The following is a 417,538-nucleotide window of genomic DNA, read 5'->3' on the forward strand; positions in this document are numbered from 1 at the left end:
TTTAAAGTTGTTTCTAGAAAATAAAGCTGAGGCTCTTGACTGGGAGTGCCCTATTTCTCAAGAGATTATGGCTTTTCCAGTAGCTACTAATTGCGGGCATGTTTTTGAATTTTTTGCCTTATCCCTCATGATGCAAAATAGCCCTCTAAATGCTCCTAACAATTTACATCCATGTCCTCTATGTAATACCTCCATTTACCAGATAAGCCGCGAGCAACAAAAAATTAAGCCTATTACTGAAAATGCTCATATCATTTTTAATAAGCTTGAACAAATTTTAGTGCGTTCTCATTTAATCGATGGCCTTAATGCAGATGAAATCAAAATCTCTGTTGAAAAGGGACAAACCTTTATCAATCGTCCTATTGAAGAACTAGCTGGCTATCTTGCGGGGAATGAAACGCTTTTATCTAGGGAAGAGCTCTTTGCACTTGCGGCCTATATTTTAAGCCAGTTTAATAGATTTCATTACAATGTTCGCCAAGTTTATTATTTGAGTAGCGACACTCTTAATCGACTTCAAACAGAAAAAAAAATTTCTATAGAAAATGCAGAAATGATTCGAAAATCTCTTCAAGATTGGTATGAGAAAAGGGAATTTATTCCACAAAATTGCACGCTTGCTAGAAAATTTTATAATGCGTTATAAATCATAGGAAGTTTAGAGGTTATTTATGCATTTTATTGGTTCTTTAGGACAAAGAATATCAAGGTTATTTGATCCCTTATTCTCCTTTGAAAGAGAATTTGACAAAGTCTTTAAGAATTCTTTTGCGAGTGATAAAGATAGGGAACATTTCTTGATGAAAGATGTTAAAGTTCCCACTTACCCCATTGACATCTTTAATCAAACTAGACTTTTAGAATCTAAAGAAGCGTTTAGATTCATCCCTAAACCAGAAAGCCCTGAAAAGATGACGGCTCATATTATGAAAGGGTTTCTTCAATCAAGTTTTAGCTGTAATGCACAGGAATGGATTGAAGGGTATTATGTGGACCAGCATCTTTCATCGCTCATTTCTTTAGAAAGCATTTCAAAACTTTTTCAAATTGTGAAAGAAAAAGCCCCTAAGTTAGTGAATGAGCCCTGCGTTGATCGAGCATTTCTCTATGATGGAGCATACCGTAATAATAATGAGGTAACTGATGCAGAAAGGTTCTTTATGAACCGCATTACCGGACGCCTTGCCATCTATTTTGAGAAACAGGTATATGAAGAGATGGGGCCTCCAGATTTTAAAAGTAAAGCTAATTTAGAGGATATTACACAAGCAGTCAATAAAGGATTGCCTTTAGCCTGTAAGCATCTATCCTATGACCTGTCTGAAAAAGATATCTACTTCGCATATATGCAAAAACTTTATCAAGAACGTGATAAAAGAGCTTTTAAATGGTTTGAAGAAGCGTTTGCTAAAGACCTAGAAAATAGAGCCCTTAATCCTGAGAGTCCTCTTACGCATTTGGTGACCATCCCAACTTTTGAGCAAGAGATTTTGTCAAAGAGAAGAAAGCTTGCTGCAAAAATTACACTGACACCCATTCTTTTAGCATTAAGTGTAACGTTAATCTATCTTGCCATTAAGCACCGAGGTCTCTTTCGTCAAGGAGTGATTGCCATTGAGAAATTTCCTATGCGATTTGGTCTTAGTGCCCAAGATGCAAAAGGCGTCATCACTTTAAGCAAAATGGTAGGAGGCATCATCTTTCTCAATACTGCATGGGGACGCCATATTATCGCCTCTACAGCAGTTAGAGTGGCTAGGTTTTTCGCTGAGCAAATCGATTAGCTACCATCAACATAGGGTCTTTACCAAATCAGTGAGAGACTTAAGGCATGTTGTGCAAATATGATGAAAACAGTGATGTCTTGAAAAACCTATTTTCAAAAAAACCAAGCCTGATTTTTCGCATGATTTGCAGAAAAATCATTTAAATGGCAAATGCGCATCTATTTTTATTGAAAGATATGATGTATACACCTGTAAGAAATTTATTTTATCCATTTAGGAGTTTATAATGACAGTTTCAGCTACCTCTTCAGCACTTCCCAAGAATACTTTACTGGAGTTACCCCCTTTTACAGCGTTTGAACTGGATTTTAGAGGAGGGGCCAGCTCTCTTCAATACAGATGGAAAAGAGACCCCTCTTTTATCTATACCGTATTCAAAAACTCTATGAAAACAGCCCCTTTGTTTGGATCATTAGTCATAGGAGCTGGAGGCGTGATCTTAGCCAGCGCAAAGTTTATACTAGGTAGGCTGGATCATCAGCCGCTAGCCATAAAAAATAAAATCTACACAGATCTTAAAAAACAGGGGCATATTCTTTGGAATCAAGCTCAGCATTCTATCTCTTTTCAAAATAGTCCCTATTTAAAGGGAGCGCTTATCGGAGCTGGGGTTGCTGTGATAGGAAGTTTTGCCCTTAAGATGCTCTACGAAATCTGCTATCCCATTCAAGTATCTCTTGCAAAGCAGCACGGCGTGCCAAAATCTGATCAAGAATCAGCTAAAGCACGGGCTATTTTAAATTTATTTCTAGATGATAAAATTGAGGCTTTTGACTGGGAGTGCTCCCATTCTCATGAAATCATGGCTTTTCCCGTAAAAGCTAATTGCGGACATGTATTTGACTTTTTTGCCTTATCTCTTATGATGCAAAAAAATAGCTCCTCTTCTCTTAGGGATTTACATCCCTGTTCTAGATGCGATACCCCCATTCATCAGATGAGTCATGAACAAAGCACAGTAAAGCTCATCACGGAAAATGCGCATGTCATTTTCAATACCATTGAACAACTTTTAGCTAATTCTCATTTAATTGATGGCCTTAAGGCAGATGAAATCAAAGCCTCTATTGAAAAGGGGCAAACGTTTACTAACCACCCTATTGAAACACTTGCTGGCTATCTTGCAGGAAATGAATCTCTTTTATCTCGGGAAGAGCGGTTTGCGTTTATCGCCTATGTTTTAAGTCAGTTTATTCCCTTTCATAACAAAATCAGATATGTTTACTCGTTAAGCAGTTTTATTATAAAAGAAAAGATTTCTCCCAAAAATGCAGAAGTGATTCAAAAACCTCTTCAAGATTGGTATGAGAAGAGAGAATTTATTCCACAACATTGCACACTCACTAGAAAATTTTATAATGCGCTATAAATCCTTAGAGATGCTTAATACTATGTATGCATTATTGAGGATCAAGGATACTTTGTTGATAAGTCTCCTGATTTCTCTTTGAAGGAGCCTTTAGCAACCTATCTCAAAATCATTTTGCTCTTTTTTTAAGCCCTTCTTGAAAAAAGTGTGTCAAAAAAAGAGCCTAAAATGAGAAAAAAAGCTATTGTTTCCTCCACACCTATTTTGAGGCCTTATGAAAATCACTCTTCAGCACTTAAACACATGGTATCAAGATCACCTCCCTTGGATCTTAGACAATTATATATCCTTATTAAAGATCCCCTCGATTAGCACCGATCCAAGTTATAAAGACTCTATTCAAGAGGCTGCTGAGTTTGTCATGGATCAACTTAAATCTATGCATTTTAAGGTGGAAAAGTGGGAAACTGCTAAACATCCTGTCATCTTTGCCTCGTATGAAGTGGGCCCTTCAAAACCCACTCTTCTCATTTATCACCATTATGATGTGCAACCCACTGACCCTTTACAGGAATGGAGTAGCCCTCCTTTTGAACCTCTACTCAAAGACAATGCCATTTATGCAAGAGGAGCCTCTGATAATAAAGGTCAGCTGATGTATACACTCACTGCTCTTAAAGCGTATCAAGAGCTCTCTTCTTTTGGACTTAATATTAAACTCTTCATTGAAGGGGAAGAAGAGTGCGGAAGCGTAGGGTCTCGTTTAATTTTAAAGAGTAAACAACAAGAGCTTCAATCGGATTATCTCCTCATTGTAGATACGTTAATACCCTCTATTGACACGCCAGCTATTACCATTGGATTAAGAGGACTTCTTACCATGGAAGTTGTTTGCTCAAATTCTACTGTCGATCTTCATTCAGGGGCTTTAGGAGGTATCGCTTTAAATCCTAACCAAGCGCTTGTGACCTTGCTTGCCAAATGCTTTGATGATCAAGGAAGAGTTATCATTCCTGGATTTTATGAAGGTATTGCTAAACTTTCAACGGAAGAAGAAAGGGATATGTTTAAAGAGGTTGATACAGCTTATTTAACTAAGCAGTTTGGACTTCAAGCGTTTCAAGGAGATACAAGTGAGATGCTATGGGAGAAAAATACACTCCTTCCTACCTTTGAAATTAATGGAATCACAGGGGGCTATACAGGGCCTGGCTTTAAAACAGTCATACCTTCTAAAGCGTCTGCTAAAATTTCATGTAGACTCGTTCCTCATCAAAACCCGGAAAAGATTTTTGCCTTAATTCAGGAGTTTTTAGCGCAGCACGCCCCCAAAGGCATCACGCTAACACTTCATTACGACTCAGGAGCCCCTGCTGTAAGATCGTCATCAAACACACCTCTTGCTCTTGTATGTGCAAAATCTTATACTGAAGTGTTTGAAAAGCCGTGCCAAAAAATCCTCTCAGGGGCATCGATCCCTCTTGTGACAGATCTTGCTGCTTGCTGCAATGCAGAAGTGGTCATGATGGGAATGATCTTAGATTCAGATCAAATGCACGCTCCTAATGAACACTTTGGTCTAGAACAACTTCGAAAAGGATTTTTAACGATGGCAACAATTTTAGGAAACCTCTCGGAATGTTAAAACTGCTCTCTCTTTTCTTACTGCTACTTACCGTAGCAGAGATGACGTTTGCTCAAGGATTTTTTACGCCTTTTTGGATCTTAAGCATGATGATCACTGCGGCCCTCTCTCTTTTCATCTCGTGTATTCAAACAAGTAAATCGGCTTTATCTAAAGAAGAAGAGCATCTATTATGGCAAATGAAGCTTGCTGAGGTGGAAAATAGAGCCTCTCAAACAATTGATACTCTTCATCAACAAATGCATAAAATCACTAAACAAGCTGGGCTTTCAGAAGAGAGGTGCGTTGCGTATCAAAAGCTCTCAGAAATTCATCAAAGAGAAACAGAGCACTTAAGAAAAGAGCTTCATCATATGAGTGAAGAGCTCATCACCCAAGAGCGAAAAATCTGTATGCTCTCTTTACAAAAGCTTGAGCCTGATCTTTTTGGATTAACCAAAGAGGCTCTTTCCTCTCAGATTCACTGCTCTTGTAATCCGCGTCATCTTTACGACAAGATCACAAGAGCTGAAGAGGCAAGAGATGTCATGCGCAAAGAGCTTCACATTTTAAAGCAGCTCCTCAAATCCAAAGAGCCTAAAAAGCTCTAAGATACCGAGGGAAGTGTGAGGATTTCAACGCCATCTTTGGTGACAACAAGTGTATGCTCCCACTGAGCGCTTGGTTTTAAATCAGAGGTTCTGACAGTCCATTTATCTTTTTTATCAAAAAACCCCGATCTTACTCCTGCATTAATCATCGGCTCGATGGTAAAGGTCATGCCTTCTACAAGAGGAATATCGATATCATTAAAATGGTGAGGAATTTGAGGCTCTTCATGAAGCTCAAGGCCTACTCCATGCGCTACAAACTGATCTACAACAGAGCAGTTTTGAGATCTTGCATACTCTTCAATCACTCTCCCAATCTCTGATACAAAAACACCCGGTTTTACAATAGCAATGGCTCTTCTTAAGCACTCGTAAGACACATCTACAACTCTTTGCTTCTCTTCATTAACTTGTCCAATCATCACCATAGCGCTACAATCAGCACAAAAGCCATTCACTTTACACGCAAAATCAATGTTAATGATATCCCCTTTTTGTAAAGGTGTATCGTTTGGAATACCGTGACAGATCACTTCATTTAAAGAGGTGCAGATGCTTTTAGGAAAAGGAGGTGAGCCGTATCCTAAACAAGCAGAAATAGCGCCAGCTTCTTTGCACCGTTTTTCTGCGAGTTCATTGATTGCATTGGTTGTTACGCCCTCTTGAGCTGCATCACAGAGCTCTTTTAAAACATTCGCTGCAAAGATGCACGCCTTTCTAATCCCTTTAATCTGCTCAGGGGTTTTGACTAAGATCCCATATTTTTTTTTGTACTCTTGGGCAACTGCTTTTGCATCCGATGCTGGCATCAAAGGGTAGTGACATTTTTTCCATTTGGCATTTTTTCCACACCAGCACATACTATTTCGTTCAATCATAAAACACTCTTTTTAAGCTAAGACCGTGAGCAGGAGCTGTCACTCCCATCTTTTTTCTGTCTTGAAGTTCAAGGAATTTGGGGATATCACTGGGTAAAATCGCACCCCAACCTACATATAATAAGGTTCCTACGATATTTCGGACCATCTTATAAAGAAACCGGTTCCCTTGGATATGAAAAACAAGCCGGTTATGTTCTAAACTGTGAACGGTAATCAAAGAGAGATCACACACATTATCCTCTTTCTTCTCATTGGTGAGGGCTGAAAAATCTCTTCTTCCTATCAAAAAAGGAATGGTTTCCTCAATCTGACTTAAGTGAACGGGTTTCACAAAATGCCAAGAAAATAATTTATGAAAAGGGCTTTGCACTTTCCCTAAACAGACGTGATAGTGATACTCTTTTCCTTGAGCACTCAGTGTTGGATGAAAAGAAAGTGGCATCACTTTAGCATTTAAAACCCTAATATCTTTGGGAAGAAGTGCATTGAGGCTCCTTTCAAGACTGTCCATCACAACAGACTTTTCTGTAAAAAAATTAATCACCTGTCCTTCTGCATGCACTCCCCGGTCTGTTCTAGAGGCAGCTTGAAGAATAACCGAGTGATTTAAGATTTGCTCAAGCGCTTTTTGAACACTCTCTTCAATACTTGGGCCCTCTTTTGTTTTTTGCCATCCTAGGTAACATGTGCCATCATAAGCAACCAAGAGCTTAATATTGTTCATGGGAATAAGTATAGCAAAAGAGATTCTCAATGTCTAAGGCAAGTAGGAGATAGTATATGCCCTCTTCTTGACGCTCTCTTGTTTTAAGTGAGAGGCATTGAATTAACACATGGTCCCCTTTGTCTTACACATAACCTGATGTTCTTTAAGGGATAAGAATCTTTGATTCTTCTCTTTCTTAACAACGGCGTTTTAAGAGAGGATTCAAAATAGCCGTTTCTTTCTAACTCATAAACCTTTTTTCGGCTTTATCAATAATTTCTTGTACTAAGGTTGTTCCTCTTGACTCTGCTTCATTACAGAGTTCTTTTAAAACAATCATAACTCTTGCTCTTCTGTCTTCTGTGCGCTTTTTTTCAGAGGCAGCATCAATGTAATCGTGAGCGCTCCTCCAATAAAATCTTTCTTTTAATAGTGTGTTTTTATAGAGGGTTTCTTTAAAAACATAGGTAAAATAGGTGGGATTTTTTTCTAAATCATCAAAAGTTAGATAATCCTTACCACTCTCTTGCATTTCTTTTGTTTGGCAATCAAAAGGAACATGTAGCCCCTGTTCATTCAATTGTTTTATAAGCGGATATGCAAGGATTTCAACGCGCTCCTTACCCTGCTCATTAAGGGTCATTTTAATCCAGGCTTCACATGTACGTGGATGGATTAATACTCTAGATTCCATATTGATTCCTTTTATTGATGAAATAGTCTTATAACCTGTATTCCGCACCTTCTCCGCAAGGTGAGACCAATTTTGATGATTTTTTGTTTGATGGGAAAATAGGCTTTAAGAAATTGGGCTAAATATATCTAATCGAAGGTTTTTTTGCACTTCTCATACAAAATTCAATAACTACTTAGGATAATATGAGAAATCAGGAAGCAAAAACCTAGATCCTATTTCATATTTGCAGATGATACCGGCCTTGTGGGAACCCCTTTAGGCCATCTCTTCAGACCTCAGCATGAAAATCTCCTATAGAGAGTCTATTAAGCTCATAGATATCAATGTGCTTAAGGTTCACATCAATGCCTTTGTTCCTAAAAACCTTGAGTTTTTCACATCAAGACCTGTTTACCGGTTTTTAGGAAACAGGTGTAAAGAAACCATACATATTCAATATAAACAACTTAAGATCTTATATTTTGATAAATAAAACGCCCTGACCAGCCCTTAGACTAAAGTACTATAGAAATTCATGGAGTTTCTAAAGAATTATTCATCTTATAAGGAACAATAAAATCGTGATGTTTTTTCTTAAGACCTATGCATTGACGTGCAACTACCCCTATTTTAGAGGGAACCTGAGACTTTGAGGCTGTTTTATTAACATGGGCCTTTGGCTTTTCTATTTCTTGGATATGGTGCTTTACAGATGGGTTCAAGATAGCGATTGCCTCCTTAGCTGCATACTCCTTTTCGACTTCATCGATAATTTCTTCTGCTAAGGTTGTCCCTCTTGACTCTGCTTCTTCACACCTCTTTTTTAAAGCAGCAATGCCTCTTGCCCAGCTCTCTTCTACTTGCTTTTTTTCAGAAGCAGCATCGACATAATCATTTGTATTCTTCCAAAAAAATCTTTCCTTTAATAGCTCATTTTTATACACAGTTTCTTGAAAAATTTGTGTGAAATAATCTGGATTTTTTTCTAAATCGGTTAGATGTAAGTGTGTTTTATCATTTTCTCGCATCTCGATTGTACGTAAATGAAGAGGAACTCTCATACCGCGTTTTGTGAAACGTTCTATAAGTTCAGGTGCAAGAATTTCCACTCTCGCCTTACCGTAAGAATTAGGGATCATTTTAACCCATGCTTCAAATGTGTACGGACAAATTAATAATTTAGACTCCATAACAACCTTTCCTATGTAACGAACTTTATTTTATGAAAACAATCAAATAATATCAAATCGATTTATATTCACAATTAATTATCAGATTAAGCGATCATTTAGAATAATTTACAATCTTCTATATGATGTGTGTTGCATATGTTTCGGAAGCAAAGCTTAAAATGAAGTGAAAAAACTGTGCGTGTTGTGCTAACTCATAAACACTCAAAAAAATAAAGCAAACCTATTACGAAAGACGCCGAATATAAAAAAACTTACTCGGTATCTCTAATCATTCAAATAAGATTTATTTTTATCTCTAGGCTTGATTGTATCAATGAGTGCCACGATTTGATCAACAGTTTTGTTGATATTTAGAGTTAATTCTCTAAGAATTTTTCCTATAAGAATAATCCAATCTAGCATCTTCTCTGTATCATTAATAATAAATTTGGTCAGCCTATTTTCATTATTTAGACATTCTTCTAATATATCTCGATATTGTGTACAATTTTTCTCCGAAAAAAGATCTCTAACTGAATGATCTAAATCAGAAAATTTTAAATGATGTGAAACATCATCAATAATTTCAATTTGACACATTGTAGCAGACCCTATTTGAAGTTTTAGGCTATCTTCATGATCAATTCCATAGCATGCATATAATTCCCCCTGTTTTCTATAGAGTAAATTTGATCCATTTCTATCATGATTTAAAAAAAGAAGGTCAAAAATAAGAAGCTTTTGTAATGAGGAAAACATCAAAACCTGTTTATTTTGAGGGATATCCCTAAATGGTATCGCATTTGGAATAAAGGGTTGAATTGTTCCTAATATCCCCCGAATTTTAATTAAAAAGACTGCGGGTATAGGAAATTGTTTATGAAAATTCATTTTAAAAGCAAAGTGTTCACAGTCTCTTCTATAGAGCATACGCTCTAGCTGTTTTCCCTCCAAATTCATTACCGGTTTAAAAACCCACTGAGGGTGAAAATCCTGTGCTTTTAAAATAAAAACAGGATTCAAATTGTCTGATGAAAGCCAATCTGTTGCTGTGTAAATAGCAAAATGATTAATTAAGTTAATAATTTTAGGATCAGAGCTTATTTGTAAAAGTTGTGAAATAGAGAATAAATCAACGCCCTGATCTCTTGCAATAGTACGTATTTTATTTACATGAGCTTTGCTTTTTTCAGTAATAATTGAAAAATCAGCTTCTTTAGGAAGAGCTTTTAAACAATTAACCAAGGTGTAAATCACTTGAACAGGATGCGGTGCAATAAATGATTGCTCTTCACCTAAATAGTTTTGAACAAAAGGAGCTAATTCTGAATTAAATAAATAACGATAGGCCTGATGAATAAAATCCTCTGTTAATATTTTATTTTCAATATAACCTCTTAATAACTCTAAAATTTTTTCTAATTTTTCTTTAGGAGAAAGAGCTATATTCATAGGAATAGAAGAAGATTGAATTAATGCTTCCAAAGACTGAATCGCCTTTTCAAAAGTCAAAGGAATCATCTTTGGGGCATTTATTTTTGAGATATTTCCTGAGAATGGCTTTTGAGGAGGTGTTGCATTCTCCTCATGCGATTGTAAAAGATTAGGCTTACTAGGTTCTTGATGATTAAAGGATAAATCACTCTTTTTTTCAATTGGATTAGTCAGTAATGAATTTGTAGTAGTAGTGAGTAGAACCTCTCTTTCCTTGGCAGACTTTATCGATTCTTGATGAGTTGGAAACGATATTATATTTTGCATAGAAACAGATTTCTTATCTTGTGGTTTAGGTGATTGCATGATTACATCATGTAAGGGAGCCTGTTTTTTAATAGGAACAATAAATTTATTCCTAGCGTGAACTGACTTTACTTTCTCTAGAGAACTTGGATTTATATTTTGGGTTGTTTGGGTAGTTGTTGTTTGAAGAGAAGTGAATCCTAACTTATTTGGTTTTGAATAAGTCCTTTGCGGGTTGAATGTGTTTTGGATTCCTTCTTTTTTTAAAGTCCCTTGAGAAGCTTGAGCCTCTTTACCTAGGGATTTCTTATTTGAACTAAGAAGTAATGAAGATAGAGTTTCTGTTCCAATAATATGAGTTTTTTTTGCCTCTTCTTTTTGAGAAGAAGAAATCACGCCTTTCTTTTCTTTTTGATAGATTTTCAGAGAAGCTTCTCCATCACTCTCTTCACTCTCAGAACTTGATCGAGCTTGTGAATGAATATTTGGAATGTTTATCCCCATATCACGCTCCTTTTATTATTCAATATTAATTTTATTAATAACATATTTTATATTAAAAATTATATTAATTTAATTAATCAATGAAATTAATTTCTTATTTTTATTAATTTTTAAAAATTAAAATTATGAAATATTTTATAATAAAATTTTATTAAGATTCTGAATAAGAGCCTATTACATCAATTTCTTGGAAAAGAATTCTCAAAATATAAATGAAAAATATTAATTAAGATAAGAAGTAACTATTCAGATGCTCCTTCTTAACAAAATCAAATGCGATGTGAATCTATTTAAAATGTCATTTTTTGCTGAAAAATACCCAAAATAGCATGGTTTTTTATTAAAAAATTTCATTTAGGGATATTAGAAAGCTCTTTTTTCAAGAAAAAGAAAGGGGGGATCTGAATAGTTACGGAGAAAAATTAACTGAAGATGAAAAATCTTAATGCACACTAGACATAGAAAAAGAAAAGAGGCCTTTGCTATGCACGCAAAGACCTCTTTACATCACAGAAATGAATCTTTCTTACAGATTACCCTTTTGAAGATAGGGCAAGTTCTCCTTGAGAGCTTTTAAGACCAAGAAATATTTCTACAGCTTTCTTTCCACTTGCTTCCATTTCCTTTTTCTTTTCATCACTGACGTTAAAATCAAGAAGCGTTACTCCTTTGACTTTTACTTGAACAACTCTGCCTTGTGCTGTATCAAGCGATTTTCGGATGATTTCTTCTGCATGAAAGTAAGTGCTTGTAACTGCTTTTACAAGTTCTTTTGCAGTCTTAATGGAATCTAAAGAAGAAGGTGTTTCTGGTTCATGATCTCCCACTTCAAGAAGAGAAAAGCCCATCGTTCTTCGGTTTGTTTTTTGACCTACAAACTGAGGATCTTCTTGGTATTTCTCATCATCAAAAGCCTCGATAGGGAAATTTTGAGCTAGCCCTCCGTCTACAAATTGCCCATAGCTTTTATCTTCGTTTGGTTTGCCTTGACTATTTTTAAACCGTAAATGGTAAGGAGTAAACACTCCAGGGATAGAGACAGAGGCTCTCACAGCATCTGCAATAATGAGATCTTTCCACTTAGTATCTTCAGAGCTAAATCTCACGACTTCAGAATGAGATCCTGTGTTGACATTGAGGGAAAAAACATGAAGATGTTTATATTTTAAGGGAGATCTTCTGACAAGATCAGCTAGCTCTCCAAAGGTGCAGTTATCTTTTTTCGTCTTTGCTTTAATAAGCTCTTCTACCCACTGTAAAAGCTCATTTCCTGCACATAGCTCAGTTGTGCTTGAGAGTTGATGAAAGAGCTCCTTTGCCGGCTTAATAAGGTTAAAAGAGTGGGTATTTTTCCAATATGCTCCTAGGAGTGCTTTGATTGCAGATCCTTTTGATCCATCTTGAACCGATTGAAAGAGTTTTTTCTCAAGCTCTCCTTGAAAATCCAGTAGCTCAAAAAAATCTTTATTTAAAGGATCTTCAAGTTCTTTTGCATTATATCCAACTGCTAGAAGAGCTGCTGTAATCGCTCCTGCAGATGTTCCTGCCACACGTTTGACTTCCACCATCAAATTTTGCTGATTATTTACTTGAGCAGTGCTGATTCCTTCTGATTTTCTTAACTGAGCTAGAATATTAGGATCTTCAAGTGCTTTAAGCACCCCAAGATAGGCATACCCCTTAGGACCTCCTCCTTGAAACACTAAATTAAGAGGCGGTCTGCGGCTATAAGTTGGAGGTGCAGTTTTTGCTGTTCGGTTCATGCGAGGAAGTGTTTCTAAAAGATTTTTACATCTTATTTCTTGAGAAGTTAAGTCTTTTCGGCCGCTTAAAAGTGCTAAAGGAGCTCTTCCTTCATCATCTGGACTCACTAAGCTTGCCCCTAAATAATCTAATAACTGAATCGCATCAGGTTGTCCCCCTTGCACCGCATAATGAACAGCTGTGCCTCCTGCTTCTAAGTCCCCTTCATTAAGACGCGTATACTGCTCATATAGATACCGTATAGCGTAGAGATCTCCTAAAAATGCAGCGAGTTGTAAAGGCGTTCTTCCTACAGGATCTGTCATTTCAAGAAGTTCAAGAGTTTTGCCATATTTCTCTTGAAGAAGATGGGCTAACATCTCAGACTGATTACACTGAATTGCAAGATGTAACACATTTCCAACCTTTGGAACCGGCTCAAGAAAATTGAGCTGTTTTAATCTGTCACTTTGAATGAGCGTCTCTAAAATGGCAATATCTCCTCTCATCACTGCAAAAGCAAGTGGGGAATAGCGGTCCCCGGTGTAGGGATTGACCCAAGCATCTCTTAAAGAGGAGAGCTTTGCAAGTTCTAATGTAGAGGCTGCATCTCCCTTTTGAATTGACCAATGTAGAGATGTAAATCCTCCCTTATCTTTACTCTTAACACTAGCTACTCCTGTATTAATTAAAAGAGGAATGAGAGCGCTTTGCCCTTCCATTGCAGCAATATGTAATACATCTCTTCCAAAGAAATCTTGAGCAGAAATTAAGGCTGTATCTTTGAATTCTCGCAAAATCATTTCTACTTTTTCTTGATCCCCTTTTTGAACAGCAGCTCCCAAAAGAGAGAGTCCCTCTGAATTTCTTAAAGGAATAAAAAGATCTTTATCAAGATCATCCCAGTTAAGATTTTGATCAGCAGATAAAAGTCTATCAAAGCATTGATCTGTTAAAAGAGCAATTTCATTACCACACCCAGTAGAGAGTTCTTGAATGTCTCTTTCTTGAAGCTTAAGATCTTTAAGCGCCCTTGTCACTTGATCCATCTTTACAGAAGAGAGCGCCTGTTCTTGGAGCTTAGATCCCTCTTCAATAAATTTCTCCTGACTCTCTCCAATAAAGGGGGAAAGAACTTGAGGGATAAGACCTTTATTTACATTAAATGACTGGAAGTAAGTCTTGGATAATACAATTGGATTCACCATAAAAATCGCTCCTCGCTGGAAATTAAATAACGCCTGATAAGGCCACTTAAAAACGTAATAGTAAACATTTTTCAGGTGCATTATTTACAATACGTATTTTTTATCCAACTTTTTTTTCTAGCTCATTGTGTGATTGCCTATCAATTGTTTCCTCCTTTCTTTTTCTTCTTCATGGCAGCAATCACTGCCACAAAGGGAAGTCCTGGATAAGAAGATCGTAAAAGGATAGGAATCACTGTTGCCATGAGAGAGGTGTTAGAGTGCCACCTGAGGACTTTTCTTTGCCCAAGAAGAATGCCAATGAGAAGTGTCATGAAGGCGCTTTCATACTGTGCAGGAAGAGGTTTAGAGGCTTTTTGTAACGAGTTACTTAAGAGCGGGGATAATTTCCGTGTTGTTTGATGAAAGATTTGAATCATCAGGTGATATACAACCCAAGCGATAGCGGTATACCCTGCTGATCTAGCGCCTATCCGTCTTTTCCCCCTGCTACGGATAAACCCTACACAAAAGGAATAAGAGGCCCATTTGAGTAGCCCCAATGCCATGTGAGGGTTAAAAGGTGTCTTTACCTGAGAAACAAGAGAGGTGTTAGCTAATGATTTGTTTAAAGGGGTTGTAGTCATCATAAAATACTCCTTTTTTGATGAAGACAAACACAACTTTAATCTTTCATTTCAAATCTTTCAAAAAATCTTGAAATTGATCTTTTAAAGAGCCTGGAACCACCTCGTCAATTCCCGCTTTATCGTGCATAAGAAAATAGATACAAGCCACCATGATCCCAAGAGTTGGACTAAAAAAGGCGATAAAAAGGGAAATGCCGCACACAAACGCTCTTCTTAACGAGATGAAGCTTTGACTTAAGTGATGCTGAATCTTTTCACTTCTACCCCATGTGATTAAGCTTAAAGGGAGTAAAAGAAACAGCTTGATGAAAAGAAAAACCACCCAAAATCCATCTGCAATAAAAAGAAGAGAAAAAAAGACTCTTGTGGCAATAGAAGAAAAGAGACGCTCTCTTGGACTACTTGAAAAAGGTAATTCCGGTTCAGAAGATGCGCTCTCATGGGACTCTTCAGAATGGGAAATATCGTAAATTGTCATTGTCATCTCTTAAGGTTTATAAATGACATCTTCTTTTTTTAAAGTATTAAAAAACTTGCCCTTTTAGGCAAAAGAAGACACATATTGCCCACTAAAATAAGCGATTAGACGATTAAAACTCACCGCATTTTGTGTTGTTGACAGATAATACCCAGCTTTCATTTTAGGCCTAAAATAGAGCACTTTACCAGGTGAAATATCCCTAAAACCTATCCATTTTTACGATTTATCCCCTCTTTTTAGCTCTGTATTTTTTCTGAAAAAGCACTCTTATTTTGCCGCCTCTTTTTTTCTTTTTGGTTTTTAATATTTAAGCCATCAAAGAGACTAGAAGATTCTTTAAGTCAGGTGCTTCTTTAAGAACTTTTTCTCTTTTTTGTGCCGTAAAAGAAACTATTTTGAAGATTGTTGAAAGGAACTATTGAGCGTTAAACCGCTCCATGGTATCCTACTCTCTTTAATAGCGAGGAATTATGCCAAGACAATGTCAGGTTACAGGAAAAATCCCTGTTCGCGGTAATAGTTATGCCATCCGTGGAATTGCCAAAAAGAAAAAAGGCGTTGGTTTAAAAGTGACAGGAATCAAAAAACGTCGTTTTAACCCTAACCTTTCAAAAAAACGGTTTTGGCATCCTGAAGAAAAAAGATTTATCACAATCAACGTCACAGGTCATGGAATCCGTGTAATTGATAGACTCGGATTTGCAGCTGTTGTACGCGGAATGCGTGCTCGTGGTGAGAAAGTCTAGACTTTCTTACATTGCACTCTGTTTTGCCGTCTTATATGTTTTTTGTATTAAGACGGCTCTCTCTCCTCCTTTACCTTCCCCCAATAGCCCCTGTGTTCTCTACTCCAATCACACCCGTCACGATTTTCGTCTTACCTTAAAAAATAGCTTTTTAAATGCCGCTCACTCCATTGATATTTGGATGTACGCAGCAACAGATCCTTTACTCACAAAAATACTCCTGAAAAAACATCATCAAGGAACTAAGGTCACACTTCACCTCAATAAAAAAGCAGAAGTGTCTTCTTCTTTAGAAACCCTTCGTCCTATCCGCGTTAGTAGTAAGGGCCTAATGCACCGAAAAGTTGTCTGCATCGATGAAAAAATCGTTTTTTTAGGCTCTGCCAATATGACCACATCTTCTCTTCAGCTGCATGACAATCTCTCCATAGGATTTTATCATGAAGGAGCAGCTCTTTTTTTAAAGCAGCCTCATCAAAAAACCTACGCCTTTACGCTCCCTTACCCCTCCCCTTCTATGCAAACTATGCGAGGTGTATTGTGGCTGCTTCCTGATCCTTTAGCTATGAAACAAATTGAAAAGCTTTTACAAGAATCGACTGACTCCATTGTGATTGCGATGTTTACCCTCACGCAAAAAAATCTTGTGCAAGCAATCATTGACGCGCATCTTCGCGGCGTTAAAGTAACTGTCCTATTAGATCGGTATACAGCTCAAGGGGCTAGTAAATCTTCTGTTAAAGCGTTATTAAACCACTCGGTTCCGCTCTATTTAAGCTTAGGGCTTCCCCTTCTTCATCATAAATGGGCCTACATTGACCATCATACGCTCATTTTAGGGTCAACAAATTGGACAGAGTCTGCGTTTCAAAAAAATGACGATATTCTTCTCTTTTTAGAAGGGCTAACACCTAGCTTGCAAAAAGAGATGAACAAGATCACAGACATCCTTCAGCTCGAATCTAAACTAGCTTTTTAAAGGCTCTTCCAGCTTCAAAAGTAGCTTTTATCCCTCTTTAAAGCCCTCCCTCTAATTCTTGACTCCTAAATCAAAGATGGTGTTTAATCTCAAGTAAACTCATAAAAGGATTAATGATGGCATTCATTAAAAGAATCGTTCTTTTTTTTGCAGTTAACACATTAGTTGTTATTTCTATTTCGATCATTTTGAATCTTCTTCAAGTAAGGCCCTACCTTCAAGCCCACGGCATTGATTATAAAAGTCTCATGATTTTCTGTGCGGTTTGGGGAAGCTCAGGTGCCTTTATATCGCTAGCTCTTTCTCGTATCATGGCTAAGTGGATGATGGGCGTTAAAGTGATTGATCAATACACAGCTAACCCTAAACATCAAGAGCTCCTCCGTACTGTCGAAAAGCTCTCCCGGGCAGCGCATCTCATGGATACTCCAGAAGTGGGTATTTATGACTCTTATGAAGTGAACGCTTTTGCCACAGGTCCTACTCGTAAAAGATCTCTTGTGGCTGTTTCAACAGGACTTTTAAATCAAATGTCACAGCAAGAGCTTGAAGGCGTGCTAGGTCATGAGATTGCTCACATTATCAATGGCGACATGGTCACGATGACACTTGTCCAAGGAGTGATTAACGCCTTTGTGATGTTCTTTGCAAGAATATTAGCTTTTGCCCTTTCAGGGATGCTCAATCAAAACAGTAAGAGTAAGTCTTCTCGCCCCTCTCCTCATATGTATGCATTTTTTGTGATGGTGTTTGAACTGATCTTTATGTTTTTAGGGATGATGATCATTGCAGCTTACTCAAGATTTAGAGAGTTTAGAGCCGATCAAGAAGGGTCTCTTATTGCAGGAAAAGACGCTATGATTGGAGCTTTAAAAGCGCTTAAAAGAGTGATCAATCAAAGAGATCCTAGAGCAGAAAAGCCAGCCTTTGATGCGATGAAAATTGCCTCTCCCAAGCCCTCTACCTTTCAAAAGCTCTTCTCCACTCACCCCTCTTTGGATACACGAATTGAGAGATTAGAGTCGAGGTTATTCTAATCTAATGAAGAGGTGATGCATAGACATCACCTCTTTTTTCTTTGTATTATAACTCTCTTGAAACGCCAAGCGCTTTCATCACCTTGATCCAAGACAGATTATGCATACCTTCAAGAGAAATCTTCTTTCTCTCGGTTGCTAAATAGTCATCTTCTGCATCTGCTAATAAAAGATAAGAAATGAGCCCTGCTTGAAATTGATCATGTGTCATGACAGCTGTTTCCTCTGCGGCTTTTGTAGCGCTTTGATAAATATCTAGCTGCTTACGGCTTGATTCAAACTGTAAAAGCGCATCTTCTACTTCTTGAAACGCTTCAATTACCTTCTTTTGATACCGTGTGATATCCATTTGAAGCTCTACTTCTTTTTTAGCAACCTTAGCAGAAATCGTTTGGTCAAAAAGAGGCTGAATGAGAGAAAAAAGCGCGCTCCAGTATCTCGATTGCCAGCTGATTAAATCTACAAATTGCGGTGTCATCACCCCAAGAGCGGTCGTTAAGGAAAATGTAGGAAAATAGTCTTTTAAGGCAGCGCTCACTTCAAAATGCCTGCTTGCAATTTGACTGATCTGCTGCTGAATATCACTTCTCTTTTGAATCACCTCAGAGGGAAGTACTTGAGGAAGAGAAGGAAGTAAAGACGGCATGGACCTTTCTTTTAAGGTAAAAGAAGAGGGAGTTTTACCTAAAAGGGCTGCAAGGGAGTGAAGGTGAAGGCCGTAAGCTTCTTTCACACTCTCTAGTTCTCCTTGAGCTGTTGCCAAAGCCAGCTGGGATCTTGCAAGGGTGATCTTTGAATCTACCCCAGAGTTTAAACGGAGGTGATAAAGCTCTACCTTTTCTTCTCTTAGCTGAAGGCTCTTTTCTAAAAGCTTGATCTCTTTTTCAAGGCTTCTGAGTTTTAAGTAGTGAAAAGCGACATCGCAAACAATTTTTTCATGAATGAAGTCTCTTTCCCAAGATACACTATCAGCTTTTAGCTGAGCGCTCTTTTCTTGATCTTTCAGCTTACCCCATAAATCAACATCATAAGAGAGTCCCATGAGAAGAGAAAAATTCTCTTGGCCCCCTCTTGTGGAAGAGGTGATTACGCCTCTATTTTGAGACCCTTGAAGTGTAGCTTCTACTTGAGGAAGTTTACGCGCTCTAAAATGCGAAATCATCGATTCTGCCTCTTCAATCCGCAAAATAGCGATTTTAAGATCTAAATTCGCAGTAATTGCTAGTTCTTCAAGTTCATTTAATACAGGATCTTGAAGAGATTCCCAAAACTTTTGGGTGAGAGGCTTTTCCTCTTGAAGAAGTTGCTGCTTTTCAAAATGCATAGGGATATCACACACAAGAAGAGGCTCTTTAACAGAGTAGCAAGAGGTGAGTGAAAGAAGCACTAGCGAGTAGGCAATGTTTTTCATGAAGCGCTCGCATTTTGCAGTGCACTTTCTTTTTCAATGAAAACATCCACTTGCTGCCCAATATAAAGAGGGTGATTTTCTAAAGGATGAAAAGCATAAATCACCTGTAAAACCCTTGTATCTACTCTTTCACGGCTAGAGCCTGTTAACGATCTTTTAGGGATAATATACGGCTCAATCCTCACAAATTTTAGCGGTATAGAAACTTCTGGCTGATTTTTAGGAGACACCACTCCAATTGCTAAGAGCGTGATATGTTTAGCATTATGCTCATCAATATCTGTTCGAATTTGAAGTAAAGAGGTGTTTCCCATCACTAAAGGAGATGCGTGAGGATCTGCCATCATGATCCATTCTCCCTTATGGATATTTTTCTGTAAGATGGTGCCTGTAATAGGGGCTTTAACAAGAAGCCTATCGATGAGTCTTTTTGTCTCTTTCTTTTCTTCTTGCACAAGGTGAAGTTTTGCTAAATAAAGCCTCTCTTCATTTTCTTTGGAAGTCATCTCTTGCTGGCTAATAGAATGAGAGTGTCTTAACAAAGAGAATCTGTCTAGCTGATCTTTAATGAGCTTATGTTCCATGAGAGCCACTTGCTCTTTCGCTTCTTGCGTTTTAAGTCTTGCTTTTAAGGAAGAGGTATCTAGTTGAAATAAAGGATCTCCCTCTACAACATGATCTCCAACATTTACATACACCTCTTCCACAAGACCACTTTCTGGTGATCCAATATGGAGGTTTTCTCCAAACGCCTCAATGATTCCAGACGCTGCAATGAGCTTAACAAACGGTTTTTGGACCGGCTCAATGAGTAAAGAGTCTGCAGGCGGCGTGTGTAGTGTTTTTTGCAAAAGAGCGATGATTGAAACTGCTCCTAAACAGGAAATAATGATTGATTTTTTGCCCATCTTAACCTCTCTCTTGGGTAATGTATTTATATTTTAAGAAAAAAGATGTTCATTAAATCCCTCTTTCTCTTCCACAATTTGTCCATCATCCATATGAACAATGCGGGTTGCAAATTTAAAGATACGGCTATCGTGTGTCACGACAATCACAATCTTTCCTGACCCTACAGTATGCCCTTTAATCAGCTCCATGATCTTCATCCCTGACTCTGCATCTAAGGCAGAAGTGGGTTCATCACAGATGATTAAAGACGGCTTATGAATTAAAGCTCTTGCAATAGCAACTCGTTGCTGCTGCCCTCCTGAGAGCTTTTGAGGATGGTAGTAAATTTTTGCACTCAGGCCCACATCATCCAGCCCCTTTGCCGCCTCTTTTAACGCGTTATGATAGCTCACGCCTTTGAGGAGTAGAGGAATAGCGACATTTTCTTGGCAAGTGAGGGTGGGAATAAGATTAAACTGCTGAAAGATAAATCCAATATGTTGCCGTCTAAAATTGAGGATATCTTTTTCTTTGTTTTTATGTAGCTCAAAGTCAAACAATTGGATGCGTCCGTGATCAGCTTTTAGCGTTCCTGCGACTGTACTTAGAAGTGTTGTTTTGCCGCTACCAGAGGGTCCTGCAATCATCACCGTCTCTCCTTGCTTTGCATGAAAATCCACCGATTTTAACACATGCAAAGACTCTCCCCCTTGGGTAAACGTTTTTGAGACGTTTTGTAAAATAACGCCGTCTCTTTTATCCACGGAACACCTCTGAAGCATCGAGTTTTCTCACCTTCAAAATGCCTAAAATCGCTGAAAAAAGGCAGATCGTCATAATCGCGCAAAACGTTCCTATGACGGCATAAGAGGTCATATGGAAGGGAAATTTTTGTTTATGAAGAGCCATATGCCCAAAAACAGATGTGAGGCCAGCTCCGATTCCAAACCCTAAAAATCCAACCGTGAGTGCTTGTAAAATAAGCATTTTGCAAAGAAGCGATTGCTTAAGTCCCATTGCTTTAAGCGCTGCTAAATATTTCAGATTTTCTAATACAAATGAGTAAAACGTTTGTCCAGATACTGCAACACCTACTAAAAATCCCATGATGATTGTGATACTAAAGCTAACGGGAATCCCTGTATTTTTACACACCCACATGATGGTGCTGTGCATAAATTCTTCCTCTGTTAACGCCTTTAAATGGGTTTTTGCCGTAATGATTTTAGCCACATCCCTATTTTCTAATCCTTTCATGGGAGCCGCTAATATAAACGTTATGCTTCTCTTTCGGTTAGGACTAAGAAGTTTTGCCCGATCAAATGTGGTGTAAACATAAGGATAGCCAAAGAAAGACTTATGGGCTTTACAGACTGCTACAACTTTGACTTCTTGCTCATTAATCTCAAACACATCTCCCACAGTAAGAGGTACCTGTTTATCATCACTGAGTCTTTCAGCTGCAAGCTCATCAATCACCACTCCCCTGTCTTGCCAAATATCTAAAAGCGCTCCTTGAACAATGGTTTGAGGTGCTCCAATGAGGGTTGCGGTATCGAGTCCCATTAAAAGAAGCGGTTTAAAAGCGCCTCCTTGCTGCCTTCCCATTTCTACTGCAGAATATAAAGGAGCTGCCCATTTCACCTCTTTTACAGAACGGACGCGCTGTAAATCGGTATCTAAAAGAGGGATATACTCTCCTGCTTGCTCAATCAGAGGATCCATAACCCATAAAGGAGCGTTAATATTTCTTAACGTCGATGTGCTCCACTGAAGAAGCCCGCCAAAAATAGAGCCTTGATGCGTCATTAAAAGCGAAGAAAATGAAATTGCTGAAATCAAAATCAAATACTTAGCTCTATCACCCATTAACATTTTTAATGCAATTCTATACATAAGATAAGCGATACTAATCAAATGGGATAAAAAATTCTAGATTTTTTATCAAAATAAAGGATGATGTATGTATTGCACTATCTATGGCTAGATGTGCATAATACGCTTAAAGGAGTCATTTTTTACATGATGACAGAAAGACAGGGTTATAAGTGCTAAAAAAGTAAACATATACCTATTCTTATTTAAAATCTGAGCTTTAGATATTATGTAAAATACCTCTGTATATTGATATAAATGTTTTTTTTAGATAATATTCATTGTTTATTAGCTTAACAATAAGTACATTGAGGTAATAATGGGTAAAAAAAATTTAAAAATCTTAAAAATCAAGAAAAAATTGACTAAAACTAAAAAACGACCTAACACAAACAATCTAGCCCTTATTAGTTTACCTGACTGTTTTCCTATGGAAAATACCCTATGTCTTAAAAAATCCAGAAAATTATTTGAAAGCATATGGAATGCAAATTAGCCATTATAGTTTTGACACAAATAATCGATATACCAGCGACCATTCATAGCTTAAAAACCGCTGGATTAGATAATAGTAGCAAAGAAATTAATCAGATATCATAGAGGTTTTGAATGAACTCCCCAAAACATGAAATAATTGATTCTAAAAGCTATGCTCAGCTTTTAGACCACATCAAAAAAGATATTCAAGAGTCTAGACTTAGAGCAACAACCTCTATTACTCAAGAACTGACAGCTCTTTATTGGCGTATTGGAAAAATGCTCTTAGATAAAGCATCTATAGAAGGACGGGGTGCAAAGACGATAGAGCATGTTGCTAAAGATCTTAACTCTTCATTTCCTGGGGTAAGTGGATTTTCGTATCGAAACTTACAATACATGAAACGATTTGCTGAATATTACTCAGAAGTCAATTTTGCAACAGCTGTTGCACAAATTCCATGGGGGCATAATATTCTTCTTATGGAAAAAGTAGATAGTTTTGAAAAACGTGTCTGGTATGCAGAGCAATCTATCCAACATGGATGGAGCCGTACAATGCTTACAATGTGGATTGAATCTGATTTATATAATCGTCAAGGTAAAGCAGTCACCAATTTTAAAAAAACTTTACCTAGCCCTCAATCAGATTTAGCAATCCAAATGATGAAAGATCCTTACAATTTTTCCTTTCTTACATTAGACAAAGATCATAGAGAAAAAGAATTGGAAAAGGGATTAACTGATCATATCCAAAGATTTCTTTTAGAGCTTGGACATGGTTTTGCTTTTGTAGGCAGACAAGTCCCTCTTCAAGTAGGTGGTAAAGATTATTATTTAGACCTATTGTTTTATCATTTTAAGCTGCGTAGATTTATCGTTTGTGAATTGAAAGCTTGTGAATTTGAAGCAAATGATATTGGACAGATAAATTTGTATTTATCTGCAGTAGATACACATCTAAAGCAACCTAAAGACAAGCCTTCTATCGGCATGATTTTCTGCAAAACAAAAGATAACCTTACAGTTGAATATGCTCTTAGAGATTTTAAGAAACCTATTAGTGTATCTGGATATCAAGTGAACATTGTTGATACTTTAACAAAAGAATTAAAAGAAAACCTACCTACTATTGAAGAAATTGAAGCTGAATTTACTGATGAAAACTTTAAAGGTAAAGAAAAATAAGCGATAAGAATTTCTCTGAATAGCTTTATTGATAGCATATCAAATATTCCAATTACACTTATAAACTATCAAAAATAACAGAACGTGGGATACATGATCAAAAACCATTTACCCTCTATTCTGCTTTCATTAAAGATAAAGAAAATGAGCTCATCCAAAGTGGGTACCAAAATCCATAAAATGATTCGCTAAGTGTGACTTTATCAATTTTGCAACAGCTGTTGCAAAATTCCATGCAGATACAAATATGCCTCTTATAGAAAAATGAGATACCTTTGAAAACCTGTATTTGATGCGCAGAATAAACGCTCATCATAACTGAAAATCAGCGATATATAAAAGGTAGGATCAAACATTATCTATCCTGTATTTTGCTTTCATCAAAGATAAAGAAAATGAGCTCGTACAAAGTAGGCGCCCAAATCTATGAAATGATTTGCTAAGTGTGATTTTACCAATTTTGCAACAGCTGTTGCAAAATTCCATGCAGATACAAATATGCCTCTTATAGAAAAATGAGATACCTTTGAAAACCTGTATTTGATGCGCAAAATAAACGCTCATCATAGCTGAAACCCAGCAATATATGACATGTAGGATCAAAAGTTATTTATCCTTCATTTTGCTTTCATGAAAGATAAAGCAAATGAACTCATGCAAAATAGGGATTAAAATCCCTAAAACAAGTCACTCAATACTACTTACCTATTTTGCAACAGCTGTTGCATCAATTCGGTGGGTATACAATAAAGCTCTTAAGGGAAGAAGAGCTGGCTTAAAACAGATGTCTAGGGTAAACATCTCGTCCTTAAATAGAGCTCTTTAAGGCTTATAGGAAAGATGAATATACTATATATAGCCGTAAAGTGGATAGGGGGCAATCTTGATTAAATACGTTTCATAGTACTCTCTTAACATCTCCGTTATCCCTGAAGAAATAACTATTTTCCCTTGAATTTTTCTAAATGACATTATTTTAAAACGCAAATTTCTCGAGATAATCTTGATTTTACTCAATGCATTGAGTAAAAATACTCAATAGAGTGAGTAAAAAAAATTCAGCGCTTTATGAGATATGATAAAAAAAAGAAAATGCTTTGAAATCCTTTTAAAACGGCTTCAAGAACCGCGTCAATTTATTCAATCGCTTATTGGACCGCGCCAAGTGGGAAAAACAACTTTAGCGCGGCAAGTCGCAGCAGAATTAAAAAAACCTAGCCGCTACATTTCAGCAGACCTTGCCTCTCTTCAAGACATCTCTTGGCTACAGCAACAATGGGATAGCGCAAGAGAACTTGCAAAAACTGAGGGAGATGCTCTGTTAATCATTGATGAAATTCAAAAAATACCTAATTGGTCTGATATGGTTAAATTACTGTGGGATCAAGATAGTTTCTCAGGCATCAATCTCTCTCTACTCATTCTAGGGTCTTCTCCTTGGCTCATGCAAAAGGGGCTGTCTGAAAGTCTTGCAGGAAGATTTGAAGTGATTCCCATCACGCATTGGTCATTTCAGGAGATGTCTGAAACCTTTGGATGGTCATTAAATCACTATCTCTATTTTGGAGGGTATCCAGGACCTGCCTTACTTTCTCATCAAGAAGATCCTATGCGTTGGATGAGCTATATCCAAGATTCTATCATTGAAACAACAATATCCCGTGATATTTTGCTCCTGAATCAAGTGAATAAACCTGTCTTATTAAGAAGGCTTTTTCAATTAGGATGTAGCTACTCAGGTCAAATTCTCTCTTACAATAAAATACTAGGAACTCTCCAAGATGCTGGAAATGCAACCACTCTTGCCCACTATATAAATTTACTCACAAGAGCGAATCTCTTAACAGGGTTACAAAAGTTTGCAAACCAGTCCGTAAGAAGAAAGGGATCTAGCCCTAAATTTGCTGTTTATAACACAGCACTCTTCACGGCTTTATCAGGGAAAACCTTTTCTGAAGCACTTAATGACCGCCCTTTTTGGGGAAGGCTTACTGAACTCTGCAGTAGGGGCGCATTTACTGAATGGTATCCGGGGAACCCAAATTGAACTTTTCTACTGGAGAGAAGGAAATCATGAAGTGGATTTTGTCCTTCAGATGGGCGAAAAACTCATTGCCATCGAAGTGAAAAGCAATCAAGAATCTATTCGGTATTCTGGAATGGATGCTTTTGTTAAACAGTTTAAGCCTAACCGCATTTTATTAGTAGGAGATCAAGGCATGTCTCTTCAAACATTTCTGCTCACATCTCCTCGTTCTTTATTTGAATAAGTTGATCCGAAATTGGTGTGAATTCCTATTCTTTAAATTGGGGCTTAAGATGATTGCATTTGTCTGAAGACACATGCAATCATCACCTCTTTAACTGACACTCTTTTCTTCTTTTTACATAAGAGAGGAAATTTTTTAGATCGTTCACCCGTGTGAAGTCCAGTTCAAAGGCCCGGATAAAAAGATCCCCTCTTGAAAGAATTGTTTTTTCATCAAAAAGAAGGATGCCCTCTCTATCATGCATCATCAAAGCTGCTAAGTGATACGCTCCTGCTTCATATGTTCCTAACTGAATGGACCTCATGAAGAGCTGTTTACAAGATAGTGTGACTCCATTTAAAAGCAAAATGCTCTCGATCTTTTGATAAAAGAGCTCTTTTCCTAACAGGAAGTAAGGCAAGCTATACTCACGATTCAGATCGATGGCTTTAAGATAAAGGGCCTCTTTGGAGGCATAGCTCTCTTCATGAATCCTTAAAGTATGTTGAAAACTTGTGGCAAGTGCCACATAGGCCTCTTCACAAGAGGGAACATGCTTTAATAATTCGAGCAGAAACTCCTCTTTTTGGGTAAAATAAAGATCCTCTTCCATCACAAGAGAACTTGCATGTTGAGATGAGTCATTCATCCCATACATCCTATTTTTACGGTCACTCTGATGATGCTGAAGCTCTTCTTTAAAAATCGTGAGGTATTGAGAGCCCAACCCTGTGAGTTCATATTGAGAAAGAATTCTAGCTAGCATTGTAGAAGTTTCTAAGGGATGTCTTGGCAGGCTATAAGCTAGATCTAAGGCCTGATGAAATAAATCTCTCTTCTTTGCTTGTTCATGAGGATAAAGAGCTTCTGCTTGCCTTAAGTAAGATGTATCATACATCCAATTTGAACTCCCCTTTTCATAGCAAGCTCTTTTATCATAGAAATCTCCCTTTAATAAAATGCGCTCCTCAGGGTGAAGAGCATCCCCTATTTTCATTAAAATAGAGTGGCGTTGACTTTGCTCATAGGCATACGCATAAGCCATCAGTTTTGTGAACTTTACCCCATCTTGTAATAAGATAGATTTTCTAGAAGAGAGATAATCTCCCACTCCTTCATCTCCCTTTTGTTTTAAATAGGTGGATGAAAGAAAAGGAAGTGCCTGTTGATAAAGAGCTTTTGTAGAGACTGTCTTCTCATTTAATGTTAAAGAAGCTCCTTGCCTAAGAAGTTGGACTCTTGCGAGCTCATTTTCAAGGGTCAAATGACTGATTAATTCTTTAATGCGAGACTCTGTTTTACTATGTAGACTAGAAGCTACAGAAAAAACAGCAGGAGCAAATGGGGAGCTAAAAACATATATAGGATCTAAAGCAAAAGCTTTTTTAAAAAGAGACTCCCCATCTGCCCTTTCTCCATTTTTGAATAAAATAGTCTCGTTTTGAATGATTAAAATTAAATTAAAATACCCTTCTATGCTGTTTGGATTTTTTTCAATTTCGTGGATATAGATGTGCTTTAAATATTGTCTAGCTTGAGAGCTAATTCTTTCAACTGATCCTAAATCAATAGCTTTATGATAGAAATCTTTCTTTGTATAGACCTCCTTACTCAAAAGCTGAATGCTTTCATTACCTTTTAAAAGATCCCCAAGCTTACAATAAGTGCTTGCATGTTGAGGATGTAACTGGATGTCCTTAAGATAAAGCTCTTTCTTTGTATAAATCTCCCCCCTCAAAAGCTGGATGCTTTCATCATCTTTTAAAAGATTCGCAAGACGTTGATAATAGGTTTCGTCTTGAGGGTTTAACTCGATAGCCTGAAGGTAGAGCGTCCTCTTCGTATAAACCTCCCCACTCAAAAGCTGGATGCTTTCATGATTTTTTAAAAGATTCGCAAGATTTTGATAATATGTTTCATTTTTAGGATTTGAGTGGATAGCTCTAAGGTAAAGCCCCTTCTTCGTATAAAATACTCCATTAAAAAACTGGATTTTTTCATGCTCTTTTAAACAGCTGACAAGACGGTGATAAGCATTTGCATGTTGAGGATTGCACTGGATGGTCTTTAGCAAAAGTTCCTTATTTGTATAAACTTTCCCATCTAAAAGCTGAATTGTTTCACCATTTTTTAGACAACCTGCCAGATTATAGTAAGAACTTGCATGTTTAGGATTGCACTCAGTAGCTTTAAGTAAAAGTTCTTTTTTTGTATAAATTTCCCCATCTAAAAGCTGAACCGTTTCACCATTTTTTAGACAACTTGCCAGATTATAGTAAGCATGTTCAGATTGAGGATTTAACTGGATGGCCTTAAGATAAAGTTCTTTTTTTGTATAGCTCCCCCCGCTTAACAGCTGAAGGGTTTCATCATCTTTAAGGCAAATCGCAAGAGAATTATAGAGATCTGCATCTTTAGGCTTTAACTGAATAGCCTTCAAGAAAAGCTCTTTTTTTGTATAGCTCTCTCCGCTTAAAAGCTGTACTGTTTCGCCATCTTTTAGATAAGAGGCAAAATTGTAGTAAAAATCCCCTATTTCAGGATCTAATTGGATGATCTTAAGATGAAGCTCTTTTATTGTATAGCTATCTCCGTTTAACAGCTGAACGGTTTCATCATCTTTGAGGCAGTTCACAAGATTACAGTATGCACCTGCGTGTGTAGGATTTGACTGGATGGCCTTAAGATAAAGCTCTTTATTTGTATAGCTATCTCTACTTAAAAGCTTTATTGTTTCACCATCTTCTAGAAGGGTTGCAAGATTATACCAGACACTTTTATATTGAGGATTTAACTCAATAACCTTAAGATAAAGCTCTTTACTTGTATAAAATTCCCCACTTAGTAGCTGAATCTCTTCCCCCTCTTTTACATACCACGCAAGGTTGTAATAAGAATCCTCTATGTTAGGATTTAACTGAATGGCCTTAAGATAAAGCTCTTTTTTTGTATAAATTTCTCCATTTAAGAGCTCTATTGTTTCACACTCTTCTAAAAGCTTTGCAAGATGACAGTAATCATCCCCCTCATTAGAACCTTCATTGATGACCTTGATGAGCGATTTTTTTTCTCCATCAGATTGATGACTTAAGGGCTCTATGCTTTGATAACCGTTTAGACAATTTAATCTTGTATCACTTTCTAGATTGGGATGTGTTTCTAAAATAACGCTGGCTATCTGTTCTATTTTTGAAGATTCTACACAAAGTTTTTTAGCAAGATGCCCATCATCTTCTGCCAAAGTAGATAGTGGATTTTTTGTACCCTGAGGGAGATTTGATGGATCTGTCGTTAAAGCATACGGTCTAATTGTCATAGCGCCCCTCTTGATTGATGTTCTTAAGCTCTATTGTCACCAAAGTCCATAAAATAGCTACTTTGTAGAGTCATATGCTTATTTGAAGAACCTTGAGTTTAGTCATATTTTCAATTTTTCCGCAAAATACAAATGGAAAACACCTTATTTTTTGAAATATGGCTCTAGATTACCCCTAAGCTCTTTGAGGCGTTTTTTAAGTTAGATGAAAACTTAGGATCATACGTCAATATCGCATAAAACATGCGCTTATAAAATGTCTTGATTAGCAGATTCTCTATTAGATTCATCATCAATGATGATTGATACACGAAATATTTCAAAAAAATAAGGGGGCTTAAGGAATACGATAAATTTGTGATGAAAATAGCTCTTTTTCAAGCTTATGGACAATAAAAGAGCCTAGGCCATGCTGATAAATATCCCCATGACTAGAGGAAAAGAGTCATTGATTTTCGCTAAAGAAAAAGAAACCCCTCTACTTAGAAAAATAGAGGGGTTAGAAAGAGTAAGATCTATCTTGAAGCTTGCTCTCCAAGAATGTGGAGTGTGTAATCACACAGCACATCTTCTTTAAGATGCAACACCATCGGATGAACTCCGATCATTTTAATCGGTTTATTCAACCCGATATTGCGGCGCTCAAGTTCAAATCCTTGCTCTGCAAAAAGGGCCAGCACATCTCCAAATCCAACAGATCCATACATGTTACCTTCTGGATCGACTTTAACAGTTGTTGTTAAAGTGACTCCTTGAAGCTCACTTGCAATCTTCTCAGCTTCTGCTTTATCAGCAGCTGATTGGGTTGCACGCTCTTGCTGTAGACGTGCTTGCATACGGAGTGTATGACGGTTCGCAGGAACTGCGAGTTCTTGAGGGATTAAGTAGTTTCTTGCAAAGCCAGCCTTGACTGAAATCACTTCTCCACAACGGCCGATGTCTTCAACATCTGCAATGAGTAAATAGTTTTGTTTCATAATTTTGTCCTTTTAAGCTTCTGCAACAAATGGAAGAAGCGCCATGTATCTGGCTTGTTTAATTGCACAAACGAGCTTTCTTTGAAAGCTTGCTGAAACACCTGTAATCCTGCGAGGAATGATTTTTCCTCTTTCAGTAACAAATCGGCTAAGAGTGTCTAAATCTTTGTAATCGATATGTTTAACGCCTGCTGCGGTAAACGGACAAACTCTTCTTTTTTTAGGGGCAAAAGGAGAATCCATGTATTCCTCTTATTCAGGTAAGGGTTGAAATTCAATTTTTTCGGGAACTGTAGGAAAGGGTGCCCGTTTTGTCATGAAACGAAGAACATCTTCGTTTAAGCGGTATTCTCTCCACAATTTACCCATCACCTCTGTTGGAAGTGAGAAATAAAATAGGAAGTAGTGCCCTTCTCTTTTCTTAGCGATTTCATACATTAATCGCTTACGCCCTTGGTCAAATATTTTGTGCAGCTCTCCACCTTTTTCTTCGATGCTAGCAACCATCTTATCGATGAGTTTCTGACGTGCATCGTCAGTTAAGGCAGTGCTTAAGATATACATCCCTTCATAGAGATGTTGACGTTCTTTCGCCATTTTTGAAGACTCCTCGTCTAACTTTTTTTCGTATTCGCAATCCCCATTGCTTTTTGGATTCCTTCAAAAATCCAAAGATCAATAAGATCTGCGACATGATTAAAAACTTGTGGCATTTTCGCCTCGTCTTGCTCACCAAAATGAGAAAGGACAAAATCTGCCAAATCTGTGCCTTGTGGGTGACCCACCCCAATGCGTAGTCTTGGAAAACAGTTGGTTCCAAGATGGTATTCTATGCTTTTCAGTCCGTTATGACCTCCACAGCTCCCTTGAGGTTTAAACTTTACCTCTCCTACATCAAGGGCGATATCATCGACAATCACTAGCACTTTCTCTGGAGCTAACTGAAGCGATTTCTGGATGAAGGAAACCCCTTCTCCACTTCGATTCATATAGCTTTGAGGAAGCAGTAAATGAATAGGATGATCTTTCACCACCTCTTCTGCAGAAAGAGCTAAAACCCCTTTTGCCTTATGAAAAGCCATGGCATAACGTTTTGCAAATGCTCTTACTGCCCGGAAACCCACATTATGCCGAGTTTTTTCATAATAACTCCCGGGGTTTCCAAGCCCCACAACCAAAACTGACTTAGTTGCTACGTTTTGAAACGACAACAACGACTTCATTCATTTTCGCTAAAGGTGTGACACCCTCAGGGATAATAATATCGACGAGTTTTTTGGATTGCTTAATTCCTAGGTCTCTCACATCAATTTCAAGATGAGAGGGCATATTACGAGGAAGTGCTTGCACTTTAACATGCCGGATGATTTGTCTTAAGAATCCTCCCATCTTCACTCCAGTACAATCTGCAACGCCAACACACTGAATAGGCACTTTAAAGCTCACCTCAACATCATCAACAAGCTCTTCAAAGTCAATGTGAGTCACTTTGTAAGTTGTTAAATGGTATTGGATATCTTTAATGATAACCCGTCTTTCTTGTCCGTTTAAGCTCAGTTGAAACACTGTTGTCCCTAAGTGACCTGGCTTCATTTGCCTTAAGATGGCTGCCATCTCTTCTCCACTGATCGTCACGGCTAAATTAGCTTGATTTACAGAGTAAAGAATCGCTGGGATATTGCCTTCTCGTCGGATCTGCTTAATGACGCTCTTCTTTGTGAGTAAGCGATCGTGAGCAGTCAGTTTCATATGATTCCCCCGTTTATAGTTATGCAAAATCATTTTTCGATAGGGATATGAGGAAATTAAGGCTAAATCACGCACCCCTATGCCGTTAGTGATGAGCCGAAACTCTCAAAAAGGGCGTTAAAAAACCTTTTCAGGTGTTTTACTTGAGTGGAATTTAGCTGAATTAAAGAGTGTTTATTTCTCTTGAATCCTTTTTGCACACACCACAGAAAATGAAAAAAGGGGCTCTTTTTTGATTAACGGTGATGGACACTTCCTCCAAGATAGAAATGAGATGGTGTGCAACCTCTAATCAAAAGAACTTGAAATTAGAGAGGCTCATCATCACTATGGACATCTTTCCAAGGAAAGGCGTCTATCTTGCTATACGAAAATGTTTCTTTTTCATCTTAAAGAGCCTGGTAACTCTTAAAGATGCTTCATTCTTGCCAAAGCAAAAAAATAGTTAATATTGGGGTGGAAGGATTCGAACCCTCGAATGGCGGTACCAAAAACCGCTGCCTTACCACTTGGCGACACCCCAATTGTAAGATGCTCTAGGATACTGAAGAGGGGAATTTTTCAGCAATCAATTTCATACTATTGCCTTAAAACTTCTTCAAGAAATGGCTTCTTCTCTCTCATCTGATGGATGAGGAGAGACAGCTTAAAGGCTCTTAGGGAAAGTTTTTTGAGAAATCCCTAGAGCGCTTTGCAAAAAAACCCTAGAAATCCAGAGATATTCACACCCTGAGCAAAAGGTATAGATTGCTGCAACAGTGGTTAAAAACCTACTGACACGTTTTAATGTTTCAATTGTCACAGCATCATGGGCATATCCAATCATGCCTAAAAGAATGCAAATCATCACAACAGCTTGTAAAATCGCTTTAATTTTTCCACTCACCCTTGCTGCAAGAGCAATACCCTCTAGAGCAAAAAGCGCTCTTAATGTATTCACAAGACTATCTCTCCAAAAGAAAACAATCACAATCCATAAAGGAATTTGTAATATCCCTTGTGTAAAAGCAAAAAAAACAGAGAGCCGAAAGAAACTATCTGCCATAGGATCTAGTACTTTCCCCAGGTTTGTCACTTGATTATTGCGTCTTGCGAAAAAACCATCGAGCGCATCAGAAATCTCACAAACAATCACAATCAAAAGAAGAAGATAGGGAAGAGCAAGAGGATATGCACCCCTTTCACCCCCTAAGAGATAAAGAGCGACAAAAAGAGGGCTTAACACAATGCGAAATAAGGTGAGGATGAGGGGAAGTTTCATGCAATACACTCCCCTGTTAGATCATCAAAGCTTCTCTTTTCTAAGAGGTGAAAAAAAAACCTAAATGCGTGATGCATAAGAAAAATCTCTCTTGTTTATTCTGCAATCATAGGAAGCGTTTTCGTTTGTAAAGCCAGCTGGCCGCAAGCTGCTGCAATGTCTTTCCCTTTTGTGTAGCGCCAGGTGGTGGGGATTTTAGCATCCACTAAAATCTGCCGAAACTCTTCAATCGATTCTCTACTTGGCCGGCTCAGTCTTAATCCTTCTACTTTATTATAAGGGATGAGATTAACTGTACAAGGGTGCCCTTTGACAAGCTTTGCTAACTGCACGGCATGTTCTGGAAGGTCATTAATCCCTTCAAGAAGGGTGTACTCATAGGTGATATCTCTTCCCGATTTTTGAGCAAAATAGAGCATCGCATCTAAAATGGTTGCAATCGCATATTTTCTTGCATAAGGGATAATTTTTTTCCGGATATCTTGCGTAGGAGCGTGAAGAGATAACACTAAATTTGTTTTAAGCCCCTCTTCTGCAAACTGCACAATTTTATCCACAACACCCACTGTTGATACTGTGATTTTTCGTTGAGAGATGTTTAGACCCTCTGGATGAATTAAGCGCCTTATAGCTGCTGTCACAGCATCATAGTTTTCAAACGGCTCTCCCATTCCCATAAAGACAACATGGCATACTCTTTCCCCAATCTGAGCCAAGGTCCCATCAATTTCAAGCACCTGCTGAATAATCTCTGCCACGTCTAAATTTCTCTTTAACCCTTGCTTTCCCGACGCACAAAAGGCACATCTTGCTGGGCAACCCACTTGAGAAGAAACGCAGACAGTCCGCCTTTCAGGAGCCCGTATCAATACCGACTCAACCAATTGCCCATCTGAGAGTTCCCATAAAAATTTTGTTGTATCGTTATCAACGGAATCCACTTGTTTAACAAGGGTTAAACTCTTAAGAGTAAAGTTATTTTTTAATTTTTCTCTTAGTGTTTTAGAGAGGTTACTCATCTCTTCCCAAGAGGAGATTCTTTTTTGATAGAGCCAATGAAATATTTGTTTTGCGTGAAAAGATTTCTCCCCACTCTCTTGAAGCCATACGGCCAGCTCTTCAAGGGATAAATTATAGATGTTGTTCACAGGATACTTAAATGGGTTAAAAGGGATTGATATTGCAAAAGATAAATTTTTTGGATCTTATTCACTTGGATATGCATTAAATGATTCAGCTTATTATTGATCTGCATCATTTGACGCGTCATTTCTATTGTATAACTTGCCTCATGAGAAGCTATTTTTTGATTTAATAATAACATAGGAATGCATCCATTCTACCTTTTACCTTCCCAAAAAACAATATACAAATAAATAATTTACGTGCTAAAGTAAAAGCACGGCAATCAAAAAAGGGGTTAATAAAATATGCAAGCAGTAAGTTTTAGATCTAATCAATATTGGAATAACTGTATTAATCAATTAGGCAGTTACGCTGAGCAAACTCTGCAAAATCTATCCCCCGCCAAGCCAATCTCCTCTTCAAGCTCTAGACTCTTTCCATCTACCACTCCAAGCTCACCTCCTCCCTCTTTTGTTGCATTAGTGAAACAAAAACTTGGAATTTCACACGATCAGATTCAAGCCTCTTTAAACAACATTAATCAGTATGCTGAGGCGCTAAACGCACTCCATACAATAGATGACTTAAACTTTGATACGCACCGTAACATTGCTCAAATACTGACGAATGTATTCAATGCGCAATTGACTCAATTCCATCAAATTTCTCGCCGCATTAGAATCACGCAGTGGACCCTATTAGGTAGCTCTTATCTGATCTTTGCAAAACACTTTGCACCTCTTCATGCAAACAAATTAGGGAAACCGTTCATGATATTGACTTCTCTTCTGTTGCTGATGACAAAGGTGTACCACAGCTATCAAAATAAAATACTCTATCAAGAGTATGAACAAATTATCTTACAAGCTCAAACCCTTCTTTCAGGAGAACCTCTTATTTGTGAAAAGAAGCCAGAAGAGATAATCCCTGAGGAGCTATCTTCTCCTCCAAAAAATCCCCCTTGTACCACCACTCCTCTAAAGGTCATATGGGTTGATGACACTGACTCTTCACCCGCTCATGAAAAAACAGATACCTTAGAGTAAGTAAAATATCTTCATCCTTCACTTAAGTAGCTTAAAATCAATGTTCTAAAGCAAGTCTAGCCTATTTAAGAAACTTAAGTGAAGACAAATATTTTTGAAAAAACCCTTCTCTTTCAAGCTTCTTAAGAGCACGTTTTTTAAAGAAGAGAGACCTATTTTTTAGATTTGTCCTCATTTGGATAAGATGTAAAAGAGAAATCATTAGGGTCAAAGTGGTATTTGGATTCAAATTCATAGTAGGCTCTTCTAAAAAGCTTTGGCTTGAATAAATCCTTCTCTAAGAAGATGATTGACTTCTTTCTTATTCTAAAAAAACACTACCTGAATGAAAAGCTAGCCTGTTATAATGCATCTTAAGATACAAGAGAAAAAAAGGTATTTATGGTTTTTTTACCTCCTGATGACCCTCTATTTAATGCCTATTGGAAAACCTATATCTCTAAGCTAGGAGCAGAATCTGAGCAAAATGTCAAAGATCTCTCCCCTTCTCATTCTATAGAGCGGCAAAGCCTTCCCAGGTTTTCCCACACTCTCTATAACCCAGCTCACGCCTCTTTCTTTTCATCTATCAAGCAAAAATTAGGGGTTGATTTAAGGGGTGCAGATAACGCTTTAAAAGAAAATATTCGCCATACTAACCAGCTATTTCAACTCTCTTTACCTCCCACGCGCCTCCACTCAACCACATTTGATACCATGTATACGATCTCACGCAAGATGCAACAAGCTCAAGAGATTCGGTATAGTCAAGTGTCTAGACGTGTCAAACTTTTATGGCTAATGATATTAGGAGGCTCTTTAATCACAGTGGGAAGACGTTTTGCACCTCTTCACGCCCTCCAAGTAGAAAAGCCCTTAATGGTCTTTATTACTGTGATTTCTCTTATCACCTGGGTTTACCATAACTATCAAAAGAAAACACTCTATGAAGTGTACCGCCAAACATTCTTAGAGGCAAGTGACCTTCTTTGTCACTCCCCAAGGCTTTTTTCTCTTACAGAGCAAGCCATAGATAGCCCTGCAATATAGCCTGTTGTCCAAGCGTTTTGGAAATTAAATCCTCCTGTAATCCCATCGATGTTAAGCACCTCTCCCCCAAAGAATAGCCCAGGTGTTTTTTTACTCTCCATCGTCTTAAAGTTCACCTCATTTAGCTTAACACCTCCGCATGTCACAAACTCTTCTTTATGGGTTGTTTTCCCCTCCATCTGATAGGTATCTTGACACGCTCTTTGAGAAAGTAGCTCCATATCTTTAAGAGAAAGATGCGAGAGAATTTTCCCTTCCCACGGCTGTGTTAAATGTTTCCAAAGACTCTTAGGAAGATCATAAAGAGCTAAGAGTTCAACTGTTGTAGAAGGCTTCTTTTTTTTCCATTTAAAAAGATCTTCTTTCACTTCTTCAAGAGTTAAATGAGGAGCCCAGTTCACCCTCACCTCTGTTTTATATTCAGCAGCGTAAAGCTCTTTTGCACTCCAAGCCGAGAGTTTTAATACAGCTGGACCGCTTAAGCCAAAATGGGTAATGAGAAGCGGCCCCTCATACGACTGTTTCATGTGAGGAAGAGAGACCCTTGCATGGGGAACAGAGACTCCTGATAGATGCAGCAAAGAAGCAGAGGGTAAATTAAAGGTAAAAAGAGAGGGCACACTTTTTTCTAATGAATGCCCCAGTGACTCTGCAAGTAAGAGCCCTTGACTGCTGCTACCTGTTGCTAACATGATGGATCTACACAAAAGAAGGCGTTCATTTTTTAACTGAATATGAAATAGATCTTCTTCCTTAGAGATCGCAGTAGCTGGCTCACACCCCACTAAATGGATCCCAAGCCTACTCACTTCCTGCATCAACGTATTAATGATCGTTTGAGATTGGTTTGTAGTAGGAAACATCCTCCCATCTTTTTCCACTTTTAAAAGGGCGCCTCTTTCTTCATACCAACTGATAGTGTCTTTGGGTTGAAATGTATGGAAAGGGCCAAGGAGCTCTTTAAATCCTCTGGGGTAGAATTTCACAAGCTGCTGAGGATCAAAACAAGAGTGGGTGACATTACATCTTCCCCCTCCTGAAATTCTCACTTTAGAGAGAAAGACAGCTGACTTTTCTAATACAATCACATGAAGAGAAGGGTTTTTCTCTTTCACTTGAATGGCCGCAAAAATACCTGCTGCTCCTCCCCCTATAATGACAGCTGTTTGATGAGGATGGGTGTTGACAAGTTGTAAAAGATCAGAATCTATCATGGATAAAGCACCTTGGAGTTGATAAGAAAAGGGGTCATCTCGCTCTCTTCTTGATTGCGCTTTAAAATGGGAGCTAGGGATGAATTTTTTTTCCGTCCTATCATACTGCTTGCCATGAGATGATAGCAATACCTCTCCTCATTAAAGAGGAGGAAAGGAGGTTTATGATCTTCAAAGAGATGAGGAATCAGGCCATAACAGTGCCCTTTGAGATAAATAGGGCCAGAAGATCCCACTTTGCAAGAGCTGGTAATATCAATATGAAGAGGCGATTTTGCCTCTCCAATGCCCCCTCCCTCAGAATACAGTGTTAATCGCTCTCCTTTTAAAGGAGGAAAAGAGGCGCTCTCTTCTTCATACCCAATTGTTTGCCCTACTTTGCAATCAAGATCTTTTACCTCTAAAGCACCTCTTACGAGAATATGTTTTGCCTCAAGGGATAAAGAAGAATTCAGCCCTTGAATATCAGGAAGTAAGAGCGTCCCCTTTAATGCTTTCATATGTAAAGAGGCGTGATGATCAGGGTTGATATAGATGCCTGAATCTACCCTCATATCCCCCTGTTCTACGTAAAAAAGAGACTTTTCTCCTCCCTGCAAGTTAAGTTCATGCCCTTTGATCTTTAAAGAGTGATCAGCTTTTAAGGTTTTATCTAAACTCTCCCACCTTATAAAAGGCGCTTCAAATACGCAAGATCCTGTATGGTAGTAGCTTCCTAATAAAGTGATTTCTTTTCCTCTGATATCAAAACTATTGACCCCTTTGTGCTGATAGCTTCCTACACCCCCCTCTAAGATCACAGATCCCTGAGAAATAATCTGCAACCTGTCAAAAGCGCTTTGTTTTCCAATATTTCCTCTTAAATGCACAGGAGAGTCTCCATTACAAAGCGTTAGCATAGATCCCTTAGCCCCATCTAACGCTCCGCTTAAGGTAATACTTCCTTTAACATATCCTGTATGAAGAGAGAGGTTTTTATCTGTCAGATAGATATCTGGATGAAGAGTAATCGGCGAATAATCTGTCATCACGTCTCCTCCTAACACAAGTGTATCTCCTGTATAGGTCACCCCTTGATCTCCTCTTACGGTGTGCTTTTGAAAGATATGACTTCCCTCAAGAAAAACGGTATTTTTCATCGTAATAGGAGCATCAATCTCGATCACACGGCTCTTTGCGAAAAAAGAGCCTCCTTTTAGTTCTTCTTTAACACATAAATAGTCTCCTTTAAGGGTGCACTGATCTTTTACCTCGCATTTTCCTTCTAGTAAAAGATGAGGAGATTCTAGTTTAGCATGAAGAGATTGCACATCGCTTTGCGAGGTCAGCCAAACTCTTCCTTCTCTTTTTTGAATGTGCGATGCTTTAACAACTACCTCTTTATTCATCACGTGCTGCATGACGGTTTGTTGAGGCCTTAAGGGCGCTTGAGAGGCGTGTTGAGACATGAACTCTTTTGTCACTTGCATCACAAGCTGCCCATTTTCTTGAAATCTAAGAAGAACCTCTTCTCCTGATCCATACATCACATTCCCCTCTCTTGCATAAGAGGCGCCTTCTTGATGAATATTTGCCCCTAAAAAAACAAGATCACCTGTCACCTCGATTTTTCCTTTTTGCTCAATAGAGGCGTGCCTATATTCTTGATTTGCAAATTGAAACTGCCCTTTTAAAAAGTTTTCCTGCTGTAAGGCAAGGGTAGAAAACACCCACGAATGACCAGAAATGTCTGCTGTTTTCGAGAAAAGAATACCTGAAGGAGAAACAAAGATGACTTTTCCATTGGTGTGTAATGATCCATTAATTAACGCTGGCTCCTGACTCATCACTTCACAAAGAAGAGTGGCTTTAGATGAGGGAAGATGAAAGGCAAGACTCTCTTTTTCTTTAAGATGAAACTGCGGATACCTGAGCATTGCTTGATCTGACGCATGGATGATCTCTGATCCCTCTTTTCCTTGATAAGAGGCGGTGCCATGAACCACTTCAGGACGGCTTATAGCATGAAGCGGGCTCATCACAGCGCCGATAAGAGTAGAGTAAAGAATGTTTACAAAAGGGATCAGTAACTTTTGATCTTTAAATAGTCCAAATACACCCACTCTCTACACTCATATCTATTAAGGCACTTAAAGATCTTCCTATAACTGAAACTAGAAATTCCGTCCTAGTTTAAAGTAGATGAGGGGGTGTGAGAATCTTCCCTTATTTGTTTGAGGAAAGCCAGCATCAATGCTCCACTTCATTTGATACGGCCCTCTGAAACGAAGACCTGGCCCAATAGAGCATAAAAATTGATGGGTTTGAAGCGCCTCTATGACATGGCCATTTCTGATCATATCTTTTCCCCCGATCGAAAAGGTTTGGCCTAAATCGATAAACCCCGTGAAATAAAAGAGCTCTTCTTGTGGATCAAAAGGGAGGTAGCTATTTGATCTAAAAAAAGAGGGAAATAGGTGCATTTCAGAAGAGAGGTAATACCCGTGATCCCCCAGCTCTTGAGCAAGAGGATACCCTCTTACAGTATCTACACCTCCTAAATAGATCTGCTCTCCTAAAGGGAGTTTATTAAGACTCAGCTGAAAGCCTCCCTTCATCTTCCAAAGGAGCCCCTTGATAAGGGGCTGAAACCGTTTAAATTCTCCTTGGAGCTTTAAAAACTCGCCCCCTGCACCTACACGGCTGCTATGAGGACTTTTGGCTCCCATCGAGCCTAAAAAATGGGGAATGCCAATGCTCAGTTTTCCTTCAAGAAACACTCTTCCTTTAAATGAGTCATATGTATCCATAGAAAAGCCTCCTCCTAAAATAGTCAGCTTGTCATCATTTAAAGAACTTAAGCTTCCAAAATTTTGCAGTTTCTTCCTTTGAAGCTGCATAAAGCTATTGACACTTTGATGAGGATCTCTTTTTACAGCGTAGATCATCTTCATCTCTTCAATCTGTGATCTTCCTCTACACTCTGTTAAAAGAGGAGAGGTTTTAAAAAAGGCCCCTAAGTATGACGCCTCAAAAAAAAGCCCTTTTAACGTAAGAGGAACATGATAGATGAGATCAAAAAAATAGAGATGAGAGGGCGGCGCTCCTGCCACTTGAATCAGCGTGATTTTATCTCCCATGATCCAGTTATTGCCCCTTTCTAACTTTGCTCCTGATCGCCAATTGGTTGTTTCCTCTGACCCTTCATTATTCACATCAAAAGCCAAATGAAAGGGGTGTTGATCTTTAACATTCAAAATCAAATCCACTGCTCCGGGATCCCGCCCTCTTTTCAGTGTCCCCTCCACATGAAGATCCATATTTTCATTGAGAAGGAGAAGAGCTTTCATGAACTTTTGATAGTGAATACATGTGTTTTGAAAGGGAAGGAAATAGCTTTCAATAAAATGCGCGCTATAAAACTTATTCCCTTCTACTGTAATGGATCCTAGCCTCCCTTCAATCACCTCAATGATCAGTACTCCCTCTGTGATCTCTTGAGGAGGAAGATAAGCGGTGACAAGAAAATATCCTTGTTTTTCATAGATAGCTTGAATATGAAGGCATAGCTCTTCTAAGTCATTTAAATTTAAAGGCTTATCTAAATAACTTAAACACTCCTTTTCTAGATACTCGTTTGTTAGGATGGCATTTCCCCTCACTTCAATCTTCTGAAGAGTCACGGTTTCCTCTCCTGTGATGACATTTTCTGGAAAAGACTCCCACTGAAGAAGGGGCATGTTATTTTCTTTTGGAAGGGTATTAGAATCTTCATACTGCTCTTCTAATTCTCTCTCTACAACGCCTGCAGGAGGGGTGAAGCTACCGCTGACGGAAAAAGGAAGGAAACTCCACAGTAAAAGAACCCATTTTTGCTTGATCACGCACCCACGCCTAATTTAAACCAATTTTGTTATTGTCTTTAAAATAGAAAAAAGCTCAAGTCTTTTTATGAAAATACGGGCTTGATCACACTAGAAAAAGCCTCTACTTACATCCACTTCTCTTAGTAAATCCCCTAGATAAAATATTTCATACTTATTCACTACAATCAATTTTAACAACTTAATTATAAAAATATTTATTTATATATAAACATCAAATTAAATTTATTTATATTATAATTAAGGTGTAAGGAGAATGTTTTATGACGATGATTAGAACTGTTTCTCGTTCCATGAGCCCTTTAGGGATAGCCTTGATGAATCCTGTAACCCACAGATTCCCTCAAAATCCCCTATTTAAACGGTTTTTCTGTGATAAAGTAGTTGAGAGCTCTTCTCAAAAAACTTAAGATCAAGATGCATTTTATAAGGGAAAAGATATTGTGCTCGTATCTAAAAAGGGTTTGATTGAGGGGAAAAATCTAACTTATAGAGAAGATAGGCCCGTTTATATTGTTGGAGAGTTGTTCGGTTGGTTTATAGGCCTCTTTCTAACAACGCAAAATATTGATCAAAATAGCATTCAGCTTTATCCAAATAAAAGTAATGGTCTAAAGAACAATTCCAAACTTTTATTTAATCAAATCACTTGTATTAATCCAAAGACACAGATCTTAAAAAAAATTGGCTCTAATGATGACACTCTCCTTCATAATACAATCGTTCTAGAAGCGATTAAACAGATAAAAAACACTCAAAAAACCTCTTCACCTCAAGGGTTAATTTATAAAGTACAAACGATGAATCAACAATTTAACGTATTTAATATCTCAAATTATGGGTTTAAGGCCCCTGTTCATATAGGGATCAAAATAATGGAAGGAGTATCTATAGCAAAGGAAAATAAGCCTTATGCTTTTCCTGTGGAATGGATGAATTCAACAGGAAACAAAGAATCTCAATCTCTAGATCTTCGAGATGTGCATTCTTATTCTAAGGAAACAATGACTTCTATAGGAAAGGCAAATCCTCAATCAACCCTAAAAATTCATACTCAAATGATGAAATTATTCAAAAAATGGATTGAATGATAAAATTTTAAATTTCTAGAAGATGGAACAAGTAAAAATTTTATAATTTTAAAGGAGTCAAGACACTAAAAGCAATCAAAAATAGATGGAATTACTCGTTCAAAAAAGGCATGGGTTTAGCTGCTTCATGATCAAAATGAAAAAGATAAACCCATATCCTCTTAAGCATGATGAGCCTTGAGCGCTCAAAGCAATCGGAAGTGTAAGTCTCATCAATTGATACCCTTATTCATCTTAGATAAAGATCAATGTAAAAAAATATTTAATTCAAAGGCATTATTTATTTTTAATTACACACAAATCCCTATGTTAAAATTACTTAGGTGATTTAAGACTTGAACTATCTGGCTCTTCATCCCATGCTCCTTCATCCATTGATAATAGACGTGTAATCTCTTCTAAAGTGCCCTGACAAGATGCTTCATGTTCATCTTTGAGTGCTTGGAAAACCCTTTTCGAAGTTTCAGGATCGAGCTTACCAGCTCTTGCTCTTTGAGCTAGAAGGCCAAGATTAAAACCTTCAAAATTTTCAAACTTTCCTTGATGCGCTTCAATATAAGCATCAAGCTTTGGATCTCTATAAATTATCTCATCCACTCTTTTTGAATTCTCATCTAGCTTTTGTTGTAGTTCTTTTTTTAAAGCAGGATCCACTCCATCAGACCTTATGATTTCATTCATTCGAATGATCTCTTTAACTTTAAGTAACGATTTCTGCTGAGAGGTGATTGTTCCTAATTCTTGTACCGATTCTTCTAGGCTATCTGACTCTTCATCCCAAGCTCCTTCATATCCGGATAATCCAGTTGCACTCTCTTCTAAAGTTTGGAGATGAAGCGCTTCTTCTTCCTCTTCGAGTGCTTTGTAAACTCTTTCCACAGTTTCAGGATCGAGCTTGCCTAACTCTGCTCTATGAGCCAGAATATTAATATTGAATTGACGAAGATCTTCAATCTTTCCTTGATGCGCTTCAATATAAGCGTCAAGCTTTGGATCCCCATACAGTCTCTCATCAGTTCTTTTTGCGTCTTCATCTAGCTTTTGTTGTAATTCTTTTTTTAAAGCAGGATCCACTCCATCAGATTCTACGATTTTATACATTGTCATCATTTCTTCAGCTGTAAGCAACGGTTTCCATTGAGAGGTGATTGTTTCTAATTCTTGTACCCACTCTTCTGGGCTATCTGTCTTTTTATTCCAATCCCAAGCTCCTTCATATCCGGATAATCCACATGCATTCTCTTCTAAAGTTTGTAGGTGAAGAGCTTCTTTTTCGTCTTTGAGTGCCTGAATATCTTCTGCTTGCTTTGATAGAGGCTCTATTTTAGAGGGCAATGAAGCCGTTTTTTTTAAAATAGAATTTTCCATTTGATCCATTTTATGAGAGACATTCCCCCCCAAATGCTTAGATTGCAAAGAGTTGACTTTGCCTGTTGTACGATCGCAGAAAAATAGCTTCCCTGAAGAGTTTTTTACTTGTGAAAACAGTAAAGATTGGCTTTTTCGGATGAATTGCAAACAATTGATAATTCTCATTATTGCCTCATAAATAATTGTGTTATAGACAATATGCATTCTTATCTAATTACACATAAACATCAATTTTAATGATTTATTACTGAAGGGTGCACACTATCACTAACTGATAGAGAAGTATCCTTTAAAAATCGGTATTTTGCTTACGAGGTGAAAATAGAGATTCAAAAGAGTTACAGTTATTGTATTCCCTCTATTTCAGGCTCTCTTTTCATTCTCCCCACGAAGCATTTGACTCTCCTGGATCTTCTCATGTAGAATGACATCCATTATGATCACATTACAAGAGCTCATCTGCAGATTAACACAGTTTTGGAAAGAAAAAGGGTGCGTGATTCACCAAGGACACGACTTAGAAACAGGAGCTGGAACCTTTAATCCGGCAACTTTTTTAAGATGCTTAGGGCCAGAGCCTTATCAAGCAGCCTATGTGGAACCGTCTCGAAGACCCTCCGATGGAAGGTTTGGACAAAACCCCAACAGATTGCAGCTCTTTCATCAGTTTCAAGTCATATTAAAGCCGTCTCCTTTAGAGGTTCAAGCGCTTTACTTAGAGTCTCTTGAATGCATCGGGTTTAATCTTAAAGAGCATGACATCCGCTTTGTGCATGACGATTGGGAATCTCCAACACTTGGCGCTTGGGGCCTTGGCTGGGAAGTGTGGTGTGATGGAATGGAAGTGTCTCAATTCACCTACTTTCAAGGGATGGCAAGTCTTCCTTTAAAACCGGTTACTGCAGAAATCACCTACGGGCTTGAGCGTCTCTCCATGTTTATCCAAAATGTGGATAATATCTTTGATCTGAAGTGGAATGAAACACTGACCTTAGGAGATATCTCAAAGCAAAATGAGATTGAGTGGAGTCAATATAACTTTTCTGAAGCTTCTATCCCGATGTGGCTAAGACATTTTGAAGATTATGAAAACGAAGCCAAACGGCTCATTTGGCAAAAACTTCCCCTCCCCGCTTACGATTTTGTGATTAAAGCGTCTCACGCTTTTAACCTGCTTGATGCAAGAGGCGTCATTTCTGTTACAGAAAGAACAGGTTATATCGGCCGGATTAGAGAACTATCGCGGTTAGTTGCAACAGCTTATATTGAATCAAGAGAAACCCTGCAGTTTCCTTTGATCAAAGAAGTTGAAAATCCTAAGGAGATAGCAACGATTTCTTCTCCTACGCACAGTTTTACTCCTGGAGAAACACGGGACTTTCTCTTTGAAATTGGATCTGAACAGCTTCCCGCTTCTTTTATTCCGCTGGGCATGAAAAGCTTAGAGAAGCTCATGCGCTCTCTTTTAGAAAAAGAGAACTTGCAGTTTGAGCGGCTTGAATGTTACGGAGCTCCCCGGAGGCTTGCCCTCTTGATTCAAGGACTCTCTACTGGAACAAAAAACCTTACTCTAGAGAAAAAGGGGCCTCCTCTTTCGATTGTATTTGATCAACAAGGTGAACTCTCTCTTCAAGGGCAAAAATTTTTAAGCCAGCTAGGACTGCCTGCGATCACACTTGATGAACTCCAAAAAAATACAAGTGATTCTGTATGGATTCAAGAGATCAAGCAAGTGCCGTATCTCTTTGCGAAAGAAGAGATCCTAGGAAAAAGTACCCTCTCTATTTTAAAAGAAGCTCTTCCTCATATTGTAGGGGGCATTGAATTTCCTAAAAGAATGCGGTGGGGTTATTTAGAGACAACCTATGCAAGACCCCTGCACTGGATCACAGCTCTTTTTGGAGATGAGGTGATCCCGTTTCAATATGGCGATATCAACTCTTCAAGAGTTACCTACGGACATGCTCAAAGAGGAAATGAAAAACTCTTTATCACTCGTCCTCTTGATTATCTTCCTCTTCTACGAGATCACTTTGTCTTAGCAGATGTAAATGAGAGAAAAACACATATATTAAATCAAATCCATACACTAGAAAAGACTCATGGTATCCAATTCAAGGATGTGAATAAAGTGCTCTCTCAAGTTGTGCATTTAACAGAGTGGCCAGAGCTTATCCTTGCCTCTTTTGATGCAAGGTTTCTCACCCTTCCTCAAGAAGTGATCACCTCTGAAATGATTGAGCATCAAAAATATTTCCCTGTCTCTAAGGACGGTGTCATCACCAATCAATTTGTCATCACATGTGATAACACCCCCTCATCTCTTATATCCCGGGGAAATCAAAAGGTGCTCTCAGCTAGACTCTCAGACGGCGCTTTTCTCTATGAGCAAGATTTAAAGACACCTCTACCTGTGATGAATGAAAAGCTAGAGACAGTGGTGTTTCAAAAAGATTTAGGCTCAGTAGGAGATAAGGTAAGTAGAATCCACAAAATCGCTACTTACCTGCAACGCCTTACACACCTCTCTTCTTTACCGCTTGTTGAAAAAGCCGCCTCTTTATGTAAAGCAGATCTCGCCTCTTCCCTTGTGAAAGAGTTCCCCGAACTTCAAGGAACGCTAGGAGAATATTACGCGCTTTACCATGGGGAAGAGAGAGAATGCGCTCAAGCGATGAGAGAACACTGGCTCCCCCGCTTTGAAGGGGATGCGCTTCCTCTATCTCCTACAGGCACACTTCTTTGTCTTGCTGATAAATGTGATAATCTTTTGGGATACTACTCTGTAGGGCTTAAACCGACATCTTCTAGTGATCCTTATGCTCTTAGAAGACAAGCAATTGGAATCATTCGTTTATTGATCCAAAAAGAGCTCTCTTTAGATTTATGTGAAGTGCTAAAGAGTGTAAGTCCGTTGTACCCGCATTTTAAAGAACCCCTCCTCTTAGAGATTCTGGCTTTCATTACAGCAAGATCTAAGCTTGTCTTTGAAGAGATGGGATTTAAAAAAGATGAAATCGAAGCCTCTTTATCTCAAGGGTGCTGTAACCCTTACGTCTCTTACTCACAGCTAAAAGCACTAAAAACATTTCGTCAAACAGCTGTCTTTAAAGATCTTTTAGAGGTGTATAAACGGGCAAAAGGGGTATTAGAAACACCTGTTCACACCTCTTTTAACAAAGAACTCACTCTGCATCCATCAGAACAAGAGCTTTTTGCCTTAGTTAAAGCCATTTCACTTGAATGGGATGACTTACTGAAGACACATCAATATGAAAAAATATATGCTCTTCTTGCCACGCTTCAGCCTCCTCTTTCAAGACTTTTCCAAGAGGTAAAAATTTTAGATCCAGATCCTATCATAAGAAATAATAGGCTCGCTCTTTTAACTCAGGTGTTTGCCTACTTTTCTGAGATTGTCAATCTTAGTCTCCTTCAAGGGCCTGAAAGGTAAGAGAGAAAAGCATGGATTGACTTTCTTGAAAAAGAGAGAGATAATGCATAGCTTATGACAACACCTATGATGTTACAATGGCAAGCGTGTAAGGCTAAAGCTAAAGGCGCGCTTCTTCTCTTCCGTTTGGGAGACTTTTATGAAGCGTTTGAAGATGATGCAAAAATTCTTGCAAAAGAGCTGGATCTTGTTTTAACTCAAAGACAAGACATTCCCATGGCAGGCATCCCTGCCCACTCGGTAGAAAATTATCTTGATAGACTCGTCTCTAGAGGGTATAGAGTGGCTATGGCAGAGCAGATTGAAGACCCTCAAGCTGTTAAAGGGCTTGTAAAAAGAGACATTGTCAAAGTGTTAACGCCAGGCTCTGTCATCCAGTCCTCTCTTTTAAATGAAAAAACAGCCAGTTACATTGCAGCGATTAGCCAGGTAAACTGCTTCATTGGGATCGCTTTTCTAGATGTTACAACAGGGGATTTCCGGGTCATTGAACTGGAAGATACCAATTTTCTCATCGATGAAATCACAAGACTCTCTCCTAAAGAGGTGTTAATCAGTGAAAAAGCGTGGAAATCTCTAGAAAAAGAACTCTCTTTTCTTTCTCTCTCAAATCTTCAAATTAAAGAAGAGTGGGCGTTTGATCACCGCAGCAGTTTAGAGCGGCTCATGAAGCAGTTTGAAGTGCACTCTTTAGATGGCTTTGGACTAAAAACCATGACAGCCTCAGTCAATGCTGCAGGGGCTCTTCTCTCTTATGTCTTAGATGATCTCAATCTCAAACTGCCACATATTAAATCGATTGAGCCGGTTCACCCAGGCACATTTCTTTGGCTAGATAGAACGACGCAAAAACATCTAGAACTCATCACCCCTCTTTACGATAAGAGTACAACACTTCTTGCTGTTCTTGATGAAACTGTCACTCCCATGGGCGGAAGGCTCCTCAAAGATTGGGTGTTACACCCTCTTGTCTCTTCTCAAGACATTTACACGCGGCAAGAAGAGATTGAAAAATATGTGCTGAACTCTTCTTTAAGAGTCTCTTTAAGAGCTGCCCTTGAAACCATACGGGATCTTGAGAGGCTCTCGATGCGGATTGAATCAGGCTACACCTCCCCTAGAGACTTAATTGCTCTAAAGCTCTCTTTAAAAGCTCTTCCTCAGATTGAAGCGCTTTTACACACTCCTTTAGAAGATCTCTCCTCTGTGACATGTCTCATTGAATCAGCTCTTGTGGATCACCCTCCTTTAAAACTGAGTGACGGAGATATCTTTAAACCAGGCTTTCATCCAGATCTTGATCAATTAAGAGTTTTAAAAACCGATAGCCAAGCGTGGCTAGCAAACTATCAAACAACTCTAAGAGAACAAACCGGCATTAAAACCCTTAAAGTGGGATATACCCAGGCGTTTGGGTATTACATTGAAGTGAGTAGAGGACAAGCAGAAAAAATGCCGCTCTCTTTTCAAAGAAGACAAACCCTTGTCAATACTGAGCGGTTTATCTCCCCTGAGCTTAAAGATTTTGAGCACGCGGTTTACTCAGCAAAAGATAAGATGGCTTTTCTCGAAAATCAACTTTTCACAGAAATTCGAGTAAAGGTGTCTTCCTATGCTAAATCCATCCGTCTTGTTGCAAAACAAATTGCGCATCTTGATGTGATTTTAAGCCTTGCACATATTGCAAAAGAGCGTAACTACTCTAGACCTCTTGTAGATGAGAGCTCAGAGCTTATGATCATAGAGGGAAGGCACCCTGTCATTGAAATCGCTTTAGGCAAACAAACCTTTATTGCAAACGATGTCAATCTCTCTGATCAAAAAGAGCAGCTCGTTGTGATTACAGGCCCTAACATGGCTGGAAAATCAACCTACATTAGACAAGTGGCTCTTTTAACCTTAATGGCCCAGATCGGCTCTTTTATTCCGGCAAAAAAAGCGCATATTGGGGTCATTGATAAGCTCTTTACCCGTATTGGAGCAAGTGATGACTTAAGTAGAGGGCAATCAACCTTTATGGTGGAGATGAGTGAAACGGCGAATATTTTACATAATGCCACTTCTAAATCTCTTGTGATTTTAGATGAAATTGGAAGAGGAACGAGCACCTATGATGGCATTGCAATCGCTTGGTCCATTGCTGACTATCTCCTCACAACTGAAGGAAAAAAAGCCAAAACACTCTTTGCCACGCACTATTTTGAGCTCACAGAGCTGGAGAAAAAAATCCCCGGCGCTGTGAACTACTATGTCGCTGTGGAAGAGTCAGAAAAAGGGATTGTCTTTCTGCATAAGATTTTGAAAGGGTGCGGCGATAAAAGCTACGGCATTCATGTCGCTAAACTTGCAGGGCTTCCCTACCCTGTCTTAAAAAAAGCCCATGAAATGCTTGAGCTTTTACATCAAAATCACACGGCGCAAGGAGCGCTCAGCTCCAAAAAGTCTAGCTCACTAAAAAAGGGAGGGCAGCTTGCCCTTTTTTGATCCTAAAGTTCTTGATAAATACACAACAGAGCCTGGTGTGTATCTCATGAAAAATGCCGACAAAAAAGTGATTTATGTTGGTAAGGCAAAAAACATTAAGGTAAGACTCAAACAATATTTTGCAGCAAGCGGCGATGGAAGGCCGATGATCCCTTTCCTCATCGCTGCGCTCTCGTTCATTGACATCATCGTTACTCCCTCTGAAAAAGAGGCCCTCCTTCTTGAGAACACTCTCATTAAAAAACATCAGCCTCAGTTTAATGCGTGCCTAAAAGACGATAAGACATTTGTCACCATCATGATCAACCCCAAAAATCCGTGGCCAAGAATCCGGCTGATGCGGACAAAAGAGCGGTCTAAAGGAGATGGCCTTTACTTTGGGCCCTATACTAACGCCTATGCAGCAAGACAAACTGTTGATCTCATGGCAAGAATATTTCCCTTAAGGCAGTGCTCTGATGAAGAGTTTAAACGAAGATCAAGACCGTGTCTTCTTCACGGCATCAAGCGGTGTTTAGCTCCTTGTACAAATCTTTGCACGAAAGAAGAGTATGGGGCGCATGTGAAAAATGCGATCCTCTTTCTTAAAGGGCAAGATAAAGTGCTTGTAGAAACTCTAAAAAAAGAGATGCAAGAGGCATCTGATGCTTTGCTATTTGAAAGAGCAGGAGAAATCTTAAATCAAATTGAAGCCATACAGCAAATGTCTGCCAAAACAGGGCTTGTCGCCCAGCCCGTTGGAAAAGATACCGATGTGCTAGGTATCTATAGGCAAGGGTATGATGTCGTTCTCACGCAGCTCTTTTTTAGAAAAGGGAATCTCATCGGATCTGAGCACTACACCTTTTCTTCTGCAGCAGAAACCGATGAAGAACTCCTCTCTTCTTTCATCTTGCAGTTTTATCAAAATAAACAATCTCTTCCTGAAGAGATTCTTGTGCGGCATCCTCTTCAAAAAGAGCTTCAAGAGATTATCAATGTCTCTCTTACCGCTCCTCAAAAAGGAGAAAAAAAATTGATGGTGGAGATGGCAGAGAATAATGCGAAGGTGATCTTTGAGCAGGAAAAAGATGAAGATGCGCTCACAGAAGCGATGCTCCTCAATTTACAAGAAACCGCTCAGCTCTCTTGTTATCCTAGCCGTATTGAATGCTTTGACACCTCAAATATTGCAGGAGCTGACCTTGTCGCCTCCATGGTAGCTTTTACAGACGGGGTTTACGATAAGAAAGCGTCTCGCCTCTTTAACATTAAAACAGTTCACACATCTGATGATTATGCGGCTTTACATGAAGTGTTAAGGCGAAGACTTACACGGCTTAAAGAAGAGAATAACCTTCCTGATCTCATTATCGTAGATGGTGGAAAAGGGCAGCTTGGCATCGGGGTTAAAGTGTTAGAGGAGCTTAACATTGCAACTGTTGATATCATCTCTCTTGCCAAAGAAGAGAGTCGTCATGATAAGGGCCTCACCCGTGAGAGAATCTTTATCCCTTCCACCTCTCAGCCTATTACGCTCCCGCTTCACTCCCCCCTTCTTTTTTTCCTCCAAAGAATCCGTGATGAAACTCATAGAAGGGCGATATCTTTTCACCGTAAGCAGCGGAAAAAACGGCTTATTAAATCCGCCATTGATGAGCTTCCAGGAATTGGGCCTCAGAAAAAGCAGCGACTTTTTAAAACATTTGGAAGTTTACAACGTATTTTAGAAGCAGACCCTGAAGCTTTAAAACAGGTGAAAGGAATTACAGCTAAAGATATCACCACGATCCAAGCCTTTAAAGACCGTTTCCCTCAATAATTTCTTCAATAAAGAGAGTTTATCTTTCAATCACTGTGAAGATGATATCTCCTGAATACCCGGCAAACTCAAGAAGTAGAGAGCAAATTTGAGATTTGAGCTTTTCTTGGTTACGGTAAAGGAGCTCTCCCCTTTTAAAAGAGTCATACACAACAATTTCTAAGAGTTGATCTTTTCTAATGATTGTCTCTACGCACCAATTTTTTAAAGAAAACATTTTTTCTAACGTATGGATGACCCAAGAGCTAATCACGTTTGGGGCAATTTCGCTTTTAAGGTTAATCTTTAAAATCTCTTGTTTATCCACATAAGAAAGACCACAACTTAAGAGGGCAGCCGCGATCAGAATCAAGGTGCCTAAAACAAAAAATAAAGAGCTAGAACTTGCAAAAAATATAGCGACCTTAGTTTGAAAAGACGGCAAACAGGCAAGCGTTAAGAGGAAAAAAGCCGAGAGAAAGAGGAGGAGAATATACATTGTATAGACTGTAGAAAACAGATAATCTCGCCATCTCATTTGGTTAGCTCCTACTTTCTCTTAAAGACTCTCTTAGAAATTGTCAGAGTAGTGAGTTGCAGCCTCATCTTCATTTTCTGCCCCCATTTCTTTTGACTCAATTTTAATGAGATTTTTAAAGACAACATGCACAAGACTCACATGAAGACCTGTTAAACGGCTGAGCTCTTTTGCAACAAGAGTTTGAATTTCTTCTGCCTTTTGAGGAAGAACAATGCCAAACGCTACACTCACCTCAATTTTCACCTGAATCGATTGGTTTTTAAGGTCTTGCTCGACAAAGATCCCTGAAATTCTCTCAGGAGACTCTCTTCCTAGAAAATAGTCGATCAGATTTCCTTCTAAAAGAGCAATCCCTTCAATATTCAGTAGACACTGGACAACAATTGATTGAAACACTTTATTTTCAATATCACGGATAAAAACAGTTTCAGGAAGTTCTACTTCTTTATGGTTCATTTGCTCTAAAGGATTACTCATATACACCTCTCTTGCAAGCCATTATAGCAACCTCTTAGGAAAAGTAAAGATCATCTTTTTTTATTTCTATCAGTGGAAAATAAGGAAATTTTAGGCTCTAATGAAAGGGAGAAAAAAACACAACTTTGGACCCTTATTTAAAAATTAAAATCTCTAAATGAGCCTGAGAGAGCCGCCTCAAGTGCCAGCAAAAGCCTTAACGGGTAGCTCTTAAAATAAAAAGGAGCTTATGCCATGATGAAAAATATTGGAAATTATCTATACCGTACATTAGAAGCTTTTTGTGCCCCTACCTCTTCTCCAGCTCTTCAAAAATCCCTAGCTTTTGGCTCTTACGCATGGAAACACTATCTGGATAGAGATGTTAAGGCTCCCCCTCTTCCTCAAGACTTAGAGACACTCATGCAATCTCCTTGCCCCTTTTGGCCTGATAAGCGCCTGGAAGAGACGCATCTTGTATGCCTCATTCCCGAAGGCATTTCAGCTCTTGACCTCATGGAAAAAGCCGGCTTTTCTGCTTCAGAAAGAAAAAAATATCCAGAACTTGCTCTTTCTGAAGGAGAAAATCGGTGGATTTTACTCACAAAATGTGTGATTACTAGTTGCTGCATTTTGTTTCCCACAGCTGAAAATAGGAGGATTGCCTCTGATAAGCACCTCCTCACGCCCTACCGCATCCCTTACGCCTTAGAGGTCATGGTTGCCATACTTGCTCTAAAGCACCTACAAAACATCACTCTCTATCAGGTACGTGGCGAGCAAACTCTTTGTCAAGAAATGCATCAAGGAAATCCTGTTATTCTAGGGGGCGACCCTTTTTCCTCTTTCTATCTCCCTACCATCCCAAATGAAGTGAATGGGATTGTAGGGGTTTATGATGTAACAAAAAAAGGGGTGAAGAGCTCTTTAGAGAGCCACGCAGGCAAAGAGTGGTCTTTGATCTATTGATCAGAGACAATCATTTCTTGTATTTAAAAAAAAGAGATCTTATTTTTCATATTTCCTCTATTTAATCCTTAGAAGTTAAGGAAAATGAAGTTAAAACACCCTTTTTGGTTAAAATAAATAATAATCATATAGAAAAGAAACAACATATAAATTAATATAATGATAACAAACAAGAGCTTCCATCCCTATATATCCCCTAGTGATGGTCTTAACCACTCTTGAATACCTGGAGAGCCGCTGATGATGCAAAGTATTGGAAATTTTTTCTTTCAAGCCATAAGCTCTTTTCTTCCTCCCATCCAACCTTCAGTAGACCCTCTACAAAAAACACCTCCTTTTGGACCTGAGGAATGGAATCATTATCTGGGTATCTCTGTACCCCCTTTCCCTATTCCAGATCATATTACATCCATACTTCAATCTCCCTGCCCATTTTGGCCAGATAAACAGATCGAAGAAACGCATATGACTTGCCTCATTCCCCAAGGTGTATCTGCTCTAGATGTACTAGAAAAACTCCTCCCTCCTTTTGCATTACGCCATCTATCCCCTAAGCTAGGAGTCCCTTCTGACAAAAGCTATTGGATGCTCATAACAAAATGCATTATTCCTAACTCTTCTTCTCAAAATCCTTCTACACAAAATAAACTGATTCCTCCTCACTACCGCATCCCTCATGCAATAGAGGCGATCATGGCTGTGATTGCCATGAAACAGTTTAAAAATATTGATATCTATCCTAAAGCAGGAGAGAGAACTTACTGCCAAGAAACAATTGGGCAATACCCTATTGCAATTGGAAGTGACCCAGCTTCATGGGTTTGTATCCCTACCGGCCCCTCAGAAGGAAATGGGATAGCAGCAGTTTGTATCCCCATGGAGCTTCAAGATCAGAAAGAAGAAAAAACGCTTAGGACATAGCCCCCTATCCACTCTACTCATCGCTTAAGAGGGTAAAAGACAGTCTACTTTAGAGCTCTTTTTAAGAAAAAAGAGCTCTAACTTTCTACCCCCCTAGATTAACAGAGGGAAATGGCTTAAGGGATTTTTATTTCAGTAAGCTAAACCTAGCACTTCTATGCAATGCATTGAAGGCATAGTCACATTTTAAGTGACTCCTTGCCCTAGGCCCTGCATTTCTTGTAACCTAGGGATGATGAGATCTTTAATAATCAGTGATATGTTATAGAGTGAATGTGTTGCAATGGCAGAGAAAAGCCCTCTTTCAGTATACATCAAGGAATACATCAATCCAGGGACAAACACCTTTCTAAAATTTTCACTATCAATATTGTTTTCGTGTGCTAGTCCAAATGTGATTGCAGATCCAACAATACCAAATAGCTGCGTGATCACATGTCCTAGATTCACAGCAAGCGACTGCATAGCTGTAGGGTCAATCTTGATTCCTGATAAATCTGTCAAATAACTTAAAGCTAATTGCTCGGGTCCAATAGTGCTAAATAGCTGCGTGATCACATGCCCTAAATTCACAGCAAGAGATTGCATCACTGCAGAATCGATCTTAATCCCTGATAAATCTGTTAAAAACCCTACAGCTAACTGCGTTGCTAGAATACTTAACTCTCGCATCCCTTGAGTCAAAGACTCTTCTACAACAGGAGATATGGCAACTGTTGTGATTGCTCGCATCCGCTCTCCTTCGTTAAGAAGAAGTATTTTCTCAAAGCTCAAGTCTTCTCTTCCTGTGATTTTTTCTCGGACCCTATTAACCCCGTGGTGTACTTTAGCCATTACAGGAGCTAATGTAGAAATCGCTACCTTCCCTAATGCATCAATGACAATAGAGGGGACATACTTTTTTATTGTGTTACCGATGGCATGATGCGTTTCTTGTTGATTGCCATTTTCTAGCTCACTCACTGCCTTAATAAGAGTGGCGACCCCAACCACTTCAATAGGCATCAAACTCAGTGCAATCTCTTTTAGCTGAGGCATTTCCATAACTTTTGAGATCCAAGGCTTAGCCATATTCCACACCCTAGATACTTTAGAAACTTCTATATTTGCATGATTTAAAGCGCTTAAAGATGGATTTTGCCCTACAGCGTGGTACTGACCTACAATTTGCATATCTCTCCCCTTCCCTTACTCTAATTTTTATTTTAATTATAAAATCATTTAATGTAATTAATATTTTTAATTAAAAACAAAACCTTTTGAAATTAACTCCTCACTTTAATGTCTTTAATAGTCATAAAATTGTATGGACAACATCTTAAATCTCCTTCATAATTTTTTCATGACGCTTCTTCCCTCTAACCCAAATGGTTGCCCTTACCTTTTTCTTGCCCCTATGGAGGGCGTAGCTGACCCCACCTTTAGAAAAGCAATCGCCTCCATTGGAGGGTTTAATGAAGCGGTCACAGAATTTATCCGGGTGCCTCAAAATGCTCATGTCGCAAGTCTTGCAAAAGGGTATGACGCCAAAGAGCTAGGGTCTATCCCGTTAGCTGCTCAAGTGATGGGAGCAAATCCGGAAGGGATTGCAGAGATGGGAAAAGAGCTGGAGAAAAGAGGAGCAAAGCGGATTGATCTTAATTGCGGCTGCCCTTCTAATACAGTTGTCGGTAAGGGAGCCGGCTCCTCTCTTTTAAAAAACCCCTCTTCTCTTTATCAAATTGCACATGCGCTTGTTAAGGCAGTAGATATTCCTGTAACTGTTAAAATGCGCTCAGGGTATGAAGACACCTCTTTAATCCAAGAAAACCTTCTAGCTGCAGAGGAGAGCGGTATTGCTTTTCTTACACTCCACCCCAGAACAAAAGTAGATGGCTATGGCCCTCCTGCTAAGTGGGAATTCATTGCTTATGCTAAATCCATTCTCACCATCCCCGTTGTGGGAAATGGCGATATTTTAACCGCTCATGACGCGCATCAGATGCTGAAAGAGACAAAGTGTGACGCTTTAATGGTGGGAAGAGGCTCTGTGATTAATCCGTTTATCTTTCAAGAGATTCAAGCGTCTTTTGAGGGAAAAATCTACCCTTCCTCTTGGGATAAGCTTTCTTTATTTCTAGATATTTTTGCAGCAGGGCTCTCTTTAGAGGCTCCTTTACGCAATAGAGCAAGTAAACTTAAGCAACTTTTTAGCTTTTTATTTAGAAAAACAGCTGCTTTACTGGAAAGAAAGTCCCTTGTTTTAACGCAGCAACCAGAGGATTTAGCGCAGTTTCTTCAATTTGCAAAAGATTTATTAAAAGAATATGGCGATTTTTCTCTGTAAAGAAAAAGCCAACTAAAGAAAAAAACAGAGTGAAAAGGGCAAAAAAATAAGCCTTGGAGCTAGAAGAGCTCCAAGGCTTTATCAAACAACTGGAAAGGTTTAAACTACCAGCTAGCTTTTGTAATACCTGGGATGTAACCGTGGCGTGCCATCTCAAGAAAGCAAAGCCGTGACATCTTGAACTTACGGAGAAATCCTCTTGATCTTCCTGTAAACTGGCAACGGTTTCTAAGGCGGACCGGCGAAGAATTTCTAGGAAGCTTATTTAAAGAGATTTGAGCTACAAGCCGCTCTTCGTCACTTGAGGAAAAATTTTTCACAATTTCTTTCAGCTGTTGACGACGTTCCCATTTCTGTTTAACGAGAACTTGGCGCCTTTTTTCTTTTGCGATCGAACCTTTTCGAGCCATTATTTCTTTCTCCCTGGACCTTTTTGCCGTTGTTTACGGTTTGGATCAATTTTATTAATCACGTAAATGCGACCTCTTCGACGGACTATCTTATCGCCTTTGGAAGGGTCGGCTTTAATCGAAGCTCGGACTTTCATACGTTCCTTTTTATAAAGATGTGATCATTGTAGTCTCTCTTTTATTTTCATTGCAACAAGTTTTACTTGAGTGATTTTCTTCGAATCAGTTAACATACTTTGTGAGAAAAAATTATGAAAAGAACATACCAACCTAGCAAACGTAAGCGACAAAAAACATGTGGCTTTCGTAAAAGAATGAAGACTGCCAAAGGGCGTGAAATCATTAACCGTCGTCGTCGGAGAGGTCGCAAACGGCTGTCCGTTTAACCCATACATTTTCTAAGAAACACCGCTTAAGGTCCCGTTATGACTTCAAAAGGGTTCAACGTGAAGGAAAGCGGTTTCAGGGAAAATTTCTCTCCTTTCAATGGATGGTTGAAGAAAGCTTGCCTTCTCGTCTTGGCATGACTGTGTCCAAACGATTTGGGAATTCAGTCCTGCGCAATTTATTTAAAAGACGCGTAAGAGAAGTGTTCCGTCAGGAACATAGTAAGCTTGATCAGCGCATCTCTCTTAACATTTTCCCCAAAGATCCGGGATTAGCACCCACATATCTCCAAGTTGTCACCGATTTTAGGCTCCTTTTTGATGAGATTCAGCGGCTCTACTGCCATGCTTAACGAAGAACAACAACGAGCGGTTCACACAACAGAGGGACATGTCCTTGTTCTTGCAGGGGCTGGCAGCGGTAAAACAAGTGTCATTACGCACCGTATTGCTCACCTCATTCAAGATAAAAAGATACCCTCTTCTGCTATCTTGGGACTCACCTTTACGAATAAAGCAGCAGAAGAAATGTTAAACCGTGTCTCTTCGATGATCTCTGTAAAAGACGCCAAACTCTTGCAGCTCTCCACCTTTCACCGCTTCTGCATGCGCGTTTTACGTAAGCACATCTTTGCTCTGGGGTTTACATCAACGTTTAGCCTCTATAATGAAAAAGAAGTGAGAAGACTTCTTAATCAACTGGCTAGAGAAGAGCTCTCTCATGATGGAGATCTCCCCTCTTTAGAGACTGTGATTGGGGTCATTGCAGAGGCTAAAAATAACGGCATACACCCAGATCTCCTGCAAACCGATGCGCTTTCTAAGACGCTTTATCATAAATTGCAAATTGCGATGAGAGCGTGTAATGCTGTCGATTTTGATAGCCTTCTTTTTCTGACACTTCAGCTCTTTGAAGAGCACCCCTCCATTTTAGAGCTTTATCAAACGCAGTTTCGCTACATCATGATTGATGAGTATCAAGACACCAATATGGTGCAATATAGGCTCTCAAAATTGCTGAGTGAAAAACATAAAAACCTCTGCGTTGTAGGAGATGATGATCAAGCCATTTACGGATGGCGAGGAGCAGATATTAAAAATATACTCCAATTTACAGCAGATACCACCATTAAACTTGAGCAAAACTATCGGTCTACTCCAACCATCTTAGAAGCTGCTAACCGTGTCATTCAAAATAACACCGAAAGACATGCAAAAAATCTCTGGAGCGCAAAATCTAAAGGGAGCCCTATAGAGGTGTTTCACGCCCCGTCTGAAGAAGAAGAGGCAGCTGCTGTGATTGACCGGATGATTTGGTATCATAGTGAAAAAAATATCCCTTGGGGGGAAATGGCGATCCTTTACAGGTCTAACTTACTTGCTAAACCGTTTGAAATGGCGCTCATGCAAGCTAGCTGGAATGAGGGCGGCACGTGGAAAAGAGGGATACCTTATCAAGTGATTGGAGGGACAGAGTTTTCTGCAAGAAGCGAGGTGAAAGATCTTCTTGCTTATCTAAGAGTCATGATCAATCCGCAAGATCAAGAGGCTATTTTAAGAATCATCAATGTTCCAAGACGGGGCGTGTCAGATGATACACTTGACACCCTCACAAAAAAAAATAGATCGCTGGGCATTTCTCTTTGGGAGGTTTTAGAAACAATTGATTCTTGTGAAGGAATTTCTGAGCGCGGAGTGAAGGGAATTCATAACTTCATGCGCATTATTAAAGAGGGGCAAGAAAAGATTAAATCGCCCCCTTTTTCTGACACCCTTCGGTGGCTAATCGAGATTGTTAACTATCAAAAAGCGATTCATGAAGAAGTGAAAAGTGAAAAAATGCGGGAATTTAAGTGGGAAAATATCACAACTTTAATCGATTCAGTCGATCAATACCCAGATATTCAAGAGTTTATCACCTCTTTAACCTTAGATGAGTCGTCTTTTCCTAAATCCAGCAAATCTAAATCCAAAGATCAAACCACTCTCATGACCTTTCACGGGGCTAAAGGACTCGAGTTTACCGTCTGCTTTCTTGTAGGGCTTGAAGATCAAATTATGCCTCATGAAAAAAGCGTTGTAGAAAATGGACTTGAAGAAGAGCGAAGACTCATGTATGTCGCGATGACAAGAGCTAAAAAGCAGCTTGTCATCTCCATGTCAAGAAACCGGATGCGGCACGGAAAAAAAACAGCCATGAGCCCCTCCCGGTTTCTATTTGAAATCCCTAAAGAGCTGATCGAAATCAAATCGTTTAAGTGGCTCCCTCCTCTTGAATAAAAACAGGTTTTTTCCCTTGTTGTAAAACCGTTATTCACAAAAAAGCCCCCCTCCTCATTTCAACGGGAAAATTTTTAAGCTAAAATTTGAGACATGATTGCTTTCCTAAATTCCACCTCTTTATGCTATTCCAAATCACTCTCTTCCCCCAATCCCCTCTCCAATGCAAAATCACAGCTTCTGGATGAATTCCTAAATGCATATCCCAGTTATATTTAGAGGGAAGCTCGGTAAATTCTACGGCCTCTTCTTGAATAAGGGTGCCAAGGATCTCCTTACCTCTTTCTTTACTGTGATGAAAAGAGAGCGCTCTTTCTAGCCACATCTCTAAAATACGAGAGGATTGATCATACACAATGACACCTGTATTATAGATAAATTCTCCTGAAAGGGGATCTCTTTCTTTCATAAGAGAAAATAAAGCTCTTGAGTGCATCTTATGAAACATAGGGGTTAAAGCCCCCACCACTTCACAATCTAAATCAAGCCAAATCGTTTTTTGAAATGGAGTCTTCATCAAAGCAAGTAGCTGACCTAAGAGATCATGAGTTTCTTTTTCTTGTTGAATCCCTAAAAGCCTCTTTTTTTCCTGATCTAAAGATAAAAGGACACCTCTTGCCCGGCACCACTCCTTAGCTGCCTGTGTCATCCCCAAATCGGCAAACACAACAGGAAGGGTGTGATGCTTTTGATAGTTTTCAAACCACCAGGGAAGCATCCATTCTCTTGCTGCAGAGCAGCCCGTCATCACCCCTTCTCTCATGCATCACACTCTTGATAACAAACTCTTTTTCTCTTAAAAGCGTAAAGCTTTTTCAAGAGGTATTTTTCTCTTTCAACACCTTGTAAATACTCTATCAATGCATTCCTCTTTCTAACCTTTTCTAAAAAAACTCTCTCTTCTTGATCCTTGGGGGACCTCAAAAAGTTAAGATATCCAGCATCTTTATTTTCCTATATACTGCTACCTTTAAAGAAAATTTCCTCACCCTGTGCATTAGCGGTACATATAAAAAATGGTTTACTTTATTCCAACAATTATTTTACGTCATAAAAAAGAAAATCTTAAAAAATGTTCCTTAAGAGGGTTAGAAAACAGAGCTGACATCTGTTTTCTCACCTATCCAGAGGCATCTCTTGCTCCTTTAGAAAACTTATGCATTTTGACATTTGATGCGCCTCTTTTAACTGAGCAAGATCAACATCACTCTCTTTTTATCATTGATGGCACCTGGAGATATGCAGGGGTCATGGGAAAAACTGTTCCTCAAAACCCCTCTTACATTTACCGGAGTTTGCCCCCTCATTTTCAAACCGCTTATCCCAGAAGACAACTCGATTGCCCAGATCCTACCCGGGGTCTCGCTTCTGTAGAAGCGCTTTTTATTGCTTATACCTTGCTAGGAAGAAATACCACAGGGATTTTAGACAACTACTACTGGAAAGAAGACTTTTTACAAAAAAATTCTTTATCCATTTCTTACGGGCCGCAAATTGGGACATACTCAAAAAAGCCGGTTTAAGTTAAAATCGTCTTATCTTAAATTTTTTATGAATCCAATAATCTATACTGCTGATCAACACTCCTTCCATCAAAGTGACTGTGACCCTGACGCTCTTAAAGTCATCTATGCCTTGCAAAATGCAGGGTATATTGCTTACCTTGTGGGAGGATCTGTCCGTGACTTAATCTTAGGGATTACCCCTAAAGACTACGACATTTCCACATCTGCCTCCCCTGAACAAATTAAACAGCTCTTTAAAGGGCAGTGTCTTCTCATTGGAAGACGGTTCCGCTTAGCCCATATTCGCTTCAAAAACAAAGTGTTTGAAGTGTCTACCTTCCGCTCAGGAGATAATGAATCTGAAGAACTGATCTTAAGAGATAATGTGTGGGGAACACCTGAACAAGACGTTTTGCGAAGAGATTTCACCATGAACGGCCTTTTTTATGACCCTGTGAGTCATACGGTGATTGACTTTGTGGGAGGGTATGCGGATATCAAGAAAAAATACCTCAGGACTGTGGGATTAGCTTTTCTTCGGTTTAAACAAGACCCTGTCCGGATGATCCGGTTATTAAAATTTCAGGCCCGTTTTGATTTTACGATTGATCCTGAGGTTACCCTTGCATTAGCTGAGTGTTACCCAGAACTTGCGAAAAGCTCACAAGCTAGAGTCTTTGAAGAGATTCTGAAGATGCTAGAATCTGGGTATGCAGAAAAGTTCATTGATCTCATGCATGAGCACAGGTTTTTTGAGCTTCTCATCCCAGAATTTTCTCACTTTCTCTCCTCTCTTGAAGGAGAAGATACACTCGATCTTCTCTGTGAGATCGATCTTTTGATTAAAACTGAGCCGCTAGATAGATCCATTCTTCTGGCAGCGCTTTGCTTTCCCTTCTTGCAAAAATCTCTAAAAATCCACTTCTTAGACCGTAAAAAATCTCTTTCTGCCCCTGAGCTGTATGATGAAGTCCAATCGGTGATTTCTCAGCTATTTCACCCCTTTTTCTTAATCCCTAGAAAACTGAGGATGCAGGTAACAGCGATTTTAACAGCGCAGTTCCGTATCAAGCCTCTTTACCCTTCTAAGACATTAAAAATTCGGATTCCAAGAGATCCTGAATTTACCTATGCTCTTACCTTCTTTAAGTTAAGATCGCATTTAGATCCTACGCTTAAATCCACCTTCAATAAGTGGCAAAGTGCGTATGAAAAATTGCCTCTTAATCACTTCCAAAAGAAAAGTAAATCCTCTTATGCTTGATGTCAAACATGCCGGTCCGCAGCTTGAAATGGGCCCTTGCCCGGCAGTGTTTTACTTCACGTTAAGAGCAGAAGACTCTCTTGAATTAGACCCTTTAAATGCCCCGGTTATTCCTCTTATTAAAGCAGGTATTAGGGTCTTTTCCATCACCCTTCCTTATCACGAAACACTTTCTCCTCAAAAAGCCATGGAAGAGTGGGCTCTAAAGCTAAATAGCCACCATTTCTTTATTGATCCGTTTATTACCGAAGTGATCAGTTACTTAAATACGCTTTATGCCTCAAATCTGATTACAACAGCTGCTGTCATGGGGCTTTCTAGAGGCGCTTTTATTGCAGCCCATATCGCCTCTCAGCTAGAGTGGATAAAGGTATTTTTAGGATTTGCTCCGCTTACCCATTTAAATAGTGTCCTCTTACTAGGAGATCATGTCCCCAAGAGATGGGACCTTCCTCTTTTAGCAGAAAAACTCTACATGAAAAAAATACGGTGTTATATCGGAAATCTTGATAAAAGAGTGAGCACATCTCACTGCTTTACATGGCTTCATACCCTCTCTCAATTAGCTGCCTCTAAACAGATTAGATCCCCTTCCATTGAACTCCGTATCACCCCCTCGATTGGAAGAGATGGACATGGAACATCTCCTCTCTCTTTTGAAGAAGGAGCTCTATGGTTAATTCAGCAGCTTGTTTCTTAAGAGATGATAAATAGATCATCTCAATGACCTTTTAACTTAAGTAGGAGTCTCAAATGACAACGGACCTCTTTTTCATCGCAGGAGAATTAAGCGGAGATCGGTTAGGAGCCTCTTTAATTTCAGCTTTAAAAAAACAAAATAGCCATCTTACCTTTCAAGGGGTTGGCGGGCCGCGTATGAGGGAAGAGGGACTAAAAGCTTATCACCTCACCGAAGAGCTCCAGGTGATGGGATTTATCGATGTTGCGTGGCATATCCCCTCTTTAATCAAGATCTTTAACAAGATTGTTCACACCATCATGACACTCAATCCCCCCTTAGTTGTGACAATTGACTACCCAGGTTTTAATTTACGTCTTGCGAAGGCGCTACGCAAAAAAGGGTTTCAAGGCAAGCTCTGCCATGTGGTGTGTCCCTCAGTCTGGGCGTGGGGAAAAAAAAGAATCCAAACGCTTGCTAATAACTACGATCTGCTTTTAACGCTTTTTCCCTTTGAAAAACCGCTTTTTTCTGCTACTTCTCTTCAAGTGACCTATATCGGTCACCCGCTCATCAAAGAAAACCCGTATGAAAGGGATTTAAATTCTCATCAAATCGCTTTTTTCCCAGGAAGCCGTCAAAAAGAAATTGAGAGGAATCTCCCCTTTTATGTCAGGTTAATGAAGCAGCTAAAAAAAACGCGCCCTCATCTTCAATTTGTGATGTCTGTCTCTCAAGAAAAATACCGCCCCCTCATTGAAAATCTTGTTAAAGACCCAGATGTTAAGCTCCTTGATCAACAGGCCATGAAAACAGTGAAGCCGCTTTTTGCTGTGGCTAAATGCGGAACCATTGTTTTAGAGCTTGCCTTAAGAGGGGTTCCAACAATTGTGACCTACGAGATGTCAAAGCTTGATGTCTTTCTTGCCACCTATCTTTTTAAGATTCATCTACCCTATTACAGCCTTCCTAATTTGATTATGCAAAAGTGTCTATTTCCTGAACTGATTGGTCCACATTTAAATGATGCAGCACTTCTTCAAGCCTCTATAGAGTTATTAGATGATCCAGAACACCTTCAAAAGATCCGTCATGAGTGTCAAATGCTTCGAAATACACTTAAGCCGCATCAAGATCCAAGCGAAGAAGCTGCAAGAGCGCTATTAGCTTGCATTTTTTAAGATTGGTATTAAGAAGAAGATCAGATAAAATAAGGCGTTATGACAGAGAATTTAAAAATATTTACAGATCGTTTAAAAGAGGGTGAAGAAGAGCTTATTGAGCTCACGCTTCCAGGTGCATTTTTAGGCATTGAAGAAGAGGATCTCTTAACTCTAAATCCTATTGTGATTCAAGGAAAAGCGTACTGCGTGGATCCTATTTTAATGATCTCTCTTCAAGTCTCTACGCAAGTTTCTATACCGTGCTCCATTTGTAATCAGCTCACCCCTGTGAATTTAGATCACTCTGATATCTCTTTTTCGATTCCTTTAGAAGATATTTCCTCTACTATTTTTGATTACAGTGAAATGTTAAGAGAAGAACTTGTGATGATGATCCCTCAATTTGTAGAGTGTTCTTCAGGAAATTGCCCTCATAGAGCGGTTTTAAATCAATACGTTAAAAAAGATCTTCCCCCTCCAGATAACTTTCCATTTGCAGAGTTGTAACGCCTTATGTATAATAACGTCCTTTTGAAAGGAGTTTCTATCAATGGCTGTACCACGTAATCGTTTATCAAATGCTAGGAAAAATTCTCGGCGTGCTCATCATGCTAAAACCCCTAAAAACGTGATCTCTTGCACCAACTGCCAAGCTGTGAGAATTCCTCACCGTGTTTGCCAATCTTGCGGTCATTATGACGGCAGATCTGTCATTAAAGTTGTGACAGAATAAAAGCTAATCATCTCGTTTATTAAGATAGCAAGAAGAAGTTCATGACTCTCCCTCTTCTCCAAGAGCTGAACGCCCCCGTTCGGATTGGAATTGATCTCATGGGAAGTGATACGCCTCCTCTTGCTCTTATTCAAACGCTCCTTGAACTAGCAAAAAATCCCCTATCCCCTCGTTTTTCTGTTTTTTTACACCCCTCCCTACTCTCTTACTTCCCTTCGTATTTTCATCTCATTCCTTGCTCTCAAACCGTGCATATGCAAGATGACCCCAAAATTGCCTTTAAAACCAAAAAAGAGTCTTCTTTACTAATAGGTCTTAAGTACCTTGCAGAAGGATCTATTGACGGACTGATTTCTGCAGGAAATACAGGAGCTCTTGTGTTATCAGCTAAAAGAATACTCCCCTCTCTTCCCGGGATAGAAAGACCTTCTCTTTTAGCGCAAATACCCACTCAAAAAAATGAGATCGTGGTTCTTGATGTGGGAGCGAACTTAACACTCAAGCCAAGACACATGGTGCAACTTGCAAAAATGGGCACCGCGTTTCAACAAACCTGCGGTATCAAGTTTCCAACCGTGGGTCTTTTAAATATTGGCATAGAGCCTGCTAAAGGAACCCTTCAACACCGCAATTCCCTAAAAGAACTCTTAAGTGAGATGTCAATTTGTCAGCATTTTCAAGGCAATGTCGAGAGTCAAGATGTGTTTAATGGAAAAGTCGATGTGGTGGTAACTGATGGCTTAATGGGAAATATGTTTTTAAAAACAGCAGAATCAGCCGCGTCTTTTCTCTTACATAAGCTCTTCTCTTTACAAGAAAATACAGAATACAGATCTCTTATCACCTCTTTTCATACGTCCTTATCTTCTCAAGAAAAGCGGTCTGCGATTTTATGCGGGACAAAAGGGCTCATCATCAAGTGTCACGGTAACCTCACCCCTCTAGATCTTAAATACAGTATTCAAAGAATGACATTTTTAATTCAAAGTCAGTTCTTCTCTTCTTTTTGTACGCATCTGTTGCATCTTGTGTGAAAAGAAGCCGCTTGGGAGTAAGTTTTTCTCTTTTTTTAACCATCTTTGGGATTCCCTGGCATTTTAGGCCTTAGGGTTGTAAAATGATACTTCAACCAGAAGCATACATGAGTCAAGAAATTCTTATTAACATTGAGTCCAAGGAAACGCGTTGCGCATTTTTGAAAAATGGTCAGCTTCACGACCTCATTGTTGAACGTAAAACAAGCCGTCCTCTCACAGGAAATATCTATAGAGGGCGTGTCACAAATATTCTCCACAATATCCAATCCGCTTTTATCGATATTAATGAAGGAGAAAGTGGATTTATCCACATCTCTGACATCATCGAAAACACTCAGAAGTTTCAAGAGATGTTCGATATGGATTTTGACATGAAACCTGACCCTCAAGAGGCGAAAAAAGCGCATCAACAAAAACAGATCGATATTGCCAAAATATTAAAGCCTGATCAACCGGTTTTGGTTCAAGTTGTCAAAGAGCCGATTGGGTCTAAGGGAGCAAGACTCACCTCTAATGTCTCCATTGCAGGAAGATATCTTGTATTAATCCCTAGCACTCCGCACCGCGGTGTGTCCCGTAAAATTGAAGATAGGCTTGCAAGAGAGCGTCTTAAACGGCTCATTCAAGCATTTGAAATGCCGCAAGATATGGGGCTAATCTGTAGGACGGCAAGCGTTAACGCCACAGAAGAGCAGCTCATCGCAGAGGCGAATGATTTACTACAAACCTGGAAAGACATCCGGGAAAAGTTTGAAAAATCAAAAAAACCTGTCTGCCTCTTTGAAGAGTCTGATCTCATTAAACGGGCGCTTCTCACAGCGATTGATAAAAAGTATCACCGAATACTTGTGGATGACTTCTCTCTTTTTAAACGGATGAAACATCTCAGCACAAGATACGGGGTTGATCTTGATCTTAAAATTGAGCTTTATAGGGATAAAATCCCGATGTTTGAGCGGTTTGGGATTGAAAAAGAGATTGATAAAGCGCTCCGAAGAAAAATCTGGCTTCCAAGCGGGGGCTACCTTTTCTTAGACAGAACTGAGGCGATGCTCACCATTGATGTCAACTCAGGAAGAAGTAAAGATAAAAAATCCACCTCTGATGTTGAAGAGTCACTTGTGCGGATTAACATGGAAGCAGCTGATGAACTTGCAAGACAGCTCCGTCTTCGTAATATCGGAGGTCTTATCATCTGTGACTTCATCGATATGCGGTTACGAAAAAATCAAAAGAGGGTTCTTGAAAGACTTAAAGATGCCATGAAAGACGATTCTGCTAAGTGCACCATTTTAGGCATGAGCGAATTTGGGCTTGTTGAAATGACACGGCAACGTCATAGAGAGTCTTTATCTCAGATGATGTTTACACCCTGCCTTTACTGTAACGGGGTAGGCATGGTAAAGAGTCATGAAAGCACTGCGATTGAAATTGAAAGATGCCTTAAAAGACTTATTCAACAAGAAGAGCAGTTTGCCTTAAAGCTTGTATGCCACCCGCTTCTTAGTCATTTCTTAGATCATCACGATAAAAACCATTTAAGTAAGCTTGCTGAGAAGCTGTATGCTGATTTAAAAATTAAAACAGACGACTCCTTGCATCTTAATGAATTTCAATTTTATTCAACAATCAATGGAAAACAGCTCGACATTTAACTTAGCTCTTCAAGATATGCACGCTTCCGAATGGCTTTTAGAACAAACAAAAGATATTCTTTCTGGTTTTTTCCAAAGCTATTTGAAGGCTCTTTCAGAAGAGGGTGACAAAGAGCTTGCGCTTAAAAACTTTAAACTGTTTTTAGAGCTGATTAAAAAAGAATGTCTATCTCCTCACACCTTTGCTCCGTATCACATTAGGATCAAAGAGCCGTTTGATTACTACAAATTCGGGATAGAGTTCATCGCTCCATTAGTTGATATCAACCACTCAAAAGTGATAGGACACTCTCACTTAAAACAGATTCAAGAGCAAATCCAAGCAGGAGATAATGTTGTTTTTTTGGCAAATCACCAAATTGAAGCAGACCCTCAAGCGTTAAGTATTTTACTTGATAACACCTATCCAGGATTTGCAGAAGAGATGATCTTTGTTGCAGGAGAAAGAGTCATCACAGATCCTGTTGCCATTCCGTTTAGCTTAGGGCGTAATCTTCTTTGTATCTACTCAAAACGGTATATAAACCACCCCCCAGAAAAAAAACTCGAAAAGCAGCTTCACAATAAACGCACCATGGAAAAAATGAGCCAGCTTTTTCAAGAGGGAGGTAAAGTGATCTATGTGGCTCCAAGTGGCGGAAGAGATCGCCTAAACTCTAAAGGAATTGTGGAAGTAGCTCCTTTTGACCCTTCAACAATTGAGCTCTTTTTTTTGATGGCGCAAAAAGCTCAACGAAAGACTCATTTCTACCCCATGTCGCTTCTCACCTATGATCTTCTTCCTCCTCCTAAGACCATTCAACTGGCGTTAGGGGAAAAAAGAGAAGTGAGAAGATCTTCCATTCATTTAGCGATTGGTGAAGAAATTGTGATGGAAGCTCCTCAAGAGATGTCCCCTGTAGATAAGAAACTCTACAGGGAACAAAGGGCTCAAAAGATCTGGGAGACAGTCAATACCAACTATCAACTTCTACTTAATCAAAATAGATAGCTAAAGCGTACAGTGACTACTGCCTATTAGCAGCAGAAATCACCTCTTTGTCATTTTTTAATCCCTCACCTACACAGCGCAGCGCCCATCCATCTTGCTTCACTGCAATTAGGACAATCTCTCTATCATTTTTTAACGTATTACTTACATATTGTAGTGCACATCCATTTTTCCTCACAGCAATTAGGGCAACTTCCCTATCATTTTTTAATGTCTCATTTGCATATTGCAATGTATGTTCATTTTGCATAATGGCAGCTAGGACAACCTCTCGGTCACTTCTGAATATCTCACTTACATATCGCAGTGTATACCCATTTTTCTTCATTGCAGCTATGATAAACTCTCGGTCATTTTTTAACGTATTACTTACATATTCAAATGCATGTTCATCTTTCCTCAATGCAGTTAGGGCAACCTCCCTATCATTTTTTAATCCCTCACTTGCATAGTGAAGCGAGCATCCATCTTCATTCACTGCAGCTAAGACAATCTCCCTATCATTTTTTAATGCTTCACTTGCATGTAGAAGCGTACTTCCATCTCGCTTCACTGCAGCTAAGACAACCTCCCTATCATTTTTTAACGTCTTACTTACATAGCGCAGTGCCCATCCACTATATACATTTCTAGATCTACGTTGCTTCATTACAGCCATGATAAACTCTCTGTCATTTTTTAATGCCTCACTTGCATATTGCAGTGCAGGTCCATTCTTCTCCATAACAGTAAGCATAAATTTACTACTATTTCTTAATGCTCCACTTGCGTGTTCAAGGGCACACTCATTTTGATTTATCGCAATAAGAACAAGTTCCTCATCATTTTTCAATGTGTCACTTATATACTTAAGTGCCATTCCATTTTTCTGTACTGCAGCAAGAATAAACTCTCTATTATTTTTTAAAGCATCCTCAGCAAATCTAAATGCTTCCTCATTGGCTTCTATAGCAGATAAAATAAATTCCTTATTAGTATGCAACCATTTTTTGCTATATTCCAGTATCCATGCATTTTTACGAACTGCATCAAGAATATTTGCTCTATCTTTAGCATCATTAAAAGACAGCAGCTTCTCATTTTCATTTGTAAGAGAAAACTTCTTCCAAAGTCTATAGATAGCATCTCCAAGTAAAAGACGTGAAGTTGGACTTCTATTAGATTTATCAAATAATTTATGCTCTTTATTGAGAAGCGAAGTATATTCTTCTTTTGTAACAGAAGAGATATGAAAAAAAGAGGTGAGATTACTTACATGAAGATCTTTATAACTAGATGCTTTCCACCCTGGAATTAACTTACAAAGAGTATCTTGATAGTTATTTTGAGAAGTGATGGATGCATAGATAAGAGCAAGAAAAGTAGCCTCATTAAAATAGGGCGGTAAATTTTCCCATGACACTTGTTTTGATATCAGTGCATATAAGATATTTTCTCCTAGAGAAGAGCCTGGTCTTATAGAAGAGAACTCTGCCTCAAGTTGATCTGTAAGAAATACAATCCTCTCTTCCCACTCTTCTTCTCCGTACGCAATTTTTACTTGAGCAATTTGATTTTCAATAGACTCTCTTAGGGAAGATATAGAATCTAAAGAGAGTGGATGAGACGCAAAAACCTGGATCAGCTCATCTTGCCTTTTAACAATATGCTCAATCTCTTTTAATATCTGAATTGCTTCTTTAGATTTTTGGATTTTTTGAGATAATTCATGAGAATTATTCTCAATATTTTTTTGATCCAAATTAATTTCCTTGAATATATTAAAAATGCCATAAGGTATTAATAGAGATGCCTCCATCCACTGAGGAGACCTTGCCTTTTTTTTCTCTAACCGTTTCTGATGTTCATGTTTCAGTAATATCCAAGCTTGCTCTCGTTTAATGCAATCTTCATCTTGAGGAATTCCCTTAAGTAAAGTGAGGATGTAATCTCTGAATGAAAAGTAGGCATGCTCAATCTCTTGATCCTGTTCTTTTGAAATCTCTTGAATGCCTTTCTCTATTATAAGGAGGTGATAGATCACCACATCTATATAGTCATTGATGCAATCTGTAATCAATTTCTTATCATATTTTTGTACAAGAGCAGGGTTTATTTCCTTTAAGTGAAAAAACTCCCCAATTTTTGGATAAGATGTCGATAAAATTGCATTGATTAAACTTGAATTTAAAATATTTTGCTTAAATAATTTGATATTTTTTAATAATTGGTCTTGAGGAATGGCTTCATGAGAATAAGCGGAATTTAAAGAAGAAGTAGAATTATTTTTCAATCGAACGATCTCTTCTAAGCTATTCTTAAAAAGAGTAGCTATAAGATCTTTATCAGATGACGCTAAAGTCACATATGCTGGAGAAAATGAGACTTTCGCTAATAATCCAATAATTTCAATGAGTTTATTTAAATTATTTTGATCTGTATGATCTTGAAAAGAGATTAAATGCTGTATCTCTGTCTGTATTTTAATATGATCTTCTTTAACTTGAAGTGCTTGGGAAAATTTCCTTGTCTCTTCGATATTAGAAAGTGTACTAATCGAAAAAGAATGCCTTGCTTGTTGAAGCATTTCCAACTGTGTTTTTTTATTATGGATTATATTTTGAATAATCAATGAAGATTGCATAAGAGGTGATAGATCTTTAATATCTTTTTCTAAACTCAATTCTTCTTGGCTAGGAAGAGATGCCTCTTTTTGTTTTTTTTCAATGTTTTTTATCGCAATGAAATCACTATCTTGAGAATATTTTGTTAATCCTAAAATACAGTGATCTAATGTGCCTAATATTTTTTTTACATACTCACTTAAAAGTTTTGCCTGAGTAACTCCTACTTCGGTAATAGGAGTTAAAAGGAGCATTTTAGGAGAATATTTTTCAACTACAGTGCGCAGCGTGATTTCAATAGCAAGCGAGATAACCTGGCCATAAGTATTAGTAAATCTAGGAAAATCAACAAGTACGAAGTTTGAATCTACAACAGTAATATTAGGGAAGAAAGTGCACAAGGGTTTTTTATAATGACCAAAAATATTATTTCGACATGCAAACAGTGAATAATCGTTTCCACTAAATATCGACTGATTATTTTGCAAAAAATAGAAAATAGTTGATTTTTCAGAGTCCGCATCTCCTAAGAGAAACACAATATTTTTACTGTCTGAAGGAATTATTTTCTTCATTTCTAGAGTAATCGCTTCTCTAAATTCCAAAATAATCTGAGTAAAAGAAGAGAAAGAAAGTTTTTTCACAGCAGCATCTCTCTCTTTTTGAGTAGGAAGATTTTTCATAGCCATTAAGTAGTCATAGAGATAAAGAAACCCTCCGTTTAAAACTTTTTCTAAATAAGGAGGATAGTTAGAAGGATCTTGGATTTTGAGCTGTTGTAATCTAGCTTGTCGTTTCTCAATCTTTTGATATTTATAAAATTGATCTTTCTTAGTTTTTAAGATTGCCTGAATATCGGCAGAATAATCACTTCCAATAAGAGCTTTCACATCTTTATTAAAAACTCCTGGCGAATCACAAAATGGAAGATGGGTAGCAATAGCCTGAATTTTTTCTAAAGTTAATGTCATAGAAGTTAAGAGAGCTGTACATCTTTGTACGATAAAATTTTCTTTAAATTTCTGCAAATGATGCGCAGTAATGATCTCTTCAGCTGAAATTTGATTCATATCTCGCATAGCTTCAATTTTTTGAGTGAGCTTAAGTAAAATGGTATACGAATTTTGATCTGGTATGATATTTGCTTCGCTTTCTAATTGATCAATCTTTTGATACGCCTCAGTTAAATGAGTAACATCGTGATGACATAGAATTTTTTTTTGCAATAATTGATTAACAGATTGTACCCCTTCCTCAATGGTATTAAAGTGAGGAATAGGCTTATATTGTTTGCTACAATATGTGGATGATTGAGAAAAGATAGAAAATAGTGAATTCATACAATTTCTCCTGATGTTTTTTTATTTAAACAAGAATCATTTTGCTGTGATAAAAGAAGTTTTTTAAGTTGAAGGTGGATATAACTTGAAGAACTCACAATGAGTTTTTCATCAAGTAAGGCTTTATTTATTTCCACCTGTTTTTTTAAATTCCCAATAAACGATTCCACTTCCGAGCCAATGACATCATCTTGATTATGAAGCGCCTTGAGGCTTAAGTACAAAGCAAATATCTGAGCCTGAAGCTCTAGAATTTGCCTAAACCACAAAGTAGCACGAATTTTAATTTCAAAATCACTTTTATTAAGCGAATCTTCTATACATTTTTCTATGTATTCTGTTAAAAAAATCCCCTTTCCATCCTCATTAATTTCCATGCAGATAGAGGGTATCGTATAAAGTACTTTAAAAAATTGCTTGGTATGTACATCTAGATGATCTGACCACATAGCAGGAAAATGTTGATATCCATTCAAAATATTTCTAATTTTTCCTATAGATTTATTTAATTGCTGCATTGAGGGAATTTCTAAAAATTTAGAATTATTATTTTTTAGATCGCTTAAGATCAGCGAGGTATGATCGTAAATCTGTTTGAAGATAGCTCCCATTTCATGAGTTTTATCATGCAATTGGAGATTGTTTGTATACTCTTTACTTCCTATCGCCTGCCAAACAGATCCTGATATCCGCTCAAATTGCAGAAAAAACATTTTAGGAATCCAAGGAGAAGATTCTTGCTCTGGAAAGAGAAGCATATGCATATAGGTCTGAGGTAAATATTTGAGCCCATATAAAACAATATCTCTTAATGCAAAGATTCCTTTTTGAACGTGATGCGCTATAAGACCATTATAAAGAATAAGAGCATTTTCTTTGATTTCATAGATAGGAGCTGGGTTGGAACTGGTTGGGTAGGGGGTAAGATGAGCAATAGGACTTACACTCTCTCCATTAAGGTGACTATAAGCTGTATAAATCTCATCTATTGATTGCTGCATGACTTCAATCATTCTCTTTTGATTCTCCCGGCTCTCGCCATTTGTAAAGAGTCCCTCTCGCGTTCTCCAAGTCTTTCCTTCTTGATCTTGAACCTGAAGCCCCTCCTTTCTATCTTCTTCATGTTGAACACTGGAGAGTGCCTTTGCAATTTTTTTTCCCATCGATTCGGTAAATTTTAACTCTTTAACTAAAATTGTTTCGAGATCAGGATATTGATTGCGAATGTGCCCACTCTTAAAAAGATTCGTGAGAAAGTGACAAGCAAAAGCATCAATGGCATAAGCCTCTTTGAGTTTTTCCTGACTTTTTGTTTTGCTTGCTTCTTTTGCTAATTGAAGAGCTAACGTATGTCCAATTTGATAAACATCTTCGGCATTTTTTGCAAAAAGATCACTATGATAAATGTAACGGTTTGAATAAGAGGCTTTTGCATTCTGAAAAGCGATCAGATGACTATATTCACGAAATGAGCAGCACGGCTCCATAGCATTAAGTGGATTGTGAATAATAAGGAAAAAGAATATTTCAAGTTCTTTAGGCTCTATTTGCTTAAAAATATTAAAAACATATTGAAATCTTGCCGTTTTTGCTTGATGATCTCCTCCAGGAAAAGAGATTGTCTCCCCTGAAATAACAGAGAGCCCGCCAGCTAAGGCTACAATATGAGAAAACTTTAACGAATGAGATCCTACCTTTAAAAGGGTTGCATCCCCATCAAGTCCTGGAATTTGAACTTTGTTTCCCATCTTTATAAGCTCTCCCTCCCCAGCACCTCCAAGAAGTCTAGATTTATCTGAAAATGTGTTGATTTTATAAGATATACCACTAACAGTGATTTCAAAAATTCCTGCCGTTTTAAGCAAAATTATTTGTAACTGTAAGTGTTCTTGACTTCCTGGAGTCAGCTGCTGAAGAAGCCTCTTTCCTTCTTGTAATGTGAGAGAAGAGGTAATAGGGACGGGCTTTTCTGAAGAAAGAGCCAAACAAGAGAAATGATAACTCATGATATGTTCCTATAATAAAACTGATTAAATTGTATTTCTTACACACCTATCTATGTAGAGCTTATAGATCAATACGCGTTATGGCTTCCTTTTTGCTGAAGGTGTTGCTCTTTAATTATAGCCAGGAAGAGCGCTCTACCCTCTCTCCCTTAACCCTTATTTTAGTTTTAAAAACTCTTTAACAACGTCTCTCATCACACAACTTCAATGCATTTTTTTCAACATCTATTTTTTAAATTGAGCAAAAGAAATTTCAATCCCAGGGGAAGTTTATTGTAAGTAGTAATGGATCTATACTTTGACTCTTTTTCATCTGACAAGGTTTCCTCTACCGTGTAATTAAGCTGCATTGCTATGATGCAAAAAAAGGAGAAATGATGCGCCTCATTGCTGTTGTATGTTTAGGATGGATCATGCTTTCTCCTCTTCAAAGCGCTCCTTATGAGGTCATTGAAGACACCTCTTCTCTTAAAATTTTAACGCCTGATCTTCAAGGGATAAAAACACTTAAGATCCGGCTTGCAAATGGCTTAGAAGCGCTTTTAATCTCTCACCCGGGAGCTCATGAATCGTGCGCTGCCCTCTCTGTTGATGCGGGGTCTTGGGATGATCCTGAAAACTATCCTGGTATGGCGCATTTTTTAGAGCATATGCTTTTTATGGGAACAAAACCCTACCCTCATGAATCTGAATATAAACAGTTTATATCCGATCACGGGGGTTCTATGAATGCTTATACAGCGTGCAACCAAACGGTCTATGGATTTTCTATCCAGCATCCCTTTCTTCTAGAGGGGCTTAAGAGATTTTCTCACTTTTTTATCGATCCGCTTTTAAGACAAGAAAGTGTTAACCGAGAGCTCATTGCGGTTGATCAAGAGCATGCTAAAAATATTGAAAATGATGCGTGGCGCTCTTATATGATTCTTAAAGAAACAGCAAACCCTCTTCACCCGCATATTAAGTTTTCTACAGGGAATAAAGAGACGCTATCTGGGATTCCAAGGGAAGCTCTTGAAAAGTGGTATCATGAAAACTACAGCGCAAATCAAATGCATTTAGTGGTCATTTCTCCCCTTACCTTAAGTGAATTAAGAGATGAAGTGGTGGCAAATTTTTCTCCTATTGTCAACATTCATCTAAAACAAAAGCAGTTTCCAACTTCCCTCTTTTCCGATCAGCAAAAAGGGCATTTTCTTTATATAGAGCCCGTAAAAGATCAAAAAGAGCTCTCTTTAATTTGGCAAATCCCCCCTACTATTGCAAAAGATCAAACCAGTCATATCCCCAGCATTTTCGCAAGAGTGCTCTCTTATCAAGGCACTCATAGTCTTTTTCAGGCTTTAAAACAAGAGGCTCTCATTCAAGATTTTCATATCTCAATTGACCATTTGAATGTAGATTGCGCGGTTTTAAGTTTAGATTTTTCCCTAACAGAAGAAGGAGTCAAAAATAAAGAGGTGATTATTCAAAAAACTTTTACAGCACTCACCTCTCTTCAAGAAAGAGGCCTTCCTAAAACACTCTTTGATGAATATTATCAAAAACATATCCTCGATTACACCTATCAGTCTCAAGAAGATGCCTTTTCTTTTGCGATGAAAATAGCAGGAGAGCTCACCTACGAGCCGCTTTCTTCTTATCCAGAAAGATCCACTCTTCCCTTAAATTATCAACCAGAACAAATGCAAAAGCTTATAGAGTCCCTCTCTCCTAACTCCTGCATTTATATGGTGATGGCCCCTTCAACACTCACTCACGTAAAGCCCGCCTCTCAAGAAAAGTGGATGAGAGCCTCTTATGCCCTCATTCCTGTGCCCTCTGATACCCTTATAAAGTGGTCTCAAATAAAACCCTCTCCTGATTTTAAGCTCCCTCCTCCTAATCCCTACTTTCCTGCCTCTTTAGATCTTTTGCCGCTAACTACTCAAGAGTCCCCCACTTTAATCATGAATACAGAAGGGGGGAGAGTTTACGCTCTTCAAGACTTAAACTATCTCCTTCCTCAAACCTCTGTTATTTTGCATATAAGGACCCCTTTTTTAGATGGATCTTCTCTTTCTCAAGTGACAGCCTCACTCCATCAATTAGCGCTTCTTGATGCATTAGAAGAGACGCTAGATATGGCTGTAAAGGCAGGGCTTCATGTCCAGCTCTCTCATGACAACTTTAAATATATGTTAACCATCTATGGGTATAGCGAAAAACTCCCTTTACTTTGCCAAAAGGTGTTTCAAACTCTTAAAAATCCCGCTCTAACCCCTACGCAGTTTAACGTCATGAAAGAGCACATTTTAGCCTCTTATCAAAATAGCTTTAAAGAGCTGCCGATTCGGCAAGCCCTTTACTCCCTTAACCCTTTACTCTTAACTCCTTACCCTTCCATGATGAGTAAAATTGAGGTACTTCAAAATCTCTCTTATGAAGAGGGGGTAAAAGCTTTAAAGACTCTTTTTAATGCTTGTTATGTAGAAGGGATGATCTATGGAAATATTTCTCAAGAAGGGGGAAAAGCTATCATAGAGGATTATACAAAGGAGATGAACTCTTCTTCATTCCCTCTCCCTCTTCACCCTCACTACCAACTGCGCACGCCATCTCGCGCCCCTCTTATTTCTTTCATTCCCACAGATGTCCAAGGGTATGGAGCGCTTCTCTCTCTTGATGAAGGACCATTTTCTTTCACAAATCAAGCCATTCAATGCATTCTTTCTACCGCGCTTCAAGACGATTTTTTTGATACACTACGCTCAAAACAGCAAACAGGATATATCGCAAGTTCTTGGGGCATTGAACTGCAACATCACCTGTTTCAACTCTTTGCTGTGCAATCTGGCACGCATACGCCGCAAGAACTTCTCTACCGCTTTGAGCTTTTCTTAGAAGATTTTAAAAGAGAGCTGAAGCAAAAAATCTCGTTAGACCGTTTTATGACGCTCAAAAAAACGGTAGAAGAGCAGCTGAGACTCCCCCCTCTTACGCTCTTTTTAAAAGCAGAAGAGCTTCATACCCTTGCCTTTAAACGAGAGGGAGATTTTGCCTTTAGACAAAAACGGATTCAGGCGTTAGAGGCGCTCTCTTATGAGACATTTCTTTTGAAGGTAGATGACGATCTTTCCCGGAAAAACTTTAAGAGAGTAGCTGTTTTAGCCCAAGGACTCACATCTCAAGAGGAGGCTCTTCATTACCATATCCTCACAGAAGAGTCTTCTCTAGAAGATGTTTTTACAACCATTACCTCCGTAGCAAAAGAGGAAAGATAAAAAAGATCCTTAAAAACTTAAGTTGTGCTTTATTAAAGACTACATGAGATCATCAAATGAGCGTGTAATATTTTCTTTAAGAGAGGAAAATTGCGCTTCATTTTCTTCTCTTTTACTCCACCTGTTTAAAACTGGGTAACCGTGTTGATCAAAATAGGCAATTTCTAAGCTAGAGGTCGTGGAATCTCTTAAAAAGATCGTTAATATTTTTTTTATTTGATCGTAGAGAGCCTCATCCATGCCTTCAAGAGAGGGCTCCATATTTTTTTCGGTGATGTAGGTAAAATGCTTATTTTGTATCACTCTTTTTCCCTCTTTCTCTTCGATTAAAGAGTGAATTTGTTCTAAAGAGGGCATTTTTTGAATGAAAAGAACATGCGGTGAGCTTTTGGCAGTTGGCATAAAGGTCATCGCATGAATGCGAGGTGATAGTGCCATTTTCATGAGTAGGCTTTGTTTCCAAACCGTTTCATCAGGGGCAGAGCTAAAGCTTTCAGTTAAAAGAGCATCCACTTCTTGACACTCTTCTACCGTTAAATCTAACACTTTAGAAAAAAAGGTTTTCTCAGGATGGTAACTGTATTCTACTTTGCAAGGTTGATATGCCCTATTGGGCTCTAAAATGCCTGTTGTAATGCATGCTGATATATTTCCCATGCCTTCATTATAATGAGTATTTTTTTTACGTAAATCTCTCTTAACTCTTTCGATTAAAAATACATAAGATAATACCTAGATTTTACTTCAAATCTTTATGTAAATGCATATTATGAGAAACATGATCGACATCATCTAAATTCTCTAACCATTCAATGAGCCCTTGATTAGATTTTTCCTCTTCTTCTGAGCACTCTGCCCAAACTTTAGGAAGATATTGCAGTTCTGCAGACTCTACTGTTAAAGAAAGGTGATGAACCACCTCTTTAACCCCGTAAAGAAGCTCTGGAGGTGTGGTGATCATGATACACTCATCCTCTACTTCAAAATCTTCAGCCCCAGCTTCTGAAACCGCTAGAAAAAGCGCCTCTTCTTGCTCTAGATTCCGTAACATTTCAATAACGCCTTTATGCTCAAAGTTAAACATGACAGCGCCAGGAGTGGCTAAATTTCCTCCCCGTTTATTCAAAGCAATCCGGATATCAGAGGCGGATCTATTTTTATTATCTGTCATCACCTCTACAATCAGCCCCACACCCCCATGCCCATAGATTTCATAGATAATCGGGGTAAATGCGGCTTGATCTTGGCTTGTCGCTTTTTTAATGTTTCTCTCAATGTTGTCACTTGGCATGTTCACTTCACGCGCTTTTTGTAAAGCAAGCCGCAGTCTTGTATTGACTTTAGGATCTACGCCCCCTAACTTAACCGCTGTAATGATCTCTTTTGTGACACGGGTAAACATTTTCCCTTTCACAGCGTCAGCTCTTCCTTTACGGTGTTTAATATTTGCCCATTTACTATGCCCTGCCATTTCCAATATCCCTTAGGTTGTGCATCATCTTAACGTTTTTTGCATTAAAATTTTATCTTTATAAATGCCATTTTCTTTAATGAACTGTGGATGTCTTCCAAACTCGATAAATCCCATTTTACGGTAAAGATGGATCGCAGGGTTGTGATCATAAACCTCAAGATGCAAAAATTTAAGAGAAAACTCTTCTTTTCCCACCTTCTCAAAATGTTCAATCAACGCTTTTCCAATCCCTAAATTACGGTACGGTTTATCCACAATGAGAGCAAAGCAGCATTGATGCGCCCATTTCTCAAATGGCTGGAGGTAAAGGACGCCCATCCCTGCAACCTGTCCGTCATATTCTGCTGTAAAGGCGCTCTTTTGACGGATATACCCTTTCCAGATCTTCACCGCATCTTGAATTTCCCATTCCGAAATCATGGGAAACCACTGCAAACTCTCACGGTTAGAGAGCCACTGAATTAAGTGCTTCTCATCTTTTTCCTCAAATAACCTGATGTGACATGAAGAGCTCATAACACCCGCTCCATGTAGAGCCTGGCAAAGAATTGCTCTTCTATTTTTACATACCCTTCATGCCTAAACACTTCTTGAAACCCTTGCTTTTTTAACAAATGGATAATCGGGTTCCCTTCAAAAACCTCAATCCCGATTTTTTCTAGATGAAAGTAATTCTTTGCTAAGTGAATTAAGTTCTTGAGTAGATCTGATCCAATCCCTTGTCTTTGCAAATCTGGGTTAACAACCATCTTAAAAAGAGCGTAATGAGAAACCTTTTTGTAGGGCATCAAAAAAAGAGTCCCTACTGCACATGGGACACCTTGGATGACAGCTGTTAAGCTGCAAAAGTACCGATGAAATCCGATCCAACACCTTAGCGCCTCTTCGATTTCTAGCTCTTTTGTCATCGGAAACCAATGAAGAACTTTGGGGTCTTGAACCCACTTTTGCAAAAAGAGAAGATCGTTTTCTTCTGTATACCGAATATCTAGTCCCTCTTGCATTACGCTCCAAACTCTTTTAAGTAAGCAATCACAAAAGGATCAATATCTCCATCCATCACCGCTTGAATATTACCCATTTCAACCCCTGTTCTTGCATCTTTAACAAGAGTATACGGTTGAAACACATAGTTGCGGATTTGACTTCCCCAGGCAATTTCCTTTTTATCCCCGCCCATTTGATCGATCTTTAGCTTCCTCTCAGACGCTTCTTTCTCATACAGTTTAGCTTTAAGCATCTTGAGGCACGCTTCTCTGTTTTGAATCTGACTGCGCTCTTTTTGACAGGCGACAATCACACCTGAGGGAATGTGTGTCATCCGGACGGCAGAATCGGTTTTATTCACGTGCTGACCGCCAGCCCCAGAGGCTCTATACGTATCAATACGGAGATCTTCAGATCTGATATCAATCAAAATATCATCTCCTACTTCGGGAGTCACATCAATGGAGGCAAAGCTTGTATGCCGTTTTGCATTGGTGTCAAAAGGAGAAATTCTAACAAGTCTATGGACCCCTTTTTCTGCTTTACAATAACCAAAAGCAAAAGGGCCGCTGATTTTAAACGTAATGCTTTTAACCCCTGCGACATCCCCATCTACACAGTCAAGCATTTCAAGATCCCACCCTCTACGAGCTGCCCACCTCTGATACATCCGAGATAACATGAGAGCCCAGTCACACGCCTCTGTTCCCCCGGCTCCAGAATTGACGGTTAAATAGCAGTTTTTATTATCCATCTCTCCTGAAAGCATCCGCCGAATTTCAAGTTCTGCAAGCTTTTTATCAATGCTGCAAAGCTCTTGTTGAAGGTCTGCTAAAAGCTCTTCATCCTCTGCCTCTACAACTTCTGGGTACAATGACTCAATACTTAAAAATCTGCCATTTAGCTCATCATAAGGCTCAGTCCACTCTTTGAGCTCATTGACCTCTCCAATCACTTTCTGAGCTTCTTGAGAATCGTCCCAAAAGTGGCTTTCACTCATTAACGCTTCTAAAGCCTCTATTTTTTCTTTCCTTTGACCAAGATCTAGATATTTCCACATATGCAAAAGGCGGTTTTTAATCAGAAGTTGCTGTTGCTCGAACTCTTTATATGACATAAAAAAAATGGTCCTTCTTGGTAGGATAAATCTAGCATATCAGAAACATCAGAAAGCTTTCCATCTTGCCTTATTAAAAATGTAAAAAAAGGAGGAAGCTGTAAGGATAAAATGGTATTCACTCTTAATTTCCATCTTGCTTTTAATCAACACTCTAACTACATTATCCTGTACATAAAAAGGTTACTTTCTTAGAATGATAAATCCTAACCCTTAATGGAGGACACCATGAATTTTTCTACTATTAGCAGTTTCTTCAGTTCAGTTAAAACAACAACTGTATCATGCTGCAAAAACCCTAAAACAATTCCTGCTAAAGTCGCAAATTTTGCTGGTTCAGTTTTTAACAACATCTCATCAAAAGCAAAAAACAATCCTAAAAAAGCTGTCGTTATTGCTTTAGTTGGAGTTGTTCTATTTAGCAACCGCGCTAAAATTGTAAAAGTGGCTCAAAAACAATTTAAAGCAGTGAAAAATAGCAAATTTGTTGCATCTGTAAAAAGTTTTTTTAGCTCATCTAAAACAACTCCAACAGTTTAATTTGTTGAGAAGTTAAAAAACGTCCTCTTAAAGAGCATTTACCTAGCAATAGGAAATGCTCTTTTTTTATTCCCTCTCTGACTCTTATCTTGTAAAGTACTGACTTAACCTCTTTTCTTTGAGATCATATCCCTTTCTTGTGATCTTTAGTGCCTAAAAGAGAGACACCTCTTACACGCACCATTTTTCTATTCCCTTTTTGTTCAAGCACACGCCTAGGTAGATGTTTAGCCCCTTTGCCCTCTTGACTTTCAGTCAATTTCCTGAAAAACCCGTAAAAAGGGGGTTTAAGCGCATTAAAATACTCAAACAGTGTTTGGACCTCACCTATCCCCTTCAAGCGTCTAAAAAGAGGCTTTAAATGCGGTATGCGCCCTTTTTTTAAATGAGGGAATAAGATCACCCTCGCCTTAACAGCTTTTACCACCCCCTCTCCACCCTCTTGGCTCCCTTATCCTCTTCTTTCTGCAAAAGAGTTGCTTCGGGTAGGCCTTTCAAATAGGCCTCACTTTTCAGCTCAATTGATAAAGAGCTAGATCATTTTTTTTAAGAAGACCTGCTAAAAGAGAGGTTAAAAGATGTGAAGCCTTAACATAATAAATAAATTTTTTAAACTCTAGATTCTTAAAGGTTAATAAGGACCCTATTATTTGGCCAAAAGTTAAGGATGATCTTCTTTTTTATGAAAGTTTTCTCTCCTCTTAAAAAAACAGGAGGAAAGGGGCAATATCTTGTTTTTTTAGCCTAAATCTGATCTCCTAGAGGAAAAAGTTCTTCTCCCAGCGGATTTTTTTTGACTATAATACCTCAAGAGCGTTACAAAAGTCGTTCAAAGATGAAAAAAGCATCTCATTTTTGATCATTTGCTGAACATTTCAGCAATCTTAAATGAGTTAAAACATATAAGGAGAATTGGAAATGATAAAGAAAGAATCCAAATTCATGCAACCCATGCGTTTAAGCGATGCTCTAACAGCTGTTGTGGGAAAAGGGCCAATGCCCCGCACTGAAGTGACAAAAAAACTTTGGGAATACATCAAAGCAAACAATTGCCAAGATCCTAAAAATAAAAGAGACATTATTGCTGACGATAAACTCTCAAAAATTTTCGACGGCAAAAAAACTGTTAATATGTTCGAAATGACAAAACTTGTTAACAAGCACCTTTCCTAATCAAGACATTAATCGGGGCTAAGAACATTTTTTAGTTTCCTAGCCCCCTCCCTCTTTTTCATGAACAAATATAAAATCACTCTTGCCTATGATGGCACCTCTTTTAGCGGTTGGCAAACGCAGCAAAATGGGATAGCTATTCAAATGGTGATTGAAGACAAGCTCTCTATTTTATTACGTCACCCTGTCTCTTTAACAGGAGCTGGAAGAACAGATGCCGGCGTTCACGCTCAAGGACAAGTGGCTCACTTTGAAACCGCTTTATCCCTGAACCTTTTTTCGTTCTTTAACTCTTTAAACGCCCTTTTACCCCTGACGATCCGGGTTTTAACTCTTGAACCTATCTCCCCTTCTTTTCATGCAAGATACTCAGCCATATCCAAAGAGTATCACTATTTAGTCGATCAAGGAAGGGTGTGTAGCCCCTTCCAAAGGCTCTATAGCCTTCACCACCCTTTACCTTTAGATCTTAAAGCCTTAGAAAAAGGGTGCTCGTATTTTAAAGGGACTCATGACTTCACCTCATTTGCCAATAAATCGTCTGAGGGAGCAGCTGGAAAAAATGCAGTCCGGACCCTCTTTAGACTAGATATTAAAGAAACACCCTGCGGATTTCGGTTAGAGTTTGAAGGGAACGGTTTTTTGTATAAGATGGTTCGCAATATCACAGGGGTGTTACTCGATATTGGGAAGAAAAAACTTGCCCCAGAGGCTGTTTTGCAGCTGATGGAGGCTAAAGACCGCAGTCAAAGTAGTATGGTAGCTCCTGCAAAAGGATTAAGCTTAATCCATGTCATCTACCCGGATTTCTCTTTTCTTTAAGTTCCTATCTTATGAACTTGATACTCTAAAATCTTAGTTCTTAAAGTCCGGATATTAATCCCTAACATTTTAGCGGCTAAAGTGCGGTTATATTGACATTTGGCTAAGGTGGCAAGGATGTGAAGTTTTTCCATCTCAGCTAACGTTTGAGAGGGGGGCTCTTGATGCTTAGTTGTTGCCTCTTGATCAAAAAAAAGGTGATGATGCTCAAGAGTATCTTTAGAATGCATGACAGTAGCTCTTTCAATCACATTAGAAAGCTCTCTCACATTTCCAGGCCAGGGATAATCAAGAAGAAACTTCTCTGCTTGAGAAGAGAGCTTTTTCCTTGGAGAAGTTTTGGAGCAGCTCCTTGCTAAAAAAGCACGCGCTAAAGGAATAATATCTTCTTTTCTCTCCCTTAAAGGAGGAAGATAAAGAGGAATCACATTGAGCCGAAAGTAGAGATCTTCCCGGAAGGTTTTTTGCCCGATCATGGCTTTCATCGACCTATTAGAAGTAGCAATCAACCTCACATTCACTTTAAGCGATTTTACCCCTCCTACTCGTTCAAATTCTTGCTCTTGAAGTACTCTCAGGAGCTTACTTTGCAAAAGGAGCGGAATTTCAGATACTTCATCTAAGAGAAGTGTCCCTAGATGCGCCATCTCAAATCTTCCGATTCTCTTATCTAAAGCCCCTGTAAAGGCGCCTTTTTCATGGCCAAAAAATTCTGACTCAACAAGCGATTCGGGAATAGCTGCGCAGTTTACTTTAATGAACGGGTGTAAATGTCTAGATGAGGCGTGATGAATATAACTTGCAATGACCTCTTTTCCTGTTCCTGACTCTCCGCAAATGAAAACAGAGGCATGGCTACTTGCAATTTTTTGACTATCTATTAAAATCTTTTTCATTGCTACACTTTCTGCAATGATAGGGCTATTTGTATGGCCTTGTTCACCTTGAAGAGCACAGATTTCTCTTTTTTTCACGTGCGTGACTTTCGAAAGCAGTTTATCTAGATAAAGATCTGTGACGGGCCCCACACCGTAATCAATCGCTCCTTGGCTAATCGCCTCAACTGCATGCGTAATATGTCCAATCAGAGGCACTACAGCAACAGCTGTCCCAGGAAATTCTTTTAAAATAGGTTTAAGGAGTTCCATCTCTTCAATGACGACAAGAGTAAACAGTGAGCGTCTCATTTCTTGAAGAACCATTTGTGTATTTCTCACAAATATGGTATCACCTCGTGAGAGTAAAAAGGTTTTGCTGCTTTGAAGGAGAATGAGAGTCATGCGTGAGTTACCATTTAAATGTCACATTAATAAATTTTTTATTATTCTGCAAAAGAGAAATCTTTTTCTGCTTCTTCCCTTCTTACTCAGCTGCTCAGGGCTTGAAGAATCCGAGAAGCACCGCCTGAAAGAGCAACAAGCAAAAGGGGAATATATTTATAGATATTCTCATGAAGAGCCGCCTGTCATCCCTGATCCTTTGCCCAAGAAAAAAGCTCCTTACCCTTGGGAAAATAAAGATCAGTAAAAATGCATTTTTTTAAGAGATAGAAATTCCCCTTTCCTTCATAATACACTAAACTTAACGCCGGTGTGGCGAAATTGGTAGACGTGACAGACTCAAAATCTGTTTCTAGCAATAGAGTGCTGGTTCGAGTCCAGTCACCGGCATCTTTACCCCCCCTCTACAGATGGATTGGATTCACAATTTTGATTTATTCCTCTTTGATTTTGACGGTCTCTTAGTCGATACAGAGCCTCTTCATTTTAAGGCGTATCAAATGATGTGTCAAAATAGAGGGTATTCTCTTCCTTGGACTCTTGAGACGTTTTGTGCTATATCCCATTCAGATGGCCCAAATCTTCGTAACTCCATCTATGAACTCTTTCCTTCTCTTCAAAAAGAAGCGCCTAACTGGGAAACACTTAGGAAAGAAAAAAATCAAGCCTACTTTGAGCTCATTAAAACAGTTCCCCTCTCTTTAATGCCAGGTGTGACTCCTCTTCTTGAAAAGCTCAGCCACCATCAAAAAAAACGGTGCGTTGTGACCAATTCCACTTTAGAGCAGGTAAGCTTTATTCGAAAAAATAACCCTATTTTAGATTTAATTCCTCTCTGGTTTACAAGAGAGACATATCAAGAGGCAAAACCGTCTCCTGATGGGTATCTGAAAGCGCTTCAAACTCTAAGGCAAGAAGGTGACCGTGTGATTGGGTTTGAAGATTCCCTCAAAGGATATGAAGCACTAAAGCAGGCAAATATAAAAACTCCTCTTCTCATTTGCCCATCTAATCACCCTCAGCTAGAGTTAACAAAGGCTAAAGGAGCGCTCCACTTTTCTGATTTTTTTGCGATCCCTTTGCACTTTTGTAACTAACGCCTTCTGAAAAGAAGATCCTCTCATATTTAAGATTCCCTAAAAATTTTTTTACTTAAGGCGCCTTATTTTCTCTTCTTCTTTGATGACAGCTGTTTTTTTCTTAAGAGAGATCTTAGTTTCTTAATTAGCCTCTTAGTCCTTTGATCCTCCACATAGCCTCATTTCTTTTACTTTAAATGACACCTAGTTAATCTTTTAATGCTAGGTGTAAAGCTTTCATAAACGTTATCTTTATTCATCTTAGCGTCACGGTAAAATACCGTTATACCTTTACGGAAGCTCTTTTCACATAAGAAATAAAGTTCTTTAAATCAATAACCCTCTCAGAGTCCAGCTCAAAGGCCCTAATAAAGAGATCTCCTCTTGAAAGAATCGTCTTCTCATCAAAAAGCATAATGCCTTCTTTATCATGCATTAACAGCGCTGCTAAATTGATAAGCCCCATGTTCATATGTGCCTAGCTGAATTTTCTCATCAGTCTTTAAACTATTTGCAAGATTAAGTTAAGAACTTTCCTCTTGAGGATTTAGCTGGATGGCCTTAAGATACAGCTCTTTTTGTGTATAAAATTCTCCCTTTGAAAGCTCTACCATTTCATCCTTACTTAAACAATCTGCAAGATTACAATAAAAATTCCCCTCTTGAGGATTCAGCTTAATGGCCTTAATATACAGCTCTTTTTGTGTATAAAATTCTCCACTTAAAAGCTCTACCATTTCATCCTCACTTAAACAATTTGCAAGATTACAATAAAAATTTCCCTCTTGAGGATTAAGCTTAATGGCCTTAATATGCAGCTTTTTTTGTGTATAAATTTCTCCATTTAAAAGCTCTACTGTTTCATCATCTTGTAAACAAATTGCCAGATTACAGTAAGAAATTGCCTCTTGAGGACTCAGCTGAATGGCCTTAGTATACAGCTTTTTTTGTGTATAAATTTCTCCATTTAAAAGCTCTACCATTTCATACTCACTTAAACAATTTGCAAGATTACAATAAAAATTTCCCCCTTGAGGATTGAGCTTAATGGCCTTAATATACAGCTCTTTTTTTGTATAGATTTCTCCATTTAAAAGCTCTACCGTTTCATCATCTTGTAAACAACTTGCAAGGTTATAGTAAGAATTTTCATATTGAGGATTCAGCTTAATGGCTTTAATATATAGCTCTTTTCTTGTATAGACTTCTTCATTTAAAAGCTCTACTGTTTCATCATCTTGTAAACAACTTGCCAGATTACAGTGAGAATTTTCATCTTGAGGACTCAGCTTAATAGCCTTAAGATATAGCTCTTTTTTTGTATAAATTTCTCCATTTAAAAGCTCTACTGTTTCATCATTTTGTAAACAACTTGCCAGATTACAGTAGGAAATTATATCTTGAGGATTTAACTGAATAGCCTTAAGGTAAAGCTTTTGCTGTGTATAGATTTCTCCATTTAAAAGCTGGATATTCTCATCATCTTTTAAATAATTCGCAAGGTTACAGTAAGCATTTCCCTCTTGAGGATTTAACTGGATGACCTTCAGATACAGCTCTTGTTGTGTATAGATTTCTCCATTTAAAAGTTCTACTGTTTCATCCTCACTTAAACAATTTGCAAGATTACAATAAAAATTTCCATCTTGAGGACTCAGCTTAACGGCCTTAAGATATAGCTCTTTTTTTGTATAGATTTCTCCGCTTAAAAGTTCTACTGTTTCATCATCTTGTAAACAACTTGCCAAGTTAAAGTAAAAACCTCCATCTTGAGGGTTTAACTGGATAACCTTAAGATACAGCTCTTTTTGTGTATAGATTTCTCCATTTAAAAGCTCTACTGTTTCATCCTCACGTAAACAACTTGCCAAATTACAGTAAGAACTTTCATTTTGAGGGCTCAGCTTAATGGCCTTAATATACAGCTCTTTTTTTGTATAGATTTCCCCACTTAAAAGCTCTACTGTTTCATCCTCACTTAAACAATTTGCCAAACTACAGTAAGAACTTTCATCTTGAGGACTCAGCTTAATAGCCTTAAGATACAGCTCTTTTTTTGTATAGATTTCCCCACTTAAAAGCTGAACAGTCTCATCATCTTCTAAACAAACTGCAAGGTTATAATAAGAATTTCCATCTTGAGGACTGAGCTTAATGGCTGCAAGATACAGCTTTTTGTCTGTATAAATTTCTCCATTTAAAAGCTCTACTGTTTCATCCCCTTCTAAACAATTCGCAAGACTATAGTAAAAATCTCCAGATTGAGGATTTAACTGGATAGCCTTAAGATATAGCTCTTTTTTCGTATGGATTTCTCCACTTAAAAGCTCTATTGTTTCACACTCTTCTAAAAGATTTGCAAGATTATAGTAAGCCTTTTCGTCTTTGGAATTACAATTAATTGCCTGAATCCAAGACTCTTTTGTGGCATCGCATCGATCGCTTAATGATTTGATGATTTGATCAGCATTTGAAAAATTTGATTCTGTCTTAACATCTTTGTTGTGATTTGTTGCTAAAATGGTGCTACCAATTTGCTCTGTTTTTGAGGCCTCTACTCGAAGCTTTTTAGAGCACTTTTCATCATCATCTCTTTCTAAAATGGGGGTTAAATTTTCTTGGTACCGATGGGCCTCTGATTCAGGTGTCATTAAAGAATGGGGTCTAATTGTCATACCACAACCTAAAGTTTAATTTTATTAATATACAGATTTTAAAGCGGTCCATGGACTGATTTGCCATACAGTAGCCACGCCTATGTCTCAAAAATGAGATATTAACTATTTCTTCAGTTTAAAGCAAAATATCTATTAGATAGCCCTGAGCGATTAAAAATAGTCTTATTTGCGTGTGTCACTCTAATTTATAAAAATAATTTTTTATACTCTAGAACCATTTCATGAAGAAGCGTCCATTTTCTTCTCCCTAAAGGAGCCTCTTGTTGTAAAGCATGCACCTTTTCAATGGCTTCAAGGGCTGGATTTAACACACGGATATAAACTTTCTCTTCTAGAAGGTCTTCTTCATAAAGGATGGCTTTGCCGCTTCCCTCTTTCTCTTCTTTTAACAAAGAGAGTAGTTCAAGGCATCTCATAAAGCTGTTTCCTATCTGATTAAGTGTTTGATGGATTTTCTCCTCATCAATAGAGAGAGGGTGATTTTTGATCATGGCTTCAATAGAGTTAGAGATGAGGTGCGTAGGCACCTGTTTAATAAGTGATAAACTTTGATAAGGAATCTGAGAAAACCCTAGTCCCTCTTGAGCGGCATGAGTAAAGGTGATATGTGGATAGTTCTTTGTGTAAGCATCTATTGTCTCTTGCTCCATGATCCATTTAAGCTGCGTCATCACAGTTTTTCCATAAACGCTTTGACGCCGGAGCCGTTTTTCTCCTACACAAGGAGGTGTAAAAGACGCCTTTAAATGAACGCCCTTGCTATAGTGCTTACCTTCTCTAAAAGAGAGATCCACACCTGCTAAAGCAACCGATGAGCACCCCCAAAAGCTAGCCAAAGAGAGGGCAAGTGTTGTGACAGAAAGCGCCTCTCTTCCTAGATCCTCTCCAATACCTTCTTCGGTAAATCCAAGTTCTTCTTCAATGAGCCTCTCTAAGGAGCTAACTGATGGCGATCTTAAATAGCCATAAGGACCATCAAAGAGCTCAAAGACAGTAGGATAAAGACGGGTTCCATAGATGAGCGGAATATCTCTCTCCTGACACCCTTGCAGGCACTCTCTTTCCCTAGGATTTGGATCTAAGGCAATCCCTAGATGAGGCCGGATCCCTAAATGACTTAAGGCAGATAGCGCAGAGCCGCATCCAATAATGAGCACTTTATCTTGGAGTTCTTTAAGCTCTTTAGCAACCGTTTCTAAAGAAGGGCCAGCTCCGCAGATGATAGCAGGTAGATCTTTAAAAGCGCCTGCTGTTTGATTCACATAAAAACTCTGGGGAAGCTTTTTTAAATTGGAAATCATATTTTGATGAAGAACCGGCCCTGAAAGAATCTCCGAGACAACAGAGTGAAAAAGCACAGTCTTCCGGAGTAAGGCAACTTCCAGACGGCGCATTTTAGCGCTTCTTTTTTCTAGCGTAAACACACCGATATTTTCACACGGAAACTTCTCTGCTAAATATTCTAAAAGATCATCATCTTCTTGAGATAACCGGTATACATGCACTCTTGGATGAGAAAACAGCTTTTCTCCCCAAGGAGCGTTCATTGCCTGATGAACCTCATAGAGATCTTCTTCTAGAAAAATGAGTTGCCTTTTAGAATTTTCCTCTAACCAAGCCTCAAGAGCGACAAACGGAATCCCTTTACTGATTTTATAAAGATAAAGCGCATCATAAGAGATCGATGTAGCCTCTCTTAAGAGTTTTTGTACGCTAGGATCCTCAGCATCATAGTGTATTTCTTCTAAAGCCAAAGGAAACGGCTGCATTCTAAGCTCAAGCTCAAGCGCTGCATACTTATCTAGCATGACTACTCAACAACCGTTTGAAAAAAAAGTGTTTGGTGAAGAAGCAGATGATCTGGATGAGCTCCTTCCATCCGTTTAAAGACAGGCTCCCAGATTTCCCAGATGGGAACTAACATGCGCTCTGTAAGCGCTTTTTCCTCAAGCTTCTTAATGAGCTCTTGAAAAAGAGCATCCTCTCCTGGCATTTCTGGAAAGAGCTCTTGAAACCTTGCTAAAATAGCCTGAAGGAGCAGCTGCACTTCTTCTTTTTGTGCTTTAAATAAGGCATGAACTCTTCTTCCCTCCTCTTCTGAGGCAGTAGCACATATCTCTAAGAAATTAAGGTTTTCTTGAGGCTCTAAAATCAAGTGTTCTATATCCACTCTTTTCACATGAGGCATGAGCAATTGATCGTGCGAGAGCACGCCCCACTCTCGGTCTGGATGCTCTATCACATACCGATCTAGCCACTTAGCAGCTAGCACCCAATCGGGTTTTGTTTTTAGCTTCTTTCCATTTTGAAGCAAAATTTCTATGAAAGAATCTAAAGAGGCTTTAACTCCTTTAGCGTAGTGAGAGGCTCCATAAGCAAAATCCATCCCCGCAAAATAGATTTCCTTGCATCCAAGCTCATAAGCTAAAGTAGCTCCCCTCGTTGTTGAAGTCCACCCTCCCTCTTCAGAAGAAGCAATATCTAACTCATCTTCTAACCACTTTGTTAAAGGAAAAGAAGACGCACTTCCCATGATAAACTTTTTTCCCTGAGCAAGGGCTAAAATTTTAGGATCTGTTCTTAGCTGAAAAAAAAGAGGGAATGCAAATTCTTTAAAGGTGTGAGAGGGCTCCATATCAACATGCACAGCTAAATGGGGAGTAATCCCGGAAGCTAAAAGCGCTTTAACACCGGATCCACAGCCGATGATTAAAAAGGTGTCTTTAGCTTTTTTTAAAAACGGTATTAAAGCATCTAAAGAAGGCCCGGCTCCGCAAACAATGGCTTTTGTCTGCGTAAATTTTCCATAGAGATCTTCTGCTTTACTAAACGGCTGTAAAAGATTGGCTTGGTGATTATGAAGAAGCTTTAAGCCTTGATCGATGAAGTCAGACGCCTGAGCATTAACCTCTTCTTGAATCTGTTTCAGCTCTACTAAAGCTAGGTGGTGCGGATCTTCATACACAAACGGAAGATAAATGAGCTCTTTTGCCACGCGGTAAAACTCGACTGGATGATGCTGTATAGAATAGATTTGAGGGTGCTCTAAGACATCTTGCACCCCAACAACCACAATATAGCGATCTTTTTGTGCGGATATCCAAGGAAGAAATGTCTTTTCTTTCTTAGCATCCCACGTAACCATGCAAAGAACTTCACTCAATTTAAACTCTCAATTAACTGCTCATAAGACGGTAGCATGAACGTTTGATAAGATCCACTTTTTCTGATGTGCTCTAAAAGAATACCCTCTTTTCCCACAATGCCGACATAAGGTGCCTTCACATAGTAGTTATACGCCACCACTTGAGAAAGCGCTCTGTGTGTGAGAGGCACTTGTTTACACTCTAGGAGAAGAAGGGGTTTCAGTGTCCCTTTCACCTGTGTAAAACTCATGATATCTACTCTTCTTAAAGGAAGAGATGCTCCCTCATCTAAGAGGTGAGGGAGCATTTTCAGTTCTTTTTCTATCGCAATGAGCTCTTTAGGAAATCCTAAAGTCCCTACCATGTAATTGAGCCACTGCTGCCTCACAATTTCTTCAGGAGTGGCGCTAACCCACTGTTTTCTAATCGGATCAAAAATTTCTTTCATTCAGGTAAGAGCAGTCCATAGTGACCGTCATTTCTTCGGTAAACGACTTTCAGTTTTAAATCTTCTTCTCCTCTAAACACAATAAACTGATCATCTGAGAGCTCCATCTTCATGACAGCCTCATCAGTAGTTAAAAGTTTTAGCGGTTTGACTTCTGTGCCCACGATATGGGGTTTACTGTATTCTTCTGCCTCATGCACTTGATTTTCCAGTTCAATTGAAGCATTAATCCTTTCAATATCTGAATACGGTTTTTTTAAGACATTCACCTGCATATCAATCACAGAGCGTGGCTTTTGATGATGGCTTTGAATTTTGTCTTTCCATCTGCGGATTTTTTCATGAAGCTTTTCAATCGCTTGATCAATGGACCCATACATATCTGGCGTAGTGGCTGACACTTTAATTCTTAAATGGCTGACATGCAGTAAAAATGTGGCTGTTTGGCCTAGTTTCTGCACTTCCATCACAGCGTGAACATGCATATCTCCTACATGAAAACGGTCAATTTTTGAAAGTTTAGACTCCACATACTCTTTCATCGGGTCAGTCACCTGCACATTTCTACCCACAATATGGATATCAATGGAATGGGTATTTACTTTTTTAAGTTCGTTCATAAAAAACCTCCTTGCCCTTATTTTGTGATTATAGAAGGAAAGCTGTTTTTTGAGCAAAGCTTCCAATTAATAGTAAAAATTATTTCATGCTAACTCTAGAAAATCCATAAAAATCGGTGATTTCTCTAGGAAGGAGAGTACATTTTTAACCGCTGCGCTTTATTACCCAGCTGTCCGCACGCTCCCATGACACTTCGCCCTTTATGACGCCGTAAAAAAACGGGGTACCCCCTTGCTTTAAGCCTGAGGAAAAAATCATTTTGTATAGCCTCTTCAGGTGCTAAAAATCTCGCTTTTGATTGCGCGTTGTAAGGAATGAGATTGATTTTTACAGGTAACCCTCTTAAATAGTCTGCAAGCTCATCGGCATGTTCTAGAGCATCATTAACCCCTTTTAAAAGCACATATTCAATCAAAATGGTGCGCTTTTTTCCTAAACTGTACTCTTGTAATACTTCTTTAAGCTCTTTAAGAGAAGATTCTTTGTTAACCGGCATGATTTTAGCCCGGATCTCATCATTGGGTGCGTTAATGGAAACTGCTAGATGAATCGAAGGGTCTGCCTCATAGGTGAACCTTCGAATAAAATGCGCTCTTCCGCTTGTTGATACCGTGATGTGTCTGGGGCCAAGTCCAAACCCTTTAGGATCCATCATCACATTAATGGCTTTCATAACAGCGTCATAGTTATCAAATGGCTCTCCCATCCCCATGAAGACGATATTGCGGATATCTGCCTTTAATAGGGTCTTTGCGATGAAGAGCTGCTGGATAATCTCTTGAACAGATAACGAGCGTATGAGTCCCATTTTCCCTGTTTCACAAAACGAGCACCCCATTTTACATCCCACTTGAGATGACACACAAAGCGTAAGCCCTGACTTCATGGGAATAATCACCGATTCTGTTTCATATCCATCTGAGAGCTTAAGGAGGAACTTTTTAAGCTCTCCATCTTCTAATAGCTTTGAGACCTGAGATACATCTGCCTGCACTAAATCAATCATTTGCAAAACAAGAGGCATCGCTTGAGGCTCTACCCATGAGAGGTCACCGGGGCCCCCTTCTCTTATCCAGACAGAATAGAGCAAAGTGGCATGCCGCTCACCTTTTCCAAGGCGTCTCACGATTTCTTCTGTAAATTCAGATTGGGTTAAAGAAAGAAGTGGAATTTGATTCATAGATAAAATATTGCACCGAACAGGAATTGAACCTGTAACCACCCGGTTCGAAGCCGGGTACTCTATCCAATTGAGCTATCGGTGCAAAACGAAAAACGATATCATATACGCATGAGTGAAATCAAGACAGAAGGTATTATTCTTAAAACAATTCCGTATCAAGAGAAGCAAACAATTGTAACGCTCTTCACTTTAGACCAAGGAATGGTCACGCTTTTTGTAAGACAAAGCAAAAAATCTAAGCATCAATCCCTCATTAATCCCCTCTCTCACATTGATGTGGTGTATCAACGAATTAAAACAACAGAGCTTCTTTCTTTTAAAGAAGGTTTGATGATCGAAAATCACTATTTCTTAAGAGAAAAATGGAGCTTTTTGGAAGCTGCTGGCAAGATGACTTCAGCCATTTTATTTACGCAGCTTCCAGGAAAGTCTGCCCCTCAGCTGTATCAACTTCTCTTAGCTTGTTTAAAACAGATTCCCCGCTTTGCCTCTTCTTCTGTGCTGATCACGCTTTTCTATCTTAAACTGCTCACTTATGAAGGGGTGCTCTCTTTTGAAAGTGAGGATATGTTTCCTCTTCCTTGCACGCCCCTCCAGTGGGAAATGCTTAAAACCATGAGCGAGACCAAAGTGTTTAGTCCCTATTATCTAGAAAAAAATCTAGGATCTTTCTGTGATCAGCTAGAGCAGCTCATTAAAACAGTTCTCTAGAGAGCCTTGGTATTTAAGAAAAAAATCCTTAAAAGGGATTAGAAAAGTCAGCTTCATCTACTTTATTTAAGAGGCTTAAGATTTTTTTTACTAGCTTATGACTAGCTAATGTATGCTTAGATTCTTCTCCATAAATTTTTTGATGAATTTCTAGTGCTTTATAACTCATGCCAAGAGCATCTTCGAGTCTTCCAGAGTCTTTGAAAACTTTTGCTAACGTTTCATAACTCTCTCCGGTATAACGAGACTTATCTCCACGTACTTTCTGATTGATCTCCAATGCCGTTTTCCCTGTCTTTATAGACTCTTCTACTCTCCCTAAATCGTTTAAAATCTCTGCAATAACATGATAGGTTGCTGCTGTATAGGGAGACTCTTCTCCAAGTATTTTCTGCCTGATTTTTAATGCCGCCTCACTCATTTTCAGTGCTTCTTCTAATCTCCCTAGCTCTCTTAAGTTTTTTCCAATAGCTTCATAGCTAGATGCTGTATAATCGGACTCTTCTCCATATACTTTTTGTTTGAGATTTAATGCTATCTCGCTCATCTTCAGCGCTTCTTCTATTCTGCCTAATTCCCTCAAAATCTCTCCAACAGCTTGATAACTTTCTGCTGTATAACGGGTCTCTTCTCCAAGCACTTTCCGTTTGATCTTTAACGCTTTCTCACACATCTCTAGTGCCTCTTCCTCTCTTCCTAAATCCCTTAAAATCCTTCCCACAGCTTGATAGCTTTCTGCTGTATAACGCGACTCTTCCCCAAACACTTTCAAGTTAATCTTCAATGCTTTCTCACTTATCTTCAGTGCCTCTTCTCCTCTCCCGAGCCATCTTAAGGCCCTTCCAACAGTTTGATAGCTGTCTGCTGTATAACGAGACTCTTCTCCAAACACTTTCTGGTTAATCTGTAATGCTGCTTTATGCATCTTAAGTGCCTCTTCATCCTTCCCGAGCTCCCTTAAAATCTCTCCGACAGCTTGATAGCTTTCTGATGTATAATGAGTATCTTCTCCAAGCACTTTCTGTTTGATCTTTAATGCTTTCTCACTCATCTCCAGTGCTTTTTCTCCTTGCCCTAATTCCCTCAACATCCTTCCAATGGCTTGGTAGCTTTCTGCTGTATAATGAGTCTCCTCCCCATGAACTTTCAAGTTGATCTCCAATGCTGTCTCATTCATCTTGAGCCCATCTTGAACTCTCCCTAGTTCCCTTAAAATCTCTCCAACAGCTTGATAGCTTTCTGCTGTGTAATGAGAGTTTTCCCCATGCACTTTTTGATTGATCCTTAACGCCATCTCACTTATCTGAAGAGCATCTTCAATTTTTCCTAAACCCTTTAGGATCTCTCCAATAACTTGATAGCTCTCCGCTGTATAATGAGAGTTTTCTCCATATATTTCTTTGCTCATCTTGAGTTCATCTTGAGCATATTTTTCAGCAGTGCCAAACAAGCATAATTTTTTATATAAATTTGTTAAATTTCCGATAAAAATTCTTTTTCTTTCTAATAAAAAATTTTCTTTAAATCCATCACTAGCTAATAAAGATGAGGCATGAGTGCCATACTCAATCAAGATTGATCGCTCATATTTATCCTGTTTTCTCAACTCATCTAGTTCTTTATCTAGCACATCTCTTATTTGAGATATGTTTTTCTTTTTTTCATCGCTACTCAGCTGATATTTAATGGATTGCTGCACAAGCAAATGGATCTCATAGCAAGATACTTTACTCTGATTTTCTTTTTGAGAATTAATTAAAGAATAATTCATTAGAAGCCGTAAAGCACGTCTTAGTGTTAGTTCATCTTTTTCAAGGTAAAATAAAGATATCCATTTTTCAAAAATAGGGTAGGGAATAAGCCCCTCTCCTAGACAAGAGATCATCTCAATCAGCTGCTTCGCTAAATCTCCATCAGGCATTTTGGCAATAGTATTAATTGAAAAGTGCCATGTTGTCAGAATAGACTCCTCTTCTGTAAGAATATTGATATTTTTCGCATGAAAAAGCTCTAAATAGTATATTTTGAAAAGCTTGAGATACTCTTCAAAAGTGATATTTTGTTCTTTAATGTATCCTGCCGCATGAGTCAGGGCTAAAGGAAGATATCCTAACTTCTGAGTAATTTCCACGATGCTTGTCTTTTCATCTTCATGCAAACACCGTTCTGTTCTTTTTAAAAGATAATTTACTGCTTCTTCGGGTTTAAAGGGAAACAGTTTAATTTTATGAAATCCTTCGACCTCTGCTATAAGTCCAGCTCTTGTTGTCATTAAAATTTTACATTGAAAAGTTCTAGGCAAATAAGTTTTAATAAGAGGAAAGAGATCTTGATGATCAAATCCATCAATGATGAAGAGATAAGGATTTTCTATGCGATGAAGCTTGGCCTTGAGAACTTTTAAAGCTTCCTGTGGGTTTTCTTCAATAATCTTAAAACCTTTTGCAAGCTCTAACAGTTTTTCAATAAGTTCAGCTTCACTGGATACTTTTGCAAAGAGGACAAATTCATAATTATCTTTGTATGCATGACCATATTTCATAGCAAGTGTACTTTTTCCCATACCACCCGAACCTGCAATAGCAACTTTAGCATGCGTTTTAAATGCTTCTACAATGGACTCTAGTTCTTGACTTCTTTCAATAAAAGAAAGGGGAAGAGAAGGAATATCCTCATATTTTCCTTTCTTTATTTTGCTTAACGGAATATCTAACTGAGGAGCTTCAAGGAAAAAACGGTATTTCCAAGGGGTTAAGATTGTAGCTAAAGAGGAAGACACACCTATTTGAGATTGCTGAGTAGATGGAACTGAAACTAAAGAAAGACTATCTTCAACGATGGTTTGGCTTAAAGTCATAATATCTTTCTCATCTTTTGGAAGATCGATAAGGATGATTCTTCCTTGAGAAGATATCTCTTGCATATTCAAATCTTGTTGCAAAGAGCTATGCATCAAATATCTTAAAAGACTTTTTGATTTCATCTCTTTCATGAAACGTACATCTTCTTGATCTTCATGCACAGAAAAACAGAGTGTACGGTCATTGGTTTTACGGCCCATAAAATAAGGATCTTCTTGATAGGAGTGATCATCAAAAGCTTGTACAATAGGCCTAATAGGAGATGCTGCATGATATGTTTTACTCTTTGAGGTTTCATAAAGATCCCCTTCTTCATTTTTGCCTAAAAGCATCATAGGAGAAAAAATACCTGAAAATGCAAGGGAAGCCGTTACAGCAGAAGAGATAACCACATCTTTCCATTTTGGCTCTTCTGAATTCATCCTAATGATTTTTTGCTCATGAACACTAAATACAAATAAGTGAAGGTGCTTATATTCAGCAGGCCATTTTCTCACCTCTATCGCCAGTTCTCCAAATGTACAGCGCTCACACCTCATCTTTTCATAAATCAGTCGGTCCATCTCTTGCTGAAATTGAATGTGGTCGCAAAGAGAATTATTCTCCATTTCTAAAATAATATTCTTTAACTCATTCTCTTCATTGATTCTTAATTTTTTCATGAATACAGAAAGTGTTTCTATCTTCTTTTCTTCATCAGAAAAAAAGAGGCTTGAAAGAGAACTAGGTAGCTTTTCTTCTAGATCATTTGAACTATAGCCACAGGAAAGAAGTGATGCAATTAAAGCTCCCATCCCTTGACCAGATATTCGGCTAAGCTCTGGCATCACCTTTTTCTTTTCTAAAGCTTGTACGATGCCTTGGTACACCATTTTTTCATCCGATAAGCTATCTAAGACAAGATTCATCGGAAGCCTTTGCCCTTGCTGTGCTTCCTTTGTTTTCCCTATTTTTAAAGTGTTTTGAATATTTTCTAGAAGATTTTTACATCGAATCCCTCTAAAACTTAATTGTTTTTGTTGCTTGAGATGTTGCAAAGGGGTGAGGCCATTTTTATCAATGAGATAAGGATCAGCACCCAGTGTAATTAAAAGTTGAATAGCTTCAGGTTTTTTACTCTTAGCTGCAAATAAAAGAGGCGTCCCCGAAGAATCAGATGCTCCTTGATTAATGAGGCATCCTCCTTTAACAAGTGTGTAAATAGCCGTAAGATCTCCTAAAAGGGCAGCCAATTGTAGAGGCGTTCTTTCCGCAAAATCTTTTGCTTCAAAGAGCTCTTTCATTGTTTGATGATCTCCAATCAAATGCTGCAAGAGATGAGACTGATTAGCATGAATTGCCAAATGAAGGATATTTCCAAAAGAGGAAATAGACTCGGATAGATTGAGTTGTTTAAAAGTGTTATGATTAAGGAGCAAGGCGATACTCTCTTGACATCCTGAAGCCACGGCAAGTGCAAGTATTGAAATATGCAGGTCTGGATAAGAAGAAGGGGTCCAAGAGTCTCCCAATGAAGAGCTTGTAAGAAGTTTTTGAAGGGCGTCAAGATGCCTCTCATGAATAGCCCAATGAAGAGGATTTAGCCCATGAGAATCTTTATCTTGTGGACTAAAGTATGCTTTGGAAATCAAGAATTCAACAAGGTGAGAGTGCCCATAGATAGCTGCAATATGAAGCCCATTTCTTTTTGAAGAGTCTTTTGAGCTCATGAGATTTTCATAACCCAGCTCTTGAATAAGCATCTCTATACAATCTTGAGAACCTTCTTTGATTGCAGTAAGAAAAATATCCATACCTTGCGCATCCTCAAGACGAAGGAGTATTTCATGATTAAGAGAGCTCCATGTAATTTCCCCGTAAGAGATCATAATCTTCTGAAAAATAGCCTGAATAAGGGAATATCTGCCTTCTTGAGAAATGTTTGACCTGTTTGGTATGACAGATTCATGACCGAAAACTGTATGATAGATAGAGAAAATTTGTTCTAATTGAACCGATTTAATGGCTATTTGAGGTAACTCAGCATGTGTTTCTAAGGGAAAGGAGGCTGGTATACGAGTAGATGCCTGAATCTTTTCTGATGAATTAAACTTTACATTTTTACCATCTGCTAAATTACTTACCGAAGGAATTCCCATTTCTTTTCCGCTTGTAAAAATTAAAAAAATGAGAATAGATAAAAAACATGTTAATAATCCATTATTTTTTAAATTTTATGAAAAGAAAAAACTAAACTTACCACGCACTAGAAAACGAGGCTAGATTGGAAGCTATGTTATCTGTTAAAGACAGCAATTATTCAGATAGCCCCATTTCTAATACATTTATTATCAATAGATTAGATCCTAGATTGTCAGAAGAAAAGAATTGTAAAAATTAAGCTTACACTCTAGTAAAAAAAGTATAAAATAGGTAAATCCCTACACTTATTTAAAGAGCTAAAGCTTATTTAGATTGATCTTTGTTAAGAGAAGAGCTCTACCGCTCTAAGAGAAAAAAAATGCGAAAGGTGGGACTCGAACCCACACAAGTTGCCTCACTACCACCTCAAGGTAGCGCGTCTGCCAATTCCGCCACTTCCGCATGTCAGGAAAACAATATTAACTAAAGACGCCTAAAGAAATCAAGCAGGCTTTTTTAACCTCTGTATTTTTTTTCTCTTTGTTAAAAGAGCATCTTAAAAATCCCTATAAGAATCCCCTCTCTGCAGGAAATTTCCTCGTGATGCAATCTTTTTTTCTTTAAGATACCTCTAGTGCGTCTGATGAGAATTTTTGTTCAATGAAGCTTTCAATTTCTTCTTTATAAAAGCTCTTTCTTTCTTTTTTAGAAACGATGCGGTATAGTTGCCTATATGCGTTGTACAACTTATTGCACAGCTGCGGCTTACGATATTCCGAGACTCTTTCAATCTCTTCATCCGTTTGGCCTAGCACAAATGTTTCGAGACTGTGTTCATCTTCAACTCAAAGAGGACAAACTAGGTAAAGGCGATGTCTTTTACTTATCTTATGGCTGCGTTGTTTTATGGGGCTTAACCGAAGAAGAAGAGAGAGTCATCTTAACAGCTCTTCACGACTTTGAAAAAGAGCCTATGGCAAAACCTGAGATGGATGAATTTACCTACATCTATGCAGACCATATGAGACTAGAAGAAGATGAAATCTCTCTTCCCTCCAAGAACACCTTTACCAAACTTGCCATCTCTTACGGTCTTGCGCAATCGGTTAAACTCACGACCTTTGAAGAAACGATTCAAAAGACCATTGATAATACCAAACATCTTCCAGAGAACCTAGCGACTAAAGGGAAAATATCGATGTCAAGGAAAGACATCTCACGCAAGATGGGAGAGCTTTTCTTAGAGAGAAACTTCATTAATCTCCATTCAGAAATTTTAGATACTCCAGAATTTTTCTGGAACTATCCAGAGCTAGAGCCTTTTTACCGAAGAACAACACACTATCTTGAAACTACAAAACGGGGTGAAGTTTTAAATAAAAAGCTAGCTGTCATCCATGAACTCTTTGAAATTTTAAGTAATGAAATTAATCACCAACACTCATCTCGCCTTGAGTGGATTATTATTGTGCTGATTTCGATTGAGATTTGCATGGTGATTATTCAAGATTTCTTACACCTCATTTAAAAGATAATGAGGAAAAACCTTTTTAAACGTGTTGTAACAAGGTTCATTCCCTTCATCTTAAAACAAGGAATCATCGGCCTCATCACGCTTTATCAATGGATGATATCCCCATTTCTTGGGAATGTGTGTAGGTTTTACCCCTCATGCTCTTCGTATAGCAAAGAGGCCATTGAAGTGCATGGTGTCGTCAAAGGGGTATGGCTGACATTGAAGCGTCTATCAAGATGCCACCCTTGGTGTGAGGGGGGCTTTGATCCTATCCCTTCTTTGGAAGAATAAGAATTTTCCCTGTTCGAAGTTTATCAGATTCCAAGTGATTAAGAAGATAAATGTCATCAATAGAAATGTGGTGACGTCTTGCAATCTTCCATAGGTTATCCCCTTCTTGAATCACGTACTCAAACGTTTTTTTTGCATGAGAAACTTGGGCAGGGAGGGATAAAGAGGGTAGAGAAGAAGTATCTAAACTCTTTTTTTCTAAAGGGATAAATGTTTCCAAAGTCACCTGGTGATCGTACACTTCTGGCAGCGCCAGGCCTCTTAATTGATAGAGCCTCTCGCCGCTTTTTTTCCAAAGAGCATCTGATCTTGGACTAGTGATGAGTTCTTTGAGAAGCTTTTCTAAAGAGGAGGAGTGCTCTAAAAGGTCAATGAACTGCATTAACTCTTCATCTCCTAACCTTTTAACAACAAAATCTAAATCCCACTGCAAGAGCATTTTGGCAGCTGCCCTTGACTGTTTTTTAACGTAGGAAAGAAGGAGGGATTGAAGATGCTCTTTAGAAAGATCAAGTTCCATTTTTTGTTTTTCAGTGAGCGTATGAATCATATCCCAGTCCCCTTCTTTCATCATCTGCACGGTGATATTTTTAGGAGAGTGAATCCCTGATCTCATGAGTAATGTATGCAAAAAGGTAAATTCAGGTGTGAGGTAAAACGCTTCTAAAAGGGTGTCTTGGAGAGGATGCTGCGCATTTTGAATTTGCCAAAAAAGCCGCTTAGGCGTGAAGGGAAACTCTTCTGTCTTGATAAAATATTTCACAGCATGAAATTGATCTTCCGTCAGCCCTGGATACATGAAACAAGACACTTTTTTGGCATCTTCTTGAGTGAAAATGAGCTTCCTTTTTTGCAGTGACACCTCAGGAAGAGCTCTTTCAATATCTAACCCATGAAAAGAGGTGAGAACGGCAAGAGCGATATCTCTTCTTCGGTATCCATCTTCTAATAAATGTAGGGAATCTAGCTCTTGAATCAGCTCATCCCAAGATTGATGCAGAAATTGGAAGAATATTTTTTCATTGGTTAAAGAGATGGGATCTAAAGAATACGCAGCTGGACGGAGCTGAAAGTCTACGTGATCGATACGGTATTGAAAGAAAAGATAGCCTAAAGAAAAGCTAAGGCCAATATTCAAAGCGCCGCTCCAAATAAGTAGTTGTGTTAAAAAACGACTTTTTTTCTCCCACTGAGGTTGCATTGGTGTATTCAATATGGTATCCTTTGATTCAAACTCCTATATTTTATAGCTGGAAGGATGAGTTAAATGAAAGTCTCTTTGTCATGGTTAAAACAGTTTATTCCTCTAACTCAAACTCCAGATGAAATCGCCCTTCATCTCACACGCCTTGGAATTGAGGTTGAAAACATCCAAGGAAAGGCTCCTTCCTTCTCTAAAGTAGTGACTGCTAAAGTGCTCTCAGCAGAAAAACACCCTCACGCAGACAGGCTCCAAATAGCAACCGTTTATGATGGAAGTCAAAACTATCAAGTGGTGTGCGGCGCTTCTAACTGTAGAGCTGGCATCATTGCTCCCTTTGCACAGGTAGGCGCCTCTTTAACGGATAAAGACAATAAGACGTGGAGCATTAAGCAAAGTAAAATTCGGCAAGTGGAATCAGAAGGGATGCTCTGCTCTTTAGATGAGCTAGGACTTGAAGAGAGCTCTTCTGGCATTTTTGAATTTGGTGAAAACACACCTCTTGGCATTCCTGTTGAAACGATTCTTCTTGATCCTGTTTTTGATCTCTCCCTCACGCCGAATTTAGGCCATGTGCAAAGTGTCCTAGGAGTTGCAAGAGAGCTCTCTGCGACATTTAAAATCCCTTTACACACCCCTTCTTTGCAAAATCCAGTGACAGGCCAAGAAACTCTAAGTATCCAGATTGAAAATAGAGAAGACACCCCTAGGTTTTCCTGCCGTGTCATTGAAGGCATTACTGTTAACCCGTCTCCTTCATGGTTGCAAAATAGACTTAAAGCGTGCGGGATAAATCCTATCAATAATGTGATTGATGCTGTTCACTACACCATGCTTGAGCTGGGTATGCCTTTACATGTTTATGATAGATCATCTATTCAAGGAGATACGCTCTTTATTCGAAGAAGTGAAGAAAAAAGTGCCTTTATCACACTGGATGATGTGACAAGAGATGTTCCCAAAGGCGCTCTCATGGTGTATGATGCAGAAAAACCGCTCATACTTGCAGGGATTATGGGCGGGCAAAATAGCTCTCTTCAAGACACTACGCAGACAATTGTGGTAGAATGTGCAGCTTTTTCTCCCCTCCCCATTCGTCAAGTGAGTAGGTTTTTAGATCTTAAAACCGACGCGTCGTATAGATTTGATAGGGGCGTAGATATTGGATGTGTTCTCAAGGCTTTAGAAAGAGCCTCTTCTTTGATTATGGAAGTGGCTGGCGGATCTTTACACCCCATTTCTGAGGCGTACCCTCTTAAGGCCCCTCTTCGGAAGATCAAGTGTAGACCTTGGCGTATTAATCAAATCTTAGGCTTTACTCTTAGCTTAAATGAAGTCATCTCTTTATTTGATAGGCTAGAGCTTAAAGTAGAAGACGAGACGCAAGAGTCCCTAAACATCCAAATACCCTCTTACCGTAACGATTTAGTGACAGAGATTGATCTCATTGAAGAGATTGCAAGGCTGTATGGATATGATAATTTTCCCAAGGTGCGCCCTCTCTATTCTGCAGGGGCATTGCCTAACTCTCCCCTTGCCGCTCTTGAAGCTAAAACGCGCGCCTTATTTCTCCAAGAAGGACTGCAAGAGTGCATCACCTGTGATCTCATCAGCCCTGAGGAAGAAGCGGTTGCAAGACATCCTTCTTTAGAGCTGGGTAGCATTTTAAAAGTGCTTCACCCGAGATCTTTAGATCAATCCGTGCTGAGAACCTCGTTACTCCCAGGTCTTTTAAAGGTCGCCATTCACAATTTCAACCATCAAAACCCAGATTTAGCCCTCTTTGAAATTGGACGGGTGCATTTTAAAGAAAAAGAGAGCGTTCAAGAGCCGTCTTGCGCAGCGATTTTATTATCAGGGGCCGCAAAACCTCCTCATTTTATGACTCCTTCTTCCTCTTTTGATTTCTTTGATCTTAAAGGGTTATTAGAAAACTGGCTAACAGCTCTTATGCTTCCCTCGTTTACCATAAGAAGATCACAGCTCACAGCTCTTCATCCTTGGAGACAAGCAGAAATTGTGATCCAAGAAGAAGTGATTGGCTCTTTTGGCGAGGTGCATCCTGATATCCTCTCTTCTTGTGGTATTAAACATAAGCTTCTTTTTGCTGAGTTTAATCTAGAGGATATTTTTCATAGTAAAAAAATAATGACATCTTACACCCCGATCATTCCTTACCCTTCATCGACAAGGGATTGGACTGTGAAGGTGAAAAAGAGCGTAGATTATCATGAAATTACACGTTACATCACAGAGCACACACCTCCTCATTTAGAGTCGTTTACGCTGATCAGTGCTTTCCAAGTGCCAGAGGATCCTCATCATCAAAATATCACGCTTAGGTTTATCTACCGTCACCCTCATGAGACAATTGCTGCCTCTACAGTTGATAAAGAGCATGATCAACTTACACATTCTGTAGCAAAAAAGTTATCTGATCTACTATGATATCTACCATGGCATCCCTTTTTTCCTTTTTATCTAGGATACGTCAAAGGGATGACGCTTATTCATATGAAAGGAAGGTTTTTCATGCGGCATCTTATCACTCCTTTATTAGGATCTCTTACTCTTCTGCTTACAGGATGTCAGAGACAGCTCTCTGAAAACCCTGTCGTCTCCGAGCGGTATTTTCATAAATATGGCTATGCTGTTTCTAAAAATGAGTTCGAAGATCGAAAATATCCAGGTCAAGTGATTACAACACTTAAAACAGGAATCACGATCACATCAGCTTATGAAAATGGCATTCTTCATGGACCTACCACTCACACCTTTCCTCATAGCCAAACTGTTGAGTCGTATTTCCTCTATAACCAAGGTAACCTTGTTAAACAGATTCAATACAATATTCATGGGATGCCTTTAAGAGAAGAGCTTCAACTCTCTCCTAACCGCTTCTCCACCACAAAATGGTATGAAGATGGAACTCCGATGTCCATGGAAGAGTATGAAGGATCTCAGCTCCATGAAGGAAGCTACCTCTCCCAAAACAATGAAGTGGAAACACGGGTTGTTGGAGGAAAGGGAACTCGTCTTGTTAAAGATCAGAAAGGGCATTTAGAGGCTCAAGAAGAGATTTATCACGGCTACACCGTGAAACGAGAGTCGTTTTATCCAAACGGCGCTCCAGAAAGCATTGCCTACTATACAGACGGCGTTTTAAATGGAGAGAAAAAACTCTTTACTGAGTCAGGAGAGCCCCTTGCCATTAAAGAATACTTAAATGGAAAGCTCCACGGAAAAACGACATTTTTTAAAAATGGACTTCGCACCGTTGAAATGCACTATCTAGATGGTGTAAAAAACGGGCTTGAAATCCATTACATTGATGGAGGAACTCCTTCTCAAGAAATCACATGGGAAAACGATCATAAGCACGGCCCTTCTAGATACTATGCAGGAGGTCTTGCTCAACTGGAATACTTCTATGATGGGAAATTGGTTTCTGAAAACCGTTGGCACGAGCTCAATAAGCTAGACAACATGATTCAGCAAATCAACGCCTCAAACTGGTAATTTCTTCATCTTTTGCCTCTTTGTGAAAGCAAAGAGGCAAGTTCTTTCTTCCTTATTTTACAATTTTCTTCTCTTTTTTAACTCTTTAGCCCTCTCTATCAAAGCGCTTTCTAAGGTCATTGAATTCATAGTGATCTTAATCTATTAACCCTGCTAAGAAAAACGCTCCCCATTGACGCGGTTTATTTCGTTCTGTTTTCATCGCCATCAGAACTGATTCCTGTAGAGCTCTTGCTTTACTAAGCCTCGGAGTATCAATCCCTAAATAATGCCTATAAAAGGTATCCACCATCTTCAGAGTCATATCTCCTTCAGGAAGCGGCCAGTAACTAGCGATTGTCGATTTAGCGCCTGATCCTAGAAAAGACCAAACAGGTCCAATACTTCCCTCTTGTTTAAGATTTCCTCTTCCCAAATGACAAGCGCTCATAAAGACAAGATCGGCTTTTAATTTGAGGAGATGTACATCTTTTGCATGAAGATCACCTGCTAGATATTTGTGATCTGGGGCTAACCTAAAAAGTCCTTCAAAGACCGAGTAAGGGTCATCTAAAGGCTTTTGATTTGCTACTCCGTGGCCTGCAATATGAATGACTCTAGCATGAGGCGCATGAGTAAAGACATTTCCTACAGTTGCTTCTTCTTGAGTTAAGACTTTTACATCAATATTTTGCATCAGCCGTGCAATGATATCACGCACTTCAGCTTCAGATTTTTTGAGATTATTATACGCTTCCTGAGGTGTTTTAGGGTTGCCCATCAGAAGAGCCTCATTTAAAGGCTCTTTAGGAAGTTGATCTAAAAGAGAGAGAACCTGAATGGAGGGAGCAACTGTTATCGGATAGTTTTCAATGAGATATTGATCTTTCTTACGGTTATAAAAAGCCCCAAAAGGAAGATGGGCTAAAAACCCATCTGGAATAAAGGTGAGGGTCTTTCCAGAGCCTGGTAAAGGAATATGCTCTTCTAAAGGAGCAATGAAGAGGTCATACCAAGAAGAGAGTCTTTCCTCAAAAAATTGACTAGGTTGTTTCGCTCCTTTTACGGGGCGAGTTTTTTCAATCTGATAAGGAAATGTTTTAAAGATATGATCTAACTCTGAAAAAGCATCTTCTGAAATAGATAAAGAAAATGATTGGATAGGCTGTTGATCACAGGATACAACCCATGCGTGAACAGACATTACCTTATTATTTACAATATTAAGGGAATAAATTATGAAAGTCGTATCAAGCCTTTCAGCTAAATCCTGCATATCTTGAACTGAAAGAAGATTAAGATGAAAATCTTGATTCTCTTTTAAATTAAGACGCTCAAATAGAAGAGAAGAGAGGGCTCTGGCACGTCTTGTATCAGAAATTTCTAAAGCCCGGATGTCTCCTATCTTGAATAACACCTGTTCTAAACCTACATAAGGTTTTGATAGCTCCTCAAATATAGAGATTTGCCACTGAGCCCGTTTTGCATCTTGTTGCAAAGAGGCGAAGATCTTAATGCTTTGACGGAAATATTTTTCTGCTTGAGAGCATTCTTCTAAAGAATCGTAAGCGCTTCCCAAATTGCAATAAGCTCCTCCTTCCAAGCCCTTATCTTGAAGCTCTAGAGCAATCTTTAAACTCTTATTATAAAAATCGATGGCTTTACGGATCTCTCCTAGAAAATAATAAGCATTTCCCAAATTACAATAAGCCCTCTTTTCCCCGCCCCTATCTTGCAGCTCTAGAGCAATCTTTAAAGCCTTTTTATGAAAAGCAATTGCTTTACGGGTCTCTCCTAAAGAATCATGAGCATTTCCCAAATTGCCATAAGTAACTCCTTCCCAATTTTTATCTTGTAACTCTAGAGCACTCTTTAAACTCTTATTATAGAAATCAATCGCTCTGCTATGCTCTCTTAGAGAATCATACGCATTTCCCAAATTAACATAAGCTCTCCCTTCCCTCACCTTATCTTGCAGCTCTAGAGCAATTTTTAAAGCCTTTTCGTGGAAATTGATTGCTTGATGAATCTCTCCTAAAGAGCGATAAGCATTTCCCAAATGACCATAGGCACGCCCTTCTCCGCCCTTATCTTGTAGCTTTAGAGCGATCTTTAAATGCTTATCATGAAAATCGATGGCTTTACGGATCTCTCCTAGAGAACCATAAGCATTTCCCAAATTACAATAAGATGCCCCTTCTCCCTCCTCATCTTGCAGCTCTAAAACAATCTTTAAACGCTTTTCATGAAAATCAATCGCTTTACGGGTCTCTCCTAAAGAACTACAAGCATTTCCCAAATTGCCATAAGCAAGTCCTTCCCCGCCCTTATCTTGTAGCTCTAAAGCAATCTTTAAACTCTTTTTATAAAAATTAATTGCTTGATGAATCTTTCCTAGAGAACGATAAGCATTTCCGATATTGCCATAAGCAATTCCTTCCCCGCTTTTATCTTCAAGCTCTAGGGTACTCTTTAAATGTTTTTTATGGAAATTGATGGCTTTACGGGCATCTCCTAGAGAATCATAGGCATTTCCCAAATTGCAATAGGCTCTCCCTTCTCCCAGCTTGTGTTTAAACTCTAGCGCAAACTTCAAATCCCTCTCATACCATGGAATTGCTTTATGATACTCTCCTGACTTATAGTGAATATATCCCGCACGGCTATAGCCTACTGAAAGGGCATCTTCCCTTGAAATCAGCTTAAAATGACTTCCTTCTTTAAATAGATAGGGCCTATTCGAAATCTCTTGAAACATTGCACTAACAAACCCCTTATAAATTCTTCCTTTCATTTCTAGCTCAAATATTGTCTGAATTTTTGCCATGCCCTCTGGTGTTTGATCAGAAAATCTATAGAGCCGGATTTTACCCTTTGAAGCATAAGAAGAAGGGAGCGATATTTTAATGAGCCCAGCTTCAGTTAAAGATTTTATATGAATGTCCATCTTAACCCTCTGATCACTTGAATAAAAAAATACTATGAAATGCCCCTGCTATTTAATCAAGGTCTTTTTTAGCTCTAAAAAATAGGAACGGTAAAAGATTTATCCTGTGAAGCATGATTCACACATATCTTCTGATTTTCTGTTTAAGCTTAACTACCTTAAATATCTTGGAGTGCCGTGATTGCTACTACAAAGAATTTTAGACCCTTGAATCAAGAAGACCGTTAAACACATTTACACCCTATTTCTTCTTATCAAGAGAACTCTCTAAATCGTGACTCAATCATTAGAATAAGCTTAGGTATTTTTTTCCTCCTTTTCAATGCGGCGCGTCCTTTTTATTCAAAGCTCTGCTTTTTTATTTGCAATCTCTAATGGATTGATTATCATGCCATCTCTTCTTCTTTTTATTGTTACAAACGCTTTTTATTTACAAATTGTTTTAATTTGGCACACTTTTTGCATCAAATACAGTATCAAGAAATGTTTCTTCAGATAAAAAAAATCATCAAAAGGAGATAATTATGGGAAAAGAGTTCTTACAAAGAAGGTTATCAGAGCTTGAAACGATTAATGATCAACTTGTTGCAGAGCTCAATTATCTTGATCATCTTTTAAGACAAATTGGTTTTGAAGATGGACTCATGACACTTAAGTTTGCGGCGCAAGAATTATTACAAGAAGAAAACAAAAAAGATGAAAAAATTGAATAAAAACCACATTAACTATAAAATTAACTCCCTATGATAGACATTACAGTTTTTGGTGATTATTTTCGCAGTCACAATCACCACTATTGGGATGGATCAAAGGGAGTAATTAAAACACTATTAAAAATCACATTTGCAATTGCTGTTATCTATACACTTGGAAAACTCTTTTCTAAAATCTACCGATCTCTTTTACCCCCTTCTCTTCCACCGCCACCCTCAATCACAGGAAAGCTCCCCCCACGTTCTAGAGCCTCTTCTCTCTCTTCTCAAGCTCCTGCTGCCCCTCCTGTCATTAAAACTCCCCTGCAAACGCAGCTCTACACCCTTATCCCTAAGAATCTCTCTCCTTGTCCCATCATGCGAGATCGCATAGAAAATAGCGTGAACTTTGCGAACTATTTTTATAAAGAAATATTAAGAGGAGACCGTATTCAAGATGGTATTATTCAAGGAAACTCTTTTTCCTTTAATTATGAACACTCTTTAAAAATCCCCTTAAAAAAGGTGCCTGAAAAAATCACAGAAGCGCTCTCTTTACCAGAGCTTCAAGCAAAACAGACGTGCTTTGATCCTTACTCTTGTATTTTTGAGCTCGATCAAGAGCTCTCAGGAGAGATTCACTATACAGAGTCAGCCATTGAATTTCATTTTTTCCCTGAATCTGCCTTTCTTTTAGAAGGCCATACGTTAATTGGACACTTAAAATCCTTAACACTTCCCTATGACGCCTCACAGCTAGTTGAGCTAGAACTCGATTACAAAATGGCTGGAATGTGGCCTGACAAAGACATTGTAAAGCTGATCTTTACAGCGCAAGAGTGGATTGCGATCTTTGATTACAACCTCTTTCCTCACCACTACATCTAAAGCTCTAAAAGCTCTTTAATCTCTTGAAAAGAGATGTTTTCTAAATTTAAGTCCTCTTTACTCCACAGCTCATGAGCAAGCTCTTCTTTTTTCGCTTGAAGCGTTAAAATCTTGGATTCAATGGAGTGATTTAAGATGTATTTACGCGCAATCACACGCTTTGTTTGCCCAATGCGGTGCGCTCTATCAATGGCTTGTGCTTCAATGGCGCTATTCCACCAAGGATCGTAGAGAAACACATAATCTGCAGATTGAAGGTTAAGTCCCACACCTCCGGCTTTTAAACTGATGAGGAAAATAGAGGTATGAGGATCATGTTGAAATTGACTGACTGCTGACTCTTTATCCTGAGTTGAGCCGTCAAGATAGGCATATTTTAATCCTTTACTTTGAAGCGCTTCTCCCATCTTTTTTAACAGCGTAGTAAATTGACTATAAAGTAGCACTTTATGTCCACTATAGACAGCTTCTTCAAGGTCGATGAGCACTTGATTAAACTTCGCTCCTTCTCCTTTAAACTCTGGATATACAAGAGAAGGGTGGCAGCAGTGCTGCCTTAATCTTAAAATGAGCTCTAAAATCTCGAGGGTTTTCATCCCTTGAGAGGGTTCTTGAAGAGCCTGAGTGATTTCTTTCTTCCTGCTTTGTAAAAGGTGCTCATAAGAGGCAAACTCTTCTTCAGAAGGGTCCACTTCAACCAGCTGCATCATCTTTTCAGGAAGCTCTAAATTCACGCTCTCTTTTGTTCTCCGTAAGATGAAAGGTTTCATCTTTTTGTAGATGGTTTGAGAAGAGGGAGAATCAAAGGTTTGATCTGGCATGAGAAACTGAAAGAGAGACAAAATATCTGTGATATGATTTTCAATGGGCGTTCCTGTGATAGCTAGTCTAAAATGAGCTTTTAAAGAACAGACGGCTTGCATCACTTGTGTGGATCTATTTTTAATCATTTGCGCTTCATCTAATATGACAGCCTCAAAGGGTATTTGCTGTAATAAAAGAAGATCTCGCCGAAGAGTTGCGTATGAGGTTAAAATGAGAGGGTGTTTTTGAAGCTCTTCAATGCTCTTATCCCTTCCCCCGCCTTGATGTACATACACCTCTTGAGACGGAATAAATTGATGGATTTGATTTTTCCATAAAGAGAGGAGAGTTACTGGCATCACAATTAAAATAGGGCCCTTTATCACCGTTAAAAAGGCAAGGGTTTGAATGGTCTTACCTAACCCCATTTCATCTGCTAAAAGCCCTGAAAAACCGCTCCTATAGAGAAAATAGAGCCAGTTAACCCCTTTTTGCTGATAAGGAAAGAGCTCTCCTTGAAAATGGGGAGGCATTGTAACATGTTCCCACGCCATTTCCTTGTAACAAGAAGGGAGCTCTACAACCTCTTCTAAAAGCCCGATCATGCTTTTTTTAAACCGTAATCCCCCCTTAACCTTTTCTCCGGCATTTAACACCTGAAAACTCTCAGGAAGATCTAAAAGCCCTACATGGTGAGGGGATAAATTAATCCACCGCGTATGCTTTTCAAAAGAGCCCTCGATCTTTTCAATATTCATGGAGTATGATCCAAATCCAAGCGTTCCTCTCAGTAAAATGGCTTGATCAAGATCGATTGATTCAAGTTCACTAGATGTTTGCCTAACGATAAGTTTTTTTTGATAATCAATCACTTTCCACCCGAGATCAATGAGAAAAGAAAGACTCTTACCCACCTGGTCTAACGGGCAAAAATAAAAGGACTCACCCACCCTTTTACGGTAAAACCCTGTCTCTAAAAGATCCGTTTCCCAAGATTTCTCCTCTTCTGCTAATTGCTGACCTTGAGCCATCACTTCTCCCCACTCTCCGTAATCAAAGCGTAAATTTGCAAATCCCCCTGTCTTATCTGTGAGTTCTAAAAGTGGAAGAGGAGACGGTTTTAAGCTTAAAATAGGTTCTTGAAAAACGAGGGGAAAATCTTGATTTTTGAGCTCCTCAAGCTGTTTGGGAGATAAAGGAGCTAAGAGCTCTTGACACCGCCTCACAACAGTAAACGCATCAGGATCTTCCCAAAACCGAAACACCCCTCCCTCTAGGGCTCCAAAAGGGGTGGTGAGCTCAAAGGTAGAAACTTTTTCTCTTCTTGCTCCCACATGGATAAAAGGGGTCAGGGTAAACTGCCCCTCCTTTTTCATCACATCCACTGTGACGGTGAGCTTTAAAAAAGGGTCTAACACAACCTTTTTTCCTTGCCATGTGAGAAGGCGCCCTTTTGCTAACTCTTGAATCTTGAGATAGGGCCCTTGAAGAAGCACTTCCATAGATTTTAAGAAGAGTGTTCTTGAGAGAGCTCTGCCAGCCTTTGAAAAGGTTTTGGCCTCTCTTGAGGGATAAAGGCTCTAACTCTTGGAGCTAAAGTACAGGTCTTAGAGCAGCACCCTTTTTCTTTTTCTGCACAGGCGTGACACGCTAAGAAAAGGTTGTTGCAATCCATATTAGCGCAGTTAAAATACATATCAGAAAGAGCGTGACAGGTGTGACAGTGGCTAATGATTTCTTCAGGATGATTTTCTGATATGGGAACTGAGAGCCTATCGTCAAAAACAAAGAGTTTTCCTCTCCAGTGATCCACACCCTCTTCCATGCCGTATTTAATGATGCCCCCTTGAAGCTGATACACTTCATCAAATCCTTTCGCTTTCATGAGAGCTGAATACAGCTCACACCGTATACCCCCTGTGCAATACATCATCACTTTGGTTTTTTTAGGGTCTTTGGTTTCTTTGAGCGCATCGACATAGTCAGGAAATTCTCTAAAGGTATTTAGCTGCGGGAGCTCTGCCCCTTCAAAATGGCCAATATCCCACTCATATTGGTTTCTCACATCGATTAAAATGGTCTCTTCATCTTTAGAAGCTAGCATGTTTTTCCACTCTTCAGGAGAGAGATGCGTGCCTGTTTGAGAAAGATCAGCCGGATAATCAAGAGCTACTAACTGCGTTTTTAGTTTTACCGTTTGTCTGGGGAAACAGTGCTCATGCCATGAGTGAATCTTAAACTCCGTGTCTTTAAACCTGGGGTCATTTCTCATCCACTCCATGTATTCTTCAGCAGCTTGTAAAGAGGCGCTCATCTGACCATTAATCCCTTCATGAGAGATGTAGATTCTTGACCGGATATCTCTTGTTAAGAAAAACTTTTTATGCCGAACGACATCATGGGCTGGATCTTCCAGAGGTGTAAAGTTATAATAAGCTAAGACACAATATTTCATAAGGAAGTATTATAAGACTTCTCCCCTCTTCTGACAAGATGCGTGAAAGAAAAGATGTTTTGCTCTTGTGAAAAAAAGTGATTCTCAACTACCATGGTATTCTTTAAGTGAATGTTATTGATCTGGAGCAACAATGGTACGTTATACCGGCCCTAAAAATCGCATCGCCCGCCGCTTTGGCGTCAATATTTTCGGGCGTGCACGCAATCCTCTTCTTCATAAAGCATCCCCACCGGGTGTTCATGGAGCAAAGAGAAAGAAGAAGTCTGATTTCGGCTTACAGTTAGATGAGAAACAAAAACTCAAAGCTGTTTACGGAATGTTAACTCAAAAGCAACTCGTCCGTTACTATAAAGAAGCTTTAAACAAAAAAGGCGTAACTGCTCATCTGTTTATCCGCCGTTTAGAGTGCCGTTTAGATAACGTTGTGTATAGACTCCGTCTAGCTCCTACTATTTTTGCAGCGCAGCAAATCGTGTCTCATGGACATGTTCTTGTGAACGGCAAAAAAGTTGACAGACGTTCATTTGAAGTGAAGCCTGGAATGGTGATTTCTTTAAAGCCAAAAGCTCAACATCTTGAAGTTGTAAAACAGTCTGTTGAAAACACAGCACGTGAAGTGCCAGGTTACGCAGAACTAGACGCTGCAAGCTTTAGCGGAAAATTGGTGAGTGAACCTCATATCGACCAAATCCCTTTCCCTCTTCCGATTAATATTCCTCTTGTTTGTGAACACTTAGCTCACACAAGTTAAGAAGTTATATCTTTATTTAACCCTTTCATGCCAAGAATTTTCCCTCCTGGCATGAAGGGGTTAATGCTTTTTACCCCTTTTTCACTTTGACGCTTCATGCAAGATATCTCTTAGCACATAGTTAAGAATACCTCCATGACGGTAGTACTCAATTTCTACTTTATTATCTAACCGTAGAGTCACAGCAATACTTCTTACCCCCCTCTCTTCTGTAATGTTGAGGATCATCTCTTGATGAGGAAGCAGTTGATCAAACGCTTCTAACCCCTCTAAAGAAAAGAGTTCATGCCCTAAGATGCCATGGCTACTCCAACTCTCTCCTTCTTTAAACTGCAGCGGTAAGATCCCCATGCCAATTAAATTACTGCGGTGAATCCTCTCAAAGCTCTCAGCAATCACCACTTTGACCCCGAGAAGCTTAGACCCTTTTGCGGCCCAATCTCTTGAGCTTCCCATACCGTAATCCCGCCCCGCTAAGATGATAAGAGGAGTCCCTCGTTTTTGATACACTTCACTGGCCTCAAAAATAGAGCATTCTTTTCCCTCTGGCATGAGCTTTGTAAAGCCCCCCTCTTTTCCTTCAACCAGTTGATTTTTAAGATAAATATTTGCAAAGGTGCCCCTTACCATCACATGGTGATTGCCTCTTCTACTTCCATAGCTATTAAAATCACCTACCTTAACCCCTTTAGAGAGAAGATAGGTGCCTGCTGCGCTATCTTTTGAAAAGGCGCCAGCTGGGGAAATGTGATCGGTTGTAATGGAGTCTTTAAAAAGAGCAAGCGGTCTCATCCCTTTAAGAGTTTCTAAAGGAGCGGGCTCTTTTGTAAATCCTCTAAAAAAGGGAGGCTTTTGAATGTAGGTGCTTATTTCACTCCACGGGTAAAGAGAGGAGGTTAGCGCCTCCATCTCTTCCCACTCTAATGATCCTGTGAAATGATCACGGTATCTCTTACGGAAAAGATCTGGCTTTATGACTTGCTGAATCACTTTTTCAATCTCTTCTTTTGAAGGCCAGATGTCTTTTAAAAAGATCGGTAAGCCTTCCTTATCTACCCCTAAAGGGTCTACGGAAAAGTTGATATCTACTCTTCCAGCAAGAGCAAAAGCCACTACAAGTGGGGGTGACATGAGGAAATTTGCTTTCACGGAGCTATGAATACGGGCTTCAAAGTTCCTGTTACCACTTAAGACACTAGCTACAATGAGATCTTTAGCGACAATTTCTTCTTCAATCTCTAAGGGGAGGGGTCCGCTATTGCCAATACACGTTGTGCATCCATAAGCTACTAGCTGAAAGCCTAGCTGATCTAAAGAAGAAGAGAGCCCGCTTTGATCTAAATAATCTGTCACAACTCTTGAGCCTGGCGCTAAGCTTGTTTTAACATAAAAAGGAACACTAAGCCCTTTTTGCACCGCTTTTTTAGCAAGGAGCCCAGCTGCAATCATGACGCTAGGGTTACTTGTATTGGTACAGCTCGTAATCGCTGCAATCACAATAGATCCGTGCTCAAGAGCGCGCTTTGTAGGTATTTCTTGATAAGAGGAAGAGTCATCTTCTTTATAAATCCTCTCTTGATAGAGGCAGTGATGAAGCGGGGAAAAAGGGTCTTCTTCTATAGCTTTTGAAGCGCTAGCGTGTAAAAGGGACTTTCCATACCCTCCCTTAGAAATGGGAAGAAGTATCAGTTTTTGAAAGATCTTTTTGATCTGATTAAGAGGGATACGGTCTTGAGGCCGTTTAGGTCCTGCAACAGATGGGATAATGGAATGAAGATCAAGTTCCATCACCTCTGTGTAATCGATATCTCCTTTTTCAGGAACGCCAAAGAGATGCTGAGCAGTGAGGTAGTTTTTCACAGTTTGAATATAGGACTCTTCTCTTCCAGTCATTCGTAAGTAATCTAGTGTCTTATCATCACACGGGAAAAAACCCACTGTAGCGCCGTATTCTGGTGCCATATTGGCAATAGTTGCTCTATCTGCAACAGAAAGAGACTTTACACCCTCTCCAAAAAATTCGATAAATTTTCCGACTACATGCGCTTTACGTAAATATTCTGTGACTGTTAAGGTAAGATCTGTAGAGGTGACTTCCTCTTTAAGTTTTCCTGTTAAGTAAAAGCCCACCACTTCAGGAAGTTGAACTGGCATCGGAAGTCCAAGCATTGCAGATTCTGCTTCAATGCCGCCTACTCCCCACCCCAGCACTCCAATTCCATTAATCATGGTTGTATGAGAGTCCGTGCCCACAAGCGTGTCTGGATAGAGAAATACTTTACCTTCTTTTTCTTCTCTTACCACACAAGTAGCTAGCGTTTCTAAATTCACCTGATGCACAATCCCCACACCAGGGGGCACCACTTGAAATGTTTTAAACGCCTCTTGTCCCCACTTTAAAAATGTATACCGCTCTTGATTTCTCTGAAATTCTTTTTGGATATTAGTAGCAAAAGCAGAGGACGTTTTGGCAGAGTCGACTTGCACAGAGTGATCAACCACAAGATGAACAGGCACTTTAGGCTCGATACTACTTGGATTCAGTCCAAGCTGAACTGCTGCATCTCTCATCGCAGCAAGATCAGCTAGTAAAGGAACACCTGTTAAATCTTGCAAAATCACCCGACTTACCATCAAAGGGATATCTCTATCTTCAGGATGCTTTGCATTCCAGTTAATGAGTGACTCTATGTCTTTTTCTTGAATCTTTACCCCGTCATAATGTCTTAATAAAGACTCTAGCATGATACGAAGGGTAAGGGGAAGTCTTTGGACTTTATCTCCTAAAGTCTTAAGGGAGTAGTAATACTCCCCAGAAGGGAGCTGTTTTAAACTGCCAAGATGATCATGCATAAAAGCCTTTATGATAAAATGTTAAGGAAATCTTCATAAAAAGTAAGCCTACACAATGAAGACCTCTTTTAGGTGTATAACGAAAAAAAGATTTTCAGACGAGGATTAGATGATATACTTTTGAATCGTTGACTATGCATTAAAAACGTATGAATACTCTATTGTTTTGAATTTCTTGCTTGTTTTTCTAAAGCAAAAAATCAACCTGTAGAGGGTTGATTTTTCGCTATTCATGTCTGACTCACTTATTTGATTAGTGACGGTATCTATTTTTCGATAGCCTATTTTCCAAAAAATAGGTCAAGTAAGCTGAAGATCTTCTTTTAGCGCAGCTTCTAGGTGAAAAACATTATCTTCATATAATTTTTTAAATTTTTGACACAGGTTAATCATAGGGCTCATTTCTCCTTGAGCTCTACTGCCTTTTAGTGCTAAATTACAAAACTCTCTCAAGCACTTTATATCTTTTTCTTGATTTTTAATCACCATAGCCAGTTTTCTCTTCTGTATTTTTGCTAGAAATTTCTCTTTTGTTATTGCTGTGATTGTTTGCATTATCTCATCGAATTCTTTGTTAAGAAGGTTAAAATTTTCTTCTGTTTTTCTTGCATGAACCTGTTGAGATAGTTTAGATTCTTGTATTGCAAGTACTTTTCTCACAGCACTAACCCATGTATGTCTATCAAACTCTTGTTGCCTTTGCTTAATAGAATCTCTTATTTTCCTAAGAGTTTCCATTTGATGATGGCTCATCTCCCATTGCTGAATTTTACCCTTTACCCCTTGTATCCCATTCAAAGTGCACTCTAATTCATACAGCTGCGCTCTTAATTGTTTAATTTTTTTTTCTTCTTCCTCTTGACTAGCCATGCTCATTAGCAGCTGCGCTCTTAATTTCTCAATTTTTCTTTCTTCCTTTTGACCAGCCATGCTCATTATTCGTCCCCCAAAAAAGCCCCATGACATAAACATGGAATCAACCATCGTCTGTTTTATTTCTATCTCTTTCTTAAGACTGATAATTGGTATCTCTATCTCTTTCTTAAGATTGATAATTGATATCTCTATCTCTCTCTTAAGATTGATGATTGATATCTCTATCTCTTTTTTTGCGTTTTCTATTTTTACGTGCTCTTTGGCTGCAGATTCGATTTTTCTTTCGATTTCAATATACTCACTCTCTAAATTGCTACGTTCTGCTTTGGATATAGCAACAACTATAGCGTTGACTTCCTCTAGCATTTCACCTTTCTTGATTGCCTGAGGATCTTTTTCTAATAGCCTTAATTCATAAATGGATTGCTTCAATCCCCTTTCAATAATTTCCATCTTTTCAATTTCGACATTTCTATCTCTTTTGGCTTGCTGTAAAGATTCTGTTTCCGCTTTTTTCTTGATTAATTGCTCATCACATTGTTTGATTTTTTCAGGTAACCCTAATAGATAGGGGGTTAAAATAGAATCCAACCATGTGCGCACAGAGACTTCAATCGACTTCCCAAATTTTGTTTGTATATCTAGCCCCTGCATTGCATTCACATACCGATTTTTCTTAACTTCTTGTTGATAAGCAGTCGTATATTTTGTTAATAATTTATCTTTTTCAAATGCATCTTCAATATCGATAAAATCGATTTGATTCTGATCATGCATGAGACGTAATACTTGCCAAATATTTTTCCTTCTCTCAATCTTTTTTAATTCAAAATCGTCTGATATGGCACCTTCTCTTTCTATTTTTTTCTTTGATTCATTCAATAATTCCTGAATACGGGTCCCATTTTTAAGACTGTCTACAGCGGCTTCATGTTGATCGTGTTTTGTAATCAAGATAAAAAAATTGGAATTTTCCCCAATTTTTGTAGGATTGAAAGAATCTATAAAACGCTCTCTTACAGTCTCAATCAGTTCAATTACAGAATTTGCCCTGTCAACTAAAAAAGCGTGTATGGGAATGATGAGTACAATTGACCTAATCGATTTTGCTTGAGTCATAGCTTGATCAATGCTTAAGTTGGTACAGATTTCAAAATCGCTACCTCTTGTATCATGAAACCCTGGACAATCTCCAAGCATATGAGGAAAATCTTCTAAAGGATACCCTTTTGTATATAACGTTTCAGATTCTCCTAAAGATTGTCCAATAATAGGATATTTGCCGTTATGAGCCTTTTCTTTTATATGAATGACCTTATCCCCAACACGGTTTGTCACGGTTTCCATTTCTGCACCCAGGAAATAACTGATTGCCGTGCTTTTCCCAGAACCTGTATTTCCAATAAAAAAAATCACCTCCTTTCCTTCTATCTCCTCAAGATTTCTATAAGTATCTTTAAGAAGTTCCATTGTTTTTGAAATCACAACACTTTGGCTTTCACCAATAAGCGAGAAATAATTGACCTCTTCGATAAGCTGCTTTAAAATGGCTTCAGGTGTTTGATAAATTTTTAAATGCGTACAGTATTTCAGAGAAATTTCTTTAAGATTTACAGTCAGATCGGGTCGCTGTTTGTTCAAAGAATCCATCCCTTCCGTACTGATTTTTGCAAGTCCGTTCTTTACTAAATCTTTCATTAAGAGTTCTACTAATTGCGCGCTTTCAGATTTTAAAAGCTCAGTACGAATTTCATCTAACGCTTCTCGAATCTGTTTGAGATACATTCTTCTTATCCTTGTATCTTCATTCTCATCCTTGATCAAGATATGATGATTAATATTGGTTGCATTAACTCCTTGAACCTTTTGAGTATCCTTTTTAATTGCTGTATAAATACTATTAAAAAGCTTGGGGTCGATGTACTCACCCTTTTTTCCCTTGATCTCCATTTTAATCGCTTCAATGGGAGAATTTTGATCTTCCCCCTTAAAGTAAATAAATAATTTGCTTTCTAATTCTTGACTATTTGGATGAGTTAATTCAATGTATTGATAAACTCCACCAGCAAATGTAGGACGCATTTCACTTTTAGAAAGCCTGTAAGAACCAGCAACCATTCCTAACGTAATCGAAGAGCTAGGTAAAACATTCAGTATAAACACATCATTGAAATTTAAATTATTGCTCAAAATTGCTGTTAATAATTTATGATGGTGGCTCTTTGTTAGGGCAATGTCATAATGAGGGGTAATCTGAATTTCCATATGATCATGTAGTGTAAAAATCCAATCCCCCTCTTGATTTTTTTGACTATTTACAACAGTTCCATGATAAGTCTCAAGCGTTTCTGGATCTGTTAAATAAAGGGTTTTTTCCTTAAAAAACGTGTCAGGCTCATTCCAATTGTTGGTAAAACCTTCTTGTTGAACAGGTTTTTGTTTAATCACTTGAGCAAGTAGTGTATTGATATTTTTATACCGTGTCGACTTGAGCTCTTGATCGAGTTCATGGCTGCCAATTTGATGAATTTCTAAAATTTTTAAGGTTTCTCGTTTAAATGCCTCAACATCCCTAGATTGAATCAAGCTTTGAATTTTTTCTACAGCTGCATTGTTAAGCCTCAAAATTTGAGGTAATTCAAAAAATATTCCATAGGATTCCCAATTTGAAATTTTATTTACCATATTATTCCTTCAAATATCTTTGTCTTTTTAATTGAAATGATTCATGTCATGAAACTCTTTAATACGTTAAAAGAAAAAAGCGTCCATACCTACAATAAAAAAGAGAGCACTTCTATTCTAGGCGCCCTCTTCAAAATATATCCTCAAATGTTCAAAAGATTTAAGCGAGCTTTAAATCTTCTTCCACTTTTATGGCTAAATGATGAATATTTTCATCATATATTTTTTTAAATTTCTCACATGTAGCAATCATACTACTTCTTTCTTCTTGAATAACTTCTCCTCCTAAAACAAGAATACAAAATTCTCGAAGTTGTTTGGCTGTTTCACCATTATTTTTGATAATGATGGCAAAATTTCTTTTTTGTTTTTTCTCAAATACAATTTTTTCTTCAATTGCTTGGGCAGATTGAACCGCAATTTCTCTACTCTTATTCAGCTCATCAAAATTTTTTTCTTTGTTTCTTAAACGAATGTTATCTGCTAATTCCTTTTCCTTCGCTTTACGTGATTCTTCAATAGAATTTTCCAATGCACGGTTTTTTGCCTCTGTAATTCTTTCCATTACAGAATCCTTTTTCCTTTCCAAACCAGTAATTTGAGATAAAAGGGTTTCCAATTCTTTCTTTTTGCCAACAAGCTTACCTGCTCCATCTAAATCAAGTTGTAGCTCTTTTTGTTTTTTTTCTAAAACAGTAACTTCAGCTCCTTTATTGATAATAGTAGCCTCATTAAGATCAATATTTGGAATAGTATGAGAAATTTTCACCCAAGGTAAAATATCTCCTTTCCATTCAGTTTTAAATCCATATACCATTTGCTTACCCTCAGGATGAATAGTCACCCCCAGGTCAACACTAAATCGCTCTCCTTCTAGTGCCGCTGCAAATTTCCCTTCACCAGAATTATAACTATTATTTCTTTGCATACTTTGAATAAACGCTTGTCGTATTGTTGGGTCTGCAGGAATAACTCTATACTCTTTACTAATAAGAGCTAAATGTTGCAATGTCCCTCTATAATCCTTTGTTTTAACCTTGGTTGAAGCCCCAGCTTCTTCCGAGGTCACAGTTCTCCCTTCTTTAAATGCTTTTTCTCTAACTGCATCTGAATAGTGACAAAAAGATAGCTCTTCTTGGTCTTTATAAGAACAATTCCATAACAATTTAGTTGTTGAACCTTTTGATAAATCTTGAATATCCCTATTCTTTTTTATTATTTCTGATTCAGCTTCTTTAGATTGGTCATTAATTTTTGTAATTTTATCTCTTAGTTCTGAAATATTTGCATTTTCATTTTTGATATCCCTTTCCAATTTTGTTAATTCAAAATTTAGTTGATTGATATTTTCATCATTAATGGCAGAAGATTTTGATTTAATTTCTTCTAGTAACGTATTGCTTTCAGCAGTATGAGGATCTTTTTCTAATTTTATCAGCTCATCGATCAGATTTTTTAATTTTTTTTCGTTCTCTTCCATGCTTGCAATCTTCATTTCTCTAGATTTCTGCTGCTGATCTAACAAAATAATTTTGCCATTCTCTTTAGCTAAATCTTCATTCAATTGCTGTATCTTTTGAGGTAAGTCAATAAGGTAAGGAGTTAAAATCGAATGTGCCCATGTATGTGCAGACATTTCGATATACTTACCAAATTTCATTTGCATATCTTGTCCTTGCATCGCATTCACATAACGACTTTTTTTGACTTGTTGTTGACTAGCTGTCGTATATTTTGTTAATAACTCATCTTTTTCAAAAGCGTCTTCAATATCGATAAAATCAATTTGTTTTTTGTCATGCATCAGGCGCAAGGTTTGCCAAATATTTTTTCTTCTCTCAATTCGTTTGAGTTCAAAATCATCCAATACAGCATTATCATCCTCTAATTTTTTCTTGGATTCATTGAGAAGTTCTTGAATACGGGTTCCATTTTTAATGCTTTCCACAGCTGCCTCATTTTGATTATGTTTGGTAATCAAAATAAAGAAATTCGAATTCTCACCGATCTTTGTAGGATCAAATGCATCTGTAAAACGTTCTCTAACTGTTTCTATTAACTCAATTAAAGGGTTAGCTCGATCAACTAAAAAGGCGTAGAGAGGGATAATTAAGACAATTGACCGAATAGATTTTGACTTGGCAATGGCTTGATCAATACTTAAATTAGTGCAAATTTCAAAATCACCGCCTCTTGTATCATTAAAGCCAGGGCAATCTCCTAGCACATGAGGAAAATCTTCTAATGGATACCCTTTTGCATATAACGTTTCAGATTCTCCTAAAGATTGTCCAATTGTAGGGTATTGACTTGTTTCATTCTCCTCCTCCCCTTTAACACGAACGACTTTATCCCCTACACGGTTTGTAAAGATCTCCATTTCTGCACCAAGAAAATAACTGATTGCAGTGCTTTTTCCTGCCCCTGTATTCCCCACAAAGAAAATAACATCCTTACCTTCTATTTTCTCAAGATTTTTATACGCATCTTTAAGAAGTTCCATCGTTCTTGAAACAACAACGCTTTGGTTCTTATCGACAAGTAAGGCATAGTTGGCCTCTTCAATTAGCTGCTTTAAAATGCGTTCAGGTGTTTGATGAATTTTTAAATCGGTTTCATATTTTTTAGAAATGTCTTTAAGATGTATCTCAAGATCTGGGCGCTGTTGATAAAAAGTGCTCATCCCCTGTGCACTAATTTTTTCTAGTTTTTGCCCCGCTAAATCATCGATTAAAAAATCTAATAAATGCTTATTTGCTGATTTTAAAAATTCACTACGCGCGGTGTCTAGCGCTTCTTTAATCTGTTTAAGATGCATCATTCTAATCTTATTACCATCTTTCTCATCTTTAATAAGAATTTGGTCATCTGCATTTGATTTATTAATTCCTTTTACACTTTGGCTATCTTGTTTAATCGCTGTATACATACTATTAAAAGCTTGCAGTGATACGGATGATTTGTTTGAACCTCCTTCAATCTCAATATTTTTTGGCACTAGTTCATTATTTTTTTCTTGAAGATTTATGCGTATTGTATAATTATTCGATGTAGAATTATTGCTAGTATTTTCTAAATTATTTAATCGAATCTCTTTATATGGTTTACGTGTAATTGTTTTATTATTTTCTATTTGAGAAAAATAATAAGTACCCGCAACCATACCGGATTCAATCGACTGATCAGAGGCTAACTTAAGAGTAAAAACATCTGTTGGATTTAAAGTGCCATTTAAAATAGCTGTTAATAATTTATAACGATTTGCACTTGTAATAGTCGTATGATAAGAAGGTTCAATTTTGATTTCTGAATCATCATGTAATGTAAAAATCCAAGCTCCATTCCTATCTTTTTGACTCTTAACAATCGTGCCATTATGAGTCTTTAATGTTTCAGGATCGGTTAAATAGATTGTCTTTTCCGTAAAAAACACTTCAGACTCATTCCAATAAGTTGCAAGTCCTTCTTTTTTAACGGGCTTTTGTTTGATCAATTGAGCTAAAAGTGTGTTGAGATTTTTATAGCGCGTTTTTTTAATTCCCTGTTCTAATTCTTTCATGTCAATTTGGCGAGTTTCTAGTATTGCCAATACATCTCGTTTAAATGCATCTCCAAGACTTGATTGGATAAAACCTTGAATATTTTCTATACTTCCATTATCTAACTTTAAAATTTGAGGCAACTTAAAAAATACTTCATAAGATTCCCAAAATACAGCTTCTTTTAGAGAGTGCCCTTTAATAATGCTTTCCATATCTGATATGACCGTAGCCAAAGGAACGTCTGATGTTAAGGAAGAAAATTTTTTAAAATTCCCTTTAATCTCCTCAGGCATATCTAGGGATAAAACAGACTCAAAGGAGTATGTCTTTACATCACTCTTGACAGCTAATTGACATGCTTGCAACCCCTTTAAAATATTTTGTTTTGCGTAAGGATTAGCTAATATAGATAATTGTTCTTTTAATTTTTCTAAGGTATTCTGATACCGATTTGTTAAAACAGAAATAGAAAGATCCTGTAAATCAGAACAAATTTGACCACACTCTTTATCAGCATCATCTGCAGAACTATTAAAAACGGATCCAGCAATATGATTAATCGTCTCCATTGCCTTAAGCATAGATGCATCTTTAATTTGACTCTTTTGCACCTCCTCAAAAATATCGTCCTGATAAATATTACGTATCTTTGCTAAAAGTTGAATCACTTTCTGTGTTTCTGGATTATCTGGGGCTGCTTGAAGTCCTTTCTTTAAATCTTGTAATGCTTCTTGATAACGTTGATCTGAAATGATATTTAACATAATAATTCCTTTATTTCTATGATCGATTTTCTTCTTTTAATCCGTTTTCTTCCAAAATATCTGTTAATTTTCGGACTTTAAATGCGACGGGAAAACCACAATGTTGATCGGTGATAAGTTTTTTTTTCCAATTGTTATAAGTATCCCACAAGCTAAAGTTGTCTGTTGTAGGGATAGCTCCTTGACTGATAAATGAAAAGGTATGCATTTGTGATACAACTTTCTTAATCTCTTGGCTGGAGCTTGATTCTGAGAGGGTATTATTTGAAATATTTGTTCCAAATCCAATAAAGGCACCTCCAAGAACTGCCTCACTAATTACAGAAAATTTACTGGCCGTCTTAGTTTGAATCAGCTGATCACTTAAAACTGCATGCTTTCTTATGACAATAGGATCTATCACTCTGACACGAGATAATGTAATAAAAGAACCGAGCAAACACACTTCCTGATCTTGATACTGATCAAGAATCATTCTTGAAACTTGATCCACCAGATCAACAACGGAAGGTAAATAACGCATCTGAGTCAAATGCTCTGTAAATTTGCTTAGTTGCTGTTCTGCCGACTGCCTTTTGAGAACGATAAAATGCATACTTTCAGATTCATCTGCTGTATCTCGGTATTCGATACCGGATCTACTATAGTCAATAGGTAGCATGATCTCAAAGGAAGAAAGCCCTTCCTCATCTCCTTGACACTCCTTGATCCTTTTCTCTGTTCTTTTAAGATTTTCCTCAAACTGTTTTGCCTGTTGATTAAGTAGTCTCAATTGTTGTTGAACACCAGAATCATTTTTTATTTTATCCATCTGTTGCTTGATTTTAATAATTCCACTTTCAAGATCACTTTTTGTCTGCTCAAGATAAGGACGCTCAAGCTCAAAAGTCGGAATGATTCCTCCCATGGCATACCCTGGAAAACAAGGGAGTATTTTTTGAATCGCATTACTGTTTGAACTAAATATGGCGTGGCTCATGATATAACCTCATCTTTTTTCTGGTTTAAGTTATTAAGGTTTTTTAGCATGACTTAACTCTTTAATAATTATTTCAATTTCATTTTCAGTAAGAACCGTGTAATTAAATCCCATAGGAATACCGCAATAAGGATCATCGACAATTGTTCTACAAAAATCATTATAAGCTTGCATTACCTTCCCAGAAGTATGTATAGAATTTTCCTCTTTCTGTATAGCTGTCTGCAATTCATCCATATTGATATTGATGTCCTGCTGTAAACCAGATTGATGCTTGTAATGGTCTTGATTTTCTTGAAAGTTCCTTAATGTTGCATATTTCTTTAAGTTTTGGTCTTCATGCTTGAGTAACTCCTGCACCACTTTTTGCTTGGCTAATTGAGGAATTGTCCCTTGAGCAATAAATTCAATGGATATATCGGTATTATCTGGATGAGATATGTTATCCTCAGATTTATTAGCTTTTTGAAAAGTTTTTAGATGTTCACCTTTATCCTTGAAAAATCCCATTCCTTCCTTTACCTGTTTATTGAAGTGGGAAGAAAAATCTTGTGTCGAATCTTGAGGCTTATTTTTTAGATAAATCACAATAGCTGAAAAATAACCTCCCATAACAGCTTCTGTGAGCATATAGATCTTTTTAGCATTCCCTTGAGCTGTTATCCCTTTTTCTTGATGTCCTTCTTTCATCCTATTTAAGAGAGTGCTGAGTTTTTTAGGATCATAAACAATATCTTTAAAAAGACGAACATGCCGTGTTGTCACGAGGGCAGTGATAAGAAAGATTTTTTTAGCATACCCTTGACTGTGGATTTCACTCACACGGGCTAGAGTATCTGCTGACCAAGAATAAGGAGTTTTGAGTGAAAAAGAGCTGTAAGATCCAGTGACATTTGCACTACCAGCTTGTAAGCTTTGATTGAGTTGGCTCTGAATCTTATGAGAGCTTTCATCCATGTCAATGTATTGAGCGTTGAAATAAATGCCATCAAAACCTCTATGATGCATCGTTATTTGGGTGTGATCAAAGTCGATAGGACTTTCTAGCTCTATTGAAATATTGGGGAGGGAAGGCATTTTTAGACAGCCCATTTCTTCAATCTTTTCAGGCAACTGATCAATTTTTTTCTGAAGCTTAGCTTGCTGTTGTTTCAATAACACCTCAAGCTCATGATCAAATTCTGTTTTATTTTTTTTATGCGTAATGTCTGTAATGTTCCGATCTAAATTTTTAAGATCTCGTTCAAAACCTTGTATTTCATGCTGTATTTTTTCTATTTTTAACAGTGTCTGTGCATATTGTTCCATCTCTTCAATCACGTCACCACTGACTATTGAACCCAAGGTAAGTCCTGGTTGAAAAGGGATTTTTGCATACAGTGACAATGACATGTTAAACGTTATCTCTCGGGATTAATAATTTTAATGACAATACATTTAGCTTCTCTTCTTTATTTTGTAAAGAAAAAAGATAGGTGCTTTCTTTTTGAATTTCTTCTTAAAAAAGATAATTGAATATACATAATTAATATAATTTATTTTTTAATAGTAAAAAATAAATCAATATTTAAGAATGTTTTTTTTCAAACTATAAATATGGAGGAACCTATATGTCAACATCGCTCAACGCAAAGATCCCCTTTCAACCAGGCCTAGCTTTAGGGTCTGTTGTTAGAGGCGATATCATTGAAAAAATGGAAAAATATGGACAAATTCAAGGGAAAATTGAACGCGTTCAAAAAGAACTAAATATTTTAGAGCAGCAAGCTAAAGCAATTGATACCAAGATAGAGGTTATTCAACAAAGAACACCTCCTGTAGGCAAGGCAACGCTCACCCCAGCTGAGAAACTTGACGCTTGTCTTATGAACGTTTATCAAAAACAAAGATCAGCTATTTTAACACAAATTGATCAGATTCCTAAACAAATAGAAAACATTCTTGAAGAAAATCAAGAGCTCCCTATTTTTTCCAATATTTCAACCGCAGTAGAGAGCCCTTTTGATTTCGATAAGACTACTGTTGATACAGAAAAAAGAGGGTTTGATACAGTCACTTTTAGCTCTCAATATGTTGATACAAGTGAGAGTTCTCAAAGAACTGAAGACAAAATGAATCAAAGTTCGAATGCAAGTAGCGCAAATGTAGGGGTCTCTTATGGTGCATTCTCTGCTAACGTCTCGCATTCTTGGTCAAGTGCAGCAACAAACCGTGTCAGTCAGATCAAAAATACAGGATATGCTTCAAAAATTCTCGTGATTAATGCCCTTGTGACAACACGAAATGTTCGTTTATTAAAGAATAGAGCCTATGATCCAATCAAACTAAAAAGCATTTTAAATGCCATGAAAAGTTATAAATTATCAGATCAAAATTCTGTAGATAATGCAGAAAGAAACAGGCAAATAGAGGCGTTAAATAATCTTGGTATTAATGTTATTAATAATAATAAACAAATTTATCTCTTAACTGAAGCTGTTATGGGGGGATCATTTTCTGCTATTGTGACCTACCTCAAGCAAGATAAATCTAACCGAGACACTGAAGATAAAGCAAATACTTCTTCTTCTTCTACAGACGCTTCTGCAAGTGCAAAATTTTGGGGTATTGGAGTGAATGGAGGATATAGTAATTCAAACCAAAAAGCAGATGAATCTCATTCTGATAGCGTCCATAACCGCAATGATCTCAATGTATCCATTGAATTTATTGCGCAAGGTATTATTCCTCAATTTGCAAGAGAAACTGTTGTGAGAGAAGTTCTTAAGCAGCAAGAGCAAAATGTGAGAAAATATGAATCCATGGGAAGTGATAAAACAGGAAAATCTGCATCAGATAGACAAGTAGAGTTACAATCTGCCATGTATAAAAGCCTAAATGGTCTTTCTAATGTAGTGACTCAGAAAGAGGAAGTATCTATTAATACCCCTAACACAATTATGACAGCTTATGACGATTTTTGTGGTGAAATCACAAATGATACTTTTGGAGGAGTTCCTATCGGATTTAATTACGCTATTCTAACGGAAAAAGATATTGAGCAGCTCCTTGAAGCAGCAAAAGATAAGCATGCTCCTTTAGAAACTGAAGTAGTAGATTCAACGGCTTCTCACTCTTCGTCTAAAAAACCGTCATCTAAAACAAATGCTTCTAACGATCAGAAAACCGAATCTAAATAAAAACAAAGAAATCTAAAAAAATGGCTGCTTTTAAAACTAAAAGCAGCCCATTTTATCCATTAATCCAACTCAATGATCCATATGCATTTAGGATTAATCAAAACAGATGCGTATGGCTAAAAAAAACAATATTTTATTAAGGAAACTATGGCCTCACCAATAAATTCTTTTTTTCATTCATTTAAACAGCATATTGATGCAAATTTTAGCAGGCTTCCTAATGGACCTGAAAAAATTGCCGTTAAAAATGGACCAAAACGTATACGCCGATTAGATAGCCTAGCTAGATTACTGATCCATAAAGACCATACAACCAATTGTGTGGCTATCGGGCTCATTAATAATCAATGGTACTTTACTGCAAATGATAACATAGAAGAATTAAAAATTAATATTGATCACATCCTGATAGCGTTAAGCAAACTCAAAAAAAATGACGCAGGTAAAATCCTTGAAACATCTGAAGCTCGGGAGTACTTATTTGGTATTTATAAGGATATGCTCCAAAGGCATGCTACAAATAATCGACTATCTAGAACAGAAAAAGATATTCGCAAATTTTTAACTTCCCTGAAAAGTGATGATGTTTTTACCCCGGAAGAAATCACCAATTTATTAGCTCTACAAAAACAATTTATTGTAGTTTGTGAAAATAACGATGCAGTCCATGCAGAAATTGAACTCATTTCTTATATAAAAAATGAACTCTATTCTTACGATTTAACTTTAGGAATATCCAAACTGTGTTGTCAGCTATGCGCGGCTGCTATTCAAGCATTTCAACAAAAATTTATGCGCACCATTCATTTTCGTGGAGTGCATGGTAATTTTTATTACAAATGGAAACCTTCGGAATTTTTAATAACTGATTGCTTTGAGGAATTTGTTGGACCCAATGCTTATGATGAGTATAGAAAGGCCTCAAATAAAGAAGAAATTAAAGAGGTGTTAAAAAATTTACATTTCGATAGAGACAAGATCGATCATATTTTTCAAGCAAGTAGAGGAGCAGTTCAACTTCAATCAAATTCTGCTCCTGATGGAAGTACACAACAAGCTTTTGATGTTACAGAAAGATATGAAAATATCGAAATATGCGATCATGAAGATTACTTAGCAGGCGATAGCTCAGCTAATAAGCTCTATTCTCTACAAGCTAAGAGAGGACATTTTGATTTACCTCATGATGAGATAGAGATTCATTCATTCCATCTAGATGAAGTTGATGATTCCTCATCAGATACAGAAATGGAACAATAAAAAAATCCATCTGTTACTCCCCTGCGATGAAGAGATAAGTTTTTTACTCTTCATCGAGGCCATAAGAGGGCCGCTGTATGCGATCATACAGCAGGGATAGGGTAATGAACATGTTGTTTTCAAGTAAACTCTAAGGATTATTCAAGACGTTTTTATCCTGATCTAGAAAAGAATGACAACAGCTTTAAGATAAACCCTCTTCATCATCAATTGAGGCTACACATCTTAAAAAAATCCTATAAAAGATGGCATTTCTACTTTAACCCTATCATCTGAAAGATAGGCCTTACCTTCCCTACCCAGGCAAAACAAAGAAAACACATTACAAATAACACCCCTTGAAACCCTAAGTAAAAAAATTGAGAAGAAAAGTGTGTAAAAAACTGCGGTACTTCGTTAAATAGAGCAAAAAAAGATCCGGGATTCATGAAGATATCGATCACACCTACAATTAGCCCAGCTCCTAAAGTACAGAGTAAAGTCTTACCAACTACAGATACACTCTCTTCACTTAAAAACGCTCCCTCTTCCCTAAAGAGTTTGATCATCAAATAAGCTGCATTGAGAGTTCCAGCAATGGTTGTTGTAAAAGCCACACTTGCAGGCCCTGCTTGTAATCCATAAATGAGATAACAATTAAGGATAATATTGAAGGCAAAAGAGAGAAGTGATCCTTTTAAAGGGGTTAAAAAGTCTTTCTTAGCATAAAATGCGGGAGCTAAAATCAGCGCAAGCGTTGATGGAACAAGACCAATTCCATATCCCCAAAGACACCAAGTCGTGCTCACAACTGCTTCATGATTAAACGCTCCTCTTCCATACACAAAGTTCACAAGAGAGGGGCCGCTGATCAAAAAAAGAAGGGTGAGCGGAATCATCACAATCAGATTTTTCTGCACTGCAAATTGAAATAAATGTAAAAATTTTTCAGGATCGTTTTGACTCCTCGCTCTTGCAAGAGGAGGGGTTAATGCTGAAACAATGGCTAAGCTTACAAGCGCAATCGGTAAATGATAAAGTCTTGCTGCATAGTAAAGATAAGCTGGCCCTGAACTCTCAGAGACTCTAGCAAAGAGCGTATCAATAAAGCTATTGATTTGCACAGCCCCAGCTCCTACCATTGTCATCCCAATAGCTGATGCGGCTTTTCTAATATCTGGCGTCCACACACGCACCGTCCTCCAATTGACCTTTCTTAAAAAAGGGAGAGTAAAACAGGTGATAAAGAGAAACTGCACAAAAAAAGCAAAGGTGACTCCCCAAGAGAGCTTTTCTACCCCTAAGAGAGGCGGCTCATCTTTAATCTGAAACAAAACAGCAATGAAGGTGACATTAAATAAAAAGGGAGCAAGACCTGTGATGAAATACCGTTTTTGCGCTTGTAAAAGAGCTGAGAAAAGGGCGTAAAGACAGATAAAGATAGCCCCTGGAAGCATGATAGCTGTCAGATAAAGCGCTGCATAAAGATCAGGACTTTCTTTTACCTGAGATAGTAAGCAAAATAAACCGCCCTCTAGTATAACCGTAATCAAGATGATTAAAAGCGTAAGGCCTGCTAAAAGATCGCGGAAAAAATTCCTAGCTTTTTCCTCATCTTGCGCTCTTAGCGTTTCAAAATGCGGGGTAAAACTAGAAAGAAGGGCTGACTCTCCAAAAAATTTCCTTAGAAGATGCGAAAACCTATACGCGATAAAGAAATTTGCTAAGGTAGCAGTGGCCCCCATCCACGTGCCTAAAGCCACTTCTCTTAAAAACCCTGTGATACGGCTTAGCATGGTGCCTAAAAAAAAGTGCGTTATTGACCTTGAAAGTGTCCGGTGAGAATCTGGGTTTAACACGCTTTGTGGCATTTTTGCACTCCATGATTGAGAAGATCTTGCATATGCTTTAAAATGGTATTTTTTTAAAGGATTTTGTGGAACAACAATTACCCTCACAGCTCCTGATTGGAGCCCATACATCTGCCCAAGGCGGTGTTCATAACGCTTTAATTGAAGGCCACTCTATTGGGGCGACAACCATTCAGCTCTTCACAGCGAATCAAAAAACATGGAAAACAAAAGTGTTTACTTCAAGTGAGATTGCTCTTTGGGAAAAAGCGTTAGAAGAGACAGGGATGCGCCAGGTGATGAGTCACGACAGCTATCTCATTAATTTAGGGTCTCCTCGTCTTGAAGTTCTTGAAAAGAGTAAAATCTCCTTCCGTGCAGAAATTGAAAGGTGCCACGCTCTTCAGATCGCTTTTCTTAACTTTCATCCAGGAGCTGCCCTCACATCTCCTGTAGAAGAGTGTTTAGAGACGATTGTAGAGAGCCTTTTAGAATTTGCCCCTCTTGTCAATGACGGGCCAACAAGACTTCTCATTGAATGTACTGCGGGTCAAGGATCAACCGTTGGCTACTCTCTTGAGCAACTAGGATTTTTAATTAGCCGTTTACATCAAAAACTTAAAATCGGGATTTGTGTTGACACCTGCCATATTTTTGCGGCAGGATACGATATTTCAACAGAAGAAGGGTGGAACAAAGTTTTGAAAGAGTTTGATGCAAAAGTAGGTCTAGAGCATCTCTATGCCCTTCATGTGAATGACTCTTTAAAGCCGCTTGGATCAAGGGTTGATAGACACGCCTGTTTAGGAGAAGGGTTTATTGGCATAGAGTGCTTTAAAGCGATGATGAAACACCCTTCTTTAGTGCATATTCCTAAATACCTTGAAACTCCTGAAGGGCCGCCCATGTGGGAAAAAGAAATTCAACTCTTACGAGATTTTGCGAAATGAAAAGAACAAAAATTTATCAAATTACCCCCCGTGATTTAGGAACTCCTATCACTGTGTGCGGCTGGGTTAAAGCGGCAAGAGATCAAAAGCTTCACGCCTTTATCGACTTAAACGATGGATCCACACTTTCAGGACTTCAAGTAGTATTAAGCGCTACCCTCCCTCAGTATGAAGAAATCATTCCAAAGCTCACAACTGGCACCTCAATCTGTGTGAAAGGTGTCCTTGTTGAGAGCCCTAAAGGAAAGCAAAAGTGGGAACTTTTGGCTTCTAGCCTGGAAATTTTAGGCACCTGCCCAGCTGAAAACTACCCTCTACAAAAAAAACACCACTCGTTTGAATTTTTACGCACGATTGCCCATTTAAGAGCTAGAACCAATACTCAAGGAGCAGTTCAACGGGTCAGAAGCTCTCTTGCCTTTGCTACGCACTCCTTTTTCCAAGAAAAGGGCTTTCTGTATGTGCAAACTCCCATTATTACCGCCTCAGATTGTGAAGGGGGCGGCTCTCAATTTACGGTCTCTTCTCTTCCGTTTGAAAAATTTAAGCAAATTCCTCAAGGGGGTATGGATTTTTCCAAAGACTTCTTTGGACAAAGAACGTATCTTACCGTCTCTGGGCAGTTAGAGGGAGAGGCTCTTGCCTCAGCTCTTTCTGATATCTACACCTTTGGCCCCACCTTCCGGGCAGAAAATTCCAACACCTCTAGGCACCTAGCAGAGTTTTGGATGATCGAGCCTGAAATGGCGTTTGCGGATCTTCAAGACAATATGGAAATTGCAGAAGAGTATTTAAAGTTCATCATTGAATGGGTCTTAAAAAAAGTGCCTAAAGATCTAGAGTTCTTTGATGCCTTCATTGAAAAGGGGCTCCTCACAAGACTAGAATCAATTTTAAGTGCCCCTTTTGCAAGGCTCTCTTATACAGAGGCAGTCCACATTCTACAAGCTTCTAAAGAGTCTTTTGTTTTCCCTGTCACCTGGGGATGTGATCTTCAGTCAGAGCATGAGAGATATCTTGCAGAGGTGCATTGTAAACGGCCTGTCATTCTTACCGACTATCCAGCAGAAATTAAATCGTTTTATATGAAGCTTAATGCCGATGAAAAAACCGTTGCCGCTATGGATATCGTTGTTCCTAAAATTGGAGAGCTTATTGGAGGAAGCCAAAGAGAAGATGATTGGGGTAAGCTAAAAAATAAAATACTTCAAAGCGGCCTTAATGTTCATGACTATGAGTGGTATTTACAGCTAAGAGAATTTGGCTCTGTGCCTCATGCAGGTTTTGGAGCTGGCTTTGAAAGAGTTGTGCAATTCATCACCGGGATGGAAAATATCCGGGATGTGATCCCATTCCCTCGCTATCCAGGACATGCAGAGTTTTAATGATGCAAAGAGGTGTAGTATCTTCTTTTTCTTATGGATGTAGGGCTTGTGATAAGCCCTTCACTCTTCCTGAAGAACTAAAAACTCAGTTTCTAGTCACTAGCTGCTGCTATAAGATTTTTCATAAAGAGTGTTTTACAGATTGGTTTAAGAAAGAGAAATCTTGCTCTTACTGTAGAGCAGTGATTGACCCTCAAAAAGCTGGAAAGCCCCTCACAGGAATTTGGAAGATTTTCCTCCTGGCTCTTCAACATAAATACGGTCTCATCGCTCCCCTCTTTCGAAAAAGCTCTTCTCATGTAGAGGCTCTAACCCATCACTTTTCTCAAGATACCGAGTGCCCCATCTGTTTAACCGACTATCCCCAGATTTCAATTTGTTATGATGAAAAAGAAGATGGCTTTAAACATCAAGCGTGTCTTCATCAAGAAGAAACCATTCAGCTAACACACCTTGTGCAGGTGACAAAAACCCTTGTCACCCTAGATCCAACCCTTGCAGCGCACTTTCAATAAAAATATGAATACTATCTCTTGAAGTCAAGGGATTCTCTCATGAAAACATCGGATTTTTAGATTAGAGTTCCCCTCTATTCTTCTTCCTATTTTATATTAACTCTTTAGGAGGATCAAATTGCTGCATATCAGAGGGAAGAGGCGCCCTAATGTGAAGCTTTTCCCCTGTGATGGGGTGACTGAGAAACACCTCATAAGCATGAAGCAGTTGTCTTTTGACTTTATACTTTTCATTCACCTGTAAATGACCATAGACAGCATCCCCTAAAACAGGTGTTTTAATATGTTTGAGGTGAACTCTAATTTGATGCGTTCTTCCTGTAATGAGAGTCACAAAGGTCCAGGTTAAATCATCTCTTACTTCTAATGGCTTAAAAAGAGAAATCGCTGGTCTTCCAGAAGGATCAACACACATCTGTTGCCGTTTGAAGGTATTGCGTTTAATCGGCTCTCTTACAGTTGTGACACCAGGATTGCCATGACATAGAGTGATGTAGTTTTTTGTGATCTGACGAAGGGCAAACGCTTCAACAAGCTTGATGTGGGCCTCTCTTGTTTTTGCAGCCAAAAGCACACCGGATGTATCTTTATCTAAACGGTGCACAATACCTGGTCTTAAATTGCCTGTATCTGGAAGAGATTGGCAGTGGTAGAGAAGGGCGTTGACAAACGTTTGAGAGGGGTGCCCCGGCGCTGGATGAATCACCATACCAGCTGGCTTATTCACCGCAATCATGTGGGCATCTTCATAGAGGATATCAAGAGGTATATTTTCTTTTTCTAAAGAAAGCTCAGGTTTTAGCTCAAAGCACACTTCCACTTCATCATCAAGAGAGAGTTTTTCTCTTTTCTTGATGATCTCTCCATTCACTAATACAAGCCCTTTTTCAATGAGATATTGAAAATAAGTTCTTGAATGGTGAGGATACGTTTGTACAAGAAGCTTATCGAGCCTAATATCTTGCATTGCCTCTAAGATAACAAAAGATTCATTCACAAAAGAATTCATGCTCATGAGCTTAAATTTTCTTTAAGCTGACGCGCTGTTTCTCTTGATTGCTGAAGACTTCTTTGAATTTGCGCGTTAACCATCGCAAGGCAGTTATCTTGAAATTGCTTAGCATACCCTTGTAAAACATCTAAGGGAACCTCAGGAAATAGCTGAGAGAGCGATTTAACCCAAGGGCTATTTGCAGGAAATAAAATAGGTGATGGAGCCATGATACTCTCTTGTCCCCCATTCATCATGGATATTCTCTCTGTTACAGAATGCACTGGATTTGTCATACTACACCTCTTATGTTCATTATATAAGATCAGAGAGCGCAAATGATAGAAAAAACTGCACTACGACTTCTGGGGATTAAAAACAGGAGTCAAGAAGAGCTTCGGCAAAAGCTTTTAGCTAAAGGATTTCCCTTAAGTGAAATTAATGGGATCATTCAAAAGCTTGTGGATTTGGGGTATATTCAAGATGAAAATACAACAAAAACCCGGTTTCAAATGTATCTTAATAGAGGATATGGCCCTCGCTATATTAAGATTAAACTGAAACAACAAGGACTTTTGATGCCCCCCTACTCTTTAGAACTCCAGAAAAAAGTAGCTACTAAGCTATTAGAGAATCCCTCTTTACAAAAGAAAGATCAAAAGCAAAAGGCTGCTCTTTTAAGTAGAAGAGGATTTGATCTTGATCTCATCTACGCCCTTGTCATGGAAGATTAAAAAAACGCTCCCTTTGCAGAAATTCTTGGGTCCTATATAAACAAAAAAATATTAGGATCTTCATGCAAATAGGTGTTATTGGACTCAATTTTGAGTCAGCGTCTTTAGAATCTAGAGAGCTTTTTCTCAAAGCACTTAAGACTCTTTCCCTAGATCAAAGCCATGTCCTCTTATCGACATGTAACCGCGTTGAGCTTTATCTCAGTCATGTCAATATTGAAGAGCTGGAGAATGCTGTTGTATCTCACATTAAAAACTTCATGCAAAGTGAGTGCGTCCCTATTTACTCTCTTTCAGAAGAGGAGTGCTTTTTACATTTGGTTAGTGTCACAGCCGGGATGAAAAGCTCTCTTTTAGGAGAGCACTCTATTCAAAGACAAGTCAAAATGGCGTATGAAACAGCTAGATGTGAAAGAAAGCTCTCCTCTTCTTTACACTACCTCTTTCAAAAATCTTTAAAGATCGCTAAAACTCTTCGGTCCTTAGCGCCCCCTATTCACCCTTTAGTGACTCTAGAGAGCACTATTTTTCAGCTTGTAGAAGAGTTAAGCTCCTCTTCTCTTTCCCTTCTTTTACTTGGCTATTCTGAAACCAATCGAAAAATCATCCACTATTTTTCTAGAAGGTGTCAGCATAAAATGACACTTTTATCTCATAGAAAAGAATTACCCTCTTCTCTTGCTTTAAACACCTTTCTTAAATCTTATAATGAGCTGCAAAATGCTCATCACTACGATGTGATCATCTCAGCGACCACAGCATCTAGGTATCTTCTCTCCTCTTTAAATGCGCCCTGCTCTACTCAGCTCATCATCGATCTTTGTATGCCGCGAACTATTCATCCTCAGATTAAAAGTGATTTAGGGATTTCTCTTTTAACCATGGATCACTTAAGCAAACTGTTAGAAGATCGCCACCATCTTCAACTCGCTGATCTAGAAGAAATTAATAGCTTAATGAAAAAGATGACAGATCTTTATGTTCAAAAATTAGAGGAGAGGCGATTAAAAAACGCCTCTTTTATCCTTAATTAAAAAAATATTTTTATTTAATAAAATGGGTTTTCATCTTTTGAGTGAGGAGTATCATCAAATGGAGGCATCCACTCATAATAACATCTCTACCCCTCCCTCTTCATTCCACGCTTAAGTGAGAGCTTTTTGCCTTCTTTTGATATAAGAGATAAAATTTTTTAAATCAATAACCCGTGTGAAATCAAGTTCAAACGCCCGGATGAAGAGATCGCCTCTTGAAAGAATCGTCTTCTCATCAAAAAGAAGAATGCCTTCTTTATCATCCATCATAAGAGCTGCTAAGTGATACGCTCCTCCCTCATACGTCCCTAACTGTATGGCTCTCATGAAAAGCTGTTTACAAGATAAAGTGATTCCATTTAAAAGCAAAATAGTTTCTATCTTCTGATTAAAGAGCTCTTTTCCTAAAAGGAAGTAAGGCAAGCTATACTCAGGATTAATATCGATAGCTTTGAGATAAAGAGCTTCTTTTGAGGCATAACTCTTTTCATGAATGATCAAGGCGTCTTGAAAACTGGTTGCAAGAGCCACATAAGCCTCTTCGCAAGAAGGACTATATTTAAGTAATGTAAGTAAAAATTCCTGTTTTTTTGAAAAATAAAGCGTATCACTGGCAGTAAGATCATCTAAATTTTCATAATAGCTCTCTGTAGACCAACTAAAATTGTGTTCTTGATTGTGATGATGCTCTTTAAGGTCCTTTCCAAACATATAGAGATATTTAGATGCTACGCCTATGAGTTCATACTGAGAAAGAATCCTAGCTAGTATTGTGTAAGCTTCTAATCGGTTTTTGGAGCATTGATGAGCTTGATTTAAGGCTTGATAAAATAGATCTTGCTTTCTTAAATATTCATGAGGATAAAGAGATTCTGCTTGCCTTACGAGGCTTATAGCGATGCTCTCATGTGAGCTAGCCTCCTCATAACAAGCTCTTTTGTCATACAGATTTCCATTTAATAGAATGCGCTGTTCAGGATGAAGAGCATCACCTATTTTTATTAAAATATGCTTAGCTGGATCGTTTTGATAAGCATATGTGTAAGCCATCAATTGTGTGAACTTTATCCCATCTTTTAATACGGTATGCTTTCTCAAAGAGAGATAGTCTCCAACCCCTTTATCTCCATTACATTTTAAATATGCCGACGAAAGAAAAGGAAGTGCGTATTGATAGAGTGCCTTTGCAGAAGCTACCTCCCCATTTTTTAATGTTAAAGAAGCTCCTTCCTTGAGAAGCTGTGCTCTTGATAGCCCATCTTTGATTGTAAATGTGTAGCTAAATTCTGGAAGAAGAAACTCTGTTTCATTAAATAGATGAGAAGCTACAGAGAAAAAACTAGGAGCAAATCGTGAGCTAACTTCAGAGAGAGGAGCTAAATTAAGGGCCTCTTTAAAACAAAATTTAATATCTACTTCTATCCCATTTTTTAGGAGAATAGTGTCATCTTGAATGACCAAAATTAAACCAAAATACCCTTCTATATTGTTTGGATTTCTTTCAATTTCTTGAATATAGAGATCTTTTAAATATTGTCTAGCTTGGTCACTTATGCTGTTACCCGGCTCTAAATTTAGAGTCTTAAGATAAAGATCTTTTTTTGTATAAATTTCCCCGCTTAAAAGCTCTACCGTTTCATCTTCTTCTAAAAGAGTAGCAAGATCACTATAAACGCTGACCTTTTTAGGATTTAACTGGGCCACCTTAAGATAAAGATCTTTTTTTGTATAGATTTCCCCGCTTAAAAGCTCTACTGTTTCATTTTTTTCTAGAACAATAGCAAGATTACTGTAAGCATTTTCCTCTTTAGGATTTAGCTGGATGACCTTACAATAAAGTTTCTTCTTTGTATAGATCTCTCCACTTAAAAGCTCTATTCTTTCACTACTTGCTAGGCAAACCGCAAGACAAAAGTAAGCACTTGTATATTGGGGATTTAACTCAATGGCCTTAATACAAAGTTCTTTTTTTGTATAGACCTCCTCATTTAAAAACGTTACCGTTTCATTACCTTCTAATATTAGGCAACACGCAAGACTCGTATAAGCCTCTGCATATTTAGGAGGTAAATAAGCTTCAGAATTTAACTCAATGGCTTTAAGATACAGCTCTTTTTTTGTATAGATCTCTCCACTTAAAAGCTTTACTTTTTCATCGATTTGTAGCAAAGTCGCAAGATTATAATAAGCATTTTCGTTCTTAGGATTTAACTGAGCGGCCTTAATATAAAGCGTTTTTTTTGTATAGATCTCTCCACTTAAAAGTTCTGCCGTTTCATCTTGTTCTAAGCAATTTGCAAGCTCATTGTAAGCATGTGCAATATGAGGATTTAGCTCAATAGCCTCAAGATAAAGTTTTTTCCGTGTATAGCTCTCCCCACTTAAAAGCTCTACTATCTCATCATTTTCTAGAATATCTGCAAGATGATTATAAAAATCTTCATCTTTAGGATTTAATTCAATGGCCTTAACATAAAGCTCTTTCCGTGTATAGCTCTCCCCACTTAAAAGCTCTACTGTCTCATCATTTTCTAGAATACCCGCAAGATTATAGTAAGAATTCTCATACTGAGGATTTAGATCAATGGCCTTAAGATAAAGCTCTTTCTGTGTATAGATCTCCCCACTTAAAAGCTCTACTGTCTCCTCATTTTCTAGAATACCTGCAAGATTATAGTAAGAATTCTCATACTGAGGATTTAGATCAATAGCCTTAAGATAAAGCTCTTTCTGTGTATAGATCTCCCCATTTAAAAGCTCTACTGTCTCATCATTTTCTAGAATACCCGCAAGATGATCATAAAAATCTTCATCGTTAGGGTTTAACTGGATAGCTTTAAGATAAAGCTCTTTCTGTGTATAGATCTCCCCATTTAAAAGCTCTACTGTCTCATCATTTTCTAGAATACCCGCAAGATGATCATAAAAATCTTCATCGTTAGGGTTTAACTGGATAGCTTTAAGATAAAGCTCTTTCTGTGTATAGATCTCCCCATTTAAAAGCTCTACTGTCTCATCATTTTCTAGAAGATTTGCAAGATTGTTATAAGAATTCTCATCCTGAGGATTTAGCTGGATAGCTTTAAGATAAAGATCTTTATTTGTATAGGTCTCTCCATTTAAAAGTTCTACCTTTTCATTATCTTCTAGAAGATTTGCAAGCTTATAGCAAGCATTTGCATCTTCAGCGTTACAACTCATTGCCTGAATAAAAAATTCTTTTTCTGTATCAGATTTATCATTTAAGGACTCTATGATCGGATGGATAGTTAAGAACTTTAATTCTTTATTAATATTTTTATTCTGATTTATTTCTAAAATATTATGAGCTATCTGCTCTACTTTTGAAGCTTCATATGAACTTTTTTGAGAGGAATTTTCCTCATCATTTTTTGCTAAAGCAGATAATGCATTTTCTGTGTCATGAAATAATGCTGATTGATTTGTCGTTAACGCATAAGGTCTAATTGTCATGATGTAACTCTTCTATTTACGTTCGCTTGTCGTTAAAGGATACCGATCTATCACTTTATACCCTAGCGTGCCTATTTGTAAAATTTGACATATTAGCAATATTTTTAATTAAAGTAAAACATTCATTAAATGACTTGAAGTTGATTTTTTAAAGAAGTGGGTTCCTTGCCAGTTGAAGGAACTAAATCTTCATTAAAATATTAGAAATCTATCTCTTTTTTTAGATGAGCTGCAAAGATTTTCAAGAATCGATGCATTTCTGAAGGAGGAGAGGGGGCACTTTTTTCTCTTGGGTAAGGGGGTATTTTTCCCCTGCTTACACAAAATCATTTGAATAAACGCCTCAATCCACTCAGCTCATCATCGATCTTTGTATGCCGCGAACTATTCATCCTCAGATTAAAAGTGATGCCAATATTTCTCTTTTAATCATGGATCACTTAAGCAAACTGTTAGAATATCGCCACATTTTCAATTGAGAGGGCTAGAAGGAATCAAGAACTTGATGAAAAAGATAACAGATTTTTATGTTCAAAAATTAGAGGCGGGGCTATTAAAAATGCTTCTTTTATTCTCAATTAAAATATTAAAAAAATATTTTTATTTAATAAAACTGGTTTCCATCTTTTGAGTGAGGGGCATCATCAAATGGAGACATCAACTCATAATAACATCTCTACCCCTCCCTCTTCATTCCACGCTTAAGTGAGAGCTTTTTGCCTTCTTTTGATATAAGAGATAAAATTTTTTAAATCAATAACCCGTGTGAAATCAAGTTCAAAGGCCCGGATGAAGAGATCACCTCTTGAAAGAATCGTTTTCTCATCAAAAAGAAGGATACCTTCTCTATCATCCATCATAAGGGCGGCTAAATGATACGCTCTTGCTTCATACGTCCCTAACTGGATGGCTCTCATGAGAAGCTGTTTACAAGATAAAGTGACTCCATTTAAAAGCACAATATTCTCGATTTTCTGATTAAAGAGCTCTTGTCCTAAAAGGAAGTGAGGCAAGCTATATTCAGGGTTAATATCGATAGCTTTGAGATAAAGAGCCTCTTTGGATGCGTAACTCTTTTTATGAATGATCAAGGCGTCTTGAAAACTTGTTGCAAGAGCCACGTAAGCCTCTTCGCAAGAAGGGCTATATTTAAGTAATTCAATGAGGAATTCCTGTTTTTTTGTAAAATAAAGCTCATTAAGATCATCTGAACTTTCATCAAGGCTTTCTATAGATAAATCCCAATTTCGATCTCGAATGTGATGGTGCTTTTTAAGATCTTCTTCAAAAACAAAGAGATATTTAGATCCTATACCTGTAAGTTCATGCTGAGAAAGAATCCTAGCTAGTATTGTGTAAGCTTCTAATCGGTATTTGGGAAATTGATAAGCGTATGTTGTGTAAGCTTCTAATCGGTATTTGGGAAATTCATAAGCGTATGTTGTGTAAGCTTCTAATCGGTCTTCGGGAAATTCATAAGCGTGCTTTAAAGCCTGATGAAATAGATCTTGCTTTCTTAAATGTTCATGAGAGGAAAGGGATTCTGCTTGCCTTAAGAGAGTCCTAGCACTCCTCTTATTTGAGAGAGCCTCTTCGTAGCAGATTCTTTTATCATAAAACTTTCCATCCAACAAAATGCGCTCTTGAGGATGAAGTGCATCGCCTATTTTCATTAAAATAGGCCTAGATAAATGCTTTTGATAGGCATACGTATAAGCCATCAATTTTGTGAACTTTATCCCATCTTGTAATACGGTGTGCCCTCTCAAAGAGAGATAGTCTCCAACTCCTTTATCTCCTATAAGTTTTAAATATCCTGGTGTCAGAAAAGGAAGGGCTTGTTGATAGAGTGCTTTTGCAGAAACCTCTTCCCCATTTTTTAATGTTAAAGAAGCTCCCTCTTTGAGAAGCCGTGCTCTAGAGAGCCCATCTTCACCGGTAAATTGATCATTAAATTTTCTAAGAAGATGTTGCGTTTTATCAAATAAACTAGAAGCTACAGCGAAAAAATGCGGAGCAAACTGTGAGCTAAACATAGAGATAGGAACTAAATTAAGAACCTTTTTAAAACAAAATTCACTATCTATTTCTCTGCCATTCTTTAAGATTATCGTGTCAGCTTTAAGGACCAAGATTAAGTCCCAATAACTTTCTATACTGATTTGATTTCTTTCAATTTCTTTAGCATAGAAATTTTTTAAATGCCGTCTAGCTTCGAAGTTTCCTTTTCCAACTGGGTCTAATTTAATAACCTTAAGATAAAGCCCTTTTTTTGTATAAATTTCCCCGTTTAAAAGCTCTACTGTTTCATCTTTGCCTAAAAGAGCGGCAAGATTATTATAAGTAATTTTATCTTTAGGGTTTAACTGAATAACCTTAAGATAAAGCTCTTTTTTTGTATAAATTTCCCCGTTTAAAAGCTCTACCGTTTCATCTTTTTCTAGAAGATAGGCAAGATTATTGTAAGCATCTGCAAATTGAGAATCTAAGTCGATAACCTTAAGACAAAGCTCTTTTTGTGTATAAATTTCCCTGTTTAAAAGCTCTACCGTTTCATCTTTTTCTAAGCAAGTTACAAGATTATTGTAACTAATTTTATCTTTAGGGTTTAACTGAATAGCCTTAAGATAAAGCCCTTTTTTTGTATAAATTTCCCCGTTTAAAAGCTCTACCGTTTCATCTTTTTCTAGAAGATAGGCAAGATTATTGTAAGTAATTTCATCTTTAGGGTTTAACTGAATAACCTTAAGATAAAGCTCTTTTTTTGTATAAATTTCCCCGTTTAAAAGCTCTACCGTTTCATCTTTTTCTAAGCCAGTTGCAAGATTATTGTAAGCATTTGCAAATTGAGAATCTAAGTCGATAGCCTTAAGATAAAGCCCTTTTTGTGTATAAATTTCCCCGTTTAAAAGCTCTATTGTTTCATCTTTTTCTAAGCAAGTTCCAAGATTATAGTGAGCATTTGCATATTGAGAATCTAAGTCAATAGCCTTAAGATAAAGCTCTTTTTGTGTATAAATCTCCCCATTTAAAAGTTCTATCTTTTCATCATCTTCTAGAAGATTGGCAAGATGATCATAAAACTCTTCATCTTTAGGATTTAGCTGGATGGCTTTAAGATAAAGCTCTCGGGTTGTATAAATCTCCCCATTTAAAAGCTTTACCGTTTCATCTTTTTCTAGAATATTGGCAAGATGATCATAAAACTCTTCATCTTTAGGATTTAGCTGGATGGCTTTAAGATAAAGCTCTCGGGTTGTATAAATCTCCCCATTTAAAAGCTTTACCGTTTCATCTTTTTCTAGAATATTGGCAAGATGATCATAAAACTCTTCATCTTTAGGATTTAGCTGGATGGCTTTAAGATAAAGCTCTTTTTGTGTACAGATTTCACCACTTAAAAGCTCTACCTTTTCATCATTTTCTAGAATATTGGCAAGATTATAGTGAGCATTTGCATATTGAGAATCTAAGTCAATAGCCTTAAGATAAAGCTCTTTTTGTGTATAAATCTCCCCATTTAAAAGTTCTATCTTTTCATCATCTTCTAAAAGATTGGCAAGATTGTTATAAAACCCTTCATCTTTAGGATTTAGCTGGATGGCTTTAAGATAAAGCTCTTTTTGTGTACAGATTTCACCACTTAAAAGCTCTACCGTTTCATCTTTTTCTAAGCAAGTTGCAAGATTATGGTGAGCATTTGCATATTGAGAATCTAAGTCAATAGCCTTAAGATAAAGCTCTTTTTGTGTATAAATCTCCCCATTTAAAAGTTCTATCTTTTCATCATCTTCTAGAAGATTGGCAAGATTGTTATAAGACTCTTCATCTTTAGAATTTAGCTGGATGACTTTAAGATAAAGCTCTTTTTGTGTATAAATCTCCCCATTTAAAAGTTCTATCTTTTCATCATCTTCTAGAAGATTGGCAAGATTGTTATAAAACTCTTCATCTTTAGGATTTAGCTGGATGGCTTTAAGATAAAGCTCTTTTTGTGTATAGATCTCTCCATTTAAAAATTCTACCTTTTCATCACTCTTTAGAAGCTTTGCAAGATTGTAGTAATCATTTGCATCTTGAGAATTACCCTCAATTGCCTGAATAAAATATTCTTTTTCTTTATTAGATTTATCACTTATGGGCTCTATGACCAGATGGGTGGCTAAGAAATGGGATTCTTTATCAATATCTTTATCTTGATTTACTTCTAAAATACCCTGTGCTATCTGCGCTGTTTTTGAAGTTTCTAGTAAATTTTTTTGAGGGAATTTTTCATTATCATTTGTTGCTAAAGCAGATAATAGATTTTTTTTATCATCAAGCAATTCTGATGGATTTGTTGTTAAAGCATAAGGTCTAATTGTCATGATGTAAAAATCCCTATTTATGTTGTTATCTTAGCTTGTCATCAAAGAATATGAACTGATTAATTGATACGGTAACACGCCTATTGATAAGAAGCGGCATTCTAGCAATATTTTTAATTAAAGTGAAATATCCATTAAATGACAGGAAGTTGATTTTTTAAAGAAGTGAAATCCTGATAAGCTCAAGAAATCAAATCTTCATTAAAAGATTAGATATCTATCTCTTTTTTTAAACGAGCTTCAAAGATTTTCAAGAATCGATTGATTTCAGAGGGAGGAGAGGAGGGCGCTTTTTTCTCTTGGGCAAGGCGGTGTTTTTTTCCCTGTTTACGCAAAATCATTTGAATAAACGCCTCAATGGTTTGCACTCTTGCCCCGTTTTCACTAGCTAATTTTAGGAGTGCTTTATCTGAGGAGACAACTGTGGTTTGAACCCGTTTGATACGGCATTCTAACATATCAATGATGTAGCGATCAGCTGTTTGATGAAAGGGGGTATAGACGATACGAAGAGAGGCCACATTACGGAGTAGGGGCTCAGCCGGGTTTCTTTCTTTTCCATCCAAAACAACAGTCATCTCCATCCCGAGTACAAGCTGCGCCTCATGAAGAGTCTCAATGAGCATCTCTTCTTGTCCCTTCACCTTACCTTCTCCTTGATTCACCCGGAAGAAGAAATTATATCCATCAATCCAATAGTGCATGAGGAGGAGGTGTCATGAGCTCAAGAGTCAAATGGAGCTTATCTAAAGCTTTACGTCTATGAGAAATGCGGTTTTTAATATCTTCTTCAAGCTCAGCAAAGGTTTTTCCGTATTCGTGTTTGATAAAAAGACTATCATACCCAAACCCTTTGCCTCCTTTTCCAGAAGGTAAAATAAGACCCTCACACACTCCCTTCACGCATTTTTGCAATCCTTCAGGAGATGCGATCGCAAGCCAGCACTCAAAATACGCTTGTCTATCATCCTCTGTTAGATGCTGCATCTCTTGAAGAAGCTTTTTTCGGTTGTCACTATCACTACTTCCCTCTCCTGCATAGCGAGAAGAAAGAACACCAGGGGCTCCGTTAAGACCTGGAACCACAAGTCCTGTATCATCAGCGAGCACCCACTTTCCTAAAGTTTTAGCAGCATGAATAGCTTTTTGAATCACGTTTTCTTCAAAAGATAAGGAACCCTCTTCTGGAGGTGTGTAGCTGGGGAAATCGATGAGAGAAAGAATATCCAGCTCTGGATAAATCTTTAACATGGATCTTAGTTCCCGGATTTTATGCACATTTTGGCTAGCGATAATCAGTTGCACAGCAAGTCCTTATACAATCATTTAGAAACATATTCTGGTATAGTGTCATTTTTGAAGATAGCTTTCAATCTTTGTAATTTTAAACTCTTCCCCTTGAAATTGAAACTGATCTCCAACAGATAGCCCTTTCATGGTTTGAGCAAGCTTCGAGTGAAGAGCTAAAATATTAAGCCCCGCATCAGCATCCCAAGGCCCTAAAATGGTGTAGTGAAGGGTTTTTCCGCTACTATTTTGACAGTGTACAACTGCACCGATGCCCACTTTATCACTTAAGATGTCAGATTCTGTGAGGATTCTTGCTTGACCAACCTGCTGAGAGAGTGTTTTAAGTTCTGTTTGAAGCCGATCTCTTTTTTCTAACGCCGCTTTAAATTCCGCATTTTCTCTTAAATCGCCGTGAGATCTTGCGACTTCAATTTCTCTTGCGTTTTCTACCGTTTCATGAGTTGCAATTTCTTGAAGCCGTGTCTGAATTTTTCTCATCCCAGACTCTGTTGTCCAAATGATCATCTGCTCTTCTTCACCCTCTTCATCCTTACGGAATTTAGAAAGGGTAGGGTGAACAACTTCTGCAAGCGAGTGTAAAATTTTCAAATCGTGATCCGATAACGAGTGGCACTTACTTGCTAGAAGTAAAAACTCTTTAGCGTTTTCTAAAGACGACCCTTTCATGATGTCTCTTACAGCTGCATATCTATTTGAAGAGAGAATTAAGTGCATTTTTTTGATTAAATCTTTCTCATGAGAGAGCGATTCTACGCGGTGAAGAACACAGAAAAACGCTTCAAAAAAGAGGTTTTTTCCCTCGGTTGTTGCAAAAGGAACCTCTTCATCTGAAATCACCTTTTGGAAATACCACACAAACACATCAGGATAACGGACAGCATGTTTGAGAAGCTCTTCTAGCTTTTCAATCAGCTGATGTTTTGTTTGAGGGTTCATGAGCTCAGCAAAAATGTAGTCTCTTAAAGAGTTTTGCCCTACTGTTAAGATGAGATTTAAGAATATCTCTTTCCAATCACTTCTCTCTTGCTTGACAGCCATAAGCGCTCGTTTTTTAAACGCTAAAATAGAGATGGATTGAAGAAGCGCTTCAATGGATAAAGATTTCTGAATAAGTGTTGAAGCTTCTTCACTTCCTTCTTTGGCAAGAAGATCTTCTAAAAGAAACTGAAGCTGAAGCGCTTCTCCCTCTCTTAAAGAGTCAATACTAGCCTCCTCATTCACTTTGGAAATGAGAAACGCTTTTAGATCGGGATTTTTCAAAATTTCTGGATAGTCTCTTAAGAAAGAATAGATCAGCTGAATGAGAGAGGGAGTATCTGTTTTTGCCTCAAGAAGTTTTCGGAAACGGTCTTCATGAGAGAGCTCACTTGATCTAATCATAAAAGGGCTCTTTAAGTCCTCTGGTGCTTCTACCATCGTATCACGGCGTAACTTAGTCCGGGTATTTTGCCACCACTTGCTCCAATCTTTTTCTGGAATGACAAGGTCACACAGCTCATCTTTAATTTCCGCAGCTGTTTTAGGCCCGAGATCTTTAAGAAGCATTCTCACCACTTCTACCGGATGATTTCTTGCCTGCGCCTCTAGCTTATCTGCATTTCCAAATCTTAACGCAAGAAAATGGTGATCAGGTAGCGGGGTTAACACTTGGAAACAGTTGATAAAGGAGAGATCTTTTTTCTCGATGACATTTTCAAATTCAATTGAAAGCTGCGCTCTTAACGCAGAAACATCCATGATTTCTCCAACGCCCCATCCCCCTTTATGAAAAACAAATTTCCCTTTTCTCATATGGTTTAAGAGCTCAAAACTTGCAACAGCACCTTGAAACTTATCTTGACCCCGGAGTCCTACAATGCGCATTTTATCGACAAAGTTTTGCGCGTCAGGAAACTGATTTTGAAGATACAGAATCACACGCTCTCTTAGCTGTTCACTGTTATCAACTTGTAAATCGATGATGAGTTTAAAATTTTCGTGCTTTCCGTAAGATTCTGGAAGGAGGTCCCAAAGAGGTAAAATTGCCTCAACATGTTTACCAAAAGCGTCTGCAAAGGCGCTATTTTTAAGATGCGTCAAAATAGCTTTAAGCTCTTCAGGATCAACCTCATCGCTCATGCAGTACTCCTCCCATAGTCTTAGCAGTGCTGGGTAGTTGTGTAAAGCGATTAAGTTCAGGAAATCCTTAAGATAACTCATTAGTAAGCCTTCCTTTGAAGATAAATATATATTGAATTTGAATCAGTATACCTGAGGTTGAGGATTCCATTCAATACGAAGCGGCATTTTTGTCCATTTCGTAAAAGATATCTCTGATTTCACGTTTCCTCTCATGCAATTTTATCCCCTCTTTTGCTACACTTCATGGATATTTTAAATCCCTTTAACAACCCCATGTAAATATGTCCTCACTCATTATCGACACTTCAGGAGAAAACGGGATTTTGGCTCTTGCGCAAAACGGCCTCATCACGCAGCAATTTCACCTCCCTCAAGGAAGAGAGCTCTCTTCTCATCTCTTTTTAAAGCTAGAAGAACTTATGAAATCCTCTGCAGAAGCGCCTTGGGATTTTATTGCCATAGGAGTGGGACCTGGAACGTTTACGGGAACACGCGTTGGCGCTATGGCAGCCAAGTCTCTTGCGTACGGTTTATCGATTCCCCTCATTCCTTTTTCCTCATCTCTTCTTCCACATCTTGAAGAAATCGCTCAGTCCACCTATCAAATCTTTCTCACAAATCCCTCTTCTCAACAGATTGAACTTGTCTATATTTCCAGAACAACTTAAGATATTTTAAGTTTCTCAAACTCAGAAGGAGTGTTATTTTCTCATGACTAGTGTAAAAGTACGTATTGGTGAGCCCATCGATAAAGCGCTTAGAGCTTTAAAGAAGAAGGTCGACAAAGAAGGTATTTTAAAAGCAGCGAAAGCTCACCGATTTTATGATAAGCCTTCTGTTAGATACAGAGCGAAAGCCAAAGCTGCTCTTAAATACAAAAAAGTGAAGCCTTCTGCTAAATATTAGCAGTAAAGCTCTTTAATTGCTAAAAAAGCCGTTTTCGCTTACAATCAAATCCTTATGACTGATTATTACGCCACCCTTGGTATTTCTAAAACAGCTACGGCTGACGAAATCAAAAAAGCTTATCGCAAAAATGCTCTGAAGTATCACCCTGACAAAAATCAAGGTGATCCTTCTGCTGAAAAGCAATTTAAACAAATTTCAGAAGCGTATGAAGTTTTAAGCGACCCTCAAAAAAAACAAATTTACGACCAATACGGCGCAGAAGCCCTTCAAGGGAACATGGGCGGCGGTGGCTACTCCTCTGGCGGATTCTCCTCCATGGAAGAGGCGCTTCGCACCTTCATGGGAGCCTTTGGTGGCGGCGGCGGGGGCGGCGGATTTGAGTCCATTTTTGGATTTGAATCCAGTGAAAGCTCTTCAGCGCAGCAAGGTTCAAGTAAAAAAATGAACCTGAATATCTCTTTTGAAGAGTCGATTAAAGGCGTTGAAAAAGAAGCGTCCATTACCAACTATCAAACATGTGATTCTTGCCATGGATCAGGCGCTGCCTCATCTTCTGCGATCAAAAAATGTACGCAGTGTAAAGGATCAGGAACCGTTCATCAAAGCCGCGGCTTTTTCAGTATGTCCTCGCCTTGCCCTTCTTGCCAAGGAAGAGGAAAAACCATTACTGATAGATGTAAAGGGTGCCTTGGACAAGGACGTGTTAAAAAGAAGCAAACCATCTCCATTAAAGTGCCAGCTGGCATTGATAACGGGATGCGGATGCGCATGGGCGGATACGGAGATGCAGGGATTGACGGAGGACCAGCTGGCGACTTATACATTTATGTCAACGTTGAGCCGCACCCTGTCTTTAAAAGAGATGGCGATAATGTGATCATCGAGCTTCCCATTTCGTTTACGGAAGCGGCTCTTGGAACCAAGAAAGAGATCCCTTCTCCTCACGGAAAATCGATGAAAATTGAGATCCCTGAAGGAACTCAGCCAGGCCATACGCTCCGTATCAGAGGAAAAGGAGCTCCAAATGTTCATGCACAAGGCATTGGAGATCTCCTCGTTCATATTTCTGTCGAAACCCCGATTCGCCTTTCCGAAAAGCAAAAAGAGCTTCTCGAAAAATTTTCTCGCCTGGAAGTAGAAGATAACTCTCCAAGGAAAAAAGGGTTTTTCGATAAAGTTAAAGCGTTTTTCCACGCTTAAACTCTATATCAGGGAGATGAATAGTGTTTCATCTCCCTTATCTATTTTCTCCCCTATTTCACTTTCACATGTTTTAATAGAGAAGATACTTTTCCCTTTTCTGCATAAACGCTTTTCTCTCTGCAGCATCAATAGCTACCATTTTCCATCCTGGATACGGCTCTTTGATTAAAATATCCCATATCTTTGGCGTTCCGTTAATGAGGTGAAACATCGCCTTTTTAGCCTCAGGAAGCTTCTGAAGACGCATATTCACCTCTTGAGGGTATAAAGACTTCAGCAGGCCTAAAATGAGATACCCTGTCGTAATAGGCCTATATCTTGTCGGATCTGTAATCACAATACGGATCCCTTGACACTCTTCATTCCGGTACCTTCCAAAAAAAGGCTTAAAATGAAACGGGGCAAATTTCACTCCAGGAAGATGCTGCGCGTTGAGCGCTTCTGAGAACTTATCCCCGTCGATCCAAGGGGCACCAACCAGTTTAAAAGGGAGCGTATAGCCAACTCCAATATTAACAAGCTCTAAATCACCTAAAATACCCGTTGTTGCGTAATAGAAGGGAGTGTCTTTTTCAGGAATTTGCGGGCTAGTTGGCGTCCAAATGAGCCCTGTCTCTTGAAAGCTCATCTCTCTTTTCCACCCTTTCATGGGTATCACTTTTAACGCGCACCCAATACGGTATTCCCCATTAAAAAATAATCCTAACTCTCCCACTGTCATACCGTGGCAATACGGTGTGTTAATGTATCCCACAAAAGATCGTTGTTTCTGTTCTAAAAGAGGACCGTCCACAACGCCTCCTCCCATGGGATTGGGACGATCTAAGATGATCACTTCGATCCCTCTTTTTGCCGACTCTTCCATGACATAGTAAAGTGTTGTCGTATAGGTATAAGATCTTGATCCAATATCTTGAATATCATAGATGATGGTATCGATGGATTTAAGCATCTCTTCTGAGGGTCTTCTAAATTTCCCATGTAAACTGTAACACGGTATTTTTTTGAGCTTCCCATGCATCACAAGCTCTCCTGCCCGGCTAGTGCCTGTGAGTCCATGCTCTGGGCTAAAAATCGCTGTAATGGTGTAATTTCCTTCATGACTCATTAAATGATTAATCGTTGGCTCTAACGTGTGATCAAGCCCTGTATGGTTGGTAATGAGCGCAATTTTTTTCCCTTTGATCTGTTTTAAAAGATCGGGATTAAAAAATTGATCCGATCCAAGCTTCACTGGGGCACCGCTCAAAAACGAGGTCAATAACATCAAAGTCAAGAAAATTTTTTTCATGGATTCCTTAAGAAATGCGTAAGCGTCATATAAAGCATTTGATCAATAAAGGGGGCATTAAAATAACTCTCTAAAAGCTCTCTTAGCTTAGGGTAGCAAGCAGCTGTTTGAAACCCTTCAAAAAAGAACGGCTTTAAGTGCTCTCTTGTTTTTGCAACATCGATTTCTGCAAAAAAATCTGCCCCTAAACATAGGGCCCTGTCAACGCCTAGCTTTTTGGCATGGTGAATATGATCGATGAAAGTAAAAAGTGAGTGAGGGTTTACAAAATGCGTAATGAGGTTAAGTCCAATGATCCCTTGTTGATCCATAATTCCCTCTGCAATCTGATCAGAAATATTTCTCACATGAGGATGCACTTCTCTAAAATTACTGTGACTTGCAATAACGCGGTAGGGATAACCCCTCACTTCTCTTAAAATATCCATAGCTAGCTGATCTGAGGCGTGGCTTAAATCAATAGGAATATTTTGCTCACACATCCACTCAAGAAGCTTTAGGCCGTCCGGTTTTAGGCCAGAGTCTGTATACACTCCCCCTCCAAACCTGTTTTCCTCGTTCCATGTGAAGCTGATATACGCTAAGGGGTGCTTTTGATGCCAAGCGCTTAAGCGTTTAAGAGCAAACTCTAAAGGCTCTTTTTCATCACAAAAAGAAGAGGCATTTTCTATCCCTAAGTAAGGGGTTAAGGGGCCAGCAATCCCTGTTTCAATGTGAGCATACAGTTTAGAGTAGAGACTAAATTGCAGAGCTCCCTCTTTAAGAGATTCAGGCCCTGTTGCGGTATAAATGGGAAATACTTGGGTGTGAACGCCTCCATCTTTGAGCTGCATCAAAGAGCTCTTCGATTCTGGATCATTCACATCTCTTGTTAAATCCCCTGCTAAATAAGAAAGTAAATCACAGTGGCAGTCAGCAACTTTCATACTAGCGTAGTATGAAAGCTTTGGGAATAAAATCAAAGGATCTTTCTTTTTTAAAATCCATCATCTATGAGATACATCTCATGATAAAGTAGGAGTAGTTGCCACTGGATCAATTCGAAGGGTTTCTTTCGTAAAAGATCTTGGGGATAGAGCACCCTTTGTAAGCTATTTTCACACTGCATCACCATTTCAATATAAGAGATAGGATCACCTTGTTTACGGATTGGGGAAGGGGTGAAGTGATCCCAAGAGCACGATAAGGTCACCCTACCCTCTTCTTGAATGATCCAGCTCTTTTGAGAAGGCTCTTCCTCTTCTTTAAATTCTCTAAAGAAATAGTCTCCTACAGCTTTAACCATCTCTTGCCATACAGAAGGCAAGGGATTATCTTGTAAATTGATGATAGGCGGGTGAAGAGCGGGAATAGCTTGGTGAAAATAGGGATTGAGCTGAAATAAAGCAGATCTTAGCTTTTTTTTAAGCTGAGATACGGCGCGTTTAAAGGGAAGATAATGAGGTGAGTTTAAAATCTCTTCTTTAAGAGGCGCCCCTTCCATTTCAGATCCTTTAACAAGTGCGATATCTTGTAGAAGAGAAAAAAGAGTAGGCTCTTCTTGAAATGCTCTCCAGCTAAGAGGAAGCCTCTCTTCAATGATAGGGGCTATCCCTGTTTTAAAATCCAAAAAAGAGAGCCTAAAAAGAGGAGGATCTTCTTCATTAAGAGGCACTTTCCACTCCCTATGAATCCCTCTCCAATCTGGCCTTGGATCAAGAAGAGGGTAAAAGGCGGCATTGATCACCTCTTTTTTATCCTCTTCTCCAATGATAAAAGGTGTATTTAAGGGAGCTAATTGTGAGAAAAACTCTGCAAACCATAAGTGCCCGCCCATGGGGAAAATAGAATAGGTAAGAAGCGTCATCACCTCTGCAAATAAGGTATAGGCTGCAAAATCCAGCCCTGAAGAAATAAGAGACTCCCATTCTGGTAGCATCTTATTTAAGCTTGTTTGTTTTAAGGAAGAGAAGAACTCTCTTCTTGTACTCTTATTATTTTTTTGAGAGGGGGGCGTCTCAATTAACCGTCCTAAATTTGTATATAAAGATTCAAGTTTATCTTGATGAAGACTCTCTTCATTCATCATCGATCCAATATCATGACAAGACTCTGTAAACTCTCCTATAATGGGAGTTACATGATTTAAGTCAGGACAAAAGGCTAGCCACACATATCTGTTAATAGGACTCAGCTTCTCCCCAATCATCATCTCAATCTGCTCTAAACAATTAAGCTGCAAATGGATTTCTTGAGGAGAGAGCTTGATTAAATGGAAAAAGAGACATTTGAGAAACTCCCCCCCCATCATAGACTCGCTAGATAAGAGGCTAAGCGCTCTTTCTACTTCAAAAATGAGGCGTTGTCTCTCTTCTTTTCTGAGTTGTAAAAGACGGTAAGCGACCGTTATTTTTTCATTGAAAGAGAGAGGGAAATAGCTCTTTGTTTGCTGAAAAAAATATCCAGGCTCTTCAGGGCTTTCTAAAAGGGAAATGAGCCCTTGAAAATGGATGGGCTGCTGCAAAGAGGGGCTAGGTCCTAAATCAGCAAATAGCTCTTTAAGCCAGAGGATCTTTTGCAAAGTGCCTCTTACTTTAAAGGGAAGCTTCCATAACAAGCTTGGCACTTCGGCATCCTCTAAGAGGAAGGCTTTGATCCAACTGTCTAGCTGCATGATGGATTCAAAACCCTCTTTTAAAGAGCCCCTTGTCTCCATCTGCAAAATATCAATGAGAAAAGAGGGCGTAGGATAAAATAAACGGCACACTTTTTCTGCATAGTTCATATGTTGAATGAGTAGGGTAAAATCCTCTGTGTAAACAGCTAACTGAAAAACAAAAAAGCACTCTTCTACCGTAAGACCGCGTCTTACCTCCCACTCTTTAACAATATCAAACGCAAATCTCATTTGCCCAGGGCTACACCGATCCCATTGAAGCCCTCTTAACTGCATGTCACTTAAGTAAATCCATCCTAACAGCTGGTCGTATTCAAAAGGAGTCCCCTCTTTGGCAAGATTATTGGTGAGTTTGTTTCTGAGCTGAATAAACATCTCTAAGCTCTTAGAAAGAGGATCTAGGCTCTCTTTCACAAGTTGATAAGCACTTAGAAGCGTTTTTTGACGCAGCACTTCATCTACTTTAAAATCAGCTGTAAGCTTATTTTTCAGAGGTGAGGAAAACTGCACCTTCCAACTCTCACTTAAAGACCGAAGAGTGAGCTCTACCACAAGATCCTGTAAAGAGAGCCTCATAAAAAACGGCTTTTCTTTTTCAATCTTACGGCTTAGATCCTCTTGTAAAGCGGCATCATTTTGATGAATGAGAAGCGGTTTAAGAGGGAGGTGACGGTCTAAAAGGTCTTGGTAAGATCCCCCCTTTAAAGATAGCCAGAGTCTTACCATTTGATACCAGTTATAATACTTTTTATCCCAAATCAAAGACGCCTTAGAAAAAAGATACGGCTCTAAGAGCTCTTTTTCTGAAGGTGTGAGGAGAGAAAAATCATAAGGTCCTCCTTGACACTTAGTTAAAAGAAGACTTTGAGAGAGCCTATCTTGCTCTTGAATATGCTGAAAGACAGCAGTGTCTTCTTGAGTAGAGCCTTGAATCGAGGCTAAATACCCCAGTGGAAGAGGAAGATGTGCTAAGCTAGAGAGCCTTACCTGCCGAATTTGCCCAATATCATCACCTCCATAGTAAGAGGCTTGTGAGAGTGTATGTTTGATCCAGTGATCAAATTGCAATCTCTCACACGCTACATACACCTCTAGCGTCTCTTTCTGTATGAGGGACACTTTTTTCTTAAGCTCTCTTAGGGAGCTAAGCTCTAGTGATTCGGCATAAAAAAACCCAAATGCATGAATCCAAAATTTTGCTACTTCCCCAATTTTCTGTTTAAAATCCGGGTGCGTGCAAAGCTTATCAATTGGCGATTTAGGATAAAGCGCTAAATAGTTTCGAACGAGCCTCTGAGAGCTAACTGTCATGCCTCACCTTTTGCAACTGCGACAAAGAGATTACCAAATAAGCTGTCGACTATGGGAGAGATTTTAGGATCAATGAGTGCTCTATCAATTCCAAAAGATGAGCCCAAAGATCCCCAGCCAATTGCTGCCATCACAAGCGAGGGCACTTCCATACTAGCTAAGGCAACATCATTAATTTGAAGCTGCTCCCACACATAGGAAAATGGGAGAATCCACACTACAGGGTGCTCTTTGGTATAAAAATCTAAAGAATTTTTCCATTTAGATTCGGTATGCTGCACTTTATTTAAGAGAAATCTTAAAGCATATCCGATAGTAACTCCCCCTCCCATGGAAGAGATCGCAATCCTATCAAAAAGATCTTTATCATCAATGATAATGGCAGTCACCCAGCCGGCAACAGCTAACCCAAGTACCACATCTACAACCCTGTCTACTTTATAAAAGGTCGGATTTAACTCTTCTTTTTGCGTGCCCTCTACCATAAACCGCTCTTTAGCCGTCATTTTGGTAAACCCGATGAGGCTCCCAATGGCGCAATAAGAGGCGGGGTGATTTAAAGAGATCATCATACCCCATCCATGGTTCCCAAACGTATCAATCACCCTTTCTGCGATATTTAAAACCCTTAAAGAGAGAGGGGTTTTCCCTTCAAAAATTTCCTCTTGATTTTGTTTTCGAATGCGGTGCTTGAGATGAGAGAGCCCAACTTCTGCAGTTACGCCTGCTAAATGACCAATCAAAAATATCCCGAGATTATAAAGGGTATTTAAATAGTCATATCCCCCGTGAGAAAGCCCCATCATAGCGCCTCCAAGAGCTCCTTTTCCCACCTGGTAAGAGATGAAGGCAAGTTTAGAATCTGGCTCTAAGAGCATCTCTTTTTGATACTTTGTGGAAAGAAGAGGGGCTTCACTTGCTCTATCTCCTAACTTCCTTGAGATGATGGCAGCTAATTTTAAAGAAATCCACCCTCCTCCAAGCGTTGTAATTAAATACAAAATCGCCTCTCTTTCCACACTTCCTACAGGAAGATTGAGATACACCTGCGTCAAAGTAAAGTAAAGAGCAAAGGCGTTTTTCATTTCAATGTGATGAAGTACCCTGAGCGCTTTAGTAGAGAGCGTCACTTCTAAGCCCGTTTGTAAAGAGGCCCCAATGCCAACTGAACTGAGTGTTGCAACCACAGGATGGCGCCTGCCCAATGCTTGAAAAATGCCGCAAGCGATAAAAGATACAGCCGAAATAATCGATCCTGCTAACCGTTTAGGCTCCCGGTACCATCTTCTACTTCTTGCCGTCTCTTCTGTTCCTATAAATGACAGTTCATTGATTGAAAGCGACATAACTTTATCCTTTTTTAAGTTGGAGGGTATAATCAGGAAGAGATCTCAAATACCTTTTTCTCTCCTGACCCCTCTAAAAAATAAAATCTACAATTTTTCTTCTAAAAAAATCAAATATAATCTATCCGTTATCAAATAAGGGGAGTGAAAGGTTTTTTCCTCTCTCATCAACATAGGGGTTTTTTATGAAACATATACGATCTAAAACACACACACGCTCTTTTTTATCCACATATTCTTGGCTAGGTTTAAGTCTCTTGTGTCTCATTCTTTCTAGCTGTAGCCAAGATAAACCCAAAGATGATATTCATTTTGGACCAACGCCTTGTGATCAAGTCCATGAAAAGACATTTTCGGATTAAAGAGAGTAGTCTTTAAATAAAGCCGTCCTTGAAAACCTTGCTAGAAAAATGAAATAATGGGATCACTTGGGATAAAAAGTCTCTTATGTGAGACACTCTTTCTATTCTGATGATCCACATTTTTTCATTTTACTAACAAAGGCTTTTTTTATGACGCTCTCTACCGCAGTCAAAGATGTCAGCTTCAAAAGAAGCTTCTTAAATAGAATACATTTCGTACCTTGGACCTCTTTTTTTGCCATCATGTATGCAGCGCTTTTTATCGCGCTTGCCTCTCAAGTGAAAATCAAACTCCCCTTCACCCCGGTCCTTTTGACAGGACAAACCTTTGCTGTGATGCTAGCTGGGGCACTACTGGGAAGTAGAAGAGGCGCTCTTGCAGCGGTTGTGTATTTGGCACAAGGTGCTTTAGGGATGCCTGTATGGGCAAACGGAGCCTCTAGTATGAGTTATCTCATGACACCAGTTGGAGGGTACTATTTTGCCTTTATTCTTCAGGCTTATATGACAGGGATCATTGCAAAGAGCACTTCAACATCTAGCGTGTATACATTCTTGATGTTACTTGTGACCTGTTCAGTTCATTTAAGTTTGGGAAGTGTGTGGCTTGGCATGGGACTTGGAATGGATTTTGGATGGGGAAAAGCGTTAGTAGCGGGATTTGTCCCTTTTATTCCAGGGGAAATTGTGAAATGCCTCATGATCACCTGGTATCTTAAAAAAGCGTAACAGAGGCTTTTTTTCACTTGATAATACCCGGCCTTTTTTCCTTAAGGCCGGGTATTTTGATGATCATGTGTTTGTTATCTTTTGGATAGGGTCTTCTAACGCACGGTACTCTAAAAGATCTCCCGGCTGACAATCCAGGGCTTTACAAATTGCCTCTAAAGTGGAAAATCTTAAAGCTTTAGCCTTTCCTGTTTTTAAAATAGAAAGATTTTGTTCAGTAATGCCAATAGACTCTGCTAATTCTTTAGAACGCATTTTCTTTTTAGCCAAAACAATATCTAAATTCACTATAATTTGCATATTTTTCCAAACTAGAATCTCTTATTGAACACAAAAGATTCTGCCTTCCACATGAATACCTTTCAATGCAAATGAATAGTTGTCGCCTCTCTTCTAGGAAAAATAAGAACAAAAAGAGGCCCTAAAGTGCCTCTTAAAACCGCTGGGTAAAAGCTCTAAGGCGCTTTTTGATCAGTGAAGTATTTAGAGATCAAAAGCTTTAGCTAATGGAACCTTTTGACCCCTTTAAATGGTGAATTGATGCTCTTCTTCAATCTCTTTCATTTGATTAAACACAGAGGCAAGAAGAAAAATCATCCCGCAAAGAAATAACGTTTTTATCCCTACAAGGTCATGAAAAGCAATGATGATCTTTTGATCAGGAAGGGACCATAAGTATCCTCTCAGTAAGAGATAAAAAGGTTGGAAAAGCTGACTTAAAAGAAGAAAGCTCCCCATCATTTTTAAGGAAAGCACAGTCTCTTTTGTGAAAAACTTGAGTCCTTCAAATGATCTTAACAGCCTTGATAAGGCAAATAACACCATCCAGAAAAAGGTGTTACGGATCAGCTCGATGAAAAGGGCGATCAATTTAATCAAAGGCGGAATGTATTCGATTTGATCAAAAGGAAGACCTGAAAAATCGATATACCATCTGGGATCTTTAAATTCATGAAGCCACATCCCATCATAGATCCAGTAAATGATCGGCACGATGAAAAGAGAGGCCATCCCTAAATAACATGCCCATCTTAATAAACGACTAAAAAAACGAATCCGGTCCCCACTTTGCACGCTAACTTCCTCCAAAAAAATACTCTTTTCTTCGTTTACTAACTTCTTTTCCCAAATCATTATCGAAAAAGATTAATTTATTATCAATAATCAATCAATTTTTCTTTAAGGGAGGAATATAAGGGGAGGTTAACAACAGTCATGATTAAGGATACAAAGGTGCAAAATGAAGAGAAAAAAATGAGAATTTTTACAGAAAAAAAGATAAAACTAAAAAAAAGAAACCTCACTTGGACTCCAAGTGAGGTTTCTAAAGAAAAGCACTTAGTGCTTAGAAGCGGTATCCAAAAAGAACATTAGCTCCGTAAACATCTTGTGTTTTGCCCATTTTCAGGAAATAAGGCTCAACTTGCACATCCCATCTGTTTGTATCTCCAAATTGTAAAGATACAGGAATGCCAATTTCAGCTCCCCAAACATCGTGAGAAGAGGTGTCTTTAACAATCACAGCAGCTGGTGCAAGAGGTGTGCTATTGTAGGAAAATCTTTGGTAAGCGTTGAATGTACGTAATACTTTCAGATTTAACCCAATTTTCTTCGTTGTGCAGAGTGAATACTCAGAAAGAGCTCCGACTGTTGCATAAGGAAGTCTTGTTTTTAACCCTTCTTTGTTATGAGAATCAAGTGATGTTGTTAACCGAACGCCAGCTCCAGCATAAGGAGTCACAAGCCAATGTGTTGGAGCAAATGAATACCCCAAACGGCCTTCTACGGATCCAAACACTTTATCCCCTTTTGTCCAAACAAGCGTTGTAGGCTCTTGAGCCCCATTGGTTGCTTTGAAATCTACAGTTGCCACAGCTTGAGTAAGATCAATACCTGCATAAACAGCATCAGGTGTCAAATATTGATACCCGATTGTTGTTCCTGCAAAAAATCTCGTTCCTCGTACAGCTGCATCTAAAGTAGCAGGCGTAGTGTCTGTTGCTTTTGTTTTGAAATCTACCTTTGCTCTATAAGCAAAAAGCTCTGGTCCAAAATAAACTGAATTTGGATAGGCTTCATCAATAGGCTGAAGTAGTGGTGTTGCAGGTTGAGCTCCATAAGCTACAGAGCCCATTAACATGCCAAGCGATAAGAAACATTTTGTTATCATTTTCATAATTCAAATCTCCCAATTTATTTTATTGTTCAATTTTTTTGCCATGTTTGACAATGGTTTTGCTTTATCATATTTGATCGAATTCCTCGCCATCTCCTTACCTGATGTCCTAAAAATGCACTCTTGCTGCGGCTCAGACAGAAAAGTTTTCTTTGGTTTGCATTTCCAGTCGAAATGGTCGTTATAAGCCCAATGCCTACGTTTGTAGGTTAGACACAACTGCTGAGATATTTCATCGAGTTCAGAGAATAGCTTTGCTCTATCATCCGCTAATTGCTTAGAAGAGGAATGAAGAGCAATATCTAAATTCTGATGAGAGCCAATTAAGATACAGCGCTCACCTTGAGGGGTTTGCACTGCATCAAATTTTTTATAAAAATGAATCTGACTTACCCCTGCATGTGAAACCTGCTGAGGGGTAAAGAAAGAAGACACTTCTTTAAGAAGAGAAAATAAGAACTGAGTTTTTTGAAATCGTTGGAAATAAGAAGATAAAAACGCTTTCACAATTTGATAACTGCAAAGAGATATTTCTCTTAATAATGCAGAATCAAACCCTAGCGGATTAGCTTCTAATAGTAATGCGACACCTATGACTTTAACCATAAAATCTCACTCACTTACGAAACTATTAACATAGGGAGTTGAGAATTTTACTGTCAACGTAAAGTTGAAGTTTATTCTAGATGGTAATCCCAAAAAACGTCTATTTGGACGTAAAAAGATCTGTTTTTCTCTCGTAAAAATCTCTTTTCTCTTGAAAAGATTTTTTTCTATAAAAAGCATCAATTTTTCCTTATCCATCACATTTTTCAATCATTATCTTAAGCACACTATCTCGCTTGAATTTTCTATCCCTATGCTGTAATCTAAGAAAACTTAAAAACAACCGATAACGGTATGGAATTAGAATTTTTCTTTGTAATTACAGCACGTAAGTCGCTCTTCTACGCTAAAAAGTGCCTTGAATCTATTGAAGCTCAATTGGGCTCTTTTTCTATCCAAGTACTCTACGTTGACGACGACTCTAACTATTCTCGCTCTCAAATTACTGAATTATCATTATGGTTAAAAAAAATCAATGGATCTCTTCTTTTATTATCAGATAGACACTACCAGATTGGCGCCTTATCAAAAGCAATCCCTTTAATATCAAACCCTTACGCGGTTGTTTGTTTAATGGATGGCGATGATTATTTACTGCATCATGCACTTCAAACAGTAAGCTCTCTTTATCAAAATCAGGACACCGTGATGAGCTACGGAAACGCTCTTGTTGACTTCCGCCCTTATCAACACCCCCAGTCTCACTATTTTTCTGATAAAACAAGTGTTAATACCCCCTACCCTTCTCAAGTTTGGGAGTCGGGGACGTTTAGGGAAGATGGGTTTCGGTGTTTTCACTTAAAAACCTTTAGAAGGTGGCTATGGGATTATCTCAATGTACAAGATTTTTGTAGAGATGACGGCACTTTTTTTAGAGCCTCAGGAGATAGCGCTTTTATCTTCCCGTTCTTAGAGCTTTTAAATCACCCCAAGCATGTCGCTTTTAATGAAGATCCCATCTATGTCTATAGACTGCACGCCGGGAATGTGCACAATCATGATAAAAAAAGCCAAAGTGATGACCTTAATACCCTAAGGTTTCATAGGGAAAAATATCTTCCCCTTGACCCCGCGATTCTTGCGTATCATATTGAACAAGCCTCTTCATATGCTATGCAAGAAGAGAGCCATTTAATAGCTACTCGGTGATATTTTAAGGATTCAAGATGTGCGGAGTTACAGGAGTCATTACCCATTCTTTAACATCTCATCGGCTTCAGCAAGGCATTCAAGAGTCGTGCTCTTTTTTGCGCTCTAGAGGGCCTGATCAAACAGGCAACTTTGTACAAACACCTGCTGCTTTTGGCGTCTGTAGACTGGCCATCCGGGACCCTTTAAAAGGTCAGCAGCCCATGGAAAGAGAGGGGTATGTCATCACCTTTAATGGAGAGCTTTATCAAACAGAAGAGCTCAAAAATAAAATCCTTGCTCACGGATGGACTTTAGAGACAGAAAGTGATACAGAGCTTTTATTACTGGGATTTATCACCTTTGGCCCCTCTATTTTTGGGGCATTATCTGGGATGTTTGCTTGCTCCATTTGGGATATCAAGAAAGAGGTGCTCTATTTAGCAAGAGATCCCTTTGGAGAAAAACCACTTTATTACACCCAAGGAAAGACACAAGGAGAAGATTTTTTTGCCTTTGCCTCTGAAATTAAAGCGTTTAGTGCGTGGCCTTTTATGAATTGGGATCTTTGTGTGAGTGACCTTCACCTCTTCTTAACGCATAGCTACCTTCCAGGGCTTGCAACAGGTTGGGAAACCATTCAAAAACTGCCTACTGGCTGCTATCTCATCTACAAAGAAGGTCGCTATGAAAAAGTTGCCTATCATACCCATAACGTGTCAGAAGAGATAGATGATCACCCTATTACATCAAAGCATCTCCTTTCTTTATTAGAAGAGAGTGTAAAAAGTTGCTGCATTTCAGATAAGCTAGTTGGCGCTTTTTTTAGCGGAGGCATTGACTCTACAACAGTTAGCGCTCTCTTATCTAAATATGTGAGGGGCGCTCCTCTTTTCTCTTTACATTGGGATCACCCTGGCTATTCAGAAGAGTTTTATACTAAGTTAGCAGCCTCTGCTTTAGGGCTTAACCATTTTTCTACCACTTGCAGTGCTGCATTTATCATGGAGCATTTTACAAAGCTCGTCTCTTTGTATGATGAGCCGTTTGCTGATGAATCGATGATCCCCACCTACTGCCTCTCTTTATTTGCAAAAGAGCATGTTGATGTGGTTTTAACAGGTGACGGAGCAGATGAGCTCTTTCATGGATATGAAAGATACGGATTTACAGGGGATTTAGCAGAGTATCTTAACACATTTTGTGCAATGCCCTCTGATGTGCATGCACGCATTTGTGAGCCAGATTTTTTGGCTCTTAAATCCCTCTCCTCTACAAAATTCACTGTGCCTCCTATAGGAGAGCTCTCCTCTCATAGACACCGCTCGTACCTTGATCTTTTGCACTATCTTCCCTATGACATTCTCATGAAAGTAGATAGAGCCTCTATGGGAGCTAGCCTTGAGACAAGAGCGCCTTTTCTAACGCCTAATGTCGCTAACTTTGCGCTCAAATGCTCCTCTTCTGCCTTAAAACAAGATTCCTCTTCAGGGAAGAAAATACTCAGATCAGCCGTTAAAGACATTATTCCCCCTCTCATCTTAAATAGGAAAAAAATGGGGTTTGGAGTCCCTTTAAAAGATTGGTTTTGTTCGTCTTTGAAAAGCTGGATGATGACAAGGCTCTTAGAGGGTGAGCTTTATCAAATGGGGTGGTTTTCTAGAGAAGGGGTCTTAAATCTCATCCAATCTCACTTAAACGGGGAAAAAAATCATGCGAGAGCGCTATTTAACCTTCTTGTCTTAGAAGAGTGGATACGAAATAGACCGCAAGGTAAAAATGCCCTTCTCTTGTAATTCTTGAGGCACCTCTCTTGATGAGAAATAACTGCGCTATAAAACTGTTTAAAGTGGTTCATTTGTTTGCTAAAAATTTAAGTATATTGCAGCTATCTTAGACGAAAGATTTAAAATGGACTAAAAAAAGCTGGGGCTATAGTTAAGGTAGGAATGATTGACTAAGTGATTTCCAGAAAATGGAAATAGAAGTTCTTGGAAAAAGAGAGCTATTGTCATTTTTTTAACGCCAGTTACTGAAAGTCATATAGGATTTCTTTGTTTTCCACCATCTCGAGGAAGGTGTTTGATCTTCCAGAAGTTTTTTTTCTAAATAGGTTTAAACTCTTTACAAAAGTTATGGACATGGTAGAATGGAGTAACTCATTCAAGTTCATTCATTTTTCAACCTTCGTATTTATTCTTTTTCTTGATATAAAAAAATTAACGCTCAAAAGATTGAAAATATTTTAAACCCGGCGTTATTTATAGGAATAAGTCTTTCTTCAATATGAAAAAAGCTCTTCTTGGATACTGTTTATCAAAATATCAAGCAGTCAGAAATACTTCAAAAGCAGGTTTCATTATTTCTTGTAAAATTAGCCTCTTACGCCTACCAATTTCCTTGTCTGAAATGGCCCACTATCTAAAGATCATCTTTTGTATATCCACTTCTTTTCAAGGGCCCAGTTTTTTATTAAAAAATGCCCCTTGAATAAGGGGCATTGATGTTTGATGAGCAGCTGTCTTATTCAGCATTAATACAAAGTAAGTGATGCTGATCATAGGACATTTTTTTTCTATTTAGGCGTGTAAGATAGCTGCCGCTTCTCTTCACCTTCTGATGAAAAAACTATTGCTTTCCAATCGTTAATGCTTCTTGCCTTAGAATCAAAATTAATTCCCATAGCAATAATATCTTTACCCTTAGGTCCTGTATTGAACTTTGTAATGTACTCTTTATCCCTGATTTGATCTAAAGCTGCCCCCGCGGTCTTGTCTTTTTTAATCTCAATGACATAAATAAGCTTATCAAGTTCTATCACTAAATCAATACGTTCTAAATTTGTGCTCTCTTCTATTCTATAAGGAATACTCATTCCTGCTAGAAGAAGAGTAAAACTCACATGAAAAAATCTCTCATCCATAGCCCTTTTATAGATTTGATAAGCAATCGCTGTACACTGAGTATTAATTTTATCACAAAAAGTTTGAAGATCAATTTCCTCTAATTTTTTCTTACACTCAATTCCTAAACTATTTATCTTAGCTCTAGGTAAATTAGTCACATGAGACAGGAGAGTTTCTGAAAAAGAGGTTCTTATTTCTTGGTTAGGAAAATCTAAAGTGTAAAAACGGGAAACAGGGTCATACCCTTGAATGGTAAAATAGCCTGCTTGCCACATTAAAGCAGGGATATTGATTATTTCAATATCAAAATGACCTGATAAATCGTCCTCTTGTACTTTAGCACCGCCTAAAAAAACTCCTAAATCAGGAAGTTTTTCAATTTGTTTAATTAAAAAGGAAGGAGCTCCAGACTGCATCCAATAATTTTGAAATTCCCTTCGCTCTAAGTAATTTAAAATAGAGTGTGGATTATACACTTTGATGTTTTCTTTAGAAAATCGGTATCCATTGTACCATCTTCTTAATACATCCATCTTAGAAAACAGCTGTTGATCTGTGATAGGACCTTTCTCTTTTGTTTCATATTGAATGCTTTCTTTGATAAGAGGGCTTAGAAACTGAGAAACCTCTGCTTCTGTGTATCCCATTATTGCCCCATAAGAGGAGTGTGTTGTAATATCATTTAAATTATTGGCCCCTGAAAAGAGGGAAGCGTGAGAAAACTTTGTAACTCCTGTAACAAAAACAAAATCTAAATAGGCATCAGACCCGTTAAGGACTCCTAAAAATGATCGCATAAGACGGCGATTATAATTTAAAAGCTCAGGCTCACCTAAATTATCTGTTAGGGGTTTATCATAGTCATCGATTAAAACAGCCACTTTTTTCTGGTGTTTATTAAAGAGCTCTTTGATTAACAGTGAAAACTTTTTTTCCACAGAACACTTTTCTAAAACAATATAGTGACTTTTAGCAATCTCGGTAATTGTTTGATCTAAATCATTTTCAAATCCCTCTTTTGTTCGTGTGCTCATCAAGGAAAAATCCAAATGAATCACTGAACGTTTATCCCAATTGTATGCAGTTTGATAAATGCTTTGATTCTTAAAAAGTTCTTTATCCCCTGCTAAAATGGATTTAAGCATACTGACAAATAAAGACTTCCCAAATCTTCGAGGGCGGTTAATAAAATAATACCTACCCCCCTCAATCAATTGTTTTGCAAAATGTGTTTTATCAATATAAACATAGTTATTTTTCAAAATGTCTTCAATGGTTTGAATTCCTAAGGGAATTTTTTGATTTTTAATATTACAAGATGAAATTTGAGAGGGCTGTTGGAGTGGAGTTGAAAGGGTATTTTTATGAGAAAAAAAAGATGAGGTTGTTTTAGAGAAATGAGAGTAATTTCTCAGATGCATTTTTGGGCTAACAAAAAGAAGGAAAAAATTTGTTACCTGCCTTGAATTTAAAGATAAATAGTCTTGTCTGACTATTTCTGTCTTATTGTTTTTAAAGGAATAAAGAACATTTTTATAGTTCTGGCTTACTAGATACTTGATCGACATAAATACCTCCCTTGGATAAGCATCATGTTACATCTGTAAACTATTATCTATCAATATGATAAATCACTTTGTTAGTGATTATTTATTCTCTTTATTCGTGTACAGTGCATTTTAATAGTGATTAAAATGCATGCCAAAAATCACTAAAATTAAATATTATCGCCCTATAATCAGGGTCTTTCCTCTGGATTTTATATAAAAAACATCTGACTAATAGCTATGTATGAATATGTAATTGAGTGTGAAAAGAATTGTTATGAAAGACGCCCTTAAGAGTCATCAAGAGAAATCAGCTCCTTAGAGCAAAATAGTTTAAGCTTAAATTCACATCATTTTGATGGCTGGAGGGGCATCAAGGATAAAGAGAGAAATTATGAAAAGAAGAATTTTATCTTTTTTAATCTATCATGAGTTTAGGTAGCTCATGCCTATCTTTTCAAGAACCTAGATTTTGTTGTAAAAAATGCCTCTGGAATAAGGGGCATTGATGTTTGCTGAGTAGCTGTCTTATTCAGCATCAATACAAAGAGAGTGATGCTGATCATGGGACACTTTTTTATTTCTGCCTAGGCGTGTAAGATAGCTACTGCTTCTCCTCACCTTATAATGAAAATGCTTGAGCTTTCTAGTGATTGATACTTCTTATCTTTGAATCAAAATTAATGCCAAGTGCAATAATATCTTGTGCTAACTCTCTTACTCCTTGGTCTTTACAGAAATTCGGTGATCTATAATCTTATAGGAAGCGTAGAAGCTACTGTACAAATAAGAAAAAACCTACTCTTAAAGATGTTATTGCCCATTAAAAAAATCTATTAATTAATCCAAAATTAACGTTTTTTTAATATTTTGAGCCTTAAACCGATCATTTACTCATATGTGCAAATGATCAAAAAAGTTATTCTAAAAATAGGAGTCACTATGCAATATAGAGAAAAAAGCCGTCTGTATTTTGAAGTTCCTGTACATCTTCATCATGCCTTGAATCAATGCGCGGTTGATTTGGGAATCACTGCCCAAGAATTAGTTACTCAAGCCATTCTTGAAAAGCTTCACTCCCTAGAATACGAGCAAGATAGCAGAGATGCAGTAATTGCCTATGAACGGTTTTTAAAAAATGGATCTCAAACGATTTCCCATGAAGAGATGATGAAGCGGCTCGAATGGGAAGATATCCTGGATGAATGAAAATTCTCATCTTTTAAGAGAGATATCTTGAGCAATCTTTTCAAGAGACTTAATATCTCCCTGCATTAAAAGAGGGTAGTGCTCTTTAATAAGTCTAATGTCCCAATCCCACCACTTGATGTTTAAAAGAGAGGCTATCTTCTCTTCAGAAAACCGGAATTTAATCCCTTTGCTGGGGTTTCCGCCAACGATTTCATAAGGCTTAACATCTTGGCATACGGTAGATCTTGCAGCAATGATAGCTCCGTCCCCTATTTTAACGCCTGGCATGATGAGGGCCTCCCTCCCGATCCACACATCATTTCCAACCTCTGTATTCCCTTTATGCTGAGCTGCTAGTGCCCATGGCTCTATTAAGCTTTCTTCACTAAAAATATGCCAAAAAGGGTAAGTTGTAATGGCATCCATTTGGTGATTGGCATACGGGCTTAAAAACTTCACGCCCCATCCGATGGAGCAAAATTTTCCAATGAGAAGTTTTTGATCTCCAAATCCGTAAGGAATGATTTCTTTTACAATTTGATCAGATTCTAAGCAATCTACATGAGCGTAGGTGAAATCCCCAATGACGATTTGATCATTTCCGATCATGGGCTTTAAAAATACATTCCCCTTACAAGGGCCATAGAGCTGATTTAGATGAAGCATATCTTTTTGAAGAGGGTTACGCTCTATCAGCATCTCTTTTAATGCTTGAATCCACTTCTCTTGCATGGTTATTCTCTTTTTTTAACGGTAAGAAGTGATGTCACTTTGTTAAAAGGAGTCACACTCTCTAGACTTAAGTCTGCTTGATGAATGAGCTTTTGAAACTCTTTTAAGCTCCTCTCTTTTCCTCCTGTCATGATGAGCATATGAAGATCCAGTAACGCTCCTTCATACCCCTCTTCCTCTTGAACTTTTTCCAAAATGTAGATTCTATCAGAGAGGTTATCAGATAAAGAGTCCCTTGCTTTTTTTAATAGAATAAGAGCCTCTTTATCATCCCAATCGTGTAACACTCTTGAGAGAATGCAGCCGTTCATGTTTTTAATAGGCCACGGTTCAAAAAAATGCCCAGGTGTTAATACGATTTGATCTTTTAACTGAAGTGGCACTTTGACAATATCAAGAACATGAGGGAGATCAAATAGATACCCTTCTAAATGAGGGTGCGCTTTCATAAGAGAAAATAAAAGCGTTCCTGATCCTCCTCCAATATCTACAATGCGCTCATGTGTTAAGAAAGAGGGAATACTTTCTAAATGTTCATAATCTTCTTTTGCATAGCTAGCTAAAGCGTCATGATAGAGGCTATTTTTCTCAGGGTGATCTCCTAACCATTCAAACCACGTCTTGTGAAATGCTTTGGGGAAAAAAGGGGCTCCTGTTTTTAGGCTCTCTTCAATATTTTGCCAACATGTTAAATGCTCTTCTCTCCATAGTGTTGCAGCATAGGCAAGGGTCCGGGGGTGATCTTTTCGTAAAAAAGCCCCTCTTGAAGTACACTCCCAACACTTATCTTCTCTTAACATCACAAACTGCATCTCTTGAAGCGCTTTCAGAAGTTTATCTAGGGCGTGTAAAGGAATATTTAGCTGATTACTGAGCTCCTGACTTTTTTGAGGAAGATGATCAAAGAGATGAAAATGATGCCCGGCTTGCAGCGTATAAAAGCGCCAGTAAGAAGTGAGCTCTCTAGAAACTTCATGAAAAGCATCTACCCCAGATTTTCTAAGGACTCCTACAACATGTCCCTCTTCAGAGATCCGGATAAGAGCGCCTTCTAATGTCTCAGCTCTTGCAATCCCATTATAAAACGGCTCTACGTTTAAAAATCGGTGAGAAGTGATCTCTTCTCCTTTTTGGTTAATGTGAAACCATCCTCTTTGATCTTTGGCTCTTGCAAATCCTTTATGATACACATCAAGATCAAGAAACCGCTTATTATGGATGAACTCTCCCCTGGGATTAATATGAGTGTAAAATCCTTTCGCCTCTTGCACACAAGCAGCTCCGTCATGAAAGTCCCCTACATAAGTAAAAACATGGGGATAAGCTTTTTTCCCTTCAAGATTTAAGTGAAAAAAGTTTCCGTTGAAGTCTTGTACAGCACATAGCCCTTCTTGGTAGTTACCGCACCACCTGTATCTCTCGGGGTAAATGGGCTCTCCTCTTTCATTGATATGATACCATCCTGATGTATCTACAACAGTCGATCTTTGATGATAAAACCCAAAGGTTCTTAAGAACCTTTGGGAATAGATGGCCTCTCCTTTTTCATTAATATGAAAAGACCCTGTGAAATCTTCTACGGGAGCTAGGCCTGGCGCATGAAACTTTAAGACAGATAGAAATCTGGGAGTATAAGCTGGCACCCCTTGATGGTGATGATGCGTATTATCCTCTGCAACTTCATACTCCTGCCAGAGTAGCTTTTGACTCTTCATGACTTAACTCCTCTGTTTTTTTTCTCATATTGCACCCTCTACAGACAGCGTGTTCTAAATAGTTTTTCTGAAGGTTTTGATAAGAGGGGCTATTCCACACGGATTCTATGGAAGTGTCATAAAGGTTTCCAAACTCTCCTAGTTTTAGTCTCTCTTCATTAGGCGCGCAGCACGGGTTAAATCTCCCTTCTGCAGAGACCCACGCCTCTTGTCCTAAGAAAGGACATTTGCCTTCTGGAACAAGTTCATGTAAAGCAGTAGGAGCTAGTGGATAGATATTTTCTAAGACAACTTTTGAGCCATCAGGAAGTCTTACTTCTTCAGCTACTTGCATCGCCTCTAGTGCAATCGCATTCCATCTATGAATGGCATCTTGACTTCTTCTTAAGTTCTCTTTTGCCATCGCTTCAGTAAAGACCCAAAGATGGTGCCCTTTCACCCGGTTGACTCCTAAAGAGGCTGCTAGCCTAATCACATCAGGAATCTCTTCAAGTCCAATTTCCATGAAGGTAAGCTGAAAGGTAATACGGCAAAAATTTCCCCCTTCTGCTTGAATACGGTCTCTTACTTTAATGAACTCCTTAATTTGATGAAGCCTTTGCTCAAAGTTAGATCCAATCATGATGAGCTCAGAGGTTTTTTTCGTAGCTCCGTTCCAAGATATTTTAACATCAGAGGCAACAGGGATGATCTTTTCTCCCCACTTAGCTCCTCCAAATTTGGGGAAGGTGCCGTTTGTGGTGAGATTAAGCTTCACCCCGTACTCTTGACAAAGGTTTAAGATCTCTTCAAAGTCACGGTATAAAAGAGGCTCTCCCATGGTAGAGGGTATAATCTCTCTTAAGGGAGATCCTCTAGACTCTTCTAACACTTTCCGAATGAGCGCAATATCCATCCGTCTACGGGGTCTTTTCTCATCTTTACGCTGCTTTTGACATGTGCTATAAATTGAGTGCTCTTCACACATGATGCACTTGAGGTTACAATCGTCAGGATTGGTATCAAATGTGATACGCCAAGGACCTTGCTTTGTTGTCATCAGATGACTCCTTTTGGTGAATAACTTGTTGATAAAGATCAATGATTTGCTGGGTATGCTCTTCAATGGACGGTATGTGTCCATCTACAGATTGGATGTAGCCTCTTTGAATCAGCTGTAAGGAAAGATCAGGGTTTTCGATGAGCCTCTCCATTTGCAAGCTTAAGCTTGTAGAATCCCTATGTGTAAAGAGAAGGCCATTGATTTCATGATGAATATACTCTTTCATCCCGCCGTAATTAGCTGTAATGACAGGCACTTTAGCCTCGAGTGCTTCATGAATCACAAGAGGAGAGTTTTCTCCCCAAATGGACGGTACGACAATCGCATCGACATGGTTAAACACATCTTCTACAATCTGCTCATTACGGTATCCCCCCATCCACTCTATCTTTGCTTCTACTTCAGCCCCGAGCTCTTTCACATAACTTTTAAGAGATCTCGTAAACGGCTCTAAAGCGCTTCCCCAAATTTTAAGCCGCGCTTTTCCTTGAAGCTTGCTAAACCCTTCAATCAGATGAAAAATTCCTTTTGCCTGTTTATGTGTCCCAATATAGCCAAAGACAAAGGCATCTTCTTTTTCTCTTTTTCTTCCCTGAAGCCTCTTTTGATAAAAGCCGTAGTCAAGATAGATAACTTTTGACTCAAGGGTATTAAAATCTTTTATGAACCTATCTTTTAGATAGTGAGAAGGAGCAATGAAGCAGTCCACATAAGAGCTCATCTGCTGAACATGATCCATTCGTTTTTCTACCCATAAGCTCCAATGCTTTAAGTCATCTGGATCATCTTGATGACTAAAATATCTAGAGTAGCACTGTTTAGCACATTTACTATGTTCTTGAGAATCACACACAGGATAGAGATTAAGCCCCTTAGCATTGGTTCCTTGAAGAAACTGCCCTCTTGGACACATGAGCCAAAAATCATGCAAAGTAAATACAATGGGGATATTTCTGATACGCGCTTTTTCAATAAGAGAGGTCGATAAGTGATTGAGGTGCCCAATATGAATCACATCAGGACAGTTTTGCTCTAAAAGCTGATCAAAAGCGTCATCTACTTTTTCATGACGGTAGCCATCTTTTGCATGCGCCATATTGATGAGACACACATCAATTGCAGGGCAGGTTAAATCTTTTTCCCAAGAGGTAGAGTATTCTCTCCGGTAGGCATTTTCTTCTCTTGTAAAGACAGTCACCTGATGACCTTGACGGACAAGTTCATGACAAAGCATTTGAGAATACACCTCAGATCCTGCATTATACCGGTAAGGGTATCCATGGATCACTTTTAAAATTTTCATACTCCTATCCTCTTTTGAAACATCCGCTGTTTTATCATGACTTTATAGATCCTTTTTCAGAAGTAAGAGTAAGTCCTGTAAGTAAATCACTCTTATACAAAATTGTTGTCTTATGCCCTTTAGAGTACAGCGTAATCCCCTCTTCTTCTAAAGCAATCACAACGCCTTCTAAAAAATCCGGGATACAGCTGTTTAGAGAGGAATATCTATTTAAAAAGGCAGTAATCAGCGCAATGATGATGTCGTGAGAGATCATGAGACAAGGAAAAGTCTCTATATGAAAGAGATAGTTTAAAAAAAGATGCACGCCTTCTCTACAAGATCTCATACCTAAAAGAGAAATATCTTGCAGAAGAAGATCTCCAATCTCTTTAAAGTGAAGCTGTAAAAAAAGAAGAGAGGCTTGAGCAGGATCTTCCACAAAGGGGCCTGGATCTCCAAGAAGTGCACTCTCATGAATAGGGAGATTCTTATTCAATCCTTCTTGAATAGCTTCTGCTGTTTGCATGCATCTTTTTAAAGGACTTGTATAAATCGCTTTTAAAGGAATAGATTGTAAGTTTTTTCCTAAAGCAATTGATTGTGTGATCCCCTCTTCTGTTAAAGGGATATCTATCCCTAAAGATCCTGCTAAAAATGGCTCTCTTGCCCCGTGTCTTAAGAGTATGGCAACTTTCTTACTTTCATTAACTAAAGGAAGAACCGTTTGCCACTTGATCATGGAAAAGATCCTAAGTGAAGGCGGTATTCTTGAATGAGTCTTTTCATACCCTCTTCTACTGTTGTAGACGCTCTCCAACCCAGCAGCTCATAAGCAAGGGCGGGGTCTCCCCAAAATCTTGCCACATCAAAGGATCTAGAGGGTCTTTCTTCAAGAGTAATATCGTAAAAGCTCTCTTTCTTGGCAATTTCTGCGACTTCTCCTAAGCTCATTCCCCTTCCTGTTGTTAAGTGAAGAGAAGGAAGAGATTGTTTCTCTGTAGAGAGGAGGAAGATAACTCTTAAAATCCCTTGGATCACATCATCTAAGTAGGTGAAATCAAACACATTGTGACTCCCCTCAATATAAATGGGGGCACCCGTTGCAGAAGCTCTACAAAAGGCAGGGATTACCCGGTTAGGATGGTCGTGAACGGATCCAAAAACATTGGAAAAACGGATAATAGATGTAGTAAGACCACTTTGAGATGCTTCTTGAATAAGATCTTCCGCTGCTTTTTTTGATTCTCCGTAGATATTAACAGGTTTTAGGGGTGTATCATCACGGACGGGGCAAATATGAGGCTCTCCATACACCTCTCTACTACTTGCATAGATGACCCAAGGAGAAGAGGGTTCTAAGGAAGCCGCTTTTAGAACCTGTTTTGTTCCCTCTACATTAAAGCGCCAGCAAAGATCTCGGTTTTTCTCTCCATCGATGACACGGGATACTGCCCCAAGATGGATGACACCGTGAACTCCTTTGATACGAGAATGAAGAGATACTCCATCTAATATATCTCCATAATCTACATCACTAATGTGAGCCTTAGGATCAATGCCAATGATTTCCATGCCAAGGGAGAGGAGTTTTGTTTTTAAGGCAGAGCCAATGAGCCCTTTAGAGCCTGTTATTAAAATTTTCATGATAGACAGCTATTTTAAATTGCCATTATCATTTTCTTGAAAATTAAAATCTACTTTTTATCTCTTATATTCAGAACTGACGTATTAAAATTCTCCAAGTAGGCAGCGAGCTAGGAATTTAGGAGAATATGCACACTCTTTTATCTTCAATTTGAGCTTTTTATGAGGGTCTACGGCTTTTATAATAGAGAGCGCTACTTTCCTGAGTATGGATAAGTTAGTCGGCCCTGATTTATTCACTTAAGGACTAAAATGCCTTCATCTATTTTTTAGGTATACCTTTGATCGGCTCTAAATTGGAGGTCGTCATTCCATAGTTTGAGGATCCATAATTGTATGAGAGCATAAAAAATCCTTAGCTTCCTAAGGATTATTCTAAAATTGTGTCCTATTGCAGAGAGATTCGCTTGCATTTGATCGCCAAGGATCCCTTTCAGATAGCATCTACCTAATCTTACAATCTTGCTTCATATGTCCTATCCACGGCTCTATAGCTTGCCTTCTCTTAAGTAACTTCTTAAGGTAGGCAGGAAGCTTTTTTGTCCTACTAACGAGCACTTCTGCATCATCTACATCATGTTTTCTAAAACCTAAGTCCACTAGGATGCGCTTAATAGGAACAGAGCTATTTTCTTATCCATTTTTCTTTGCAGCTTTAAGTAGATGACCGTCGTAAGGAGCTCCAGGATATGCTTTTGAACTTAAGATAATCCCTTTTTTCTCTGTAAGAAGAATGCATACTTCACATCCAAATTCGTAAGGTTTACCCGCCTTGCCTTTAGCAATACAAGAGACATGAGGTTCATGGGGGCTATAGATTTTAGAGGCATCATTTCGTTCTTGAAGAACAAGTCTTGCTCCTATGGTAGCTTCTTTAAAAAGATCTCTAGGGTATTTTTCTAGAACAGGGCTTAGCTCTTGTAACACCTTTCTCACATATGTTCTTAGACGTCCTAAACATGTTTTAGCTCTTCCATATCTTTTGCAGTGTCTCCATTTTTGATATTCAAAAAGAGCTCTTTTTGAGGCTCGAAGATAGGTCCATTTTAGAGAGATGTGAGCTTTGTGAGCCTCCCTTACAATTCTCTCTAAAATGCGCTTAAGTAATTTATTATCAGTTGGATAGCTGATTACTTTAGGCATTACAGTCGTATCAGTAATTGTTTGGCTAAGTTCAGTAGGGGTGATTGTTTTGGTGCTAATAGCTATTGAGACAGAAGTCTTAAGAATTTTTTCTAGTCCTTCAGGGCTGAAGTCTCTGACGCCATCTAGTGAGTGTGGTGGGACGGATAGGAAAATCTTGCTGAAAAAAATCATACCCGCAAAAAAATTGCCAGTACACATTTTCTACCCACTTGGATACCACTCTTTACACCTATAACAACTCTTGTGGGAACAAGAGGGCGGCTAACTCCTAGTTTAAAATACTCTGCGCACTTTTCTTCAAGTGTTTGCCAAGGAATAGAAGCTGCTAGTTTACACAGTTCATGATCAGGGTTGATCATCTGGCTCAATCGAGTTTTAAAAAGCTGATCTTGGTTCTGAACAAGCGATTTTGGCTTCATCGATTTTCCCTATTTTAAACTAACAGTTATAAAAAATAAGCCAATCTTCTGCATCTTATTTTGATTTTTCTATAGAGAAATAGACTAAATCAGGGCCAACTAGTTTAAAAAAAGCCAAGAATTCTTTTTGATTATAAAGTGGAACATGTAAGAAAAAAGGCACCTCCAGATAACCTGAAGATGTCTTTGTAGTATCTAACACTAAAAATGCTCGGAACAGGAGTCGAACCTGCACGCGCTATTAACGCAGGGGATTTTAAGTCCCCAGTGTCTACCATTCCACCATCCGAGCAGATAGACTCTTATTTGTAAAACACAAGAGTCTAACTAAAATACCAGTTTGTTTTCAAGAAAAGAACGTCAAAATCCTCTCTTATTCCAAAGATTCGTTATTTTCTTCTGTAGTGTCCTTTATTTCAGGCACTTGCAGAAGATCTTCCACGATCACAACAAGCTCTTCTCTTGCAGAACTGAGCGCTTCTTGAGCTTGCTGATCTTTATACTTTTGAATCGATGCAGAAATGAGAGTTGTTGGAGGCGGTATCAATTGAGGAAACACCATAGGAGCTACTGGAGCTTGTACAATAGGCTCTTGAGTCACTTCACTTTTAGCTTCTTTTGTCTCAGGTGTAGAAGTCTCTACTGTCTCTTGTTTGGCTTTTTGCTCATCTCGTTGCTCGTGACTTCTTCTTCTGCGGTTACGGCGTCTTTCCCGTTTATGCTCAAGAACTGTTTCTGATACCGTTTCATGGGTGATTTTTTCTTCACGGGTAGTAAGAGACTCTGCGATATGAGAAATCTCTTCGATCTCTTCTTCAATTTCTACTTCTTTACGAGGGGGAAGCTCTTTTCCTCCGCCAATTTTAATTGTGCGCTCAGGCTGCGCAGCTTTAAGAGAGACTCTCACTTCTTTCCCTTCCACCACTTGATAGTCGGCAACAGGAAGAAGGAACGGTTTTGGCTTATCTAAGCTTCTAAAGAAAAGAGCTAAGCCAAAGGAAACAATTTCTACCGCATCGACAGAAAAATCTTCATCAGTTGTATGCTTTGTGCTACGTACAATGAGTCGGTAACCATCTCGCGGAGTAATAATTGTTTCAATAATAGGTTCGCGGGTAAAATTCACAGGTCTAACCTTTTGTTGACAAGTTAAGTGTTATCCCTAACTTGTAGTTTCTTTCAGTTTCATATACCTTAAAAGATCCACAACCCTGTGAGCGTATCCCATCTCATTATCATACCAAGCAATCAGCTTATAAAACCGGTTATTAAGAGCAATACCTGCTCCCTTATCAAAAATACAGGAATAAGGCGTCCCAATAAAATCGGATGAAACAACTTCATCTTCTGTATAAGCTAAAATATTTTGGTAGTGACCCATTGCCTCATGTTTTAAGGCCATGCAGATATCTTCATAGGTCGTGTCTTTTTTAAGACGTACAGTTAAATCAACAACAGATACATCTGTTGTTGGAACACGTAATGCCATCCCCGTCAGTTTTCCTTGAATTTCCGGGATGCATCTAGCAACAGCTAGTGCTGCTCCCGTAGAGGAGGGTATAATATTATTCATCGCGCATCTGCCCCCTCTCCAATCTTTCATGGACGGGCCATCAGCAGTTAGCTGTGAGGCAGTTGTGGCGTGCACCGTTGTCATCAGCCCCTCTTCAATCCCAAAGTGATCAAGAAGAATTTTTGTTAAGACAGCTAGACAATTGGTTGTGCAAGAGGCGTTAGAGATCACATGATCTTTGAGTGGATTGTAATGTTGGTGATTGACTCCCATGACAAAAAGAGGCACATTTTGATCCCCAGGTGCTGTAATGAGCACTTTATGAGCACCAGCTTTTAAATGAAGAGACGCTTTGTCATATGATGTGAATCTTCCTGTGGATTCTATCACCGTATGAACGCCCAGCTCTTTCCACGGAAGGCGCTCTGGATCTTTTTCTTGTAGGATCTTAATAGAGCGCTCTCCAACGATCAGTTTATTTTCTTGCACTTCCACTTTCAGAGGGAATTTACGGTGGATGCTGTCATATTGCAAAAGATAGGCAAGATTTTCTGGAGAAGCAAGATCGTTAATCGCGACAACTTCTATATGAGAGGTGTTATCCTCTAATAGAGTTCTTAAAACGAGCCTTCCGATACGGCCAAATCCATTAATCGCTATTTTCATATTGATGACACTTAAGGTAGAAATGAGAGCTTAATTTTTAGTTAATTGTAACTGACATTTTCAAGAAAGTAAAGGAATGATCGTGAAAAGGGAGGGATGTTTTTGTTTCTCTTAGAAATAAAAAAAGCTCTTAAAGATTTCCTTAAGAGCTTTTGAGTGCACTTTCAGTGATAAAGCTTCAACTATTCTGCAGGTAAGTACTCGATAACACACATAGAGGCGTTATCGCCCACTCTTTCTCCAAGACGTACAATGCGGGTATATCCCCCATCACGTCCTGCAAATCTCTCTGCTAAATCTCCAAAGAGCTTTCCAATCACTTTACGGTCGGTATTGTACACATGATCAGTGTTCCCTTTACGCGCTTCTCTAGCTTCTTTAGGAGTGAGCGTGTTGTAAGTGATCATCATCTCGCCAATCGCTTGACGGCGACTTGCCAGTGTATTTTTCTTCGCAAGTGTCACCATGTGATCAGCATGACGTCTTAACTCTTTCGCTTTTGTCACAGTTGTTTCAATGCGATCATGCTCAATCAAAGATTTAAGCATATTTGCAAGCATACACCGTCTGTGAGATGCTGTGCGTCCTATTTTAAATGTATGTTTTGCATGTCTCATACTTCTGTTTCAACTCCTTTCTGCGCAAGATAATCATCTACGATTTGTCTTACATTATCTTTTGTAATGCCAAAACGAGCCAGATCCATCCCGAGAGATAATTCCATTTCTTCTAATTTGGCTTTAATTTCGTTTAGTGACTTCTTCCCGAAATTTCTAAATTTGAGCATATCAGACTCTGGCATAATGACCAGTTCTCCGATCGTATCGATATTGGCACCAGCTAAACAGTTAGTGGATCTGACAGAGAGCTCAATTTCATTAATCTTTAGCGCAAGTTTGGCAAGAAGAGCTTCTTTATCGCTATTGACTTCTACAGCATCTGAATCAAATGTAATCATGTGCTGCTCAAGTTGTGTAAACACATCAAAATGTAACATCATGATCTGAACAGAGAAAGAAAGCGCCTCTTCAGGGGTAATTCTTCCATCTGTCTCAACATCTAAAATCAGTCTATCAAAGTCTGTATCTTGTCCAACCCGTGTGTTTTCTACATAGTAGTTTACACGTCTTACAGGTGAGCAAATCGCGTCTAAAACAATTTCATCCACGTTCTTAGAATCAAGCAATTGTCTTTCAGAAGGGATATAACCTCTTCCAATTCCAATTTTTAAATCGATTTTTTTGAACATCGGCTTTGTAACAGTAAAAAGAGCAAGATCTGGATTTACAGGCTCAAAGCTGCTATCTCCTAAAAGAGTGTCAAGCGTTACAATGAATTGTCCGCCGTTTTTATCCAAAAGATCCCCTGTCACTTCTAACACTTTAGAAACAACAACTGGCTCTCTTGGAATGTTTCTCTCTTCAAGAGGAAGTCTTCGAATGAGCGCTGATTTAAAATTGAGGACAATGTGTGTCATGTCTTCAATGATTCCATCAATCGCTGTATATTCGTGAGAGACCCCTTCAATTCTAACAGACATGATCGCTGGAGATTCAATCGCCGTAAGAAGAGTTCTTCTTAACGCGTTTCCAATGGTGTGTCCAAATCCTTTTTCAAACGGCTCTGCAATGAACCGGCTAAAGTTAGGTTGTTTTGAAGAGTCGTCTTTTTTAATTTTTGAGGGGAGCTCAAATTTACCATATTTTACTGTCATTGTACTCTCCTGATTTTAGACTCTACGTCTCTTACGAGGTTTGCAGCCGTTATGCGCTACTGGGGTTACATCACGGATGATGGTAACATTGAGTCCTGAGCTTAAAAGACCCCGTACAGCAGATTCTCTTCCTGCTCCTGGACCGTTTAAGTTCACTTCAATTTCTTTCATCCCCATGCTCATCGCCGTTTTCGCTGCATCTTGCGCTGCAACTGTTGCGGCAAAAGCGGATGATTTACGCGATCCTGAATATCCTGCTTTTCCGGCAGAAGACCAAGCAATCACGTGTCCTGCTAAATCTGTAACTGTTACAATGGTATTATTGAAAGACGACTGCACATGAGCGATCCCGACAGGAACAGTCCGTTGCATCTTTTTGCGAGATTTTGCTGATTTTTTAGCGTCTGTTTTCGCTGAATTAGAGTTTTCTTTCATAATTATTTCTTCTTGTTAGCTACAGTTTTTCTCTTTCCTTTTCGAGTCCGTGCGTTAGTTCGTGTACGTTGTCCTCGAACAGGCAAGCCTAAACGGTGCCGAGAGCCACGATAACAATGGATACTAATTAACCTTTTAATGTCGTTTTGAACTTGACGTCTGAGGTCTCCTTCAACAACATATTCTTTCTGTAAAAGAGCATTAATGCGAGCAATATCATCTTCTGACAGCTGATGAGCACGCATACTAGGATTTAATCCTAACTTAGCAATAATCTGACTGGATAATTTATCCCCTACTCCGTAGATGTAGGTTAGAGCAATTTCGAGTCTTTTATTATCAGGGACATCGATCCCAATAATACGTGGCATGTTTAAAATCCTTTTCTAGTACCGATTTAGTCTAGCAACTAACTCGTTTATTCTCAATTTTAAAATGGTTTTGCTCTCAAGTTTCTCATAAATCCGTCGTACCGTTTCATGAGTAAATGAGATTCAATTTGTTTGGTGGTATCGAGAACGACTCCAACCAAGATTAGGAGAGAAGTCCCTCCAAAAAAATGACTAATATTGGGATCCACACCTAAAAGGCGTGTGATTAACGTGGGAAGAATAGCTATTAAAGCTAAACTCAACGCTCCAACGCAGGTCATACGGTTCATTACAAGCTCTATATGCTTTTGTGTCTCTTTCCCTTGCCGCACTCCTGGGATAAACGCCCCATTTTTTTTCATATCAGACGCTATTTGATCTGGATGAAATTGCGTGGCTGTCCAAAAGTAGGTAAAAAAGATAATGAGCGCTACATACAAAACGGTATGCAGCCAAGAGCCTGGAGACAAAAGACGTACAAAGGTGCTTAAGTCAATCCCTTTACTCATGAACTGCGCAATGGTAGCTGGAAACATGAGAAGTGATGAGGCAAAGATCACAGGCACAACACCTGCATAGTTAATCTTTAACGGGATGTAGGGTTGATTGCCTTGTGAGGAACTTTGAGCCGCATCCCCAATCACTCTTCTTGCATATTGCAGAGGAATCCGCCTTTGCCCTTGAATCACAAGAATGGTTCCCATGATAATCATCACAAATAGCGTCATAAGGACTGCAAGAGAGGAAAAGGTAAGTCCCCCTACTTCTTGAGAGTCTAAATTCAGCTGCTGGATAATGGATCCGGTAATTTTAGGAATGGAAGAGAGTATGCCTGTCGTAATGATCAGACTCATTCCATTTCCAATCCCTTTTTCTGTAATCTGCTCTCCTACCCACATGAGTAGCATGGTTCCTGCTGTCATCGTAAGCATCACAGTCAAATAAAACAGCCAAGGAAGCCCCATGCATGTAAATTCCAGCATTTCAGGCATGATGATGCCTTGCGCGCCGCTATTGATCTTGAGTGCATACTTAGCAAATAAAGCCGATTGAAAAAGAGCAATACCAATGGTCATCACTCTCATCCACTTACCCATCTTCCGCTTTCCTTGATCAGGGCTTTCTTTCACATCTCGTTGTAAAGAAGGAATGAGCGCCATGAGGAGCTGAAAGATAATGGAAGCTGAGATATACGGCATCACGCCAAGCGCGATAATGGTCATCTGAGCAAAAGCGCCTCCAGAAAACACATCCATCAATTGGAAAAGATTTTGACTTCCTCCCGTTGCCGCTTTAAACAGCTGAACGGCTAAATCCCCATTGATTCCAGGGACTGGAATATAAGCACCAAACCGACATATCACTAACATCATAAGAGTAAAACCGATTTTTGATTTTAACTCAGGCAGTGAAAAAATATGGCGGATTGATGCAAACATAAAGTCCTTTAAACCGTTTTTGCTTCTAAAATCTTATAAGAAATTTTAGCTTTCTCAAGCTTTGCAATCGCTCCTGATGAGAAGGCATTCGCCTCGATTGTGACTTTCTTATCCAGATTTCCTTGAGCTAAGATTTTGAGTCCCCCTCCAGCTCTACGAGGAGCATAGCCCCTTTCTCGAAGAGTTTGAAGATTAATGAGGTCGCCATCTTGAAAAAGTTGACTCAGTCTTCCGAGATTCATGGAGTGGACGTTATTTTTAAAACGGCCGTTCACAAATCCTTTCGTAGGGAGCTTACGGTAAAGAGGGAGTTGTCCTCCTTCTCTTCCTTCTTGAGCTTTATAACCCCGTCTAGATTTATCCCCTTTGACACCTCGGCAAGAGGTTTTTCCCCGTTTAGATCCCACGCCTCTTCCGACACGTTGAACTCTTTTGCGGGGTCTATGCGTGTTTGCTAAATTAGATAATGAAATCATATTAACCCTCTATTTTTAAGCACTTTTTCACGGTTTCTAAGACCAAGAAGCGCTTGTAAAGTCGCTCTTACTTGGTTTAAGGGGTTATTTGATCCATAAATCTTTGCAACAACATCTTTCACTCCGCCAAGTTCTAAGACAGAACGTACTTTAGAACCTGCAATCACCCCTGTTCCTTCAACAGCCGGTTTTAAAAAGACAGTCGCCCCGTCCCAATCCACTTTAATTTCGTGAGGAATGGTTGTTCCTTCCATCTCAAAGTGCATAATGTTTTTACGCGCAGCCTCGCCTCCCTTACGGATAGCATCAGACACTTCATTCGCTTTAGCAAATCCAAATCCAATACGGCCATGTCCATCACCAACAATGACGAGTGCAGAGAAACTAAACTTACGTCCCCCTTTCACCACTTTAGAACAGCGATTAACGTAGAGAACTTTTTCATCAAACTCAGAATGGGTCTCTTCTTGCCGTGGTCGTTTTATTTTATTGTTCATGTTAACCTTTTAAAATTGTAATCCGCCAGCACGAGCAGCATTGGCAAGCTCTGCAATTACACCGTGATATTTATTAAAACCGCGGTCAAAGACAACTGTTGTAATGTTTTTTTCTTTTGCACGTTCTGCAAGCTCTGTCCCAATAATACGTGCAGCGTCTTTGTTGTTTCCACTCACTTTGCCACGAATATGTTTCATTAACGTGTTTGCAGAAGCAAGAGTCACTCCAGCTTCATCATCAATCAGCTGAGCTGCAATATGTTGGTTTGATTTCATCACACAAAGGCGAGGCTTTGTCGCAGACCCTTTAAGGGATCTACGGACACGAGCAGCCCGCTTAATACGTTTGTGATTTCTTTGAATAAGACTACTTTCCATAAATACTATCCTGCCGATTTGGATTTTGCTGCTTTTCCAGCTTTCTTACGTACAATTTCTTTTTCATAACGAATCCCTTTACCTTTGTAAGGTTCAGGAGGTTTTACGGCTCTTACTGTGGCAGCAAATTGTCCCACAACTTGTTTGTTGATTCCTGTAATCGTAATCGATCCACTTTTATCAACAACAACCGATACCCCTTGAGGAATATCCAAATGAACATGGTGAGATTTTCCCACTTGTAGAGTGAGCTTTGCTCCCTCAACAGTGGCTCTATATCCCACTCCAATCATGAGAAGCTTTTTCTCAAATCCTTGAGATACTCCCACAACGAGATTGTTGAAAAGAGCTCTATGAAGACCATGATCTGCATCAGAAACAGTAACAGATTCATTCATCAAAATAGACGCTTCATTTCCATTAATCGCTAAAGTGAGCCCTTGAGGAAGTTCTGAAGAGAGCACTCCTTTAGGTCCTTTAACATGGAGTTTTTGTCCTTCAACTGTAATTTCCACATTGGAGGGAACAGGAACAGATAATTTTGCAAAACGTGTCATAGTTGTTTACCTACCAAATGTAACATAAAAGTTCGCCGCCGACTCCTCTTTCACGAGCAGTCTCGCCATCTAAAATACCTTGAGATGTGGAAAGAATTACAACTCCGAGGCCGCCGTAAATTTTGGGGATCTTTGTCTGCCCAATATATTTTCTGAGACCTGGTTTTGAAATTCGTTTAAGTCCTTGCATCAAAGGTTCACGTCCATCATAACGAAGGAACACGCGCATTCTTTTTTTCTCTTCATCAACTAAAATGTGTTCTAAAAAGCCTTGTTTTTCTAACACTTTTAAGATGGCATGTCTCATTTGACTTAAGTCAAGATCCACAAAACGGTTACGAGCCATCGCGGCGTTTCGAAGAGAAGTGAGCATACTAGCAATAGGGTCGTGATTTGCCATAGATTTATTTTCCTTGCGTCTTAAATGGGAGTCCAAGCATGCGAAGGAGTTCTACACACTCTTCATCAATTTTTGCTGATGTTACAAAGGTGATATTCATCCCTTGTGTCCGTTTCACTTCATCCAAGTTAATCTCTGGAAAAACCTGTTGGTCATCAAGACCGAGGGAATAAGATCCACGTCCATCGCCTTTAACTGAGAAACCTCGAAAGTCTTTAATGCGAGGTGCAACAATATTACAAAAACGGTCTAAAAAGTCAAACATCCGCTCACGTCTTAATGTCACTTTAAGACCAATGATTTGGTCTAAACGGGATTTAAAGTTAGAAATCGCCTTTTTTGTGCGTGTAAAAATCGGTTTTTGTCCCGATAGTTGTGTTAGCTCTCTAAAACAATCTTGTAGAGCGTTTTTATCTTTTGTAGCCTCTGCAAGTCCCATGCTAATCACAATCTTTTTGAGTGAAGGGATGAGCATTGGGTTAGCGTACCCAAACTTCTCATTAAGTGCGGGTCTTACTTCCTCTTTATAACGTTTGAGTAATCGAGTCATTGCCTTATCATCCGTTTAACTTTTTTTCAGCATACGATAAGAAACTTCTTTCTCTTCTTTGAGATAAATCAGTTCCTTCTCTTTTTGCGTTGATTTGACTTTTACTTTAAGTCTTACACCTTCATCATCACAAAGTGCCACATTAGAAATATGAATGGGCATTTCCACTTCAATGATGGATGGGGTTTGCATTTCAGAACGACGTTTCACATGTTTTTTGCGAATGTTCATTCCTTGAACAACAACTTTCTCACCACGGCGACGCAATACTGCTCCCGATCTTCCTTTGTCATTGCCGGCAATAACCAGGACTTTGTCCCCTTTTTTAATCCACTGTGCCATACTAGATCACCTCAGGAGCTAATGATGTAATTTTCACAAATCCTTTTTCCCTGACTTCTCTAGCCACAGGGCCGAAAATACGGGTCCCTTTTGGATTGCCTTTGTCATCAAGAATCACACAACTGTTATCATAAAAACGGAGGAATGAACCGTCAGCTCTGCGAACATAACTCTTTGTTCTTACGATCACAGCTTTAACGACATCTCCTTTCTTCACAAGACCTCTCGGCTCAGCGTCTTTCACGCTACATACGATAACGTCTCCAACGTGGGCATATCTGCGCTTAGAGCCTTTTAAAACTTTAAAGCAGCAAACTCTTTTTGCTCCACTATTATCAGCAACTTCTAATTCACTTTCTTGTTGAATCATGCGACTACCTCGACAACGCGCCAACGTTTCATTTTAGAATACGGTCTAGTTTCAATAATGCGAACCATTTGCCCTTCTTTTACATCAAACCCTTCACAATGCGCATAATATTTTTTGCTTCTTGTGATGATTTTATTAAATTGAGGGTGAGCAAAAGTTCTTGCAACCTTTACAGTCACCGTTTTGTGCATCTTGGTCGACACAACTTGTCCTTGACGTTCTTTTTGACGACTTTTTTCTTGTTGTACCATAAATTAAACCTTATCCCCACTCTGTTGCGAAAGTGCTGTTAACACACGAGCACGGTCTTTCTTTTTACCTTGCAAAAGATGAGGTTTTTCTATTTTTCGATTGATTTTAAGCTCACACTTTAATCTATAAATCTCTTTAGAGAGAGTGTGATAAAGAGCTTTTAACTCAGCTGGTGTTTGATCGATTAAATCATTCATTTTTAACATAATTATACTCTCTCTAATCTTTCAACAAAGCGTGTTTTAATTCCGAGCTTTGCAGCGGCTCTTCGCAGAGCATTTTGCGCAACTTCCTTAGGAACTCCGCCCACTTCAAATAAAACGCGTCCCGGACGCACAACAGCTACCCAATGGTCAGGATTTCCTTTTCCTTTTCCCATCCGTGTTTCTGCAGGCTTTTTCGTGACAGATTTATCAGGAAAAATACGGATCCACACTTGACCGCGGCGGTTAAAGTATCTTGAAATGGCAATTCGGCACGCTTCAATTTGATGGTTAGTAATCCATCCACGGTCCAAAGCTTGCATTCCAAACTCACCGAAATCGAGGAAGTTAGCCGCTTTACTCAGGCCACTCATCTGACCTTTTTGCATTTTACGGAATTTTGTACGTACTGGCATCATGACCATAATTTAAGCTCCTCCCTCTCCGCGATTAATCCAAACTTGCACTCCAATGCAACCATAGGTGGTTTCTGCACGCTTTATCGCATGATCAATATCGGCACGGAGTGTATGAAGAGGAACGCGTCCTTCTTTATACCCTTCTGTTCGAGCAATTTCAGCTCCTCCAATACGTCCAGAAATTTGGACTTTAATCCCTGCAGCACCGGCATCCATCGTAGATTGAATAGCTTTTTTCATAATCCTTCTAAAAGGCATACGGCGCTCAAGCTGCTTGGCAATTCCATCCGCAACAAGTGTTGCCTCAAGATCTGGCCTTTTCACTTCTTCCACTTCGATCCACACATCTTTTCCAATCAGCTTTTTCAGCTCTTGTTTTAAAATGTCAATCTCAGCCCCTTTCTTTCCGATCACAAGTCCAGGTCTTGCTGTATGAATTGTCACTTCCACTTTACCGCTCATACGTCTAATGGTAATTTGTGAAGTTCCAACACTAATAGGCTTTGAAAGAAGATGCTTTCGGATAAAATGGTCTTCTCCAAGCTGATTTCCGAATTCTTGCTTATTAGCAAACCAAAATGATTTCCATTTTTTTGTTAAAGCAAGTCTAAACGCTATAGGGGATGTCTTTTGGCCCATTATTCACCTTCCTGTGGCACTACAATCACTGTAAAATGGCTCGTTCTTTTCATAATAGAAACGGTGCCACCCCGTGCTTTTGATTTCGATCTTTTAAGGACTGGCCCGCAATCTACACGAACTTCATGAACTTTAAGGTTTTGACGAGGAATGTTCAGTTGTGTTTCTGCATTTGCAACAGCGCTGTCTAAAGTCTTTTTAAGAAGACGGCCAGCTTTAAGCTGAGAATGCATTAATTGAATAGAAGCATTTTCAACTGTCAATCCTCGAATAAGCGCCGCAGCAAGACGAGCCTTGCGAGGAGGTATTCTAACGTATTTCGTGATTGCTCGACCTTGTAGCATCATTTTTTGCATATTCATATTCCTTACTTACCTGAACCGCCTGACGATCCACCCTCTTTCTTGTTCCCGTGAGTTTTAAAGGTACGAGTTGGAGAAAACTCTCCGAGTCTATGCCCTACCATATTCTCTGAAACGAATACAGTGATAAACTTACGTCCATTATGAACTTCAAAGGTGTGTCCCACCATTTCTGGTATAATCATTGATCTGCGAGACCAAGTCTTAATTGCGCGCTTTGTACCTGCGCTATTTTGCTTTTCAATCTTTACTAGTAGAAAGTGGTCAACAAAAGGACCTTTTCTTAATGATCTACCCATAAACCTTACTTCCTTCTATCCTTGACAATCCATTTTAATGTCTTTTTCTTCGCTCTTGTACGGAACCCTTTCGTGTACATTGCCCAAGGAGTTTGAGGCAGGTAACCGTTGTGCTTTCCTTCGCCTCCACCGTGAGGGTGGTCAACAGGATTCATCGCAGTTCCCCGTACAGTAGGTCTAATCCCTTTCCAGCGCATTCTTCCCGCTTTTCCTTCTACACGAAGGACACGCTCTGCATTTGAAACAACCCCAAAGGTCGCTTTGCAGTTTTCGTTAATCAGCCGGATTTCGCCAGATGGCATTTTAAGAGTGACATATCCACCACTACGCGCTAAAAGCTGAGCTGAAAGACCAGCTGATCTCACTAAAGCAGATCCTCTTCCAGGATTCATTTCAATCGCATGAATGACAGAACCTAGTGGCATGAATTTAAGTTGCATACAGCATCCAACTTGATACATATCTGTCTCAGTTGTCATCACTGTGTCGCCAACTTTTAGACCCTCTGGAGCGATGATATACCGTTTTTCTCCATCTGCGTAAAAAAGAAGCGCAATGTGAGCTGTTCGGTTAGGATCGTATTCTAAAGAGGCAACTTTTGCAGGGATCTCAAGCTTATCGCGTTTAAAGTCAATGATACGGTAAAATCTTTTATGTCCGCCCCCACGATGACGACAAGTGATGTGTCCATGGTGGTTACGTCCGTTCGTACGGTTTTTCTTTACGATAAGCGATTTAACAGGTTTTGCACCTTTTGTTAAATCAGCATGACTTTCTAAAATGAGCTGTCTTTGACCTGGAGTAACCGGTCTAAATTTTCTTGTCATAACTACTCCTTATCTCCAATCACATCACCCGCTTTGAGAGTGACAACTGCTTTCTTAAACGCTTTTTTCATTCCCTTGCGACCTCTAACCGTTCTTGGTTTAGGTTTCATGATAATAGTATTGACTTTTGTCACTTGAATGTTTTGCTCTTTGTAAATTTCTTCCACAGCGTGAGCAATTTCAAGTTTCGTTGCTTTTTTATCGACTAAAAAAACATATTTAGGTGAATCACACCGTTTAACAGAAGGATTGTGGCTGTTTGTGTGAAGAGATCCAAGAACTCTGGATTTTTCAGTCACATAACGGCTTTCAATAATTTCGTAAGGATCTTTGCGCATGATTAACCTTCTAACATCTGAGTTAAGTAGTTTGTTGCAGTATTGAGAACAACGATATGTCCATGAGAAACAACATCATAACCACTTACATTTTCAAGTAACATAATTTGAGCATTAGGAATATTACGCATGCTTCTGACAAAATGGCTGTTATTTTCAAATTCAGCTTTGTCTGCAACAAAAAGGATCTTTCTTCCAAAAACTCTTAAAGACTTTAAGAAATCTGCAATCGCTTTTGTTTTAGGAGCATTCATCACATCTGCATCTAAAGCAACCATACGGTCGCTATGAATTTTTTCTGCCAGTAAATGACGAACAGCTGCACGTTTTTCTTTCCGGTTAATAGAGATATGGAAATCCAGTTTTGCTCTTGGACCTCCCACACGTCCTCCACCTTTATATTGCGCAGCTCCAAGGTACCCTTGTCTTGCTCTACCTGTTCCTTTTTGAGGATGCGGCTTTTGACCTGAGTGAGAAACTTCAGCGCGTGTTTTCGTATGAGCAGACCACTGTCTTAAATTGGCTCTTAACGCGATAATATAATCTTTGATCATCTGAGAATTGGCTTCTTGATTTAAAAGCTCATCGCTCAAAGTGAAGTGACCAATTTCCTTTCCAGAAAGATTGAATTTTTTAATGTTTGCCACAAATCACCCTATTTTTTTCGGTTCGTTTTTTTCATAGCAGATCGAATATACACAAGTCCGCCTCTTGTTCCAGGGATTGCTCCTTCTACAACGATGACTTGTTTTTCCACATCAACACGCATGATCCGTAAGTTCTCTGTTGTAACTCTTTCGTCTCCCATGTGACCGGCTTTCTTCACACCTGGCAAACAACGTCCTGGTGTCGATCTCATCCCTGTAGATCCCGCATGTCTGTGAAATCCAGAACCGTGTGCTGCAGGTCCCCCAGCAAAGTTATGTCTTTTCATAACCCCTTGGTACCCTTTACCTTTAGATGTCCCCGTGACATCGACAAATGTAATATCGCTAAATAGTTCGACTCCAAACTCTTGACCCACTTGGTATTCACCTTCTGCATCAAGCCGAATTTCCATCAACTTACGGCAAGGATTGATACCCGCTTTTTTAAAGTGGCCAATCTGAGGATTTGCAACTTTATATAACTGAGTATTTTTCACTTCCTGACACGCGAGCTGAATAGCATTGTAGCCATCAGTTTCCACTGTTTTAATTTGAGAGATCACATGCTTATCAGCTTTGATCACACTACATACAACGCGGTTTCCCTGCGCATCAAAAAGCTGGGTCATCCCCTGCTTAATTCCCATCAACTTTGGCTTCATAACGCTACTCTAAATTTCAGAGGTTCTTATTTGCTAAAACATTTATCGAATTGAACGATTCGCATCTCAAACTCGAAGCCATTTGCCCAGACAAATTGGCTAAAGCGAGTAGACTAACAAATATCTAATTTTTCAGACAATCTAAATCTTGTCTAAAGACCGCTTGGGCAGCTTAAAATAGGTATTTTTATGCTATCTGACTGCTAAACAGGAAAAAATAAGTAAAGAGATGCCAAGCCCTAACCACCCTAAGGTAAAAATCCACTCAAGAGTAGAAAGCGCCTCTTTTTGTCCTGATTGATTACACAACCGACGATGTTTCATGCTTAATAATAGTACAAAAACACCCTTTTTACCTATAGAAAAAATACAACTAGGAAGAAATAGAGCCTCTTCAAGATGTTACACCTCCCCTTAAAACAAAAAAAACAGCCACCCCTTTAAAGAGGTAAGCTGTTTAAATGCCTAAAAGCAGTCATGAAAACCCCTCTCTATTGTTAAAGAGAAAAGGGTGCTATTAAAACTACGCTTTAAATGTGACTTGCATGTAGTTAGTCAGGGTTTTTTGAACCATAGGAATGATAACACTAGCTACTGCAACACCCACTTCCATTTTCTTAAAAAATAAAGAGTCCTTATTCCCTTTAAACTTGATCGCCATGACGGCAAGTTTAGACATCTCAAGTCCAATACCCAGCATCGTCATGCCTTTTTCAATCTTGTGAGCATCTTCTAAATGATACCAAACTTTAAGTCCGTCATAAAATGCCCAAAGAGAAGAAATGATCTCCACCTTGCTACATAAAGAGGCTTCATAGCCAACGATATGACTGACAGCTTGGTTAACAAGCTTGCCGCTCCCATTCACTAATCCTTGAAGCTTAGCAAATTTCAAGAGTCCAATGGCTGAAAGAACTCCTTGAGCAATTTTAACTGTTTTTTGCGCAGCTGTTTCATTTAACGTATAACAACCCAAAATGCGCGGCATGTATACATTCTTATCAACTTCAACAATTCCCTTACGCATCGATTTTCCGCCTACAATGGGGGAGGAAATATTGGTAAGGAGATCAGGCATCGCGGCAATACTTTTTGGAACCATAATAAAATCTTTTACGATCTTAGCTTGACCAATGAGATGACCAAGTTCTGGATACGTAGCCAATTGATGAGCGCTTAAATATTTTCCGATGACAATAACTGGCTTAACCCAAAAAGATTCTTGGCCACCTACTCCAAAATTCCCTGCAAAAGCCCGGAATAACCGGCTCACTTCTACAGGTATTGTACTTGCAATCATCTTACCTGGAGTCACAAGTAGATTAAAAAGAGAAACGAAAGGAGCATCTCCCATCTTACTAGCAATTGTCATAAAAACCTTTTGTTAATATTTGAAGCACAATTTAAAAAATAAAGCTTTTAGAGGATCACTCTTGCACAATACGAGGAGGTTGAATCACCCCTCTTAACACCTCTGCAACAGGTAAACTCTTCTTCCCTTCAATCTGAAGGATTTCTAAACTTAAAGCGCCGTTTGAGCACCCAACAACCCACTCTTTTCCTTGATTGATGAGTCCTTCTCCTGGAGAGAGCGTATACAAGGTGGTAAGAGAAGATTTCCACACTTTCATCCGTTTTTTTTGCCCCGCAATTTCAATGTAAGTCCACGCTCCTACATCAGGCGAGAGCGCCCGTATTTGATTATGAATGGTGAAAGCTTCTTGTTTCCAATCAATGAGGCATTCATGGCTTTTCACCTTAGGAGCAAATGTCACAAGCGTCTCATCTTGGGGCGTGCCAAAATTAACACCCTTTAAAAACCGCTCAAGGACATGTAAAAGAGGCTCTTTTGCTCTAATAGCAAGTTTATGTTGAAGGGATCCGTGATCATCTTCTGAAAGTATGGGAACTTTAACAGCTTCTAACATATCTCCTGCATCAAGTCCAAGAACCATCTTCATGATGGTAACTCCCGTCTCTTTTTCTCCTGCCATGATCGATCTTTGAATGGGAGAGGCTCCTCTCCATCTAGGAAGAAGACTTGCATGGACGTTAATTGCTGGAAAAGGGCTTAAGTGAAGAAGCTCTTCTGATATGATCTCTCCATAAGAGGCCACGACAAAAATATCAGCTTCTATAGTTTTCATGAAGGCAATAAATTCAGGATGTGACGCTTTGATTGGTTGATAGATAGGGACCAAAGGAGCATGGTGTTTTGCCCACTCTTTCACAGGAGGAGGAAGAAGCTCTCTTGAGCGCCCTTTTGCCGTATCTGGCTTTGTCACAATCCCCACCACTTCATGAGCCCCCATGATATGTTCTAAAATGGTAATGGAAAAAGAAGAGGTGCCAAAAAAGACAATTTTCATGTCATTTTTTCTTCTAAAAGTTCTTCATACTCATCGAGTTGATCACCCTCTTCTTTATCTTTAAAATGGTGAAAACCAATGAGCCCTCTTCTAGAAGCTAAACAAAACTCTGTCCAATGTTGCACATAAAGACTTGGCTCTATTTGCTGCTGAATTTGCTCAAGTGCTGCACTTAAGCTAAGACCTGATCTATAGGTGAGTTTAAACGCTTTAGCTAAATCTCTTCGCACAGTCATCGGAAAGCCGTGTCTTTTTAACCCTGTCAGGTTAAGCCCTCCAATTTTATACGGCACGCCAGCTCCTATGGTATAAGGAGGAATATCGTGCGTGACTCTACTAAACCCTCCCACCATGGCATAACACCCAATTCTTGTGAATTGATGCACAGCTGACATCCCGCCAATAATGGCAAAGTCTTCAATCACAACATGCCCTGCCAAGTTAACGGCATTTGACATAATGACTCTATTGCCCACTTCACAATTATGCGCCACATGACAATACGCCATGATTAAGCAGTTATCTCCGACACGGACGACAGAGTTTTCTTGGCAAGAGGAGTTAATGGTGACATATTCTCTAATTTCACAATTTTTCCCGATGATCACAAAGGTCTTTTCCCCTTGAAACTTCAAATCTTGTGTCTTTGTTCCAATACTTGCCCCTGGCCAGATGACAGTGCCTTCTCCAATCACGGTGTTACCATCGAGATAAACGTGAGATTTAATCACAACATTATCTTCAAGAGTGACTGTGGATTTCACAATGGCATACGCCTCTACGGTGACATTATTGCCAATTTTGGCCCCTTCTTCAATAATTGCCATCGGATGAATTTGTGTCTTATTCATGAATATCCCAACATTTACAGCTGTTTACGATCGACAAGTGCAAAACCGATATCTGCCTCGACGACAACTTGATCATTTACGACTGCCTTAGCAGCCACTTTTCCACTCTTAAAACTGATATGTAGCCCTTGAATATGCAGAAAAAGCACATCTCCTGGCATGACAGGTTTACGGAATTTTGCATTATTTACGGTGAGGAGCACAGCAATTTTATCTGTCTGGAGTTTCTGATGAACAAGGATGCCTCCTGCTTGCGCTAACGCCTCTAATATTAATACCCCTGGCATGATCGGAGCATCAGGAAAATGGCCCACAAAGAACTGTTCATTAAAGGTAACATTTTTTTGGCCCACGACAATATTATTTTCAAGATCAAGCTTAATGATGCGGTCAACTAAAAGAAAGGGGTACCGATGAGGCAAAATTTTTGCAATTGTTTTAGCATCAAGAGGTAAGTTCATGGGTACTACTGTTTCATTCATATATCCTCAAAGATTTACGCATCTTTTCACCGATCTTTTTTGCCAGTAAGTGATTTGCGGCATGTCCTGTTTTCACTCCAATGAAGTGCGCTTTTAAAGAAACTCCAAGTAAAGCTAAATCTCCAATCAAGTCCAGCACTTTATGCCGGACCATTTCATTAGAAAATCTTGCTCCTTCAGGATTTAATAGCTTATCCCCTTGAATCACAACGCCGTGCTCTAGGGCCCCATTTTTAAAAAAGCCTCTTTCGATTAAAGGAGCGATCTCTTCATAAAGAGCAAATGTCCGACAAGGCGCAATCTCTTCTTTAAAAATTTGAGGTGTAAGGTAGGTATTAAAGTACTGCGTCCGAAGGTAGGGAGAATTGGGGTAATCAAGTGTATAAGAAAACCTTAAATGATCTGAGGGAAGGGCGATAAGATAACCGTCTCCTAAAGAAACACTACAAGGCTCTTCAAGAGTGTAAGACAATCTATCTTCTGCTAACTCTTGGATGCCAGCTTCTTCTAGTAACTTCACAAAGAAAAGCGCGCTTCCATCAAAAATTGGAAATTCACTGCCACTTATCTCAATGCTGAGTTGATCAATTTCAAAAGCAGCGAGCGCTGCCATGAAATGCTCAATGGTTTGAAGAAAGACACCCTCTTTTCCAATTTGCGTTGTCCGCATTCCCTCTTGAACATACTCTGTCTTTGCAGGAATAGAAGGAGACCCGGGAAGATCTGTGCGGTAAAAGGTAATTCCCTCTCCTAAAAGATGCGGAATCAGCCGAACAGAGACTTCTTGGTCTGTAAAGAGGGTTTGACCAGAAAAAGTGATTGTTTTTCGAATTGTTTTCTTCTTTACACTGTGCATAGTAGATCTATTTTATCTGATTTTTACCCTACAAAACAAGATTTTTTTTCTCGTTTTAAAATCTAATAAACAGTGTAGATCGCATTAAAAAGGCGTTTTTTATCAAAACGCCTAAAATACAAAGTAAGGAGATACTCACGATGAGTCCATTACCCCATTTCATGTAAAGCGTTGGAAAACAAAAAAGAGGGACCTCTTCAATTAAAATACCGGGCTCATCCCACTTCTCTAAAGCAGACACCACTCTTCCTAAACTATCCAGCACACAGGTAATGCCTGCATTTCCCGATCTCACAACAGGAATGCCACTTGCAACAGCATGCACCCGGATTAAGTCTAAATGTTGCTGAGGAAGACGGGAATGGGGATACCAATTATCATTAATCACATTGGCAAGAAGAGTAGCCCCTTGATTTTTTGCTTCTCTCACGATTTCTCCAAACGTCTCTTCATAACAAATTAAGGTGGCAAGTTTAACTTTAGAAGAAAACACTTTTTGCCCTAATCCTGGAGTGAAAAAATGATTAATACCATATTGCGCGCTCAAGGCTCTTAAACATGTCCACGGCAGATACTCCACAAGAGGAAGTAAAACGGTTTTATCATACCGCTCCAACCTCTTGTCTTGATGAGAGTAGAAAAAAGCTGAAGCGTATGACACATCTCTATCTACAGCATCAAGCCCCACAATCACATCTGCTTTTAACATATCTCCAATGGCCTGAGTCCAAAATTGATGCGACACCAGGTGATCTTTAGGCTCTTCTAAAAGAGGTTTTGAAAGTATTGTTTTTAACAGATGACACACCCTTCGATGTAAAAATAAAGGAGCTGAATCGGTAAAGGGAACAGCTGACTCTGGCATCACAATGAGATCCACATCCCGTGTATTTTTTGCAAGAAGGGTTAAGATTTGCCTCCACTGCTCTTCAGGGTGAATAAAATCTTTTCTCCTTCCTGGAAAGAAGTTTTTTTGCGAGGGAAGAAGCGCCGTTTGCACAAGAGCCACCTGTAGTGTAGGAGCTTCTTTTACCTTTTTGTCATAATACAAGAGCTGTCCATATCCCCATAGATAAGGGATGATGGCAAGTAGTAGCCCTATTTTCCATTTCTTTTCTAAGAAATAGGCATTTGTTGCAATCACCCAAAACGAGAGCCCAAAGAGTCCAAAAAGAGAGGCAAACTGCAGAGGATAGGAAAAGGTGGTTAAAGAGAGGCCTGCTGGATTCCAAGAAAATCCGCAAAAAATATGAAGCCGCATCCACTCCATTAAAGTCCACAAAGAAGCGAGGATGAAAGGGGGTAAAAACTTAATACACGTTGTTAAAAGCCCAAACTGCAGCCCCATAAAAAGCGCAAGAAGAGCATACACCCCTAAAATATAGACACCTTGATATTCCATCGAACTCATCCACGAGAGCTGAATCAATTGAATACAGGTGAACCATGCCCAGCCAGCGAAAAATTTCCCCTTAGGAGATAAGAAAGAGACGCACTCTTTCCAAAAAAGAGCATATCCTAAAGTGGAAGATAGCACACCTAAGAGGGGCACCCAGGCTGGCTGCCCAAATGCGACAATGCATCCACTTAAGAAAAAAAAGAGACTCTTTTTCATGGGATGAAGTATGGCTTAGTCTCCATAAGTAGCAACCGTTATCAGTCCTCCGATAATCCCGACATTTTTACAAAACATCATCATATCAAGAGACGGTAAATCTGAGAGCCAAAACGCATGCATGAGAAGGGTGACGGGAATCAGAAAAACAATCAGGCATATGGCCCCTACACGGACTTTATAGTTACATAAGAGAGAAAAGGCTCCAAACACTTCAAGTGCTGTTGCAATGGCTAAAAGAGCTCCTGCATACGGAATACACCCCAGGAAAAAGGAACTTGTTAAAGGGATATGCGTAGACCAATCTCCTAGCACCCTTGTGAGCTCTGCTATCATCCCATCCCAATGCATCACTTTCATGATAATGGATAACACAAAAATCAAACTTAAACAGGCTCTTCCTAGAAACAGACACATTTTTTTCATAATAACCTCATGGGTAAGACACGGTTTTAGGGTGAAATTCGTATTTTTTTCTTTCCTCTAATACGGTAATATAACGCGATATCACATAAAGCTCTAGCTAAAGGCTCTATTTTACTCCCTATTTTTGCTAAGATAAGACGGTTTCACTTAAAATCCAAAGAAAATGAGCCTTACCTAGTAAAAAAGTTCTTTTTGATCCGTGACTAAAAAAAAAGAGCCTCTATGATAGATGATAACAACCAGGATGATCTTCTCCATGAATTTTAGACACTACCATCTCCTTACTTTGATTCAAGAGTGGGGGCAGTTTTCCTCCCCGCTTGATGTGCTCATGAAAAAATACTTTCGCCTGCATAAGGCAATTGGCTCTAAAGATAGGGCCTGGATTAGTGACACGCTCTACCACTACGTCAGATGGAAAAACCTTTACGACTTCCTCAAACTCTCTCCTGTTGAAGAGCTCCCCCATCATCTACCCCAACAGATTCCAGAGTTTATAAGGCTCGCCTGCCCTGAAAAACTCCTTGAGCTTCTAAGTAAATATTATCCTAATGAAGCCGTGACTCAATTTTGCCAAGTGAATCAAACAAGAGCTCCTACGACGATCCGGGTCAATCTACTTAAAACCTCTAGAGATGAGCTTTTTCAAAAGCTCTTCTCTTCTTATGGGTATCAGATGCACTTCACACCTCACTCTCCTGAAGGGATTACCTTTTCTTCCAAGGTGAACTTTGCTCAGCTCCTAGAATTTCAAGAGGGACTTTTTGAAGTGCAAGATGAAGCTAGTCAAATGGGCGCAAAACTTGTGAAGCTAAAAATGAAAGATAAAGTTCTTGATTATTGCGCAGGCTCTGGGGGAAAAAGTTTAGCGTTTGCTCCTCTTTTAAAGCAGTCAGGTCAGCTTTATCTGCACGATATCCGGCCTCACGCGCTTTTAGAAGCTAGAAAGCGGCTTAAAAGAGCTGGCATTCAAAATGCGCAGTTTAATCTCCCCCAGCAGAAAAAAAGCATGGACTATGTCGTTGTTGACGCTCCTTGCTCAGGAACCGGGACCTACCGCAGAAATCCCGATTTAAAATGGAAGTTCCCTCAAATCGATCTCCCAACTCTTATTCAAGAGCAGCGAGATATCTTTGAAAATGCGCTTTCTTATCTTCACCCAGAAGGTGTGATTGTTTATATGACATGTAGCGTGCTCCCTCAAGAAAATGTAGAGCAGGTACAATTTTTTCAAGAAAAATACGGCTTAGAGCAAGTGGATATTTTTCAAACATTTCCTCAAGATCAAGGCATGGATGGCTTTTTTGCTGCTTCTTTAAAGAAAAGGGCTCCAAACTAAAAGGAGTGTTTCAATAAATAACCGGTTTGTTACACTAACCTTATGTCAAGATTGATGCCTTCTTTACTCATGTGTTTAGCTTTATTAGCTCCTCTTCGCTTTTTAAGCGGTGCAGGTACTCCTACTCAAGAGATCACGGTGGATAACCGTATCCTAGCTACCGTTCAAGGAAAAACATTTACGGTGCTAGATGTCGTTAAACAAATGAATCTATTTTTAAGCCAAAACTACCCGCAATATCTGAGTATTCCAGAGGCTAAACTTCAATTTTATCAATCTCAGTGGAAACCCACACTCAGGCAGATGATTGATCACCACTTAATGGTGCTAGATGCCAAGGGGCGTCAAATTCAAGTGAGTGATGCAGAGGTAAGAGAAGAACTTCATACCCGTTATGGCCCTCAAGTGATGCAAACGTTAGAGAGCTTAGGCCTATCTTATGACGAGATGAAAGAAAAATTAAAACAAGATATCGTGGTTCAAAAAATTCAATGGGTGAGAATCTCTTCTAAGGTGCTCTCTAAAGTGACAGCTGAAATGACCAAAGAGGCGTATGCTGACTACCTTAAACATAGCCCTCCTCAAGAAACATGGGTGTATCAATTTCTCACCTTAAGACATGAATCCCTTGATACTGCGCTCTCTTTAGCTCAGCAAATCAAAACACTTCAAGACCCTTCAAACGGCTCACTTTCTTCTGCCATGGAGATGTTTAAACAAAAACTCCCTGAAGTTGAATGGAAGCTGCTCTCTCTTTCTAAAGAGCTCACTATGAAAGATCAAGAGCTCTCTTCTCTTCATAGAGAAGCTCTTCAAACCCTATCTCCTGATGTCTGGAGCTCTCCCACCGTGCAAAAAACACGGGAAGGGACCGATGTCGTCCGCATTTTTCACCTGAAAGAGCATGTGAAAAAAGAGGCCCCCTCTTTTGAATCACTCTCTTCTCAAATCCGGGATTATCTTCTCAATCAACAAGCAGAATCTGAAACGCGTCTTTATTTAACACGCCTGTATGAGCGGTTTAATTTTGACCTAAGTCAACTTGATATCCCTTCGCAATTTGAACCTTTTTCCTCCTAATATGCCTATTTATAAACCCTCTGAACTCAAAAATTTCCTCTCTTCAATAAAAGCCGCTCCCCAAAAACGGTTTTCTCAAAACTTTCTTATCGATGGAAATATCGTCCGTAAGATGATCGCTTTTGCTGACATTAAGGAAGGAGAAACAATCTTAGAAATTGGACCAGGCCCTGGTGTTTTAACCCAGCTCCTTTTGCAAAATGGACACTCTGTTGTGGCGATTGAAAAAGATCGAAAACTGTGCCAAGCGCTTCACCGCTTTCAAACACCAGATGAGCGGCTCAAGGTTTTTGAAGAAGATGCGCTGAAATGGGATCCTGCGTTCCACATAACTTCCCCTGCTAAAATCATCGCTAATCTCCCTTACCACATCACAACGCCTTTACTCACCCATTTTCTCCCTAAATACCCGCTCTTTTCTTCCATGACCCTCATGGTTCAAAAAGAATTTGCAGAACGGATGTTAGCTGGCGTTGGATCTTCAGAGTACAGCTCACTCTCTCTTTTTCTGCAGTTTTACTGCACCCCTAAAATGGGGTTCATTGTAGAACCCACTTGCTTTTATCCGCCTCCAAGCATTAAATCAGCGGTTGTGCAGCTTATTTTAAAAGAGCCTCCTCCTGTTGATCCTACCGCTTTTTTTGAAGTGACAAGAAGAGCTTTTCAACAACGAAGAAAAATGGTACGCACCTCTTTAAAAGAGCATTATGCACTAACTCATATTGAAGAGGGGTTAGAATGCATTGGAAAAGGGCTTAATGTCAGACCTGAAGAGTTAACGCTTGCTGACTTTTTGACTCTTTTTTCCAAAGTACATCACCATACTCGTTAATACAGTCATCAGCATGAGAAATATCACGCTGTATTTATGTCTGAGGTAAAGATCTTTAATGATTTGATCTATTCCCTTAGAAAGAGACTCTTTTGCAAAAAGAGGCTCTTTAGCAAAGACGTGCCCTTTTTCATCAATGCACCTTAAAAAACCCACACGATCTCCTGCTTTAATGGGAAGTGAGAGTTTTTCCCAAACAACTTCTGCTTGAAAAGAAGGCTCTTCTGCAGGGTAATAGCTTAAGGAGACATCACGTTGTAAAGAAGCTTTAAGCGTTTTTCCTCCTTTAACCGCATACGAAAAGTGATCTGTCTCTTTTACAAAGAGCTTTCTTGTGATTTTTTTCTCAGAAAACGCTTTTTCAAACAGTTTTTTTGCCTCTTGAAACCGCTCTTTGCTCTCTTCACAGCCAAGTAATACAGCAATCAATACTCTTTCCCCGTGAGCTGCCGACGCGACAAGGGTATATCCAGCTTGAGAAGTATACCCTGTTTTCATGCCAGTAGCTTTTGGGTAGTAATATAACCCTTGCCGAAGAAGTTTATTGGTCTGCCAAAAATAGATGGGCTCTTTTCCTATTTCTTGAGATTTTAAGTATTTAACCGATTTTACGATGTTTTGAAAATCAGGGCTTGCATAGGCAAGCTGTGCAATCTTTGCCATATCATAAGCTGTGGTAAAGTGCTCTTTATGGTGAAGTCCATGGGGATTAAGAAACTGTGTATGACAGATTCCGTGACGTTTAAGAAAATGGTTCAGTTCTTTCATAAACTGCATCACTGATCCTGAAACATTTTCTGCAAGGACGTTTGCTGCATCATTTCCCGAGGCAAGAAGAAGGCCGTATAAAAGGGTCTCACAAGATAGCTTCTCTTCAGCCCGAAGACCCACCCTAGAGCCTGATATCTCAAGACGGTAAGGAGGGTGCTTAACGCCTCCTTTTTTCTCCTCTTCAGAAATCACAAAGAGCGCATCTTTAGAACAGGTAAAGAGATCTTCCAAGTGATTTTTCTTTTTTTCTAGGACATATAGCGCTGTTGCAACTTTGGTGATACTGGCTGGAAACCTTTTTTCATGGCTATTTTTTTCATACAAAATAGCCCCCGTCTCTTGATTCATCAAAATGACAGAGGGGGCTTTAAGTTCTATCTGTAAGGGCCTAGCTAAAAGGAGGGCTGGACAATAGACAAAGAATAATAAGGAAAAATAGCTCATGATGATGTATTGTACGTTCTTTTCCCTTCAATTGTCTATCAAGACTCTAAAGATGAAGAGGGAAAACGGCTAGCTACATAAAGGCAGTGCTAAAAGTGATACTCACTCTTCTTATCACTTAAAAGAGAAATGGTTCTCTTTTAAGTGATAGAGCAGGTCTTCATATCCCCTATGAGCCAGGAGAATAGAAATGCCTTTCTATAACGTCATGGCTCTTTTACTCCCTCTCTATTTGCCTCAGGAATTTTTACTCTTTCTTAAATTTTTGGAAGCCATTTTCAGGCTGAGCATGATGAGGGTCTTCCCTTCATCTTTCTAACTGATATTAAGGGATTAAACACACCGTGATCCGTAAAAGCTTATCAATGTTCACGGTAGCGCCGTATAAATCCACACCCTCTTGGATATATCTTTTTATGAATGCGGTGTAGTCATAGATCACATTTTGATAAAGTACAGGATGATCTGGTGCATCTTGAAGGTAAGGACAGATATCAATCGGTAATAAGGGGTAAGAGATGGGGGTAAGCTTTTCCCACGTGACAATAGATGACCTTCTTTGATGCTCCTTCCAAGGCTCCCACTCTTTTAAAAAAGCCTCAAAGGCATCTTCTACTATCTCTTGTAAAATTTTTCTTCCCATTTGATCCATTTCCTCATCAGAAATAGCCACACACTTTCTAAAGAGCATCTTGTGCATATCTATAGGCAAATTTAGCATCGCTTGTAATCTGATGTGAAACGCCATAAACACTTCAACTTCATCAATAAAGTGCAGTGTTTGAACCCTGGCTCTAATTCTTTTATTCAGCTCTTCTAAGAGAAAAAATCCCCTCCCTAAGCTTCTTACCTCTTCAGAAGTCACAGAGTCATGCTGAAGAGCGCGCAATTTCTGATAAAAACCCATATCACTTAAGGTCGCCATAATACGGTCATCACAAGAAGAGAGTCCTTGATGAATGAAAAAGGCAATATGGTGACAAAGAACCTCGTCTTCCACCATAAGCCAAATCATATGAAGAACCTGCCTTGCAACGCTTTCCCGGGTAGCCAGGTTACAGTAATCAGCTGTCTCTGTTAGACGGGTGAGAAAACTTAAGAGATTTTGATGATCTTGCACCTGAGTGAGGGTGCGGTGCAGCTTATTACAGATCCCTTTGATATTAACCCGTCTATCTTCTTGAATGTACTGTTGCCAAAATTCTAGCGCCTCAAATAGATCATTAAATTCAATGATCAGTGGCTCTGTAGCTACTTCAGAAAAATGGATCTGAATGCCTAGATTGCTAGCTGATTCAGCGACTAATCTTCTGATCACTGCAGGAGAGAGACCAGAATCTGTCAGGTTTATGATACGTTCATTTCTATTTAGAGGAGAACTAAGAGTTGCAATCCAATTAGGTAAAGATGTAAGACTTATGCATCCTGTTAAATCTAGATCTCCTCCAAATTCTAGAAAAGGCGTTTCCATGAAATCCAAACTTTCCTTAACTTTAAGCTGCTGAGGTAAAGCGATAAGCCCCTCACAATAAGAAAAATCAAGACTCCCCTTCACTTTAAGCCCTTTGGGTAAAGTTGTGATAGCTGTACATCCAGAACAATTCAGATTGTTTTCCACGGTTAAATTTTCAGGAAGATCCATCAATCTTTTGCAACCACTTAGCTCAAGATTCCCCTGAATTTCTAGCCCTTTAGGTAAAGCGATAAGCGCTTTACAATGAGACAAGTTAAGACTTTTTCCTACTGTAAATATTTCAGGAAGATGGGTTAAGCTTTCATGCCCCATCAGATCAAAGCTTCCCTTGATTTTTAGCTCCTTAGGTAATGCGATAAGAGCTTCACACTGAAAAATATGTAGATTTCCTTCTACGGTAAATATTTCAGGAAGCTCTCTTAACTTGTCACAATAAGCAAGGGTTAATCCCCCCTTTACTTTTAACCCAGAAGGTAATGCCGTAATACCGCAATCAGCAAGATTAAGATCTTTTTCCACTACTAACCCCTCAGGAAGCTCTTTCACATTTTTACATAGCAAAAGATTAAGACTCCCCTTTACGTGTAGTCCTTTGGGTAAAGTAGTAAGCGCCTCACACCAAGAGAGATTAAGATCTTTGCCAACGATTAAATCTTCGGGAAGTTTGATCAAATGTTTACAAAAAGAAAGATCAAGGCTTCCCTTCACTTGTAACCCTTTCGGTAAAGTCGTCATATCACAACAGCTAAGTTTAAGATCTTTTTCCACTATCAAATCTTCAGGAAATTCTTTTACACTTTTACAGAGCAAAAGATTAAGACTCCCCCTTACATGTAGTCCTTTTGGTAAAGTAGTAAACGCCTCGCACCAAGAGAGATTAATATCTTCTCCAACGATTAAATCCTCGGGAAGCTGGATCAAATGTTTACAAAAAGAAAGATCAAGACTCCCCTTTACTTGTAACCCTTTCGGTAAAGCGTTCATATGACAATGTGAGAGATTAAGATCTTTTTTTACTGTTAAATCTTCAGGAAGCTCTCTTAAGTGCGCGCAATGAGAGAGGTCAAGAACCCCTTCAACTGTAAATACTTTAGGCAAAGAAAAGAGTTGAGAGAACCCTGAAAAATGGACATCTCCTTGAACATAGAGCTTTTCGGGTAAATAGCAACCCGTTTCTTGATCCTCATCTCGTAAGCTTTCTAAGCATGCACTAAAAAATGTTTTACCATATGTCAGTGAGCCTTCTATTCTCACCTCTTTAGACTTTAATAGGATAAACGCCTCTCTATTAGAGGCATCCATTGTAACATCCCCCCGAATCAAAACGACTAGAGGTAAAGGGTCAAAACGTGTTAACCCCTGCAGCTCTTTGGCTAAAAGAGTATACGGGTATTCTATAGGGTTTAAGTCAATAACAGGGTAATTGACTGAAGAGGAACGATTGAAAATTTGCATCATAATCCTTATTTTTTACAGTTCACCGCAACAAGTACAACCCGTAAGACATAGAGACCTCAGGGCCTTTTAACCAGAAATACTTAATAGGTGCTTAAAATTTTAAATGCCGTAAAAAGAAGAGATTTATTTTTCAAAAAATAGCAAAAAAAAGTGTGTTCTAATCAACTTTTAACTTTCACAATTTGAAGTGTATGATTAATGGCTATATTTTTGATTGTAAAAACGCTCTGAAAAAATTAATCCCAACAAAAACAGAGGGTTTTTTGGTTATTAACTATATTATGAAGCTTCATCTTTTTAGTTAAAGGGCCCAGATAAAGGTCTTTTCGCACCTCTTTCTTTTTGCAAATACCCTCAATCACATGTATAAAATAAATTGTTTTAAAATTTGGAGGATTTTAAACGTTCTATGACCAAAAGCCCTAAGCTAGAGATTTTCTTTAAAAGATCCATCATGAATAAGCCCTACCCTATAGAGAAAAGTCACTCCTCTACGCTGATGTAGCGCCTTCTACTTCCTCTCATGAGGCACAAAAGGCAACTTACCCCTCTCAAAGAGAGCATGGCTTAAGCTCTCTTGACCCTATTAAAGAGCCTAGCTAACAAAATTGCGCTCTTTTTCTCGGGGCCCGCAGTCACTAATTAAATAAATTTATTGATTTTTTGGTAACGGGGTGTGTATTTAGAAATCAAAGGGACTAAAAAAATGGGGAGAGAAACCATGCTGCCACCTACAAAACTTGAAGATGCTTTCGTAGAATTTTCTCAAAACTTACCCAAACATGTTCCTGATGGAGTGCTGGCTGTTAATCTTGATCTTTTAAGTGAAATTGGGCTTTTAGACCCTTTGAAGATTGATCAGCTAGATCATAGTGATGAACTGCTTCACTATTTTCATGTGATTGAAAATCCCGATAAAGTGACGCTCTTTAACGATTTATTTGCGATTTGGATTGTCCCCAAGCTTGTGAAAAATGTCGCCTCAACCCTTATTTTTATTAGCCGCCTGAAATCTCCTTCTAAACTCCATCTCGAACTGGTGTTTTCAACATCTGGAGTCTATAACACGCCTAAATACATCCTTAAAACATTAGAGCATTTTCTCAAGGAAGTTGTGGACAATGAAGCGCTCATCTCTTCGATTAAGCCGCCTCACTCTTAATAGATGTTTTTTATTTAAAACCTCTTTTCTCTTAGACCGTGCAATGAGCTCAAGAAGCTTTTTTTCATCGCTCTTCATGATACGCGGACCTATCTTAAGAGCTCCTATACTGTAGCTTTATTTGACTTTTTTATATGATAAATAAAATTTTTTAAATCAATGGACCTGGTAGGATCCAGCTTAAATGCTTGGATAAAAAGATCCCCTCTTGAAAGCATTGTTTCCCCATCAAAAAGAAGTACACCGTCCCGCTCATCCATGGCAAGAGCTGCTAAATGGTAAGCTTTTGCATCATACGCGCCTAACTGAATCGCTCTCATCAAGAGCTGCTTACAGGATAGGGTCACTCCATTTAATAGCTGAATATTTGCCGTTTTTGTATGAAAAAGTTCTTCTCCTAGAAGGAAGTAGGGCAAACTATATTCAGGGTTAATATCGATCGCTTTTAGATAAAGAGAGGCTTTTGATGGATAACTCTTTTCATGAATGATTAAAGGAGCTTGAAAGCTTGTGCCAAGAGCTACATAAGCTTCTTTACATGCGGGTAAACATGTTAATAGGTTAAGTAAAAACTCTCTTTTCTTTGTAAAATAAAATTCATTATCTAGGGCTATATTTTCTAAATCTGCATATTTATATGGATATTCTAGTAATTCATAGTACCGTTTAAGAGAGTGATGAGCTGATTGAATATCAAGATGGGAATGACTTTCTAGACACTTCCCAAACATTAAGAGATATTTAGATCCCACCCTTTGAAGTTCATATTGAGAGAGAATGCGTGCTAACAACATATGTGATTCCAAATGATCTAAAGAAGATGATGATTTTTCTAAAGCATCACACAGCAGCTCTTTCTTTTTTGAATCTTCATGAAGATAAAGGGTTTCTGCGAGCCTTAAGGAAGTATGACCGAGCCTATCATTGACACCGCTTCTTGGGTAACGCTCCATCTTTTCAGCGCCTCTTCGGTAACAATCTATTTTTTCATAACTTTTATTCCCTAATAAGACCTGTTGTACCGGGTGAAGAGCATCACCTATTTTCATGAAAAAATACCCGTTTATAGAGGCTTTTGAATATGCATACGCATAAGCCATCAATTTTGTTAACTTGACCCCGTCTTGTAATACGATAGGCTTTCTATCAGAAAGATAATTTCCAAACTCTTGATCTATCATCTTCTTTATAGATGCGGAGGAAAGAAAAGGGAGCGCATAATGGTAAAGTTCTTTTGTAGAGATCTCTTTATTATTGTGTAATGTGAGAGAAGCTCCTTGATTTAGAAGCATTTCTTTAAGAGCTCGGTCTTGAGCCGTTAGCCTACCATGAAAAGTACTCAAAAGAGTGCGTGTTTCCTGATGCAACATTAACCCTGCAATGAAAAAAGCCGGAGCAAACCTCGGAGTAAAAGAGAGGTCAGGATCTAAACTGATAGCCTCTTGAAAAAGAGAAAGACTTTGGGCTGTCGTTACCTGTATCCTCTCACGACTGAGATAGGGAAAGAGGAGCTGCATTCCTAGGGTAATACTTAATCCGAAGTAACCTTCTATATTCTTTGGATTTTTCTCAATTTCCTTGGTATACATCTCTCTTAATTTTTTTCTATTAACCCCGCGAATTCCCATAGTTGCTTTAAAAAACAATTCTTTTTTTGTGCAAGGCTCTCCGTTTACAAGCTGTACTGTTTCACCTTCTTTAAGAAATTTGGCACATTTGTAATAGGCATATTCTGTATGAGAGTCAAGACCCATCAGCTTAATATAGAGTTGCTTCTTTGTGTAAACTTCACCATTTAAAAACTGCACCCTTTCATCATCACTCAGAAGTTTGATAAGCTCTCTATACAAGCTTGCGCCATTAGGTTTAAGATCAAGGGCTTTAATATAGAGTGTCTTCTTTGTGTAGATTTCACCGTTTAATAGCTGTACCGTTTCATCATTCTTCAGAAGAAATGTAAGACTACTATACAAGTCTACATGGGTAGGCTCTAAATCAATCGCCTTAATATAGAGTGTCTTCCTTGTGCAGATTTCACCACTTAACAGCTGCACCGTTTGATCAACAGCATTTAGAAGTTCTGCAAGCCTCCTATATAGTCCTGCATGGGCGGGCTCTAGGTCAATCGCCTTAATATATAAGGCCCGCTCTGTGTAAGATTCACCATCTAAAAGCTGCACTGTTCTATAACGGAAATGGACCATACATTGAGCCAGATTGTAATAATGCCCATAACATTTAGGCTCTAAATCAATCGCCTTAATGTAGAGTGCCTGCTTTGTATAGATTTCACCACTTAAGAACTGTACCGTTTCCTTATTTTCTAGGCAGTTAGCAAGCTGCGCATAAGAATAATCCCCCCTAGGCTCTAGATCAATCGCCTTAATATAGAGTGCCTTCTTTGTGTAATATGCACCGCTTAAGAGCTGCACCATTTCCTTACTTTCTAGGCAGTTAGCAAGCTGTACGTAAGAATAATCCCCCCTAGGCTCTAGATCAATCGCCTTAATATAGAGTGCCTTCTTTGTGTAATATGCACCGCTTAAGAGCTGCACTGTTTCCTTATTTTCTAGGCAGTCAGCAAGGCCTATGTAAGGAGCATCATCCCTAGGCTCTAGATCAATTGCCTTAATGTAGAATGCCTTCTTTGGGTAAGACTCACCATTTAACAGCTGCACTGTTTCATGATTCTCTAGACAGTCCGCAAGACCTATGTAAGGAGAATCATCTTTAGGCTCTAGATCAATTGCCTTAATGTAGAGTGCCTTCTTTGTGTAAGACTCACCATTTAACAGCTGCACCGTTTCATTATTTTCTAGGTAGTCAGCAAGATCTATGTAAGAATGCCTATCTTTAGGCACTAGATCAATTACTTTAATATAGAGTGTCTTCTTTGTGTAATATGCACCGCTTAAGAGCTGCACCATTTTATTATTTTCTAGACATCTAGCAAGATAGTAGTAAGAACCAAAATCTTGAGGATCAAGATCAATACACTGAATATAGAGTTCTTGTTTCGTATAAGACTCCCCGCTTAGCAGCACTACCCGTTCACTATCTTCTAAACAGTTAGCAAGATTGTAGTAAGAATCATGATCTCTAGGCTCTATATAAATAGCTGTAATATATAACTCTTTCTTTGTATAAGATTTCCCACTTAAAAGCTGGACCCTTTCACTATCTTCTAAACAGTTAGCAAGATTGTAGTAAGAATGATGATCTTTAGGCTCTATATGAATCGCTTTAATATATAACCCTCTCTTCGTATAAGATTTACCATCTAACAGCTCTGCCCTTTCATTATCTTCTAAACAGTTAGCAAGCCTACGGTAAGAATCATAATCTTTAGGATCTATATGAATGGTTTGAATATAGAGTTCTTTTTTTGTATAGGATTTACCCCTTAGCTGCGCCATTTCATTATTTGATAGGCATTTAGCAAGAGTGCAGTAAGAACCCGGGTCTTGAGGGTGAGGGCCCCTACTCTTAATATCAAGTTCTTGCTTCGTATAAGATTCCCCGCTTAACAGCTCTACCCTTTCACTATCTTCTAAACAATTAGCAAGACTATGGTAAGCATGATAATCTTTAGGATCTTTATGAATGGCTTGAATAAGAGCCTCTCTTTTTGCACCTGACTGATCATGAAGAGATGTAACGATTTGATGAGCGCTTAAAATAGGGGCACTCCCATCACTATTTTTGATGGGACCTACTGTTAAAATGGCACTTGCCACATTTTGAGATAGCTGGGTCTCTATTTTATAAGAAGATAATTCATCTATTTGGAGCCGTTTAGGAAGCCTTTCATCTCCATATCCTACTACAGTAGATGAATGTTCTTCCTGAGATGGATTTTGCAAAGACTGTACTTGAGATTCCATGGTAGAATAAGATCGAATAACCATGCTTTCACTCCTGATTCAATAGAAAGATTTCGCTTAAGACCTTAATAGGAAAATCTGTGATTTTCTACCCAGCATCTAGAGTACTAAATTTTTATAACAGTTATCGCCTTTTAGGAGAATACCTCAAGTAATTTATAATTTTATTATTATGTTTTTTGACGTAGGGTAGATCCTTCCGTATATCTAATAAAAAAATTCTTCAAGATAGAGAGGGTTGATAAAAAAATATGCATTCACATAAAACGTGTGCAACTCTTATCTATTTTCAAAATAGGCTCTTTCGATGAGCGCTGTGATTTTTTTGGCGATATCAGAATAAAGAGGGAAAAGTGAGCTATCTTGAGCCCCTTCAATGGAGTCAAGTTGCCCTTCAGAAAAATCTATCGTTCTGATCATACCGCCGCCTGCTTGGGGGAAAATCAGCTCTGATACGGTATTCACATCGATGTAGTCATACTCTGCATCAGAGGTGATGATTTGAGGCTCTAACACATATTCCTGGCTATTTTTATCGATTAAAGCAACACGGACAGAAAGCTTTCTTCTGTTTTCTGTTGCCATGAGATTTGAAAGCGTCACCTGGCTATTTAAAGATCTATCATACCGAAATCCTACAATTTCCTCTTCATCACTGATAAAAGCTGCCTGAAGCTCTACATCTCCTTCTGAGCTCACATATTGATAAAGGCCTGATTGCGATAGCTCAAAGGTGATTGCTTCTGTAAGGCCCCCTTCTCTATCCCCTGGAATATAGGGAATGGATAGAGTCACAGGTTCTTCTACCGTAACTGTCTGATAGTGACAGCCTGTCAAGGCCAAGATAAGGCTAAAGAGAAGTGTTTGAAGCGGAGCTTTGCAGTGCGTCATGTGAACTCTCATCTAAAGGTTGTAACACTTTAAGCCGTTTCTTAGAAAGTGCAGCGGTTTTTGTATTAGGAAACGTCTTAATAATTTTAGCATAGTAGAGGATAGAAGCCCCTGGCTTTTTCATTCTCTCATAAAATTGTGCAAGATCATAAAAATTTTGCGCAAACACCTCTTGAAGCTTTAAAAAAGCCTCTTCTGCTTTTTCTAACCGAGGATCGAGGGCAAAATCTTGTTTAAACCGTTTAAGCTGCAGCTCTGCTAAATCTAAATGATCAACATTTGGGTATTCATGTTGCGCTCTTGTTAAATACACGCTTAGCATTTCTACATACGCCTCAGGAACAAGCGGGTGTTTCGGAAATTTACGGATCACCGTTTCATACGCTTCAATACTTAAAGAGTAGCTACCTTGCCTTAAAAGAAGATCTCCTTTCCCAAGTAAAGACCTAGCTGCTAGCTCATCATGAGGAAACGCGCTAATCACCTCTTCATAAATTTGAATCGCCTCTTCTCTAGCTCCCATCCACTTAGGCAAAAAGGAAACCCCTCCAATCCGTTGCAGATGCCCTTCACGGAACTTTTCAGCAATCAAAAATTTAAGCTCGATGGCATCTCGAAAGTGTTGAAGCGGAGTTGTTTTCTTTAAGTAGTTTGAAAGCTCTTGACTTGCTAGATCAAACTCATGAAGTTCAAAGTACGCTTTCCCTAAGAAATAGATGGCCTCTTGAGAAAAGGAGGTCTCTGGAAAACTCTTAATGGTAAATAAAGCTTGTTTAACAACTTCTTTCCACTCATGCGTCTCAACTGCTTTCATTAAAAGAGCGTTATATTCCTCAACCGAGAAAGAAACAAACTCTTGCCTTCTTTCAATATGGGGCTCTTTGGAAGGGGCTTTTGCCATTAAAGGCGTGATGAAGAGAGTGCAAACTAAAACTTTTTTTAAATAATTCATATGATATCCGTAGGTTCATTATGCAATATTTATGGAATATGTCAAATAGCCTAAATCATTTGATCTTTTTCAAAATAAACTCTTTTCTTTTTTAGCTGGGCTTGAGAAACTTAAAAGGGCAGTCAGAGTCCCTTAACCCTTGATATGGAGGAAAAAACCATGCCTAATCCCCCTAAACGGTGCCTTCCTTGTGAAGGATTTGTTAGCGCTTTGCCTAAAGATGAGCAGATGACGCTTTTAAAAGAGCTCTCTCCTGGATGGGATATCGTAAATGCTCATCACCTCTCTAAAACATTTATCTTTAAAGACTTTAAAGCGGCCCTTGAATTTACTCAGCAGGTGGGCAAATTAGCAGAAGAAGAACAGCACCACCCCCTCATTCACCTCTCGTGGGGTAAAGTCGTGATTGACATTTGGACACACCGTGTAGATGGCCTCACAGAAAACGATTTTATTTTAGCCACCTATTGTGATGCCCTTTTACCCTTAAAATAAAATAATTAATATCTATATAACCCAAAATCGTTTGACTTTAGACGGTTAAGAAGGTACCCTTTTCATCTTTGACTAACCGTAGGTAATCTGTGCAACTGCTTAAGTTTTTAAAAGCTCCTCTCCTCAGCCGTACTCAGCCAACAGAAACGGAGATTGAAGAATCGTACAGTTACTGGAGATGGCGCATTTTTATCGGAATGTACATCGGTTACGTTTTTTACTACTTCTCTCGTAATAGCTTTGGATCGATTAAGCCTCTTTTAGGACAAGATCTGGGATTTTCCATGAGTGATCTAGGCATACTCACCACCATTTTTGCAGCCTCTTATGGCCTGAGTAAATTCATTAGCGGCGTGCTCTCTGATAGATCTAATCCCCGTATTTTCATGTCATCTGGCCTCATCATTACAGGGATTTTGAATATCTTGTTTGGATGCTCGTCGTCTCTTTTAACCTTATCAATACTGTGGTGTTTAAACGGTCTTTTCCAAGGTTGGGGATGGCCCCCTTGTGCCAAGCTTTTAACGCACTGGTATTCTCAAAAAGAACGTGGCCTTTGGTGGGGCATGCAAAACTCTTCTCACAATGTGGGAGCGGCTCTCATTCCTCTTTTAATTGGGATGACAGCGCAGCAGTTTGGATGGCGTCACGGCATGTTTGCAGCGGGTGTCTTAAGCATTATTGTAGGAATTTTTATCTTCTTTATCTTAAGAGATACTCCGTCTACCATGGGGCTTCCCTCCATTGAAACGTTTAAAAAAAATACAGATCCAAGAGCGCTTTCTCAAGAACATGAAATCTCTTTAAAAGAGCTCTTATTTAAATACATTTTAAATAATAGCTATCTGTGGGTTTTAGGGATCGCCTACTTTTTCATTTATCTCATTAGAGGAGCGATTAACGACTGGGCTCCGATGTTTTTAATGGAAACAAGAGGGTATCAACTTGTCACTGCAAATGGCGCTACTTTTTGGTTTGAAGTAGGGGGCCTTATTGGAAGCCTCTTTGCTGGATGGGCATCAGATCGGCTCTTTAAAGAAAAAAGAGGCCCTGTTAATGTCATTTTCTCTTGCCTCATGCTGTTATCTATTATGGCGCTCTGGGCTCTTCCTCCAATCGCGCTCCTGATGGATTACCTTCTCATCTTTATTGTAGGGTTCTTTGTGTTTGGCCCTCAGATGCTAATTGGGATGGTAGCTGTTGAGCTCTCTCATAAAAAAGCAGCAGGCGGGGCGACAGGATTTATTGGTTTTATCGCTTACCTTGGAATGGCAAGCTCTGGATACCCTTTAACCAAGATGGTTGAAGCGTTTGGATGGAGCGGTTTTTTTGAGGCGCTGATGATTTGTAGCATTCTTTGCATCTTACTCCTCCTTCCTTTTTGGTCGATTAAAAACCACCCTAACCACGGACTGACAAAAAAAGTATCCCGTGGGTCTGCTTCCGTTTAATCTCTTGTAGAGAGTATGCTTTAATATTTGATAACCTTAAAAGAGGTGAAGAAAAAATCTTACGATGAATTCTAAACACCTCTTTTCTTAACTTAAAATACGGTCATGACAAATAGCTGGATTCCTCTTCATATCCATTCTCAATATTCGATACTTAACTCCACAGCCTCTGTTGAAGATCTTGTGGCTAAAGCAAAACAATATGGACTTGAAGCGCTCTCTCTTACTGATGAGGGCAATCTTTACGGAGCGATTGAATTTTATAAAGCGTGTAAAGCCGCCTCCATTAAGCCCATCATTGGATGTGAACTGCATCTTGCTCCCTTTGATCACAAAGAAAAAAAACGGATTCCAGGAACCCCTTCAGGATTTCCCCTGATCCTTCTTGCGAAAAATCAAACGGGCTATCAAAACCTTTGTAAACTCAGCTCTTTAGCTCATATTGAAGGGTTTTACTACACACCCCGTATTGATAAAGCTCTTTTAGAAAAGCATAAAGAAGGGCTTATCTGCCTATCAGGACCTTTAGAGGGCCGCATTCCCTTTTATATTCTTCAAGGGAAAGAACTAGAGCTTGAAGAAGAAATCCATTGGTTTCAGAGTCAGTTTGGAGAGGATTTCTATTTCCAGCTGGAGAGATTTCCCATGTCAGAGCGTCACATTCAAGAAGATGGGATGGAAAGAGAGGGGTGGCTGACGCAAAACTACCACGATTTTATTAGAAATCAAGAGGTGGTGATTCAAAAGCTTGTGCTACTAGGCAAGCAAAAAGGGATTTCCTGTGTAGCCACGCAAGGGACGCATTACTTAGAGCGCGGTGACTGGAAAGCGCATGAAATCTTAATGAACATTCAATCAGGAGAGCCTTGTGAAATTTGGGAAAGAGACTCTCAAGGCAATCCCCGTGAGCGTGTTTTAAATCCTAAGCGAAAAGTGCTCTTCTCTCACGAGTTTTACTTTAAAGGGCCTCAAGAGATGAAGCAGCTGTTTGCAGATCTTCCAGAATCTTTAACCACCTCTAAAGAAATTGCAGATAAAATTCACCTTGAGATCGATTTTAAAACAAAATTTTATCCAGTTTTTACTCCCCCTATTCCGGTTTCTAAAGATACCTATTTAAGAAAGCTGTGTGATGAAGGCATTTCTAAGAGATATACAGCATCAAGAGTTGCAAAAGTTTTAGAGAAATACCCTGGCGAAGATCCTTTAACCGTGATCCGTAAAAGACTTGAGTACGAGCTAGATATTATCATCTCTAAAGGAATGAGTGATTACATCTTAATTGTGCACGATTTCATCGATTGGGCCAAGAAAAACGGCATTCCCATGGGTCCAGGAAGGGGATCAGGAGCCGGCTCCATCATCTTATTCCTGATTGGCATTACAGACATTGAACCGCTGCGGTTTAATCTCTTCTTTGAGAGATTCATTAACCCTGAAAGACTCTCCTATCCCGATATCGATGTTGACATCTGCATGGAACGAAGAGATGAGGTGATTCAATATACCGTAGATAAATATGGCCGGGATAAGGTCGCTCAAATCATCACCTTTGGTACGATGAAAGCAAAGATGGCCATTAAAGACGTGGGAAGGATGCTAAGCGTTCCTCTTGCTAAAGTAAACGGTATTGCTAAACTTGTCCCAGAAGATTTAGGAATCACGCTCGCAAAAGCTTTAGAGTCCCCTGATCTAAAACAAGCTTATGAAACCGATGAAGAGGTAAGAGAAATCTTAGATATTGCAAGAAGACTTGAAGGATCTGTTCGTAATACCGGTATCCATGCTGCAGGGCTCATCATTTGCGGGGATCCAATCATGGATAGAATTCCTGTTGTCCCCTCAAAAGATACCGATATTTTAGTGACGCAGTTTTCAATGAAGCCAGTGGAATCTGTCGGGATGCTAAAGGTCGATTTCTTGGGACTTAAAACCCTCACCTCGATTCAAAAAACCATCGATGCTATCGCGTCAAGATACGGTAATACCATTGATTGGATTGATCTCAATCTAGAAGATGCTCCCACATTTGAGCTGATGAACCAAGGGAGGTTAAACGGCATATTTCAGATGGAATCGACAGGGATGCAAGAGCTTTCTAAACAGCTGCATATCGATAAGTTTGAAGAAGTCATTGCGGTGGTGGCTCTTTATAGACCAGGCCCTATGGAGATGATCCCCTCTTTTATCCAACGTAAGCATGGAAAAGAAGAGATTGAGATCGATCACCCTCTCATGCAATCAGTGCTCGTTGAGACGTATGGCATCATGGTGTATCAAGAGCAGGTGATGCAGATTGCAAGTCTTCTTGCAAGCTACTCTTTAGGAGAAGGTGACGTCCTTCGAAGAGCGATGGGAAAAAAAGATAAAGAAGAGATGGCCCGTCAGAGAGATAAATTTCGGCAAGGAGCCGAAGGCAAAGGCATTGATGGAGAGTTAGCGCTTCACATCTTTGACAAGATTGAGAAATTTGCCTCCTACGGCTTTAACAAATCCCACGCTGCAGCGTATGGGTATCTAGCCTATGTGACAGCTTATCTTAAAGCGAACTACCCTGGCGAGTGGATGGCAGCGCTTCTTACCTGCGATAAAGACGATGTGACAAAGGTTGCAAGACTGATTCAAGAGTGTCAATCGATGTCTCTTCCCATTTTGCCCCCTGATGTGAATGAATCAGGCCATGAATTTGTCGCCACCTCTAAAGGTATTAGGTTTGCGATGAGCGGTATTAAAGGGATTGGAGAAGGGGTTGTCGAGGCGATTATTATTGAGAGAAAAACAAACGGCCCCTACACCTCTCTTTCAGATTTTTGTCACCGCATTGATACCAAAAAAGTGGGCAAAAAAAACATCGAAATTTTGATTGAAGCTGGCTGCTTTGATTTTACAACACATGCCAGACAATCGATGGTGCAAGTTGCAGAGCCTCTTTATAACGGGGCGATGAAAAAACAAAAAGAGACAGCTAAAGGGTGGATGGATCTTTTTGAATCGACATCTGAAGACTCTGTACTCATTGAAATGCCTGTCACAGTTGAAACAGAAGCCTCTAAAGCTCACCTCTTAAGACGTGAAAGAGAGCTCCTCGGATTTTACGTTACAGGACACCCTCTTGATGTGTATAAGAAGAAGATTGAGCGGCTCTCTTGCGTCCCTTTCCATGAAGTGGAAAGGATGCCAAATGACGCTGTCTGTAGAGTGGTCTTCATTGTCGATGCTGTTCAAATCCGGATCTCTGCAAAAACGCAAAAGAAATTTGCCATCCTGCAAATCAGTGATGGCCATTTACGGTTTGAACTTCCTGTGTGGCCAGATCTTTTTGATCAAAAAGGGCACCTCCTTCTTGAAAATCAGCTTCTCTATGGCATTTTCCAAATCGATAAAAAAGAAGATGAGGTTAAGCTGCAGTGCAGATGGTTTGAAGAGCTCTCTAAAGTGAACGAACAAGTCATTGAAGAGTGTGATAAGGTGTTTGATAAACTCCGCGCGCAGCCAAGAAACTTCCCCCCAAGAGATAAAAAACAAGGTAAACCTGTGGAAAAGCAAGAAGTGATTGCAACCTTTCTCCTAAAGCTCAAGATCCATGATGTGAAACTCAGTCAGGTTTTAAGCTTAAAAAAACTCTTTCAAAAGTTTGCAGGAAAAAACCGGCTCATTGTTGAGTTTGTTGATGGATCTAAATCGTATGGTAAAGTGCATATTGATCCTAAATGGGGTATTCTTCCAGAATCTGCCTTTGAAAAAGAGCTCAAAGCGATCAGCTCTTTTGTAAGTTTTGAATCCATTTAGGACTTAAAGCTCTTTAGATAGAGGAGTTGTTCTCACTCCTCTATAAAATTCATGAAGCTACTCCATAATTTAAACCTTAACAGCCTTTAACACTTAAACGCCCCGCTTCTTTCTTCATCAAGAAAAGAGAAATAGATAAGTGCTCTTTTTCTCTAAAGGAGATCCTATTTTTCCATCCTTATTTTTAGATTGATCCTCTGCTATATTGCTAATAGTAAATGCATTTTATAAAAAATTAAAATCGCCTTTTTTAACAAAGTTAGCCGTAAATCACGAAAAGACGATTTACGGCTGTTTTTTTATGTATCAAAATTCGGCCGCAAACATGCATTTGTATATTTACAGCTCTATGTATATTGGAAGCTGTTTTATGCTGTAGCTAAAAAAGGAGATTTCATGCCTCAATCCCCCTTCGTTGGAAGAGAATTCGAAATAAAGCGGCTCCAAGGCCTTACGAAAAAGAGGAGCGCAAGCCTTGTTGTTGTCCGTGGGAGAAGAGGAATAGGGAAAAGTAGACTTTGTGCTGAGTTTGGAAAAGAGATGAAAAGCTTCTTTTTTACAGGCACACATCCTAGCCCTCAAGTTACAGCTCAGTTACAACGTGAGGAATTTGTTCGTCAACTTGCAAGAGCTGGAATACCTGGTATTACTCCAGATGACTGGGGAAATATGTTTTGGCATCTCTCAAAATATACAGAAAACGGCCGTGTCCTCATTGTCTTAGATGAAATCTCCTGGATGGGAAGTAAAGACTCTGAATTCTTAGGAAAACTCAAAAACTGTTGGGATATGTATTTCAGTAAAAATTCTGAGCTGATTATTATTTTATGTGGTCCAATTTTCTCTTGGATTGAAGATAATATTTTAAATAATACAGGATTTAGGGGAAGAATTACCTTGGATTTAATTCTTGAAGAAATCCCCTTAAATATTTGTAATGCCTTTTGGGACCTAAGAGAAAAACACATTTCCACTTATGAAAAATTTAAACTCCTTTCCATTACAGGAGGAATCCTTCTCTATTTAGAGCAAATGAACCCGCACTTATCTGTAGAGCAAAACATCTATAACCTCTCTTTTACAAAAGAAGGATTCTTTGTTAAGGAATTTGAGAAGCTATTTTCAGATATTTCTTCTCGTAGTATGGCAACTTATAGAGATATTATTCACTGTCTAGTAGATGAGCCCAAGGAGCTTACGCTCATTTGCCAAGAACTTGAAAAACATCAAGGGGGAAGATATAGCACACATTTAGATAAGCTTGTAAAAGCGGGATTTGTACAGCGAGATTTCTCTTGGGATTTAAAAAGTAAAAAGCCAAGTAAACTCAGCAGATACCGCCTGAGTGATAATTACTTAAGATTTTATCTCAAATATATTGCTCCTAATCAAGAAAAAATTGATCAAGGAGAATCTGCTAATCGCTTGTTAGCTCATCTGACAAAATTAGAAGATATTATGGGACTACAACTTGAAAATCTTGTACTTCATAATCGTCAAATACTCTGGAAGCTGATGGGTATTCCTGTAGAAGAAATTGTCATGGAGGGCCCCTTTTTTCAAAATGCCACTGTAAGACAAAAGAGCTCTCAAATTAGCTATATGGTGCAAACACGGTTTAATACTCTTTATATTTGTGAAATTAAATTTTCTAAAAATACCCTTGGAACATCTGTTATCCAAGATCTCAAAGAAAAAATCAACCGACTGAAAATTCCTAAACGGTTTTCAATTAGACCTGTTCTTATTCATGTTAATGGGGCCCAAGACTCTGTATTAGATCAGGAATATTTCTATAAAACCATCGATTTTAGCGAGTTTTTAACATGACTCATAAAAGTACTCTTAAGTTGGCAAAAAACCAGACACTTTATGATGCCGTATGCTAAAGGCCAGTAACTCTTAAAGAGAATTACATTGCAAAATGGGGTAAAAAACCCTAAAATGGGGTAAAATGAAGGCAAAATTACCCCATTTAGAACTCCTTTACCCTATTTAGGACACTTATGCATTCCTTAGAAGAGGGCTTTTTAAAATCGCTAACTTTTACAAGTGAGCAGCTCACCACCTTGCGGACACTTGGTGAATACAGGGGTAAACAAGCCCTTTACTTTCAACAAGCACCTGAGGTCTTAAAAGGACTACAAGAGCTCTCCATCATTGAATCAAGTGAGTCATCTAACCGGTTAGAGGGAATCACAGCTCCTGCACGCCGTATTACAGAGCTTGTCAAATACAACAGCACGCCTAAAGATAGGTCCGAGCAAGAGATTGCTGGCTACCGTGACGCTTTAAATTTGATTCATCAATCTGCAAATCATATGCCGTTTTCAACAAGCGTTATCCTTCAACTTCATGCCTGGATTTATCGCTACCTCTCAAGTCCAGGAGGAGAGTGGAAAACAACTGATAATGAAATTATAGAGAGGTTACCTGATGGGGGGAAACGAGTTAGGTTTATCCCCTCTAATGCTTTTGAAACACCTTTAGCAATGGAAAGCTTAATCCAAAGATATCAACTAGCTATTCAAGAGAGGTGCATGGAGCCGCTTATTGTGATCCCTGCTGTCATTTTGGATTTCTTATGTATTCACCCTTTTAGAGATGGGAATGGGAGAGTTGCAAGGTTACTCACTTTACTCCTCCTTTACCATACTGACTATCAAGTTGGAAAATATATTAGCTTGGAAAGGATATTCGAAGAATCCAAGGAAAGCTATTATGAGACCCTTGAAAAAAGCTCTCACGGCTGGCATCAAGGGAGGCATGATCTCATGCCATGGATGACATATTTTTGGGGAGTGTTAGTAAGAGCGTATAAAGAATTTGAAGGAAGAGTTAGCCCATTAAAACAAGGTAAAGGAAATAAAACAGATCATGTTTCTATAACTATTAAAAGCATCCCCCATCCTTTTTCTATTTCAGATATTGAACGCGCCTGCCCCTCTGTAAGCCGGGACCTTATCCGGCTTGTTTTAAGGCAGCTAAGAGATGAGGGAACCATTATTTCTGAAGGGAAAGGACGGAGTGCAAAGTGGGTGAAGAGGTTCACATGAAAAAGAGCTATCCTTAAGAAGAAAGTTCTTTTTTAGGATACAAGAGATAAATGAGAACATTCCCTAAAATAATAAGTAAAGTTCCTATCCATGTTGTCACACTAAAAGATGTCCCCCACAAGAAGTTATCAAGTAACACCGCCCAAATCACGGTTGAGTACATAAGAGGAGCTAAAAACCTAGCAGGCGCGTGTTTAAGAGCATACGTATACGACTGCTGATAGAGAAAGCCAGCTACTCCAATAAAAAGAAGAGAGGGAAATTGACTGAAGGTTAGATCTCCCCAGCTTCTTTGTACACTTAAAAACGTAAGAGGCGCTGTAAAGAGAAAGGCTAAGAGAAAGACATAAAAGTTAATACGGTAGAGTGGTTCTTCATAATGCGCAAAACGGATGGACACTAAACTCACCGCTCCAAAAATACCTGCAATGACAGCGAGGAGCATGCCGTAGCTCCACTCTACTTTTCCTGGCATGAGGACAACGATCACGCCGATTAAAGAGACTCCAAATCCCCACCACAGTTTATGATCAATCGGCACCTTTTTCCAAAGGTAAGTGATGATCGGAACAAAAAGAGGGAGCATGTTATACAGTAAGCTTGTCATCCCGACAGAGAGGTTTCTTAAAGCTGCGCAGTAAAGATAAATACTTGCCATCGAAGCCAAGACTCTTACAATATAAAAAAACCAAGAACCTGGCTTAAGATCAAGCCGGCTCCCTCTATTTTGATACATCATCCAAGGGATAAAAAGAAGAAATGAGAGGAGATACCTCCAAAATAAGATCCCTTGAACAGAGAGTTGCCCCATCTCTTTTTTAATAGCCGCACTTAAGAGTGCGTAGATAAAGCAAGCAAAGAGCATGCTGGGAACAGCTAAGTGAAGATGCGAGATAGGTTTGATAGATGCCATAATTCTGCCTCATATCAAGTTATCTTGTTATCAGCAATACCAGAATGGATAGATCTTATGATTTTATGAAGAGGCGCTGTATTGACGGACAGTAATGCCGTGATTTTTCAGCTGGGGATGCGCCTCTATCCACTTAAAACAATTCTTACCTAATCTAATGGGAGTATTAATCTTCACTCCTTCCCAAAGAAATGTAGTAGGAACCGAGTGATTTCTTAGCCATTTAAGAAGCTCTGAAAAAACAGCTGCATTACTAAACGTTTTATCTCCCCATGTTTTTTGATAGGTCCCTTGGACTGGATCAAAAAAGATCTGAGGAAATCCAAATTGGAGTCCCCAAGATACAGCATCAAGACTCATCACCATCGGATGAATTTTATGATCGACTTTGGAAGGAAAAAATTTATGATGTTGTAGCTGAATGAGCGGGGCTGCAAGTTTTGCCATCCATCCATTAGGTCTGATCTCTTCTGGATAAATCGCACCTCTATCTCTTGTTAAAACAGAAGAAATGACTCTGCGGCTAGGGTCCATAAAGACCCCATCTTGAAGATGAGAGATATAGAGCGCATACTCTTCTAAAAACTCTTGCTTCTGAACTTCAAGGCTCTCTAAAGGAAGAATGGATCCTACAGCATAAATATGTAAAGGCGCTATCCATTCAAGACAGAGTCTCATCTCTTCTTGATCTAGAAGCACTTGTTGCTTTAGCCATTTGGAAACAGAAAAAGCAGGAGGTTTTTTACTTTGAGGAAGAGATATCATATTTCCTTGACGATTGAATCTGTAATACAGCAATCCACATGACACCTATTACAATAGCTGCATCAGCTACATTAAAGACAGGATAAGAATAGCCCCAAAAAATGAGATGGATCATGTCGACAACATGACCATAGAGGAAATAGTCGAGGATATTTCCCACACCGCCTGCCGCAATGAGCGCAAGAGGGATATAATACTTTGGTAATTTTGATGAGGTATACAAAGACTTCAAAAGAAAAAAAACGATGATAAACCGTAATATGACGATTTGAGTTTGAAAATGACTCCCTAGTCCCCACGCTGCCCCGTAATTTGAGACATAGTGAATGCAGCAGTCAATTCCTAAACATTGAAATACAGGGATGCCCCCAAACGGGAACATCCAAAAATAGGGACCTGAAAGAGGGAGGTTTTGCACCACCCATTTTTTAGAAAGAAGATCTAAGAGCAAAATCACAAATAAAATCATGAGAGGAAGTAAAGGGTTACTTTTCTCTTTTTTACTGAAATCTTGCTGCCTTAGCTTCTCCCCTTTCATTTAAGAAAAGAGCCCTTTTTCAAGCATTTCTTGAGATTTTACCGTCATGGTAGCATAAGGTATTGCTTCTAAACGAGGCAGTGGAATCTCTTCTTCTGAAATATCACAGATACCATAGGTGTTTTCATCAATTTTTTCTAAAGCTCTATCAATTTGTCTAATGATTTTATACTCTTCGTCAGACACTTGAAGACTCACATTCCGATAAAAATCGTCTGTGCCTTCATCAGCCTGGTGCTGAGAATACCCTTTTGAGTCATCAGATGTTTTCACTTCTTGATTCACATTATGAACAATTTGAGAAAATTGAGCTTTGAGTTCTAGGAGTTTTTTGCGGAATTTTTCAATTTCAGTTTTTGTGAGAGGCATGTTCACCTTCCTTCGTTAACGCTTCTTCTTCGATCGAAATACTTTGAATTTCATCCATGAGTTCGTCCATATCTTTAAACCGACGGTACACACAGGCAAAACGGATATAAGAAACAGTATCTAACCCTTTTAGGTGACGCATCACAATGGCACCTAACTCTGTTGTACTGATTTCCCGGATTTGCCGCTCCATTAAAGTGGCAGTAATTTGAGAGGCAAGGGATAACACTTGCTCATGACTAATTCTCGTATGGCGGCAGGCAGCATCAAGACCTCTCACCAATTTATCTTGCTGAAAGTCTTCATACCTACCATCTCGTTTGTGCACTTGAATGGTGAGATCAACCGTTTCAAATGTTGTAAATCTTTTCTGACACTCTAAGCACTCTCTTCGCCGTCTGATTGCATTTTGCTCAATCGCGTTACGAGAATCAGTGACTTTAGATTCAGAGTGATTACAAAAGGGACATAACATACTATTTCTCTTCTATTTTTACTTAAGAGTCCTTATTGCCTGTTTTAAAGAGAGACCGATTTTTTGAAAAGTCAAACCTGCTTAAGCGCTCTTTTTTTAAGAGATAATATTCTATTTCTCTTCCCTTTTAAGCAAGAATCTTCCAAGAACTTTATCCCTTCATTTGCCTCATTTTCTTTGTGTTATCGATCAACATATCTTCTTTTATTCAAGATCATCACACACTCATCAAAGGCAATGCTTAAATTATAAAGTGCTTACTTGAAAATGGCAATCATATCCTTGCAAAAGAAAAACTCAGCTAGAAAAGGGGTTCTCTAAGCTGACGCGTCAGTGCGAGAAAACCCTCCTCTTCAGCTAGAGTAGCTTAATTTTTTTCTGGCTGTATACGAAGCCCTTTTTGATAGAAAAGCTCAACCGTATAGGTCGCTCTCTTATGATGCTCTTTCCAATAAAACACCGTTTTTTTGAGCTGAATCAAGAGATAATTCATCACAGAGATCATCTTTTCTGTGTTCTCCTCATGGGTTTTCTCACCTAAGGAAGAATCTGTTGAAATCAATCTCCCTGTTAACGGATTTAGCCGGCCCTGCACGTAGGCCTCTATACTTTTACTTATCACCACACTTCCCATAGTGCCCCCTTGCATCCGGAGATGAATAGCTGAGGGAAAAGATTTTTCTATTTGTAAACACGTTTTAAACTGTTTCCATGTTTTAAAATATTTGTCTCCAAAAGTGATTGTTTCTCCGCCTGGTTGCCAGATCCTATGGGAACAATATTTTTTAAGCTCTGTAGAATCTAAAAAATTCTCTAAAAATACAAGCACATCTTGCCTAACAACCTCTTCAAAAGAAGCTGCATCTTCACTTGATGAAAATGTCTGAATCAAAGGGGCTCTTTTTGGAAGAAGTATTTGACCAGGGCCCAGTAAAGTCGGAAAGAGCGTCTTGGCATAAGGAGCCTCTTGCATCTGAAATTGCAGATCCAGCATCACGTGTAAAGCGTTGATTCTCTTCTCTTTACTATCTGAATAAAGAGTAATGTTTTGAAGTGAAGAATAAATCGCATCGATTTTCAAAATGCCCTCCCCTCCTTGATACACACCATAAACCTCTCCTGAAATTCCTGAACAAAGAATAGAGCCGCTTTGATCAGAGTCATTAAGATTCTTATCAGCAACCGATTTTTTGGCTAGGGTCTGATACCCTAAACTAAAAGGAATATCTGTCATATAAACTTCTTGATCTATTTTATATTGCAGTTGAATAACACGGTGTTGATGATCAGCTCTTCCAAGTAAAGGGCACTTCTCTTGTTCCCGTATCTTCAAATCTCCCAGTAAATTCTTGGTTACTTGAAGAATCTTATAATCTGCTAAAAATGCAGGTTGAGGATCAGATGTCCCATCAATAAACGTTGTGGCTTGAATGAGTTCATTAGACCCCTTAAATAAAATATACCCCACCTTGTCTTGGAGAGCATGCTGAGGAACGAGGATAAACCGAGAGCTAATATAAAGGGCTGTTCCCATGAACTGATAGTCATCCCCTAAGATGCAGCCGATGGAATCCATTACCGTTAAAATTTTTTCCTGAACCCTTTGATTAAGACCTTTAAACCGCTCTCCTTGGATATAGTGAGAATGATGCACGGGAAATGCATCTTGATTGCCGCCTGTTTTATTCGAAATACCTGTCATAATATGCACCCATTTTAATAAGAAACTCCTTAACAATAGATAAAATGTAAAAATCAAACAAATATAATTTGCATATTAACATTTTTTATCGATATTCAATCATTTTATTCGGAATATTGATCAATAAATGGATTAAATGCATGAAGCCCCTTTTTTAAACAGGAAAAATCCAAGATATTCCCAACAATCCCTCTTATCTTTTCTTAAGGTTCGCCCTTTAAGAAAAAATGAAACCCTATCTTTTCTTAATGCCTTCTCACTAAGAAAAGATAACATCATATTTTTTCTTAATTGACTTGAATAAGAAAAGATAAGGAGGTTATCTTTTCTTATAAATCAATCTTAAGAAAAGATCCCTAATGAATGAGAGAATAGGAACCTACGTTATCCAGAAAATCCCTGGAGAATCTTATCAGGCTTATGTTCCTCCAAACCTCCCACCTAGCCCTACTTTAGATCTCAGTAGACTGTACCCTTACCTTGAAAAAGCAACTCTTGCTTTAGCCGGGTTAAATAGCATACATAAACTGGTTCCAAATACACCCCTCTTTATTTACATGTATGTGCGTAAAGAAGCGCTTCTTTCAAGCCAAATTGAAGGTAGTCAAAGTAATTTTTTAGATTTACTGCTGTTTGAACATCATTTGAAATCAGAAGTATCTCTTGAAGATGTGGAAGAAGTGTCTTACTATGTTAAAGCCCTTGAATATGGGCTTAGGTGTTTAAAAGAAGATTTTCCTCTATCACTTAACCTTCTTAAAGAAATACATGGTGTACTCCTTTCAGGGACTAGAGGGACAGATAAACTCCCTGGAGAATTTAGACGTTCACAAAATTGGATTGGAGGGACAAGACTAAGGGGTGCCCTTTTTGTTCCCCCTCCCATCACTCACCTAGCAGATTGTCTTACCGATTTCGAAAACTTTCTCCATGATGACAGCATCCCCCTTTTAATTAAAGCAGGGCTTGTTCATGTTCAATTTGAAACACTGCACCCCTTTTTAGATGGAAATGGAAGAGTGGGCAGGTTATTGATCACGCTTCTTTTATGTGAAGGGGGCATGCTAGATGCTCCTATTTTATATCTTAGCCTATATCTTAAGCAAAACCGCTCTACGTATTATGCACTCCTCCAAGAAGTGAGACTCTATGGATCATGGGAAACATGGCTAGAGTTTTTCCTCAAAGGGATACACCTATCTGCTGAGCAAGCGATAAAAACCATAGAACAAATTAATGCTCTTTTTACACAAGATTTTCAAAAAATTGAAACGTTAGGAAGAATCAGATTTTCCTGCCAAGAGATCCTTAAATATATGAAAAGACTTCCTCAAGTATCTGTTTCTGTGATTGCAAAGGCGCTTCATATGACGCCCCCAACAGCCAGAAGTGCATTAAATCACCTTACAGCTCTTGGTATTTTAGAAGAGGTAACTGGGAAAGCACGTGATAAAGTATATGTCTACCGTAACTATTTAACGATTTTAGAAGAGGGTACAGAGCCGTTTTCTAGAGAAGAGGCGTAACTTAGCTTCTACTCTTACCCCCCTCTAGCTTCTCTCATATCTTTCATTTTTAAGCGGACTACATGACTATCTTTAAACTTGAGACACTATGAAGAGATCGAAAAATAAAGCCTTCTCTCTTGTAGAGACCCTCTAGAAAATGGCTACGCTCTTCCTTTTCATCAAGAATCAAGGAAGAGCGGTATAACCTTCTTAGATCAAGGTATCAAAGACAGTTTGGTTATACGCATCATTCCAAAAATGCCATTCAAGAATGGTGCTTTTATAAAATGCCTCTACCATTTCTTCACGTACTGTATCTGAGGCAGAGATGGCCACTTCATCAAAAATATCAATAGCTCTACCAACAAAACCACTAAATTCTTGGCTAGAGTATGTCTCTATCCATCTTAAATAAGGGTTTTGAGAAGACACTACACTGTTTTTTGCAACCCACTCCCCCACAACTTTATAAACCCAAAAGCAAGGTAAAATGGCAGCAATGGCAACTTCTACAGATGCTGTAGAGCTCATCCGTAAAAGATAACTTGTGTAAGCAAGAGTTGCAGGTGTTAACTGATGGGTTTCTTGAATATGAAATGTTTCGCGGAAAAAATGGTGTACCACTTCTTGCTCAGCGATGAAGGCAAACTCTGCAAAAGATAAAAAGTCTTTCATGAACTTAACAGGCCCTCTTGCGACAATGAGAGCAAAGCTTCTTGCAAAATCTTGTAAATAAAGAGCATCTTGCTCGATATAGTAACTAAATTTTGCTCTATCTAGTGACCCCTCTGCAAGCTCTGTATTAAAAGGGTGCTCTTTAATGGCCTCTACCGCAAAGAGACATTTTTCCCAGGCGATTTCTGATAATTTTTTCATTGTATAAACTCCGTTATAAATATTTCCATAAATGGTGAAAATGGTGCACAGGACCATTTTCTTTTCCAACGCTTCTATCTTTGCTACAAAGTATTGCATTAAATAAATAGTTCTTCGCTTTTTGACACGCCTCCAGGAGTGAAAACCCTTGAGAGGTATAACTTGTAATCGCAGCAGAGAGTGTACATCCTGTTCCATGCGTATTTTTAGAAGAAATTCTAGGAGAAGATAAGACTACTTCTTCTTCATGACTGATCAATAGATCATTAGATGTTTCACCCTCTTCATGTCCCCCTTTTAAGAGGACAGCTTTACAGCCAAGATTTAGGAGTTGATCAGCGAGCTCTTTTTTATCCCCTTTGACTCCAGGGACTAAACATCTAGCTTCTGGTAAGTTAGGGGTTATTAAACCCACAAGAGGGATGAGATCTCTTTTTAAAACATCCACAGCTTCTTCTTGAAGTAAGAGGTCACCGCTTTTTGCAACCATGACAGGATCGAGGATCATAGGTATATCTCTTGCATGATCTTTTAAAAATCTAGCCACTAATTGAATAATGTCAGCAGAGAAGAGCATCCCGATTTTAATGGCATCAGGCCTGATATCTTCAAAGATTACCTCAAGCTGCTCTTGAATACATGGAAGAGGAATATCATAACACTTTCTAACACCGCAGGTGTTTTGCACAGGAAGAGCTGTTAACACGGTCATACCGTAAGATCCTGTTGCAGAAAACGTTTTCAAATCAGCTTGGATACCAGCTCCTCCAGAGCCATCAAATCCTGCGATCGATAAGCATTTATATTTCATGAAGGCAGGCTCCTATAAGTAAATCCCTTGATCTACTCTCTTCTTTAAACATCTTGAGCCCCCTGATCATAAAGCGTTTGCATGAGCGCAAAGTCCGCTTTATGTAATTGATCAATCAAAGCTGTTTTAAATGAACCTGCATAGCTGTGATGAAGAGAGGCTATCTCTCCGCATAGCGCAAAGTAGTAAGCCCCTATCACACTTGCTGTAAAAGAGTCTTCTTGGATGGCTCTAAATGCTGCAATAACGGCTGTCATAGCGCACCCCATCCCTGTTACTTGCTGCATTAAAGAAGATCCATGCCTCACTTCTCTTGAGACATGACCCTCTGTGATTAAATCAACAGGGCCGCTTACAATCACTGTAGTTTGATACTGAAGAGCTAAAAGAGAAGCTATATCTTTTGCATCACTTGGCATATGGGCCGATTCAACACCTTTTGCGGTAAAAGAAGCATCCCCTAAGGCAAGGATTTCACTGGCATTTCCCCTTAGGATGGTAGAAAAGGGAGCAATGAGCTGAGCTGCCTCTTTTCTCATTTTTGTAGCGCCGGCTCCTACAGGATCAAGAATTATTGGTTTATTGTACTGACATCCCACCTCAAGCGCTTTTTTCACAAGCGTCATAAAAGGCGTATCTAGCGTCCCTATGTTGATATACACTGCAGAAGACACTCTAATGAGCTCTTCAAGCTCTTCTTCTAAGGCGCTCATGATAGGAAGCGCTCCAAGGGCTAGTTGCGCATTGGCTACAAAATCTGTAGTCACATGATTTGTGAGATTTAAAATTAAGGGCTTTTTTACTCTTAGCTGATAAAGCGCCTCTTCCATTTGATGGATCATGATTTTTCTCCATGGATATTATTCATTAACTGCGTAGCTGTTTGATGCGGACTTACCGTGTGATGAAACGCTCTAATCGCTGCAATGCCAAAAGCTCCAGAACAAATGACAGAGTGAGCATTACTTTCATTAATACCCCCTAGGGCAACAATGGGATGTAAAGCGATTGCAGCTACTTCTCTTAGGCCTTTTAAGCCCCAAATTGTTTCAACATTTAATTTACTTATTGTGGGAAAAATGGCTCCTACCCCGATGTAACTTAATGGGAGTAAGTTCGCCTCTTTGACTTGTACAACTGTATTCACACTTAGCCCAATGATTTTATCTGGACCTAAGATAGCTCTTGCTCTAAGAATCTCTTCATCAGACTGCCCTAAATGCACTCCTGAGGCGTTCAGTTTAAGACAAAGATCGATATGATCATTGATGATTAACGGGATGTGATATAAATCTAAGAGATTTTTTAAAGAGGTGCCAAAAGAGAGGAGTTCTTCTTTAGATAAAGATTTTTCTCTTAGCTGTACAGAAGTGACACCTGATTTGACATAAGATTCAATAAGCTCAAGGTAAGAGGATGTAGAAGAACCCCCTTTATTTGTGATGAGCATTAAACGCGGGCAGTGATCTTTCATATTCTTCCTCATATTTTAGGGATAGAGGAAGATACGAAAGCAGAGAGCAGATCTATAAAAAAGATCTACCAAAGACTTTCATACTTCACTCTCCCTCCGCAGGCATTATCCCGAGCAGGTTATAAGGGTATTTCTCAGCCTTTACAGCAAACTTCGTTTGCTAAAAAGCACCCCTGGTGAATCAAAATTATGTCATCATCATACTGCAAAACTTTAATCTGTCAAACTTAAAATAACAGAAGCTATTTTTAGCCACGCGCCTTCAAAGCTCAAGATTTATAGAGCTACTAAGCAGGGAAACAGCCTAAAAAGTCTTGGTGTCATCTAAGATATCTAGGCTCAAGGCGGCAACATCGCCTTGCCTTAGTGTATCCTCTTTTAGGATCTAGCGCTTTAATCAAACTCATGGATATCCGTTTTAAAAAAGCTATATTTGAAGCGGTAAATCCAGCTCCTGGATCAAATAAATCGACTTGCATCCTATCAAATAGCCAGTGCATATCCGTCATGTCTACCCCCCAGCGAGCGTAGATTGCTTGGTTAAACTCTATTGATAGTGCGCTCTGCTCCATGGAATCAGCTTGCGCTTCAAAATCTTCTTCTTGAAAAATGACATCTAATGCCCAATGAAGAGAAGTGTCTATTTCCTCTGGGTCTCGTGTCAGATCAGAAAATTCTTCTGCAGTAAGCTCGCAGCTTGAAAAATAATACGCTGTTTTAACCCTCTTTTCCCCTTGAATATTCCTTTCACTTTTTACATGAGCCATGCTTTTAAGCTCAGGCCAATGCTCTTTCAAAGATGTTAAGGAAAGTTCTGTATACAAAGTCACCTCTCTTAACCAAGAGCCTTGACTTCCCTTATTTTGAGAAACCCTACAGCCATCTACAGTCAGGCGCTGTTGATGAGCCTGTTTGAAAAGACCTTGGGCTGCTTGATAGAAAGGAGAGGCATTGTCTTGAACCAAGATCAAATAGTTTGCTTGACGCTGAAGAACTTTCTCCAAAGAATTTTTTGTCAAGAGAGCTCCTGTAAAAATAATGGACTTTGAAATCGTCACATCTTCCATGAGGGCATCTAAAATATCACTCTCAGCTCCTGGATGAATAAGAGCATGCTCAAGAATAAGCCGATTTTCAGCTGCAAAAAGTTGTACAAGATGCATCACCCTTCCCCCCAAAGACCCTTTATGCTGCTTCCCAGGGGTCATTGAGAGCTGACTTCTTAACTCCTCTGGAATATACATCATCCACTGTTTCAAGATGTGTTGAAAGATAGAAGGAGGCACATGGGCTAGAATCCACTTTAATGTGTGATAAGAAGGAGCTGAGAATCGCTCTTGCACTAAGGTGTTTAACCAGTCAATGCGGCAATCTATAAAATCTGCAAGATCCTCTACACTATTTGCATCCGATAGATATCCGCATAAAAGAGAATAGAGAAGAAACCAAGAAGGATAGATAGTTCGAGATAGCGGTTTGTGCTCATGAGCATCTATAAAAGATTTTTTGATTCCGACTGCAAGCTGCTTTAAATCTACATCCTGCTTAAATTTTATCAAATCAGCATCTTTTGTTAGTCTACTTGCCATATAAATTCTCCCATTTTAAAGAGTAATGAAATCACAAATCTCTTTTTTAATAAAAACTCTATATACATCATCGTTTGCGCCTCTATAGGATGTCTTACAGCTCAAATTGCTAAGAATAGAAGTTTTTGCAAGGGAGGCCTTATGTTATCCAGCAAATATCAGCTCTTGACTTGAGGAAACTTAAGATGCAATATGTCCTAAAAGTGACGAATTTCATCACTTTTAGGACATGGTATGTTTGCAAAGTATCTTGAAAAATTACAATCTAGAGGAAAGAGATGTTTCACCTCTCAAGAGATCATGCATGATCTTAATCTTTCTTCAACTGCTACAAGAGCTGGCTTATACAGGCTAAAAAAGGGTGGAAAATTGATAAGTCCGGTTAGCGGGCTCTATGTTATTGTCCCTCCTGAGTGTAAGCCTTATGGCTCTATTCCAGCTGAGGAATTAATCCCTCTAATGATGAAGCACCTTCAGGCAAAGTATTACGTAGCACTACTGAGTGCAGCAGGGTTTTACGGGGCTTCTCATCAAAAGCCCATGGTTTTTCAAGTTGTTACTTCTCAGCGTATTAAGCACTCATTAAAATTTGGTAGAATCTACATACAACTGATTTACAAAAAATCTTTAGATCTCTTCCCTGTCCAAGATTTTATTGTAAGTAGTGGTTATTTAAAAGTTGCAAAACCAGAACTCATCGCACTTGATTTGCTTAAATTTCCAAGATACGCAGGAGGCATGAATAATACTGCAACTGTTTTATCTGAGCTCATAGAAAGCATTCATGTTCACAAGTTGATAGAGGTTGCTGAAAATTTGGGTGAAAAGTATCAATTACAGCGATTAGGTTATCTCATAGAAAAAATAGAGGTGATGGATGACACTATCAAGAAGCCTATCCTTGATGTGCTCTCACACTATGTTTCTTCTCATAATCTATCTTATATACCGCTTGCTTCTTATATATCAAAGATAGGGCATCCACGGTGTCAAAAATGGAAAATCATTGAAAATATACATTTTGAGAGTGACTTATGATCGCAAATTGTTTTTACGTACTTTATATCAACGTTGAAGATAAGATTTATATGAAAAAAGAGACTTATTGAATATCAGCTGAGCTCCTCTCATAGAGGATGCCAAGGGTTCGAACTGGTTACAATGGCGGAGGAGGTGGGATTCGAACCCACGATACGTTTTCACGTATACACGCTTTCCAAGCGGGCTCCATCGGCCACTCGAACACTCCTCCAAAAAGAATATTCATGCTACTTGATTAGGTATTAACATACAAGAGGAGAAAATTGGCTGCATCCAAGAAAAAACATCTATTTTTTCTTGATAAGATCTTTTTTCTTTTATGAATCTCTTCCTTCTTATCCCGCGAAAAAGAGGGGTCTTTTGAAGAAAATGATTAGCAAGATTGTGATCATGTAAGCTATGATGATAGCTCTCATGAAAACCTTTTTATTAAGCTTACTTGCTTTATTCTGTGTTGTCCTTTCTTCCTGTTCTAGAGAAATCAAACCTTCTCAATCATCCATATTAGTGACAATTCCTGTTTATGCAGCCGTTGTAGAAACGTTGACAGATCATCTGATTGATGTTCAAGTTCTCGTTCCTCCAGGATCTGACCCTCATACATATGAGCCAAAACCTGATCAAATCCGGCATTTTACAGAGGCTAAAGTTTGGTTTCGAATTGGTGAGTCCATTGAAGCTAAAATGGTGAGCTTTCTTGAAGGGTATGGCGTTGATATCATCAACTTATCAGAGGGCAAAAAGATGCTTTGTGAAGAGGCGCATCACCACCATGGGCATCATCACCATCATGAAGAAAAAGATCTTCACCTGTGGATGGATCCCACTCTTTTAGCTGAGCAAGTAGGAGATATACGGGATCATTTAATTCCCCATTTCCCTCATATGAAAAGGCAAATTGAGCAAAATGCCGCCTCTATGATAGAAAAGCTAAGTCAGCTAGATCGTGAACTTGCTGCAAAACTGACTCCTTTTAAAGGGTACTCCTTAATGGTCTCACATCCAGCATTTGGGTATTTTTGCAACCGGTATCACCTTCATCAAATCTCGATTGAAATTGAAGGGAAAGACCCGCTTCCTCAAGATATTGCAATGCTGATGCAAGTCGATCACGCAAAACTCATCCCGTTTATCATTATAGAGCCTCAGTACTCTTCTAAAGGAGCGACACTGATTGGGGAAAAGCTGAGTCTTACTTGTGAAGAGATTGACCCTTATTCCCCTCATTATTTTAGTATGCTTGAGCGCCTCTCTGATTTAATCCAAGAAAAATTATGACCATTCAAGCGAAAAATTTGGCGTTTCAATACACAGAAACGCCTCTACTTCACCATGTTTCCTTTGATATTAAACAAGGGGAATGCATTGCCATTTTTGGGCCTAATGGCGGAGGAAAAACCACGCTTCTTAAACTCCTCATGGGATTTTTAACTCCTTCTTCAGGCTCTTTATGCATTGAAGGCGCTCCCCCGCAAAAAAAACGGTCTGTGATGGGATATGTCCCTCAAAGATCATCTTTTGATCCTCAGTTTCCTATCACAGCCATTGATGTGGTCAAAATGGGAGCTCTTACCCCTTCCTATTTACGCTCTTACCCTATAGACGCTCTTGATAAAGCGTGGGACATGTTAAATAAAGTGGGTCTTACGCATCTAGCTGAAGCTCCCTTTGGTTCTTTATCAGGTGGGCAAGCGCAAAGAGTTCTTATTGCAAGAGCTTTAATGGGACATAGAGAGTATCTCTTTTTGGATGAAGCAACAGCCAATATTGACTTTGCAGCCCAGCTGCAGTTTCATGAGCTACTCCAAGAGCTAAAAGGAAAGTTAACGATTGTCATGGTGACACACGATCTTCCTAAAACCATGCCGTATGTTGACAGGTTCTTATCTGTGTACGGTGATGTCACTTCTTATACGCATGAAGAGCTGTGCCACCATTTTGTCCATGGTCTTTATCATTTACCCTTAAGCTCTAAAGGCTAGCGCATGTTTAATATTTTTCTTGTGTTCCCTTTTTTGATTTCTTCTTTCTTAGCAGGGCTTGCCTCCTCCATCACAGGAGGCATCATTGGATCGTATGTGGTTGTTAAACGTATTGTCTTTATTACAGGAAGCATCGCTCACTCCGTGCTGGGAGGAATGGGATTTTTCTTATGGCTTAAGAGATCTTATGGGTGGACATTTCTTGATCCTTTGGAAGGAGCTCTTTTAGCTGCCATCTTATCAGCACTTTTAATTGGGTGGATTCATTTACGGTATCAAGAACGAGAAGACACCATTATTGCAGCCATATGGTCTACCGGGATGGCGCTTGGCGTCATCTTTATTTCACTCACTCCTGGCTATAATGTGGAGCTCATGAATTTTCTCTTTGGGAACATACTTTGGGTCTCTCAGAAAGATCTCCTTCTTTTAGGAGGGCTAACAGCTGTTGTGATCCTCATTGCGCTCATCTTTCATCAAAAATTTCAAGCGGTTTGCTTTGATGAAGTTGAATCTGAGCTAAGGGGTATTCCTGTCACTTTCTACTATCTTCTCCTTCTCAATCTTGTCGCCATATCTGTTGTCATCTTGATTCAAGTTGTAGGGTCAATCCTCGTGATTTCGATGCTCACCATTCCACCAGCAATTGCTAATCAGTTTTTTCATAAGCTCTCAGCCATGATGCTAGGATCGATTGTGTGCGGGCTGATCTTCACAACGACAGGGCTTGCCATCTCCTTTTTCTTTAACTTGCCACCAGGCGCCACCATAGCGCTCATTTCAGCGATTGCCTACACTTTACACCTCATTTATCATGGCCTTAAGAAAAAAAGCGGTAGCACCTCTTCAACAGTGACTCTTTCTTGATTGAAAATATTCCCTTTTCCATGGTAAATTTTCCCTTTGGACTTTTCTTTTCATAACAGTCGCTACAGATCAAAGAGAGAATTCTTGGGTCAAGCGAGAAAGAGCTATTGCAAGGAAAGCATTAAATCCAGTAGTATAACTCCTACTTTGAGTATTTTTGAGGTTAAAAATGTACGCTATCATTGAAACAGGTGGAAAACAGTATCGTGTTGAAAAAGACGATATTATTGATGTAGAGCTTCTACAAGCTGAAAAAGGTCAAATCGTTGAGTTCACTCAAGTACTCTTTTTCAATGATGGGAAAGATGTCAAGGTTGGAGCTCCTTATGTTGATCAATCTGTTGTTAGAGCAGAACTCTTAATGGAGGCTAAAGGGCCTAAAGAGATCGCGTTTAAATACAAACAACGTAAAGGTATCCGCAGAAAAGTAGGACACCGTCAGAAATATCACCGTATTAAAATTACAGAGATTGTGGGGTAACTAACGTATGGCACATAAGAAAGGTCAAGGATCAAGCCGTAACGGCAGAGACTCTAAATCCAAGCGCCTCGGCATTAAAGCATCAGGCGGTCAATTTGTGACAACTGGAAGCATTATTGTTAGACAACGCGGAACAAAATGGTCTCCTGCGAAGAATGTCGCTGTTGGAAGAGATGACACCATTTTCTCACTCATTGACGGAATCGTCACTTACAGAAAAGGTCTTAAAACTTTTGTTTCTGTTCTCCCTCTCCCTTCAGACAACACTTAATTGGATCATCTATAATTTATGTTCACCGACAAAGTCAAGCTCTCGCTCATAGCGGGCCGTGGAGGCAACGGAGTGATTGCTTGGCGCCGGGAAAAATTTGTCCCCAAAGGTGGACCTTGCGGGGGTGACGGCGGTAAAGGTGGATCGATCTACCTGGAAGTTGACCCTCAAGTTGTCTCTTTAGAACATCACCGTAATCACCGTATCATTAAAGCCAAAAATGGGCAACCAGGCGGCGCTAATCTCTGCAAAGGGAAAAGCGGTGAAGACATTATCGTTAAAATCCCTCCTGGCACTTTAGTGAAAGATGTTAACACAGGAGAAGTCCTCTACGACTTTGTTGAGCAATCAAGATCTGAGCTCATGTGTAAAGGGGGAAGAGGCGGAAAAGGGAACAACAACTTCAAAACTCCTACCAATCAAGCTCCCTACATTTGCACAGAGGGAACACTCGGTGAATCTCTAGAAGTTGAGCTTGAACTCAAACTGATTGCTGATGTCGGTCTTGTCGGAATGCCGAATGCGGGAAAATCATCTCTCATGTCAGCGATGACACACGTTGAAGTGAAGATTGGAGCTTATCCTTTCACGACACTTTTTCCTAACTTAAGCTACATCTACTATCCTGAACAAGAAAAAGTTCTTGTGGCAGACATTCCAGGTATTATTGAAGGGGCACATAAAGACCGTGGCCTTGGCTTTGAATTTTTAAGACACATTGAAAGATCTGCCGTGCTCATTTATGTTGTTGACTCTTCTGGGATTGAAGAGAGAGATCCTCTTGAGGATTTCCGCATTCTTCAAGAAGAGCTTAGAGCCTATAATCCAGAGCTCTTAAATAAACCTTATCTTGTGGCTCTTAATAAAACAGATATTGAAGAGTCTAAAGAACACATTGCACGGTTTAAAGAGGCGTATCCTAATACCCATTTCTTCCCGATTTCTGCGCTTCAAAAAGAAGGCATTAAGCCTTTAACAGAAGCTATCTACAAACTTGTAAAAACACACGTTTAATCGTCACTTTTATTGCATTAAAAGCACTGTCTATTTTTTTTCTAGGATGTATTGTTTTGGGAATTTTTCTTAAAGAAGGTTGGCCGGAACTGGAATCGAACCAGCGACACAAGGATTTTCAGTCCTCTGCTCTACCGACTGAGCTATCCGGCCAAGGAATTAAGTATCATAAAGAATCTATTGCTTTTTTAGCAATAGCTCATTTTACTTAAAAAAACTGATTTCCCCTTTTCCTCTTCTTTTGTTATTTATCCTCACCTGTTATCTTAAAAGGAAAAAGGAAAAGATTCTTTCATGTTCATTCAGCAGATTCAAGAGCGGCTAAGAGATATGGATCAACTCCATCTAGCTGAAAAGCTTCATCTCTTATCTGAAGAGGAGCAAAAGCAATTTCTTAAACATCTTGACCCAGATTTTTTACAGCTCCAAAGAACGCTCTCTAAACAAATCCTTCCCCCCTCTTTTGAAGAACCTGCTAAAACAGCAGATGAGGCTCACGAAAAGTGGAAAAGTCCTGGCAACTTAGCTCTTCAGCAAGGAAAGTGCGCCTCTCTTATCTTAGCAGGAGGGCAAGGAAGTAGGCTGGGCTCTTCTCTTCCTAAAGCGCTTGTTCCTCTAAATGATGAAGGAGTGACTCTTTTACAGATTCATCTTGAAAAACTGTACCACCTTTCGCATGAGTTTCATATTACGGTTCCATGTGCCATTACAACCTCCCAAAGCCACTATCCCTGGATCATGAATTATCTTGAGACCCATCACTTCTTTCATCTTGTAAGAGAGAGCATTACGGTGATTATTCAAGAAGAAGCTCCCTTACTTAACGGTGAGGGGAACTGGTTTTTAAGAGAAAATGGAATGCTTGCTTTAGCCCCCAATGGAAACGGCTCATCGCTTAAACTCTTAGAAGAACAAGGCATTTTGGCAAAATGGGAATCTTTAGGAATCAGCGCTCTTTCAATTATTCCGATTGATAACCTTCTTGCAAATCCCATAGACCCTATTCTTTTAGGATACCATACTCATCATGCATTAGACGTCACTCTGAAAGTGATTACAAGAAAGCATCCAGATGAAAAGATGGGAGTGATTGTGTTAAAAGATCAAAAGATACAGGTGCAAGAGTATTCAGAGCTTCCTTTAGAAGCAAGAAATCACACTTACTTTGCCCATATTGGACTGTTAACCCTTTCTCTTTCCTTTGCAAGAAAAGTGTCTAAAGCCTCTCTTCCTTGGCATTTTTGCTTGAAAAAAGACCCCCTTACGGAGGGGATGGTGGGAAAATTTGAGCAGTTTCTCTTTGATATTTTACCTTCTAGTGAAAAGACAAGCCTTCTTCTTTACCCAAGGAAAGAGGTGTACGCCCCTTTAAAAAACAAGACAGGAGAGCATGGATTAGACTCTGTACAACAACTGCTCAGTCATCTTAAGGAAACAAAAGTCTTTTAAAGATTGGGTAAAAAATGAGCTCCCAAGCTCTGGGCAGTTAACTCCCCTCCATGCTATACTCCTCTTGAAAGATCTATCCCCTTCTTGCAGAAAGAAGATACGCATAGAGTTTAGTTTCTTTCATCTTCGTTAGAGTCAAAGAGGTTATCATGAAAATCGGTTTTCTAGGTGCTGGCACATGGGGCTTTAGCTTAGCTTCTCTTTTAGCTTCTAAAGGGCTTCCTATCGTATTATGGGGTAAGAATAGGGAGAAGATTAAGCAGCTTCAAGAAACTCGTGAACACCCTAAACTCCCTGGCTGCTTAGCGCCTCACAATGTGACTTTTACATCCTCTCTTCAAGAGGTATTAGAAGGGTGTACTATTCTCATTGAGGCAGTGACTACTCAAGGGATACGGCCTGTCTTTACAGAAATACAAAAGTGCGGGCCTCTTCTTATTCCGGTGATTCTCACCTCTAAAGGGATTGAACAAGGGACTAGTCTTTTACTTCCTGAAGTGTTAATCGATGTGATGGGTCTCTCTTTTAAAAATCAAATTGGATGCCTAACGGGACCTAGCCATGCAGAAGAGGTGATTAAAAAACTCCCCACGTCAACTGTTGCCTCTGCCTATAACCCGCTTCTCATCCCTCAAATTCATGCCTTATTTTCAACTCCTTTTTTTAGAGTATATCCCAATCACGATCTAAATGGCGTTTGTTTTGGCGGAGCGATGAAAAACATCATTGCCATTGCCTGCGGGATATCAGATGGGATTGGGTTTGGAGATAATACAAAAGCGGCTATCATGACAAGAGGTCTTCATGAAATCCGTAAGCTCTCAGTCACCAAAGGGGCAAAAGAAGAGACCTTAAATGGGTTATCAGGTCTTGGGGATTTATGCGGTACGTGTCTCTCTCAACATAGCCGTAATACGAAGTTTGGAAAACTGATCGGGGAGGGACTCTCCATTGATAAGGCCAAAGAAAAGGTCGGGATGGTAGTTGAAGGGGTCTACACCTGTCTCTCTGCTTTGGAGCTTGCCCAAAAGTTTCATATTGCAACTCCTATTACAGAAGCTGTCTACTCCATTCTGTATGAAGAGGTGTCTCCTCAAGAAGCTGTAAAGAAGCTTCTTGAAAGGACCATTAAAGAAGAGCATCTTTAAATCACTTACCCTCTATAGTGTAAATACCATTTCACAAAGTGATCTAGCCCCTCACTTAAAGAGGTTTGAGGAAAATAGTTTAAAATTTGCTGACTTTTGGTAAGATCTGCATAGGTAACAGGCACTTCTCCAAGTGCTTCTTTTTTAAAATGAATCACACTTTTTTTCTTCAGCTTCTTCTCTAAAAGGTTCACAAGTGTTAACACGGTTTCTGGTTGATGATTGCCAAGATTAAAGATATCACAGCTAAACTCTTGCTCTAGAACAGCTACTATCCCTTGAATGATATCATCAATGTAGGTGAAATCTCTCTTTAGCAACCCTTCACCATAAAGTGTGATCGGCTCCTCTTTCAAAATTTTTTCTGTAAAAAAGTAGTAAGCCATATCAGGCCTTCCCCAAGGGCCATAGACTGTAAAAAACCTGAGCCCTGCTGTTTTAATGTTGTAAAGATGATGATAAGTAGAGGCCATGAGCTCATTTGCCTGTTTTGTCACGCCGTAAAGATGCGCTGGGGAAGATAGAATATCGTCTTCTGCAAAAGGGACTTTGGTATTAAGGCCATAAACAGATGAGGAGGAGGCGTAAATGAGCGGGATATGAGGGTATTTACGGATAAGCTCTAAAATAGGGATAAAGCCGCTTATATTAGTATCTACTGCGCTTTGAGGGTATATTTGGCTATATCTTACTCCAGCCTCTGCTGCTAGATGAATACAATGAGAAATACTCTCTTCTAACACAATTTTTTCAAGCAAAGCAAAATCGTGAATATCTCCTTGAATGAACCTTATCTTCTCATCTTGCAAAAGCTTTAAACGAGACCGTTTTAATGCAAGAGCATGAGAAGCCTGTAAGTGATCTATTCCTGTGACATGGTGCCCTTCTTGCACAAGGCGCCTTGCTAAATGAAAGCCAATAAACCCCGCAACACCTGTAATTAAAATATTCATTTAATTCCTTGCAGAAAAAGAGTGATCTTTTAACAATGAGCAAAGTAGCTGTTTACATCATAGCAGACCGGTTTTTAATGACAATTTTTTTAGTAAAGCGTATGTGATGGACCCATTAGACTCTTTTGCCGTGATCTCCTAAAACAACCTGAATACATTTCAAGAAAAGGCTTAAATACGATATGCGAAATCCCGTTTTATGGATGAGCTTAGCTCTTCTTTCTTTAGCTCCTTTGCAAAGTAAACCGTCTCATACAAGAGAGGGTGCCTGGTTTATCGGTCCCCTGTTAACCCCCTCTGGACATGTTGTCCCTGAAGGGCATCAAAATTATGAGCCGTATGTCTATTTGACTGAAACGTCTAAGATGTATAATGGAGAGGGAAAAAGAGTCCCCGCCCCTAAAGATCAGCAGCTACTTACTCAAGCCTCTATGCAACGAGGTATTCTTCCTGGCATCGATATCGATGTAACGCTCCAGGGACTCTATCATGCAAGAGAAGGCCTCCATGCCTGGAGGATGGGAGATGTCCCTCTTGCCATGGGATTGCAAATCATGCCAGGAATATCAAACTCTTTGCAACCTGCGATGAAACTTCATGTGGGGATGAATATTCCGCTTGGAAAGTATGATCATTTAAATCCTTTAACCTATCTAACAGATGGGGGAGGCTCGGGCGATTTTTCACCCGAAATAGGCGTTGTCTTTTCCAATATCCACACTCTTTCAAATGGGCACCATCTTGCCTGGAGAACATTTTTCAGTTATACTGCATCCACATCTGTTTCTGTAAAGGGGCTTAGCGTTTACGGAGGATCCATCGAAACAGTTGGTAAAGTGCGTCCAGGATCTAGTTTTCTCACATCAGGCAGTCTTGAATATCAGCTTACTCAGCAAGTAGCGCTTGCGTGTGATGTGATGTATACCTACACGAATAAAACCACATTTTCAGGATTTTCTCCCCCTAATACAGCTCCTACATCTCCTTCTAGTGCGCTCTTAGTCATGGCTCCTGCAATTGAATATAGCGTAAGTCCTAATGTAGGGATGATTTTAGGATCTTCACTCCCCCTTGCAGGACGGAATACCTCTGCACCCATTAACTCCATCTTTGCAATAAATTTTTACCATTAATGAGAATGATAAAATAACTCCTCTTAAGAAGGTGCTTTCTTAAGAGGAGTAGTTCTTTTTTGTTATGTATCTACTTTTTAGGGGGCAAGAGAGCCTCTGCTTCTTCATACCGGTTAAACTCTTTTAAAAGAGCTGCTAATTGCTCTAACTGCTGAGCTACCGCCGTATGAGACTCTCCTAATTGAGCCTTTAGCTGCGCAAGATGCTCTTGAGCTAGCGTCACGGCTAGATCATGTCGGTGCAGTTTTTTTACACTATTTACCATTTTTCGATATAAAGTAGATGCCTCATGATGATTCTTCACGAAAAGAGGTTGCATTTTTGCCTTCCATTCTTTGAGAAGAAGAAGAGCCTCTTCATCCCAGTTTAAAGCACAGAGTATCTTAATGACGGAGCGATAATAGTATAAACTATTTTCTTCTCCCAACTTCCCCTGTTCTTTTGTAAGTTTCTCTTTTGCTAAAGTAAGCGCTTCTTCATATTGGTTAAGCAGTTTTAAACTTTTAATGAAAAGATCATAAAAATAGAGTGTTTCCTGATGATCCTCGCCTAAAGTGCTTCTGAGTATTTTAAATATCTCTTGCGCTAAAGTAAGCGCTTCTTCATACCGTTTTAACCTGTGTAATGCATCAATCACATGATAATAATAGGTGATTGTTTGTTCATGAACCTCCCCTAGAGCTTTTCTAAAGATAGCAAGTTTTTCTTTTGCAAACGTGAGAGCCTCTTCATCCTTGTTTAACCCCTTAAAGATAGTCATGATTTGATTATACCCTCCATATGCCTCACGGTGAGTCTCACCCCATTTAGCTGTTAAATAGGCAGCTTTTGCCTGAGCAAAAGGAAGCGCTTCTTCATACCGTTTTATCCCCCTAAAGAGCTGAACAAGCTTATCATAATGGGGAAAGATCTTATCCTCTGCTACCCCCCCTTGGTGTTTTAAGTTTTCAACTCTTGCCTTCGCAAATATCACCGCTTCTTCTTTCCCATTTAACTGCTCTAACATCTGAATGGATCTCTCATAACACCCTAGTGTCTTCTCATGATCTTCTCCAAAAATGGTTCTACACTTTGAAAGCTTCTCTTGCAGGACAAGCATCAGCTCCTCTTTCTTCCTTAAAAAATTGAGTATCTGAATAAGGTCATCATAACACTCTAATGTCTTCTCATGACTCTCTCCTAATTGACTTTTCACAAGGGCTAGCTTCTCCCTTGCCAAAGTGAGTGCCTCTTGATGCCGGTTTAATCTCACCAAGAATTGAATTTCTTTACCATAACACTGTAATGTCTCTTCATGGCTCTTTCCTAAATGCTTTTTGACATAAAAGAGCTTATCTCTAACTAAAGTGAGCGCCTCTTCATACTGACTAAATCTCTCTAAGAATTGAAATACCTCCTGATAGCACTTTAGTGTCTCTTCATGAACCTCTCCTAGCGTGCTTCTTAAATGTAAAAGCTTTTCTTTTGCTAAAGTGAGCGGTGCAGCCTTTTGATGCATCATAAGGGTTTCTTCTTCTTTCCTTCCTAATTGCTGTAAGAATTGAATAACGATGCTATAGTACCCTGAGGTCTTTTCATGACTCTCTCCTAATGTGTTTCTTAAATGCTGAAGCCTTTCCTGAGCTAAAATCAGCGCCTCTTGATTCTGATTGAAGTTTCTAGCTATCCACATGACACTCTCTATGTAGCTCTGTGTCTTCTCATGCGTCTCTCCCAAACTCTTTTTTAAATGGGTAAGCTTTGCCTGAGCTAAAGTCAGTGCTTCTTCTTTTTTATTTAACTGCTGGAGAATTTGAATGACCTGTTCTGTATACTCTAGTGTCTTTTCATGGCTCTCTCCTAGAGTACTTTGAAGCTGTAGGAGTTTTTCCTGAGCGAATAAAAGCCTCTCTTCTGGCTTACTCAGCCGCCAAAAATACTGAACCATTTGGTCGATATAACCCAGGGTCTTTTCATGCGCTCTTCCCAACGTGCTTTGCAGATGCCCAAGTTTTTCTTTTGCAAGAGAGAACGCCTCTTCCTTTTGATTGAGCTGCTGCAATATGTCCATCATGCGGTCATAATAACCAAGCGTCTCTTCATGAGCCTCTCCCCGAGTGCTTTTTAAATAAGCAAATCTCTCTTGCCTAAGAGCCAGTACCTCTTGGTGACGCTTACACATTTGCAGTGTCCAAATGAATCGCTCGGTATAATTCATCGTTATATCATGTGTCTTCCCGAATGTATTTTGAAGATGGGTGAGTTTTTCTCTCCCCAAGATGACGGCCTCTTCCTTCCGCTCTAACAGCTCAATCACAGAATCATACTCCTTGAGCGTCTTTTCATGAGCCTCTCCTAGGCTCTTTTTTAAATGAGTAAGCTTTTCTTTAGCCAAGGAGACCACCTCTTCTTTCCGGTTAAATTCACTTAATACCCTAATCAGGCTATGATAGTATTCCAGTGTCTTCTCATGCGTTTCTCCAAAACTCTTTTTTAAAAGGTCAAACTTTTCCTGTGCTAATGCACAAGCTTTATCTCCCTCTTTAAGCCTCTGTAATATCCTAATCACCTTATCATAAAACTCAAATGTCTTGCCATGCGCCTCTCCGAGTGTGCTTTTGAAGTAAGTGAGCTGTTCTTGTGCGAGTAAAAGTGCTTCTGCATGTTGATTTAAGCACTCTAAAGTCCAAATCAATTCATCAGAGTACTGTAGCGTCTTGTTATGTGTCTCTCCCAACGTATTTTTAAGATGTGTCAGCTTTTTCTTCGCTAAAAGAGCCGCCTCTTCTTTTTGATTTAGCTTCTCTAGTAGCCCAATCAATTGATCATAGCTACTAAGTGTCTTCTCATGCGTCTCTCCTAACAATTTCTCAAACCCTGCCAGTTTTTCCCTTGCAAAAGTAAGTGCCTCTTCTTTTCGATTCAGTTGCTGAAGAAGCTCTATCAATCTATCGTAATAATGGAGTATTTTTTCATGGTCTCTTCCAAAATGCTTTCGTAGAAGAATCAATTTCTCTTCAGCAAGAATGAGAGCTTCTTCATATTTGGCAAGCCCCTTTAACTGCTGAATCAAGGGTTCATAATAATATAAGGTTTGATCATGTACCTCACCTAGAGAACTTTTTAAATGCACAAACTTTTCTCTTGATAAGGTAAGTGCCTCTTCTTTTTGGCCTAGTTGCAAGAGGAGTGAAATCACGGCTTCATAACCCTGAAGTGTTTTCTGATGACTCTCTCCTAAAGAGTTTTTCAAATACCTAAGCTTTTCCTTTGCAAACGTAAGCGCCTCTTCTTTTTGACCTACTTGTTGTAATCCCTGGATTACCCCGTCATAAGCACCCAGCGTTTTTTCATGATCTTTCCCTAAAGCATTGCTAAAATGCCTGATTTTTTCTTTAGAAAGATTAAGCGCCTCTTCTTTTCGACCCAGTTGCTGCAGTCCCTGGATTACACCGTCATAAGCCCCCAGTGTTTTTTCATGAGTCTCCCCTAAAGCCCGTCTTAAATAGCTGAGTTTCTTCTCAGCAAGAGAAAGCGCCTCTTCACTCTTCCCAGCTTGCTTTAATAAATACGTAAATGTCTCCATGTAGTTCAGTGTTTTCTCGTGGTTCTCTCCGAATAGAGCTGTTAAGAAGGTGAATTTCTCCCGGGTTAAACGAAGCGCCTCTTCAATTTTCCCAGCTTGCCTTAATAAATACGTAAATGTCTCAATGTAGTTCAGCGTCTCATCATGAGACTCTCCAAAATGGTTTTTTAAATGGATAAGTTTTTCTTTTGCAAAAGAAATCATCTCTTCTTTCTGATTCAGTTGTTTAAGCAGTTCTACAACCTGATCATAGCATCTAAAGACTTCCATGGGCACATTTCTAAAATCATTTTTTAAGTTTGCAAGCTTTTCTTTCGCTAAAGAAAGGCCCTCTTCTTTTAAATCTAACTCTCTTAAGAGAGAAAAGGTATAGTAATAACTATTTAATGTCTTAGCATCTGTCTCTCCTAAGAGCGCTCTCACTTGAGACAGCCTTTCTTTCGCTAAAGAAATCGCCTCTTCTTTTCGATTAAAATACTTAAGAAGCTGGATGCATTCCTCCCATCCTATTAACGTTTTGTCATGAGTCTCTCCAAAAAGGGCTTTCAATTTGCTGAGCTTCTCTTTTGCTAGCAGGAGTGCTTCTTCTTCTTTTTTAAGAAATTTTAAACACTGGATGGTAAGATGGTAGTCATCGAGAAGTTTTTCGTGATGACTTCCTAAACTCTTTCTCCTCTCTATCATCCTCTCTTGAGAAAGTGCCAGCGCCTCTTCATACCGTTTGAGCTCACACAAAATCATAATAGGAGCATCATATCCTCTCAGTGTCATCTCATGATCAAAATCTAAATTTCTTTTTAATAAAACCCGTTTTTCTTCAGCAAACATAAGAGCCTCTTCACTCTGTTTAAGCTTCTGAAGAAGCTGGATCACATGATCATAATGACAAAGTATCTTAACATCTGCCTCTCCAAAAACGGCTCTTAAACTTGCTAATTTCCCTTTAGCAAAAACAAGGGCAGGTTCTACTTTATTACATTGTTGAAGGAGCTGAATCACTTCATCATACCCTTTGAGGGTCTTTTCATGAGTTTCTCCTAAACAGGCTATTAAGTAAGTAAGTTTTTCTTCAGCCCATGTAAGAGATTCTTCTCTTCGGCTCAGTTGCTGAAGAAGTTGAATGATTAAATCATAACAAGAAATGACCAGGTCCTCCTCACCGATGACATTTTTTAAATGAAGAAGTCTTTCTTGATAAATCTTGAGTAACTCTTCTCTTTGGTTTAATCGATATAAAATTTCTCTCAGAGTTTGATAAGAGTAAAGTGTCTTTTCATGCATCTTGCCTAACGCTTTTCTTTGGCTGAAGAACACCTCTTTTGCAAAGCTAATCGCCTCTTCATCTCGCTTCAGACGTGTAAGCGCATTCCTGATCAAATCCTGCGTTTTTAAAGTTTCTGGGTGAGATTCTCCTAAGAGTATTTTTTGATTCTTCAAGACTTGTAATCCAAGAGAGAGGGCTTCTTCATGTTTAGATAACCCTATAAGTATAGGAAGGAGTAAGCTCTTACTTTCTAATAATTCAAGAGAAGTATCTCCAAAAAGCTTAAGCTTTATAGCAATAGATTTTTGCAACCAATCGATGACTTGCGAATAGTTTGCAGGAGTGTTGTAATACTCTGCTTTCAAATGCAAAAGCTCTGCGAATGCTTGAGACTCCTCTCCCAAACTCTTTTCCATTTGGAGTCCCTCTTCAATGTAAGGAGTCCCTAAATGTCTAGGTTGTAAAGAGGAAAATAGCCATCCTAAATGACTGAGGAGCTGCGCCCTCTCTTCTAAATTCAGAATGTTATACACCTCTTTTGTATGATAAATTTTTAAAATATTATCTTTATAAGCGCTTTGTAGTCTTGGATTTGGAGTAAAATCTCCTATTAACTGATTTTTTCTCATCTCTCTCATCACACGGTCTAAACTTTTCCAAGCGTGAATACCTATCTGCTTTGTTCTTTCAACACTTAGCTCACCTTGAATCGCTGCTTTAATGGTTAAATCAATATGGGCATAAACGCTCCCCTGTATGGCACTATAATGCTCCTCAAGCAAGGAGTGAGTCTGAAAAATTTGAAGGACTCCTTGAAGTGCATATGTTGTTTCTTCAGGATACACCTCTTCCATCCAAGCTTTGATGAGTAAAAAGGGAATTTCTTTTTCTCCTAAAAAGACCATGAATTCAAGAAGAGGAGCAGCAAATGCTCCTCCCTCAATCTGCTCAATCATATGGGTTAAGGCATGCAAAGTCATCAAGGGAGGAAGATCTTTGCCTTGGGATTTTAAGGATGCTTCTCCTTTAAATGTTTGAATCGCTGCTTTATAGCTGTGAAGCGATATTTTTTTCTCAGCGACATACTTAACGATATGTTTTAAGGTGGAGGGAAGAGATCCTACCTCTTCTAAAAGCATCTTAGCTATTTTCCCTTCATGGGAGGAAATATGCGCTCTCTTCAGAAAATAAGCTAGCCCTTCTTCTTGAGAAAAGGGGGTCATTAAAATAGGTTTGAATCCACTCTGGACTTCCATACCAGCTGTCTGTTTTGTGATTAATAACTTAAAGTGAGGGTAAGCTAAGGAGAGCGCAATGATCTCAATTAAAGTAGCCTCATCTTGGATATCTGAGATCACAATAAGAGCTTTCATTCCTAACCGCTTCAATTTTACGCTCATGAAATCTAGCTTCCTTGTCATGTCAAAAGAACTTCTTCCCCATAGCTTCTCTAGCCAAGCGATCTCTTCTTTAACTTCTTGAACACTTTTACCGCTGATAAAATACGTGAGATGATCTTCACTAAGGCTTTTGGCATATTCCATTGCAAGCGTTTTTTTCCCCACACCTACATATCCCACTAGAGCCACTTTATTAGATGTTTGAAAAGCAATTTCTAATTCTTTAAGCTCTTTTAACCGGCTGATCAATTGAGAAGAACTTAAAGGCAATGTTTTTAAAGATATAGATCTTTGGTGCTTTAAATCTCCTTTAGCATTGATATGATTATTGATAAATAGTTCATACTTCTTAGGAGTATAATATTTTGTTAAATAGCTTTCAGAAGATTTCTGTAAGAAGGGTCTTCTTTCTTCAAAAACCCCATCTTCTCTACGATGTGGATGAGAAGAAGGGAAATGTTCTAAATCCATGAAGGAGGCATGAGAGAAAGTAGATTCCACGCATAAAGGATGGTTCTTATCTTTGGCGAAAGATCTATCTATTTGAACAAATTTTGTTCTTTGATTGAGATGTTTTCCAACAAAATAACAGTCCTCTTGATAAAGAAGTGTCTCAAATATGTCTCCCAATGGCTTATCTATAGAAGCGGATCTACACTCTCCGTACAATTTATCTAAAACCCTCTTCCTGAAGGCATTTCTTCGAGATAAGCTAATAGACTCTATCCCTAAAGAAGAAGCGAGCGCTACAGTCATCAGATCTGCTACGATGAGCTCTTGATCCCACGAATTTTCAGAACTCACATGGATATGCTCCCGTGTTTTAAGGCTAAAAATCAGGAAATGCAGATGTTTATATTGGTGAGGCTTTTTATTAACGCACTCTCTTAGATCTCCTAATGTAAACTCATGAACACCTGTAACTTCACTGATCCAACTCTCTAGATTTTGCCGTAAAATCCCTGCAGATATGCTATTTTTCTCATGCTCTACGTGATAAGCCCCTTCAAGAGTCTCTGAAGTCCTCTCTTTCCGAATCACTAAAAGATCTTCTAAAGAGTAAAATGGTAAATCTTCAACCATCTTAGCTGTCCCTCCTAAAGCAAGAAGAGCTGCACCCACGCTTCCCATACCCGTGCCAGAGACTCTTTGAACCCCTTTAAGAAGATCTTGAGCCTCAAGCCTTTGCATCTCGGTTATCAAAGCCTCTTTATCTCTTTCATTCCCCGTCAAAATCAGATTAAGAGGCGCTCTTCCTTTGGCCGGATTAAAATCTAAGGGAGTTTTACTTCCTGTAACAGCTACATGGATTGCCTGGATACAGGCATAGACAGCAGGGGGAAAAGATTGATAATCATATAAATAGGCAAGGGGCGTTTTACCTTGTGCATCTATCACCGAAGCATCTAATCCTAATGCACGAAGAAAAGTAATCGCTTCAGCTTTTTCTCCCTGAGCTGCAAAGTGAAGGGCTGTCTTAAACCCTCCTATTTCTTGATGATGGGTGAGATCTCCTGCAACAATGATTTGATGCATAGCCCAGATATCTCCCAAAAACGCAGCTAGTTGAAGAGGCGTTCTTCCTACAGGGTCTTTCATATTCAAAAACTCTTGAAGATGTACTCCGCTAGCTTCTAAAAGAACCTCTAGCATCACGGGCTGATTTAAATGAATGGCAAGATGCAGAAGATTTCCAAATCCAGGAATAGGTGTTTTAAGAAAAGCAGAGTCAAAGGTGTGATGTCTTAAAAGCTGCAAAAGAATTTCTTGATGTAAAGAAGTGACTGCAAGGGCTAGGAGCTCTACACTTAAATGCGGAAGCTCCCATGTTTGATGCATAAGTCCCAAGTCTAAAAGTTTCTCCACAGCAAAATATCTTCCTTCATGAATCCCCCATTGAAGCGGCGTTAAGTTATAGCAGTCAGCTTGTTGATACCACGCTAAATCAGAACAATAGGCAAGTAGTTTTTCAAGAATGAGATCTCTTCCATAGAAGATCGCGATATGAGGCGCTGTTCTATGAGAGGTATCTTTTAAACGCATAATACACTCTTGCGGCGCCCCTTGTAAAAGATGGTCTATTAGTCCATCTTGATTGTCTCTAATGGCTGCAAAAAAAAGATTCATCCCTTCTGCATCTTGAAGAGTTAAAAGGAAATTATGATCCACTTTTCCCCACTCAATCTTCGTATAGTGTGTAAAAATATGGCGAAAGAGGTGTGAAACCCCTTGTTTATCCCCTTGCGGATCTGTGACCCTCCTCAGATCAAAAGAATGAGGAGTCATCCCGCAAGCATGAAAGAGCTTTTGAAGCCTTGCTTGCTGAGCTGATTGAAGGGCAATTTGAGCAAGGGTAAGCTCAGGTTGGAGGATAGATCCTTCAGGGACAGAAACATGTTGAGAGGGAGAGATACGTCCAGAATGTGAGCGAAGAGATGACCCTTTTAATGGAGATAAACTCATGATAAATCCTTAAAGTTAAATTTTCTTTGACTTTAAAAACTATAAAAAACAAGCTTTATTTTCAATTAAATTAAGAATTTTTTAATATTTTTTTTATTTATCGATCGGTCGTTGGATCAACACAAAATAGAGATCTCTTTAACTTTTTCGTAACCTGTTTAGCGCATCAGAAATTTCTCGTTTAGAAAATGAGGGTTAAGCCGTCTTAGTTAAAACAGCCTTGACCCTATTTCTTTGAGAGGTGTGATCTCTTCGGTAAGAAAAATAGTGAGAAGGGTTACAACACGTGCAAATCTTTGCCACTTGAAGATGCGAAGGTAATATGCCGTGTGAAATGAGCTGCCACCTCGCAATTTCCCATAAATCAAAATAATACGGCCTCACCATAAACTCTCTAAAGGTCTCTGGAAACTCTTCTTGATAGTGCAAAAACTCGGCACAACAAGGACCTAGACTTGGAGATATCCCCACATGAAGATCTTGGGGTAAGCTTCCATACATCTTTTGCATCTTCTGAATCACCTTTTCATAAATACCACACACCTGCCCTCTCCATCCCGCATGAGCCATCCCCAGTGCATGGTGAATAGGATCGTAGAAAATGGCGATTTGACAGTCAGCATGACTCATGGTAAGGGCTGCATCAAGAGTTTGAGTGATCATCCCATCTGCTTGAATATTTAATGCGGGAACCGGAGCTTCTATAACCATATTTCCATGCACAAGATGAAGAGAAGATAACGAGTCATGAGGGGTCGCTGTTTTCATGATATTTTCTTTCTCTTGTGGAAAAAGAGGCTTTTCTTCTTTTAAAAAAACTGCGTGAGAAAGGTTTTGAAATGGCTCAAAAATCTCAAAAATTAGCCACCTAAGTCCCTCTTTTTGATGATATAGCATCCCTTTTTATCCCTTTACCTGACGCTTAGTATGAAACATCTATCATAAGCTTAATACCCTCTTTTTTTTACAGCATTAAAAATCGTTTTTTAAGAGAATGCAAAAAATGGGACTCACTCTATCAAGTACAAGGCACCTTTAAAGGAAACAACATGAAACCTTTTTATTCCGCCGTGATTTTAATGGCAGGCTCTAGTGTAAGAGCTAAGGCATCACTCCCTAAGCAGTTTATGCCCCTTGGCAATAAACGGGTTTATCAACATACTTTAGACACATTTTATCACTCTCACCTCTTTGATGAAGTCATATTAGTGTGTCATTCAGATTGGGTAGAGCGTGTTCAAGAAGAAACCGCTTCTCTTTCCTCTATCGTAGTTGTTGAAGGGGGAGCTACACGTCAAGCTTCTTCGTTTGCAGGGCTTAGGGCATGTCATCCAGGTTGCAACTATGTGATAATCCATGACGGGGCAAGACCGTTTGTCTCAAAAGAAATTTTAGAAGAAAATAGCAAGCAGGTGACTGGTCATCAGGCAGTCAACACCTGTATTCCCTCATCAGACACCATCATTGTAACGCAAGAAGGAAGCTTGATTGATACAATTCCTTTTCGAAGTCACTTAAGACGAGGACAAACCCCTCAAAGCTTTGCGTATCCTCTCATTTATGAGGCACATGTTAAAACAAAACACACCAATGCCACAGATGATTGTCAGCTTGTTTTAGAAAGAGGTGTATCCATTTTTTTAGTCGAAGGATCTGAGGAGAATTTTAAAATCACCACGCCAGAGGATATCGAATTTGCTAACTGGAAATGGGCAAAAAAAAATCTTCCATCTTGAAGAATGAAAGATTTAAATCAAAAACCATTTGTTAAAAAAAGGAATGAGACTTGATGGGCTTGAACCATCGACCCCCTCATTAAAAGTGAGGTGCTCTACCACTGAGCTAAAGTCTCATTTGTTGACCCCAAGGGGATTCGAACCCCTGTTACCAGAATGAAAATCTGATGTCCTAGACCGGGCTAGACGATGGGGCCATCATCGCTTGATGACAGCGAGAAAGAATAGTATAAGAAATACCCAATTAAACCGCTAGAATTTCTTTTTCCTTCACAGAAAAAAGATCATCCACTTGTCTACAAAACTGATCTGTTAATTCTTGAATCACTTTTTCGAGTTTTTTCATGAGATCTTCTGTGATGACGCCAGCTGTCTTTTGCTCTTTGAGTGTATCATTACTTTTACGCCGAATATCGCGGATAGAAATTTTGGCATCTTCTGCTTTTTTCTTCCCTTGTTTTACAATATCTTGCCGTACAGCTTGGTCCATTGGAGGAACATGAATCCGGATCATACTCGCTTCTACAATCGGTTGAAGATTAAGATTCGCTTTTTCAATTCCTTTAGCAATCGCTGCACATGTTTGCGGATCAAACGGGGTGATGAGGATTTGTCTTGCCTCTGGAGTGGTAATTTGAGCCAGCTCCTTCACTTTCATTTGCGCTCCGTAAACATCCACATTCACCCCTTCCACAACACCTGGATTTGCGCGGTTGGTGCGGAGGTTTTTTAATTCCTGTTTAAAATGATCAAGCGTCACTTGCATTTTTGCCTTCACTTCATTTTCAAACATGATGATTCTCCTGTAACAATAGATCCGCCCTTTTGTTCATAAATGGCATCTTTAAGGGCATTTTCTTGATAAATATTTAAGATATGAATGGGAATAGTATTTTCCTGACAAAGAGCAATAGCTGATGCATCCATCACGCTAAGCCCCTCTTTTAACACATGGTGATAGGTAGTCTTTTCGATTTTTACAGCATGGGGATTTTTAAGAGGATCTTGATCAAAGATACCATCCACCTTCGTGGCTTTAATGAGCACATCTGCTTGAATTTCACACGCTCTTAAAGCTGCTGCCGTATCGGTTGTAAAATAAGGATTTCCTGTTCCGCCAACAAAAATGACAACTTTGCCTTGTTCTAAAGCAGTTACTGCCTCTTTTGCATTTCCTGTAGAGATAATGGATCCGCAAGAAAATGCACCGATCACAGTGGATGGGCACCCTAGAGTTTCTAGGGCTTCAGCTAACATCATTCCATTTAAGGTAGTAGCTAGCATGCCTACTTGATCCACTCTATCTCTTTTAATTCCAGAAGAGGTGGCCTCTACCCCTCTAATGAGATTACCAGCACCTGTAACAACCCCAATTTGAATGCCTTCTTCTCTTAAATCTTTAAGCTGTCTAGCAAAAGAGAAAACTTTGTCCAAATCAATTCCTGATTTTTCCTGTTTTCCCAGCGCCTCTCCTGACAGCTTAAGTAAGATCCTTTGATAAGAAGGCATGTTTAGAGATTTACTCTCCCACTTTCCATCGAATAAACTGTTTTAAAGTGACAGGATGACCTGTTTCTTTACTGGCGTTTTCGAGGAGATTTGTAATGGTAAGACTATCATCTTTAATGAATCTTTGGCGTAAAAGACACACTTGATCAAAGAAAGCATCCATTTTACCTGCAACGATTTTTCCAATCACTGCCTCTGGCTTTCCTTTCACTTGATCTCTTGCAATCTCTTCTTCTCTAGCTTTGATATCAGCTGGGATATCTTCTACGTTTAAGTATTCAGGCGCCTCTGCAGCTACGTGAACTGCAATTTCTTTAGCCAGCATCTCTTGAGAAGGCGAAGAGAGTTCAACAAGCGTCACAATCTTTCCGCCAAGATGAGAGTAAATACCAAATGACTCATGTCCTGTTTTTGCAAAAATTTGAAGTCTTTTGATTTTAATGTTCTCGCCAATGCTTTGCATCACAACAGCTCTATATTCATCAAGAGAAAGAGATGGATCTTGATCCGATTTCTGACTTAAGAAGCTCTCAAGTGAAGAAGGGTTTGTTCTTGCCGCTTGCTCTACAACTTCAGTTGCAAACTGTTTAAATCTGTCGTTATGCACAACAAAATCTGTCTCAGCATTAATCTCAACAACAGCGACATGCGTGGGTGTTTCTGTAAAAACAACAACACCCTCTTTTGTTTCTCTTCCCTCTTTTTTAACAGCAGAGGCCATACCTGCTTTGCGGAGTAAGTCGATCGCTTTTTCCACATCGCCAGAAGCTTGATCTAAAGCTTCTTTACATTTACCCATGCCAACGCCTGTTCGCTCTCTTAAAATTTTAACCATTTCTGGTGTAATTTTGATGGATGTCATATTTACTCTTCCCCTTCTGTCATTTCAAGAGAATCCACTTCATCAAGAGATGCTTGTTCATCTTCTGCTTTACCAAGAGCAATGCTCATCTCGTTTTTACGATCAATTGCAGCTTGTGTTAACGCTTGCAAAATGAGTTTTACGCTTTTTAAAGCGTCGTCGTTACAAGCAATCACGTGGTTAATAGGATCTGGATCGCAATTGGTATCCACAAGAGCCATCACAGGAATGCCCAGTTTATTCGCTTCTGCAACAGCAATGTGCTCTTTACCAGGATCTACGACAATTAAAAGACCTGGAGGTTTACGCATTGCGCGGATTCCAGAGAGGTTTTTATTGAGTTTAATTTGATCTTTAGACATCAAGATCATCTCTTTCTTTGTGAACCCTTCACCGCCCCCTGCGATTCTTTTTTCAATCCGCTCAAGTGTTTTTACAGATTGACGAATCGTAGATAAGTTAGTGAGTGTTCCTCCTAACCATCTTTCTGCCATGTAAAATTCACCGCACGCTTCTGCGCACTCTTTAACAACCGTTTTAGCTTGTTTTTTTGTTCCTACAAACAAAATCGATTTACGTTTTGAAATCGTTGCACGGACCACTGTCATACATTGACGGATTTGTTGCACGGTTTTTGCAAGATCAATGATATAGATACCGTTTCTCTCTTCAAAAATGAAACGTTTCATTTTTGGATTCCAACGGTGTTTCTGGTGGCCAAAATGGGCTCCAGCTTCGAGTAGTTCTTTTACAGTTACAGGTGTATTGATGGTGTCTTGATGTTCCAAGCCTTGTCCCTCGTTAGGTTACATTCGACACGGCATCTACCCGGTTTGGATAGATTTCGGTCTTGGGTTGTTGTTGATGTTTAGATCACAAGCTGTGATTTGCTTGTGAGGTATTAAAAAGCGCCTGATCAGAATCGAACTGACACAAGTAGCTTGGAAGGCTACGGTTCTACCATTGAACTACAGGCGCATTCTAAGAAAGACAATTTAACCGATTAGCCTCTTTTTTCCAAGAACGATTTTTGAGTCGCCGCTTTTTTATCCAAAAAAACCCGTTTTTAATGAAAAAGAGCTTAAAGCATGATAGTACTATAGCCTCTTCTTTCTGAAAATTTCTGTCAGACCCATCGTGTAATAAGCCGTGTGTCGTTATAGTAGTGGCATGGATCTTTCTCTAAAGATTAACCGCATACTCCAATTCTTTGCTCTTTGCCTCATTTTAATCTTAGCAAGATCGTGGCATCTAGCTGTCATTCAGCATGATAAACATGTTAAAATATCGCAGCAACCAAGAAGAAGAACCACTCTTGAAAAACCTGATAGAGCCACCATTCAAGACAGGTTTGGTATTCCTTTAGCGATTAATAAAATTCAATATAATGCAGCTATCTACTACTCTCATATCCGGCAAATCCCTACCCTCCGTTGGAAAAAAAGAGAAGATGGGGTGAGAGTTAAAGTGTTTGAAAGATCAGAGTATATCACGAAGCTCTCTTCCCTCTTAAGCGCAGAACTTGGCATTCCTGCTCATAAAATCGAAGATCTTATTCATGGAAGAGCCTCTCTTCTTCCTCATACACCTTTCATCATCAAAGAGAGTCTTTCTGAATCAGAATATTACCGCCTCAAAGCGTTAGAAAAAGATTGGATTGGACTTGAGGCGCAAAGATCAAGTCATAGAGACTACCCTCTTGGAAAGGTAGGAGGTCATGTGATTGGGTATTTAGGAAAAATCGACTCTCAAAAATATCTTAAATTAGCGCATGAGCTGAGATCTCTTGAAGACTATCTCATTGCCAAGCAAGAAGGAGAAATTCAGTTTTTACCAGAAGGATTTGACTCTCTTGAACAGGTTGCAAAAAGGTACTTTGAACTGCAAGAAAAAGCGTACAGTTTAAACGATTTGGTAGGAAAAAGCGGCATTGAATCTTACTATGACACCGCGTTAAGAGGGTACGCAGGAAAGCAAATTTATGCGATTGACAGGCATGGTAACGTATTACATGAGCTTCCTGGCTCTTACCCTGCAACTTCCGGAAAAAAAGTGACTCTAACATTATCTGCTGAGCTTCAAGACTATGCGGAAAAGCTGCTTGCTGCAAATGAAGGGCCTCATCTTGATCCTGCAGACCCTTTTGTCAGCCATAGGTGGATTAAAGGGTCTGCTCTCATTGCACTTGATCCTAAAACAGGAGAAGTGATGGCTTTTGCTTCTTACCCAAGGTTTGATCCTAATGATTTTATCCCCTCGAATAACTCTAAGCTCAAACAGCAAAAAACATTTCATATTCAAGAGTGGTTAGAATCAGAGGAGTATTTAGGAGAAATTTGGGATGGAAAACGGTCATTAAGAAGAGAGTATTTTTCCTTTGTGAAGGGAAAGTACATCGAAGAGTTTACCCCTCTCTCGTTAGAGCGGTATCTTGAGGCGATTTTTTCTCAAGACACTCTCATGAAAGACACCCTGCACTTAATAGGGAATCTAGAAATGGCCCTCGAGGTGCAAAAATCAGGAACTTCTCACCCGTTACTGCAAGGCATTTTAAAAGAGCAAGATAAGCTCCTCATACTAGATTTATGTCATCTTCTTGCGCCCCATGAGCTTTTTTCTGAAGAGCTTATCTCCTCTTTAGGAGACATGTCTCTTTCTCACTATTTTTCAAGTCGCCAAGAGGCGATGCGGCTTTTAGACTTCATTAAGCCCCGTATCCGGGAACTCTTTTATGACTACGACTTCACCTTTTGGAAAGAGGCCTACTTTAAGTCTTATTTAAAAGAGATGCGGCACCAAGAGAAACAAGAAAAACGGTATGCAAAGCCTTATACAGATTATCTAGATCAAATTGAGAAAAAGTTATGGCTCCGTTTTTGGGAAACCTACCGCTCCATTTTTCTCTACACAGCTCTCACAGGACAAAGCCCAGTTACAGCTGAAGACTACCCCCATCTCACCCCCTATTTATGTCTTTTAAAAGAAGATATTCATACTCTTATTACCCCAAAGACCCATTTTTTAAAAGAGACCCTAGAGCCTCTTTCTTCTTTTCTAGGAGCGAACTACTTATCTACCTTTAAAAGCTTTGATGAATTAGAGTCTCCTTTAAAAAGAAGATACCCTAAACTGCACTCTCCTCTTCATAAACCTTTAGAAAAGCATCTGGCTTCTGCTTTTTATCCCCCTCATGGCTATGGATTTACGAAAGCATACACCCATCAAATTGCAGCGCCTCCAGGATCGGTGTTTAAACTTGTGACAGGATATGAAGCACTTCTAGAGCAGTACCAAAAAAACCTGCCTCTTAATCCTTTAACCATCACAGATGATTGGAGAGGAAATGTCTCTTCGTCTTCATTTATCGTAGGTTTTTTGGAAGATGGAACCCCCTTAAAAAGAACTTATAAAGGAGGAAGACTCCCCAAAAGCTCTCACCCTGGTATGGGAAGACTCGAGATAGAAGACGCCTTAGAGCAATCCAGTAACGTCTACTTTTCTCTTTTAGCAGGAGATGTGATTGAAGACCCCTCTTCTTTAATCGCATCGGCTAAACTGTTTGGCATGGGAGAAAAAACAGGGATTGATCTTCCTTTAGAATCTCCGGGTAAAATCCCCGATGATATCCATCACAATAAGACCGGGCTCTATTCCTTTGCGATTGGTCAACATACCTTAGAAACCACTCCCTTGCAAACAGCTGTCATGATGCAAACCATTGCAAATCAAGGGTGTGTTATGAGACCACATCTTGTCAAAAACCTTGAAGGGATGAATAGAGTCATTTATCATGAGCTATTTTCTCCCTCTTCTCAAAAAGGGTTTGAGATTCTTTCTACATCACACATTACCCATGAAAAAGAAGCGTTTCAAGAAAAAACGGGGAGCTATTTTCTACGGAAAGTTCCGTTTCCCTCTCCTGTCTTTAACACGCTCTTTACAGGGATGCAAAGAGCGGTGTTAGGAAAAAGAGGAAGCGCGCGGCCTGCGATCATGCGAAGGAAATATGATCACCCTCTCTTAATTAAAGACTACATCGATATTCATCAAGATTTAATCGCTAAAACAGGGACTGCGCAGGTGCTTTATAAAACATCTCTTTCCTCTAATATTTCCCCTATCATGGAGCACTATGTCTCTTTTGGAGCCATTGCCTATACGCCTGATTCAGAAGATCTTCCTCCTCTTGAAAAAGAGCCAGAACTTGTGGTTGTGGTGATGATGAGATACCGAAAAGCCGGCCTTGAAGGAGCTCCTATGGCAGCGCAGCTTGTTAAAAAATGGCGAGAGATTAAAGCGCATCACGCCTCTTTACAAAGCTCTTCCGAATTTTGATCTATCAAGTTCTAGAAACTATCTTCCACGCATTAAATAGCTGAAGGATCTCTTCTCCCCCTGAAATGAGCTCAAAAGAGTTAAGCCACTCTTCTTTTACCCAAACGCCTTCTGTATGTTCATCTTCTTTAATGTAAAGAGAAGGTAGCTCAGTAAGCTGAATGCAAAAAAGATGAAAAATAAAACTTCCTGATGGCTTTTGAATATAAAGAGGAAAGACGGGGCATAAAGAGGGCACGGTAACACCTGTCTCTTCTTTAAGCTCCCGGACGGCTGCTATATGAGGACTCTCACCTCTTTCTAACTTACCGCCTGGCAAACACCACTTTCCTCCTTCAAGTTTTAAAGGATGACGTTTAAGGATAAGAAAAGACCCCTCATACTCTAGATAACAGCCTGCAGCTTCAAACTGGGGGTGAAAATGGGGAGGGCACTGCTGAAAAACAGATACGTGCACGGGGTAAACTCCTTAAGTTATACATCTAGAATAGCACAATGAGGCTCTTGTCCTCTTCTTCTTTTGATCTAGGTTAAAAGATAAGATGAGAAAAATGCTCTATTTCCTTTTAGTTCTCTAAAAAAAATATCGCTTTCTTTAGATAAAAAAAATCCCAAAAAAGAAAGCCCTTGCTATCCTAATAGCTAGGTTAGAAAAATGGCCTGACTCTTTTAATCAACATAGCATCTCTTTGGACTGTATTATGACAAAAATTGCCTGTATTATCCCCGCCCGTCTTCAATCAACGAGATTTCCTCGAAAAATACTCGCTCCTCTTCAAGGAAAGCCCTTATTAGAATGGGTGTGGAATGCAGCCAAAAAAATTGATCTCTTCCACTCTGTCACGATTGCTGTAGATTCTGAAGAAACAATAGAGATTGTTAAGCAATTTGGCGGAGACTATCTGATGACCTCTCCTCACTGCCCTAATGGAACCTTGCGGCTCTGCAGTCTTTTAGAACTCTACCCTCTAGAAGGAGATATCTTTGTCTGTTGGCAAGGAGATGAGCCGTTTTTAGAGCAACCCATGATTGAAGATCTTTTACAAACAGCAGGAGTAGATGGTTCTGATATTTGGACCCTCAAGAAGAAAATCACACCGTTAGAGGCTTCATCGCCTCACCATGTTAAAGTGGTGACTGATCATGAAGGGTATGCGCTGTATTTTTCTAGATCTCAAATCCCTTTCCACCGTGATGTGTTACCCTCTGAATACGATCAACATATCGGCATTTATGCCTATACAAGAAAAGCTCTTGAGCAAATACGTCACCTTCCCATGAGCGCTCTTGCAGAAAAAGAGCAACTTGAAATGCTGAATTTCATGTATCACGGTCTTAAAATTAAAGTGCATGAAACCAATCATGAAAGCTTTGGCATTGATATCCCTGAACATCTTGAAATGGCTCATCAAAAACTTGCAGCATTAAAGAATTCTTAAGACCCTCTTATTTTCCAGGGGAAAGAAAGCAGGTGTAGGTTTGCTTATTCTCTTTTGAAGAAGAGGGGTTAACTTCTGTGATTTTTAAAAGGTAACGCTTACCATCTTGGCTTTTTTGACATTTGAGAAGATGTTTGTGATTCTCTTTCAAACGGTATACTGATTTATCTGTTTTTGAAATAAGAAAAGAGCTCTCTACTAAAACCCCCTCTTTCTTATCTGCTAAATCATCTAGAGATTTCCAATACATCTCAATCATATGCATCTTCTCAAGATCAAGAAGCCGTGTGAGTTCAAATTCTTGAAGGATGTCTTTTTGCACCTTAAGAGATTGATAAAGCGTATGCATCGAAAATCCTGCAAACAGCCCCATGAGCGTCATCGCAATGATCACCTCTAAAAGAAGAAAAGGTCTCTTTCTTTTCATGGGATAAGAAGTAGGGGCTCAAATTCAAGGTAATCTGCTGCAGTGAGAAAATAATGAATGCCATTTCTTTCTCCAAAAACGTGGGCGCGTCTCTTAAGATGATGAAGATGCCCAAATACACACATGTTGATGTTAAATTTCTCAAGTAAATTAGAGACTCTAGATTCTTTAAGATTAAGTCCAATTGGGGGGTAGTGCGTCATGACAATCTTGAGAGAAGAGGTTTGATCCATCTCTTTAAGGCTATGCTCTAGCCGAATGAGCTCTTTTTCAAAAATCAAAAGATCTGCCTCAGATAAGAGGGTAGCTTCATCTTTTTCATCTAACGAAAAGTGGTATTCAGGAGTATCCCAAAGACGCGATCCTCCAACTGCAACACCTTTCCAATGAAAGGCATTATTATGGATAAAAGAGATAGAAGGGGGAAGCTTCTCTTGCATTTTTTTGTTAGAGCTCCACCAATAGTCGTGATTACCCCGTATCATGACCTTGGTTCCAGGAAGAGCGTCAATCCAGTTCAAATCGATCACTGCCTCTTCTAGTTTCATCGCCCAGCTAATATCTCCAGGAAGGAGGACTAAATCGTCTTTAGAGATCTTTTTCTTCCAATGCTCTTCGATCTTATCCATGTACCCTTCCCAAGATGGGCCAAAAATGGCCATATCTTTAGAAGGAGTGCTTTTGGAAAGATGTAAATCTGCTAATGCCCATATTGCCATAATCTTCTTCAGTATACAAAAAGAAGAAGAGAAAGTGAAATCATTCCTCCTCTCTTGTATCAGCTTAAAAATAGTTAAGGTTTTTTCCCGTCAAAAAGATCGCTGTTATGTAATCACAGCTCTTAAAGAACTATCTATCCACTCTTCCCTGGAAGCTCTTTTAAAAAAGATAGAGGCTGTAATGATATTGGATAAAAAGACCAGAAACCAAAACCTATGCACATCCCAGCTAAAAATTGCCATAGAGAGGTAAATCGGGGTAAAGCTAATGATCCAAAATACCGAGTAGTATTGAAGAAGAAAAAAGGTATCGCAAGCTGCAGTAATGACTCCAAGCGCAATGAGATTAAATCCATATCCCAAAAGAGCCATCCAAATGCCTGGCGCAATCACTTTAAATAACGCGATGCGGTGAGGAAAGAAGTAAGTTAAATATTCGGGATAAAAAAAGAAAATGAGGCCGATGAGTCCTGTAAAACAGCCGAGAAAAAAGGTGGCACTCAGCACAATATCCCACACTTTTTTAGGCTCATTTTTCCCCAGTTGGTAAGATGAGGCAGTAAGCGTAGTTTGAAAAAGGGCATCAGAAAAAAAGGTAAATAAATAAAAAACCGTGCTCCCCATGGTAAATACATGTAAATGTTGCTCACTTAAAAGGGTCATGGTTTTTGAAACTAAAAACCAATCACTTAAACAAGGAATGGTTCCAAGCCCTCTTAAAAATCCTGGCTTAATGTATTTATAAAATAAATCCAGGTCCCACTGCCAAACCCCACTTCCAAATTTCTCTTGATTACCCTGGGTTAAAAATAAGACAAATAAAATGCTACAGATGATGATTTGAGAAATCACCTTACTTAAAGCCGCACCGAAGCTCCCCATCGCAGGGATGAAAGACCATCCAAAGATCAGATAATAATCTAATACAAGATTGAGAAGCGCCCCTCCAATTGTTAAACAAACAATGGGAAACACTTTTTTTTGACCGATGTAAAATGCTGATAGGGCTCCAATCAAAGGAACAAGAAAATTAAACCAACAGAGAAGAGAAAAATACGCCGTTTCTGCTGCCATAAATTGACTATTGCTATAGAGCAAATAATGCAATCCAAATCCAATAGGAGGAATGATCAAAGTTGTAAGAAGAGAAAACCAGATGAGCTGCCATATGCAAGGCCCAATCTCTTTAAACTGTTTTGCCCCGTAAAAAAGAGCAATGTAGCCTTGCCCCCCTAAAGTGACGCAAAGAGTTGAAGCTTGAAAGATCCGAATGAGAAAAAATCCATTTAAAGAACCGGCAAGTACTGGCTCCGAATACCGAAAAAGAAACACTCTCTCGATATAAGAAGCCGTACTTGTCGCCATGAGAAAGAGCATGATAGGGAGAAAAAGACAACAAAAACTCTTTATTCTCACAGCTCTTAAAACTCACTTCAATTATTAACTCTTTTGTTTAGTTGCCAAATGGAGTTAATGGGAAACAGCCGCTCACTTCTTGGTGCATGATCTCTGGAATAAATACAGAGAGCTGACTTGCAAAGTGTGGGCAAGAATTCCGATAGAACCACTCTTCAGTTGAACTATCAATTGTAAAAGGAATATGAACAAATAATGTCTCTTCTTTAACATAAGTCAGATAGAAATGATCTACTTTCTCACCTTGTCTTAGAACATAGGTCATGTCAGGCATATTTCTTAAGAGGGCTTCTGCCTCTGAGCCTGTTAAATCTGCGTGCCAAGCTGAATGAGAATGAATCTCTTCAAGCTTAACTTGCACAAAACTTGGTAAATTTGTCGTTTGTGCTGATGTAACCATGGGAACCTCCATTAGTAACAAAATTAATTGATAACACCTCCGATATTATCCCTACCGTCAATATTTTGGCAACCTTTTCGTAAAAAAAAACCGCAATTATCTATAGAAAATACAGCTTTTATGCATGTTTAATTTCTGTTTTTTAACCTTAAAAAAGGACTTTTTTCTGAAAATCAGATGAAAAATTATGGATAATTTGGCGGTTTTTTAAAAAAAGAAGCCGGTCATCATGCCCTCTTTCTATGAAAAAACCCACCTGTAAAAAGCCCTCACAAATAAAGCTTCTTTACCTTAAATAGCAACTCTTTTATGTTGTGAGCCATTACCTATATGAATCAAAGCAAGTTAACCTATCTAGATCACAGACTCTCTCACCTAATTGAGCGATTTCCTCAATTTGTTGAACCGTCTATTTTGAAAGATCGCGACAGGCTCATTGCGTATTTTGATACAGATTTTGTTCAAAAAAGATCCCCTTCTCATCTTTTAAGACTCCTTCTTTCTCAACATCTACAAAAGAAAAAGCTCCTCAGCACCTACGCGCTTTCTCCTAAAAATAAAGCTGTTGAATTTCGCATCCTTCCTTTAGAGCTTCAGTACCCTTTTATCTCTAAAAAAATCATTGGAATCTTAGTGCAAATTGCTCTTCCTAACCGGTATGAGCTTTTTGATGAAGACATTTTTCAAAAAGCTGTCGAGCAACTTCTTCCTAAGCTCCATATGGTGAAAGGGTCTTTATATAAATTTCAAAGCCACTACGACACCATCCGAACGTTTTATGCCGAATTTGAAAAACCGGGTAATACCCCTTTTTCCACATCCGAGATCACCCTCCTGAAAAAATATTTAGGAAATGAATGTCTTGAACGGGTAGAAAAACTTGTTCCTTACGTGTTTAAAGTGCGAAATCAAGAAGAAGCTCTTCGTAATATTTTAACGTTAAGCCAAGAAATTGATAAATGTTCTGATCTTCCTCAAATCATGATTAGCTTTGAGACGCAAACCTCTGAGGAAATTACGTTTACAGTGATTGGGGTAAGAGCTGAAGATCATAAATCGATTTCCTTAGAAAACTTAACGCTTTCTAATACAAGTTGCAAATGGATTTTAGAACGGAAACAGCTGGTTCGGTATCTCCAAGATCATGAACCGATTGTTGCCTATTTATTCCGTGTCCTTCTCATTCCTGATACCACGGTTTTACGCAGTGACGGCTCATTAAATTTCTTTGCAGCAAGACAAAAAATTGCAGCTTTTCTAAAGTCAAAAATTGGGGAATATAGAGATTTTAATGGAGGCATTCTCATTAAACAAGAAGAGGTTCTCTCTTCTCTTAGAACAAACTTTCCTCATATCTCCTCTGAACAGGTGGAAAACATCTTTTACTCGATTTCTCCGATTGAAATGCAGACGATATTACCCAAGACAACTCTTCAAACTCTCATTGATTTAACCATTCAAATTTCGAATCTCTCTTTAAATGGGATCTACGACTACCACCTCATCTCCAGTTCTAAGCCTCCCTTTTTAATTGCTATTTTAAAAATTCCCTTTGGCCCTCTTTATGACAAAGCTAAAGACCATCTAGCGTCTGCGGATTTTCCCGAACATATTCAATCGGTTTTCTCCTTTAGCACTAAAGACGCCTATATTTTTGGCTATCTCGTGACACTTGAGGATCAAAAATTTTGCGATAAGTTTGTAGAGGCGTTAAGTAAACTCCTCTCTTACTGGTCTGATGAAGCCAAAAAGCTCAAAACCCTTCGCTTAAGTTTAACAACGTCTATCCACTCTCTAGATCCTCGGATTGGGGGTGATGCCGTGTCTTCCATTTTCTTAAAGCTTCTCTTTGAAGGGTTAACACGGATCGGTCCAACAGGGCAATTAGAACTTGCGATTGCGCATCATATTGAACAGTCTGAAGATTTAAAAACCTACTTCTTCCACCTGAAACCCTCCTTTTGGTCTAATGGAGATCCTTTAACTAGTCACGACTTTGAATATGCATGGAAAAAAATATTATCTCCTGACTTCCATTCTCCTTATAGCTACCTCTTTTTCTGCATTAAAAATGCTGAAAAAGCCAAAAAGCAACTTGTCCCTATGCAATCTGTCGGGATTCATAGTGTCAATGACCACCTTCTGAAAGTTGAGCTCACCTCCATTTCTCCGCATTTTCTGGAAATGCTCTCTCTTCCTATTTTCTCCCCGATTCACATACTCCATGACACCAATATTCCCAATTGGCCTTTTGAAGAAAATGGACGTTATGTGTGTAACGGAGCTTTTAAAATTGAAAAAAATAATAATGATAACAGCTATATTTTCGTTAAAAGCCCGCTCTATTGGGAAAAAAATCGCATCACCCTTGATAGGGTCATGGTGACACGCAGTCACCACTCGCAAAGTCTTGAACTGTTCCTCAATAACCAAATTCATTGGTTAGGAGCGCCTCTTGGAGCGTGGGATCCTCAAATTAAGCAAAATACAACGGATGTGGTTATGAACCACCCGGATAACGGGATTTTCTGGGCTGTGTGTGAAACCAGTCACCCGCTTCTTTGTAATGCCAAAATTAGAAGGGCTTTAAGTGTAGCCATTGACCGAGAAGCGCTTCTTACCTCCATCAACTACCCAAATGACCCAGCATTTTCCTTCCTCCCTCCTATGCACAGTCAAATCACTGAAAACCCTTACCCTTTTTCTGTAGAAGAGGCGCAGGCGTTATGGAAAGAGGGACTCATCGAGACAGGGTTTTCTGAACATAATCTCCCTCTCATTGAAATCAATTTTACAGGGTTCATTGGAAAACGTTCTGCAGAAGCTGTTTGCAGCTCTTGGCAATCTGTTCTTAAAGCCAATTGCCGCATTCAAGGACTTGAATTTAAAGAGTTCATTAATAACTTAGGGGCTAAACAGTTTCATGTCAGCTTAGTTCGTTGGCAACCTTGGGTTAACGATCCTTTCTACACGTTAAACTGCTTTTTAAGTAGTGAAAGCTCTTATAGCTTTACGCACTGCTTAGATCCTAATACCATCGAACTCATCAGGTTAGCGCAAAGAGAAACAGACCCTGAAACGCAGAAAAAATATCTCAAAAGTATTGAAGAAGAGTTTATCCGGGAAAGCTTTATCCTCCCTCTATTTAAAACGTATTATCAATCCGTTAGAAAAAAGAACTTCAAGTTTAAGATCAATCATACGGTGATGGATTTTAAATGGGGACATCTAGAAGCAGAGTCTTAGAATTTTTCCCTTGGGATTTCCTATGCTAAAAGACTGTATAGCAAATTTTTTTTCTTAAGCTCTAGCTCGTTAATCCCTATTGATCTCTCTTATAAACGGCTTTAAGTATCTCTAGTTATTTTTCAAAAATTGTGACCGAAGAATCTTCATATCAGTAGATATCCGTGATGATCTCAAGATGAAATAACCTTCTTCATTGTCTCATTTTTATATAATATTGGGGATCATAGATGATGATGCCCTCCCTAGAAAACCGGGGTAAGATGGGAGGAGAATCCTCCCTTTAAAAAGATCTTAGTCTTTGAAGTTTCCTTAAGAAATAGCGGATAGAACAAACTCTTTAATCGCTTTTGCATCTCTTAACCCTACAATACGGCCCACTTCTTTCCCTTCTTTAAATAAAATTAACGCAGGAATGGAGGTGATTTGATACTGCTCAGACACTCTTTGGGCATGATCAACATTGATTTGAACAATCGATGCTTGATGCTCTACTTCTTTTGCAACAGTTTGAAGATGAGGGATAAGTGCTCTACAGGGACCACACCAATCTGCGTAAAAATCCACTAAGACAACTCCGCTCTCTATCTCTGCTAAAAACTCGCTTTCAGAAATTACTTTTAAATGGCTCATATAGACTCCTAAAGCTTTATTATAGAATCCATTCTCAGAAAATGCAAGAAGAAGGTATAATGCTTAAGATCATGCGGCCATGGCGGAATTGGCAGACGCGCTAGATTCAGGTTCTAGTCAAGGCAACTTGGTGGATGTTCGAGTCATCTTGGCCGCATTGTTCTTTAGGGAGGGATTCCCTCTCCCCCTTTTTCCACCCACTCTTTTAAAGCCTCAACTGACTCTCGTAAGCATAGTGTGAGCTTTTCTTGCCCTTTTTTGGCATCTTCTTGCAAAAAGGCGTTAGCTAAAATAGGAGATCCAAACACAACATGTAGCTTACCTCCAAGTTTAGGAAATTTTCTCTTCCGACTCCACACCTCATAAGCCCCTTGAATGTACACCGGAATAATCGCTGTTTGAGACTTATACGCTAAGTAGGCAGGTCCCTGTTTAAACAGCTGAAGCTCTCCTGAAGGTGATCTTGTCCCTTCGGGGAAAATCATGATCTGATGACCCCTTTCTAAAAGAGCGCATGTCTGTTTTAACACTTCAGCATGCCCTTTATGAGTCACGACAGGATGGGCATTTAAATTTCTAATCAAAGATCCAAAGATCTTATTTTTAAAAAGAGATGCTTTAGCTAAAAAGTGCACAGGTTGGAGCCAACTGGTCGCAACAAGGGGAGGATCAAAAAAAGAGGTGTGATTGGGAGCTAAAATAGCGCCATGAGGATAAAAATGTTCTAACCCGCTTACCTTGATGTGGTAAAAGAGATGAAAAAATACCCTAGTAAAAAAGAGAATAAAGCGGTAGAGAAATGACCCTTTTGTAGTTTTAGAAATCAACGAGTTTCTCCTTGCTGACAATAGGTGACAATACGGCGCACCACTTCTTCAAGGGTAAGGTGGGAAGTATCAATCTCTTCACTCTTTAGAGGCTTTTGTAAAGGGGCAAGCTTTCTTGAAGAATCCAGCAAGTCTCTTTGGTTAATTTGCTCTAAAATCTCTAAATAAGAACACCTAGACTCTATCTTTTTATCTTGAAGCTCCATCCACCGTCTCCGTGCCCGGATTTCAGGAGCAGCTGTTAAGAAAAACTTAAAATCTGCATGAGGAAAGACGACAGATCCCATATCCCTTCCTTCAAAAACGCCTCCCTGACTCTCTGCCCAAGCTCTTTGCATATCCCATAATAGATGTCTTACCGCAGGTATGGCAGAGATGAGAGAGACTTTCTCAGTGACTTCTTGAGACCGAATCTGTTCTGTCACATCTTGATCATTAACCACATAAAGCGCCTCTTCTCCTACCCACTCTAGGGTAAAATGAAACTGCTTAAGGTAGTAATGAATAGACTCACTATCCTCTAGAGAAATAGGTTTATCCAGAAAAAAATATGTGACGGCTCTATACATCGCTCCTGTATCAAAATAGGGGAGAAAAAGCTCTTTTGCCACCCGCTTTGCAATGGTTGTTTTTCCAGTTCCAGCTGGCCCGTCAATGGTAATAATCACGTAACATATTCCTTAAAATTGAATGAAAAAATAAACCATAGGAGAGGTGAGTAAAAGAGAATCAACAAGATCGAGCACTCCTCCAACTCCGGGTATTTTGTTACTGTCTTTAACCATGGCATCTCTTTTCAGAAGCGACTCAGCTAAATCTCCCACCTGTGCCAAAATACCAATCAAAATCCCTAGCCAAACAGATTGCGCTAAAGAGAGTCCATGCTGGCTCCCTATGACTGAGAAGAAGACACTTAAGCTAACCGCAAAGCAAAATCCGCCAATAGCTCCTTCGATGGTCTTTTTAGGGCTGAGCTCTAGGGCAAGAGGGCGTTTGCCCCATAATTTACCCACAAAGTACCCTCCGATATCACTCACTTTAGTCACTGCAATGAGATAAATGAGCCAAAATCTCCCCCCTTTTCCAAGAGATGGAGCGTATAAAATGGCTAAGAGCATGCTAAGAGGAAATGACAAATAACACACCCCAAAAAACTCCGCTGCAACAGAGAGAATGGCATTTTTACACGCATGAAACCTTGCGATAAAAAGAGAGATGAGTCCTAAAATGATCAGGGGAAAAATTAAAGGCGCTTTATGCGGATAGACAAATGCAGCATAAAGGGCAAAGGTTCCTAGCATCGTCACAATAACCATACGCCTTTGATCCACAGGAATCCCTTTAGCACTTGCTAATTTTCCATATTCCCACACTCCAATTCCTGATAACACCATCGTCAAAATCACAAGGAGCGCATGAATCCACGGGTTATAGGCAAAGAAGAAAAGAAATGTCATCACGGCAACTGCCATGCCTGTAAAAACTAGCCGGTTTAAAAATTCACTCTTACTCTTTAACATCCGATACGCCTGTTTCGTTTTTGAAATTCAGTGATTGCTTCCTTAAGATGGCCTTCATCAAAATCTGGCCATAATGTATTTGTTATATACAATTCTGAATAAGAACTCTGCCATAAAAGAAAATTACTGAGCCGGTGCTCTCCGCTTGTCCGAATGATTAAATCGGGATCTTTCCAAGAAGCGGTATCTAAATACCTCCCAATTAACGTCTCTGTAATTTCTTCTTTTTTTAAATGCCCTTTTTCATGATCTTCCATCATCTGCATGAAAGCCCGTCTCATATCGTCTCTTGCCCCGTAATTGATCGCAAGAACAAGATCAATATTTTTCCCTTGAGAAGTTGACTTTGTAATCTCTTCTAAACAGGTGATGAGTTTTACGGGAAGGCGGCTTAAATCCCCAATTGTTTTAACTCTTACCCCTTCTTTAATCATCTGAGCTTTGCGGCTATTTAAATGAATTCTAAGAAGTGTCATGATGATTTGAATTTCTTCTAGTGACCTGCTCCAATTTTCTGTAGAAAACGTATAAACTGTTAAAACCTTGACTCCTAGATGGATGGCTGACTGAACTGTACGGAAAAGCGCTTGCGCTCCTTGCCAATGCCCCACTAGAGAAGGAAGCCCTCTTTGTTTTGCCCATCTTCTATTGCCATCCATGATGATAGCAACATGGTGAGGAAGCAGAGCTTTTTGCATCTCTTGATGAGGATGTGCAGGTTCTCTTTCCAATTTTAGTCTCCATTGATCTCTTTCTGTCATCAGCAATAGCTGATCTTAAATATAGGCGCTTTAAATTTTTTAAGTTAAATTCATTTACCACAAAAACTAAAGATCTACCCCTCTTTTTACAGTTGAAAATAGCGTGATAAAACTTTCAAGCCAAGAAGAGAAATCATATGCGGAGAGAGCAAAAAAAGAAAGCTTAAGCTCATCTTTATCTCCCTCTCATGATAGCTTCTAACGATTTTCCATTGAATTTTGAGAAAAGGGCAGGTATCTTAAAGCATTGACCTTCATTCCAAGACAACTCTAAATTCGGCACATAAGGTAAGCGTGATGGAAAAACCTAAACGATGGCATTTCTTTTTAATTATATCTGTTTTTACTCTCACCCTTTATAACATCCTGCCCACCCTTTTCTTTTATACAAAACCTCTTAAAGATCCCATTCAAGAAAAAGAAGGGTATCAGATTGCTAAGCAAATTGCTCTTCGGGTAAATCAACTCGAACAAGAGGCGATAGATTTTACTCTGTCTTTTGCAAAGCTGATTGATGTGAGCCCCTTATCCATTGAAATAGATCCTACCAATTGTCAGCTATTAACGATCAAGTTTCATCACCTAGAAGAGGCTAAGCGGTTTCGGTATTTATTTACGCAATCTCAAAGCTATCGCCATTTTGCCCCTTCAAAACTAGAGATTTGTGATCTTGATTTTACAAGTAAAAGTGTGACGCTGCAAAGAAAAATCCCAATTCACTTTAACCTAAAAAACATTCAAAGCTATTTCACCTATGGAAAGATCAAAGAAGAGGATGGGACCTTTACACCGCTTTATCAAGATCTCATCCATGACCGTTTAAAAACAGTGATGCTCTCATTAGGAGGAGCATCCTCATCTTCTTTACTCATCCAATCTTCCTTGAAGCTACAAGATGCCTCTCATCAAGACACCTTAATGGCAATAGGAAAAAAGCTGTTAGAGAGTGCAAAACTTCTTGAAAAGCACCCCTCTTTGCGTAAACGGTACTTTGCCTCCTTTTCTCAAAACCCTTCCTTAAGAGGAAAAGAGTTTGTGACAAAGTGGCTCTTTGCCTTTGATAAGATTAAAGAAGGAATGCGTCTACAGCGGATTGAGCTTAGAAGCGAAAATCAAGAAGGTGTTTCTCAAGAAGCAAAAGAGCAAACTATTCAAGAGCTTTTGCAGCAAGAAAATACGGTCTTAGAGATCACAGCGCTCATTCGAAAATACAAAGATGAATTTGCGGCAGGAAAAAATCCTTTAAATAGTGAATCTATTCAAGCCCCGCTTCAAAATCTTAGCACAGTAGTTCATCAAACTTTTTCTCTTAAAGGGTGCCATCCGTTTATTGAAAGTGTGACTGTGAACGGGGAGTCTCTACAGTTTGAGCTCAATCTTTATGCAGATATCATCAAGGTAGAAGAGTGTAGTCCCCTGGTTGCTAAAGAGGGCCTCCTTCAGATCATCAGTGATAACCTCTTTCTGTGCGCTCAAGCTGCAGAAGAGGCGCTAGAACCTCTTCTAGGATCCTACCGTATTCCTCTTGATCACTTAAGTCATGCTAACGCGTTTCTTTTAATGGATTTAGAGCTGATCGGTCAAGCTGCCTCTGAGAGTATTAAGTCCACTTTAGAGAGCTATTGGACTCCCACACATCCTGATCTTAAGCGAGATGTTTTCCCTATTAAAGAATCTACTTCCTCGTCAGAAAAAACATGGGGACTCTTCATATCACCTCCTACATTTAACGCCCGGACAAATAGTTATCAACCCCTTTACATCCATGCTAAGGGACTCAATATCATCTTAAAGCAAGGAGAAAAGAGTGAAAATAGCCTCTTGCAGCAAGAGCTGTCTCACGATTTACAAGCTCTTCAGCATCTTTTAAAACAACAAGGATTTACCCTCTACTCTGTAGATGAAGAATCTGTCGTCTTTAAATCGGATATAGCCTCTTTTGATCTTTTGCAAGCAACAAGAGAAGAGTGGCATGTGCAAGGATCTAAACGGTATGCCGTATTAGAATTTTCAAATATTGAGCAAAGAATCCTCACAGAAAACCGGATTGATGATCAAATTCATGAAGAGTTACTCAAGTGGAAAGATGACTACCATGCAGCTAGTGCCGGCGTAAAAAATATATCTCCCTTTGCGATTCCTAAACCTACCCAAAGCGCTTTTTTAAGTAATTTAAAACTCAGTTTTATCAAATATTTCCGAGGAGATAATAGGAAAATCCTTCAATGGGGCCTAGATCTTTCAGGAGGAAAAACTCTGCAAATTGAGCTCCAAGATCGTCATGGAAAACAGGTCGCCAATGAAGAGAGCTTAAAGCAAGGGATGCATGAACTCTATAGCAGAGTGAATAAAATGGGCATCTCTGAAGTGAGCATTCGTCAAGAAGGAAAGCATTTAGCTCTTGATTTTCCAGGATCACACGCGCTCTCTCCTAAAGAGTTAGTCAGAGCCTCTTCGATGTTTTTTCATATTGTCAATGAAAAATTCATGACAAACCCCTTGCTTAAGCAAACAAGTGATACCTTTTTAAAAGAGGTGTGGCAAGAGGCGATGACAGCAGGTAAAAAAGAGCTCTCTGATATTCAGCTCATTGCCTGGAACCGTCTACATGGAAAGCAAGAAGAGATTCCTTTCTTAAGAACAGAGGCATCTCAAACCCTTTATGATGCAGGGCTCCGGCTTGCGCACCCTTTTGAAGAAGAGTCTAGTTCTTTGTTTGACACTTCCTTATCAAAAATTGCCCTCTTTAAAGAGGCTGCGTATAAAGCGCACCCTTTAACTCTTGTTTTTGCGCATTACGCCCTAGAAGGGGCGCATTTAGACCATATTGAGGCAAGTTACGACGCCTCTAAAGGAAATATACTCTCTTTTACAGTGAAAAAAACGGCCTTATCTAACGATAAGACACTCTTTTCTCCTCAAGAAGATCTCTACACCTGGTCGTCAGCTTTTTGTGAAGAGAAGATCAAAGGGACACCGCTTGAAAAGGAGTCAAATGGAAGAGGGTGGAAAATGGCTGTTATTTTAAATGGCCACGTTATCGCAGAGCCGTCCCTTTCTTCTCCCATTAAAGAAAGCGCTTCTCTCACAGGCAACTTTACACAAAGAGAAATCCGTCAGTTAGAATTAGATCTAAAAGCTGGATCTTTAAGCTTTACCCCCAAAATTTTATCGGAAAATAATGTGAGTCCAGAGCTGGGGAAACAAGAGCGAAATACCGCGATTTTAGGCATGATGACCTCTCTTGTGCTAGCAGCTAGCGCTATGATCATCACCTATAGGTTTGCAGGAGTCATCGCCTCTTTTGCTGTGATTTTTAATTTACTGATTATTGGGGCAGCGCTTCAAAATATAGGAGCCACTCTTACTCTCTCAGGGATTGCGGGTGTGATCTTAACAGTTGCCATGTCTGTGGATGCTAGTGTCCTTGTGTTTGAAAGAATACGAGAAGAACAAGAGAAAACGGGGCACATTCTAAAAGCTATCCAGCTCGGGTATCAAAAAGCTCTTTCTGCCATCATTGATTCTAATATGACAATGCTCATTGCTGCTGTCATCTTATTTCAATTTGACGCAGGCCCTGTGAAAGGGCTTGCCATTACCCTTATCATAGGTATTATCTCCTCTCTTTTCACCTCTCTTTTTTTCACCCGGGTATTTTTTACCTATTGGTTTCAAAACCCTCAAAGAGCCCCTCTTCATCTTCGCACATTGATCTTACCTAAAGAGTGGAATTTCTTAAAATTCACCCGAATTGTTGTAAGCATTTCTGCCTGTGTCATTCTCCTAGGGTCGTATCTCTTTTTCAAACATGAGCAATCTCTATTAGGAATGGATTTTAAGGGAGGGTACGCTCTTACCATTGATATTGCACCCTCTCAGGGTCAAAATACTCAGCTAAAAGTAGAAGAAGCGCTTTTAAAAAGCGGGCTCAGCGCAAAAGAATTTCAAGTGAGACAGCTTCAAGAGCCTCATTCACTTCGTCTTTTCTTTAGCAAAAGCTTAGATGAGCCAGGAAAGCCGTTTAACACGCTTTCAGACTCTTTAAATACAAACGGACTTCTCTTTGAAAGTAATGCAAAAATTGTGTGGATTGTAGAGTCTCTTGAGGCATCAGGAGTGACGCTATCTTCTCATTCTTTAGAGCATCTTGAGGAAAACTGGACAGCCATTAGCGGGCAAATGTCTCAAACGATGAAGATGCAAGCGGCTTTAGGAATGAGCCTCTCTTTTCTCGCCATTTTGCTGTATATTACAATGAGATTTGAGTGGAAATATGCTCTATCTGCAACACTTTGCCTCATCTATGATGTGATTTTTTGTCTTAGTTCAATGGCCATTTTACATCAAATGAAAGTTCCCTTGCAGCTTGATTTTCACACTGTAGCTGCGTTAATGACTATCATTGGATACTCCCTTAATGATACAATTATTGTGTTTGATAGAATCCGTGAAGACTTTTTTGCCTCTAAAGGGCAAAACTTTCATAAGCTTATTAATGAAGCGCTAAATGTGACACTGAGCAGAACATTAATGACATCAGGGATTACCCTCTTAGTGCTTTTACCTCTTCTCTTTTTAGGAGGAAGTACACTGTTTGGATTTGCGTTAGTGATGGTGATTGGAGTGGTTTTTGGGACTCTCTCTTCCCTCTTTGTTGCAGCTCCTTTAATGGGATGGTTTCATCAATACCGTTTGAACAAATAAAGGCTTTCTTTTAACTCATGAGCATGCGATCTCCTCCCCCTCCTCTTCCATTATGGGTCTACCCAAAGCATGACCCTGCCCTCGTTAAAGAAATCATCGAAGCGTTTAATATCCATCCCATTGCAGCGCAAATACTTGTCTCTAGAGGATTTAGATCCATGGAACCCATCCACGATTTTCTCTATGCGAAGCTCCCTCAGCTGCATGACCCTGATCTCTTCCCGGATATGGATAAAGCGCTTCATAGGATTTTAAGAGCACTTGAGCATCAAGAGAAAATCCTCATTTACGGAGATAACGATGTCGATGGCATCACAGGGACCACCCTTTTAACAGAATTTTTTACATCTCTTGGTGTGACCGTATTTGCTTATATCCCTAACCGCACGCATCTCAATCATAACCTCATTATTGACGCGCTCTCTTACGCCACAAAGCACGCCTGTACGTTAATGATTACAGTGGATTGCGGGATTACAGACGTCTCTGAAATGCGAGAAGCTTATCATCGCCATATTGATATCATTGTGACAGATCACCATGAACCTACAGGACGGATTGCTCACTGCATTGCAACGCTTAATCCCAAACTTCAAGGAAGCACGTACCCTAACCGAGAGATTACAGGAGTGGGTGTTGCGTTTAAACTCGCTCATGCGATCTTTAACCGTTTGATTGAAGAGAGAAAAATTGATCCTGATAAAATCGACTTAAAAGAGTCTTTAGATCTTGTTGCACTTGGCACCATTGCAGATATGGCCTCACTCACAGGAGAAAACCGGATCTTTGTGAGATATGGCCTTAAGCAGCTGAGAAAAACAAAGCGGATTGGTCTTGTTAAGCTGTGTCAGTTTTCAGATATCAATTTGCCTGATATCACTTCATCAGAAGTTGCCTCTAAAATCACCCCAAGAATTAATAGCTTAGGGCGGATTGCAGATCCGAATAAAGGGGTTAAGATTTTACTCAGTCAAGATCCCCTCACTGCAGAAACCCTAGCTAAAGAGCTGAATCTCCATAATCAAGAGAGACGGCAGGTGGAGAAGAAAAATTCTGATGATATCCATGCAAAGATTTTGGAAAATCCTCAATTTTTACACAAAAAAGCCATTGTGCTCTCCTCTAATCAGTGGCATCCAGGGATTATTCCCATTTTAGCTACTAGGATTGCAAAACAATATAACCGCCCGGTTGTTGTGATTGCCATTGAAGGAAACGTGGGAAAAGGGTCTTTAAGAACCATTCCTGAGTTTCCTCTTCTTCCTCTTCTAAGAGCCAATAAAGATCTCTTAATGAATTTTGGAGGTCACGACTATGCAGCAGGCCTGACCATTGCTGTAGAAAACATTGAAGCGTTTAAAACACGGTTTATCTTAAGTGCAGATAGTGTTTTAAAAGAGCAAGACATCAGATCGAAACTGATCCTTGACTCTTCGATTTCCTTTTCTGATCTCTCGTTTGAGTTTATGGAATCGATTTCACTTCTTGAGCCTTTTGGTAATGACAACCCTGTCCCCATCTTCTACTCAGATGTGAAACAGGTGTGGCCTCCTAAAGTTGTGGGGAAATCTCACCTCAAATTTTATATCGATCAAGAGGGGAGAATGCTTGAAGGAATTGGATTTGGTATGGCTTATCGCAAGGTTGAACTCCTAAAAAAACAGCTATCTCTTCACTTAGCCTTTAGCCTTCACGTGAACACTTTTCTCAATAAATCCAGTATTCAACTCCAAATCCGGGATTTTAAACCCATGAACCCAAAAATTCTATGAAAAATCTACAAGGAATTGTCTCTAAGATGGCCTTTGGAGGAGAAGGCGTCATCCGCAATAACGGTCTTGTGACCTTTGTTCCCTATACAGCAATTGGGGATACTGTTGTCTATCAAGAGACGGAAAAGAAAAAAAGCTTTGCAAGAGGAAAACTCCTCTCTCTCATTCAAAATAGCCCAGATAGAGTCGAGCCTAAATGCCCGCATTTTACCAAGTGCGGAGGATGTCAGTTCCAACACCTTCACCCTGATGCTCAATTACGCGATAAAGCCATCTTTGTCCAAGATGCTCTTGAAAGAATTGCGAAACGGTCTATTCCTAAACTCTCTACCATACCGTCTCCCTCTCCTTGGAATTACCGCAAACACATTACCTTAAAATTACGCCCTGTTAATGGAAAGCTGCTAGCTGGTTATCAAGAAAGTGACTTTATTTCTGTGAAAGAGTGTCCTATTTTTGCCAAAGGAAATAAAGAAACCTTTGATCTCGTAAGAATGTTTATAGACCGCCTAGAGCCTTATGAGGGCTCTTTAAGAATCATCTCTACAGAAGAAGGCGCTATACTGGCTTTTACATTTGAAAAAGAGCCTCCATCCTTTGAAAAAGTGGCTCTCTCTCAATTAGACAAATGGAAAGGGATTGCTTTAGGAAAAAAAACATGGGGAGACACCTCGGTTTCTCTCTCCATTGATGCACATCAATTTATGGTATCTCCTTATAGCTTCATGCAAGCCAATTCTCTCCTCGCCCCTAAGCTCTATCATCATCTAGCCTCTCTTGCAGAAGGAAATAAGATTCTTGATCTTTACTGCGGCTCAGGCATCCTCTCTACTCTCTTAGGAAAAAAAGGGCATCAAGTAGTTGGCGTAGAATCGAGCTCTCTTGCTATTCACTACGCAAAACAAAATAGTGAGCACTACGGACTTTCTATTCCGTTTCATACAGGATTTGTAGAAAAACTCCTCCCTACAATCTTGAAAGATTTTCATCCAGATACAGTGATTTTAAATCCTCCGCGAGGAGGCGTACATCCTACTGTGATTGAGAAGTTACAGAAATCTGGCATTAAACGGATTGTGTATATGTCTTGCATGCCCTCAACACTTGCCCGTGATATCAAAGGGTTAGCCAAGTATGAGTTAACAGATCTTTTCCTCTATGATATGTTTCCTCAAACAACTCACTTAGAATCAATTGCTGTTCTCACTCTCTCTTCAGAGGGGTAAAAGAGCCTAAAAAAAAGCCCCGAATAGGGGGCTTTTTAAAAGTCTAGATCGAATCAGAAAAATTTGCTCTACACTTGGTTAATGAGTCCTGCATTGAAATTTTCATCAAAATTTCTCAGGAAATTTCTCAGCGCTTGGAGCCCGTATTCTAAAGATTCACAGACAACTTCAAAATCCATATTTTCAGCTCTTGCATCTTGAAGTTCTTCCCCAGCACTTTTTACTTCTTCAGCTCTTGCATCCATCTCTTCTTTTGTGTAGATGTCCCGGGTAGGTTGAATAAATTGTTCTAGTTCATTAATAAAGAGTTTCAGCTCTACTCTTTTTTCTTGTGTAGAAGTAACCTCAGCTTCATATTGCTTAATTAACTGAGTAATCCGCTCCTTAATCTTTGAAGTGTTGATATAGCCATCTAAATCAAAACTGGCATCACTCTTATTCACTCTTAGGTCTTGAACAAGTTCTTGGATTAATACTTGTGTGAAATGGTAACGGTCATGTTTTTTTATGAGATCTAAAGCGATTTGTTTGAACTCTTCTGGCTTGATGGCTTTTGTCTCATCCTTTTCAATTCTCTCTTTAGTCTCTTTATCTAGTTTGGCTGATGCTGTCCGTCCAATTCCTTTTTCTCCAAAAGCTGGGAAAAAATCTTTATCTTGAAGATGAATGAGTTCTACAAGCTCATCAGCGATTTGTGCTTTAACCTCACTTGAAACATCTTTATTTTTGAGTAAATCTTTATAGATGGAGACAAGGCCTAACGTAAACTGATGCCCTTTTTCTTGAAAATGCGCTTTCACAGGTGTGATGATGTGATTAAAATCGTCTAAAGACCGAATTGTTGCGGCTCTCCATCTCAGTTGATGCACTTCAAGATACCAAGCTTCTACCTTATCGCTTCCTATTTTTTGAGCAAGCGTTTTAACCTCTTCTGTCAACTGTGTAAAAGTATCTGAAGGGCTGTTACCTAAAGAAGAAAACCCTTGCGAAGCTAAAGACCTAAGTAGCTTAATGGCTTGTAGAGAGCATTTATATTCAAAATCTGCTGAAAAAGTGGCAGTAGAAAAATCTTTGACATCTCCTGATAAAAGAGGAAGAAGACTTCCTTTAAACTCTAAAGAAACAGGCTGTTTTTCTACAAAAGAGCGATACCAAGTGAGCTCAAGAAAAATCCGGCACACTTTTGCAACACCCTCTTGAAGCGTCGTCCACCCGCCCTGCTCATCCAGTGTATTTAGGGTAGAAACAATAGAACTATTGACAAGAGGCTGGTTTTTCACCTCTGCAGCAATAATTTGAGTCCCTTTTTGATAAAGATGATCTAACCCTTGGGGAAAGAATTTCTGATCCGGGGTTAAGACAGTGCAAATCTCTTTCACGTCATGGTTTAATTCCTCAACGATACTCTGAGGTGATGTGCCTTGTATTGTATTTGATATAGAAAGCTTACTCATTGCAGAAATTAGCATAACGATCCTTTTAAGGTTATAATTTTTTTCTTATCTATTGTCATCATCAAACTTGGCTTAAGATCCTCACCGATCTATTCATCAAAAGATTGTCTTAAGATTCATTCTCAACATAAAAGGCGTTTTGGCTTTCCATCTATTGTATAGAAGTCAAAAAAACCTTGTCTTTAAGATGCGAAAAGATAAAATCTTCTTTTCGCACCTTTAAAAAATAGGATGTTAATTTTTTCTCTACAAAAAATCAAATTAAAAAAATACCCTCTCTGATTAAACAACACTTAAAAAGATTTATAACTGTTTAAAGATAAAAAAAGCCCTGCATCCCACTCTTATTTTTAGAGATTACCTCCCTTCAAACTCACCTATTCCTCAATAAGCCCTATTTTTTTGAATTTAAATCGCTCGTCTTCAATAGATAAAATGACAAAGCAGATCTTGAATAGAGGCTTTAGTCATTAAGTAAGCCCTCATGATTAGTGATTGACTTTATGCCATTTGAATTTGATACTGTCAATTATTGTTTTTTATCTGGAGGCCTGATTATGAAAATTACAGATCAAAATTTTTGTTGCTCTTATCTGTTAAAAAATCAAAATTTAAATAAACCTAATGCAAACTCTCATCCTATAGAAAAAATCCCTGAAAATATACTCCCTTCTGATGAAGTGATCGATATTAATTCTTTACAAACTATGTCTATTAAGGATCAAGAAAAACAAAAAATTTGCTTACAATTAAATCCTAAAGTCACACTCATTGAAAAAAATCTACTTAAGCCTCTTCAAGATAATCCGCTAAAAAAAATAGATTCTTTAGACTTTGAACAGTGGAAAATCAAATATGAAAAGTATTGTAATCTTTACCCAGAGTGGTGCAAGTTTGTTCAGTCAGGAAATTTTCTCATCAGAGAGGCTCCTAGTTACCAGCAAAAAATAGAAGCATGCAAAAAGAAGATGTCTCTTATCCATGAGGAAGACAGGCTAGATAATCTTGAAAATACACATCTAGAAAATATCGATCAAGCCATCCATCTCATTCTTGAAGAGTATGAGAAAGGGGATAAAAAAAGCTCTAACAGTAAAATGTTAAATCACTCTATCCAGATCATTTATGAGAAAATTTATCTTCTTATTACGCGGCCTATTGGAGAAATTCTAGCTTATAAGAACAATCCATTAAATTTATTCATTATGAATCAAAAGCAATTTAGTCAAGAATTGCATCAATTAGCCAACTCTTTCCTTAATGCTCCTCCTCAAATTTTGATAGATGAACTCCTTTTCTCTATCAAAGATAACGCACTTACAAAACAACGGGATCTATGTGTAAAAGCGTATCCTCTTTATCAGACAGAAATTGACTGGCTTGTCAATAAAGCAAAGCTACTCATCCAAGAAGCGAAGGCCAAAGTAGATCAAGAAATTCTAAATTATTATAATGAGCCTCCTGTGCATTTTTGTTTGAGTGAAATTTTTTCTAAACGGCAAGATTTAAAAAATCGTTATGATCAAGTGTTTCAAGGGAACTATTTTTCTGCTGGGGAGATGCCCCGAGGGTATTCAAATGGAACCATCCATTATGCCTCTTATCTCTCTCAACTCACGGCTCTTCTAAAAAGCTGTACCAAATTTAATGAAGCCTTGGATAAAGAGCCAACTGCCTTCCAAACTTTTCAAAAAGAGTGCGAGGAGTATCTTAAATATAAAGAGAGAATCGTTCATTTTCAAAAAAATATCCAACCTTTAATTTTGCTTTTACAGCCACTAAAAAATATTATGCTGTGGCCTAGGCAGTATGAATTATCAGAAAAAGAAATGAAGTTGATTAAAGATAACCTTTATTTACTCATGGAAATTTCTAATCAAAAATCTTCAAAGCAATCTCTGATTGCTCATGAATTCTTAGATATTTCAGAAATAGCTCGTTTAGAAACTGCACAAATCATTCAAAAGGAAAATTGCTCTGCTTTAGAAAAACATCAAGCATACCGAGCCCTTTTACATGGGAATATCCCCTGGAGGGCGCTTCAAATGATTGGAAATCTTCTCCATCATGGAGGAGACATTTCAAAAGAAGCCATTGAATTTAATCAGGCACTTGTTGAGGACGCATTGATTGATCTTATGGAAGAAATTCCTAAGGTCATTCAATCTATTGAGAAACTCATCGACTTTGAAGTAGAAGAATTTTCACCTTCTCCTTCCCTTGTATCTATTGAAAAATTACCTCCTGGATCGTATGCCAATATCTGTCTCTTAGGAGATTTTACGCATACTCAAAAACATCTACAAAAAATTGAAGAGATTCTCACACCATGGAAAGATCTCTCCTTAACAGCTTCAAGTTTTAAAGAAGCAAAAATTAAACATGCTATTTTAAGAACAATTGAAAGCTTAGGAGAGGTTGTAAAAAATCTTAGATCTATCGGCTTATTAAGTAAAGATCCCATTTGGAAATATTTAGAAGAGCTGAGGGATTTATTATCGCATTCTGAAAGAAGCTCTATTGAACAGCAAATTCATCTATTTATTCATGGCTCTAAAGACCAAACGGTCACCTCTCTACTTAATGATTTTCGTAAGCTTCTGGAACATTTTAGTCACTACAAAAAAACACCTAAGGCAGTACAAACTTGGGCCGATCGCAAAAAAGAATATCATGCAACCCAATCTTCAAGATCATATCTCGAAGTTGGCGGCATCAATAATTTATATGTTTTCCTTACAGAAAAAATCTCAGCAGGCCGGATCTCTAAATTACAGAAGTCTCATAATAAACAAGAAGAAGAGTAGAGCCTACATAACAGGGGTTTAATGTAAATATTTTACCAGATATTTATCTCTAACATGAGCTTTATACAAGAAATGAACTATTTTATATACTCCCCTATTTAATCTAGATTAAATAGGAGGTTATAATGAACAGTTGGAAGGATCAATTTTGCTCAGTCCTTAGGAGCTACTGATGGACGTATATTTTATTTATATAATAACATGTTCAAGTTATGAGCAAACACAAGCTTAACAAATCAAAAAACAGCTTTAACAACTCCTCTTTCTGAAAAACTTCAGCTATTAGAGACGATTCTTAAAACTGAATCTTCCAAATAAAAGAGTTCAACCACCGAAAAATTTATATTTTAGAATTTAAAAGGCATGGATAAAACAGTTTGAAAGGGAATGTAAAACAAGAAAATGCAGTCTATAAGAGGGTTTGATAGAGGAAGTGTTTAATAAACCTAGGACTTAAGGGTTAAGAGATAAGGGAAAAATAACAGGCAAGAAAGTCTATTTCAATATAAAGCGTGACCCTCTTAAGGAAGTCAGCTTGATGTAGGGATATTATAAATACCTTGCGCCCCTCTGCATTTAAAGAAAAAGAGGCAATGCCTAATCCTAGTTTTTAGGCATTGCCCCCTCAAGCTTGATTGCTTAGGGGAAGACTAGCTTGCTTGAGATTGCGAAGTCTTCTTAGAAAGGTAGCTCTCTTGGTATCCTTTCACATCGTTTGAGTGAATAACCCAAGCAGCACCTTTACGGATTGCTTTAAGTAAGCCAACACGTGTTGCGTAGTAGATCTTTTGCGCAGGAACGCCCAAGATTTTTGCAACTTGATTAACAGAATAGTAACCTTTGTTATTATCAAATAATAACTCGCCATCAAACATTGACTTTGTACGTGAATATTTGTGTTTGCGGTACTCTTCTAAATCTCCTAAGTCAATTGTCCAGCGTGTCGCATCTTTTTGCGCTCTTAATTTACCTTGCTTAATCGCAACATAAATTGCTTGACGTGTGACGTTGTTAATACGAGCAGCTTCAGTGATTGAAACTACTTTTTTGCCTGATCCATCAACCGACGGTGTGCGGTTTTGAGAGTCATTAGACATAGAATCCTCCTAAAATATATTGATTTGTTTATGTTACAGTTGAGAAGCCTGCGGCTTCCAATTATTCGATTTTCTTTTCTATTATAATTATTATGCCGTTAGATAATTAATTATGAGGTAAAAAGGAGTTGAAATCAAGACATTTATTCAAAAAAATTATCAAGACGCCATTTTCCTGAAAATTGTTATCGTCATAAACCCTTAACATAGTATAACCTACACCTCAAACAAAGCAGATGAGTTTTTTTTAGCCAGATGAAAAAAATACAGATCATACCGCTCTTTTTCCTCTTCTTTTGCCTCTCTTTATCTCCTGTTCATGCCTCTTTATCTTCTCTAGATGCCTACCGTAAGCTAGAAGAAATTCTCAAATATCATGCGCTCCATCACCACTTAACTGAAGAGCTGATTACAAGATCGTTGGATAACTTTTTAGAAGAACTCGACCCTCAGCATAGCTACTTACTTGAAGAAGAAGTCAGACCGTGGCTTCATCCCTCTTCAGAATGCCTAAAGATTGTTTTACAAGAAGTAAGAGGAAAAAACTTCCGCTTTTATCAAGAGATGTATGCTACTTTATTAAAAAGCATTGAAAGACGGCGTCTTATTGAAGAGGAAATCAAAGAAATGCCTCTTGCAAAAGACGTTAGCCTTGAGGAATTTAAAGAGCTGACATGGGCAAAAACAAGAGATGAGCTTAAAACAAGACTACACCGCATTCAAAGTTTACAGCTTCAAACAGCGTGTAAAATTTTAACTCCTCAAGAACAGCTCCAATTTCAAGCCCGTTTAGAAAAAAGGCGCCTTCATAAAGAAGAGACGCTTTTAGGAGGCTCTTCTTCTTTGCAAATGCACCGTTTTTTAACCTATGTTCTTAAAGCTATTACCTCAGCACTTGACTCTCAAACAGCCTATTTCACTCCTAAAGAAGCCAGCCATCTCCTAATGCAAGTGCAACAGCAGCTCTATGGGATTGGAGCGCAGCTAAGAGATGATTTAAATGGTCTGACAATTACCCGCATATTAGATGAGAGCCCTTTAAGTTTAGAGCCCAGGGTCAAAGTGGGGGATCAAATTATCGCGGTCAATGATACCCCGGTGATTGGTCTTGAGATTACCGATGCTGTAGAGCTGATCCGGGGGCCAAGAGGCACGCCTGTGACACTTACGTTACTTAAAACACAAGAAGAAGAGCCCTTTCAGCTGACACTGACTGTTACCCGGGATAGAATTGTTTTAAAAGAGAATCAATTCACCTCAAGTGTAGAGCCTTTTGGAGACGGCGTGATTGGGTATTTAACGCTCCACTCTTTCTATCAAGACTCAGACTACTCCTCTGAATCAGATATCTTAGGAGAAATTAATAGGCTGAAGAAAAATAGTAATCTACAAGGAATTATTCTTGATCTTAGAGGAAACACAGGGGGGCTTCTTCCTCAAGCTGTAGGTGTGGCTGGTCTTTTTATGAAACAAGGTGTTGTTGTTTCTGTGAAAGACCATACAGGGTTTATTCAAAAGCTGAGAAATCTAAAACCGCTAACTGCTTGGGATGGCCCTTTAGTGATCCTCACCAATAAACTCACCGCCTCTGCCTCTGAAATTGTCGCGCAAACCCTTCAAGAGTATGGAAGAGCCGTCATTGTGGGAGATTCAGAAACATTTGGTAAAGGGACCTTTCAAACCTTTACTCTCGATTCTAGATATGGAGACCGTATTAACCCTCAAGGAGAGTATAAAGTCACAAGAGGGTGCTACTACACCGTTTCTGGAAAATCTCCTCAAAAAACAGGGGTTAAAGCAGACATCATCGTGCCAGGTGTCTTCTCCTTTTCTAAGATTGGGGAGCGGTACGCTAAATACCCGTTAGAGCCTGACGCCATCTCTCCAAGCTTTCAAGACGATCTCTCAGATATTCCTTTAATCCATAGACACCAAATCCGTAAACTGTATCACCAGCATCAGCAAGAACTCTCTTACCTCTATGCTCCTTACCTTGCATATCTCTTGAAAAACTCTCGGGATCGTCTTGATAGGAATCTCTCTCATCAAGCATTAATGAAACAGCACTCTCAAGAGTCAGATGATACTCACCTACTCAATGAACTTCTAGATACGCAGAAACAAGAGTCGATTAATATCATGAAAGACTTGATTCTCATGCGGGGGAAGTTATCTCATCAAGCTGCTTGAAAAGTATCTCTTTTTCCAGGACAATGGTGTGTTTAATAAAGAAGAGTAACATCATGACTGTACGTGTACGCATAGCTCCTTCTCCAACAGGAGATCCGCATGTAGGAACAGCCTATATGGCCCTATTTAATTTGATTTTTGCAAAACATTTCAAAGGAACATTCATCCTAAGAATTGAAGATACGGATCAAACACGTTCTCGTCCTGAATATGAAGTCAATATCTATAAAGCATTGCAGTGGGCAGGCATTTCCTGGGATGAGGGACCAGATGTTGGAGGCCCTTTTGGACCTTACCGGCAGTCTGAGAGAACCTCAATTTATCAAGAGTATTGCCAAAAGCTTCTTGATAGCGGAAAAGCGTACAAATGCTTTGCAACAGCAGAAGAGCTCTCTGAAATGCGCGAAGTGGCCGCAAAACTGGGTAAACGCGTCGGCTATGATCGCAGATACCGTAACTTAAGCCCTCAAGAAGTAGAAGAGAGAGAAAAGCGGGGTGAATCCTATGTGATCCGTTTAAAAGTGCCTCTTACAGGAGAGTGTGTCTTTGAAGATGGGATCAAAGGGCGTATATCGTATGCTTGGTCAGATATTGATGATCAAATCCTCATGAAATCTGACGGTTTTCCTACCTATCACCTAGCAAATGTAGTAGATGACCATTTGATGGAAATCTCTCATGTTATTAGAGGAGATGAGTGGATCAGCTCAACACCTAAACACATCCTTCTCTATGAGAGCTTTGGATGGACACCTCCTGCTTTTCTTCACATGCCTCTTCTTTTAGGAAAAGATGGAAGAAAACTGTCTAAACGAAGAAACCCCACCTCTATCTTTTACTATAGAGATAGCGGCTATCTTCCTGCTGCCTTTGTGAACTTTATGACCCTCATGGGATACAGAATGCCAACAGATCAAGAGATTTACTCATTAGATGAAATCATTCAATCGTTTGATCCGGCGCGAATTGGCGTGTCAGGGGCGTTTTTTGATGTATTAAAACTCGATTGGCTCAATCAACAATACCTCATTAACTCCATTCCGACAGAAAACCTCTGGGCAAAGATCCGGGATTGGGGATTTAATGACGCCTTTATGCAAAAGCTTATGCCTCTTTGTCATACAAGGATTAAAACCTTTGCAGAATTTATCGAGCTGTGTGGATTTTTCTTTATCCACCACCTCCCTTATGCACATCCGTTATTTACCCCAGCTGGCATCTCTCTTGAAAAAGCTGCTTTCATTCTCCAAACAGTGATTTGGAGCTTAGATGAAAAGGAAAATTGGGGAAGATCTGGCATTGAAGACACCTCAAAGCAAGTGGCAGAAGCGTTTGGAGTGAACCATAAAAAAGTCATCATCCCTCTTCTTTATGCAGCGATATCTGCAAAATTACAAGGCCCGCCTCTTTACGACTCATTTGAGCTCCTTGGAAAAGATCGGTGCCGTGCAAGGCTTCTCTCTGCCATTGATTTTGTCGGAGGATTATCAGGAAAGAAGATGGATATTTTACAAAAAGCGTGGAATATGCGTCAGTGCCAATCTCTTTAATCTCTTCTCATAAGACTCTTATCTTGCATCAAGATAAGAGTCTCTATTCCCTTTGTTTAACACCCTATCCTTACAAGAATTTATGAACGCCCCTTTTGACCGTACACACCCTTACCACACTCACATTCTTCATAGAGCTTTGATCACAAAGCAAGGGTCATCAAAGGATGTTTTTCATCTCGTCATTAATTTAGAAGGTTCTAATATCACCTATAGAGCAGGTGACTCTTTAGGCATTTATCCGGTTAATGATTTAGGACTTGTAACAAGGATTTTAAACGCGCTCCCCTTTGATCCATTAACTCCTGTCATCCACCCTAGATCTCAAAAACAGATGACACTTCAAGAGTTCTTTTTAGAGCATGCAAATCTCTCAAGAGTAACAACATCTCTTCTCAAACAATTTGAGGCGCATCCAGATATTGAAAAAATACTTCAAGATAAAGAAAAAACCACCTCTTATCTCTCTAAAATAGATGTGATTGATCTCATCGCGCAGTATGGAAGTTGTGTTCAAGAGCTCACCCCTCTTTTAGGAGCTATATCTCCTTTACTCCCTAGACTCTATTCGATTTCCTCATCTCCTTCTATTAGCCCTCATAGAATTCACCTATTAGTGGCTCTCACCTCTTTTTACCATCAAGAAGAGCTAAGATACGGAGTGGCAAGTCACTTTCTCTCAGAAAGAGCTCTCATTCAATCCACACCCATTCGGTGCTTTATTCAGCCAACTCCTCATTTCCTTCTCCCTGCTGATTTAAATACTCCCATTATTATGATTGGGCCAGGAACAGGTATTGCTCCTTTTCTTGCCTTTATGCAAGAGAGGGTCTTTCATAGAGCACCGGGGAAAAATTGGATCTTTTTTGGAGAAAGAAATCAAAAAACAGATTTTATCTATGAAGAGTTTCTCTCTTCCTTAGCTGTACAAAATAAGCTTTTGATTGATCTTGCCTTTTCAAGAGATCAAGAAGAGAAAATCTATGTTCAACATAGGCTTTTAGAAAAAGGGGAAGAGGTGTGGCAGTGGCTTCAAGAAGGTGCATACCTGTATATATGCGGAAGTGCAAACCCCATGGCTAAAGATGTGGAACAGGCCATGTTAACCATTTTTACAGTGTATGGAAAGCTCTCATTAGATTCTGCTAGAGCGTATCTCAAAGAGTTAAGACATCAAAAAAGATATCTTCTTGATGTGTATTAATGGCTGCATGTCTTCTTTTTTCTATCTCAAGCAGAAAAGATTTTAACTCATATGCCCTTCATTCATGTTGCTAATACAGATGCAGAACGGGAAATGGAAGGAAGCTCTCACCCTGTATTTCAAGAGAGTTTAAATAGCACTCCTATTACACGGCAGCTCCAATTTCTTCCTCTTCTTTATAAAAAAAGAGAAGATCAAGTTCTAGTCACCTCTAGGGTAGAAAAATATAAAGATCATCTTCAATCTTTTATAGGCCCTTTCAAAGAAGGGTCAGAAATCCTCTCATGGGCGCCCTCTCTTGCTCTTGCCTCTTTTGCCAAACAAAACGGCCTTATCTACTTGATGCCAGAGTGGGAAGTGGTGAAAGAGGTCAACTCCAAAGCGTTTTCTTTTCATCAAGGGACCTATCTTCCCCGATCTGAACTCATCATTTCCTGGGATCAGCTTTTAAAATGGATCTCTTTAACAGAGGGGCCAAGAGTTTTAAAAACCTGCTTTGGATCTGCTGGAAAAGGACACCTTCTCCTTCCTGGGCCCTCTTTACAAAAACTTGAAGCGTTTGCCTACCCTCAGTTTTTAGCAGGAAGACCTCTCATTGCAGAGCCGTTTGTAAAAAGAGTGCTAGATTTTAGTACGCAGTGGATCATATCTAAAGATCAAACTATTCACTATGTAGGATCTACCGTGCTACAAAATAGCCCTAAAGGGCACTACCAGGCAAGTGTGATTGGGGAAGAGTCTTTGTTATTTAAGTCTTATCTTCCTCAACTAGACTCACATAAAATCACAGCAGAATCAGTATTAAAAAAAATGGCCTCTTTAGGTTTTTTTGGACATGTAGGAATTGATGCGATGATCTGGGGAGAGGCGATTTTACACCCCATTGTAGAGATTAATGCTAGGAAAACCATGGGTTTTATGGCTCTTGAAATGAGAAAGCAGCTGTTTCCTCATCAAACCATCAAGCTCAGTTACACGCATCATCATAGAAGCGGTTTACCTCTTCTTCCTCAAGAGGCTCTATTTAATGGAAGAAATGACCCATTTCCGTATAATCTATATGCAGAAATTCTACAAAGAGCCACATAAACTTTTAAATCAAAGCGCCTCTTCTTGAAATGCAGAAGAAAAAATGGAAAAAGCTTTGTCTTAAGGGTTCATATAAAGAGGAAGCAATGGATATTTTAAAAATTACAGGAGGAGTTCCTCTTCAAGGTCATGTCAAAATTTCAGGGGCAAAAAATGCCATCACTAAACTTCTTGTCGCCTCTTTAATCTCGGATAAACCGTGCACCTTTTTTAACGTGCCGCAAATTCGAGATGTGGAAGTGACTCTTGATCTTTGTAGAGAAATTGGAAGCTGTGTCAATTGGGATAAGAAACTTGGCATCATTGAAATTGTGACGCCTCATCTTAAAACAACCTATGTGCCTCAGCGGTTTTCAGGAGCTAACCGTATTCCCATTCTGATGATTGGAGCGCTTTTAGGAAGAACGGATGAAGATATCATCGTCCCAACTGTTGGAGGGTGTAACATTGGAACCCGTCCTGTCGATTTTCATTTAATTGCTCTTGAAAAGCTCGGCGCTACGATTGAGTTTCGGCAAATGAAAAAAGAAGGCGCTTACTTTGCAAGAGCTCATCAAGGGCTTAAAGGCGCCATTATAGAGCTTCCTTACCCCTCCATTGGAGCTACAGAAAACACTCTACTTGCTGCATGCCGGGCGAAGGGAGAGACCTTAATTAAAAATGCCGCCACAGAGCCAGAGATTGTTGATTTAATTCTGTTCTTACAAAAGCTTGGCGTTGCCATCACTATTGATGTTGATAGAACCATCCGGGTTCAGCCGGCTCAAGAGTTTTATGAAGTGGAGCACACCGTCGTGTCTGATCGTACAGAAGCAGCTTCCATGGGAATGGCAGCCATTAGCACTCAAGGAAGGGTGTTTGTAGAAGGGGCTCAGCAGCTTCATATGATTGCCTTTCTCAATAAGCTAAGAGAAATTGGAGCTGGATTTCAGGTGAGAAGTAACGGCATTGAGTTTTTCTATAAAGGGCCTTTAAAAGGGGGCATTCTTTTAGAAACAGATGTGCATCCGGGGTTTTTAACCGATTGGCAGCAGCCGTTTGTGGCTCTTTTAACTCAAGCAGAGGGGCACTCCGTTGTGCACGAAACGGTGTATGAAAACAGGTTTGGATATACTGAAACTCTCAATGAAATGGGATCTGACATCCAGCTTTTTTCTAACTGCTTAGGCCATACACCTTGCCGTTTTAAATCCCGTAACTACTGCCACAGCTTAGTGGTTAAAGGGGTTACCCCTCTTAAACCTAAAAATATTGAAATCCCTGATCTCAGAGCTGGGTTTGCCTATGTGCTTGCAGCGCTCATTGCTCCAGGGACAAGTCACATTTCAGGAGCTCACTATCTAGATAGAGGGTATGAGCATTTGGTAGAGAAACTCTCTTCTTTAGGAGCTACTATCTCAAGAGAAAATACCGCATCTCCAAAGCTTTTAGCTGAAACCTCAATCGCTTAAGAGGTAAACACGCGTGGCCCTGCATTGGAGACAAATTCAGCGAGATAACTTTACTGAGGTGAAAAAACTGCTTGTTTTTCTTGAGCTTGAAGAGAAAAACCAAGAAGTCATTGATCAAAGGAGTCAGTTCCCTCTCAATCTCCCCTTAAGACTTGCTCAGAAAATTGAGAAAAATAACATCTTGGACCCGGTTTTTCTGCAATTTGTTCCTCTTAAACAAGAACAAATCAAGACACAAGGGTTTTGTAGCGATCCAGTCGGTGATGAATTAGTCTTAAAAACGCCTAAACTCTTACATAAGTATCAAGGAAGAGCGCTTCTTGTCTTGACAAGCCACTGTGTGATGAACTGCAGGTTTTGTTTTAGGCAACATTTTCCTTATGAGAAAAAACTCTCCCTCTTTGAAGAGGAGTTAAGATGCATTAAGGAAGACCCTTCCATTGAAGAGGTGATATTAAGCGGAGGCGACCCTCTTTCTCTTCCTGACTACAGGTTAGAAGAGCTCTTAAAAAGTCTCTCGGTCATCCCTCACGTAAAAAAAATTCGGTTTCACACCAGGTTTCCTTTAGGGATCCCTGAGAGATTAGATACGTCATTTTTAACTCTTATTGCATCCCTCCCCACCCAAATTGTCTTTGTGATTCACGTCAATCACGTCAATGAACTAGATGATGACATTCTCTTAGCACTTAAAAGGGTGCAAAAAATTGGCATTCCTGTTCTTAGCCAAACGGTGTTATTAAAAGGGGTTAATGATACGATATCTTCTCTCAAAGAGCTTTTTTCGTGCCTCACCAATCATGGCATCATCCCTTATTACCTTCATCAACTCGATAGAGTTCAAGGAGGCGCTCACTTTGAAGTGAGTGAAGAAACAGGTCTTCATTTAATCTCTGAGCTGAAAAAATGTCTCCCTGGCTACGCCGTTCCTAAATACGTGCAAGAAATCAAAGGGCACACCTCTAAAACAGAGATACTTGCCCCCTCTACATCTTTTCCAGTGGTTTAAGCCCTAAGATCGTTAGACCTTGCTTTAAAACTAAAGCGGTGAGTTCACACACTAAAAGCCGGCTTGTTTCTTGAGAAGATCCTTCTACCCTGCAATCTCGAAAGAAAGCGTGGAACTTTTCAGCAAGGGTATAAAGGTAATCTGTCAGCCTATTGGGAAGCAGCTCTTCTGCCATACTCTCTAGTGTCTCTCCAAACTGCCTTAAGTGAAGCGCTAGTTCAATTTCTGAAGGGTGCTCAAGAGTAACCATACCCTCTTTCATCACCTCTGAAATGCTTCTTGAAATCTTTCTTTGAATGCTTCGAATTCTGACATAAGCGTATAAAAGAAAAGGAGCCGTATTCCCTTCAAACCTTAGCATCCTTTCATAGCTAAAGGTGTAATCTTTAATACGGTGAGAAGAGAGATCGGCATATTTAAGAGAGTTAATCCCTAAAATCGTTGCCATCTCTTGAAGTTCTTGAGAACTGAGCGTCAAAAATCTCTCTTGCAGTAACGCTTTAGCTTGATTAATTGCCTCTTGGATAAGATCGATCAGCTTTTCTGTTTCTCCTGACCGCGTTTTAAATTTCTTACCATCTTTTCCCAGCACAACCCCAAAGGGAACGTGATCAACTCTTACCTTTGTTCTATCTAAGTAAGACGCTTTTTCTGCTGCTTTAAAAATCATTTCAAAGTGCAGCGACTGCCCAGAATCTGTCACAATGATAATACGGTCTGCTTTTTCTTCCCTAATACGGTGGCAAATGGCTGCCATATCTGTTGTATCGTAGTTGTAGCCGCCATCTGATTTTTGAATGATGATGGGAAAAGGCTCTCCCTCTCTTCCTTCATACCCTTCTAAATAGATGCATTTAGCAGCGCCTGAGAGGGTAATCATCCCTTTATCTTCTAAATCTTTCACCACAGAGGCAAGATACGGATTATAAAAAGATTCCCCTCTTTCAATAATAGCGATATCTAAAAGGGTATAAATTAATTCAAATCCTTTCCTTGAAATATCACAAATGCGTTTCCATAGGGCAACCTCTTCTTGTTCTTCTCTTTGGAGCTTAACCACTTCTAGCTGAGCTGTTTTTTTAAAAAGTGGATCTTCATCAAAGAGCTTTTTAGAGAGTTTATACCACTGCATCAGCTGACTTAAATCAAACTCTTCTTCTTTTTGAAAAAGCTGTTCTTTTTTAATGTAGGCAATCAGCATTCCAAACTGCGTTCCCCAATCCCCAATGTGATTCAGTCTTAAAACATCATGTCCTAAAAACTCAAAGAGTCTAGCTAATGAATCGCCAATAATGGTTGAGCGTAAATGCCCTACATGGAGCTCTTTAGCGACATTAGGAGAGGAAAATTCCACAATCACGCGTTCTTGATGCTCTGGCCTTGCAATCCCTAAAAACGGCTCTTTAAGCATCTGCATCAGCTGCTGAGATAAAAAAGAGGGAGTAAAGGTGATATTAATAAATCCTGGACCTGCAATCTCTAGCGATGCGATCATATCAGGCGTCTCTTCAAGAAGCTCTTTCCACTTCATCACCATCATTTGAGCCACATCTCTTGGGCTTTTCTTTAACTCTTTAGCCAGCTTTAAGGCGTTATTACACTGATAATGTCCAAATTGCACTTGAGTAGAATGCGTAATATCAGGTTGAACAGGATTTGATGTCACCTTCTTTAAAATCTTATCTACCTGCTGCTCTAAAACCGTCTTCAGATGATCCATAAAATCCCTTAACTATAGGTAGAAAAGTGGTGATATCTAGGAGCTAAGACTCTTCTACCAATACCGTATTTAAGTCTATAATCTCCTAAGGCAAGCGCTGCTTGATGCGTCGAGCACTGATTTTGATCCGCAATAGCAAAAAGTTGCATGAGTTGATCAAAAAGTCCATGCACCTTGGTTCTTGCTTTAATCGGATCATACCCTTCATGTTCTAGCTCAAAACTGACGTTAATGAGGCCTCCCGCATTAATCACAAAGTCTGGCGTGTATAAAATGCCTCTTTGACGAATGAGATCCGCATCACTATCTTGAAGAAGCTGATTATTTGCACACCCAGCAATCGCTTTACACCGCAGCTGTAAAATGGTTTGTGCATTTAAAATGCCGCCCATTGCGCAAGGAGAGAGCACATCACACTCACTACTTAAAATATCATCTGCAGGACACGCTGTAGCGCCAAATTTCTTCGCAATGCGCTGCGTTTTTTCCCAGTCGATATCACTCACAATCAGTTTAGCACCTGACCAGAATAAAATTTCTGCGAGTAAAGAGCCCACACTTCCAAGTCCTTGAATAGCAATTGTCTTTCCTTTAACAGAGCTATTTTTTTCTGTCACTTGAAGAGCAGCTTGTATGCCTCGATAAGTTCCCCATGCTGTAAAAGTTGCAGGATCTCCGCTACTTTTATCGTGAGATAGCCCCACAAAATAAGGTGTATGCTGAGCCATGAGCGTGACGTCACTTAAAAAACAGCCTGAATCTTCAGCTCCCGTGTAGAGCCCTTCTAAACGGTGAACCGCTTGCGCAAATGAAATAAGCATTTCAGGTGTTTTTTGTTTAGGATTACAGATGATGACACTTTTTCCTCCGCCAAGACCAAGTTCTGCTAAAGCAGCTTTATACGTCATTCCTTTAGCAAGTCTTGTGGCATCTGTTAGAGCCGCATCAAAGTTGGGGTAAGGGTAAATACGGGTCCCTCCAAGTGCTGGGCCAAGGGCAAGAGAGTGGATACAAATGATTCCTTTTAAATTCACCCGTTCATCAGAAACAACTACCACTTTTTCATACCCTTTCACTGCAATTTCTTTCAGTTCAAGAGAATCCATTATGTCTTCTTTCATAAAGCTATCCTTATTTCGTAAAAACGATAATAACAGATTAGGAAAACGAAAAACACATATTTTTCTTTTCTTTAAGAAACCCTCTTTAGAAAATAAACCGCTCTTATCTGTGACTAAAATAAGAGGCATAACCTAAGGAAAAATGTAACTATTCAGATACCCATGCCTATTCCTGATAAATTTTTTATTCCTTTTTACAATCATAGTTAGTAACCTGGGAATATGTCGATAAAGCTAGAAAATCTTACACCAGATTCTATTGAAGAGATTTTAAAAATTCTCCCTGAACAGACACCACCATATGTTCATCTTTTGGTGCAACAGCTACTCACTACAATTCAAAAACTAGAAACTAGAGTTCAAGATCTAGAAGCTAGATTATCCAAAAATAGCTCTAATAGTCATAAGCCCCCTAGCAGTGATGGTTTTAAGAAAATCCCTAAAAGCTTAAGAGAGTCTTCAGGTAAAAAAGTTGGAGGACAAGAGGGACATAAGGGCGTAGGAAGATCGCAAGTGAGTCATCCTAATCATACGTTTTTATTAAGTCCTGATCGCTGTCAACATTGTCACGCTTCTCTTGAGGAAATTACAGGAAACTGCGTAGAAAAAAGGCAAGTGTTTGAGCTCCCTCAACCTAAGATAGAAACGACTGAATACCAAGCCATAGAAAAAACATGTTTGCGCTGTGGACGATTAACAAGGGCTTCTTTTCCAGAGCATGTGAAGGGTCCTGTGCAATTTGGAAGCCGGATAAAAGCTTTAGCTAGCTACCTGAGCTCTCTACATTTTATCCCCATAAATAGAGTCTACCAAATTTTTAAAGATCTTCTTGGAATATCCCTATCTCCAGGGAGCTGTATGAACATCAATACACAGCTTTTTACAGAACTTCACTCGTTTGAAGAGGGATTAAAAAAGGATCTTTTAAGTTCAAAAGTCTTACATTTTGATGAGACAGGAATGAGATGTGAGAAAAAGCTGAAGTGGATCCATGGTGCAGCATCTCCAGATGGCAACTCTTTATATGATACATCATAAGAGAGGAAAAGAAGCTATGGATACAATCGGAATCTTACCTCTTTTTAAAAACTATGCTGTTCACGATCATTGGAAGTCTTATTTTAATTATCCGGGCTCAAGTCATGTGCTGTGTAATGTCCATCATTTAAGAGAGCTCAATTTTATCTATGAAGAAGAGAAAGAGGAACGTGCCTTAGCTATGAAAAAGACTCTTCTTTTTGCTTATCAAGCTCTCAAAAAAGGGCCTCTAGCAGAAGAAATTATCAAAGAAATCCATCACTCTTATAATAAGGCTATCCAAGAAGGATACTCTCATCACGCAAAACTTGAATCCTTAACTCCTGGAAAAAGAGGAAGAACTAAGCAAAGGCCTGGAAAAAACCTCCTAGATAGACTAGAGCAAAACGTCTCTTCTGTTCTAGCATTTACCAGGGACTCTAAAATCCCTTTTAGTAACAATCAAGGGGAACAAGATATTCGGATGGTTAAACTCAAACAAAAAATTGGAGGGTGCTTCCGAACACTTCTTGGAGGACAAATTTTTTGCCGAATTAGAAGTTATCTTTCCACAGCCCGTAAGCAAAACTGGAATATGTTGGATGCAATTACAGATGCTATTCAAGGAAATCCGTATCACCTAACAGGTCCTCCTCAGTTAGCTCTTTAGATTTTTAAGAGCTAAATCATACCCCCCCTATACACAAATATGTGTATAGGGGGGTATCTGAATAGTTACGGAAAAATCAAGATTTCCTTCCTCTGATTTTTACACCCCTTTTTCAAATAAAAAAATTGATTTATTCAGACACTCCTCCCTTCTTGATTAGAGATCATCATAAAGCAATTCATAAAATTAATTATTATCACTTTATGGAGAGCTATTATTGTGATGACAGAAAGTTCTAACGCTATGTAATATTTGATTTTACGTTTTATGTTTAATTAAATGCAGAGGAGATATCTATGAGCATGCCTTTAAATGTCTTAACAACTGCTGGCTTAATCAAGATGCAGCCGTCTTCTTTAGATGCCTCTAGCCATAAAACCCGGCTCTACCATCTCTCTACTCAAAACCCTGAAACTCTTATCAATATTCAAAAGGCGCTAGAGCAACAACTCAAAAAAGGCAGACTTTACGAAGGTGATGTCTCCAAATGGGATCATGATGCCAAGACAAAACCGTATCTTCTTAAAGAAGGAATGCTTCTAAAGTGGATTTCAGAAGAAGATGCTCTTAAGTTACAAAATAACTCTTCTTACTTGAGTGAGTTGAAACAAAGTCTATTACAAGACTCAGCAAGTGTGGAAAAGGATAGCGGCATTCAACCTGAAGATATAGAAGCTTACGATCTAATTTTATCAAAAATATTAAGCAGTAATAGGGATGATGATCCTATCACAAATGAAGGTCATAACCCAATAGAGCTTCTTGAAAAGTATCTAAAAATTGCTCTAGATCTTCAAAAATGTGAAGGAGAGGAAAGAGCTTATAGTAATTTGGGAAAGACTCACTACTTTTTAGAAAAATACCGTAAAGAAGTAGCTCTTTATGAGAAGGAGTTAAAAATTGCTCTTGATTTTCAAGACCGCTTAGGAGAGGGTAGGGCCTATTCCAATTTAGGCAATGCTTACCGTTCTTTAGGAGAATACCCCCAAGCGATAGAGCTTTATGAGAAGGCTTTAAAAATTGCTCTTGATCTTCAAGACCGTGTAGGAGAAGGCAGGGCTTATTACCATTTGGGAAATAACTACTGCTCTTTAGGAGAATATCCTCAAGCGATAGAGTTTTATGAAAAAACTTTAAAAATCGCTCTTGATCTTCAAGATTGTATAGAAGAAAGGCTGAGTTATAACAATTTAGGAAATGCTTATCTTATTTTAGGAGAATACCAGAAGTGGGAAGAGTTTCATGAAAAAGCTTTAAAAATTACTTTAAGCATTCAAGAATATAAAGTTGAAGAGAGGATTCATGGCAATTTAAGTAAATACAGTCAAGAGATAGAGCTTCATAACAAGAAGTTGCAAATTTCACTTCGTCTTCAAGATCGTGTAGGAGAAAAAATAGCTTATGGCAATTTGGGAATTGCTTATCGCTCTTTAGGGGAGTACAGTAAAGCGATAGAGTTTCATGAAAAAGCTTTAAAAATTGCTCTTGATCTTCAAGATCGTGCAGGAGAAAATGGGACTTATTGCAATTGGGGAAATACTTACTACTCTTTAGGAGAATACCGTAAAGCAATAGAGTTTCATGAAAAAGCTTTAAAAATTGCTCTTGATCTCCAAGACCGTAAAGAAGAAGGGATAGCTTATTACAATTTGGGAATTGCTTACCACTCCTTAAGAGAATATGACAAAACAATAGAGCTTCATGAGAAGGTTTTAAAAATTGCTCTTGATCTTCAAGATCGTATGGGGGAAGGAAAAGCTTATTGCAATTTGGGAAATACTTACGATTCCTTAGGAGAATACCGTAAAGCAATAGAGTTTCATGAAAAAGCTTTAAAAATTGCTCTTGATCTCCAAGACCGTAAAGAAGAAGGGATAGCTTATTATAATTTGGGAATTGCTTACCACTCCTTAAGAGAATATGACAAAACAATAGAGCTTCATGAGAAGGTTTTAAAAATTGCTATTGATCTTCAAGATCATATGAGGGAAGGAAAAGCTTATTGCAATTTGGGAAATACTTATGATTCTTTAGGAGAATACCGTAAAGCAATAGAGTTTCATGAAAAAGCTTTAAAAATTGCTCTTGATCTCCAAGACCGTATAGGGGAAGGAAAAGCTTATTGCAATTTGGGAAATACTTACGATTCTTTAGGAAAATACCGTAAAGCAATAGAGTTTCATGAAAAAGCTTTAAAAATCGCTCTTGATCTTCAAGATCATATAGGGGAAGGAAAAGCTTATTGCAATTTGGGAATTAGCCACCGCTCTTTAGGAGAATACCGTCAAGCGATAGAGTGCCATGAGAAGCATTTAAAAATTGCTATTGATCTTCAAGATCGTATAGGGGAAGGAATAGCTTATTGCAATTTGGGAAATACTTACGATTCTTTAGGTGAATGCTCTAAAGCGATAGAGTTTCATAAGAAAGATTTAAAAATTGCTCTTGATCTTCAAAATCTTGCGGGAGAAGGGAGGGTTTATTGCAATTTGGGAATTACTTATTACTCTCTAGGAGAATATCGTCAAGCAATAGAATTTCATGAGAAGCATTTAAAAATTGCTCTTGCTCTTCAAGATCGCAGAGAAGAAGGGAAAGCCTATGGTAATTTAGGAAATGCTTACGTTTCTTTGGGAGAATATCATAAAGTGATAGAGTACCATGAGAAGGATTTAAAAATTATGATTGATCTTCAAGACCGTATAGGAGAAGGAAAAGCCTATTGCAATTTGGGAATTACTCACAACTCTTTAGGAGAATATCGTAAAGCGATAGAGTTTCATAAGAAGGATTTAAAAATTGCTCTAGATCTTCAATATTATCTAGGAGCTGCAAGGGCTTATTGCAATTTGGGAATTACTTACCACTCTTTAGGAGAATATCGTAAATCAATAGAATTTCATGAGAGGGTTTTAAAAATTGTGGTAGACTTTCAAGATCACATAAGAGAAGGAAGAACTTATAGCAATTTGGGAATTGCTTACTTCTCTTTAGGAGAATATCGTAAAGCGATAGAATTTCATGAGAAGCATTTAAAAATTATTATTGACATTCAAGCCCCTTTAGGAGCAAGAATTGCTTATAGCAATTTGGGAAATGCTTACCTCGGTTTAGGAGAATGCCGCAAAGCGATAGAATTTTATGAAAATAATTTGATAACTGCTCTTGATCTTCAAGATTGTATAGAAGAAAGGATGAGTTATAACAATTTAGGAAATGCTTACCTCGCATTAGGAGAATACCGTAAAGGATTGGAATTTTATGAAAAAACTTTAAAAATTTTTCCAGATCCTCAAGACCCTGTAATGGAGGAAAATATTTATAGAAATTTGGGGAATGTCTATTATCATTTAAAAGAATATACCCAAGCTGAAGAGGCTCTACATAAAAGCATTCAGATTGCTACATCTCTTCAACAAGGTGTTAAGAAATCCAAATGGCAGATCACCTTATTTGAAGGGCTATCATTACCGTATATCTCACTAGAAAAGACTTTGCTTCGCCAAAATAAGACCTTAGAAGCCTTACAAATCTCAGATAGCAGGCGAGCCCGGGCGCTCAATTCTTTGATCATGGAAAAATTGCCTCTTGAAGGATCTAAAATATCCTCTCTAGATTCTTTAACATTTGAGAAAATGAAAAGCCTAGCTGAAAAATTTCATACGATATTTATCACTTATTCTCTCATAGATGTAGATGAAAATTCCTCTATTCAAGCTTGGATCATTTCTCCTAATCAAGAACTCATTTCAATTGCTCTTCCTTCTAACTTAAGTGGATTTAACGATATTGATAACACTTTAACAATATTTCCTTACAAGCCAAGATCAAGGCCTAAATTTGGGATAAAAGCTATAGATCCATTTAAGAGGCACCTCTCTTATTGGTATGAGCTTCTCATCACTCCTTTAGCTCCCTATCTTCCAGCAGCAGACTCAGGCCAAAGCCTCACCTTTATCCCCGATAACTTTTTAGCACATCTTCCCTTTGGAGCATTTTATAATACAGCTAACGATCAATACCTGATTGAAAGGCATCCTATCTCGGTCGCTCCTTCGATCAAAGTTTTATCCCTTCTTGATGAGCTTCCTAAGTTATCAGTTAATCAAGCTCTTTTAATTGGAAATCCTACAACCCCTCGTGAAGTGGATAATAGGCTTAAATTTACCCAAGTAGAAGTTGAGGAAATAAAAAACCTCTTTAATCAGAAAAGAGCTTCTGAATCGCTTATTAAAACACAAATATTCACAGAAACGTTTGCAACAGCAGAAAATGTTCTTAAGAAAGCCCCTCATGCTCAGTTGCTTCATATGGCAAGTCATGGTGTTATGGATGAACCCCTTGGTGAAAATCCTAATCCTCACTCAGTTTTTAAAGGACTTTTTAAATTAGCTAAAGATGATGCTCACCCTTTTGGACAACTCCGTTCAGAAGAGATTGCAGATATGGTTCTTAAAACAGATCTTGTCTTCATGAGCGCCTGCCATTTAGGAAGAGGCAACCTTAAGAGAGAAGGAAGCGTTGGCCCCATATGGTCTTTTTTAGGGGCAGGTGCAAAATCCACTATTGCTAGTTACTGGCCTCTTTTAGATTCAGAAGTGACTGTCAAAATGGTGAAGACTTTTTATCAATATTTCCTAGGCGTTGAAACTCCTAAACTCAATAAAGCACATGCTTTACAAAAAGCGATTTTGATAGGCATGCAAGAAAATAGAGATAATATTGATCAATGGGGAGCTTTTTTCTTATCAGGATTAATAATTTAGAAAGTAGCAAAAAACGCCTCTTGATTCATAGTGCTTGATCCGAAAGGTTTGATGACCCATAAAAAAAGTGATTTATAAGTTGATGCGTTAATTTTTGAGAAACTGTTTTTTAATTTTTAAAAACCCTCCCTTAAAGAAAATGCAGGGATGATAAAAACCCCGTAGAGCTCCATTTCACTTTAACTTAAGCCCCCCTAACTTCTTAAAATCCTATCCCATCCCTTGAAGATTATCTCCTGTTACAGTACCCTAAATGGATTAACCTGGAGATAGGTAGATTTTTCATGTCAAACATTGTTATTTCAAGTCAATTAAAAGAAGGGATCCTTCTATTCCTCAAAAAGAATAAAAAAGCTGACCTTATTACCACCTATCTGTATTTTTTAAAGAAAAAATTTAATATTGAGCCTGTTCTTTTTTTAAGAGAAAAAACGATTTTCCAAAGTCAAGACGACCTCGTTCACAAACTTGAAAAAGAGGGAAAACTGTGGAGAGAGACGGAGATTAAAATCGAAGTAGGTCAGCCCAGTGTTAACGAACAGACGAAAAAAGTTTACATCTGCCCTTTTACAGGTAAAGTGTTTGGAGATAACACCCACCCGAACCCTCAAGATGCGATTTATGACTGGGTCTCTAAATGTCCTGAAAACACAGAAAGACAAGACGGCCTCCGTGTAAAGCGGTTTTTTGTATCAGAAGATAGCGAAGTGATTAAAAACTACATTGGTAAACGTAAAGAGCCGATGAAAAAGATTGTTTTCTCTTCTGCTGTAACAGGAAAACTGTTTAACTCAAAACAAACTGTGATTGATGATTTTACAAAAAATCAGTTAAAACCTTTAGACCTTGTGGAAGTCACCAACCAAAACAGATTCCAAATTGAAGACAGATTCCTCCAATTTATCCAGACGCATTTAGAAGAGAGCCGCATTTCTGCCTTTGTGGAAGCGCTTTCAAAAATTGAAGAGTTTTCTTCTTATGTGGACCACTGGCTTGATGACACTAATGAAGGAACTTCTTAAACAGATCTCCTCTCCTCAAGAGATGGAGCAGTTCGGCCGGGAGCTTGCCATCTTGCTTCAAAAGCCTAATCTGATCTTGGGGCTAAAAGGAGATCTCGGCGCAGGAAAAACTACGTTTCTTAAAGGATTTATCTCCGAGCTAACGGGAGAGCCTGCGCGCCATATTCAAAGCCCAACATTTACCTATCTTCAGGTTTATCAAGGGCTTCACTATGATCTTTACCACTTTGATTTATACCGTATTCAGCATGCAGAGCAGTTTGTTTCTGCAGGATTTTTAGACTATACAGTAGCTGGGGGCATTTGTTGCTTTGAATGGACCGAAAGAGTGGAATCTATACTCCCTAAAAGCACGTTATTTCTAGATATTCATTACCAAGGTGCAAGCGCTAGGGAATGCAGGCTTTACACAAAGGAGCCGTTATGAAAAAGTTTTCTTTTGATTCAGCTAAGTTTCTTGGCTCGATGTTAAAACCTACCGATCAACTGCTAGATATGCATGGCAATGAAATGCCAGAGATCGCTCTTGTCGGAAGATCCAATGTGGGAAAATCTTCTCTTATTAATCATCTTCTTTCTTTAAAAAAGCTAGCTTTTGTCTCTTCAAAACCTGGAAAAACAGTGACGCTTAATTTCTTTAAGGTGGATGAAAGGTTAATTCTTGTTGATCTTCCAGGCTACGGCTTTGCGAAAAGATCTCACGAAGATCAAGCGAGCTGGGGAAAAAGCATTCACGATTATTTCACCAAAAGAAAATCCCTAAAAGTGATCTTACTCTTAGTGGATAGTAGAAGAGAGTTTTGTGAAGAAGATAAACAAATTGCCCTATGGGCAGAGCACCATCAAAAATCGGTTGTGATCGTCTTTACAAAATCTGACACCATTAAAGAGGGTGAAAAAAAAGCGCTCCAAGCAAAAGCTCACTCTTTAAACCCCTCTTTTCCTACGATGTATTACTCCATCAAGGACGGAAAATCTAGGGATTTTCTCATTACAACCCTTAATCACCTTCTTATACCCTCATAGGCATTCATGACTCTTTTAAACGAACAAACCTTTATCTGCCTCGATTGCGAAACAACAGGTCTTGATGCTAAATCTGATCGTATCATTGAAATTGCAGTGACGAAGTTTACTTTTGCTAAGACACTTGCCACATTTGAAACGCTCATTGACCCTGAGCAGCCCATATCAGCAGCTTCCATGTTAATTCACCATATTGATGATAGCATGGTAGCCGGGCAACCCAAAATTCAAGAGGTTCTTCCAAAAATTATTGAAATGGTTGGGCCTTACCCCGTTATTGGACATGGGATTCAAATGGATCTTTCCTTTCTTGCAGAATCTTGCAAAAGATACAACATTCCTAACCCCTTTCTCACCCTCACCTTTATTGATACGTTAAGACTTGCAAGACTCTATGGAGAGAGCCCAACAAACTCTCTAGAGAAACTCCGTCAGCACTTTAACATTCAAGCCGAAGGGGCGCATAGGGCTATGAACGATGTGATTGTCAACATCCGCGTCTTTGAATACCTCTCTAAAACCTTTAAGACAACAGAGCAGCTCCTTACAAGGCTCACTAAACCCATTATGCTCAAAAATATGCCGCTTGGAAAGTATAAGGGAAGACCTTTTTCTGAGCTCCCCATTGACTATTTAAGCTGGGCAATGAGAGCTGATTTTGATCAAGATTTGCTGTTTTCTTTAAGATCTGAGTTTCAAAAAAGAACAAAAGGAACCGGCTTTGAACAAGCCAGTAACCCTTTTGCTAAGCTGTAATTTTGATCTATGACAGTCCCTATACAAGACTACCCTCACATGAGAGATCTTCCTCTTCATTTGAAAAAGGTGCTACTACGCGTAGACTATAATGTCCCGTTAGGAGAGCAAGGAGAAATTGTAGATGACTGGCGTATTCAAAAATCTCTTCCCTCTCTCATGTACGCTCTTGAGCAAGGATCGGCGATTGTTCTCATCAGTCATCTAGGAAGACCAGAGGGAAAAGTGAGTCCTTCTTTGTCTTTGAAAGTTTGTGCCAAAAGACTCTCTTCACTCATTCCGTATCCTGTTTTTTTCTGTAATAGCTGCACGGGAGAAGAGGTTAAAGAGAGGATTCAAAAACTTCTTCCTGGGGAAGTGCTTGTGTTAGAAAATTTACGGTTTCATCCGGAAGAAGAAAATCCTCATCTTAACGTAAAGTTTGCAAAGGAGCTCTCAGAAGGGTGTGACTATTTTGTTAATGACGCCTTTGGAGCGCTCCATAGATATCACAGCTCCATCACCGAATTACCTAAATACTTCCCTCAGAAAGCTGCCATGGGCTTTCTTGTAGAAGAAGAGGTTAGAGTGTTTCAGACGCTTTTAAGAGCACCTAAAAAACCGTTTCATGTGATTATCGGGGGCAATAAAGTGTCTTCTAAGATGGGTATCCTTCACGCTCTCTTAAATCATGTAAGTGATCTATTTATTGGAGGAGGGATGGCGCTTACCTTCTTAAAAGCTAAGCAGTTAGAAACTAGCTCCTCTTCGGTTGATCCAAAGCAGCTTCAACAAGCTCTAGATTTGATGCATCTATGCCAAGAAACAAAGACAGTCATTCATCTCCCTTGTGATCTTGTCATTGCAAATCAAAAAGAAAAGGGCGCTCTTTTTAAAACTATCACACTTCCTACCTCTATTCCTGAAGGGTGGATGGGACTAGATATCGGTCCTTTAACACTAGAGGCTTGGAAAGAGCCTCTTAAAAACGCCTCTACCATTTTTTGGAATGGACCTTTAGGCGTTTTTGAAATTCCGCCGTTTGATCAAGGAACAAATAAACTAGCTCAAATCCTCTCTTCTCAAGACTGCCCCAAAATTATTGGAGGGGGCGACTCGGTAGCTGCCATTCAAAAGGCTTCTCTTTCCTCTTCATTTAATCATCTCTCTACAGGAGGGGGCGCTTCACTTGCCTATCTTGAACAACAAAGTCTACCTGGTTTAGACGCTCTTTTAGCGTCATGTGCTCCTTAACTTCACAATCATCAAACTTATTATTTTAAAGAAATCCCGTTGAACTAAAGAAAATATCGTGTATACTCATTGTGATTTATCAAGGGTAACATGAGCTTAAAATCATTTAGTACTCTTCGGGCATTATTGTGGCCCGTCCACCGGGAAGAATACCCAAAATTCATCCCGATGTTACTGATTTCTTTTCTAATTTGTTTTAATTACTACCTCCTTCGGATTTCCAAAGAAGCCGTATTAATTACAGCACCTCAATCAGGAGCAGAGGCTCTTCCTTTTATTAAAGTGTGGGTGATTCTCCCTACAGCTTTTATCCTCACATTCCTATTTACAAGACTTTCAAACTACCTGAGCAGACAAACGATTTTCTATGTCATGCTCTCCATTTTTATGGGGTATTTTTGTCTTTTTACATTCTTTCTCTATCCCAATCAAGATAAACTCCATCCTCACGCTTTTGCAGACCATTTGCAAACGCTTCTCCCTTTGGGTTTTAGAGGATTCATCGCGCTCATTAGAAACTGGACTTTCACCACCTTTTATGTGATGTCAGAGATGTGGAGCACCATGATCATGACCATCTTATTTTGGGGATTTGCAAATGACACCACATCTGTTAAAGATGCAAAACGGTTTTATGGCCTCTTTGGAGTGGGAACCAACTTATCCGGTGTCATCGCAGGAGCACTAGCGGCTCACCTCTCTACTCAACAGTTTAATCCGCTCATTCCTTTTGGAAAGACAGGTTGGGATCAATCCATTTTCCTGATTAACATGTTAGTCATTGCTTCAGGACTCATCTGCATGATGCTTTACTGGTGGATGAACCGTAAAGGATATGGATATACAGAAGAAAACTTAAGAAGCCATAGAGAAGCTCCGATTAAAATGAGCATCCGTAAAAGCTTTGCTTCGATTTTAAAATCTCCCTACCTCTGCCTGATTGCCATTCTTGTTGTGACGTATAACATTGTGATTAATCTAGCTGAAGTAGTGTGGAAAGATCAAGTTAAGCAGCTCTATCCATTAGCTGCTGACTTTAATCACTACATGGCTGAAGTGAACTTATGGATTGCGCTCATTGCAGCTATCATCTCTTTCTTTATCTCAGGAAACATCATACGGGTTCTTGGATGGACAAAAAGCGCGCTCATTTCTCCTATATTAACCTTCTTTACAGGGCTTCTTTTCTTTGGAGCGCTTCTTCTTCCTAAGGAGACGCTTATGGGGCTTGGACTCTCTTTTGGAATGGCGCAACCAGCCATTGCTGTTTTTCTAGGGTCCTTGCAAAATTGTCTATTAAGAGGAACCAAATACAGCCTTGTCGATGCGACGAAAGAACTGGCGTTTATCCCTCTTTCTAATGAAGAAAAAATACGGGGGAAAGCAGCTATTGATGGAATCGGCTCTCGTTTAGGAAAATCTGGCGGCTCTTTGATTTATCAATTTCTTCTCATTTCCTTTGGGACCATTGTAGGCAGTATTCCAATTGTGGGTGTTCTTCTGATCGTCAGCTTAACAGCATGGATTTTTGCAGTTAAGGCTCTAGGCAAACAGTTTAATTACCTCACATCAGATCACGTACCTCCTCAGGGAGAGCCTTCTGCTGTGTCTATTTAAATCCTTTTAAGAGCGCTGATTTTTTAAAGAGCGCTCTTAATATTTTCTTAAAAAACACGCCTTCTCTTTGTTGATCTCTCTGATGACACCTCTAAAAAAAGGGGGTTCATCACAACTCTTACCGCCTCTTTTGCAAGGATAAAAAAAATAATTCACTACCCTCTTAAGTAAATGAAGCCTTATAATACACTTCATGGAAAGTCTTATTAGCTGGATTTTAGCTCATGCTCACTCAGCTCATTGGTGGATTTTTGCAGCTATTTTACTAGCTGGGTTTAATCTTCCTATTAGCGCAGATGTTTTGATTGCCCTCTCAGCTCTTCTTGCGCTCTCTCTTGGCCCTGCCTTTTTGTGGAAGCTTTACCTTGCCATTTTTTTAGGATGTTATTTTGCCGGTTGGATTGCTTACTGGATAGGAAGAATCGGAGGAGAGTGGCTCCTTAAGACCTCTTGGTTTAGACGTATTTTCCCCAAAGAGCGGCAAGATAAGATTGAATACTTTTACCATAAATATGGATTTCTCACCTTTTTGATTGGAAGGTTCATTCCCTTTGGCGTGAGAAATTGCCTATTTATGTCTTCTGGGATGAGTAAGATCCCCTTTTTAAAATTCGCTCTATGGGATCTTCCTGCCTGTTTCCTTTGGACCTCTCTTTCTTTTTCTCTCTTCTGGTTCTTAGGGAAACACTCTCCCGATTTTACAAACCATCTCAAAATACTCAATTTAACCCTTTTTTCTGCTTTCGGTGTGACGGCAATTGCTGTTCTTTGGTATAAGCGAAGGGGAAAAAAAATCCATAAAAGCGTATAACCACTATGATCAACATCTCAAATAGCCTATCTTTACTTAGAGCCCCTCTCGCTTTTCTCTTTCTCATCGAAAGCCCGATGCTCCGTTTGATGGCCACTTTTCTTGCCATGCTAACAGACAGTATTGATGGATATTTAGCAAGACGCTCAAAAACAGCATCCCGTTTTGGAGCGGTCTTAGACCCTGCAATGGATAAATTTTTTGTTTTCTTTGCACTAGGAGCTCTATGGTTCGAAAATAAAATTGAGCTGTGGCAACTTGTGACGATGGTTTCAAGAGATATTGCTCTTTGTATTTTTGGACTCTACTTAAGTGCCTCTAACCGCTGGCATACGTATGAATTTAGATCCATCAGATGGGGAAAAATCACAACAGCGCTTCAATTTATTGTCCTCATTGCCCTCTCTCTTGGATATGAAATACCCACAGTCACTTTTTATGCATTTGTCGGATTTGCACTTCTTGGACTCTATGAACTCTTTCAGTTTAAAAAAGTCACAGCTGAGGCCTAAAATCTCTCTATCTAACGAAGTAAAGGGATGGCAAGAGATACCTGCCTCTTTTGCAAGATCTCATGGATTTGCATCAGCACTTCTTGCTGACGGATGAGAAGAGAGTTTACCCCGCTTCCTACCTTAGCATACGCCGTGATGACAATATCTCCCCCGCTTCCATCAAACGCTTTTAAATACACCTCTAAAGGAAGCTTTGCATCAATCCACGGCGTCTCTTTTAAAAGCTGTTTAATCTCTTCTGTAAGTAAAGCTACTTGAGAAATGTCTGTATAAATAATTTTAAAGGTGCGCTCAAAAAGCGCATGCGCTTTACGGCTGTTATTGACGACAATGAGCGTTGAAAAAACGTTATTAGGAAGATACACCATCTGCCTTCCTCGATCTTTTAAAGAGGTGGTAAACCATCCCATATCTTGAATGGTCCCTGTGATATTTTTTTCAGGTAAAGAAATTTCATCTCCTAAGACAAACGGTTTCATGAGAGAGAGAAATATTCCCGTACAAAAATTAGCAATCACATCTTTACTAGCTAGTGCAAAAGAAGCGGCTCCCACCCCTCCTAAAGCAAGTAACGGGGTCGTATCAATTTCTAAAAGAGGGAGAATAATCAAAACAATACCCAACACTGTGGCAATGGTAATTAAGCGGCTAATGAGCTTGAGGGTCATTTGATCGCTCGGTTTATTCAGCTGCAAAGATAAATGGTCCTCTAACACTTTTTTCCATCTAAAAAATATCCACACTCCAGAGGAAAAGATCGCCATCCGTCTTGCCGAGCTAAAAAGAGCTTGATTTACTTCCCAACCCATTTCTTGCACACATAAACGGAGAAGATAAAGCCCGAGTAAAAACCACAGAAGTAATGAAAGGGGGAATTTTAAAATATGCGTGACTTTAGCAGAAGATCCAGAGGGCCTGGATTTTTCAAAATAGTAGAGCCCTTTAATCACAAGCCATTGACAAAGAGCAATCAAGGCAAGCGCAAAAAGAGCTTCAGTTAATTTATCGCTGATGAAATTCATACTGTAACGATAACAAACCCTGAAGATAAGATGCTACCCCCCTTCTAAAAAAACCTGTATTCTTGGGGGATGGAAGTTTTTTCTTCTTCTCATACAAGGCAAAAGTCCTTTTAAAAGTCTCCTGATGACTGAAGTAGCCTGTAGCTTCCCCTTTACAAGAGCGCTTTTCTCATAGGGACTATACCACCTATTTATCCAATTGGATCTTCTTTTTAGAGCCTGATCTCCTTGACCCCCAGTTCTTATGATGATTTAAAGCAGATTGTACTCAATCTTAAAAAAAGAGCGTTTTTTTACTTTGTAAAAAGGCCTCTGATCCCCTTATTTAACTCCCCGTAGGGATTTTTTATGCTTGAATCAGAGACTCTTATGAAGATAAGCATGTTTTTATTTGCTGAATTAAACAGAAGCTTTTAAGATGAACTCACTTATCTAAGAGGTCTCCTATGCAATTTATACGTGAATCTATTTTTGCCAGCACACTTCGGCTATTTTGTCGGTCGGTTGCCCTCATTCTAGGGATTGGAATCGGAGTGATTGCAGTGGCTTTATGTGTATCTGCTTTTATCGCTCCTTCTTGCTCTTCTCCTCAATCTCAAATGACCCTGCTTCCTGATGCAGAAGGAAATAGAGAGCTTCTTCCTCTTTCTTCTCCTGCCATTTTGTGTATTGATATTCAAGGGGTGATTGGAGTGGGAGATCTCACACAAGATAAGATCAATAATATTCTCTTAGATTCTAGAGAGAACCTCTTTAAAAATAGCCGTGTGAAAGCGATTTTACTCAAAATTAACACCCCTGGCGGCTCTTCTGTTGATTCCGATGCGATCTATCAGCTTCTCATGCATTATAAAGCAAAATATGAAGTTCCTGTTTATGCTTATGTGAGCGGTCTCTGCGCCTCTGGAGGGATGTATATCGCCTGTGCAGCGGATAAAATTTACGCCTCAAGATCAAGTGTGATTGGCTCAGTTGGTGTCATTTTAGGCCCTAACTTCAATTTCTCTGATGTGATGACAAAATATGGCATCCAAGCTAAAACATTTACTGCAGGGCAAGATAAAGATGAACTCAACCCTTTCCGTCCTTGGAAGCCTGATGAAGGAGAATCGATTCAGTCCATCATCTCTGTCATTTATGATCAATTCATCTCGACTGTCTCAGCATCACGCCCTCTCTTAACAAAAGACCTTTTAATCAACACCTACGGCGCGCATATTTTTGCTGCCCCAACAGCTGAGACGCTGGGGTATGTAGATAACGGCAATAGCAGCTACATAGAGGCACTGAAAGATTTAGTCAAAGAGATAGGGCTTTCTGATGAAACCCCTTATCAAGTGGTGAAGCTCTCAACAGCTCATAGTTTTTTTAATGACTTTGGACAGTCTCTCACCCCGGCACATGTGATGCGTTCGGTATTAGGACTTAAAACGGATGATGTCTCACTCCTACAAGGGCAATTTCTTTACTATTATCAGCCCTAATATATGATAAATGAGGTAAAATTCTTCTAAACTGGAATATATCTCATGAAAAAACTGCTAATTATTGATGCCGTAAACTTTCTCTTTAGAGCGTATTACGGCATTGCTCCTATGACAAATCATGAAGGCATGTCAACCAATGCCATTTTTGGATTCATCAGATCCATCAATAAACTCATGACGGACTTCCCTTCTGATCATGTCGTTGTGGTGTTTGATGGAATCAATAATAAAAAAAGCAGATCCGATCTTTATGCAGATTATAAAAGCCACCGTAAGGAAATGCCACAAGATCTTGTCCCTCAGCTGGACCTTGCAAGAAAGTGGTGTGAGTTAAGAGGCCTTCCCTCTCTTTCCATTGAAGGAGTAGAGGCTGATGACACGATTGGAAGCATCGCTGTATGGGCAGCTAGTCTTGAGACCGAAGTGAGACTGTGTAGTAGTGATAAAGATTTATGCCAACTTGTATCAGATCATATTCATCTCTTAAATCCCAGTAAAGATTACCTAGAAGTCAATACCGAAAAAGTCAAAGAGCTGTTTGGGGTTTATCCTCATCAAATAATTGACTATCTAGCACTAGTTGGTGATGCTTCTGATAATATTCCAGGAGTTGAAGGGTTTGGACCTAAAACAGCTTCCTCTTTACTTGAGCAATTTGGAGATTTAAACACGCTCCTTGAAAATAGTGATAAGGTGCCAGGTCAAAAAAAACAAGAGGCTCTTCAAAAAGGAAAAGATATGGCTCTTTTAAGCCAAAAGCTTGCCACGATTAACCTTTTTATTCCCTTTCCTAAAGACGCTCTTTTCTTTTTGAAAAAACCGCTTCAGCATGAAGAAATCAAGCAGTTTTACCACAACCTTCAGCTCTTCTCTTTTTTAAAAGAGCTCGAAGCTCTTTCTCCTAAAGTCCCAGAAAAAACAAGTTATAAGCTTGTGAATACGTTAGAAGAGCTTCAAGAGGTGTGTACTCTTTTAAAACAAGAGGCCTCTATTTGTCTAGATACAGAAACCACATCTCTTAACTCTATGAATACAGAGATTGTAGGGATTGGGCTCTCTTCTAAGCCTCATGCGGCGTGGTACATCCCGTTTAACGGATTGTTAGATCAATCTACCATCCGAAATCAGCTCACCTCGCTTTTTCAAACGCCTACACTTTCTTGTTATGGGCATCATATTAAGTTTGATCTACATGCCCTTATCAATGAAAACCTCCCCCTTCCTCAGGTGGGATTTGATACGATGCTAGCCTCTTATCTTCTAACGCCGCAAAATCACCGCCACAACCTCGATGAACTTGCGCTTTCGCATTTTGATTTTCATAAAACACCAATCACCGATTTGATTGGAAAAGGGAAAGATCAAAAATCCATGCAAGATGTCTCCGTTGAAAAGGTGAGCCTTTACTGCTGTGAAGATGTGGATTATACAGCAAGATTAAAAGAAAAATTTGCCCCTGAAATTGAGAAAAATCAGCTGCATAGCACTCTTTATGATATTGAAATCCCGTTAATTCCTGTTCTTCTTAAAATGGAGAGAAAAGGGATTTTTGTAGATACTGTATCCTTAAGTCAATTAGCAGATACACTAGAGTCTTCTCAAAAAGAGTTAGAAAAAAAGATATACGCTCTTGCAGGAGAATCATTTAATATTAATTCCCCTAAACAGCTCAGCCACCTTCTCTTTGAAAAGATGCAGGTCACTCCGCTGAAAAAAAATACAACCGGGTATTCCACAAACGCAGCTGTTTTAGAAGAGCTAAAAGAAACTGTTCCTCTTGCAGCTCTTGTTCTTGAATACCGCGGGTTAGAAAAACTAAGATCCACCTACATCGCTCCGCTGCCCTCTCAAATCAATCCCTCTACTCACCGCGTTCATCCTACCTTTAATCAATCTGTTGCCTCAACAGGAAGGCTCTCTTGCCAAGATCCAAATTTACAAAATATTCCGATTAAATCTCTTTTAGGAAAAAAAATTAGAGAGTCGTTTAAGCCTCAAGATCAAGACGGGTTATTTCTTTCTGCTGACTACTCTCAAATTGAACTTCGGCTTCTTGCTCACTTAAGTGAAGACCCTGCCCTTCTTGAAGCGTTTAATGCAGGGGAAGACGTTCACGCTTATACAGCTTCTCTCGTCTTTAATGTCCCTTTAAAAGAAGTGTCTTATGAGATGCGTCAAAGAGCAAAAGCTGTGAACTTTGGGGTCCTCTACGGACAACAAGCGTTTGGGCTCTCACAAGGTCTTGGCATTACGTATCATGAAGCATCTCAATTCATTGACACCTATTTTGATCGGTATAAAAGAGTAAAAGATTTTCTAGAGTCTTGTAAAGAGTCCGCAAGAAAGACAGGATACGCCATCACGATGACAGGAAGAAAACGGCCAATTCCTGATATCGTGAGCAAAAATCCCCTCATTAGAAATGCCTCTGAAAGGCTAGCGATTAACACCCCTCTTCAAGGCTCAGCGGCCGATCTCATTAAAATGGCTATGATCAATATCGATACCTATTTAAAAGAAAAACCCCAATGCCATATGCTACTGCAGATTCACGATGAACTTCTTTTTGAAGCGCCTCAAAGCGAAATGCCCTCTTTATCTCATGAAGTGAAGCGTCAAATGGAGGGCGTCATGCAGCTAAAAGTTCCTTTAGAAGTCCACATTTCCATTGGAAAAAATTGGGGAGAGTGTTAACGTTAAGTAAACCATCCAATACAGGTTTTTTACATGAGGTGAATCACTGATTTGCCGCCTGATGCAGAAAACGGAAGGTTAAAGAGTTGATGCTGATAGAGTTACTTGTAATTCTAAGCACTCTTAAAAGTCCTAGGTAAGGCAAATTGATAAATTTCCTAGGGCCTAACGTCATGACAAATCACCAATTTAATAGAAAAATTACAACTAGTGTGTTTTCAAACTCAATGAAACTCTTCTGTTAAGAAGCTCTCATTCTGTGAATAGGACAGGCAAGGGTTAAATTTTATTTTTGATCTAAGAGGTAAAATCTGCTTTTTTAGATTTTTACCCCTGAAGCGCCTCTTCTTGATGACATGCATAGAGAAGTGTGATATTGACGCTGTAGCCCCCTCTCTTTCTTTGACCCTTCAAAGTAAGAGAGAAGAAAAGAATTAAAAAAAACAGGCACTCTCTTTTCCATGCCCCATTGCATGAAATGCCGATAAGAGGGTGCTCTCATAAGAACCTTAAGGCGACAGAGTCGCTATAAAAAAAGAAATTTTTAAGCTAATGCCCAATTTATGCAAGGAGCCCGAATGAAATCCGACCCATCTCAACCAGATTCAGAAATCCCTTCTGAAGCCACTTCATCTCTTTCCCCTCCACTCACATCTCAAGAACAAATCACAAAAATTGCAGATCTCCAAAGAATGGAAGTGGAAGAGCTTAATAACGTTGCAAGAGCGATGGGGCTTAACTTAGGATCGATCGCAAAGTCTCAGCTTGTTTTTGAAATCGTTAAAGCTAAAGCAGAATCTCCCACAGAAATCTTAGTGGGTGAAGGGGTGCTAGAAGTTCTTCCGGATGGCTTTGGATTTTTAAGATCTCCTAACTACAACTACCTCCCTTCTGCTGAAGACATCTATGTCTCTCCTGCCCAAATTCGCCGGTTTGATTTAAAAAAAGGAGACACTGTCTATGGAACCATTAGATCTCCTAAAGAAAAAGAGAAATATTTCGCTCTTCTTAAAGTGGATAAAATCAACAACCGCCCTCCAGAAGCTGCCCGTAACCGGATCTTATTTGAAAACTTAACACCTCTTTATCCCAATAAGCGGCTTGTCATGGAAACAGGTAAAGATAAGCTCACAACCCGGGTGCTAGATCTTGCAGCGCCTATTGGGATGGGACAGCGCGGTCTTATTGTAGCGCCTCCAAGAACCGGTAAAACCGTTATTTTGCAAAATATTGCAAACGCCATCACGACCAACAACCCTGATGTGATCTTAATTGTTCTTCTCATCGACGAACGGCCTGAAGAGGTGACAGATATGATGAGAAGCGTGAAAGGGGAAGTGGTTTCTTCAACCTTTGATGAGCCGCCAGAAAGACACGTACAGGTTGCTGAAATGGCGATTGAAAAAGCAAGAAGACTTGTAGAATACCATCACGATGTGGTCATTCTTCTTGACTCTCTCACAAGACTTGCAAGAGCGTATAACACGATCCAGCCGCATTCTGGTAAAATCTTGAGCGGTGGTATTGATGCGAACGCGCTGCATAAGCCAAAAAGAATTTTTGGAGCGGCCCGTAATGTCGAAGAAGGGGGATCTCTCACCATCATCGCGACAACGCTGATTGATACAGGGTCTCGTATGGACGAGGTGATCTTTGAAGAGTTCAAAGGAACCGGTAATATGGAGCTTGTCCTAGACCGGCGCTTAGCAGATAGAAGAACTTATCCAGCGATTGATCTCATTAAGAGTGGAACAAGGAAAGAAGAGCTCCTTTGTCACCCTGAAGAGTTAGAGAAAATCTATCTCATGAGACAAGCTCTTGCTGACCTCTCTCCTCTTGATGCAATGAACCTCTTAACAGGACGTCTCAAGAAAACTAATAGCAATATTGAGTTTTTGATTTCCATGAAAGAGTAATTGAAAGTCTCTATCAGATGAGTCTCTTATCTAAAGAGGTAAGAGACTCATCTGAAATCTTAAGAAGTCCTTTATCAGAGTATTTTCTCACGCTATAGAAGATGCTGATTCACGTTTAACCCTCTAAAAATTGCCCTCCCTATTCAATAGCTAAAAGATGTAAGTGTACTGTGTCCTTTAATAACCTAAGAGATAGAAGGCCTAACTCTTTTAAGTAAAACTTCTTGCCCAAATTATTCCCTCATCGGTATCTTCTAATGTGACCCCTTTAACGTTTAATAGTAGAAATCCTTTGAGTTTCTCAAATTAACGAGAAAGTCTTTTCATCATGGACCCTTTGAGAAAGGATAATCTAAGATGAAAACATGTTTTAAGGATCCTATAAAGAGGATCCATAACAACTTTTCTTGTGAAATTCAAAAGACTTTTAGTATTAGATAAATATACCCTGAATAAAAAAGGTTTATTATGTCTATACCTACCCAATCTCCTCGCCGGTGGCTAGGAGATCTGCCCTCCTTTGCTTCCTTTAAACTGGATCAAGAGTCTAATCTTTTTTTAGAAATACATATTAAAAAAGATTTCCATGCACTCCAAAAACTCACCAATCAAATTGCGCTTGAAACTCTGCATAAAATCACAGCTTATACTCTTATAGGAGGCGCTCTCCTAGGAACAATGGCCTTAATGACAGCCTCTACTTTTGTCATTGTAAGAACTCTCAAAAAAACAGCCCCCGTGCATTTACTCTTATATGCTGTGATGTGTAAGCCCTTAACGCCCTTGATAAAATACTTACTTCAGCAAGCCTCACTTTTATACATCATCACCTTAAGTATGCTCATTGATATAGCAGCTAGCTCCATTTTACGATCTCTTCATCACCGCACCTATATCACGAAGGTGGCACTGATCCCTGTACACTATCAAAAGCGTCAAAATCTTTCTGAAATCGCTTCAAATATTTTAAATCTATTTCTCATTGACCAGGTTCAAGCCTCAGATTTAATATGCCCTCTCTCTCAAAAGATGATGGCATTTCCGATGAAGAGTCCGTGTCATCATGTATTTGAACTTTTTTCTCTTGCAGCAGAAATTCGGACGTGTAATGAAGGCTCTTTAACAAAAAAATATCTCTGCCCTACATGCACGGCTCCTCTTTCAGAAATGAATCATGATTTAGAAAAATCGGATCTGATCCGTAAAAACGGCCGCCATATTTTTATAAAACTCGAGCAGTTATTAATACAGCCATCTGTCATAAAAGAGATGGAAAGACAAGAGATCTCTTTGATGATCTCAAGAGGAAGTCCTATTCTTCGACGTCCCTTGGAAGAATTAAATCAGCTCATTCACCGCACTCCAGAAAAACTTTTACCAGATGAAATTGTGGCTCTTACTGCCTTCATCATCAAACAATTTATTCCCTTCGAACATAATCTCTATGCGATTTACCAAACAGCATTTCATCAACTCACCGAAATATCACGGAGAAGGGATCTTTCTTTGGATACCTCTAGTACACTTATCCTCCAACTCATAGAGTGGTACGACCAGAAAAGATGCATTCCTGAACCGTGTAAGAGAGTAACTGAGTTATTCCATCTGATCGAAAGTCATGAAGCTTGTGAATGAGAGTGTGTTTTACATGTCTTAAAGAGACATATCCTTATAGGCTCTTTGCTTTGAACCAACCGATCTTTACAATATATTTTGCTATTTCAAATGGAGTAAGAGACTATCATTCTTAATAGGTAAATCAGCAAAGAAGCTTTTTTATCTCTAACCACTCATCCTCTTGATCCTTGATTCAAGAGGGTGATCGCTCTATAGAATGAATACGGTGTGATAGAAGCTCTTTTCTAACAAGCCTTTAGGTTAAAAAAATTGAACCATTTTCTACATCAAAATTTTTCCTTAAAAGAGTTATCCTCTTAGCATTGATTCTTTTAAGGAAAAAAGCTTGCTCAAATTATTCCCCCACCTGTATTGTTTTGATTAACACAAATTAACGTTTAATAGTAGAAATCCTTTGAAGTTCTCAATTAAGCGGAAACCATTTTCATGATTGATATCTCAAGAAGGTTTTAAAGATGCCTCTCTTGAGCTAAAGATGATGAAATGCATTTAGCTCCTGAAGGATCTAAATGAGAGCTTCCGTTGTGAGCTTCAAAAGAGGTCTAGTATTAGATAAATATACCCTGAACAAAAAAGGTTTATTATGTCTAACCCTATCCATGCTGGATCCTCTTGTCCTCAATTAGGAGACTTGCCCTCCTTTCTCTCTTTTGAATTTATTCCTGAAACCCCCGTTTTTCTAAAATTTAGTTTTGCACGAGATCGAGGTGCTATGGTCCAAGCGGTTGATCAAGCAGCCCTTAACTATCTCCGTTTTTTAGGAACAGGTGCAGGAATTGGACTGACCTTAGGAGTTGGAGCCGTGATGGTTAAGTTATTGGGCAATCAAGAAAGTGCTCAAACTGCTGCAGTACTTCCAACAAATCCACCGCCTCTGAATCAATCCATTTATCGCCGTTTTCAAAATTCGGTTAATCAATCCATGTATTTAAACATCATCAGAAGTTCCTTAGCAATAGGTGTGACGACAGCGCATTATTTTGGATTATTCCATGGCGCTTATACTCTATTAAAGGTCATTCCTATTCGAACGAAAGCTTTTCAACACTCTCATGAAGCTTCTAATAAAGCGTTTGAAATCATGAATATCTTTGTAGAGAATAAAATTGAGCGATCAAATTGGATATGCCCTATTTCTCAGGAACTCTTGGCATTTCCTGTCACAATAAATTGTGGACATGTTTTTGAACTTTTTTCATTATCATTAATGATGCTCCCATCCGAGAGCCGCCAATCAACTAGCCGTCTATGTCCTCTTTGTAGGAGTTTTATTTCTAATATTGATTATGATGCGGATAAACTCAACATAATGCACCACGGCAGCCATAAAATTTTTGAGCAATTAGAAAATCTTCTGACTAAGTCGCATATTATGGATGGGGCCACAACGAGTGAAATTGAGTCATTAATTCATAGAGGACGGTTCTTTTTAGAGCGCCCTGTAGATGAAATAACTCATCTACTTCATCATTCTCAAAAAGAACTTCAACCAGATGAGCTCTTTGCACTAGCAGCTCTTATATTAACCCAATTTAAACCCATGCACCACAAAATCAAAATCATTTATGACATGAGCCTTACGCAAATTTCTGAACTTATGAGATTAGAAAAAATTACTCCTGATGATGGCCCTAAACTCATAAAAAATTTACATCTATGGTATCAACGAAGAGACTTTATTCCCCAAAACTGCCCATTAACAAGAACTTTATTTGAAAAATTAGGAGTTAGAGAATGAATATTATCCAAGCGATGAAACAAATCTACTCCGATAGAATAAATCCTTCCTTCTCCTTTACTCACCAATTTGGAAATTTTTTTCAAGAGATGCCTTTTCTCTATGTTTTTGATCAATCTTTTCTGATGAAAGATCTCTATGTGCCTTCAAAGCGTATGGATAACTTTAATGCATTTAAGCTTCTTCAGTGCAAAGAGGCTTATAGACCGATTGTGCCTCTAGATCTTGAAGGAGGTAATGGGTCTCGTTTGTTTGGAACACTTGTTCAATCTCATGCTAGCTATATGTCACTTGGAAGCATTGAAGGGTATCATACAGATAAACACCTTTCCTATAGGATTAACTTGAAGGCAATTGAAACCTTGTTTTGCGTGATTAAAAAAGAGGCTCCTAAAATCAGACATGCCATTCAGGAAAATCCCCTATTAGAAGGACTAAGAAGCCCTATAGTGAATCAATCATATTTTTACTCTGATACCTATCGTTGCCATCCAGATGTGACCTTCACCGAGCAACTCTTCATGCAGCGGATCACAGGCCGTATTGCCATGCATTTTGAGCAAGAGATCATTCAGGAAATGCCCTTTCCTCAATTTCAAAATGAAATGCATATAACAACAATTCAAAATGGAATGTCTAGAAAATATCCTCTTGCAATTGTGAGTTTATGGAAACCGAATTTTGAAGATCAAAAACTCTATTCTACGTATCAGCAAAAACTGTATGAAGAACGGGATAAACGGGTCTTTAAATGGTTTGATCAAGCGTTAACTTTGGATAAAAAGATAAGAGATCTTGATTCTACTGCTTTACTCACTCATCTCACAACAATTCCCTCACTTGAACAAGAGCTCTTTGATAGAAAAGCGCGCCTGATTAAAAAGATGATTCAAATCAGCTTGATTTCTGGAGGGGCTTTCTTGACGTTTTATTGGGGAATGAAAAACAAGAAACTGTTAGGAAAAATCCTAGCTAAAGGAACGTTTGCCTTTAATCAACTCAGCACCTCAAATCAGCTTTTAGTTAGCCAAATGATCTTGATTTTTTCCTTAAGAATAAAGCCTGTAGCCACCCTCTTTCTCTACCTTTTCTCTTTAGTTCCTACAGGATATATTGCTTTAAAAGAAAAATTAGATAGCCAAAAGAGTAGTGGCATTCAAGCTACCTCCTTAAGGTCCTGAACGTCAAGAAGATGGCTTTTTAAATGAGATCAAAATGTGCAGCTTAAGATCTCTTGTAAAAGAGTCATCTCATTTTTAATAAAAAAAACAGCTTGCCTTAATTAACTTTAAATCCGTATGTTCTTAATTGAAATAACTGAAGATTTAACAATAGAGGTCTTTTGAGATTTTCAAAATCAGTAATTATCATTTAGCTTCTTAGGGGTCACCTGAAATCTAAATTGAGGTTTTTTTTGCGAATTTCAAAAGGTATCTAATATGAGAAAAATACACCATTCATAAAAAAGGTTTATTATGTCCATTGTAGTGAGTTCTAATCAGCTAGCTCATCAACCTGAAGAGTTTCCCTCTCTTCTCTCTTTTACAATTAATACCGAAGAAAACCGTTTTCTCTCCTCTAGTCCAGAACGAGATCGAATGGCTTTAAATAACGTTTTGGATCAGCCTATTAACACGGCTCTCTATTTTCTAAAAATGACCTCTACAATAGGACTCATGCTAGGAGCTAGTGCGGTAGCTGTCAAGTTATTAGGTGCGTGGAAACCCGTACACGTTCCCTCCTTACGTCTTCACCGCGAACACTATCCTCTCTACCAAAGAGTGTACCATCATGCACGTAATTACATTCATCGAACAGACTCGGTACAATTACTCCTTACAGGCTTATGTACAGGGGTGATTTCAGGACTTGTAGGTGGCATTCCCTATGTACAATATCATAGAATAAGAGCCGTCTCTATTCGTGATGAGGCCTTTAGTCACTCTTATCAAGCTTCGAATAAAGCTTTTGAAATCACGCGTCTATTTCTAGCTGATATGGATACCCCCGAACAAAACTGTCCTATTTCTCATCAGCCCATGATCTTTCCTGTCATTACAAACTGCGGACATATCTTTGAGTTCTTTTCCGTCGCCATCAAACTCACACGGAAAAATCCTGACTACTCTCTAGCAGACTCTCCTTGCCCTCTTTGTAAAAAATCTATTTCTACTCTCACGCATCCAAAAAAATATTTCGAAAATAAAACAGGGATTTGGAACAAAATTTTCAAAAAAATCGAACGTTTACTAAAAAAATCTCATATTATCGATGGTCTCACAATGGATGAAATCGAGCAGATTATGCGAAAGGAAAACAGTTTTTTCACTCGGTCTAGTGAGGAATTAACAGCTCTCATCAAACAAGATATCAAAAACCTCTCACCTGATGAGCTTTTTGTACTAGCTGCTTTTATGTTAAGACAGTTTAAACCGATGCATGAAAAAATTGAATCGATTTATAAGATGAATACAAAACAAATTCTCAAGCTCAGGAGGCTGAAAAAACTTTCTCTTGAAAATGAAAAAGATCTCAGCGATGGCTTAAGCAATTGGTATACTTACCGAATATTCATTCCAGCACAATGTAGTTTAACAAGAGATTTATTTGAAAAATTAGGAGCTGCTCAATGAGTATCATGAATTTAATCAAGCAATTTTATTACACACAAGTGCCTCCTTCTATTCCTAAAAATACCTATTTTGAAAAAGCTCTTCAAGAACAACATCCTCCTCATGAAATCGATCGTTCCTTTCTCATGAGAAACCATCCACTTCCAATTTCGTTCCTCAATATCTTTGATCCCTACACTTTGATTCAGTGTAAAGAAGCCTATAGATCGCTCACTCTGAGGTACTCTGAAGAAGAAGAAGATCACCTTTATAATTTCTATGAGATCGCTCAATTAAAATTCCGTCAACTATCCACTGACACCTTAGAAGGGTATCATGTAGATAAACACTTCTCTAATTTGGTTCGGATAGAAGCTGTGGAAAAATATTTTCAATTGATTAAATTAGAGAATCTACAACACCAGCAGAAAATTGAAGGTCTTACAACTCCTGCACCCGACTTAGCGCAATCCTTCGTGGACTCAGAGAAAACTAATCTCAATTCTCTCTTCATGTATCAAGAACTTACATTTGCAGAATATCTATCTATAGACCGGATGATCGATAGGATGACGCGCCATATTAAACAAGAACTCATTAAGGAAATCCCGCTACCTTCTTTTCAAGACGCCTCTCATGGATCTTTGATTCAAAAAAAACTCTCAAAGGGGATATCTATTTCAAATATTTCATTAAAAAATCCCAATCCTGAAGACCATCAACTCTATCTTGCCTATCAAAAACAGCTTGATCAAGAAAAAACTAAAAGAGTCTATGAATGGATGGATAATAGTTTAGCAAGTGACCAAGCTTTAAGAAGCCATAACCCTCAAGCTTTACTTACCCATTTAACCACAGTCCCTTCCCTTGAACTTGCTATCCAAAGAAAAAAGAAACAGCTCATTTATCAAATCTTAAAAATTAGCGCGATATCAGGAGCTGCTTTGATGGCTCTTTATTGCCTTACGAAAAACTACACCCTCTTAAAAAAAGCTATCCAAGTTGTTCCTACTCAGTTCGAAAAAGCGCTGGGATATCTCCCGTTAGGATATCAATTGTTAATAAAAGCTAACCTCTTGATGCTAGGCTTTACAGGAGCATTTTATGTAGGACTGAAACTATCTGTGTTCATAGTCTTAGGAAGTCTTGAGTTAGAATACAAATATAAAAAAGGCGTATTAAAAAGATCAGAGTGGTAGATAAAGAGAGCGTGAAATATTTTTTATTAAAATTTAAGGGAGAACCACTTGAAACCTTCCTTCTCCCTTTTGATCAAAAGTAAATCCCTTCAATAACAAGGTTAAATATTTTTGAATTTGTCCTTAGGCTCTACCCTCTTCTCTTTCCCTTAAAGATCTTCTTTTCTTCTACTCTATTTTTTTGCAAAAAAAATCCCTCTTAAGTTATCCTCTCTACCAGAAAAAGAGTTCTTTGGATATGCATGTTCAGGAGCAATTCTTTTTCACATTGAATTATTTTAAGGAAAACTGATGCCGACAATTAATCAATTAGTCAAAACAGGGCGGGGACGAAAAGCAAAACGTTGTAAATCACCTGCTTTGCAAGAGTGTCCTCAAAAACGAGGCGTTTGCTTGCAAGTCAAGACTAAAACTCCTAAGAAACCTAACTCAGCGCTTAGAAAAGTGGCTTGGGTTCGTCTTTCGAATGGGCAAGAAGTCATTGCTTATATCGGTGGCGAAGGGCACAACCTCCAAGAGCACAGCATTGTACTCGTAAGAGGCGGAAGAGTAAAAGACCTTCCTGGTGTACGTTACCATATCGTTCGAGGAGCTTTAGACTGTGCTGCAGTAAAAGACCGTAAACAAAGCCGGTCAAAATACGGTGCTAAACGGCCTAAGTAGAGCGGTTTAGACCCCTCTAAAAAACTGTAGATCTCTCTATTTCTACAGATAAGTAATTGAGGATGACTTCTGTAAAGTCATTCTAGCTCAGAAAAGAGCTCGCTCTGATGGAATTTATCCATTTAGAGCACAGTGAAGAAAATAAAAAGTTAAGGAACCCTAAGATGTCACGAAGAAAACGCGCTGTAAAGCGTACGATAGAGCCTGATCCTCTATATAACAGCATTGTTCTTGCTAAATTCATCAATAAACTCATGTTCAGCGGAAAAAAATCTACCGCTCGTCGTATTGTTTATGCAGCAATCGAGCAATTTGCTAAAAAAGTTAAAGCAGAAGATCCTCTTGCTGCATTTGAACAAGCTTTAGAGAATGCAAAGCCTTCTCTAGAAGTTAAATCTCGCCGTATTGGTGGTGCTACCTATCAAGTTCCTATTGAAATTCCAGCTGACAGACGCACTTCGATGGCAATGAAATGGATCACTCACTATGCAAGAGAAAAAGTCGGCAGATCCATGGAAGAAGGGCTTTCTCAAGAGCTGTCTGATTGTTTCAACAATCAAGGTTCTTCGATTAAGAAGAAAGATGATACTCACAAAATGGCAGAGGCTAACAAAGCGTTTGCTCACTATAAATGGTAGGGGTAATCAAACATGGCTAACCAATTAAGTAAACGTCCTGAAACCGATATTCTGAAAAATGTCAGAAACATCGGGATCATGGCTCACATTGATGCTGGGAAAACAACCACTACAGAACGTATTCTCTACTATTCTGGACGTCTTCATAAAATGGGAGAAGTTCACGAAGGAGCTGCAACCATGGACTTCATGGAGCAGGAAAAAGAGCGTGGTATTACCATCACTTCAGCTTCAACCACTGTTTACTGGCAAGGAAGTAAAATCAACATCATTGACACTCCAGGTCACGTCGATTTTACCATCGAAGTAGAGAGATCTCTTCGCGTTCTTGACGGTGCAGTCGCTGTATTTGATGCAGTAGCTGGGGTTCAACCTCAATCTGAAACGGTATGGCGTCAAGCAAACCGCTACGGTGTTCCAAGAATTGCTTTTGTGAACAAAATGGACCGTATTGGAGCTGACTATTTTAATGCTGTCAATACGATGAGAGATAAGCTAGGAGCAAATCCCCTAATCGTTCATTGCCCTATTGGCGCAGAGTCTGAATTTAAAGGAATGGTTGATCTCGTGACAATGAGAGCTTACCTTTTCTTAGATGAAACACTTGGTGCTAAATACGAAGAAGCCGATATTCCTCACGATCTTTTAGAGAAATGCCAAAAGCTGCGCCAAGAGATGATCGAAGAGCTTGCAACCATTGATGAGAGCAACGAAACATTCATGGTTAAAGTTTTAGAAGACCCAAACAGCTTAACAGAAGATGAAATTCATGCCATGATTCGTCAAGGGGTGGTTGAACTCAAAATCAATCCTGTCCTTTGTGGAACAGCTTTCAAAAATAAAGGAATTCAACCTCTTTTAGATGCGATTGTCCGCTGGATGCCATCTCCTCTTGATCGTGGAACGATTAAAGGGATCAATATGAAGACAGAAGAGCCTCTTGAAATCACTCCTGATGACAACAGTCCTCTTTCTGCACTTGCCTTTAAAATCATGTCAGATCCGTATGTAGGAAGACTCACTTTCGTGCGTATTTATTCAGGTGTTCTTTCAAAGGGAACAAGCTTAATTAATACCACAAAAGAAAAACGGGAAAGAGTTTCAAGACTTCTTGAAATGCATGCTAACCAACGTAGAGACAGAGATGAGTTCTTTACAGGGGATATTGCTGCATGTATTGGACTGAAATACACCTCAACTGGAGATACTCTTTGTTCTGAAGGACAAGAGCTTCTTCTTGAGAAAATGGTATTTCCTGATCCTGTGATTTCTATGGCTATTGAACCTAAATCCAAAGCAGATAGAGAAAAGCTGGCTCAAGCGCTCTCTTCCCTTTCTGAAGAAGATCCAACATTCCGCGTCTCAACTAACGAAGAGACAGGCCAAACCATTATCGCTGGAATGGGTGAACTTCACTTAGATATCTTAAGAGACAGAATGTTAAGAGAATTTTCTGTGGAAGCTAACGTTGGGAAACCGGAAGTGGCTTACAAAGAAACCATCACCATTCCTGGAAAAATCGAGACGAAATATGTTAAACAATCCGGGGGCAGGGGTCAATACGCTCACGTTTGTTTAGAGATTGAGCCGAATGAGAAAGGAAAAGGGAACATCGTTGAAAGTAAGATTGTTGGGGGATCGATTCCTAAAGAATACATCCCAGCTGTTATCAAAGGGGTCAATGAAGGACTCACAACAGGAACACTTGCTGGATACCCTCTTGTCGATGTCAAAGTTGCCATCGTATACGGTTCTTATCACGAAGTTGACTCGAATGAAATGGCCTTTAAGATTTGTGCTTCTATGGCTCTTAAAGACGCAGCACGTAAATGTCAACCTGTCATCCTTGAACCGATCATGAAAGTTGTTGTGACAACTCCTGATTCGCATATTGGGGATGTGATTGGAGATATTAACAAACGTCGTGGAAGAATCATGAACCAAAATTCTACGAAAGGTCTTGTTGAGATTGAATCTGAAATTCCTCTTGGAGAAATGTTTGGTTATTCAACTCAATTACGCTCAATTACCTCAGGCCGTGGTACTTATACTATGGAACCGAGCCACTTTGAGAAAGTGCCAGCAAACATTCAAGAAAAAATTTCTAAAAAATAAGGATATTCGCCCATGGCAAAACAACCTCGCCAAAAAATTCGGATCCGCCTTAAAGGATACGATCAGCGTGTTCTCGACCGTGCCACAATTGACATTGTCGAAACAGCAAAGCGCACGGGCGCTCGGATTGCTGGACCTATTCCTCTTCCGACTCAAAGGGAAGTGTATACTGTTCTTAGATCTCCTCACGTTGACCGTAAGTCACGCGAGCAGTTTGAGATCCGTACACATATCCGGATGCTCGACATTTTAAGCCCAACTCCTGATACCATCGACAAGTTGAAAGTTCTTCCTGTCGCTGCAGGCGTTGATATTAAAATCAAAGCTTAAAGCTTTTAAAAAGCCTCTCTTTCTTTATGGATGCATAAAAAAGAGAGGCTTTTTTATTTCTCTCTCCTAGATCTGAAGACGCCCTTAGTCTGCTAAGGTATTTGGATCATCATCAGAAAATTCGTGATAAGGAGAAGGAAACTCTTGATTATACCGTTTTGAAATCACTACTCCATTTTTCACAACAAGTGTATACCGATTTTCTTCAACCACTTCATTGCTCCCTAGCACCCTTTCAATGTATTTATACTCTTCTATCCCCTCAGAATGCGAATGAATAGAGTAGGGCGGGCCGTACGCAGAAATGACTGTCTCTACCCGGGCTCCAAGCGTAATTTGATCAAATTCAGGCCGTGTCATGAGAAGCGTACTTGTACAACTAAGCGTCAGGAGAAAAAGAAAATAGATCCCTTTCTTTTTTAAGAAATTACTTGCCATATCACTCCTTTAATCACGGTTCTTAATTCATCTTGTGTTGCATACTCTGCATACATCTGGTATCTATTTTCATCTACTTTTTCATAGATCTCGAGCCCCTCAAATCCGATATCTTCTGCTTTAAACTCCCAAGCGATTTTATGCTCAGTTGTGAGTCCTTTTCCCATTAATTTCCCTAAAGAGGCGCTTTGAAATTCAACGGTAAAACGGTTAAGGGTGACATCAGAAAAAATCAGTTGATTATAGACAGGCTCTGCCACATCTTGAACACAGATTTGTTGCATGCACTCAATCAGCCCGCTAGAATCTTGAGCATACGTATTCCACTTAGTTGAAAAGATCAGCTCTTCTTTAAGAAGACTGAGCTTAATGGTTCCCTCGCCCATCCAAAGGCCTGGGGCAAAAATAAATTGATGATGCTTAATCAAAACATAAACCTACGGCTATAAATACTTTGTAAAATCCCCAGTGCCATCATAGAAGAGACTACAGAAGACCCTCCATATGTGATGAGGATTAAAGGAACTCCGGTAATGGGCAAAAATCCCACCATCATTCCAATGTTAACAATCACTTGCATGGCAAGATAGGTGGCAATGCCAGCAGATAAAAATCTTCCAAATGCATCTTTAGCTCCAGCTGTAACCTGAAAACTCAAATAAATCAAACCGAAAAAACACAAAAGGATAAAAAAGATTCCCATCAGTCCAAATTCTTCTGCAAAGGCGGCAAAGACAGAATCGGTATGTGCGGCAGGGAGCCACTCCTTACCTGAAAAATCGCCTTCTAACCACCCCCGGCCTGTGATACCCCCTAAGGATATCGCTGTTTGAGATGCTTGTTGGTGATAGGTGTAAGGGTTTAACCTTTCATATTGATACTCTTTAATGAATTGGGTCGCAACAGGACGGATCTTCTCATGAGAAATCGTCCCTGTAAAAATGAGGCCAACACTTAAGAGCCCAATTCCCCCTAAAATAGCTAGCCACCTGACAATTTTTTGCCGTATCCCTCCCAAATAAAACATCACAAGGGCAATGGGATAAAGAACAAGAGCTGTTCCTAAATCGGGCTCTTTTAATATCAAGACAAAGGGGATGAAAACAAGTAAAAGCGCTTCAAAGGCAGTCCTTAATAAATGCGTAGATCTTCCCCGCATTTCTAAAAAAGTACTCAGCGTGATCACAACGATCAGTTTTGCATATTCAGAGGGTTGAAACGCCCTTCCAATCCCTGGAATGCGGTACCACCTGTGCACATTTTGAATCGGGGTCGTAAAAAATAACCCTACAAGTAAAAGGATGATGATGCCGTAGAGCACCCAAGACCAAGACTTGAGTTTTCTATAATCAATCCCGGTAAAGAAAAAAAAGACACCCCATCCCAAAATAAACCACTGTATTTGAGATTTAGCACTGGGGGTTAAAAAAGCGGTAGAATCCCCCTCTGTTGTCATTGAAGCAATCACAAGCGTACTGATTGTCATGAGGGAGAGCAAAATCACAATCATACGTAGATCAACGCGGAATATATAACGGTAGTCAAACATCTTCCTTTGAAGAATACTTGAAATCCGATATTATCTCGACCATCTCTCGTATAAATGATGATCATTGATTATATCCATTTAGAATCCATTAACTCTACAAACACCTTTGCAAAAGAAAATGCCCTGCATTTTCATCCTCATCACCTCACCTGCATTACAGCGCTAGAACAAACAGCAGGAAGAGGAAGATACAACCGCAAATGGATTTCTCCCAAAGATAAAAACCTTTACCTCTCTCTTTTTTTAACACTTCCCTCTTACTTAAGTTATATTCTGAATTTAGGGCAAATCATGGCGATGGCGTGTCATGAGATGCTATTAGAAAAAGGGATCACTCTCATGCTCAAATGGCCCAATGATTTGTTACTGGATTACCGCAAAATTGGAGGGATACTCACAGAAACAGTTGTGATCAATCAAAGAGTAGGCGTTGTGATTGGGCTTGGGCTTAATGTCAATCTGACTAAGGAAGAGTATGCGCACATTGATCAACCTGTCACGTCCCTTTGTGAATGGACTGGCACTCTTATCAACCCTTCCACTTTTGTAGAGCCTCTTCTCAAGCATTTTACAAAAAATTTAGAGTTATTAATGACGCATGGCTTTGAGCCGTTTCTTCCCTATTTTAAAAAGTATATTGCCTATCAAGGCAAGAGCGTGACTCTTAAGCTCCCTCAAGGGCCTATTCAAGGGATTTGCCACTCTCTATTACCAGATGGGAGTTTACAGCTTCTTTTACCCTCAGGAACTCTCCAAACAGTTTCAATGGGGGAAATCATCATGCACTCAGCATCATAACCTTTACTCCTTAAAAATAGACTATTTGGTTTACAAAATTTCCTGATTTTGAGATGAAGAAATTATAACCATTTTAGGTCTTCTCTCTTGAAAAAATTACTGTTTTCTTCTTCAGGAATATCCCCTGTAAAGAATCCAATATCAGAGAGATAGATAAGGAGAAATACTTCATGAACTATGCCAAATATCTATTACTCAGCTCTATTGTACTCACCCATCAAGCTTTAATTGCAGATCTTAATGCCTCTTGTGAAAAGTGCCACTTCACTCCTCATCAAAGTGAAGAGCATTTGACTGAAGAAACCTCTTCTCAAAAGGTCTTTACTCAAGGGATTGCGCTCTCTTCAGAGGATATGCTGGGGGTAGAAGAGCCTTCTCAGGTATCTCTTCCTTCAAATAGAAGTTTATTTAAAATCAGCGGAGAATATCTTTACTTAAGAGCTACTCAAGAGGGGCTTAATTACGGCCTAATCACCTCTTTAGGAACAAAAGCTAAACCTCCTCTCACTGCTCTAATAGGAAAATTTGCGCACTTTCAGCCAAGTTTTAAACCAGGATACCGAGTAGGGGCTAGTTATTTAGTGCCTCATGCAAGAGGAGAGCTTTCTTTAAACTATATGCACTATGCAATGGATACTCTAAGCTCTATTACACCCTCACCCGCTCAAATCATCTATCCTCTCTTTGCAAATCAAAACGATGATCCTTATGCCACTTCTGCACAGGGTCTTTGGTCTCTTAAAATGAACTGTGTCGATTTAACGTATAACTCTCTTTTTAATATCTCAAAAAGCTTTTCCCTCCGTCCTTTTTTAGGAGCAAGATCTGCCTGGATCTCTCAACATATTATCGCGCAATATAATAACACGGCTTTTCCTGGAGATGCAGGAGAGAGCTCTCATACGGCTTTAACCAACTTAGATTGGAATGTCAGTAGCTACGGCCCTGTAGGAGGTGCTGAGACAAACTATTTCTTATTTAAAGGGATATCCTTTTTTGCTAAAGGCACTGCAGCTCTTCTTGTAGGAAGATCTCATCCTACGCTCCAAGAAACTTTAATACCTACTGGAACCATTGGAACTCAAACAGGAGAGCAAGCAGAAATTAAGAACCGTTTTTGGTTTAACGCTCCTGTCTTTGAGCTCAATACGGGTCTTTCTTACACGCAGGATTGGGAACAAGGAGGACTTGAAATTCAAGTCGGTTGGGAAGAGCAAATCTTTGCAAAGCAAAACCTCTCTTCTCTTTTTATCTCAGAATTTAATCACGGAACCACAAGAACCAGTCACGGCAATCTTGGGCTCTCTGGCTACACGTTAAAGGCCTCTTTAACATTCTAATGCACCTTACCCTAAGCTCCTCTTCAGAGGAGCTAGGAACTCTTTTAATCTTAATACCGTATCTTCTCTCTTAAAAAAATAAACCCTCTTAAAGAAAGAAGGCTTGATCTTTTAGATCTCTTCATCCCCATAACCGCACACACCTGTTCTTGGAGAGTTCACAAGCGGCATTAACATATAAGTAGCTTCTTCTTTTTCTACACAAGGGTGTTTTTTTTGACACTTTTTACAGATTGTGGCTCCGCACACCATGCAAATGATTTCAGCTGGCTTTTTGCATTTTTCACACACAAAGGGAGGAGGGTCATTACGCATGAGAAGCGTGACTTGATGAGAGGGAGTAGCGTCAATAGCTTCTAAAACCTTTAAGAGAAGATAGGTCGAAGAGCCCATATCGTATGTATATTCAAATTCTAGCCCTTCAAAGACAATCTCTCCTAAATGTTTTTTCATCACTTTACTCGGGCTGCCCGAATAGGTATGAGACACATACTCTTTTCCTAAAATCGTAAACTCACTCATGTGACCGCAACACTCAAGCCAGATCTCTCTTAAGAAGTCATCTAGATCAATGAGGGCAAGTGTTTTAGGAACAGCGACAAACATCCAATACACATTAGGTTCTTCAACCCAAGAAATCCGGATGATATATCCTTCCTCTAATTTTTCCCCCGATTGTAAAAGTTGTAGTGTCTCTTTACACTTAAGTAAATGCGCCTCCCCTCTCCCTGGAGTGAGGATTTCTTTGCACCCGGTGCAAGCACCTTTTGTTTTAAAACCCACCGCTTTCTCCTTAATAAAAAATATGTAAAGTCATTTTAGAAAATAAGAAGGAATTTTTCAATAGACGGTCTACTATTCTTCAGTCTTGACGCATGACAATTCTCTTCGTTAACAGCTGGCGCGAACATGCGGAGAATAGGTCTCTTTTCTCTCTTGAATTTTACGCTTTTGATGTGGATTCATAGCTTTTATGATAAAAAGCGTTATCTTCCTCAGGATAGATCAGCTAGCCGCTGCATTTTTATTGTACTCTTGTGCAGCATCTTCTTTAAAAAATATGCCTCCCCCTCTATTTTTAAGAACGAGATAATCCCTTTCTTTCTAAGCAAGTGTGTAGAGAGAGAGGGATCTGAATCGTTATTTTTTAAGTTTCTTCAGCTCTTGTTTGATCAGAGAATCTTCTTCTTTCCCATCTTCTAAAGTAGAAGACTCTGCTAAGGAAGATTTCATTCGCAAAAGATTCTTAATCTGCACTTTTACCCCGTATAGATCCACCCCTTCTTGGATATATCTTTTCACGAATGCATCGTAATCGTAGACAACATGATTATAGAGTACAGGGCGCGTGGGAAGATCTTGCAGGTAAGGACAAATATCTGTAGAAAACATCCTTTTATTTGCCATAGGAAGATGATCCCAATCAAGGACAGATAATCGCCTTTGATACAGGTTCCAAGGGTCCCAGCTCATTAAAAAGGAGTTAAAGGCCTCCTCTGAAAATCCTTCTAAAAGCTCTTTTCCTATATGGTCAATTTCCTCATTAGAAATGGCAACACATTTTCTAAAAAGCATATTTTGGATATCAATCGGAAGATTTAGCATCTTCTGTAACCTGATATGAAATGCCATGTACACCTCTACTTCATCCACAAACTGCAGTGTATTGATATGCTTTTCAATTTTTTGACTCAGCTGTTCCAGGAAGAAAAAACCTTTTGCAGATTTTTTGAGCTCTTCAGCCTTTACAGAAGGATGTTGTAGATCCTGGAGTTTTTGATAAAAGCCCATATCACTTAAGGTCGTCATGACTCTATCATCACAAGAAGAGAGTCCTTGATGAATGAGGAAAGCGGCATGATGACATATCTCTGTATTTTGAGCCATGAGCTGAATCAGCTTAAGGACACGTTTTGCTAAAAATTCTCTTGTTGCTGCATTATAAAAATCTGCAGTCCCTGTTAGACGCATCAGAAATGTTAAAAGGTTTTCATGATCTTGCACTTGAGTGAGGAGTTGGTGAAGCTTATAGCAGATTGTTTCAAGATCTATGGGCGCCTCTTTGGCTTCTTTTTCCCAAAATTCAAGAGCTGGAAGGAGAGCTTCAAACTCCATGATGTATGCTTCTACAGCATCTTCAGAAAAGTAAAACTGAACCCCTGCATGATTCAGAGCTTCCGCTTGTAATCTCTGAATAATCAAAGGAGAGAGTCCAGATCCTGTAAGATCGATAGAGCGGATATCTCCATCAGAACAATACCCCAGAGTAGCTACCCAATGAGGTAAAGATGAGAGGCTAGTGCATCCACTCAAATCTAAATCGCCACCCAGCTCTAGTTGATCGGGTAATGTAGTCAGCTGTATACAATGAGAGAGATTCAAAGAATTCTTAACTTGAAGTCTACTTGGCATTGTTATTAGAGCTGTACAACCAAATAGGTTAAGCCTTCCTTGCACTTCAAGTTCTTCCGGAAGGTGTGTAAGGCTTGTACAGTGAGAGAGATTCAGAGACTTCTTTACTTTAAATCCCTTAGGGATTGTAGTTAGCGCTGTACAGTGAGAGAGATTAAACCTTCCTTGTACTTCAAGTTCTTCAGGAAGACGTGTTAGCTGTTTACATCCTGAGAGATTAAAATCCCCTCCTACTTTAAGCCCATTAGGTAGTGCAGTTAGAGATATACAATGAGAAAGGTTAAGGTTTCCTGGCACGTTGAGCCCTTCAGGAATGTGTGTAAGACCTTTACAATCCGAGCAATCTAAAGAGCCCTCTACCTTAAATCCCTTCGGTATTGCAGTGAGCGCTGTACATCCAGATAAACTAAGCCTTCCTTGTACTTCAAGTTTCTCAGGAAAAAACGTAAGGCTTGTACAATCTGAGAGATCTAAATCCCCCTTTACTTTAAGTCCGTTTGGGAGCGTAGTAAGAGCTATACATCTAAGCAGATCAAGCATGGCTTGTACTTCAAGTCCTTCAGGAAGAAATATCAAACTTGTACAATTTGAGAGATCTAAATCACCCCCCACTTTAAGCCCACTTGGTATTGCTGTAAGAGCTGTACAACCGGAGAGATCAAGCATTTCTTGTACTTCAAGTCCTTCAGGAAGAAATGTAAGGCTTGTACAGTTAGATAGGTCTAAATCACCTCCCACTTTAAGCCTATTGGGTAGCGCTGTAAGAGCTGTACAACCGGGCAGGTGAAACCTTCCTTGTACTTCAAGCTCTTTAGGGAGAGCTATCAAGCTTGTACAATGAGATAGGTCTAAATCGCCACTTATTTTAAACCCATTTGGTAGTGCTGTAAGACCTATACAATCAGAGAGAATAGCGCTTCCTTGTACTTCACACTCTTGAGGAAGAAGCGTAAGAGCCGTGCATCCAGACAGATCTAAATCACCCTGCACTTTTAGCCTATTGGGTAATTGAGTAAGAGCTATGCACTCAGATAGGTCAAGGTTACCTTTAACTTCAAATATTTTAGGCAATGAAGATAGTTCAGAGACTGCTGAAAACACGACATTGCCGTTAACTTTAAGCTTTTGGGGAAAAAAGCCATGCTGATTTTCTTGAAAATCCTCCCTATCTTGACCAAGAAATTCAGAAAAAGATCGATTTTCACAGGAAAGGCTCCCCTCTATCTCAACATCTTTAGATTTTAAAAGGGAAAAAGAGTGGATATTAGCAAAACAAAGTGTGACATCACCTTTAAGTACGATGTGATGGGGCAACCCTTCTATCGTCTTAAGTTGGCCTAGTTCTTCTCCCAAGATGACTAAACTTGATTCACGACTCTCGAGGTTAAGAGTAGCATTCAAATTTTGAATAGGTGAGGCGTGAATATTTGAAATACGCATAACATCCTTAGTAAAGATTTTTAGTGAGCCATGCTGTTATCTTAAGATCTCTCACATGTTGCTCTCTTGACAAAGTGGGGTCCATTTTAGATGATTTGTTGATAGAAAAATAGGCCCTCATGAATGAAACTAAACATATCTAATGGAAGATTTTTTTGCATCTTTAATGCTCAATCTAATGATGAGGTGTGCTCGTTTTGAACTGAAAAAACTATTCTTTAATTTTCAAGTCTACTGAAAATCCACCTTCTGAAGAAGGCTGTTTAAAAGCATCAATAAGAAGAGAGAGCTTTCCAATCGTCATATTTAAGCCTCTATGAATAAAAAAGAAGCCTCTTAGAGTGACTCCCTAAGAGGCTTCCTTAACTATAAAAAGTATTCTACGATCAGTTCATTAAAACTTAAGTGTTGCCTTGATGCTATAGCCTCCTAAACTTAAGCTTCCGCTGTCATTAAAGCTGTATCCAGACCCTGATTGGCTTAAGAAACGGGGCATGAAGTTTTGATTACCCCAAAACTGCTCTTCCCATCCCAGTTTAAGATCCACTCCCACTTTTTTCCAATCGTGTTGATACCCAATACCCGCTATAGCTTCAAAGACAGGTGTTGTCACAAATTGAGCATTTGTCACATGCATGTTTTGCTGAGCAGGAGGTAAAACACCGTCTGTAGGAAGACCTACAGTGTCTTGAGTGAAAAGAGGGTGAATTCTTCCCATCAGTAAAGAGCCGGTTCCTTGGCAGAAAAAGGAGAACCCTTGTCCTAACATGAGCTGCGTATCAACACCTCCTACAATCCCGTACCCTTGGTTTTTCCAATGCGCAGTTGGACTCATGGCTGTATAGGTGGGGTTATAAACTGTTTCCCCGTTGTCTGTGCTAGCGCCTGTATTCATATAAACTTGCAGATAGTTTGCAGCAAGAGTTTGACGGATGCTAGCTCCTCTAAACCCTGCAAAGGGTCTAACAGATACAACTTTTCCAGGAGAAAACTGAGCTCCCATTGTTGCATCAACAACATCCATCTTTAAATTCCAGCTAGCTAGCGCCTCTTGGGCATTAGGAACTCCCCATTGAAGAGCCCAATTAGGCCAAATGATATCTGTAGGCTGTACTGGAGAGATTGCAGGAGAGGGAACATTCACGCTACTTAAAGAAGTGAGCTTGTAATGCATCCACTGTACAGAAGCTTGAAGTTTTCCGTTAGAAGGTGCGTAAGAGGCCCCCACACGGTACCCTGCATGAAAGCCTGGTTGAATCCGGCTCACTGAACCCCAAGCGCCGCCTGCTAAAAAGGTGTTTTCTGATCCTTTTTGTACAGGAGAGAGCAGTGCATAATCTAACCCTTCTTCAATAGCTCTTAAATAGAGAAACTCTCCTGAAAACTGAAGCTCTAGATCTTGAGAAGAACTGAGACTATTGCTACTAGAATTGCCACTTGTCCCTAAACTTTGCGTTGTAGATCCATCATCATAACCTTTGACTTGAACCATCGAAACTCCTCCCTTTTTTCCATTCAAAGAGTGGTGAATAGGGCAGTGAGAGCAGTTTTCGGCATTATCCATGAGAGATGTTTCTAAAGATCCTGCATGGATCATCGTTTGCGTTAAAAAGAGTGACGTGCACAAAAGGGTTTTCATATAACTCATTGAGTTTGTCTCCTATAAGAAATTCTAAGAAGCTAAGTTCTAACAGCAAGATGTAAGGATACGCACCTCATCTTGATGATCTGTTAGAATCTAGCAAGCATTAACTTGCAAAATACCGCTTCTATTTTTCTTTTTCATCGCAATAATCGGTTTTTTTGTAAAGGAGATATTTTTAATTAAGGAGAAAGAGGAATCACTGAAGACTCCTATATCTAAAGAGCGCAAAAGAAACTCTTAACACTCTTGCTAGATAAGAGCGTGCTTAGAATAACTTCTTTAACTTGATCTTAAGAAAGAGAGGATAAATCAGGTATCACTTCAATCTGAGCAAACACTTTAGCCCGTAATATTTGCTGAATGGCAGTTAGCGTGGATCCTGTTGCCGAGTAGCATGAAGTGCACGACCCTTGATAGGAAATCGTGAGCTTATGATCTTCTGAGAGATTCACAATTTGTACACCCCCCTCATCAAGTTCTATATAGGGACGAATATCTGTTTGAATGACATGCTCAATGATCTTAAGCTTTTCTGCTTGAGGCATGAGTTCCCACCCTTCGATTCCCTCACCGCTTAAGAGCTCTGGAGAAAGCGGAGAAACATATCCGATATCTTCAATGGGAATATCCATACACTGACTGCAAAGTTCATCAATGGCATCAATGACATGGTTAATATATCCATAAAACTCTAAAGGCACGCCCTCTTTATACGATTGATCACAGAGCTCCTTATCCAGGAGATCGCTGCTGATGCGGCGCGCCTGATCGTAGTTTTTTCTTAAGAGGAAATGGCAGGCTGCCTCTAAAATGGCGGTAAGGGCTGAAGGGCCGCTCATTTGATACCGAATATCTGCAATGACGCCGTCCATTTCATCAATCAAAGCGTAAAGAGCTAGATGAAACCCTTCATGCTCTCCCCCTATTTTAGAAACCACAACTCTTAACTCTCTTCCTTCTACATCTTGGGGAAGAAAAAAGCCTACAAATTGCGGCTGCTCGATTTTATGGACCATTTTTTTGGTGTATTTAGCCCAAGGGTAAGGACGGTAACACCGTTTCATTAGCTCAGTCATAAATGCACCTGCATTTTTTTCAGTTTATGCACCCCTTTAATGAACATATCTAGCACATAGGCAAGATCATCTTCTTGCAAATAGGGAGAAAAAGCAAGGGATAATCCTCCGCATTCATAACTCTTTCCGCTAGCTTTTAGCACAGCTTTTACCGTTTGAAAAGGGCCGCCGCCAATTGAGGCGTCAATACGGTGCTTATAGAGAAAATAGAGAAGCGCCTCATCTGTAATACCTGGAAAATGTATGGCTAAAATATGAGGAGCCCGCTCTACTTCTTTCCCGATGATTTGAACATCTGGAAAAGCAAGAAGGAGTTCTTTCTCAAACACACTTCTTCTTCTAGCAGACTCCATGGCAAATTGCTCTTGCGTTTTTATTTTTTCTTTAACCACTTGATTAAGCGTTAAAATGAGAGAGGGATGCGGCTCTATAAAAACAGCTTCTTTAGAAAAAAGCCCTCCCATACCCGAGGGCGCTCCTAGTTTATCCCCATCAAAAGAGAGATAATCAGCTCCCCACTCTTTTAAAGAGACGCCCCACGTGCCAACCGCATGCGTCACATTCACATGGATTTTAATATGCCGGGAGTGACACAGCGTGATTAAAGATTCTACTGGCTGCATCACACCTGTTACAGGACACACAGCAGAAATAGAAACAAGACCTGTTTTAGGGCCAAGCATCTTTTCAAATTGCATAAGATCAATTCTTCCTTGATCATCTACAGGAGCCAGTTTAACGCCGCACCCAAGCTGCTCCATGAGCCCAAGCCCTTTTAAAATGGAGGCTTCCTCTGTTATGCTAGAGATAAATTGATTTTTGCCGGTTTCTCTCACATCATATAAATAGTGATGGAAAAAGAGCTTTTCCGCCCCTAACATGCCGCCTGGTGTCGGCTGAAAAAGATAGGTGTGATCTCCTTCAAAAGCTTCCATGAGCTCTTTAATCGCTGTGTCCACAAGTGGGTAAAGGAGCAATCCTTTACCATGAGGCGTATCTAGCCTTCCCCATTTTTCCCAAGCAGAAAAAAGAGGCTTTGCAATCACATGCGAGTCAAGATCAATTCTATCTCTCATCCCTTACCCATACTCCTTGATGATAGTGATAGCTAAGTATACCACCTGTTGGGATTTCTAACTGAATGACATCTTCTGAAGAGAGCTTTTCTAACATCATGACAAGCGATCTTAAAGAGTTGCCGTGGGCAACAATGAGAACTGTTTTTCCTTGTTTAATGAGCGGCATCACTTTCTCTTGAAAATAGGGAAGCACGCGTTCACTTGTCATTTTTAAACTCTCGCCTCCGGGGGGGGCTATATCAAAACTACGGCGCCAAATTTTAACTTGAGCCTCTCCAAATTGATCTGCCACTTCCTTTTTATTTTTTCCTTGAAGCTCTCCATACATCCGTTCATTAAGCTCCCAAGCTTTATACACAGGGATGAGCTCTTGTGTTGTTTTTTCACTATAACACTTATTTAAGCTATCTTCAGAGATAAAGTAGGGCGTTTTTCCACTGGGATGAGATTGCATGGCAAGGAGCATCGTCATTTGAGCTCTCATGAGACCTGATGTAAAGATCACATCAATAGAGAGGTTTGCTAACTCTTTTCCTGCTTGATAAGACTCTTGCATCCCTTGATTGCTTAAAGGGATATCGATCCACCCTGTAAATAAATTTTTTTCATTCCAGACGGAAGCTCCGTGTCTAAGTAAAAGAAGTTTTCCCTCTACTAGTGTCATATGAATCCTTACTCTTTTCCATTTAAGCTCTCTAAAACAGATCTCTTATCCTGCCAAGGAAATGGATGTGTCTCGTTATCTTTAATTATGGTAGCATTATAGCCATATGAAACGGTTGAGTAAAGCTCTAGCTGCAGCAGGGGTCGCTTCTAGACGCGCCTGTGAACAGCTAATATTTGAAGGAAAAGTCTCCGTCAATGGAGAAATTGTTAGACTCCCTCAAACACTTGTTGAGTGGGGTAAAGATGTGATTGCTGTTCAAGGGACAGAACTTGAGCAAGAACAAGAAAAAGTTTATTTCATGCTGAATAAGCCAAGAAACTACATCTGTTCTCATTTTAGGCAAGGAACGAAAAAACTGGTTGTGGATCTCTTTGATCATCTCCCTTATAGACTCTTTACAGTCGGGCGTCTAGATAGAGATACAACAGGTCTTCTCATTGTGACAAATGACGGCCATTTTGCCCAAGATGTCATTCACCCCTCTAAAGGACTTACCAAAGAGTATCTTGTTAAAACAACACAAGAAATCACTCATGAACACCTGATTGATCTCTCTAAAGGAGGTCTTGTAGAAGGCACTTGGGTAAAACCTACAAAAGTTGCCAAGGTGCGTAAAGGGACACTAACCATCACGGTTCAAGAAGGAAAAAAAAGAGAAGTCAGACTCCTTGTACAAAAAGCTGGCCTTGATCTCATCTCTCTTCACCGTATCCGCATTGGCTCTTTAGTGCTAGGACCTTTAGAAGAAGGAGAGTTTAGACCTCTTTCAGAACATGAAAAAGATCAACTTCTTCAACTCTATTCTGCAAAGTAACTCTTACACAAAAAATTCCCTTTTAGTTCCTTAAACGTTTTAAGAAACTAAAAGGGGGAATTTGATATATCCCTCTTTTGACGCTCCATTTTTTTTCCTATAGCAAAAGACGACAGATTTTAAAGAAATAGCTTCTTTTAAAGCTTTCTATCTCTTCTTGATAAAGAAGTTCCTCATCCTTTTTTTCTTTTCACTTGAAATCTACTATTTTTTTTAATATTGGGTAGAGAAGAGGTATGCATCTATGAAAAATACACCCTTTTTTAAACTTTATCCTTTTACATTAGGAACACTTTTACTGTGTCAACTCCTTCAAGGAGAAGAGACACTACCCCCTGAACCGATTGCTTCATATTCTTACTTAAGCTCTTTAGAACTTAAATTAGAAGAGATGCGGCATCAACTCAAAACCCATCAAAAAGAGAGCGATAAAGTTATCTCAGGGCTTTTACAAATCAAAACGGTAATGGAAGAAATCCATACCATTAGAGACGCTCTTGATCAAACATCTGCAAAAAGATACTTAGAACTGATGAGTCTCATGGATTCTTTTCATCAAGAAAAAGAAACACTGTTAGAACTGCATCAAACACACCTTAAAGAACGAGAGTCCCTTTTAAAAGCACAGGCGGATCTTCTTTCTCATTTAGATCAAAAAGCTAACATGCAAGAGGTCTCACTCTCTTTGAATGTGATCAAAAATCAACTGAGTCACGTAGGAGAGCATCTAAAAACGAAAGCATCTTTAGAAGATTTCTCCTCTCTTCAAGAGCTCCTTTCTCAAAATACACTCTCTTTGAATCTTCTTGAGAACAATTTTAGCCTCTTGACTCAAACTCAGCAGCAGGTAAGTCACATTGAAACTCTCTATAATACGGTACTTCACCAAACAGATACTCTCAGTCAAAAACTAGAAAGGGTAGAAAACTCTTCTCTAGAGCACAGAAATTCACTTGCAGCCCTTGAGATTCAGCAGCAAAAACTCTCCAAAAAAGAAGTGCCTCCTCTTCCTGAAAAGGGATCTCGGTTTTATGCAGAGCTCCTCTATTTTCAAACGCTTGAACCAGATATGCATTACACCTCTACATCTTCTACTGTGCAGGTGCTTCAAGAGGGGATGTTTAATCCGTTATCTCAGCTCACCTTTAGTCCTATTACATTTAGATGGGATCCTGGATACCGTGTCGGAATGGGATATAGATCAGGCATAGACTCTTGGGATTTTTCTTCTGAATACACCTACTTCCGTAATGAAAACACTCAAAAGTCTAAAGATTTTGTCAAAGCAGCCCTTACCTACAATGTATGGGATGTGACTGTGCAGCACCCCTTCCATGCCACATCCTCTACGCTCATGCAATTTTTAATGGGGGTTAGATCTTCTTTTATCCATCAAAATTGGAATCTACTTGCTTCTGCTCAGTCCATTCCTACAAATAATCTATGGAAAATGAGCGGAGTAGGCCCAAGAGCTGGTATTAACCTGGATTGGATGTGGAGTGAGCACTTTGGAGCGCACTTTCAAACAACGGGGGGGCTGATTTTAGGATGGGTGAATAGACAGCAACAGGCCATCATATCTAGTTCTACAGCCGTTAACGGGCTCATTCAAAATGATCCTGTAAGAGAGCTCCTCATTCCTAACTTAGAAATGATAGCTGGGCTCAAATGGCAGCAGAGGCTTGAATCTATGACACTCAATGTATTTGCCAACTGGGAATTTAATGAGTGGGTCAATCTCAATAAAAATTATGTCCTTCCCCTTTCTGCAAATCTAGAGGGAATAAATCCTTACCAAACCACATCTCTTTCTCTTCAAGGGTTATCTTTTGGAATGGGAGTGGATTTCTAACAAATTAAACTCTACTGTATCCAGTAATCTATAATAATAATCCGCTACATTTTGAGATTAGAAATAAATACAAATTTATTTCTAATCTTAAATTAATTGTGCTGATAAAAATCCGGAGAAGCCGTTACACTTGAGGTACTAGGCAATATCCTAATTTTGAAAAAGCAAGGAGAAAAATTATGAATTATCCATGGATTTCATCTTTAGCTCTCATCACAATGCAGGTAGCTTTTGCAGAAGACCATAGTAGCAAAGCTTATATCGTCGAAACGCACAATCCTCATCACATTGCAATTGTGAGCTCGCCTCCCCCCATTGCTCCTCAATATGAGCACAAAGTGGGAGTAGGAGACGGAAGGATTCTCTACGAAAGAACAAAAAATGAAGACGTCTATTTCAGTACAGATGTCTTTGCAACAAGGTTCATTGCACGGATCAATCACCCTCACGGGCTTCATGTGCATGTCCACCGCTACCCTTCTAAAACCTCTTTCTTAGATGCAGAGGTTAAACTGGGGTATAACTTCTTAAGAGATGGTAAGGACCATTTTACCCCCTTTGGCGGAGTAGGGTTTATGAATGCCAATATGGGCGTGTTTAAGCATGCAAAATTTGCTTACGCCTCTACAGGCTTTAAGTATCTCCATGAACTCAATTCTGTTTTTGGGTGGGGATTTAACCTTAAAGGGTTTGTAGGACAGCAAATCGCTAAGAAAAAGGACTCTAAAAAGCTTGAAGCGAAAAAAGTAGGCTTTGGAGCAGATATGGGTATTCCTCTTTGTTTTCGATTTGCTAAAAATCGTCACTGGGATATCACGGTAGAGCCTTACTATCTCTATCTTGAATCTAACCATGAACATGCGAGTTCTGTGGGAAGTAAACTCACGCTTGCGCACAGGTTCTAATCCCTGACTTTAGAGGCCCTTTTCACTTGAAAAAGGGCCTCTTAATTTCCCTTAAAAATAGTTACTCTTTTTTCTGATGAGGCTCTCATTTGAGCACACGGTTTTTTCTTGAGCAATATCACTTAATGCCTCAATCCAAAGTGGATGGTGATTAAGAGAGGGACATCTGTATGCTTTAACCCCATTTTTTTGAAGAAGAGGGATGTAGCCTTGCTCAATTTCAAAGAGCGTCTCTAAATGATCTGAGGTAAATGAAAGAGGAATCATCAAAACATGCGGCTTTCCTAAGTTCCATTTACGGGGCTCTTGACACAGTAAACTTGTGTAAGGAAAGAGCCACTTGCCCCTTCCAAATTTTGACTGAAAGGCAAGAAGTGATGGGGCTATAAATCCTTTCATAATCCCTTGATAAGAGGCATAACACTCTTTTTCATACGGATCCCCTTCCCTTACAAATTTTTGAGGAAGGCCGTGAGCTGAAAAGAGGAAAAAGGTGTCTTCTTCTTGTAATCCAAACTTCTCCAGACTCTCTTGAATCACTGTTTGCATCGCTTTAATGTAGCTCTCATGATTTTTATAAGAAGAAATCCACTTTAAGTTTTGAACAAGAGAAGGGGGTAGATGCTTTGCAAAAAACCTCGCAATGCTCCCTGTTGTGGAGTAGCTTTGTTGAGGGTAAAGGGGCAAGATAGTGAAGGAATTTGTTTTTGTTTTGAGGATCTTTTGTAAAAACTCTGGATGAGTAAGCGGAATGTATCTGTGAAAAGGGATTACCTCTCTTCCTGTTTTTTGCGCTAAAAGAGAGGAGAGCTTTTCTGTATCTTCAAAGATGGGGGATTTTCCTCCAATTGCTGCATAATCATGGGTCACTTTTTTAGCTCTTCTTTTTGCAATATAATGGAAGAGCCATTTATCTATGCAGGTAGGAAGATTTGTTCTAATCACATCTTCATCTGTTAGCAGTTCAATGAGAAAGGGTTCTACTTCATGAAGATCTCTTGGACCTCCGAAGTTTGCAAGGATGATAGGAGTTTTGATTGACATAATGACCGCATTTTGCCATTTAATAAATTTATTGCACGAAAAAAAATGAAGACTAGAAAAATTTTTTATTGGATAGCCCCCTTACTTCTTCTTATGATGGGAATGCTTAAAATGCCCCCTCATGAACATGTCGTCATTGCTTTAGATAGCAGCTGGCACACCCTTACCTCATCTAAAAGAGCTTCTAGCATTACAGCTTTTACAACAGAGCTTTTAACGCTCATTGCAAAGAAAGAAAACCTATCACTCACTCTTTCTTATCAAAACTGGGATTATCTTTTCCAAGGTCTTCTTGATAAGGAATATACAGCCGTGTGCTCGAACTTAGAGCCTCATCTCTATTACGAAAAAACCTACCTTTTTTCTGACAATTACCTAGAAACCGGCATGGTGATCTTAGGAAGAAAACCTTTTACTGTAAAAGCACCAAAAGTTGCCGTTCTTAATCATGCAGTGATTAATATGCTGTTAACGCATTTTCCAACTGCTTCTTATGAACTTTATGAAGCAGTCTCTGATGCACTAGATGATATCTTAGTAGGACTCATAGACGGAGTTATCATAGATAGGCTAACCGCAGAGGCTTATGTGAGTAATCTTTATCCAGAGCAGATGGAAATTGTTTTTCCTTCACTTGATCATGAGGGACTAAAACTCATCACACTTGTTCCTGACGAGGAGGGAGTGATTCGAAGATTTAATAAGAGGCTATTAGAATTAAAAAAAGCAGGGACTTATGGTCTGCTCTTGAAGAAATGGGGGCTAAATGCCCCCCCTTCATCTTGAGATCCAAATATCTCAACTTATAGATTAAAATCCTAACTGTTAGTATTTTTGGCAATAGCAATAAGCTCCGGATCATTTTGTAATGCCAAACTCGCATACTGAAATGCTTTTCCATTCTGCTGTATAGCAGCCAGGACTACATTTCAACCATCATGTGTGTCTCATTTACATACCAGGATTCTTCTTCTTCACTCATTACATCAGCAAGGATGGCCTTTCGATCATTTTTTAATCGCTTACTTGCGTACTGAAATGCATTCCCATTCTGCTTTACAGCAGTAATGACGACCTCTCGGTCATTTTTTAATGTCTCACTTGCGAACTGAAGTGCCTTCCCACTCTGCTCTACAGCAGCGAGAACGACCTCTCGGTCATTTTTTAATGTCTCACTTGCGAACTGAAGTGCCTTCCCACTCTGCTCTACAGCAGCGAGAACGACCTCTCGGTCATTTTTTAATGTCTCACTTGCGAACTGAAGTGCCTCCCCACTCTGCTCTACAGCAGCGAGAACGACCTCTCGGTCATTTTTTAATGTCTCACTTACATACTGAAGCGTTGGTCCATAATACTCTACAGCAGCAAGGACGATCTCTCGTTTATTTTTTAATATCTCACTTACATGCTGAAGCGTTGGTCCACAATGCTCTATAGCAGCAATGACGAAATCTTTGTCATTTTGTAATACCTCACTTGCATACCGGAGTGCTTTTCCATCCTCCCGAACAGCAGCAAGGACAACCTCTTGATCATTTTTTAATGTCTCACTTGCATACCGGAGTGCTTTTCCATCCTCCCGAACAGCAGCAAGGACAACCTCTTGATCATTTTTTAATGTCTCACTTGCATACCGGAGTGCTTTTCCATCCTCCCGAACAGCAGCAAGGACAACCTCTTGATCATTTTTTAATGTCTCACTTGCATACCGGAGTGCTTCTCCACACAGCTTTACAGCAGCAAGGACAACCTCTTGATCATTTTTTAATGTCTCACTTGCATACTGAAGTACTAGTCCATTCTGCTGAATATCAGTAAAGATGGAATCTTCGTCATCGTTTAATAGTTTAATTGGATATAGAAGTAATTCTCCATCCTGCCGAACAGCAGCAAGGACAATCTCCCGGTCATTTTGTAATACCTCACTTGCATACTGAAGTACTAGTCCATTCTGCTGAACAGCAGAGAGGATGAAATCACGGTCATTTTTTAATGTCTCACTTGTAAACTGAAGTGCTACCTCATTCTGCTGAACAGCAGAAAGGACGACCTCTCGGTCATTTTTTAATGTCTCACTTGCATACTGAAGTACTAGTCCATTCTGCTGAACAGCAGAGAGGATGAAATCACGGTCATTTTGTAATGCCTCACTTGCGAATTGAAGTGCTAATCCATTCTGCCCTACAGCAGCCAGGACAAATTTTTGATCCTTACTTAGCCGTTCTTTGCTGTATTCAAGTATCCATGGATTGTCCTTTACTGCTTGTAGGATTTTTTTTCGATCATTTTCAGTAGAAGAAGTGCGAGATCTTTCTGTCTCATCTGTATGAGCAATAGATACTTCTTTCCGGAGTTTATTGATAACATCTAATAGCAAAAGGCGAATAGCTGGAGTTTTACTATACCGTTCAAATAATAGTTGTCCTTTTTCTAGAAGAGAGCGATGCTCTTGTTTTGTCACTGAAGAAATATGGAAAAAATACTCAAGATTATTGAGCTTAAGGTCTAGATAGCTAGCTTCCTCCCAACTTGGAAATAACTGCTGAATAGTGTCTTGATAATTGTTTTGAGAAGACATAAAAGAATATATACGTGCTAAGAAAGTATGCTCGTTAAAATATGGAGGCAATCTTTCATATGACACTTTTTGGGATATTAATGCATATAAGATCTTTTCTCCTAAAGGGGAGTTTGATCTTATAGAAGAAAAATCCAATCCAAACTGCTCAATGAGAAACTCTACCCGCTTGTTCCAATCTTCCTCTCCATAACTGATTTTCACCTGATTAATTTGACGTTCAATGGATTCTCGTAAAGAAGAAACTGAATCTAAAGAGAGGGGGTTAGAGGCAATACTCTTGGCAATATTATCTTGTTTATTAACAACATTCTCAATGTCTTTGAGAGCAATAATACCTTGGTAAACTGCTTTTATCTTCTGAGATAACTCTAAAGCAGTATCTTTGCTAAGCTTGTCACGAGTTTTGTCTAGCTTAATTGCCGCAAATGTAGCAAAAACTCCGTAGGGGATTCCTAATGGGATTAGAAGAGCAGCTGTCATCCATTTGGGAAGTTGGAATTGTTCTTTTTTTCTATTTAGCTGTTGCTTATGCTCTTTTTCAAGTTGTTCCCACTCTTTTTTTAATCTGACCTCATCCATATTTGAAGGCGCTCCTCTTAATTTGAGGATATAGTTTTTCAATGAAGACAAGTCGCTATCAATTGCCTTACTTTGTTTTAAGTACTGGGTTATAATGCCTTCATTAACCAACGAGTCCGAGATTACCTCTCCTATATACCCCTTAATACAAGCTGTAATGACTGCTTTATCATATTTTCGGACAATAGCTGGGTCCATTTCATCTAAATGAAAAAACTTTCCAATTTCTGGATGAGAGTCTGATAACATCGTATTGATTAAGCTCATCTCCAAAATATTTTGCTCAAAGGTCTTAATATTTTTAACAATTGCATCCTCTGAAGTGCTTATACTAGAAGAAAGAGGATTTGAAGACTTAATACTATTAGCAATTGTCTCCCCTGAAGTACTGATATTAGAAGAGACAGGACTAGAAGAAGGAGAGGAATTCTCTTTTTCTATTGGATCAATAAAACAATTGAAATCTCGATTAAAAAGAATGCCTATAAGATCTTTGTGCTCTAAATCTAAAGTTTTATCTACCTGGGCAAAAGTAACTCTTTTCTGTGATTTAAGAATTTGAAAAATCTTTTCTAATTCCACTTGATCTGTGAGATCAGCAAGAGAAATCAATTTTCCTATCCCGATCTGTCTTTTAAAAGTCTCTTCTTTTTTTCGAAGATTTTCTAAATGTTTTGACTTTTCCTCAGTATCAGGAAGCGCATTCATTGATAAGGAGAGTCTTGCTTGCTGTAGCTCTATAAGTTTATCTTTCTTCTCATTGATTTTATTTTGAAGCAATGGTAAAGATTGAACTAGAGGTGATAATGTCTTGATCTCTGTTTCTAAATTCAATTCTTCTTGAGAAGGACGAGAAAGTTCTTCTCGTTGTCTTTTTTCAATATTCTTGATCTCAATGAAGTCAGGATCTTTGGAATATTTTGTTAACCCTAAAATACAATTATCTAAATTTCCAAGTATTCTTTTTACCCGGTTCCCTAACTCATTTGCTGATTTAAATCCTCCGTTGTCATCAGTAATAGAGGTCAGGAGCATAATTTTAGGAGAATATTTCTTAACTAAAGCCCGGAGAGTGAGTTCAATCGCCAGTGAGATAACCTTGCCATGAGTGTCTACAAATCCAGGGAAATCAATCAGGACAATGTCAGGGTCAGTCGCAACATTAGGAAATAGGGTGCAGGAAGTTTCGCTATTATGCCCAATGAGTCGGTTTTGATCGATAGATGATTGATAATTTGTACCATCTAGCTCCATCGGATCTCTTCGTAAATAACAAAGAGTTGTTGATTTTCCTGATCTCGTATCTCCTAAGAGAAATACGATGTTATTGCTTTCTGAAGGAATCATCTTCTCCATTTTAGTGAGGACTGCCTCCCTAAACTCTAAGATAATTTTAGCAAAGGAGGAAAAAGGAAGTTGCTCTACTACAGTTTTTCGATCCATCTCGGGAGAGAGCTTTTTCATAGCAATAAGATGGTCATATAGGTAAAAGAATCCCCCATCAAGAATTTCATCTAGGTAAGGAGGGTAGCGAACTGGGTCTTTTTTTCTTAGCCTTTTTAATTCTGTATGTCTATAAAAGAGATCTTTTTTTCCCTGTAAGATTGCTGTAGCATCAGCAGAAGGGGCTTCTCCAATTAGAGCTCGAATATCGGCATCAAAATGATCTTCTGAATTACAAAAAGGGAGATGGGTAGCGATATCCTTTACCTTTTCTAAGGTCACATTCATAGCAGGAAAAAGAAAGGTAAACGCCTGGTTGATAGGATATACATCAAATTTTTGTAGATGATACGCGGTAATGATCTGCTCAACTGAAGTATTCTCACGCATGGCGTGAATCTTCTGAACAATCTTATCTAAGGCAGTATTAGAGTCTTTTTCTGTGATTGCGTTAGCTTTCTTTTCTAACTGATCGATCATTTGGTATGCCTGTGAGAGATCTATCACGTCGTGAGAACACAATATGTTTTTTTCTAATAGATGGGTGATAACTTGTACTCCTTCTTCAATTGTATGAAAGGAAGAAAGAGATGTATCTTGTTTGCTGCAATATACACGTTGTAAAGGAAAGAAAGGTGATGTTGGGTTCATTCTATTGTTCCTTAGGGTTATGTCTTGCTTGAGTGATAAAATCGAGCTTCTTTAATGTTTTAAGTTTCTCATGTTGGAGACTGATATAACTCGAAGGGTATATCACAAGTTTTTCATCGATTAAGTCTTTATTTGCTTCCATCTGATTGTTTAAATTGTCCATAAACTCCTCTGTTTGCAAGATAACCTTGTAGGTTGGTTTATGGGATTTTTTAAGACTTAGATATAAATCAAACGCCTGAAGCTGCAGCTCTAAAATTTGTCTGAACCATAATGTAACTAGAATTTTAATTTCAGAATCATTAGATAAGCCTTCCATGATTTTTTTTGTATGTTTTTCTAAAAAAATCACTTTGTTAGAGCTGTCTTTTTCCTTACAAATATAAGAAACAGTAGAAATAGCTTCAAAAAGTTTAGAGAGATCATTTTCTAGATGATCAGACTGCATACTAGAAAGACATTCCTTCCTATCCGCAATCAGTTTTATATTAAATACAGCTGTATTAAAAGCTTGCTCAGAGGAGTTTTGCTGAAGTTCCTGGAGTTGTTTTTCCATAGCACCCAGCTTTTTTAAGATCAAATTAGTATTATATCTCACCTCTCCTAAAATAGTAGATATCCCCTCATCAATTTTAGCATTAAGTTGGCGATTCTCTGTATTAATTTGGTGATATGTTGGAAGCCCTGCTGCCCTCCAAACAACTCCTGTTATCCGCTCCCATTGGGGAAGCAATATTTTAGAGATCCAAGGAGAATAGTCTTTCTCAGAAAAGATAAAACCATTGATATACGATTGAGGTAAGTCTTTGAGAGCATGAGAGATAATCTTTTCTAAAGCAGCTGTTTTTTTACAATAAGAAAGAATTTTTTTTGAATTAATGTTTTTTGCGTCAATAATGATTTTTTTATCATCTTTATTTAAAATGAGCTTATCTTGCTCAATAGTATATAAAGGAACAGGGTTATCTTTTGTAGGCTTGGGGATAAGAAGGGTAATCTGACTAATATGCTCTTCAGCTGGATTAATATAGGCTTTATAGATTTCATTCACTGATTGTTGAGCTGCTTCCATAACCATCTTTGCATTATCTTTGCTCTTATCAGCAAAATACCATCCATCTCCATAAGATTGCCAAGTGTCTCCATTTTCATTTCGAACATTGAGTCCTGCATCTCCATCTTTTTCATGCTGGGCACCTGTTAATATCCCTGCAATTTTTTTACTCATCTTAGTAGGAAAGTCTAATTGGTTAATAAGAAAGGTTTCAAGATCACCACGTTGGTTACGGATGTGACCCGCAGCAAAGAGATCGGTAAGAAAGTGGCACGCAAAGGCATCAAGAGCATAAGCTTCTTTAAGCTTCTCTTTGTTTTGGGTTTTACCGGCTTCTTTAGCCACTTGAATAGCGCGAGTGTGTCCAATTTGGTAAGCATCTTTGGCATTTTTTTCAAAGTGATCACTATTATCAATAAGAAGTTTTTGGTAGTCCTTTTTTATTTTTTTAAGAGTACTCATGCCTTTTGAACTACAGTGGCTATAGCAATAATGCGGAGTATTTGAAGATTTTACAGAGCGAGATTCATGTTTAATTTCAGCAAGAATAGCCTTAACCTCCTCAAAATTTGCATTTTTAAGAGTGTTAAAGGCGTTTTGAAATCGCACAGTTTTTGCGTTATCATCACCCCCTGGTAAAGAGATTGCCTCTCCTGGAATACCATAAAAATCTCCAGCTAAGGCTACGATATCTGAAAACTGCAATGGATACTTTGGTTGATCAATTCCTGCTTCCAAAATGATGTGTTTTTCTATTTCTTCAATTTTAATTTTTTCTCCAATTCCTTGGAGTTTTACTTCTTCCCCAATTGCTGCATGCTCTGATCCCCCAAATCCACCTAGCAATTTACAGTGCTCTGAAAGGGTATTGATTTTGTAAGAGGCATCGTTGATGGTAATTTCAAAAATCCCCGTAGTCTTCAGAAGAAGATTTTGTAACTGGGTATATTCTTTACTTCCTGGAATGAGTTGTTTAAGTAGTTTTTTTCCCTCTTGTAAATTCAAGATAGAGGAAGGGTGAGAGATGTGCTGTTGAGAACATTGGAGCAAACTAGATCGAAGAGAGCAGCTCATAATATATTCCTATAATGAATCGTTTATTGAGATCAATGTTAAAGCGACTATATCCTTGGTAAGATTTTTTCTCAAAAGAAATATTCGCACCTAAAAGAAATTTAATTAAAGCAGTTTTTCAAATGGATTTTTTAAGAAATCATGTAATTTTGATAGGAGAGATCAATTACATATCAAAAACCTCTCTCTAAAAAACCTTCTAGCCTACATCATGTGCATCATGATTTTTTTGATCCCGATCTTTCAAGTAAAAAAGCACTATTTTTTCAGAAAAAAAGACAAAAAAACCTCATCTTTATACTTTGCTCATGACGAAAAATTCAGCGGCATGTTAAACCTTTTAATGGAGTTGTTGGGATATGTAACATCTTCACCTACCCTCCACACATTTCAAAGGGATATATGCGCAAAGCTCTTCTATGGATACTACCTTTCATGTTCCTCTTAGCAGGATGTGATACCAACCGTGTCATCGTTAATGGTCTTGCAGAAAGAGAAGCCAATGAAATCGTTGTCTTCCTTGCGAGTCAAAAAATAAATGCCGAAAAAGTGGCTGCAAAATCAAGCGGCGGTATTGGGGGAGACTCAGCTGTTACCTTGTGGAACATCTCCGTTGCTGAAAAAAACATGACCTATGCCATGTCGATTCTCAATCAAAACGGCCTTCCTCGTAAAAAAGGAACCAATTTACTCGAGCTTTTTGCAAAGCAAGGGTTAATGACCAGTGAAAAAGAAGAGACTATCCGTTATCAAGCAGGGCTTGAGCAACAAATTGCTAACACCATCCGTAAAATTGACGGGGTGATTGATGCAGATGTTCAGCTCTCTTTCCCTCAAGAAACTACAGGGACGGCTCAAACTGTCACTCTTCAAAGAACAACCGCTGCTGTTTATGTTAAACACCAAGGGATTGTAGATGATCCTAACAGCCACCTTGTCTCAAAGATTAAACGTTTGGTGTCTGGAAGCGTAAATGGGCTTGATATCAATGACGTCACCATAATCTCTGATAAATCAAGATTTACAGACATTACGCTAAGTTCATCTTCAGAAGAGATCACAAGCTCTTCTAAAGAGCTCACAAGCATTTGGTCCATTATTTTAAGTCAGCACTCTGTCCTTCGGTTTAGGCTCCTTTTCTTAAGCCTCATTGTGTCTAACTTCTTCTTTCTGTTCTTAAGCGTATGGATGGCGTGGAAAGTGTATCCAATACTTAGCCGTAAGGGAGGCATTACATCTCTTTTTAGCCAAGAACAAGTTACGCTACCTGAGGAAATTGTCTCATTAGAATGACAACTTCAACCTCAATTGCCCTTAACGCTTTTTTACATGAGTTACCAAATCAAGAAAGATCATCTCTTCTAACGCTTCTCTCTGCTCCTTTTCGAGAAGAGGTTGAAAGGGCAGGGAGAAATTATCCTAAGATAGCAGAAGGTGAAGCTCCTTCTATAGAGATTCCTGAGTGGGTACACCCCTCTTGGATAGCTCCTCTTTTAAGATCTTTTTCTGAAACAGAAATTGCTCTATTTTTAGCCTGCTTCTCTTTAGAAAAAAGAGAATCGGTGAGTAAACTCCTAGGGTTTACAGGAGCGCTAACTGAGCTCTCAGCTTTAGGAAAAACATTTTTAACTGCAAAATTAACTGAGCTTCTTAAAAAAGGAAGTGAGAATCTTCTTCCTTTTCCCTTTTTACCAGTCTCTTCTTTAAAAGAGCTTCTTTCTTTAGACTCTTCTGAACTTGTTTTAGTGGTGGATCTTTTAGGCGTAAGAGACCTTGCTACAGAGCTTAAGCAGATTATCGATAAGCAAAAATTGATCAAAATCTATGCCGCTCTTTCTAAGAAGCAAAATAGTTATCTTAAAGTGCTCGTGCAAAAAAAAGAGCCGATCACCTTTGCTCCGATGAACCTCTCTCTTTGGACAGGAGATGCTGATAAGCTGAAAAGTTTAATTAGGCAGCGAGGCATTAATAGGCTTGCAAAAGCGATTTACGGAGAGCACCCTAGTTTAATTTGGTACATTTTACACCGCTTTGATACTGAGAATGCGCGCCTCATTGAAAAACTATCGACTTCGATTGATAACCCCTACATCGCCCAAGCGCTGTCTCTACAAACCTTAGAACTCATTCAATACATAAGAGAGCCTCATGAGTAAGCTATTTAATCTCATTGAATCAGGCGCCATCTATGCCCCTGATCACCATAAAATCATCCGTAAAGACGATTTTTCTACCTTACTCGAAGCAAAAGAGGTTTTAGAAAAAGCGCAACAGGATGTGGATCAATTTTGGGAAAAAACAAAAATAGAGGCTGAAGAGCTTAAGCAAAAAGGGTATGACGACGGCTTTGCAGAAGGGGTTGTTCAGCTCAATGAACATCTTTTAGCCTTAGATGGAGAGAAAAAACGGCTCTACCATGAGATGAATCAGCTTATTTTACCTCTTGCTCTTAAAGCAGCTAAGAAAATCGTCTCAAAAGAGCTTGAGCTCCATCCGGATACCATTGTCAGTATCGTCTCTCAAGCACTAACTTCTGCGGCTTCTAACCATTTTGTCACGATTTATGTGAATAAAAATGATAAAGAAATTTTAGAGAGTGAAAAGCCAGCCCTAAAAGAAAAGCTTGAGCAATTAGAAATTTTACTCATTAAAGAAAGAGATGACATTGCAGAGGGTGGCTGTATTATTGAAACGGAATCTGGCATCATTAATTCCACCATAGAAAATCAGTGGAAAGGGATTGAAAGAGCGTTTGAGCGGTATGTGAAGCCATAAGAGTCAAACCAGCTCTTTTCAGCTTATCCAGCAGTGTATTTTTAAACTTAAAGTAGCATTAATCAGAATGGGAGATCCAATGAAGTGGATGAAATGGGCGTTTATCATCGCCTTGATGTTAGCCGTAAATCCTGTCTTTGCAGGCAGTGCTCAGCCATCTATGATCGAAGAGGCAGCAACTGCCCCTCCTCAACTGATCACCCAAATTACGGTGCTTGTCGGCCTTTCGATTTTGCCCTATGCCGTCATGCTCCTCACCTCTTATGTTAAAATCGTGGTTGTTTTATCTCTTTTAAGAAATGCTCTTGGAGTGCAGCAATCTCCTCCTAACCAAGTGTTAAATGGTATTGCGCTCATGATGACAGTGTATGTCATGTTCCCAACTGCTATGAGTATGTATACAGCAGCTTCTACTGCCATTCAGACAAATCCTCCTCAAGAGTTTCTGACAGGAGCTTCTGCCTCTTATATGGTAGGAGTGGTAAATGCGGGAAAAGAGCCTTTAAAAGAGTTTTTAAAGCGTAATACGATCAGTAAACACATCACAAGTTTTTATCAACTGGCCTCTAAATCGTTCCCCCCTGAAATTAAACCGTCTCTTCAACCGACAGATTTTATTGTATTGATACCAGCTTACATCACCTCTCAGCTGAAAGCTGCCTTTGAAATTGGCGTAGCGATTTACTTGCCGTTTTTTGTGATTGACTTAGTTGTGTCAAACATCTTACTTGCGATGGGGATGATGATGCTTTCCCCCTTAACCATTGCGCTTCCGTTAAAGCTCCTTCTCATTGTCATGATTGATGGATGGACACTTTTAATTCAAAACCTTGTTTTAACATTTAGATAGGAGCTTGCATGTTTAGTGCAGAAATTTATCAGCTTGCCTATCAAGCTTTATTGCTGATTCTCATACTCTCAGGACCGCCCATTTTAATCAGTATGAGTGTGGGTCTTTTAGTCGCGATCGTTCAAGCAGCAACGCAGATTCAAGAGCAAACTCTTTCTTTTACCGTGAAGCTGATTGCGGTGATTTTTACATTACTCCTTATGGGAGGGTGGCTGGGCGGTCAAATTCTGCAGTTTGCAAATACGATTTTTCAAAACTTCTATAAGTGGAATTCGTAAGCTAAATGCTCCCTAGCTCAGTTGATACCTCTGATTACTTAAGCCTGCTCTTAAGCATACCAGATCTTTCTATCATCCAAATGCTCACGCTCTTTTTTTTAACGGTATTGAGAATAGCGCCCATTGTAGCGCTTATTCCCTTCTTAGGAGCAAAACTCCCCGTTCCTGTTAAAATGGGGCTTGTAGTGGCTCTAACAGCTGTTTTTCTCCCGTTTGTGATCGCAACAGCAAAGCCTCCTTACCCCGTTTTTGATGTTTTCTTCATCGCCTTAGGATTAAAAGAATTTTTTATCGGATTTATCCTCGCTTTTTTAGGCAACATCCCGTTTTATATGGCTCAATCATCTGGAGTGATCATTGACTTTCAAAGAGGCTCTTCTGCGCTGCAAACAACAGATCCTCTCTTACAAAACCAAACCTCTCCGATTGGGCAGCTGTATCACTACACGCTCATTGTGCTCTTTTATCAAGTGGGAGGCATTTTCCTTTTTCTCCAAGCTGTCATTAACTCCTATTCAGCCATTGCGGTAAATGGGTTCATTTCCTCTCAATTTTTTACGCTGCATCACGGTTTTTGGAAGTTTCTGATTGTGTTGTTATCGAAGTTCTCAGCCATTTCGATTCAACTAGCTGCCCCTTCTCTTGTGGCAATTTTGATGGCAGATATGTTCTTAGGGATTATTAACCGGTTAGCGCAGCAGGTACAAATTGCGTTTTTGGGAATGTCTTTAAAGTCTCTTGTCGGCCTTCTTCTTCTCTGGTCTGGATGGTATCTCATTTTGCAGCAGCTAGCTATCTACTCTCAAGAGTGGATTGAGTCGGTAGACCGAGTGGTTCAATTAATTCCTCCTCAATAAGATACGATCTTTTACTTAATCTTCTCTTCTTGTTTAACGATAACTTGTTTTCAGCCGATTTTGTTTGACTCGAAATGGAGATTCTTCGTAGATTGAGTCAGGTCATTTATAACAGATCTTCTCTGTTGTTAAAAAACCATTATAATCCAGCTTTTAATTGCACTCTTAGTCGATATAAGAGATGATAAATACGCCCTTGTTCCTAGTAAGGGCGGGTAGCTGGAATTAACGCTTGTAGTGAATATAAGCATTCATCAAAGCTTAATGCAAATTAAGAGATGGCTAAGTAGCCTCACTACGAAAAAAGAATTTGAAAATTGATCCAAACTGAGGGGGGATCTGCATGAATAAACTGAAACAACTATTACCTATCGCCGCCATGTCATTCGTAGGCATCAGCTCTACTTTATGTGCTGTGGACGATATGCAAATGCGCAATCTTGAAAACCGCGTTAGCGCGTTAGAACAACGCCGCGGAGCGAATGGAATGATCAATCCACCAACAAGACCTGTTGTGAAACATGGATCAGATGTGTGGACACAATTAGATCTACTTTATTTCCACCCAACTGAAGATAGTCTTACCTATGTTAGCCGTTCAGCTAGCACCGCTACAAATGGATGGATCAATACCCAAGTACAAGATTTTTCTTTTGATTGGAACTTCGGATGGCGCTTAGGCATCGGTTATAACCTTCCTCATGATGGATGGGATACCGTGGTAAGCTATACCCGTTTTAGATCTCATCATAAAGAAAAAACAGCGCAAAATAGTAATGAAGTGCTCGTGCCTTTCTATCCGATTTCAACAGCTTCTGTGACAGGTTCTGTGAACTCTGCTATAGCAAAAGGGTCTCTTAAATTTGATTATCTCGACTGGCAATTAGGAAGAGAGTTCTTTGTGAGTAAGTGGCTCATTCTTCGTCCTTTCATGGGGGTAAGAGGGTTTTGGTCTCACCGTCCTCTGCATGTGAATTACACCGTTCAATCAACAACAACATCTGCCATTAGTCAAGTGGATGCTGCTGTAAGATATAGAGCTGGCGGCGCGCTTGCAGGACTTGATTCTCAATGGGGTCTTGGAATGGGACTTAGCGTATTTAGCCAAGCTGATGTGTCTCTTCTTTATGGAAAAACACGGCTTCATGATAAACAATACCAAACAGCTTTAGATGGAAAAACCTTTTTAACAACTGGTGATGATGAGCAACAAGTTTGGTCAATCATGCACAGTATGGTCGATTTAGGACTTGGCATTCGTTGGGATCGTCTATTATCTGATGATAACTACCGTGTCCGCGTTCAACTCGGATGGGAAGAGCATTTAGTTTCTAACTACTATAAAGGAGACCTTGCATTAAGCGGAGTCTCTCTTCAAGCTAGGTTAGACTTCTAATTTTAAACTTTTTTAGTTTGATGACTAAACCCAAAGAAAGGCTTCTTTCTTTGGGTTTTTTTATACCATTATGAAAGAGGTCTTAACTGACTGATCACTTTTTTAAAGGTGTCACAGAAATAAACCATTTCATCTAACGTGTTATAAGGCGCAACAGATAACCGGATCGCTTCTTTAAGACCAAAATGGTTTAAGAGGGGCTGGGCGCATAGATGGCCTGAGCGCATCGCAATCCCTTGAATGTCAAGCATTGTTGCAAGATCTAAAGGGTGCACTCCTGGCACGGTAAACGTGATTAAAGAGCCTTTTTGATCTTTAGGTCCAAGTACATGAATATCTGATCCTAAACGGCTATACACTTCGTTAATGAGCCTTTTTTCATGCTCATGAAGATCTCCATAAGAGTGCCCCTTTAAATAATCAAGAGCCGGTCCCAATCCTATCACCTCTGCAATCATGGGAGTACCTGCTTCAAAACGGAGCGGGGGTGCTTGATAGGTTGTTTTTTCAAAAGAGACCGTTTGAATCATATCTCCTCCTCCTTGATAAGGAGGCATCATCTCTAAACACTCTTGCTTACCATACAAAATTCCCACTCCTGTAGGCCCGTACAGTTTATGCGCTGAAAAGACAAGAAAGTCACAATTAAGCTCTTTTACATCAAGAGGGTGGTGAACAGCGCTTTGCGCTGCATCAACGAGCACTTTAGCCCCCACTTGATGCGCTAAGGTGATCACCTCTTGGATAGGGTTCATGATCCCTAACACATTTGACACATGGGTGATAGCAACAAGCTTAGTGCGGGGGGTAATGATATTTGACGCGCTCTCTAAATCCCACTCTCCATTTTCTTTAAGAGTAATGACTTTTAAAGTGGCCCCTACTCGCTCACAAAGAAGCTGCCAAGGGACAAGGTTTGCATGGTGCTCTTGCCCAGAAATGACGATTTCATCCCCTGCTTTAATGTAACTATCCCCGTAGCTTCTTGCCACAAGGTTAATCCCTTCTGTTGTGCCTCTTGTAAACACAATTTCACTTACATCTTCAGCTCCTAAAAACGCTCTGACTTTTTCCCTCACCTCATGAAAGAGCGCGCTTGATTCTAAAGAAAGCTCATACGCCCCTCTATGCACCGTCGCGTAAGATGTTTGATAAAAATGGGTCATCGCATCAATTACACAAGACGGCTTTAAGGCAGTTGCTGCTGAGTCTAAATAAACAAGCGGCTTACCGTGAACGGTCCGCCTGAGCATAGGAAAATCTGACCGATTAAACAAAGAAGTCATGAAAGAGGCTAGGGAAAGGAATTTGATTTAACACTTCTTGAATAAAGCTCTTCACTAAAAGCTCTTTAGCACAAGAGAGCGATAATCCTCTACTTTGGAGATAAAAAAGGTGCTCTTCATCAAGCTCTGCTACTGTAGCTCCGTGAGAGGCTTTCACATCATCTGCAAAGATGGTTAAGTTCGGTCTTGCATTTGCAATCGCCCCTTCATTTAAAAGAAGGTTGTGATTCACTTGATACGCCTCTGTTTTTTGCGCTTTTTGATCCACATGAATCTTTCCCTCAAAGCTTGATTGAGAAGACCCTCTTAACACCCCTTTAAACCGCTGGTGAGAAAATGTATGCGGCTCTAAATGCTTCATATCAACAGAGATGTGGCACTGACTATGATTGGTTAGATTCCACACCCCTTGAAGATCTGTTTTTGCCCCTTCCCCCATTAAAGAAATATTAAGGTGGTGTCTTGCGATCACGTCACTTGCTGTAATATTAAAGTAGTTAAACTCTGCACATGACTTAATAGAGGCTCTCACATCACTTAAAAGGATGCCTTTTCCTTTCCTGGAAGATTCTGTATAAGAAAATAGAGCTCTTTCTTCTAAAGAGACATCTATCACCGGGTGATAAACCCCTTCTCCAACCACAGTTGAGACAACACTTGCTCTTGATTCTAACGATCCAAAAAAGTACACAGTTGAGGGGTGATAGTGATCTTTGGATGTACTATAGTGCAGGCATTGTAAAGGAGCGTTAAGCTGCATCTTAGGGGGTAAGTAAATAAAAACACCCTCTTGATACAGCGCAAAATTAAGAAGGGCAAACGGATCTTTTTCTTCTTTGATCCACTTTGTGATTCTTCCTTGGAGAAAGAATCCGTATTGTTTTAGCCCCTCTTCTAAAGAGAGGACTTCAAGAGCGCTTGGAATACACGATCTTTCTGGAATAAAGGAGCCGTTGACAAACACAAGATAGCTCTCTTTGGCCTCTGGCATCACATGATCAAGTACTTCTTCTTGAGAAGGAATACCTTGCCCTAAAACAAGAGATTTTTCATACAGTTTTTTAAAAGGGAAGTAGTGAAAATTCTCTAGTTTTTTGTGAGGGAGCCCCTTTTGCTTAAACGACTCCCACGCTTTTTTCTGAAGAGGTCTTTCTTTATGTACCGTTTCTAAAAAACCTGCAAACCCGCTAATGGAGAAGTCACTGATAGACATGATATCCCGCCTGCTCTAACTCCTGTGCTAAAAGAGCATCTCCTGTTTTCACGATCTTTCCATCCATTGCCACATGCACATAGTCTGGCTTAATGTAGTCTAAAAGCCTTTGATAGTGCGTGACAATGAGAACAGATCTTTTCCCATCTAAAAGCGTTTTTACCCCTTCTGCCACATCTTTCATCGCATCAATATCAAGACCTGAATCAATCTCATCTAAAATGATGAGTTTAGGTTCTAAGACAGCCATCTGAAGGAGTTCATTTTTTTTCTTTTCTCCTCCTGAAAACCCTTCATTAAGATTTCTTGTTTTAAAAGAAGACTTAATACGCATCGATTCCATTTTATCATTTAAAAGAGTGGCAAAATCGTCTGCAGAAATGGGTCCTTTACACGCCACATAGGCAGAGTGAAGAAACTGGGTATTCGTGAGTCCTGGTACCTCTACAGGGTATTGAAAGCTTAAGAAAAGCCCTCTTTGAGCTCTCTCTTCAGGAGAGAGTACAAGAAGATCTTCTCCTTCAAACGACACTTCTCCGTTTGTCACTTCATATTCCGGATGACCAGCTAGCACTTTTGCAAGTGTGGATTTTCCAGCTCCATTTGGCCCCATGATCGCATGAACTTCCCCAGGCTTCATTGAAAGTGAGAATTTTTTTAAGATGGGTTGACCCTCGATTTGGACTTCCAAATCTGTAATTTTTAACATGTTAACCTACGGAATTTTCGAGTTTTAGTGTGAGGAGCTTTTGCGCTTCAACAGCAAATTCTAATGGCAGCTCTTGAAGAACATCTTTACAAAAGCCGCTAACAACGAGGTTAATGGCATCTTCCCTAGAGAGCCCTCTTGACTGAAGATAAAAGAGCTGCTCTTCGTTCATTTTTGAAGTGGACGCTTCATGTTCTACTTGAGCAGAGGCGTTAGCAACCTCAATGACAGGAAAGGTGTTAGCGGAGCACGTATCGCCCACTAACATCGAATCACACTGGGTGTAGTTCCTAGCCCCGTGAGCTCTTGGAGCCATTTTCACAATGCCTCTATAGCTATTATGAGAAAGATCTGCTGAAATGCCTTTAGAGACAATGGTTGACCGTGTTTTTTTACCAAGGTGGATCATTTTTGTCCCCGTATCTGCTTGCATCTTTCCATTTGTAAGCGCGACGGAGTAAAACTCTCCAACCGATTCATCCCCTTGCAAAATGCACCCTGGATACTTCCATGTAATGGCAGCTCCAGCTTCAACTTGTGTCCAACAAATTTTAGATTTAAACCCTTGGCATCTGCCGCGCTTAGTTACAAAATTGTAGATGCCCCCTTTGCCTGTTTTAGGGTCTCCTGCATACCAATTTTGCACAGTTGAGTATTTAATCTCGGCTCTATCTAAAGCCACAAGCTCGACAACAGCTGCATGAAGCTGATTTTTATCAAAGGCAGGGGCTGTGCACCCTTCTAAATAACTCACATACGACCCTTCTTCAGCAATGATTAAGGTTCTTTCAAACTGCCCTGTCTCTTGATCGTTAATGCGGAAGTAAGTAGAAAGCTCCATAGGAGATTTCACCCCTTTAGGAATATAGACAAAAGAGCCGTCAGAAAACACCGCTGAGTTCAGCGCTGCGTAAAAATTATCTCCTACAGGAACCACTGTTCCTAAATATTTTTCAATAAGCTCTGGATAGGTGTGAATAGCTTCTGAAATGGAGCAAAGAACAACGCCTGCTTTTTTTAGCTCTGCTTGAAAGGTGGTTCCAATGGAGACAGAATCAAATACAACATCCACTGCCACATTGGTGAGTCTTTTTTGTTCATCGATGGGAACGCCCAGTCTTTCAAATGTTTTGATCAGTTCAGGATCTACTTCATTTAAAGAGCTCAGCTGTTGCTTTTTTTTGGGAGCAGAGTAGTAACAGATGTTTTGATAATCAATAGGATCAATGTTTAAGTTCCCCCATTTGGGCTCTTCCATCGTTTTCCATTTTTCAAACGCTTTTAAACGAAACTGTAAAAGAAAATCTGGCTCATTTTTTTTGGCTGAAATTAAACGGATCGTCTCCTCAGAAAGTCCCTTAGGAATCGATTCCATGGCAATATCAGTCGTAAATCCATATTTATACTCTGGCCCGAGTGGCTGCTGTGCTAAGTCCATGGGTTTATTATACCCACCTCCTTTGATTCTCTCAAGTTAGAGAAGCTTTAACTTTAAATTTCTCTTTAATTTGAGGCTCCTCTATCCCTCAAAAAGAATTTTTTTGTTGTCTCATCAAAAAATAGAGAGGTTTTTAGCCATGCATATTGCAGTAAAATATTCCATTATCCAATCATAAGAGCCATGAAACAACGCCGCTCTTTTCTTCTCCTAGAACTCTTGATTGCCTTTTCTCTCATGGCAGTTGTCATCCAGATGCTCTTAAGGGGTTATCAAGAGTTCATGACCATTAAACATGAGCTCAAAGAAGAAAGAGCCTCTCTCTTAGATCGTCAATGTTTATCCCTCAAGCTCAAAAATATTTTAAACTCTTTAACCTCTTGTACCTTAACAGATCAAGGTCTTTGCCTTATTTTTGATCATCAAATGGATGCAGATCCTCTCTTTAGAGGCACGTTAAAAGCGCTTCTTTATGCAGAAAATCATCATGTGATACTCCTCTCTTGGAAAGACCCTTCTGTCTATAGAAAAGATATTCTATATTACCACCCAGACTTCTCCTCTTTAGAGTGCTGTTTTTTTGATCAGAATTTAGGGGAATTTACCAAAACGCCGCCACTTGATGTGCCCCTCATGATGAAACTAAGACTTCACCATCAAACACATTCTTGGGAGCTTCCTTTTTTCCTATGAATCTTCTCCCTTTTGTCATGGTTTTCTTACTCATGCTCTCTTTAGGAACCACAATGATGTTAGACTCTACACTCCATTTCTTTAAACTCCATCAAACCTATTTCAGTCAACACACCTCTTACCACACGCTCCTCTCTCAGCAAAATCAGCTTCTTTTTGAAGAGTATGATAAAAAACACCAGACTCTCTTAAAACCATCTGAAATAGCTCCTGCCTCTTTGAAAAAATCCAAAAAAACACCTCCACCTAAAATAACCCCTTCACGTAATATTCACCGGGAGTTAAAAACAGGATGTGAGGGGAGTAAACTAAACCTCTGGGATATGATTCACGGGGAAAATAAAGAACTGCAAAACGCCTTAGAAACAATTTTTATTCATATGTTAGAGGCGCTCTATGCTACTTATCCTTTTTATCAAGTGCCTTATTACCCCTCTCTTGCTAAAACAGTAGCTCAGGAAATGATCACGCAAAAAATCACCACTTTTGAAGAGCTTACATTGCAAGATCCTCTCTTAGATCATCTCTACTATAAAATGATCCAAGGGACAAGTTCTAGCTACCCCTCTCTTAAAGAGTATTGCCTCTTAGAAAACGGAAAAAGAGAGCCCATCTATTTTAGATTCGCTTCAAAAAACCTTTTGCAAGCAGCTCTTGGCTCTTCACTTGCCAGCCGTATTTTTCTTTTAGAAGAAAAGCTTTATCAAGAGCACTTTCCTCGTAAAGTATTAAAAAAAGAGCTCTTCATGCAAGAAGCCCTTTATCATCTTCCCTCCTGGATTACACCTTCTCTTCTGCTTAAGCTACTGAATTTTCAAAATAAACAAAAAGGGCTTCCGCAATTTTCCTTAGAGTCCCCTCAAAAAATCAGGGCATATCACACGGTAAAAAAAGCTGAGTCACTCTGATGCAAATAGATGAAAATCAACGATTTTATAGATCGCGTTCTCGCTTTGATGGATTGAAGAGGTCGTCTTAAACCCTCTTATCTCTGAAATCTCCAAAAACAGCTTCTCTTGACATCCCTTAAGGATAGGTTTTAAACCATTTGCTAAAAAATCTTATTTTAAATTAAAATATTATTAGATTTTTAATCACTTACCCACGTAACTATATGAATACCAAACAAACTCTTTCTGTATTAAGCCTTGTGATGATTAATTTAGCTGCATTAGGAGGCATCCGTACGTGGGCTCCGATGGCAGAAAGCGGCTTAAGCTCTGTTTTCTTTCTTTTTTTTGGCGTTCTTACATTTTTTATTCCGCTCGCTCTTTTAACAGCAGAGCTTGCAACGACATGGCCTGAGTCAGGAGGGGTGTATGCGTGGGTAAAAAAAGCATTTGGGCATAGGGCTGGGTATTTAGCCATTTGGCTCCTGTGGATTCAAAATCTTTTATGGTTTCCTACCATGCTCTCTTTCTTAGCTAGCTCCATTACATTTTTGTTTAATCCAGATCTCTCTCAAAGTAAGCCGCTTACCTTTATCTTTGCTCTCATCCTGTTTTGGGGAGCTACGTTTGTGAATTTAAGAGGAGTTAGAGCGTCATCTATTTTAAGCTCCATTGGAGCCATTTTTGGGACATTTATCCCCAGTATTGCGCTCATTACTTTAGGCATTATTTGGTTTTTTAGCGGACACCCTCTAGAGGTGTCTTTTGAGCTCTCCTCTTGGATCCCCAAATTCTCCTCTCCTTCTGAAATGGCGCTCTTAGCAGGGGTGATTATCTCTCTTTTAGGGATTGAAATGTCAGCTGTCCATGCAGCAGATGTGAAAGATCCTCAAAAAAACTACCCTAAAGCCATCTGGATCTCCTCTCTTACTCTCATTCTATTTTCTGTCTTAGGGGTCTTAAGCATTGTGATTGTGATTCCGCAATCTAAGCTGTTATTTAGTGCAGGATGTTTGCAGGCGTTTGCCTTTTTCTTCACGGCCTTTGAGATAAAACCTCTCATTCCTATCATGGCAGGGATTATCACCATTGGAGGGCTAGGATCTTTAGCCACATGGATCATGGGACCAGCTAAAGGGCTCATTGCAGCAGCTCAAGAAGAAGATTTACCTCCTATGTTAAGGCAGATGAATCAATACGGCGTGCCTCAAAACTTTCTCTTCTTTCAAGCAGTCATTGTATCGCTACTCTCGATTGCCTTCTTATTCTTGCCTTCCATTAATATTGCGTATTGGGTCTTTTTAGTGCTCACGACTCAGCTCTATTTAACGATGTATTTCCTTCTGTTTGGATCTGTGATCAAGTTAAGAAAAAGTCACCCCTTAACGCCCCGTCCTTTTCAAATTCCAGGGGGAAAAGTAGGTCTTTGGGGCTTTACCATTATGGGCTTTATTGCAACCCTCTTTGCGCTCATTGTTGCCTTCTTTCCTCCCAGTCAAATCCCTGAAAAGAATCACCTCTTTTTTACCCTGTCTCTTATCGGTGCGATGACTGTATTCATCTCCCTTCCGTTTTTGACAGCTTTCATAAGAAAAAAATTTTTTAATACATAAGAGAATACCTTTGTTAATAAAATTCCCTGAATTCACTTATTCCTTAGAGAGTATCCCTACTCTCTTAAATCAAAAATCCTTAACGAGGGTGTTTACAGCTTTACCTGCAGTAGAAGCTGTTATCCGGATTGCTCTAGGATGTTTTAAAGCATATTCTCAAAACTCTCAAGATACGGATTTTGAGCTTACAGGGATCAGTAAAGATGTAGCAGCCGCTCTTTTTTATGGCACCTGCGCACTTTCCCCCTCTCCCTCTATTTGGCTCACTGGTGCCGTATCTTTTGCTCTTTACTCCTTAATGGGGGCGAGAAACTCGAAAAAAGGGCTTCAATCTCCTTATCTCACCTCTCAAGCTCTTTATAAGCCTACTCACTTTATCTGTGAAAAAGGGATCTTTAAACCTTTAAAATGGCTCTTCCTGCCCCCTCACCAAAAAGAAATCACCTCTTTTGAAGAGTATAGAGATATTGCAAAAAAGTCGGTTTGTTTACTCTCTGCTGGAATTGGGGTTGGAATCACCGCTTGGAAAATCTCTCAATATGTTTTAAATAAAGGACTAACCTTTTCTTTTTAACTTCTATCAAAACCCTTTGGTGTAAAAAAAGAAGCTTACCTATTCTCTAATAAGCTCTAGAAAAAGCTTCAGCACTCTCCTATGACCTGAAGAAAAAGAGAGTTTTTCAAGGGTTTCTTTAGCATGCCATTCATACCCTGTAATCTCATGCTTTTTTTCTGCGTGATAAAGAGCTGGGTAAAGTGTTGCTTGATACCTTGTAAAATGGTGCTTAACCTCAGGCATATCTACAGCTTTTGGAAGCTGTAAAGGAAGCTCTTCTAACTTTTCTGCATAAGGAAACTCATAGAGCCCTGACATCACCTTTTTTCCTTTTTCTTGTTTCACAAGGACAAGGTCTTGGTAACATGCAACCATCACATGTCTTTTTAGAAGTGTAGGGGGCGCTTTTTTCTGTTTTTTAGGAAACTCTAGAGCCCGCCCTTCTTGATAAGCTTTACACTTCTCCATTAGGGGACATTCAAGACAATTGGGCTTCTTTTTACACACCACAGCTCCTAGTTCAATGAGCCCCTCCATCGTGATCCAGGGGCGCTCATCAGGAAGGATGGAAGCGGTAAGCATTTCATAGTGCCCTTTTTTTGAGCACTCTTCTAAAGAGGCAAAATATCTTGAGAGGACTCTTACAACATTTCCATCTACAGCTGGGCTTTTTTGCTCAAATGCAAAGCTTCTCACAGCTCCAACAGTATACGGCCCAAACCCAGGAAGAGCTCTTAATAACTCCTCTTCTTGAGGAATCAGGCCTTGGTAATTTGCGACTATAATTTTAGCGGCTTTATGAAGGTTACGGGCTCTACTATAGTATCCAAGCCCTTCCCACGCTTTAATCACATGAGCTTCTGATGCGTTAGCAAGAGATTCAATGGTGGGAAATTGCTCCATCCACCTTAAGAAATAAGCAATCACAACACTGACCTGTGTTTGCTGAAGCATCACCTCTGAGATCCAAACGCGGTAAGGTGTTTTATTTTCTCTCCAAGGAAGCTTTCTTTGGTTTTCAAGAAACCACTCTTCTAACTCTTTCATCTCTTGCTAGCTCATGTCAATTTTTACCTGTGTAAGTGTAGCATAACCCCACCTTTACTTAAAAAAAGTAAGCCGCTCTTATGTTTATTGGAAGAGTTCTTCTTTTGAATACCAAACACTTAAGTAGATGCATTTTTTAAGGGTCAAGAACTTGGCACACTTTTGGCACGCTTTTTGCATCAAACGGATTAAAAAGAGGTATTTAGATGATTTCTCATACAATAGCTGCTACTCAAGAAAGACGTTCTATGACGCTTAAAAGAGAGATTTCTCTCTTAAGAGAGTTACTCACTCATCTTTTCTTAGAAGAAAAATGTATTTTGAATCAAGAGTATGCAAGGCAGCTTGCTATCAAAGAAGAAATCATGATCTTCACTCACACGTTAGAAGATATCCGTCATTTGCAAGCGCATGAAAAAAGCTCTTTAACTCAAGAGGAGATAGAAACCTCTTCTCTTATCGAAATGGCATCTCTTAACGAACAACTTCTCACTCTTACAGAAAAAATCACACGGCAAACTCAGCATAACAGGTATCTCTTAAATCTAGTGCCTCTTATGCAAGTGCCTTCTTTAACAAGGCGGAAAATCACCGTTGCAACACTCAAATAAAAAAATAATTTACTTTTCTTAAAGCACTCAGCTATAAGAAATTTATGACCTACCTACAACCTAATCCACTTTCTATCGTAGGGTATTTAGATGGAAACTACCCTCACTATTTAGACCATTTAGCCCCTCTTTGCAGCTTAATGAACTGGCCTCTTGTGATTACAGATCCTTCCATTTTTTCTCTTGCTCTTGAGCTTTATCCAGATCTTGAGGCAAGTTACATAGATCCCCTCCTTGCTCCCTTTGAAATTACAGCAAAATTTGAGACTGTTTTAACCACACTTCCTAGAGGTTTTTTTGATCAACTCTTTTTCATGGCAGAAAAGCTTCAGCAAAAGAGGGTTAAAACCGTATGGCTCCCTCATGGGAACTCTGATAAAGGGCATTTGAAAGGGTCTTTAGAGGAGCTAGCTCATGAAGAGTGCGTTCTTGTGTATGGCCAAAAAATGATTAGTCTCTTAGAGCAAAAAAATGCCCTTGCATCTATTCCTCATGTTATCCCTATTGGAAATTTTCGATCTATCTATGCAGAAAAGCATAAAACATTTTATGAACACTCTCTGACATCTAAAAGAATACCAAACTCTTTTGTCCTCTACGCCCCTACATGGAAAGATGCTGAATCTTCCAGTTCCTTTCACTATGCCTTTAAAGAGTTGATAAAACATTTAAAAGATGCTCCTTTAGTTGTTAAACTCCATCCTCATTTAGAAGAAGAAATCAGTGTGATGTGTCAAAAACTTAAATCCCCTCCTTCTGTGATATGGGTAGAAGATTTCCCCCCCATCTACCCTCTTCTTGCAAGGGCTACCCATTTGATTGGAGATTTTTCTTCGGTAGGATACGATTTCCTCACCTTTAATAGGCCGATGTTCTTTTTTAATCCTCTAAATAGGTCTCAAGAAGATTTAGGAAGAACATTGCATCATTACGGAGAGACACTATCACTTGATACCTTAGAAGAGCTTCCCCTAAAGCTCTCTCATCCTGACTATCAAAAAGAGCTCTCTTCTCTTCGCAAGGCGCTTTATGAACACACCTTTGGACCTCTTGCTGATTGGGATCACTATGCCCATCAGCTGTTAGAAAAACTTAAGCTTTTTATAGGTTAAAAAATCCACTCTCTTCTCTCTTTTGGGTAAGCTAAAAAGACTGCAATTGGGGAAGTTCTATTAAATCAGCTCACTTAAGATAAGGCATTACTCTTTCTAAAAGAGGTTAGATGGCTGAGTGAAATATGTGATAATTTGAATTGTTTTTAAGAAGAACTTTGATTTTATCAAATAAGAGAAGAAGCTCTGCCCTTAGACAAAGCTTCTTAAGTAAGAATTAATTAGAATCTGTAGATGAAGAGTCATCTTCGCAGTCGTCATCACAATCATCTGTATCTTCACTATTTACTTTTTTTACAGGTAGAGTAGTAGTATCTTCTGCATCTTCTTGAACAACAGTGGTATTAGGCGCTGCTGGAGTCGGTTCATCGGCTGACAAGTTGCATAAGCAGGTAAGTGCAAATAGCCCTAATAAAAGTTGACGACTTTTCATGTATAATCTCCATAGTTTTTGATTAGATACTGTTTTAATTAAAATAGCACAGCTCTTTTTTTAGGAAAATAAGAAAAACAATTCATATTAAATGAAAAACAAAGCACTTTATTTGGCTTTCTGACTATTTCAGATGAATATCCTCCGTTTTCTTACCCCCCTTTTTTTCACATTCTACACATTTTTATTTGAAACGCCATATTTTTTTATTTTTTAGATGAAAGGGCATGTGTTCTCTATTAAAAAAATAGATCTCAGCAAAAATCCCTCATCTTAGAAGGGGCTATGAAAAGGAAACCCTAGCCCCCCAAACCCTTCGTCCGATAGATAGAGATGGACGATGTAACGATGAATTAGCTTCTGGAAATTTTCAGCTCCCTGAAGAGGGCCTTCAGATCTCTTCATTCCATTACTCACTAATTCCCTATTATAATAAATCGCCTTCTCTAACTGCTTAGCTGCCTCAATAAGATCTTCCTTAGTCCCTAGTTCACAATACGCCTCCGCCCATAATGCGTAAGCTGTGGCTAAAATATGCCTTTGATCTGATGATTCATAAATGGCTCTTTTAAAAAATACGCCTGCACTTCTAGCTTGAATCTTTGCTTTATCACGGTCGTTATTAAGCCGGCTTTTAGCTAATTCTATTTTGCCATAAATGACATCAAACTCTCCGCGTCTACGATGAGCGCCGGTAATTTTTCTTAGAGTCTCAATGTTTGTAATGCAGTCATCAATTTTGTCTTCTAATTCCTTGCTAGGTTTTTGCTTTTTATCCATACCTCGTACTTTCTCATAATAGATTCTCAAAAGCTTAGGCCATGCATAAGGTTCTTGATGTTGATTCATCCCATACGCTTTGTGATAATATATTTTCAAAAGCTGAAACCAACAATATTGTTGATGAAAGGAGTCTGTTGAATCGTTAATGAGCTGAATATAGGTTTCTTCTGCCCTTTTATATTCTTGTTTTTCTAGCAAAATCCAACCTATGCCCTGTCTTTTTAATAGGAGATTTTCATCAAACTTGTCTGCTAAAGGGGAAAAAATTCTATTCTTCTGTTGTTGTTCTGCATGACTCTTAGACAGAGTGTGATTGATATTTGATAACTCTATTGCATATTGAAAAAAAATTTCCGCAAGTTCAATCTTATTCTGAAAAAATTCAGTTTTTCCTCTATAGTGAGCATACTTAACCTTTACAGAATTAATAAATTTATTAAATTTAATTTGTTGATCTTGAGAAAGCTCTTGCACACTTTTTAAGTAATGAATTTTACAAAGCCCTGCATAAATTTCTTGAAGAGAGCTCTCTGCCTTGTAAACTTGATTCAACTGAAGGAGTTTATTAGCTTGTAATAAGTGAAAAAACAAATTGTTTTCAATGTCTTTAACGGAAAAATTTTGATCGATTTTTTTGATCACATTGTCATTCAATTTTATCGATGAGTAAAATCTATTGTCCATCTGAGTTGATTTTAAAAAAGTCCAATTTTGATCTGACATGGATTCAGGATCAACATAAGTGTCTTCTATCTTTCTAGAAAACTGTTCAGATAAATGGATTTTGTCTCCATTTTTATATTTAATTAACTCAAGGAATTCTAAAAATCGGTATAAATTATCAAATCGCTCTCTTTCACTCTTGTCTTTAACTATAAATTTTCTCCATTTAGAAAAATCATCTTTAGAAAGGGAGGTTGGACTGACCCAAGCCAAAAAGCTAAGTAACTCTCTAAAAAAGGGGTCTTGCTTTTCTAAATAGCTAATAATAGAGGTGTTTTCTGAGCCCTTCATGATGGCATTTTCCCAAAAATCAAGAGCCTTCTTTAACTGAGTAAAAGAAACCTCATTTTTTAAATTGCCTCTGCTGCAATCCCATCTTATCAATTTTGCAATTTGCCGAAGGGTCGAAGGGTTATTTAACTGTTTTTTATCGATCAACTGCCGTATTTTTAATGAAATTTCATCGGGTAGGGAGAAAATCCCTAAAGCGTGGGTAAAAATAGAAGCAGCTTCTTGAGAAGTCAGGCTATCTTTTGTAATTTTAAAGTGCTTAAAATTTTCCATTACAGATATGGATTCTTTATTAAAAAGTTTATTTTGAACTTCTTCATCCTCTTCTTCTCTTGTCAAAAGAATCTGCCCTTTCAAATCACTCTTTGCTCTTGTAAAAATTTCTCTTAAAAAGATCATCCCTTTGTTGTCTAAATCGATGGGACCTTTGGGAAATTCATCTATGATCAATAAAAAGTTTGGCCTATTAGACAACGCTTTTTGAATATCTACGATCAATTGATCAAAATTTTTATTTTCAATCCCCAATTCCGCGCCAAATATTTCAATTTTAAGCCGGATGTTCTCTTCTTCCTCAGAAAAATCAAACCATTTGATAACAATATTTTCTATCTTTTTACTGGGCATTGTTTTTTGATAATTCAGTGCATATTCTAAGGCGATAGTCGATTTTCCTATGCCAGGTGGGCCGCTGATTTCTATTGCCTTCAAAGATGTTGTAATCGAATCAAAAAGATTTTCGAGCTTTTTTGTTGAAAGCCGAGGAATAATATCTTCTGGAAGTTGCTCATGTAATACAATATCACTTACCTTATCATCAAAAAAATGGGTGAAGGTTTTATTATGCTCGATAATTTTATTTACGACCGTACTAACTCCAGCACTTAATATAATCACAAATAAAGTTTCTGCCATACGGCGAATGGTGTGGCTGACTCCCTCCGAGCTTTTTTCATTTTTTGATTGATCATCTTGCTGAGAAGAGGGCGGTGTTGTCATATAAGAAGCTCTACCCAAACTATGCCCTTTCTCTCTAAAAGAGCTTTGATGAAAAACGGGATTAGCAAAAGGTAAAATTCTTTGATGGAAACGGAATGTATTTTGAAGTGGATGGATTTTAGGTAAAAGAAATCCAGAACTCAAGAAATGTATTTTCATGTACTCATCCTTTATTTTTAATTACTTTAAAATTAAAAAAAATGTTGATTTTCTATATTCATTAATCAATTCACTAATAAAAACTAATTTATCGTATAGTTGATTACCATCAAAAAATACTAAACAGTCATAATTCTCATCTCTCTAGCTTGCAATTTAGAGTCTTCACTTTTATGCATTCTTTATAGAAATTCAAACACTTATGAATTAATTTTTTAAATATGGCTATTGTGATCCCCTCTTTTCTCCTTTTCTAAAGATCCTGCTAAATAGGCACAATGGCTCATCGTTTGATGAATTTTTTTCACTAAGGTGTCTGCTGAACCTAATAATTTATTTGAGATATAAAACGCCTTTTTTAAGCTCTTTTTTGCTTTTACATAGTTTTCTAACCCTAAATATGCTTTTCCTATTTCAAAGAAAATCACGGCTTGTCTTGGATGGGTTGTATGCAATACAGACTGAGCTTGTAACGCTTTTTCTAATGTTTCTATCCCTTTTATATAATTTCTTCTTAAGCAATAAATCGATCCTAACCTCAAATAAGATACGCTATAAAAAGGGTGCAGGGAAACAGCTGAGATCTCACTGGCATTTTTAATCATCTGATTCATCAGATCAATTGATTCCCTATAATGATCTTCTTTTAAAAACATCATAGACCTGACTAATATCATTTTGATTAAGAGATCAAGGTAATGACTCTTTTCATCGATTAAATGAAAATGATGCCAAGCTTGATCCCAATACTTACCTGCTTTTTCCATTTGATATGCCGCGATCATGCATTGCGTAAGAGAAAGAAATATTTCCACTTTCCATTCTAGAGAAAGTACTTCATTAAGAGCTTTTTGTAAAAATACAGCCCCCTCACTTCCCTTTCCTAAAACTGTGTATAAAATGCCCTTCACTAAGGTAATAGGACAATCCAACTCATCTCTAAAAATTTCTGGACTTCTAAATAAGGTAAATTTTTCAACTTGCTTAGAGAAAGGAATCAGTTGTTGATAAATAGACATATATCTATCAATATCTCCTAAAGGAATATCTTCTGATGCAGATTCCATCGCAAGATAATATTGAAGCCGTAGCTTTAAAATTTCAGTAGCGACTCTGTAGAGCTTACCTGCAGTCCCTTCTGAAAAAATGTTCTCTTCTTTTAACCGTTGAATCCGTTCAAAAATATTTCTTTCTTGCACTCCATAATAGAAACACAGACCTTCTATGCGTAGCTGAATAGCACGGTAGAACTCATACTTGATATTCATCACTCTACCTGTTGACTGAACTTTTCCTCCAAAGACCTGAAATCGATCTCCATCTCTTGTCAGAAGATGAATGGCCCGCTTTTGCCGCTCTTCATGAGTCAATTGCGCTATCTGATGAAGATAGTCATAAGTGAGCGCATGACTCCCATACACCGTTGCACAGTTTAAAATAAGCTCTGGAGAATCTCTTGTTTTCTGAAACTGCATTAACTCTTGCGAAGTGGTGATAAGGTCCATATTCCATGAAGGTGCCATTTTTCCCAGAGGTCCATCTAGTGTAAATCCTTTTTTTATCTCTTCTAAATTTTGGATCTCTTTGATATTCAGTTCAATCAGAGGGGTTTCTCCTAACAAAAGAATTTGATGATGGATCCAATCAGAAACTTTGACAAACTGCAATTTTTCTACTTCATTTAAAGATCGATGCGTCAAAATAACAAATTCAAGATCTGAGTAAGGTGTTTGTTCCCCTCTTGCAAGAGAGCCTAATGCGGTAAATGCATATTCACAATAAGGAATTTCAAGATGGATTAAGGCGTCTTGAATCATTAAGCGTATCAGCTCCATGAAATCATTTGAGATTTCCTGATAAAGCTTTTTGATATCGTAAGAAGGTTGATGAACCAGCTCTTTTGCTTTTTTCCTTATTTCTCTAAGGGTATTTTTATAGATATCAGTCTTAAGAGAAGAAAATCCTGGATTTTCTAAAGAACAGTGAAAATAGAGGTTACACTCATCATAAACTCTCCATGAATCAAATCCCGTAAGAACATTTAAAGCAACTTGAACCCCAATTTTCTGAAAATGGTTGAGGTGGGGTTTATCTTGAAGAATATTTTTCAGCTTTTTAATCGTGCTATTTTTTTTAAACTCTTTCTCAGGAGAAGTAACCTGTAAAGTGAGAATATTGCTATCTAAAATGGCTAACTTAGGGTATGGATCTATTTTTTCTTTAGAATGAGCTGGGCTCTCTTTTTCTTGCCAGCGCTCTATAATTTTTCCAAGAGCTTTATCCCTATTAAAAGTTTTAATAAAATACGTTCTCTTTTGCGAGAAACATTCTTTCGTTAGCAAAAAAATATTTTTTATAAAAATAGGAAGGCTTCGAGATAAATAAGGATAGCTGTTAGATTGAAGAGAAGGGTCTCTCTCTTGTAAAGAGCCCTCATAAAAGAAAGAATATGTTTTACCGAATATTCTCATATTAAAAATAATCTAATTTTTTTTAATTAAACATCCATTTTACTTCATTATACTCTATTAATAATAATGCAATTACATTTTTATTTAAAATATTCTAAAATTTCTACCCTATTTTTATTCAATTAAAAAGATCTCCGTTTTTTTGATTCCACCTCTTTCCCTATTTTAGAATTTTCAATTTAGAAAAATGGAAAATAAGGGATAAAAAATTCAGGTTTCTTTATGGATTGCAAATATGCATATTAATCTCAGACATCATAAAGAAGCACCTGAACATGCACAAAAAGCTGCATCAATCAAAGAGGCGACATTAGAGAAAAACTATTGCTATATAGCTCATAGCCACTGAAGGGTACCTTCGCATCGTTTAGCTGAAAAGATGAGAACTAGTGATTTTCTTTTTCAGATAAAGCAGGAAGAACCGTGACAAAACTGAGCTCATCAAAATCGTGAATAAACGACTCAATCTCTGCCTCATAAAAGCATTTACCTTCTTGAAGAGGATACACTTTGCGCACAGCCCCGACTTTAAGCCCTGATGGAAACAAGCTATCTAGCCCCGTTGTGATAATGACATCTCCTTCTGTGATTAAAGAAATACCTTTTTCATCATGACTTAACGCTTTACCGGTTCTTAAATCTCTTGAAGGCCCCTCTTCATCAGGAAAATCGCAATTAAACCCTGTCCCTTTTAAAACGCTACCCCGGGTTTTCATTTGAGGGGAGTGAGATCCTTTAAGCTCTCCTTTAGCAAGATAGGCAGTATAATCTGCGTGAGAAAATGACGATAAAAATTGCTCTGCAAATTGATAGATTTTAGAAGCTGTGTCTTCTTTTTCATGAGAGGCAAGATTCATGAGCGATTGTCTGACTTCCTGAAGCGCAATTTTTTTCTGCGCGCTTCCCCTGATCACCCGGATAGAGGCTGTCACTCCTGGATCTGTGACAAGTCTTACCCGGCTTCTTGTCTCTCCTACATGATCAATGATCCCAACAACTGTTGTCCCTACAACAACCGGGCTATTCCTAGTCACAAGAGGGGTTTGTAAAATGCGGTTTGTAGCTTCTCCCACATTAATCCAAAGAGAGCTTTTCCAAGCGGAGCTTTCTCTATAAATAATTCTTGCCGTAATGGCGTGAGAATAGAGCTCTAGCTGCTGAAACAGCTCTTCTTTTCTCCGTTTTAAATAATCACTTGTGACAGGTCTACTCTTCAGTTCAGCTAGCTGCTCTTCTTTAAGCTCATGCAGCTTAATCTCTGACTGCAGAAATTCCAATTTCGCTTTTAGCTGATAGTTTTCAAGCCTCACCATTTCAAGCTCTTTAATGGCATATTCTGTATTAGATAGCCTTTGAGAGGGGAGAGTCCCCAGCACTTTTTTCATTTGAGAGGCGTATCTCCACACCCCAGAGGTAACACCTACTGCTGCACATCGCATGGAGCTTGTGGTATTCTCAGGTAAGCTTAAAGAGGTGAGAAGAATACAAGAGAGAATCCAATATCCATATTGCTTTGTCATAAGAGATGTAGTGCCTTTACCATAGCGTGAATGTTCTTAGAGTTTAACCCTGCAAGATTTATTCTACCATCGAAAGTCATGTAAATGCCGTAAAGTTGTTGCAATTTTAACACCTCTTGAGAATTCAGTCCTGTTAATCCAAACATTCCGTGCCCTCTTAAAAGGTGAGAAAAATCTCTCCCTCCTTTTGTAGTCTCTTCTACAAGTAAAGTACGCATATCTTGGATTCTCTCGCGCATCTCTCTCACTTCTTGAACCCAGAGGCTTTTTAACGAAGGGGTCCGTAAAATCTGCTCTACAAGCATAGCCCCATGCCGAGGGGGATTTGAGTAGAGAACTCTAGCTTGTACCTTAAGCTGAGATAACACATGACGCGCTTCTTTTTCCCCTCTTGTGATGACAAATAAAGAGCCTACTCTCTCTGAGTAAAGCGCAAAGTTTTTTGAATAAGAAGAGGCCACCATAAACTCAAGCCCCTCCTCTAAAAGTGACCGAATCAAAAAGGTGTCTTCATTAAGACTTTTTCCAAGTCCTTGATAAGCGAGATCCACGAGTACGAGCAGCTCTTTTTCTTTAATCTTCTTTAAAATGCAGTCCCATTCTGCTAAAGAAAAATCCATTCCTGTAGGGTTATGACAGCAGCCGTGAAGAAGGAAAAGAGATCCAGGGGAAAGAGCGTCCATCCCTGCTAACATGGAGGGCATATCTACAGTGTGATGAGTACTATTATAATAAGAAAATGTCTCTACAGGATATCTGCACTGCTGAAATATCGCTAAGTGATTGGGCCATGTTGGAAGTGGTATTGCAACTCCCCTCTTGGGGCTTTTCTTTAAGAGCTCAGCTATCATTCTAATGCCAGCAGTTCCTCCTGGTACTTGAAGAGCTGCTATACGGTGAGCGTGTTCTTCATATAAGGGTGATCCAAAGATCAGGCGGCCTGTCTCTTGAAGATAGTTATGACTTCCTTGAATGGGAAGATATGTTTTAGTTGTTTCCTCTAGCAGCAATATTTTTTCTGCAAGCTTAACAGATTCTAGAATAGGCGTTTCAAGAAAGGCATTACGGTATAGCCCGATGCTTAAATCCATTTTCTCTTCCCTTAGGTCATTTTGAAAGTCTACTTGCAGCTGAAAAATAGGATCAGACGGGGCTAAAGGCATTTGATCGAAAAAAAAGTGTTTCATATTTTGAGATATAAAACTTTTCTATAAACTCATCAAGAAGTGGTTTTCTATTGCAAATTCTTCAACTGCTAGTTTACAATGTGGCCCTTATCATGGGGTGTTAGCTCAGTTGGTAGAGCGCAACAATGGCATTGTTGAGGCCAGCGGTTCGATCCCGCTACACTCCATTCTCTGATTTCCTATTCTATTAAAATCCTATCCCTTCAAATAGACACGTGATTGAGCCGTTTTGGGCATGCAAAAAACCTGGAATTAAAAAAAATAGTTTTATAGGATAATCAGAAAATACAAAATGTTTTAGAGGATAAAAAAGACAACAAGAGCACCTTGGATGTCAAGGTGCTCTTGTTTAAGAATCATTATTCGCTTTCAGAGAGCGTAAGAAAAGCTTGAAGCTGCTTTGAACGGGTCGGGTGACGCATTTTACGCAGCGCTTTAGCCTCGATTTGCCGCACCCTTTCACGGGTCACTTTAAACCGAACGCCCACTTCTTCTAGAGTTTTAGGTTTTCCGTCTGAAAGACCAAATCTTTCAATCAGAACCGTTTGCTCTCTATCGGTAAGTGAAGATAACACTTCGCTCATCTTATCTTTTAAGATCGAATACCCTGTTGCCTCTGAAGGAGACTCTGTTGAGGTGTCTTCTAAAAAGTCCCCAAACTGACTCTCTCCGCCATCCCCTACTTCTGCTTGAAGCGAGATGGGGTGTTGAGCGATCTTGTAGATTTCCCGGATACGATCAGGCGTAAGTCCAAGTTCTGCTGCAAGCTCTTCTGGAGTTGGCTCTCGCCCTGTTTCCATCATGAGTTTTTTAGCACCTCTTAGCACTTTATTGATCGTTTCAATCATATGCACAGGAATACGGATCGTTCTGGCTTGATCAGCAATGGCTCTTGTGACAGCTTGTCTAATCCACCATGTTGCATAGGTTGAGAATTTATATCCTCTGCGGTATTCAAATTTCTCAACAGCCTTCATGAGACCCATGTTTCCTTCTTGAATTAAATCTAAGAAAGAAAGACCTCTATTGGTGTATTTCTTTGCAATCGAGATCACAAGACGGAGGTTAGATTCCACCATTTCCCGTTTAGCTTCTTGGCTCTTATCCATCCACCTTTGAAGCATCCGGACATCTTTTTTAAACTCATCAAGTGTTCTTCCAGCAGCAAGTTCTCGTTTAGAGAGCTTTCTTTGGACAGCTAAGAGTTTAGATGCTGCAAATTTGTTTTTTTCAGCACGAGGTGTTAACTCCCCAATCTCTTTCTCTAAGAGTAAAAATCTGTCATACCCTGTCATGATCACTTCGCCAAAATCTTCAATGATGTTGTGACGAATGTGAATCTGTCTTAAGTAAGCTTGCGTTCTAATGCGGCATTTTTCAATGTCTTCTAGAATTTTGGCTTTATCACTTTTCTTAAGCTCTGGGTTTCTTAGCTCAAGGAGATAATTTTCCAGAAGCTTGTCTTCTTGCTTAAGAAGAGAAGAGAGTTTAGGAATCATCGCAATGAAGGCGTTTTTATCCCCAATCTCTTTTTCTGAAATCACCTTATCAAATCGCTCTTTGTTGGTGATGAGATAGTTAACAATTGAAATTGCTTCTCTCGTCGAATAACGAAAACGCATGATAATCCGCTCAATTTGGATTTGCGCTTTTTCGATCCGTTTAGAAATCTCCACTTCCTCTTCCCGGGTAAGCAAAGGAACCGAGCCCATTTCCTTGAGATACATTCTCACAGGGTCGTCAGATGTTCCCTCAACTTTTTTGGGAAGCCCTTCAAGTTCCTTGGCCTCTTTTTTTCGCTCTTTTTGTCGTTCAACTTCGACTTGATTGAGGATTTGGATATCCATGCCGCTCAAAAAGATCAAAACTTGATCAATCTGCTCAGCAGAGTCAAAGTTCATCGGCAAGATTTCATTGATTTCTTCGTAGGTTACGTAACCTTGCTCTTTTGCAAGAGCGACGAGTTCTTCAATTTTTTGCTGATGTTGCTGGGTAAAAACCGTAGAAAAATTTCCCTTATTCATGTGATAACTAATAGAATTCTCTTTCTAAGTAAGACAGTGTTTTTGAATGAATGCTCGACTAATGGATGGCAAGCTCAACTACGCTAGCCAACCTTAGATTAATAAAATTATACCATATATTGAGATCCAACACCATCTGAAAAAGCAAATTTCTCAAATTCCCGTTAAAAAACCTCATTCTCCTGCAAAAGAAGGGTGCATACAGGAAGGGAAAAAAGAATTATTTTTGAAATTCACGCCCTCCCTTTTGATCAAAAATAAAACGTTTTTAAAGAAAAAACCGGTGATGATGTGATGCACAATCTGATTAAATGGCGCCTCAAGTCTCTTTATGCCTCCCTTTTTCCAGGTCTGCTGCTGCTAAGATTTCATGTAAAGCGGCTTGACATTTTCTTCCTCTCTTCTTCTATGAAATCCCGGTTGTTTTTTTTCTAAAATCCAAAAAATAAAAGCATAATTTCAAGGAAACGGGGAAGAGGCATTGAATTTAAACCTGAATAAACCCATAATTGATCTCTTTATAAGTACAAGGGACTTTCCATATTATGGCAGAAGCAAAAAAAGGTGCAGCAAAGAAAAAAATCTCTTCTGCGCAAAAACGAGAAAAACAAAACGAAAAAAGACGTTTAGAAAATAGAAGCTTTAAGTCGACAGTAAGAACTGCAATTCGTTCTTACGAAACTGCTTTAGCAAAAAATGATCAATCTCAATCTGAAACAGCTCTTAACCACGTTTACAGCTTAATGGATAAAGGGGTTAAAACTGGCCGCTTTACAACAAGAAAAGCTGCTAGAACAAAATCTCGTTTAACAGTTCGTCTTAAGGCTGAATAACTCACCTTAAGAGTCTCATTCAGTAAGAAAATAGTTATCCCTTTTCTAAAATCAGCCTACTGTTTCTTTGAAAGAGTAGGCCTTTTTTTATTCTGCTTCCCACCTGTTTTTTAACCCAGAACTGCGGTACGATGACACTTTAAGGGTTTTCTTAACGATCTCTTGATCTCCTAAGAGATGTATAGACTCTTTAGCTCTTGTGACAGCCGTATAGAGCATCTCTTTCCCAAACCGCTCAGATCCAGGAGGCACAAGAGCAAGAACATGAGGAAACTCACTTCCTTGGCTCTTATGTACAGATAACACATAAGAGATTTCATAAGGAGGAAGCTGTGAGCAGGAAAACCTTTTAACCTCTTTTCCAAGAGTAAATTCTGCTTCAAGAGGGGTCTCTTGTTGGATCCTTAAAAGCCCCATATCTCCGTTAGAAAGGCCAAGCGCCGCATCGTTACGTGTGATCATAATAGGAACTACTCTTTCTTTAGAAAACGTATCTTGTATCATTTGATCAATTCTTTGATTAAGAGCTTCTACTCCCCAGGGGCCTTGCCTTAACGGGGTGAGAATCACGCCTTCATGTTGATAACACTTGATGAATTGCGTGATATTTTCCCACGATAAGTTTCCCTCAAGAGAGGGCATATCCCCTCTTAAAACCGTTTGAGCCATTTCAAGGACCTCTTTCCGATCTGAGCGGTGACATTTTTTTAAGTGAGCTGTTGGAACAAGGTCAATGAGATCACAAAAAAGGCTCCCCGTCTCAACAGGAGGCAGTTGATTTCCATCTCCTAAAAACACAATGCGTTGATGATTCGGTAAACTTTTGAGTAAAAACCTCATCATTTTGGCATCAAGCATCGAAGATTCATCGACGACGATTAAATCAGCTTCTAAAAAGCTTTTTTTTATAAAAAGGTTTTGAGAGGCTCTTACCCCTAAAAGAGAGTGGAGCGTTCCACTTATATGGGCGGGGTTATTCTCTTTTAATCTAGCAGCCGCTTTTCCAGTTGGCGCTGTTAAAAGGATGCTAGCACCTTCCCCAAAGCTTTTCACAAGCTCTGAAGTGAGATAGGTTTTACCCGTTCCTGGACCCCCTTCAATGATGGAGACTTTATGTTCACGGACAAGCTCAAAAGCTGTCTTTTGCTCGCTCTCAAGCGTTGTAGAGCAAAAGGCAAGAGGCTCTTTTCCCCTCAAACGTTTTAACTCATGTAATATATCTGTTTCATACTGATAGTTTTTTTGAAGGTAAATTCTCTCATCTTGCCTTACAAGATAAGGGGATTTGATGGGTAAGGTAGATCCTTTTAAAACAAGCTGCCTCCACTCCTCTTTTTTATCATGTAAAGGAAGGGGAATAGCGTTAAGATTAAGACATAAATGCCCCTCTCTTGCTGATTGCATAACAGCTGCTAGTAAGGCAGTCTCTTCTTCTTGGCTAAGATCATGAAGAGAGGCAAAATACAAATCTAAAGGCTCAAGATAACCCTCTTTAAGAAGCGTATCAATTAACATAGGCCTCTATTATACCTCTCTAAGAAAATGCAAGGTAGTCCCTTTCACTTCTTTGGGGTCTTAAGTTCATGAAAAATCACGGGGTATTTGCTCAAGAGAGCCTTACATTAAGCCGTTTTTGTAGCTATTTTAAGGGGAAAGCTCTTGAACTGCGGCACACCTTTTTGATCTTTCCATTTCAGGATAAGCGCTTCATCTTTTAGAGCTGAAGATAAGATCCATTCCCCTTGTAATAAGAGGCATCCTCTATCTAAAGAAGAGTCTTTTTCTTGCAAAGAGGCATCTACATTTTCTAAAGAAGATCTAGATGCATAAACGATTTGATCTAAAGAAATAGGGCAGGGAACTTCAAAACGAAAAGACCCTTTTTCCCCGAGCATTGTCTTAGAAAAATAGTCATCATACTGTTTAAGGGTTACAATATGAGAGAAACTGGGGTGGGTGTAAACCTCCTTTTCCTCTTGGCCTGGATGCCTCTCACCTGTTGTCATGGATAAAAGAGAAAATCTCAATTTGATTTGAGAAGCTTTTTTTTCCCATTGGTTCACCTGATTGATTAATTGAAGCCCAAGCCATCTCTCTTTTGGACTGAAATGGATGTTTTCTAAAGCAAGAAGATCAACCCTATCCATCAGTTCATATAAAGAGCATGTCCCTGTATATAAGGGGTGAGAAATTTCTGCTTTTCCTGAATCTGTCACATGAAGAATTGATCCTTGGAAAATCTCTAACAATTTAGCGTAGGTTTTTTGATCTTGATAGGGGGCTTTGATGGCATTTTTGAGGAGTTTTGCACTGTACTCAGCCTGCCTATTTATCCAAATGAAGCGAGCAATTGCAACCGCATTAACAAGGCACACTCCAAGGAAAGTAAATCCTATGACTTTTTTTATCAGAGAAAATGGGTGAGCATACGCTCTTACATTGATGATTTTTCCAAGTCCATGAGATAGCATATAATCCTTTTAGTTAAATCCGTTTGTATTTTCGTAGCCATTCAATCGATGATAGAAATTAACGCAACTATTTTATACAAACTTAAAGCTTTTAATAAATGATAATAGTGCTTTTTGAATTTTTTAAGTGTAAAAACGGTGTATAATCCCATTTTCTAAATGTAAAATTTTAAAATATCAAAAATATCTAGAGTGTTTTTATAGAGGCAATAAAAATACGGTAGCGCTCTTTGTAAAGCTCAGGAAAGCAATTCAAGGGCCCTAGCTCATGTTAAGGATAAAAGAGCTCTTAGATCTCTTTAAAGAGGTCATGAAGGAAAGGATGTTTTAAGGAAAAAAGGGGTTATATACCCCTCGATTTTCCTCTTGATGGGGGGAGCACAAATTACAAAGTTTTCTTTTTTTGCATAAGTAGTGCTTGAATGGATTCAAGCTTCTGATCAATGAGCTGTTTTTCTTCTGCATTCGGATTAAAGTGTGATCTTTTAATCAGTTGATGCAGTTTTTGTAAAAGCGTTAACCCTTGCATCACAAGGTTTTCTCTTCTTTGATCACTCTCTTCTAAGGGGAAAAGAAGCCGAATTTGCTCTAAAAGCTCGTGTTTTGTCTCTCCTTTATAACTAGTAATAAATGCTTGCTTTTGATTCCAAGAAACGTCACGGCTAGCTAGGGTATAAACCGCCTGGCGAGGGATCTCTTCTAACTTATCTTGCAAAGAGGGAGTGAGTTTAAGATAAAATTCGTAATATTGTAAAAAATTATAGGGAGTTTGCCGGTTCCCATAAGTGGATAGAAGCCATCTGGAAAATGCTCCATCTCTATAGTTTTTTAAGATGGTTTGCGCCTTTTGAATTCTCTCACCATGCAAAATGATCGCTTGGCTTGAAATCGCTTTAATCTCAGATGTTAGGCTCGATAAGTTTTGAAAATCTTCTTCAAAGGGCTGCTTTTCCTCGGTTTGATACTCTTGTAGAAGAGTTTTTAAAACCTCTTCATCTTTATGAGAAAGCGGCTGAATTTTAAACACCCCTGAAAAACTCGAAAGATCACCTCTTGAAGAAAGTGTTGCTAACTCTCCCATCTTAGAGGATTTTTGTTTGAGTCTTGCTGAGAGTAAATCGTTGACTTTAGACATGCTTTATAACCTTTGCAGAAGTTCAGAAGATAGCTTAATAAAATCTTGCGCAGCTCGTGATTTAGGAGCTGTGTCAAAAATGGATTTTCCATAGATGCTCGATTCTGAAACAGCGACATCTCGCCGAATTTTTGTCTTAAGCATCTTTCCTGGAAAAGTCTCTTCAATCACTTCTAAGAAAGCGTCGTTACTTTTGCCTCTAGGGTTCCAAAACGAGAGAATCACGCCCAATACTTCTAATGAATGCCTTGTCCCTAAACTTTCAAGAAACTGCGAGAGCCTTTGCAGCCCTTTCACGCTATAAAACTCAGGAGTTGCCGCAATGAGGGCAAATTGCGAGGCAATTAAAGCCGATTCTGTTAACCAGCAAAGAGAGGGGGGAGTATCGATAATAATCGTATCAAACTGCTTGAGAGGTTTTAAGAGGTCTCTTAGTTTTTCATGAGAATACCTGTCAGCTGCTAAGGCCTGCGTCACTTCGACTCTTTCAAGCCAGGTGTCTGCTGCAATTAAGGAAAGCTTTGGATAGTTTGTTGAGAGTATCACCTCTTCAATCCTTTTTTTACCCTGTAAAACAGGAGCTAAACTCTCTTGAGCATCAGGGTCATATCCAAGTCCTGCAGTGAGATTTGCTTGCGCATCAAAATCAATGAGAAGAACATTTTGATCATGAAATAGAGCAAGCGCAGCTCCCAGGTTAAGAGAGGAGGACGTTTTTGCCGTTCCTCCTTTAAAGCTACTTACAGTGATAATCGGCATATTAAACCGTAAAGCTAGAGGTGAGAGATTTACTTAACTTTTCTTCATGAATCTGTTTTAAAAAGAGATCAAGAGACATTTCCCCGTGCAAAACATTATCTCTTGTTCGAAGAGAAAGCGTTTTATTTTCCATCTCTTTATCTCCAATCGTGATCATATAGTTGATTTGAAGAAGCTGAGCATTTCTCACCTTTTTATTCATTGATTCACTGCTATCATCAATATCGCAGATAAATCCAGACTCGGTGATTTTTTTCTGCATACTTAGAGCTGCATCTAGATGCCTGTCAGCAACTGTCATAATCCGGATAGGTAGCGGGCTAATCCATAGAGGGAATTTGCCGACAAAATGTTCAATGAGAATTCCAAAGAACCTCTCTACAGAGCCAAAAATGGCTCTATGAAGCATGACAGGCCGTTTTGCCAACCCGTCTTTATCCACATAGGTTAAGTCAAATTTCTCAGGAAGCGCCATATCCAGCTGCACAGTTCCACACTGCCACGATCTTCCTAGAGCATCTTTAATGTGAATATCGATTTTAGGGCCGTAAAAGGCTCCATCTCCCTCATTGATACGAAACGGTTGACCCCAATCTTCAAGCGCCTCTTTTAAGCCGCAAGTAGCTGTTTCCCAGTCTTCATCTGTTCCAATGCTATCTTTTGGCCTTGTGGAAAGCTCAAGTCTATAATCTAGGCCAAAAGTGGAATAGATCGTTTCAATCAGCTGCAATATCCCTGAAATTTCGGATTTGATATCAGAGGGTTTCATGAAAAGGTGGGCATCATCTTGATGAAATCCTCTCACACGGAAAAGCCCTGAGAGAGCGCCGGAGAATTCATGCCGGTGCACATGCCCAAATTCTGCAATTCTCATTGGAAGATCTCTATAACTTCTTGTGTGAGAGCCAAAGTAGAGCATGCATCCAGGGCAGTTCATCGGCTTAAGAGCAAACGCTTTCTCTTCAATTTCAAAGGCGTACATATTTTGACGGTAGTGAGCCCAGTGACCAGATCTTTCCCATAGCTCTTGATTCATGAGCTGCGGTGTCTTAATTTCATCATACCCAGACCCTAACATCAAATCTCTTAAGAAATCGACAAGGCGGTTCCAAATAATCATCCCCTTTGGATAGATAAACGGAATGCCTGGAGCCTCTTCTTTAAGAGAAAAAAGACCAAGTTTCGGTCCTAAAACTTTATGATCCCGCTTTTTTGCCTCTTCAAGAAGATAGAGATACTCTTTTAAGAGCTGCCGGTGAGGAAAAGAGATCCCATAAATCCGAGTTAACATGGGCTTTGTGGCGTCCCCTCTCCAGTAAGCGCCTGATGTTTTTAAGATTTTAAATGCTTTAATTTTCCCAATCCGGGCAATATGCGGACCTCTACAGAGATCAAAAAATTCCCCTTGCTCATACGCTGTAATCGGCCCTTCTTCAAATCCGTCAATGAGCTCGAGTTTAAAAGGGTTGTGTTGAAATCTTGCCTTAGCTTCTTCTTTATCTTGAAAAAGGTACCGCTTAGGAATGTGATTTTCATTTAAAATGTTGTTCACTTCTTTTTCAATTGTCTCAAAGTCTGCATCGGTAATAGAAAGATTGGCAAAATCGTAATAGAACCCATTTTCAATGGCTGGACCAATGGTTGGCTTGGCCTCTGGCCAGAGTCTTAAAACAGCTTGCGCTAGCACATGAGCAGAAGTGTGCCAGAAAATTTCTTTTCCAAGTAAAGAGTCAAAAGCAATGAGCTCTAAATCATCACCTAATTGAACAGCTGTATCAATATCCAAGAGCGTCCCATTGATTTTAACAGCAAGGGCTTGATCAGGACTATTTAGATGAAGTCTTTCGACAATATCTTTTACAGACTGATCTTGTTCTAAATTGATAGACTTTCCATTCAAAGTGATTGACATACATTTCCTAAGACATAAGGTTTTTTCTAGTTTAAGGGAAAAAATGAAAAAACCAAAGCACGATTCTTGATCAGTTTTATAATTAACTCCCCCATAGAGCCTAGCTTAAAGGAGATGAGGAAGACAAGTGATGATTAAAAACTCCTTAGAGTTTTAATTAAAAAAACTCTCTACCCTTGTAGCGTCCTATTTAAAGAGCTATTTAATCAACGGCATTTTCAGCTGGTAGGATTTTCAAATAACTAAGATGTCAGATATCTTCCACTTCTTCTTAAGTGATTATTTTCCCTTTGCTGAGGTGCATCCATAAATTCTTCCTTCCTATCATCTGAGCTAGAGTTTTCCCTAGAGTATCCGCTCTCTTGCACAAATAACCTCTTGAAAATCCCTATACAGGACGGATTTTTACAAAGTATGTCAATAAGAGAGTCTTTACCACCTTAGCTTTTGACTCACTTTGACCTAATTTCAAAAGAAAGAATTGATAGCATTGTATATCTGGCTATATTAGGAACCTCCATTCAATTGACCGAACTAAAAAGGTAACTATTTTATGGCCTATTTCCATCGATTAATGAGAAGAAAAGATGAATGTTTTTCTCAAATGCTACCTCAAAATATTCAATAATGCCAATTACAAATTAAACAATAAATTTTTTTAACCTAATGAATAAGCTCTCACTTAAGAAGTGGGTTTTGTAACTGGACAGCTCTAATATACTCAGTAGCTTCTTGTAATCTAGCTATAACGCTAGGAGGGGCCCCCAATCCTGTGATATCTATGTTACGTACATCCCCATTATCACAAAGGCCTAGATCCCCTATCCAATCGGGCAAGGATGTGAGATTATGGCATCCTACCAATATTAAATGACAACCAAGTTCTAATCTGTTGGGTAATACAGTAAGGGCTGTACAATAAGAGAAGTCAAGAGAGCCACCTACTTGAAGGCCCTCTGGCAAAGTTGTAAGAGCTGTACAACCAGACAGATCAAGAGAGCCCTTTACTTGAAGACCCACTGGCAAAGTTGTAAGAGCTGTACAACCAGACAGATTAAGAGAACCCTTTACTTGAAGGCCCTCTGGCAAAGTTGTAAGAGCTGTACAACCAGACAGATCAAGAGAGCCCTTTACTTGAAGACCCACTGGCAAAGTTGTAAGAGCTGTACAACCAGACAGATTAAGAGAACCCTTTACTTGAAGGCCCTCTGGCAAAGTTGTAAGAGCTGTACAACCAGACAGATTAAGAGAACCCTTTACTTGAAGACCCACGGGCAAAGCTGTAAGAGCTGTACAATAAGAGAGATCAAGAGAGCCCTTTACTTGAAGACCCTTCGGCAAAGCTGTAAGAGCTATACAACCAGACAGATTAAGAGAGTCCTTTATTTTAAGACCCTTCGGCAAAGCTGTAAGAGCTGTACAACCAGACAGATTAAGAGAGCCCTTTATTTTAAGACCCTTCGGCAAAGCTGTAAGAGCTGTACAACCAGACAGATTAAGAGAGCCCTTTATTTTAAGGCCCCTCGGTAAAGCTGTAAGAGCTGTACAACCAGACAGATTAAGAGAGTCCTTTATTTTAAGACCCTTCGGCAAAGCTGTAAGAGCTGTACAACCAGACAGATTAAGAGAGCCCTTTATTTTAAGGCCCCTCGGTAAAGTTGTAAGAGCCGTGCAATCAGAGAGTAAAATATCGCTCTGAACTTGAAGCTTCTTTGGCAAACTTATAAGAGCCTCACAACTATCGAGGGAAAGATTGCCATTTACGTTAAGGCCCTTTGGTAAAGTGGTAAGAGCTGTACAGCCAGAAATGTTAAGGGAATTCTTTATTTTAAGACCCTTCGATACAGTTGTAAGAGCTGTACAACCAGACAGATTAAGAGAGCCTTTTACTTGAAGATCCTTCGGCACAGTTATAAGAGCTGTACAGCCAGACAGGTTAAGAGAGCTCTTTATTTTAAGGTTCTCTGGTAAAGTGGTAAGAGCCGTACAACCATTGAGGTCAAGGGACCCATTCACTTGAAGACCTTCTGGCAAAGTGGTAAGAGCTGTACAATGAGATAAGTTAAGATTATTTACTTGGAGACCTTCTGGCAAAGTGGTAAGAGCCGTGCAACGAGAGAGAAAGAGAAAATCTTTTACTTTAAGGTCCTTAGGTACAGTTGTAAGAGCTGTACAATCAGAGAGTAAAATATCGCCCTGGACTTGAAGCCCCTCAGGTAAAGTGATAAGAGCTTCACAACCATAGAGGGAAAGATTGCCATTTACTTTAAGCCCCTCAGGTAAAGTGATAAGAGCTTCACAACCATAGAGGGAAAGATTGCCATTTACTTTAAGCCCCTCAGGTAAAGTGATAAGAGCCATACAATGAGAGAGATCAAAAGAGCCCTTTACGTGAAGACCCTCAGGCAAAATTGTAAAATCCTTGCAATTAGACACTTGAAGGTCTCCTTCAACTTCAAATAGATTGGGCAAAGAAGAAAGTTCAGAAAGACTAGAAAAACTCACATTCCCTTTAACTTTGAGCTTTTGAGGTAAAAAACAAAATGTCTCTTCATCAGAATCCTCCTTACATCTATCAAGAACGTTTGGAAAGTTTAATCCATCATACATGAGTGAGCCGTCAATCTCGATCTCTTTGGATTTTAAAAGGTTAAAAGAGTGGATGTTAGAGGGGCAAATATTAACATCACCTTTAATCAGAATTTGATTTGAAAACCCTTCTAAAGTTGTCAGCTGATCTAGATCTTCTGCTAAAATAATCCTTACCTGCTCTATGTGCCCTAGATTAGAAATTGGAATGAGAGCACAAATAGAGGGTAAATGAGCATTTGAAATACGCATAATAATCCTTAATTAAAGAGTTAATCAATAAACTTTAATAATTAGTGATCATATCAATAGGATTTTTTTATTCCACTAAGAAAATACAGGGCGCTTTAACTAAAATGTTTTGATAATAGATGACATACTAGTCCCTCAAACAAAGGAACCTATGACACAGCGTTAGCCCATTGATACTAAAATTCTAGAAGCTAGCGAGGCATTTGATGCTCATCTATTTGCAGATACAAAGGCTCATTTGCAGATTTCCCAGACTATAGGCGTAACCACAAGAGGATTTTATACCCTATTTGGTAGTTATCTCTCATCGTTCTTTGTGGATTTTTTTGTGACTGTAATACGATTGAAGAATTTGCTGAGTATGCTTACCATCAACAAGGGTGGTTTTCATCTATCCTAGAAGAAAATATCTCGCCACCTTCCCATAGTACTCTATGATAGTTTTTATTCAAAACTCCTCCGAAAGCTCTGAAGATTTATTTGCAAAAATGATTTAGTAAAATTCTCAGGTTCCTTACAAGATCAACCAATTGCACTTGATGGTAAAAAATTAACAGGGGCTAGTTTTTTAGGTGATATTACCCATGTCGTGGAATTATTTGTGACTTGGTCTTGCCATAGAGAAAGTTCCAGATAAGACAGTAGAAAAGACCACATTACCAATCATTTTAGAGCAAATTGATATAGAAGGAGCAATTATATCAGGAGATGCTCACTTCACTGTGCCAGAATCAGTAGAGAAAATCATGGATGCAAAAGCGGGTTACTTGCTAGCTGTAAAAAATAATCAGCCGTCTTTTTATGCTGAAATAGAGATTTTTTTTGACAAAGCTCATGCAGTAGAATGAAAAGGAGTGCCACACCTGTTTTACCAAGAGTTAGATTGACTCCCTCATGGAAGTAAATGGATAAAGTTAGCGTGCCTTACCCAAAATCAGGTTAAAGAGAGAGAAAAATGGATCAGATGAAGGGGAATGATTCAGACGATTTTATCTCTCTAGCCGCCTTGCATCCGCAAAAGATTTTGGAAAGTGGATCCGGCAACACTAGAGTATTGAAAATCAATATTCCTTAATAGCGGATGTAATTTTTGAGAAAGAGGATAACTTAATGGATAGGGGAAAATAGTGCAGAAAACCTAGGGTTATTTAGGAGAGTAGCTATGAATATGGCAGCAATTGCTGATCCAGAAAAAGGCCTTGCTTCAGTAAGAAGAGCAGCTCTTTTTGGAACCGGGTATCTGAAAGGATTTTTAGCAACGATTTTGTGCAGCAAAGTGTCGAGTAATTCTAGTTAAAGGGTCCGGCTCATATCAGAGCATGAAAAAAAATTAAGCTATTTTTTAATTTTAGACTGTACGATTTCTTTGCAGATGAAATCCAAATCTTTTAGAATCACCGTTTATGAAATATCTTATTCCTTTAACAAGCCTATGCCTACTTTCTTCTTTATCTGCTTTACCGATTAATAATCCTGCAGCTCCCCAGCTGACCTTTAAAGGTCTTTGGATGCGTGAGGACGCCTTTGCTGGCGTTAAAATGGGATATGAAAAAGAGAGCGTCTCTAACCGAGGGCTCTTCATTCAAGGGGAAGAGCCTCTAAAGCTAAATGAAGCTTCTTTCCTCAAAAACCTCGGAACTTTTACCCTCAACTATCTAGACCGCCTAGAGCTATACGGCTCTTTAGGATCTATTCAAGGAAGACTCTCTTACGCCCCTCTTTTTACCCCGCTTCTTAATCTCTATGAACTTAAATCGGGATGGGTAGCTGGTTGCGGGGGAAGACTCTTACTTTCTCAATGGGGAAATTGTGTCCTTGGAATGGACGGGAAAGCAGAGTGGATTAATCCCCATGTCAACCTAGCTATTCAAGCAGGATCTCCTTTAAAGGAGTCTTATGCTTTTCACGCCTTTGAATGGCAAACCTCTCTTGCCCTCTCTTATACAGCAAATTTTCTGACTCCCTATATTGGAGCTAAATATTCCAGTATGAAAGGCACACTTAAAGCTCTCACATCTCCTATCAATCCTCAAGATGTCCTTAAACTGAAGAGTTCTCACCGCCTTGGAATGTCAATCGGCTTTACATTATCTCCTGGCTCTTTATTTGATATCACATTTGAATCACAAATGATTGATGAAGAAGGGTGGCTTGTCGGAGGGCAGCTGAAGTTTTAATGCGGGGCTGAAAAGAGCCACATTTTTGCTTCTAAGTTCTCTTTTCCACCTCTTCTCAAACCGTTTCTTTGCAAAAAAACAAAGAGAGCTCCTATACTCAGTAGCTTCTATATTAAGAACGAGGAGACTCTGATGAGTTTATTGAGACGATTAACGCTTCTAAGCTCAGCCGTGATGCTGACAGCTTCTATCTATGGAGCAGGCTCTGTAGAACCTGATATTCAATCTCTCCAAGATTGGATTAATTCTAAACGTATGATCACCGTCAAAGAACTGGGCGGACAACTCTCAATTAGCGGAGATGTTCACACAGAAATGCAAACAGGCAGCAGAAGAAGCGCTGTTCCAAGCCCTTTTAGTGATGGAAAATTCCATACATTTTACGATGTTGAATTCAATTTAAGCGTTGACTACCGCACAGACAATTCCTGGCTTGCAGCAAGACTCCGTTTTGATAACGATGCAGGGATTTTTAATCCTCTCTTAGGAAGCGGTAAAAAAGATAAATTCAAAATCGATAGAGCTTACTTTGGATACCGTCTCGTTGATAAAGATCAACACACAATGGATGTGGAAATTGGAAGAAGAGGCGCTTTAACTAGCTTATTTGATTCAAGAATTCAGTTTGCTTCACACTTTGATGGTGTATCTGTTAAAGATAGCTACTCGATTGAAAACGTAGGAGATGTGTATTATCAAGTGGGCGCTTTCATGGTGAATGAAATGCGTGAGCATGCGGCATTGGTTGGAGAAGCTGGCTTCTTAAACATTGCAAATACCGGTCTTTATACAAAATATTCTCTCATTGATTGGGATACAAAGAGTCTAGATTGGAGCGTTAATGGAGCTATTTCCAAATCCCCTGTATTCAATTTTGCTGTGTCTCAAATGATTGTCGGATATAAATGTTATCCTCTCCTTTGGAAAAAGCCGACGATGTTCTACGTTGCAGGGCTTTATAACCATAAAGCACGTCCTGTATCTGTTGGAACATTTGAGCTGACAAACGGGAAAAAAGCAAACGTTGGTGGTTATGCTGGATTTAGCTTAGGATCAATGAAAAAAGCAGGTGACTGGGCATTTGATGCAAATTATCAAGTGTTAGAAGCGCAGTGTATTCCAGACTTTGATGTTTCAGGGATTGGATTTAACTATCTTCCTCAAGAAGGGTTTTACACCAATGGAATCACTCCTGTGACTTCTAAAAACGGTGTCCATGGAAACGTTAACTACAAAGGAATTGAGCTTTGCCTTCAATACCTTTTAACAAGTAACCTCAACGTTTTCCAAGCTTGGAGACAATCTGTCACATTAGATAGAACAATTACCCCTTTCCAAACATACAGGGTGTACGAGATCGATTTGATCTATTCTTTCTAATAGAAAACAGTCACTCTATTAAGAGTACATCATTGATACCTTTAAGGGATGGCAAAACCATCCCTTATTTTTTTCCCTCGTAAAGATCCTCCCTCTCTTGTTCTTCCTCTCAAATGAACACTTATCTCATTTCTTAAAATTAAAAAAATATTGCCAAACTCTCTTATTTCCGTTAATAAGAAGAAAAATACACCCCTTAAGGCCCTATGAAGAACATGACAGCACTACTTGCACTCTCTTGCATCTGTTTAACAGGATGTCAAACAAATACCCAAACAGGCGCTCTTGCAGGAGCTAGTATCGGAGCTATTGGAGGCGCTTTAATCACAGGATCAGGTAGCGGCGCTTTAATAGGAGCTGGTATTGGAGCTGCAAGCGGAGCTCTCATTGGATATGGCCTTGATGAACAAGATCAAAAAGCGCTTAGCCAGCAAAGCCCTTCCACTTTAGATAAAATTCAAAAGGGAGAGCCCCTCACAATCAGTGATATCAAACAGATGGTAACTGCTGGAATCTCTGATGATGTGATCATCTCGCAAATTGAGGCAACACACACTCTATTTTCATTAAGTACAGCAGACATCATGAGTTTAAATCAGGCAGGTGTGTCTCAAAAAGTGATCCAAGCGATGATTCAAACATCAGGGTAGAAACGCCATCTAAAAGAGTGTTTTTTAAGTCCTTTCAAAAGAGGGATTAAACATCTTATTGACTCCCTCTTTTCATCTCTTTTTTTGCATCAATTCATTGACAAATTTCTGTTTTACCCTTCATCATAGTGAGGGGAGTGTCTTTTCATGCAATCAAACTCATCATATCTTCTTACCTCAGCTCTTGTAGAACAAACCCTCTACAATCTTTACCATCTTATACGCCGTTATATGCTCTTTCATACGGTCTTTATTGCGCTCATTACCCTGCAGCTTCTCTCCCTTTTATTTTTGATTCCTTTGATGGCAAAAAATATCGCAGCAGCTGCCATGATTGCAATGACGTTTTTAACTACATTTACCTATCTTGTGCTCCGTTTTTATTTTCAAAGCCGCAAAATTGATGAGCTTATCTTAATCAAGGAAACCTTTATTAAATCAGCTCAAGGACTCTCCCTAAATCTTTCTCCAGATAGTCCGTGGTCTTTAGATAAACTAGGCCCCATCTACCATCTGATCCACTCTCTTCACTATAAGCTATCACCCTCTTCTTTAATCCCTGTGTGGGTCCAAATGGTAATTCCTGGGATGAAGCCTCTTGCGCATTGGTGTTTATGGGAAGATTCTCAATGGATGAAAGAAACGCTCCATCAGTATGCGATTTTAACCATGCTAGAATGGGTTAAACTCTACCCTCTAGACCTTGAGCTTCATAAGACACTTGCAACAGCTTATATGGCCTGCTATGCCATTTATCAACTTCCTTTAACAGATACTCAATTGCTTCCTCTCATTGCAAGGCAATACGCCCTTCCTGAAATGAAATCGCGGTTTGAAAAAATAGCTCTCTTAGCAAGAGAAGAGCTAAAGGTATTACTGCATCATGAGAGTCAAGATGAGTGGGCTCTTCATCAAATGGCCAAAATCTATCACGATTTAGGGTGGAAAGAAGAGGAAAAGAAAGTGTATGAAACACTTTTATCCCTGGAGAAAAAAGAGGCGCATACGCTCTATTCCTTAGGACTTTTATGCTTTGAATTAGGAGATATGGCTCAAGGTCTTTATCTTTACCATGAACTCCAAAAGATGCATGATCCAAAAGCTGATGAGCTCATCATGCATTATAGAAGCTTCTCTTCTTTTTTCTTAAAAAGTGAAGAGGCGTAAAAGACGCCTCTTCTAATGCTTTAAGCAAACGCTCCTGCAATTACAATGCCAAGAAGGCAAAGAAGCGTAGCTCTCCAGTTAATGTGTTCATGATAGAGAATCTGTCCCCAGAGATTACATAAAATAATCACAGAAATAGAAAGAAGTGGATAGAGAATCATCTGCTCAAACCCGTGAGCGATTTCTGTAGAGCGGATCATAAAAAATGTCCCAATACCGTTTGCACATCCCCCTAAAATCCCATAGAGAATCTCAGATCTTTGAAACCCTCTTTTCTCTGAAGTCAAAAAGATCACCCCTTGAATCAAGGCTGCTGTCAAAAAGGCAATCGGCATGAACCATGGACTACAAAAAGCTCCTTCTGAAAGAGAGGGGAAAAAAGTGTTTGCTGAGTACGTATGGAAAAATGCTCTTAGACTGAGCAAGATTAAAAAGATGACATGGAGCATGAACATGAAAGTAATCACTTTTAACCATCTCGTTTTATCTGTCATGCCGCTTGTATTCCACCCAGCCCAAAAAAGACCTGTTAATACAAGAAGTGATCCTATCAGGTGGGACTCACCCCATGCATATCCATAAGAAGCCCCTAAAAGCGCAGCTAAAATCATCGCGGGAAACACAGTTGCCGCATTGAGCGTTGCAAAGGTCAGCCCTGCTGGCCCTATCTCTAAAGCTCTTCCTAAAGAAAACATCATGAGCGCTAAGATACTTCCGCTAAAGAGTCCTAAATAAAGAGTAGAAACATCAAGAGCATAAGCGTTGAGGCGAAGGGGATTTAAAAGAACCGCGACAAGCGATACAACAAAGAGTTGAATCACAAGAAACCCTTTTGTTGTCCCTCCTGTATCCACACTTTTTCTCATTAAGTAGTTTGAAAGAGCAATAAACGCTCCAGCTAGCAGCATCAGTGAGATACTTATCATAGAAAAATCCTCCTATTAAACAGTTAAGAGCCGTTGGTGGAATAAATTATGAAGAATGTGGTGAATTTTTGAGGACAAAAAAAAACTTTACCTATTCAATAGGGTTTTAAAAGAAGGAAGACCTATTTTATGAAACCGTGGATTTTTTTAAGTTGCTGCCTTGTTTTACTTAGCCATCAATCAGCTCCGATCACACCTAAATCTCTCTCTCCGCAAGAGGCGTTTTTTTTAAGAAGGGTGACAGAGTTTTGGAAAGATCAAGACTACTCTCTTGCCAAACAGCAAATCCAGCAGTTTTTATCTCAAAATACAAACTCTTCTTTAGAGTCTCCTCTCTACGCTCTTCTAGGAGATATTGCCTACAGTGAAAAGCAGTTTGCAACCGCTATGACCTATTATCAAAATATCCATGCAAGAGGTGTGTTTGAAAAAACAGTAGGGCAACGAGCAGAGTGCCTTTACATCTTAGGGATGTATGATGAGTGCTTAAATACTGGAAAAGAAGCGCTTCAAAGCCCTGATTTAATGCCTACCCTACCCCGTGAAAAGCTAGCTTTTATGGTAGGAGATATCTTGTTAAAAAAAATGCAAGCCTCTCAAGATATAACCTGTGCAAAAAGCTATGGAGAAGAGGCAAAACATTACCTCTTACAGGTTCAAAAGGGCCCTTATCAAGATGAGGCACTCTCTTACCTTGCAAGCATTCATGTAGAGCTTAAAGAGTTTCAAGAAGCAGTCAATTGTTATACCAAACTCTCTCATCACTTACCCCATCAGCAAGAGATATGGCTGATGAAAGCACTTGTCCTCTTAGAAACATTTAATCAAGAAGAGGGGATATCTGTCGCTAGCCGCCTTGTTTCTTTAGGAGGCAAGGGAGCTTCTTTTGCAGCGTATCAAGAGATGCGTCTTCTTTTTCAAGGGGAAAGATTTTTAGAGCTTACCCAAAGACAAGAGGTGCTAGAAGATGTTTTAGAAAAAAGCCATATTCCGCTTCTTCACGCTTATCTGTCTAAGAGTTATTTAATGCTAAGTCAGCCCCATGAATCGATCTATCATGGATCCATTTACCTTACACTAGAGCCTGACACTACAGAAGAGCGCCTTCCTATTTATCTCACGCTTCTTAAAAGCTCTTCTCAAATTGAAGATGAGGCGTTTTTTGATCAGGTTTTACACACAGCAAGTTTTCACTACCCAGCAAATGAAGCGATCTCTTCTTTACTTCTCTTAAAAATAGATCAGCATGTGCAAGGAGAAAATACACGAAGAGCTGAGCATGCACTTGGGGCCTTTGAAACCTATTTCCCGCATTTAAGGAAGGAGACTCTTTTTCTTTCCTCAAAAGCGTCCTTTCTTCTTCAAACCCATCAATGGAAAGAAAGCCGTGAGCTATGGCTTAGCCTCATAGAGCAAGCTTCTTCCGAAAATGCCTTAAGAGACGCTTGGCAATCCGCTCTTCACTGCTCACTTCAAGAGTACTCTTCTGCAAATCCTGATGAGCGCATCTTATTAGAGCAAACGGTTTTATCTGATCTTCTGCAAGCTGAAGCCTATTTCCCTCAATTTTCTGAAAGCATGCAAAAAAGCTCTCAATTTTTTTTAGGGAAAATGCTCTTTCAAAGGGGAAGATACCCTGAGGCCCTTACAGCGCTCACAAAGTTTTCTACTACTTATCAAGAAAATGAATTCTCTTCTGATGTGTATTCACTTCAAACCGTTTGCCTTGAAAAACTAGAGAGCGATACTCTTACTTTAATCTCTATTGCTCAAAAAGCGCTTTCTTTGCCTCAAGAAAAAGAAACCAAAGCAAAGCTTCACCTCTCTCTTTTTCACGCCTATTCTAAAGAAAATGCGCTAGATACGGCAGCTGAGCATTTGTATCAAGGGATCAAGCTCTCTTCGGAACAGATTTCGCTTCAAGATCAAAAGTGGCTGGTTAACTACTACCAGAAAAAGCTCTCTTTAGAGGTTGAAGAGATGATTCAAGAAAGAACTCTATCTCTTTTAAAACAGATTCTGCAGATGAATGAAGCGTTTGAAATCACCTTTAATCCCCTAGAGGAGAACCTTGAACAAGAGGCTCTTTTACTATCACACTTACTTCCCTTAAACGAAAAAGAACAGGTACTAAGATCTCTTCTTACCCTTCAACAAAACACTTCTTTTCCCTGGAACTGCCGGGGAGAGACCCTCCTTGAGCTCTCTTTAACCTCTTTAAAGCTGAGTAAACCACAAGAAGCGCTCTTTTACCTCTCTTCTCTCACAGATTTAGAAGGGAAAATTCCCCCCAACATTTACAATCAAGCTGCCTACACAAAAGGGACGCTTTTACTAGGAACTCTCTCTTCTTTAGATGAAGAGAGCCAGGAAGTAAAGGGACTGCTCACTCTCTTTAAAGACCTTCAAATTCAAAAGGATTTTAAGTGTGAGCCGCTCCATCTAGAATCTGGGCTCTTATATGTTGATTTACGGATTTCTCTAGAGACGCCTTCTTTAAAGCCAAGTTCTGCTGTATTCTTTTTAAAAAGGTTAAAAGATGACTTTACCTCTGAGATGCAAGATCAAACAAGTCAATATTCTCTTAGTAATGCGCCCTACTCTTCTCAAAGTGAGCTCATTCACCTCTATATGCACTGCGTAGATGCTGAAATAGTCATGTGGGAAAGTGCTAAGTCCCCGTTACATCAAGAGCAAAAGGAAAAGGCCCTAAAGCTCTTTCAGGAACTTCTTTGCCACCCCCTTGCAACAGAGTATCTGAAAAGCCGCCTAGAGAAAAATATTCTCACCCTTCAGCAAGGAATGCCCTAATGTTTTTGAGATCTTATCTCCTAAGCCTCCTCTTGTTTTGCCTGATGGGGCCCCTCAATAGCTGGGCTCATGTAGTACAACAAGACAAAAGCGCCTCTATGAACCCCCATGAAAAAAACTTGTGCCAAGCTGATAAGCCCTCTTTTCTTCCCTATTCTCTAGAGCACTATCAATTAGAGCTTTTTCCACAAACAAACTTGAGTCATTTCTTTAGAAGCCGTATCCAAACAACACCGCAAAAAGATAACTCCTTTTCTTTTTCTGTTGAATGGCTCTCTAAAGGGACTCTGAATCCCTACTCTTTGAGGCATACATTTCTATTCATTTTAGACCCTGACTCCCTCTCTTCTCACACCTATGAACCGTTAAAAAAGGCGCTTCTAAAATCTCTTTCTCTTCTAGAATCTAATGACACCTTTAACATCGTCATCATGGGTAAAGTGCCTCTTTGGTTAAGCGAAAAGCCTCTTTCATTAGGGGAACTTAATCCGCAAAAAATGCACCATTTTTTAGAAAAAGCTTATGCATCATCTCTCTATTCTGAGCGGTACACACTCCCTTCTCTTCATCATCACTTGCCCTCTTTAGAGGACACGTTGGTAAGCGCTCTCATCATTTCCAAGGGGTCTTTTCTCACAGAGACACTCAGTCATGAGGCAAGCTCTTGGCTGCAAACTCTATCCAAGAAGGGCTCTATATCTCTTCTCTCTATGGATAAGAGATGTAATATCAATCTTTTACAACGCTTTTCAAAAAGCTATCAAGTAGAGCTGATTGACTCTAATACCCTTGGAGCCTTCTCCCGTAAACTCCAAAAGAGGGTGAAAGATTTAAAAAGCGTGATTGCTCATGATATCAAAGCGTGGGTCCTCTCTTCTGATGCTACGGTGCAACCTCTTAATCAAGGGGCATTAAAGCCTTTCTTAAGTTTAAAGGGTTTGAAGTTTGAAGGAGTGTCTTCTCACAAAGAAGATTTTACCCTTGTGATCGAAGGGAAAAATGAGCACCACACTCTATTTCTTCAAACAACGATTTCACCCCCTTCTCATCCTTAAGCCTCTTATTGGATTTCTTAAGGGGAGAGCTTTTTCCCTTATGCTGTTGGAAAATTCTCTCTTTCCTTATATCATGATCTAAAATTTTAGCTAGGATAGAGTCATGACGCTTAAAATCATCGGGGGATCTTTTAAAGGAAGGGTGCTAAAAGCTCCTAAAGGAGATCAAACAAGACCTACGATGTCTATGGTGAGAAAAGCAGTCTTTGATATCCTGCAGCAAGAGATTGAGGGATCGATTTTTCTAGATATCTTTGCGGGTAGCGGCCTCATGGGGATTGAAGCTTTAAGTAGAGGCGCCTCTCACTCCATTTTTATCGATTCTCATAAAGAGGCTATTTACACATTAAGAATGAATTTAGAAGCTCTTAAAATCTCTTCTAACTCTACTGTTTGCGCTCAAGATGTGATGAAGGCACTTAGTTTTTTAACAAAGATAAAAACAGTGTGTGACATCATCTATATTGATCCTCCCTATCGAGAAAAAGAGCTCTATCAAAAGCTCCTTGCTCACTTTGACTTAAGTCCTCTTCTAAAACAAGGAGGGACTCTTTTTATAGAAGCAAGAGAATCTTCTCCTTTAGAGCTATCTTCTCAAACTACTTCTCACTTAAAACTCTTATCCACAAGAAACTACGGATCTACGCTTCTTTATCAACTCATCAAAGAGTAAAAACTTATCATGTTTAAAAGATAGGAAAGCTACTCTTCTTGAAACCAAAAGAAGTGATAAGGGGACCTCCAACTATATTTTCTTAACTCCGTAAAGCGGGATTTCATGAAGAGGGCTTTGTCTATTAAACATCCCTTCTGAAATTCTGATGCCATAAGGGCTGCTAGGATATTTACCAAGAAAGTTCTTTAAACTTTTCATCCCTCCTTGAGTTTTTGATTTCACCTCTACAGGGATGATCTCTTGATGGCGCCTCGTGATAAAATCTACTGTAGCTTGACTACTTGCTGATTCATGATACCACGTATAAATTTCTCCTTTTTGAGACGGCTCAGAATAAGCAATGAACTCTTGTGCTACCAGTTGCTCTGCACTGAATCCTAATTGTTTAACATAAAATGGATCTGTCACCCATTTAGCAAGGTCAAGCCCAAGAATTCTTTGGGCAATTCCAATATCAAAGAAAAATACTTTGAACTTTTTCTCATTAGCTTCAGCCCCTAGCGGATAGGAATCTATAGACGTATGAAAGCAGGGATAGGTAATGCCTGCTTGATGCAAAAGATGAAGCGCTTGTTTAATAGGGTAAGTTTTAACATCTGGATTTACGCCTGAGTATTTAAATTTCTTTCCTAGCTGCTGAGGAATAGAAGAGAATACGTGTCCTACATGTTCTACCTGATCAGCTTTAGCATATTTTTGAACATCCTTGATATACGTTTTAATCAGGTGGTCTTGAACACTTTGACACAAAGAGGCATCTTTATGTTTAAGCCATGTATCAATAACAACTGGCATTCCTCCAAGCCACATATAATTTTTCAAATAATCCAAAATCACTGCATGTATGGCAGTATTGATATTTTCATGTTCAATATTTTCCCTGAGATCATCCCTGTTATTTGCTGTTAAAAACTCCATAAAAGAAAGAGGGTAGAGGAAAAGATAGTCCACTCTTCCAACAGCTATTCCTACTTTTTCTAACATAAAATCTAGAAATGACCCTGCTGCAATGACATGCAGTTCTGGCATCTCTTCTTTAAAATAACGTAAATACTGAATAGCATCAGGACACTCTTGGATCTCATCTAAAAATAAAAGGGTTTGACCTGGAATAATTTTTTTTTGCGTGTAGATTTCTAACCCCTCTAATGTTTTTTCAAGGGCAATATGGGGAGGGAAAAGAACATGCATCCGCTTATCTTTTTCAAAGTTCACCTCAATATAAGAGGAAAATTCTTTACCAAATCGATTAACAAGCCAAGATTTCCCTACATGTCTTACGCCTCTAATCAATAAAGGAACGCGGATAGGATCATGGCGCCAATTCCTTAAAAACTTTAAGTGCTCTCTTTGCATAACTAGCTCTCTTTGGCTCTTATTTTAGAAAAAATAGGGGGATAAATTCGATAGATTTAAAAAATACAAGGGGGATAATTTAAGAGTTTTTAGAGAAAAAGGCGGGATAAATCTTATGTATTTAGAAAAAATAAGCTCATAAATCCCCTAAATGTAGAAAAAAGAGGATGATAAAACTGCTTAGAGTAATCCCCAAAACCTCATGTCGGTAGAGATTTTTGATAAGAGGACATTAAGAGCCTTTTAGCCCCCATTTTCCCTATTAGCCCACTTTTTTCCCATGCTCCCAAACGGTTTGAAGGACAAGGTGATTTTTGTGGAATTTTCTTTTAATGCCGTGTAACTGATCGTGATCAAATGATTGAAGCACAAGGGGTTTACCCTCTTCATCATACTTATTAAACGGACCATGGCGGTATCCTTCTTGGTAGTTTGCCTCAAACATTAACACCCCTTTTTCATTCCACCTTTTTGAAGGGCCGTGAAGCTTTCCTTGTTGATAAAAAGAGGAAGAAATCAGTTTTCCCTTTTTGGTATAACGCCTCTCTTCTCCCTCTTTTTGATCTTGATGATAATGCGCTTCATACACCAGTTGCCCTGAAGCGTCATACTCTTTTGAGACGCCCTCTTTGACCCCTTGATGAAAACAGCATGCCAATTTGACTTTTCCCTCTAAATCAAAAGAGAGTGATAACCCTTCTTCTACTCCGTTTTTAAAAGGCGTCTTAGAAAGGACTCTCCCTTCCGTATCGTAGTAAATAGCTTCTCCTTCAGGGCGGCCTTGAATAAAGGGGACTTCAAAGATCTTCACGCTCTCTTCTTTTCCAGGAAGAGGTGAAAACACCTCTTGAAGACCATGCCTTTGATTTTTTTCATAGTGAGAAATCACGATTTTTCCCTCTACCAGCTTCTCAAAATATCTTCCCTGGAGCAATCCATTTTCATACCACGCCTCTTTGTCTAAGGTGCCATCAGGAGCAAAGCTTTTACACACCCCTTGAAATTTCCCGTGGTAATAATGCTCTAAGCGGCGTAACGCTCCATTAGGATAAAACTCTTCCATTTTTCCATGTTTTTTTCCTTTATCATCAAAGAGGGTTAAAGAGGCGACATGTCCTTGAGCCTCCCCTAAAGAAGGAGGGTGATAAAGTCTATGCTCTCCTGTAGGTTTTCCTCTTTTATAATGCATAGAGAGCTTAAGAGCTCCTCCTTCAAAATAGCCATCACATTTCCCTTCAAGTTTTCCATTTTTATAGTGTGATTTGGATTTAAGCTGACCATTTGGATAAAAAATCTCTTCGATTCCCTCTTTTTCCCCCTCTTTAAAGTAAGCAAAATGAAGAGGGTGGCCTCCAGTATACCAAAGACGCATCGGGCCATGAAGAACATCATTGACGTAACGGATATCTGAAATCAAGTCCCCCTCTTTATTCCATATCTTGGAAGAGCCGTCTTTTTTTCCCAAATTAAAACAGTTTTCTATCCGTATTTTTCCCTGCTCATCCCACTCTTTATGCACCTTATCAGGTAGATCACTCACCCAATATTGCTCGGTTTTTTTGATCCCATTGGGATGCCAAATCACTAAGTGTCCTGTTTTCTTCCCCTGATGAAAATGCGCCTTCATCATGAGAGTTCCATTTTCATACCACTCTTGATAAAGACCCTCAATATGTTGATCTTTATAAAGCGCCTCTACTTTGATTTGACCATTTGGATAATACTCTTTATAAGGGCCATCAAGACCATCTGCCGTATAAAATGCCAAGATTTTTACCGCCCCATCATCATACCACTCTTGATAAGGACCATGAAAATCTCCTTTTTGAAGAGAATACTCAGCAATTTTTTGCCCTTTCAGGTTCCACTCCTTAATAGGTTTAATAAGCTCTCCTTGTTGGGTAAAACAGGCTTGAAAAGCTAGCTGTTTTCCAGTGTGGTATTTAAAGTGCTCTCCAATAGGAATACCTTCTTTATACACCCCTTTTCCAATGAGTTTTCCCTCAGGAGAAAAAAACTGCTCCTTCCCTGTTTTTTTCCCGTGATGAAACTCTACTCTATACGCCTCTTGTCCATTCAAGTGATACTTGATATGGAGGCCTATTGGGACCCCTTCATGATAATCTTGCGTTTCAATTACAGTATGCCCCTCTCCATAGAGAGTGATGGCTATTTGTTTACCGTGAGAGTGTAATAACCCCTTTTCAAAATGCCGTAGGCTTTTTAAAGACCCCTCTTCATTCCACTCCATCGCAGTGCCGTGAAGTTTTCCTCTCACATACACAAAAAGAGCTGATCTTTTGCCATGATGGTCATATTGCATCATCTCTCCTTGAAGCTTATCCTCTACAAAATACGCCTCTTCTGAGAGAATGCCGCTAGGGTAATAGGTGAGAGACGGGCCATGACGAAGCCCTTTTTGAAAAGAAATCACCCTTTTTAATCCCCCTTCAGGGTAGAACATACGGGCCTCTCCCTCAATTTTTCCGTGAACGTAAAGAGTTTGCTGCAAAAGGTGCCCCTCTTCATCCCAAATCGTTTGTATGCCGTGAGGGATGATCTTCTCTTCAAAGCCAGGTAACACCTCAACATGCATTTCTTGCCAAACTGTGCCAGTTGCGGGGTAATAAATATGGATTTTAGCGATAGAAGGAGATCCCTGAACCCCTCTTTCATAAAAGATAATTTTTTCTACCTGCCCTGAAGGGTAGAGGCTAATCACACTCTCTTCCCAGTATAAAGGGTGAGTCTTAGTAATCTCTTGCATCATTTGACTCCCTGTCAAAATGACAAGAGAAAGAATGCTTAATAATGTATTTCTATTCATCATTCCTTAACTCTCCTATCCTTCAAGAACCATGAGAAAAATTGCATTTTTCGCATGGCCTTAGTTTAGAAGGGAGGGGGCTTTTTTTCGAGAATTTGATGAAAAATTTGGAAGATAACGCTCTTTTGGGTGAGAGTGAAGGTTTTTTTGTAAGTACCCTAGCTCCACATTGTTCTTAAATATAAATACTTATTTTTCTAAAGGGAACAAAGAGCTCTTTGACTGCAAAAGAGTTTCCGTAGCTTTGATCTTCTCTTCTAAAAAATGAGAGGGGGAAGAAGCGCCCTCATAAGGATGAGAGGTAATGAGACAAGGAGAGTCAAAATAGAGTGTGTATGCCCTATCATCCTGTAAAAGCGTCACCGCTTTTTCAGGATAAACTCTTCCACTTGGATAAAATGTGAGGGTTAAATCTCCCTTTGTTTCTTCTCCCTCTGTAATTTTATGGATATGAGAGAGGTGAAAAAGATGGGGTTTAATGATACGCTCATCAGAGTCGGTCGTTAACTGCCACCCTTTTTTTTCTGGATGAAAGAGAAGGTGCATATCTGATCTATGCATGAGAGCTTGAATTTGAAGCTCTCTTGCTACATCGTACACAAGCTGACACTCTGCTTGAAACTTGTAATTTTTATAAAACGGAAGAAAAGAGAAGCTAAATAGGGAAAAAACACTGCCCATTAAAGCCAAGACAATGGTGATTTCTATTAACGTAAAAGCGCGTTTTTGTAACCGATGAGTCATGAAAATCTACTTAGAGTCTTTAAGCTTAGAAGATATCACCTCTAGCTCATCATCTACAATGCTTAAGTGATAAGGATTGCCCCATCCATCTACAATGAAGGTCTTCAAGGTTTGAGAAGAGATGAGATGAGAGTCTAATAAACACTCTTTTACAATATCCCGTGTACTTTCTCCTTCAAGATCTTGAATGGAGCAAAACCCTTGCATGACCTGAAGCTCTAAAATCGATTTAAGCCGTCTCATGCCCTCTTCTGTTTTAAACTTCTTACCTTGATCAAGAGCCCCTTTTAAATGGTAACTTAAAACACTTCCAATAAGACCAATCAGTAAAATGACAATCATCATCTCTAATAACGTGAGGGATCTTTTTACTTTTTTTTTCATTTTCTTCCCCTTAAGTTGATGATCATAAAGAGTTGTCTTCATGATTGCAATACTGCTCCAATATCTGTTAAAGGAATCAAGATCATGAGCACGGTAATTCCAATCATGACCCCTAAAAAAAGAAGGAGTAGCGGCTGAATAAGCGCTGTGAGCTGATGCATTTTCTCTTGAAACTCCTCCTCACAAATCTTAGCAACATGCACTAGCATAGAAGAGACTCTTCCTGTTCTTTCTCCTACAAGAACCATTTTAGAAACAAGAGGAGGGAGCCATTCTACATGAGAGCTGAGGAGTTTCCCTTGAATGATATGCTCGGTTGTTTGCGCAAGTTTATGCTCTAAAAAGTGATTGCTCAGTAAGCTTTGAGTAAGATTTAAAGCTTGCACAATAGGAACCGATCCTTCTAAGAGAAAATGAACGGTTTGAGAGAATCTTACCGTGATAGAAAGAAGAAATAACTGCCCTATAAAAGGGACTTTAAGGATTTTTTCATCTAGTTTGATCCGGATGCTTTTTTGTTTTAAAGCAAATAGGACTAAAGCACTCAAAAGGAAAAGAGCTAGCAACATCACAAGAGAGTAGTGAATAAAGAAGTCACTTAAAGAAAACATGAAGGCTGTTAAAGGGTGAAGCGTTTTTCCCTCCATTAAAGGACGCATCGAAGGGATCATCCACTGCAGTAAACTGATGAAGAGGAGCGTGCAAAAAGAGAGAAGAAAAAGAGGGTAGGAAAGAGCTTTGATCATTTGTTTTTTGATTCTTTTTTTCTCTTCAAGAAGGTGGGTAATCTGCTGAAACGAGCTATTTAAATTCCCTGACTCTTCCCCGGATTTAAGAATCGCTAAGAGTGTAGGATTAATATTTTCTTGAAAATGCATAAAAGCAGAAGAGAGCGGCTCTCCTTGCTTAATGGCTTCTTTTAGCATGAGTAAAAGAGGGTGAAATTGCACCGCCTGATACCGCTCTTCAATCACCATGATGGATTCATAAAGAGATAAGCCTGCTGCATACAGCTGCCCTAACATTTTCATGATATGTAAAAGATCATCTTGGCTTAAATATAGCTTTTTTTCTAGCTGAGCATACTCTTTAAGATGCGTGATCACGATCTGCTGCGTGTGTAATTTATCTAACGCTTGCTGTAAAGAGTCTGCCTCAATCACCCCTTTAAAGCTTTTTCCTCCCGTATGAAACCCTTTAAATTGAAAAAGAGGCATATTATAGCCTTGCGTAGGTGCGTGTGACCCGAATCACTTCAGAGGGCGTGGTTTTTCCGGACTGAACGGCTAAAATACCCGAGGTGAGTAACGGATTCATTCCTTGCTCAAGAGCCACTTTTCTTAAGTGTGAGCTACTCCCTGTCTTTAACACCTCTTCTTTAAGCTGCGGGGTCATTAAAAGAAGCTCGTAAAGAGCCATCCTTCCTTTATACCCCACTCCAAAGCAGTTTGCGCACCCTTTGCCGCGGTAAAATGTCCCTTCCCAACTCTCAAGCCCAAGATAATCTAACTCCTCTTTTAAGGGGGTATAAGGATGAATACAAAGGGGGCAGTTAGACCGAATGAGTCTTTGCGCTAACACTCCAACAACTGTAGAAGCTAGAAGATACGGCTCAATCCCCATGTCAATGAGTCTTGTGATTGCAGAAGGGGCGTCATTGGTGTGAAGCGTGGTGAAGACAAGATGCCCTGTTAAAGAAGCTTGAATCCCAATTTCAGCTGTCTCTTGATCTCTAATTTCTCCTACCATGATGACATCTGGATCTTGCCGTAAAATGTGTCTTAGCCCTGTTGCAAAGGTGAGGGGGATTTTGGGATTAATATTCATCTGCGCAATGTGGCCAAGTTTATATTCCACAGGATCTTCAATGGTCATGATATTCATTTCTGAAGAGCTTAAGTCGCTAACTGCGCTATAAAGCGTTGTGGTTTTTCCGCTCCCTGTTGGGCCAGTCACTAATATCATCCCTTCACTTAAATGAATAAGCTCTTTAAAAGAGGTGTAAATAGAAGGGGGCATGCCGAGGTTTTTCAGTCCAAGGGGCATATTGCTTTTATCTAAAATCCGTAAAACAACTCTTTCTCCATCACTCACTGGTACTGTGCTCACCCTAAAATCGATCTCTCTTTCTGCAATATGCAGCTTAATTCTTCCATCTTGAGGCAGTCTCTTTTCTGCAATATCTAAGTTAGCTAGCACTTTAATCCGGGAAATGAGAGGAAGCTCTAGCTCAGCGGGTGGTTTATGTCTTTTTTGCAGCACCCCGTCAATGCGGTATCTCACCAATAACCCTTGAGAAGACGGCTCAAAATGGATGTCGGAGGCTTTTTGATAAATCGCCTCTGATAAAATGAGATTTAATAAACGGATCACAGGAGCATCTACCACCTCTTCTAAAAGATCATACCCTTCTTTAGGAGAAGAAGAGGGTGAAGAATCTTTTGTCATCTCTTCAATGAAAAGAGACGTCTCTTCTTTTTTTTGAGAAAAAACAGATTCTATCGCTGCGTCAAGCGCCTCTTCTGTAGAGATCACCTCGGTGATGATTTGCCCTCTTAAAAGCGCGATCTCTTCTACAGCCTCTAAGTTAAAAGGGTCATCAAGTCCTACCCACAACGTCCCCTCCTTCTCCATGAGCGGTAAAATCCGTTTACTTTTTGCAAACGCATAAGGGATAATAGCTTTTTTTTGAGTAATCAAAGGGTAGTGCATGAAAGATGCAGTAAATGTGAGCTGAAGCTCTTTGCAAAGCTGTTGTAAAGAAGAGCTATCATTTTCTTGAAGAGGATCATGCATATTTTTACCTATCGTTACTCATCAAGCTTTTTAAGCTGTGCTTAAAAAAGGCTCTTTTTTGCACATCAAATGCCTGATCCACCTGCTCTAAAAATTCAGGAAGGTCTCCTGGCCGTCTTGTTAACTCCTCTTGTACACCTAAAGCATTTTCTTCTTGAGGGGTTTGCAAAATCTTAGGGGTGATGAAAAAAAACATCTCCGTGTCATTTTCAAGAAGCTGGGTTGTTCCAAATAGTTTTCCAAGAAGCGGAATATCTCCAAAAAAAGGAACTTTTTCTTCATGATCCATTTTGGATTTTCTTTTTAATCCTCCAATGATCACCGTCTCCCCGTCTAAAATTCTCACCTCATTTTCAATATGGCGGCGATCGACAAGAGGCCTATCATCAGGGTGAGGCTTAGTGGTATCAAAGGTGATATCTGTCTTTAACGTGACAGAAGGAGGAAGTCCTTTTTCATCAGGAGTGTGAACCGTGGGAGTGAATTTAATGATAATGCCGTAATTGGCTCTAGAAAATGACTTTTCAAAAGAAATCCCTTGATTGGTATCAAGGGGAGCTACTCCATTATTAATAGAAATCTCTTCTACAATCGAGATGGTAGCTGGCGTTTGATTCACCGTGATCACAGAAGGAGAGGCGTTTAGATGAATGTCATCTTGGGTGAGTAAAAAGTTATAAGCGACATCAAACTGAGGGGTGTGTCTATGCTCTTTTCCATGGAAGAAAAACTGTAAAATTCCAGCTGCTTGCCCTTTAGGAGAATAAGGGCTCACAGACGGAATATAGCTCACTCCATTACGCTCTTTACCCAGTTTTAAAAGGTTAAGTCCGTAGTTATTTTGAGCATGGAGCCGTCTTTCAAACATGAGCACTTCGATTTGGACCATTTTCTTAGGGATATCTAGTTTTTTGAGCACCTCTTTCAGCTTATCTAAGATATCTTTTCTTACGGTCATTAAAACAGATCCCGTCTTCGGATCGGGTGTAAAGTGAGGTGTCCCCATTTTTTCAAATTCGATTTTCTTTTGATGAGGGGGTTGAAGAGGCGTTGGAGCAACGACTAGGGAAGGGGCATTTCCTTCTTTTGGATGAGGAGAGCTACTTGCTGAAAAAGAGAGCTCCATCTCCTCAGAAGAGGCATCTTTTGCTCCTAAAGTCAGAGATAGATACACTTTTTCTAACATGTGAGCTAGATCGTGAGGATCACTATGGCGGCAAGGGTAGAGAAACACAACCATTTCTGCAGGGTCACTCAGCTGATGCTCTGTCATATGGATGATTTTTTCTGCTTTATCCACATGCTCTTTAGATCCAATACAAACCAAATGGCTTCCTCCTTCTAAAGGGAAAAAGCTTAAAGGCTCTTGATCACCCCTCTCGAGTGTCAGCTTACTTGAGCGCGCTCCTTCATAGAAAAAACTCCGTAAAATTTTTTCCATCTCTTTCACAGGAAGCTTATTAGCCGGGATCATCCTCGTCACTTTTCCCAGCTGAGAGCCCCAAGCTTTATCGTAAAGACTGAGTAACCGGAGCACCTCTTCTTTTGCCGCAATGAGAGCAATTTTATTTCCGATAGGGTGAATAAAAGTTTGTCTTCCATCACAAAATTTCTCAAAAAATTGCATCACGGATCTTAGCTGCTCTAACGGAGGCGTGACTAAATAACACAGCCTGCTGCCATCAGGAGAGGCGTGTACATGCGCTAAAGAGTCTCCAACTGTGTGAATGGATCCGATATCTTGCTTAAGAAGATAGAGCTGCTTAGCAAAGGGATTAAGCGTTTTAAGCCCAAGGCCGTGATGCCTTAAGAGAATTTCTAAAAACTCTGGCCAGCTCTTTCTTGGTAGAGAAATATTAGAGTGAAGATGCAGTTTCATGCCTGAGAGTTCATGAGGCACGGCATAAAGATAATCCGGTGAGCCGTACTCTCTTAAAAGCTCAGAGATAAAGATCTCTTCTTGATCCCATAGAGCATCCGGATCGCTATTTTGCAGCCCCTCTTCTCTTGCGCTCTCATGCCACTCTGTTTCAAGTTTTAGTTTTGCTTTTTTTAAGAGGTGGACTTCCCTTAAAACCTTTTGAAATTCTTCTTGAGGAGCGTTGTTTTCTAAAAGGCTCTCTGCCTGTTCATGAAGCGCTTTTAACGCTATTTTTACACTACTTAGCTCTTCACTGAGAAAAATGCGTTCATGACGGCGCCCTTTTTCTTGATGCAATAAGGAGGCTCTTTTCTCTACAATTAGATCGCTTCCTAGCAGCTGAGAAATCACTCCTACCATGCATGCTGTGTAGTATCTTATTGTCATACTTTTTTGATTCCTTCTTGTTTTGAAGAAGGTAAACCCTTTTTCAAAGATGTTTGATTGTCTGTTTTTAGAGTAAGAGTTTGTCTCTCATAATGGGTTCTCATCTTGTTAAACACAAGGGCCCCAATTTTTGCTTGGTGATGGGCACTCTCTAGCTGCTGAATGATCACAAGCTCTCCTCTGAGTTGATGGGTTAGAGTAGACTCTAAATCAGAAGAAGTAGAGATTTTTTTCCATAGCTCTCCCTGCTTTAGCCACCAATCCCCCTCTTCTAAAATGACGCGCCTCTTTCCTAAAAGAGCGGTCATTTGAGAGGGGGATTTATACCTTAATGAGGTGATTTTTTCTTGAAAATGACAAAGTAGAGGATCTAGAGCCTCAACAGAAAGAGGAATCATGATAGAGGTGTGTCCTGAGGCGCTCCATAACTGAAAAGTAAAGTTTCCTTGAGGATTTAAAAGACACCCAGCCATGATAGGGTGATCTAAATCTCCTTTTTCTAATGACCAACTCTTTTCATTCCAAAAAAGACACTCACCTGCAGCTAAAAAGAAGATTTTATCTTCTATTTCCACTTTCATCTTACCCCGCAAACCTGTGGCATTAGAAAGATCAAATTCTTCTAAAAGAGCATCTTGAGGATACGCCTTCCCCTCTTTTAAATGGGTAAAAGCGTCTGTATGTTCTATATCTTCAGTTAAGAGCTGAGAAGGGGTTAAAAAAAAGGGATACCGCTCACTAGAGGTTAATGAAAGCCTCTCCTCAATCTCTACGAAGAGCTGATCTTTAGAGACCGATTGAAGCGTCATCTTCACCTGCGTTACAAAAGGGGAGATGCTCCAATGCCCCTCTTCATAACTTAAGAAAAAAACAGATCCCGGTACGCCTTGGATGAGCTTTCCTTCTTTTTCACTTAAAAAAGTCATTTGTAGTGCCTTTCCTGGCCTTGTATCAATTCCAATTAACACGATGTCCTCTAAAATCTGCGTAAGATGAGGGGGAAGCTTAAATGCCTTAAGAGAAAGAGGCCCTTTTTTGAGAGAAGCAACCGTTAAGTGAACAGGAGGTAAGAGCTTTTGATAGATTGTTTTCCGAGAAAAAAATCCCCCATCACTCAAAAAACTGATCAAAATCAAGCTTAAGCCCCCTATCCAGACTGAAATGATCAGATAGACCGTAAATTTTTCACGCTTAAAAAAGGGGTGACTTAAGAGTTTCATATAGGAAGAAGTGTAGGGTATCTCCTCAATATTTTAAAGAGACGATCCCTCTTTTTAAAATACCTGATTGAAAAAAAGAGGAGCTCAATGTAAAGTGCAATTTTAAGAGATAAGTGAGATGAGGAACCTCTCATCTCATTTATCCTCCGGTCTATCGTTTAAAGCAAAATACCTTAGTCAAGACACTTAAGCAGGAGATGATGATGAGTAATGATTCAAACAATGAAGGCGTTTCTATGAAAGAGGTGGAACAGTTTGTAAAAACCTATTGGATTCAGCTGTTTTTTTGTATTCTCTTTCTCTTCACATTTCTCTTTTCCGTTGCAGGTGCTTTTAGACCAGCGCTTGGCCTTTTTCTCCTAGCTGGCGGAGGTATTAGCTCTCTTTTACTCCCGGAGTCTTTAGGAAAAGCGGTTTATCACTCTTTAAATTTCATTGGGAAGCAGGAAAAAGCAATTCAAATTATCTTCGCAGGTGTCACCCTCATTATCACCTGTGTTCTCCCTTTTGTGATCTTGATGCTCATGGGCATATTTAATGGCCTTTTCATCCATCAACTGATGAAAGAAATCCCGTTTAAACCGTTTGATTAAAATCTACTCTGATAAAGAGGCTTCTCTATACAAGATGTAATCTTTTAAAGAGAGGTCCTCTTTTTCGAAATTCTTCATCAGTAATTTGTAGGCGCCCTTATGAATCTGTCTTTGAGAATGATCTTGAGGAAGCCACTGCATGTATTTTTTAAAATCTTGCCAAGCACTCTTTTCTAAAGAGGGATTTCCTAACTCTTTTTGCAAAAAGCAAATTCTTAAGAGGTTATAGGCATAAAGTAAATCGGCATATTCCCGATCTTCTTGATTCCATAGGGTGGTATCTTGATCCAGTGTCTCTTTGAGTAAAATGGTGTGACTTAGAGCTTCTTTAAACTGTTTTTGTCCGATGAGAAGTGAGCTAGAAGAAAATGCAGCGTGGTAAGAGGGAAAAAGTGCAATGCGCTTTTTGATAAGATCTACGAAATAAGAAGCTTCTTCTCTTTCAACACTTCCCATAAGCCGTTGCACGGTACGCCCTTCATATTTTGCCTTAAGCGAGGGCCTTTTTTGCAGAAGTTTTTGAAATTTTTTGAGGTGCTCATCTCGTTTCCCCTCCCATGCATTAAACATCATTTCAATATCTTTATAAGAAGAGGCCCTCTCTTGTTTGAAATGAGAGAGGTTAGCTCCTATGCCAAAAAGTAAAAGAGCGCACCCTAACATTTTGGGAACATGAAGAAGAAAACCGTCATAAGCTGCTTTATGAATAAATCCAAACTTTCCAAAAGGAACTCTTTCCATACACTCATCTCTAAAGGGGGTTATACGGTTTTTAGATCTACAAAACTGCATTTTATGCAACTTCGGGATAAAAATCTTCTTCTATTCATTTTTTTGAAGTTGGAAAACCTCTTCCTTGCTTGCTGATCTCTCTTGCTTTAAACTTCCTTTAGCGAAGACTCTTCTGATTTTTTCTGATGGGTGAGGATAAAAACAATGCCGCTTACAAAGACAAAAAGAGCTGGGAAGATCACAGTGGTAACTGGTGTCCACATAAGACATAGTCCTGATAAAAGAGGCCCTACCATTTTAGCTAAAGATTGCACTGATTGATGCAGTCCCATCACTTTACCTAGTTCCTGATCTCCAGACTCTTTAGATATGCGGTATGAGAGAGAAGGCATTAAAAGAGCGTATCCAATCGTAATGAAAGGTAAAATATAACACACCTCATTGTACCCTTGGATAGACGCTAAAGAAAGAAGCGCTCCTGATAAGATAAAGATCATCAAAAGAAAAAACTTACCTTGTTCATAATAGATGTGACCTGTTCCCATAAAGCCAATTTGAGAGAGAGTAAACCAGAGGCCGTATTGCGAGTAGATATTAAAGATCTCTCTTTCAGAGCAGCTACACACCTGAATAAGAAACACTTGAAATGTTTTAATAAAAAGAAACCATCCTAAAAAGAGAAAAAGTTCTGCTCCAAATAAAACCTTTAATTTTTTAGAGCAGCTGAAAAAATACCGAAAATGAAAAGGGTGCACTTGAGGCTGAGGCGCTGCGGTATCCTCTTGTGACCAACAGGTATAAATGAAAATACTATTTAAAAAAGAGCACGCCATACACACGAAAAAAAGCGCTTTTGCAGCAGGAAGGAGGCTTCCTAAGTGGTGCATAAAGAGCGAAGAGAGCTGCGGCCCTAAAATATAGCCCAGGCCAATCATCAAATGCGAGAGCGCAAACAGCTTAGCTCTTGCTGATCTGATAGAGCTACTTGCAATGATGGCATTGGTAATAGAGAGGTTGACACCGGTTAAACCTGATATAAAATTCCCTAAGAAAAAAGGAATGACGGTTTGAGTGATTACCCCTAAGGCACATAAGCTATATCCAATGATATTTCCTAAATAACAAATGATTAAAGCGCCTTTTTTCCCCATTTGATCTGCTAGGTGCCCAATCAAAGGAGCTCCAAAAAGCTGCGCTAATGGGTAGATGCTAGAGAGAATGCCAAGAAGGGTATACCGCACTGTTAAAGAGGTGTCTTCACTAAAAAAACCGTAGTGTGTCTTTAAGAAAAAATGGGGAAAAAACGCAATGATGGCAGAATAGGTGAGAAAATCGAGGAAAAGAACAGGAAAAATAGAGAATATTTTTTTCATTTTTTTAAGAGGAGTTGATAGCTGTTTAGCGCGCTCTCTTTTTTAATGAAAAAGTGAGGCGCTATCTTTAGTTATACCATTTTTCTCATTAAGGCAAGATCTGTATCTTGCTAAAGCTCTCATCAAGAGCTCATCTTAGAGACTTAATAAAAATATAGTCTTATCTATCCGAACAAATCGGTATCAATTAAAATAGATTTTATCTTTTTTAAGAAAAGACGTTAATAACCTCTATATTGTGTATTTAACTCGGAGAAGGATGTATGTTCAAAGGTTCTATCACAGCTTTAGTAACCCCCTTTAAAGAAAATCAAGATGTCGATTTTCTGCAGTTAACAAGGCTTATTGAACTGCAAATCGAGGCAAAAACAGATGCCCTTGTGTGTTGCGGAACAACAGGAGAGTCTCCAACGCTCTCTGATGAAGAACATTTTCTTATCTTTGAAACCGCTGTCAAAACCGCAAGAGGCCGTATTCCTATCATTGCAGGAACAGGAACGTTTAGCACAGCGCATACGGTTTATAGAACACAAGAGGCTTTTAAAAGAGGCGTTGATGCAGCACTTGTTATTGTGCCTTACTACAATAGACCAAGTTTTGAAGGGTGTTTAGCGCACTTTGCAGCATTGGATCATGTAGGCCTTCCCCTCATCATTTATCACCACCCAGGAAGAACAGGGGTGACTTTGCAAGATCAGGAGCTTGCCACTTTAGGAGATTTACCCTCTGTGATCGGAATTAAAGAAGCATCAGGAAGCTGTGATACCATCCGGTTTCTTCATCAAAACACCTCTCTTAAGATCTACTCAGGAGATGATGCTCTTGCCTTTTCTCATCTAGAAGCAGGAGCGGATGGGGTGATTTCAATTGTCTCCAATATTTTACCTGGCAGCTGGAGAGATATGATTCATGCGTTCTGTGAACACGATTTCATCACCTCGGAGACCATTTTTGAAAGAATGCTTCCCCTTTGTAAAGCGCTTGTCATGGAAACAAACCCTCAAGGGATTAAATACGCGCTCTCTTTAGTTGGAGATACGCTTGATGTGATGAGACTTCCTCTCATACCGCCTAAATACTCCACTCAATTACATATTCAAGCTGTTTTAAATTCTTTTAAAACAGGTTAAATCTTAAAGCGTATCTCCCCACTCAAGCTTTCCTGCTCTTTTAAAAAGGGCGTTTTCACTCTTTGTGATCACCTCTGTTTTGATCCCTTCATCTGTACAAAGGGTCAGCTTCAAATGCCCTTTTAATTTTAAAGGGTTTTTTAAAAGTCTTGGTTGACTGGCTGTCCGGGGCTTTTTAGAAACGATGAGGTAGCTGTATTTTTCATCTTCATACCCAAGTGAGGCATCTTTCATCCACTGATGCTCCCAGCTTCTTTCAAGCCTTACTCCAAAGTGACACCAGGACCCGGGGTCTCCCTTCAAAGGGCACGCATTTTTATGGGGACAAGGAGCTAGGATATGCGCTCCTTGTTGTAAAAGAGCCTCTCTTGCTTTTAAAATGGCTCTAAACCCTTTAGGAGTTCCTGGTTCGATGATGATGAGGCACTCTTTTGCCGACTCTAGCGCTTTTTCTAAAACAGATAAAGATAAAATCTCTCCCCACGAATAAGAAAATACAACGAGATCATGAGAAGAAAATGTTTCTCCCTGACCTGCTGGCTCATTTTTCCACACAATAGGCTCTAGCTTAAGTCTTTCTTTTCCAAGCCTAACAAACTCTCTATCTATTTCAATGAACTCTGCTGATTTAAGCTGAGGAAACTGCTGTTTAGCTGGATACCAAGAAGAGCCAGGACCTGATCCTATATCTAGGTATGATTCAATAGTAATGTTTGATACTTCTTGAAAAACTCTTGCTAAAACAGATTCAGTGGCAGGAAGTCTTGTGATGAGATACGCTTTTCGATCTTCTTCTGATCTTAAGTAAGGCGTATCGCTATTTCGGTACCTTTCAGAAAGAGCTTTGGCTGCTTTTTTAAGAGTTGCTAAAGAAGCGTCTTTCATGTGAAGGAAAACCCCTTTTTAACACGTTCATGATCTATAAAACAATCTGAGTGGGAGGATTCGAACCTCCGACCCCTAACACCCCATGCTAGTGCGCTAGCCAAGCTGCGCTACACCCAGAAAAAATTAAATTCTTGCAAGTCCTTCGAATTCAAATTCAGCTTTTTTGAATTCACTGACTCCGATACGCGCGCACTCTTCAATGATTTTTTCCAAAGGATCTGTCGCTTGAAGTTCTGCAGCAGAGATATCAACAGAAATGGATGCGGAAAAGTTCACCCCTCTACGGAGTCCTTTAACGATAAAGTTAGCATACATCGTCTCTTTTTTCTTAGAGATGTTTTTAAAACGAATCAAGTTGTTTTCTGCGAGATCTTTCACGATTAACCCTTTGCGTGTTTAAATGATGCTAATAGCCTCATCCAAAATAGATACAAGATCGTAAAACCCCTTGCTTGTTTCTGTCAAGGATGAACTCTTGTAAAAACCGTCTTCTCCTGGAAGAAAAAAATCAAGCTATGAAAGCAAAATATTTTAAAAAAATGATGCAT

Annotated in this window: 347 protein-coding genes, 13 tRNA genes, 1 pseudogene and 1 riboswitch (1 of these 362 only partly in view); of the genes and pseudogenes, 153 read left to right on the forward strand and 208 right to left on the reverse strand. The window is 39.1% G+C overall.

Going from position 1 to position 417,538, the window contains the following annotated elements:
• The 5 genes from ACI7T6_RS04610 to ACI7T6_RS04630 form a co-directional block, all read left to right on the forward strand.
• Positions 1-649 carry the 3' portion of a hypothetical protein gene (locus tag ACI7T6_RS04610; protein ID WP_404665213.1) on the forward strand. It extends 512 nt beyond the left edge of the window, so 649 of the gene's 1,161 nt are visible here — the last part of the coding sequence; its start codon lies beyond the left edge, outside the window; the stop codon is at positions 647-649.
• 25 nt (positions 650-674) lie between these two features.
• Entirely contained in the window at positions 675-1,787 is a 1,113-nt protein-coding gene (locus tag ACI7T6_RS04615) for a hypothetical protein (protein WP_404665214.1), read from the forward strand.
• Positions 1,788-2,016: 229 nt separating this feature from the next.
• Positions 2,017-3,159: a hypothetical protein gene (locus ACI7T6_RS04620; RefSeq protein WP_404665215.1), complete on the forward strand. Its 1,143-nt coding sequence runs from the start codon at positions 2,017-2,019 to the stop codon at positions 3,157-3,159.
• A gap of 214 nt (positions 3,160-3,373) precedes the next feature.
• Complete coding sequence (locus tag ACI7T6_RS04625; protein WP_404665216.1) at positions 3,374-4,744, forward strand: M20/M25/M40 family metallo-hydrolase; 1,371 nt, start codon at positions 3,374-3,376, stop codon at positions 4,742-4,744.
• A complete protein-coding gene (locus ACI7T6_RS04630) occupies positions 4,738-5,334 on the forward strand; it encodes a hypothetical protein (RefSeq protein ID WP_404665217.1) in 597 nt (198 codons plus the stop codon). Before ACI7T6_RS04625 ends, ACI7T6_RS04630 begins: the two co-directional genes overlap by 7 nt.
• Here the strand turns inward: ACI7T6_RS04630 and ACI7T6_RS04635 are convergent.
• The 4 genes from ACI7T6_RS04635 to ACI7T6_RS04650 all read right to left on the reverse strand — a co-directional run bounded on the left by ACI7T6_RS04635 (position 5,331) and on the right by ACI7T6_RS04650 (position 7,663).
• Positions 5,331-6,209: a methionyl aminopeptidase gene (locus ACI7T6_RS04635; protein WP_404666137.1), complete on the reverse strand. Its 879-nt coding sequence runs from the start codon at positions 6,207-6,209 to the stop codon at positions 5,331-5,333. The two genes, ACI7T6_RS04630 and ACI7T6_RS04635, sit on opposite strands and share 4 nt — an antisense overlap.
• Positions 6,205-6,939: a tRNA pseudouridine(38-40) synthase TruA gene (gene truA / locus ACI7T6_RS04640; protein WP_404665218.1), complete on the reverse strand. Its 735-nt coding sequence runs from the start codon at positions 6,937-6,939 to the stop codon at positions 6,205-6,207. Before truA (ACI7T6_RS04640) ends, ACI7T6_RS04635 begins: the two co-directional genes overlap by 5 nt.
• Positions 6,926-7,048: a hypothetical protein gene (locus ACI7T6_RS04645; RefSeq protein WP_404665219.1), complete on the reverse strand. Its 123-nt coding sequence runs from the start codon at positions 7,046-7,048 to the stop codon at positions 6,926-6,928. The genes truA (ACI7T6_RS04640) and ACI7T6_RS04645 overlap by 14 nt, the downstream gene beginning before the upstream one ends.
• Before the next feature lie 114 nt (positions 7,049-7,162).
• Complete coding sequence (locus tag ACI7T6_RS04650) at positions 7,163-7,663, reverse strand: hypothetical protein (RefSeq protein ID WP_404665220.1); 501 nt, start codon at positions 7,661-7,663, stop codon at positions 7,163-7,165.
• Between the two features lie 235 nt (positions 7,664-7,898).
• Here ACI7T6_RS04650 and ACI7T6_RS04655 point away from each other — a divergent pair, with 235 nt between their 5' ends.
• Positions 7,899-8,090: a hypothetical protein gene (locus ACI7T6_RS04655; protein WP_404665221.1), complete on the forward strand. Its 192-nt coding sequence runs from the start codon at positions 7,899-7,901 to the stop codon at positions 8,088-8,090.
• Between the two features lie 40 nt (positions 8,091-8,130).
• Here ACI7T6_RS04655 and ACI7T6_RS04660 read toward each other — a convergent pair whose 3' ends face one another.
• The 5 genes from ACI7T6_RS04660 to ACI7T6_RS04680 form a co-directional block, all read right to left on the reverse strand.
• A complete protein-coding gene (locus ACI7T6_RS04660) occupies positions 8,131-8,787 on the reverse strand; it encodes a hypothetical protein (RefSeq protein WP_404665222.1) in 657 nt (218 codons plus the stop codon).
• Positions 8,788-9,054: 267 nt separating this feature from the next.
• Positions 9,055-11,013 (reverse strand): hypothetical protein, encoded by a 1,959-nt coding sequence (locus ACI7T6_RS04665; RefSeq protein WP_404665223.1) that lies wholly within the window; start codon positions 11,011-11,013, stop codon positions 9,055-9,057.
• Positions 11,014-11,546: 533 nt separating this feature from the next.
• Positions 11,547-13,964 carry a patatin-like phospholipase family protein gene (locus ACI7T6_RS04670; RefSeq protein WP_404665224.1) on the reverse strand — a complete coding sequence of 806 codons (2,418 nt, stop codon included), beginning with the start codon at positions 13,962-13,964 and terminating at the stop codon, positions 11,547-11,549.
• Between the two features lie 140 nt (positions 13,965-14,104).
• Positions 14,105-14,593: a hypothetical protein gene (locus ACI7T6_RS04675; protein ID WP_404665225.1), complete on the reverse strand. Its 489-nt coding sequence runs from the start codon at positions 14,591-14,593 to the stop codon at positions 14,105-14,107.
• 43 nt (positions 14,594-14,636) lie between these two features.
• A complete protein-coding gene (locus tag ACI7T6_RS04680; protein ID WP_404665226.1) occupies positions 14,637-15,077 on the reverse strand; it encodes a hypothetical protein in 441 nt (146 codons plus the stop codon).
• Positions 15,078-15,544: 467 nt separating this feature from the next.
• Between ACI7T6_RS04680 and rpmB the strand changes: the two genes are divergently transcribed.
• From rpmB to htpX, 3 genes are all read left to right on the forward strand, one after another.
• On the forward strand, positions 15,545-15,820 hold the full coding sequence (rpmB, locus tag ACI7T6_RS04685; RefSeq protein WP_404665227.1) for a 50S ribosomal protein L28: 276 nt from the start codon (positions 15,545-15,547) through the stop codon (positions 15,818-15,820).
• Positions 15,804-16,799, forward strand: coding sequence for a phosphatidylserine/phosphatidylglycerophosphate/cardiolipin synthase family protein (locus tag ACI7T6_RS04690; protein WP_404665228.1), 996 nt, complete (start codon positions 15,804-15,806; stop codon positions 16,797-16,799). Before rpmB ends, ACI7T6_RS04690 begins: the two co-directional genes overlap by 17 nt.
• Positions 16,800-16,915: 116 nt before the next feature.
• On the forward strand, positions 16,916-17,836 hold the full coding sequence (gene htpX / locus ACI7T6_RS04695; RefSeq protein WP_404665229.1) for a protease HtpX: 921 nt from the start codon (positions 16,916-16,918) through the stop codon (positions 17,834-17,836).
• A 46-nt stretch (positions 17,837-17,882) separates the two neighbouring features.
• Here the strand turns inward: htpX and ACI7T6_RS04700 are convergent, their stop codons facing one another.
• The 4 genes from ACI7T6_RS04700 to ACI7T6_RS04715 are packed head-to-tail and all read right to left on the reverse strand — an operon-like array spanning position 17,883 to position 22,013.
• Positions 17,883-19,247: an efflux transporter outer membrane subunit gene (locus ACI7T6_RS04700; RefSeq protein ID WP_404665230.1), complete on the reverse strand. Its 1,365-nt coding sequence runs from the start codon at positions 19,245-19,247 to the stop codon at positions 17,883-17,885.
• Positions 19,244-20,155, reverse strand: coding sequence for an efflux RND transporter periplasmic adaptor subunit (locus ACI7T6_RS04705; RefSeq protein ID WP_404665231.1), 912 nt, complete (start codon positions 20,153-20,155; stop codon positions 19,244-19,246). Before ACI7T6_RS04705 ends, ACI7T6_RS04700 begins: the two co-directional genes overlap by 4 nt.
• Before the next feature lie 33 nt (positions 20,156-20,188).
• Complete coding sequence (locus ACI7T6_RS04710; protein WP_404665232.1) at positions 20,189-20,902, reverse strand: ABC transporter ATP-binding protein; 714 nt, start codon at positions 20,900-20,902, stop codon at positions 20,189-20,191.
• Positions 20,895-22,013 (reverse strand): ABC transporter permease, encoded by a 1,119-nt coding sequence (locus ACI7T6_RS04715; protein WP_404665233.1) that lies wholly within the window; start codon positions 22,011-22,013, stop codon positions 20,895-20,897. The genes ACI7T6_RS04710 and ACI7T6_RS04715 overlap by 8 nt, the downstream gene beginning before the upstream one ends.
• A gap of 609 nt (positions 22,014-22,622) precedes the next feature.
• On the opposite strand from ACI7T6_RS04715, the gene ACI7T6_RS04720 reads away from it, so the two are divergent.
• From ACI7T6_RS04720 to ACI7T6_RS04730, 3 genes are all read left to right on the forward strand, one after another.
• Positions 22,623-23,678 (forward strand): YhcG family protein, encoded by a 1,056-nt coding sequence (locus tag ACI7T6_RS04720; RefSeq protein ID WP_404665234.1) that lies wholly within the window; start codon positions 22,623-22,625, stop codon positions 23,676-23,678.
• A 1,075-nt stretch (positions 23,679-24,753) separates the two neighbouring features.
• Entirely contained in the window at positions 24,754-25,725 is a 972-nt protein-coding gene (locus ACI7T6_RS04725) for an ATP-binding protein (protein WP_404665235.1), read from the forward strand.
• Complete coding sequence (locus ACI7T6_RS04730; RefSeq protein ID WP_404665236.1) at positions 25,643-25,948, forward strand: DUF4143 domain-containing protein; 306 nt, start codon at positions 25,643-25,645, stop codon at positions 25,946-25,948. Before ACI7T6_RS04725 ends, ACI7T6_RS04730 begins: the two co-directional genes overlap by 83 nt.
• Positions 25,949-26,030: 82 nt before the next feature.
• On the opposite strand, the gene ACI7T6_RS04735 is transcribed toward ACI7T6_RS04730, so the two are convergent.
• The 10 genes from ACI7T6_RS04735 to ACI7T6_RS04780 all read right to left on the reverse strand — a co-directional run bounded on the left by ACI7T6_RS04735 (position 26,031) and on the right by ACI7T6_RS04780 (position 34,554).
• Positions 26,031-29,243: a hypothetical protein gene (locus tag ACI7T6_RS04735; RefSeq protein ID WP_404665237.1), complete on the reverse strand. Its 3,213-nt coding sequence runs from the start codon at positions 29,241-29,243 to the stop codon at positions 26,031-26,033.
• A 515-nt stretch (positions 29,244-29,758) separates the two neighbouring features.
• The gene (gene rplI / locus ACI7T6_RS04740) at positions 29,759-30,220 is read right to left on the reverse strand and encodes a 50S ribosomal protein L9 (RefSeq protein WP_404665238.1); all 462 of its coding nucleotides are present in this window, start codon (positions 30,218-30,220) and stop codon (positions 29,759-29,761) included.
• 12 nt (positions 30,221-30,232) lie between these two features.
• Positions 30,233-30,463, reverse strand: coding sequence for a 30S ribosomal protein S18 (rpsR, locus tag ACI7T6_RS04745; protein ID WP_404665239.1), 231 nt, complete (start codon positions 30,461-30,463; stop codon positions 30,233-30,235).
• 9 nt (positions 30,464-30,472) lie between these two features.
• Positions 30,473-30,817 carry a 30S ribosomal protein S6 gene (rpsF, locus tag ACI7T6_RS04750; RefSeq protein WP_404665240.1) on the reverse strand — a complete coding sequence of 115 codons (345 nt, stop codon included), beginning with the start codon at positions 30,815-30,817 and terminating at the stop codon, positions 30,473-30,475.
• A gap of 17 nt (positions 30,818-30,834) precedes the next feature.
• The gene (gene pth, locus ACI7T6_RS04755; RefSeq protein ID WP_404665241.1) at positions 30,835-31,431 is read right to left on the reverse strand and encodes an aminoacyl-tRNA hydrolase; all 597 of its coding nucleotides are present in this window, start codon (positions 31,429-31,431) and stop codon (positions 30,835-30,837) included.
• Positions 31,406-31,969, reverse strand: coding sequence for a 50S ribosomal protein L25/general stress protein Ctc (locus ACI7T6_RS04760; protein WP_404665242.1), 564 nt, complete (start codon positions 31,967-31,969; stop codon positions 31,406-31,408). The genes pth and ACI7T6_RS04760 overlap by 26 nt, the downstream gene beginning before the upstream one ends.
• A 451-nt stretch (positions 31,970-32,420) precedes the next feature.
• Positions 32,421-32,492 (reverse strand) — tRNA-Gln (locus tag ACI7T6_RS04765).
• 123 nt (positions 32,493-32,615) lie between these two features.
• On the reverse strand, positions 32,616-33,230 hold the full coding sequence (locus ACI7T6_RS04770) for a CDP-alcohol phosphatidyltransferase family protein (protein ID WP_404665243.1): 615 nt from the start codon (positions 33,228-33,230) through the stop codon (positions 32,616-32,618).
• Positions 33,231-33,325: 95 nt separating this feature from the next.
• Positions 33,326-34,378, reverse strand: coding sequence for a 23S rRNA (adenine(2503)-C(2))-methyltransferase RlmN (gene rlmN, locus ACI7T6_RS04775; RefSeq protein ID WP_404665244.1), 1,053 nt, complete (start codon positions 34,376-34,378; stop codon positions 33,326-33,328).
• Positions 34,375-34,554 carry a hypothetical protein gene (locus ACI7T6_RS04780; RefSeq protein ID WP_404665245.1) on the reverse strand — a complete coding sequence of 60 codons (180 nt, stop codon included), beginning with the start codon at positions 34,552-34,554 and terminating at the stop codon, positions 34,375-34,377. Before ACI7T6_RS04780 ends, rlmN (ACI7T6_RS04775) begins: the two co-directional genes overlap by 4 nt.
• A gap of 106 nt (positions 34,555-34,660) precedes the next feature.
• Between ACI7T6_RS04780 and ACI7T6_RS04785 the strand changes: the two genes are divergently transcribed.
• Together ACI7T6_RS04785 and ACI7T6_RS04790 are read left to right on the forward strand one after the other, a co-directional pair.
• On the forward strand, positions 34,661-35,401 hold the full coding sequence (locus ACI7T6_RS04785; protein WP_404665246.1) for a hypothetical protein: 741 nt from the start codon (positions 34,661-34,663) through the stop codon (positions 35,399-35,401).
• A 381-nt stretch (positions 35,402-35,782) separates the two neighbouring features.
• Positions 35,783-36,430 (forward strand): hypothetical protein, encoded by a 648-nt coding sequence (locus ACI7T6_RS04790; RefSeq protein WP_404665247.1) that lies wholly within the window; start codon positions 35,783-35,785, stop codon positions 36,428-36,430.
• Here ACI7T6_RS04790 and ACI7T6_RS04795 read toward each other — a convergent pair.
• Genes ACI7T6_RS04795 through ACI7T6_RS04805 form a run of 3 tightly spaced genes read right to left on the reverse strand, consistent with a single transcriptional unit; the run spans position 36,373 to position 41,507 of the window.
• The gene (locus ACI7T6_RS04795) at positions 36,373-37,644 is read right to left on the reverse strand and encodes an aminoacetone oxidase family FAD-binding enzyme (protein ID WP_404665248.1); all 1,272 of its coding nucleotides are present in this window, start codon (positions 37,642-37,644) and stop codon (positions 36,373-36,375) included. The two genes, ACI7T6_RS04790 and ACI7T6_RS04795, sit on opposite strands and share 58 nt — an antisense overlap.
• A complete protein-coding gene (locus ACI7T6_RS04800) occupies positions 37,641-39,746 on the reverse strand; it encodes a filamentous hemagglutinin N-terminal domain-containing protein (RefSeq protein ID WP_404665249.1) in 2,106 nt (701 codons plus the stop codon). Before ACI7T6_RS04800 ends, ACI7T6_RS04795 begins: the two co-directional genes overlap by 4 nt.
• A 51-nt stretch (positions 39,747-39,797) precedes the next feature.
• Positions 39,798-41,507, reverse strand: coding sequence for a ShlB/FhaC/HecB family hemolysin secretion/activation protein (locus tag ACI7T6_RS04805; protein WP_404665250.1), 1,710 nt, complete (start codon positions 41,505-41,507; stop codon positions 39,798-39,800).
• Between the two features lie 263 nt (positions 41,508-41,770).
• On the opposite strand from ACI7T6_RS04805, the gene ACI7T6_RS04810 reads away from it, so the two are divergent.
• Complete coding sequence (locus ACI7T6_RS04810; protein WP_404665251.1) at positions 41,771-41,917, forward strand: hypothetical protein; 147 nt, start codon at positions 41,771-41,773, stop codon at positions 41,915-41,917.
• A 33-nt stretch (positions 41,918-41,950) separates the two neighbouring features.
• Positions 41,951-42,598 (forward strand): hypothetical protein, encoded by a 648-nt coding sequence (locus tag ACI7T6_RS04815; RefSeq protein WP_404665252.1) that lies wholly within the window; start codon positions 41,951-41,953, stop codon positions 42,596-42,598.
• Positions 42,599-42,913: 315 nt separating this feature from the next.
• On the opposite strand, the gene ACI7T6_RS04820 is transcribed toward ACI7T6_RS04815, so the two are convergent.
• A complete protein-coding gene (locus ACI7T6_RS04820; protein WP_404665253.1) occupies positions 42,914-44,134 on the reverse strand; it encodes a hypothetical protein in 1,221 nt (406 codons plus the stop codon).
• A 259-nt stretch (positions 44,135-44,393) separates the two neighbouring features.
• Between ACI7T6_RS04820 and glyS the strand changes: the two genes are divergently transcribed.
• Genes glyS through uvrC form a run of 3 tightly spaced genes read left to right on the forward strand, consistent with a single transcriptional unit; the run spans position 44,394 to position 51,708 of the window.
• Positions 44,394-47,423 (forward strand): glycine--tRNA ligase subunit beta, encoded by a 3,030-nt coding sequence (gene glyS, locus ACI7T6_RS04825; RefSeq protein WP_404665254.1) that lies wholly within the window; start codon positions 44,394-44,396, stop codon positions 47,421-47,423.
• Positions 47,424-47,477: 54 nt separating this feature from the next.
• Positions 47,478-49,907, forward strand: a complete 2,430-nt coding sequence (mutS, locus tag ACI7T6_RS04830) for a DNA mismatch repair protein MutS (RefSeq protein ID WP_404665255.1) — start codon at positions 47,478-47,480, stop codon at positions 49,905-49,907.
• Positions 49,894-51,708 carry an excinuclease ABC subunit UvrC gene (gene uvrC / locus ACI7T6_RS04835; RefSeq protein ID WP_404665256.1) on the forward strand — a complete coding sequence of 605 codons (1,815 nt, stop codon included), beginning with the start codon at positions 49,894-49,896 and terminating at the stop codon, positions 51,706-51,708. Before mutS ends, uvrC begins: the two co-directional genes overlap by 14 nt.
• Before the next feature lie 19 nt (positions 51,709-51,727).
• Here uvrC and ACI7T6_RS04840 read toward each other — a convergent pair whose 3' ends face one another.
• Complete coding sequence (locus tag ACI7T6_RS04840) at positions 51,728-52,225, reverse strand: hypothetical protein (protein ID WP_404665257.1); 498 nt, start codon at positions 52,223-52,225, stop codon at positions 51,728-51,730.
• A 33-nt stretch (positions 52,226-52,258) separates the two neighbouring features.
• Complete coding sequence (locus ACI7T6_RS04845; RefSeq protein ID WP_404665258.1) at positions 52,259-52,705, reverse strand: Asp23/Gls24 family envelope stress response protein; 447 nt, start codon at positions 52,703-52,705, stop codon at positions 52,259-52,261.
• A 234-nt stretch (positions 52,706-52,939) separates the two neighbouring features.
• Here ACI7T6_RS04845 and ACI7T6_RS04850 point away from each other — a divergent pair, with 234 nt between their 5' ends.
• Entirely contained in the window at positions 52,940-53,653 is a 714-nt protein-coding gene (locus ACI7T6_RS04850; protein WP_404665259.1) for a hypothetical protein, read from the forward strand.
• Positions 53,654-53,896: 243 nt separating this feature from the next.
• Positions 53,897-54,574: a hypothetical protein gene (locus ACI7T6_RS04855; RefSeq protein ID WP_404665260.1), complete on the forward strand. Its 678-nt coding sequence runs from the start codon at positions 53,897-53,899 to the stop codon at positions 54,572-54,574.
• Positions 54,575-54,760: 186 nt separating this feature from the next.
• Here the strand turns inward: ACI7T6_RS04855 and ACI7T6_RS04860 are convergent, their stop codons facing one another.
• Positions 54,761-55,747: a type II CAAX prenyl endopeptidase Rce1 family protein gene (locus ACI7T6_RS04860; RefSeq protein ID WP_404665261.1), complete on the reverse strand. Its 987-nt coding sequence runs from the start codon at positions 55,745-55,747 to the stop codon at positions 54,761-54,763.
• Between the two features lie 133 nt (positions 55,748-55,880).
• Between ACI7T6_RS04860 and ACI7T6_RS04865 the strand changes: the two genes are divergently transcribed.
• Positions 55,881-56,900 carry a tRNA dihydrouridine synthase gene (locus ACI7T6_RS04865; RefSeq protein WP_404665262.1) on the forward strand — a complete coding sequence of 340 codons (1,020 nt, stop codon included), beginning with the start codon at positions 55,881-55,883 and terminating at the stop codon, positions 56,898-56,900.
• 104 nt (positions 56,901-57,004) lie between these two features.
• On the opposite strand, the gene rpsN is transcribed toward ACI7T6_RS04865, so the two are convergent.
• On the reverse strand, positions 57,005-57,310 hold the full coding sequence (gene rpsN, locus ACI7T6_RS04870; protein WP_404665263.1) for a 30S ribosomal protein S14: 306 nt from the start codon (positions 57,308-57,310) through the stop codon (positions 57,005-57,007).
• Positions 57,310-57,447, reverse strand: coding sequence for a 50S ribosomal protein L36 (rpmJ, locus tag ACI7T6_RS04875; protein ID WP_404665264.1), 138 nt, complete (start codon positions 57,445-57,447; stop codon positions 57,310-57,312). The genes rpsN and rpmJ overlap by 1 nt, the downstream gene beginning before the upstream one ends.
• A 114-nt stretch (positions 57,448-57,561) precedes the next feature.
• On the opposite strand from rpmJ, the gene rpmH reads away from it, so the two are divergent.
• From rpmH to ACI7T6_RS04890, 3 genes and pseudogenes are all read left to right on the forward strand, one after another.
• Positions 57,562-57,696, forward strand: coding sequence for a 50S ribosomal protein L34 (rpmH, locus tag ACI7T6_RS04880; protein ID WP_404665265.1), 135 nt, complete (start codon positions 57,562-57,564; stop codon positions 57,694-57,696).
• Positions 57,697-57,764: 68 nt separating this feature from the next.
• Positions 57,765-58,049, forward strand: a pseudogene (rnpA, locus tag ACI7T6_RS04885) (ribonuclease P protein component); the annotation flags it as partial.
• Positions 58,018-59,976 (forward strand): ATP-dependent helicase, encoded by a 1,959-nt coding sequence (locus ACI7T6_RS04890; RefSeq protein ID WP_404666138.1) that lies wholly within the window; start codon positions 58,018-58,020, stop codon positions 59,974-59,976. The pseudogene rnpA and the gene ACI7T6_RS04890, both read left to right, overlap by 32 nt.
• Before the next feature lie 79 nt (positions 59,977-60,055).
• Here ACI7T6_RS04890 and ACI7T6_RS04895 read toward each other — a convergent pair whose 3' ends face one another.
• On the reverse strand, positions 60,056-60,739 hold the full coding sequence (locus tag ACI7T6_RS04895; protein WP_404665266.1) for a hypothetical protein: 684 nt from the start codon (positions 60,737-60,739) through the stop codon (positions 60,056-60,058).
• A gap of 253 nt (positions 60,740-60,992) precedes the next feature.
• On the opposite strand from ACI7T6_RS04895, the gene ACI7T6_RS04900 reads away from it, so the two are divergent.
• The 9 genes from ACI7T6_RS04900 to ACI7T6_RS04940 all read left to right on the forward strand — a co-directional run bounded on the left by ACI7T6_RS04900 (position 60,993) and on the right by ACI7T6_RS04940 (position 69,003).
• Positions 60,993-61,499 (forward strand): hypothetical protein, encoded by a 507-nt coding sequence (locus ACI7T6_RS04900; protein ID WP_404665267.1) that lies wholly within the window; start codon positions 60,993-60,995, stop codon positions 61,497-61,499.
• Between the two features lie 28 nt (positions 61,500-61,527).
• Complete coding sequence (pcnB, locus tag ACI7T6_RS04905; protein WP_404665268.1) at positions 61,528-62,745, forward strand: polynucleotide adenylyltransferase PcnB; 1,218 nt, start codon at positions 61,528-61,530, stop codon at positions 62,743-62,745.
• Positions 62,738-63,445, forward strand: a complete 708-nt coding sequence (locus ACI7T6_RS04910; RefSeq protein ID WP_404665269.1) for an alpha/beta hydrolase — start codon at positions 62,738-62,740, stop codon at positions 63,443-63,445. The genes pcnB and ACI7T6_RS04910 overlap by 8 nt, the downstream gene beginning before the upstream one ends.
• Before the next feature lie 53 nt (positions 63,446-63,498).
• Positions 63,499-64,605, forward strand: coding sequence for a lipid-A-disaccharide synthase (lpxB, locus tag ACI7T6_RS04915; protein WP_404665270.1), 1,107 nt, complete (start codon positions 63,499-63,501; stop codon positions 64,603-64,605).
• A gap of 39 nt (positions 64,606-64,644) precedes the next feature.
• Positions 64,645-65,094 (forward strand): YceD family protein, encoded by a 450-nt coding sequence (locus tag ACI7T6_RS04920; protein WP_404665271.1) that lies wholly within the window; start codon positions 64,645-64,647, stop codon positions 65,092-65,094.
• 43 nt (positions 65,095-65,137) lie between these two features.
• Entirely contained in the window at positions 65,138-65,320 is a 183-nt protein-coding gene (gene rpmF / locus ACI7T6_RS04925) for a 50S ribosomal protein L32 (protein WP_404665272.1), read from the forward strand.
• A gap of 41 nt (positions 65,321-65,361) precedes the next feature.
• The gene (locus ACI7T6_RS04930; RefSeq protein ID WP_404665273.1) at positions 65,362-66,354 is read left to right on the forward strand and encodes a phosphate acyltransferase; all 993 of its coding nucleotides are present in this window, start codon (positions 65,362-65,364) and stop codon (positions 66,352-66,354) included.
• 107 nt (positions 66,355-66,461) lie between these two features.
• Positions 66,462-68,012 carry a ribonuclease E/G gene (locus tag ACI7T6_RS04935; RefSeq protein WP_404666139.1) on the forward strand — a complete coding sequence of 517 codons (1,551 nt, stop codon included), beginning with the start codon at positions 66,462-66,464 and terminating at the stop codon, positions 68,010-68,012.
• Entirely contained in the window at positions 67,990-69,003 is a 1,014-nt protein-coding gene (locus tag ACI7T6_RS04940; protein ID WP_404665274.1) for a 1-acyl-sn-glycerol-3-phosphate acyltransferase, read from the forward strand. Before ACI7T6_RS04935 ends, ACI7T6_RS04940 begins: the two co-directional genes overlap by 23 nt.
• Positions 69,004-69,019: 16 nt before the next feature.
• Here the strand turns inward: ACI7T6_RS04940 and ACI7T6_RS04945 are convergent, their stop codons facing one another.
• On the reverse strand, positions 69,020-72,946 hold the full coding sequence (locus ACI7T6_RS04945; RefSeq protein ID WP_404665275.1) for a DUF4116 domain-containing protein: 3,927 nt from the start codon (positions 72,944-72,946) through the stop codon (positions 69,020-69,022).
• Positions 72,943-74,952 carry a hypothetical protein gene (locus ACI7T6_RS04950; protein ID WP_404665276.1) on the reverse strand — a complete coding sequence of 670 codons (2,010 nt, stop codon included), beginning with the start codon at positions 74,950-74,952 and terminating at the stop codon, positions 72,943-72,945. Before ACI7T6_RS04950 ends, ACI7T6_RS04945 begins: the two co-directional genes overlap by 4 nt.
• Positions 74,953-75,329: 377 nt before the next feature.
• On the opposite strand from ACI7T6_RS04950, the gene ACI7T6_RS04955 reads away from it, so the two are divergent.
• Complete coding sequence (locus ACI7T6_RS04955; RefSeq protein ID WP_404665277.1) at positions 75,330-78,215, forward strand: insulinase family protein; 2,886 nt, start codon at positions 75,330-75,332, stop codon at positions 78,213-78,215.
• A 39-nt stretch (positions 78,216-78,254) separates the two neighbouring features.
• Here ACI7T6_RS04955 and ACI7T6_RS04960 read toward each other — a convergent pair whose 3' ends face one another.
• From ACI7T6_RS04960 to prfB, 5 genes are all read right to left on the reverse strand, one after another.
• Entirely contained in the window at positions 78,255-78,872 is a 618-nt protein-coding gene (locus tag ACI7T6_RS04960; protein WP_404665278.1) for a hypothetical protein, read from the reverse strand.
• 82 nt (positions 78,873-78,954) lie between these two features.
• Positions 78,955-79,686 (reverse strand): YebC/PmpR family DNA-binding transcriptional regulator, encoded by a 732-nt coding sequence (locus ACI7T6_RS04965; RefSeq protein WP_404665279.1) that lies wholly within the window; start codon positions 79,684-79,686, stop codon positions 78,955-78,957.
• A gap of 24 nt (positions 79,687-79,710) precedes the next feature.
• Positions 79,711-80,205: a GNAT family N-acetyltransferase gene (locus ACI7T6_RS04970; protein WP_404665280.1), complete on the reverse strand. Its 495-nt coding sequence runs from the start codon at positions 80,203-80,205 to the stop codon at positions 79,711-79,713.
• Entirely contained in the window at positions 80,202-80,693 is a 492-nt protein-coding gene (locus ACI7T6_RS04975) for a GNAT family N-acetyltransferase (protein WP_404665281.1), read from the reverse strand. Before ACI7T6_RS04975 ends, ACI7T6_RS04970 begins: the two co-directional genes overlap by 4 nt.
• On the reverse strand, positions 80,693-81,793 hold the full coding sequence (gene prfB / locus ACI7T6_RS04980) for a peptide chain release factor 2 (RefSeq protein WP_404665282.1): 1,101 nt from the start codon (positions 81,791-81,793) through the stop codon (positions 80,693-80,695). Before prfB ends, ACI7T6_RS04975 begins: the two co-directional genes overlap by 1 nt.
• A gap of 228 nt (positions 81,794-82,021) precedes the next feature.
• Here prfB and ACI7T6_RS04985 point away from each other — a divergent pair, with 228 nt between their 5' ends.
• Positions 82,022-82,333: a hypothetical protein gene (locus ACI7T6_RS04985; protein ID WP_404665283.1), complete on the forward strand. Its 312-nt coding sequence runs from the start codon at positions 82,022-82,024 to the stop codon at positions 82,331-82,333.
• Between the two features lie 124 nt (positions 82,334-82,457).
• Here the strand turns inward: ACI7T6_RS04985 and ACI7T6_RS04990 are convergent, their stop codons facing one another.
• Entirely contained in the window at positions 82,458-82,760 is a 303-nt protein-coding gene (locus ACI7T6_RS04990; RefSeq protein ID WP_404665284.1) for a hypothetical protein, read from the reverse strand.
• Positions 82,761-83,251: 491 nt separating this feature from the next.
• Between ACI7T6_RS04990 and ACI7T6_RS04995 the strand changes: the two genes are divergently transcribed.
• Positions 83,252-83,506 (forward strand): SWIB/MDM2 domain-containing protein, encoded by a 255-nt coding sequence (locus ACI7T6_RS04995; RefSeq protein ID WP_404666140.1) that lies wholly within the window; start codon positions 83,252-83,254, stop codon positions 83,504-83,506.
• A 60-nt stretch (positions 83,507-83,566) separates the two neighbouring features.
• Positions 83,567-84,328 carry a tRNA pseudouridine(38-40) synthase TruA gene (gene truA / locus ACI7T6_RS05000; protein ID WP_404665285.1) on the forward strand — a complete coding sequence of 254 codons (762 nt, stop codon included), beginning with the start codon at positions 83,567-83,569 and terminating at the stop codon, positions 84,326-84,328.
• On the opposite strand, the gene ACI7T6_RS05005 is transcribed toward truA (ACI7T6_RS05000), so the two are convergent.
• Positions 84,325-85,608: a sigma-54 dependent transcriptional regulator gene (locus tag ACI7T6_RS05005; protein ID WP_404665286.1), complete on the reverse strand. Its 1,284-nt coding sequence runs from the start codon at positions 85,606-85,608 to the stop codon at positions 84,325-84,327. The genes truA (ACI7T6_RS05000) and ACI7T6_RS05005 overlap by 4 nt on opposite strands.
• Here ACI7T6_RS05005 and ACI7T6_RS05010 point away from each other — a divergent pair.
• The 3 genes from ACI7T6_RS05010 (at position 85,607) to ACI7T6_RS05020 (ending at position 86,705) form a co-directional block, all read left to right on the forward strand.
• A complete protein-coding gene (locus ACI7T6_RS05010; RefSeq protein WP_404665287.1) occupies positions 85,607-85,855 on the forward strand; it encodes a hypothetical protein in 249 nt (82 codons plus the stop codon). The two genes, ACI7T6_RS05005 and ACI7T6_RS05010, sit on opposite strands and share 2 nt — an antisense overlap.
• 59 nt (positions 85,856-85,914) lie before the next feature.
• Positions 85,915-85,998: transfer RNA gene (locus ACI7T6_RS05015), tRNA-Leu, on the forward strand.
• Between the two features lie 20 nt (positions 85,999-86,018).
• Complete coding sequence (locus ACI7T6_RS05020; RefSeq protein WP_404665288.1) at positions 86,019-86,705, forward strand: HAD family hydrolase; 687 nt, start codon at positions 86,019-86,021, stop codon at positions 86,703-86,705.
• Between the two features lie 506 nt (positions 86,706-87,211).
• Here the strand turns inward: ACI7T6_RS05020 and ACI7T6_RS05025 are convergent.
• The 7 genes from ACI7T6_RS05025 to ACI7T6_RS05055 form a co-directional block, all read right to left on the reverse strand.
• Positions 87,212-89,362, reverse strand: coding sequence for a hypothetical protein (locus ACI7T6_RS05025; RefSeq protein WP_404665289.1), 2,151 nt, complete (start codon positions 89,360-89,362; stop codon positions 87,212-87,214).
• Positions 89,363-89,550: 188 nt separating this feature from the next.
• Complete coding sequence (locus tag ACI7T6_RS05030; protein WP_404665290.1) at positions 89,551-91,173, reverse strand: motility associated factor glycosyltransferase family protein; 1,623 nt, start codon at positions 91,171-91,173, stop codon at positions 89,551-89,553.
• Between the two features lie 2 nt (positions 91,174-91,175).
• Entirely contained in the window at positions 91,176-92,510 is a 1,335-nt protein-coding gene (locus tag ACI7T6_RS05035; RefSeq protein WP_404665291.1) for a 6-hydroxymethylpterin diphosphokinase MptE-like protein, read from the reverse strand.
• A gap of 14 nt (positions 92,511-92,524) precedes the next feature.
• Positions 92,525-92,959, reverse strand: coding sequence for a type I restriction enzyme HsdR N-terminal domain-containing protein (locus ACI7T6_RS05040; protein WP_404665292.1), 435 nt, complete (start codon positions 92,957-92,959; stop codon positions 92,525-92,527).
• A complete protein-coding gene (gene hpf / locus ACI7T6_RS05045) occupies positions 92,956-93,579 on the reverse strand; it encodes a ribosome hibernation-promoting factor, HPF/YfiA family (RefSeq protein WP_404665293.1) in 624 nt (207 codons plus the stop codon). Before hpf ends, ACI7T6_RS05040 begins: the two co-directional genes overlap by 4 nt.
• 125 nt (positions 93,580-93,704) lie before the next feature.
• Positions 93,705-94,760 (reverse strand): 23S rRNA (adenine(2503)-C(2))-methyltransferase RlmN, encoded by a 1,056-nt coding sequence (gene rlmN / locus ACI7T6_RS05050; RefSeq protein WP_404665294.1) that lies wholly within the window; start codon positions 94,758-94,760, stop codon positions 93,705-93,707.
• Positions 94,761-94,771: 11 nt separating this feature from the next.
• Positions 94,772-94,845: transfer RNA gene (locus ACI7T6_RS05055), tRNA-Arg, on the reverse strand.
• A gap of 26 nt (positions 94,846-94,871) precedes the next feature.
• Here ACI7T6_RS05055 and recO point away from each other — a divergent pair.
• The gene (gene recO / locus ACI7T6_RS05060; RefSeq protein WP_404665295.1) at positions 94,872-95,474 is read left to right on the forward strand and encodes a DNA repair protein RecO; all 603 of its coding nucleotides are present in this window, start codon (positions 94,872-94,874) and stop codon (positions 95,472-95,474) included.
• A gap of 28 nt (positions 95,475-95,502) precedes the next feature.
• Here recO and ACI7T6_RS05065 read toward each other — a convergent pair whose 3' ends face one another.
• Both ACI7T6_RS05065 and ACI7T6_RS05070 read right to left on the reverse strand, forming a co-directional pair.
• Positions 95,503-100,473, reverse strand: a complete 4,971-nt coding sequence (locus tag ACI7T6_RS05065) for a tetratricopeptide repeat protein (RefSeq protein WP_404665296.1) — start codon at positions 100,471-100,473, stop codon at positions 95,503-95,505.
• 363 nt (positions 100,474-100,836) lie between these two features.
• Positions 100,837-100,918, reverse strand: a tRNA-Leu gene (locus tag ACI7T6_RS05070).
• A gap of 271 nt (positions 100,919-101,189) precedes the next feature.
• Here ACI7T6_RS05070 and ACI7T6_RS05075 point away from each other — a divergent pair.
• Together ACI7T6_RS05075 and yidD are read left to right on the forward strand one after the other, a co-directional pair.
• Complete coding sequence (locus ACI7T6_RS05075; RefSeq protein WP_404665297.1) at positions 101,190-101,984, forward strand: RMD1 family protein; 795 nt, start codon at positions 101,190-101,192, stop codon at positions 101,982-101,984.
• 6 nt (positions 101,985-101,990) lie between these two features.
• The gene (gene yidD / locus ACI7T6_RS05080) at positions 101,991-102,263 is read left to right on the forward strand and encodes a membrane protein insertion efficiency factor YidD (protein WP_404665298.1); all 273 of its coding nucleotides are present in this window, start codon (positions 101,991-101,993) and stop codon (positions 102,261-102,263) included.
• On the opposite strand, the gene ACI7T6_RS05085 is transcribed toward yidD, so the two are convergent.
• Entirely contained in the window at positions 102,241-103,476 is a 1,236-nt protein-coding gene (locus ACI7T6_RS05085) for a LysM peptidoglycan-binding domain-containing protein (RefSeq protein WP_404665299.1), read from the reverse strand. The two genes, yidD and ACI7T6_RS05085, sit on opposite strands and share 23 nt — an antisense overlap.
• A 54-nt stretch (positions 103,477-103,530) precedes the next feature.
• Between ACI7T6_RS05085 and pheT the strand changes: the two genes are divergently transcribed.
• Together pheT and ACI7T6_RS05095 are read left to right on the forward strand one after the other, a co-directional pair.
• Positions 103,531-105,912: a phenylalanine--tRNA ligase subunit beta gene (pheT, locus tag ACI7T6_RS05090; protein WP_404665300.1), complete on the forward strand. Its 2,382-nt coding sequence runs from the start codon at positions 103,531-103,533 to the stop codon at positions 105,910-105,912.
• Between the two features lie 51 nt (positions 105,913-105,963).
• Positions 105,964-106,983, forward strand: coding sequence for a toxin-antitoxin system YwqK family antitoxin (locus ACI7T6_RS05095; protein ID WP_404665301.1), 1,020 nt, complete (start codon positions 105,964-105,966; stop codon positions 106,981-106,983).
• A gap of 136 nt (positions 106,984-107,119) precedes the next feature.
• Here ACI7T6_RS05095 and ACI7T6_RS05100 read toward each other — a convergent pair whose 3' ends face one another.
• A complete protein-coding gene (locus ACI7T6_RS05100; protein ID WP_404665302.1) occupies positions 107,120-109,909 on the reverse strand; it encodes a tetratricopeptide repeat protein in 2,790 nt (929 codons plus the stop codon).
• Between the two features lie 524 nt (positions 109,910-110,433).
• Between ACI7T6_RS05100 and ACI7T6_RS05105 the strand changes: the two genes are divergently transcribed.
• Both ACI7T6_RS05105 and ACI7T6_RS05110 read left to right on the forward strand, forming a co-directional pair.
• A complete protein-coding gene (locus tag ACI7T6_RS05105; protein ID WP_404665303.1) occupies positions 110,434-110,622 on the forward strand; it encodes a hypothetical protein in 189 nt (62 codons plus the stop codon).
• A gap of 30 nt (positions 110,623-110,652) precedes the next feature.
• Positions 110,653-111,489 (forward strand): hypothetical protein, encoded by an 837-nt coding sequence (locus ACI7T6_RS05110; protein ID WP_404665304.1) that lies wholly within the window; start codon positions 110,653-110,655, stop codon positions 111,487-111,489.
• Here the strand turns inward: ACI7T6_RS05110 and ACI7T6_RS05115 are convergent.
• Complete coding sequence (locus ACI7T6_RS05115) at positions 111,486-113,795, reverse strand: DEAD/DEAH box helicase (protein WP_404665305.1); 2,310 nt, start codon at positions 113,793-113,795, stop codon at positions 111,486-111,488. The genes ACI7T6_RS05110 and ACI7T6_RS05115 overlap by 4 nt on opposite strands.
• Positions 113,796-113,800: 5 nt before the next feature.
• Positions 113,801-114,748: a rhodanese-related sulfurtransferase gene (locus tag ACI7T6_RS05120; RefSeq protein ID WP_404665306.1), complete on the reverse strand. Its 948-nt coding sequence runs from the start codon at positions 114,746-114,748 to the stop codon at positions 113,801-113,803.
• A gap of 133 nt (positions 114,749-114,881) precedes the next feature.
• On the opposite strand from ACI7T6_RS05120, the gene rpsD reads away from it, so the two are divergent.
• Positions 114,882-115,502 (forward strand): 30S ribosomal protein S4, encoded by a 621-nt coding sequence (rpsD, locus tag ACI7T6_RS05125; protein WP_404665307.1) that lies wholly within the window; start codon positions 114,882-114,884, stop codon positions 115,500-115,502.
• A gap of 81 nt (positions 115,503-115,583) precedes the next feature.
• On the opposite strand, the gene acnA is transcribed toward rpsD, so the two are convergent.
• The 5 genes from acnA to ACI7T6_RS05150 all read right to left on the reverse strand — a co-directional run bounded on the left by acnA (position 115,584) and on the right by ACI7T6_RS05150 (position 128,593).
• Complete coding sequence (acnA, locus tag ACI7T6_RS05130; RefSeq protein WP_404665308.1) at positions 115,584-118,355, reverse strand: aconitate hydratase AcnA; 2,772 nt, start codon at positions 118,353-118,355, stop codon at positions 115,584-115,586.
• A 300-nt stretch (positions 118,356-118,655) separates the two neighbouring features.
• Entirely contained in the window at positions 118,656-121,916 is a 3,261-nt protein-coding gene (locus ACI7T6_RS05135; RefSeq protein ID WP_404665309.1) for a hypothetical protein, read from the reverse strand.
• 160 nt (positions 121,917-122,076) lie between these two features.
• Positions 122,077-126,222 carry a hypothetical protein gene (locus tag ACI7T6_RS05140; RefSeq protein WP_404665310.1) on the reverse strand — a complete coding sequence of 1,382 codons (4,146 nt, stop codon included), beginning with the start codon at positions 126,220-126,222 and terminating at the stop codon, positions 122,077-122,079.
• A 16-nt stretch (positions 126,223-126,238) separates the two neighbouring features.
• The gene (locus ACI7T6_RS05145; RefSeq protein ID WP_404665311.1) at positions 126,239-127,201 is read right to left on the reverse strand and encodes a hypothetical protein; all 963 of its coding nucleotides are present in this window, start codon (positions 127,199-127,201) and stop codon (positions 126,239-126,241) included.
• Between the two features lie 33 nt (positions 127,202-127,234).
• A complete protein-coding gene (locus tag ACI7T6_RS05150; RefSeq protein ID WP_404665312.1) occupies positions 127,235-128,593 on the reverse strand; it encodes a hypothetical protein in 1,359 nt (452 codons plus the stop codon).
• Positions 128,594-128,811: 218 nt separating this feature from the next.
• Here ACI7T6_RS05150 and ACI7T6_RS05155 point away from each other — a divergent pair, with 218 nt between their 5' ends.
• Positions 128,812-130,380, forward strand: coding sequence for a hypothetical protein (locus tag ACI7T6_RS05155; protein WP_404665313.1), 1,569 nt, complete (start codon positions 128,812-128,814; stop codon positions 130,378-130,380).
• Between the two features lie 147 nt (positions 130,381-130,527).
• The gene (locus tag ACI7T6_RS05160) at positions 130,528-131,640 is read left to right on the forward strand and encodes a nucleic acid/nucleotide deaminase domain-containing protein (protein WP_404665314.1); all 1,113 of its coding nucleotides are present in this window, start codon (positions 130,528-130,530) and stop codon (positions 131,638-131,640) included.
• Positions 131,641-131,894: 254 nt separating this feature from the next.
• Here ACI7T6_RS05160 and murJ read toward each other — a convergent pair whose 3' ends face one another.
• Positions 131,895-133,577 (reverse strand): murein biosynthesis integral membrane protein MurJ, encoded by a 1,683-nt coding sequence (murJ, locus tag ACI7T6_RS05165; protein WP_404665315.1) that lies wholly within the window; start codon positions 133,575-133,577, stop codon positions 131,895-131,897.
• On the opposite strand from murJ, the gene ACI7T6_RS05170 reads away from it, so the two are divergent.
• From ACI7T6_RS05170 to ACI7T6_RS05180, 3 genes are read left to right on the forward strand one after another with little or no spacing between them, the layout of a single operon-like run.
• Positions 133,556-134,419, forward strand: coding sequence for a deoxyribonuclease IV (locus tag ACI7T6_RS05170; protein WP_404665316.1), 864 nt, complete (start codon positions 133,556-133,558; stop codon positions 134,417-134,419). The two genes, murJ and ACI7T6_RS05170, sit on opposite strands and share 22 nt — an antisense overlap.
• Positions 134,416-135,804, forward strand: coding sequence for an asparagine--tRNA ligase (asnS, locus tag ACI7T6_RS05175; protein ID WP_404665317.1), 1,389 nt, complete (start codon positions 134,416-134,418; stop codon positions 135,802-135,804). The genes ACI7T6_RS05170 and asnS overlap by 4 nt, the downstream gene beginning before the upstream one ends.
• Positions 135,805-135,806: 2 nt before the next feature.
• Entirely contained in the window at positions 135,807-136,319 is a 513-nt protein-coding gene (locus ACI7T6_RS05180) for a hypothetical protein (protein WP_404665318.1), read from the forward strand.
• Between the two features lie 91 nt (positions 136,320-136,410).
• On the opposite strand, the gene ACI7T6_RS05185 is transcribed toward ACI7T6_RS05180, so the two are convergent.
• Positions 136,411-137,334 carry an RluA family pseudouridine synthase gene (locus ACI7T6_RS05185; protein WP_404665319.1) on the reverse strand — a complete coding sequence of 308 codons (924 nt, stop codon included), beginning with the start codon at positions 137,332-137,334 and terminating at the stop codon, positions 136,411-136,413.
• The gene (locus ACI7T6_RS05190; protein ID WP_404665320.1) at positions 137,331-137,606 is read right to left on the reverse strand and encodes a hypothetical protein; all 276 of its coding nucleotides are present in this window, start codon (positions 137,604-137,606) and stop codon (positions 137,331-137,333) included. The genes ACI7T6_RS05185 and ACI7T6_RS05190 overlap by 4 nt, the downstream gene beginning before the upstream one ends.
• Before the next feature lie 42 nt (positions 137,607-137,648).
• On the opposite strand from ACI7T6_RS05190, the gene ACI7T6_RS05195 reads away from it, so the two are divergent.
• Both ACI7T6_RS05195 and ACI7T6_RS05200 read left to right on the forward strand, forming a co-directional pair.
• Positions 137,649-138,044: a regulatory protein RecX gene (locus ACI7T6_RS05195; RefSeq protein ID WP_404665321.1), complete on the forward strand. Its 396-nt coding sequence runs from the start codon at positions 137,649-137,651 to the stop codon at positions 138,042-138,044.
• A gap of 62 nt (positions 138,045-138,106) precedes the next feature.
• A complete protein-coding gene (locus ACI7T6_RS05200) occupies positions 138,107-139,078 on the forward strand; it encodes a hypothetical protein (protein ID WP_404665322.1) in 972 nt (323 codons plus the stop codon).
• 111 nt (positions 139,079-139,189) lie between these two features.
• Here the strand turns inward: ACI7T6_RS05200 and ACI7T6_RS05205 are convergent, their stop codons facing one another.
• The 5 genes from ACI7T6_RS05205 to ACI7T6_RS05225 form a co-directional block, all read right to left on the reverse strand.
• Positions 139,190-142,552, reverse strand: a complete 3,363-nt coding sequence (locus ACI7T6_RS05205) for a tetratricopeptide repeat protein (protein WP_404665323.1) — start codon at positions 142,550-142,552, stop codon at positions 139,190-139,192.
• A 701-nt stretch (positions 142,553-143,253) separates the two neighbouring features.
• Entirely contained in the window at positions 143,254-146,919 is a 3,666-nt protein-coding gene (locus tag ACI7T6_RS05210) for a tetratricopeptide repeat protein (protein WP_404665324.1), read from the reverse strand.
• 209 nt (positions 146,920-147,128) lie between these two features.
• Positions 147,129-147,623, reverse strand: a complete 495-nt coding sequence (locus ACI7T6_RS05215; RefSeq protein WP_404665325.1) for an NYN domain-containing protein — start codon at positions 147,621-147,623, stop codon at positions 147,129-147,131.
• Complete coding sequence (rdgB, locus tag ACI7T6_RS05220; RefSeq protein WP_404665326.1) at positions 147,607-148,224, reverse strand: RdgB/HAM1 family non-canonical purine NTP pyrophosphatase; 618 nt, start codon at positions 148,222-148,224, stop codon at positions 147,607-147,609. Before rdgB ends, ACI7T6_RS05215 begins: the two co-directional genes overlap by 17 nt.
• A 45-nt stretch (positions 148,225-148,269) precedes the next feature.
• Positions 148,270-150,429: a GreA/GreB family elongation factor gene (locus ACI7T6_RS05225; RefSeq protein WP_404665327.1), complete on the reverse strand. Its 2,160-nt coding sequence runs from the start codon at positions 150,427-150,429 to the stop codon at positions 148,270-148,272.
• 203 nt (positions 150,430-150,632) lie between these two features.
• Between ACI7T6_RS05225 and tsaB the strand changes: the two genes are divergently transcribed.
• Genes tsaB through dnaJ form a run of 3 tightly spaced genes read left to right on the forward strand, consistent with a single transcriptional unit; the run spans position 150,633 to position 152,460 of the window.
• On the forward strand, positions 150,633-151,019 hold the full coding sequence (tsaB, locus tag ACI7T6_RS05230; protein WP_404665328.1) for a tRNA (adenosine(37)-N6)-threonylcarbamoyltransferase complex dimerization subunit type 1 TsaB: 387 nt from the start codon (positions 150,633-150,635) through the stop codon (positions 151,017-151,019).
• A 43-nt stretch (positions 151,020-151,062) separates the two neighbouring features.
• On the forward strand, positions 151,063-151,257 hold the full coding sequence (gene rpsU, locus ACI7T6_RS05235; protein WP_404665329.1) for a 30S ribosomal protein S21: 195 nt from the start codon (positions 151,063-151,065) through the stop codon (positions 151,255-151,257).
• A 54-nt stretch (positions 151,258-151,311) separates the two neighbouring features.
• Positions 151,312-152,460, forward strand: coding sequence for a molecular chaperone DnaJ (gene dnaJ / locus ACI7T6_RS05240; protein WP_404665330.1), 1,149 nt, complete (start codon positions 151,312-151,314; stop codon positions 152,458-152,460).
• A gap of 73 nt (positions 152,461-152,533) precedes the next feature.
• On the opposite strand, the gene ACI7T6_RS05245 is transcribed toward dnaJ, so the two are convergent.
• From ACI7T6_RS05245 to ACI7T6_RS05260, 4 genes are read right to left on the reverse strand one after another with little or no spacing between them, the layout of a single operon-like run.
• Positions 152,534-153,754, reverse strand: a complete 1,221-nt coding sequence (locus ACI7T6_RS05245) for an exo-beta-N-acetylmuramidase NamZ domain-containing protein (RefSeq protein WP_404665331.1) — start codon at positions 153,752-153,754, stop codon at positions 152,534-152,536.
• Complete coding sequence (locus tag ACI7T6_RS05250) at positions 153,751-154,680, reverse strand: dipeptidase (protein ID WP_404665332.1); 930 nt, start codon at positions 154,678-154,680, stop codon at positions 153,751-153,753. The genes ACI7T6_RS05245 and ACI7T6_RS05250 overlap by 4 nt, the downstream gene beginning before the upstream one ends.
• 50 nt (positions 154,681-154,730) lie before the next feature.
• Complete coding sequence (locus ACI7T6_RS05255; protein ID WP_404665333.1) at positions 154,731-157,721, reverse strand: hypothetical protein; 2,991 nt, start codon at positions 157,719-157,721, stop codon at positions 154,731-154,733.
• Positions 157,718-159,067: a hypothetical protein gene (locus ACI7T6_RS05260; RefSeq protein ID WP_404665334.1), complete on the reverse strand. Its 1,350-nt coding sequence runs from the start codon at positions 159,065-159,067 to the stop codon at positions 157,718-157,720. The genes ACI7T6_RS05255 and ACI7T6_RS05260 overlap by 4 nt, the downstream gene beginning before the upstream one ends.
• 185 nt (positions 159,068-159,252) lie before the next feature.
• On the opposite strand from ACI7T6_RS05260, the gene ACI7T6_RS05265 reads away from it, so the two are divergent.
• Complete coding sequence (locus ACI7T6_RS05265; RefSeq protein ID WP_404665335.1) at positions 159,253-159,429, forward strand: hypothetical protein; 177 nt, start codon at positions 159,253-159,255, stop codon at positions 159,427-159,429.
• Positions 159,430-159,579: 150 nt separating this feature from the next.
• Positions 159,580-160,158 (forward strand): biotin transporter BioY, encoded by a 579-nt coding sequence (locus tag ACI7T6_RS05270; protein ID WP_404665336.1) that lies wholly within the window; start codon positions 159,580-159,582, stop codon positions 160,156-160,158.
• Between the two features lie 63 nt (positions 160,159-160,221).
• Here ACI7T6_RS05270 and ACI7T6_RS05275 read toward each other — a convergent pair whose 3' ends face one another.
• The 4 genes from ACI7T6_RS05275 to ACI7T6_RS05290 form a co-directional block, all read right to left on the reverse strand.
• On the reverse strand, positions 160,222-160,458 hold the full coding sequence (locus tag ACI7T6_RS05275; RefSeq protein ID WP_404665337.1) for a helix-turn-helix domain-containing protein: 237 nt from the start codon (positions 160,456-160,458) through the stop codon (positions 160,222-160,224).
• 225 nt (positions 160,459-160,683) lie between these two features.
• The gene (locus ACI7T6_RS05280) at positions 160,684-161,247 is read right to left on the reverse strand and encodes a hypothetical protein (RefSeq protein ID WP_404665338.1); all 564 of its coding nucleotides are present in this window, start codon (positions 161,245-161,247) and stop codon (positions 160,684-160,686) included.
• A 256-nt stretch (positions 161,248-161,503) separates the two neighbouring features.
• Positions 161,504-162,334, reverse strand: a complete 831-nt coding sequence (locus tag ACI7T6_RS05285) for a hypothetical protein (RefSeq protein WP_404665339.1) — start codon at positions 162,332-162,334, stop codon at positions 161,504-161,506.
• 3 nt (positions 162,335-162,337) lie between these two features.
• Positions 162,338-162,940: a hypothetical protein gene (locus ACI7T6_RS05290; RefSeq protein ID WP_404665340.1), complete on the reverse strand. Its 603-nt coding sequence runs from the start codon at positions 162,938-162,940 to the stop codon at positions 162,338-162,340.
• 294 nt (positions 162,941-163,234) lie between these two features.
• Between ACI7T6_RS05290 and ACI7T6_RS05295 the strand changes: the two genes are divergently transcribed.
• Positions 163,235-164,089 (forward strand): glycosyltransferase family A protein, encoded by an 855-nt coding sequence (locus ACI7T6_RS05295; RefSeq protein ID WP_404665341.1) that lies wholly within the window; start codon positions 163,235-163,237, stop codon positions 164,087-164,089.
• A 17-nt stretch (positions 164,090-164,106) separates the two neighbouring features.
• A complete protein-coding gene (asnB, locus tag ACI7T6_RS05300; RefSeq protein WP_404665342.1) occupies positions 164,107-165,864 on the forward strand; it encodes an asparagine synthase (glutamine-hydrolyzing) in 1,758 nt (585 codons plus the stop codon).
• 779 nt (positions 165,865-166,643) lie between these two features.
• Here the strand turns inward: asnB and ACI7T6_RS05305 are convergent.
• The gene (locus ACI7T6_RS05305; RefSeq protein WP_404665343.1) at positions 166,644-168,395 is read right to left on the reverse strand and encodes an AAA family ATPase; all 1,752 of its coding nucleotides are present in this window, start codon (positions 168,393-168,395) and stop codon (positions 166,644-166,646) included.
• Positions 168,396-169,463: 1,068 nt separating this feature from the next.
• Here ACI7T6_RS05305 and ACI7T6_RS05310 point away from each other — a divergent pair.
• On the forward strand, positions 169,464-169,730 hold the full coding sequence (locus ACI7T6_RS05310; protein ID WP_404665344.1) for a hypothetical protein: 267 nt from the start codon (positions 169,464-169,466) through the stop codon (positions 169,728-169,730).
• Between the two features lie 6 nt (positions 169,731-169,736).
• Here the strand turns inward: ACI7T6_RS05310 and ACI7T6_RS05315 are convergent, their stop codons facing one another.
• The 43 genes from ACI7T6_RS05315 to ACI7T6_RS05525 all read right to left on the reverse strand — a co-directional run bounded on the left by ACI7T6_RS05315 (position 169,737) and on the right by ACI7T6_RS05525 (position 198,650).
• Positions 169,737-170,444 carry a CatB-related O-acetyltransferase gene (locus tag ACI7T6_RS05315; protein ID WP_404665345.1) on the reverse strand — a complete coding sequence of 236 codons (708 nt, stop codon included), beginning with the start codon at positions 170,442-170,444 and terminating at the stop codon, positions 169,737-169,739.
• Positions 170,445-170,446: 2 nt separating this feature from the next.
• A complete protein-coding gene (locus tag ACI7T6_RS05320; RefSeq protein WP_404665346.1) occupies positions 170,447-172,159 on the reverse strand; it encodes a methyltransferase in 1,713 nt (570 codons plus the stop codon).
• A complete protein-coding gene (locus tag ACI7T6_RS05325; RefSeq protein WP_404665347.1) occupies positions 172,125-173,198 on the reverse strand; it encodes a radical SAM/SPASM domain-containing protein in 1,074 nt (357 codons plus the stop codon). Before ACI7T6_RS05325 ends, ACI7T6_RS05320 begins: the two co-directional genes overlap by 35 nt.
• Entirely contained in the window at positions 173,161-174,504 is a 1,344-nt protein-coding gene (locus ACI7T6_RS05330; protein ID WP_404665348.1) for a glycosyltransferase, read from the reverse strand. The genes ACI7T6_RS05325 and ACI7T6_RS05330 overlap by 38 nt, the downstream gene beginning before the upstream one ends.
• A 34-nt stretch (positions 174,505-174,538) precedes the next feature.
• Positions 174,539-175,225, reverse strand: a complete 687-nt coding sequence (locus ACI7T6_RS05335) for a histidine phosphatase family protein (protein WP_404665349.1) — start codon at positions 175,223-175,225, stop codon at positions 174,539-174,541.
• On the reverse strand, positions 175,222-176,130 hold the full coding sequence (locus ACI7T6_RS05340) for an NAD-dependent epimerase/dehydratase family protein (protein WP_404665350.1): 909 nt from the start codon (positions 176,128-176,130) through the stop codon (positions 175,222-175,224). Before ACI7T6_RS05340 ends, ACI7T6_RS05335 begins: the two co-directional genes overlap by 4 nt.
• Before the next feature lie 633 nt (positions 176,131-176,763).
• Positions 176,764-177,273 carry a hypothetical protein gene (locus ACI7T6_RS05345; protein ID WP_404665351.1) on the reverse strand — a complete coding sequence of 170 codons (510 nt, stop codon included), beginning with the start codon at positions 177,271-177,273 and terminating at the stop codon, positions 176,764-176,766.
• 100 nt (positions 177,274-177,373) lie between these two features.
• Entirely contained in the window at positions 177,374-177,496 is a 123-nt protein-coding gene (locus tag ACI7T6_RS05350) for a transposase (protein ID WP_404665352.1), read from the reverse strand.
• Positions 177,444-177,695, reverse strand: coding sequence for a hypothetical protein (locus tag ACI7T6_RS05355; protein ID WP_404666145.1), 252 nt, complete (start codon positions 177,693-177,695; stop codon positions 177,444-177,446). The genes ACI7T6_RS05350 and ACI7T6_RS05355 overlap by 53 nt, the downstream gene beginning before the upstream one ends.
• Positions 177,696-177,903: 208 nt before the next feature.
• Positions 177,904-177,987, reverse strand: a tRNA-Leu gene (locus ACI7T6_RS05360).
• 81 nt (positions 177,988-178,068) lie between these two features.
• Complete coding sequence (locus tag ACI7T6_RS05365; RefSeq protein ID WP_404665353.1) at positions 178,069-178,821, reverse strand: hypothetical protein; 753 nt, start codon at positions 178,819-178,821, stop codon at positions 178,069-178,071.
• Positions 178,822-178,857: 36 nt separating this feature from the next.
• Positions 178,858-179,874 (reverse strand): type I glyceraldehyde-3-phosphate dehydrogenase, encoded by a 1,017-nt coding sequence (gene gap, locus ACI7T6_RS05370; RefSeq protein ID WP_404665354.1) that lies wholly within the window; start codon positions 179,872-179,874, stop codon positions 178,858-178,860.
• 182 nt (positions 179,875-180,056) lie between these two features.
• On the reverse strand, positions 180,057-180,491 hold the full coding sequence (gene rplQ, locus ACI7T6_RS05375; protein WP_404665355.1) for a 50S ribosomal protein L17: 435 nt from the start codon (positions 180,489-180,491) through the stop codon (positions 180,057-180,059).
• On the reverse strand, positions 180,488-181,588 hold the full coding sequence (locus ACI7T6_RS05380) for a DNA-directed RNA polymerase subunit alpha (RefSeq protein ID WP_404665356.1): 1,101 nt from the start codon (positions 181,586-181,588) through the stop codon (positions 180,488-180,490). Before ACI7T6_RS05380 ends, rplQ begins: the two co-directional genes overlap by 4 nt.
• Positions 181,589-181,603: 15 nt before the next feature.
• On the reverse strand, positions 181,604-182,023 hold the full coding sequence (gene rpsK, locus ACI7T6_RS05385; RefSeq protein ID WP_404665357.1) for a 30S ribosomal protein S11: 420 nt from the start codon (positions 182,021-182,023) through the stop codon (positions 181,604-181,606).
• Positions 182,024-182,025: 2 nt separating this feature from the next.
• Complete coding sequence (rpsM, locus tag ACI7T6_RS05390; protein WP_404665358.1) at positions 182,026-182,394, reverse strand: 30S ribosomal protein S13; 369 nt, start codon at positions 182,392-182,394, stop codon at positions 182,026-182,028.
• 59 nt (positions 182,395-182,453) lie between these two features.
• Positions 182,454-183,833: a preprotein translocase subunit SecY gene (gene secY, locus ACI7T6_RS05395; protein ID WP_404665359.1), complete on the reverse strand. Its 1,380-nt coding sequence runs from the start codon at positions 183,831-183,833 to the stop codon at positions 182,454-182,456.
• A gap of 8 nt (positions 183,834-183,841) precedes the next feature.
• Entirely contained in the window at positions 183,842-184,309 is a 468-nt protein-coding gene (gene rplO, locus ACI7T6_RS05400; protein ID WP_404665360.1) for a 50S ribosomal protein L15, read from the reverse strand.
• Positions 184,306-184,806 carry a 30S ribosomal protein S5 gene (gene rpsE / locus ACI7T6_RS05405; RefSeq protein ID WP_404665361.1) on the reverse strand — a complete coding sequence of 167 codons (501 nt, stop codon included), beginning with the start codon at positions 184,804-184,806 and terminating at the stop codon, positions 184,306-184,308. Before rpsE ends, rplO begins: the two co-directional genes overlap by 4 nt.
• A 9-nt stretch (positions 184,807-184,815) precedes the next feature.
• Positions 184,816-185,184 (reverse strand): 50S ribosomal protein L18, encoded by a 369-nt coding sequence (gene rplR / locus ACI7T6_RS05410; RefSeq protein ID WP_404665362.1) that lies wholly within the window; start codon positions 185,182-185,184, stop codon positions 184,816-184,818.
• Between the two features lie 5 nt (positions 185,185-185,189).
• Positions 185,190-185,741: a 50S ribosomal protein L6 gene (gene rplF, locus ACI7T6_RS05415; RefSeq protein ID WP_404665363.1), complete on the reverse strand. Its 552-nt coding sequence runs from the start codon at positions 185,739-185,741 to the stop codon at positions 185,190-185,192.
• A 10-nt stretch (positions 185,742-185,751) separates the two neighbouring features.
• Entirely contained in the window at positions 185,752-186,141 is a 390-nt protein-coding gene (gene rpsH, locus ACI7T6_RS05420) for a 30S ribosomal protein S8 (protein ID WP_404665364.1), read from the reverse strand.
• Positions 186,142-186,145: 4 nt separating this feature from the next.
• Positions 186,146-186,691 (reverse strand): 50S ribosomal protein L5, encoded by a 546-nt coding sequence (gene rplE, locus ACI7T6_RS05425; RefSeq protein WP_404665365.1) that lies wholly within the window; start codon positions 186,689-186,691, stop codon positions 186,146-186,148.
• A gap of 15 nt (positions 186,692-186,706) precedes the next feature.
• On the reverse strand, positions 186,707-187,033 hold the full coding sequence (gene rplX / locus ACI7T6_RS05430) for a 50S ribosomal protein L24 (RefSeq protein WP_404665366.1): 327 nt from the start codon (positions 187,031-187,033) through the stop codon (positions 186,707-186,709).
• Position 187,034: 1 nt separating this feature from the next.
• On the reverse strand, positions 187,035-187,403 hold the full coding sequence (rplN, locus tag ACI7T6_RS05435; RefSeq protein ID WP_404665367.1) for a 50S ribosomal protein L14: 369 nt from the start codon (positions 187,401-187,403) through the stop codon (positions 187,035-187,037).
• A complete protein-coding gene (gene rpsQ / locus ACI7T6_RS05440; RefSeq protein ID WP_404665368.1) occupies positions 187,400-187,654 on the reverse strand; it encodes a 30S ribosomal protein S17 in 255 nt (84 codons plus the stop codon). Before rpsQ ends, rplN begins: the two co-directional genes overlap by 4 nt.
• A 3-nt stretch (positions 187,655-187,657) precedes the next feature.
• The gene (gene rpmC / locus ACI7T6_RS05445; RefSeq protein WP_404665369.1) at positions 187,658-187,861 is read right to left on the reverse strand and encodes a 50S ribosomal protein L29; all 204 of its coding nucleotides are present in this window, start codon (positions 187,859-187,861) and stop codon (positions 187,658-187,660) included.
• A gap of 2 nt (positions 187,862-187,863) precedes the next feature.
• A complete protein-coding gene (gene rplP, locus ACI7T6_RS05450) occupies positions 187,864-188,283 on the reverse strand; it encodes a 50S ribosomal protein L16 (RefSeq protein ID WP_404665370.1) in 420 nt (139 codons plus the stop codon).
• Between the two features lie 3 nt (positions 188,284-188,286).
• Positions 188,287-188,916, reverse strand: coding sequence for a 30S ribosomal protein S3 (gene rpsC, locus ACI7T6_RS05455; protein WP_404665371.1), 630 nt, complete (start codon positions 188,914-188,916; stop codon positions 188,287-188,289).
• A complete protein-coding gene (gene rplV, locus ACI7T6_RS05460; RefSeq protein ID WP_404665372.1) occupies positions 188,916-189,260 on the reverse strand; it encodes a 50S ribosomal protein L22 in 345 nt (114 codons plus the stop codon). The genes rpsC and rplV overlap by 1 nt, the downstream gene beginning before the upstream one ends.
• Positions 189,261-189,283: 23 nt before the next feature.
• On the reverse strand, positions 189,284-189,577 hold the full coding sequence (gene rpsS, locus ACI7T6_RS05465; protein ID WP_404665373.1) for a 30S ribosomal protein S19: 294 nt from the start codon (positions 189,575-189,577) through the stop codon (positions 189,284-189,286).
• Positions 189,578-189,582: 5 nt separating this feature from the next.
• On the reverse strand, positions 189,583-190,404 hold the full coding sequence (gene rplB, locus ACI7T6_RS05470; RefSeq protein WP_404665374.1) for a 50S ribosomal protein L2: 822 nt from the start codon (positions 190,402-190,404) through the stop codon (positions 189,583-189,585).
• Between the two features lie 2 nt (positions 190,405-190,406).
• A complete protein-coding gene (gene rplW, locus ACI7T6_RS05475; RefSeq protein ID WP_404665375.1) occupies positions 190,407-190,742 on the reverse strand; it encodes a 50S ribosomal protein L23 in 336 nt (111 codons plus the stop codon).
• A 2-nt stretch (positions 190,743-190,744) separates the two neighbouring features.
• Positions 190,745-191,389 carry a 50S ribosomal protein L4 gene (rplD, locus tag ACI7T6_RS05480; RefSeq protein WP_404665376.1) on the reverse strand — a complete coding sequence of 215 codons (645 nt, stop codon included), beginning with the start codon at positions 191,387-191,389 and terminating at the stop codon, positions 190,745-190,747.
• 8 nt (positions 191,390-191,397) lie between these two features.
• Complete coding sequence (gene rplC, locus ACI7T6_RS05485; RefSeq protein WP_404665377.1) at positions 191,398-192,051, reverse strand: 50S ribosomal protein L3; 654 nt, start codon at positions 192,049-192,051, stop codon at positions 191,398-191,400.
• Between the two features lie 192 nt (positions 192,052-192,243).
• Positions 192,244-192,375, reverse strand: coding sequence for a hypothetical protein (locus tag ACI7T6_RS05490; RefSeq protein WP_404665378.1), 132 nt, complete (start codon positions 192,373-192,375; stop codon positions 192,244-192,246).
• Between the two features lie 199 nt (positions 192,376-192,574).
• On the reverse strand, positions 192,575-193,423 hold the full coding sequence (locus ACI7T6_RS05495) for a hypothetical protein (protein ID WP_404665379.1): 849 nt from the start codon (positions 193,421-193,423) through the stop codon (positions 192,575-192,577).
• A gap of 55 nt (positions 193,424-193,478) precedes the next feature.
• Complete coding sequence (fmt, locus tag ACI7T6_RS05500; protein WP_404665380.1) at positions 193,479-194,420, reverse strand: methionyl-tRNA formyltransferase; 942 nt, start codon at positions 194,418-194,420, stop codon at positions 193,479-193,481.
• Positions 194,417-195,271, reverse strand: coding sequence for an acyl-ACP--UDP-N-acetylglucosamine O-acyltransferase (gene lpxA, locus ACI7T6_RS05505; protein ID WP_404665381.1), 855 nt, complete (start codon positions 195,269-195,271; stop codon positions 194,417-194,419). Before lpxA ends, fmt begins: the two co-directional genes overlap by 4 nt.
• A gap of 14 nt (positions 195,272-195,285) precedes the next feature.
• Positions 195,286-195,732 carry a 3-hydroxyacyl-ACP dehydratase FabZ gene (fabZ, locus tag ACI7T6_RS05510; RefSeq protein ID WP_404666141.1) on the reverse strand — a complete coding sequence of 149 codons (447 nt, stop codon included), beginning with the start codon at positions 195,730-195,732 and terminating at the stop codon, positions 195,286-195,288.
• 13 nt (positions 195,733-195,745) lie between these two features.
• Positions 195,746-196,609, reverse strand: a complete 864-nt coding sequence (gene lpxC / locus ACI7T6_RS05515; protein WP_404665382.1) for a UDP-3-O-acyl-N-acetylglucosamine deacetylase — start codon at positions 196,607-196,609, stop codon at positions 195,746-195,748.
• Positions 196,610-196,664: 55 nt separating this feature from the next.
• On the reverse strand, positions 196,665-198,224 hold the full coding sequence (gene lnt, locus ACI7T6_RS05520; protein ID WP_404665383.1) for an apolipoprotein N-acyltransferase: 1,560 nt from the start codon (positions 198,222-198,224) through the stop codon (positions 196,665-196,667).
• A gap of 15 nt (positions 198,225-198,239) precedes the next feature.
• Complete coding sequence (locus ACI7T6_RS05525; protein ID WP_404665384.1) at positions 198,240-198,650, reverse strand: DoxX family protein; 411 nt, start codon at positions 198,648-198,650, stop codon at positions 198,240-198,242.
• A gap of 256 nt (positions 198,651-198,906) precedes the next feature.
• Here ACI7T6_RS05525 and ACI7T6_RS05530 point away from each other — a divergent pair, with 256 nt between their 5' ends.
• Genes ACI7T6_RS05530 through rsmA form a run of 3 tightly spaced genes read left to right on the forward strand, consistent with a single transcriptional unit; the run spans position 198,907 to position 201,901 of the window.
• The gene (locus tag ACI7T6_RS05530; RefSeq protein WP_404665385.1) at positions 198,907-199,989 is read left to right on the forward strand and encodes an RsmB/NOP family class I SAM-dependent RNA methyltransferase; all 1,083 of its coding nucleotides are present in this window, start codon (positions 198,907-198,909) and stop codon (positions 199,987-199,989) included.
• 42 nt (positions 199,990-200,031) lie between these two features.
• Positions 200,032-201,069: a SurA N-terminal domain-containing protein gene (locus ACI7T6_RS05535; RefSeq protein WP_404665386.1), complete on the forward strand. Its 1,038-nt coding sequence runs from the start codon at positions 200,032-200,034 to the stop codon at positions 201,067-201,069.
• Position 201,070: 1 nt separating this feature from the next.
• Complete coding sequence (gene rsmA / locus ACI7T6_RS05540; protein WP_404665387.1) at positions 201,071-201,901, forward strand: 16S rRNA (adenine(1518)-N(6)/adenine(1519)-N(6))-dimethyltransferase RsmA; 831 nt, start codon at positions 201,071-201,073, stop codon at positions 201,899-201,901.
• Here the strand turns inward: rsmA and ACI7T6_RS05545 are convergent.
• Both ACI7T6_RS05545 and ACI7T6_RS05550 read right to left on the reverse strand, forming a co-directional pair.
• Positions 201,845-203,116 carry a D-alanyl-D-alanine carboxypeptidase family protein gene (locus ACI7T6_RS05545; RefSeq protein ID WP_404665388.1) on the reverse strand — a complete coding sequence of 424 codons (1,272 nt, stop codon included), beginning with the start codon at positions 203,114-203,116 and terminating at the stop codon, positions 201,845-201,847. The two genes, rsmA and ACI7T6_RS05545, sit on opposite strands and share 57 nt — an antisense overlap.
• A gap of 325 nt (positions 203,117-203,441) precedes the next feature.
• Positions 203,442-206,045, reverse strand: coding sequence for an NEL-type E3 ubiquitin ligase domain-containing protein (locus ACI7T6_RS05550; RefSeq protein ID WP_404665389.1), 2,604 nt, complete (start codon positions 206,043-206,045; stop codon positions 203,442-203,444).
• Between the two features lie 724 nt (positions 206,046-206,769).
• On the opposite strand from ACI7T6_RS05550, the gene ACI7T6_RS05555 reads away from it, so the two are divergent.
• Positions 206,770-207,210, forward strand: coding sequence for a hypothetical protein (locus tag ACI7T6_RS05555; RefSeq protein WP_404665390.1), 441 nt, complete (start codon positions 206,770-206,772; stop codon positions 207,208-207,210).
• Between the two features lie 104 nt (positions 207,211-207,314).
• On the opposite strand, the gene ACI7T6_RS05560 is transcribed toward ACI7T6_RS05555, so the two are convergent.
• The 3 genes from ACI7T6_RS05560 to ACI7T6_RS05570 form a co-directional block, all read right to left on the reverse strand.
• Positions 207,315-211,118: a hypothetical protein gene (locus ACI7T6_RS05560; RefSeq protein WP_404665391.1), complete on the reverse strand. Its 3,804-nt coding sequence runs from the start codon at positions 211,116-211,118 to the stop codon at positions 207,315-207,317.
• A 255-nt stretch (positions 211,119-211,373) separates the two neighbouring features.
• The gene (gene lptE, locus ACI7T6_RS05565; RefSeq protein ID WP_404665392.1) at positions 211,374-211,985 is read right to left on the reverse strand and encodes an LPS assembly lipoprotein LptE; all 612 of its coding nucleotides are present in this window, start codon (positions 211,983-211,985) and stop codon (positions 211,374-211,376) included.
• On the reverse strand, positions 211,945-212,937 hold the full coding sequence (locus tag ACI7T6_RS05570) for a tetratricopeptide repeat protein (protein ID WP_404665393.1): 993 nt from the start codon (positions 212,935-212,937) through the stop codon (positions 211,945-211,947). The genes lptE and ACI7T6_RS05570 overlap by 41 nt, the downstream gene beginning before the upstream one ends.
• A gap of 159 nt (positions 212,938-213,096) precedes the next feature.
• Here ACI7T6_RS05570 and ACI7T6_RS05575 point away from each other — a divergent pair, with 159 nt between their 5' ends.
• The 5 genes from ACI7T6_RS05575 to ACI7T6_RS05595 all read left to right on the forward strand — a co-directional run bounded on the left by ACI7T6_RS05575 (position 213,097) and on the right by ACI7T6_RS05595 (position 221,728).
• Positions 213,097-213,432, forward strand: a complete 336-nt coding sequence (locus tag ACI7T6_RS05575) for a 4a-hydroxytetrahydrobiopterin dehydratase (RefSeq protein ID WP_404665394.1) — start codon at positions 213,097-213,099, stop codon at positions 213,430-213,432.
• A gap of 95 nt (positions 213,433-213,527) precedes the next feature.
• Positions 213,528-214,883 carry a phosphoglycerate transporter protein PgtP gene (gene pgtP, locus ACI7T6_RS05580; RefSeq protein ID WP_404666142.1) on the forward strand — a complete coding sequence of 452 codons (1,356 nt, stop codon included), beginning with the start codon at positions 213,528-213,530 and terminating at the stop codon, positions 214,881-214,883.
• A gap of 105 nt (positions 214,884-214,988) precedes the next feature.
• Complete coding sequence (gene dnaE, locus ACI7T6_RS05585; RefSeq protein ID WP_404665395.1) at positions 214,989-218,672, forward strand: DNA polymerase III subunit alpha; 3,684 nt, start codon at positions 214,989-214,991, stop codon at positions 218,670-218,672.
• Between the two features lie 396 nt (positions 218,673-219,068).
• Positions 219,069-220,502 carry an ATP-binding protein gene (locus ACI7T6_RS05590; protein ID WP_404665396.1) on the forward strand — a complete coding sequence of 478 codons (1,434 nt, stop codon included), beginning with the start codon at positions 219,069-219,071 and terminating at the stop codon, positions 220,500-220,502.
• A gap of 176 nt (positions 220,503-220,678) precedes the next feature.
• The gene (locus tag ACI7T6_RS05595) at positions 220,679-221,728 is read left to right on the forward strand and encodes a Fic family protein (RefSeq protein WP_404665397.1); all 1,050 of its coding nucleotides are present in this window, start codon (positions 220,679-220,681) and stop codon (positions 221,726-221,728) included.
• Between the two features lie 13 nt (positions 221,729-221,741).
• Here the strand turns inward: ACI7T6_RS05595 and ACI7T6_RS05600 are convergent, their stop codons facing one another.
• The 6 genes from ACI7T6_RS05600 to ACI7T6_RS05625 all read right to left on the reverse strand — a co-directional run bounded on the left by ACI7T6_RS05600 (position 221,742) and on the right by ACI7T6_RS05625 (position 226,490).
• Positions 221,742-222,641 (reverse strand): DMT family transporter, encoded by a 900-nt coding sequence (locus ACI7T6_RS05600; RefSeq protein WP_404665398.1) that lies wholly within the window; start codon positions 222,639-222,641, stop codon positions 221,742-221,744.
• A 63-nt stretch (positions 222,642-222,704) separates the two neighbouring features.
• Complete coding sequence (locus tag ACI7T6_RS05605; RefSeq protein WP_404665399.1) at positions 222,705-223,406, reverse strand: hypothetical protein; 702 nt, start codon at positions 223,404-223,406, stop codon at positions 222,705-222,707.
• The gene (gene lspA / locus ACI7T6_RS05610) at positions 223,384-223,944 is read right to left on the reverse strand and encodes a signal peptidase II (protein WP_404665400.1); all 561 of its coding nucleotides are present in this window, start codon (positions 223,942-223,944) and stop codon (positions 223,384-223,386) included. The genes ACI7T6_RS05605 and lspA overlap by 23 nt, the downstream gene beginning before the upstream one ends.
• Positions 223,945-224,313 (reverse strand): TraR/DksA family transcriptional regulator, encoded by a 369-nt coding sequence (locus ACI7T6_RS05615; protein WP_404665401.1) that lies wholly within the window; start codon positions 224,311-224,313, stop codon positions 223,945-223,947.
• On the reverse strand, positions 224,294-224,788 hold the full coding sequence (nrdR, locus tag ACI7T6_RS05620) for a transcriptional regulator NrdR (RefSeq protein ID WP_404665402.1): 495 nt from the start codon (positions 224,786-224,788) through the stop codon (positions 224,294-224,296). Before nrdR ends, ACI7T6_RS05615 begins: the two co-directional genes overlap by 20 nt.
• A gap of 367 nt (positions 224,789-225,155) precedes the next feature.
• Positions 225,156-226,490 (reverse strand): hypothetical protein, encoded by a 1,335-nt coding sequence (locus ACI7T6_RS05625; RefSeq protein WP_404665403.1) that lies wholly within the window; start codon positions 226,488-226,490, stop codon positions 225,156-225,158.
• Positions 226,491-226,849: 359 nt separating this feature from the next.
• Between ACI7T6_RS05625 and ACI7T6_RS05630 the strand changes: the two genes are divergently transcribed.
• Positions 226,850-228,016: a Fic family protein gene (locus ACI7T6_RS05630; protein WP_404665404.1), complete on the forward strand. Its 1,167-nt coding sequence runs from the start codon at positions 226,850-226,852 to the stop codon at positions 228,014-228,016.
• Between the two features lie 192 nt (positions 228,017-228,208).
• On the opposite strand, the gene tenA is transcribed toward ACI7T6_RS05630, so the two are convergent.
• The 5 genes from tenA to ACI7T6_RS05655 all read right to left on the reverse strand — a co-directional run bounded on the left by tenA (position 228,209) and on the right by ACI7T6_RS05655 (position 232,748).
• Positions 228,209-228,874: a thiaminase II gene (gene tenA / locus ACI7T6_RS05635; RefSeq protein WP_404665405.1), complete on the reverse strand. Its 666-nt coding sequence runs from the start codon at positions 228,872-228,874 to the stop codon at positions 228,209-228,211.
• A gap of 13 nt (positions 228,875-228,887) precedes the next feature.
• Complete coding sequence (gene thiD / locus ACI7T6_RS05640) at positions 228,888-229,685, reverse strand: bifunctional hydroxymethylpyrimidine kinase/phosphomethylpyrimidine kinase (protein ID WP_404665406.1); 798 nt, start codon at positions 229,683-229,685, stop codon at positions 228,888-228,890.
• Positions 229,686-229,729: 44 nt separating this feature from the next.
• Positions 229,730-230,527 carry a hydroxyethylthiazole kinase gene (gene thiM, locus ACI7T6_RS05645; protein WP_404665407.1) on the reverse strand — a complete coding sequence of 266 codons (798 nt, stop codon included), beginning with the start codon at positions 230,525-230,527 and terminating at the stop codon, positions 229,730-229,732.
• On the reverse strand, positions 230,524-231,159 hold the full coding sequence (gene thiE / locus ACI7T6_RS05650; protein ID WP_404665408.1) for a thiamine phosphate synthase: 636 nt from the start codon (positions 231,157-231,159) through the stop codon (positions 230,524-230,526). Before thiE ends, thiM begins: the two co-directional genes overlap by 4 nt.
• A gap of 73 nt (positions 231,160-231,232) precedes the next feature.
• Positions 231,233-231,344, reverse strand: a riboswitch (TPP riboswitch).
• Positions 231,345-231,479: 135 nt separating this feature from the next.
• The gene (locus ACI7T6_RS05655) at positions 231,480-232,748 is read right to left on the reverse strand and encodes an ISAs1 family transposase (RefSeq protein ID WP_404665409.1); all 1,269 of its coding nucleotides are present in this window, start codon (positions 232,746-232,748) and stop codon (positions 231,480-231,482) included.
• Positions 232,749-232,982: 234 nt separating this feature from the next.
• On the opposite strand from ACI7T6_RS05655, the gene ACI7T6_RS05660 reads away from it, so the two are divergent.
• Positions 232,983-233,786, forward strand: coding sequence for a type IV toxin-antitoxin system AbiEi family antitoxin (locus ACI7T6_RS05660; protein WP_404665410.1), 804 nt, complete (start codon positions 232,983-232,985; stop codon positions 233,784-233,786).
• Positions 233,787-233,910: 124 nt separating this feature from the next.
• Here the strand turns inward: ACI7T6_RS05660 and ACI7T6_RS05665 are convergent.
• Positions 233,911-234,000: transfer RNA gene (locus ACI7T6_RS05665), tRNA-Ser, on the reverse strand.
• A gap of 203 nt (positions 234,001-234,203) precedes the next feature.
• Here ACI7T6_RS05665 and ACI7T6_RS05670 point away from each other — a divergent pair.
• The 6 genes from ACI7T6_RS05670 (at position 234,204) to obgE (ending at position 238,404) form a co-directional block, all read left to right on the forward strand.
• Complete coding sequence (locus ACI7T6_RS05670; protein WP_404665411.1) at positions 234,204-235,067, forward strand: metal ABC transporter substrate-binding protein; 864 nt, start codon at positions 234,204-234,206, stop codon at positions 235,065-235,067.
• The gene (locus ACI7T6_RS05675) at positions 235,064-235,771 is read left to right on the forward strand and encodes a metal ABC transporter ATP-binding protein (RefSeq protein ID WP_404665412.1); all 708 of its coding nucleotides are present in this window, start codon (positions 235,064-235,066) and stop codon (positions 235,769-235,771) included. The genes ACI7T6_RS05670 and ACI7T6_RS05675 overlap by 4 nt, the downstream gene beginning before the upstream one ends.
• 3 nt (positions 235,772-235,774) lie before the next feature.
• Positions 235,775-236,638 carry a metal ABC transporter permease gene (locus ACI7T6_RS05680; RefSeq protein ID WP_404665413.1) on the forward strand — a complete coding sequence of 288 codons (864 nt, stop codon included), beginning with the start codon at positions 235,775-235,777 and terminating at the stop codon, positions 236,636-236,638.
• Positions 236,639-236,807: 169 nt separating this feature from the next.
• Positions 236,808-237,119 carry a 50S ribosomal protein L21 gene (rplU, locus tag ACI7T6_RS05685; RefSeq protein WP_404665414.1) on the forward strand — a complete coding sequence of 104 codons (312 nt, stop codon included), beginning with the start codon at positions 236,808-236,810 and terminating at the stop codon, positions 237,117-237,119.
• A gap of 7 nt (positions 237,120-237,126) precedes the next feature.
• Positions 237,127-237,390, forward strand: coding sequence for a 50S ribosomal protein L27 (rpmA, locus tag ACI7T6_RS05690; RefSeq protein WP_404665415.1), 264 nt, complete (start codon positions 237,127-237,129; stop codon positions 237,388-237,390).
• 18 nt (positions 237,391-237,408) lie between these two features.
• Positions 237,409-238,404 (forward strand): GTPase ObgE, encoded by a 996-nt coding sequence (obgE, locus tag ACI7T6_RS05695; RefSeq protein ID WP_404665416.1) that lies wholly within the window; start codon positions 237,409-237,411, stop codon positions 238,402-238,404.
• 80 nt (positions 238,405-238,484) lie between these two features.
• On the opposite strand, the gene ACI7T6_RS05700 is transcribed toward obgE, so the two are convergent.
• Positions 238,485-238,557: transfer RNA gene (locus ACI7T6_RS05700), tRNA-Phe, on the reverse strand.
• Between the two features lie 141 nt (positions 238,558-238,698).
• On the opposite strand from ACI7T6_RS05700, the gene ACI7T6_RS05705 reads away from it, so the two are divergent.
• Together ACI7T6_RS05705 and ACI7T6_RS05710 are read left to right on the forward strand one after the other, a co-directional pair.
• Complete coding sequence (locus tag ACI7T6_RS05705; RefSeq protein WP_404665417.1) at positions 238,699-239,853, forward strand: UTP--glucose-1-phosphate uridylyltransferase; 1,155 nt, start codon at positions 238,699-238,701, stop codon at positions 239,851-239,853.
• 149 nt (positions 239,854-240,002) lie between these two features.
• On the forward strand, positions 240,003-241,001 hold the full coding sequence (locus tag ACI7T6_RS05710; protein WP_404665418.1) for an NAD(P)H-dependent glycerol-3-phosphate dehydrogenase: 999 nt from the start codon (positions 240,003-240,005) through the stop codon (positions 240,999-241,001).
• Between the two features lie 5 nt (positions 241,002-241,006).
• On the opposite strand, the gene ACI7T6_RS05715 is transcribed toward ACI7T6_RS05710, so the two are convergent.
• The gene (locus tag ACI7T6_RS05715) at positions 241,007-241,954 is read right to left on the reverse strand and encodes an NAD-dependent epimerase/dehydratase family protein (protein WP_404665419.1); all 948 of its coding nucleotides are present in this window, start codon (positions 241,952-241,954) and stop codon (positions 241,007-241,009) included.
• A gap of 182 nt (positions 241,955-242,136) precedes the next feature.
• On the opposite strand from ACI7T6_RS05715, the gene ACI7T6_RS05720 reads away from it, so the two are divergent.
• Positions 242,137-243,087 carry a transporter gene (locus ACI7T6_RS05720; RefSeq protein ID WP_404665420.1) on the forward strand — a complete coding sequence of 317 codons (951 nt, stop codon included), beginning with the start codon at positions 242,137-242,139 and terminating at the stop codon, positions 243,085-243,087.
• Positions 243,088-243,157: 70 nt separating this feature from the next.
• Here the strand turns inward: ACI7T6_RS05720 and ACI7T6_RS05725 are convergent, their stop codons facing one another.
• Positions 243,158-251,779 (reverse strand): tetratricopeptide repeat protein, encoded by an 8,622-nt coding sequence (locus ACI7T6_RS05725; RefSeq protein WP_404665421.1) that lies wholly within the window; start codon positions 251,777-251,779, stop codon positions 243,158-243,160.
• A 195-nt stretch (positions 251,780-251,974) separates the two neighbouring features.
• A complete protein-coding gene (gene pgeF / locus ACI7T6_RS05730) occupies positions 251,975-252,676 on the reverse strand; it encodes a peptidoglycan editing factor PgeF (protein WP_404665422.1) in 702 nt (233 codons plus the stop codon).
• 152 nt (positions 252,677-252,828) lie between these two features.
• On the opposite strand from pgeF, the gene ispD reads away from it, so the two are divergent.
• The gene (ispD, locus tag ACI7T6_RS05735) at positions 252,829-253,515 is read left to right on the forward strand and encodes a 2-C-methyl-D-erythritol 4-phosphate cytidylyltransferase (RefSeq protein WP_404665423.1); all 687 of its coding nucleotides are present in this window, start codon (positions 252,829-252,831) and stop codon (positions 253,513-253,515) included.
• Positions 253,516-253,559: 44 nt separating this feature from the next.
• Here the strand turns inward: ispD and ACI7T6_RS05740 are convergent.
• From ACI7T6_RS05740 to ACI7T6_RS05770, 7 genes are all read right to left on the reverse strand, one after another.
• Positions 253,560-253,631: transfer RNA gene (locus tag ACI7T6_RS05740), tRNA-Lys, on the reverse strand.
• A 6-nt stretch (positions 253,632-253,637) separates the two neighbouring features.
• Positions 253,638-253,712 (reverse strand) — tRNA-Glu (locus tag ACI7T6_RS05745).
• Positions 253,713-253,759: 47 nt separating this feature from the next.
• On the reverse strand, positions 253,760-254,308 hold the full coding sequence (gene frr / locus ACI7T6_RS05750; protein ID WP_404665424.1) for a ribosome recycling factor: 549 nt from the start codon (positions 254,306-254,308) through the stop codon (positions 253,760-253,762).
• The gene (pyrH, locus tag ACI7T6_RS05755) at positions 254,290-255,024 is read right to left on the reverse strand and encodes a UMP kinase (protein ID WP_404665425.1); all 735 of its coding nucleotides are present in this window, start codon (positions 255,022-255,024) and stop codon (positions 254,290-254,292) included. Before pyrH ends, frr begins: the two co-directional genes overlap by 19 nt.
• 10 nt (positions 255,025-255,034) lie before the next feature.
• A complete protein-coding gene (gene tsf / locus ACI7T6_RS05760; protein ID WP_404665426.1) occupies positions 255,035-255,886 on the reverse strand; it encodes a translation elongation factor Ts in 852 nt (283 codons plus the stop codon).
• A 2-nt stretch (positions 255,887-255,888) separates the two neighbouring features.
• Positions 255,889-256,674, reverse strand: coding sequence for a 30S ribosomal protein S2 (rpsB, locus tag ACI7T6_RS05765; protein WP_404665427.1), 786 nt, complete (start codon positions 256,672-256,674; stop codon positions 255,889-255,891).
• A 119-nt stretch (positions 256,675-256,793) separates the two neighbouring features.
• Positions 256,794-256,864: transfer RNA gene (locus ACI7T6_RS05770), tRNA-Gly, on the reverse strand.
• A gap of 192 nt (positions 256,865-257,056) precedes the next feature.
• Here ACI7T6_RS05770 and ACI7T6_RS05775 point away from each other — a divergent pair.
• The gene (locus tag ACI7T6_RS05775; RefSeq protein ID WP_404665428.1) at positions 257,057-260,221 is read left to right on the forward strand and encodes a penicillin-binding transpeptidase domain-containing protein; all 3,165 of its coding nucleotides are present in this window, start codon (positions 257,057-257,059) and stop codon (positions 260,219-260,221) included.
• Between the two features lie 4 nt (positions 260,222-260,225).
• On the opposite strand, the gene ACI7T6_RS05780 is transcribed toward ACI7T6_RS05775, so the two are convergent.
• Positions 260,226-260,678: an NUDIX hydrolase gene (locus ACI7T6_RS05780; RefSeq protein WP_404665429.1), complete on the reverse strand. Its 453-nt coding sequence runs from the start codon at positions 260,676-260,678 to the stop codon at positions 260,226-260,228.
• A gap of 244 nt (positions 260,679-260,922) precedes the next feature.
• Here ACI7T6_RS05780 and kdsB point away from each other — a divergent pair, with 244 nt between their 5' ends.
• Complete coding sequence (gene kdsB / locus ACI7T6_RS05785; RefSeq protein WP_404665430.1) at positions 260,923-261,660, forward strand: 3-deoxy-manno-octulosonate cytidylyltransferase; 738 nt, start codon at positions 260,923-260,925, stop codon at positions 261,658-261,660.
• Positions 261,661-261,667: 7 nt separating this feature from the next.
• On the opposite strand, the gene ACI7T6_RS05790 is transcribed toward kdsB, so the two are convergent.
• From ACI7T6_RS05790 to ACI7T6_RS05805, 4 genes are all read right to left on the reverse strand, one after another.
• Positions 261,668-262,087: a hypothetical protein gene (locus ACI7T6_RS05790; protein WP_404665431.1), complete on the reverse strand. Its 420-nt coding sequence runs from the start codon at positions 262,085-262,087 to the stop codon at positions 261,668-261,670.
• Complete coding sequence (locus tag ACI7T6_RS05795) at positions 262,084-262,806, reverse strand: metallophosphoesterase (RefSeq protein ID WP_404665432.1); 723 nt, start codon at positions 262,804-262,806, stop codon at positions 262,084-262,086. Before ACI7T6_RS05795 ends, ACI7T6_RS05790 begins: the two co-directional genes overlap by 4 nt.
• A 105-nt stretch (positions 262,807-262,911) precedes the next feature.
• Positions 262,912-264,171: a hypothetical protein gene (locus tag ACI7T6_RS05800; protein WP_404665433.1), complete on the reverse strand. Its 1,260-nt coding sequence runs from the start codon at positions 264,169-264,171 to the stop codon at positions 262,912-262,914.
• An 88-nt stretch (positions 264,172-264,259) separates the two neighbouring features.
• Positions 264,260-264,622 carry a hypothetical protein gene (locus ACI7T6_RS05805; RefSeq protein ID WP_404665434.1) on the reverse strand — a complete coding sequence of 121 codons (363 nt, stop codon included), beginning with the start codon at positions 264,620-264,622 and terminating at the stop codon, positions 264,260-264,262.
• A gap of 330 nt (positions 264,623-264,952) precedes the next feature.
• Between ACI7T6_RS05805 and ACI7T6_RS05810 the strand changes: the two genes are divergently transcribed.
• Positions 264,953-267,868 carry a peptide ABC transporter substrate-binding protein gene (locus ACI7T6_RS05810; protein ID WP_404665435.1) on the forward strand — a complete coding sequence of 972 codons (2,916 nt, stop codon included), beginning with the start codon at positions 264,953-264,955 and terminating at the stop codon, positions 267,866-267,868.
• 312 nt (positions 267,869-268,180) lie between these two features.
• Here the strand turns inward: ACI7T6_RS05810 and trxA are convergent, their stop codons facing one another.
• Positions 268,181-268,501, reverse strand: coding sequence for a thioredoxin (gene trxA / locus ACI7T6_RS05815; protein WP_404665436.1), 321 nt, complete (start codon positions 268,499-268,501; stop codon positions 268,181-268,183).
• 73 nt (positions 268,502-268,574) lie between these two features.
• Between trxA and ACI7T6_RS05820 the strand changes: the two genes are divergently transcribed.
• A tRNA-Leu gene (locus ACI7T6_RS05820) sits at positions 268,575-268,658 on the forward strand.
• Between the two features lie 7 nt (positions 268,659-268,665).
• On the opposite strand, the gene ACI7T6_RS05825 is transcribed toward ACI7T6_RS05820, so the two are convergent.
• The 4 genes from ACI7T6_RS05825 to uppS are packed head-to-tail and all read right to left on the reverse strand — an operon-like array spanning position 268,666 to position 271,579.
• Positions 268,666-269,328, reverse strand: a complete 663-nt coding sequence (locus ACI7T6_RS05825; RefSeq protein WP_404665437.1) for a lysophospholipid acyltransferase family protein — start codon at positions 269,326-269,328, stop codon at positions 268,666-268,668.
• Complete coding sequence (cmk, locus tag ACI7T6_RS05830) at positions 269,325-269,996, reverse strand: (d)CMP kinase (protein WP_404665438.1); 672 nt, start codon at positions 269,994-269,996, stop codon at positions 269,325-269,327. Before cmk ends, ACI7T6_RS05825 begins: the two co-directional genes overlap by 4 nt.
• 12 nt (positions 269,997-270,008) lie before the next feature.
• Positions 270,009-270,848: a phosphatidate cytidylyltransferase gene (locus ACI7T6_RS05835; protein ID WP_404665439.1), complete on the reverse strand. Its 840-nt coding sequence runs from the start codon at positions 270,846-270,848 to the stop codon at positions 270,009-270,011.
• Positions 270,842-271,579 (reverse strand): polyprenyl diphosphate synthase, encoded by a 738-nt coding sequence (uppS, locus tag ACI7T6_RS05840; protein WP_404665440.1) that lies wholly within the window; start codon positions 271,577-271,579, stop codon positions 270,842-270,844. Before uppS ends, ACI7T6_RS05835 begins: the two co-directional genes overlap by 7 nt.
• A gap of 327 nt (positions 271,580-271,906) precedes the next feature.
• Here uppS and secD point away from each other — a divergent pair, with 327 nt between their 5' ends.
• Genes secD through ACI7T6_RS05855 form a run of 3 tightly spaced genes read left to right on the forward strand, consistent with a single transcriptional unit; the run spans position 271,907 to position 279,314 of the window.
• A complete protein-coding gene (secD, locus tag ACI7T6_RS05845; RefSeq protein WP_404665441.1) occupies positions 271,907-276,316 on the forward strand; it encodes a protein translocase subunit SecD in 4,410 nt (1,469 codons plus the stop codon).
• A gap of 23 nt (positions 276,317-276,339) precedes the next feature.
• Positions 276,340-278,088 carry a single-stranded-DNA-specific exonuclease RecJ gene (gene recJ / locus ACI7T6_RS05850; protein WP_404665442.1) on the forward strand — a complete coding sequence of 583 codons (1,749 nt, stop codon included), beginning with the start codon at positions 276,340-276,342 and terminating at the stop codon, positions 278,086-278,088.
• On the forward strand, positions 278,085-279,314 hold the full coding sequence (locus tag ACI7T6_RS05855; RefSeq protein ID WP_404665443.1) for a class I SAM-dependent RNA methyltransferase: 1,230 nt from the start codon (positions 278,085-278,087) through the stop codon (positions 279,312-279,314). Before recJ ends, ACI7T6_RS05855 begins: the two co-directional genes overlap by 4 nt.
• Before the next feature lie 68 nt (positions 279,315-279,382).
• Here the strand turns inward: ACI7T6_RS05855 and ACI7T6_RS05860 are convergent, their stop codons facing one another.
• Positions 279,383-280,783 (reverse strand): hypothetical protein, encoded by a 1,401-nt coding sequence (locus ACI7T6_RS05860; RefSeq protein ID WP_404665444.1) that lies wholly within the window; start codon positions 280,781-280,783, stop codon positions 279,383-279,385.
• Positions 280,784-281,325: 542 nt separating this feature from the next.
• On the opposite strand from ACI7T6_RS05860, the gene ACI7T6_RS05865 reads away from it, so the two are divergent.
• On the forward strand, positions 281,326-283,575 hold the full coding sequence (locus ACI7T6_RS05865; protein ID WP_404665445.1) for a hypothetical protein: 2,250 nt from the start codon (positions 281,326-281,328) through the stop codon (positions 283,573-283,575).
• A 650-nt stretch (positions 283,576-284,225) separates the two neighbouring features.
• On the opposite strand, the gene ACI7T6_RS05870 is transcribed toward ACI7T6_RS05865, so the two are convergent.
• Entirely contained in the window at positions 284,226-284,672 is a 447-nt protein-coding gene (locus ACI7T6_RS05870; RefSeq protein WP_404665446.1) for a helix-turn-helix domain-containing protein, read from the reverse strand.
• A 255-nt stretch (positions 284,673-284,927) separates the two neighbouring features.
• Between ACI7T6_RS05870 and ACI7T6_RS05875 the strand changes: the two genes are divergently transcribed.
• The 6 genes from ACI7T6_RS05875 (at position 284,928) to ACI7T6_RS05900 (ending at position 293,165) form a co-directional block, all read left to right on the forward strand.
• A complete protein-coding gene (locus tag ACI7T6_RS05875; RefSeq protein ID WP_404665447.1) occupies positions 284,928-286,862 on the forward strand; it encodes a S41 family peptidase in 1,935 nt (644 codons plus the stop codon).
• A gap of 53 nt (positions 286,863-286,915) precedes the next feature.
• On the forward strand, positions 286,916-288,412 hold the full coding sequence (gene gltX / locus ACI7T6_RS05880) for a glutamate--tRNA ligase (protein WP_404665448.1): 1,497 nt from the start codon (positions 286,916-286,918) through the stop codon (positions 288,410-288,412).
• Positions 288,413-288,494: 82 nt separating this feature from the next.
• Complete coding sequence (locus ACI7T6_RS05885) at positions 288,495-289,616, forward strand: sulfite reductase (protein ID WP_404665449.1); 1,122 nt, start codon at positions 288,495-288,497, stop codon at positions 289,614-289,616.
• A 51-nt stretch (positions 289,617-289,667) separates the two neighbouring features.
• Complete coding sequence (locus ACI7T6_RS05890; protein ID WP_404665450.1) at positions 289,668-290,705, forward strand: hypothetical protein; 1,038 nt, start codon at positions 289,668-289,670, stop codon at positions 290,703-290,705.
• Positions 290,706-290,791: 86 nt separating this feature from the next.
• Entirely contained in the window at positions 290,792-292,156 is a 1,365-nt protein-coding gene (gene murA / locus ACI7T6_RS05895; protein WP_404665451.1) for a UDP-N-acetylglucosamine 1-carboxyvinyltransferase, read from the forward strand.
• 13 nt (positions 292,157-292,169) lie between these two features.
• Positions 292,170-293,165, forward strand: coding sequence for a KamA family radical SAM protein (locus tag ACI7T6_RS05900; RefSeq protein WP_404665452.1), 996 nt, complete (start codon positions 292,170-292,172; stop codon positions 293,163-293,165).
• Here ACI7T6_RS05900 and argS read toward each other — a convergent pair.
• Together argS and ACI7T6_RS05910 are read right to left on the reverse strand one after the other, a co-directional pair.
• Positions 293,143-294,885 (reverse strand): arginine--tRNA ligase, encoded by a 1,743-nt coding sequence (argS, locus tag ACI7T6_RS05905; protein ID WP_404665453.1) that lies wholly within the window; start codon positions 294,883-294,885, stop codon positions 293,143-293,145. The genes ACI7T6_RS05900 and argS overlap by 23 nt on opposite strands.
• A gap of 8 nt (positions 294,886-294,893) precedes the next feature.
• A complete protein-coding gene (locus tag ACI7T6_RS05910; protein ID WP_404665454.1) occupies positions 294,894-296,006 on the reverse strand; it encodes a Glu/Leu/Phe/Val dehydrogenase in 1,113 nt (370 codons plus the stop codon).
• 222 nt (positions 296,007-296,228) lie between these two features.
• Here ACI7T6_RS05910 and ACI7T6_RS05915 point away from each other — a divergent pair, with 222 nt between their 5' ends.
• The 10 genes from ACI7T6_RS05915 to ACI7T6_RS05965 all read left to right on the forward strand — a co-directional run bounded on the left by ACI7T6_RS05915 (position 296,229) and on the right by ACI7T6_RS05965 (position 309,436).
• Positions 296,229-297,044, forward strand: a complete 816-nt coding sequence (locus ACI7T6_RS05915; RefSeq protein ID WP_404665455.1) for a DUF6444 domain-containing protein — start codon at positions 296,229-296,231, stop codon at positions 297,042-297,044.
• Between the two features lie 16 nt (positions 297,045-297,060).
• Entirely contained in the window at positions 297,061-297,693 is a 633-nt protein-coding gene (locus ACI7T6_RS05920; RefSeq protein ID WP_404665456.1) for a transposase, read from the forward strand.
• Positions 297,694-302,743: 5,050 nt separating this feature from the next.
• A complete protein-coding gene (locus tag ACI7T6_RS05930) occupies positions 302,744-303,481 on the forward strand; it encodes a DUF2709 domain-containing protein (RefSeq protein ID WP_404665457.1) in 738 nt (245 codons plus the stop codon).
• The gene (tsaE, locus tag ACI7T6_RS05935) at positions 303,456-303,908 is read left to right on the forward strand and encodes a tRNA (adenosine(37)-N6)-threonylcarbamoyltransferase complex ATPase subunit type 1 TsaE (RefSeq protein WP_404665458.1); all 453 of its coding nucleotides are present in this window, start codon (positions 303,456-303,458) and stop codon (positions 303,906-303,908) included. The genes ACI7T6_RS05930 and tsaE overlap by 26 nt, the downstream gene beginning before the upstream one ends.
• Positions 303,905-304,507: a ribosome biogenesis GTP-binding protein YihA/YsxC gene (gene yihA, locus ACI7T6_RS05940; protein WP_404665459.1), complete on the forward strand. Its 603-nt coding sequence runs from the start codon at positions 303,905-303,907 to the stop codon at positions 304,505-304,507. Before tsaE ends, yihA begins: the two co-directional genes overlap by 4 nt.
• A gap of 6 nt (positions 304,508-304,513) precedes the next feature.
• Positions 304,514-305,263, forward strand: a complete 750-nt coding sequence (locus ACI7T6_RS05945) for a putative quorum-sensing-regulated virulence factor (RefSeq protein WP_404665460.1) — start codon at positions 304,514-304,516, stop codon at positions 305,261-305,263.
• A 9-nt stretch (positions 305,264-305,272) separates the two neighbouring features.
• Complete coding sequence (locus tag ACI7T6_RS05950) at positions 305,273-306,496, forward strand: phosphoglycerate kinase (RefSeq protein WP_404665461.1); 1,224 nt, start codon at positions 305,273-305,275, stop codon at positions 306,494-306,496.
• 90 nt (positions 306,497-306,586) lie between these two features.
• Positions 306,587-308,113 carry an Npt1/Npt2 family nucleotide transporter gene (locus ACI7T6_RS05955; protein ID WP_404665462.1) on the forward strand — a complete coding sequence of 509 codons (1,527 nt, stop codon included), beginning with the start codon at positions 306,587-306,589 and terminating at the stop codon, positions 308,111-308,113.
• A 193-nt stretch (positions 308,114-308,306) separates the two neighbouring features.
• The gene (locus ACI7T6_RS05960) at positions 308,307-308,924 is read left to right on the forward strand and encodes a DedA family protein (RefSeq protein ID WP_404665463.1); all 618 of its coding nucleotides are present in this window, start codon (positions 308,307-308,309) and stop codon (positions 308,922-308,924) included.
• A 5-nt stretch (positions 308,925-308,929) separates the two neighbouring features.
• The gene (locus ACI7T6_RS05965; protein WP_404665464.1) at positions 308,930-309,436 is read left to right on the forward strand and encodes a CDP-alcohol phosphatidyltransferase family protein; all 507 of its coding nucleotides are present in this window, start codon (positions 308,930-308,932) and stop codon (positions 309,434-309,436) included.
• Between the two features lie 11 nt (positions 309,437-309,447).
• On the opposite strand, the gene ACI7T6_RS05970 is transcribed toward ACI7T6_RS05965, so the two are convergent.
• The gene (locus ACI7T6_RS05970) at positions 309,448-310,461 is read right to left on the reverse strand and encodes a mechanosensitive ion channel family protein (protein ID WP_404665465.1); all 1,014 of its coding nucleotides are present in this window, start codon (positions 310,459-310,461) and stop codon (positions 309,448-309,450) included.
• Positions 310,462-310,907: 446 nt separating this feature from the next.
• On the opposite strand from ACI7T6_RS05970, the gene ACI7T6_RS05975 reads away from it, so the two are divergent.
• Positions 310,908-311,945, forward strand: coding sequence for a S49 family peptidase (locus tag ACI7T6_RS05975; RefSeq protein ID WP_404665466.1), 1,038 nt, complete (start codon positions 310,908-310,910; stop codon positions 311,943-311,945).
• A 45-nt stretch (positions 311,946-311,990) separates the two neighbouring features.
• The gene (polA, locus tag ACI7T6_RS05980; RefSeq protein WP_404665467.1) at positions 311,991-314,642 is read left to right on the forward strand and encodes a DNA polymerase I; all 2,652 of its coding nucleotides are present in this window, start codon (positions 311,991-311,993) and stop codon (positions 314,640-314,642) included.
• 319 nt (positions 314,643-314,961) lie between these two features.
• On the opposite strand, the gene ACI7T6_RS05985 is transcribed toward polA, so the two are convergent.
• Positions 314,962-315,144, reverse strand: coding sequence for a hypothetical protein (locus ACI7T6_RS05985; RefSeq protein WP_404665468.1), 183 nt, complete (start codon positions 315,142-315,144; stop codon positions 314,962-314,964).
• A gap of 76 nt (positions 315,145-315,220) precedes the next feature.
• Here ACI7T6_RS05985 and rho point away from each other — a divergent pair, with 76 nt between their 5' ends.
• From rho to rpsJ, 10 genes are all read left to right on the forward strand, one after another.
• Positions 315,221-316,558: a transcription termination factor Rho gene (rho, locus tag ACI7T6_RS05990; RefSeq protein ID WP_404665469.1), complete on the forward strand. Its 1,338-nt coding sequence runs from the start codon at positions 315,221-315,223 to the stop codon at positions 316,556-316,558.
• Positions 316,559-317,026: 468 nt separating this feature from the next.
• Positions 317,027-318,193 carry a hypothetical protein gene (locus tag ACI7T6_RS05995; protein ID WP_404665470.1) on the forward strand — a complete coding sequence of 389 codons (1,167 nt, stop codon included), beginning with the start codon at positions 317,027-317,029 and terminating at the stop codon, positions 318,191-318,193.
• A gap of 586 nt (positions 318,194-318,779) precedes the next feature.
• Positions 318,780-319,934 carry a hypothetical protein gene (locus tag ACI7T6_RS06000; RefSeq protein ID WP_404665471.1) on the forward strand — a complete coding sequence of 385 codons (1,155 nt, stop codon included), beginning with the start codon at positions 318,780-318,782 and terminating at the stop codon, positions 319,932-319,934.
• Entirely contained in the window at positions 319,931-321,115 is a 1,185-nt protein-coding gene (locus tag ACI7T6_RS06005) for a hypothetical protein (RefSeq protein ID WP_404665472.1), read from the forward strand. Before ACI7T6_RS06000 ends, ACI7T6_RS06005 begins: the two co-directional genes overlap by 4 nt.
• A 294-nt stretch (positions 321,116-321,409) precedes the next feature.
• Complete coding sequence (locus ACI7T6_RS06010; RefSeq protein ID WP_404665473.1) at positions 321,410-322,567, forward strand: hypothetical protein; 1,158 nt, start codon at positions 321,410-321,412, stop codon at positions 322,565-322,567.
• Positions 322,564-323,745, forward strand: a complete 1,182-nt coding sequence (locus tag ACI7T6_RS06015; protein WP_404665474.1) for a hypothetical protein — start codon at positions 322,564-322,566, stop codon at positions 323,743-323,745. Before ACI7T6_RS06010 ends, ACI7T6_RS06015 begins: the two co-directional genes overlap by 4 nt.
• A gap of 291 nt (positions 323,746-324,036) precedes the next feature.
• Positions 324,037-324,408, forward strand: coding sequence for a 30S ribosomal protein S12 (rpsL, locus tag ACI7T6_RS06020; RefSeq protein WP_404665475.1), 372 nt, complete (start codon positions 324,037-324,039; stop codon positions 324,406-324,408).
• 164 nt (positions 324,409-324,572) lie between these two features.
• A complete protein-coding gene (rpsG, locus tag ACI7T6_RS06025) occupies positions 324,573-325,046 on the forward strand; it encodes a 30S ribosomal protein S7 (protein WP_404665476.1) in 474 nt (157 codons plus the stop codon).
• Between the two features lie 12 nt (positions 325,047-325,058).
• Positions 325,059-327,161 carry an elongation factor G gene (gene fusA, locus ACI7T6_RS06030; protein WP_404665477.1) on the forward strand — a complete coding sequence of 701 codons (2,103 nt, stop codon included), beginning with the start codon at positions 325,059-325,061 and terminating at the stop codon, positions 327,159-327,161.
• A 12-nt stretch (positions 327,162-327,173) separates the two neighbouring features.
• Positions 327,174-327,491, forward strand: a complete 318-nt coding sequence (gene rpsJ / locus ACI7T6_RS06035) for a 30S ribosomal protein S10 (protein ID WP_404665478.1) — start codon at positions 327,174-327,176, stop codon at positions 327,489-327,491.
• 84 nt (positions 327,492-327,575) lie between these two features.
• Here rpsJ and ACI7T6_RS06040 read toward each other — a convergent pair whose 3' ends face one another.
• Genes ACI7T6_RS06040 through ACI7T6_RS06050 form a run of 3 tightly spaced genes read right to left on the reverse strand, consistent with a single transcriptional unit; the run spans position 327,576 to position 329,478 of the window.
• A complete protein-coding gene (locus ACI7T6_RS06040; RefSeq protein ID WP_404665479.1) occupies positions 327,576-327,929 on the reverse strand; it encodes a hypothetical protein in 354 nt (117 codons plus the stop codon).
• On the reverse strand, positions 327,911-328,357 hold the full coding sequence (locus tag ACI7T6_RS06045; protein WP_404665480.1) for a hypothetical protein: 447 nt from the start codon (positions 328,355-328,357) through the stop codon (positions 327,911-327,913). The genes ACI7T6_RS06040 and ACI7T6_RS06045 overlap by 19 nt, the downstream gene beginning before the upstream one ends.
• Positions 328,354-329,478: an FtsW/RodA/SpoVE family cell cycle protein gene (locus ACI7T6_RS06050; RefSeq protein ID WP_404665481.1), complete on the reverse strand. Its 1,125-nt coding sequence runs from the start codon at positions 329,476-329,478 to the stop codon at positions 328,354-328,356. The genes ACI7T6_RS06045 and ACI7T6_RS06050 overlap by 4 nt, the downstream gene beginning before the upstream one ends.
• 57 nt (positions 329,479-329,535) lie before the next feature.
• Between ACI7T6_RS06050 and ACI7T6_RS06055 the strand changes: the two genes are divergently transcribed.
• Both ACI7T6_RS06055 and ACI7T6_RS06060 read left to right on the forward strand, forming a co-directional pair.
• Entirely contained in the window at positions 329,536-330,276 is a 741-nt protein-coding gene (locus ACI7T6_RS06055; protein ID WP_404665482.1) for a biotin--[acetyl-CoA-carboxylase] ligase, read from the forward strand.
• Positions 330,277-330,446: 170 nt separating this feature from the next.
• Entirely contained in the window at positions 330,447-331,616 is a 1,170-nt protein-coding gene (locus tag ACI7T6_RS06060) for an Lpg1974 family pore-forming outer membrane protein (protein ID WP_404665483.1), read from the forward strand.
• 111 nt (positions 331,617-331,727) lie between these two features.
• On the opposite strand, the gene ACI7T6_RS06065 is transcribed toward ACI7T6_RS06060, so the two are convergent.
• The 6 genes from ACI7T6_RS06065 to ACI7T6_RS06090 all read right to left on the reverse strand — a co-directional run bounded on the left by ACI7T6_RS06065 (position 331,728) and on the right by ACI7T6_RS06090 (position 339,932).
• Positions 331,728-332,399: a hypothetical protein gene (locus ACI7T6_RS06065; protein ID WP_404665484.1), complete on the reverse strand. Its 672-nt coding sequence runs from the start codon at positions 332,397-332,399 to the stop codon at positions 331,728-331,730.
• 357 nt (positions 332,400-332,756) lie between these two features.
• A complete protein-coding gene (locus ACI7T6_RS06070; RefSeq protein ID WP_404665485.1) occupies positions 332,757-335,468 on the reverse strand; it encodes an NEL-type E3 ubiquitin ligase domain-containing protein in 2,712 nt (903 codons plus the stop codon).
• A gap of 394 nt (positions 335,469-335,862) precedes the next feature.
• The gene (locus tag ACI7T6_RS06075; RefSeq protein WP_404665486.1) at positions 335,863-337,107 is read right to left on the reverse strand and encodes an Lpg1974 family pore-forming outer membrane protein; all 1,245 of its coding nucleotides are present in this window, start codon (positions 337,105-337,107) and stop codon (positions 335,863-335,865) included.
• 296 nt (positions 337,108-337,403) lie between these two features.
• A complete protein-coding gene (locus tag ACI7T6_RS06080) occupies positions 337,404-338,189 on the reverse strand; it encodes a NifU family protein (RefSeq protein ID WP_404665487.1) in 786 nt (261 codons plus the stop codon).
• Positions 338,186-339,265 (reverse strand): aminotransferase class V-fold PLP-dependent enzyme, encoded by a 1,080-nt coding sequence (locus ACI7T6_RS06085; RefSeq protein ID WP_404665488.1) that lies wholly within the window; start codon positions 339,263-339,265, stop codon positions 338,186-338,188. The genes ACI7T6_RS06080 and ACI7T6_RS06085 overlap by 4 nt, the downstream gene beginning before the upstream one ends.
• Positions 339,255-339,932 (reverse strand): histidine phosphatase family protein, encoded by a 678-nt coding sequence (locus tag ACI7T6_RS06090; protein WP_404665489.1) that lies wholly within the window; start codon positions 339,930-339,932, stop codon positions 339,255-339,257. The genes ACI7T6_RS06085 and ACI7T6_RS06090 overlap by 11 nt, the downstream gene beginning before the upstream one ends.
• 106 nt (positions 339,933-340,038) lie before the next feature.
• On the opposite strand from ACI7T6_RS06090, the gene ACI7T6_RS06095 reads away from it, so the two are divergent.
• From ACI7T6_RS06095 to ACI7T6_RS06105, 3 genes are all read left to right on the forward strand, one after another.
• On the forward strand, positions 340,039-340,749 hold the full coding sequence (locus tag ACI7T6_RS06095) for a pseudouridine synthase (RefSeq protein ID WP_404665490.1): 711 nt from the start codon (positions 340,039-340,041) through the stop codon (positions 340,747-340,749).
• A 244-nt stretch (positions 340,750-340,993) separates the two neighbouring features.
• Positions 340,994-342,601 (forward strand): Lpg1974 family pore-forming outer membrane protein, encoded by a 1,608-nt coding sequence (locus ACI7T6_RS06100; RefSeq protein WP_404665491.1) that lies wholly within the window; start codon positions 340,994-340,996, stop codon positions 342,599-342,601.
• Between the two features lie 179 nt (positions 342,602-342,780).
• Positions 342,781-343,506, forward strand: coding sequence for a hypothetical protein (locus tag ACI7T6_RS06105; RefSeq protein ID WP_404665492.1), 726 nt, complete (start codon positions 342,781-342,783; stop codon positions 343,504-343,506).
• Positions 343,507-343,557: 51 nt separating this feature from the next.
• On the opposite strand, the gene hemH is transcribed toward ACI7T6_RS06105, so the two are convergent.
• Positions 343,558-344,550: a ferrochelatase gene (hemH, locus tag ACI7T6_RS06110; RefSeq protein ID WP_404665493.1), complete on the reverse strand. Its 993-nt coding sequence runs from the start codon at positions 344,548-344,550 to the stop codon at positions 343,558-343,560.
• 45 nt (positions 344,551-344,595) lie between these two features.
• Between hemH and ACI7T6_RS06115 the strand changes: the two genes are divergently transcribed.
• On the forward strand, positions 344,596-345,336 hold the full coding sequence (locus ACI7T6_RS06115; RefSeq protein ID WP_404665494.1) for a substrate-binding periplasmic protein: 741 nt from the start codon (positions 344,596-344,598) through the stop codon (positions 345,334-345,336).
• A 32-nt stretch (positions 345,337-345,368) separates the two neighbouring features.
• Here the strand turns inward: ACI7T6_RS06115 and ACI7T6_RS06120 are convergent, their stop codons facing one another.
• From ACI7T6_RS06120 to ACI7T6_RS06130, 3 genes are read right to left on the reverse strand one after another with little or no spacing between them, the layout of a single operon-like run.
• On the reverse strand, positions 345,369-345,470 hold the full coding sequence (locus ACI7T6_RS06120; RefSeq protein WP_404666143.1) for a DUF4116 domain-containing protein: 102 nt from the start codon (positions 345,468-345,470) through the stop codon (positions 345,369-345,371).
• A 2-nt stretch (positions 345,471-345,472) separates the two neighbouring features.
• Entirely contained in the window at positions 345,473-349,804 is a 4,332-nt protein-coding gene (locus ACI7T6_RS06125; RefSeq protein WP_404665495.1) for a DUF4116 domain-containing protein, read from the reverse strand.
• A gap of 1 nt (position 349,805) precedes the next feature.
• The gene (locus tag ACI7T6_RS06130) at positions 349,806-351,932 is read right to left on the reverse strand and encodes a hypothetical protein (protein ID WP_404665496.1); all 2,127 of its coding nucleotides are present in this window, start codon (positions 351,930-351,932) and stop codon (positions 349,806-349,808) included.
• A gap of 402 nt (positions 351,933-352,334) precedes the next feature.
• Here ACI7T6_RS06130 and sctJ point away from each other — a divergent pair, with 402 nt between their 5' ends.
• The 7 genes from sctJ (at position 352,335) to ACI7T6_RS06165 (ending at position 358,088) form a co-directional block, all read left to right on the forward strand.
• Positions 352,335-353,225 carry a type III secretion system inner membrane ring lipoprotein SctJ gene (sctJ, locus tag ACI7T6_RS06135; protein ID WP_404665497.1) on the forward strand — a complete coding sequence of 297 codons (891 nt, stop codon included), beginning with the start codon at positions 352,335-352,337 and terminating at the stop codon, positions 353,223-353,225.
• A complete protein-coding gene (locus ACI7T6_RS06140; protein ID WP_404665498.1) occupies positions 353,222-354,088 on the forward strand; it encodes a hypothetical protein in 867 nt (288 codons plus the stop codon). The genes sctJ and ACI7T6_RS06140 overlap by 4 nt, the downstream gene beginning before the upstream one ends.
• The gene (locus ACI7T6_RS06145; protein WP_404665499.1) at positions 354,081-354,707 is read left to right on the forward strand and encodes a FliH/SctL family protein; all 627 of its coding nucleotides are present in this window, start codon (positions 354,081-354,083) and stop codon (positions 354,705-354,707) included. The genes ACI7T6_RS06140 and ACI7T6_RS06145 overlap by 8 nt, the downstream gene beginning before the upstream one ends.
• A 67-nt stretch (positions 354,708-354,774) precedes the next feature.
• Positions 354,775-355,557 (forward strand): type III secretion system export apparatus subunit SctR, encoded by a 783-nt coding sequence (gene sctR / locus ACI7T6_RS06150; protein ID WP_404665500.1) that lies wholly within the window; start codon positions 354,775-354,777, stop codon positions 355,555-355,557.
• An 8-nt stretch (positions 355,558-355,565) separates the two neighbouring features.
• Positions 355,566-355,835, forward strand: a complete 270-nt coding sequence (sctS, locus tag ACI7T6_RS06155; protein ID WP_404665501.1) for a type III secretion system export apparatus subunit SctS — start codon at positions 355,566-355,568, stop codon at positions 355,833-355,835.
• Between the two features lie 5 nt (positions 355,836-355,840).
• Entirely contained in the window at positions 355,841-356,692 is an 852-nt protein-coding gene (locus ACI7T6_RS06160; protein WP_404665502.1) for an EscT/YscT/HrcT family type III secretion system export apparatus protein, read from the forward strand.
• Between the two features lie 343 nt (positions 356,693-357,035).
• Entirely contained in the window at positions 357,036-358,088 is a 1,053-nt protein-coding gene (locus ACI7T6_RS06165) for an Lpg1974 family pore-forming outer membrane protein (RefSeq protein WP_404665503.1), read from the forward strand.
• A 68-nt stretch (positions 358,089-358,156) separates the two neighbouring features.
• Here the strand turns inward: ACI7T6_RS06165 and ACI7T6_RS06170 are convergent, their stop codons facing one another.
• The 4 genes from ACI7T6_RS06170 to sufB are packed head-to-tail and all read right to left on the reverse strand — an operon-like array spanning position 358,157 to position 362,734.
• Entirely contained in the window at positions 358,157-359,374 is a 1,218-nt protein-coding gene (locus tag ACI7T6_RS06170; RefSeq protein ID WP_404665504.1) for a SufS family cysteine desulfurase, read from the reverse strand.
• On the reverse strand, positions 359,358-360,587 hold the full coding sequence (locus ACI7T6_RS06175) for a SufB/SufD family protein (protein ID WP_404665505.1): 1,230 nt from the start codon (positions 360,585-360,587) through the stop codon (positions 359,358-359,360). Before ACI7T6_RS06175 ends, ACI7T6_RS06170 begins: the two co-directional genes overlap by 17 nt.
• Complete coding sequence (gene sufC / locus ACI7T6_RS06180; RefSeq protein WP_404665506.1) at positions 360,574-361,296, reverse strand: Fe-S cluster assembly ATPase SufC; 723 nt, start codon at positions 361,294-361,296, stop codon at positions 360,574-360,576. The genes ACI7T6_RS06175 and sufC overlap by 14 nt, the downstream gene beginning before the upstream one ends.
• Before the next feature lies 1 nt (position 361,297).
• Positions 361,298-362,734, reverse strand: coding sequence for a Fe-S cluster assembly protein SufB (gene sufB, locus ACI7T6_RS06185; RefSeq protein WP_404665507.1), 1,437 nt, complete (start codon positions 362,732-362,734; stop codon positions 361,298-361,300).
• Positions 362,735-362,917: 183 nt separating this feature from the next.
• Here sufB and ACI7T6_RS06190 point away from each other — a divergent pair, with 183 nt between their 5' ends.
• The 4 genes from ACI7T6_RS06190 (at position 362,918) to ACI7T6_RS06205 (ending at position 366,504) form a co-directional block, all read left to right on the forward strand.
• On the forward strand, positions 362,918-363,427 hold the full coding sequence (locus ACI7T6_RS06190) for a DUF1494 domain-containing protein (RefSeq protein ID WP_404665508.1): 510 nt from the start codon (positions 362,918-362,920) through the stop codon (positions 363,425-363,427).
• On the forward strand, positions 363,424-364,335 hold the full coding sequence (locus tag ACI7T6_RS06195) for a hypothetical protein (protein ID WP_404665509.1): 912 nt from the start codon (positions 363,424-363,426) through the stop codon (positions 364,333-364,335). Before ACI7T6_RS06190 ends, ACI7T6_RS06195 begins: the two co-directional genes overlap by 4 nt.
• A 206-nt stretch (positions 364,336-364,541) precedes the next feature.
• Positions 364,542-365,930 (forward strand): amino acid permease, encoded by a 1,389-nt coding sequence (locus ACI7T6_RS06200; protein ID WP_404665510.1) that lies wholly within the window; start codon positions 364,542-364,544, stop codon positions 365,928-365,930.
• Between the two features lie 10 nt (positions 365,931-365,940).
• Complete coding sequence (locus ACI7T6_RS06205) at positions 365,941-366,504, forward strand: hypothetical protein (protein WP_404665511.1); 564 nt, start codon at positions 365,941-365,943, stop codon at positions 366,502-366,504.
• Between the two features lie 39 nt (positions 366,505-366,543).
• Here ACI7T6_RS06205 and mutY read toward each other — a convergent pair whose 3' ends face one another.
• Positions 366,544-367,533, reverse strand: a complete 990-nt coding sequence (gene mutY / locus ACI7T6_RS06210) for an A/G-specific adenine glycosylase (RefSeq protein ID WP_404665512.1) — start codon at positions 367,531-367,533, stop codon at positions 366,544-366,546.
• Positions 367,534-367,739: 206 nt separating this feature from the next.
• Here mutY and ACI7T6_RS06215 point away from each other — a divergent pair, with 206 nt between their 5' ends.
• Positions 367,740-368,144, forward strand: a complete 405-nt coding sequence (locus ACI7T6_RS06215; RefSeq protein ID WP_404665513.1) for a hypothetical protein — start codon at positions 367,740-367,742, stop codon at positions 368,142-368,144.
• 44 nt (positions 368,145-368,188) lie between these two features.
• Positions 368,189-369,256 carry a CDP-glycerol glycerophosphotransferase family protein gene (locus tag ACI7T6_RS06220; protein WP_404665514.1) on the forward strand — a complete coding sequence of 356 codons (1,068 nt, stop codon included), beginning with the start codon at positions 368,189-368,191 and terminating at the stop codon, positions 369,254-369,256.
• Between the two features lie 217 nt (positions 369,257-369,473).
• Here ACI7T6_RS06220 and ACI7T6_RS06225 read toward each other — a convergent pair whose 3' ends face one another.
• The 5 genes from ACI7T6_RS06225 to ACI7T6_RS06245 form a co-directional block, all read right to left on the reverse strand.
• Positions 369,474-369,689 (reverse strand): hypothetical protein, encoded by a 216-nt coding sequence (locus ACI7T6_RS06225; RefSeq protein ID WP_404665515.1) that lies wholly within the window; start codon positions 369,687-369,689, stop codon positions 369,474-369,476.
• Between the two features lie 273 nt (positions 369,690-369,962).
• Positions 369,963-372,644 (reverse strand): hypothetical protein, encoded by a 2,682-nt coding sequence (locus ACI7T6_RS06230; protein WP_404665516.1) that lies wholly within the window; start codon positions 372,642-372,644, stop codon positions 369,963-369,965.
• Between the two features lie 215 nt (positions 372,645-372,859).
• Positions 372,860-374,986, reverse strand: coding sequence for a tetratricopeptide repeat protein (locus ACI7T6_RS06235; protein ID WP_404665517.1), 2,127 nt, complete (start codon positions 374,984-374,986; stop codon positions 372,860-372,862).
• Positions 374,987-375,501: 515 nt separating this feature from the next.
• A complete protein-coding gene (locus tag ACI7T6_RS06240) occupies positions 375,502-376,635 on the reverse strand; it encodes a rod shape-determining protein MreC (RefSeq protein WP_404665518.1) in 1,134 nt (377 codons plus the stop codon).
• Positions 376,632-377,822, reverse strand: a complete 1,191-nt coding sequence (locus ACI7T6_RS06245; protein ID WP_404665519.1) for an aromatic amino acid transaminase — start codon at positions 377,820-377,822, stop codon at positions 376,632-376,634. Before ACI7T6_RS06245 ends, ACI7T6_RS06240 begins: the two co-directional genes overlap by 4 nt.
• Positions 377,823-377,916: 94 nt before the next feature.
• Here ACI7T6_RS06245 and ACI7T6_RS06250 point away from each other — a divergent pair.
• Positions 377,917-377,989, forward strand: a tRNA-Ala gene (locus ACI7T6_RS06250).
• A 192-nt stretch (positions 377,990-378,181) separates the two neighbouring features.
• On the opposite strand, the gene ACI7T6_RS06255 is transcribed toward ACI7T6_RS06250, so the two are convergent.
• Positions 378,182-379,846, reverse strand: a complete 1,665-nt coding sequence (locus ACI7T6_RS06255; RefSeq protein ID WP_404665520.1) for an RNA polymerase sigma factor — start codon at positions 379,844-379,846, stop codon at positions 378,182-378,184.
• 545 nt (positions 379,847-380,391) lie between these two features.
• Here ACI7T6_RS06255 and rpsT point away from each other — a divergent pair.
• Positions 380,392-380,679 (forward strand): 30S ribosomal protein S20, encoded by a 288-nt coding sequence (gene rpsT, locus ACI7T6_RS06260; protein WP_404665521.1) that lies wholly within the window; start codon positions 380,392-380,394, stop codon positions 380,677-380,679.
• Between the two features lie 87 nt (positions 380,680-380,766).
• Here the strand turns inward: rpsT and ACI7T6_RS06265 are convergent, their stop codons facing one another.
• From ACI7T6_RS06265 to ACI7T6_RS06290, 6 genes are all read right to left on the reverse strand, one after another.
• Positions 380,767-382,194: an ATP-dependent RecD-like DNA helicase gene (locus tag ACI7T6_RS06265; RefSeq protein ID WP_404665522.1), complete on the reverse strand. Its 1,428-nt coding sequence runs from the start codon at positions 382,192-382,194 to the stop codon at positions 380,767-380,769.
• A gap of 107 nt (positions 382,195-382,301) precedes the next feature.
• Positions 382,302-383,150, reverse strand: a complete 849-nt coding sequence (locus tag ACI7T6_RS06270; RefSeq protein WP_404665523.1) for a hypothetical protein — start codon at positions 383,148-383,150, stop codon at positions 382,302-382,304.
• A 385-nt stretch (positions 383,151-383,535) separates the two neighbouring features.
• A complete protein-coding gene (locus ACI7T6_RS06275; RefSeq protein WP_404665524.1) occupies positions 383,536-384,285 on the reverse strand; it encodes a CT583 family protein in 750 nt (249 codons plus the stop codon).
• Positions 384,286-384,288: 3 nt separating this feature from the next.
• Complete coding sequence (locus ACI7T6_RS06280) at positions 384,289-385,044, reverse strand: ParA family protein (RefSeq protein WP_404665525.1); 756 nt, start codon at positions 385,042-385,044, stop codon at positions 384,289-384,291.
• A gap of 1 nt (position 385,045) precedes the next feature.
• Positions 385,046-386,956, reverse strand: a complete 1,911-nt coding sequence (gene thrS, locus ACI7T6_RS06285) for a threonine--tRNA ligase (protein ID WP_404665526.1) — start codon at positions 386,954-386,956, stop codon at positions 385,046-385,048.
• Between the two features lie 678 nt (positions 386,957-387,634).
• Positions 387,635-389,797 (reverse strand): hypothetical protein, encoded by a 2,163-nt coding sequence (locus tag ACI7T6_RS06290; protein ID WP_404665527.1) that lies wholly within the window; start codon positions 389,795-389,797, stop codon positions 387,635-387,637.
• A 722-nt stretch (positions 389,798-390,519) separates the two neighbouring features.
• On the opposite strand from ACI7T6_RS06290, the gene ACI7T6_RS06295 reads away from it, so the two are divergent.
• The 6 genes from ACI7T6_RS06295 (at position 390,520) to ACI7T6_RS06320 (ending at position 395,171) form a co-directional block, all read left to right on the forward strand.
• Complete coding sequence (locus ACI7T6_RS06295; protein WP_404665528.1) at positions 390,520-390,645, forward strand: hypothetical protein; 126 nt, start codon at positions 390,520-390,522, stop codon at positions 390,643-390,645.
• A gap of 314 nt (positions 390,646-390,959) precedes the next feature.
• Complete coding sequence (locus ACI7T6_RS06300) at positions 390,960-391,094, forward strand: hypothetical protein (protein WP_404665529.1); 135 nt, start codon at positions 390,960-390,962, stop codon at positions 391,092-391,094.
• A 106-nt stretch (positions 391,095-391,200) separates the two neighbouring features.
• A complete protein-coding gene (locus ACI7T6_RS06305) occupies positions 391,201-391,974 on the forward strand; it encodes a hypothetical protein (RefSeq protein ID WP_404665530.1) in 774 nt (257 codons plus the stop codon).
• Between the two features lie 132 nt (positions 391,975-392,106).
• Positions 392,107-393,354: a hypothetical protein gene (locus ACI7T6_RS06310; protein WP_404665531.1), complete on the forward strand. Its 1,248-nt coding sequence runs from the start codon at positions 392,107-392,109 to the stop codon at positions 393,352-393,354.
• A gap of 215 nt (positions 393,355-393,569) precedes the next feature.
• The gene (locus tag ACI7T6_RS06315; RefSeq protein WP_404665532.1) at positions 393,570-394,004 is read left to right on the forward strand and encodes a glycine zipper domain-containing protein; all 435 of its coding nucleotides are present in this window, start codon (positions 393,570-393,572) and stop codon (positions 394,002-394,004) included.
• A gap of 147 nt (positions 394,005-394,151) precedes the next feature.
• Positions 394,152-395,171 (forward strand): tetratricopeptide repeat protein, encoded by a 1,020-nt coding sequence (locus ACI7T6_RS06320; RefSeq protein ID WP_404665533.1) that lies wholly within the window; start codon positions 394,152-394,154, stop codon positions 395,169-395,171.
• 20 nt (positions 395,172-395,191) lie between these two features.
• Here ACI7T6_RS06320 and ACI7T6_RS06325 read toward each other — a convergent pair whose 3' ends face one another.
• Entirely contained in the window at positions 395,192-396,097 is a 906-nt protein-coding gene (locus ACI7T6_RS06325; RefSeq protein WP_404665534.1) for a hypothetical protein, read from the reverse strand.
• 129 nt (positions 396,098-396,226) lie between these two features.
• Here ACI7T6_RS06325 and ACI7T6_RS06330 point away from each other — a divergent pair, with 129 nt between their 5' ends.
• From ACI7T6_RS06330 to rsmD, 3 genes are all read left to right on the forward strand, one after another.
• On the forward strand, positions 396,227-398,908 hold the full coding sequence (locus ACI7T6_RS06330; protein WP_404665535.1) for a hypothetical protein: 2,682 nt from the start codon (positions 396,227-396,229) through the stop codon (positions 398,906-398,908).
• A 98-nt stretch (positions 398,909-399,006) separates the two neighbouring features.
• Entirely contained in the window at positions 399,007-399,963 is a 957-nt protein-coding gene (locus ACI7T6_RS06335) for a hypothetical protein (protein WP_404665536.1), read from the forward strand.
• A gap of 103 nt (positions 399,964-400,066) precedes the next feature.
• Positions 400,067-400,636, forward strand: coding sequence for a 16S rRNA (guanine(966)-N(2))-methyltransferase RsmD (gene rsmD / locus ACI7T6_RS06340; RefSeq protein WP_404665537.1), 570 nt, complete (start codon positions 400,067-400,069; stop codon positions 400,634-400,636).
• A gap of 72 nt (positions 400,637-400,708) precedes the next feature.
• On the opposite strand, the gene ACI7T6_RS06345 is transcribed toward rsmD, so the two are convergent.
• From ACI7T6_RS06345 to ACI7T6_RS06380, 8 genes are all read right to left on the reverse strand, one after another.
• On the reverse strand, positions 400,709-401,995 hold the full coding sequence (locus ACI7T6_RS06345; protein ID WP_404665538.1) for an ATP-binding protein: 1,287 nt from the start codon (positions 401,993-401,995) through the stop codon (positions 400,709-400,711).
• A gap of 262 nt (positions 401,996-402,257) precedes the next feature.
• The gene (locus tag ACI7T6_RS06350) at positions 402,258-404,825 is read right to left on the reverse strand and encodes a hypothetical protein (RefSeq protein ID WP_404665539.1); all 2,568 of its coding nucleotides are present in this window, start codon (positions 404,823-404,825) and stop codon (positions 402,258-402,260) included.
• Positions 404,826-405,011: 186 nt separating this feature from the next.
• On the reverse strand, positions 405,012-405,566 hold the full coding sequence (locus ACI7T6_RS06355; protein ID WP_404665540.1) for a type II secretion system protein: 555 nt from the start codon (positions 405,564-405,566) through the stop codon (positions 405,012-405,014).
• 6 nt (positions 405,567-405,572) lie between these two features.
• Positions 405,573-405,950, reverse strand: a complete 378-nt coding sequence (locus ACI7T6_RS06360; protein ID WP_404665541.1) for a type II secretion system protein — start codon at positions 405,948-405,950, stop codon at positions 405,573-405,575.
• A gap of 38 nt (positions 405,951-405,988) precedes the next feature.
• On the reverse strand, positions 405,989-407,167 hold the full coding sequence (locus ACI7T6_RS06365; protein ID WP_404665542.1) for a type II secretion system F family protein: 1,179 nt from the start codon (positions 407,165-407,167) through the stop codon (positions 405,989-405,991).
• Between the two features lies 1 nt (position 407,168).
• Positions 407,169-408,662, reverse strand: a complete 1,494-nt coding sequence (locus ACI7T6_RS06370; protein WP_404666144.1) for a GspE/PulE family protein — start codon at positions 408,660-408,662, stop codon at positions 407,169-407,171.
• Between the two features lie 88 nt (positions 408,663-408,750).
• The gene (locus ACI7T6_RS06375; RefSeq protein WP_404665543.1) at positions 408,751-411,054 is read right to left on the reverse strand and encodes a type II secretion system protein GspD; all 2,304 of its coding nucleotides are present in this window, start codon (positions 411,052-411,054) and stop codon (positions 408,751-408,753) included.
• Positions 411,051-412,184 carry a hypothetical protein gene (locus ACI7T6_RS06380; RefSeq protein WP_404665544.1) on the reverse strand — a complete coding sequence of 378 codons (1,134 nt, stop codon included), beginning with the start codon at positions 412,182-412,184 and terminating at the stop codon, positions 411,051-411,053. The genes ACI7T6_RS06375 and ACI7T6_RS06380 overlap by 4 nt, the downstream gene beginning before the upstream one ends.
• A 293-nt stretch (positions 412,185-412,477) precedes the next feature.
• Between ACI7T6_RS06380 and ACI7T6_RS06385 the strand changes: the two genes are divergently transcribed.
• Complete coding sequence (locus ACI7T6_RS06385) at positions 412,478-412,867, forward strand: hypothetical protein (protein WP_404665545.1); 390 nt, start codon at positions 412,478-412,480, stop codon at positions 412,865-412,867.
• A 3-nt stretch (positions 412,868-412,870) separates the two neighbouring features.
• On the opposite strand, the gene ACI7T6_RS06390 is transcribed toward ACI7T6_RS06385, so the two are convergent.
• Complete coding sequence (locus tag ACI7T6_RS06390; RefSeq protein ID WP_404665546.1) at positions 412,871-413,608, reverse strand: hypothetical protein; 738 nt, start codon at positions 413,606-413,608, stop codon at positions 412,871-412,873.
• Positions 413,609-413,745: 137 nt separating this feature from the next.
• Positions 413,746-414,972 (reverse strand): MFS transporter, encoded by a 1,227-nt coding sequence (locus ACI7T6_RS06395; protein WP_404665547.1) that lies wholly within the window; start codon positions 414,970-414,972, stop codon positions 413,746-413,748.
• A 263-nt stretch (positions 414,973-415,235) separates the two neighbouring features.
• Between ACI7T6_RS06395 and dapA the strand changes: the two genes are divergently transcribed.
• A complete protein-coding gene (dapA, locus tag ACI7T6_RS06400) occupies positions 415,236-416,102 on the forward strand; it encodes a 4-hydroxy-tetrahydrodipicolinate synthase (protein ID WP_404665548.1) in 867 nt (288 codons plus the stop codon).
• A gap of 3 nt (positions 416,103-416,105) precedes the next feature.
• Here dapA and ACI7T6_RS06405 read toward each other — a convergent pair whose 3' ends face one another.
• From ACI7T6_RS06405 to ACI7T6_RS06415, 3 genes are all read right to left on the reverse strand, one after another.
• On the reverse strand, positions 416,106-416,987 hold the full coding sequence (locus tag ACI7T6_RS06405; RefSeq protein WP_404665549.1) for a small ribosomal subunit Rsm22 family protein: 882 nt from the start codon (positions 416,985-416,987) through the stop codon (positions 416,106-416,108).
• Positions 416,988-417,032: 45 nt separating this feature from the next.
• Positions 417,033-417,107: transfer RNA gene (locus ACI7T6_RS06410), tRNA-Pro, on the reverse strand.
• 6 nt (positions 417,108-417,113) lie between these two features.
• Positions 417,114-417,368, reverse strand: coding sequence for a hypothetical protein (locus ACI7T6_RS06415; protein WP_404665550.1), 255 nt, complete (start codon positions 417,366-417,368; stop codon positions 417,114-417,116).
• Positions 417,369-417,538 lie beyond the last annotated feature (170 nt).

Origin of the sequence: Rhabdochlamydiaceae symbiont of Dictyostelium giganteum, from assembly GCF_964291045.1 — a bacterium.
GTDB lineage: Bacteria > Chlamydiota > Chlamydiia > Chlamydiales > Rhabdochlamydiaceae > PALSA-1444.

Bases quoted from the DNA above. Each gene is read 5' to 3' on its own strand.
- ACI7T6_RS04615 (WP_404665214.1), top strand. From the start codon at position 675: ATGCATTTTATTGGTTCTTTAGGACAAAGAATATCAAGGTTATTTGAT.
- ACI7T6_RS04620 (WP_404665215.1), top strand. From the start codon at position 2,017: ATGACAGTTTCAGCTACCTCTTCAGCACTTCCCAAGAATACTTTACTG.
- ACI7T6_RS04625 (WP_404665216.1), top strand. From the start codon at position 3,374: ATGAAAATCACTCTTCAGCACTTAAACACATGGTATCAAGATCACCTC.
- ACI7T6_RS04630 (WP_404665217.1), top strand. From the start codon at position 4,738: ATGTTAAAACTGCTCTCTCTTTTCTTACTGCTACTTACCGTAGCAGAG.
- truA (WP_404665218.1), bottom strand. From the start codon at position 6,939: ATGAACAATATTAAGCTCTTGGTTGCTTATGATGGCACATGTTACCTA.
- ACI7T6_RS04655 (WP_404665221.1), top strand. From the start codon at position 7,899: ATGAAAATCTCCTATAGAGAGTCTATTAAGCTCATAGATATCAATGTG.
- ACI7T6_RS04660 (WP_404665222.1), bottom strand. From the start codon at position 8,787: ATGGAGTCTAAATTATTAATTTGTCCGTACACATTTGAAGCATGGGTT.
- ACI7T6_RS04665 (WP_404665223.1), bottom strand. From the start codon at position 11,013: ATGGGGATAAACATTCCAAATATTCATTCACAAGCTCGATCAAGTTCT.
- ACI7T6_RS04670 (WP_404665224.1), bottom strand. From the start codon at position 13,964: ATGGTGAATCCAATTGTATTATCCAAGACTTACTTCCAGTCATTTAAT.
- ACI7T6_RS04675 (WP_404665225.1), bottom strand. From the start codon at position 14,593: ATGATGACTACAACCCCTTTAAACAAATCATTAGCTAACACCTCTCTT.
- ACI7T6_RS04680 (WP_404665226.1), bottom strand. From the start codon at position 15,077: ATGACAATGACAATTTACGATATTTCCCATTCTGAAGAGTCCCATGAG.
- rpmB (WP_404665227.1), top strand. From the start codon at position 15,545: ATGCCAAGACAATGTCAGGTTACAGGAAAAATCCCTGTTCGCGGTAAT.
- htpX (WP_404665229.1), top strand. From the start codon at position 16,916: ATGGCATTCATTAAAAGAATCGTTCTTTTTTTTGCAGTTAACACATTA.
- ACI7T6_RS04700 (WP_404665230.1), bottom strand. From the start codon at position 19,247: ATGAAAAACATTGCCTACTCGCTAGTGCTTCTTTCACTCACCTCTTGC.
- ACI7T6_RS04705 (WP_404665231.1), bottom strand. From the start codon at position 20,155: ATGGGCAAAAAATCAATCATTATTTCCTGTTTAGGAGCAGTTTCAATC.
- ACI7T6_RS04715 (WP_404665233.1), bottom strand. From the start codon at position 22,013: ATGTTAATGGGTGATAGAGCTAAGTATTTGATTTTGATTTCAGCAATT.
- ACI7T6_RS04720 (WP_404665234.1), top strand. From the start codon at position 22,623: ATGAACTCCCCAAAACATGAAATAATTGATTCTAAAAGCTATGCTCAG.
- ACI7T6_RS04725 (WP_404665235.1), top strand. From the start codon at position 24,754: ATGATAAAAAAAAGAAAATGCTTTGAAATCCTTTTAAAACGGCTTCAA.
- ACI7T6_RS04730 (WP_404665236.1), top strand. From the start codon at position 25,643: ATGACCGCCCTTTTTGGGGAAGGCTTACTGAACTCTGCAGTAGGGGCG.
- ACI7T6_RS04735 (WP_404665237.1), bottom strand. From the start codon at position 29,243: ATGACAATTAGACCGTATGCTTTAACGACAGATCCATCAAATCTCCCT.
- rplI (WP_404665238.1), bottom strand. From the start codon at position 30,220: ATGAAACAAAACTATTTACTCATTGCAGATGTTGAAGACATCGGCCGT.
- rpsR (WP_404665239.1), bottom strand. From the start codon at position 30,463: ATGGATTCTCCTTTTGCCCCTAAAAAAAGAAGAGTTTGTCCGTTTACC.
- rpsF (WP_404665240.1), bottom strand. From the start codon at position 30,817: ATGGCGAAAGAACGTCAACATCTCTATGAAGGGATGTATATCTTAAGC.
- ACI7T6_RS04760 (WP_404665242.1), bottom strand. From the start codon at position 31,969: ATGAAACTGACTGCTCACGATCGCTTACTCACAAAGAAGAGCGTCATT.
- ACI7T6_RS04770 (WP_404665243.1), bottom strand. From the start codon at position 33,230: ATGAAACTTCCCCTCATCCTCACCTTATTTCGCATTGTGTTAAGCCCT.
- ACI7T6_RS04780 (WP_404665245.1), bottom strand. From the start codon at position 34,554: ATGTTATTATTAAATCAAAAAATAGCTTCTCATGAGGCAAGTTATACA.
- ACI7T6_RS04785 (WP_404665246.1), top strand. From the start codon at position 34,661: ATGCAAGCAGTAAGTTTTAGATCTAATCAATATTGGAATAACTGTATT.
- ACI7T6_RS04790 (WP_404665247.1), top strand. From the start codon at position 35,783: ATGGTTTTTTTACCTCCTGATGACCCTCTATTTAATGCCTATTGGAAA.
- ACI7T6_RS04795 (WP_404665248.1), bottom strand. From the start codon at position 37,644: ATGATAGATTCTGATCTTTTACAACTTGTCAACACCCATCCTCATCAA.
- ACI7T6_RS04810 (WP_404665251.1), top strand. From the start codon at position 41,771: ATGACGATGATTAGAACTGTTTCTCGTTCCATGAGCCCTTTAGGGATA.
- ACI7T6_RS04820 (WP_404665253.1), bottom strand. From the start codon at position 44,134: ATGAGAATTATCAATTGTTTGCAATTCATCCGAAAAAGCCAATCTTTA.
- glyS (WP_404665254.1), top strand. From the start codon at position 44,394: ATGACATCCATTATGATCACATTACAAGAGCTCATCTGCAGATTAACA.
- mutS (WP_404665255.1), top strand. From the start codon at position 47,478: ATGACAACACCTATGATGTTACAATGGCAAGCGTGTAAGGCTAAAGCT.
- ACI7T6_RS04840 (WP_404665257.1), bottom strand. From the start codon at position 52,225: ATGAGATGGCGAGATTATCTGTTTTCTACAGTCTATACAATGTATATT.
- ACI7T6_RS04845 (WP_404665258.1), bottom strand. From the start codon at position 52,705: ATGAGTAATCCTTTAGAGCAAATGAACCATAAAGAAGTAGAACTTCCT.
- ACI7T6_RS04850 (WP_404665259.1), top strand. From the start codon at position 52,940: ATGATGAAAAATATTGGAAATTATCTATACCGTACATTAGAAGCTTTT.
- ACI7T6_RS04855 (WP_404665260.1), top strand. From the start codon at position 53,897: ATGCAAAGTATTGGAAATTTTTTCTTTCAAGCCATAAGCTCTTTTCTT.
- ACI7T6_RS04860 (WP_404665261.1), bottom strand. From the start codon at position 55,747: ATGCAAATTGTAGGTCAGTACCACGCTGTAGGGCAAAATCCATCTTTA.
- ACI7T6_RS04865 (WP_404665262.1), top strand. From the start codon at position 55,881: ATGGACAACATCTTAAATCTCCTTCATAATTTTTTCATGACGCTTCTT.
- rpsN (WP_404665263.1), bottom strand. From the start codon at position 57,310: ATGGCTCGAAAAGGTTCGATCGCAAAAGAAAAAAGGCGCCAAGTTCTC.
- rpmJ (WP_404665264.1), bottom strand. From the start codon at position 57,447: ATGAAAGTCCGAGCTTCGATTAAAGCCGACCCTTCCAAAGGCGATAAG.
- rpmH (WP_404665265.1), top strand. From the start codon at position 57,562: ATGAAAAGAACATACCAACCTAGCAAACGTAAGCGACAAAAAACATGT.
- ACI7T6_RS04890 (WP_404666138.1), top strand. From the start codon at position 58,018: ATGAGATTCAGCGGCTCTACTGCCATGCTTAACGAAGAACAACAACGA.
- ACI7T6_RS04895 (WP_404665266.1), bottom strand. From the start codon at position 60,739: ATGAGAGAAGGGGTGATGACGGGCTGCTCTGCAGCAAGAGAATGGATG.
- ACI7T6_RS04900 (WP_404665267.1), top strand. From the start codon at position 60,993: ATGGTTTACTTTATTCCAACAATTATTTTACGTCATAAAAAAGAAAAT.
- pcnB (WP_404665268.1), top strand. From the start codon at position 61,528: ATGAATCCAATAATCTATACTGCTGATCAACACTCCTTCCATCAAAGT.
- ACI7T6_RS04910 (WP_404665269.1), top strand. From the start codon at position 62,738: ATGCTTGATGTCAAACATGCCGGTCCGCAGCTTGAAATGGGCCCTTGC.
- lpxB (WP_404665270.1), top strand. From the start codon at position 63,499: ATGACAACGGACCTCTTTTTCATCGCAGGAGAATTAAGCGGAGATCGG.
- ACI7T6_RS04920 (WP_404665271.1), top strand. From the start codon at position 64,645: ATGACAGAGAATTTAAAAATATTTACAGATCGTTTAAAAGAGGGTGAA.
- rpmF (WP_404665272.1), top strand. From the start codon at position 65,138: ATGGCTGTACCACGTAATCGTTTATCAAATGCTAGGAAAAATTCTCGG.
- ACI7T6_RS04930 (WP_404665273.1), top strand. From the start codon at position 65,362: ATGACTCTCCCTCTTCTCCAAGAGCTGAACGCCCCCGTTCGGATTGGA.
- ACI7T6_RS04935 (WP_404666139.1), top strand. From the start codon at position 66,462: ATGAGTCAAGAAATTCTTATTAACATTGAGTCCAAGGAAACGCGTTGC.
- ACI7T6_RS04940 (WP_404665274.1), top strand. From the start codon at position 67,990: ATGGAAAACAGCTCGACATTTAACTTAGCTCTTCAAGATATGCACGCT.
- ACI7T6_RS04945 (WP_404665275.1), bottom strand. From the start codon at position 72,946: ATGAATTCACTATTTTCTATCTTTTCTCAATCATCCACATATTGTAGC.
- ACI7T6_RS04950 (WP_404665276.1), bottom strand. From the start codon at position 74,952: ATGAGTTATCATTTCTCTTGTTTGGCTCTTTCTTCAGAAAAGCCCGTC.
- ACI7T6_RS04955 (WP_404665277.1), top strand. From the start codon at position 75,330: ATGCGCCTCATTGCTGTTGTATGTTTAGGATGGATCATGCTTTCTCCT.
- ACI7T6_RS04960 (WP_404665278.1), bottom strand. From the start codon at position 78,872: ATGGGAAATATATCAGCATGCATTACAACAGGCATTTTAGAGCCCAAT.
- ACI7T6_RS04965 (WP_404665279.1), bottom strand. From the start codon at position 79,686: ATGGCAGGGCATAGTAAATGGGCAAATATTAAACACCGTAAAGGAAGA.
- ACI7T6_RS04970 (WP_404665280.1), bottom strand. From the start codon at position 80,205: ATGAGCTCTTCATGTCACATCAGGTTATTTGAGGAAAAAGATGAGAAG.
- ACI7T6_RS04975 (WP_404665281.1), bottom strand. From the start codon at position 80,693: ATGCAAGAGGGACTAGATATTCGGTATACAGAAGAAAACGATCTTCTC.
- prfB (WP_404665282.1), bottom strand. From the start codon at position 81,793: ATGTCATATAAAGAGTTCGAGCAACAGCAACTTCTGATTAAAAACCGC.
- ACI7T6_RS04985 (WP_404665283.1), top strand. From the start codon at position 82,022: ATGAATTTTTCTACTATTAGCAGTTTCTTCAGTTCAGTTAAAACAACA.
- ACI7T6_RS04995 (WP_404666140.1), top strand. From the start codon at position 83,252: ATGATAAAGAAAGAATCCAAATTCATGCAACCCATGCGTTTAAGCGAT.
- truA (WP_404665285.1), top strand. From the start codon at position 83,567: ATGAACAAATATAAAATCACTCTTGCCTATGATGGCACCTCTTTTAGC.
- ACI7T6_RS05010 (WP_404665287.1), top strand. From the start codon at position 85,607: ATGCGTGAGTTACCATTTAAATGTCACATTAATAAATTTTTTATTATT.
- ACI7T6_RS05005 (WP_404665286.1), bottom strand. From the start codon at position 85,608: ATGACTCTCATTCTCCTTCAAAGCAGCAAAACCTTTTTACTCTCACGA.
- ACI7T6_RS05020 (WP_404665288.1), top strand. From the start codon at position 86,019: ATGGATTGGATTCACAATTTTGATTTATTCCTCTTTGATTTTGACGGT.
- ACI7T6_RS05025 (WP_404665289.1), bottom strand. From the start codon at position 89,362: ATGACAATTAGACCCCATTCTTTAATGACACCTGAATCAGAGGCCCAT.
- ACI7T6_RS05030 (WP_404665290.1), bottom strand. From the start codon at position 91,173: ATGCTAGATAAGTATGCAGCGCTTGAGCTTGAGCTTAGAATGCAGCCG.
- ACI7T6_RS05035 (WP_404665291.1), bottom strand. From the start codon at position 92,510: ATGGTTACGTGGGATGCTAAGAAAGAAAAGACATTTCTTCCTTGGATA.
- ACI7T6_RS05040 (WP_404665292.1), bottom strand. From the start codon at position 92,959: ATGAAAGAAATTTTTGATCCGATTAGAAAACAGTGGGTTAGCGCCACT.
- hpf (WP_404665293.1), bottom strand. From the start codon at position 93,579: ATGAACGAACTTAAAAAAGTAAATACCCATTCCATTGATATCCATATT.
- rlmN (WP_404665294.1), bottom strand. From the start codon at position 94,760: ATGAATCAAATTCCACTTCTTTCTTTAACCCAATCTGAATTTACAGAA.
- recO (WP_404665295.1), top strand. From the start codon at position 94,872: ATGAGTGAAATCAAGACAGAAGGTATTATTCTTAAAACAATTCCGTAT.
- ACI7T6_RS05065 (WP_404665296.1), bottom strand. From the start codon at position 100,473: ATGGGAATTCCTTCGGTAAGTAATTTAGCAGATGGTAAAAATGTAAAG.
- ACI7T6_RS05075 (WP_404665297.1), top strand. From the start codon at position 101,190: ATGCGTTGTACAACTTATTGCACAGCTGCGGCTTACGATATTCCGAGA.
- yidD (WP_404665298.1), top strand. From the start codon at position 101,991: ATGAGGAAAAACCTTTTTAAACGTGTTGTAACAAGGTTCATTCCCTTC.
- pheT (WP_404665300.1), top strand. From the start codon at position 103,531: ATGAAAGTCTCTTTGTCATGGTTAAAACAGTTTATTCCTCTAACTCAA.
- ACI7T6_RS05095 (WP_404665301.1), top strand. From the start codon at position 105,964: ATGACGCTTATTCATATGAAAGGAAGGTTTTTCATGCGGCATCTTATC.
- ACI7T6_RS05100 (WP_404665302.1), bottom strand. From the start codon at position 109,909: ATGGACATTCATATAAAATCTTTAACTGAAGCTGGGCTCATTAAAATA.
- ACI7T6_RS05105 (WP_404665303.1), top strand. From the start codon at position 110,434: ATGGGAAAAGAGTTCTTACAAAGAAGGTTATCAGAGCTTGAAACGATT.
- ACI7T6_RS05110 (WP_404665304.1), top strand. From the start codon at position 110,653: ATGATAGACATTACAGTTTTTGGTGATTATTTTCGCAGTCACAATCAC.
- ACI7T6_RS05115 (WP_404665305.1), bottom strand. From the start codon at position 113,795: ATGGAAGTGCTTCTTCAAGGGCCCTATCTCAAGATTCAAGAGTTAGCA.
- ACI7T6_RS05120 (WP_404665306.1), bottom strand. From the start codon at position 114,748: ATGAAATATTGTGTCTTAGCTTATTATAACTTTACACCTCTGGAAGAT.
- rpsD (WP_404665307.1), top strand. From the start codon at position 114,882: ATGGTACGTTATACCGGCCCTAAAAATCGCATCGCCCGCCGCTTTGGC.
- acnA (WP_404665308.1), bottom strand. From the start codon at position 118,355: ATGCATGATCATCTTGGCAGTTTAAAACAGCTCCCTTCTGGGGAGTAT.
- ACI7T6_RS05135 (WP_404665309.1), bottom strand. From the start codon at position 121,916: ATGGTAAATAAAATTTCAAATTGGGAATCCTATGGAATATTTTTTGAA.
- ACI7T6_RS05140 (WP_404665310.1), bottom strand. From the start codon at position 126,222: ATGTTAAATATCATTTCAGATCAACGTTATCAAGAAGCATTACAAGAT.
- ACI7T6_RS05145 (WP_404665311.1), bottom strand. From the start codon at position 127,201: ATGAGCCACGCCATATTTAGTTCAAACAGTAATGCGATTCAAAAAATA.
- ACI7T6_RS05150 (WP_404665312.1), bottom strand. From the start codon at position 128,593: ATGTCATTGTCACTGTATGCAAAAATCCCTTTTCAACCAGGACTTACC.
- ACI7T6_RS05155 (WP_404665313.1), top strand. From the start codon at position 128,812: ATGTCAACATCGCTCAACGCAAAGATCCCCTTTCAACCAGGCCTAGCT.
- ACI7T6_RS05160 (WP_404665314.1), top strand. From the start codon at position 130,528: ATGGCCTCACCAATAAATTCTTTTTTTCATTCATTTAAACAGCATATT.
- asnS (WP_404665317.1), top strand. From the start codon at position 134,416: ATGAAAAGAACAAAAATTTATCAAATTACCCCCCGTGATTTAGGAACT.
- ACI7T6_RS05180 (WP_404665318.1), top strand. From the start codon at position 135,807: ATGCAAAGAGGTGTAGTATCTTCTTTTTCTTATGGATGTAGGGCTTGT.
- ACI7T6_RS05185 (WP_404665319.1), bottom strand. From the start codon at position 137,334: ATGAGCATGAATTCTTTTGTGAATGAATCTTTTGTTATCTTAGAGGCA.
- ACI7T6_RS05190 (WP_404665320.1), bottom strand. From the start codon at position 137,606: ATGACAAATCCAGTGCATTCTGTAACAGAGAGAATATCCATGATGAAT.
- ACI7T6_RS05195 (WP_404665321.1), top strand. From the start codon at position 137,649: ATGATAGAAAAAACTGCACTACGACTTCTGGGGATTAAAAACAGGAGT.
- ACI7T6_RS05200 (WP_404665322.1), top strand. From the start codon at position 138,107: ATGCAAATAGGTGTTATTGGACTCAATTTTGAGTCAGCGTCTTTAGAA.
- ACI7T6_RS05205 (WP_404665323.1), bottom strand. From the start codon at position 142,552: ATGACAATTAGACCTTATGCGTTAACGACAAATCAATCAGCATTATTT.
- ACI7T6_RS05210 (WP_404665324.1), bottom strand. From the start codon at position 146,919: ATGACAATTAGACCTTATGCTTTAACAACAAATCCATCAGAATTGCTT.
- ACI7T6_RS05215 (WP_404665325.1), bottom strand. From the start codon at position 147,623: ATGCACTATTGGATTGATGGATATAATTTCTTCTTCCGGGTGAATCAA.
- ACI7T6_RS05225 (WP_404665327.1), bottom strand. From the start codon at position 150,429: ATGAGTTATCTTAAGGATTTCCTGAACTTAATCGCTTTACACAACTAC.
- tsaB (WP_404665328.1), top strand. From the start codon at position 150,633: ATGTCCTCACTCATTATCGACACTTCAGGAGAAAACGGGATTTTGGCT.
- rpsU (WP_404665329.1), top strand. From the start codon at position 151,063: ATGACTAGTGTAAAAGTACGTATTGGTGAGCCCATCGATAAAGCGCTT.
- dnaJ (WP_404665330.1), top strand. From the start codon at position 151,312: ATGACTGATTATTACGCCACCCTTGGTATTTCTAAAACAGCTACGGCT.
- ACI7T6_RS05245 (WP_404665331.1), bottom strand. From the start codon at position 153,754: ATGAAAAAAATTTTCTTGACTTTGATGTTATTGACCTCGTTTTTGAGC.
- ACI7T6_RS05250 (WP_404665332.1), bottom strand. From the start codon at position 154,680: ATGAAAGTTGCTGACTGCCACTGTGATTTACTTTCTTATTTAGCAGGG.
- ACI7T6_RS05255 (WP_404665333.1), bottom strand. From the start codon at position 157,721: ATGACAGTTAGCTCTCAGAGGCTCGTTCGAAACTATTTAGCGCTTTAT.
- ACI7T6_RS05260 (WP_404665334.1), bottom strand. From the start codon at position 159,067: ATGTCGCTTTCAATCAATGAACTGTCATTTATAGGAACAGAAGAGACG.
- ACI7T6_RS05265 (WP_404665335.1), top strand. From the start codon at position 159,253: ATGAAACATATACGATCTAAAACACACACACGCTCTTTTTTATCCACA.
- ACI7T6_RS05270 (WP_404665336.1), top strand. From the start codon at position 159,580: ATGACGCTCTCTACCGCAGTCAAAGATGTCAGCTTCAAAAGAAGCTTC.
- ACI7T6_RS05275 (WP_404665337.1), bottom strand. From the start codon at position 160,458: ATGCAAATTATAGTGAATTTAGATATTGTTTTGGCTAAAAAGAAAATG.
- ACI7T6_RS05285 (WP_404665339.1), bottom strand. From the start codon at position 162,334: ATGAAAATGATAACAAAATGTTTCTTATCGCTTGGCATGTTAATGGGC.
- ACI7T6_RS05290 (WP_404665340.1), bottom strand. From the start codon at position 162,940: ATGGTTAAAGTCATAGGTGTCGCATTACTATTAGAAGCTAATCCGCTA.
- ACI7T6_RS05295 (WP_404665341.1), top strand. From the start codon at position 163,235: ATGGAATTAGAATTTTTCTTTGTAATTACAGCACGTAAGTCGCTCTTC.
- asnB (WP_404665342.1), top strand. From the start codon at position 164,107: ATGTGCGGAGTTACAGGAGTCATTACCCATTCTTTAACATCTCATCGG.
- ACI7T6_RS05305 (WP_404665343.1), bottom strand. From the start codon at position 168,395: ATGCATCTGAGAAATTACTCTCATTTCTCTAAAACAACCTCATCTTTT.
- ACI7T6_RS05310 (WP_404665344.1), top strand. From the start codon at position 169,464: ATGCAATATAGAGAAAAAAGCCGTCTGTATTTTGAAGTTCCTGTACAT.
- ACI7T6_RS05315 (WP_404665345.1), bottom strand. From the start codon at position 170,444: ATGCAAGAGAAGTGGATTCAAGCATTAAAAGAGATGCTGATAGAGCGT.
- ACI7T6_RS05320 (WP_404665346.1), bottom strand. From the start codon at position 172,159: ATGAAGAGTCAAAAGCTACTCTGGCAGGAGTATGAAGTTGCAGAGGAT.
- ACI7T6_RS05325 (WP_404665347.1), bottom strand. From the start codon at position 173,198: ATGACAACAAAGCAAGGTCCTTGGCGTATCACATTTGATACCAATCCT.
- ACI7T6_RS05330 (WP_404665348.1), bottom strand. From the start codon at position 174,504: ATGAAAATTTTAAAAGTGATCCATGGATACCCTTACCGGTATAATGCA.
- ACI7T6_RS05335 (WP_404665349.1), bottom strand. From the start codon at position 175,225: ATGATCAAGTGGCAAACGGTTCTTCCTTTAGTTAATGAAAGTAAGAAA.
- ACI7T6_RS05340 (WP_404665350.1), bottom strand. From the start codon at position 176,130: ATGAAAATTTTAATAACAGGCTCTAAAGGGCTCATTGGCTCTGCCTTA.
- ACI7T6_RS05345 (WP_404665351.1), bottom strand. From the start codon at position 177,273: ATGCCTAAAGTAATCAGCTATCCAACTGATAATAAATTACTTAAGCGC.
- ACI7T6_RS05355 (WP_404666145.1), bottom strand. From the start codon at position 177,695: ATGAAGCCAAAATCGCTTGTTCAGAACCAAGATCAGCTTTTTAAAACT.
- gap (WP_404665354.1), bottom strand. From the start codon at position 179,874: ATGAAAATAGCGATTAATGGATTTGGCCGTATCGGAAGGCTCGTTTTA.
- rplQ (WP_404665355.1), bottom strand. From the start codon at position 180,491: ATGAGACATGCAAAACATACATTTAAAATAGGACGCACAGCATCTCAC.
- ACI7T6_RS05380 (WP_404665356.1), bottom strand. From the start codon at position 181,588: ATGACAGTAAAATATGGTAAATTTGAGCTCCCCTCAAAAATTAAAAAA.
- rpsK (WP_404665357.1), bottom strand. From the start codon at position 182,023: ATGAAAGAAAACTCTAATTCAGCGAAAACAGACGCTAAAAAATCAGCA.
- rpsM (WP_404665358.1), bottom strand. From the start codon at position 182,394: ATGCCACGTATTATTGGGATCGATGTCCCTGATAATAAAAGACTCGAA.
- secY (WP_404665359.1), bottom strand. From the start codon at position 183,833: ATGTTTGCATCAATCCGCCATATTTTTTCACTGCCTGAGTTAAAATCA.
- rplO (WP_404665360.1), bottom strand. From the start codon at position 184,309: ATGATTTCATTATCTAATTTAGCAAACACGCATAGACCCCGCAAAAGA.
- rpsE (WP_404665361.1), bottom strand. From the start codon at position 184,806: ATGAACAATAAAATAAAACGACCACGGCAAGAAGAGACCCATTCTGAG.
- rplR (WP_404665362.1), bottom strand. From the start codon at position 185,184: ATGGAAAGTAGTCTTATTCAAAGAAATCACAAACGTATTAAGCGGGCT.
- rplF (WP_404665363.1), bottom strand. From the start codon at position 185,741: ATGACACGTTTTGCAAAATTATCTGTTCCTGTTCCCTCCAATGTGGAA.
- rpsH (WP_404665364.1), bottom strand. From the start codon at position 186,141: ATGGCAAATCACGACCCTATTGCTAGTATGCTCACTTCTCTTCGAAAC.
- rplE (WP_404665365.1), bottom strand. From the start codon at position 186,691: ATGACTCGATTACTCAAACGTTATAAAGAGGAAGTAAGACCCGCACTT.
- rplX (WP_404665366.1), bottom strand. From the start codon at position 187,033: ATGGCACAGTGGATTAAAAAAGGGGACAAAGTCCTGGTTATTGCCGGC.
- rplN (WP_404665367.1), bottom strand. From the start codon at position 187,403: ATGATTCAACAAGAAAGTGAATTAGAAGTTGCTGATAATAGTGGAGCA.
- rpsQ (WP_404665368.1), bottom strand. From the start codon at position 187,654: ATGGTACAACAAGAAAAAAGTCGTCAAAAAGAACGTCAAGGACAAGTT.
- rpmC (WP_404665369.1), bottom strand. From the start codon at position 187,861: ATGTTAAAAATGAATGATTTAATCGATCAAACACCAGCTGAGTTAAAA.
- rplP (WP_404665370.1), bottom strand. From the start codon at position 188,283: ATGGTCATGATGCCAGTACGTACAAAATTCCGTAAAATGCAAAAAGGT.
- rpsC (WP_404665371.1), bottom strand. From the start codon at position 188,916: ATGGGCCAAAAGACATCCCCTATAGCGTTTAGACTTGCTTTAACAAAA.
- rplV (WP_404665372.1), bottom strand. From the start codon at position 189,260: ATGCTACAAGGTCGAGCAATCACGAAATACGTTAGAATACCTCCTCGC.
- rpsS (WP_404665373.1), bottom strand. From the start codon at position 189,577: ATGGGTAGATCATTAAGAAAAGGTCCTTTTGTTGACCACTTTCTACTA.
- rplB (WP_404665374.1), bottom strand. From the start codon at position 190,404: ATGACAAGAAAATTTAGACCGGTTACTCCAGGTCAAAGACAGCTCATT.
- rplW (WP_404665375.1), bottom strand. From the start codon at position 190,742: ATGCGCAAAGATCCTTACGAAATTATTGAAAGCCGTTATGTGACTGAA.
- rplC (WP_404665377.1), bottom strand. From the start codon at position 192,051: ATGAAGCCAAAGTTGATGGGAATTAAGCAGGGGATGACCCAGCTTTTT.
- ACI7T6_RS05490 (WP_404665378.1), bottom strand. From the start codon at position 192,375: ATGAAACATCGTCGGTTGTGTAATCAATCAGGACAAAAAGAGGCGCTT.
- ACI7T6_RS05495 (WP_404665379.1), bottom strand. From the start codon at position 193,423: ATGACAATTGCTAGTAAGATGGGAGATGCTCCTTTCGTTTCTCTTTTT.
- fmt (WP_404665380.1), bottom strand. From the start codon at position 194,420: ATGAAAATTGTCTTTTTTGGCACCTCTTCTTTTTCCATTACCATTTTA.
- lpxA (WP_404665381.1), bottom strand. From the start codon at position 195,271: ATGAATAAGACACAAATTCATCCGATGGCAATTATTGAAGAAGGGGCC.
- fabZ (WP_404666141.1), bottom strand. From the start codon at position 195,732: ATGAACTTACCTCTTGATGCTAAAACAATTGCAAAAATTTTGCCTCAT.
- lpxC (WP_404665382.1), bottom strand. From the start codon at position 196,609: ATGCACAGTGTAAAGAAGAAAACAATTCGAAAAACAATCACTTTTTCT.
- lnt (WP_404665383.1), bottom strand. From the start codon at position 198,224: ATGAAAAAGAGTCTCTTTTTTTTCTTAAGTGGATGCATTGTCGCATTT.
- ACI7T6_RS05525 (WP_404665384.1), bottom strand. From the start codon at position 198,650: ATGAAAAAAATGTGTCTGTTTCTAGGAAGAGCCTGTTTAAGTTTGATT.
- ACI7T6_RS05530 (WP_404665385.1), top strand. From the start codon at position 198,907: ATGAATTTTAGACACTACCATCTCCTTACTTTGATTCAAGAGTGGGGG.
- ACI7T6_RS05535 (WP_404665386.1), top strand. From the start codon at position 200,032: ATGTCAAGATTGATGCCTTCTTTACTCATGTGTTTAGCTTTATTAGCT.
- rsmA (WP_404665387.1), top strand. From the start codon at position 201,071: ATGCCTATTTATAAACCCTCTGAACTCAAAAATTTCCTCTCTTCAATA.
- ACI7T6_RS05545 (WP_404665388.1), bottom strand. From the start codon at position 203,116: ATGAGCTATTTTTCCTTATTATTCTTTGTCTATTGTCCAGCCCTCCTT.
- ACI7T6_RS05550 (WP_404665389.1), bottom strand. From the start codon at position 206,045: ATGCAAATTTTCAATCGTTCCTCTTCAGTCAATTACCCTGTTATTGAC.
- ACI7T6_RS05555 (WP_404665390.1), top strand. From the start codon at position 206,770: ATGCTGCCACCTACAAAACTTGAAGATGCTTTCGTAGAATTTTCTCAA.
- ACI7T6_RS05560 (WP_404665391.1), bottom strand. From the start codon at position 211,118: ATGGTTATTCGATCTTATTCTACCATGGAATCTCAAGTACAGTCTTTG.
- lptE (WP_404665392.1), bottom strand. From the start codon at position 211,985: ATGACGCACTGCAAAGCTCCGCTTCAAACACTTCTCTTTAGCCTTATC.
- ACI7T6_RS05570 (WP_404665393.1), bottom strand. From the start codon at position 212,937: ATGAATTATTTAAAAAAAGTTTTAGTTTGCACTCTCTTCATCACGCCT.
- ACI7T6_RS05575 (WP_404665394.1), top strand. From the start codon at position 213,097: ATGCCTAATCCCCCTAAACGGTGCCTTCCTTGTGAAGGATTTGTTAGC.
- dnaE (WP_404665395.1), top strand. From the start codon at position 214,989: ATGACAAATAGCTGGATTCCTCTTCATATCCATTCTCAATATTCGATA.
- ACI7T6_RS05590 (WP_404665396.1), top strand. From the start codon at position 219,069: ATGCCTCAATCCCCCTTCGTTGGAAGAGAATTCGAAATAAAGCGGCTC.
- ACI7T6_RS05595 (WP_404665397.1), top strand. From the start codon at position 220,679: ATGCATTCCTTAGAAGAGGGCTTTTTAAAATCGCTAACTTTTACAAGT.
- ACI7T6_RS05600 (WP_404665398.1), bottom strand. From the start codon at position 222,641: ATGGCATCTATCAAACCTATCTCGCATCTTCACTTAGCTGTTCCCAGC.
- ACI7T6_RS05605 (WP_404665399.1), bottom strand. From the start codon at position 223,406: ATGATATCTCTTCCTCAAAGTAAAAAACCTCCTGCTTTTTCTGTTTCC.
- lspA (WP_404665400.1), bottom strand. From the start codon at position 223,944: ATGAAAGGGGAGAAGCTAAGGCAGCAAGATTTCAGTAAAAAAGAGAAA.
- ACI7T6_RS05615 (WP_404665401.1), bottom strand. From the start codon at position 224,313: ATGCCTCTCACAAAAACTGAAATTGAAAAATTCCGCAAAAAACTCCTA.
- nrdR (WP_404665402.1), bottom strand. From the start codon at position 224,788: ATGTTATGTCCCTTTTGTAATCACTCTGAATCTAAAGTCACTGATTCT.
- ACI7T6_RS05625 (WP_404665403.1), bottom strand. From the start codon at position 226,490: ATGACAGGTATTTCGAATAAAACAGGCGGCAATCAAGATGCATTTCCC.
- ACI7T6_RS05630 (WP_404665404.1), top strand. From the start codon at position 226,850: ATGAATGAGAGAATAGGAACCTACGTTATCCAGAAAATCCCTGGAGAA.
- tenA (WP_404665405.1), bottom strand. From the start codon at position 228,874: ATGAAAAAATTATCAGAAATCGCCTGGGAAAAATGTCTCTTTGCGGTA.
- thiD (WP_404665406.1), bottom strand. From the start codon at position 229,685: ATGAAATATAAATGCTTATCGATCGCAGGATTTGATGGCTCTGGAGGA.
- thiM (WP_404665407.1), bottom strand. From the start codon at position 230,527: ATGATCCATCAAATGGAAGAGGCGCTTTATCAGCTAAGAGTAAAAAAG.
- thiE (WP_404665408.1), bottom strand. From the start codon at position 231,159: ATGAAAGATCACTGCCCGCGTTTAATGCTCATCACAAATAAAGGGGGT.
- ACI7T6_RS05655 (WP_404665409.1), bottom strand. From the start codon at position 232,748: ATGGCAAGTAGACTAACAAAAGATGCTGATTTGATAAAATTTAAGCAG.
- ACI7T6_RS05660 (WP_404665410.1), top strand. From the start codon at position 232,983: ATGTTTGCAAAGTATCTTGAAAAATTACAATCTAGAGGAAAGAGATGT.
- ACI7T6_RS05670 (WP_404665411.1), top strand. From the start codon at position 234,204: ATGAAAACCTTTTTATTAAGCTTACTTGCTTTATTCTGTGTTGTCCTT.
- ACI7T6_RS05675 (WP_404665412.1), top strand. From the start codon at position 235,064: ATGACCATTCAAGCGAAAAATTTGGCGTTTCAATACACAGAAACGCCT.
- ACI7T6_RS05680 (WP_404665413.1), top strand. From the start codon at position 235,775: ATGTTTAATATTTTTCTTGTGTTCCCTTTTTTGATTTCTTCTTTCTTA.
- rplU (WP_404665414.1), top strand. From the start codon at position 236,808: ATGTACGCTATCATTGAAACAGGTGGAAAACAGTATCGTGTTGAAAAA.
- rpmA (WP_404665415.1), top strand. From the start codon at position 237,127: ATGGCACATAAGAAAGGTCAAGGATCAAGCCGTAACGGCAGAGACTCT.
- obgE (WP_404665416.1), top strand. From the start codon at position 237,409: ATGTTCACCGACAAAGTCAAGCTCTCGCTCATAGCGGGCCGTGGAGGC.
- ACI7T6_RS05705 (WP_404665417.1), top strand. From the start codon at position 238,699: ATGTTCATTCAGCAGATTCAAGAGCGGCTAAGAGATATGGATCAACTC.
- ACI7T6_RS05710 (WP_404665418.1), top strand. From the start codon at position 240,003: ATGAAAATCGGTTTTCTAGGTGCTGGCACATGGGGCTTTAGCTTAGCT.
- ACI7T6_RS05715 (WP_404665419.1), bottom strand. From the start codon at position 241,954: ATGAATATTTTAATTACAGGTGTTGCGGGGTTTATTGGCTTTCATTTA.
- ACI7T6_RS05720 (WP_404665420.1), top strand. From the start codon at position 242,137: ATGCGAAATCCCGTTTTATGGATGAGCTTAGCTCTTCTTTCTTTAGCT.
- ACI7T6_RS05725 (WP_404665421.1), bottom strand. From the start codon at position 251,779: ATGAGTTTATCTCCATTAAAAGGGTCATCTCTTCGCTCACATTCTGGA.
- pgeF (WP_404665422.1), bottom strand. From the start codon at position 252,676: ATGCTATATCATCAAAAAGAGGGACTTAGGTGGCTAATTTTTGAGATT.
- ispD (WP_404665423.1), top strand. From the start codon at position 252,829: ATGAAACCTTTTTATTCCGCCGTGATTTTAATGGCAGGCTCTAGTGTA.
- frr (WP_404665424.1), bottom strand. From the start codon at position 254,308: ATGTTTGAAAATGAAGTGAAGGCAAAAATGCAAGTGACGCTTGATCAT.
- pyrH (WP_404665425.1), bottom strand. From the start codon at position 255,024: ATGCCTTCTTATCAAAGGATCTTACTTAAGCTGTCAGGAGAGGCGCTG.
- tsf (WP_404665426.1), bottom strand. From the start codon at position 255,886: ATGACATCCATCAAAATTACACCAGAAATGGTTAAAATTTTAAGAGAG.
- ACI7T6_RS05775 (WP_404665428.1), top strand. From the start codon at position 257,057: ATGGATCTTTCTCTAAAGATTAACCGCATACTCCAATTCTTTGCTCTT.
- kdsB (WP_404665430.1), top strand. From the start codon at position 260,923: ATGACAAAAATTGCCTGTATTATCCCCGCCCGTCTTCAATCAACGAGA.
- ACI7T6_RS05790 (WP_404665431.1), bottom strand. From the start codon at position 262,087: ATGAAAAGAAAGAGACCTTTTCTTCTTTTAGAGGTGATCATTGCGATG.
- ACI7T6_RS05795 (WP_404665432.1), bottom strand. From the start codon at position 262,806: ATGGCAATATGGGCATTAGCAGATTTACATCTTTCCAAAAGCACTCCT.
- ACI7T6_RS05800 (WP_404665433.1), bottom strand. From the start codon at position 264,171: ATGGCGACAAGTACGGCTTCTTATATCGAGAGAGTGTTTCTTTTTCGG.
- ACI7T6_RS05805 (WP_404665434.1), bottom strand. From the start codon at position 264,622: ATGGTTACATCAGCACAAACGACAAATTTACCAAGTTTTGTGCAAGTT.
- ACI7T6_RS05810 (WP_404665435.1), top strand. From the start codon at position 264,953: ATGAATCAAAGCAAGTTAACCTATCTAGATCACAGACTCTCTCACCTA.
- trxA (WP_404665436.1), bottom strand. From the start codon at position 268,501: ATGAGCCATTTAAAAGTAATTTCTGAAAGCGAGTTTTTAGCAGAGATA.
- ACI7T6_RS05835 (WP_404665439.1), bottom strand. From the start codon at position 270,848: ATGTTAAAGAGTAAGAGTGAATTTTTAAACCGGCTAGTTTTTACAGGC.
- secD (WP_404665441.1), top strand. From the start codon at position 271,907: ATGGAAAAACCTAAACGATGGCATTTCTTTTTAATTATATCTGTTTTT.
- recJ (WP_404665442.1), top strand. From the start codon at position 276,340: ATGCGATCTCCTCCCCCTCCTCTTCCATTATGGGTCTACCCAAAGCAT.
- ACI7T6_RS05855 (WP_404665443.1), top strand. From the start codon at position 278,085: ATGAAAAATCTACAAGGAATTGTCTCTAAGATGGCCTTTGGAGGAGAA.
- ACI7T6_RS05860 (WP_404665444.1), bottom strand. From the start codon at position 280,783: ATGCTAATTTCTGCAATGAGTAAGCTTTCTATATCAAATACAATACAA.
- ACI7T6_RS05865 (WP_404665445.1), top strand. From the start codon at position 281,326: ATGAAAATTACAGATCAAAATTTTTGTTGCTCTTATCTGTTAAAAAAT.
- ACI7T6_RS05870 (WP_404665446.1), bottom strand. From the start codon at position 284,672: ATGTCTAATGACTCTCAAAACCGCACACCGTCGGTTGATGGATCAGGC.
- ACI7T6_RS05875 (WP_404665447.1), top strand. From the start codon at position 284,928: ATGAAAAAAATACAGATCATACCGCTCTTTTTCCTCTTCTTTTGCCTC.
- gltX (WP_404665448.1), top strand. From the start codon at position 286,916: ATGACTGTACGTGTACGCATAGCTCCTTCTCCAACAGGAGATCCGCAT.
- ACI7T6_RS05885 (WP_404665449.1), top strand. From the start codon at position 288,495: ATGAACGCCCCTTTTGACCGTACACACCCTTACCACACTCACATTCTT.
- ACI7T6_RS05890 (WP_404665450.1), top strand. From the start codon at position 289,668: ATGCCCTTCATTCATGTTGCTAATACAGATGCAGAACGGGAAATGGAA.
- murA (WP_404665451.1), top strand. From the start codon at position 290,792: ATGGATATTTTAAAAATTACAGGAGGAGTTCCTCTTCAAGGTCATGTC.
- argS (WP_404665453.1), bottom strand. From the start codon at position 294,885: ATGGATCATCTGAAGACGGTTTTAGAGCAGCAGGTAGATAAGATTTTA.
- ACI7T6_RS05910 (WP_404665454.1), bottom strand. From the start codon at position 296,006: ATGAAAGAAGACATAATGGATTCTCTTGAACTGAAAGAAATTGCAGTG.
- ACI7T6_RS05915 (WP_404665455.1), top strand. From the start codon at position 296,229: ATGTCGATAAAGCTAGAAAATCTTACACCAGATTCTATTGAAGAGATT.
- ACI7T6_RS05920 (WP_404665456.1), top strand. From the start codon at position 297,061: ATGGATACAATCGGAATCTTACCTCTTTTTAAAAACTATGCTGTTCAC.
- ACI7T6_RS05930 (WP_404665457.1), top strand. From the start codon at position 302,744: ATGTCAAACATTGTTATTTCAAGTCAATTAAAAGAAGGGATCCTTCTA.
- tsaE (WP_404665458.1), top strand. From the start codon at position 303,456: ATGACACTAATGAAGGAACTTCTTAAACAGATCTCCTCTCCTCAAGAG.
- yihA (WP_404665459.1), top strand. From the start codon at position 303,905: ATGAAAAAGTTTTCTTTTGATTCAGCTAAGTTTCTTGGCTCGATGTTA.
- ACI7T6_RS05945 (WP_404665460.1), top strand. From the start codon at position 304,514: ATGACTCTTTTAAACGAACAAACCTTTATCTGCCTCGATTGCGAAACA.
- ACI7T6_RS05950 (WP_404665461.1), top strand. From the start codon at position 305,273: ATGACAGTCCCTATACAAGACTACCCTCACATGAGAGATCTTCCTCTT.
- ACI7T6_RS05955 (WP_404665462.1), top strand. From the start codon at position 306,587: ATGAGCTTAAAATCATTTAGTACTCTTCGGGCATTATTGTGGCCCGTC.
- ACI7T6_RS05960 (WP_404665463.1), top strand. From the start codon at position 308,307: ATGGAAAGTCTTATTAGCTGGATTTTAGCTCATGCTCACTCAGCTCAT.
- ACI7T6_RS05965 (WP_404665464.1), top strand. From the start codon at position 308,930: ATGATCAACATCTCAAATAGCCTATCTTTACTTAGAGCCCCTCTCGCT.
- ACI7T6_RS05970 (WP_404665465.1), bottom strand. From the start codon at position 310,461: ATGAATTTCATCAGCGATAAATTAACTGAAGCTCTTTTTGCGCTTGCC.
- ACI7T6_RS05975 (WP_404665466.1), top strand. From the start codon at position 310,908: ATGCAATTTATACGTGAATCTATTTTTGCCAGCACACTTCGGCTATTT.
- polA (WP_404665467.1), top strand. From the start codon at position 311,991: ATGAAAAAACTGCTAATTATTGATGCCGTAAACTTTCTCTTTAGAGCG.
- ACI7T6_RS05985 (WP_404665468.1), bottom strand. From the start codon at position 315,144: ATGAGAGCACCCTCTTATCGGCATTTCATGCAATGGGGCATGGAAAAG.
- rho (WP_404665469.1), top strand. From the start codon at position 315,221: ATGAAATCCGACCCATCTCAACCAGATTCAGAAATCCCTTCTGAAGCC.
- ACI7T6_RS05995 (WP_404665470.1), top strand. From the start codon at position 317,027: ATGTCTATACCTACCCAATCTCCTCGCCGGTGGCTAGGAGATCTGCCC.
- ACI7T6_RS06000 (WP_404665471.1), top strand. From the start codon at position 318,780: ATGTCTAACCCTATCCATGCTGGATCCTCTTGTCCTCAATTAGGAGAC.
- ACI7T6_RS06005 (WP_404665472.1), top strand. From the start codon at position 319,931: ATGAATATTATCCAAGCGATGAAACAAATCTACTCCGATAGAATAAAT.
- ACI7T6_RS06010 (WP_404665473.1), top strand. From the start codon at position 321,410: ATGTCCATTGTAGTGAGTTCTAATCAGCTAGCTCATCAACCTGAAGAG.
- ACI7T6_RS06015 (WP_404665474.1), top strand. From the start codon at position 322,564: ATGAGTATCATGAATTTAATCAAGCAATTTTATTACACACAAGTGCCT.
- rpsL (WP_404665475.1), top strand. From the start codon at position 324,037: ATGCCGACAATTAATCAATTAGTCAAAACAGGGCGGGGACGAAAAGCA.
- rpsG (WP_404665476.1), top strand. From the start codon at position 324,573: ATGTCACGAAGAAAACGCGCTGTAAAGCGTACGATAGAGCCTGATCCT.
- fusA (WP_404665477.1), top strand. From the start codon at position 325,059: ATGGCTAACCAATTAAGTAAACGTCCTGAAACCGATATTCTGAAAAAT.
- rpsJ (WP_404665478.1), top strand. From the start codon at position 327,174: ATGGCAAAACAACCTCGCCAAAAAATTCGGATCCGCCTTAAAGGATAC.
- ACI7T6_RS06040 (WP_404665479.1), bottom strand. From the start codon at position 327,929: ATGGCAAGTAATTTCTTAAAAAAGAAAGGGATCTATTTTCTTTTTCTC.
- ACI7T6_RS06050 (WP_404665481.1), bottom strand. From the start codon at position 329,478: ATGTTTGACTACCGTTATATATTCCGCGTTGATCTACGTATGATTGTG.
- ACI7T6_RS06055 (WP_404665482.1), top strand. From the start codon at position 329,536: ATGATCATTGATTATATCCATTTAGAATCCATTAACTCTACAAACACC.
- ACI7T6_RS06060 (WP_404665483.1), top strand. From the start codon at position 330,447: ATGAACTATGCCAAATATCTATTACTCAGCTCTATTGTACTCACCCAT.
- ACI7T6_RS06070 (WP_404665485.1), bottom strand. From the start codon at position 335,468: ATGCGTATTTCAAATATTCACGCCTCACCTATTCAAAATTTGAATGCT.
- ACI7T6_RS06075 (WP_404665486.1), bottom strand. From the start codon at position 337,107: ATGAAAACCCTTTTGTGCACGTCACTCTTTTTAACGCAAACGATGATC.
- ACI7T6_RS06080 (WP_404665487.1), bottom strand. From the start codon at position 338,189: ATGACTGAGCTAATGAAACGGTGTTACCGTCCTTACCCTTGGGCTAAA.
- ACI7T6_RS06085 (WP_404665488.1), bottom strand. From the start codon at position 339,265: ATGAGAGATAGAATTGATCTTGACTCGCATGTGATTGCAAAGCCTCTT.
- ACI7T6_RS06090 (WP_404665489.1), bottom strand. From the start codon at position 339,932: ATGACACTAGTAGAGGGAAAACTTCTTTTACTTAGACACGGAGCTTCC.
- ACI7T6_RS06095 (WP_404665490.1), top strand. From the start codon at position 340,039: ATGAAACGGTTGAGTAAAGCTCTAGCTGCAGCAGGGGTCGCTTCTAGA.
- ACI7T6_RS06100 (WP_404665491.1), top strand. From the start codon at position 340,994: ATGAAAAATACACCCTTTTTTAAACTTTATCCTTTTACATTAGGAACA.
- ACI7T6_RS06105 (WP_404665492.1), top strand. From the start codon at position 342,781: ATGAATTATCCATGGATTTCATCTTTAGCTCTCATCACAATGCAGGTA.
- hemH (WP_404665493.1), bottom strand. From the start codon at position 344,550: ATGTCAATCAAAACTCCTATCATCCTTGCAAACTTCGGAGGTCCAAGA.
- ACI7T6_RS06115 (WP_404665494.1), top strand. From the start codon at position 344,596: ATGAAGACTAGAAAAATTTTTTATTGGATAGCCCCCTTACTTCTTCTT.
- ACI7T6_RS06125 (WP_404665495.1), bottom strand. From the start codon at position 349,804: ATGAACCCAACATCACCTTTCTTTCCTTTACAACGTGTATATTGCAGC.
- ACI7T6_RS06130 (WP_404665496.1), bottom strand. From the start codon at position 351,932: ATGAGCTGCTCTCTTCGATCTAGTTTGCTCCAATGTTCTCAACAGCAC.
- sctJ (WP_404665497.1), top strand. From the start codon at position 352,335: ATGCGCAAAGCTCTTCTATGGATACTACCTTTCATGTTCCTCTTAGCA.
- ACI7T6_RS06140 (WP_404665498.1), top strand. From the start codon at position 353,222: ATGACAACTTCAACCTCAATTGCCCTTAACGCTTTTTTACATGAGTTA.
- ACI7T6_RS06145 (WP_404665499.1), top strand. From the start codon at position 354,081: ATGAGTAAGCTATTTAATCTCATTGAATCAGGCGCCATCTATGCCCCT.
- sctR (WP_404665500.1), top strand. From the start codon at position 354,775: ATGGGAGATCCAATGAAGTGGATGAAATGGGCGTTTATCATCGCCTTG.
- sctS (WP_404665501.1), top strand. From the start codon at position 355,566: ATGTTTAGTGCAGAAATTTATCAGCTTGCCTATCAAGCTTTATTGCTG.
- ACI7T6_RS06160 (WP_404665502.1), top strand. From the start codon at position 355,841: ATGCTCCCTAGCTCAGTTGATACCTCTGATTACTTAAGCCTGCTCTTA.
- ACI7T6_RS06165 (WP_404665503.1), top strand. From the start codon at position 357,036: ATGAATAAACTGAAACAACTATTACCTATCGCCGCCATGTCATTCGTA.
- ACI7T6_RS06170 (WP_404665504.1), bottom strand. From the start codon at position 359,374: ATGACTTCTTTGTTTAATCGGTCAGATTTTCCTATGCTCAGGCGGACC.
- ACI7T6_RS06175 (WP_404665505.1), bottom strand. From the start codon at position 360,587: ATGTCTATCAGTGACTTCTCCATTAGCGGGTTTGCAGGTTTTTTAGAA.
- sufC (WP_404665506.1), bottom strand. From the start codon at position 361,296: ATGTTAAAAATTACAGATTTGGAAGTCCAAATCGAGGGTCAACCCATC.
- sufB (WP_404665507.1), bottom strand. From the start codon at position 362,734: ATGGACTTAGCACAGCAGCCACTCGGGCCAGAGTATAAATATGGATTT.
- ACI7T6_RS06190 (WP_404665508.1), top strand. From the start codon at position 362,918: ATGAAACAACGCCGCTCTTTTCTTCTCCTAGAACTCTTGATTGCCTTT.
- ACI7T6_RS06195 (WP_404665509.1), top strand. From the start codon at position 363,424: ATGAATCTTCTCCCTTTTGTCATGGTTTTCTTACTCATGCTCTCTTTA.
- ACI7T6_RS06200 (WP_404665510.1), top strand. From the start codon at position 364,542: ATGAATACCAAACAAACTCTTTCTGTATTAAGCCTTGTGATGATTAAT.
- mutY (WP_404665512.1), bottom strand. From the start codon at position 367,533: ATGAAAGAGTTAGAAGAGTGGTTTCTTGAAAACCAAAGAAAGCTTCCT.
- ACI7T6_RS06215 (WP_404665513.1), top strand. From the start codon at position 367,740: ATGATTTCTCATACAATAGCTGCTACTCAAGAAAGACGTTCTATGACG.
- ACI7T6_RS06220 (WP_404665514.1), top strand. From the start codon at position 368,189: ATGACCTACCTACAACCTAATCCACTTTCTATCGTAGGGTATTTAGAT.
- ACI7T6_RS06225 (WP_404665515.1), bottom strand. From the start codon at position 369,689: ATGAAAAGTCGTCAACTTTTATTAGGGCTATTTGCACTTACCTGCTTA.
- ACI7T6_RS06230 (WP_404665516.1), bottom strand. From the start codon at position 372,644: ATGAAAATACATTTCTTGAGTTCTGGATTTCTTTTACCTAAAATCCAT.
- ACI7T6_RS06240 (WP_404665518.1), bottom strand. From the start codon at position 376,635: ATGACAAAGCAATATGGATATTGGATTCTCTCTTGTATTCTTCTCACC.
- ACI7T6_RS06245 (WP_404665519.1), bottom strand. From the start codon at position 377,822: ATGAAACACTTTTTTTTCGATCAAATGCCTTTAGCCCCGTCTGATCCT.
- ACI7T6_RS06255 (WP_404665520.1), bottom strand. From the start codon at position 379,846: ATGAATAAGGGAAATTTTTCTACGGTTTTTACCCAGCAACATCAGCAA.
- rpsT (WP_404665521.1), top strand. From the start codon at position 380,392: ATGGCAGAAGCAAAAAAAGGTGCAGCAAAGAAAAAAATCTCTTCTGCG.
- ACI7T6_RS06265 (WP_404665522.1), bottom strand. From the start codon at position 382,194: ATGTTAATTGATACGCTTCTTAAAGAGGGTTATCTTGAGCCTTTAGAT.
- ACI7T6_RS06270 (WP_404665523.1), bottom strand. From the start codon at position 383,150: ATGCTATCTCATGGACTTGGAAAAATCATCAATGTAAGAGCGTATGCT.
- ACI7T6_RS06275 (WP_404665524.1), bottom strand. From the start codon at position 384,285: ATGTCTAAAGTCAACGATTTACTCTCAGCAAGACTCAAACAAAAATCC.
- ACI7T6_RS06280 (WP_404665525.1), bottom strand. From the start codon at position 385,044: ATGCCGATTATCACTGTAAGTAGCTTTAAAGGAGGAACGGCAAAAACG.
- thrS (WP_404665526.1), bottom strand. From the start codon at position 386,956: ATGTCAATCACTTTGAATGGAAAGTCTATCAATTTAGAACAAGATCAG.
- ACI7T6_RS06290 (WP_404665527.1), bottom strand. From the start codon at position 389,797: ATGCGTATTTCAAATGCTCATTTACCCTCTATTTGTGCTCTCATTCCA.
- ACI7T6_RS06300 (WP_404665529.1), top strand. From the start codon at position 390,960: ATGAATATGGCAGCAATTGCTGATCCAGAAAAAGGCCTTGCTTCAGTA.
- ACI7T6_RS06305 (WP_404665530.1), top strand. From the start codon at position 391,201: ATGAAATATCTTATTCCTTTAACAAGCCTATGCCTACTTTCTTCTTTA.
- ACI7T6_RS06310 (WP_404665531.1), top strand. From the start codon at position 392,107: ATGAGTTTATTGAGACGATTAACGCTTCTAAGCTCAGCCGTGATGCTG.
- ACI7T6_RS06315 (WP_404665532.1), top strand. From the start codon at position 393,570: ATGACAGCACTACTTGCACTCTCTTGCATCTGTTTAACAGGATGTCAA.
- ACI7T6_RS06320 (WP_404665533.1), top strand. From the start codon at position 394,152: ATGCAATCAAACTCATCATATCTTCTTACCTCAGCTCTTGTAGAACAA.
- ACI7T6_RS06325 (WP_404665534.1), bottom strand. From the start codon at position 396,097: ATGATAAGTATCTCACTGATGCTGCTAGCTGGAGCGTTTATTGCTCTT.
- ACI7T6_RS06330 (WP_404665535.1), top strand. From the start codon at position 396,227: ATGAAACCGTGGATTTTTTTAAGTTGCTGCCTTGTTTTACTTAGCCAT.
- ACI7T6_RS06335 (WP_404665536.1), top strand. From the start codon at position 399,007: ATGAACCCCCATGAAAAAAACTTGTGCCAAGCTGATAAGCCCTCTTTT.
- rsmD (WP_404665537.1), top strand. From the start codon at position 400,067: ATGACGCTTAAAATCATCGGGGGATCTTTTAAAGGAAGGGTGCTAAAA.
- ACI7T6_RS06345 (WP_404665538.1), bottom strand. From the start codon at position 401,995: ATGCAAAGAGAGCACTTAAAGTTTTTAAGGAATTGGCGCCATGATCCT.
- ACI7T6_RS06350 (WP_404665539.1), bottom strand. From the start codon at position 404,825: ATGATGAATAGAAATACATTATTAAGCATTCTTTCTCTTGTCATTTTG.
- ACI7T6_RS06355 (WP_404665540.1), bottom strand. From the start codon at position 405,566: ATGACTCATCGGTTACAAAAACGCGCTTTTACGTTAATAGAAATCACC.
- ACI7T6_RS06360 (WP_404665541.1), bottom strand. From the start codon at position 405,950: ATGAAAAAAAAAGTAAAAAGATCCCTCACGTTATTAGAGATGATGATT.
- ACI7T6_RS06365 (WP_404665542.1), bottom strand. From the start codon at position 407,167: ATGCCTCTTTTTCAATTTAAAGGGTTTCATACGGGAGGAAAAAGCTTT.
- ACI7T6_RS06370 (WP_404666144.1), bottom strand. From the start codon at position 408,662: ATGCACTACCCTTTGATTACTCAAAAAAAAGCTATTATCCCTTATGCG.
- ACI7T6_RS06375 (WP_404665543.1), bottom strand. From the start codon at position 411,054: ATGACAATAAGATACTACACAGCATGCATGGTAGGAGTGATTTCTCAG.
- ACI7T6_RS06385 (WP_404665545.1), top strand. From the start codon at position 412,478: ATGAGTAATGATTCAAACAATGAAGGCGTTTCTATGAAAGAGGTGGAA.
- ACI7T6_RS06390 (WP_404665546.1), bottom strand. From the start codon at position 413,608: ATGGAAAGAGTTCCTTTTGGAAAGTTTGGATTTATTCATAAAGCAGCT.
- ACI7T6_RS06395 (WP_404665547.1), bottom strand. From the start codon at position 414,972: ATGAAAAAAATATTCTCTATTTTTCCTGTTCTTTTCCTCGATTTTCTC.
- dapA (WP_404665548.1), top strand. From the start codon at position 415,236: ATGTTCAAAGGTTCTATCACAGCTTTAGTAACCCCCTTTAAAGAAAAT.
- ACI7T6_RS06405 (WP_404665549.1), bottom strand. From the start codon at position 416,987: ATGAAAGACGCTTCTTTAGCAACTCTTAAAAAAGCAGCCAAAGCTCTT.